Source organism: Massilia suwonensis, assembly GCF_042655665.1.
GTDB lineage: Bacteria > Pseudomonadota > Gammaproteobacteria > Burkholderiales > Burkholderiaceae_D > Telluria > Telluria suwonensis.
Genome location: NZ_JBHSMR010000013.1, coordinates 1,619,487 through 2,069,096 on the forward strand (window position 1 = coordinate 1,619,487; position 449,610 = coordinate 2,069,096).

The window sequence follows — 449,610 nt, forward strand, 5'->3', positions numbered from 1 at the left end:
GGATAAGATCGATTAATTTCTACTATCGCAAGGAGGAAAGAATGCCGGCCATGACTGGCAGGGTTGGCATTCCTATCATTCTCGCAAGAACTTGCCAGTGTGAGGGAAAGGCGCGGTCTTTGCAACCGCGAGTCCGCTTGGACCCCGCGCCGCAAATGCGCCGTCCCCCGTATAGTCGGGCTTCACCCAAGGATGAAAGGCAGGACGATGCGCACTCACGTATTGATGGGAATGATCGCGCTGGTAAGCGCATGTTCGAGGGATGCAGGCCACCCGCCCGCCGCGCCTGCCGTGCCCGTGGAAAAGAGCGTGGTCCCATCCGCGCCGGCGGCAAACTCGCTCTCCGCCGAGGGCATCGGGCCAATCCGCTTCGGCATGACCCTGGCCCAGGCAGAGCAGGCATCCGGCGGCAAGGCTGCTTTGCCGGAGCCTTTCGATCCCGCCTGCAGCATGGTGCGCTTCTCTACCCTACCCAAGCTGCGCTTCATGGTCGAAAACAGCATCGTGACGCGTGCCGATGCCGACACAGGCGTCGCCAATGCGGTCGGCATATCCTATGGCGATACGCTCGAGCAAATCCGCAGCCGCCATCCCGAGGCGCAGGTGAGCGCTCACAAATACGATGAGAACGGCCGCTATGTGAGCTTCCCCAGCGCCGACGGCCGGGCCGCCCTCATCCTGGAAGTAACAGGGGGCAAAGTGACGAAGATACGCGCCGGCCTGCAGCCGGCAGTAGCCTACGTCGAAACCTGCGGCTAGCCGTGCTCGGACCGGCACAGCCACCCCTGGGGTCAGGTCTGTCATTTAGACACGAGCTCGACAGTAAACCAGCAATACAGCAGAAGCCGTGTCCGAATGACAGACCTGACCCCAGCCGTTTGCGGATTGAAGAAAGCTGCGGCCAGCCGCGTTCAGACCGGCACGGCCGCGCAGGCCACAGCCACATCGCAAGGCAGCGCCAGGCTGAAGATCGAGCCCTGCCCCGGCGTGCTGGTCACGCTCAGTTCGCCGCCGTGGGCCACGGCCAGCTGGCGCGAGATGTACAGGCCGAGGCCCAGGCCTTTGGGCTCGCCGTTGCGGGCGCCGCGCTCGAAGGGCTGGAAGATGCGCTCGATGTCTTCCGGCGCAATCCCTTTCCCCTTGTCGATGACGTCGATGCGGGCGCACTTGCCCTCGACCACCACCTGCACCTCGACATTGCAGCCGCCGCCATAGCGCAGCGCATTGGTGAGCAGGTTGACGACCACCTGCTCGATGCGGAACTCGTCCCAGCAGCCGGTCACCGGCGGATGCGGCGCCAGCGTGATGGCGCAGCCGCTGGCGGCGGCCTGTAGCGAGAGGTCGCTCACCACGCGTTCGAGCATGCCCATCAACTCCACCTGGGCCGGGCGCACCGACAGGGTGCCGTTGCGCATGCGCGTGACGTCGAGCATGTCGTCGATCAGGCGGATCATGGCCTTGATCTGGCGCTCGTCGCGCTTGATCATGGCGCCCATCTGCTCGCCGGCAAAAGCCTGCAGGTTGCCACGCTTCAGATGCAGCGTGCGCATCTGGGTCTCGAGGAATAGCGTATTCAGCGGCGTGCGCAGCTCGTGGGCGACCAGCGACATGAAGTCGTCGCGCATGCGAAGGGAACGTTGAAGCTCCAGCTGGGTCGCGTTCAATTCCTGGAGCAGAATTTCCTGCTCGCGCCGGCTCTTTTCCAGCGCTTCCATCTGGCGCCGCGTTTCGCGCCGCTGCTGGTCGAGCGCGACGAAGACGTTCACCTTGCCGCGCACCGCGTCCGGGTCGAGCGGCTTGTAGAGAAAGTCGACGGCGCCCGTTTCGTAGCCCTTGAAAGCGTAGTTCAGCTCGCGGCCGGCGGCGGAGACGAAGACGATCGGGATGTGGCGCGTGCGTTCCGTGCCGCGCATCAGTTCGGCCAGCTCGAATCCGTCCATGCCAGGCATCTGCACGTCGAGGATGGCCAGCGCGAACTCGTGCTCGAGCAGCAGCGCCAGCGCCTCGTCTCCCGAGTGGGCGTGGAACACGAGGCGCTGCTCGTCGCGGATCAGGGCGTCGAGGGCGCGCAGGTTGTCCGGCAGATCGTCGACGATGAGGAGTTTGCTTGGTTCTTGTAGGCTCATGTTGTCTCCAGCTGTGGCAGCAGCGCGCGGATCGCGGCCAGCGGCAAAACCAGGTGCGGGGCGCACAGCCGGATGGCCCCTTCCGGCATCGCGCTGGCCTGCGCGCCTGCCGGGTCCTGGACGATGGTCAGGCCGCCGCGTTGCCTGATCGTTTGCATGCCTTCGGCGCCGTCGATGTTGGCGCCGGTAAGCAGAATGCCGGCCAGGCCGGCGCCATAGGCGTCGGCGGCCGACTCCATCAGCACGTCGATGGCCGGACGCGCATAGTGTACCGGCGGCTCGCAACTGATGGAAAAAACGCGGTCCTTCTCGATCGACAGGTGATACCCGGCGCCCGCGAAATACACGGTATTGTCCTCCACCGGCGCCTTGTCGACCGCCTCGCGCACCGGCAGGGACAGGCGCGCGGCGAACAGTTCGGCCAGGCGGCTCTCGCGGTCGGCTGGCAGATGCAGGATGCAGACCGTGGCCGGCCTAAAATCGGGCGGCAGGGCCGGCAGCAGCTCGACCAGCGCGTCGACGCCGCCGGCCGAGGCGCCGATCACGAGCGCTTCGATGTTGCGGCCAGCGAGGACCTCGTCGACCGACTGCGCAAGCGATGCGTCGGGCACGCTCATTCTGCCGCCTTGCGGAAGATGCGCTCGCGGCGCGCAATGGATTCGAACCGGTTCGCGTAGGTCGAAAAGTCGATGCTTTCCTTGCTGCCCAGCGCCAGGAAGCCGCGGTGGCAGAGCGACTCGTGGAACAGGCCGAGTACCCGGTTCTGCAGGCGCCGGTTAAAGTAGATCATGACGTTGCGGCAGCTGACGAAGTGGGTCTCCGAGAACACGCTGTCGGTCGCCAGGCTGTGGTCGGCGAAGGTCACGTTCTCCACCAAAAAGCGCTCGAACAACGCGCCGCCGTAAGCCGCTGTGTAGTAATCGGAAAACGCACGTTTGCCGCCCGCCTTCTGGTAATTCTCGGTGTACAGGCGCATCCGGTCGAGCGGGAACACGCCGCGCCGCGCGGCCTCCAGCGACTCCGGATTGATGTCGGTCGCGTAAATGATGCTGCGCTCGAGCAGGCCTTCCTCGTGCAGCAGGATCGCCAGCGAATACACTTCCTCGCCCGTCGAGCAGCCGGCCACCCAGAGCTTCAGCGACGGATAAGTCGACAGGTGCGGCACCACCTGGCTGCGCAGCGCCGCGTGGTATTCGGGGTCGCGGAACATTTCGGTCACGGGAATGGTGAGGTATTGCAGCAGCCGGGCAAACGCTTCCGGCTGGTGCAGCACCTTGGCCTGCAGCTCGGAGACGTTCTCGCATTCCATTTCGCGCAGCGCGACCAGCACGCGGCGCTTTTGCGAGGCGCCAGTGTAGTCGCGGAAGTCGTAGTTGTACTTGAGGTAGACCGCCTCGACCAGCATCCGCAGTTCGATGTCGATGTTGTCCGGAGGATGCTTCATCAGCCGATACGCTCCATCGTCGGCATCCATACCCGCAGCAGCGAGTACAGGCGCGCCAGGTCGATCGGTTTCGCCAGGTAGTCGTTGGCGCCGGCGGCCAGGCACTGCTCCTGGTCGTCCTTCATTGCCTTGGCCGTGATGGCGATGATCGGCAGGCGGTTGAAGCGGCCGTCGGCGCGGATGCGGCGCGTCGCTTCCAGGCCGTCCATGCCCGGCATCATCACGTCCATCAGCACCAGGTCGATGCCCGGCACTTCGTCCAGCTTCGAAATCGCTTCGAAACCGTTGCGTCCGACTTCGACGTTGGCGCCGCGCTGCTCAAGCGCGCTCGTCAAGGCGAACACGTTGCGCACGTCGTCGTCGACCAGCAGGATGGTGCGGCCTTCGAACACGCGATCGCGGCCGCGCACGGTTTTCAGCATGTGCTGGCGCTCGGTCGAGAGCTGCGATTCGACTTTATGCAGGAACAGCGTCACCTCGTCGAGCAGGCGCTCGGGCGAACGCGCGCCCTTGATGATGATCGAGCGCGAATACTTCATCAGCTCGGCTTCTTCGTCGCGCGTCAGGTTGCGTCCCGTGTACACGATGACCGGCGGGAAGGACACCAGCTCTTCGTGCGACATATGCTCGAGCAATTCCTTGCCCTGCATGTCGGGCAATTTGAGGTCGATGATCATGCAGTCGAAGATCTCGCTGCGCAGCAAGGCCAGGGCTTCCTCGCCGGAACCGACGGCGTCGATCTTGACGTCCTCGTCGGCGATCAGCTGCACCACGCTCTCACGCTGGCGTTCGTCGTCCTCGACCAGCAGCACGCGCTTGATCTGCTGCGCGCTCTTTTCCTGCAGCTTGCGGAACACGTCTTCCAGCTGCTCGCGGCTGGTCGGTTTCAATGCGTAGCCGATCGCGCCCAGGTGCAGGGCCTCGCCGCCGTTTTCCATGCTCGACACCACGTGCACCGGGATGTGGCGGGTGGCCGGATTGTCCTTCAGCTGCTGCAGCACCGACAGGCCGGAACTGTCCGGCAGGCGGATGTCGAGCAGGATCGCGTCCGGGCTTTCGCTGGCGGCCAGCTCCAGGCCTTCGCCCGCGGTCAGGCCCACCAGGCAGCGGTAGTCCATGTCGTGCGCGAGGTCGAACAGGATGCGCGCGAAGTCGGGTTCGTCTTCGATCACAAGCACGGTGCGCTGGCCCTCGGCGCTTTGCGCGCGGTCGTCCGGGAAGGCGGAACGGGCTGGCGCTTCCTCGACCGTTTCCACCGGCTCGGGGGCCGGCGGCGGCAGCGGGCGCGCCGGACGCGATGCCGGGCTAGCCGCACGCGGGGCCGGCGGCGCGGCCGAGACCATGCCGTTACGCGGCATGCTCAGGGTAAAGGTGCTGCCCTCGCCCGGCGTGCTCGACACCACCAGGGTGCCGCCCAGCAGGCTCGTCAGATCGCGCGAGATCGACAGGCCGAGACCGGTGCCGCCGAAGCGGCGGTTGGCCGTGCCGTCGGCCTGGTGGAAGGCTTCGAAGATGCGTTCCTGCTGGTCAGGCGCGATGCCGATGCCAGAATCGACGACGGTGAACTGGACCCAGCCTTCGTCGGTGGCACTCACCGTCAGGCTGACCTCGCCCGCTTCCGTGAACTTCACCGCGTTCGACAGCAGGTTCTTCAGCACCTGCTCCAGGCGCTGGCGGTCGGTGTGCAGGGTCGGCGGCACGTTCGGTTCGACGGTAAGCGTGAAGCGCAGGTCCTTCTGCTTGGCCAGCGGCTCGAAGGTGCGGCCCAGGCCCTCGACCGTGCGGCGGATCGGCAGGTCTTCCGGCAGCAGTTCCAGCTTGCCGGCTTCGACCTTGGAAATGTCGAGGATGTCGTTGATCAGGTGCAGCAGGTCGTTGCCGGCCGAATAAATCGTCTGGGCGAAGCGCACCTGCTCGTCGTTCAGGTTGCCCGGCACATTGTCTGCCAGCAGCTTCGCCAGGATCAGCGAGCTGTTCAGCGGCGTGCGCAGTTCGTGCGACATGTTCGCGAGGAATTCGGATTTGTAGCGGCTGGCGCGTTCCAGGTCCAGCGCCCGTGCGCGCAATTGTTCCTGGGCTTCGGTCAGGGCCGCGTTCTTCATGTCCAGGTTCAGGGCCTGCTCGGCCAGCTGGTCGTTGGTCTGCTCCAGTTCGGCCTGCTGGTTTTCCAGGCTGGTCTGCGATTCTTCCAGGGCGCGCGACTGCTCTTCGAGTTCCTCGTTGGCGGTGCGCAGCTCTTCCTGCTGCACTTGCAATTCCTCGTTCAGGGCCTGGCTTTCGTCGAGCGCGTCCTGCAGGCGCTGGCGATACACGACGGCGCCGACCGAGGCGCCGATGGCGTCGCCGACCAGTTTCAGGAATTCGATGTCGCGGTCGCGCACGGGGTGCAGGAAACCGATTTCCATCACGCCCTTGACCTTGCCGAAGTTGTTGAAGGGCGCGATCACGATCTCGCGTGGCGCCGTCTCGCCCAGGCTGGAGATCACCTTGATGTAATCCTCGGGCAGCTCCTTCACGCGGATCAGACGGTTTTCGTTGGCGGCCTGGCTGGCCAGCGAGGCGCCGCGCGGGATGACTTTCGCGCGCTCGTCGTCGTTCGAGAAACCGTAGGCGCCGATGCGGCGCAACACACCTTCTTCGTTACGGAAATACATGGCCGCCACCGACCCGCCCAGGTAGCGCACCACGTGGTCGAGCACGGCCTCGGCCAGCGCTTCCAGGGAATTGAGGCCGATGCTTTTCGATGCCAGCTCGGTCTGGCCGCTGCGCAGCCAGCTCAGGTGGCGCAGCTCGGCATTGTGTTCGTTCTCGTGGCGCAGGATGTCGTCGTAGCTGGTCGACAGGCGCAGCAGTTCGCGCCGTCCGAAGGCGGCCAGCAAGCCGCCCACGATCAGTGTGAACAACAGGAAGGAGCCGACCGACCAGGTGATCACCGAGCGCGCATCCTGGTTGCGCTCGACCAGCAGCGCGTTTTCGTTGTTCACGAAGGCGGCGAACTGCGCGCGCATGTCGTCGGTCAGGCTCTTGCCGCGGCCGCTCATGATCGACGCCACCACATCCTGCTTGTCGCGGCGGCGCTCGATCGTGTCCTCGGTAAATTTCACCCACTCGGCGTGGGCGCCGCGCACCCGGTTCAGGCGGTCGGCCTGGGCGTTGTTGTCGCCGATCAGGCGCAGCAGCGAATCCATCTCGACCGCGACCTTGGGCTTGGCCACCGTGTACGGGCTGAGGAAACTTTCGTCGCCGGAAATCACGTAGCCGCGCATGCCGGCTTCCATGTCGGACACGAGCTTGTTGACCTCGTTGGCCTTGCCGATGACTTCCTGCGAGTGCTCGACCCAGTTCAGCACGCTGACCAGGTAGGCGACGATCGCCACGAAAACGATGGCGCTCAGGACCGAGAGGCCAAGCGGAAGCGCAACGTTGCGGGCGAGAATGCGGCGGAACTGGGAGTTATCGAGCGAGGTGCCGGTCATGTGTTGCGTTATTTTTAAGAAAAAAGTTCTTAAGTGTAACGCAAATGTCACCTATTTGGTCGCTTCAAACGTGCGCCGCCTCCCGTATTTACCGGGTCAAACATGGCCGTAAGTATGGCGCCGTGCGGCTTTTCGCGGCGCTTGCCACCGTTTCCGGCGTGCCGGCCGCGACCACGGTGCCGCCCTCGTCGCCGGCACCGGGCCCGATGTCGATCGCCCAGTCGCAGGCAGCCACCACGCGCATCGTGTGCTCGACCACGACAACCGTGTTGCCGGCGTCCACCAGGCGCTCGAGCTGGACGATCAGCCGATCCACGTCCGACGGGTGCAGGCCGGTGGTCGGCTCGTCCAGCACATATAAGGTATTGCCGCGGCCGGTGCGCTGCAGTTCGGTGGCCAGCTTGATGCGCTGCGCTTCGCCGCCCGACAGTTCGGTGGCCGGCTGGCCCAGGCGCAGATAGCCCAGGCCCACCTCGCGCAGCACTTCCAGCGAGCGCTCGACCAGCGCTTCCCCGGCGAAGAAGTCAAAGGCCGAATCGACCGTCATGCCCAGCACCTCGGCGATGTTCTTGTCTTTATAGGTCACTTCCAGCGTTTTCGCGTTGTAGCGCGCCCCGGCGCAGACCGGGCATGGCGCGTACACGCTGGGCAGGAACAGCAGCTCGACCATGACGGAACCTTCGCCCGCGCAGTTTTCGCAGCGGCCCTTGGCGACGTTGAAGGAGAAGCGGCCGGCATCGTAGCGGCGCGATTTCGCCATCTTGGTGGCCGCGAACAGTTTGCGCACCTGGTCAAAGAGGCCCGTGTAGGTGGCCAGGTTCGAGCGCGGCGTACGCCCGATCGGCTTCTGGTCGACCCGCACCATGCGCCGGATCGCTTCCATGCCCTTGACGATACGCCCCTCCAGCGGTGTGGCCGCTTCCTGTTCCAGGTCGTCGGCTTCCTCGGTCTCGATCGGTGCGCCGCCATGCCCCAGCTCGCGCCCGACCAGGTCCACCAGCACCTGGCTGACCAGGCTCGATTTGCCCGACCCGGATACGCCGCACACGGCGGTGAGCACGCCCAGCGGGAACTCGACCTTCAGATTGTTCAGATTGTTGCGGGTGACGCCTTCCAGGCGCAGCCAGCCGGCGGGCTCGCGCCGTTCGCGCACCTGCAGCGGCGCCTCGTCGAACAGGTAGCGGCGGGTCTGCGATGCTTCGATTTTCTTCAGGCCATCCGGTTCGCCGCTGTACAGCACTTCGCCGCCCTTCTCGCCTGCGGCCGGCCCGACGTCGACGATCCAGTCGGCGCAGCGGATCACGTCCAGCGCGTGCTCGACCACGAACAGCGAATTGCCCGACGCTTTCAATTGGTCGAGCGCGGTCAGCAGGGCTTCGGTGTCGGCCGGATGCAGGCCGGCCGAGGGCTCGTCCAGCACGTAGACGACGCCGAACAGGTTCGAGCGCACTTGCGTGGCCAGGCGCAGGCGCTGCAGTTCGCCGGGCGACAAGGTCGGCGTACTGCGCTCCAGCGCCAGGTAGCCCAGGCCCAGGGCGAGCAGCACGTCCAGGCGCGCGACCAGGTCTTCGGCGATGCGCTGGGTGACGATCAGCTGTTCGGGATGCAGTTTGGCGCGGCGCTTGTCGTCGGCCGCCTTGCCGGAGGCATAAGGCAGCAGCATGGCGTGCAGGCGTGCCAGCGGCATGCGCGAGATGTCGGCGATGTCGACGCCGCCGAAGGTGACCGACAGGGCTTCCTGGCGCAGGCGCTTGCCGCGGCACAGCGGACACTCGGTACTGACCATGTAGCGCGCCACGCGCTTCTTCATCGAAGCACTTTCCGTGGTGGCGAAGGTCTGCAGCACGTAGCGCCGCGCGCCCGTGAAGGTGCCCTGGTAGCTCGGCGTTTCCTTGCGTTTCAGGGCGCGCTTGGTTTCTTCCGGCGTGAGGCCAGCGTAGACGGGCACGGTCGGCGTCTCGTCGGTATATAAAATCCAGTCGCGGTCCTTCTTCGGCAGCTCGCGCCAGGGCGTGTCCACGTCGTAGCCCATGGTGACCAGGATGTCGCGCAGGTTCTGGCCGTGCCAGGCCGGCGGCCAGGCCGCCACCGCGCGCTCGCGGATGGTGAGCGAGTCGTCCGGCACCATCGACTGTTCCGTCACTTCGTAGACGCGGCCGAGGCCCGAGCACTCGGGACAGGCGCCTTCGGGGGTATTGGGCGAAAACGATTCGGCGTAGAGCAGCTCCTGGCCGTCGGGATAGTCGCCGGCGCGCGAATACAGCATGCGCAGCGAGTTCGACAGCGTGCTGACGCTGCCGACCGATGAGCGCGTGGTCGGCGAGCCGCGCTGCTGCTGCAGGGCGACGGCCGGCGGCAGGCCGTCGATCTCGTCGACTTCGGGCACCGGCATCTGGTGGAACAGGCGGCGCGCATACGGCGAGACCGATTCCAGGTAGCGCCGCTGGGCTTCGGCGTACAGGGTGCCGAAGGCGAGCGAGGATTTGCCGGAGCCGGACACGCCGGTGAACACGACCAGCGCGTCGCGCGGGATGTCGAGGCTGACGTTTTTCAGGTTGTGCTCGCGCGCGCCGCGCACGCGCACATAGCCGGGGCGGCCTTGTCCGCCGGCCGGGGTGCCTGTTTCCTTGCCCGCAGTCTGGTTGTCGTCTGCCTTGCGTCGCATCGGCTCGTTCCCTTCCTGTCGATGGATCCATTAAATCGTGCGCAGGAGAAGTTGACCGTGCGTTGACACACGTAGGCTGGCACCCGTGCCCAACGCTGCGTTCTTGGCTGATCTATCGGAACAATCCTTCGAGCGCCGTGACTACCTGCCCCACTCCGGCATCTCCGTCAAAATTCGCCGCCACCGCTCGGCACCGCTTCCCCAAGCCATTGTCATCGAGCAAGGCCTCCAGCCCCGCCACCAGCCGCCGCGTATTCAAGCGCGTCGCCGGCAGCGACAGGCCGACGCCCAGCGCCTCGACGCGCGCCCCATTGTCGAACTGGTCGTGCGCCAACGGCACCACCAGCTGCGGCGTGCCCGCATGCAAGGCCTCGGCCGTGGTGCCGATGCCGCCGTGGTGCACCAGCAGCGCCACTTGCGGCAGCAAGGCGCGCAGCGGGACGTAGTCCTGCCACAGCACGTGGTGCGGCAGCTCGGCGGGCAGCTGGTCGCGGTGCGGCGTGAGGAAGACCGCGCGTTCGCCCAGCAGGCGCGTGGCCTCGATCGCGTGGGCGAAATAGGCGCGCGCCTGGCGATTGCCGGTGCCGGGCGTGAAGACGAGCGGACGTCCGCCCTGCACGAGGAAATGGCGCAAGGCATCCGACAGGACGGCGTCCGGCTGCGGGTCGAACAGCGGGAAACCGCTGCGTACGAGTGGGCGCGGCCAGTCCGGCTGGGTCGGCGCGAACCAGTCGGGAAAGAGCGCGATCGACAGGTCGGCGATACCCACGATATCGTCGACCAGCGTGCGCATCGGCGCCAGCCCGGCGGCGGAGCGCGCCGCGTTCACGTCGGGCAGCGCGACCGGATCGATGAAGCGCTTGCCCGCCGTGCGCCACAGGCGCCGGCGCACGCCCATCGGCACCCAGCGCGGCACGCGCCAGGGGCCCAGCATCAGCGGATCGTGGACGGTCGGCAGATTCGAGGGCGCAAGAAAGACGGCGGCGATGCGCAGGCCGGGACGCGCGGCGCGGCACAGGTCCGCTTCCGGCAAGGCCAGCGGATGCACCAGCATGGTGCAATTTTCGTCGGGCGGCAGCGCGGCCATGAAGGCCGGCACGGCGGCCATTGCCGGACGGGTCGCTTCCCAGACGACGCCGAAGCCGCGCGTCGGGTGCCACAGGTCGGGATGGTCGAGCACGGCCGGGTCGGCCGGCAAGCCGTGAAAGGGCAAGCCGGCCTCGCGCACGAAGGGTTCGTGCTGGACCGGGCCGAGAAAGCTGACCTGGTGCCCGCCCGCGCGCAGCGCCAGCGCGATGCGCAGGAAGGGAAACAGGTCGCCGGCCGAGCCGATCGTGACCAGCACCACGTGCAAGGGCTTGGCCTTGGCTTCCATGCCGGTCACCGGAATCGGCTAGGGAATCAGGCGCTCGGCACGCAGCCGTTCGAACAGGTCGAAGAACGAAGCGTCGGTCGCCTGGTAGCTCGTAAAGCCCAGGCGGCGGCTGTTGGCCATATCGGTCATGACTTCCAGCGGACGGCCGAGATCGAGGTCGGTGTGCCAGGCCGATGCCAGGCGATCCAGGTCGGGCTCGGCCAGGCCGTGGCGGGTCGCGATCTCGCGCCACAGCGCCGCATCCTGGGCCATTGCGGCTTCCAGGGGCTGGATCTGGCCGCTGTAGCCGGCCGCTTCGACGCCGAACCAGCTGGCCAGCTTCGGCCACAGCCAGCTCCAGCGGAACACGTCGCCGTTGACGATATTAAAAGCTTCGTTCTTGGCCGCGTCGGTGTCGGCGGCCCAGACCAGCTGCCTGGCCAGCATGCGCGCGTCGGTCACGTCGGACAGGCCTTTCCACTGCGCCTCGGAACCAGGGAACTGGAAGGGACGCCCGGTCTCCTTGCAGATGGTGGCATACACGGCCAGCGTGGTGCCCAGGTTCATCGCATTGCCGACCGCCAGGCCGATGATGGTGTGCGGACGGTGCACGCTCCAGGTGAAGCGGTCGCGCGCGGCGGCGGCATAGACCTCGTCTTCCTGGGCATAGTAAAAATTATCCAGCGGCAGGCGCGGCTGGCTTTCGCGCAGCGGCGTGTCGGGCAGCGTGCCCGAGCTGGCATAGGCCTCGAAGGGGCCGAGATAATGCTTCAGGCCGGTAACCAGCGCCACGTGGCGCACGCTCTTCTGCGGCGACAGCGCGTCGAGCAGGTTGCGCACCAGCGCGGCATTCACGCGGATGTTTTCCTGCTCGGTGTCCTGGCGCATCCAGGTGGTGATGAAGACGTGGGTCGGCGCGATTCCTTCCAGCGCGCTCTTCAATCCGCCAGCGTCCAGCAGGTCGGCGGCGACGTGGCGTACGCCCGGCAAGTCCCGCGGCGCGCGGCGCGACAAACCGACGACGTCCCATCCATTGGCCAGCAATTCGCGTGCGACGTGATTGCCGCCGATGCCGGTGATGCCGACTACCAAAGCCCTTCGTTGCATGTGTTTCTCCTGCGTGTTCAGTGAAACCCATTCTAAGGGCAGGCCGGAAATGGCGTGCGCGGCAATGAAAAACCGCGGCGTGCAGCTTCATCCGGGGCGACGCGCATAGCTCCTGGTGAGGATCTCCCAGCGGTGATTGTCCGGCTCGTCCCAGTAGATGTTGCGGCCGCCATGGGCGGTGCCGACCTTGCCGTCGTTGCGCCCGCGCACGTCGCCGCGCCAGCCGATGCCGGCCGCCTCCAGGCGGTCGAGGATCGCGTCGAACTCGGCATCGCTGACGCGAAAACAGAAGTGCTCGACCGGAAAGGCTTCGTCGGTCGTGATGAAGTCGAGCGTCAGCCCGGGATTGACATAGACGGCGGAGAAAATGCCGAGCGCCGTCTCGTCCCAGGGCACGTCGAACAGCGAGGCCAGCAGCCGGGCCGAGGCCACCCGGTCGCGTGCGGACACGATTACATGGTCGAGCTCGATCATTCCTTCCCTCCTCGACATGCGCAGCCTTATGGCGTCAGGGTCCCCTCGATCGAGTCGTCGAGCGTCTTACCGATCGCCGCGCCGACCAGCATCTTGGCGCCGGCGACCGCCTGCCCGTGCTTGTTGTCCCAGTAGTAGCCGTTTTTCGGCACGAACTCGATGACGCTGATGCGTGGATCATCCTCGCCTTCGGTGAACCAGGTCTTCAGCGTAAAGTCCCACAGCTCCTTGATCTTGGCGCGGTCCTGCGACACGGTCGCGATGCCGTCGAGTTCCATGAAACCGGCGTGGGTGCTGCGCTGGAAAAACAGTTTGACCTGCGGGTTGGTGACGAGCTCGGCATCCTTGTGGCTGTCGATGGCGCTCAGGAACCACAGGTGGCCGGCCTCGTCGGCTTGCAGCACGCTCATCGGGCGCACGCCGCCGTCGGCGCCGCTGCCGTTGGCGGTCACGAAGAAACAGGTCTTGGCCTCCTTGGCCGTTTCGCGGATGCGCTTGCGCGCCTCATCGCCGCTCAGGTCGCGGCGGTTGACTTCGGGCTGGTTACGGTTGATCGAATCCATGTCGGCTTCCTCGGTGGTTGGCAATGGAACGACATTACGGGTGTGCGGGCTGCCCGTCTGTGAACGGCTTCACGCTGGCCGGCCCAGGAGCGGACAAAACGCGGGACAAAACGAGTTCATCCGGCGCCTTCCGAGCGGGTGCGCGGATAGGCCGGCAAGCCGTCCGCCATGCGCATCCAGCTCAACTGCTCGCCGGCGAAGGTGTGGTCTTGCGGGGGCGCCGCTTCGGGATCGTCGAGGCTGGCCGTGGCGATGTCGATCTCGTCGGGCTGGCGGTCGTCCTGGTAGGTGAGCGTGGTGCCGCAGGTGGCGCAAAAACCGCGCAGCACGTGTTCGCTGGAGCGGAAGGTGGCGGGATTGCCCTTGGTAAAACGCAGGGCATGCATGCGCGCGCTGAACCAGGCCACGGCCGGCGCGCCGGCGATGCGCCGGCAATCGCTGCAGTGGCAGAGCGTGTTGTGAAAGGTGTCGCCTTCGACGACGTAGCGTACCGCTCCGCAATAACAGCCACCCAGCAGCATATCGGCCTCCGGTGATGTTGGATTGGGATCAGCATAGAGTAGCCGGCGCCGCGCTTCAAGCGCAGCACGAATTAGGAATCGTCCGGTTCGCTCGAGACGAGCGTCGAATGGTCGAGCCAGAGCGCGACGGTCCGCAGTTTCTCTTGGAGGTGGTACTTGAGGTGAGGGGTACGTAGGGTGGACTCCCGCGTCCACGCGTTTACGCAGCTTATTCGGTCGAAAAGCGGAATCGAACCGCAGAGGTAGTACCGCGTGGGCAAAAGTGCCCACCCTACGATGTTTAGACGTAAGTGGTGTGAGCCACGTTTCGGGTTCTTCAGCGCTGTAACGCGTGGACTCGGGAGTCCACCCTACGTTCACGGCCACGCCGACAGACGTGGAAAGCGCAGACCTCTTACAGGAACCGGTCGAGAATCTTCCTGCTGTGCTTATCGATCCTGAACATGTCCCGCACCAGGAAGTTGATGCCGTGGTTGTCCGCGATCAGCAGCGAGGCCTCGCCCACGCGGCGGATGTCTTCGTCGACCTTCAGCACGAACTGGGTCTCGCCGCGGTCGGTCTTGACGAACCAGGTGCAGGGCGTGGCGAAGCTGGAGACGTCGGTGATGTGCAGGATCTCGGGAATGAATTCGCGCCCCTCGAGTTCTTCGGTGACCAGCGAACGCACCTGCTCCGAGGCGGTGGCGAGGTCGTCGATCCAGGCCACTTCCTTGCCGCCGTCGCGCACCAGCGAGATGCCGCGCGTGGGCGCCTGGATCGGGAAGGCGCGTACGGGAATCACACCGACCACGTCGACGCCGTCGTCTCCCGTAAACACGAGTTTGCCGAACGCATCGCGGCGCAGTTGAATGGTATTGCTCATATCAATCGTCCTTGTCCGCGTCGTCCATGTCCTGGTCCACGTTGCGCGCCTGCGCTTCGTAGAGGCGGTGGTAGGCGCCCTCGCGCGCCATCAGTTCGTCGTGGCTGCCCTCTTCCACCACCACGCCGCGGTCCAGCACCACCAGGCGGTCGGCCCGGTGCAGCGTGGAGAGCCTGTGCGCGATGGCGATCGTGGTGCGGCCCTGCACCAGGTTGTCGAGCGCCTTCTGGATTTCCTTTTCGGTCTCCGAGTCCACCGAGGACGTCGCTTCGTCCATGATCAGGATCGGCGGGTCGATCAGCAGCGCGCGCGCGATCGAGATACGCTGGCGCTCGCCGCCCGACAGGCCCTGGCCGCGTTCGCCGACCATCGAATCGTAGCCCTGCGGCAGGCGCAGGATGAATTCGTGGGCGTGGGCGGCGCGGGCGGCGGCGATGATGTCTTCGCGCGTCGCGTCCGGCTTGCCGTAGGCGATGTTCTCGGCGATCGTGCCGAAGAACAGGAAGGGTTCCTGCAGCACCAGGCCGATGTTACGGCGGTAGTCGGCCACGGCAAACGAACGGATGTCGACGCCGTCCAGCAAAATCGCGCCTTCGGCCACGTCGTAGAAGCGGCAGATCAGGTTGACCAGGGTCGACTTGCCCGAGCCGCTGTGGCCCACCAGGCCGACCATCTCGCCGGCCTTGATGTTGAGCGAAATGCCGCGGTTCACGGCGCGGTTACCGTAGCGGAAACCGACTTCGCGCAGTTCGATATTGCCCTCGACCTTCTGCACCTTCACCGGGTTGACCGGGTCCGGCACGCTCGAGACGTGGTCGAGGATGTCGAAGATGCGCTTGGCCGCCGAGGCCGATTTTTGCGTGACCGAGACGATGCGGCTCATGGAATCGAGCTTCACGTAGAAGCGGCCGCTGTAGGCGATGAAGGCGGTCAGCGTGCCGACCGTGATGTCGCCCTGCGATACTTGCCAGATGCCGAAGATCCAGATCACCAGCAGGCCCAGTTCGGTCAGCAGCGACACGGTCGGCGAGAACAGCGACCAGACCCGGTTCAGCTTGTCGTTGACCGCCAGGTTGTGCTTGTTGGCCTCGCGAAAACGCAGCGCCTCGCGCTTTTCCTGGGCGAAGGCCTTCACCACGCGGATGCCGGGAATGGTATCGGCCAGCACGTTGGTGACCTCGCCCCAGACCCGGTCGATCTTCTCGAAGCCGGTGCGCAGCCTGTCGCGCACGACGTGGATCATCCACGCGATGAAAGGCAGCGGCACCAGGGTCACCAGCGCCAGCCACGGGTTCATGCTGAACAGGATCACGCCGGTCATGATGATCAACAATACGTCCGACAGGAAGTCGAGCAGGTGCAGCGACAGGAAAACGCTGATCCGGTCCGAGCCGCTGCCGATGCGGCTCATCAGGTCGCCAGTGCGCTTGCCGCCGAAATATTCCAGCGACAGGCGCAGCAGGTGTTCATAGGTAGTCGAGCGCAGGTCGGCGCTGATGCGCTCGGAGGCGAGCGCCAGCACATAGGTCTTGCCCCAGCCCAGCGCCCAGGCCAGCATCGATGCGCCGAACAGGCCGCCCATGTACAGGTAAATCAGCGACGTGTCGATGGTCTGGCCATTCTGATAAGGAATCAGCACGTTGTCCATCAGCGGTTTAGTGAGGTAAGGCGGAATCATGTGCGCCGCCGTCGACCCCAGCATCAGCAGGAAACCCATCAGCAGCTGCATCTTGTATGGCCGGGCGAAACGCCACAGGCGGAACAGGGTCCAGGTCGACGGCGGCGTGTGCACGACCTTGGCGCAGATCGGGCACTCTTCCTGGTTCGGCTCGAGCTGCGCCTTGCAACTCGGGCAGGTGTGCTGTTCCGGCGGGATGACGGGCAGGCCCGTTTCCACGCTCTTGACCTGGTCGGCGAAGGCGTCGGCGACGCGGATCGCGTGCAGGTTCTGGCCCAGGGTGAAGCGCCAGGAAGCCAACAAACCCTGCGCATCGACCAGTTCCAGGTGGCCGACGCCGGCGTGATCGTGGTGGCGCAGGGCCAGGCCGGGGCGGAATCCCCAGTCGCGCCAGGCCGTCTCCCCCGGCGCGCGCGACAGCAGGCGCCGGTCCGTCACCACCAGAATGCCCTTGGTGAAACGTAATTTCGAATCGAGGTCAACCTCCACGCCGGTTAGAACGTTTTCCCCTGGTGCAAGCTGTTTCCGGACGTCACTGTCCCAACCGTCAGGCAGGAAGCCGGCGGCGACCGCCAGTGATGTCGGAGTAGCAAGTTGTTGAGTTGTCATTAAGTTGCCGCCTTGTGTAAGGCATGTTCTGAATAGAGGGGTAACGCGGTGGCCGGCTCAGCGGTTTACATGGATCAGAGGAAAAAGTCCCCTGCGGTCCGAGCGCTCCGGTGCCAGCCAGTATGCCATTTGGCATAAATTGGGTCGGCACTGTAAGCTTCGGGCCGGCAAAAGTATACAACATGTGCGCTGCATTCTTTCTTTTGGGTGCGCTGGCGCACAGGCAGGCAAACATAGGCAACGCCATCATGGTGCACGAGCGGACCTTGGCGGCAAGACATCATTACATGACAAAGAAGAAAGATATCAAGTTTCTCCGTGTGGCTCACCTGCGCGGCCCGAACATCTGGACCTACCGTCCGGTGATCGAGGTCTGGCTGGACATCGGTGAGTTGGAAGACTTCCCTTCGAACAAACTGCCCGGTTTCAATGAACGCCTGACCGCCTGGCTGCCCGGCCTGATCGAGCACCGCTGCGGCGTCGGCGAGCGCGGTGGCTTCCTCGAGCGCCTGGACAGCGGCACCTGGGCCGGCCACATCCTCGAACACGTCGTGCTCGAGCTGCAGAACCTGGCCGGCATGAAGACCGGCTTCGGCAAGACCCGCTCGACCGGCGACCACGCCATCTACAAGATGGCCTTCCGCACCCGCGACGCCGTCGTCGGCCGCGCCGCCCTGGAAGCCGGCCACCGCCTGCTGATGGCCGCGGTCAACGACGAAGCCTTCGACATGGCCGGCACCGTCGCATCGCTGACCGACCTGGTCGACCGCTACTGCCTGGGCCCGTCGACCGCGAACATCGTCGATGCCGCCACCGACCGCCGCATCCCCTCGATCCGCCTGACCGAAGGCAACCTGGTGCAGCTCGGCCACGGCGCCGCCCAGCGCCGCATCTGGACGGCCGAAACCGACCGTACCAGCGCCATCGGCGAATCGATCGCCAGCGACAAGGATCTCACCAAGACCCTGCTCGCCTCGTGCGGCGTGCCGGTGCCGGAAGGCGCCCTTGTACGCAGCGCCGACGCAGCCTGGGAAGAAGCGCAGGACATCGGCCTGCCGGTGGTCGTGAAACCCGTCGACGGCAACCATGGCCGCGGCGTGACCCTGAACCTGATGACCGAATCCGACGTGCGCGCCGCCTATGCCATCGCTTCCGATGCCGGCGACAGCACGGCCGTGCTGGTCGAGCGCTTCATTCCCGGCAACGAGCACCGCCTGCTGGTGGTCGGCCGCCAGGTCGTGGCCGCCGCGCGCGGCGAAGCGCTGTGGGTGACGGGCGACGGCGCCTCAAACGTCATTCAACTCTGCGACACCCAGATCAATACCGATCCGCGCCGCGGCGAGAGCGAAGAACACCCGCTGGGCCGCGTCAACCCGCACGACGACGAAATCCTGCTCGACCTGAAGCGCCAGGGCCTGGCGCCCGACTCGGTTCCGCAGGCCGGCCAAAAAGTGCTGATCCAGCCGAACGGCAACGTCGCCGACGACGTCACGAACCTGATGCATCCGGAAGTGGCGCACATGGCGGCGCTGGCCGCGCGCATCGTCGGCCTGGACATCGCCGGCATCGACCTCGTGTGCGAAGACATCTCGCGTCCGCTGCACGAGCAACGCGGCGCCATCATCGAAGTCAATTCCAGCCCGGGCCTGCTGGCCCACATCAAGCCGGCGTCGGGCGAGCCGCGTAACGTCGGCAAGGCCATCGTGGATCACTTGTTTGGTGAAGGCGAAAACGGCCGCATCCCGCTGGTCGGCGTCACCGGCACGCTGGGCACCAGCCTGATCACGCGCCTGCTGGGCTGCCTGCTGCACGCGGCCGGCAAGCATGCGGGCGTGGCCAACGGCGAAGGCCTGTACCTCGACGGTCGCCAGGTCCAGAAAGGCGACTGCACCGGCTTCGCCTTTGGTGAGCGCCTGCTCATCAACCGGAATGTCGAGGCAGCCGTGTTCGAATCGAACGCGCGCAGCATCCTGGCCGAGGGCCTGCCCTACGACCGCTGCACGGTGGGCGTCGTCACCGACATGGGCAAACTCGCCGATGTGGACGAATTCCACATCCGCGACGAGGAAGCGCTGGCCAACGTGGTGCGCAGCCAGGTCGACGTGATCCTGTCCGAAGGCGCGGCGGTGCTGAACGCCGCCGATCCGGAAGTGGTGAAGCTGGCCGAACTGTCGGACGGCCGCGTGATCTTCTATGCGATGGACGAGTCCAATCCCGTGATGACCCAGCACCGCGCGAGCGGCGAGCGCGTCGTCTTCGCGCGCGACAACGCCATCATGCTGGCCGAGGGCGAGCTTGAGACCCGCCTGCTCGACCTCGGCAGGATCCAGCCGGCCACGGTCAAGCATCCCGCCAGCGTACTGGCCGCAGTGGCCGCCGCCTGGGCGCTGGGCCTGCCGCACGACCTGATCTGCGGCGGCTTGCGCGCTTTCGATGCCACCAAAAAGACGACTTATTGAACAGCAGTACCCGGTTCGCCGGAGTCCAAGGGAGCCCGCCGCCAAGCATGGCGGGCCGATCCCAACATAAAGGAATGAAGGTTTATGGAAGTATCTCGCGTACGGGCCTTGCGCGGCCCTAACCTCTGGAGCCACCACACCTCGGTCGAGGCGATCGTCGCCTGCACTCCGGAGGAAGAATCGATCGCCGCCCTGCCCGGCTTCGAAACGCGCCTGCGTTCGCGCTTTCCCCAGCTCGGCCAGCTGCAGCCTTTCGGCCACGAAGAAGACGTGACGGACCCGGTGCCGATGGCCGAAGTGCTGGAAATCGTCGCCCTCGCCCTGCAGGCCGAAGCCGGCTGCCCGGTCACCTTCAGCCGCACCACCGCCACCGTCGAAACCGGCATCTACCAGGTCGTAGTCGAGTATTCGGAAGAAGACGTCGGCCGCCTGGCCCTCGACCTCGCCCAGCAGCTGATCGAAGCGGCGCGCAATGACGCGCCCTTCGACCTGCAGGCAGCGCTCACCCAGCTGCGCGACCTCGACGAAGACGTGCGCCTCGGCCCCTCGACTGGTTCGATCGTGCAGGCCGCCGTCGAGCGCAACATCCCCTTCCGCCGCCTGACCGAAGGCAGCCTCGTGATGTTCGGCTGGGGCAGCAAGCAGCGCCGCATCCAGGCCGCCGAGATCGACGCCACCGGCGCCATCGCCGAGACCATCGCCCAGGACAAGGAACTGACCAAGAAGCTGCTCGATGCCGCCGGCGTGCCGGTGCCGCTGGGCCGCACCGTGCTTGATCCGGAAGACGCCTGGGCTGCGGCCCAGGAGATCGGCCTGCCGGTCGTGATCAAGCCGAAGGACGGCAACCAGGGCAAGGGCGTGACGGTCAACATCACGACCAGGGAACAGATCGTCGCCGGCTTCCATTCGGCCTCCGAATTCCGCGACGACATCCTGGTCGAGCGCTACCTGCCGGGGCACGACTATCGCCTGCTGGTCATCGGCGACAAACTGGTCGCCGCCGCGCGCCGCGAGCCGCCGATCGTCGTCGGCGATGGCGTGCACACGGTGCGCCAGCTGGTCGACCAGGTGAACCTCGACCCGCGCCGCGGCAACGGCCACTCGACCTCGCTGACCAAGATCCGCTTCGACGACATCGCCCTCGGCAGCCTGGCCAAGCAAGGCATGAACGCCGACTCCGTGCCGACCAAGGGCCAGCGCGTCGTCCTGCGCAATAACGCCAATCTCTCGACCGGCGGCACCGCCACCGACGTCACCGACGACGTCCATCCGGAAGTGGCGGCGCGCGCCATCGCGGCGGCGCACATGGTGGGCCTCGACATCTGCGGCGTCGACCTGGTCTGCGACTCGGTCCTCAAGCCGATCGAAGAGCAGCACGGCGGCATCGTCGAAGTCAATGCCGCGCCGGGCCTGCGCATGCACCTGTCGCCGTCCTTCGGCAAGGGCCGCGACGTCGGCGAAGCCATCATCGATACACTGTTCGAGGAAGGCGACGACGGCCGCATCCCGGTCATCGCCGTCACCGGCACCAACGGCAAGACCACCACCGTGCGCCTGATCGCGCACCTGATGACGGCGTCCGGCCTGCGCACCGGCATGACCAATACCGACGGCGTCTACATCGAAGGCCGCCGCATCGACAGCGGCGACTGCAGCGGCCCGCGCAGCGCGCGCAACGTGCTGCTCCATCCGGACGTCGACGCGGCCGTGTTCGAGACCGCGCGCGGCGGCCTGCTGCGCGAAGGCCTGGCATTCGACCGCTGCGAAGTGGCGGTCGTGACCAACATCGGCGCCGGCGACCACCTCGGCCTCAACTACATCACGACGCTGGAAGACCTCGCGGTCCTGAAGCGCGTGATCGTCCAGAACGTCAGGGACGGCGGCATGGCCGTGCTGAACGCGGCCGATCCGGTGGTGGCCGAGATGGCCGAGCACACGAAAGGCGACGTCACCTTCTTCGCCCAGGACGGCGGCCATCCGCTGATCGCCATGCACCGCGCCCAGGGCCGCCGCGTCGTCTTCGTGGAGAACGGCTTCCTGGTCTGCGCCCAGGGCAGGAACGAAACGCGCATCGATCTCGCCGAGGTGCCGATCACCCGCGGCGGCGTCATCGGCTTCCAGGTCGAGAACGTGATGGCCTCCGTGGCCGCGGCCTGGGCCGTGAACCTCGACTGGGACAAGATCCGCCTCGGCCTCAAAACCTTCGTCGGCGAAAGCGACAACGCGCCGGGCCGCTTCAACGTCTTCGACTACAAAGGCGCGACCCTGATCGCCGACTACGGCCACAACCCGGACGCGATCGCGGCCCTGGTGTCGGCGGTCGAGAACATGCCGGCCAAGCGCCGCCACGTCGTGATCAGCGGCGCGGGAGATCGCCGCGACCAGGACATCACGCAGCAGACGCAAATCCTGGGCAAGGCCTTCGATGAGGTGCTGCTGTACCAGGACCAGTGCCAGCGCGGCCGCGCCGACGGCGAAGTCGTGCGCCTGCTGCGCGAGGGCCTGAACGGCGCCACGCGCACGGGTCACATCGAAGAGATCAACGGCGAGTTCGTCGCCATCGACCGTGCTTTGGAACGCGTGGCCGAGGGCGATTTGTGCCTGATCCTGATCGACCAGGTGGAGGCGGCGCTGGCGCATATTGCGAAACGCGTCGCAGAATCAAAATAATCGTTCAGGCTCTCGTAGGGACGTAAGGTGGGCGGCTTTGCCGCCCACGCGGTGATAGTTAGCGGCTTCGATATCGTGCCGGATGATCTTGCGGTCAACTATCACCGCGTGGGCGGGGAACCCGCCCACCCTACGTCCCTTCGTTTTACGAACATATAATCCAAGAGACCATGCTCGCACCCGAACAATTCCTCGGCTTCCTGCTCGCCGCCATCCTGCTGACCGCCTCCCCCGGCCCCGACAACCTGATGGTCCTCGGCCTTGGCATGTCCAAGGGCCGAAAGCAAGGCATGGTCTTCGGCCTGGGCTGCGCGCTCGGCTGCCTGAGCCACACCTTCCTGGCCGTGATCGGCGTCAGCGCCATCATCGCCGCTTCGCCGACCGCCTTCACGGCGCTGCGCATCGGCGGCGGCCTGTACCTGGTGTGGCTGGGAATCGGGGCGCTGCGCAGCACCGGCGGGCAGGCGGCGCGCAAGGACGCTGCGCCGCAGTCGCTGCGCAGCCTGTTCATGAAGGGTTTATTGGCGAACGCCATCAACCCGAAAGTGGTGCTGTTCTTCCTGTCGCTGCTGCCGCAGTTCGTGATCGCGGTCAACGGCAACGTGCCGGGCCAGATGCTGGCGCTCGGCGTGACCTTCACGCTGCAGGCGGCGGTCCTGTTCGGTTTGCTGGGTTATTTTGCCGGCGCCATCGGCGCCTGGCTGGAACGCAAACCCGGCGCCGGCAAATGGCTCGACCGCCTGGCCGGCACCGTCTTCATCGCGCTGGGCGCGAAGCTGATTATTTCGCGCTGAGTGCCTCGCGCTGATCAGCCGCGGCGGCGCCGTGCCGCGCCCATCCCCGCCAGGCCCAGGCCCAGCATCGCCAGCGTGGCCGGTTCCGGCACCGGCGCCGGCTCGAAATCGATGTCGAGCGATGCCGAGTAGAACTCGAGCGGATCGCCTGGAATAAAGTCCTGCAGGTACAGGGTCCAGCGGCCATACAGGTTCATGCCATCGAAGAGGGACAGCATCTCGGCCGGACGGAACAGGCCCAACTCGATGTTCGGCCCGGCCGCGCGCGCCGCCTCGTCGTCGAACACCACGAACTCGCGCCCCGGGCCCACGCGCCCGACCGAGTAGGTCTCGAACGGTGCGACCAGGGTTACCTCCCGTCCGTCCGGTGCGATCAGCACGATCGTGAATTCGTCGTTGAAGGGTGTGCCGGCGCCGCGGCAGGCCACGCCATTCGGCCCGATCGGCGGGTCGTCGCACTTCGAGAATTCGACGGAAATGTTGACGTCGCGGATGGTGCCGCGCTCGGTGACGTTCAGGCTGCGCGTCACTTCCCTGCCGTCGACCACGGAATAATCATTGTTGGTGGCGACGACCGTGGCCGATGCGCTGGCGCAGGTGACGATGGCGAACATGAAGGCGGCAAACTGACGGGCGTGGCGCATGGGTTCTCCTTATGGTTGGTGTGTACATAAAAGCAAGTTTTACGCCACCCAGAGAAACCGTAGCCTTATCAGGCGCTTAGCGCCACGCCTGCGTCCGCACGCTCCGCAATTGTAAGATTCGCCGACATGCAGTTGACATAATTGCTTCAGGAAGCGTCCGGCGCCCGGCGCGGCAGCAGCTCGTGCACGATCGCGTTCAGGCGGTCGAAGGAGACGGGCTTGCCGAGGTGGGCCGAGAAGCCCGCGGCACGCGCCTTGGCAACGTCGTTATCGCGCCGCATGCCGCTGATCGCAATCGCCGGCAGCGCGGCCAGCTTCGGACTGGCGCGGATGTGCGCCAGGAACGCGTAGCCATCCATCTCCGGCATCGAGATGTCCGAAATGAGCAGGTCGATCTCCTCGCGTTCGAGGATCGCGAGCCCGGCACGCGCGCTGGTGGCCTCGAACACGGTCGCCCCGCTCACTTCGAGCAGCGACTTGAAGCCCATCAGCATCTCTTCCATGTCGTCGACCACCAGGATGCGCAGGCCGGCCAGCGAGCCGTCGCCCTCGCTTTCGCCGCCGGGAACAGGCGCGCCATGGCGGTCGAGCAGCGGCAGCCAGAAGCTGAAGCGCGCGCCCTTGCCGACGCCTTCCGAGAAAGCCTCGATGCGCCCGCCATGCAGCGCAACGATCTCGCGCACCAGCGCCAGCCCGATGCCCAGGCCCCCTTTCGAACGCGTCGTCACCGAGACGCTCTGGCCGTACATGTCGAACACGTGCGGCAGGAAGTCCGGCGCGATGCCCTGGCCATTGTCGACGACATCGACCCGTACCTCGCGCGCCTCGCGGACCACGCGCACCTCGATGCGCCCACCTGCGGGGGTGAACTTGACGGCGTTGCTCAGCAGGTTCATCACGACCTGCTCGATGCGCACCAGGTCGGCCAGTACGTACACGCCCTCGGCTTCGTCGACGACGTCGATCCCGATGCCGCCCATGGCCGGATCGGCGCGCTGGACGTCGGCGATGTTCTTCAACACGACGCCCAGCGCCACCGGCGCCATCGCCAGCGACAGTTTGCCGGTGCGCACGCGCGACATGTCCATCAGGTCGTCGATGATCTTCGCCTGGCTCAGCACGGCATTGCGGATGCCGGCTGCCGCGCGCATGAATGGCGCCGACTTGCGGATCTCGGGCATGCGCGCGAGCAGCTCGACGTTAATGTTGATCATGTTCAGCGGATGGCGCAGCTCGTGCGACATCACCGACAGGAACTCGTCCTTCAGCGCCATCGTGTTCGCCGCCTCGGTGCGCGCCACCGCCTCGCGCTCGCGCGCGGCCTGTTCGCGCTCCAGGCCCTGGCGCTCGCGCCGGGTGGCGTCGCGCGCGATCTTGGCGTAGCCGTGGAAGACGCCGTTGCGCAGCGGCGTGGTCACGCCGCTGCAGAAGAAGCGGCTGCCGTCCTTGCGCAGGTGCCAGCGCTCGTCCTCGGCACGGCCGTCGGTCCGCGCGCGGCGCAATTCTTCGGCCGGCACGCCGGCGGCCACGTCCTCCGGCACGAACACGCGCGCGATGTCCTGGCCCTGCATCTCCTCGGGGCCGAAGCCGAACAGGTGCTGCGCGCCCTTGTTCCAGCTGGTGACGCGTCCTTCCTCGTCGAGCGTGATGATGGCGTAGTCGTCGGCGCTCTCGGCCACCATGCGCATGCGTTCCTCGCTGGCGCGCACCTGGTCCTCGGCCTGGCGCCGCGCCGTGATGTCGAAGAAGGTCATCACCGCGCCCTCGATGCGGTCTTCGTTGGTGCGGTAAGGCAGCAGGCGCACGATGTAGCAGCGGCCGTCGTTGCTGCGCACCTCTCGCTCGACCAGGCGCAGGGTGTCGAAGGTGGCGTTGGCGTCTTCGGCCAACTGGTCGTAGTCGAGGCGGTGGGTCAGGTCGAGCAGCGAACGGCCGATGTCGGAGGCGATGATCGAGAACAGGTCGGCCGCGCGCGGCGTGAAGCGCTTGATGCGCAAGCCGCTGTCGACGAAGATCGTGGCGATGTCGGTCGAGGCGATCAGGTTGTTCAGGTCGTCGTTGGCCTTGCCGGTTTCCTCGACCTTCACCTTCAGCTCGTAGTTGACGGTGACGAGTTCCTCGTTCACCGACTGCAGCTCTTCCTTGCTGGTTTCGAGTTCTTCGGTGGCCGAGCGCAGCTCCTCGTTGATGGCCTGCAGTTCCTCGTTCGAGGCGCGCAGCTCCTCGGTCGAGATCTCGGCGCTCTCGATCGTCTCCTGCAGCTGCTCGCGCTTGCGCTGCAGCTCCGCTTCCAGCTGCGACAGCACCACGTCCTGGCTGCCGTTCGTCAGCAAGGGCGCCGCGCGGTCGGGCGCGTGCTCGGCGCGGTTGAACAGCACCAGCAGGAAGTCGCTCTCGGCGTCCTCGTCGCGGAAGGGGCTGACCGTCATCGCGATCGTGCCCAGTTCCTTGTTCTCGGCCAGCTGGATAGGTCGGCATTCGACCCGGGTCCCGTTCTGCGTCGCCTGGTACATCGCCGAGCGCAGTTCGAGCCGCAGTTCGGGCAGCACCAGGGTCAGCAGGCTGCGCGAAGGCTCGCCGCCCGCCATGCGCAGGAACACGCCGGCCTGTTCCGACATGTGCACGATATTGCCCTCGTGGTCGACCACGGCCGAGGGCGGCGCGAGCTGGGCCAGTGCGCGCTGGTGCAGCGCGGCGTACGAGTACTGGCGCTTGCCCGGCACCTTGACGCGCACCGCCTCCATCAGGCGCGGATTCGACGTCGCCGGATGCGCGGGCTGGTACTGCATGGTGCGGATGCCGCCGCGGGCGCGGTAGATACGGTTCTTCTTGTCGACCGGGATGAAGAATTCGGCCACCGATTCGGCCGATTCGGAACTGCCCAGGAACAGGAAGCCGCCGGGTTTCAGCGCGAAGTGGAAAGTCTGCAGCACGCGCACCTGCACGTCGCGGTTCAGGTAGATCAGCAGGTTGCGGCAGGAGATCAGGTCGAGCCGCGAGAACGGCGGATCGCGCAGCAGGTTGTGCGAGGCGAACAGGATATGGTCGCGCAGGGTCTTGCGGATCCGGTAGCGGCTGTCTTCCTTGCTGAAGTACTGGCGCAGGCGGGTCGGCGTCACATCGGTGATGATCGCGGCCGGAAAGCTGCCGCTGCGCGCGCTGCTGATCGCGCGCTCGTCGATGTCCGAGGCGAACACCTGGAAGCCCGGCGGGCGTTCCGACAGCGCGGCCTGGTCGGCCAGCAGCATCGCCATCGAATACGCCTCTTCCCCAGTGGCGCAGGCGGCCACCCAGGCCCGTACCTCGTCGGTCGGGCCCTTGTACTTGAACAGTTCGGGGATGATGTCGCGTTCGAGCGACTCGAAGGCTTCGCGGTCGCGGAAAAAGTTGGTCACGCCGATCAGCATGTCGCCCAGCAGCGCCTTGTGCTCGGCCGTGTCGTTCTCGAGCAGGGCGCGGTATTCGGGCAGCGTGCGCACGCCGCGCACCTGCAGGCGCCGTTCGATCCGGCGCAGCACGGTGGCGCGCTTGTAGTGGCGGAAGTCGTGGCCCGTATGGCTCAGCAGCAGGCCGATGATGCCCTGCAGTGCGCTCTCGGCATCGGCCGTATCGGCCGGCTCGGTGGTGTGCGCGACCGGCGCCTCGCCGTCGCCCGCCGGCGGCAGCTCGATGGCGCGCGCATTCTCCCACAGCTCGATCAGCTTTTGCGGCATGTCGACCACGGGCAGCACGAAATCGACCGCGCCGGTGAGGATGGCCGCCGCCGGCATGCCGTCGTGCTCGGCGTCCTCGGGCGACTGGACGATCGTCACGCCGCCCTGCTCTTTCACGCGCGCCAGGCCGACCGCGCCGTCGGCCCCGGTACCCGACAGCACGATCGCGACCGAACGCTCGCGGTGGGTCTCGGCCAGGGTGCGGAAGAACATGTCGATCGCGACATGGCGTCCGCGTGGACGGTCGAGTTCATCGACCAGCAGCAGGCCGTCCATCATCGACATCTGCTGGTTCGGGGCGATCACGTAGACGTGGCCGGGCTCGATCGTCACGCGCGAGCTGACCTGGACCACGGGCATGCGCGTGGCGCGCTGCAGGATCGCATCGGCCGAACTCGGATGCTTGGGCGAGAGGTGCAGGATGACCACGAAGGCCATGCCGTGCGAGGCCGGCATGTTTTCGAACAGGTGCAGCAGTGCAGGCAGGCCGCCGGCCGACGCGCCGATACCGACCACTGGGAAATCGAGGTTGCTGCGGACCGTGCCCTCGGACTTGGGCATGCTAGGTGCGTCGGCGGAATCGTACATGTTTTTAAAGCGAACAAAGGAACTGCGAGTGTAGTCGATCCGCTATGTATTTCGGCTGAATCGTGAAAATTTTTATATGTTTACTCGACGGCCGAAAAGGCCCCGTGGACGAGCTGAACCCGCACCTCGTCCGGTACCGCGGGCTTGAGCAGATGAGCGTCGAAACCGGCCTCGCGCGAGCGGCGCCGGTCTTCCTGCGCGCCCCAGCCAGTCAGCGCGACCAGGCGCAGGCCCTGCAGGCCGGGCAGCGTACGGATCGCGCGCGCCGCGCCATAGCCGTCGAGCTGCGGCATGCCGATGTCGAGGAAGGCGATCTCGGGCCGGAAGGACGCGGCCATGTGCACCGCCTCGGCGCCGTCGTGCGCCACCTGCACCAGGTGGCCGTCCAGGCGCAGCAGCGCACTCAGGGTATCGGCGGCGTCGACGTTGTCGTCGGCCACCAGCACACGCAGCGGGCGCGCCGGCGCGGCCATTGCAGGCGCGTGCGCCGCGGGCGGTTTTTCTGTACGGTCGCCGCCCAGCGGCAGGCGCACGGTGAAGGTGCTGCCCGCGTTGATGCCGGCGCTGGCCGCGCCGACGCTGCCGCCGTGCAGCTGCACCAGGTGCCGCACCAGGGCCAGGCCGATGCCCAGCCCGCCGCGCGCGCGGTCGATGCTGCGCGAGACTTGCGTGAACATCTCGAAGACTTCCGGCAGCGACTCGGCCGCGATGCCGATGCCGGTATCGCTCACCGCGATGACGGCTTCCATCCCTTCGCGGCGCGCGCTGACCGCGATGCGCCCGCCCTGCGGCGTGTACTTGGCCGCGTTCGCCAGCAGGTTGCCGAGCACCTGGCTCAGGCGCACGGCATCGCCCTCGACCGACAAGGGTTCCTGCGGCAGGTCGACTTCCAGCGTGTGCCCGCCGGCCTCGATCAGCGGCATGCTTGTTTCGACGGCGCTGGCGACGACCGCCTGCACATCGAGCGGCTCGCGCTTGAGCACCACCTTGCCGCTGGAGACGCGCGCGATGTCGAGCAGGTCGTTGATCAGGTGGACCATGTGCCCGACCTGGCGTTCCATCATCGCGCGCACATTCGCCTGCAGCTCGGGCTTGGCCGACCCCATGCGCAGCAGCTCGAGGCCGTTGCGGATCGGCGCCAGCGGGTTGCGCAGCTCATGCGCCAGCGTGGCCAGGAATTCCGACTTGCGGCGGTCGGCATCCACCAGCGCTTCAGTGGAACGCACCCGTTCGATGTGGGCCCAGCAGCGCTCGACCACGGCCTCGACCAGCGCCACTTCGTCCTCGCTCCAGGCGCGCGGTTCGCGCTGGTGCACGGCCATCATCGCCACCAGGCGCCCGCCCTTGACCAGCGGACAGCAGATGATGGCCTTGATGCCGATCGCGTTGAACATGTCGGCGCCGTCCGCGGCCGCCAGTTCGCGGTCGACGTCGCTCACCAGCAGCGTGCGGCCGACGCGCAGGTTCGAGGTCGCGCGCGAGCCGAACAGATCGAGCGAATAGGTGCCAACGGTGCTCATCACACCCTCGATACGCCAGTCATGGCGGATCGTGAAGCGGTCGTTGTCGGGCTCGAGGTCGGCATACGCGACCCGGGTCACGCCCAGGTGCTCGCCCAGCAGGCGCGTCGCTTCGGCCATGATCGCCTTCGGATCGAGCGCGATGCGGGTCGCTTCGCCGATTTCGTCGAGCAGGCGCAGGCGCTGGGTGACGCGGCGCCGTTCGGTGACGTCGACGCCGGTCGCTGCCAGGAACAGGATGCCGCCCGCTTCGTCCCGGACCGGCGCCACCACGACTTCCGCATAGCGTTCGCTGCCGTCGAGCGCGCGGTAGGGCAGCACGCGGCGCACCGTCTCGCCGCCGGACGCCGCCAGCATGGCCGCGCGCGCGGTCGCGACCAGGTCGGCCGAATGGTCCCACCAGCGGCATTCCCACAGCGGACGCCCGATCACGTCGGCGCGCGCATAGCCGCCCAGTTCGAGCGAAACCCGGTTCATGTCGAGGATGCGGCCCTCGAGGTCGAGCATGGCCGCGAAGTTGGTGGCCTGATCGAAGAAGGCACGGTAGCTGCCGTCGGCCTCGGGCAAGGCGCCCCGGCTCATGCGGCCCTCCCGACGGCAGGATCGAAACAGGCGCAAGGAAGGGGCAGCTGGAGCATGGGCATTCGGTTCGGTAGATAAATTTGCTTCAAAGACAGATCGCAAGGGAGAACCATACCATTTCCTGCGCGCCTGCTGCACGCACGGAGCCGATATGCAAATTGCATCTTGTTATAATCCGGCCCTGGGGCAAGCCATCGGTTCGACCATGCGGCGCGCTCTTACCGAGACGATCCTGGAGCACGCATGACCACTGGCAGTTCGAAAGAAGAGCGCGGCCGCCTGTCCGGCGACCCCGAGGGCGAAGGCCAGAGCGTCGGCATCCCGGCTGCGGGCGAGCTCGAAGGCAGCAGCTACAACCCGCTGGGCGATCCCGGCGTGCGCCACTGGCAGGCGAGCCAGATTTCGCGTCCCGGCCTCGACGAGCGCGGCAACGTCTTCTTCGCCGCCATCGAGATGACGCGCATGCCGATGGTGCTGACCGACCCGAACCAGCCCGACAATCCGGTCGTCTTCGTCAACCGCGCCTTCCTCGACCTGACCCAGTACCGCGAGGACGAGGTCCTCGGACGCAACTGCCGCTTCCTGCAAGGCGAGCAGACCGACCCGAACACGGTTGCCGAACTGCGCCAGGCCGTGCGCGACGAGCGCGCCGTGGCCGTCGACATCCTCAACTACAAGGCCGACGGCCGCCCGTTCTGGAACGGCCTGTTCACCGGCCCGGTCTTCGATGCCGGGGGCAAGCTGCTGTACTGGTTCGCTTCGCAGATGGACATCACGCGGCGGCGCGTCTCCGAGCAGTCTTACCTCCAGGCGCAGAAGATGGAAGCGATCGGCCAGCTCACCGCCGGCCTCGCACACGACTTCAACAACCTGCTGCAGGTCGTGGCGGGCAACCTGGAAATGGCGACCTTCTCGATCGAGGACCGCGAGGCCGCCCTGCAGGCGATCGCGCGCGCCCAGCTGGCCGGCGACAAGGCCGGCAAACTGACCCAGCAGCTGCTCACCTTCGCGCGCAAGCAGCGGCTCGATCCGAAGCGCCTGAACCTCAATTCCCTGGTCGTCGAATTCAGCGAGATGCTGGTGCGCACCCTGGGCGACAAGGTCGACCTGCACCTCGACCTGAAGCCCGGCCTGCCCTCCTGCACGCTCGACGCGACGCACATGGAAATGGCCCTGCTCAACGTCCTGATCAATGCGCGCGACGCCATGCCGCGCGGCGGCCGCGTGACGATCGCGACCTCGACCCTGGCCGACAGCGAGCGCCTCGATCGCCTGCACCTGCCGCCCGGAACTTATGTCGTGATCTGCGTGATCGACGAAGGCGAAGGCATGCCGCCCGAAGTGGCCGAACGCGCCACCGAGCCCTTCTTCACGACCAAGGGGCCGGGCACCGGACTGGGACTGGCGATGGTGCACGGCTTCGTGCAGCAATCCCTGGGGCGGCTCGAGATCGACAGCACGCCGCAGCGCGGCACGACGATCCGCATGATCTTCCCGCTGGCCCAGCAGTCCGGCATCGAGATGATGGGCGAGCGCGCGGGCGGCAAGGGCCTGAACTGGACGCCGGCCGCGATCCTCGGACGGCGCACCATCCTGGTGGTCGACGACAGCCACGACGTGCGCGAACTGGCCGAAACCCACCTGCGCGCGCTCGGCTACCGGGTGCTGGCCGCGCAGAGCGGCGAAGAGGCGCTGGAACTGGTCGAGCGCTATGGCGACATCGACCTGCTGTTCAGCGACATCATCATGCCGGGCGGGATGAACGGGATCCGGCTGGCCGAAGCCGTCCGCGAGCGCCAGCCCAAGGTGCCGGTGATCCTGGCGACCGGCTACATGAACGAACTGCCCGCGCCCACCGGCGCCACCTCGAGTTTTGCGGTGATGTCCAAGCCCTATCGCCTCACCGACCTGACCGAGCGCGTGCGCATGGCCCTGGAGGTCGCGCCGCGCCAGGAGGCGTCGGGATTCCAGCACGAAGGCTGACCATGAAGAACATCCTGCTTGTCGAAGACGACCTCGCCGTCAGCTACGTGTTCCGGCGCTACCTCGAGGCCGCCGGCTTTCGCGTCCTGATGGCCGACAACGGCCGCGACGCGCTGGCCCTGCATTCCGGGCACGCGGTCGATGCCGTCATCACCGACTTTCGCATGCCGGGCATGAACGGCGACGACCTGCTGCTCGCCCTGCGCGCGCGCCAGCCCGGCCTGCCGGCGATGATGGTCTCGGCCTTCGGCCACGAATTGAAGACCACCATCCCCGGCGTGCGCGTGCTGGCCAAGCCGATCATGGGCGACCGGCTGGTGGCCGAACTGCAGGACCTGCTGCTCGACGCCGAGACGGTTGCCCTCAACCGACCTGCCGATGAAGGCACGCCTCAGCTGCCAAAATAGCGCAGCTCGAAATCGAGCACCCACTGCATCCGCGACGGCGACAGCGGCGCCGGCACGGTCGCATCGCATTCGCCCAGCCAGGCGTCGTTGGCGGCTTCGCCGCCCTGCCCCCTGATGCCGACCACGGCGCTGCCGGGCGCGGCCGAGCGTAATTCCTGCACGAAGCTGGACGGCTTGCCGGCACGGGCCGCGCCCATGCTGGTCAGGATGATGTCGAAGCGCACGGTGCCGAGCGCCTTGAGCGCGGCGAGCGGCGCGTCCGCCGTGACCGCGATATGGCCCAGTTCGCCGAGCAGGCGGCGCAGGCCGGCGGCGTCGGGAGCGGCGGGATACAGGACGAGAATGGTTTTGCGAGGGCTGGTCATATGCTTGGGGTTACGCCTGATTCGCCAAAATCAAGGGCGAACCGTCGATTTATTTTGCCGGCGTTCCGCAAGGCACGGTCTGAACGACAGGCAATCGTTCGCGGCGCATTCGCACATTCCGGCATACTTGTCCCACAGGAGCCCCGCTTTTCCCGAGGAGTCGTTGTGTCTGTTGCCATGCATATCCACCGGCTGTCGCCGAACACCATCCCGCCCGGCGTGAAAGGCCGCGACGCGTCCGCGGAGGACGACTTCGCCGGCAACGCCGGCCTGGTGCGCAAGGTGCTGGTCGTGGACGACGAGGAAGACCTGGCCGACCTGGCCGAAGCGCTGCTGCGCAGCCGCGGCCTCGAGGTCGTCGTCGCCTACTCCGCCATGGACGCGCTGCGCCTCCTCGGCAGCGAGAGCGACATCGACGCCGTCTTTTCCGACGTTATGATGCCGGGCATGAACGGCCTGCAGCTGGCCGACGCCGTCGCCGAGTTCTACCCGCGCGTCAAGATCGTGCTCACCTCGGGCTTCACGGTGCCCGAGATGATGGTCGACCGCGCGCGCAGCTACCCGTTCACGACGAAACCGTATCGGCTCGATACGATCATGCAGCTGCTGCGCAGCTGATCGTCCTTCCCTCGACATCCTGCTGCCCAGCCGATGGTTGTAAAATGTCGGTCCTGGCTCGGCTGTTCGCCCTGCCTTACCGAATTCAACAGAAATGACCACTGTTCCCACCGAAATCAACGCCGCCGCCGCACGTGCAACGTCGGAAAAAGTGACGCCGATGATGGCGCAATACCTGCGCATCAAGGCCGATTACCCCACCATGCTGGTGTTCTACCGCATGGGCGACTTCTACGAGCTGTTCCATGAAGATGCCGAAAAGGCGGCGCGCATCCTCGGCATCACGCTGACGGCGCGCGGTTCTTCCGGGGGCAATCCGATCAAGATGTGCGGCGTGCCCTTTCACTCGCTCGACGGCTACCTGGCCAAGCTGGTGAAAATCGGCGAGTCCTGCGCGATCTGCGAACAGATCGGCGATCCGGCCACCTCGAAAGGTCCGGTCGAGCGCAAGGTGGTGCGCGTGGTCACGCCCGGCACGCTCACCGATTCCGACCTGCTGCCCGAAAAGGCGGAACGCTCGCTGCTGGCCCTGTGCACGGTCAGCCAGCGCAAATCGGCCACCGTCGGCCTGGCCTGGCTGTCGCTGGCGAGCGGCGCGCTGCGCCTGATGGAATTCTCCGGCGACGAGCGCACGGTGGCGTCGCGCCTGGCGCAGGAGCTGGAGCGCATTTCTCCGGCCGAGATCCTGCGCGCCGACGACGGCGACCTGTTCGAGGACAGCCCGGTCGCCCACACCCAGCGCGTGCCGGAATGGCATTTCGACGTTGTAAAAGGCCACAAGGCCCTGCTCGAGCAGCTGGGCGTGGCCACCCTCACCGGCTTCGGCGCCGATGGCCTCGGCGCCGCGTTCGGCGCGGCGGGCGCACTCCTACGCTATGCGCAATCGACGCAAGGGCGCGGCCTGCAGCACGTGAAGAGCCTCGCCGTCGAAAGCGAGAACGAATTCATCGGCCTGGACGCCGCCACCCGCCGCAACCTGGAGCTGACCGAAACCATCCGCGGCCAGGAAGCGCCGACCCTGTTCTCGCTGCTCGACGGCTGCCGCACCGCGATGGGTTCGCGCATGCTGCGCCACTGGCTGCACCATGCGCGGCGCGACCAGCGCGTTGCCCGTTCGCGCCACGAGGCGATCGAAGCCTTGGCCCAGGCCGACGCGGCAGGCGGACTGTCCGCCACGCTGAACGAGGTGCCCGACATCGAGCGCATCACCACGCGCATCGCGCTGCTGTCGGTGCGCCCGCGCGACCTGGCCAGCCTGCGCGACGGTCTGAAACAACTGCCGGAACTGCGCCGCCAGCTGGCGCGCTGCTTCATCCCGGGCGACTCCTGCCTGCTGCGCGAACTGCACGAAGCGATCGATACGCCCGTGCCCTGCCTCGACCTCCTGCAGCGCGCGGTGGCCGAGGAACCGAGCGCGATGGTGCGCGACGGCGGCGTGTTCGCGCGCGGCTTCGACGCCGAACTGGACGAGCTGCGCGCGCTGTCCGAGAACGCCGGCCAGTTCCTGGTCGACCTCGAGACGCGCGAGCGCGCCCGCACCGGGATCGCCAACCTGCGCGTCGAGTACAACAAGGTGCACGGCTTCTACATCGAAGTCACCAACGGCCAGGCCGACAAGGTGCCGGACGATTACCGGCGCCGCCAGACCCTCAAGAACTGCGAGCGCTACATCACGCCGGAACTGAAGGCTTTCGAGGACAAGGCGCTGTCGGCCCAGGACAAGGCCCTGGTGCGCGAAAAGGCCCTGTACGACGAGCTGCTGTCCTGCCTGGCGCCGCACATCGGCGACCTGCAAAAGATTGCCCAGGGCCTGGCCCAGGTCGACACCCTGGTTGCGCTGACCAGCCACGCGATGCGCCACAACTGGTGCGCGCCGCAACTGGTCGATGCGCCCTGCCTGAACATCGTCGAGGGACGGCATCCGGTCGTCGAAAAGCAGATCGAACGCTTCATCGCCAACGACTGCAAGCTGTCGAACGAGCGGCGCCTCTTGCTCATCACCGGCCCGAACATGGGCGGTAAATCGACCTTCATGCGCCAGACCGCGCTGATCGTGCTGCTGGCCTATGTAGGCAGCTATGTGCCCGCCACCAGCGCCACCATCGGCCCGATCGACCGCATCTTTACCCGTATCGGCGCCAACGACGACCTGGCCGGCGGCCGCTCGACCTTCATGGTCGAGATGACCGAATCGGCCGCGATCCTGAACGGCGCCACCGAGCACTCGCTGGTGCTGATGGACGAAGTCGGGCGCGGCACCTCTACTTTTGATGGCCTGGCGCTGGCCTGGGCCATCGCGCGCCACCTGATCGACATCAGCCGCAGCTTCACCCTGTTCGCGACCCACTACTTCGAGCTGACCCAGCTGCCCGAAAGCCATCCGAGCGCGGCCAACGTGCACCTGTCGGCGGTCGAGCACAAGGACACGATCGTGTTCCTGCACGCGGTGCAGGATGGGCCGGCCTCGCAGAGCTACGGCCTGCAGGTGGCCCAGCTGGCGGGCGTGCCGCCGGCCGTGATCAAGGCCGCGCGCAAGCACCTGGCGCGCCTCGAATCGCAGGCGCTGGACGCGACGCCGCAGCGCGACCTGTTCGCGCTGCCGCTTGATGAGCCCGAGCTGGAAGCCGAGGCGTCGCAGCCGGAAGCCGCAACTGTGCCGCCCGCGCTGCTCGCTGCCCTCGACGATCTCGATCCGGACGCCTTGACGCCGCGCGAGGCGCTCGAGCGCCTGTACGAACTGAAGCGGCTGGCGGCCTGATGCCGCGCGCGCGCCTCGTCCTCGCTACCGTCCTGTGCGCGCTACTGTCGGCGCCGCTGCAGGCGCGCGACGGACGCGAGGCGCATGAAGCGCACCGCTTCGGCGTCATCGGCCACAGCTTCGACAAGCCGGGCGACGAGCATTTCAGGAAAGCGCTGGCGCAAACGAGCGACAAGTCGCTCTCCTTCGTCGTCGTCACCGGCATCAAGGCCGCGGGCGAACCCTGCGGCGACAAGCTGTACCAGGAAAGGCGCGAGCTGGTCGAGAAGGCCAAGCGTCCCGTCATCGTCCTGCCGGCCGGGAGCGACTGGACCGAGTGCCGCAACTCGGCCGGCCGCACCAATGCGGTCGAGCGCCTGAACCGGCTGCGCGAGCTGTTCCACGGCGATCCGCAATCGCTGGGCGCGAAGAAGCTGGCGCTGACCCGGCTCTCGACCAGCCCGCGTTTTCGCAGCTATGCCGAGAACGCCCACTGGACGGTGGACTCGGTGCTGTACGCGACCGTCAATCTCCCCGCCAACAACAACCACTACCTGGCCGCGGCCGGCCGCAACAGCGAATACGAAGACCGGCTGGTGGCGACGCGCTTCTGGCTGAACCGCCTGTTCGCGCTGGCGCGCGGCGACAAGGTCGATGCGATCGTGCTGTTCACCGAGGGCGACGTCAAGCCGCTGGCCGAGCCCACGGGCCTGCGCTCGCTGCTGCGGCGCGCGCCGAGCACGCAGGACGGTTTTGCCGCGGCGCGCAAGCAGATCCAGGCGCTGGCGCAGAAATTCGACGGCAAGGTGCTGCTGGTGGACAGCGCGGCGCTGCCGAAGAAGGCGCATCCACGCATCGAGTGGCGCGACAATATCGGGCACGTGTCGGTGGGGGGCGAGGCGGTCGAGATCAAGGTGACGCCAGGCGAGAAAGCCTTGTTCACCGTGAAGAACGCGGCGGAGTAATACGTGCGCGATGACGCGGCGGATTGGTGGGCACGGGGCGCCCACCCTACCGTAGGGTGGGCGCTCCGTGCCCACCAAATGCAAAACGGGGACCGATGTCCCCGTTTCCATTTAATGCAGCGGCTGGCTACGGAAGTGATCGCCTTCCTCGCTGTCGTCGCCGCCCTCTTCTTCACCGTGGTGGTGACCGTGGGCGCCGTGCACGTGGCCGTGGGCGATTTCTTCTTCGGTGGCGGCGCGCACGTCGACCACCGACAGGTCGAAGCGCAGGGCCATGCCGGCCAGCGGGTGGTTACCGTCGAGGACGACCTTGTCGTCGGCGATTTCGGTGACGGTGAAGATCATCGGCTCTTCGTCCGGCGCGCCGTCGGCCATGCCTTCGAACTGCATGCCGACTTCGAGCGGCTCCGGCAGGCGATTGCGGTCTTCGACCTTGACCAGCTCGGCATCGTAGTCACCGAACGCGTCGTCCGGTTCGACCTGCAGCTGCGAGGTGAAGCCGACTTCCTTGCCGTCGAGGTGCTCTTCGATCTTCGGCAGCGTGTTCTCGTAGCCGCCGTGCAGGTAGACCATCGGCTGCGCGCCTTCTTCGATCAGGTTGTTCTGTGCATCCGACAGTTTGTAGTTGACCGTCACGACCGTATTCTTGGCAATCTTCATCGCACTTCCTTTCGTTGTAAGGATCGGATTATACCCTTCCTCCGCTGCCGCCCGCTGCTACGCCATGGCGGGCTGGTTATAATGATGCATGAAAAAATTACAGCTCCTCGGGAACATTACCCCCGCCCAATTCCTGCGCGATTACTGGCACAAGAAGCCCCTCTTGATCCGCAACGCCATCCCCGGTTTCAAGCCCCTCCTCAAGTTCGAGAAGCTGGCCGAAGCCGCCACGAAAAACCACGTCGAATCGCGCCTGGTGACGCTCAGCGACGGCCAGTGGGACATGCAGCACGGCCCGCTCACCGAACTGCCGCCGCGCAGCCAGCGCGAGTGGACCATGCTGGTGCAAGGCGTCAACCTGTTCGACGACAAGGCCGACGCCCTCCTGCGCGAGTTCCGCTTCCTGCCCGACGCCCGCCTGGACGACCTGATGGTCAGCTACGCCACCGACGGCGGCGGCGTCGGTCCCCACTTCGATTCCTATGACGTGTTCCTGCTGCAGGCGCACGGCAAGCGGCGCTGGAAGATCAGCGCCCAGCAGGACCTGTCCCTGGTCGAAGGCTTGCCGCTGAAGATCCTGTCGAACTTTACCCCGGAACAAGAATTTGTGCTGGAACCGGGCGACATGCTGTACCTGCCCCCGCACTACGCGCACGACGGCATCGCCGAAGGCGAGTGCATGACGTATTCGATCGGCTTCCGCTCCCCTTCGTTCCAGGAAATCGGCGAAGCCTTCCTGCAGTTCATGGCCGACTCGATCGACCTGCCCGGCCGCTACGCCGACCCGGACCTGCAGCCGGCGAAAAACCCGGCCGAGATCCCGCGCGAGATGCTCACCTCCATCACCGAGGAACTCAACAAGGTGCGCTGGGACGAGGAAGACGTGACCGTCTTTTTCGGCGAATACATGTCCGAGCCGAAGCACAACGTGTTCTTCACCCCGCCGGCGAAGCCGCTCACGGTCGGCCGCTTCATGGAAACGGCAGCCAAGCGCGGCCTGAAGCTGTCGGCGAAGAGCCTGATGCTCTACCGCGGCAAGCACGTCTTCATCAATGGCGAATCCTTCGCGGTCAGCCGTGCGGACAAAATCGTCCTCGACGTGCTGGCCAACGAACGCCGCCTGACGGGCGAGCAGCTGGCGCAGGGCTCGGACGACGTGCTCGAAGCGCTGTACACCTGGTACAGCGACGGCTGGGTCGAACTGGGTTAAACCGTGAACGAGCCGGCCATCGCCCGTTTCGACACGCGCCGCGAGCTCGAGGCGCACTGGAACGCGCTGCTGGCCCGGGCGCAGGGGCGGCTCGACCTGTTCGACCCGGATTTCATCGTCTGGCCGCTGGGCACGCCGGACACCGAGGCGCGCCTGCGCGCCTTTCTCCACGACGGCGGCAGCCTGCGCCTGGCGCTGCACGCTACCGGCCACATTGAACGCAATTGCCCGCGCTTTCTGCGCGCGGTGCGCGACTACAGCCATCGTGTGGAATGCCGCCAGACGCCGCGCTCGCTACGCCACCTGAGCGATTCCTTCGCGTTGGCGGACGGGCTGCATGCGGTGCGCCGTTTTCACTGCGACCACCTGCGCGGCGAGGCGGCCTTCGATGCGCCAGCGGAGATTGAACTGCCTGCGCATCGCTTCGAGGCGCTGTGGGAAGAGTCACTTTTAACCCTTGAAACCAGCGTGAGCGGCCTATAAATTAGAGGTATGTCAACACATAAAGTCTGACCTTGATGTTTGTAGCATCTTGTAACAAAATGAAGCTTATTAATTCACAAAATACTTCCATTTTGGCATGTGTTTTCTATTGCGATTCAGTAAATTTGGCTATAATATCGGGTTAGGAAGGTTCCGTTGTCTATCAGGCACTGTTACCAGTATGAAAGTACACGAGAATTCCAACGAGCGATAATTACCGGTAATTATTCATCGCAACAACAAGTACTTACTTAATTAAGGAAAAACCATGAAAAAATCCCTGCTGATCGTTTCCCTGATGGCTGTTGCCCTGGCTGCTTGCTCGAAGAAAGAAGAAGCTGCTACCACCACCCCAGCTGCTGTTGAAGCACCTGCTGCAACCACCACCACCACCACCGACGCTGCTGCTCCAGCTGCTACCACCACCACCACCGACGCAGCTGCTACCACCCCAGCCGCTGACGCCGCTGCTGCTGCTGCAACCGCTTCGGCTGCTGCTTCGGAAGCCGCTTCGGCTGCTTCGACCGCTGCTGACGCTGCTGCTGACGCTGCCAAGAAGTAATCAGAATTCTTCTGATTTGAGAACCGGCCTGCGGGCCGGTTTTTTTTCGTCCGTACTGCTGGAACTTGTGGCACTGGCTGATCTGCGCTGATCGTAGGGTGGGGTCCCGACCCCACGCGTTTCACGACATGCTCTGTAGCTGCGCGTGCGCTGTAACGCGTGGAGTCGGGACTCCACCCTACATTTATCTCAGCGCCAAGTAACGACGAAAAAAAACCGGCCAAGGCCGGTTTTTTTCATCTCTGTGAACGATTACTTCAGCTCTTCGTTCAGCAGCGACAGGATCTTCTTGCCCGTCGCCGTCGCATCCGCCGCGCCGGTATTGTCCTGCACCGTCACCGTGCTCACGCTCGCGTTCGGCTCGGCCTTGACCAGCACGCGGTAGCGCTGGGCTTCCTTGTCCTTGTCCGAACCGCCGAAGATGCGCGAGAAGAAGCCGCCCTTGTTCGAGCCGTCCGGATCGACGTAGCGCACGAAGTAGATGCCCTGCACGCGGTCGCGGTCTTCGACGGTGAAGCCGACGCGGTCCAGCGCCAGGCCGACGCGGCGCCAGGCGCGGTCGAAGCCTTCGTCGACTTCGACGCGGTCGCCCAGCAGCTTGGCGTGCTGCGGCGCGACCACGGCATTCGCCACCGTGGTCTCGGCGGCGGCAACCTGGGCCGGTTCGGTGGCGCCGGTCAGGCGCGCCACCAGGCGCGCCAGGAACTGGGCTTCGAGGGCCGGGTCGTTCGGACGCACGGTCCAGGTGGTGGTTTCCTTCTGGGCGCCGGTCAGGACTTCCTCGGCGCCGCGGTGGCTGATGTAGACCTCGGTCGAGCCGTCCGGCAGGCGCTCGAGGCGGGTGCGGAACTTGTCGCGCTCGCCGGTCGAGTAGGCGCGGTCGAACACGCGGCCCAGGGTGTTGCGCAGGAAGTCTTGCGGGATCTTCGAGCGGTTTTCGTTCCACTCGGTTTCCATGATGCCGGTCTGGGTCGATTCGACGGCCAGGTTGAAGCCGGCGTCCTGCCAGAACTGGCGCACCTGCGGCCACAGCTGTTCAGGCGTCTGCTTGACCACCAGCCAGCGCTGGTCGCCGGCGCGCTCGACGCGCACGGCTTCGGTTGCGACCGGGCCGACGACGGCGCCGCCGGCAGCCGGCACGAAGCCCGCACCCGCCTGGGCAGCGGCGCCCTGCTGCATGCCGGAGGCGGTAGCAACACCGCGCGCGTCCGGCACGGCGTAACGGTTTTCCTTCTGAAGCTGGGTCAGGTCCGGCGGCACGTCGAGCGGCGCGGCTTTCTTGGACGACTTGTAGTCCACCTTGTCGGATTCGAAAACGGTGGTGCACGCGGCCATGCTCAGCGCCATTGCGCCCACGGCCAGCACGCGCAGGGGCGTAGAGAGTGAGGTCGTCTTGTTGCTTTTAGTCATATCGTTACGATGTCAGATCGGTGAACCGGGGACCCTTGAGGGCATCAGGATTGCGGAACCAGGCCGGCAGCGCGCAGGGCGCCGCGGACGGTGTCGTGGAAGGAATCGGACAGCGGCGCCAGCGGCAGGCGCAGGCCGGACGGCATCTTGCCCATCTCGGCCAGGGCCCATTTCACCGGCACCGGATTCGGCTCCACGAAGAGCTTGGCGTGCAGGTCGAGCACGCGGTTGTTGATCTCGACCGCGCGCTTGACGTCGCCCGCCATGGCCGCGACGCACAGCTCGTGCATGGCGCGCGGCGCCACGTTGGCCGTGACCGAGATATTGCCGGCGCCGCCGCAGAACATCAGGGTCATCGCGGTCGGATCGTCGCCCGAGTAGACGGCAAAGGATTTGTCGACCATGCGCAGCAGTTCGATGCCGCGGCCGATGTTGCCGGTCGCGTCTTTCACGCCGACGATGTTCGGGATCGTCGACAGGCGCGCGATGGTTTCGTTGCTCATGTCGGCAACCGTGCGGCCCGGCACGTTGTACAGGATCACCGGCAGGTCGACCGCCTCGGCGATCGCCTTGAAGTGGCGGTACATGCCTTCTTGCGTCGGACGGTTGTAGTAAGGCACGACCTGGAGCGAGGCGTCGGCGCCGACTTCCTTCGCTGCGCGGGTCAGTGCGATCGCTTCCGCGGTCGAGTTGCCGCCGCTGCCGGCGATGACGGGAATGCGGCCGGCGACGTGGTCCACGGCCAGCTTGATCAGTTCGACGTGCTCTTCCGGAGTGACGGTGGCCGATTCGCCGGTGGTGCCGACGATCACGATGCCGTCGGTGCCCTCTTCCACGTGCCAGTCGATCAGTTTGCGCAGGCCGTCCTTGTCGAGACTGCCATCCTCAAACATGGGGGTGACGATTGCTACAATGCTGCCCTTAATCATAATCAGTGGAACGTGCCGAAAAAGAAAAATCTGATTGTAGCGGATCGTCCGCCAATATGGTTCATTCCTGACCAACTAAATGGTCGAGCTTGGCCTCGGTTTGCGCGAAGGCCTGCCCTGCGGCGCACAGGCGCTGCACCCGCGCCGGCTTCGGCTCCTTGACCACGCCGTCCTCGAAGGCCTGTACCGTCAGGCCGCCCTGCGCCGCCATCTGCAGCAATTCGCCGGGGCGCAGCAGGAAGGCCGGATTCGAGGGTTTTCCGTAGAGCTCGTTACCGAGCGCGAAGGTTTCGTAGATCAGCACGCCGTTCGGGGCCAGGCTGTTCACCAGGTCGGCCAGCAGCGGGCGGTGCAGGTAATTCGTGACGACGATGCCGGCGAAGCGGCCTGCTTCGAAGGGCCAGCGCGCGCCCTCTTCTTCCAGATCCGTTTGCAGGGCCGTGATGCCGGGACCGGCGGCAGCTGCCAGCGCCTGCGGATCGCGGTCCACCGCGGTCACCTCATGGCCGAGCCCGGCAAACAGGCGCGCGTGGCGGCCGCTGCCGCAGGCAAGATCCAGGACTTCGCCGGCCGGCACGCTTGCGGCGAAGCGGCGTACCCAGGGGGATGGCTTGTCGAGCGGCGCGTGCATCAGGTCAGCAGCATGGTAATGGGCGATGCGAGCAGTTTCACCGCCTGGCCGCCGATCCACATGAGCGGCTGCACCCAGAACGACAGCACGCCGAAATACAGCAGCGCCAGCAGGATGAAGAAACCGTAGGGCTCGATCTTCGCGAACTTGAAGGCCAGGTGGTTCGGCAACATGCTGGTCAGCACGCGCCCGCCGTCCAGCGGCGGCAGCGGGAACAGGTTGAAGGCGAAGATCAGCAGGTTCGTGACCACGCCCGCCTGCGCCACCTTGTGCGGGAATTCCTCGCCCACGTTCAGGGCGATCAGCAGCACGGCGAAGATCAGCCACATCAGGGCCATGATGAAGTTGGCAAGCGGACCGGCCAGCGCCACCCAGGCCATGTCGCGCTTCGGATTGCGCAGGTTGCCGAACTGGACGGGCACCGGCTTGGCATAGCCGAACACGAAACCCGACATCAGATACAAGGCGATCGGGATGATGATCGTCCCGAACAGGTCGACGTGCGACAGGGGGTTGAGCGTCATGCGTCCCTGCGCATAGGCCGTGTTGTCGCCGAAATAGCGGGCGGCATAGGCGTGGGCGGCTTCGTGCAGGGTGATCGCGAAAAGAACGGGCAGCGCATAGACTGCGATGTTGCGAATGATTTCATCCATAAGGGAGCGATTCTAGCAGAGCCGGGCGCGACGGCCCGGCTCCTTGTTGGAAGCCTGTTACAGGCCGAAGGCGGCAGGATCGCCACGTCCCTCACGGACGAGGACGGGTTCGGCACCGGTCAGGTCGACGATCGTGGTCGGTTCCAGCGTGCCGGCGCCGCCGTCGATCACCAGCTCGATCTGCTTTTCCAGGCGCTCGCGCACCTCGTCCGGATCGGACAGCATGTGCTCGTCGCCCGGCAGCTGCAGGGTGGTGCCGATCAAGGGCTCGCCCAGTTCCTCGAGCAGCGCCAGCGTGATCATGTTTTCCGGCACGCGCAGGCCGATCGTCTTGCGCGAGGGGTGCGACAGGCGGCGCGGCACCTCCTTCGTCGCTTCCAGGATCACGGTGTATGGCCCCGGCATGGTCGCCTTCAGCAGGCGGTACTGGACGTTGTCGACGCGCGCGTACTGGGCGATCTCCGAGAGATCCCGGCACAGCATCGTCAGGTGATGCTTGTCGTCGATGCCGCGCACGCGGCGCAGTTTTTCCACCGCCCCCTTGTCGTCGAGCTGGCAGACCAGCGCGTAGGCCGAGTCGGTCGGCAGCGCGACCACGCCGCCGGAGCGGATGATCTGCGCCGCCTGTGCGATCAGGCGCTTCTGCGGGTTTTCGGCGTGGATGTGGAAGAACTGGCCCATTCAATATGCTCCCTGGCGGAGTGCCTGGAGAGCGGCGATACGCTCTTCCATCGGCGGGTGAGTCGAAAACAGCGCGCCCCAGCCGCCGCCGCTGCCGGAAATGCCCGAGGCGCTCATCGACGAAGGCAGCGCGCCGGGCACGAAGCCGCCGAGGCGGGCCAGCGCATTCTGCATCGGCAGCGCGCTGCCCAGCAGCTTGGCCGAGCCGGCATCGGCGCGGAATTCGCGCTGGCGCGAGAACCAGGCGACGATGATCGAGGCGACCAGGCCGAACAGGATTTCGCAGACGAACACGGCCGCCATGTAGCCGATGCCGCGGCCGCCTTCATTGCGCAGCAGGACCTTGTCGACAAAGAAGCCGACCACGCGCGCGAAGAACACGACGAAGGTGTTCACCACGCCCTGGATCAGGGTCAGCGTGATCATGTCACCATTGGCGATGTGCGCGACTTCATGGCCGAGCACGGCCTCGACTTCGTCGCGGTTCATGCCTTGCAGCAGGCCGGTGGAGACGGCGACCAGGGCCGAGTTTTTAAAGGCGCCGGTGGCGAAGGCGTTCGGCTCGCCCTCATAGACGGCCACTTCCGGCATGCCGATGCCCGCGCGCTCGGCCAGCTGGCGCACGGTGTTGACGAGCCAGAGCTCGGTCGAATTCTGCGGCTGCTCGATCACGCGCGCGCCGGTCGACCACTTGGCCATCGGTTTGCTCATCAGGAGCGAGATGATCGAGCCGGTGAAGCCGACCACCAGCGAGAACACGGCCAGCGCGCCGACATCGATCCCTTGCGCGCTCACTGCCCGCCCGACCCCGAGCAGGTTCAGGACGACCGTCAGCACCAGCACAACCGCGAGGTTGGTGGCAAGGAACAACACAATGCGCTTCATGGGGTGCCTCCGAGGCAGGAATGAACTTATCAGGCTGCCAAGATAAGGCTGCAATGTGGAAAATTCAAGGGTGGAGGGCTTACGCTGGGCTTAAACCGCTGATGGGGGTACCGCGGCTTGTTGATGTGGCGTTACGATTTTCCGTAGGGTGGGCGCCCCGTGCCCACCAATTGCATACGCCGCGTTAGCGCATGGGTTTGGTGGGCACGGAGCGCCCACCCTACGCCTGTGGCAGACCTTGGTGGTTAAAACCAGTCGTGCCAGACTGGGGTCACATTGGCCGGCAGCGGCGGCAATGCATCGAATTCGACGCGCGCCTCGCCCGGCGCATGAAAATCCGTCCCGCGCGAAGCGAGAAACCCATAGCGCCGCGCCACCTCGGCATAGGTCGCATACTGATCCGGCGTATGGCTGCCCGTCACCACCTCGATCGCATTCCCGCCGAGCTGGCGGAATTCGTCGAACAGCGCATCTTCCGCCGTCTGCGAGAATTTATAACGCCCCGGATGCGCGATCACCGGCACGCCGCCGGCGCTGCGGATCCAGCTCATGGCTTCCGGCAGCGATGCCCAGCGGTGCGGCACATAGCCCGGCTTGCCCTCGGTAAGGAAGCGCTTGAAGACCTCGGTGGTCGTCGAACACTTGCCGCACTCGACCAGGTAGCGCGCGAAATGGGTGCGCGACAGCAGGTCCGGATTGCCGACGTATTTCAGGGCGCCTTCATAGGCATCGGGAATGCCCGCTTCTTCCAGCTGCGCGGCAATTTCGCGTCCACGCGCGTCGCGTCCGGCGCGAGTCTTGGCCAGGCCCGCCAGCAGCTCGGGATTGTCCTCGTCGATCCGCAAGCCGACCAGGTGCACGGTCTGGTTGGCCCAGGTGACGGAAATCTCGACGCCGGGCACGAAGCGCATCCCCTGCTCCTCTGCCGCCGCGCGTGCGCGCTTGATGCCGCCGACCTCGTCGTGGTCGGTCAGGCCCCAGACATCCACGCCGCCCTTGCGCGCATAGGCGGCCAGCGGCTCGGGCGCGAGGACGCCGTCGGAGACATTCGAATGGCAGTGCAGATCGACTTTCAACATGATACGGACGCGCTTTTCTGGACGAGCAAACATTGTACGCCGCATTGGCCCGGGCGGCGACGCCGTCCGCTCCGGTTGCGCGCAATGGTAGAGTTGGCAATTTCCTGACGACACGAGCCATGAAGACTGTCCACGGCAGCTGCCACTGCGGCGCCATCCGCTACGAAGCCGATATCGATCTCGCAGCCGGCACCATCAAATGCAATTGCTCGATCTGTACGAAGATGCGTTTCTGGGCCGTGCAGGTGCCGAGCAGCGCCTTTCGCCTGCTGGAAGGCAGGGAGGCCCTGAGCGAATACCGGTTTCATTCGAAACGCGACGGCCATTACTTTTGCCGGCATTGCGGCATCAACGTCTTCTCGACCGGCCGTTCGCCGCGTCTCGGCGATTTTCACGCGGTCACGGTAGCGAGCCTGGACGACGTGCCGGTGGAGGAACTGATCGCCGCGCAGGTGCGTTATTTCGACGGCCGCAACGATGAATGGGAGATTCCACCCGCGGAAACCCGCCATTTATAGGCATGCAAATAATGTTTGCATCCTGAGCCTGGAATGCAAATTTCCTTTGCAATGGCGTCAACATGAATATATGATCCATATACGTTTCATATATGGAGAATAAACATGGGCATCGTGAACATCGACGAGGAACTGCACGACCAATTGCGCAAGGCAAGCGTCGTCGGCTGCCGCTCGATCAATGCGCAGGCCGCATTCTGGATCCGCATCGGCATGCTGGCCGAAATGAACCCGACCGTGCCCTTCAACGAGCTCGTCGCGCGCGAGCTGAGGGCTGCCGGGGTGGTACCGCAAACGATCAGGGCGGCTTAGCGATGACCAAGCGCCCCGAGGAAATCGCCCTGCTGGCCGAGTCCGGCCGGCTCCTGGCGGCCGTGTTCAGCCATCTCGACACCTTGCCCCTGATCGGCATGTCGACCATGGAAGTCAACGACCGCGTCGAGCGCATGATCGTCGACACCCTGCGTGCGCGTCCGGCCAGCAAGGGCCAGTACGGCTACGCCTATGCACTGAACGCCTCGCGCAACCAGGTCGTGTGCCATGGCGTCCCCTCCCACGACGAGCTTCTGCAAAGCGGCGACATCGTCAACTTCGACATCACGCTGGAAAAGAACGGCTACATCGCCGATTCCAGCAAGACCTATCTGGTCGGCCAGGTAGCGACGCCGGCGAAGCGCCTGGTGCAGGTGACCTACGAGGCGATGTGGAAGGGAATCAAGGCGGTGCGTCCGGGCGCGCGCCTCGGCGACGTCGGCCATGCCATCGAACGCCATGCGCGGCGCCACGGCTATTCGGTGGTGCGCGAATACTGCGGCCACGGCATCGGCCGCGAAATGCACGAGCCGCCGCAGGTCCTGCATTGGGGCAAGCCGCAAACGGGATTGATGCTGCGCGAAGGCATGGTCTTCACCATCGAACCCATGCTGAACCAGGGCCGCCACGCCGTCCGTACCGAGGACGACGGCTGGACCGTCGTCACCTGCGACGGCCAGTTGTCCGCGCAGTTCGAGCACACGGTCGCCGTCACCCGTCACGGGGTGCGGGTGCTGACCCTGCGACCGGAAGAGAAAATGATAGCTTGAGAAGCTCTGACAAAATCGTTCGACGCACCGTTAGCACATGAATGGGCACAGAGCCGACGTTCCGACTCGCATCCATCTTCACCATCAATTCCGTTCAAGCGAGGTTTGAGCTTCGGCCTGACGCTCTACTTGTGCGGCTTTCCTGTATTCGATGACAGTCGCTTCATGCGCGGCGCCCCATTCACGCATGGTCGTAATGAGAGGCACCAGCGTTTGTCCAAGCGGAGCCAGTGAGTACTCCACCTTCGGTGGAACTTCAAGATATACCTTGCGGTGGATGATCTGGTCGACCTCCATCTCCCTCAATTGCAGCGTCAGCATCCGTTGAGTTACCTCCGGCATGAGCCGACGCAGTTCGTTGAAACGTCGTGTGCCTGACATGAGATGAAACAGGATCAAAGATTTCCATTTGCCCCCAATGACATCGACCGTAAAGGTAACAGGGCAGGCAAATGCTTGAACCTCATCGTGTGGGATTCCGAGTTGCATGAACTTCTCCGCCTAACAGTATAAAAAATGTGCGTATAACACAAAATTGTGCGTACTTACGATCATTGATTATATACGTTAGGATTCGCTCCACCTAATTACCGGAGCAAGAAATGAGCTTGTTGTTATCCCCGTTTGAAATCAAAGGCCTCACCCTGCGCAACCGTGTCGTGATGTCGCCGATGTGCATGCACATGGCGGCTGAGGACGGCTTTGTCACCGATTGGCATCGTGTTCACTATGGCGCGCGTGCACAGGGCCAGGCCGGCCTGATCTTTCCCGAAACGCTGGCGGTGCATCAGGATGCCCGTATTGGACAGGGCGATCTGGGCATCTGGAGTGACGCCCACGTGCATGGCCTGCGTGCACTAACCGACCTTCTGCACAGCTTCGGCGCGAAAGTCGGTGCACAGATCGGCCACGCAGGCCGCAACGCGGATCTGCCTGGGATCGTCCGCATTGCACCGTCGGCTATTCCATTTAGCGCGGAAAGCCCGGTGCCCCGCGCCGTGGCTATCGAAGAGATTCCGGAACTGGTCAAATCCTTTGGCCGCGCCGCGCGCCGCGCGCGCGAGGCCGGCTTCGATGTGCTAGAGATTCACACCGCGCATGGTTACCTGCTCAATGAATTCCTGTCGCCGCTGGCGAACATCCGGACCGACGCTTATGGCGGCGATGCTGCCGGCCGCTACCGCATCGTGCGTGAGATTATCGATGAGGTGAAACTGGAATGGGGCGATCGTCCACTGTTCGTGCGCATCTCCAGCACGGATTACGCCGAAGGCGGCAACACACCCGAGTCATTCCTCGAATATGGTCGCTGGATGAAGGAACAGGGTGTCGACTTGATCGACTGCAGCTCGGGTGGCATCAAAATGGTCAAGGTGGAGACCTACCCAGGCTACCAGGTGCCGGCAGCAGAACTCCTGCGCAAGAAGCTCGGCATCGCTACCAGCGGCGTTGGACTGATTCAAACCGGACGCCAGGCGGAAGAGATCCTCCAGAACGGCCGCGCAGATCTGATCTTCGTCGGTCGCCAGATGCTGCGCGATCCGTTCTGGGTGCGCAGCGCAGCTGACGACCTGCGCGAATATATCGATACCCCCAAGTCCTATACCCGTTACGGCGCTGTCTGGCTGGACACTAAAAAGGCTGCATGAACCTGACGGCTGATTACTTCGCCAGGAAAGCCTCGATCAGCTGCGCCAGTACGGCTGGCTGGTCGTGGTGCACCATGTGCCCCGCGTCCTGCACGATGTGCGGCTCGACCGAAGCCATGTAGGCCAGGCGCCGGTCGACTTCGGCGCGCATCTCTTCCTGCGGGCCCATCCAGCGCCACATCTCCGTCTGCGCCGCCTCGATCCACAGCACGGGCGCCGTGATGCGCTTCCACATCGCGATCATCTGCTCCAGCTGGTAGAGCAAGGGGCCGCTCATCTTGTGCGCCGGATCGCCCAGGATCTCGTACTCGCCAGCATCGTTCTGCGCCGACCAGTGCTGGGCCAGGAAGGCCGCGCGCTCGCCTGGCAGGCGCGGATTGGTCTTCTGCAGGCGCCCCGCCACCTCTTCCAGGCTGGCATAGCTGCGCATCACGGGCGGATTACGCAGCTCTTCCAGCCACTTCGCGATGCGCTTGGGCGCCTGCTCGGGCTTGGCGCCCATCAGCCCGATGCCTTCCAGGTTGATCATTTTCTTCACGCGCTCGGGACGCACGCCGGCATACATGCTGACGATGTTGCCGCCCATGCTGTGGCCCAGCAGATTCACCGGCGCCTCCGGCGAATAATGCTCGAGCAAGGCGTCGAGGTCGGCCACGTAGTCGGGGAACCAGTAGGTATCCGAATGGCTGCGCTCGGAGAGCCCGAAGCCGCGCCAGTCGTTGGCGATCACGTGCCAGTCGCCTTCCAGGTGGTCGACCACGAACTGGAAGGAAGCCGACATGTCCATCCAGCCATGCGACATGAACAGTTTCGGGGCGCCCTCGCGGCCCCAGTGGCGCACGTGGGTGCGCAGGCCGCGGATGGTGAGGAATTCGGAACGGGAAGGTTTCATGGAAGGCCAAAAAAGTACGGTCGTTCGGATTATACCTATGCCCTTGCATTCCTGCCGGCCATCCCCATTTTGCACCAATCGGCGAAGGCGGACGCTAGGGCGTAAAATAGCCTTATTTCAACCCTTCCGCGAGCACATCCATGGCAATTTACCAGTTGGGCGAGCATGCGCCCGAGATCGATGCGTCGGCTTTCGTGGCCGATTCCGCCAACCTGATCGGCAAAGTCACCCTGGAGGCGAACGCCTCGGTGTGGTTCGGGGTCACGATTCGCGGCGACAACGAACGCATCACGATCGGCGAAAACAGCAACGTCCAGGAAGGCACCGTGATGCACACCGACATGGGCTACCCGCTTACGCTCGGCAAGGGCGTGACGGTCGGCCACCAGGCGATGCTGCATGGCTGCACGGTGGGCGACGGCTCGCTGATCGGCATCCAGGCCGTGATCCTGAACGGCGCAAAGATCGGCAAAGGCTGCCTGGTCGGCGCCGGCGCCCTGGTAACCGAAGGAAAAGAGTTCCCGGACCACTCGCTGATACTGGGTTCGCCCGCGAAAGTGGTGCGAACGCTCACGGAAGAAGACCTGCAGCGCCTGCAAGGCAATGCCGCCAGTTACGTGGCGCGCGGCCAGCTGTTCAAGGCGCAGCTCAAGCAAATCGGATAGACAATGACGACAACGGACACCAAAGACACCCTGCAGAAATTCATCTTCGACAACGCCGCTGTGCGCGGCGAGCTGGTCGAGATTTCCGACACCTGGCGCGAGATCCAGGCCCGCCACGGCTACCCGAAAGCCGTGCGCTCGATGCTGGGCGAAATGGTGGCCGCCGCCGCCCTGCTGTCGGCCAACCTGAAGTTCAATGGCTCGATCGTGATGCAGATCCACGGCGACGGTCCGGTGCGCCTGATGGTGGTCGAGTGCGACGCCGACCTGCGCATCCGTGCGACCGCAAAGCTCGCGCCGGACGCCGAGGTGGCCGACGACGCGAGCCTGCGCCAGTTGTTGAATGCCACCGGCCACGGCCGCTTCGTGATCACGCTCGATCCGCTGGAAAAGATGCCGGGCCAGCAGCCCTACCAGGGCATCGTGCCGCTCGACGGCGAGAACATGGCGACCGTCATCGAAAACTACATGCTGCGTTCCGAGCAGATGGACACGCGCCTGTGGCTGGCGGCCGACGACAAGGTTTCGCGCGGCCTGCTGCTGCAAAAGCTGCCGCGCCACAGCGGCAAGGACGACCAGACCGTCCAGGCTTCCGAAGAAGAAGACCTGGAAACCTGGAACCGCGCCGTCATGCTCGGCAGCACGCTGAAGCAGGAAGAACTGCTCAGCACCGGCATCGAGACCCTGCTCAATCGCCTGTTCTGGGAAGAGACGATCCGCGTGTTCGAGCCGCAGCACCCGCAGTTCCACTGCAGCTGCACCCGCGAGAAGGTCGGCAACATGCTGAAAATGCTGGGCCAGCCGGAAGTCGAATCGGCGCTGGCGGACCTGGGCGAACTGGGCATCAACTGCGACTTCTGCGGCAAGCACTACGCCTTCGACAAGGTCGATTGCGCCCAGCTGTTCGCGACCAGCACCACGGCCGACGCGCTGGCGCCGGCTGCTGACGTAAAACACTAAAAGAGAGACCGTTGACGATGCGCGACACGCCCCGCTCCGCCTTCCCCCACCTGCTCGCGCTACCCACGCGCTGGATGGACAACGACAGCTACGGGCATATCAACAACGTCAACTACTACAGCTTCTTCGACACCGCGGTCAATCGCTACCTGATCGACCGCGGCGTGCTCGACATCCACAAGGACGACATCGTCGGCTTCGTGGTCGAGACCAGCTGCTCCTACTTCAGTTCGATTTCCTTCCCGGACGTGATCCACGTCGGCGTGCGCGTGGCCAAGCTCGGCAATTCGAGCGTGCGCTACGAACTGGCCCTGTTCCGCAACGACGAGCCCCTGCCCTCGGCGGCCGGGCATTTCGTGCACGTGTACGTGGATCGCCGCAGCAACAAGTCGGTACCGATTCCGCAGGCCGTGCGCGAGGTGCTGGCCGGCCTGCAAACCTGATGTAGGGTGGGCACTCCGTGCCCACGCTGTCCCGGCATACGAATGTCCGCGTGGGCACGGAGTGCCCACCCTACAGCGTCTTAAGCCCGCAGATGCGCGATTTCGACCGAGCCGTTCTCGTCGAAGATCGGCGACAGGGAGGCCAGCCGCACGGCATCGTTGAAGTCGCTTGCAGTGATCACGCAATAACCCGACATCGCACTGCTGCTGATCTTCGGCCCGAGCAGCCGGCTCGGTACCTCGACGCTGCCGTGGCTGAGCGCGCCGCGGTCGACCAGCGCCCCTCCCAGTTCGTTGAACCACGCGTCCCAGCGCGCCGGTTCATGCCGCGGACCTTCCGTCTCCCCGATGGTCGCGCCCCGAAACACGATCAGAAACCTGTCCATTCCGCTCCTCCTTCCGCTGTCTGTACACGCCCGACCGTAGCACAAGCCCTGCCGCGCTGACGCACGCTCGACTGTCCCGGATTTGAAACGGAGCACCGTGCTACAGGATTATCGGGGCGATGCTAAGCTGTTGCATTGTTGGCAGTGTTGCCATTTCCGCAAAACACTGCCTCTTACTACAGGAGAAATGCAATGCACATGGATACCGGAATCAGCACCGAAGACCGCGCAAAAATCGTCGAATCGCTCTCGACCGTCCTGGCCGATGCCTTCATGGTCTACCTGAAGACCCACAATTTCCACTGGAACGTGACCGGCCCGATGTTCTCGACCCTGCACGTGATGTTCGAGGAACAGTACACCGAGCAATGGAACGCGCTGGACGAGATCGCCGAGCGCATCCGCGCCCTGGGCCACTTCGCCCCGGCCACATCCCGCCGCTACGTCGAGCTGTCGAACATCTCCGAAGAGCCGGAAGTCCTGTCGGCCAAGGAAATGATCCGCCAGCTGGTCGACGGCAATGAAGTCCTGGTGCGCACGATGCGCGAAGCCGTCAAGGTCGCCGACGACCTCGACGATTTCCCGACCGCCGACATGCTGACCACCCGCATGGAAGTGCACGAAAAGAACGCCTGGATGCTGCGTTCCTTCCTCGAACAGGGCGCCGGTGCATCGCAGGGCGACGCATCGTCGGACTGAGAAAGCCCCTGAAGGCTGCGCTTATGCAGCCTTCGCAAGGCGCGGCGCGGACGCCGGCACGGGGCGTGCGCGCGCTGCCGTCTGCACGGCCGGGCGGCCTGCGAGACGGAAGTGCGACACCAGCTGTTCCAGGTGCGCCGACTGTTCCTGCATGCTGGCCGCCGCTGCGGCCGCCTCTTCGACCAGTGCGGCATTCTGCTGGGTGCTCTGGTCCATCTGCAGGATCGCCTCGTTGACCTGGTCGATGCCCAGGCTCTGCTCGCGGCTGGCGGCCGTGATTTCGGCCATGATGCTGGTCACGCGGGCCACGCTGGCGACCACCTCGCCGATGGTGGCGCCGGCCTGTTGAACCAGGCTGGTCCCGGTATTCACCTGGGCCACCGAATCCCCGATCAAGCCCTTGATTTCCTTGGCGGCCGTCGCCGAGCGCTGCGCCAGGTTGCGCACTTCGCTGGCGACGACGGCAAAGCCGCGCCCCTGCTCGCCGGCGCGCGCCGCTTCCACCGCCGCGTTCAGGGCCAGGATATTGGTCTGGAACGCGATCGCGTCGATGACGCCGATGATGTCCACGATCTTGCGCGAGGCCGAATCGATCGCGCCCATCGTATCGACCACCTGGCCGACGATCTCGCCGCCGCGCGCCGCGACCTGCGAGGCATCCTGCGCCAGGCGGTTCGCCTGGGTCGCGCTCTCGGCGTTCTGGCGCACCGTCGCCGTCAACTCCTCCATCGAGGACGCGGTTTCCTCGAGCGCGCCGGCCTGCTGCTCGGTGCGGCTCGACAGGTCGAGGTTGCCGCTGGCGATCTCGGTCGAGGCGCCGGCGATCGCCCGGGTGCCGTGCTGCACTTCGGAGACGACCTTGGTCAGGCCCTCGTTCATCGTCTGCATCGCGCGCAGCAGGTCGCCGACCTCGTCGCCGCGCTCGCGCTCGAAGCTATGCGTCAGGTCGCCGCCGGCGACCGCTTCGGCCGCCTGCACCGCGTCCTGCAGCGGACGGGTGATCGAGCGCGTGATCGCCACGGCGGCCAGGGCGCCCAGCACCAGCATCAGGCCATTGAGCAGCAGCGACAGGCCGGCGCGCCGCTCGTAGTCCGCGCGGATGGCCGTGGTCATCTGGTCGATGGTCGTGCGCTGCAGCGCGAGCAGGTCCTTCAGGGCCGCCGAATAGGCTTGCGCCGCCGGGTCGAAGCCCTCCGTATAGAGGCGTTCGGCGCCGGCCGCGTCGCCCGCCTTCTTCGCATCCATCACCTGCACTTTCAGGGCCTGGTATTTGGCGCGCAGCGACTTGACCGTCTCCAGCTTGCGCTTCTCGTCGTCCGAGGTCAGCAGCGGTTCGATCTGCTTGATCAGCTCGGTCGAGGTGGTCACGCTGTCGGCGATGGTCTTGGCGAACACGGTGCTGAGAGTGGTATCGGTGCTGCGCGCGATCAGCGAGGTACGGGCGATCGCGGAATAGGTCATCGTGTTCCAGCTCGAGACCAGGCGCTCCTTGGTCAGCGGCACGGCCATCATCTCCTCGGTGGCCCGGGCGCTGGCGCGCGCCGCATACAGGGCCGACGCGGTGGCGACGGTGGCAAGGATCAGGATCAGTGCAAAGGCGAGCGTCAGGCGGGTGCCGATGCGCATGTGTTGGAAGAATCGGTTCATGGGTCGTTGTCTCGTTATGATTACTTATTGAAACCCAGCAGTCGCGCCGCTGTAGGACTTATCTTACGGAAACAAATATACCCTTAAGAAAAGTCAATACGCTATTTCTTGTTAGAAATGCCACAACATCATGGGTTTTGGTTGCCAGCCTGCAACAACATGAAACGAAGCGACCGTGCCAGTCCACTTGCCTTGCGCCGGCTTTCGCATTACATTAAAAGGCAACCATTTGGTTGCATATAGCGAGTCCATACAAGGAGACAAAGACATGAGCACCGAGACCGACCGCATCGAACGCGACATCGACATCAAGGCGCCGCGCACGCGGGTCTGGCGCGCCCTCGCCGACGCCACGGAATTCGGCAGCTGGTTCGGCGTGAACCTGCAAGGCCAGTCCTTCGTCGCCGGCGAACGCGTGCGCGGACACATCACGCACCCGGGTTATGAACACCTGCAATTCGAGGCACGGGTCGAACGCGTCGAGCCGGAGCGGCTGCTGTCGTTTTACTGGCACCCGTATGCGATCGATCCGGCCGTCGACTACAGCCAGGAGGAACCGACCCTGGTCACCTTCACCCTGCAGGATCTTCCGAATCAGGGCACCCGCCTCACTGTGGTCGAATCCGGCTTCGACAAGGTACCGGCCGCGCGCCGCCAGGAAGCCTTCCGCATGAACAGCCAGGGCTGGGATGCGCAGGTCGGCAACATCGCGCGCCATGTCGGCGGATAAAGAACAAATCGGGCTGGCGGGCGTCTTCGCGGCCCTGGGCGACCCGACCCGGCTGCGGCTGGTGACCTTGCTCTGCGCCGGCGGGCTGTTCTCGATCGCCCAGCTCACCACGAGCACGGATCTCAGCCGCCAGGCCGTGACCAAGCACCTGCAGGTGCTTGCCGACGCCGGACTGGTGCGCGACGTCAAAGTCGGGCGCGAGCGGCGCTGGCAGCTGGCGCCGGAACGCATCGACGAGGCGCGCCGGAGCCTGGACGCGATCGGGCGCCAGTGGGAAGCGGCGCTCGGGCGCCTCAAGCGTTTCGTCGAAGCCGAGGGCGGCTGATCAGCCGCCTGAACCCTGCTCGAACACGGCAAGCTGCGCGGCGAAGGCGCGCTGGTAAGCAGGCCGCGCCTCGCCGCGGGCGATATAGGCCGCGATGCCTGGATACTCGTCCAGCAGGCCCGATGGGCCGAGGCGGCGCAGCACCGTCACCATCATCAGGTCGGCCGCGCTGAATGCGCCGTCGAGCCAGTCCGCGCTGCCGAGGTAGGCCGACAGTTCGTCCAGGCGCTTGCGGATGCGGTCCTTGACGGCCGGCAGGCGCTGCGCGGTCCAGGCTTCCTTCGCTTCCAGCAGGACGGCGTTCTGCAGCTCGAGGATGGGCGGCTCGATCGTGTTCACGGCGGCGAACATCCAGGTGATCGCGCGCGCCCGCGCATCGGCATCCGGCGGCAGCAGGCCCGGATAGCGTTCGCCCAGGTGCAGCACGATCGATCCCGACTCGAACAGGTGCAGGCCGTCTTCTTCAAAGGTCGGGATCTGGCCGAAGGGATTGACGGCGCGGTGCGCGGGCTCCTTCAGCGCCGTGAAGGAGACCAGGCGCACCTCGTAGGGCTGGCCGACCTCTTCGAAGGCCCAGCGCACGCGCATGTCGCGCGCCAGGCCCTGCCCGCGGTCGGGCGAGTGTTCGAAGGCAGTGATGGTGGCGGCCATGGCGGCACTCAGAGTTGCGGCAGGATGTAGTCGAACTCGTAGAAATGCTTGCGCTCCTCGATACGGATGCGCATGTTGCCCGCGATGCCGGCCAGTTCGCCGGTGCCGGAATCGGGCACGACCGTGATCGACAGCGACTGCGCGCCGCGCGCCATGGTGCCCGTGTGCTGGACGACGAAGCTGCCGCTGCGGCCCTGCAGCGTGCCGGTGACGCGCTCGATGGCGACGTAGCCGGCCGAGCCTTCGGTGGTCGTCATCGCCGACAGCATCTCGCCGACGCCCTTGCCTTCGAGTTCGCCGTGGTATTGCTTGTCGATCGCCATGCGGCCGGTCGTGACGCCGTCGCGCACCTCCGGCTGGCCCTGCGGGGTGACGGTCACATCGAATGGTCCTGCGACATGTTGCTGGCTCATGATCGGCTTCCTTGTGGATGAAGAGATAGCGAACATTCTAGGGCAATCGGCCGGCCTTGCGTTTGCCGATTTTCACGGCCCCGGCTTGCGCGCCGGCTGCAGCACCCTTTCCAATTTGAAAAGAGTTTTTGTCACTTCCCGCGGTTTCATGCACAATCATATTTTTGCGGAAAGGCAAAAATATATGCATGTAATCAAGTGCTTAACGCTTTCCCTGATGCTGCTGGCGCCTTGCGCCGGTGCCCTTGCCGAGGACGTGAACGTCGGCGCCCCGCTCCCCCGCTTCGCGCTGCTCAAGGAAGGCACGCACCGCTACCTGCGCTTCATGAAAGCTGGCGAAGCCAGCACGCCGGCGGACATCTGGACCCGCGAAGTGAAGTTCGAACAGCGCGACGGCAAGGCCTTGCTGCGCATCCGCCAGCGCTGGGACGGCGTCGTACCCGGCCCTTCGGTACGCCTGATCGATTCGTGGTTCGAGGACGGCACCTTCCGTCCGCTGTCCCACCAGCGCATCACGGAACGCGACGGCAAGCGCGTGGTCGAAGGCTTCGACTTCGCGCCAGAGCGGATCACGGGCATGCAGGCGCTGGCGGAGAATACGCAGAAGGACTCGTCGGTGGCATCGAGCGAGCCGACCTTCAACTTCGAAACCGACATCGAATTCCTGCAAACCCTGCCGCTCGCGTCCGGCTACGAGGCGCGCATCAATTTCTATCATCCGGGCGGACCGACGCCACCGCAGCGCTATACCTTCAAGGTCAGCGGATCGGCGACGATCGCGGGACCGGCGGGGCCGGTCGACTGCTGGGTCGTGACGACGGACTACAACAAGCCGGGATCGGTGTCGACCTTCTGGTTTGCGAAGGGGACGCAGCTGATGGTGCGGCAGGAGAGCAAGATGGGCGAGCGGACGCTGGTGAAGACGCTGATCGAATAGCAGCGGCGCGGCGGATTGGCGGCTGGCTGAACGCGTGGGCGGGAGATCCGCCCACCTTACGTGTCAGCTCGCATGTCTCGCCGAAGGCCAGGGTGCGACGCATCGACCCGTAAGGTGGGCGGCTTTGCCGCCCACGCGTCGCACGTTGGATCAGTGCGCCGCACCCGGCATATGCAAATCGATCACCTTCATGATCGCCAGCGTCGTGGACATGCTCATCTCGCCGCTGGCGAAAGCCTGGCGCAGTTCGAGCTGGGGGATGCCCGCGGCGGCGGCCAGGTGGGTCGTGCCTTCGGCGCGCGCGGCGGCTGCAAAGGCCTCCATCAACACGCCGGCGTCGCCGCTTTCGAAAGCGCCGGCCAGATAGGCGGCCAGGGCCTCGAGCGTGGCCAGCTGCGCTGCGGGATCGGTACTCATGGGTTCAGTGCGTGACGGGAGGGTGCTCGCCCTTGCCCGCTTTCGGCGGCGGCGGAGGCGGCGGAACGGTCATCGATTCGACCGGCTTCTCGTTCTTGCGCAGCACCTGCACGAAGATTTCGTTTTGCTTGATCATGCCCAGTTCCAGGCGCGCGCGCTCCTCGACGGAGCCGAGGCCTTCGCGCAGGTCGCGCACTTCGGATTCGAGCTTGGCGTTGCGGGCGCGGAGCCCGTCGGTGTGGCCTTGCGCCTTTTCGACCTGGTCGGTCAGGTCGGCGACGGTCAGCATGCCGCCCTTCCCCAGCCACAGGGGATACTGGATCAACAACAGCAGTGCGGCGAGAACGAGCGTAATGATGCGCATGGGAGGAATGGCGGAACACGGGCCGCCACGATGGCGGCCCGCGAAGGTACGACAGATTACTTCAAGTTGTAGAACGCGTCACGGCCAGGATAGCTGGCGACGTCGCCGAGGTCTTCCTCGATGCGCAGCAGCTGGTTGTACTTGGCCATGCGGTCCGAACGCGACATCGAGCCGGTCTTGATCTGCAGGGCGTTCAGGCCCACGGCGATGTCGGCGATGGTCGAGTCCTCGGTCTCGCCCGAACGGTGCGAGATCACGGCGGTGTAGCCGGCGCGCTTGGCCATCTCGATGGCGGCGAAGGTCTCGGTCAGGGTGCCGATCTGGTTGATCTTGATGAGGATCGAGTTGGCGATGCCCTTCTGGATGCCCTCTTTCAAAATCTTGGTGTTGGTGACGAACAGGTCGTCGCCCACCAGCTGCACGCGCTTGCCCAGAGCCGCGGTCAGGGTCGCCCAGCCTTCCCAGTCGCCTTCGTGCATCGCGTCCTCGATCGAGATGATCGGGTACTTGTCGCACCAGGTGGCGAGCATGTTGGTGAAGTCGGTCGCCGTCAGTTCCAGGCCTTCGCCTTCCAGGTGGTACTTGCCGTCCTTGTAGAACTCGCTGGCGGCGCAATCGAGGCCGATGGCGATCTGGGTGCCGGCTTCATAGCCTGCCTGCTCGATCGCCTGCATGATCAGCTTGATGGCTTCTTCGTGGCTCGAGACCGATGGCGCGAAACCGCCTTCGTCGCCGACCGCGGTCGACAGGCCCTTCGAATGCAGGATCTTCTTCAGGGTGTGGAAGACTTCGGCGCCGTAGCGGATCGCTTCCTTGAACGAAGGTGCGCCGACCGGGATGATCATGAATTCCTGGATGTCCAGGTTGTTGTCGGCATGCGCGCCGCCGTTGATGACGTTCATCATCGGCACCGGCATCTGCATCGCGCCCGAACCGCCGAAGTAGCGGTACAGCGGCAGGCCCGCTTCTTCAGCGGCGGCTTTCGCCACGGCCATCGAGACGGCCAGCATCGCGTTGGCGCCCAGGCGGCTCTTGTTCTCGGTGCCGTCCAGGTCGATCAGGGTGCGGTCCAGGAAAGCCTGTTCGTTGGCGTCCAGGCCCATGATGGCTTCGCTGATCTCGGTGTTGATGTTCTCGCAGGCTTGCAGCACGCCCTTGCCGAAGTAACGCTTCGGGTCGCCGTCGCGCAGCTCGATCGCTTCGCGCGAACCGGTCGATGCGCCCGACGGCACGGCGGCACGGCCCATCACGCCGGATTCCAGCAGGACGTCGCATTCGACGGTCGGATTGCCGCGCGAGTCAATGATCTCGCGGCCGATGATATCAACGATAGCACTCATGTTCTACATCTCCAAAGGGTAAAAATCCTCTCGCACATGAAACACGAGGCGCCAATGTGGGCGCCTCGTCTTCATGCTTCATTAGCTCAACAGTATTATGCCTTGAAGTCGCTCTCAAGGAAGCCCGCACGTTTCACGACACGGTCGATGTCGACCAGGGTCGTGAGCAGTTCCTTCATGCGGCCCAGCGGCACGGCGTTCGGGCCGTCGGACAGGGCGTTCTTCGGATCCGGGTGGGTTTCCATGAACAGGCCGGCGATACCGGCAGCCACCGCGGCGCGCGACAGCACTGGGATGTGCTCGCGCTGGCCGCCCGAGGACGTGCCCTGCCCGCCCGGCAGCTGCACCGAGTGGGTCGCATCGAACACCACCGGGCAGTTCGATTCGCGCATGATGGCGAGCGAACGCATGTCGGACACCAGGTTGTTGTAGCCGAAGGAAGCGCCGCGTTCGCAGGCCATGAAGTTGTCTTCGTTCAGGCCGGCCGCGCGTGCAGCATTGCGTGCCTTCTCGATCACGTTCTTCATGTCGCCCGGGGCCAGGAACTGGCCCTTCTTGATGTTCACCGGCAGGCCCGAACGGGCGCATGCGTTGATGAAGTCGGTCTGGCGGCACAGGAAGGCCGGGGTCTGCAGCACGTCGACGATGCTCGACACTTCAGGAATCTCTTCCTCGGTGTGGACGTCGGTCAGCACCGGCACGCCGATTGTCTTCTTGACGTCGGCGAGGATCTCCAGGCCCTTCTCGCGGCCGGGACCGCGGAACGAGGTGCCCGACGAGCGGTTCGCCTTGTCGAAGGACGACTTGTAGATGAACGGGATACCGAGGGCGCTGGTGATTTCTTTCAGCGTGCCGGCGGTGTCGAGCGCCATCTGGCGCGATTCGATGACGCAGGTACCGGCGATCAGGAAGATCGGCTGGTCCTGGCCTACTTCAAAGCCGCAAAGCTTCATGCTGCGTCTCCTTGCAATGCAGGTGCGTTCGCCGCAGTCTTGGCATTCGCCGACTGGTGCGCGAGCGCAGCCTGGATGAACGACGTGAACAGCGGATGGCCGCTGCGCGGGGTCGACTTGAATTCAGGGTGGAACTGCACGCCCATGTACCACGGGTGCGAATTCGGACCGCTGCGCGGCAGTTCCATGATCTCGCACAGGTCTTCGTTCGGGGTGCGCGCCGCGACGACCATGCCGGCCGCTTCCACCTTCGGCAGGTAGAAGTTGTTGGCTTCGTAGCGGTGGCGGTGGCGTTCGGTGACGACGCTGCCGTAGATCTCGGCGGCCAGGGTCTCCGGCTTGACCGCGCAGGTCTGGGCGCCCAGGCGCATGGTGCCGCCCAGGTCCGAGTTCTCGTCGCGCTTCTCGACTTTGCCGTCGTGGTTCTGCCACTCGTTGATCAGGGCGACCACCGGCTGGTCGGTCTCGAGATCGAACTCGGTGGAGTTCGCGTTCGGAAGACCCGCCATGTGGCGCGCGTATTCGATCAGCGCGACCTGCATGCCCAGGCAGATGCCGAGGTACGGGATCTTGTTTTCGCGGGCGTAGCGCGCGGCCATGATCTTGCCTTCCACGCCGCGCTTGCCGAAGCCGCCCGGGACCAGGATGGCGTCGTATTTCGCCAGGTCGTCGCAGCCCTTGGCTTCGATCTCTTCCGAATCCAGGTACTCGATGTTGACGCGGCTTTCGGTGTGGATGCCGGCGTGGCGCAGCGCTTCGGTCAGCGACTTGTACGATTCCGTCAGGTCGACGTACTTGCCGACCATGCCGATGGTGACTTCGCGCTTCGGGTTTTCCAGCGTGTGGATCAGTTTTGCCCACATCGACAGGTCGGCCGGCGGCGCCTGCAGGTCGAGCGCATCGAGGATGATGTCGTCCAGGCCCTGCTCGTTCAGCACGGCCGGGACCTTGTAGATGGTGTCGACGTCCCAGACCGAAATCACGGCCTGCTCTTCGACGTTGGCGAACAGCGAAATCTTGGCGCGCTCGTCGTCCGGAATGCGGCGATCGGCGCGGCACAGCAGCGCGTTCGGCGAAATGCCGATCTCGCGCAGCTTCTGCACGCTGTGCTGGGTCGGCTTGGTTTTCAGTTCGCCGGCCGATGCGATGTACGGGACCAGGGTCAGGTGCACGAAGGCGGTCGACTTGCGGCCGGCGCGCAGCGACAGCTGGCGCGCGGCTTCGAGGAAGGGCAGCGACTCGATGTCGCCGACGGTGCCGCCGATCTCGACCAGCGCAACGTCCACGCCTTCGGCGCCGCGGCGGATGTAGTCCTGGATTTCGTTGGTGATGTGCGGGATCACCTGCACGGTCTTGCCGAGGTACTCGCCGCGACGCTCCTTGCGAATCACCGATTCGTAGATCTGGCCGGTGGTGAAGTTGTTCACCTTCTTCATGCGGGTGCTGATGAAGCGCTCGTAGTGGCCGAGGTCGAGGTCGGTCTCGGCGCCATCGTCGGTCACGAAGACTTCGCCGTGCTGCATCGGGCTCATCGTGCCCGGATCCACGTTAATGTAGGGATCGAGCTTGAGCATGGTGACTTTGAGGCCACGCGATTCGAGGATCGCGGCAAGGGAAGCGGCCGCAATCCCCTTGCCCAGGGAAGACACGACGCCGCCAGTGACGAATACAAATTTGGTCATTGTGCTGAAGGTGCCGAACGGCACGCGCGGGAAATTGAAATTATACCTTAAACGAGCGCAAACATTGTCATGCCAAGTCTGACGCCAGGCTGACGCGGCCGTTTGACTGCGCTTCGGAGGGCTGCGCACGGGCGAACTGTTTCGTAAAGACAACGGCCAGCCGTCACAATGGACGCCCTGCTCAACATATATCCTGCATGCAATTGCAATTGCCATGAGTCAAGGTTACATTCGTTCTTCTCTTATTTGTATAGGCAGGATCGGGATGGGCTTTTTTAACAACCTCAATATCGGCAAGCGCCTCGCTGCCGGTTTCGCACTGACCCTGGCCATGGTGATCCTGATCGCCTCGGTCGGCATCGTCCGCCTCAACAGCGGCGCAGCCAGCACGGCGCAAGTCCTGGCCGAACCGCTGGCCAAGGAACGCATGATCACCGAGTGGTACATGCAGGTCTTCGCGGCCGTGCGCCGTACCGCCGCCATCGTCAAGAGCAGCGACGCCTCCCTCGGCGCCTACTTCAAGGAAGACGCGGCCCAGACCGGCAAGCGCTCGGCCGAACTGCTCAAGCAGATCGAGCCCCTCATCGACGCCGGCGAGGAAAAAACCCTGTTCGACAAGATCACCGAGCAGCGCAAGGCTTATTCGAGCGCGCGCGACGAAGCCGTCAAGGCCAAGGCCGCAGGCGACGAAGCGCTGGCCGCGAAGATCCTCGACGAACGTTTCACCCCGACCGCCAAGGCCTACCAGGACTCGATGCAGCAGCTGGTCGCCATGCAGGCGGCGAACATCGCGGCCACCGCGCGCAGCATCGGCGAACGCGCCGACAGCAGCGAGACCCTGCTCGGCATGCTGGCGGCCTTCTCGGTCCTGCTCGGCGCGATCTCTTCGTGGTTCCTGACGCGCGGCATCGTACGCCCGATCCGCGAAGCCGTCGCGCTGGCCGAAACCGTCGCCAGCGGCGACCTCACGCGCCAGATCCACTCCACCACGCGCGACGAAAGCGGCGCCCTGCTGCGCGCGCTGCGCCACATGAACGACAGCCTGGTGAAAATCGTCACCGAAGTGCGCAGCGGCACCGACACCATCAGCGGCGCCTCCAGCGAGATCGCCGCCGGCAACATGGACCTGTCTTCGCGTACCGAACAGCAGGCCGCTTCGCTCGAAGAGACGGCTGCCTCGATGGAGCAGATCACCGGCACCGTGCGCCAGAACGCGGACAATGCGCGCCAGGCCAACCAGCTGGCGATCACCGCATCGAACGTCGCCGTCGAAGGCGGCTCGGTCGTCAGCCAGGTCATCACGACCATGGGTTCGATCAACGAATCCTCGCGCAAGATCGTCGACATCATCGGCGTCATCGACGGCATCGCCTTCCAGACCAACATCCTGGCGCTGAACGCGGCGGTCGAAGCGGCACGCGCCGGCGAGCAGGGCCGCGGGTTTGCGGTCGTGGCCTCGGAGGTGCGTACGCTGGCCCAGCGTTCGGCCGCGGCGGCGAAGGAAATCAAGACCCTGATCGGGGACTCGGTCGAGAAGGTCGATGCGGGCGCCAAGCTGGTCGACCAGGCCGGCGCGACGATGGAACAGGTGGTGGAATCGATCCGCCGCGTGACCGACATCATGGCCGAGATCACGCATGCGACCCAGGAACAAAGCAGCGGGATCGAACAGGTGAACATCACGATCGGCCAGATGGACGAGACCACCCAGCAGAACGCGGCCCTGGTCGAGGAATCGGCGGCGGCGGCGGGGGCGATGCAGGAGCAGGCAGCCAAGCTGGCGCAGGTGGTGGGCGTGTTCAAGCTGGATGCGCAGGCAATCGTTGTGCCGAAAGCGGCGCCAGTGGCGCGTGCCGTGGTGGTAGTGCCGAAGAAGCCTGCCGTTGCAAAGGCGCCGAGCGCTCCTGCGGCGGCCAAGCCTGCGCCGCGTGCCAAGGCGACGGCGGCAGCGGACGAGTGGGAAGAGTTCTGATCGCTGTTTGAATCGCGATCGATGAAAAGCCGCCCGCATGTTGGGCGGCTTTTTTTTGCGCCGCATGTGTGCGAATGGTGATACCGCGTGGGCAAAAGTGCCCACCCTACGAACTTTTTCGCGTCGCGTGTTCGCGAACTGTGCAACGCGTGGAGTCAGGACTCCACCCTACGAATAGCAATGAATCGTAGGGTGGAGTCCTGACTCCACGCGTTTACACGGTAAGCACAAACAAAAACGCCGGCATCACGCCGGCGTCTTCGCTCCTACTTCAAGACCTTACTTCTTCTGGCCCGGCTTCAGCAGATCCAGCAGGATCGCCGTTTCCGCCTGGATGAACGAACGCACGGTCGGCTTGAAGTCAGGCGCCCACTGCGGCGAGTGCGTGCCTGGCGGGTACTTGCCGGCCTTGCGTGCGTCGGCCAGTTTCTTCGGCTCGACCGCGCCGACGTGCAGCAGCACGGCTTTGACGCCGGCCTGGCCGTAGTTGGCGAAGTCTTCCGAGGTCATCTTGGCCGGCATCTCGACCACCTTGTCGGCGCCCAGCGCGCCCTGCACCGCCGCGACGGCGCGTGCGGTCAGTTCCGGGTCGTTGTAGACCGAATCGGCGCCCGGCACGATGTCCACTTGCGGCTTCTTCGGTGCACCTGCTGCCTGGGCTTCGCCCTCGACTTCGCGCACGATGCTGGCCAGGACGCGCTGGCGCACTTCCGGCTTGAAGGTGCGGACCGTCAGCTGCAGCTTGACCTGGTCAGGCACGATGTTGGCTTGCGTGCCGCCGTGGATGCTGCCGACGGTGATGACGACCGGGTCAGCCGGGTTGTTCTCGCGCGAGATCAGGGTCTGCAGCGCCATCACGACGCGTGCCGACATGACGACCGGGTCGCGGGTTTCCTGCGGCGTGGCGCCGTGGCCGCCCTGGCCGTGGATGGTGATGGTGACGGTATCGGCCGAAGCGCGGAAGTGACCGGCGTGCCAGCCGACCTGGCCCGCGGGCAGCGTGCCTTCGTCGTGCATCGAGATCGCGTAGTCAGGCTTCGGGAAGCGCTTGAACAGGCCATCCTTGAGCATCGCTTCGGAACCCTTCAGCGGCTCTTCGGCCGGCTGGCCGACCAGCATCAGGGTGCCGCTCCAGGCCTTGCGGTTTTCCGCCAGCAGTTTCGCCGTGGCGTACCAGGCCGACATGTGGACGTCGTGGCCGCAGGCGTGCATGGTCGGGACGGTCTCGCCGGCCGCGTTCTTGGCGGTGGCGGTGCTGGCGAAGGCCAGGCCGGTCTTTTCCTGGACCGGCAGCGCGTCCAGTTCGGTGCGCAGCATGGCGATCGGGCCCGGGCCGTTCTTCAGGATGGCGACGATGCCGGTGCCGCCGACGCCGGTGGTGACTTCGAAGCCCAGCGCTTTCACGCGCTCGGCCAGCTTCTTGGCGGTCTGGTGTTCGTTGAAGGCCAGCTCGGGATTGCGGTGCAGGTCCTGGTAGAGCGCTTCGATGGTCGGATAGTCCTTGTCCAGCTGGGCCGTGAACTCAGGCGGCAGGGCTGCCGCATGGGCGGTACCGGCAGTGATGACGCCGGCCAGCAGGAGGTGTTTCAGAAGGCGGTTGGATGGTTTCATGATCTTCCAGAAGAGAGCGCCACCAGGACGCGGAAAAGGTGAAATCTACTTCAGATTTCAAAGGTTCAGGAGCGTACCAGTTCAAATTCCCCAAAGCAATATTTAACAATTAACGTGGCAAGACTATCAGCAAAAGTGTCGTAAAAATTTCCCTACATCACTTTTTTATGGATTTCTTCAGGGAAACGATCGTAAAATCCGCCCTCTCCATGCGTGTGTTGACGCTGCCTCTCGCCGTCCTGGCCGCCACGCCTTCTACTTCCCCTACGAACAAGGAAAGCTGTAATGGGTTTCATCTCGAACATCAAAATCGGCAAGCGCCTCGGACTCGGCTTCGCGCTGATCCTCGCCATGACCGTGCTGATCGCGCTCGCCGGCGTATGGCGTCTCAACGAGGTGGCCGGCGCCACCCGCAACATGATGGCAGCTCCGCTCACGAAGGAGCGCCTGATTACCGACTGGTACAGCCTGAATTTCGCGTCGATCCGCCGTACCGCCGCGATCGTCAAGAGCACCGACCCGGCGCTCGGCCCCTACTTCAAGGAAGACTCGGCCGCATCGGTGAAGAAAGCCGCCGAACTGCTCAAGCAGATCGAGCCGCTGATCGAAGGCGAAGCCGAGAAGGCGCAGTTCGCCAAGATCCTCGAACAGCGCAAGGCCTACAGCGCCTCGCGCGACGGCGCCGTCAAGGCCAAGGCCGAGGGCAACGAAGAAGAAGCGGCACGCCTGCTGAACGAGAAGTTCACCCCGGCCGCCAAGCTGTACCAGGAACTGCTGCAGGAACTGGTCGTCATGCAGCGCACCAGCATCGACGATACCGCCAAGGCGATCGACGCCACGGCCGCCCGCGCGAGCACCAACATCACGCTGCTGACCGCCGGCGCGGTCCTGCTCGGCGCGATCCTGTCCTGGCTGCTCACCACCGGCATCACCCGTCCGATCCGCGACGCCGTGGAACTGGCCGAAACCGTGGCCGGCGGCGACCTGACCCGCACCATCGACGCCACCACGAAGGATGAAACCGGCGCCCTGCTGCGCGCCCTGCGCCACATGAACGACAGCCTGGTCACGATCGTGACCCAGGTCCGCAACGGCACCGACACCATCGCCACCGGCTCGGCCGAAATCTCGGCCGGCAACCTCGATCTCTCGAGCCGTACCGAACAGCAGGCCGGCGCGCTGGAAGAAACCGCCGCCTCGATGGAAGAACTGACCACCACCGTGCGCCAGAACGCCGACAACGCACGCCAGGCCAACCAGCTGTCGATCGCCGCGTCCGAAGTGGCGGCGCAAGGCGGCGCCGTGGTCGGCCAGGTCATCACGACCATGGGCTCGATCAACGAATCCTCGCGCAAGATCGTCGACATCATTGGTGTCATCGACGGCATCGCCTTCCAGACCAACATCCTGGCGCTGAACGCGGCAGTGGAGGCGGCGCGCGCCGGCGAACAGGGCCGCGGCTTCGCGGTCGTGGCATCGGAAGTGCGTACGCTGGCCCAGCGTTCGGCCGCAGCGGCCAAGGAAATCAAGGCGCTGATCGGCGACTCGGTCGACAAGGTCGACGTCGGCGCCAAGCTGGTCGACCAGGCCGGCGCGACGATGGAGCAAGTCGTCTCGTCGATCCGCCGCGTCACCGACATCATGGCCGAGATCACCCACGCCAGCCAGGAACAGACCGGCGGCATCGAGCAGGTCAATTCGGCCATCGGCCAGATGGACCAGGTCACCCAGCAGAACGCCGCCCTGGTCGAGGAAGCCGCCGCGGCAGCCGCCTCGATGCAGGACCAGGCCGCGCAGCTGGCCCATGTCGTGGGCGTGTTCAAGCTGAACGGCCAGGCAGCGGCCGCCCCGGTGGCGCCGGCCGCCCCCGCCCTGGCCCGTCCAGCCCCTGCCCTGCGCATGGCCAAGGCCGCGCCAGCGAAGGCACCGGCGAAGGCAAAGGCACGCGTCGACGCCGACGAATGGGAAACCTTCTGATCGGCTGGCCAGTCGCTTGATTGAAACGCCCGCTTTGCGGGCGTTTTTTTTGCCGGGCCGGATCCGATGCGGTCCCATATATGTCGACGCGGCATCCCGCATGCTGTTCGAACAAGTTTCGTAATCAGCTTGATCACGCTTTGAAGCCTGGACACCACATGTGCGCGGCGCCGGGCGTGCTCTCCTTGACGCTCGTTCCGCGCTGGGGCAGAGTTGCGCTATGGCACTATCGATAGTGCGTCCTGTCCCTGTTTCCATGCCCATCGACTTCCAAGCTCCTCCTACCGCACAAGTCCAACCCGCCAGCCCGGTCTCCTTCGACGAACAGTACGAAAAAGCGCGCACGCTCGCCAATTCCGGCCAGCCGGCGCTGGCCCTGGCCGCCTACAACGCGCTGCTGGCGCAGTCGCCCGGCAACGTCGACGTGCTGCTCGGACGCGGCATCGTCTACACGCGCATGGAGCGCTGGAGCGAAGCGCAGGCCGACCTGGAAGCGGCAAGCAAGGCTTCGCCCGACTACGCCGACGTCTGGCTCGCGTTGGGCAACCTGCACCAGTGGCACGACCAGCCGCAGCAGGCGGTGGATGCCTACGGCCGCCTGGTGGCGCTGCGTCCGAGCGATGCCTCCGCCTGGCAGGCGCGTGCGCGCGCCAACCGCGCCGCCGGCCGCACGGCCGAAGCGCGCGCCGACCTGGAAAAGGCGCGCACGCTGGGCGCCAGCGGCGCCGAGATCGACGCCGCCCTGGCGGCGCTGGAACCACGCTCCGCTCCTCTTCCTGAGCCGCAGCTGCAGCCGCGCGCCGGCAATCCGGAGGCGGCGCTCGCCGCCGGCTACACCTGGGCGGCCAGCCTGTCGGGCAGCTGGACCGACGTCGGTTCCGGCCCGCGCTGGAACGACCAGACCGCGAGCGTGCGCCACTACATGAAGGGTGGTTCGATCGGCTTCGAGACACTGCGCGCACACCGCTTCGACCAGACCGGCCACGCCTGGGCGCTCGACGCCTATGCCGACCTGTGGAGCGGCGCCTATGCCAACATCCGCTACCAGCGCGCCCCCAGCGCGCGCCTGTTCCCGGCCAACTCCGGCCGCATCGAGGTCTACCAGTCGCTCGGCAACGGCTGGGAAGCCTCGCTCGCCGACGACGTGCTCGGCTTCGATTCGCGCGTGAACATCTACGGCTTCGGCCTTGGCAAGTACGTGGGCAACTGGTACGTCCAGCTGCGCCACCAGGCCATCGTCTCGGAAGGCTCGCACAGCAACGGCCAGCGCCTGCTGGCGCGCTACTACTATGCGGGCGACGCCGACAGCTACCTGGAAGCGACCGCCAACAGCGGCCGCAGCGACGACCCGCTGTCGCTGTCGGGCGGGCGTGCTCGCTCCGGCGGCGGCAGCGTCACCTGGGTGCGCTACTGGTCGGACAACTGGGGGACGAAAGTCGGCGCCAGCTTCTCGCGCGGCGCCAACGATGCACGCGAGCGCGGCGTGTCGGTAGGGCTGTACCGCCGATGGTAATGCCGGATCGCCCACGCGCCCTGGCGGACCGTCTCGCGCGCGCCCTCTCCTTTTCCTTCGATGCGCTGCCGGCCCTGGTGCTGGCCTGGCTCTGCCTGCGCATCGCCGAAGCCGTCCACGCCAGCAGCATCGGCGTACCGCAGGCGACCCTGTTCGGCGCTGGCCTCGGCAACGACCTGCTGTCGCTGCTGCGTTTCGGCTTCGTGTTCCTGCTCGGCGCGCTGCCGCTCGCCTTGATCCCGTCTGCGCGCTGGCGCACCCTGGCCCTCGGCCTGGTCTGGAGCGCGCTGCTGTTCGCGCATGCCGCGCTGCTGCAATACCACTGGATCTCGGGCGTGCCGCTCGGCGCCGACCTGTTCGCCTACTCGGGCACTGAAGTCGCCGCCACCGTCGCCGGCGGCTGGTCGCTCAGCCCCCTGCTCGGCATCGCCCTGCTGGCGGCGCTGGCCGTGCTGTGGACCATGCTTTCGCTGAGCGTGCGCGCCTGGTGGCCGCGCGCCGGCACCCGCACCGTGTACGTCGCGCTGGCCCTCAGCCTGCTCGCCTTCGTTCTCGCGCCGCAGCGCTTCGCGCCGCCGGTCGCACACACCGACGCCGACCTGGCCTACCTGGGCAACAAGACCGCCTTCTTCATCGATAACAACCTGGCGCGCCTGCGCAACCCGGACGACGATGCCGCGACGCCGCGCGTAAAAGCGCAGGCGCCGTGGTCGGGGCTCGACCCGCGCTACCCCTTCCTGCACGCCGAGCGCACGCCCGATACGCTCGGCCCGCTGTTCAATGTGCGACCCGGTGCGCCGCCGCCGAACCTGGTCTTCATCATCGTCGAAGGCCTGGGCCGCAGCTTCTCCGGTCCGGGCGCGCGCCTGGGCAGCTTCACGCCCTTCCTCGACGAACTGGCGGGCCGCAGCCTGTACTTCGAAAACTTCCTGTCCGGCCAGGGCCGCACCTTCGGCGTGCTGACCACGGTCTTCGGTTCGCTCCCCTTCGGCGAAAGCGGCCTGGCCGCGCTCGGCGACAAGCTGCCGCAGCACGATTCGCTGCTGTCGGTGCTGAAGGCCCAGGATTACCGCCTGCGCTTCTATTCCGGCTCGAACCTGGAGTTCGACAACGAAGGCCTGTTCCTGCGCCGCCAGGGCGTCGACAGCCTGGTGAGCGAACAGGATTTCAAGCCGCCCTACCAGCGCAGCAACGACTGGGGCTATGCCGACCGCGACCTGATGGAGGTGGCCCTGGCACGCGAAGCGCAAGCGCCGGCCGGCCCTCACGTCGGCATCCTCCAGACCACCAGCATGCACAGCCCGTTTACTTTCCCGGGCAAGGACGACTACCTGCGCCGCGTCGACGAACGCATGCGCGCGCTGAAGCTGCCGGACAATCCGGTGTACCGCAACGGCCGCGACATCTTCGCCAGCATCCTGTACACGGACGACGCGCTGCGCATGTACTTCGAACGCGCAGCCAAACTGCCGGGCTTCGATAACACGGTCTTCGTCATCACCGGCGACCACCGCCTGCCCGAACTGCCGATGGACACCCGCATCGAGCGCTACCACGTGCCGCTGATCGTGTATTCGCCGCTGCTGAAAGGCCCGCGCAGCATCCGTTCGGTCTCCTCGCAATTCGATATCGCGCCTTCGCTGCTGGCCTTCCTCTCGAACGGCTACGGCCTGAAGTCGCCGGTTGATGTGACCTGGGTCGGCACCGGCCTGGACACCGAGGAATCCTTCCGCAACCTGCACGCGATCCCGCTGAAGCAGACCAAGAGCGAGATGAGCGACTTCGTCTCCGGCACTGCCTACCTGGCGCAGGGCCAGCTCTACACGCTGGGCGACGGCATGCAGACCGACCGCAATAACGATCCGGAAGCGCTGGCGCGCGCCCAGGCCCAGTTCCGCGCCTTTTTAAAAGCGAACGGCACGGCCGGACGCAGCGAGGCGCTGGCGCCGCAGAAGGAAGCGAAGCTGGCGGCCTACGGCGGCGAGCGCACGCTGCGCGGCGTGGCGCTGGCCGCCATGGCGGGCGACATCGGCGTGACCGGCGTGCGCCGCGCGGGCGGAACCTCGGTTGGCTCCGCAGCCGTGTTCCAGGCGACCTTCACCAACCACGGCGCGGCCCGCTCGCCGCAGTTCGTGCCGCTCTTCGTCGTCGCCAACGAACACGGCCTGGAACTGGGCGAGACCGCGGCGCCGGCGCGCACGCTCGAACCGGGCGAATCGGCCACCATTACCTGGCAGCCGGACCTGCGCAAGGTCGTTCCGGGCACCTATTTCGTCTCGGCCCTGCCCTCGCATCCGGAAACCGGGCGCTCGCTCGGCGTCGGCCAGTACCACGTGGAGGCCAGGCTGTGAAGCGCCTGCTCGCCGCCCTGCTGCTCACCTGCGCATCCGTGGGGGCGTCTGCCGAACCCGCCGCGCCGCGCGCGATCTGGACCTGGGAAGAGGATTCGTACGCGATGCTCGAACAGCCGGCCGCCGCCAGCCGCGCGATCGATTTCCTGAAATCGAAATCGATCGACACCGTGTTCCTGTACGCCGACGCCTTCGGCGGACGCAACCTGATCAAGGAACAGCCGCAGCTCTACCGGCGCCTGGTGCGGCGCCTGCACGCATCCGGCATGAAGGCCTACGCCCTGCTCGGCTCCGGCTACCTGCACACCGAGCGCTACGTGCTGCCGAAGCACCGTGCCGAGGCCCTGGCCATGCTGCAGCGCGTCCTCGACTACAACAAGGCGGCCGCGCCCGAGGAACGCTTCGACGGCATCAACGTCGACATCGAGCCGCACATCCTGGCCGAATGGTCGACCCGCAAGATAGCGCTGCTGCGCGAGTTCGTCGAACTCTCCGATGCCCTGATGGCGGCCAAGCGCGCATCAGGCCAGTCGCTGCCGATGGGCCCCGCGATCCCGTTCTGGCTCGACGGCCTGAACGTCGAGTACAAGGGCGTGACGAAGCCGGTCAGCCAGCACGTGCAGGACCTGTACGACTACGTCGCCCTGATGGACTACCGCGACCGCGCCCTCGGGGGCGACGGCATCGTCAGCCATGCGATGGACGAGCTGACCTATGCCGACAAGGCCGGCAAGCAGGTGCTGATCGGCGTCGAGACGCTGCCGAACGCGATCAAGAAGGTCTCGTTCGAGCACTTGCGGGAAGCGGACATGGAGCGCGAACTGGGGATCACGGCGAAGACGGTCGGCGGCATGAAGCCGTTCGGAGGCTTCGTGATTCACCATTATGGGCAGTACCGCAAGTGGCTGGGGCTGGACTGATCCTGCCGTGCCTCGCGTCGCGTCGCCCTGTCGTACCATTCCTGCATCTGCCGACTTTTGCTGGAGCATGGATATGCTAAGAATGGGAACCGACCCCGCACTGATCGACAAACTGGGCGCCCTCGCCGCCCACGTCGTGGAAGAAGCCCTGGCCTCCGGCCTGAGCTGGGACCAGGCCATCACTGCCTTCGGCATCGCCAGCAAGGCGATCGCCGCGCAGGCCGCTACGCAAGGCAACGGCACGCTCGAACAATGCACGGCGCACGCGCAGGAGCGCCTGAAGATCGGCATGGAGCAAAGTGCCGACGTGCTCAAGGCCTGGCTGCGCTGAGAGGCGGGCCTTGCGCCCGCCACTTTCATCGTGACGGCGACTCAGTCCGTCACGACGTGCCACACATCCTTCACCTTGTCGCCCTTGCGCTCGCCCGCCTTGGTGTCGTTGGCGAACAGGTAGAGCGGCTTGCCCTTGTAGGCCAGCTGCTTGCTGCCGTCGTCGCGCGTGACCACCGAGTAGGGCTCCATGACCTTGGTGTTGGCGGGCACCGGTGGCCACATCTTCGCGCACTGGTCGTTGCACGCGCTCTTGCCGGAGCCGGCGGTGTCCTTGTCGAAGGTATAGACCGTCATGCCGGAGGCGTCGGCCAGCACGCCGTCCGTCATTTTGGGGCCGGACTGCGCGAGCGCGCCGCCGCTTGAGAACACGAGTACAGTGCCCAGTGCTGCGAGTACGGGGTGAATCGCTTTCATGGCTGTCTCCTGGTTGTAATTAAAATGCATACCAAGTATAGCGCCGTGTATTGACAATGCTCGGGATCGTTGCCGAAAAAGCACGAAGGCGCGCGACGGGGTGACAATCTGTGACTTTTTATCAACGCTTATCCACTACACTGGCTGCCTGGATAACGCTGAGGAGGACTGGATGAGTACCGAGACGAGGTCGCGCCGCACCTGGATCGCAAGCACGGTGGCCCTGCTGGCCGCCCTTCCCCTGGCGGGCGCGCTCGCCGCCCCCTTCGAGTCGAACCGCATCACGGTGCGCACCGAAGGCGCGGGCCCCGACGTGGTCCTGATCCCCGGCCTGAACTCTTCGCCACGCGCCTGGGCCTCCACTGTCGCCGCATTGCCGGGCTACCGCTACCACCTGGTCCAGGTGTCGGGCTTCGCCGGCCAGCCGGCAGGGGGCAACAAGGAGGGCAATGTCGCGGCGCCGGTCGCCGAAGAAATCGCCCGCTACATCCGGGAGTCGAACCTGAAGCAGCCGGCCGTCATCGGCCACTCGATGGGCGGGACCATCGGCATGATGCTGGCGAGCCGCCATCCGGACAGCTTGTCTCGCTTGATGGTAGTCGACATGTATCCCTTCCTCGGCAGCTTCTTCGCCGGTCCCGGCGCCACGCCGGCCAAAGTCGAGGCGGTGGCCGACGGGGTTGCCGCCGGCATGCGCAGCGCGGCGCCCGACGAGCGGCGCAAGCGCGCCAACGACACCATCGCCGGCATGGTCAATACCGAAGCGATGCGCGAGGGCGCGATCCAGGATTCGATGGGCAGCGATCCGGACGTGGGCATCCGCGCCTACCGCGAGCTGATCGTGACGAACCTGATTCCCGAGCTGCCGAAGATCAGCGTGCCGATGACGGTGCTGTACGTCCAGCCGAAGAGCGTGCCGCTGCCGGCGGAGCAGTTCGACGCCGTCTACAAGGCCGGCTATGCGCCTGTGAAAAACCTGAGCCTGAAGCGCATTCCCGACAGCGCCCACTTCATCATGTGGGACCAGCCGCAGCGCTTCCAGCAGGAGGTGAAGGCTTTCCTGCCTGCGCGTTGAGCTGAGCGACCGCGCATGAAAATGCCATGCTGATCCGGCCTTGCGCCCCAGGCGAAGAATCCGCGCTCCTCGCCATCTTCCAGTCATCCGTCCGCGGCCTGGCTGCGCGCGACTATACGCCCGAGCAGATCGAGGCCTGGTCGCCACTGGAGCCCGGCACGGAAATGCGTGCGCAATGGATCGAACGTATCCGCTCCAACCGTCCCTGGGTCGTGGAGGTGGACGGCTGCCTGGCCGCCTTCGCCGACCTGCAGCCCTCCGGCTACATCGACCAGTTCTTTGTCGCCTCCGGGTTTGCCGGCCGCGGCATCGGCACGGCGCTGATGAGGCACTTGCACGAGGTCGCGCGTGCGCAGGGCATCGCCACGCTGCGCGCGCATGTCAGCCTTACAGCGCAGCCCTTCTTTCGCGGCTTCGGTTTTGTCGTCGAGCGCGAGCAAGAGCCAGTGGTGCGTGGCGTCGCGTTGCGTAACGCGGCCATGTGCAAGCGTCTGGCAGAAAAAACGGACCCGGGCGGCCCTTGACGCCGCCCCCTCGACTGCGTTCTACTCAGCCGCCTGCCTCCACGAACGCTTTCCAGGAACCCCGCACCGATGCTCGATCTGCTGAACGCCATCCCGCGCGAACTGATTCTTCCCCCTGCCAACCTGTTCCTGCTGATCCTCCTTGGCCTGGGGCTCTGGCGCCGCTGGCCACGGACCGGCCGCATCCTGGCCGGGACGGGATTGGCGGCGCTGGCTTTCCTGTCGTCCAACGCGGGCGCGCGCCTGTTCGTCGCGCCGCTGGAACGGATGACCGCGCCGCTGCAGGCGCCGGAACGGGCCGGCGCGCAGGCGATCGTGGTGCTCGCCGCCGGGCGCCTGCGGGCGGCGCCGGAGTACGGCGGCGAGGACATCCCCGATTACGTCGCGCTCGCGCGCCTGCGCTATGCGGCGCACCTGCAGCGGCGCACCGGGCTGCCGCTCCTCGTCAGCGGCGGCCAGGGCGCCAACGCGGGCCGCCTGGGTGCGAAGCAGGATGTGGCGCCGCTGGCCGACGCGATGGCCGTCGCGCTGCGCGAGGACTTCGGCGTGCCGGTGAAATGGGTCGAGGCGCGCTCGCGCGACACCTTCGAGAACGCGCAATTGAGCGCCGCGCTGCTGCGTGCGGACGGCGTCAAACGCGTCCTCCTCGTGACCGACGCGATGCACATGCCGCGCTCGCGCCCCGTGTTCGAGCGCGCCGGGATCGAGGTGGTCGAGGCGCCCACTGTCTTCTTCGGCAAGCAGCCGCTGTCGGTGGCGGCCTGGCTGCCGAGCGCGGAGGGGATGCGGCGCTCGTGGTATGCGATCTACGAATTGATGGGCCTTGCCTGGTACAAGGTGCGCATGGCGAAGAGCAGTGAGACGCGCTGAGCGTTCAACAGAAATCCCGGCTTCCCGTCGTCAGCTTGCCCAGCAAGTGCGACATGTCCACCAGCCTCTTGGCCACCAGGTGCTTTACCTGGCCCTGGCTTTGCCAGATCCCGTACACGCCCAGCAGGTTCGCGCCCAGCACCTCGCGCCGCTGCTGCTCGACCAGGTCGGGCCAGACGATCACGTTGACGTTGCCCGTTTCGTCTTCCAGCGTCACGAACAGCACGCCTTTCGCGGTGCCGGGCCGCTGGCGCACGGTGACCAGACCGCAGCCGCGCGCCAGCTGGCCGTCCTGGTATTCGTTCAGCACCGAGGCCGGCATGAAGCGCTGGGCCAGCAGCTGCTTTCTCAGCAGCGCGATCGGATGGCGGCCCAGGGTCAGCCCTTGCGCGCGGTAGTCGCCGACGATCTCGTCGCCTTCGGAAGGCGCAGCCAGCACCGGCATCTCCTCGACCGGCGAAGTCGGGCGCAGCAAGTCCTTGTCGGGCACGGCGCCGACGGCCTGCCACAAGGCTTCGCGGCGATGGCCGGCGAGCGAGCGCAGCGCGTTGGCGCCGGCCAGCACCTGCAGGTCGCTGCGGTCGAGCCCTGCCCTGCGCGCCAGGTCGGCCACGCTGTCGAAAGGACGGATCGCGCGCGCGTCCTCGATGCGGGCGGCGGCCTCGCGGCTCATGCCGCGCTGGAGCGACAGGCCCAGGCGCACCGCGGGCTGGCGCGTGGAATCATGCAGCTCTTCCAGCGTCGATTCCCAGCCGCTGACCGTGATATCGACCGGCCGCACCTCGATGCCGTGGCGCTGGGCGTCCTGCACCAGCTGCGAAGGGCTGTAGAAACCCATCGGCTGGCTGTTGAGCAGTGCGCACAGGAAGGCCGCCGGCTCGTGGCACTTCATCCAGGAGCTGGCATAGGCCAGCAGCGCGAAGCTGGCCGCGTGCGATTCAGGAAAACCGTATTCGCCGAAGCCCTGGATCTGGCTGAAGATCGCTTCCGCGAATGCGAGTTCGTAGCCGCGTTCCAGCATGCCGCGCACGATGCGGTCGTAATACTGTTCCAGGCCGCCTTTCCGCTTCCAGGCGGCCATCGCGCGGCGCAGCTGGTCGGCTTCGCCCGGCGTGAAGCCGGCGCCGAGGATCGCGACCTGCATCACCTGCTCCTGGAAGATCGGCACACCCAGCGTGCGTCCGAGCGCCGCCTTCATCTCCTCGCTCGGATACACCACCGGCTCCAGGCCCTGGCGGCGGCGCAGGTAAGGATGCACCATGCCGCCCTGGATCGGGCCGGGCCGCACCACCGCCACCTCGATCACGAGGTCGTAGAAGACGCGCGGCTTCATCCGCGGCAGCATGCTCATTTGCGCGCGCGATTCGATCTGGAACACGCCCACCGTGTCGGCCGCGCAGATCATGTCGTAGGTGGCCTGGTCGTCGGGCGGGATGTCCTGCATCTCGAACAGGTTCCCATGGCGCAGGCTGACCAGCTCCAGCGCACGCCGCAGCATCGACAGCATGCCCAGCGCCAGCACGTCGACCTTCATGAGGCCGAGTTCCTCGAGGTCGTTCTTGTCCCACTGGATGACGCTGCGGTCCGCCATGGCCGCGTTCTCGATCGGCACCAGCCGCGACAGTTTTCCTTGCGCGATGACGAAGCCGCCCGGGTGCTGCGACAGGTGGCGCGGGAAGTTCAGCAACTGGGTGGCGAGCGTCGCCCACTGGCGCGACAGCGGCGCTTCCGGATCGAGGCCGGATTCCGCCAGCCGGTTCAGCAGGTCCGCTTTGTTGTCGAACCAGCGGTGGCTTTTGCAGACCTTCTCGATGATGCCGAGATCGACGCCGAGCGCGCGGCCGCTGTCGCGCAGCGCGCTCTTTGGGCGGTAGCTGATCACGACCGCCGCCAGCGCGGCGCGGGTGCGGCCGTACTTGTTGTAGATGTACTGGATCACCTCTTCGCGGCGCTGGTGCTCGAAGTCGACGTCGATGTCGGGCGGCTCGTTGCGCTCCTTCGAGATGAAGCGTTCGAACAGCAAATTGGCGCGCGCCGGATCGACCTCGGTGATGCCGAGGCAGTAGCACACGGCCGAATTGGCGGCCGAGCCGCGGCCCTGGCACAGGATGTTGTTCGAGCGCGCGAAGTGGACGATATCGTAGACGGTAAGGAAGTAGTGTTCATAGCCCATCTCGGCAATGAGTCCCAGCTCGTGCTCGATCTGGCCCTGCACCCTGGCCGGAATGCCTTCCTTGAAGCGGCGGTGCGCGCCGATATAGGTTTCGGCGCGCAGGAAGCTGGTTGCCGTGTGCCCTTTCGGCACCACTTCGTTCGGGTACTCGTAGCGCAGCTCGTCGAGCGAGAAGGTACACAGGGAAGCGATACGGAGTGTCTCATTCAGCGCTTCGCGCGAATAGATGTTCGCCAGGCGCAGGCGCGCGCGCAGGTGCTGTTCGGCGTTCTGCGCGAGACCATAGCCGCATTCGGCCACTGGTTTGCTCAGGCGCGTGGCGGTGAGCGTGTCCTGCAGCGGTTTGCGCGAGCGCACGTGCATCACGACGTGGCCCAGCGCGACGATGGGCAGGCGATGCTGCCAGCCGACTTCCTCGATCGTGACGCGGTGCGCATCGTCGAAGGCGCGGTGCAGCAGCACCAGGCCGAGCCAGGCGCGGTTTGAAAACTGCTGCGCCATCCAGCGCGCCTGTTCGTGCAGGCGGTCGACGTCCTTGGCCTCGAAACCCGGATAAGCGGGAAGCAGGATCGCCAGGCAGTCGGGCATGCCCTTCAGGTGCGCGAACTCCGGCGCCGGGTTGGCGATGTCGTCCGGCGTGAGGAAGTAGGTCCCCTTCTCGCTGCGCGTGCGCCCGAGCGTGATGAACTCGGACAGGTTGCCGTAGCCGTTGCGGTTCTGCGCCAGCAGGATCAGAGAGAGGGCCGGATCGCCGCCCGGATGGTGCAGGTGGAAATGGGCGCCGACGATGAAGGGCAGCCCTGCTTTCTTCGCTTCGGCGTGGGCGCGCACTACACCCGCCAGCGAGCACTCGTCGGTCAGCGCCAGCGCCGAATATCCTAACCGTACCGCCCGCTCCACCAGTTCCTCGGCGTGCGAGGCGCCTTGCAGGAAGCTGAAGTTCGACAGGCAGAACAATTCCGCGTAGTCGGGTAAGTGAGCGGACGGCGGCGCAGATGACATCGGCAGGTCGGTCTTGTGAGTTCACAAAATACTGTATAAAAACACAGTATAACCGACGAGATCAACTTGGCAATAATTTCCGTGCGTTATTAAAAAAGGCACGCAGGCAGACGCTTGTAATGCCCCGATTAATTTGTCACAATGTCCAAAATTAGACTCTTTGTCTTAACCACGAAATACGACACCATGCCTCTTTCGACTTATCTCGGGACCGCGCCGATTTCCGCCGAGCGCGTCTACGTCCATCCATCCGCGCAAGTCATCGGCAATGTCCGCCTTGGCGCCGATTCTTCCGTCTGGTGTAACGCGGTCCTGCGCGGCGACGTCAACGACATCGTGATCGGGAACTGCTCCAACATACAAGACTTCTCGATGGGCCATGTTTCCCACAAGACTCCGCGAAAACCACAGGGCTCGCCCCTTGTCATCGGCGATTACGTCACCGTTGGACACTCGGTCATCCTGCACGGCTGCCGAATCGGAAACGAATGCCTGATCGGCATGGGCAGTATCGTCATGGACGACGTCGTCATTCCGGACCACGTCATGATAGGCGCGGGCAGCCTGATTTCGCCGGGCAAGACGCTGGAAAGCGGTTTCCTGTACACGGGCCGGCCGGCCGTCAAAATCCGGCCATTGAGCGCCGACGAAATCGCTTACCTGCGTTACTCGGCCGAGCACTACGTGCGGGTCAAGGACAATTATTTGAACGCCCAGGAGCAGGCCTGATGTCCCCTATTCCACACGCCATGCTCGATGCGCAGCATGCTTCCCTGATCGATCAGGTCCAGCATATCGCGCAGGGTTTGGCCCAGACCTTTGCCCCGTTCTGCGAAGTGGTCGTGCACGATTTGCGCGATCCGAAGCACGCCGTGCTCGCCATTCACAATAACCTGTCCGGCCGCGCCGCCAGCGATCCGGCGACGGAACTCGGCCTGGCGCGCATCGCCGACAAGGACTATCCGCAGGTCGTGGCCAACTACACCAACCAGTTCCCTGACGGCCGCCCGGCGAAAAGCACTTCGATCGGCATCCGCGACGCCGAGGGCCGCTACGTCGCCGCACTGTGCCTGAACGTGGACCTGACGCTGTTTCGCTCGATGCAGAACGCGCTTGCGCAGTTCACCGCGACCGATGCCTCGCCCGTGCAGGAATCGCTCGACCCGGCCAACGCCGAAGCGATCCGCCGGCGCATCGACCAGTATGCGGCGAGCCTGGCATCGTCGCCGCAACTGCTGAAGGCGGGCGAGCGCCGCGCGCTGATGCGGGAACTGAAGACCAGCGGCTTCCTCGAAGTGCGGCGCGCCATCGAAATCGCGGCGGCACACCTGGGCATTTCGCGCGCGACCGCCTACAACGACATCAAGTAAGGAGAACATGAATGAACACGCTTAGCCTGCCCACCTACGACGACGTGGTCCAGGCGGCCGCACGCATTGCCGGCGCCGCCAACCATACTCCCGTCCTGACCTCGCGCACCGTCAATGAAGAATTCGGCGCCGAGGTGTTTTTCAAATGCGAAAACATGCAACGGATGGGCGCATTCAAGTTCCGCGGCGCCTACAACGCGCTGTCGAAGTTCACGCCGGAGCAGCGCCGTGCCGGCGTGGTCGCTTTCTCGTCGGGCAACCATGCCCAGGCGATCGCCCTCGCGGCAAGGCTGCTGGGCATGCCGGCCACGATCGTGATGCCGCACGACGCGCCGGCGGCGAAGGTGGCGGCGACAAAAGGCTACGGCGGCAATGTCGTCGTCTACGATCGCTACACAGAGGACCGCGAGCAGATCGGACGCGAACTGGCGGACAAGCACGGCCTGACCTTGATCCCGCCCTACGATCACCCTGACGTCATTGCGGGCCAGGGCACCGCCGCCAGGGAGCTGTTCGAAGAAACCGGACCACTCGACGCATTCTTCGTCTGCCTGGGCGGCGGCGGCCTGCTGGCCGGGTCGGCCCTGTCGACCCGGGCCTTGTCGCCGCAGTGCAGGCTGTATGGCGTCGAGCCGGAGGCCGGCAACGATGGCCAGCAATCGTTCCGCTCGGGCGCCATCGTCCACATCGACACACCCAAAACGATTGCCGACGGCGCCCAGACCCAACACCTCGGCAAGCATACTTTCCCGATCATCCAACGCGATGTCGACGACATCCTGACCGTCTCCGACGACGAACTGGTGCAGTGCATGCGCTTCTTTGCCGAGCGCATGAAGATCGTCGTCGAGCCGACCGGATGCCTTGGATTCGCCGCGGCGCGGCAGATGAAAGACGCGCTGCGCGGCAAGCGGGTCGGCATCCTCGTCAGCGGCGGCAATATCGACCTGGCGCGCCTGAGCGGCTTCCTGGCGGGCTGATGCACTTCATGTCCGAAACACCGAATCCGCCAGGCGTCGGCCCTACGCCCGTATTCCTGAAGCTGGCCGAGCTGCTCGACACCCGACAAGCCCGCTATCGGGTCATCGAGCATCCGGCAGCCGGCAAGTCCGAAGAAGTCGCCCGTATCCGTGGTACTCTTGCTACGGACGATTACCTGCGGATCGCCCAGCCGCGGTTGGCGGACATCCGCCAACAATGATGCTGCCTTACTTGTATGGCTGGATGTCCTTGTAGCGGTTTGATGAGCCCCTGAGGCCAGGCCCCGCCTCCTCTATGCAAAAAAGTTGACGACCACATAGAGCAGCGCCTGCACTGTCGCAAACACGACGCCCGACACCAGCGCCGCCGCTCCCGCCGCCACGGCCAGCCCCGCCACGATCCAGTAACCATCGCGTTCCAGCACGCCCAGCGCCAGTATGCTGATCGCCAGCGCCGGCAACATGTTCCCCAGCGGGATCGGCAGCAGCACGACGATCGCCAGCAGCAAACACACCAGGCCGACCAGGTATTCCATCGGCGGCAAGGCCCAGGCGCTGGCGCGGGGGCGCAGCATTTTTTCGGCGCGCCGCAGCCACGGGCAGATCCGTGCGATCAGTCCCTGGAAGTCGGTCCGCGCCATCGAACGGCGGCTGATGAAGCCGGGCAGCCAGGGCTTGCGTTTGAAGGCCAGCTGCGCCGCCAGCAGCACCAGCGGCGCGCCCAGGATCACCGAGGTGCCGGGCAGCGCCGGCAGCGCGTTCGGGCAGGCGAACACGAACAGCAAGGCGCCCAGCGCGCGGTCGGACAAGGCGGCCAGCAAGTCGCCCACCGAAATGCGTTCGCGCGCGCCGTCCTCGGCCAGCTGCTGCAGCACATCCGACAGCGGCGGACCGCTGGCCCCTGTCTTCAGCGCCTCATTCTCCTGCTCGCGCGCGCCCATCAGGCACCTTGCAGGGCCGCGATGCGTTCTTCGATCGGCGGATGGCTCGAGAACAGCGCCATGGCGCCACCCTTGCCCGAGATGCCGAAGGCCGCCATGTTCTTCGGCAGCGCGCCCTCGTCCAGGCCGCCGAGGCGGCGCAATGCCGCGATCATCGGCTGCGGGCGGCCGAGGATGCCGGCGGCGCCGCGGTCGGCGCGGAACTCGCGCTGGCGCGAGAACCAGGCGACGATGATGCTGGCCAGGATGCCGAACACGATCTCGCACACGACCACCGTCACCATGTAGCCGATGCCGGGACCGGACTGCTCGGAGTCGTTCTTGCGCAGCATGCCGTCCACGAAGTAGCCGACGATGCGGGCCAGGAAGATCACGAAGGTGTTCACCACGCCCTGGATCAGGGTCAGCGTCACCATGTCGCCGTTGGCGATGTGGGCCACCTCGTGCGCGAGCACGGCTTCCACTTCTTCCTTCGACATCGAGGCCAGCAGACCGGTCGACACCGCGACCAGCGAACTGTTTTTCGTCGCGCCGGTGGCGAAGGCATTCGGCTCGCCCTCATACACGGCCACCTCCGGCATGCCGATGCCAGCCTTGCGCGCCTGGCTTGCCACGGTCTCCATCAGCCAGTGTTCGGTCGAATTCGCAGGCTGGGCGATGACGCGGGCGCCGGTCGACCATTTCGCGATCGGCTTCGACAGGAACAAGGAGATGAAGGCGCCCCCAAACCCCATCAGCGCGGCAAAGGCGAGCAGCATGCCGAGATCGAGGCCATTGGCGGTGAGGAAGCGGTTCACGCCCAGGAGGCTCGCCGTGAGGCTGAGGACAAGGACAATGGCCAGGTTAGTGGCCAGGAACAGGACGATGCGTTTCATGATGTGCTTTCTTGGTGCGGTAAAAAATGTGGTTCAGGAGGCGGCATCGGCCGCCACGGGTTCGGCGATGCGGCGGATCGCCACGCTGACGATGCGGCGCTCCTCGACGGCCAGGATCTCGAAGCGCAGGCCATCGAGCTCGATGTGCTGCCCTGCCTCGGGGAAGCCTTCGAAGCGCGCCAGCAGGAAGCCGGCCAGCGAGGTGTACTCGCTTCCCTCGCCGACCAGGGCATCGGTCTCCAGCACCTGCTCGAGCTGGCGCAGGTCGGCCGATCCGCTGGCTTCCCATTCGCCGGCAGCCTTGGCCTGGATCGCCGGCTGCTCGTCTTCGTCGGGGAATTCGCCGGCGATGGCTTCCAGAATGTCGACGGGGGTCAGCAGGCCCTGGACGACGCCGTATTCGTCGGTCACCAGCACAGGCTGGCCGTGCGCGCGCTGCAGGATCTCGATGGCACGCAGCACGCCTGCCGTATCGGGCAGGACGATGGCCGCGCGCAGCGGGCTGCCTTCGCCGGATTCGAGAATGCCCTGGCGCAGCGCCAGGCCGGCGATCAGGTCCTTGGTGCGGGCGATGCCCAGCATGTTTTCGAGCTCGCCGCGGCACACGGGCAGCTGGCTGTGCGGCGTGTCCTGCAGCTGGCGCAGGATGGCGGCCGGGTCGTCGTCGAGATCGACCCAGGACAGCTCCGAGCGCGGCGTCATGACCGAGCGGATCGAGCGCTCGCCCAGCGCCAGCACGCCGCTGACCATGTTGCGTTCTTCCAGCGCGAAGGCTTCCTGCGGCGCCTGCGCGTCCGGCTCCTCGGCTGCGGCGACGCCGCGCTTGCGGCTGCCCATCAAACGCAGCACCCGTTCGGCCGTGCGCTCGCGCAGCGGCACGCGCGCCTCGTGCTTGAGCGAGTTACGGCGCGCGAACTGGTTCAGCGCTTCGATCAGGATCGAGAAGCCGATCGCCGCGTACAGGTAGCCCTTCGGGATATGGAAGCCGAGGCCTTCGGCCACCAGACTCAGGCCGATCATCAGCAGGAAGCTCAGGCACAGCACGACCACGGTCGGATGCGCGTTGACGAAGCGCGTCAGCGCCTTCGACGCCAGGATCATGACGCCGATCGAGATGATCACGGCCGCCATCATGACGCCCAGTTCGTCGACCATGCCGACCGCCGTGATGACGGCGTCCAGCGAGAACACGGCGTCGAGCACGACGATCTGCGCCACGACTGCGCCGAAGGCCGCATAGGCTTTGGATTCGGACTGGGTGTGGGTCACCCCTTCCAGGCGTTCGTGCAGTTCGGTGGTGGCTTTGAATAGCAGGAACAGGCCGCCCATCAGCAGGATCAGGTCGCGCCCCGAGAAGCTGAGCGGCCCGAGGGAAAACAGCGGTGTGGTGAGCGTGACCAGCCAGGACACGATGGTCAGCAGACCAAGGCGCATCAGCATCGCCAGCGACAGGCCGATCAGCCGCGCGCGGTCGCGCTGATGCGGCGGCAGCTTGTCGGCCAGGATGGCGATGAAAATCAGGTTGTCGATGCCGAGGACGATTTCGAGCACGACGAGTGTCAGCAATCCCGCCCAGATTGCAGGGTCGAATAGCCATTCCATGTTACTTACCTCGTGAATTTCGGATGAAGAAAATTGGAGCGCGCAGGCCTCTGGCTAAGCCAGACGGCAGGGCGCACCGAGCGCGACGAACGGCGCACGCCGGGCGCGCAAGGAATGCGCGCGGCGCGGCCGCAGCTCAGCGGACGGGAGGCGGTTTTATTGGCGGGAAAGGCGCGAGGCCGTGCCTGAACGGCACGTGGGAGGAAATCGATCCGTCAGGCGGCAGCGGCGCGACTGGCTGCCCTTCGCCGGACACGGAATCGTGGTAATCCATGCCGGAAGGCGGCTCGTCCGGATCGAGCTCGCCCAGCGACGGCTGATCCATCTCCATGCCGGCATCGGCAAGCGCTGCCGGCATTACCTGTTCCACCGCAGCGGCGTGCCGGTCCGATGCGACGGACATGGACAGCGCGAAGACGTTCAGGGGGAACAGCAGGATCAGGAAAATGACGAAAACTCGTCGCATAAAGGTGTCGTTGGACGGGACAGGTCCAGTATAGCAGCTTCTTTTTGCGGCCTGCGGGAAGCGTTCGGCTGTGGCAGACTCGGATTCTCGATCAATTGCTCACCCTCATGAATACACAGAACTTCACCTGCTTCGGCGCCGCCCACGGCGGAGGCAACCCGGCCCTTGTCGTCGAGGACGCGCCACTTGACCTGGCCCAGCGCGCCCAGCTGGCGCGCGAGCGGGCGCTCACTTGCGTCTTCATCGATGCAGCAAGCGAACCCGGCACAACCGCGACGCTCGATTTCGTCTACCCGCACATGCGCAGTCCCCTGTGCCTGCATGCGACGCTGGCGGCCGCGCAGGTACTGTTCGCGCGCCACGGCGTTTCAGAACCATTGACGGTGACGACGGCGATGCGTGGCCAGCGCCTGACCCTGTCGCGCGAGGACGAGACGGTGTTCGTCGGGCTGGCGCGGCAGGAGGCGCCGCAGGTCGACGCCGATGCGGCCCTGGCCAGGCGTTTATTGAACGCGCCCGGCCTCGCACTGGCCAGCGCGCCCGTCGTCGCCTCGGTCGGCAGCCCGAAGCTGCTGCTGGAAGTAGCGGACCTGGACACGCTCTACGCGCTGGCACCCGACCTGCAAGCGATCGCCGCCTGGGGCCGCGCGAATGGCGTCAGCGGCTGCTACGCCTGGTGCCGCAGCGGCGAGCACGAAGCCGAAGGCCGCAACTTCAACCACCTCGATCCGGCGCTGGAAGACAGCGCCACCGGCGTCGCGGCGGGCGCGCTGACGGTTGCGCTCGGACATGGGCTGACGCTGCATCAGGGCCGCGCCACCGGACGCGAATGCGTGATCCGTACGCTGCTCGATGGCGACGCCGTGCTGGTAGGTGGGCGGGTAAAGGCCCTCGATAATACTTGACTGCCTTGCAACCCCAGTGCCTAATAGAAACTTTCTTTTTCACCAATAAGGCAGGTGCTGGCGTGAGACCAAACGGGATGCGGTGGGGACGAGCGGCGTGCATCGGTGCGCTCGCCGTATGGATGGGCGCGGCGGGCGCGGCGCTGCCTGCGCCAACCGAGGAAGACCAGGCCATGGCGAACGAGCTGCAGCATCTGCTGACGCGCTCCTTCGCGCTGCCGCAGGACGTGAAGCTCGACCCCGAGCTGCGTTCGGCCGCCGACGCGCTCGCCGCCGCCCACCTGGAGCGGATGAAGCCGCAGCTGCTGTCCTGGGTGCAGGAAGAGCGCAGCGTGCAGGCCGGCGCGGACGGCAAGGCCAGGTCCACCGACGTCTTTTACGCGGCGACGGCGCGCCTGCTCAACGAACTGGCCTACTGGCATATCGAACCCGGCGACGCCGAGTACGAAGCGGCGACACTCGACGCGATCCGGCAATCGCCCTCGGTCTGCCTGACCGGCCAGGAAGCGCTCTTCGTCGACTATTCAAGCAGGATCCTGCGCCTGCAGGCCATGCCGGCGGCCCGGCGCCAGGCCGCGCTGGCAAGCGAAGCCCGCTTGCTCGAACGCTGGGGCAAGCCGCGCCAGGCCGCCCTGCCGTGGCCGAAGCTGCCGCCGCAGGACGCTGCGATGGGCGCCGTCGTCCAGCTGCTGGACGGAGGCGAGCGCCCGCCGCTGGCGCTGCCGCCGGCGCTCTCGTCGCGCCTGCTGTCCGCGCGCGCCGCCTACCGGGAACTGCCGCGCGAAACCCGATGCGCCTTCCAGCGCTGGTGGCTGCAGGTCGGCCTGGCAAAGGGCCAGCCGGCAGGCGACGTCCTCAACGCATTCCGCTACGGCACGCTGGTGAGCGCGGCGGAGCGCCTGGCCCCTACCCTCCCGCCGACGCCGGCGGCGTCCGCGAACGGCCTCCCCCCGTATCCTCCCCTCGCCGCGCGCTACGACGTCACCGGCGTCACGATGGTATGGCGCCGCTTCGACGCCAGCGGCAAGCACCTGCTGGCCAGCGTCATCGAGCGCCAGGTGGACGTGCGCGGCATCCGCGGCATGCGCCCGATCGCCTTCGAGGACACCTTCGACGCGCTGGCAACCGATCATGCCATCCAGACTGCCGGATCGGGCCGGACTCCCCTGGCGCTACGGATGGTCTGGCGCCTGCCCCCTCCTGCCGACGGAAAGAAACCATGACCGAGACCATAACGCGCACAGGCCGCGCCCGCCGCCTGCTCCTGCCCGCCGCGCTGGCGCTGGCCAGCCTGGCCAGCCCTGCCCTGGCCGCCGATCCCGCACCAGGCAAGCCGCCCATTACGGCAGCCTCCGAAAGCGCGCTGTGGTGGGGCGACTTCGCCGCGCTGGAGCAGCAAAACGCCATGTACCGGCAAGCCGGCCGCTTCAACCCGGACGGCACGCCGCAGCTCGACCTGTTCCGCAGCGGGCTCGGCAAGGTCTTCAATGCCAGGATCAAGAACCCCGAGCCCTACATGAAGGAGCTCGACGCCATGACGCTGCAGTGGGCCCAGGCGAACCCACGCTCCGCGTTCGCGCACGTCCTGCACGCGCGGGCCCTGCTGGCACACGGCGAGTCGTACCGCGGCACCAGCTTCGCCAAGGACGTGTCGGAAGACAGCTGGAAGGTCTACCACCGCTACCTGAACCAGGCCGCGGCCTACCTGAAGGACAACGCGGACGTGGCCCTGGCCGACAGCTACGCGCACTATGTCCTGATCCGGATCGGCACGGGACTGGGATGGACGAGCGCGCAGCTGGAAGCCATCGCCGAGGCGGGCCTGCAGCGCAACCCGGAGGATAAGGACATCCACTTCGCCATGGTCAACCGCCTGCTGCCCAAATGGGGCGGCGACAGCCGCTCGCTCGACGCCTACATCCGCAAGGCGACCGAACAAACGCGCGCCCGCTTCGGATGGGGCACCTATGCGCTGCTGTACTCGGAAGCGGAAGAAGACCAGTACGGCAAGGCCCTGTACGAGGACAGCCATGCCGACTGGGACAAGATCAGGCGCGGCTACGACGACCTGCTGGAGCGCTATCCGGACAGCGCTCCATTGCGCAACCGCTACGCCTACATGGCCTGCATCGCGCGCGACAAGCCGGCGCTGCGGCGCCTGCTGGAGCAGCTCGGCAGCCGGCTGCAGACCGATGCATGGGGCAGCAATCCGGAGCGCACCATCGAAACCTGCCGGGGCTGGGCGACGCAGGTGTGATGCAGCACCCCCGGTCGCAGTCGACCGGAGCCGTTTGCGTGTTAAATTAATACAAACACAACGCAAATGGAGACCCCATGACCTTCTCGACCCTCGCCCGCCGCTGCCTCGGCGCCCTCGCCCTTTCCGCTCCCCTGCTCGCCTTCGCCTACCCGACCGGCCCCATCGAATGGGTCGTGCCCTACGCCGCCGGCGGCGGCTCGGACGTCGTGGCGCGCGTGATCGCGTCCGAAATGAGCAAGACCCTGGGCCAGCCGATCGTCATCAACAACAAGCCGGGCGCGGGCACCAACATTGGCGCGGCCTATGCGGCCAAGGCGAAGGCCGACGGCCAGCTGGTGCTCACCGCCGACACGGCGACCCTCTCCACCAACGGGTTCCTGTACGCGAAACCGGGCTACAACGCGGAACAGGATTTCGCGCCGGTCGGCCTGATCGCGCGCTTCCCGATGATCCTGGTCGTCAATCCCCAGGTGCCGGCCAAGAACCTGCAGGAGTTCCTGGCCTGGACCAAGGCGCAGTCGAATGCACCGGCCTACGCCAGCCCGGGCGCCGGCAGCCCGCACCATCTGGCCACCGAACTGTTTTCCGACCTCGCCAAACTGAAGCTGACCCACGCGCCCTACAAGGGCGCGGCGCCGGCCGTGCAGGACGTGATCGGCGGCCAGGTGCCTTTCATGTTCGTCGACACCGCGGCCGGCGGCTCGCACATCCGCGCCGGCAAGCTGCGCGCGATCGGCGTGGCCAGCCTGAAGCGGGTGCAGCAGTTCGACAGTATCCCGACCCTGGCCGAACAGGGCCTGGCCGGCTTCGAAGCCTATGCCTGGCAAGGCCTGGTGGCACCGGCCAAGACCCCGGCGGCGGCCGTGCAGGCGCTGAACAAGGCGCTGCTGCAGGCGGTCGGCACGCCGGCCGTCAAGGAGCGCTTCCAGACCCTGGGCCTGGAAGCGATTCCAGGCAGCCCGGAAGAGATGGCGGCCTACGCCAAGTCCGAGCGCGAGAAGTGGGGCAAGGTGATCAAGGCCAAGGGCATCCAACTCGATTGATCCCGGTCAGCCGCAGGGCGTTCCCAAGGCGCCCTGGACCGCCCCATTTTGGTGCAAACGTTGTGTTTCAGACACAGCCAGTGGTTGAGTCCGTAAATATTGATTAGCATGCAATTTTGACCTTTGGAGAAGTTGCGTGCTCAAACAAAAACAACTGCGCCGCGCCGTGCTGCTGGCCCTGTACGGCAGCGCCGCCCTGACGCTGGCCCCTGCGGCCTCCGCCCAGACCGCAAGCCCTGACGCCGCCCAGGCGGACGCCGTGCAGAGCGTGCACGTGGTCGGCACCCGCCGCACCGGCGCCGCATCGAGCACCGACACCCCGGTCCCGGTCGACATCATTCCGATGACGCGCCTGGCCGAACAGGGCAGCCAGTTCGACCTGGCCCAGACCCTGACGAATATCTCGCCCTCGTTCAACTCGACGCGCCAGAGCGGCGCCGACGGCGCCGACCTGATCGACTCGGCCGCCCTGCGCGGCCTCGGCTCCGACCAGACCCTGGTGCTGGTGAACGGCAAGCGCCGCCACACGACGGCCCTGGTCAACCTGTTCGGCGCGCGCAACCGCGGCAACACCGGCACCGACATGAACGCGATCCCGCTGCTGGCGATCCGCAACGTGCAGGTGCTGCGCGACGGCGCCGCCGCCCAGTACGGGTCGGACGCGATCGCCGGCGTGATGAACATCGAACTGAAGAAAAGCCTGGGCTGCGAAGCGGTGGCCGGCTACGGCCAGTATTCGGAAGGCGACGGCGAGAACTTCCTGGCCTCGGCCTACTGCGGCGTCGCGCTCGGCGGCGGCAGCTTCGGCATCACCACCGAATACCTGCACCGCGACCGCTCGAACCGCGCTGAAGCGGACAATCCGCGCATCATCGGCGACAGCAAGACCGAAAACCAGACCGTGTATATCAACGGCGAGATCCCGCTCGGCACCGGCCGCCTGTACACGACGCTCGGCGTGCAGCGCCGCGACGCATCGTCGGCCGCCTTTGCACGCGGCGGCGTCGGTTCCGACGACATCCCGTCGCGCAACTCGGCCGCCATGTACCCGAACGGCTTCGTCCCCTTCATCAACGGCGACCTCGACGACCGCTACGGCACCCTCGGCTACCGCCTGAAGTTCGGCGAATGGAATGCGGACTTCTCGCAGACCTACGGCTACAACCGCCTCGATTACACGATCGCGAATACCCTGAACGCCTCGATCGCCAACCTCGACCTCGAGAACGGCGGCAGCGGCGTCAGCGCCAATTCCTTCGGCGCCGGCGGCTTCTCGTTCCGCCAGCTGACCACCAACGCCGATTTCAGCCGCTTCTACCCCGGCGTATTCAACGGCCTGAACGCGGCCTTCGGCCTGGAATACCGCAAGGAGAACTACAAGATCTTCGCCGGCGAACCGGGCTCCTACATCGACGCCGACGGCGTGGGCGTGGGCGGCAATGCCGGCAGCCAGGGCTTCCCGGGCTTCCAGCCGGGCGACGCGACCAACCGCAGCCGCCACAGCACGGCCGCCTACATCGACCTCGAGACCGACGTCACCGACCGCCTGAAACTGCAGGCCGCGCTGCGCCACGAGCGCTTCTCGGACTTCGGCTCGACCACCGACGGCAAGCTCGCCGCCGCCTTCAAGCTGGGCGGCGACGTCCTGCTGCGCGGCTCGGTGAGCACCGGTTTCCGCGCGCCGTCGCTGCAGCAGGTCTACTTCTCCTCGACCTTCACCGACTTCGTCAACGGCCAGCCGCTCGACGTGGTGCTGGCGCCGAACGGCGGCGCGGTGGCGAATGCCGCCGGCATCCCGGCCCTGAAGGAAGAGAAGTCGAAGAGCGCGACTTTCGGCGCGACCTGGACGCCGTCGCAATCGACCTCGCTCACCGCCGACCTGTACCGCATCGACATCGACGACCGCATCGTGCTGTCGGGCCGCTTCGACGCCGACAACTACCCGGCGCTGGGCGCGACCCTGCAGTCGCTGGGCGTGGGCCAGGCCCAGTTCTTCGTCAACTCGGTCGACACCGAAACCAAGGGCCTGGACATCACGGCCTCGCACCGTATGCCGCTGGCCGCCGGCCGCCTCAATACCTTCCTCGCGCTGAACTTCAGCAAGACCGAAGTGACGGGCGTGCATGCGCCGAGCGCGCTGGCCGGCTTCGAGGACGTGCTGCTGTCCGAGCGCGAGCGCCTGTTCATCGAACAGGGCGGCCCGCGCCGCAAGGCCACGCTGGGCTTCGAGTACACGCAGGGCAAACTCGGCACCGACTTCCGCATCATCCACTTCGGCCCGCAGACCCTCGGCACCTTCTCGGGTCCGCCGGTCCCGAACGCGCACTACGAAGCGAAGACCTCGGCCGATCTGTCCTTCAGCTGGTCGTTCAGCGACAAAACTCGCCTGACTGTGGGCGGCACCAACATCTTCAACGTGAAGCCGACCGCGCAGGATGAGAACGAGACCGACAACGGCTTCAAGTACGAGAGCGTGCAGTTCGGCCTGAACGGCGCGGCGGTGTTTGCGCGCCTGTGGCACAAGTTCTGATGCAAGGCATCGTGAACATGGCAGCATGAATGACGGGGGCACGCGAGTGTCCCCGTCTTTTTTCGAGGATCCAGGATGGACGAACACACACGACTGACATGCATCCGGAACGCCTGGGACATCCACCAGACTGTCGAGGACAGCTATCACCGGCATCCCGCATGCAATCGCGAGACCGACCCGGACGCATGGCGCGAGCGGCAGCGCTTCCTGCTGGCCGACATGGCGATCCATTTGCTGCAAACGGCGCTGCAGCCCGGCGCCATCGACCTGGAGAAGTTGAAGAATAATGTGCACGCGATCCTGACGATCTCGGATTCCTTCCTGCCACATGCCGGACTGAAACAGGCAACCGACAAGCTCTACAGCGCTCCCTGACTGGGGCCGATGAAAATGCCGGCACGGCCGTCGGAGGCAAACAATATGAAACGCCTGGACGTGACAGGTGCGCACGCTTGGTGGCGACGCCGGAACACCGATGGCAGAGCAGCCCTTGCCTGGCGCTGCTATCCTCCATGCTTTCATTCGCATAATTCAGCCATGTCGACCCATTTCTACGAACCCCGTAACGGCCACGGCCTCCCGCACGACCCGTTCAATGCGATCGTCGGACCACGCCCGATCGGCTGGATCTCGTCCCTGAGCCTGGACGGCGTACCGAACCTGGCGCCCTACAGTTTCTTCAACGCGTTCAACTATGTCCCGCCCATCGTCGGATTCGCCAGCATCGGCGAGAAGGACACGCTGCGCAACGTGCGCGACACCGGGGAATTCGTCTGGAACCTCGCGACCCGGCCCCTGGCGGAAGCGATGAATCTCAGCTGCACGGCAGCCGCGCCGGAGGTGGACGAGTTCGCACTGGCGGGACTGAACGCCGCTCCCTCGCGCCTGGTGAGCGTGCCGCGCGTGGCCGAGAGCCCGGTCTCCTTCGAATGCCGGGTCACGCAGATCATCCAGTTGCAAGGCGCCGGCGGCGAGGCGGTGCCGACCTGGCTGACCCTGGGCGAAGTCGTGGGCGTGCACATCGACGAAGCCCTGCTCAAGGACGGCGTCTACGATACGGCCGGCGCCGGCCACATCCTGCGCGGCGGCGGACCTGCGGACTATTTTTCGATCGGGCCGGAGCAGCTGTTCCGCATGTTCAGGCCGCGCTAGGGCCAAGCCGCCATCCATCCCGACTTATAATCGGGAAATCAAGAAAACGCCGGAAGGAATGCGCATGTACGTCAGCAATGGCTCCCCGCAGCAGTTAGCGGACGACGGGGCCGCCATCCTCGAAAGCATTTCGGACGGCTTCTTTTCGGTGAACGGCGACTGGCAATTCGTCTATCTGAACCAGCGCGCGGAACGCCTGCTCGGCGTCACACGCAATGAGGCCGCCGGCAAGCCGATCTGGGAGATGTTTCGCGGCCTGGCCGGCAGCGCCTTCGAACCGGTCTACCGCAAGGCCATGCGCGAGCGTGCCGCAGCCGAGGTGACCGCCTATTATCCCGAGCACCACAAGTGGTACGAAGTGCGGATCGCACCCGTCGCGGCCGGCCTGTCCTTCTATTTTCGCGACGTCAGCGCGCAGGTGGCGACGCAGCAGGCGCTGCGCGAGAGCGAACGCAATTTCCGCCTGATGGCCGACTCGGTCCCGCAGATCATCTGGATCGTCATGGCGTCGGGCGAGGCGGTCTACTTCAACCGCCAGTGGGACGACTACACGGGCGTTCCGATCGCTTCCTCGACGCCGGCCGACGTCGCCAACCAGTTCGTCCATCCCGAGGACCAGGGCGTCACCATGGCGGCATGGGCCCAGGCTTACGAACAGCATCGCGCCTTCCATGTCGAGCACCGCATCCGCTCGCGCAGCGGCGAGTACCGCTGGTTCCTGGTGCGGGCCGAACCTTTCATGGACGGCGACGGCAGGATCGAGCGCTGGTTCGGCACCTCGACCGACATCCACGAAGAAAAGATGGTCAAGATGGCGCTCGAAGTGGCGGAGCAGCGCCATTCCTTCCAGCTGGCGCTGGCCGACCGCATCCGTCCCCTGCTCGATCCGGAAGAGGTGACGGCGGTGGCCTGCGAGCTGCTCGGCGCCCGTCTGGGCGCCAGGCGCGTGATCTACGCCGAAGCCGACGACAGCGGCGCCACCCTCTCGCTCAAGCGCGACTGGACCGACGGCAGCATGGCCTCGCTGTCGGGCATGTCCCTGACGCTCGACGATTTCGGCGTCCCGGTGGTGGAGATCCTGCGCGCCGGCCGCAATCTCGTCATCGACGACATCACGCGCGAATCGGCCGCCCTGCCCCATCTGGCGAACTACGCCGCCCTGGGTATCCGCGCGGTGCTGGCGATTCCGCTGATGAAGGACGGCCGCCTGCGGGCGGTGCTGAGCGTGCACGACGACGCCGTCCACCACTGGACGCAGGAGCAGCTCGCCATCGCCGAAGACATGGTCGACCGCACCTGGTTCGCCGTCGACAGCGCCCGCGCGCAGGCCGGCCTGCGCGACGCCGACCGCCGCAAGGACGAATTCCTCGCCATGCTGGCGCACGAGCTGAGAAATCCCCTGGCGCCGATCGGCGCGGCCGCGCAACTGCTCAGCATGGGCAGGCTCGACGAGGGCCGGGTGCGCCACACCAGCCAGATCATCGGACGGCAAGTGGCCCACATGACCCACCTGATCGACGACCTGCTCGACGTCTCGCGGGTCACGCGCGGCCTGGTCGAGCTGGACAACGAACCGCTCGACATGCGCCATGTGGTGCAGGATGCGATCGAGCAGGTGGCGCCGCTGATCCAGGCCCGCGGCCACCGGCTGCAGACCTTCGTCGCGCCCGACACCACGCGGGTCCTGGGCGACAAGAAGCGCCTGGTGCAGGTCATCACGAATATCCTGAACAACGCCGCCAAGTACACGCCGGAAGGCGGCACGATCACGCTGCGCTCGGAGATACGCGACGAGCGCGTGACGATCGAGATCGCCGATGACGGCATCGGCATGACGCCCGACCTGGCGGCGCACGTGTTCGAGCTGTTCGCGCAGGCCGAACGCAGTTCGGACCGTTCCGCGGGCGGCCTGGGACTGGGCCTGGCGCTGGTAAGGAGCCTGGTCGAACTGCATGGGGGCAGCGTCAGCTGCGAGAGTGGCGGACTCGGACAAGGCAGCCGCTTCTGCGTCTGCCTGCCGCGCCTGGCTGACAGCACGCCCGCGGATTCCGGCGGCGCCGCCGCGGCGGCCGGCCCCGCGCACCAGGCGCTGAACCTGCTGGTGGTCGACGACAACGCCGACGCCGCGGCGATGCTGGCGCTGGTGCTGGAAAGCCTGGGCCACCGGGTCGGCGTCGAGCACGGCCCGCATGCCGCTTTGGCGCGCGCACGCGAGGAGCGCTTCGACGCCTGCATCCTCGACATCGGCCTGCCCGAGATGGACGGCTACGAGCTGGCCCAGCGCCTGCGCGCGCAGCCGGAGTCGAGCGGCGCGGTCCTGGTCGCCGTCACCGGCTACGGCCACGAGAGCGACCGCCGCCAGTCGCTCGCGGCCGGCTTTGCCCATCACCTGGTCAAGCCGGCCGACATGGCCCAGTTGACGGAGATCCTGGCACAGATCGCCCGGGCTTGATACGGCCGATACGACAACGGCAGCCGAAGCTGCCGTTTGTCCGATCAGGCGACCACTTTCTCGCGCTCGTCCGGTTTCGCTCCACCCGCACCGGCCACGCGCCGTTCCCAGTAATCGGCATTCTTGATCCCCAGCGCCACCGGATCGAATTGCGGATCCTTGCCCTGTGCCTTCTGCGCCTCGTAGTCGCGCAGGCACTTGAAGGCCACGTTACGCAGCAGGACGATCGCCACCAGGTTCAGCCAGGCCATCAGGCCGACGCCGATGTCGCCCAGGGCCCAGGCCAGGTCCGCGGTCTTGACGGTGCCGTAGACGGTGGCGCCGATGATCGCTGCCTTGAGCAGGAACTTCAGCCACGGGTATTTCGCGTGGCGGTCGATGTAGGAGATGTTGGTCTCGGCGATGTAGTAGTAGGCGACGATGGTGGTGAAGGCGAAGAACAGCAGCGCAATCGCCACGAAGATCGCGCCGAAGCCCGGCATCACGTTTTCCAGCGCCGTCTGCACGTAGCCCGGGCCGCTGGCCACGCCCTGCACGCCGGTGAACATGGCCTTGCCGTCCGGGCCTTCGACGTTGTACTGGCCGGTGATGAGCAGCATGAAAGCGGTGGCCGAGCACACGAACAGGGTGTCGATGTAGACCGAGAAGCCCTGCACCAGGCCCTGCTTGGCCGGGTGGCTCACTTCGGCGGCGCTGGAGGCGTGCGGGCCGGTGCCCTGCCCCGCTTCGTTCGAGTACACGCCGCGCTTCACGCCCCACTGGATCGCAAGACCCAGGATGGCGCCGAAGCCCGCATCCATGCCGAAGGCGGAGCGGAAGATCAGCGACATGACTTCAGGCAGGCGCTCGATGTTCATCACGATGATGAAGACGGCGACCAGGATGTAGCCGAGCGCCATGAAGGGCACGACCACTTCGGCGAAGGTGGCGATGCGCTTGACGCCGCCGAAGATGATGAAGGCGAGCACCAGGGCCAGGCCGACGGCGGTGACGGTGCGGTCGAGGCCGACGGCCGTCTGCAGGCCTTCGGCGATCGAATTGGCCTGCACGCCCGGCAGCAGCAGGCCGGTGGCGAGCACGGTGGCAAAGGCAAAGGTCAGCGCGTACCACTTCATGCCCAGGCCCTTCTCGATGTAGAAGGCCGGGCCGCCGCGGTATTCCTTGTTGATCTGTTCCTTGTAGACCTGGCCCAGGGTCGACTCCACGAAGGCCGAGCTGGCGCCGAGGAAGGCCACCGCCCACATCCAGAAGATGGCGCCCGGACCGCCGAAGGTGATGGCGGTGGCGACGCCGGCGATGTTGCCGGTGCCGACGCGGCCGGCCAGGGTCATGCTCAAGGCCTGGAAGGACGAGACGCCCTGGGCCGAGCTTTTACCCTCGAACATCAGGCGGATCATTTCCTTCGCGTGGCGCACCTGCAGGAAGCGCGAGCGCAGCGAAAAATACAGGCCCACGCCCAGGCATAGGGCGATCAGGGCCGGACTCCAGATAATGCCGTTGATGCTGCTGACTAACTCGTTCATCTACTTCTTCCCCTGGCTTGGCCGCGGTAACGCATTACCGGAACCGGTTAATTACATTACTGAATGAAATTGTCTTACAGGCAAAACAAGAAGATACCTGAAGCGCTGGCTTCCAGGCAATGTATCGTGTGGCTCAGAGGAAAAGTGTCGGTATTCTGTGCGGGTGTTGGTTCGTGTAAAATCTGCTGGTCAGATGGACAATCAACCAAAGGATGTCGGATATGAAGCTATTCACCAAATCGCTCGCCCTCGCTTTCGCTGCCTCGGTCGTATCGCTGAGCGCCGTGGCCCAGAACTGGCCGGACAAGACGGTCACGGTCGTCGTGCCATGGCCGCCGGGCGGTCCGTCCGACATCGCTGCCCGCCCATGGGCCAAGCACATGACCGAGTCGCTCGGCAAATCCTTCGTCATCGATAACCGCGCCGGCGGCGGCGGCAACATCGGTACCGCGGCCGTGACCCGCGCCGCAGCCGACGGCAACACCCTGCTCATCACCTCGAGCGCGCCGATCGTCATCAATCCGAGCGTCTACAAGGGCATGACCTTCGATCCGCTGAAGGACCTGACCCCGATCAGCAACCTGCTGCGCGTGCCGCTGGTGCTGGTGGCGAATCCTTCGGTGCCGGCCAAGAACCTGAAGGAACTGATGGCCTACATCCAGTCGAAGAAGGGTTCGTTCTCGTTCGGCTCCTCGGGCAACGGCACGCCGCAGCACCTGACCGGCGAACTGTTCAACAGCGTCCAGAAGCTCGACATGGTGCACGTCCCGTACAAGGGCTCGGCGCCGGCGATTTCCGACCTGCTGGGCGGCCACATCCCGATCATGTTCGACAGCACCATCGCCATCATGCCGCACATCAAGAGCGGCAAAGTGAAGCCGATCGCCATCACCAGCGCCAAGCGTTCGCCGCTGCTGCCGGACGTGCCGACCTTCGCCGAACTGGGTATCCCTCAGCTCGAGTCCTACGCCTGGTACGGCCTGTTCGCACCGGCCAAGACCCCGAAGGCCGTGGTCGACAAGATCAATGCCGAGACCATCAAGTTCATGAAGTCGCCGGAATTCGCCAAGGTGCGCGCCGAGACGGGTTCGGAAATGCTGGCCGATACGCCTGAAAACTTCACCAAGTTCGTCCACGCCGAGTCGGCCAAGTGGTCGAAGGTGGCGAAGGACAGCGGCGCGACGGTGGATTAAACCTTAGCATCGATATGAATGAAAAGGGACTGGATGAAACCAGTCCCTTTTTATTTGTAGGGTGGGCGCTCTGTGCCCACCAAATGCATGCGCCGCGTTGGCGCATCGTTTTGGTGGGCACGGGGCGCCCACCCTACAGCGGGAAACGTACGCTCGCCGCCAAGCCGCCCAGTCGCTCCGATTTGTCGAGCTTCAGGCTCGCCCCATGCCGCTCGGCGATCGCCTTGATGATCGCCAGTCCCAGGCCGCTGCCCGCCGCTTCGCTGCCCGCCACGCGGTAGAAGCGGTCGAAGACGCGCTCGCGTTCCTCAGGCGGGATGCCCGGGCCGCTGTCCTCGACCACGACTTCCACGCTGTCCTTGTCGGCGCGCACGGCGATGTCGACCGTGCCGCCGTTCGGGGTGTACTTCACGCCGTTCTCGACCAGGTTGCGCAGCAGGATGTGCAGGGCGTCGGGCTGGCCGTCGATGGTGGCGGCGTCGGCGTGCTGCAGGCCGAGGTCGACGTCCTTGGCCTGCGCGAGACCCACCAGGTCGCCCACCGTGCGCCGCGCCAGCTCGGCCAGGTCGACCTGCTGCCGCGCGGCGCCGGTCGCGGCCGAGGCTTCCTGGCGCGCCAGCACCAGGAGCTGCTCGACCAGGCGCGTGGCGCGGTCGATGCCGGCGGTGAGGCGGCTGACGGCCACCTTCCTCGCTTCCGGATCGGCGGCGCGGTCCAGGCTTTGCGCCTGCAGGCGCAGCGCGGCCAATGGCGTGCGCAGCTCGTGGGCGGCGTCGGCAACGAAGTGCTGCTGGGCGTCGAAGGCGGTGCGCACGCGCCCGAACAGCAAATTCAGTTCGTGCACCAGCGGCCGCACCTCGTCCGGCAGGCCGGCTTCCGAGACCGGCGACAGGTCGTCGGCCTGTCTGCGCGCCACCTGTTTGCGCACGCGCGCCACGGGTTCGAGCGAACCGCTGACCACCCACCACACGACCAGCATCAGGATCGGCATCATGACGGCGATCGGGCCCAGCGTACGCAAGGCCAGATTACCCGCCATGTTGCGGCGCACGGCCAGGTCCTGCGCCACCTGCACGGTCTGGTTGTTGGTCTGGATCGAGAACACGCGGTAAGTCGTACCGTTCGCCTTCACGTTGGAAAAGCCGAGCACCGCGCGCTGCGGCAGGCGCGCGCGCGAGACGCTGTGGAAGACCTGCACGCCGTCGGGGGACCACATCTGCACAACCAGGTCGTCGTTGCCGGGCGCGGATTCGACGCGCTCGTTCGCTTCGGTGTTCGACAGCGGCGTGCTGGAACGCAGCGACAAGGCCATCTGCTGCATGTGGTAGTCGAAGATCTGGTCGGCGTCGTCCAGCGCCGTGCGGTAGGCGATCGAGGCTTGCGCCAGCGCCGCCAGGGTGATGGCCGCCAGCAGGAACCACAACAGGCGCCCGCGCAGCGAGTGGGTGACCTTCATGCTTTCGGAACCATGTAGCCGACGCCGCGCACGTTCTGAATCAGTTCGCTGCCGAGCTTCTTGCGCAGGCCGTGGATGTAGACCTCGACCGCGTTGCTGCTCACCTCGTCGCGCCAGCTGTACAGCTTTTCCTCGAGCTGGGCGCGCGACAGCACGGCGCCCGGCCGCGAGACCAGGGCTTCCAGCACCGCCCATTCGCGCGCCGACAGCGAGACCGGTTCGCCGTCGACCAGGGTTTCGCGGGTCGCGGGATTGATCGAGATGTTCTTGTATTCGAAGACGGGTTCGGCGCGCCCGGCGGCACGCCGCAGCAGCGCACGGATGCGCGCCAGCAGTTCGTCGAGGTCGTAGGGTTTTAAAACGTAGTCGTCGGCGCCGGCGTCGAGACCCGCGATGCGCTGGGCAACCGAGTCGCGCGCGGTGGCGACCAGTACCGGGGTGCGGTCCTTGCGGGTGCGCATGGACCGCAGCACGTCGAGGCCGTCTTTTCGGGGCAGGCCCAGGTCGAGCAGCACCAGGTCGTAGTTCTGGTTCTGCATCAGGGCGGTGTCGGCCATTTCGCCGTCCTTCACCCAGTCGACGGCATAGTGCTCGGCCCTCAGCAGGTCGAGCACCACTTCGCCGATCATCGTATCGTCTTCCACCAGGAGCAGCCGCATCACTTACCTCTCGTTGTCTGATCCGGCTGCGCTGGCAAAGGCGTCTTAGCCAATCCGCACCGGAATGAAGATTCTGTCATTCCCTCGCTGGATCAGCAAGGCCACGGACTTCGTGGATTTGCCGACCATGTCGCGCACCTGCTCGACGGTGGAGACGGGCTTGCCGTTCACCGACAGCAGCACGTCGCCCGGCTGCACGCCGGCCGCGATCGCCGGACCGCCCGCATCCTCGATCAGGAGGCCGGAGGCGATGCCGCTCTGGCGCCGTTCGGTCGGGTCGAGCGGACGCAGGGCCAGGCCCAGCTTGGCGCCCTTGTCGATGCCGGCCACCTCCTCGCGCTCGCCTGGTGCGGCCTTGTCGCTGGCGTTCGCCAGGGTCGCGTTCAGGCGCACGATCTTGCCGTCGCGCCAGACGTCGAGCGCGACCTTGTCGCCCGGCTTGGAGACCGCCAGCATGCCCGGCAGGTCGCCCGAGCCGATGATGGCCTGGCCGTTCACCTTGCGCACCACGTCGCCCGCCTTCAGGCCGGCGCGTTCGGCGGCGCTGCCGCGTTCCACGTTGGCGATCAAGGCGCCTTCGGGCGAAGCCAGATTGAACGAATCGGCGAAGCCCTGGTTCACGTCCTGGATCGAGATGCCGAGTTTCGCGTGCTGGACCTTGCCGGTGGCGATGATCTGGTCCTTGATGCGCGCTGCGACGTCGATCGGAATCGCGAAGGACAGGCCCTGGTAGCCGCCGGTCTGGCTGTAGATCTGCGAGTTGATGCCGACCACTTCGCCGCGGGTGTTGAGCAGCGGGCCGCCCGAGTTGCCGGGGTTGACGGCGACGTCGGTCTGGATGAACTGGACCTGGCTTTCGTTACCCAGGTTGCGGCCGGTGGCGCTCACCACGCCGGCCGTCACGGTCGACTCCAGGCCGTAGGGCGAACCGATCGCCAGCACCCATTCGCCGGTCTGCAGCGAGCGCGCATTCCCGAGCGGGACGGTCGGCAGGTTTTTCGCATCGATCTTCAGCACCGCCACGTCGGTCGCGGGATCGGAGCCGAGGACTTTCGCGCGGTACTCGCGGCGATCCTGCAGCTTGACCGTGACTTCGTTGGCGCCCTGCACCACGTGCGCATTTGTCAGGATGACGCCGTCCGGGCTTACAATAAAGCCCGATCCGGCGCCAATAACGGGAACCTCGCCTCCGCCGCGCGGATATTGCGGGCCCTGGAAGCGTCGGAAGAATTCATAGAAAGGATCGTTCGGATCGATCTGCGGACCGCCGCGCGCGCCGGTCTTGGTGCTGCCGACGACGCGGATGTTCACGACCGCCTTGCCGTTCTGGGCGGCGATGCGGGTGAAGTCGGGCAGCGTGACGGTGGCGGCCGGCGCGCCTGCCGCTACCGGTGGAGCGGTGACAGGTGCGGGCGCTGCAGCGACGGCTGGCGCGCTCTGGGCGGTGGCATTGTTATGGTTGACGGTAATCGCTCCGACCGCCCCGCCGATAACGCCCGCTGCGCACAGCGCCAGCGTGAGACGTTTTGCGGTGATGGCGGTGACTGCACCTTCGGTTTGCATGGACGTGCTCCTGGATGAAAGGGTTGGCTGATACGGTGTATCGATGATGATTAGTGTCGCCGATTCGTCTTAGAACATGCTTAAGCTCTGCCTTAAGGGAAGCTGAAGACATGCGATGTTTCGCGTAGGGTGGGCGCCCCGTGCCCACCATCGATGCGCAGACACGATGCATGCGTGCGGTGGGCACGGAGCGCCCACCCTACGTGTTCGGACAAAATTGTCCGGCTCCGGACGTGAAAAAGGGCACCCTAACCGCGGGCACCCTTTTCGCTACTACTGTACTACCTTACATCGTGCCCGTCTTAGGCTGCCTGACGCTGTTCGATTTGCTGAACATTGTCGACGGTGCCATTCGCGTCGCCGATCTGGATCTTGCGCGGCTTGAGTGCTTCAGGCACTTCGCGCACCAGGTCGATGGTCAGCATGCCGTTGTCGAAGGACGCGGTGGTGACCTTCACGTGGTTCGCCAGCTGGAAGCGCTGTTCGAAGTCGCGGGCGGCGATACCGCGGTGCAGGTAAGTGCGCTCGGTGGCGTCCTTCTGCTTGCGGCCGGTCACGTGCAGGGTGTCGCGCTCGGAGACGATTTCCACTTCATCGCGGGTGAAGCCGGCCAGGGCCATCACGATGCGGTACTTGTCTTCGGCGAGCAGTTCGACGTTATACGGCGGATAGCTCGGCTGCGATTCGGCGCGTTGCTCGAGCAGGCTGGCCAGGCGGTCGAAGCCGATGGCGGAACGGTACAGGGGTGCGAGATCAAAAGTACGCATGATAAATATCCTTGTAAAAGTTAAGCGATAAGTTGACGGACCTCATCGTGAGCATCCGTTGGGACCAATCTAATGCCATGCCAAGCCATTTTCAAGGGATACGAAATACGGATTTTTAAGCCGTTTTGCAAATTTTATTTGCACTCTTGTTTCAGAGTATGTAGCAGCTTTTTTGATAACTCCTGCGTGCTACACTCGTCCGGTTTTGTCCCTTGAACCGACTACAAGATGACCTCTTCCTTCGTTGCAAAGACCGCTTCCGGCCTTGCTCTTGCACTCGCACTGGCCTTCCCCGCACACGCCGCCGTTCCCGCCCCGGTCGACCAGCCCTACCCCGGCACCATCGTCCTGAAAGTCGATGCGACCAACCTCACGCAGCAGATCTTCCGCATGCACATGACGGTGCCGGTCAAGCCTGGTCCGATGACTTTCCTGTATCCGCAATGGCTGCCGGCGAACCACGGTCCGAGCGGTCCGCTGACGCAGCTGGCCGGCCTGAAGTTCACGGCCAACGGCAAACCGGTGGAGTGGACGCGCGACCCGGTCGAGGTCTTCGCCTTCCATGTGAATATCCCTGAAGGCGTGACCACCCTGGAAGCGGAATACCAGTTCCTGTCGCCGCTCGATCCGAGCCAGGGCCGCGTCGTCCTGACCGAAGACATCCTCGGCCTGCAGTGGCCGTCGGTGACGCTCTACCCGGCCGGCTATGTGGCGCGCCGCATCACGGTGCAGCCTTCGCTGAAGCTGCCGGCAGGCTGGCAGTACGGCACGGCGCTGGAGACGGCCACGCGTACCGGCGACGAGGTGCAGTTCAAGGCGCACGACCTGGAAACCCTGATCGATTCGCCCCTGTTCGCAGGCCGCCACTTCAAGCAGTTCGACCTCGATCCGGGCGCCAAGGTGCGCGTCTCGCTGAACGTCGTGGCGGATAACGCCGAGAGCCTGGAAGCCAAGCCGGAGCAGATCGCCGCCCACCGCGCGATGGTCACGCAAGCCAAGAAGCTCTTCGGTTCGCACCACTACGATCATTACGACTTCCTGCTGGCCCTGTCGGACGACTTCGGCGGCATCGGCCGCGAACACCATCAATCGAGCGAGAACGGCGTCAAGCCGGGCTACTTCACCGAGTGGGCGCGTGGGGAAGCGGGCCGCGACCTGCTGCCGCACGAGTACACCCACTCGTGGAACGGCAAGTTCCGCCGCCCGGCCGGCCAGAACGTCCCGAACTTCAATACCCCGCTGCAGAACGAGCTGCTCTGGGTCTACGAAGGCCAGACCCAGTACTGGGGCGGCGTGCTGGGCGCGCGTTCCGGCCTGGTCTCGCAAGCCGGCGCGCGCGATGCGCTGGCGGCGACTGCCGCGCGTTACGACAACGTGCAGGGTCGCGCATGGCGCGCAATGCAGGACACGGTGAACGACCCGATCGTCATCGCCCGCCGCGCCCTCGGCTGGAGCAACTGGCAGCGCGGCGAGGATTATTATTCGGAAGGCGCGCTGATCTGGCTCGACGTCGACACCAGGATCCGCGAACTGTCCGGTGACAAGCGCTCGCTCGACGATTTCGCGCGCGCCTTCTACGGCATCAACGACGGCAGCATGCTTCCCGCCTTCTACACCTTCGAGGACGTGGTCGCGGCCTTGAACAAGGTGCAGAAGTTCGACTGGGCGCCCTTCCTGCGCACGCGCCTGGACGGCCACGGCCCGGGCGCCCCGCTCGACGGCCTGCAGCGCGCCGGCTGGAAGCTGGTCTACACCGACACCCCGACCGATTACATCAAGTCTGCCGAGGACCGCAGCAAGTCGGCCGACTTCAGCTATTCGCTGGGCTTCTCGGTGCGCGCCGATGGCGGCGTGAGCAACGTGCAGTGGGACGGCGTCGGCTTCCGCGCCGGCCTGGCGGGCAACACGACCATCGTCGCGGTGAACAACAAGGTGTTCAAGCCGGAAGTGCTGAAGGCGGCCGTGAAGGCGTCGAAGGACAGCAAGGCGCCGATCGAACTGCTGGTCAGGAAGGGCAACAACCTGCGCACCATCTCGCTCGACTACCACGGCGGCCTGCGCTATCCGCGCCTGGAACGCATCAATGGCACGCCGGATCGGTTGGAAGCGATCTACAAGGCCGTAAAGTAAAAATCCCGAAAATCATGGCGGTGGTATGCTGCCGCCATGACTACCGATACCGACATTGAACTGTCCGGCCCGTTCAAGGCCGTGGACAGCACCGGCCGTTCCCACGACGTCAAGGCGATCCGCATTTTCGACGAGGGTTACGGGATCATCGACGTGTACGTGGACTTCGCCGCGCCCATCGACGCCGGCCTGCACCAGGACAAGGTCCTCGTGAAGGCCATCATCGACCGCCTGCGCGCACTCGGCTATCGTGGCCCGGACTTCGGCCTCAGCGATCCGGGTCTGCAGGAGCGCAAGCTGATCGTGCTCGAGGCGCCGGAGGAATTTGCGCCGTTTGCCAAGAGCCGCGGGTGGAGGAATCTGGCGGAAGAGTTCGACGAATAAACCTGGTTGACGCTGGTGTGGTGGGCACGGGGCGCCCACCCTACGGTCGACCAGGGTAGGGTGGGCGCCCCGTGCCCACCATATGCCCGCGTTACCGTTCAAATACCGTCGATATACCGCCCACTCCACGCCGCGATCATCGCCGCCACCTGCGCCGCGTCTTCCCTCGCCGTCACCAGGTGATCCATCCCGTCGAGCGACACAAAACTCTTCGGGTAGGAAGCCAGCTCAAAGATCCGCAACGCATTCGCCACCTCCACCGTATCGTCGTTCGGCGCATGCATCACCAGCAGCGCGCGGTTCAGCTGCGCGATCCGCTCGGCCAGTTCGTGCCCGGCCGCATCCTCGACGAACTGCTGGCGGATATTGAAATCGCGCCCCGCCAGTTTCACGCGCGCTTCACCCAGCTGGGCAATCGTATCGAGGTGTTCGGACAGCAAGGCATTCACGACATAATGCGGATTGCTGGGCGAGGCGATCGTCACCACGGCCTTCGATTCGGGAATCCGGTGCGCCGCCGCCAGCACGGCGGTGCCGCCCATGCTGTGTCCGACCAGCAAGCGCGGCGCCGCGAATTTCTCGCGCAGGAAAGCGCTTGCGGCCACCAGGTCTTCCACATTCGAAGAAAAATTCGTGTCCGCAAAGTCGCCGTGGCTGGCGCCGAGTCCTGCGAAATCGAAGCGCAGCATGCCGACGCCGCGCTCGGCCAGGCCTTGCGAGATGCGGTTCGCCGCCAGCACGTCCTTGCTGCACGTAAAGCAGTGGGCGAAGACACCGTAGGCGCGCGGCGTGCTGTCCGGCATATCGAGCTTGGCTGCGAGTTTGCCGTGGGGTCCCTGGAACTCGACGCGTTCTGTGAACATGTTGTCTTTCTGTTGCAATGAAGGCCTTACTCTGCACCGTATCAGGACACTGTGCAAGAAGCGCAACGGCTGTGTTCAGGCCAAAAACCGCCATGCTATACTCGGCGCACCTATGAACCGTTCGATCAAGACATTCCTGGTCTGGCTGCTGATGGCCATACTACCGCTGCATGCGATGGCTGCCAGCGTCGGGATGTCCTGCGTGCCGGGTCAGCGCCAGCTCAGCCAGCAGGTCGAAACTGTCGCCGCGTCTCATCACGGCATGCATCACGATATGCGGCACAATGTGGACGCCGGCATGCATGCGCATCACGGCGCGCAGGCGAGCGATGCCGGCGCAGCAGATGCAAGCAAGCATGCCGCGCATGACAAGGCGGAGCAGCAAACCCATTCATCCTGCAGCGCCTGCTCGATGCTCTGCATCGGCGCGGCGGCGCCGCCCTCGGCCTTCCTGGCCGTGCCGTCATTCGACGGCACCGACGCCTTCCTGATCTCCCCGGCGGCCCTCGTTCCGGGCTTCATTCCGGACGGGCTGCAACGCCCTCCCCGGCCTCACGTCTCCTGATCGAAGCAGGAGCCTGCCGCGGCGCTTGTACGCCCGGTAACGCCTCTTGCGCCTGCACGCGTGCACCTGCTCGCGCCCTTGCCGATTTCGAGGACTGATCATGCATCAGAAATCCCGGGCCGCCCTCATCGGCGCCCTCCTGGCCGTGCCCCTCGGTGCGCTGGCCCAGCAATCCCCGCGCACGCCCGATCCTGCCGATCCGGCCGCGCCTGTCACGCCGATCGTCTACGAATCGGTCATCACGCCTCCCGCGCCGCAGGGCGGCGCGCCGACGCCGGACAAGCTCTGGCGCGCTGCGAACGAGGCCGTGGCGCCTGCCTCCAGTCAGGCGGCGCACCAGGCAGCGCCAGCGCGCCAGCCGGCTCCTGTCGATCACGGCGCACACCACCAGGCAGGGAAGCCACGATGACGACACGGTCCTCTTTCCCGCCGCTGCGCACGATCGCCGCCGTGGTCCTGGCACTGGCCTTGAGCGGATGCGCCACCTTCTCGAAGGACGGCGGCCTCGATGCGGTGTCCGCCATGACGGCCGAGCGTATCGGCCAGGACCTGCGCCTGCCGCAGGCCGCCGACACCGACCCGGCCGGCGAAGAACTCGCACGACTGGCGCACTCCCCGCTCTCGGCCGACGACGCGGTACGCATCGCGCTGCTGAACAACCGCGGCCTGCGCGCCTCGCTCGCCGCGCTCGGCGTGGCCGAAGCCGAGCTGGTGCAGGCGGGCCGGATGCGTAATCCGAGTGTCGGCTTCAGCCGTCTGTCCGGCGGCGGCGAGACCGAGATCGAACGCAGCGTCATGTTCGATCTCGTCGGCCTCCTGAGCATCCCGATCCGCCGCGACATCGAGGCGCGCCGCTTCGAAGGCGCCAAGCTGGCCGCGGCAACGAGCGCCGTCCGGCTCGCGGCCGACACCCGCAAGGCCTGGTTCAATGCCGTGGCGGCCGCGCAGTCGGCCAGCTACGCGGAGCAGGTGCGCGAAGCCGCGCAAGCGAGCGCCGAGCTGGCAGCGCGCATGGCGAAGGTCGGCAACCTGAGCGCGCTGGACCAGGCGCGCGAGCAGGCCTTTTCCGCCGAAGCGCTCACCCAGCTGGCCCGTGCCCGCCACAACGCCACCGCGGCGCGCGAACGGCTGATTCGCCTGATGGGTCTCTGGGGCAGTCAAACGGCTTTCCAGCTGCCCGCCCGCCTGCCCGAGCTGCCGAACGCGCCGCGCGAGCCGGGCAACATCGAAGCGCTGGCGATGCAGCAGCGTCTGGACGTCCAGCTGGCGAAGCGCGATGCGCAAGCCACGGCGCGCGCGCTGGGTTTGAGCCAGGCCACCGGCTTCGTCAACGTGCTCGACGCCGGCTACGCCAATTCAAGCAAATCCGGCGCGCCGCGCGAGAACGGCTACGAGATCGAGCTTGTGCTGCCGCTGTTCGACTGGGGCGGCGCGCGCACAGCAAAAGCCGAGTCGATCTACATGCAGTCCGTGCACCGTGCCGCCGATACCGCCATCACCGCACGCTCCCAGGTACGCGAAGCCTATTCCGCCTACCGCACGAGCTACGACGTGGCGCGGCACTACCGGGACGAGATCGTGCCGCTTCGTAAAAAGATCTCGGAAGAGACCCTGCTGCGCTACAACGGCATGCTCATGAGCGTGTTCGAGCTGCTGGCCGACGCCCGCGCGCAAATCAGCGGCGTGAATGCCGCCATCGAAGCGCAGCGCGATTACTGGTTCGCCGACACCGACCTGCAGGCCGCCATCAACGGCAGCGGCGGCGCGACAGCCGGCATGGCCGGCGCCCCCGCCACCGCCGCCGAAACTGCCGCCGAACATTAATCAAGGATTGCAACAATGAGTTCCCGTCGAGACTTCTTCACCGGCGCTGCCGCCCTGGTCGGCGCCGGCCTGGTCAGCCGCGCCGGCGCCGCCACCCTGCCCGAAGCGCCCCTCATGAACAGCGCAGCGACGCAGCCGCCGCCACCGCCGCCCACCGGCCGCCCCTACAACCCGGTGGTCACGCTGAACGGCTGGTCCCTGCCCTGGCGCATGAACAATGGCGTCAAGGAATTCCACCTGATCGCCGAACCGGTCGTGCGCGAGATCGCGCCCGGCATGAAAGCCAACCTGTGGGGCTACAACGGCCAGAGTCCGGGGCCGACGATCGAAGTGGTCGAGGGCGACCGCGTACGCATATTCGTGACCAACCGCCTGCCCGAGCAGACCAGCATCCACTGGCATGGCCAGCGCCTGCCGAACGGCATGGACGGCGTCACCGGCCTGAACCAGCCGCCCATCATGCCCGGCAAGACCTTCGTCTACGAGTTCGTCGCGCGCCGCCCCGGCACCTTCATGTACCACCCGCACGCGGATGAGATGGTGCAGATGGCGATGGGCATGATGGGCTTCTGGGTCACGCATCCGAAGAACCCGGCCCAGCATGCCGTGGACCGCGACTTCGTGTTCCTGCTGAACGCCTACGACATCGAGCCGGGCAGCTACACGCCGCGCGTCAACGAGATGACCGATTTTAATTTGTGGACCTTCAACAGCCGCGCCTTCCCCGGCATCGATTCGATGAACGTGCGCCAGGGCGACCGCGTGCGCATCCGCGCCGGCAACCTGACGATGACGAACCACCCGATCCACCTGCACGGCCACGAGTTCGAGGTCACCGGCACCGATGGCGGCTGGACCCGGCCGGAGTCGCGCTGGCCCGAAGTCAGCACCGACGTCGCCGTCGGCCAGATGCGCGCCATCGAGTTCGTCGCCGACGCGCCGGGCGACTGGGCCTTCCACTGCCACAAGTCGCATCACACCATGAACGCGATGGGCCACCAGGTGCCGAACATGATCGGCGTCGACCACCGTGGCGTCGCCGAGAAGATCGCCAAACTGGTGCCGGACTACATGGTCATGGGCGACAGGGGCGGCTCGATGGGCGACATGGAAATGCCGCTTCCCGACAACACGCTGCCGATGATGACCGGCCAGGGCCCCTTCGGCGGCATCGAGATGGGCGGCATGTTCACCGTCGTCAAAGTGCGCAAGGACCAGAAGCCGGGCGACTACAAAGACCCGGGCTGGTACAAGCATCCACCCGGCACCGTGGCCTACGAATGGACGGGCGCGTCCCCAAGCGCGGTGCGTCACGACAGCGTTGGCAAACCCGACGCCAAGGCGTCAATCGAGGTCACCGTTCGCAAACCAACCGGCCACAAAGGCCATCACTGAGCATTCATCCGAGGAGCCATCATGATCCGACAAATCGTTTCCCGTACCGCACTGGCCATGAGCCTGTGCATCCCGCTTGCCGCAATGGCCGCGGCGCCCGTCATCGACGTCTTCAAGAGCGAGTTCTGCGGCTGCTGCGAAGGCTGGGTGGAGCACCTGAAGGCGAACGGCTTCACGCCGCGCGTGAAAAATGTCGACGACCCGTCCGAGTACCGCAAACGCGGCGGCATCCCGGACCAGCTGGGGTCCTGCCACACGGGCATGGTCGGCGGCTATGCGATCGAAGGCCATGTGCCGGCCAGCGAGATCAAGCGCCTGCTGAAGGAAAAACCGAAGGCGAAAGGACTGGCGGTGCCGGCCATGCCGCTCGGTTCTCCGGGCATGGAAGGACCACGCAAGGATCCGTACGACGTGCTGCTGGTGCACCCGGACGGCCACACCACGGTGTACAAGCATTACAACTGAAAAGGAGCCGACATGACTACGATGTCCAGATTCGCTCTCGCCCTCGCCATGGCTGGTGCCGTGGCAGGCGCTTCCGCGCAGGAGCACGCCGGCAACGATGCCCCTGCGGTGCAGCAGGCAGCCGCGCTGGCGGTCGTCGACGGCGAAGTGAAAAAGATCGACCGGGAGACCGGCAAGATCACGCTGCGCCACGGCGAGATCGCGAACCTCAACATGGGGGCGATGACGATGGTTTTCCGCACCAGGGACAGCGCCATGCTCGACCAGATCAAGGTGGGCGACAAGGTCAGCTTTTCGGCCGATCGCGTCGATGGCGCGATTGTCGTCGTCCAGCTGCAAAAAATGCAGTAAGCGGGCAACGGGAGTGCATGGAGTGGGCCGGGCAATCCGGCTCACCCGAACAAGCAAACGGCCGGTAATGCGAGATTGATCTTTGCTCGTCTGTATGACATGATCATTTATTTACAATCGAGCAACTTTACCATTCGGTCGAATGCACACTCTTCTTGCCGCCAAGGCGTTCTTCAAGACCCAGGTCCTTCATCGGGTTGGCATATTCAACGTATTCCCGGTGCTCCTTATCGCATTGCTGCTGCAGGGCTGCGGCATTCCCGTTTCCGATAAAGAGTTCGATGAGACGGCAGAGGCAAAATATCTGCAGACGATGTTCGACAGCCTGGTCAGGCAAAACTATCCAGGCATCGAAGCGGCATTCGACCAGCGTTTGACGCAAGCGGACGCGCGCCAGGCCCTGCAGCAGATGCATGCGCTCGTGCCCAAGGAAGCCCCAGTCAAAAAGTTACCGGTACTGTGGAACTTCCAGAGCAAAGTCAGTTTTTCCGGCCAGGGAACAAGCGAGCGGACTGCGAATGTCGCTTTCGAATACGAATATCCATCCTCCAGGTGGCTGCTCGTTTCCGCCGCATTATCCGGCGAGCCGGGCAATTTTCGGATTGTTGGGTTCCATGTGGACTCGCTCGCTGCTTCACTGGCGAAAACCAATGCATTTACCCTGCAAGGCAAAACCTTCGTCCATTATGTTTTCCTGCTGATGACGCTCGTCTCGGCTGCGCTCGCGGTGTATGCACTCGTCATCTGTCTGCGCACAAAAGGACTCAAGCGTAAATGGCTCTGGGCACTTTGCACCTTGGTCACGCTCTCGGCATTCAACTTGAACTGGACGACGGGCGAATGGGCTTTTCAGGTGTTCAGACTGAACTTGCTTGGCTGGGGCGTCATGCGATCCGGATGGGTTGGCCCCTGGACGATGAGCTTCCCGATTCCGGCGGGGGCGCTTCTCTTCCTGTGGCGGCACTACAGCCGCACATCCTTGGAGGCGCCGGCCGAAACCGTGGCGCCGTCGCGTCCCTGATCGGCTTGGGCCTTTACCCAAACAAGCCATGCAAATACCACCTCGGATCCGCATCTTCCCCAGCCCCCACGATGCGCTCGCGATACACCCAGTACAGCGTATGGTCCTGCCCTTCGGCGATGAAATAATCGCGCGTCTGCGATTGGCTCCACCAGCCGGCTTCGATGCGCTCCGGCGTCGACGCCATTTTTAAAGGCGAGCCGTAAAACGGCCGGTGATTGCGCATCAATAAGGCGATCGGCTTGGCCAGGATCCAGGTCGGGCGCGGCAGGCTGTGCACGTCGGCCGGCATCTGCGCGGCGCGGACCGATTCGCGCACCTTCTGCTGCACCGGCACCCAGGTGTTGGCGACCTCGGGCCGGTAGTCGGCCTGGGGCAGCGCCTGTAACACGTTGTCAGGGCCCAGGCGCGCCACCAGCAGTTCCAGCATGCGCACCCGGTCTTCCTCGCTGCCGCCGGGTTCGGGAAACAGCGACTCGCTCGGCGGCGCCATCGGCTGCAGCTGGGCGGCTTCCAGCGCGAGGGCAATGACGGGCGCGTCGAGCACGGTTTTCGCCAGGCGTTCGCGCAGCAGGCGCACCAGGTGCTCGTCGCGCCAGGTCGGTTCGCCCAGCGCGATCTCGACCTTTGTTGCTGGGCGCGCCACCCTGCCCCGCTCGTGTTCGAGCAGCAGCGTGATGCGCTCGACGGCCAGTTGATGCGCACAGAGCCAGCCGGTCAGCTGCTGGACCAGGCGCTCGGCGCCCTGCAGGCACTCCTCGGCGTTCTCGAGGCGATCGAAGAGTTCGATTTTTGCGTGAAAAACCGTGGGCGCTTCGATCCATTCGAACAATTCCGGCAGCATGCCGTAGGCGGCATCGAGCACGTCGAGCAGCGCGCGGCCGCAGCGGCGCTGCAGGCCGGGGCGCGGCAATCGCCGCATGGCGCCGATGTCGAAGCAGCCGATGCCCTCGAACCAGCCGGCGTAGGGCCGCGCCGGCGGCGGCAGCGTGCTCGGCAGGCGGTCGAGGCGGCGTGAGAGCGATTCGATGGTGAGCACCCGGCCGGCGCGCTGGCGCGCCAGCATCCAGCTGCCGCGCGCGGTGGGGGCGCAACTGAGGTAGCCGGAGAAGCCGAGCGCGCGCAGGCTGGCGCGCACGCGCCGGCACAGGGCGCGGATGCCGCCGAACAGGCGCAGGCTGGCGCCGATGTCGATCAACAAGGTCGATTCCTCGGCCAGCGTCACTTGCGGCGTGTATTGCAGCAGCGCCATCGCCACCGCATGCAGGCTTTCCGCCTCGCGCTCGGGCGAGCGTTCGACGATGCGCGCCTCGGGCATGAGCATCAACACGCCGCCGCGGCGCATGCCGTTCTTGATGCCGGCGGCGCGCGCGAGGGGCGAGGCGGCCAGCACCCGCTCGCCCTCGAGCACGACGCAGCCGCTGTCAGTTGACCAGTTCGGGCTGAACACCTCGAGCGGTAACTTGGGCAGGTACAGGCCGATCCACAGTCGCATGGCGTTGGAGCAGAGAAGGAGTGAGTGGAAGGAACAGCGGCGCGTCGCGCTGCGGTCCCCGGCGTTTGATGAAACCGATGTCGAGGCCGCCGGCGGCGGGCCGCAGGGACAGGCGCAGCGGCGCCGGCGAGGCATCCTGGGCGCTGGCCAGCGGGCGCATCATGAAGAACAGGGTCTCTCCGCACTGGGCCGCCAGGTGCAGGCGGCGCAGGCTTTCGCCGCGCGCATGGTTGGCCCAGAACAGCAGCGCCCCGCAACTGCCGCTGCGCAGCACCTGCTCGGCCGCCCACAGGGCGTCGGCCCCGCGGTTGGCGCGCAGCCAGATGAGCTGGGACGGCGGCACGCCGAGCGCGGCCAGGGCCAGCGCCTGCGGCGGATGGGGCGGCTGCAGCAGCACGATGCGGCGCGAGGCGGCCGCGGCCAATGCGGGGCGCAGCAGGCGCATTTCTCCGATGCCGGGCTGTTGCAGCAGCAGGTCGACCAGGGTGCCGGTTGGCCAGCCGCCGCCGGGCAATTGCTTCGACAAGGCCGGATGGCCAGTGTCCACGCAACGCGTATTCGCATGCGCCAACTGGGAAGCGCGCCACAAGGACGGGTGCAAATCTTCCGGCGCAGCAAGGTGTTGTGAGCAAGACATGATGATGGGTAATGCAAAAGTACTGGATGGATATACAGTACTTGGTCGTTCAGCTTTTGGCAAGATATGTATAACTTGAAAACACCGGATTTAACCTTGTGCTTGTGTAGGCTCAAGACTGCGTCTTGAAGCGAACTCGCCTTTCCAGACCCTCCGGTCTGCATCAAAAGGTGAAATAATGGGCCTTCATTCATTATTCGCCTGACAATGACCGTTTTCTCACCTTACCCAGGACGCCGCCCATGACCACGATCCAGCTGGTCGGCGCCATCCTCTTCGCCTGCGCCCTCGTCCACACCTTCGCCGCCAAGGGTTTCGAGATCCTGGCCGACCGCCATCCGCGCCATGAAGGCCTGTTCCACCTGCTGGGCGAAGTCGAGGTCGTGTTCGGCTTCTGGGCCTTCATCCTGGTCGTGGCGATGGCCCTGATCGCGGGCAGCGACAGTGCGATCGACTATGTCGAGTCGCGCCACTACACCGAGCCCCTGTTCGTGTTCACCGTGATGGTGATCGCCGCCTCGAAGCCCATCCTCGATGCCGTGCGCGCGCTGCTGGCCACCATCGCGCGCCTGGTGCCGGTGCGCACCGAAGTCGCGCTCGCCTGGCTCGGCCTGGCCCTGGTGCCGCTCGCCGGTTCCCTGATCACGGAACCGGCCGCGATGACGCTGGCCGCCCTGATGCTCGCGCCCCAGGTCTTCCGCCCGGGCATTCCGGAGCCGCTGAAATACGGCGCGCTGGGCGTGCTGTTCGTGAACGTCTCGATCGGCGGCACCCTCACCGCCTACGCCGCGCCGCCGGTGCTGATGGTGGCCTCGACCTGGGGCTGGGACAGCGCCTACATGCTGACCCACTTCGGCTGGCGCGCGGCCCTGGCCGTGCTCATCAATGCCAGCGTCGTCACCCTGCTGCTGCGCAAGCACCTGGCGCCGCTCGCCGTCGAGGAAAGCCAGGCGGTGCCCTTCAAGGTGTCGCTGATCCACCTGGCCTTCCTGGCCGCGGTGGTGCTGCTGGCGCACCACCCGGTGCTCTTCCTTGGCCTGTTTCTCCTGTTCCTGGGCTTTACCCAGGCCTACCAGCGCCACCAGGATCCCCTGATCCTGAAGGAAGGCTTGCTGGTCGGCTTTTTCCTGGCCGGTCTCGTGGTGCTGGGCGGCATGCAGCAATGGTGGCTGCAGCCGATCGTGTCCAGCCTCGCGCCGACCGCCCTGTTCTTTGGTGCGCTCGGCCTGACCGCGATCACGGACAATGCGGCATTGACCTATCTCGGCTCGCTGATCGCCGGCCTGTCCGAGCATGCGAAATACATGCTGGTGGCGGGTGCGGTGGCCGGCGGCGGCCTGACCGTGATCGCCAACGCGCCGAATCCGGCCGGCGCCGCGCTGCTGCGCAACGGCTTCGAAGACGAATCGATCGGCGCCCTGGGCCTGCTGGGCGGCGCGCTGGGACCGACGATCGTCGCCGCTATCCTGTTCCTGATCTAGAGGAGAACATATGGACGACACCGTATTGACCGGCAAGACCGCCACCATCGAACGCTGCTGCCGGCGCGCGCGCGAAGAATACGAAAAGGACCCGACCACTTTTGTCGGCGACCTGACGCGCCAGGATGCGGCCACGCTGAACGTGATCCGCGCCTGGGAAGCGGCCGTCGAAATGGGAGATTACGTGATCGCCATGGCCGAACTGGGCGAACCTTTCGACGAACGCGAGGTCATCAGTATATTGGCGGACAATGGCTGGATCGACGCCGCCCTGGGCGAAGACCTGAAGCGCACCGGTGAATTCTGCCGCGCCGAATGGGACTACCAGGCCGCGCCGCTGCCGGCCCTGGTCACGATCATCAAGCGCGGGCTGGACGATTTCGCGGCCTACAACCAGGCCCTGCTGGCGGGCGTGGCGCAACGGCCGGACATGGGGCGGCCGGAGTAAGTAGGGTGGGCACGGAGTGCCCACGCGGTCGTACAGTCGCACACTGCAACGTCTGCAAGATTGCAAACGCTTGCAACCGAGGCGACATGTCGACCTGCATGCGTCGTACCGCGTGGGCACGGAGTGCCCACCCTACAAAAGATTGACGCATCGTTGACTGGCATTGGGCCACGGGGCCGATGAAACTGGCACGTCGTTTAACTGGAGAAGGCACATGTCGGAAGTCTTTCTGGTCATTGCACTGATTCTGTTTGGACTGGTTATCCTGCTCACCACCGCAGCCGATCGCAGGCTGCTGAACTTTGTCGATTACGACACGGCGCCGAGTACCGCGCGCATCAACCGTTACGCCGCGGCCCGCCTGTTACTCCCCGTCTGCGTGAATGCCGGCTGCGCCTGGGCCGCGGCAAGGCATCCGGAACTGACCGTGCCGCTCTTGTTCCTGACGCCGCTGTCGATCCTGGGTACGGTCATCTGGATCGGCGCCGGCGTCCAGCGCCTGCAAGCCACGTCATCCTGAGGGACGCAACATCACGAGACACCGGGCCGCTTCGAAGAGGAGCAAGGCCGGCGCATGAAACATGGAGACCACATGCAGCAGAACCTGAGCTACGTACACGGAGCACATGACCTCCCCCTGATCGGCGACACGATCGGGCCCTTCCTGTCGAAGATCGTGCGGCAGTACGGCGACAACGAGGCACTGGTCGTGCCGCACCAGGACGTGCGCTGGACCTATACGGAATTCGATGCGCGCGTGAGCCGGCTGGCGGCGGGCCTGCTCGCGCTGGGCCTGCAGCCGGGCGACCGCATCGGCATCTGGTCGCAGAACTGCGCCGAATGGGTGCTGGTGCAATTTGCCACCGCGCGCGCCGGCCTGGTGATGGTCAACATCAATCCGGCCTACCGCCGCTCCGAACTCGAATACGTGCTCGACAAGGTGCAGTGCGCGGCTTTGATCCTGTCGCCCGCCTTCAAGTCGAGCGACTACCTGGCGATCCTGGGCGACGTGGTGCCGGAGCTGCGCAATAGCGAGCCAGGCAAGCTGCAATCGGCACGCCTGCCGCACCTGCGCCACGTGATCCGGCTCGGTGCCGAGAAGACGCCGGGCATGTTCAACTTCGACGACGTGCTGGTCCCAAGCGGCGACGGGCGCCTGGACGACCTGGCGCGCATCGAAGCGCAATTGCAGTTCGACGAACCGGTCAACATCCAGTTCACCTCGGGCACGACCGGTGCCCCGAAAGGCGCGACGCTGACCCACCACAATATCCTGAACAACGGCTTCTTCGTCGGCGAGGCGATGAAGCTGACGAGCCGCGACCGGCTCTGCATCCCGGTCCCGCTGTATCACTGCTTCGGCATGGTGCTCGGCAACCTGGCCTGTGTGACGCATGGCGCGACCATGGTCTTCCCGGGCGAAAGTTTCGAGCCGCAATCGGTGCTGGCCACCGTGCAGGCCGAACGCTGCACCGGCCTGCATGGCGTGCCGACCATGTTCATCACCCTGCTCGACCATCCGGATTTCGCCCAGTACGATTTGTCGACGCTGCGAACGGGCATCATGGCCGGCTCGCCCTGCCCGGCCGAAGTGATGAGCCGCGTGATCAGCAAGATGCACCTGGGCGAGATCACGATCGCCTACGGCATGACGGAAACCTCGCCGGTGAGTTTCCAGAGTTCGACCGACGACCCGGTGCCGCTGCGCGTGGCCACCATCGGCCGTGTGCATCCGCACCTGGAAGTGAAAATCGTCGATGCCGACGGCAAGATCGTGCCGCGCGGCGTGAAAGGAGAATTGCTCACGCGCGGCTATTCCGTGATGCTCGGTTACTGGGGCGACGAAGAGAAAACCCGCGAGACGATCGACGCCGCGCGCTGGATGCATACGGGCGACCTGGCCGTGATCGACGAACAGGGTTTCGCCACCATCGTCGGCCGCGCCAAGGACATGGTCATTCGCGGCGGCGAAAACATCTATCCGCGCGAGATCGAGGAATTCCTGTACAAGCACCCGAAAATCCTCGACGTCCAGTGCGTGGGCGTGCCGGATGCGAAGTATGGCGAGGAGCTGTGCGCCTGCATCGTGCTGCGGCCGGGCATGGAAGCGAACGAGGACGAGATCCGCGATTTCTGCAAGGGACAGATCGCGCATTACAAGGTGCCGCGCCATATCCGTTTCGTTGCCGGTTTTCCGATGACGGTGACGGGCAAGATACAGAAGTATCTGTTGCGGCAGCAGGTGACGACGGAGCTGGGATTGGCGGAATAAAACGTGCGGCGGATGTGGAGACAGGCCGTGTAAGATCGGCCATCTCATCCATCCTCGTTCACCATGACCGCTCCCACTTCCCTGCGCCACGTCGTCCTGTTCGCCTTCAAGGACGAAGCCACCGCCGAACAGATCGAGTCCGTCGTTCGCGATTTCTCCGCTCTGCCCCAAGCCATTCCCGGCATCGTTTCCTACGAATGGGGGACGAACGTCAGCCCGGAAGGCCTGAACGACAGCTTCACGCACTGCTTCACGCTGACCTTCGCGCGCAACGAAGACCGCGACGTCTACCTGGACCATCCGGCGCACACGGCTTTCGTGTCCACACTGGGCGCCTGCCTCGCGCGTTCGCTGGTGGTCGATTACTGGGCGAAGTAAGCACGCCGTTCACACGCGCGCATTCCCCTGCCCCGCACGAAACTGCTTGCGGTAATCGGACGGCGAAGTATGCAGGTTGGCCCGAAAATGCTGGCGTAGCGACAGCGCGGTGCCGAAGCCGGCCTCGCCCGCCACGACCTCGATCGCCGCGTTCGTGCACTCCAGCATGCGCTGGGCCTGGGCCAGGCGCTGGCTGAGCAGCCATTGCTTGAACGAAGTGCCCGTCGCCTGGCGGAAGTGACGCGTGAAATTACGCCGGCTCATGGCGGCGCGTTCGGCCAGCGCATCGATGCTGTGTGGCTGGGCCAGGTGGTGCAGCACCCAGTTCAGCACTTCCGCAAAACGTCCTTCGCTCGGCGTCGAGGGCAGCGGCTGCTCGATGAACTGGGCCTGGCCGCCCTGGCGATGCGGCGCGATCAATAGCCGCCGCGCCACGCGGTTGGCCAGCTCGGCCCCGCGCAGTTCGCGCAGCAGGTGCAGGCAACAATCCAGCCCCGCCGCCATCCCGCCCGAAGTCAGCACCTTGCCCTCGTCCACGTACAGCACCTCGCGGTCGACCTTCACCTTCGGATAGAACCTGGCAAGCACGTGCGCCAGTTCCCAATGCGTCGTCGCGCGCTTGCCGTCCAGCAGCCCGGCCTGCGCCACCGGAAAGGCGCCCAGGCACAGGCCCACCATGCGCGCGCCGCGTGCATGGGCACGCTGCAAATGGGCGATCAGTTCGGGCGGCGCGCGCCGGCAGTCCTCATGCCAGGCCGGCATGAGGACGATGTCGGCCTCGTCGATGGCGGACAGGTCGCGCTCGACCGCAATCGCAAAGCCAGCGGAGGTGCGCAAGGGCTTGCCTTCAGCCGCGCAGACCACGACCTCGAAGGGCGGCGGGCCGTCGTCGACGCTCGTGCCGAAGACCAGGCAGGGAACGGACAGGTGAAATGGCGTCATGCCCTCGAAGGCGATGACGGCGATGCGCTGGGCGGGTTGATCCATGGCCCGATTATATCGAACATTGACCATCGGGCCACTGTTGCCGATGAGCTGTCGGGCAGAAAATGATTCCACTTTCACCACAGAGGACATCATCATGACGCACGCATCCACGGTTGGCTTCCAGCTGATCCGCAACGCCACCATCAAGCTCAGCTTCGGCGACACCACCTTCCTGGTCGACCCGATGCTGGCGCCGAAGGACAGCTTCCCCGGCTTCCCGGGCACGGTCAACAGCCACCTGCGCAACCCGACGGTCGAGCTGCCGCTGTCCACCGCGGACATCGTCCAGGCCGACGCCGTGATCGTCACCCACATCCACCCGGACCACTGGGATGCGGCGGCAATCGCCGCGCTGCCCAAGGACATTCCCCTGTTCGCGCAAAATGCCAACGATGCCGCCGACATCCGCAACAGCGGTTTTACCGACGTGCGCGTGATCGGCGCCGGCACTGAATTCCAGGGTGTACGCCTGAGTCCGGTAAAGGGACAGCACGGCAGCGAGACCCACATGGCCATGGTCGGCAGTTTCCTGGGCGAGACGGTCGGCGTCGTGCTGCAGCGACCAGGCCATCGGACGGTCTACATCGCCGGCGACACGGTCTGGACGCCGGACGTGGACGCCGCCATCGCCGACTACCAGCCCGGGCTCATCGTCCTCAATACGGGCTACGCCCAGATCGCCGGCTTCGAAGGATCGATCATCATGGGCAAGGAAGATCTCGGCCGCGCATACCGGGCGGCGCCGGGCGCCACCGTGATCGGCGTCCACATGGAAGCTTTCAACCACATGATGCAGTCGCGCCGCGAGCTGCTGGATTACGTCGCCGAGCAAGGCCTGGATGCGGCGCGGGTGCTGGTGCCGGAGGATGGGCAGGCATACCGGTTCTGATGCGTAAAGATGGATCTTAAGGCAACATGTTTACGGGCAACAAAAGGCAGTTAGCGAGAATTACATATTTCTTCTAGACATCTTTCTCCTGGCCTGAGAAGATAATGAAATTCTTTCAAGCTGTTTTCCTGTTCCGGATCATTCGCCTCGTCAATACGCGATACTCGTGACCACCACTCCATCCCCTACCGAATCCGACGTCTCCATTGCGCGTGCAACGGGCTTTTCGGAATGCGCGATTGCGCTTCGGCGTGCACTGAGCACCACGCCGATCGGATGGCTGCTGGCCGTCTGGTTCTGCTGGGGCCGTGTCCCCACCCAATCCATCGTGCTGTGGCTGGCAGCCGCCTTCACGGTCTGGGCCGGCAGCCTGTGGGTGCTGCAGCGCATGATCGTCAGCGGTTCGCAACTGCCGATCCATCGTCCCCAGCTGCGCTGGATCGCCGGACTGGACGGTTTTGGATGGGGTGTACTCACCTGGTTCCTGATCGGGTACGACCCTGTACTCGACGCGACCCTGATGGCGCTGCTGTGCGGCGTCACCTCCGTCAATGCACAGGTCTATGGGACCTACGTGGTCGCCTATTACGGGCAGATCGGCATCCTGTGGGTCGTATCGGTTATCGGACTATTGCACGGCCTCGACAGCCAGCGGGCGCTCGATTATGTTATCGGCCTGGGCGTTTTCATCGGGCTCACCGCCTACTACACGGGTGCGATCTCGAAACGCCTGCTGGAAGGCATCCGCCTGCAGCATGCGAATTCCTCGCTCGCGGCACAATTGCGTACGGCGCTGCAGAAGGTCGAGCTCGATGCCGCCACCGACGCGCTGACCGGGCACTGGAACCGCCGCGCGCTCGACGACGTCCTCAAGCAGCAGGTGGAGCGGCATACCGCCTCCGGCAAGCCTTTCTCGATCCTGATGCTCGACATCGACTTCTTCAAGAACATCAACGATGAATTCGGCCACATGGTGGGCGACGACGTCTTGCGCGCCTTTGCGCAAAGGCTGAGGGAATTCCTCCGTTCGGCCGATTTTTGCGCGCGCTTCGGCGGAGAGGAATTCGTCGTCGTCCTGCCGGAAACCTCCCTGGCCACGGCCTTGGAAGTCGGCGAGCGGATTCGCAAGGGTGTTGCCCAATCGCCCCTGCTGAACAAGCCACGCATACAGGCAACCGTGTCCATCGGTGTCGCCACAATGGAAAAAGGGCAAAGCATCCATGCGCTGTTTGCCGCAGCCGATGCCGCCGTCTACCTTGCCAAGAACGAAGGGCGCAACCAGGTGCGCTCGCATACGCCCATGCCCGTATGCGCCGATAGCGTATAAGCCTGCGCGCCCCTTTCGGCATCCCTGGCCGGAAGCTGCACTTCCACTGATGCCGGACAAGCTCCTCCGAATTGAGCGGCCGGTTCATCGAAAAAAATCCTTCTTCGCTGTCGAATCGCAGCCACCCCGTTCGTCGTACCATCAGAGGGTCGTCCTCTGCCTTTGCCTTTGTAAAAGAAAAGGAAACGATCATGTCCACGAACACAGTCGAATTGCACCGCGTCCTGAAATCCACGTCCGACCGCGTCTACCGCGCCTTCACCACGCCCGGCGCCTTCGCCAAATGGCTGCCGCCGCACGGCTTCATCGGCACCGTGCACGAATTCGATGCCCGGGTCGGCGGACGCTACCGGATGTCGTTCACGAACTTCACCACCGGCCACAGCCATGCATTCGGCGGCGAATACCTGGAACTGGAACCGGGCCGGCGCCTGCGCTACACGGCCGAGTTCGACGACCCGAACCTGCCCGGCCGCATGCAGACCACGGTGACGCTGCGCGAGGTATTCTGCGGCGTCGAACTGAAAATCAGGCAGGAAGGCATTCCATCGATGATCCCAACCGAGGCCTGCTATCTCGGCTGGCAGGAGTCGCTGGAATTGCTGGCGAAACTGGTGGAAGCGGAAATCAAGGACTAATCCAACGCGAAGGAGAACAAGATGGTCAGCAAGAACACGATTTGCCTCTGGTTCAACGGCACGGCCCAGGATGCCGCCGAGTTTTATGCGAAAACCTTTCCTGACAGCGCAGTCAAAGCCGTGCACCGCGCCCCCGGCGACTATCCGGCCGGCAAAGAGGGCGACATCCTGACGGTCGAGTTCACGGTGATGGGCATCCCCTGCCTCGGCCTGAACGGCGGCCCGGCCTTCACCCACAGCGAGGCCTTCTCGTTCCAGGTCGCGACCGACGACCAGGAAGAAACCGACCGCCTCTGGAACGCGATCGTCGGCAATGGCGGCCAGGAAAGCGAATGCGGCTGGTGCAAGGACAAGTGGGGCCTGTCCTGGCAGATCACGCCGCGCGTGCTCACCGATGCCATCGCCAACCCGAACCCGGCGGTGGCCAAGCGCGCCTTCGACGCGATGATGACGATGCGCAAGATCGACGTTGCCAGGATCGAGGCGGCGGTGCGCGGCTGAGTCCTCTTCTCAGTGGTGAGACCGGCTACCCCGGGCAGGTGTAGCCGGTCAGGCATTGCAATTCTCGTTTTGGCAAGCATATGGGGACGGACGGCGGCCGCTTGCGCCCGCCGCGTGCGCGCATGCCCCGTGATCGAACTGGTATCATTCGCGTTTGTCCGGACCCCGGCCCCGACGCTGTCTGACAGCGCGGCCTGTCCTCACCTTACAGAACATCAAGAATGAGCACACCGACCCAACTGCCCTCTTTCTGGAGCCGGCTCTCCCTCGCCTTCGGCACCTTCTTCAAGACCATCGGCGACGCCGAATTCGCCGCGCGCGTGCGTGACGACCAGGTCGGCCCTGTCGCCGCACCGGCGCCTGCGCCAGCACCTGCGCCTGTCCCGGCCGCCGCGCCCGCCCCGGTTCCCGTCCAGCTGCGCGAAGCCACGCCCGACGCCGCCCTGCAGCTGCTGACCCTGCTGCAGCGCGAAGCGCGCCTGATCGACTTCGCCCACGAGAACCTGGCCGCCTACGCCGACGCCGACATCGGCGCCGCCGCCCGCGTCGTGCACGAAGGCTGCGCGCGCGTGCTGAAGGACCACTTCACGATCGCACCCGTACGCGCCGAGGCCGAAGGATCGCGCGTCACGCTCGAAGAAGGCTTCGATGCCGCCAGCGTGCGCCTGACCGGCAACGTGGTCGGCAAGGCGCCGTTCAAGGGCACGTTGTCGCACCGCGGCTGGAAGGCGACGGATGTGCGCCTGCCGCAGCTGGCCAAGGAACATGACGCCAGCGTGCTGGCGCCGGCGGAGGTGGAGCTGTGAGCGCGCCTGTGAACGCTCGTTATGCCATCGGCATCGACCTCGGCACCACGCACAGCGCGCTGTCGTATGTCGACCTGGAAGCCAGCGACGGCGAAAAGACTGCGCACGGCGTGCTGCCGATCCCGCAGCTGAGCGCACCCGGCACCGTCGAGGCGCTGCCGCTGCTGCCGTCCTTCCTGTACCTGCCGCACCCGGACGAACTGGCGCCGGGCGAACTGGCCCTGCCGTGGAATACGGATGGCGAGACTTCAGTGGCCGGCGAGATGGCGCGCAGCCGCGGCGCCACCACGCCGATCCGCCTGGTGTCCTCGGCCAAGAGCTGGCTCTCGCATCCGAGCGTGGACCGCCGCGCCGCCATCCTGCCGAGCGACGCGCCGGAAGAAGTCACGCGCGTCTCGCCTTTGGAGGCCTCGACGCGCTACCTGCAGCACCTGCGCCGCGCCTGGGACAGCGCCCATCCGGAAGCGCCGTTCGACGAGCAGCAGGTCACCGTCACCATCCCCGCGTCCTTCGACCCGGGCGCGCGCGAACTGACCGCGGAAGCGGCGCGGAATGCGGGCTACACCTCGGCCACCCTGCTCGAGGAACCGCAGGCCGCCCTGTACAGCTGGATCCAGGGCAGCGGCGGCGCATGGCGCAAGCAGGTGAAAGCCGGCGACATCGTGCTGGTGGTGGACGTGGGCGGCGGCACCAGCGACTTTTCCTTGATCGCCATCCTCGAACGCGAGGGCAAGCTGGAACCGCACCGTGTGGCCGTGGGCGACCACATCCTGCTCGGCGGCGACAACATGGACCTGGCCCTCGCGCACCTGGTCGCGCGCAAGCTGGCCGCGAACGGCACCCAACTGGATGCCTGGCAGATGCGCGCCCTCACCTACGGCTGCCGCGGCGCCAAGGAACACCTGCTGGCCGACGCGAATGCCACCACCTGGCCGATCGTCGTGCCGAGCCGTGGCTCGAAACTGATCGGCGGTTCGATCCGCACCGAACTCACGCGCGAGGAAGTCACCAGCTTCATTACCGACGGCTTCTTCCCGCGCGTCGAAGCGAGCGCGCGGCCTGCCGTGCGTACCCGCGCCGGCCTGACGCAAATCGGCCTGCCCTACGCGCAGGATGCCGCGATCACCAGGCACCTCAGTGCCTTCCTGGCGCGCCAGGCCGGCGCCACCGCCGAACTCGAAGGCTTCGAAGGCCGCGTCAACGCCGAACACAGTTTCCTGCATCCGAGCGCGGTCCTGTTCAACGGCGGCGTGTTCAAGTCGAACATCCTGGCCCAGCGCGTGATGGACACCATCAACGACTGGCTCTACATGGAAGGCGCGGAACCGGCGCGCATGCTGGAAGGTGCGGACCTCGATCTCGCCGTGGCGCGCGGCGCAGCCTACTACAGCTACGCGCGGCGCGGCGGCGGCGTGCGCATCCGCGGCGGCACGGCGCGCTCCTACTACGTCGGCGTCGAATCCTCGATGCCGGCCATTCCCGGCATGGAGCCGCCGATCCAGGCCCTGTGCGTGGCGCCCTTCGGCATGGAAGAAGGGACCGAGCTCGAACTGCCTGGCCAGGAATTCGGCCTGGTCGTGGGCGAGCCGGTCGCTTTCCGCTTCTTCGGCTCCACCACGCGGCGCCAGGATGCAATTGGCGAGGTGCTCGACTTCTGGGGTCCGGACGAACTGCAGGAAATGAATGAGATCCAGGCGACCCTGCCGGCAGATGGCCGCACGCCGGGCGACGTGGTGCAGGTGACCCTGCACGCCCTCGCCACCGAAGCGGGTACGCTGGAACTGGCGGCGGTGTCGCGTGACGGCCAGCGCTGGAAGGTCGAATTCGACGTTCGTACTGCATCGTGACACCCTGGCTGGTCAGCATCGACCTCGGCACTACCAACACGGTGCTGGCCTATTCCGCACCGGGTGCGGCCGAAGTCGAACTGTTCCCGATCGAGCAGCTGGTGGCGCCCGGCGAAGTGGCCGGTACGCCGCTGCTGCCATCGAACCGCTATCACCCCGCCGAAGAAGAACTCGGACCGGGCCAGCTGCAGCTGCCCTGGCAGCTGCCCGACGTCGCCGGCGTCGAGCGCGTGGCCATCGGCCGCCTCGCGCGCAGCCTCGGCGCGGCCACGCCGGGACGGCTGGTCGCCAGCGCCAAGAGCTGGCTCTCGCATCCGGGCGTCGACCGCATGGCGGCGCTCCTGCCCTGGGGCGCCGAGTCCGAGGTGCCGAAGGTGTCGCCGGTGGCGGCCAGCGCCAGCTACCTTGCTCACCTGCGCGCCAACTGGGACATCCGTTTTCCTGAACATCCGCTCGAACGGCAAGAGGTCGTGCTCACCGTGCCGGCGTCCTTCGACGAAGGCGCGCGTGCGCTGACGCTGGAAGCCGCGAAGCTGGCCGGCCTGCCCGGCCTGCGCCTGCTGGAAGAACCGCAGGCCGCGCTCTACGACTGGCTGTACCGCCACCGCGACACGCTGGCCGAGGACCTGCGCGAAACAAAACTGGTGCTGGTGGCCGACGTCGGCGGCGGCACCACCGACTTCAGTCTGGTGAAAGTCGAACTCGAAGACGGGGAGCCGAAGCTGACCCGCATCGGCGTCGGCAACCACCTGATCCTCGGCGGCGACAACATGGACCTGGCGCTGGCGCACCTGGTCGAGGCGCGCATGGCCGAACAGGACAGCATCGATGTCCCGCGTGCGCGGCTGTCGGCCGCACGTCTGGCCCAGCTGACGGAGCGCTGCCGCGCAGCCAAGGAACAGCTGCTGGCGCCGGATGCGCCAAGCGCGGTCACGGTCACGCTGCTCGGCTCCGGCTCGCGCCTGATCGGCGCCAGCCGCAAGGCCGAACTGCGCCGCGAGGATATCGAGCGCATCGTGCTGGACGGTTTCTTCCCGCTGAACGAAGCGCAGGAAGCGGCGCGGCGCGCGCGCGCCGGCATCGTCGAATTCGGCCTGCCGTATGCGAGCGACCCGGCCGTCACGCGCCATCTCGCCGGCTTCCTGCGCCAGCATGCGGCGGCGGCGCGCGAGGCGCTCGGGCTGCCGGAAGGCGAAGCCCTGCCGGTGCCCGACACCCTGCTGCTCAACGGCGGCGTGTTCCGCGGTGCAGCGCTGGCCGAACGCCTGGCCGCTACGCTGGCGCGCTGGCGCGGCGCGCCCCTGCGCATCCTGCACAACGCCGATCCGGACGTGGCCGTGGCGCGCGGCGGCGTCGCCTACTCTCTGGCGCGCCAGGGCGCGGCGCCCGGCATCGAAAGCGGCGCGGCGCGCAGCTACTACCTGCTGCTCGAGGGCGAACGTGGCAGCGGCGGCCTGCGCGCCGTCTGCCTGCTCCCGCGCGGCACACCTGCGGGTCAGGAAGTGCGCCTGCATGAACGCAGCTTCGCGCTGCGCCTGGGACGGCCCGTGCGCTTCCACCTGGTCTCGACGGTGGCCGATGCGGGCCACGCTGTGCAGGCCGGAGAACTGGCCGACCTGGCGCCCGAGGATGTGGTGCGCCTGCCGCCGATCGCCACCGTGCTGCGCGCCCAGCCCGGCGCCGCGCCGCGCAGCGAGATCGCGGTGCAGTTGGCGGCCTCGCTGAGCGAAGTCGGTTCGCTCGAGGTGCATTGCGTGGCCGAAGACGGCAGCGGACGCTGGCAGCTGGCCTTCGAACTGCGCGACGCGGCAACTGAAGAGGAAGCCGTCGAAGTCGAAGAACTGCCGCCGCAGCTGGGCGCCGCCGTCGACAAGATCGATCGCGTCTTCGGCACCCGCTCGAAGGCGGTCGATCCGAAGGAAGTGCGCCAGCTGCGCGCCGGCCTCGAACAGCTGCTGGGCAGGCGCGAAGGCTGGGCCACGCCCTTGCTGCGGCGCCTGTTCGACGCGCTGATGGAACGCGCGAAAGGCCGACGCAGATCCGCAGAGCACGAACGCGCCTGGCTCAACCTGGCCGGCTTCTGCCTGCGTCCCGGCTTCGGCGATGCGCTCGACAGCTGGCGCATCGAGCAGTTGTGGGCCATGTTCGAAGCCGGCGTCCAGTATCACAAGGACACGCAGGTGCGCGCCGAATGGTGGACGCTGTGGCGCCGCGTCGCCGGCGGGCTCGATACCGAAGCCCAGCTGCGCCTGCTCGACGACTTCGCCTTCAACCTGCAGGCCGATGCTTCCGAGCGCGGCAAGCGTCCCATCACCCTGGTCGACGCCAGCGAAGACGACATGCTGCGCCTCGGCGCCTCGCTCGAGCGCATTCCTTCGGCCTACAAGGCGGAGATCGGCAACTGGATGATGGAGAGAATCGAGGCGATCCCGCGCGCCGCCGTCAAGCTCGACGCGAAGGCGCTCGCCACCTACACGCGCTACCTGTGGGCGCTGGGCCGGGTCGGCGCGCGCCAGAGCTTCCACGCCAGCGCGCATGAAGTCGCGCCTTCCGCGGTGGCCGAGGAATGGCTCGGCAAACTCCTGCAGCTGGACTGGAAGAAGATCGAACCGGCCGGTTTTGCCGCCACCCACATCGCGCGCATGACGGGCGACCGCTCGCGCGACGTGGGCGAGCCGGTGCGCGCTGAAGTGTTGCGGCGCCTGAGCGCGTCCGGCGCGCCGGCCCACTGGAGCGCGATGGTGCGCGAAGTGGTGGAGCTGGACCAGGCGAGCGAGACGCGCATGCTGGGCGAGGCGCTGCCGCCCGGACTGAAGCTGCTGCGCTGACGTGCGCGTTCATCCTGCTGCAAACACTGCAATCGACGATCAGGCGTAGGGTGGGCGCTCCGTGCCCACCGAATGCGGGCGCTGTGTCTGCTCGTCGTTTTGGTGGGCACGGAGCGCCCACCCTACCGATTACTCTACCCTGACCGCCAGGTCCCGCCCCTCGAGCGCGACGTGCCCCGCATAGTCCGCCGCATAGATGCGCAGGATGTAGTCGCCCGGCGCGAGTTCCCCCACGCGCCAAGAACCCGGCGCCACGCGCCCGCCCTGCAGCGTGTTATTCACCGCATACGCAAAGCGCGTCGCCTTGCTGCCATACACCGTGATGCCGCTGTTCGGCGCATACAGCAGCTTGACCGCTTCGCGCTCGCGCGGCAGGCGGTCGTAGACTTGGGTGACCAGCGGCTGCTCGAAACCGGGCAGCGCGCTGCCGTCCGGCCGCAGCAGCTGGTAGCCCAGCTTATAAAGACCAAGCCGGCGCCGCGCCAGGTTGCCGTCCATCTGGTCGTAGCCATCGGCCACGATCGAGACTTCGCCCAGCGTGCGTTCGATGCGCACCGGCTGGCCCTTCTTCGCGCCCAGGCGGCGGCCGATGCTGTCGTACAGCGCCACGCTCTGCAGACGCGGCGCGATGCTGTCCTGCACGCCGGGGAAAGGCAGCGTCAGGGGATTGACCAGCGTCCCGCCCGGGTAGTAATCGAGGTGGACGTGGGCCATGCTGTTGATGGTGCCGAGCGCGTCGCCCACGGCGAAGCGGGTCCCGCGCGGAACGCGCACGCGCTCCGGCTTGCCGCGTTGGTCTTTCAATATCTGGAAGCGCGCATCGAGCGGCTTGTCGCGGCTGTCGCGCCCGACCCGCATGTGGATGTACGACAGCGGCCCGACGGCCATGCCTTCGCTGGGCGAGCCGAAACCCCAGTTGGCATACGGGTCGCTGATCTTCGACGGCGCGATCGCCAGCACGCGCGTGCCGATGTCGGCGCGTACGTCGAGGCCGGCGTGGAAGTGGTCGCGGCTTTCGCCGTCGTAGCTGCCGCGTACCTCGCCCATCAGGCCGACGACTTCGTGCGGCGCGTCCTGCGGTCCTACCGGCCAGGGCATGGGAGATGTACGCACCGCCTGCTGCGGCGGAGTGATGACGGGTACTGCCTCGCCCTGCTTCGGCGGCGCCAGGCGCAGCACGCGCAGCGCCAGCGCATCGGCGACGACCAGGCTGCCGTCGCGTTCCACCGCGATGCCGTGCGGCCCGTACAAATGCACCTTGCCGTCGGCGCCGAAGCTCGACTCCGGCGGATGGTCGGCATCGTCGAGGGCGCGGATCTCGCCGCCTGGCGCCAGCTGCAGGATGCGTCCTCCCCCGCCGGCGACGTACAGGTAGCCGTCATGGGTCAGCGCCAGTCCGGCGGGCCGGCGCAGCAGCGGCTGGCGTTCGTCCGGCAGAGGCGCAACCAGGGTCGAGACGACGCCATCGAGGCCGATGCGGCGGATCGCGTGATTGCCGGTGTCCGCCACGAACAGCACGCCCTCCTTGTCGACCGCGATCGCCGTCGGCGTATCGAAGGCGGCGTCGATGGCGGGACCGTCCGCGTTGCCGGGCCGCGCGCCGCCCGCCAGCGTGGTGACAAGGCCGTCGGGCGCGATGCGGCGGATGCGGTCGTTGTAGGTGTCGGCGACATAGACGTTGCCGCGCTTGTCGACCGCCAGCCCGACCGGTGCATGAAAGCGCGCGGCGCGGCCCTGGCCGTCGGCGTCGCCCGGCTGGCCGTCGCCCGCCAGCGTGGTGACGCTGCCGTCGGGAGCGATCTTGCGGATCGCGTGGTTGCCGGTGTCGGCCACGTACAGGTTGCCGAAGCTGTCCAGCGCCAGCGCCGACGGAGTGTGGAAGGAGGCGGCGGCGCCGGCGCCATCGGCAAAACCTTCGGCTCCGCCGGCGAAGGTGGAGACGACGCCGTCACGCCCAATGCGGCGGATGCGGTTGCTGTCGCCGCCATCGGCCACGTACACGATGCCGTGCGCATCGACGGCGACGCCGAAGGGATCGCTGAAGCGGCTTTGCGCGGCGGCGCCATCCTGCACGCCGTCCTGTCCCTGGCCCGCCAGCGGCGACACGCGCGCCGCCCAGAACGGTTTGGTGGGCGCCGGTTTCGCCAGCAGCATGGCCGGCTGGCCGGGTGCGCCCGGCTCGCGCTGGCCTGCGATGAAATACCCGGCCAGGGCGGCCGCCAGCACGCCGGCGCCCGCCAGGGATGCGATCTTCGTTGTTCGGTTCACTGCAGCCATCCGCTCATTGCACAGGCCGCAAGTCTAACCGATCGGTTCGCTGCGCAGGGCAAGCGAATCCTGCCGTATGCCGCGCAATGCCGAAGACCGCTACCATCATTTACACCCGCCACCTGCCCCACTTCACGAAGGAGCCTTCATGGATTCGAAAGACCAGACGCCGGACGCCGGCACGCAGCCCTCGCGCCGGCGCTTCGTCGGCACCGTCGCCACGGGTCTTGCCGCCGCTGCGACCTTGCCGGCCGGCGCACAGACAGCCGATGCGGCGCAGCAGGGACAGCCGCCGGCCGGACGCGCCCGCGAAGCGGCGGCGCGTTATCCGCGTCCGCCTTTCCAGAACCAGTCGCAGCCCTGGCCCGGCCTCGCCGGCAAAATGACGCCGCGTCCCGACCATGGCGAGACCACCTACCGCGGCAGCGGGCGCCTGGCCGGACGCAAGGCGCTGGTGACGGGCGGCGACTCCGGCATCGGCCGCGCCGCCGTGATCGCCTTTGCGCGCGAAGGGGCCGACGTCGCCATCAATTACCTGCCGGCTGAGGAAGCCGATGCGCGCGAGGTGGTGAAACTGATCCAGGATGCCGGCCGCAAGGCCGTCGCGCTGCCCGGCGATATCCGCGACGAAGCCTTTTGCCGCAAGCTGGTGGCGGAGGCGGCGCGCCAGCTCGGCGGACTCGACATCCTGGTCAACAACGCCGGCCGCCAGCATTCGACCGACTCCATCCTCGACCTGACAACCGAGCAGTTCGACTGGACCTTCAAGACCAATGTGTATGCGATGTTCTGGATCACCAAGGCGGCCGTGCCGCTCATGAAGCCGGGCAGCTGCATCATCAACACGGCCTCGGTACAGGCTTACGATCCCTCGCCCAACCTGCTCGATTACGCCCAGACCAAGGCGGCCGAGGTGGCCTTTACCAAGGCTTTGGCCAAGCAGCTGGGCAAGAAGGGAATCCGCGTTAACGCGATTGCACCGGGGCCGGTCTGGACGCCGCTGCAGGTGTCGGGCGGGCAGACGCAGGAAAACCTGAAGAAGTTCGGCGAAGACTCGCCGCTGGGACGTCCGGGTCAGCCGGCCGAGCTGGCGCTGGCCTTCGTCACGCTGGCGGCGGACGAGTCGAGCTATACGACCGGGCAGGTGTATGGCGTGGCCGGAGGCCAGGGCAATCCCTAGAAAACCAGGGATGCGCGCGGATCAGCGTTTACGCAGCAGGCGCGCCAGTAAAGAGGTGACCGACACGGTCGGGATCAGCTTGGCCAGCGGGCCTGGATGGTTGCAGCGCGAGGTGACGGTCATGTTGTAGTCTCCGAAACATTGATTATCAGGATAGTCACATTGTCGAGCTCGCTCTGTGCGCCAGTTCGCATAGTGCTGGGCTTCGTGGCCTGCGATCGTGCTGAGCCTCGCATGCCACGATGACGGGCGCGTGACAAGCGCGCGCGCCCCTGCACGATTGAGTCATATCATGAGTGCGGCAAGGCCTCGGCCTACCCTCAGGACTGGCTTTGCGAACATGCGAACGAAGACAAGGGAGAACGAGATGAGCTATGCAGATCGCGACAAGTACGGAATGTACAAACGCAGCGGCAGCGCCGGACCGGGCCCCGCGCTGATGGGCGCCGACACGCTGATCGGCGACAGCGTCGTCAACGGCCGCGAGGAAGACCTGGGCGACATCAAGGAAATCATGCTCGACATGAGCACCGGCCAGGTGGCCTACGCCGTGCTGGCTTTCGGCGGCTTCCTCGGCATGGGCGAAAAATTGTTCGCCGTGCCCTGGCAAGCCCTGCACCTCGACACCGTGAACCACCGCTTCGTGCTCGATGTCGAGAAAGAACGCCTGAAAACCGCCCCCGGCTTCAACAAGGACGCTTGGCCCGACATGAGCGACATGAACTGGGCCAACCAGATCCATACCTTCTACGGCACCGACCCGAACCGCAGCGGCGCACCGACCATGGGGCCGGGCAGCTCAGGCGGAATGGTCGGCGGCGCGGGCATGGGCAGCGGTGCAATGGGTACCGGCCTGGGTGCGGGCCATGCGGGCGGCGGTGACGTCGGCGCCGGCAGCGGCACGGCCGACACCGGCGCGGGCTCGGGACTGGGCAAGAGCCGCAGCCTCGATCCCAGCCCGGGCACCGGTGGCGACGACAAGAACCTGAGCCATATTCGCGGCAGCAACATCGGCTAGGCCGTAACTGAAGGGAGGAGACTGCGGCGAACGGAAGCAGGTGCGGCTTGCTGTATCATCCCGCACCTGTTAACGAAAGCCGCACATGCTCATCATCACCATCAAACAGGGTAAGGAAAAAGGCCTGCTGGCCGGCGACCCGTGGATCTATCTCTCCGCCATCGAAAAGGTCGACGGCAAGCCGCAGGAACGTAACAAGCCGGGCGCGACGGCGATCGTGCAATCCTCGTCGCGTCGTTTCCTGGCGCGCGCGGCCTACAACGCGAAGTCGCAGATCGCGGCGCGTGTCTGGACCCTGCGCGAGGACGAGCCGGTCGACCACGCGATGATGAAGCGGCGCGTGCAGGCCGCTGTCGAACGCCGCCTCGAGGCCTGGCGCGCGGCCGATCCGCAGGCATTGATGCTGTTGGTCGATGGCGACAAGGATGGCTTGCCGGGCCTGCTGGTGCACGGCTATGGCGGCACGGACGGGTATCTGGTTTGCCAGTTCAATGCCGGCGGCGTCGATTTGTGGAAGGTACCGGTGGTGCAGGCGCTGCTCAAGGCCACCGGCTGCGCCAACGTGTACGAACGCTGCGACCCGCTGCTGCGCAAGGGAGAGGGATTGCCCGTGACGCCGGGTGCGCTGGCAGGCGACGAGCCGCCGCAACGCCTGATGGTGCGCGAGGGCGGCAGGCTGGCGCCGATGGATATCCGGACCGGGTTCACCTACCCGCGCTGAGCACGCACCCGCAGCATTGGCCGTCGCGGTCCGCAGTACGACATGCCATACGCAGTAGAGATCCTGTTTTTCGCTGTTTGACGACCCATCCATGATGTTTGCACCCACCAAAGGAGATGATCATGAAAAGATTCCAAGGCGTTCTTATCGGTAGCATGACAGCCGTGCTGTTGACGGCATGTAGCACAATGGGCATGGGCGGCGGTGACAAGGGCGGCAACGCGGCAACGGGATCGAGCGCAAGCGGCGCCACCACGAGCGGCACGACCACGAGCGGCACGCAGCAAAACAGTTCGATGGGCACCACCGGCAGCGGCCAGACCGACACCGGCAGCCCGGGCACGACGGGTGCGTCGGGACAGGGCGCCGGCGCAACGTCGACGACGCCCCCGACGACCACGGGTACGCCACCGACGGGCCAGCGTTAGTTTGGGGGGAAGGTTTGCCGGGTGCGCCCGTCGGCGGCACCCGGCAATGTACTCGACATGCCAGCACGTCAGGCCCGGCGGCACTCAATTTTTCTTCTGCTGAAGACCCTTATAAATTCCTTGCAATAAGACTGCGATTGGCTCCGTCCGGTTACGAGGATTGTTTGGATCCAAGTAGGCTTGAACGACGATGCTTGCATCCCCCTCGGCCGTGCGCGCATAGGCAAGCGGTATCAATGCGAATCCATGACCGACAGCCGGGAGCGTCATCGCCTTTCCCTGCTTGCCGTCTACCAAAGCAACCGGGACTGGATCGGCACCTGCAAGCATGAACTGCGCGACGTGCGGCGGCATATATTTGAACGTGTCTTTGCTATCGGCTACCCACTTGGCCAGCGTCGCATCGATATTGCTCGGGCTGAATTTGCCGTCTTTGCACATTGCCACGACGACCTGCCCGGAAGTGCCAGCCCCGACTATCTCGAAGGTCTTTACCTGAAAGCACCCATCGATTTCTTGCGATTCGCTGCTGTCGACACCGACGTCGATGGCAGTGTCGAGCGGGAAGTTTGATGCAATGAGTTGGCTGCCGATGCCGTCCAGCGGGCCGTTTGCCGCCTGGGCGGTATTCCAGTCCTGAAGGCAGAGCAGGAATAGGACGATTGTCGCGGTAATTGATTTGCTCATGAGACCGTGTGGATGTTTGTAAAAGCCTTGGCGCGCTTTCCGTGGCATCCGGAAACGGAGTGTCTGCACTCCATTTCCGGAGTTCGATTCAGGATCAGGACTTGTACTTCACGGCGCAGCCATACGGCCGCGTCGTCGCCTGCGCGACATTTTCACCCTTCAGTACCGATTCCAGCGCGGTCTTGAAATAGGGATCGGCCTTCTCGATGTCGGCCGGCTTGGGCGACGCGATGCTGTCGATACCGCCGGCATAGCGCAGGATGCCGCTGGCGTCGATCACGTACATGTGCGGCGTGGTGCGCGCGTCGTAGGCCCGTCCGATCTCGCCTGTCGGGTCGAGCAGCACCGCGCTCGGCTGCGCATTGCGGCTGGCCGTCAGTTCATCGGCTTTGGCGCCGGTGACATGTCCCTGCTCGCCCGGCGCCGACGAAATCACGCTCAGCCACACCACGCCTGCCCCCTTCGCCTGCTTCTGCAGGTTTTGCATGTTCGAGGCGCCGTAGTGTTTTTTCACGTAGGGGCATTCGTTGTTCGTCCATTCCAGCACGACGACTTTTCCCTTCAGGTCGGCCAATTTGTGCTGCTGCCCCTTGCTGTCGACCGCCGTGAAGGCAGGCGCCGGCTGGCCGACGGTGGCTGCGGCCTGTGCCGGTACGGCAAAGCCGAAGCTGGCGCCGGCGAACGCGGCGCTCAGTGTCATCATGCGCAGCAGGGCGCGGCGTGGGAAACGGTTCATGAAATCCTCCTTGAATATGGATTAAGGTCGACGATGTCTACTGCCTGGCGATCACTGCTGCATTGCTACCGGATTGCTCCTCGAATGTCTCCGTCACGAGCTCTTGCGTCAGCACCGGCGGCAAGACCGTCGGCTCCTTGCCGGGCGCGTAAAACACATAGAACGGCAGGCCGTCGCGCTGAAACGAGCGCAGGAAGGCCGTGATGGCGGGATCGCGATTGGTCCAGTCGCCCTTCATGTAGACCACACCGTGTTCGCGCATGGCCTGCTGCACGGCCGCTGTCGAAAGCGTAGTACGTTCGTTGACGAGGCAGGTGATGCACCAGGCGGCGCTCATGTTGACGAACACCGGCTTGCCCTCGGCGCGCAGGCTGGCGAGCCGCTCGGCGCTATATGGCTCGGTGTTCTTCGCTTGCGCGCCGCCCGGCGCTGCCGCCGGCGCGGCGCCGTGCAGGTTGAGCATCAGGCCCGCCAGCCCGGCAAGGACAATCAGCGCAGCGCCGCGCGGCCACCATGAACGCCCGGCGCCCTGTTGGTGCAAACCAACCAGCCAGGCCGCCAGGCCGACCAGCACAGTGCCGGCCAGCGCCAGGCGCAGGCCCGCTTCGCCTGCCTGCTGCGCGAGGACCCACAGCAACCAGGCGGCCGTCGCATACATCGGGAAGGCCATGGCCTGGCGCAGCCGTATCATCCAGGGACCGGGCCGCGGCAGGCGCTGCGCCACGGCCGGGAACATCCCCAGCAATAGAAAGGGGAGCGCCAGCCCCAGGCCCATCATCGCGAACACGACGATGCTGACGAAGCCCGGCGCCACCAGCGCCGAGCCGATCGCCGCGCCCATGAACGGCGCCGTGCAGGGCGTCGCCACCACCACGGCGAGCAAGCCGGTGAAGAAGCTGCCCGCGTGGCCCTGGCGCTCGGCCAACTCCTGCCCCGCACCGGTCAGCGAGGAACCTACCTCGAACACGCCGGAGAGGTTCAGGCCGATCGCCAGCATCAGCCAGCACATGGCGGCCACGAACAGCGGCGACTGGAACTGGAAGCCCCAGCCCACGGCGCTGCCGCCCGCGCGCACCGCCAGCAGGACGAGGGCCAGCGCCAGGAATGCGGCCAGCACGCCCAGGGTATAGAACACGCTCGAGATGCGCACCGCGCGCCGGTCGCCGCCGGACATGCCCGCCACCGCCGTGGCCTTGATCGCCAGCACAGGAAACACGCAGGGCATCAGGTTCAGGATCAGGCCGCCGAGGAAGGCAAAGGCGGCCATTTGCCACAGCGGCAGGCTGGCAGGCGTTTCAGCCGCAGCGGCAGTGGAATCGGCCGCAGCGGGCACACTTGCGGGGACCAGGTCGAGCGCGAACCAGCGCTGTTGGCCGCCGCCATCGGTCACCGCCAGCAGTCCCGCCGACGGCGCGGGCGTATAGCCCTGGCCTTTTCGCAGCGTCAGGGTCAGTACGCCCTCTTCCACCTTCAGGCTTTGCTCGGCGACGTGGTCGACCACGCCCCAGCGTTCCGGGAAATACAGGGCCGAACGCACCGACTGCGCCGAGATCCCCGCGCCCTCGACGCGCATGTGCAGTGCCGACGCATCGGCGCTGCTCGCGACCTTCCACGGCGCCGCCTGCGGCCGGCGCGCGTCGGCGATGGCGAATGCAGCACGCACGGCGTCGCTGCCCAGGCGCGCGCTCGCCTCCACGGGCAGGCTGAGGCTGAACTTTCCTTCCTCGGGAATGCACTCCTTTTCGCACACCACCCAGTCGGCATTCGCCTCGAGGAGCAGCCGGCTGCCGGGCTTCGCATCCTGCGGAACGGTCAAGCTCATCGGGAAGACGATCTCGTTCTCGTAGCCATAGCTGGCCACCGGCCCGATGATGAAGCGGTCCGGCCCCGGCCAGGCGATCTCGCCGACGCTGGCGCCGGGAGGCAGCTGGAATGCGATATTCGGCGGCGAGCCGGCGTCGCCGGGATTTTTCCAGTAGGTGTGCCAGTGCGGCGCCAGGCGCTGGCGCAGGCCGATGCGCACTGTCTGCCCCGGACTGACGGCCGCGTGCTCGCTGACCAGCGACACCGTGGCGCGCGGACTGCGCACCAGATTGCTTTCTTCGGCAGCCGCGAACGCCGGGGTCAGGAGCGCCAGCGCCAGGGCCAGCACTGCGCCCAGGTCGCGCCAGTCGATGCGAACGGCAAGTGGGAAGGATCGGTGCATGCGAATGTCCGTCAAGGGGATTCGGCAGTCTCATGCAAAATTAACACGTTGGCGCACGCTTGCGTAATCGGCTTGGTAACGAAGTGTATGTGCTGCAAGCGGGCAACGGCAAATATCGATCAGGGTCGGGCCAACCTCCATGAGATCGACCGATGGATACTCGGACTGGCTACCCACGTTGAAGAACCGCCGGCTCCTGCGGGACTGATTCAAAAATCGTAGCGCAGGCCGGCAGCAATCGCATGGCCGCCGCCAATGCCCGGATCGGCGTCGGCCAATCCACCCCGGCGCCTGGTGAGCGCGGCGGTCTCCCCTTCACGATAAAACTCGGCAAACACCTTGTACTCTTTCGAGAACTGGTGATCGATGCCGACGTGAACGATGTTGTCGCCGTAGCTCTCCAGTTTCGCGAGCATGAGCTTCAACGTCGTTTTTCCCAAGGCATAGCTGCCAAACAGATTGATGGCCTGGTTGCCGTCAGTCGAAAACGTTCCGGCTTGACGATTGCCGGTGTCGAACCGTTCGTATTTGAGCGCCACATACAGCTTGTCGGCCTGGTAGCTGGCCGACAGCCCATACAGCCGGTTGCGCCCGTAGCCTGCATCGCCTCGGTCATCGATGCCGGCGGCAATGCGGGCGTTGCCGCGTGCGTAGGACGCAGTCGCCTGCCAGCGGCGATCGTCGATCCGTGAGGTCGAGCGCGCATTGGCACTACTGCCGGCATACGCCGCAGCGAAACCAAGACCCTCCAGTTCCGGGGTGGAATAGGCAAGCGTGCGGGCAACCCGAAACACGGTATAGGTCGCGAAGCCGCTGTAGTAACTGCTGAACATGTCGACTGGCGCGGCGATTGCGTTGTAGTACGGCATCCACTGCTGGCCATAGCTGATCGAACCGATATTGGAACGCACGCCGATGCGGGCGATCCGGAGCCGCTCCTGCTGGTCGTAGGGGTCGCGCAGCCTCCGGTTTGCGGAATCGACAGGAATTTCAATGTCACCGGTCAGCGCCAGCGTGGCATCGAGCGGATAGTCGGCCTTTACTCCCACTCTGGAATAGGCATCGCGCAAGGAAGTGTACTGGCCGAGATGATCGCGGCGCCCCGGGCTGACCCTTTCGAGTTGTGTGCGTAAGGAGCCGTAGAAATCGATGGCGGGACCCGCTTGGGCCGCAGCCTCGTGACAGTATGTGCCGCTCGTTGCCGCGAGCACGGCGCTTGCCAATATGGTCCTGGTTTTATCCATGGTTTGCCCCGGCAAACCGGAACTGCGAGAGTGCTTGAACCGTAACGGGAAGCGTGGAAGAAGGCCTCAGTTCAAGCATGAGTTCGCGGACGCCATCCCACACGATCTGCACGCCAAGACACAGCAGGATGAACGCGGTAAGGCGCAGGAAAACCGCCGTTCCGGCTTCGCCGATCATGCGCAGGAAGTGCTCTCCATAGCGGAAAGCCAGGTAGAGCAGGACGCCGATCACGGCCAGCGCGGCCAGGGCGGCCCCCATGCGCGCCAGGGAAATGACGAGCTTCGCGTCGTGCAAGGCCACCCCCACCGTAATGGCGACGGAAATCGAGGCCGGGCCGCAGCTGATCGGGAAGGTAAGGGGATAAAAAGCCTGGCGGTGAGCATGGTCTGGCGTGAAAGCCTCGGCCAGCGCGGCCCGGCTGTCCGGGGTGGTCGGCGTTGCGCCCAGCAGGCGCCAGGCGACGGAAGCGAGGATCAGGCCGCCGCCGACACGGACAATCGGCAGCGAAATGCCGAAGAAATCGAGGACGTACGAGCCGACGAGCATCGAGCCTGTCATCAGCCAGAACATGTTGCGCGCAATACGGCGCGCAAGCAACTTTCGGGTTGCAGGGGAAGCACCTTCGGTCATGCTCAGAAAAATCGGTGCGGTCGCAGCCGGATTAAGAATCGGCAACATCGTCACCAGCACGAATAGAAAACTCCTGGCGGCTGCCAGTATCAAGTCAAGCGTCATGGCTGCCTACCTACTTCGATGGATCACACTGTACATGAAGACACGGCCGCGCTAACGCACTGCTGGAGCACCGGGACGCAAGGAACTCGGTGCGGCGGGAGCTGCCTGTCATGGCCGTCCAATCGGACCCAGGAATCGGACGCGTGGGTGGTAAGCTTTTCTCGACCAATAGCAACGATAAGCTGAAACGATGACCGACACAGATCCGCAGCAAGCCGCCCCTCGCCCAAAAATACAGGTCAATCAGCCCGTGTTTTTCATATCGGCGTTCCTGATACTTGCCTTTGTCCTGACGAGCGCATTGTTTCCGGAACAGGCGGGAAGCGTGTTCGATGCGGTCCAGGCGAAGATCGTGCGCGATTTTGGCTGGTTCTACATCCTGGCCGTCGCCCTCTTCCTGATCTTCGTGATCTTCCTGATGCTGAGCCGCTACGGCGACGTCAAGCTCGGCCCTGACGATAGCGAGCCCGAATACAGCTACCTGTCCTGGTTCGCCATGCTGTTCAGCGCCGGGATGGGCATCGGCCTGCTGTTCTTCGGCGTCGCCGAGCCGATCCAGCACTACGCGAAGCCGCCGGTTGGCGAGGGAAGCACGATCGAATCGGCGCGCGAGGCGATGGTCCTGACCTTCTTTCACTGGGGTGTGCATGCCTGGGCAATCTATATCGTCGTCGGGCTGGCGCTGGCCTACTTCGCATTCCGGCGCGGCCTGCCGCTCACCTTGCGCTCCGGCCTGTTCCCACTGATCGGTAAACGCATCCACGGCCCGATCGGCCACGCGATCGATATCTTTGCCGTGCTGGGAACCATGTTCGGCGTCGCGACCTCCCTGGGTTTTGGCGTGCTGCAGGTCAATGCCGGCTTCGCGCATTTATTCGGCCTGGAGGTCAACACCACGGTCCAGATCGTCCTGATTGCCGCCGTTACGGGCCTGGCGACCTTATCGGCGGGCACGGGGCTCGACAAGGGAGTCAAGCGCCTGTCCGAACTCAATATCATCCTGGCGATCGCGCTGCTGGTCTTTGTCCTGCTTGCGGGATCGACGGTCTTCCTGCTCCAGGCCTACGTCCAGAACATCGGGGCTTACCTGGGCGCGGTCGTGCAAAGGACCTTCCGGATGTACGCCTATGAACCGAACGCCTGGCTGGGCGACTGGACCCTGTTCTACTGGGGATGGTGGATCTCCTGGTCACCCTTCGTCGGCATGTTCATCGCCCGCATCTCCCGCGGACGCACCATTCGCGAGTTCGTTACCGGCGTCCTGCTCGTGCCGGTCCTGTTTACCTTCCTGTGGATGACCGTCTTCGGGAACACGGCGATCGCGCTCGACCTCGGCGGCGCAGCGCCGCTCGTGCAGACCGTCGCCGACAACCTGCCCGTGGCGCTGTTCGAAGTACTGGAGCACCTGCCCTTCTCCATGGTGGCGTCGGGACTTGCTACCGTGCTGGTGATCACCTTCTTCGTGACCTCCGCCGATTCGGGCGCGCTCGTGATCGACATGATCACGTCCGGCGCGGCGCCGAATCCGCCAGTCTGGCAGCGGATTTTCTGGGCCGTCTGCGCCGGCGTCGTGGCGGCCGTGCTGCTGGTGGCGGGCGGGCTGCAGGCGCTCCAGACCGCCGCGCTCGCGAGTGCACTGCCCTTCGCCGTCGTCATGCTGTTCATTTGCTACGGCCTGCTGCGGGCCTTGCAGACCGAAGTCAAAGGCTCTCCGATGAATCTGGCGGCCGATACGTTGCCGGAAGAAGCCCACCTGAGCTGGCAGCAGCGGCTGAGCAACATTACCAACTTCTACGACAAGAGCGAGATCAGCGCTTTCCTCGACGATACCGCCCGCGCCGCGCTGGAAGCGGTCGCGGTCCAGATGCGGGAAAACGGCTTCACGCCGGAAGCAAATTACCGCGCAGACCTGCTCGAACTGCATGTACCCCATGGCGACCGCGGCGTGTTCAGTTACACGATCCGCGCGCGCAGCTTCCGTTCGCCCAGCTTCGCATGGGCGGAAACACAGGACGCGTCGCAGGAAAAGCGGCACTACCGGGCCATGGCCCATGGGTCCGAAGACAAGCAGCAGCACGACGTGACCGGCTACACGCGCGATCAGCTGATCAACGATTTACTGAACCGCTACGCCCGCTTCCGCCTTGCGCGAAGACTGCCCTGATTGCTGCACGCGCTAACGCTGGACGCCGGTTTCGGGCAGGCTGGCGCCGCAATCCTTGCAAAAGCGTGCACCGGACTCATGGCCGCTGCTGCCACAGTGTTCGCAGGCCAGAAGCGAGCGCGTGCCATGACGGCGATCGTTGCGGCGCGCCGTCATTTCGGCCGTGACGATGCCGGTCGGGACAGCCAGGATCCCCCAGCCGAGCAGCATCATGAACGACGCGACCGCCTTGCCCAGGGCGGTATGCGGCGTGATGTCGCCATAGCCGACGGTCGTCATGGTGACGATGGCCCAGTACATCGCCGTCGGGATGCTGGTATAGCCGTGCGCGGGGCCTTCCACCACGTACATCACCGTGCCCAGGATCAGTACCGCCATGAGCACGACCGAAATGAAAACCATGATCTTGCGCCGGCTTGCTGCCAGCGCCTCGGCCAGCTTCGTGTATTCCTCGATATACAGCGTCAGCTTGAAAATCCTGAACACGCGCAGCAGGCGCAGGATGCGGATATCGATCAGTGCCTCGCTGCCGGGAACCAGCAGCGAAACGTAGGTAGGCAGGACCGACAGCAGGTCGATCAGGCCGTAGAAGCTCACCGCATAACGCAGGGGATGCCGCACCGTCGCCAGCCGCGCCGCGTATTCGACCGTGAACAGCAGCGTAAACAGCCACTCGAGGACGAGCATCGCTTCGGCATGCCGGCCGCCGATCGCGGGGACGCTGTCGAGTACGACGACCAGGATGCTCAGCAGGATCGCGATGACCAGTCCGATGTCGAATGCACGCCCGGCCGGCGTGTCGATGCCGAAGATGATTTCGTGAACACGTGCGCGCCACCCGCCGGGAGAGCCGGCGCACTCCACCGGGTAAAACGCGTCGCGCTGGCGGGGATGACTTTTCATTGGCAATACGGACTTTTCATCAGGCCTTCTTACCCGAACACCAGGCAAGTCGTGGTCGCATGCGCATACAGCTTCCCATCCGGCCCGACGATCCGTCCCTCCGCGGTCGCGACCTGCCGCCCCGCATGAATCACCTTGCCCTCGGCGCGCACGAAAGGCACGTCCTTATTCAAGGCGCGCACCATGTTCACCTTGAGCTCCAGCGTCGTGTACCCCCGCCCTGCCGGCAGCGTCGTGTGCACGGCGCAGCCCACTGCCGAATCGAGCAGCGTGGCGAACCAGCCGCCGTGCACGGTGCCGAGCGGGTTGTAGTGGCGAAGCTGGGGGCGGCCCTGAAAGACGGCGACGCCGGGTTCCATGTGGATCGGCACGAAGTCGAGCGTCTCGCCGATGGGCGGCGGCGGCAGCTCGCCGGCGAAGATGGCCTGGAACATCTCCATGCCCGACAGCGACCGCACCTGCTCTTGCGACGCAACGCCGGGCGCCATCAGGCGCGCGCGCACGCTTTGTTCTTCCTTCTCCCAGCTGGCAATAACTTCGTCGGTCTCCATCGATGTTTCCTTCTTGGTTATTAAACGATGGAATAGCGTACAGGATGAACGGCCATCCTGCTCGTCAGCGGATCATCGACTCCCACACCTTCTGCAGCCGCTTGGCCGACACCGGCATCGGCGTGCGCAGCTCCTGCGCGAACAGCGATACGCGCAGCTCTTCCAGCATCCAGCGGAACTCCGTCATGCGCGGGTCGTTCTGCTTGCCCGGCTGCTTCGAGATACGCTGCCACTGACTGGCGGCGTTCTGCCATTCGGCCATCAGTTGCGCATCGCGCGAGGGATTGCCGCGCAGTTTTTCCAGGCGCACGTTCATCGCTTTCAGGTAGCGGGGGAAGTGGGCCAGCTGGCTGTACTCGTTGTCGGCGATGAAGCGCTTGTGCACGAGGCCGGCCAGCTGCTCCTGCATGTCCGTAGCGACCGCGGGCGGCAGGCCTTTCAGACGCTTCGGCATGCCGTGGAATTCGCTCAAGATCGAACCGACCAGGCGCGCGATCTCGTTGATCAGGAGGCCGATGCGGCCCTTGCCCTCGTCCTTGCGCTTGTTGAAGGAAGCCGCATCGGTGGGCAACGGGTCCTGCAGGCAGGCGATGTCGATCGCCTTTTGCACGATCTGGTCGCGCAGCTCTTCCTGCGAACCCACCGACATGAACTGCATGCCCATGCCCTGCAGGCCCGGGATGTTCTTCTCGGCGAATTTGAGTTGATCCTTCAGCTGCAGCGCGAACAGGCGGCGCAGGCCGACGCGGTGCGTGCGCGCGGCGACGTTCGGGTCGTCGAAGACCTCCAGGTCGCAGTGCGTGCCCTTGTCGACCAGGGCCGGGAAGCCGATCAGTGTCAGCTTGCCCTGCGTGATTTCGAGCAGCTCGGGCAGCTCGCCGAAGGTCCAGCTGGTGAGTCCCGTGTGCTGGCTGACCGCAGGCGCGGCCGCCGGCGCGGCTGCGCCTTTCCCCTTGCCCTGTGGCGCAGGGGGAGCTGCAGGCACCGTCACCGGGGCCTTGCCCTTCCCGCCGCCCCAAGCTGCAGGCGTGGCCACGTGCGCACGCACCGCGCCCACTGCCGCCGGTGTCGCTTCCGCCATTTTCTGGAAGCTCTCGCGCGCCTGCCTGCCCAGTTCCGCCTGCAGGCTGGCGAGATTGCGGCCCATCTCGAGCTGGCGGCCGTTCTCGTCGATGATCTTGAAGTTCATGAAGAGGTGGGTCGGCAGCGTCTCCAGCTTGAAGTCGCCCGTGAGCACGTTGACGCCCGTCTCCGCGCGCACGTCCGCAATCAGCACGTCGACCAGGTCGCCGCGTCCGAATGCATTCGCCGCGTGGATGCGCTCGACGAAGCGCGCCGCGTAGTCCGGCAGCGGCACGCAGTGGCGGCGCAGCTTTTGCGGCAGGGACTTGAGCATCAGGTGCACTTTTTCCTTCAGCATGCCCGGCACCAGCCAGGCCGCGCGCTCGTGCGGGATCTGGTTCAGCGCGAACAGCGGCACCGACAAGGTCACGCCGTCGCGCGGGCTGCCCGGCTCGAAGTGGTAGGACAGGCCCATCTCGATGCCGGTGACGTTCATCGTCTTCGGGAACAGTTCCGTCGTGACGCCGGCCGCCTCGTGGCGCATCAGCTCTTCGCGGTTCAGGTACAGGAGCTTCGGGTTGTCGCGCGCGGCGTCCTTGTACCACTTTTCGAAGCCGGCGCCGTTGACCACGTCCTTCGGGATCTCAGCGTCGTAGAAGGCCGCGATCAGCTGGTCGTCCACCAGCACGTCCTGACGGCGCGACTTGTGTTCGAGGTTCTCGATTTCCTTGATCAGCTTGAGATTGTGCGCGTAGAAGGGCTGGCGCGTCTCGTAGTCGCCCGCCACCAGCGCGTCGCGAATGAATATCTCACGCGCTTCATAAGGGTTATGCAGCGCATGATTAATCCGGCGGCCGCTGTAGACGACGATGCCGTACAGGGTCGCGCGCTCGAGCGAGGACACCTGGGCCGGCTTCTTCTCCCAGCGCGGCTCGCCCCAGGATTTCTTCAGCAGGTGCCCGCCGATCTTCTCCACCCACTCGGGCTGGATCTGCGCGATGCAGCGCGCGTACAGGCGTGTCGTTTCCACCAGTTCGGCCGCCATGATCCAGCGGCCCGGCTTCTTGGTCAGCGAGGAGCCCGGCCAGATGTGGAACTTGATGCCGCGCGCGCCGAGGTAAGCGCCGCCCGGCTCGTCCTCGGCCTTGAAGCCGATGTTCCCGAGAAGTCCAGTCAGCAGCGCCAGGTGCAGCTGCTCGTAGGTAGCGGGCGACTCGTTCAGGCGCCAGCCCTGCTCGCGCACGATGGTCAGCAGCTGTGAATGCACGTCGCGCCACTCGCGCAGGCGCACCTGCGACAGGAAGTTGGCGCGGCAGTTCTCCTGCAGCAGGCGGTTCGACTTCTTATGTTCGATCGCGTCCTCGAACCAGTTCCAGATCTTGATAAAGCTGAGGAACTCGGACTTCTCGTCGGCGAATTTCTTGTGCTTCTCGTCGGCCTGCTGCTGGAATTCCATCGGCCGGTCGCGCGGGTCCTGGACCGACAGCGCCGAGGCGATGATCAGCATCTCGGTGAGGCAGTGGTTGTCGAGCGCGGCCAGGATCATGCGGCCCACGCGCGGGTCGAGCGGCAATCTCGCCAGCTTGCGGCCGAGCGGCGTCAGTTCGTTAGTCTCGTCGACCGCGCCCACTTCCTGCAGCAACTGATAGCCGTCGGCGATCGCGCGGCCTTGCGGCGGCTCGATGAAGGGGAAGGTCTCCACATCCGTCAGGTGCAGCGACTTCATGCGCAGGATGACGGCCGCCAGCGAGGAGCGCAGGATCTCCGGATCGGTGAACTTCGGGCGCTGGTTGAAATCGTCTTCCTCGTACAGGCGGATGCAGACGCCGTCGGCCACGCGGCCGCAGCGGCCTGCGCGCTGGTTCGCGGCCGACTGCGCGATCGGCTCGACCTGCAGCTGCTCGACCTTGTTGCGGAAGCTGTAGCGTTTGACGCGCGCCAGGCCTGCGTCGACCACGTAGCGGATGCCGGGCACCGTCAGCGAAGTCTCGGCCACGTTCGTCGCCAGCACGATGCGGCGCGCGTTGGTGGTGCGGAAGACGCGGTCCTGCTCTTCGACCGACAGGCGCGCGAACAGCGGCAGGATCTCGACGTGCGGCGGATGGTGTTTACGAAGCGCTTCGGCGCAGTCGCGGATCTCGCGCTCGCCCGGCAGGAAGACCAGCACGTCGCCCTGCCCCAGGCGGCACAACTCGTCGACGCCGTCGACCACGGCGTCCATCAGGTCGCGTTTTTCGCGCGCTTGCTGGGCTTTCGGCGCCGGCTTGTTGTCCACGCCGCCGCCGACCACGACGGGATCGCGATCCACCGGACGGTAACGGATCTCGACCTTGTACAGGCGGCCCGAGACCTCGATCACCGGTGCCGGCTTGCCGTCCTGCGAGGCGAAGTGGCGCGCGAAGCGTTCGGCGTCGATCGTCGCCGAGGTGATGATCACCTTCAGGTCGGGACGGCGCGGCAGCAGCTGCTTCAGATAGCCGAGCAGGAAGTCGATGTTCAGGCTGCGTTCGTGGGCCTCGTCGATGATGATCGTATCGTAGGCCTTCAGGAGCGGGTCGGTCTGGGTTTCGGCCAGCAGGATACCGTCGGTCATCAGCTTGATCGAGGCGCCCGGCTGCAGCGTGTCGTTGAAGCGCACCTTGAAGCCGACGTGTTCGCCCAGCGGCGTACCGATCTCCTGCGCGATGCGTTTCGCGGTGGAGGACGCGGCGATACGGCGCGGCTGTGTGTGGCCGATCAGGCCCTTCTCGCCGCGGCCCAGCTGCAGGCAGATCTTCGGCAACTGCGTCGTCTTGCCGGAACCGGTTTCGCCGGAGACGATGATGACCTGGTTCTCGACCAGGGCCTTGGCGATTTCCTCGCGGCGGCCAGAGACCGGCAAGTCTTCGGGATAGGTGAGCGGCGGCAGCGGCGTCTGGACGCGCGGTGCGCGCGGCGTCTGCGGCGCCTTGGCGTTGTCGCGCGGTGCGCGCTCGCCCGGCGCGCGCTCGCCTTGCGGCTTGCGTTCGCCCTGCGCTTGCGGCACGCGTTCCCCTTGTGGCCTCGGCGCGCGCTGCGCCTGTCCGCGCCCTTCGCCCGCATGCCGGCGCTCGCCCTTGGTCTCCAGGCGGCCCTCCGGTGTCTGCGTCATCGGCGCACGCAGCTCTCCGCGCGGCTCACGCTGCGGCTTGTTGGCATTACTGGCTGGGACTGCTGCGCGCGCCGCAAGGCGACGGCGCGCTATGCGCGCCGCGTCCGGCGAAGGCTTGTTACTCTGTTCAGACATTGTTTTTACGAGGTATTTGGTGCGCAAGTCGCGCAGCGAATTATAATGCGGCAAATGGAAAACCCTACCCAATTCGTCCAGTGGCTGCGCTCTGTCGCGCCGTATATTCATGCCTTTGGCGGCAAGACCTTTGTCGTCGCTTTTCCCGGCGAACTGGTGGCCGCCGGCGCCCTGCCGGTGCTGGCGCAAGACCTGTCCCTGCTGGTCGCACTCGGCATCCGCATCGTGCTGGTGCACGGCTCGCGGCCGCAGGTGGCCGAGCAGCTCGCGCTGCGTAACGTCGAGGGACGCTTCCACAACGGCGTGCGCATCACCGACACCGCGGCCATGGAATGCGCCAAGGAAGCCGCCGGCGAACTGCGCCTCGACATCGAAGCGGCCTTCAGCCAGGGTTTGCCGAACACGCCGATGTCGCATGCGCAGATCAGCATCGTGTCGGGTAACTTCGTCGTCGCCCGTCCGCTCGGCGTGATCGACGGCGTCGATTTCGAACTCACCGGCGTCACGCGCAAGGTCTCGGCCGAGAAGATCGCGCCGATCCTGCAGTTCGAAGACAACCTGGTGCTGCTGTCGCCGCTGGGCTTCTCGCCGACCGGCGAAGTCTTCAACCTGACCATGGAAGACGTGGCCGCCTCCGCCGCCATCGCCCTGCATGCCGATAAGCTCATCTACATCACGGAAACGCCGATGATGTCGGATGCCGCCGGCACCGAGATCCGCGAGCTGTCCTCGCACCAGGCCGAAGCCGTGCTGCAGGCGAACTTCCTGCCGCCCGACGCGGCCTTCTATCTGCGTCACGCCATTAAAGCCTGCAACAGCGGCGTCGACCGGGCCCACATCGTCCCGTTCGAGATGGACGGCTCGGCCCTGCTCGAGCTGTTCACCCACGACGGCGTGGGCACCATGATCAGCCACGAGAACCTGGAAAGCCTGAGACAAGCCACAATTGAGGACGTCGGCGGAATTATCAAGCTGATCGAGCCGCTGGAAGCCGACGGCACCCTGGTCTACCGCGGCCGCGAACTGATCGAACGCGAGATCGAGCAGTTCTCCGTGATCGAGCACGACGGCGTGATCTTCGGCTGCGCGGCCCTGTATCCCTTCCCGGAAGAGAAGATGGGCGAGATGGCCTGCCTTACCGTGAACCCGGACGTGCAGGCGCAGGGCGACGGCGAACGCATTTTGAAGCACATGGAAAACCGCGCGCGCGCCGCGGGTCTTACGAAACTGTTCGTGCTGACCACGCGCACCGCGCACTGGTTCAAGAAGCGCGGCTTCCAGCCCGCGACCGTGGACGACCTGCCGAAGGACCGCCAGCACATGTATAACTGGCAGCGCAAGTCGCAGATCTTCATTAAATCTTTATAATCCCGGTTTTCGTCACCAAGAATTTAGGAGCATCACATGGCCCGCACCGTCCACTGCGTCAAACTCAACAAGGAAGCCGAAGGCCTCGATTTCCCGCCGGTCCCGGGCGAAATGGGCAAGAAACTGTACCTGTCGGTCTCGAAAGAAGCCTGGCAGGGCTGGCTCAAGCACCAGACCATGCTGATCAACGAGAACCGCCTGAACCTGGCCGACGACCGCGCGCGCAAGTACCTGGCGACCCAGATGGAAAAGCATTTCTTCGGCGAAGGCGCCGACCAGGCAGTGGGCTACGTGCCGCCGACGGCATAAGCTTCATCCCCTTCCGTTCCGTAGGGTGGAGTCCTGACTCCACGCGTTTGCAAGGTATGCAAACTGGCGCCTCGTCCGCATGATCGGTGTCCGGGATTCCTTGCAACGCTGATCAAATCGCGCGAACGCGTGGAGTCGGGACTCCACCCTACCTTCTCACCCGAAATCCAGGCCGATCTGCTCGCCTCCTTCGGGCGGATAAGTAATCCGCGTCCCTTCCACCTTCGCAAACGGCGTCAGCGCCGCCGGCTTTCTCTTGCCCGGATTGATGATGTGCTCGACCGGTATCCCGCGCACCAGCAGCGCGTCGGCCACCAGCGAGCGGTGGCAGCGCCAGGGCACCGACTCGGCGCACATCAGCACGCAGCGCGTGTTGCTGGCCAGGTCGATCACCGCATCCACGTTCTTCGCAAATTCCGGCGTCTGCATGTAATCGGCATAGCCACGGAAGGACGTATTGCGCCAGCCGCTGTTGATTGAATCGGGCCTGGGCCGGCGCAGGCCGCCCAGGCCCGGCATCTGCCGGTATTCGATGCCCGCCTCCTTCAGCGACTGCGGCAACTGGTCTTGGCCGAACTGCGGATTGTGGCGCGACTTCGGCACGGTGCGGATGTCGAGCAGCACCGCCACCTCGTTCTGGCGCAGCAGGTCGATGAATTCCTCGATCGGCCGGTTCGAGTGGCCGATGGTGCAAACGATGTCCGTGTTCACAATACAACTCCCGATGGCGAAATCGTATTTTCGCGCCGATGAGATTTGGCCGGCGCCGCGGAGCCCGTCGTACAATCGAAGCACCCCTGCCCGGCTTTGAAAAGAAGATGAACATGCTCGCCGCATTCGACAACCTGCTGATGGACGACCGCCCGCGCGATTTAAAAAGCCTGCGCCGCGGCCTGGTCGAGTTCCTGTATTTCGGCTTCAAGAACGCGCGCTCCTGCCTGTTTGTGTTCACCTTCATGGCCACCGTGCTGGTGATGCCGCGCGCCGGCCTGTTCGGCATCCCGCGCTACGACGTGCTGCTGATCGTCGCGCTGGCGATCCAGTTCGGCATGGTGTACGCGAAGCTCGAAACCTGGGACGAGCTGAAGGCGGTCTGCCTGTTTCACGTGGTCGGGTTCGCGCTGGAGGCATTCAAGGTATCGGGCAACATCCAGTCCTGGAGCTATCCGGATTTCGCGTACACCAAGATCTTCGGCGTGCCGTTGTTCGCGGGCTTCATGTACGCCTCGGTGGGCAGCTACATCGTGCAGGCCTGGCGCATGTTCGACCTGCGCATCCGCCATCACCCGCCCTACTGGATGGCCGCGACGATCGCGCTCCTGATCTACGCGAACTTCTTTACCCACCACTACATCGGCGACTACCGCTGGTACCTGGCCGCCTGCGCGCTGGGCCTGTATTCGCGCACCACCGTCATCTACCGCCCGCTCGACCGCGACCGCCAGATGCCGCTGATGCTGGGCTTTGTCCTGATCGGCTTTTTCATCTGGCTGGCCGAGAACATGGGCACTTTCTGGGGCGTGTGGCGCTACCCGAACCAGCTGGGCGCCTGGTCGATCGTCCACATCAGCAAGTGGAGTTCGTGGTCGCTGCTGGTGATCATGACGTTTACGATTGTCGCCAGCCTCAAGCACATCAAGAGCAAGATTCACATCGCCCAAGATTAAGCAGGCGCGACGAAGCCCGCGCGCTGCAAGGCAGGGCGCGGGCTTGCGCTGTCAAACAGTTTGCTTACTTGGAAGCGTCCTGCATCTTTTCGCCGGCACGTTCTACGGCCTTGCCGGCCGAGTTGGTGGCATTGGCAGCGCCTTCCTTGACTTCAGCGGCAGCTTCACGCGATTCCTGGCGAACTTCGGCGCCGGCTTCCTTCATGTTCTGGTTGGCGCGGTCGGCTGCGTTTTCGATGTTCTGGCCGGCACGGTCGGCGGCGTTCTCGATACGGTCGCCTGCGCGCTCGGCAGCGGCGCCGGCAGCGGCGGTCGCTTCACGGGTTTCCTGGGCGGCGTTGGCGGCGGTGTTGTCGATGGCCTTGCCGGCTTCCTGGGCAGGACCCGTCGATGGATCGTTGTCGGCTTTCTTGCAACCGGTAGCGGCGATGGCAACGGCAAACATCAGGGCGGAAATGGCGGTCTTGTTCATGGTGGACTCCTTATCAAATTGTTATGGCTAGACTACACCTTTCCATCAATACAGGCCGCACGTTACAGTTGTTACAAATACATCTCTTTTTCCGGCATGATGGATGCCTTCATATCCAGGTAAAAGCAAAGTGACACCCGCAATCGATCCTTCCGAAGTCGAATTCATCGCGATCCGCGCCCAGGGCCCGGGCGGCCAGAACGTCAACAAGGTTTCCTGCGCCGTCCACGCGCGCTTCGACGTCCGGGCGTCGTCGCTGCCGGAGGACGTCAAGGAACGCCTGCTCGAAATGCGCGACACCCGCATCACGCGCGAAGGCGTGCTGGTACTGAAAGCCCAGCAGTCGCGCAGCCTGGAACAGAACAAGGAAGACGCCCTGCAGCGCCTGCAGGCGCTGGTCGATGCCGCGGCCGTGGTGCAGGCGGTGCGCCGGCCGACGAAGCCGACGCGCAGCTCGCAGCGGCGCCGGCTGGATGAAAAAACGCGCAGCGGCCAGATCAAGGCGCTGCGCGGCAGGGTCAGCGAGTGATCGGCAGGGAGATCAGGACCGCTTGAGCTGGCCGATGACGCTCGCCACCTTGGTGGTGATCACATCGACCGCCGGGCCATTCGCGCCGTGCGGCAGGATGACGTCGGCGTGGCGCTTGGTCGGCTCGATGAATTGCTTGTGCATCGGGCGCACCGTTTCCAGGTACTGGTTGACGATGCTTTCCGTCGTCCGGCCGCGCTCGGCGATATCGCGCTGCATGCGGCGGATGAAACGCACGTCCGCCGCCGTGTCGACGAAGATCTTCAGCGACATCATCTTGCGCAAATCCGCGTCGTAGAGGGCAAACAGGCCTTCGATCACGATGACCGGGGCCGGCTTGACGGGAATGGTTTTGTCGGAGCGGTTGTCGATCGTGAAGTCGTACTCCGGCATCTGGATCGTTTCGCCGTTGCGCAGGGCCTGGACGTGCTGCACCAGCAGCGGCCAGTCGAACGCATCGGGATGGTCGTAATTCTGCTTGCGGCGCACTTCCGGGCTGAGATCGGACTGGTCCCGGTAGTAATCGTCCTGCATCACGACCGACACCATCTCGGCGCCGAACGAGGCCAGCACCTGCTGGGTCACCGTCGACTTGCCACTGCCGCTACCGCCGGCGACGCCAATGACAAACGGGGGGGAAGAAATCTGATTCATCCCCGTATGATACCGGAGCGGCGGTGGACTGGCATAGGCTGCTTGATCCGTAACCGGCCCGGAGCGGGACTTACCTGGTCGTTCCGCTCGTGCTGAAATCGGTCCGGTGCGATTCGTTGTAAGTCAGCACGCCTACCCACAAGAGAATCAAAATTGCGATGCCCAGGCCGGCGATCCGGTTCGGCGTTGCCGTGATCCAGGCACGTGCACGGCTACCGGATCTCGTAAAAAGATAAATCGCGCCGAACGCGACGGCAATAATGATTAGTCCCGGAATGAAAAAATCAAACATAGGAAGTCGATGAGATTGCAAGAACGGCAAGTCTATCGAGATTGTTTTTCCAGCGCAATAACATCTGAATTCGCTTGCGTCTCTCCTCATCCGCGTTAGAATATGAATGAGAATCATTCTCATTGACGAAAAAGGAGAGCCATGTGCGATAAACACACGCGTTTCACTTCCGCCGAAGACGGCCTGCACCCGCAGGGCTCGCGCCGCCGCCGTTTGTGGGAGCTGTCCCATACCTGCCACTGCCCGCTGATCGGGGTCGGCCTGTCGATGCAGGGACTGCGCAAGCTGACCGAGAAGGTCGTCGGCGCCCTGCCCGAGCACGACGACTACGAGCTGCACGTCGGCGTCGTCAACGAATGCATGACGCGCAAACCTTTGTCGGAAGCCTTGCAGAAGGAGCTCGACCGGCGCTATGCGGCCGAGGTGGCGCGCTTCCACAAGGCGCGCAGCACGGCGGAATTGAAAGCCTTGTGGGACGAGGCCGTCGCTGCCGGGAACGTCGCCGGCGCCTTCTGGGCCGGGCTGACCCATGCGCGCTGCACCGGCGCGCTGGAAGAACAGATGACGCGCGACATCCACATGGTGCAGCACCAGGCCGGCGCCTGCGCGCGCGTGGACATGGAAAAGTACAACGCCCTGCTCCTCGAGAACGCCCGGCTGCAGCGCGAACTGGCCGCCAGCCGCGAGCGCTGCAATGCCCTGGCCCAGGACAAGGCGCACGCGGTGCGCGAGCACGAGACGGCGCTGATGGGACTGCGCGCGCTGGTGATCGGCAAGGAGACCGATGCGGACACGGCGCGCGCCGAACTGGCAGCGCTGCGGGCGTCGATTCCGGAGCTGGAAACGCGCACGCGGCTTGCCAACCGGCTGGCACGGATGGAGGCGCGCGAGGAAGCGTTGCGGGCGCAGCTGGCGGCGCTCAGGAAAGAGCCGGCGCTTCCAGTGGCGGCGCAAGCGGAAGCGCCTATAGAACCGGTCGTCCTGCCCGAGCAACCCGTCAAGCTCATCGAACGCAGCATCCTGTGCGTCGGCGGCCGTAGCGGCAATGTGCCGATCTACCGCAGCATCGTCGAGCGCGTCGGCGCCCGCTTCGCGCACCATGACGGCGGGCTGGAAGACAGCAGCGGCATGCTGGACGCCAGCCTGGCCGCGGCGGACCTCGTGATCTGCCAGACCGGCTGCATCAGCCACGGCGCCTACTGGCGCGTGAAGGATCACTGCAAACGCACCGGAAAACGCTGCGTGTTCGTCGATAACCCGAGCGTATCGAGCCTGGCGCGCACATTGCAGGAAGTAGAAACGGCGCCGTGAAAGGCGCCGTTCGAGGGAAGGTTCGGGGCTTGCGGCATTGACGCAGAACTGTAGGATGGGCACTCTGTGCCCACGCGGTGCGTCGTATGCAGATTCGTAAAGCAAGCGGTGCGAAAGTACGCGAATTACGGGAGACGTCCTGCCACCCCATACGCACGTACCGCGTGGGCACGGAGTGCCCACCCTACGATGCTGCAGGAAGTAGAAACGGCGCCGTGAAAGGCGCCGTTCGGGAATAACTCACATCTTGCGGCACTGGCGCAGCTCGCAGCGCGCCATGAACACCTTGCCGTCGCTGCACTGCAGGCGATAGACCTCGACCGGCCCCGGCTCGGTGATCAGTCCCGCGCCCTGCCCGACGCAGGCATGCTGGCGCGCCAGCTGTTCGACCGTCACCGAGGAGACGCCGATACGATAGGGCACGCGCTCGATCGGCACGCCGTTCGCGTCGACCAGCCCCGCGGCCGGTTTGGAAGCGGGAGGGACTGCCGGCGCGGCCGGTGCCGGCGCACGAAACATCGAACAGCCGCCCAGAAGGCTTGCAAGCACCAGCGCCGGCAGTGTTTTCATCGCGTCTCCGGGAGGATCAGAAGCTCAGGGTCTTGACGCCGTCGGCCATGCCCAGCAGGCAGACATTGGCGCCGCTCAGCGCGAACAGGCCGACCGCGATCACGCCGACGATGCCGTTGATCTCGGTTTCGAGCGCCTTCGGGTCGGCGATCGAGAGGCCGGCGACGTCGATGATCTCGCCGCCGTTGTCGGTGATGAAGGGGTCAATGCTGCCCGCCTTGGTGCGCAGGCGCGGCTGGCCGCCGAGGGCTGCCAGGCGGCGCATTACGGCGGCGCGCGCCATCGGGATCACTTCGACCGGCAGCGGGAATTTACCAAGGGTGTTCACCAGCTTCGAGCCATCGGCGATGCACACGAATTGCTTCGACACGGAAGCGACGATCTTCTCGCGCGTGAGGGCGGCGCCGCCGCCCTTGATCATCGCGCCCTGCTCCATGATCTCGTCGGCGCCGTCGATGTAGACGGCGATCGATTCGACCTCGTTCAGGTCGAACACCGGAATGCCGTGGCCGCGCAGGCGCGCCGCGGTAGCTTCGGACGAGGCCACGGTGCCCTTGATGCGGTCCTTGATCTTCGCCAGTTCGTCGATGAAGAAGTTGGCCGTCGAGCCGGTGCCCACGCCGATGATTTCGCCGTCGACCACGTAATCGATGGCGGCGCGCGCCACGGCTTGCTTGAGTTCGTCCTGAGTCATGATGTCTGCAATGGAAAGAAGGAATGGCGACATTTTAACGGATCGCCGCCGCGCGCCGTCGCAAGGCGGCCACGCAACACATGCATATTCGATTTAGCTGTGTGCATATCCGTTTTGTATTGCCGAATATAGAAAATTCCCCGACACTGGATTGATTGCAATTTGGCATCTATTCAGACAGGGACACGATGAAGATCTTCACCAAGAAACGCGCGCTGGTGGCAGGCGTCCTGCTCGTGGCGGGCGCGGCCGCCTTTGCCTACGCCAAGCGCGGCAGCGAGGACAAGACGCCGCCGCTGAAGTACCGCGCCAGCGCCGTCGATACCGGCAGCATCACGCATACCGTCACGGCCACCGGCACCATCAATCCGGTGGCGCTGGTGAACGTCGGCTCGCAGGTGTCGGGCACCGTCGTCGAGCTGAACGCCGACTTCAACGACCGCGTGAAAAAGGGGCAAGTGCTGCTGAAGCTCGACCCGACCATCTTCAACGCCCAGGTCGGCCAGGCGCGCGCCAGCGTGTCCTCGGCCCAGGCCTCGCTGCGCCTGGCCCAGGCCAGTTTCGAGCGCAACAAGCAGCTCGTCGCCCAGAACTTCGTTTCCAGCCTGGCGCTCGACCAGTCGCGCCGCGAACTCGACGTCGCGCAGGCGAACCGCCAGCTGGCGCAGGCCCAGCTCGAGCGCGCGCTGGCGGACCTGAACAACAGCGTGATCCGCAGCCCGATCGACGGCGTCATCATCAAGCGCACGATCGACCTCGGGCAGACGGTGGCCGCCTCGTTCAACACGCCGAACCTGTTCCAGATCGCCAAGGACCTGACCAAGATGCAGATCGATACCAGCGTCTCGGAAGCCGACGTCGGCGCGCTGAAGGACGGCCTGCCGGCACGCTTCGTGGTCGACGCTTACCCGAGCCGCGAGTTCAACGCGACCATGCGCCAGTTCCGCCTGGCGCCGAACGTGGTGCAGAACGTCGTCACCTACAACGTCGTGCTCGACGTCGACAACCAGGACGAGCTGCTCAAACCCGGCATGACGGCGCAGGTGCGGCTGGTGGTCGACAACCGGCCGAAAGCGCTGCGCATCCCGACCGCCGCGCTGCGCTTCCGCCTGTCGGAAGAAGAACAGGAAAAGGAACGCAAGGAGCTGGCCGCCAAGGCAGCCAAGGAGCCGGCCAAGGCCCCTGCGCTGCCGGCGCCCGAGGACGACCTGGCCTTCCGTACCGCGAACGAAACGGCGCGCGTGTTCAAGGTCTATAAACTCGACGCGAAAAACGAAGCGCATCCGGTCGACATCCGCATCGGCCTGTCGAACTTCCGCTATACCGAAGTGGTGAGCGGCGACCTGAAGGCGGGCGAGCGCGTGGTGACGCGCTCGATCACGCCAAACCAGGACATGTGATGGCGGCCGTACTGGACAAACCTCTGATCGACATCCGGGCCGTCACCAAAAGCTACGTCTCCGGCAGCGTCGAGACGCCGGTGCTGTTCGGCGTCGACCTGCGCGTGGAGCGCGGAGACTTCATCGCGGTCATGGGCCAGTCGGGCTCGGGCAAGTCGACGCTGATGAACATCCTCGGCTGCCTCGACCAGGCCAGCGGCGGCGATTACCGCCTCGACGGCGCTGACACCCGCGCCCTCTCGCGCCCGCAGCTGGCCGAGATCCGCAACCGCACCATCGGCTTCGTGTTCCAGAGTTTTAATCTCATCAAGCGCATGAGCGTGATCGAGAACGTCGCCCTGCCCCTGATCTATGCGGGCGTTCCGCGTGCCCGGGCGCTGGCGAAAGCGAAACAGGAACTCGAACGCGTCGGCCTCGGAGAGCTCGGCAAGCGCACGCCGAACCAGCTCTCGGGCGGCCAGCAGCAGCGCGTCGCGATCGCCCGCGCGCTGGTGGGCGATCCGCCGCTGATCCTGGCCGACGAACCGACCGGGAACCTCGACACGCAAACCAGCGACGACATCATGCGCGGCCTGCAGACACTGAACCGCGATCGGGGCATCACCATCGTGCTGGTCACGCACGAACCCGACATCGCGGCATGGAGCCGGCGCCTCGTGCGCCTGAAGGATGGGCGCGTACTGTACGACGGCCCATCCGCCGAGGGCCTGCGCCAGCTCGCGGCCAGCCACGAACAGCTGCTGTCCGGGAGCCCGGCATGAAGCTGCTGCAAGTGATGGTGGAAGCCTTCCGCTCGATGGCGGCGAACCGCCTGCGCACCGCGCTGACCATGCTCGGCATCGTCATCGGCATCGCCTCGGTGGTGCTGATGCTGGCGCTGGGCGACACCATGCAGCGCTTCATCAAGAAAGAGATGGAGATGCTCGGCACGAACATGGTCTACATCATGCCGGGCGGCGACCGCATCGCGGAGCAGCGCAGCCGCAGCGGCGCGGCGCCTTCGCTGACGGTGGCCGATGCGGACGCCCTCAACCGCCTGCCCGCCCTGGCCGGCGCGGCGCCCGCGCTGCAGGGCAGCTTCAAGCTCGCCGCCGGCAACGAGACCGCGACCAGTATGGTGCACGGCGTGACGCCGGCCATGTTCAAGATCCGCAACTGGAAGGTCGAGCAAGGCAGCATGTTCACCGACGACGACGTGCGCGCGGCCGCGCGCATGGTGGTCATCGGCCAGAAGAAGGCGGACCAGTTCTTCTACCGCCAGGACCCGCTGGGCCGCTACCTGCGCATCGAGAACGTGGCCTTCCAGGTGGTGGGGGTGCTGCAGGGCGAGGGCCGCCAGCTGGATGGCGACGACCTGTCCGAAATGGTGCTGGTGCCGATCACGGCGGCGCGCGCCTACATGGTGCGCGGCCCCTTCCCCGACAACGTGCACTACATCGCCGCGCAGGGCAAGAGCGGCGGCGTGCTGGACGACGCGATCGAGGACATGAAGGAAACCCTGCGCGACCGCCACCGCATCAAGCTCGACGACCCGGACGACTTCCGCATGCAGAACATGGCGACCTTCGCCGCCACCGCCGGCAAGATCACGACCGGCATCGCCGCCCTGCTGGGCGTGATCGGCGGGATCTCGCTGATCGTCGGCGGCATCGGCATCATGAACATCATGCTGGTCTCGGTGACCGAGCGCACCCGCGAGATCGGCATCCGCATGGCGATCGGCGCCAAGCCGCGCGACATCCTGCTGCAGTTCCTGGTCGAGGCGGTGGTGATCTGCCTGGCCGGCGCCGCGGTCGGCATCGGCATCGCGGCAGCCGGCGCGGCGGCGATTTCGGCGGCGGCGGAATTCGACGTCAGGGTCGGCCTGCAGGCGGTGGTCGTGGCGTGTGCGTTTGCCAGTGCGGTGGGGGTGTTCTTCGGGTTTTATCCGGCGCGCAGGGCGTCAAGGCTGCTGCCGGTGGATTGCCTGAGGCATGAATAGAAATGCGAAATGAGACTGCGCACGACATCCGCCAGCTCGGCCCCGAGGACAGCATCCTGATGGATGCAGTGCTGGACTGCTTCGCCGACGTCTTTGCCGACCCGGCCTCATACACGAGCAAGCGTCCAAGCGCCGCCTACCTGCGCACGCTGCTCGGCAGCGACAGCTTCATCGCGCTGGCGGCGCTGAAGGGCGGCGCGGTGACCGGCGCGCTGTGCGCCTACGAGCTGCGCAAGTTCGAGCAGGAGCGCAGCGAGATCTACATCTACGACCTGGCGGTGGCGGCGTCGCATCGCCGGCAAGGGATCGCGACTGCCCTGATCCGCTCGCTGCAGGACATCGCAGCGGCGCGCGGCGCCTGGGTGATCTTCGTGCAGGCCGATACCGCGCCCGAGGATGCGGCGGCGATTGCGCTCTACAGCAAACTCGGGGGGCGCGAAGAGGTGCTGCACTTCGATATTCCCGTTACCCGGACGAGCGCTTAAGGAGCGCGGCAGGAAACCGGTGCCGACACACGATTGCGTCGGGAATCCAGGCAGAACTGGGTCTGGTAGCGCAGCGGCATCGCCGCGCTTTTGCCGGGCCTGACTTCGAGCTGCACCGAATACGCCTTGCCCTCCCCCAGCGCCACTGCCGGCGTCTGCGGCAACGCGGTCACTCTGCCACCGTAGGGAATGCACATGCTGAAGCTGACCGGAAAAGTCCGATCGCGCGGCATGACCATGCGCCACAGCACGCGTTGGCCTTCGCTGACGGTGATCGCCTGGAAATCCGGCGTGCCGCTGCGTTTTTCTTCGCGCTCCGAGATCGTGAAACAGGGCTGGCCATTGGCGTCCATGCGCACCTGCGCTTCGCCGATGCGGCGCGCGGCCTCGCTGGGGAGCAGCAGGCTGGCAAGGAGCAAGGTCAGAATTAACTTCATGATGAGTTCGGAATGCGGGAGGGATGGGCAGGAATAAGCCTAATTTGTTGCCGCACAGCAGCATTGAGGAAAATCAAAGGCGGGAGGTCGGGCGGAGAAATCCGGTGCGGTCTGATGGGGCGGTGCAACAGGATGGCCATCGGCCGCGACCACCCCTACGATGCGTGACGGGGGCGCGACAGGTAAGCAAGGCGGCGCGCGAAACCGCGATGGAGATTGGCGCGATCGCCCGGATCGGCAAGGAAGCCGGCCAGCACGCGCTCGTACAGCGCCAGCTGCCCGGCATAGCGGCGCTGCCGCATCGCCTCCGGGCGCCCCAGGAATTTCAGCACGAAGTAATCGGCCAATAAATCGCCCTGCGCTTCCATGTTGTAGTCGGCCAGGGTCGCGCCTTCGTGGAGTTCGTAGTGGTACGGCAGCTTGATGCGCACGGCGCCGCGCAGGCGCACGGGGTAGCCGAGCTGATGCTGCCAGACGTGCACCATCTCGTGCATGAACCAGTGCTGGCCCGTCAGATTGGCCTGCGAATAGTCGTCGAGGAAGCAGGAGCGGTGGAAGTACATGCTGCCGTTGGGCGTCATCGCGCAGTTCTTCGGCTGGAAGGGCATGTAGCGCCGGCTGTGGATACGCACGCGCGAATAATCGATGGCGTCGCGAAACAGCAGCGAGGCCATGGCGATTTCCCCTGCGGTAAGGGAGCGCCAGCGCTGCGGATGCAGGCGGCGAGGAGGTACATCATCCATCGCTTACTTTTTCGAGAATAAGACACCCGGCAATCTTAATTTGGATTGCTCGACTACGCTTCGACAACTCCTCTAGAGCACCGCGGATTCATAGTCGCTCGCCATCAGCACTAGTCGCGCAATAAATATTGCTATTACATGGCAATTGTTGTGCTACTCTTATTCCACTTTGTTGCCTTATTGATGACGTAGCTGTTTCTAATTTGCCCATTCAAAACCCGCGTGCCAAGCTCAAAGGAAAAAAATGAACAAAAAATGGATTGTCCTATCGTCTTTGCTGCTGACTGTGACAGGAGCAATCGCCAGTCCCCCGCCGGCAGGGGAGCTGAATCGCGCGACCCAATTGGAGGTCGTCGATACATTGGTTGCCAAGCTCAATGCCAACTATGTTTTTCCAGACAAAGCCAAACAGGCCGAGGCGGTCCTGCGCCAGCGCCAGCGCGAGGGCAAGTACGATGGAATCACGGACGCCAAACAGCTGGCCAAGCAGCTGTCGGATGACATCGAGAGCGTCGTCCGCGACAAGCATATGCTGGTGGGTTTCAGCCCCCGCCCGGTGCCATCCGAGGATACGATGCCGCCACCACCCCAGACGCGGGCGGAGTGGGAAAAACAGGCACCGCCCGAGGTGCTCGAAAGGGTTCGCGCGTCAAATCTCGGCCTCGAAAAGGTAGATCGCCTGGGCTCCAATATCGGCTACCTGCAGATTTCCTCGTTCGCGCCGGCTTTTCTCGTATCCGACAAGTTCGCCGCGGCGATGAATGAACTCGCCGACACGGATGGCCTCATCATCGATCTGCGCAAGAACGGCGGCGGCGGGGGCGACTCGGTGGCGCTGCTGATCAGCTATTTTGTCGACGAGCGCACCCGCCTCAACGACACCTGGGAGCGTGCGACCGACACCACCCGGCAGTACTGGACGCAGGATACGCTCGACGGCAAACGCTATGGCGGCAAGAAGCCGGTCCTCATCCTGGCAGGCCCTGAGACGAAATCCGCCGCCGAAGCATTCGCGTACACGATGCAAGCGCTGAAACGTGCCACGGTGATCGGCGAGCGGACCTGGGGCGGCGCCCACGCCGCGCGTCCTTATCGGCTCAGCGAGCATTTTTATGCCGTGATACCCAGCCGGCGCACCATTAGTCCAATTACCCGTACCAACTGGGAGGGGGTGGGCGTCATCCCGGATATCGCAGCGGCGCCGGACAACGCGCTTGCGGTGGCCAAGGACCTGCTGCAGCGCCGGCTGCAAGGAAGCGCTCCGCCCGGCGCCGGGGGACAGTGAACGGTAGCTAATCCGGCCGGTCCAGCCGCACCAGCACGGCCTCCATCATCCTGGCGACGTCCTGCCTGACCGTGTCCGTTCCCACGAACCCCGGCACATGGAACTTCGGTACGATGGTCGCGTTGTAGGTCAGCCTGGTGCCGGCGGCGCCGGCCACGGGACTGAGCTCCCAGCTGGCGCGATAGACCTTCATGTCGCCGTCGATCAGGCTGACGTCGATGCGGTCCGGCGCCCGTTCGCGCACCTGCACCAGCAGGCGGATCGTCTGCCTGAAAAACAGGAAGCGGGCGGTGCCCAGCTGTTCGACGATGACGCTGTCGCCATTGCGAGACACGACACGCGCGCTTTTCAGGTTCGGCAGGTAATCGGCCAGGTGATTGTAATCGGTGAGAATCCGCCAGACGGCGGCCGGCGTTGCCGCCACCGTGCCGCTCGACGCGATCTGGTAGACCCGGTCTCCTTCGCCGCCATCGACGCGCTTCACGTCCAGTGCGAAGCTGGGCGCGCCAGGCTGCGCCGCCACCGGGGCAAGGCCCCAGGCCGACAAGGCGCAGCCCAACAGCAGCATGGCGGGAATGCGAGCTAGCATCTGCCAAGCCTAACACGCGGATGGGCTGGCGTCGCGCGATTGGCGGACGACGCCCCTGCCCTCAGCGCCGTGCCACGCGCCGTGCCACGATCTCGTAGCGCACTTCCAGCTCGTCCTGTACCGCGAGCAGCCCACCCCCGACCGAAAACGGCGTGATGCCGAAATCGGTCTGCTTCAGGCGCGCGGTTCCGCTCGCGCTCACCTGCTGCTCGTCGATGCGGACCGCGGCCGGCAGCGCCAGCCAGCGCGTGGTCCCGTGCAGCGTAATGGCGACGCCCAGCCGGCCGTCGGCCTGCTGCTGCGCATGCAGCGTCACGGTCGGATAGCGCTGCGCCTCGAGCACCGGGCCGAGCATGTTGGTGCGCGTGCCCTCGACCGCCTGGGGTGACGGCTGTTTGCCGATACCGGCTTCGCGCAGCAGTTGCGGCTCGTCGACGCTCATCTGGTCGAGACGGAAGGACAGGTCGGCGCTGCCCGCACCAGGCGCGACATGGCCCGCCAGCGTGCGGCTGGCCACCACGTGGTCGTGGCCGAGCCGCGCCATCAGGCCCGCGCGGCGTACCGTGACGGCGACCAGCGAGGCTTGCGGATCCACGGTGTAGACGGCGGCATCGGAAGCCGTCCCTGTGCGGTACGGGCCTGGAGCAGCGTCAGGACCCGGCGCCGGCGGCGCCAGCTGCCGCCCGCAGGCGGCCAGCAGCAACAGCAAGGGGAAGAGGCGCATCACGGCGGCTGGCGTGGAAGCCATGATGCGCCCGATGAAGCGCTTACTTGCGCAGCGCGGCCGCCGCTTTCGCCAGCTCGGTGATGCGGTTCCAGTCGCCGGCCGCGATCGCGTCCTTCGGCGTCAGCCAGGAGCCGCCGACGCAGGCCACGTTTTTACAGGCCAGGAAGGCGGGCGCGGTATCGATCGAGATGCCGCCGGTCGGGCAGAAGGTCACGTCCGGCAGCGGGCCGGCGATCGCGTTGAGCATGCCGACGCCGCCCGCCGGCACCGCCGGGAACAGTTTCAGCTGCCTGAAGCCGGCTTCGCGCGCCATCATCACTTCGGATGGCGTCATCACGCCCGGCAGCAGCGGCAGGCCGCTCTTTTTTGCTGCCTCGATGAGGGCCGGCGTCAGGCCCGGCGAGACGCCGAACACGGCGCCGGCGTCGCGCGCGGCGGCAAATTCCTCGCCTTGCGTCAGGGTGCCGACGCCGACGATGGCGCCTTCAACCTGGGCCATGTCGCGGATCGCCTGCAGGCCATGCGCGGTGCGCAGGGTCACTTCCAGCACGCGGATGCCGCCTGCCACCAGGGCTTTCGCCAGCGGCACGGCGTGCGATGGATCGTCGATGGCGATCACGGGGATCACGCTCGCCGAGCGCATGATGTCGAGTACGGTCATAGTCATTTTTGAGTCCTGAACAGGAAATCTTCGTCGGAGCCCGGCATGATTTCGCCGCTGTCGGCGCCCTCATGCAGCGGCACGGTGGTTTGTTTCGGAGACGGCAGCGGGAAGGTGGCCGCGCCCTCTTCCGCCGCGCTGCTGCCGGCGCGGAACATGGCGAACAGCTCGCGGCCCATGCCGATGTGGCTGGCCGAGATGTCGGCCGTGACCTGCTTGCGCTTGTCCCAGACCTCGCTCGGCACCAATGCTTCCAGCGTGCCGGTGGCGGCGCAGACGCGCAGGATGTCGCCGTCGCGCACTTTACCGAGCGGGCCGCCGGACAGGATCTCGGGCGAGACGTGGATCGCCGCCGGCACCTTGCCGGACGCGCCCGACATGCGGCCGTCGGTCACCATCGCGACCTTGTAGCCGGCATCCTGCAGGTTCGACAGCGCGGGCGTCAGTGCGTGCAGCTCGGGCATGCCGTTGGCGCGCGGGCCCTGGAAGCGGATCACGGCGACGAAATCGCGGTTCAGGTGCCCCGCTTTATACGCATGCATGAAGTCTTCCTGCGAATTGAAGGTCAGCGCCGGCGCTTCCACCGTCTGGTGTTCCTTCTTTACGGCCGAGACTTTCATGACGGCGCGGCCCAGGTTACCCTGCACCAGCACCATGCCGCCGTTGTTGCTGAACGGGTTCGAGGCCGGACGCAGCACATCCTCGTCGCCCGACTGCGCCGGCAGGTCGCGCCAGGTCGCCTTGCCGTCCTCGCCCAGGAAAGGTTCCTTGCAGTGCTTGCGCAGGCCGTGACCGAGGATGGTGTTGACGTCTTCGTGCGCGAGACCGGCGTCGAGCAGTTCGCGGATCACGAAGCCCGGGCCGCCCGCGGCCTGGAAGTGGTTCACGTCGGCCTCGCCGTTCGGGTAGATGCGGGTCAGCAGCGGCACGACCTTCGACAGCTCGTCGAAGTCGTTCCAGTCGATCACGATGCCGGCCGCGCGCGCGATCGCCACCAGGTGCAGCGTGTGGTTGGTCGAGCCGCCGGTCGCGTGCAGCGCGGCGATGGCGTTGACGATGCTCTTCTCGTCGACGATGTGCCCGACCGGCATGTAGTGCCCGCCCTGCTGGGAGATCGAGACTGCCTGGTGCGAGGACGCGGCGGTGAGCGCGTCGCGCAGCGGCGTGCCCGGCGTGATGAAGGCGGCGCCCGGCAGGTGCAGGCCCATCATCTCCATCAGCATCTGGTTGCTGTTGGCGGTGCCATAGAAGGTGCAGGTGCCGGCGCTGTGGTAGGACTGCGATTCGCATTCGAGCAGCTCCTCGCGCGTGGCCTTGCCTTGCGCGTAGAGCTGGCGCACGCGCGCCTTTTCCTTGTTCGACAAGCCCGTGGTCATCGGGCCGCCCGGCACGAAGACGGCCGGGATGTGGCCGAAGTGCAGCGCGCCGATGAGCAGGCCCGGCACGATCTTGTCGCAGATGCCGAGATACAGGGCGGCGTCGAACATGTTGTGCGAGAGCGCGACGGCGGTCGACATGGCGATGGTGTCGCGCGAGAACAGGGAGAGCTCCATGCCCGGCTGGCCTTGCGTGACGCCGTCGCACATGGCCGGTACGCCGCCCGCGAACTGGGCCACGGCGCCGACCTCGCGCACGGCTTCCTTGATCACTTTCGGGAAGTACTCGAAAGGCTGGTGCGCCGACAGCATGTCGTTATAGGACGAGACGATCGCGACCGACGGCTTCTTCTGCTCGCGCAGTTTCAGCTTGTCGTTTGCGGGGAAGGCGGCGAAACCGTGGGCCAGGTTGGTGCAGGCGAGCGTGCCGCGCTGGACGCCCTGGACGCGCGCCGCCTCGAGGTGCGCGAGGTAGGCCGCGCGCGAGACGCGGCTGCGCTCGATGATCCGGTTCGTTACCTGTTCAACTACGGGGTGCAGCGCCATAATCGTTCCTTCGAAATTGGATTCTGAAATTTTACTACAAAATGGGAATGGGGTTTGGCCAATGCATAGTTTGCGGCACCGGAGACGGTGTACCGCGTGGAGTCAGGACTCCACCCTACGTAAACATCAAATCGAACTCTGCCGCAAATGCTGGATTAGCAAGAACCTGTAGGGTGGAGTCCTGACTCCACGCGTCCGCACAGGTCGGTCCATGGCAAGGCTATCAATAATCAAACAGCGCGCACAGATCGGTCATGTAGTGAATTTACGCCCCATTCCTGTATCATTCGATAATCTGTCCAAAACAACATCGCACCCCAACATGACCGCCACTCCACTGACCAGCACGACCAGTTTCCAGGCCCTCGCCACCCATGCCGCCGAGGCCGAAAACTGGGAGATGCGGCAGCTGTTCGCAGCTGATCCGCAGCGCTTCGAGCGCATGTCGATCGAGGCCGCCGGCCTGTTCCTAGACTATTCAAAAAACCGGCTTGACGGGCGCACGTTTGAACTGCTGGCCGCGGTTGCGCGCGAGCGCGGCGTGGAGGCCCGGCGCGACGCGATGTTCGCCGGCGAAAAGATCAACAACACCGAAAACCGCGCCGTCCTGCATACCGCCCTGCGCGCCCCGCGCGACGCCAAGCTGAGCGTCGACGGCCAGGACGTGCCGGCCGACGTGCACGCCGTCCTGGCGCGCGTAAAAACCTTTACCGACGCCGTGCGCAGCGGCGACTGGCTCGGCCATACCGGCAAACCCATTACCGACATCGTCAACATCGGCATCGGCGGCTCCGACCTCGGCCCGAAGATGGTCTGCCTGGCGCTGCGCCAGTACAGCCACCCAAGCCTGACCATGCACTTCGTCTCGAACGTCGACGGCCACGACATGGACGCCGCGCTCGAACGCCTGAACCCGGAAACCACGCTCTTCATCATCGCCTCGAAGACCTTCACGACGGCCGAGACCATGATGAACGCGAACACGGCGCGCATGTGGTTCCTGGCCCACGCGCAAGAGGAAGCGCTGGCCAAGCACTTCGTCGCGGTCTCGACCAACGTCGAAGCGATTAAAAAATTCGGCATCGACCCGGCCAACATGTTCCCCTTCTGGGACTGGGTCGGCGGCCGTTATTCGGTGTGGTCGGCGATCGGCCTGCCGGTGGCGCTCGCCGTCGGCTTCGGCTACTTCTCGGACTTCCTGGCCGGCGCCCATGCGATGGACCAGCACTTCCGCACGGCGCCCATCGAACAGAACATGCCGATGCTGCTGGCCCTGGTCGGCTTCTGGAACCGCCAGTTCCTCGGCTGCAGCTCGGTCACGATCGCGCCCTACCATCAGGACCTGACCCGCTTCCCGGCCTACCTGCAGCAGCTCGACATGGAGAGCAACGGCAAGCGCGTCACGCGCGACGGCGCACCCGTCGACACGCCGACCTGCCCTGCGATCTGGGGCGAGCCGGGCACCAATGGCCAGCACGCCTACTTCCAGCTGCTGCACCAGGGCACCGACCTGACGCCGATCGATTTCATTGCCGCCCTGCGGCCGGCGCATGAGCTGCAGAACCACCACACGGCCCTGCTGGCCAATTGCTTCGCCCAGTCGGAAGCCTTCATGAAGGGCAAGACCATCGACGAAGTGCGCGCCGACCTGCAGCAGGACGGCCTCTCGCATGACGAGATCGAGCGCCTGGCGCCGCACAAGACCTTCCCCGGCAACCGCCCGAGCAATACGATCCTGATGGAATACCTGACGCCCGCCACGCTGGGCGCGCTGATCGCGCTGTATGAGCATAAAACCTTCGTGCAGGGCGTGATCTGGGACCTGAACAGCTTCGACCAGTGGGGCGTCGAGCTGGGCAAGGTGCTGGCCAAGCAGGTCGAGGCGGAGCTGAAAGGCGAGCCGCGTCCGCAAGCACACGACAGTTCCACCAATGGCCTGATCGCCAGAGCGAAGGCCGCGGTATGAGCGAATCCATGAAAACTTTGAAATTCGACGTTCTCCACAACGAACCCATGCTGGTGGGCGAATGCCCGCTCTGGCACGATGTGGAGTCGGCCCTGTACTGGGTCGACATCAACGGCCGCACGGTCAATCGCGTGCACCCGGCCAGCGGCAAGTTCTCGAGCTGGAAGATGGGCTCGGAGCCCTCGGCCATTGCCGTCGACGGCGACAACAACCTGGTGGTCGCCACGCGCCAGGGCTTCGTGCGCCTGAACACGACCAGCGGCGAGATGACCGACATCTGCCCCGCTCCGTATGACACCAGCATCGTGCGTTTCAACGACGGCCGCGTGGATCCGGCCGGCCGCTTCTGGGTCGGCACCATGTACGAGCCGCGCGACAAGCCGGCTGCCGAAATGTACGTGCTCGAACGCGACCAGCTGCGCCTGGCCTGGTCGGGCAACATGACCAATTCGAACGGCCTGGCCTGGACGCCGGATGGGCGCACCATGTTCCATGCGGATACCACCAGCCACCGCATCGACCGCTACGACTTCGATCACGCCACGGGCACGCATACGAACGGGCGCAATCTGGTGGTCTTCTCGACCGATAAGAATGCGGCCGACTACGGCGGGCGTCCCGACGGCGCGGCGGTGGACGCCGAGGGTAATTACTGGGTCGCGATGTTCGAGGGCGGGCGTTTGCTCAAGCTGTCGCCCGAGGGCGAACTGCTGCGCGAGGTCCTCCTGCCGCTGCGCTGCCCGACGGCGCTGGCCTTCGGCGGGGCGGATCTGCATACGCTGTATATCACCAGTGCCAGCCACGGGCGCTCGGCGGAAGAGCTGGAGCGGTATCCGCTGACGGGCAAGGTGCTGTGCGTGCGCGTGGATGTGGCGGGCCAGGTGCAGCCAGAGTACAAGCGTTGATCGCGCGTGGTGGGCACGGGGCGCCCACCCTACGGCCATACCGGATTCGTAGGGTGGGCGCCCCGTGCCACCACGGCCTCAACCGATTCGTAGGGGCGGCGCCCCGTGCCCACCATGCCGTCCACCCCAACCCGAACGCCCCATCCAGCCCGCATGTGGCACCATGAATCTCCCACCCACGTAGTAGAGTTTCTTGCCAAGTGCATATTCATGTAGTAAATTTACATGAACAGCTCCCTTTCCCTTTGCGACCGAACACCACCATGGCCCTATCCGATTTCGACCTCGTTCTCTTTGGCGGCAGCGGCGACCTTGCGATGCGCAAGCTCCTGCCTGCGATGTATGCGCGTGACGTCTGCAGCGACCTGCCGCCGACCGCCCGCATCATCTGCGTCGGCCGTGACGCGATGCCGCAGGACGAGTTCCTGGCCTTCGTTGACACCCACTCGAAGCAGCACATCAAGGACCAGGACAGCGTCGACGAGACCAAGTGGCGCAACTTCCTCAAGCGCATCACCTATGTCGCCCTGAACGCCACCGACGTGTCCACCTTCGGCCCGCTGGTCGAGGTGCTGCGCAAGGAAGAAGCGATCACGCGCGTGTACTACCTGGCTACGCCGCCGAACCTGTTCGCGCGCATCTGCGACAACCTGGCCGCCACCGGCCTGGCCACGCCCGCCTCGCGCGTGGTGCTGGAAAAGCCGCTGGGACGCGACCTCGCCTCGGCCAAGCAGATCAACGCCGACGTCGGCAAGGTGTTCGCCGAATCGCAGATCTACCGGATCGACCACTACCTCGGCAAGGAAACCGTGCAGAACCTGCTCGCGCTGCGCTTCGGGAACGTGCTGTTCGAGCCGCTGTGGCGGCGCGAATGGATCTCCGACGTGCAGATCACCATCGCCGAGAAGATCGGCGTGGGCAACCGCCTCGGCTACTACGACACCTCGGGCGCGCTGCGCGACATGCTGCAGAACCACCTGCTGCAGCTGCTGTGCATCGTCGCGATGGAGCCGCCGACCTCGATCGCGCCGGACGCCGTACGCGACGCCAAGCTGCAGGTGCTGCGCTCGCTGAAGCGTTTTACCCCGACCACCCTGTCGCAGAACATCGTGCGCGGCCAGTACCGCGGCGGCTTCGTGGACGGCCAGGCCGTGCCGAGCTACCGCGACGAACCGGAAGCGCCGAAGCAGTCGAAGACCGAAACTTTCGTCGCCATGAAGGCCGAAATCGACACCTGGCGCTGGGCCGGCGTGCCCTTTTACCTCCGCACCGGCAAACGCATGGCGGATCGTCTGGCCGAGATCGTGGTGCGCTTCAAGCAGATCCCGCATTCGATCTTCAACCAGCCGACGTCGAGCTTCCAGCCCAACAGCCTGGTGATCCGCCTGCAGCCGGATGAGGGCCTGTCGCTGAACCTGATGGCGAAAACGCCGGGCGACAGCATGCGCCTGAAGCAGGCCGAACTCGAACTCGATTTCCGCGAGCAGTTCAAGGCGCCGCGCATGGAAGCCTACGAGCGCTTGCTGCTCGACGTGCTGCGCGGCCAGCTGACCCTGTTCATGCGCGGCGACGAACTGGAAGCGGCCTGGGAATGGGTCGAACCGATCCTCGACCACTGGGAGCAGGACGACACCGCGCCCGTGCCCTACGCCTCCGGCACCTGGGGCCCGGCCGCCTCGTCCGCCCTGATCGGCCGCGACGGCCTGCAGTGGCGCGAAGAAGCCCTTCCTGAGGACTAAGCGGGATGCTGCTCGACTCGATCCGCACCCAGCTCGATTCGCTGTCGAAATCCGAGCGCAAGGTGGCGCTGGCCGTGCTGGAGGCGCCCAGCGCCACGGTCAGCCAGAACATCACGGCGCTGGCCAAGAACGCGGGCGTGTCCGAGCCGACGGTCGTGCGCTTCTGCCGCACGCTCGGCTACGACGGCTGGCACGAATTCAAGCTGAAACTAGCGCAGGGCCTGGCCCTGGCCCTGCCGAGCACCAACGAGCAGCCGGCCCAGGACGACCTCGCGGCCGACCTGGTGAATAAAATCTGCAGCCGCTCGATCAACACCCTGCTCGACCTGCGCAACAACCTGAATGCGGAGTCGGTACAGAAGGCCCTCGACATCCTCTCGCGCGCCAACAAGATCGAGTTCTACGGCCAGGGCACCTCCGGCATCGTCGCCGCCGACGCCCAGCACAAGTTCTTCCGCTCGGGCGTGCCGACCGTCGCCTATGCCGACCCGGCGATCCACTCGATCGCCGCGGCCCTGCTGCGCGAAGGCGATGCGGTAGTGGCGATCTCGCAGCGCGGGAACAACCCGCAGCTGGTGCGCTCCGCGAAACTGGCGCGGCGCGGCGGCGCCGACGTGATCGTGCTGGCGCCATCGGGCACGCCGCTGGCCGACATGGCGAGCGTGCTGATTCCGATCGACCTGGTTTTCAATATCGACCCCTACACGCCCATCTCGGCGCGCCTTGCTTACCTGGTCGTGATCGACGTGCTGGCGGTGGGTCTCGCGCTGCAGCGCGGTCCGGAGTTCCGCAAGAAGATGCAGAATGCGCAGAAGGCGCTGCAGGAGTTCGATATGCAGTTCGATTCGTTTATCGGATAACACTGCCGGGGGCATCGCCTCGTAGCTTCGTAGGGTGGGCGCCCCGTGCCCACGCAGGAACGTGGGTCCGTGTTGGCTTACCGAATGGTGGGCACGGGGCGCCCACCCTACCTACCGTCCGCCCGATACGTCGATGAAGCTGCCGGTCGTGTACGACGCCGCATCCGACAGCAGCCACAAAACAGCCTGTGCCACCTCTTCCGGCTCGCCGCCGCGGCCCAGCGGCACCGAGGACTGCAAGCGTTCAACCCGCCCCGGCTCGCCACCATCGGCATGCATCTCCGTATGGATCAGGCCAGGACGCACACCGTTCACGCGGATGCCCTCGCCCGCCACCTCCTTCGATAACCCGATCGTCAAGACGTCGAGCGCCGCCTTCGAGGCCGCGTAATCGACGTACTCACCCGCCGAGCCAAGGACGGCTGCACGCGAGGAGACGTTGACGATCGCACCGCCCTGACCACCGTGCCGCGTCGACATCCGCCGCACCGCTTCGCGCGCACACAGGATGGGGCCGAGCACATTGGTCGCCAGGATGCGTTCGATGCGCGCCGCGTCCATCTGCTCCACGCGCATTTGCCGCGCCAGCACGCCGGCGTTGTTGACCAGGGCATCGAGCCGGCCGAAGCGCGCATCCACTTGCGCGAACATGCGCTCGACCTCGCGCTCCTGCGCCACGTCGGCGCGGATCGCCAATGCCGCGCCGCCCGCGGCTTCGATGGCATCCACGATGCCGGAGGCCGCGGCATCGTCGCTGCGGTAGTTGATGCACACCTGGTAGCCCTGCTGCGCCGCCAGGCGCGCGCAGGCGGCGCCGATGCCGCGTCCGCCGCCGGTGATGAGGATGGTTTTCGTCATTGCCGCCTTTCGATCTCAGGAGAGCCAGGTTTCAACATATAATGCTTTTTTACCAAAAAGTCATCCCATGCGGTCGTCTCCCGGCTTCACCCTCTCGCTGCGTCGACTGCTCATCCTGCTCAGCGGGATCGGCCTGCTGCCGCTGGCCTTATTGGGGCTGTGGTCGGTGCACACGAGCAGCCAGTACCAGCAGCGCGAACAGGATCGGGCCATGCTCGATGTCGCGCGCGCGCTGTCGAGCGCGGTCGACGCGGAACTCGACGGCTCGATCGCCACGCTCGCCAGCCTGGCGCGCGCCCCGGCCATCGGCGCCGGCGACGTGGCGGCCTTCTACGACATCGCGCGCGACCAGGTCAAGGCCCAGCCGGAATGGCTGGCCATCATCCTCACCGACGCCGCCGGCAACATCCTGTTTCGCACGACCGATCCCTTCGGCGCGCCGAAGGGCCGCATCACCGATCCGGAGAGCCTGCGCCAGCTGCTGGCGGTGCAGCGGCCGCTGGTCGGCCGTGTGGCGCGCGGGCAGCGCGGCCGGGTCGCCTTTCCGGTGCGCGTGCCGATCCGCGACGAGGCCGGGCGCCTGTATGCGCTGACCGCCGTCATCAAGCCCGACCGCATCCTGGCCGTCGTCAAGCGCCAGCAGGCGCCCGCCGGTTCGATCATCTCCGTCATCGACGCCTTCGGCGCCATCGTGGCGCGCTCGAAAGACCAGGACACCCGCGTCACCACGGCGCCCGGCCCCAGGCTGGCGCAGCTCATGCGCGAGAAGGGGCCCGAGGGCGCCGGCGACACCGTCAATCTCGAGGGTCAGCGCATGAGCAGCGCCTTCACGCGCGTATCGCGCCATGGCTGGACGGTGGCGGTCAGCGTGCCGAAAGCGGCCATCGGCGCCGCCTCGCTCAAGGGTATCACCCTGTACGGCTGGGGACTGGCCGCTTCGCTGCTGGCCTGCATCGGCATCGCTTCGCTGCTGGCCTCGCGCATCGCACGCAGCTTCGCCAACCTGGAACGCGGCGCCGCCGCCCTCGGCGCAGGCAAGCCGGTCGGGGTGCCGGGCTCGCGCATCCGCGAAGTCGCGCTGATGGGCCAGGCGCTCGACGCGGCGGCGCGCCAGCACGCCGCGCACGAGGACGAGCGTTCGCGCCTGCTCGCCTCGCTCGAAGAGGCGCTGGCCGCCAGCCGCGACGCCAGCCGCGTAAAAGACGAATTCCTGGCCGTGCTCGGCCACGAGCTGCGCAATCCCCTCAGCCCCATCGTCGCTTCGCTCGACCTGATGGACCTGCGCGCCGACGGCGCCAGCGTGCGCGAGCGGACCATCATGCGGCGCCAGGTGAATCATTTGAAGCGCCTGGTCGACGACCTGCTCGACGTGTCGCGCATCACCTCGGGCAAGATGCAGCTCGAACTGCGCCCCCTGAACCTGGCCGAGGTCGTGCGCCATGCCGTCACCAGCCGTCCCGGCCAGCCGGTCGCATTGACGGCGCCGGGCGCGCTGTGGGTCGAAGGCGACGAAAGCCGGCTGGTGCAGGTGCTGAACAACCTGCTCTCGAATGCCGAGCGTTTCGGCGACGGCGCCACCGAGGTGACGCTGCGCGCGGCGGACGCTTGGGCGCAGCTGGAAGTGCGCGACCGCGGCATCGGCATGGCGCCGGAACTGCTGGCGCGCGTGTTCGAACCCTTCTATCAGGCGCCGCAACAGGTGGCGCGCGTCACCGGCGGCCTCGGTCTCGGCCTGGCCATCGTACGCAAGATCGTCGAGCTGCATGGCGGACGCGTGTCGGCCCACAGCGACGGCCCCGGCACGGGCAGCCGCTTCCTGGTCGAACTGCCGCTGGCGCAGGCGCAGGCGCCGCTGCCGCTTGCTGCCACGGTCCAGCCTTCCACCGCGCGGCGCGTGCTGCTGGTCGACGACAACGTCGACGCCGCAGCGACGACCGCGCGCATCCTCGAACAGTTCGGCCACGAGGTCGACGTCGCGCATAGCGGCGCGGCCGCGCTGGCGGCCTGCGCGCGCATGGAGCCCGACGTCGCGGTGCTCGACATCGGCCTGCCCGACATGGACGGCTACACGCTGGCCGCCGCGATCCGCGCCACCGGCCTGGCGCCGCGGCTGGTGGCGCTGACCGGCTACGGCCAGCAATCGGACATCCAGCGCGCGCGCGATGCCGGGTTCGATGCGCACCTCACCAAACCGGCCTCGCTCGACGCGCTGGAGCGGGCCATATCCGGGACGGTGGAAGCCGCATCATGAGAAAAAAGCTGAGCTTCTACGGCGCCGACGAGAACGACGACAGCCTGGTGCGCGAAGTCATCGCCGGCCACAAGACCGTCACCGCCGACACGGTCGAGGATTACTACAAGGGCTACGGAGAACTCGGCGACGGCGGCTACGCAGCGGGCGACATCATCGACGTCTACGACCTGAAGGGCCGGCGGCGCTGCACGATCCGTGCGACCAGGGTCGAGATCATTCGCTTCGGCGACATTCCGGAAGCCGTCTGGCGCGGCGAGACATTTAGTAGCGCGCGAGAATTCAGGGACGTGCATGTACGCTGCCTGCCGCACCTGGACCTGCATGACGACTTCGAATTCGTGGCGCTGCATTTCGAATTGGTGGAAACGAACGAATGACCCGCGCCCTCTTCCTGTGCACCCATAACCGCCTGCGCAGCCCGACCGCGGAACAGGTTTTCGCCAGCTGGCCGGGCGTCGAGACCGATTCCGCGGGACTCGGTGCGGATGCCGATGTGCCGCTCTCGCCGGAACAGCTGGCCTGGGCGGAGATCGTGTTCGTGATGGAGAAGAAGCACAAGACCAGGCTCTCGTCCGGCTTTCGGCGCCACCTGAACGGCAAGCGCGTCGTCTGCCTTGACATTCCTGACGAGTATGCCTACATGCAGCCGGAACTCGTCCGTTTGCTGGAAACGAAGGCCGGACGCTTCTTGAGGTAACGATGAACCCACGCACGATCCACTCCCTGATGGCCTCCTTTCCAGCGGTCGATGCGCATGCGCGCAGCTGGGTGAACGTGCTTGAACGCGACGGCACCCTGCGCACAGAGGCGCTCGGACATCTGCTCGACACGTATATCGCCGCAACGACGGTGCTGGTGTGGGTCAATCGGAAATGCGGCGCAATGTTGCCAAAAAATCAGGCCATCACATTCATTGCCGAACACGTCGGACAAGGTGAAATCAAGGTCGCGGATCGGGAATTCCAAGGGTTTGTCGTCGTAGCTATGAACGGCGCCGCGACCGGCTGGACGCATCAGTAAAGGATCCGTTAAACAGTCGTGCCGCGCAACATTCGTCGTGCTGGCTGTAAAATAGCGCTTTTCGTCCAGCCTCATCCCAGCGCCATGCACATCAATCCAGAACGCAGCACCCGTCCCGATTACGACCTGCTGGTGCGCCAGGTCGCCAGCGTCCTCGAGGGCGAACGCGACCTAACCGCCAATGCGTCCCAGTTTTCCGCGCTCGTGTACGACACCCTCGCCGACCTGAACTGGGCCGGCTTCTATCTCACCGTGCCGTCGAAAAAAGGCGAAGGCCAGGACCTGCTGGTTGGGCCCTTCCAGGGTAAACCTGCCTGCGCGCGGATTCCCTTCGGGCGCGGCGTGTGCGGTACCACGGCGGTCGAGCGCAAGACCATCGTCGTGCCGGACGTGCATGCGTTTCCGGGGCATATCGCCTGCGATTCGGCGTCGAATTCGGAGATCGTGCTGCCGGTGATTAAGGATGGCAAGCTGGTTGGTGTGTTCGATATTGATAGCCCGAAGCTGGACCGGTTCTCGGAAGAGGATCGGGTGGGACTGGAGGCGATGGTGGCCGCGTTTATCGAAGCGACCGACTGCTGAACAGGTAGTGGCGGATCGACCGCCGTAACGCGTGGAGTCAGGACTCCACCCTACGATTAACGCGATGCAAACATTATTTGCATTTATTGATGATTAGGCAAATTATATGAACCAGCTCGAACAACTGAAGCAATACACCACGGTCGTGGCCGATACTGGCGACTTTCAATCGATTAAAGCCTACGCGCCGCAGGATGCGACGACCAATCCGTCGCTGATCCTGAAGGCCGTGCAGAAACCGGAATACCTGCCCCTGCTGCAGAAGGCCGTGGCCGAATCGAATGGCGGTTCGACCGAGGAGATCGTCGATCGCCTCTTGATCGCCTTCGGCGTCGAGATCCTGAAATTCGTGCCGGGCCGCGTCTCGACCGAGATCGATGCGGCGCTGTCCTTCGACACCGAAGCCACCGTCGCCAAGGGCCGCGAGCTGATCGCGCTGTACGAAGCGGCCGGCGTGTCGCGCGAGCGCGTCCTGATCAAGATCGCCTCGACCTGGGAGGGCATCCGCGCCGCCGAGATCCTGGAAAAGGATGGCATCCACTGCAACCTGACCCTGCTGTTCTCGCTGTGCCAGGCCGTGGCCTGCGCCGAAGCGGGCGTCAAACTGATCTCGCCCTTCGTCGGCCGCATCTACGACTGGTACAAGAAGTCGAGCGGCACCGACTATCAGGGCGCCGACGATCCGGGCGTGCAGTCGGTCAAGCGCATCTACCAGTACTACCGTAAATTTGGCTACAAGACCGAAGTCATGGGCGCGAGCTTCCGTAACACCTCGCAGATCCTGGAGCTGGCCGGTTGCGACCTGCTGACCATTTCGCCGGACCTGCTGCAAAAGCTGGCCGACAGCGACGCACCGGTCGAGCGCAAGCTGACCCAGGACGTTGATGCCGCCATCGAGAAGATCGAAGTCGACGAGAAGAACTTCCGCTTCATGCTCAACGAAGATGCGATGGGCACCGAGAAGCTGGCCGAGGGCATCCGCGCTTTCGTGGCGGACTCGAAGAAGCTCAAGAAGATGATCGAAGAGATGCGCTGATCCGCGCCCTCTTCAGAAAAAGAAACGCCGGCTTCAAGCCGGCGTTTTTCATTATCGAGGCAGCTTGTACTGCTGCTGCCGATACAGCAGCGACGGCAGCATCACATGCGCCAGCGCCTTGTTCACCTGCGCCTCGAGCGGCTTGTCGGCGCCGATCGCCAGCTGCCCGCTGGCCGGATCGTAGCGTCCCAGCAGCGGCGCGTGGTCCGGCGTCAGGATGGTCGCCGTGCCGTCTTCCAGGTAGGCGAAGTTGTTCTGGAACTGGATCAGCGCGCGGCCTGGGGCCTCGCTGTCGCGCGCGAGGTCGCGTCCGATCATCGGGTGCTCGCTCGACACGCCCATCAGCGACAGCAGGGTCGGACCGATGTCGATCTGGCTGGCGACCGTGCGGATGCGCTTCGGTTCGATGTCGGCGCCGAGGATCAGGCCCGGGATGTGGAATTTCTTGATCGGCACCAGGCTGTTGCCGTAGACCCGGGTGTCGTGGTCGGCGATGATCAGAAATACCGTGTCCTTCCAGTAGGCTTCCTTCTTGGCCGCGGCGATGAATTTACCCAGCGCGAAATCGGCATACTTGACCGCATTGTTCACGGTCTGCTTGGCCGTGTCGTGCAGGTCGATCCGGCCGTCCGGGAATTCGAAGGGCTCGTGGTTCGAGGAGCTGAAGATCAGGCTGAAGAAAGGCTTGTCCTGCGCATGCAGGGTTTTCAGACGCTCGAGCGACTTGTCGAACAGGTCTTCGTCGGACGCGCCCCAGCTGCCTTCGAATTTCGGCTTCATCTGCGAGCGGTCGACGATGTTCTGGAAGCCGTTCCCGGTGAAGAAGCTGCGCATGTTGTCGAAGTGCGCTTCTCCGCCATACACGAATTCGGTGTTGAAGCCTTGCTCCTTCAGGCCCGCGGCCAGCGTATAAAAATTCTGCTGCGACAGCGAGAGCTTGACCACGCTGCGCGCCGGCGTCGGTGGGAAGCCCGCCACCACGGCCTCGATGCCGCGCACCGAACGCGTGCCGGTGGCGTACAGCTGCTCGAACCACCAGCCTTCGCCCTTGAGCTTTTCCAGTTCCGGCGTGACCGGCAGGCCGCCCAGCGACTTCACGAAGGTCGCGCCCAGGCTTTCCTCGAGCACGATCACCAGGTTCAGGGGCCGGGTGCGCTGCACGGCCGCTTCCTGGCGGTGCAGGGTCGGCAGCTCCGCCTGCGGATACTGGTAAGCGCTCAGCCAGGGCTGGGCCTTGACCTCGGCCAGCACGCGCTCGCGCGGCATGTCGCCGTAGATCTCGGACGAACGCGCTTCCTTGCCCAGCGAATTGACGGCGTCCAGCACCGACCAGGGCGAATTGATGATCAGCGAATTGACCAGCGCATCCTTGGTCAGCGCGAACAGGGCGGGATTGGCGGGACGGTGCGCCGTCGTCGAGCGCACCTGGAAGAACACCAGCACCACCAGCAGCGGCCAGGCCAGCAGCACGGTGCGGCGCGGCCAGGTGACGGCGTCCATCGAGGCGCGGCGCAGCACCCGGTACAGGGCCGCGCCCAGCAGCAGCGTGCAGGCCAGGCCGAGCAGCACGGCCGCGCGGAAGCCCTCCCACAGCATGGACATGACTTCCTTCGGATTGGCCAGGTATTCGATGAACAGGCGGTTCGGGCGCACGTCGAACTGGGCGATGAAAGGCGGCGAGGCCGTTTCCATGAACACGACGAAGACCAGCGCAAGGGTAGACCAGCCCGCGACCAGCGGCCGCCACCATGCAAGGGCGAAGCGCTGCGCCAGCACCGGCGCCAGCAGCAGCGGCAGCACCAGGAAGTAGCCGAGCACGATCAGGTCGGCGCGCACGCCTTGCAGCATGATGGTGCCGAGCATGTCGGCCGCGCTCACCCGCTCCCACTGCCAGGCCACCAGCAGCGCGCGCGACAGCGTGAGCAGCGCCGCGCCGAGCAAAACCATCTGGACCAGGCCGGCGTAGGGTCCAGCCCAGCGCGTGAGACGTGCCAGGCGCACCGCCCAGCCATCGAGAAGTCGTGTAATGCGTTGCATGGAAAGCGAGGAGAGAGGGTTGCGCCCGGGCGCCGACAGCCCGGGCAGTGGGTCGATTAAAAGATCACTCGGCGCCGAGCATCTGGACGGCGCCGGCGCCGGCGCTCAGCAGCCAGGAGACCAGCAGCAGGAAGGCCATCAGCATGGCGAACAGGGTCGCCACGCGGCGCTTCTCGAGCGGCGCTTCGAACAAGGCCGGCTTGCCGTAGCCGAAGCCGACGAAATAGGCGTAGAACACAGTAGCCATGTAGTGCACGGCGCCGAAGACTTCGCCCAGCTCGCCCTTGCGCGGATGGTCGACCAGCGCGTGCGACAGCGCGACCAGGACCACGTAGATCACCGATGCGCCCAGCGGCGGCAGGTAGCCGCCCAGCTTCTCGATCCAGCGCGCGATGCCGGGACGGGTGCGCGCCAGGAAAGGCAGCACCAGGTTGTGGGTCAGGCCGACGATCAGGATCAGCTTGAGCAGGATCGTCTTGTGGATGCTGCCGCTGCTGCCGATGGCGATGTTATGCAGGTTGGTCTCGGCCTGGCGGTTGTTCTGGACGAAAAAGTCCGGCGACGCCACCTTCAGGATGCGCTGGAACCAGCTGATTTCTTCCAGCGCCGCGAGCGCGACCAGGACCGTCAGGCCGGCCAGCGCCAGCAGTTCCAGGGTCGAGCGCTGCGGCTGCTTGAGGCGTTCCATGAACACGAAACCGAGCATGCCGGCGATGCTTGCAAAGCACAGGAACTGCATCCATTCGACGATGCCGTCTTCGACCAGCAGGCGCGACAATTGCGCGCTGTCGCCGGACCAGGCCATGGCCAGTCCCAGCAGGAAGACGTTGATCGCGATCGCCGTGACGATCACGGGGTGCCTGTACCAATTACTGTTTGCCACTCACTTGCTCCTTGCTTGATGATAGATGTTCGATGCCGCCCGCCGCGAACAGCGGCTGCAGATCGGTCGGCTGCAGTTCCGGCGCCAGGCCCGGATCGGCCTCGCCGCGGCGCTGCACGCGCACCCGGCGGTGTATGCCATGCCGTACCAGCGCCACCACGGCCCAGCCCCACAGCAGCGGGTCGAGGATGGCGTCCCACAGGTTGCCGGTCGGCAGGCGCAGCAGCGTGTACAGCAGCAGCGCGCCGAGCAGCACGATGAGCTGGCCACGCGCACGTCCCCTGCCCTGCCCGCGCGCGATCGCCAGCGTGCAGGCCACCACGCCCAGCAGCGCCAGCAGCGGCGCGCCGACCGGGCCGAAGGCGGCGTAATAATAACCCTGGGCCAGCAGGCCCATGGCGTCGAGATACAGGGCGGCGCCGGCGATCGCCAGCGGCGCGGCCAGCGAAACCGGCATCAGGACGGGCAACGGCGCCGGCACCGGCTCCTTGCGCCAGTGCGCATGCAATCCCAGCAGGCAGCAGCCCACCAGCAGGCCGCTCGGATACTGGAAGGCCAGGCCGAGTCCGTGGGCCGGCGACAGCGACCCCGGCAGGGCCATCAGCAGGGCGACGACGGCGGCCATGGCGCCGAGCACGCGGCGGCCGGGGCGCCAGCCGGCGGGAATCAGCGAGACCAACAAGGCCAGCAGCACGATGCCCCAGGCCAGGCGGCCATACACGATCTGGAATCCCAGTTCAGGCAAGCTCATCAGATACTCTCCCCGGTGGCGATGTGATAGGTGTGGTGCGCAATCGCCTGCCGCTGGTGGGTGTAGGTGATATGCAATTCCTGGCCGACCTGTTGCATGGTCGGATAGGAGAATTCGTCGCCGTTCTTGCCGTCGGCGATGTCGCCGATCGTGCGCCAGACCTGGCCGTCCTTCGAGATCGACAGGCGCAGGGTGCTGCGCGAGGAGTCGTCGGTGCCGACGTGGTTGTGCAGCATCAGCAGCTCGCCGCTGGTGAGGCGGATCACGGCCAGTGAGGTGTTATGGCTCGACAGGTCGAGCGCGGGCAGGTCTTCCCAGCTGGCGCCGTCGTCGCGGCTGACGGCCTGCTGCACGCGCTGTTCGCCGCTGGCGTCGCGCATCCAGGCGCGCACCTCGGTGGGCGAAACGCGCACGATGGCCGGCTGCAGCGTCGACATGCGCTCGCCGATGCGGCCGACGCGGGTCGGCTCGCCCTTGTGGTCGAAGGCCATCAGCATCGGGTATTTGATGCCGATCTCGAAATACAGCGGCAGCCACCAGCCGCCGTCGGCCAGGGCGACGGGCGACGTGCGTACCAGTACGCTGGTATTGAACAGGGGCGAGAGCGGCAGCATGCGGCGTGTCTCGAAACTGGCGCCGGCGTCGCTGGAAATCAGGTGGACGATGCGCGAGGCGGCCCAGCCGCCCAGGCCGGTCGCCACCACATATAAATGCACGCGGCCGTCGGGCGCGGTCCAGGCGACCGGGTTGCCGATGCGGCGCACGCCGAAGCCGAGCGCCTTGGCCAGGCTCTCGCGGCTGGCGACTTCCCAGGGGGCGGTCCATTTGCCGTTGGTCCAGCGCGAAGCGTAGACCTTCACGTCGGGACCGCTTTCGCGGCTGCCGGCCCACCAGAATGCGAGCATGCCGCCCGGCACCGACGCCAGGGTGCTGGCGTGCGCGGACGGCGTGTTAGGGGGCATCGGGATCAGCGACTTCACCGTTTCGGTCAGCACGGCCCGGGTCGGCAGGCTGCTCCTGGCCTGGCTCGGAGGCGGGTTGCTGCCGGTCCAGCGTCGCGCCTCGGCGGTGAACGCGGCCAGCACGATCAGGGCGCACACGATGAGCGTGCGTGGCCGGCTGCGCAGGGCTGTCAGGGATGTCTCCATGAAATCCGGATAACAAAGGCCGGTGTACGCCTTGCCTTTTGGCAAATGCCTACGGCTCTAATCAATGAATGGATCGGCGCGCCGATCGAACGCTTTCGGAGGCGCGCAAGTAAAGGCGTGATCCTACAGGAAAGATATTGATTTGGGCCAAACTTGTTGGAGATAAACCATATGGCGTATGCATATGGCGACGCCCGGCGCGAGAAATGCGTCGGGGTGTAGACCGCTTGATATCGGAATCAGCGGGTGCGGACGCCGTCGAGCACGGTGCCGATCATGTTGTCGCCGAGCGCGACCAGGCTGAAAGAGCCCGGTTCGAACATCCAGTTGCGGATCAGGCCATCCATCAATGCCCACATGCCGGTCGCCAGCAGGCGCGGATCGACGTCCTGGCGGATCAGTCCACCGGACTGGGCCAGCTCCAGGCGTTCGACCACCTGGGCGATCAGGTCGCCCTTGCTCTGGCGCCGGCGCACGCGCACGGCGTCCATCTCGCTGACGAATTCCACTTTCAGCGAAGCAATTTCCAGTACGCGCCGCGCCTGCGGATTGGTTTCAGTAACGCGAAAGATCTCGACGAAGAACTGGCGCAGATCGCCCAGCACGGTGCTCGCATCCGACTTGCCCAGGCTGCTCAGGGCGCATTCGAACGGCAGCGTCACCCGCTCCATCATGGCGTTGAACAGCGCGCCCTTGTCGTCGAAATGCCAGTAGATCGCACCGCGCGTCACACCGGCAGCCGTTGCGATATGCTGCAAGGTCGTACGCGAAACTCCTTGTTCGACAAACAATTTCTCCGCAGCATCAAGAATGCTGTCTCGCGTGGCTGCCGCTTCTTCTTTTGTCCTGCGGGCCATGTCTTCTCCGTTTTTGAGTGGTCCTGCACGTTAAACATACACTCGTGATAGTATATAAAAAAATGCGACAAAGCCAGTGATGCAAGCGTGCGCGGGTCCCAAGAGGATACCCGAGGGCGCTTGCGTCTTTTCCAAAAAACCAGAAGGAAGCACGTAATGCGCTCTGCCCACTCCTCAACTCTATCGCTCACCCGGATCGCCGCCTGCACGCTGATGGCCGTGACCCTGCTGTCGGCTTGCGGCAAGAAAGACGCCGCCCAGGCCGGCCCCGGCGCCGGCGGCCAGATGCCGGCGCCGGAAGTCGGCGTCGTCACCACCAAGTTCGAATCGGTCGCGCTGCAAACCGAACTGCCGGCACGCGCCGAGCCGGTACGCACCGCCCAGGTCCGCGCCCGCGTCAACGGCGTCGTGCTCAAGCGCCTGTTCACCGAAGGCAGCGAAGTCAAGGAAGGGCAGTCGCTGTTCCAGATCGACCCCGCACCATACCAGGCCCAGCTGGCCGCCGCCCAGGCCGACCTCGGCCGCGCCCAGGCCACGCTGACCCAGGCCGCCGCCCAGGCCGAGCGCTACAAGCCGCTGGTCGAAGCCAACGCCATCAGCAAGCAGGAGTATACCAACGCCGTCGCCGCCCAGAAGCAGGCCGAAGCCGCCGTGGCCGCCTCGCGCGCCCAGGTGCGCATCGCCCAGATCAATTCCGGCTACGCCAGCGTCAACGCCCCGATCTCGGGCCGCATCGGCCGCGCCCTGGTCACCGAAGGCGCCCTCGTCTCGGCAACCGAAGGCACCCAACTGGCGCTGATCCAGCAAACCAGCTCGATGTACCTGAACATCACCCAGTCGGCCACCGAACTGCAGCGCCTGCGCAAGCAGGCCGGCAATGGTAACGGCCTGGCCAAGGACATGCCGGTCACCGTGCTGCTCGACGACGGCACCGAACTGCCGACCCGCGGCAAGCTGCTGTTCTCGGACGTGACCGTCGATCCGGGCACCGGCCAGGTGACCCTGCGCGCGACCGTCCCGAACGCGGACAACGCCCTGCTGCCGGGCCAGTACGTGCGCGTGCGCGTGGCCCAGTCGCAGCTCCCGAACGGCATCGTGGTGCCGCAGCAGGCCGTCACCCGCGGCGGCGCCCAGGGCGACACCCTGATGGTCGTCGGCCCGGACAACAAGCCGACCCCGCGTACCGTCAAGATCGCGTCGGGCCAGGGCTCGAACTGGATCGTCACCGAAGGCCTGAAGGAAGGCGAACGCGTGATGGTCGACGGCTTCCAGAAGCTGCAGATGCTGCCGCCGGGTACCCCGGTCAAGGCAGTGCCATGGCAGCCGCGCGCGGAAGCTACCGCCGCCGCTCCTGCCGCCGCACCGGCTGCCCCAGCGGGTGGTCAGAACGCCACGGCCAATGCCGGCCAGGCCGCCGCCAACAACGCGCGCCAGCTGCCGGCTTCGGCCCCGTCGGGCTCCACCGCGGGCGCCGCACCGGCCGCCGCCTCGACCGCACGCTAAGCGCTCCAGGCACAGAACAGGACTATTGCAATGGCACGTTTCTTTATTGACCGCCCTATTTTCGCCTGGGTGATCGCGCTGTTCATCATGGTGATCGGCGCGGTCTCGATCACCCAGCTGCCGATCGCCCAGTATCCGAACGTGGCTCCGCCATCGATCGTGATCAACGCCGCCTATCCGGGCGCATCGGCACAGACCCTGGAAGACTCCGTCATCTCCGTCATCGAACGCGAGATGAACGGCTCTCCGGGCCTCGTCTACATGGAGTCGAGCAGCACCGCCAACGGCAGCGGCTCGATCACCCTGACTTTTGAAACCGGCACCAATCCGGAGCTGGCCCAGGTCGACGTCCAGAACCGCCTGTCGCGCGCGGCCCCGCGCCTGCCGGCGGCGGTGAACCAGCAGGGCGTCCGTGTCGACAAGGTGCGCGCGAACTTCCTGCTGTTTACCATCCTCTCGTCGGACGATCCGAAGTGGGACCCGATCGCGCTGGGCGACTACGCCTCGCGCACGGTGCTGCCCGAGATCCAGCGTATCAAGGGCGTCGGTACCGCGCAGCTGTTCGGTACCGAGCGCGCGATGCGCGTCTGGATCGATCCGGCCAAGCTGGTGGGCTTCCGCCTGTCGCCGGCCGACGTCAACAACGCGATCCGCAGCCAGAATGCCCAGGTGGCATCGGGCACCATCGGCGACCTGCCGCTGGCGCAAGGCCAGGAAATCACCGCGACCGTGGTCGTGACCGGCCAGCTGTCGACCGTCGAACAGTTCGGCAACATCGTGCTGCGCGCGAACCCGGACGGTTCGACCGTGCGCCTGAAAGACGTGGCGCGCCTCGAAATCGGCGGCCAGGCCTACGGCACCTCGGCGCGCCTGAACGGCAAGCCTTCCACCGGTATCGGCGTCCAGCTGGCGCCATCGGGTAACGCGCTGGAGACCGCGAAGCTGGTGCGCCAGCGCATGGACGAACTGTCGAAGTACTTCCCGGCCGGGATGAAGGCCACCGTGCCCTTCGACAGCTCGAAGTTCATCGACATCTCGATCGAGCAGGTGCTGCATACCCTGGTCGAAGCGCTGGTGCTGGTGTTCCTGGTGATGTACCTGTTCCTGCAGAACTTCCGCTATACGATCATTCCGACCATCGTGGTGCCGGTCGCGCTGCTCGGGTCGCTGGGCACCCTGCTCGCGCTGGGCTATTCGATCAACGTGCTGACCATGTTCGGCATGGTGCTGGTCATCGGTATCGTCGTCGACGATGCGATCGTGGTCGTCGAGAACGTCGAACGCATCATGTCGGAAGAAGGCCTGCCGCCGCTGCAGGCGACCCGCAAGGCCATGGGCCAGATCTCGGGCGCGATTATCGGCGTGACCGTGGTCCTGATGTCGGTGTTCGTGCCGCTGGCCTTCTTCGCCGGCGCGGTCGGCAACATCTACCGCCAGTTCGCGGTCGTCATGGTGTCTTCGATCGCCTTCTCGGCCTTCCTGGCGCTGTCGCTGACCCCTGCCCTGTGCGCGCACCTGCTGAAACCTGTCGAAGCCGGCCACCACCACGAGAAGAAGGGTTTCTTCGGCTGGTTCAACCGCCGCTTCGCGCGTACCGCCAAGGGTTACGAGGGCTGGGTCGGCAAACTGATCCGCGGATCGGGCCGCGCGCTGGTCGCTTTCGTGCTGGTGATCGGCCTGGTCGTGCTGCTGTTTAACCGCCTGCCGAACTCCTTCCTGCCGAACGAAGACCAGGGCTACGTGATCGCCAACATCCAGCTGCCGCCGGGCGCGACGCTGGAGCGCACGAATGAGGTCATGCGCACCGCCGAAAACTTCATCATGAAGCAGCCGGAAGTGGCGAACATGGTCAGCGTGCTGGGCTTCTCGTTCTCGGGCGCAGGCCAGAACATGGCGCTCGCCTTCATCCCGCTGAAGGACTGGAGCGAGCGCAAAGGCGAAGGTTCGAGCGCCCAGGCCCTGGCCGGCCGCATCATCGGCGGCCTGTCGGGCGTGCGCGACGCCTTCATCTTCGCACTGTCGCCTCCGCCGATCCCTGAACTGGGCCGCGGCACCGGTTTCAGCTTCCGCCTGCAGGACCGTGGCGGCAACGGCCACAACGCCCTGCTGGCTGCCCGTAACCAGCTGCTCGGCATGGCCGCGCAAAGCCCGATCCTGGCCGGCGTGCGTCCGGAAGGCCTGGAAGACGCGCCGCAGGTGATGCTCGACATCGACCGCGACAAGGCGCAGGCGCTGGGCGTGAGCTTTGACGCGATCAACACCGCGATCTCGACCGCGCTCGGTTCGTCGTATGTGAACGACTTCCCGAACGCCGGCCGCCTGCAGCGTGTCGTGGTGCAGGCCGAGGCCAGCGCCCGCATGCAGCCGGACGACCTGCTGCGCCTGAACGCCCTGAATACCCAGGGCCAGCCGGTGCCGCTGTCCTCGTTCGCCACCACCAAGTGGGTGACCGGTCCGATGCAGACCCTGCGCTACAACGGCTATCCGGCGATGAGCATTTCGGGCGACGCCAAGCCGGGTTATTCGACCGGCGACGCGCTGGCCGAGATGGAAAAGCTGGCCGCCAAGCTGCCGCCTGGTTTCGCCTTCGAGTGGACCGGCCAGTCGCGCGAGGAACAGCTCTCCGGCGGCACGATGGGCATCCTGATGGCCTTCTCGCTGCTGGCGATCTTCCTGGCCCTGGCCGCGCTGTATGAAAGCTGGTCGATCCCGGTGTCGGTGCTGCTGGTGGTGCCATTCGGTATCCTCGGCGCCGTGCTGGCGGCCATGCTGCGCAGCTACCCGAACGACGTGTACTTCAAGATCGGCCTGGTGACCATCATCGGCCTGGCGGCGAAGAACGCGGTGCTGATCATCGAATTCGCGAAGGACTTGCAGGCGCAGGGACGCTCGCCGATGGAAGCGGCGATCGAGGCGGCGCACCTGCGCTTCCGTCCGATCATCATGACCTCGCTGGCATTCATCCTCGGCGTGCTGCCGCTGGTGATCGCAGGCGGCGCCGGCTCGGCTTCGCAGCGCGCGATCGGTACCGGCGTGATGGGCGGTATGATGACCGCGTCGACGCTGGGCGTGCTGTTCGTCCCGATGTTCTTTGTCGTGGTGCGCAAGATCTTCAAGGGCAGCGAACGCCAGCGCAAGAAGTACGCGCACGAGGAAGATGCCGCGACCGCAATCCAGGAAAAAATATGATCGCTATGATGAAAAAACTGACTCCCCTGGCACTCGCAATGACGCTGGCCGGCTGCATGTCGCTGGCGCCGAAGTACGAACGTCCGGCCGCGCCGGTGGCCCAGGCCTTCCCTGAACTGCCGAAGGCCGGCGGCACCACGCTGCCGACGGCAACCTCGGAAGCGCCGGCCAAGCTGGAATGGCAGCGCTTCTTCGCCGACGCGCGCCTGCGCCAGCTGATCGAGCTGTCGCTGGCGAACAACCGCGACCTGCGCGTGGCGGTCGCCAATATCGAGCAGGCGCGCGCCCAGTACCGCATCACGCGCGCCGACCGCGTGCCGACCGTCTCGGCCATCGTCAGCGGCAACCGCCAGACCACCGGCGAAGACCAGCCGATTTCGAGCGTGTACCAGGCCGGCTTCGGCGTCTCGGCGTTTGAGCTGGACCTGTTCGGCCGCGTGCGCAACCTGTCGCAAGCCGCGCTGGCGCAATTCCTCGCCACCGAGGAAGCGCGCAAGACGACCCAGATCAGTCTGATCGCACAGGTAGCGAATACCTACCTGACGATGCTGGCCGACGAAGAGCTGCTGGCCATTACCGAGCAGACCGTGAAGACCCGCGAAGAGTCGGACCGCCTGACGCGCCTGCGCTTTGAAAATGGTGTGGTCTCCAAGCTGGAACTGCAGCAGTCGGCCTCGCTGGTCGAGACGGCGCGCGCCACGCTGGCGCAATTCCAGCGCCAGCGCGCGCAGGACGTGAACCTGCTGACCCTGCTGGTGGGCCAGACCATTCCCGACAACCTGGTGCCGGGCGCGACGCTCGCGACCACCGAGCTGCCCGACCTGCCGGCCGGCCTGCCGTCCGATTTGCTGATCGCCCGTCCGGACATCCGCGCGGCCGAGCAGCAGCTGGTCGCGGCCAACGCCAACATCGGCGCGGCGCGCGCGAACTACTTCCCGCGCATCTCGCTGACCGGGTCGGTGGGCAGCGCCAGCACCGAGCTGTCGGGCCTGTTCAAATCCGGCTCCTTCGGCTGGACCTTCGCGCCGCAGGCCGTGCTGCCGATCTTCGACCTGGGCCGCGTGAGCGCCGGCGTCGATGCGGCCAAGGCCGGCCGCGACATCGCGGTGGCCCAGTACGAGCAGTCGATCCAGACCGCGTTCCGCGAAGTGGCGGACGCGCTGGCCGGCCAGGCCACCTTCAGCGAGCAGCTGCGCGCCCAGCGCGCCGTGGCGCTGGCCGAGCAGGACCGCTTCAACCTGTCCGACCTGCGCTACAAGAGCGGCGCGGCCAGCTACCTCGACCTGCTGGATGCCCAGCGTTCGCTGTTCCAGGCCCAGCAGCTGGCGGTGCAGGCCAACCTGGCGCGTCTGCAGAACCAGGTCACGCTGTACCGCGTACTGGGTGGGGGCTGGATCGAGCCCGCATCGAACGCGCAAGCGGCACGCTGATCGGCGGCTCCGTCGTGAAAAAACCGAGACTGCGTGTCTCGGTTTTTTTATGCCTGCCTGGTCAGCGAATACACGACTTCGGTCGCGCCGGGCTCATGCCGCAGCCACCCTTGCGCCGCGTAGAAGCGGTCGGCCCGGGTGCCGGGCGTCGTACTCAGGTGGACGCGCTCGTGGCCCAGCGCGAACAGCCAGTCGACCGCCTGCGCCAGCAGCGCCCGGGCGAGCCCGCGTCCCTCGTGTCCCGGGCAGACGAAGAGCGCCCAGATGGAAGCGTTCTCCTTGTCCGCGTAGCAGAAAGCGACGACTTCGCCATTTCCTTCGGCGACCCAGCCGCGGCCCGACTTGTCCAGGAAGTCCAGGTACATTTGCGGCGTAACGCGCGCCGGGTCGGACAGGACGTTTTCGGTCACGGACAGGCGGATGCGCGACATCGCGGGGATGTCGGCGCCGACGGCTTGCCTGAACGAGGGGATGTAGCGCAGCGGCTGCCGGGGCTGGATGGATGTTTGCATGGCCGGACTATACCGCAAGCGCCGCGGCCTGCGGCACCTGCAGTCGAGGCTGCGTCCGGATGCCGGAGCTGGGACCGGCCTTCTGCTCAGCGCTGCGCCACCCGCGAAGTCAGCACGACGACCTGGGCCAGGGCCGGATCGGGCCGATAGCGCATCGTCATTTCGTCGCCCGCGGTGCCCTGGGCGAATACCATGTTGACGCTGCCGTCGGCGGATACGAACCTGTGGCGCGCAACCGCGGCGAGACGGATCGGCTTTTGCTGGTCGATGGTGGCCTCGATGTACTCCGGCGCGGTCCTGACCCGCATGACCCAGCCGTTCGAGAGTTCGTAATCGCCGCCGATTTGCTTTGCATCGTCGGGGCGCACCCAGTATGCCCTTGCCGGCGCCGTCACCTGCACGGTATTGAGGGCGGCCGCGCCGGACTGCGGGTAAGGTAACTGCTGTGCCCCCGCGCTCGCGGCCAGCATGAGCAGGGATGCGGGAAACAGGAGGGAGGCAGGACGCATGATCGTTCCTTCGTAATGCAAGCTCGGGCCGTCGGGACGGCAGCGCCGCACTCCGGACAAGGCGCACGCAGGCCCGGTGCGCGCGCCTCCTCGCGATCGCTCAGCGCTGCGCCAGCCGCGACGAGATCACGACCACCTGGGCCAGGCGCGGGTCCGGCCGATAGCTCATCAGCATCTCGTCGCCGGCCTCGCCGCGGTTGAATTCCATCGTCACGTTGCCGTCGGCCGAAACGAATCTGTCGTCGCCGACCGAGACCAGCCGCATCGGTTGCTGGTCGTCGATGGCGGCGTCGATGTGGCGCGACGCCGGGCGCACCTTCATGTGCCAGCCGTTCGACATCGCATAGGAACCGGCGAGTTCGCGCGCCTGGACCGGGTCGATCCAGGAAGTCTTCATCGGCGCGGTCACCTGCACGGTCGAGAGCGGCGCGGTCTGGGGATAAGGTTGGGTCTGGGCGAGCGCGCCGGAGGCCAGCAAGGCGAGGGGTACAAGCGAGGATGCGGGAAGCAGCAGGGAGAGCGGACGCATGATGACTCCTTCAGGAAACGTGGATGGGCGTTCGGGACAGTCACCACGCCGGGCGGCGCGATGCCCTGCCCTGGAAGAGCCGCAATGGGCGATGCCGATCGCGGATAAGCCCAGTCTAGGGCAGTGCCTGCCATGCACAAGGGGTAACGATGGGGTAATCACGAAACAATCTCGATCCGTCCGGATTCAGATTCGGATGATATGACTCGAAATCGCGCATGCAGACGCGCCTTTTCGTATCGCGATGGCTGTCCTTGCACTGGTGCACCGGTGCGTCCCTGCTGCGTGAACTTGGCTAGACTGAACCGGTCTACCAGTTGATGGCTTCAACCGACGCCGAGAGACTGTCATGCGGAATTTTTTTCACTCACACTGGAAAGTCGTTGTCGCGCTCATCCTGCTCATCCTGGTCGCGGTGCTCACGGTGAGTCCGACCTCGACTTCCGCCGCTGCGCCGCCGCTGGCCGAGCGCCTGCGTGCGCACGTGAGCGCGATCGCGTCCAGGGAGCACAACACGGGCACGCCGCTCGAGCTCGAGCGCGCGGCCGCCTACATCGAAACGGCGCTAATGCAGGCCGGCTACCGGCCGGTGCGCCAGGAATACGCCGCAGGCAGTCAGCGGGTGCGCAATATCGAGGTTGCCGTCGGCAATGTCGCGCCCGGCCAGCGTCCGGAGCGGATTTTCATCGTCGGTGCGCACTACGATTCGGCGCCCGGAGCGCCGGGGGCCAACGACAACGGCAGCGGCACGGCGGCCGTGCTGGAACTGGCGCGTCTCTTGAAAAACGTGCAGCTCGGCGCCGGCACCGAGCTGCGCTTCGTGCTGTTCGTGAACGAGGAGCCGCCCTGGTTCATGGGCGAACAGATGGGCAGCATGGTGCATGCGGCCGAGATGAAGAGACAAGGGCAGCCGGTGCAGGCGGCGCTGGTGCTGGAGACGATGGGCTACTACACGGATGCGCCGAACAGCCAGCAGCTGCCGCCAGGGCTTGAAGGCCGTTATCCTTCTACGGGCAACTTCATCGCCTTTGTCGGCACGCTGGAATCGTCGGGCCTGGTGCGCGAGGCGCTGGCGGCGTTCAGGGCGCACTCGGATTTTCCGGCCGAAGGGCTGGCGGCGCCGGCGCATACGACTGGGGTGACGCTGTCGGATCATTCGTCGTACAACAAGCATGGGTATCCGGCGTTGATGATTACGGATACGGCGTTCATGCGCTATCCGTATTACCACACGGTGGAGGATACGCCGGAGAAGCTCGATTACGAGAGCATGGCGCGCGTGGTCAACGGGTTGGCGAGGACGATTGTGGCCCTTGCTGGAGCGAAGCAAGGGTAGGAGCAGCGGGGATGCATAGGGTGGACCGCGTGGACGGAGTCCACCCTACGTTATTTCGAATCGCCGAGGAACATCTCTTGCAGGTCGTTGAGGAAGCGCTGGCCCAAATTAGTCGGGCGGATCAGCTTGAAGTCGCGGGTCAATAGGCCCTTGGCTTCGGCGGCATCCAAAGCCTTGCTGATGGCGGTGATGCTCATGCCGGTGCGCTCGTTGAACAGGTTCGGATCGAAGCCGCCCGTCAGGCGCAGGGTATTGAGCATGAACTCGAAGCCCATGTCGGCGCGCGCGATCTCGTGTTCTTCCTGGATCGGGTTGCCGCGCCTGGCCGCTTCCATGAAGGAGTTCGGCTGCTTGAAGCGGGCCTGGCGCAGGATGCGGTGCGGGAAGGAGAGCTTCGAGTGCGCGCCGGCGCCGACGCCGAGGTAGTCGCCGAAGGTCCAGTAGTTCAGGTTGTGGCGCGCCTGGCGGCCGGGCCGCGCGTAGGCCGAGACTTCGTAGTGCTCGTAGCCCTTGGCCGCCATCGTCTCCGCGATCATGTCCTGCATGTCGGCGCTGGCGTCGTCGTCGGGCAGAGTCGGCGGGTACTTGGCGAAGACCGTGTTCGGCTCCATCGTCAGGTGGTACAGCGACAGGTGCGGCGGCGCGAACGACAGCGCCGTCTTCAAATCGTGCTCGGCCTGGGCCAGCGTCTGCGATGGCAGCGCGTACATCAGGTCGAGGTTGAAGTTGTCGAAGGTAGACGTCGCGATCTCGACCGCGCGCAAGGCTTCGCGCTCGTCATGGATGCGGCCCAGCGATTTCAGGTGTTCGCCGTTGAAGCTCTGGATGCCGATCGACAGGCGGTTCACGCCGCTGGCGCGGAAGTGGCGGAACTTCTCGATCTCGAAGGTGCCCGGATTGGCTTCCATCGTGATCTCGGCGTCGATCTCCAGCGGCAGCAAGGTGCGCACGTCCGACAGCAGGCGATCGAGGCCGGCGGCCGACATCAGGCTCGGCGTGCCGCCGCCGATGAAGACCGTGTGGATCTTGCGGCCCCAGATCAGCGGCAGCGACTGCTCGAGGTCGAGGCGCACCGCGTCCAGGTATTCCTTTTCCGGCAGCTCGCCCTTGGCCTCGTGCGAATTGAAGTCGCAGTAGGGGCACTTGCGCACGCACCAGGGGAAGTGGATGTAGAGCGACAGCGGCGGCAAGGCCGTCAGGTTGAGCGCGCCCGGCTGCAGGTACTGCAGGGCCGCGGTGGCGGGATTACGCGGTTCGCTGGCGCTCGTGCTTGTGCCTGCGCCGACGACTTTAATCGGGATCATTTCAGTTTCTCGACCAGTGCGCGCAGGGCCTGGCCACGGTGCGAGCGCGCATTCTTTTCGTCAGGGGTCAGCTCGGCCGTGGTCTTGCCCAGTTCCGGAATCAGGAAGTGCGGATCGTAGCCGAAGCCATTCCCGCCGCGCGGCGTGTCGATGATGACGCCGTCCCAGCGGCCGTCGGCGATTACCGGTTGCGGATCGTCGGCATGGCGCACGTAGACCAGCACGCAGTAGTAATAGGCCGATTTATCCGCCTTGCCGGCCAGGTCCGCGACCAGCTTTTCATTGTTGCGCGCGTCCGATTTCGGCTCGCCGGCGAAGCGCGCCGAATACACGCCCGGCGCGCCGGCCAGCGCGTTCACGCACACGCCCGAATCGTCGGCCAGCGCCGGCAGGCCGGTCAGGCGCGCGGCGTGACGGGCCTTTTCGAGCGCGTTTTCGACGAAGGTGGCGTGCGGCTCCTCGGCTTCCGGGACGTCGAATTCGCCTTGCGGATGCAGGGTGAAACCGATCGGGCCGAGGATTTGCTGGAATTCCTTCAGCTTGCCGGCGTTGTTGGAGGCGAGGACGAGGCGTTGGGTCATGGTGGGAATGGATGGGTGGAGCGAAGGGGCATATTTTACCCCGTCGGGGACCGTCGCGTCCCACCACATTGATTGACGGCCGAGCCAACACGAATCATACGGTGATACCGCGTGGGCACGGAGTGCCCACCCTACGCAATGCCCAGTGCGCCTTTCTGCAGACGCACCAGTTCCTTGATTCCGCTGTCGGCCAGGTCGAGCAGGCGGTTCATGCCCGCGCGGTCGAAAGCAGCGCCTTCGGCCGTCCCCTGCACTTCGATGAAGTGCCCCGCCTCCGTCATCACCACATTCATGTCGGTATCGCAGCCCGAATCCTCGACGTAATCGAGATCCAGCACCGGCGTGCCCTGATAGACGCCGACCGAGATCGCGGCGACGAAATGCTTCACGGGCACGGCCGGTAGCAGCCCGCGGGCGACCAGGGCGCTGAAAGCATCGTAGGCCGCGACCATCGCGCCCGTGATCGAGGCCGTGCGGGTGCCGCCATCGGCCTGGATCACGTCGCAATCGAGGTGCAGGGTGCGCTCGCCGAAGGCTTCCAGATCGAATGCGGCGCGCAGCGAGCGGCCGATCAGGCGCTGGATCTCTTGCGTGCGGCCGGACTGCTTGCCGCGCGCGGCCTCGCGGTCCATGCGGGTATGGGTCGAGCGCGGCAGCATGCCGTATTCGGCCGTCAGCCAGCCCTGCCCTTTGCCCTTCAGGAAGCCCGGCACCTTGTCTTCGATGCTGGCGGTGCAGATCACCTTGGTGTCGCCGCACTCGATCAGGACCGAACCTTCGGCGTGCTTGGTGTACTGGCGGGTGATGCGGATGCTGCGCAGCTGGTCGACTGCGCGGCCGCTCGGGCGGGTGGTGAACGTCATGGCGAACCTTTGTCTATTTGAGTAAGTGGGACGACTTTTCGATGGCCTGGTTGATCTCGGCGATCGCCTTTTCGATGGCGTCTTCGTCGAAAGGATCGGCATTGGGATCGAGCGCGCCGGCATTGCTGATGGTGCTGCTGACCTGGTCCTCGGGCAGGAGCTGGGTCGAGATCACGTTCGGATCGGCGACGCCGAGACGATCTGCGCGGTCGGCGCCCTGCCAGCGGATCGCCAGCGCGGTGGTGTTGTCGGCGCGCGGGCCGCCGATGGCGACCGCCATGCTCACCAGTTCCGGCACCGCCTCGACCACGCTGCGGCTGGCGAGCTTCTGCACGATCTCGGCATCCGGCACCATCGACCACAATCCGTCGGAGCAAAGCAGCAGCACGTCGCCCGCTTCCAGGCTGGCCTGGCGCGACAGCTCCAGGCGCGGCGTCGTGCTGCCGCCCAGGCAGTTGTACAGCTTGTTGCGGTCGGGGTGGGTCGCGCGTTCGGCGGGACTGGCCAGGCCCCTGGCGATCAGGTATTCGAGGTGCGAGTGGTCGCGCGTCTGCGCCAGTACCTGGTTGCGGCGCGTCCAGTACAGGCGCGAATCGCCGCAATGGGCCCAGATGGCGCAGTTGTGCTGCACCAGGCAGACGACCACCGTCGTGCGCGGACTCTCGGCCAGCTGGTGGCGCGCGGCGTAGGCCAGGATGTCGCGGTGGGCCTGCATCAGCGCTTCTTCGAGAAAGCGCTCCGGCTTCTTGATGTAGGGCCGCGCCTGCATCTGGAACATCATCGACAGGGTCTGCATCGCGATGGTCGAGGCGATCTCGCCGTGCTGGTGGCCGCCCATGCCGTCGGCCAGCACCAGCAGCAGCGCGTCGCGCGTGAAGCAGTAGCCCATGCGGTCCTGGTTGAGCTTGCGCCCGCCGATATGGCTGTGCTGGTAGACGGAAAACTGCATGGCTGCTCCTTGGATTGGTTACTTGCCGGCGCGCTTGATGCCGCCGATGCGGCCCAGCAGGCCCCTCAGCCCACCTTGTCCGCTGGCCGGCGGCGGCACCTCGGGTTCGGCCGCGAGCGGCCTGGCGGGCGCCGTCTGCAGTACCTTGTGCACGGCGAACACGCTGGGCGGGCGCGCCATCGGATCGAGCGCAAGGCAGGCGCGCACGGTCGCCACCAGCTCGGGCGAATAGGCGCCTTCCAGCTTGGCGAACTGGTCGTCCAGCTTGTCGCCCTGCCTGCGCGCATCGGCCGCTTGCGGCGGCATACCGAACATGCAGGCGTACATGGCCGCGCCCAGGCTGTAGATGTCGGACCAGGGACCGAGCGGCTGGCCCTTGGTGTAAAGCTCGGGCGGCGCGAAGCCCGGCGTGTACATCGGCGCCAGCATCGGCGAATCGAGCCCGGCCGCCTGGCGCGCGGCGCCGAAGTCGAGCAGGATGGGCGAGCCGTCGCTGCGCAGGTAGATGTTGGCCGGCTTCAGGTCCAGGTGCAGCAGCTTGTTGGCGTGGGTTTCGCGCAGGCCGCGGCAGACGCCGTCGAAGGTCTTGCGGACAAAACCTTCGCCCAGGCGGCCGCCCTTGGCATTGCTGCGGGCGATGTGCTCCTGCAGCGACTGGCCCGACTCGTAGGCCATGACCATGTAGACCGTATCGTTGGCACGAAAGAAGTTCACGATGCGCACCACGTTCGGGTGGTTGATGCGCGCCAGCGCCCTGCCCTCTTCGAAAAAGCACTTCAGGCCGATGCGAAACAGCGGCTGGTTCGGCCGCGCGATCAGGGGCACGAGTTCGCCCGGCTGGCGCAGCGCCAGCGCGCTGGGCAGGTATTCCTTGATGGCGACTGCGCTGCCGTCGGCATCATATGCAAGATAGACAATACTGAACCCGCCGGACGCGATTTTCTTTACAATGCGATAACCGGCAATCTCCAGCCCTTCCGGCAAGGGTGCGTTATTTTGTACGGCCATACTGAAGAGTTCCTTGCATAACACGGCGATTGTGTGGATAAATGTCGGACTTGTAAAGAATAATGAGCGCCTGACAAAAGCCGCAGGGCAAGGCGCATCGTCGAAGACAGTACGTGGGTACGGCGAGACGATGTAACGCAGCCATGCGGTTTTTGTCGGGTGCTCTAAAAACCGGGGACATTAGTGAGCATTTCAAGCATGACAGGCTATGCGGTGGCCACCAGCGAAGGCGCGGCGGGCACCCTGACGATCGAGATCAAGAGCGTCAATTCGCGCTTCCTCGATCTCCAGTTCCGTATCAACGACGAACTGCGCGCGCTGGAACCGGACCTGCGCGCCGCCATCATGGCCGCCATCACCCGCGGCAAAGTCGAAGCGCGCCTCTCCTTCGGACGCAAGGTCGCCGGCGGCGCCCAGGCGCTGAACCAGGCGCTGCTGGCCGACCTGGCCCGCCTGCAAGGCGAAGTCAGCCAGCACTTCCCGCAGGCGCAAGCCATGTCGGTGGCCGAGCTGCTGCGCTGGCCGGGCGTGGTCGAGGAATCGCACATCGGCCAGGAATCGCTCCAGGCCGACGTCGCCGCCCTCACCGCCAGGACCATCGCCGCCTTCGTCGACAGCCGCAAGCGCGAAGGCGCGGCGCTGGAAGCGATGCTGCAATCGCGCATCGACTCGATGGAAGCCATCGTCAAGCGCATCACCCCGCTGATCCCGCAAGTGATCGCCCAATTCCAGCAAAAAGCCGTCGAGCGCATGCAGGACGCGCTGGGCCTGGCCGGCCACGGCAACCCGTCGACGCTGACGCGACAGGAAGTATTCGAGCGGATTCGCCAGGAAGTCACCCTGTACGGCATCCGCATCGACGTGTCCGAAGAGTTGTCTCGTCTGTCGGCGCACCTGAACGAGACCCGTCACATCCTGAAAAAAGGCGGCCAAGTCGGCAAGCGCCTCGACTTCATGATGCAGGAACTCAATCGCGAGGCGAATACGCTGGGCGCCAAGGCATCCGTCAAGGAGCTGGCAGATGCGTCGATGGAGCTCAAATTGCTGATCGAGCAGATGCGGGAGCAGGTGCAGAACCTGGAGTAAAACCAATTTACATGGCGGTGCGATGATCTCGCAGCCGCTTGGACGCGTGGACGGGGGACCCGCCCACCCTACGGGTATATCGGAGACGTTTCTGGCATACACGTAGGGTGGGCGGGTTTCCCGCCCACGCGTTCAGCTATATGATGAACAATCGCGATAAGAAACAAAGGAAACACCCATGATCACCACCGCTTTCTCCGGCAGCCTGTTCATTGTCGCCGCCCCTTCCGGCGCCGGCAAATCGACCCTGGTCAACGCGCTGCTGGCAAAAGAGCCGGGCATCGAGCTCTCGATCTCGACCACCACGCGCCAGCCGCGTCCGGGCGAGCAGGATGGCCGCGAGTACCATTTCACGACCGCCGAAGACTTCGTGCGGCGCGCCGAGCGCGGCGAATTCCTGGAATGGGCCGAGGTGCACGGCAATTACTACGGCACCAGCCGCCTGACCGTCGAAGAAAAAATGAAGACCGGCACCGACATCCTGCTGGAAATCGACTGGCAGGGCGCGCGCCAGGTGAAGAAGCAGTTCCCGGATGCGGCGGGCATTTTCATCCTGCCGCCGTCGATCGAGGCGCTGGAAGAGCGCCTGCACAAGCGCGGCACCGACGAACCGCACATCATCACGCGCCGTTTGCTGGCTGCGGGGGGCGAGATCGCTCACGCTCCCGAGTTCGAATATGCTATCATCAACGAAGAGTTCAACGTCGCCTTGGCCCAACTACAGGCGATTGTCCAGGCGACTCGTTGCCGCTTCGCCCAACAGGCTGCCCGCAACGCCTCGCTGTTTGCCCAACTGGGTATCCACGCGATTCAACCGACTTAATTCAACTAACGTAACAGAAGCTCGAGAAACCGTAGCGAGCGGAAGAAGTTTTGGCCGAGAAGCGCAGCTGTACTTGAGTACAGCGAGCATCGCAGGCCAAAAATTCGACGCGCAGTAGGTTTATCGAGCTTCCACCACAGGAGCTACCATGGCCCGCATCACCATCGAAGATTGCCTCAAGAACGTCCCGAACCGCTTCCAGCTGACCCTGGCCGCGACCTATCGCGCACGCCAGCTGCTGCAGGGCCACACCCCGAAGGTCGAAGCCAAGGACAAGCCGACCGTCGTCGCCCTGCGCGAAATCGCCGCCGGCAAGGTTGGCCTGGAAATGCTGAAAAAAGTGCCGATGTAAGAGCACCGTTGCCAGACTGTGTCGATGCCTGATTCTGTTATTCTGTCACCACACTGCGGCGATCGACATAACGTATGAACCTGTTCCCCCCGGACTCGACACAATCAGGCAACACCACCGCCCGGACCAAGCGTCCGGGCAAGCCGCAAGACCTCCCTGAGCCGCCGGCACCCGGCGTTGCCTCGGTCACCCAGCTGGTCAACCAGCTGTCGGAATACCTCACTCCCGTCGAACTGAAGAAGGTCAAGGAAGCTTACCGCTTCTCCGACGAGATGCATCTCGGGCAAGTCCGCAAATCGGGCGAGCCGTATATCTCCCATCCGATCGCCGTTGCCGAGATCTGCGCCGAGTGGAAGCTCGACGCCCAGGCCATCATGGCCGCCCTCCTCCACGACGTCATCGAAGACCAGGACGTCAAGAAGGAAGAGCTGATCGAGCGCTTCGGCCCGCAGGTGGCCAACCTCGTCGACGGCCTGTCGAAACTGGAAAAGATCGAGTTCCAGAGCCTGGTCGAAGCGCAGGCGGAAAACTTCCGCAAGATGCTGCTGGCGATGGCGTCCGACGTGCGCGTGATCCTGATCAAGCTGGCCGACCGCCTGCACAATATGCGCACGCTGGGTGTGATGACGCCGGCGAAAAAGCGCCGCATCGCCGGCGAGACGATGGAAGTGTATGTGCCGATCGCGCATCGCCTCGGCCTGAACAACATCTACCGCGAGCTGCAGGACCTGGCGTTTTCGCACCTGTACCCGCTGCGCTACCGCACCCTGTCGAAGGCGGTGAAGGCGGCGCGCGGCAACCGGCGCGAGGTGGTCAAGAAGATCCTGGAAGCGGTCAAGAACACGCTGTCCATGGGCGGCATCCATGCCGAAGTCTACGGCCGCGAGAAGACCCTGTTCGGCATCTATAAAAAGATGCGCAACAAGCACCTGTCCTTCTCGCAGGTGCTGGACGTGTACGGCTTCCGCATCGTCGTGGATACGGTACCCAACTGTTATGTGGCGCTCGGCACCCTGCACGGCCTGTACAAGCCGATGCCGGGCAAGTTCAAGGACTACATCGCGATCCGCAAGCTGAACGGCTACCAGTCGCTGCACACCACCCTGATCGGCCCCTACGGCACCCCGGTCGAATTCCAGATCCGCACCCAGGACATGCACCGCACCGCCGAGAGCGGCGTGGCGGCGCACTGGCTGTACAAGACGGGCGACCAGAACATGTCGGACCTGCAGCAGCGTACCCACGCCTGGCTGCAGTCGCTGCTCGACATCCAGCAGCAGACCGGCGACTCGGCCGAATTCCTCGAGCACGTCAAGGTCGACCTGTTCCCGGATTCGGTGTACGTGTTCACGCCGAAGTCGAAGATCATCGCCCTGCCGCGCGGCGCCACGGCGCTCGACTTCGCCTATTCGATCCACACCGGCATCGGCGACCACACGGTGGCGGTGAAAATCAACAACGAAACCCAGCCGCTGCGCACCGAACTGCACAACGGCGACATCGTCGAAATCGTCACCGACCCGGATTCGCGCCCGAGCCCGACCTGGCTCAGCTACGTACGCACCGGCAAGGCGCGCTCGGCGATCCGCCACCACCTGCGCACGATCAACGTCAACGAGTCGGTGGAACTGGGCCAGGAACTGCTGGCGCAGGCACTGGCCGCCCGCAACATCGAACCCGAACTGCCGGCCAGTACGATCGACAAGCTGCTGGCCGAATCCTCGGCCAAGTCGATGGACGAGCTGTACGCCGACATCGGCATCGGCAAGCGCATGCCGGCGCTGGTGGCGCGCCACATCTTCGGCCTGATGGACGGCGGCGAGTCGGACGCCCTGCCCTCGAACCTGCCGCTGTCCGGCGACATCGACCCGGTCACGATCTACGGCAGCGAAGGCGTCTCGGTGCAACTGGCGCCCTGCTGCCTGCCGATCCCGGGCGACCAGATCACGGGCCAGTTGCGGCGCGACCAGGGCCTGGTGGTGCACACCTGCGACTGCCTGCCGGCGAAACGCCTGCGCGTGAAAGAACCGGACCGCTGGATCGCCGTGCAATGGGGCGAGGAACTGAACCGCCGCTTCGACTGCCGCATCCGCCTGCTGATCAACAACGAAAAGGGCATCCTCGCGCGCGTGGCGGCCGAGATCGGCGAATCGGACGGCAACATCACCTATGTCGGCATGGACGAGGACGACGAGAACATGATGACGCAGTTGCGCTTCACGATTCAGGTGAAGGACCGGGTGCATCTGGCGCATTTGATTCGCAACCTGCGGCGCGTGGCGGGAGTCAATCGCGTGGAGCGCGAGCGGGCCTGAGGCCGATTCAGTGCACCTCATCATTAAAAAAGCCCACTATTCAGTGGGCTTTTTCATGAATCCTACGCATCCTGGTTTCTGGGTTTAGTCCGACGTGCTTCGGACCACTTCGTGCAGGCGCCGTACGAAAGTGTCGAGGTCGATGCGCATCGTCCCTTCATCCCAGAACGCAATCACATCCTCCAGCACGGCGACCCGTTCAGGGAAAAGCAGCGTGACGTCGAAGGTGTTGAACTCGAAAACCTGCCTGACCAGGAGCGGACGCGTCGCCTGTTCGCGCACGGCCTGGAGGATATCCGCGCACGCACTGGCGCCTTCCTGGCTGATGAACGCTTCCAGCAAGTCCATATCGTCTCTTCTTCGGCTAAAGCAGCTCAGGCGGCCAGCGCTACGGGAACGAACTTCATCGTCCAGTTGGTCTCCCAGGTCTGGCCCCCGTCGTTGGAGAACGCCTGCTCCCAGGTCGGATTCCTGCCCGGCAGCGCCGTCCAGGTGAAGCGCACCTTGATCGCCTGCCCGTCGAGCACGTCGTCGGCGAAGAACAGGCCGACGCCATTGGAAAATTTACCCACGACCGGCACGTCGAGCGCGGTCGGGTTGCGCCCGTCCAGCCACCAGATCGACCAGGTGCCGGTCTTCGCGCAGTAGGAGCGCATCGCCAGCGCACGCACGCGCCCGTCGGGGAAGTCGAGGATGTTGTCTTCGAGGTTGCCGAAGCCGCCGAGCGTCTTGGCGGTGGAGGAACGGCCGCTGAACGTGGTCCACTCGCCGCAGCCCTGCAGGCGGGCGTTCAGGCGCCGGTGTTCGACGGTCCAGTCGCCGATGATGAAATCGAAGTCGGTCGGTGCGTTCGTTTCCAGCGGCAGCGGCATGGCGGTTCCCTATGTTTGTGGTGACCGCATTGTGCCATTCTGCGTATCAAAAAAGCAATCTTCGCTAGTCGAAGGCCAGCGCCAGGATCCGGTCGAAAGCGTCGCAGGCGCCGGCGCAGGCGTCGGCCACTTCGGCTTCGCTGCTCACTTCGGCGCGCAGGGCTTCCATGAAGGCGCGCCAGCGCGGACCAGGTCCGCCCTCGCCCGCGCCGCGCAGGTAGCGCAGCGGATGCGGCGCCAGCTGCTCCGCCAGGCGTTTATAGAGCACGGCGCCGCCCAGCTGCGAGCCTTCGACGACATAGGCCACGCCCCAGCGGTAGGCCGGCGAGGCATCGATCGGCCAGGGCGCCGCGTGGGACTGCGGCGCTGCGTTGCAGCCAGCCAGCGAAGATTCGGCCAGGTCGGCCTCGATCAGCGCCAGGTGCGGGGCCGCGGCCGGGCCGGCCGGGCCTTGGGGGCCGTCGGTGTAGCCTTGCTGCCAGGCGGCGAGCGGCGCCAGCCATGCGCGCAGCAATTGCAGATGCTGGCAGTAGTCGGCCAGGGTGGCGTCGGGCGCGGAGAGCGGCAAGCCGCTGTCGAGGCGTTCGTGGCGAGAGGAGGTGGCCCGCCGCAGCGCGGCCAGGACGTCGGACTCGCGTGCGGTGTCGATGGGACGATTCATAAAGGGCTCAGGTACGGCAATCAGCCATCTTACCAGCCCGGTCGATTTCAGTCCGTTACCGGTTCGGGATACTCGACCGAGACGATTTCCAGCTCGTCGCTGCCCTGCGGCGTCTGCAGGGTGGCGACATCGCCTTCGCGGCACTTGGTCAGCGCGCGCGCCACCGGCGAGACCCAGCTGATGCGCCCGCGCAGCGGATCGAGCTCGTCGACGCCGACGATGGTGACAGTGTGTTCCTCGCCCGCCTTGTTGACATAGGTGACGGTGGCGCCGAAGAAGACCTGGTCGTTTCCGTAATGCACGCTCGGATCGACGACGAAGGCCGAATCCATGCGCTTGGTGAGGAAGCGGATGCGGCGGTCGATCTCGCGCAGACGGCGCTTGCCGTAGATGTAGTCGCCGTTTTCCGAGCGGTCGCCGTTCGAGGCCGCCCAGTGCACGACGCGCACGACTTCCGGACGGTCGACGTCGATCAGCTGCAGCAATTCATCCTTGATGGCTTTGTAGCCGGCAGGGGTGATGTAGTTCTTGGCGCCGGCGGGAATCGCCTGCGCCAGGGCGACGGCTTCGTCATCGTCGTCGTTCTCGGACTCTTTTACAAATGCCTTGTTCATTCGTCCATTGTAGCTCCAGATCGGGCGCCCTGAAAAACCGTTGCCGGATTGCTCAGCTTCGCCTAAGGATTGCTGCCGTGGATGCCGTATCATGCGCAACATGACGAGCCCTTCTCCCACCCGCAGCCCGCTGCTGGCGCCCCTGCTCTACGTGGTGGCGCTCCTGCTGCTGGCCGAGCAATGGCTGTGGGAGACCGGCAGCCGCTTTGCCAGCGGCCTGGCCACCTGGCCGCCGCTGCGCATGCTGGAAAACGGCATCCGGCGCTTGCCGCCCTGGGCTGCCCTGCTCGCCTTTGCCCTGCCCGGCCTGCTGCTGTTGCCGGTCAAGTTCCTGGCCCTGCTCGCGATTGCCCACGGCCATGCCCTGACCGGTTTGCTGGTCTTCATCGTCGCCAAGCTGGGCGGCGCGGTGGTGGTGGCGCGCATCTACGTGTTGACCCTGCCGTCCTTGCTGGCGCTCGTCTGGTTTGCGCGGTGGCACAATCGCTTCATCATGTTCAAGGACCAGCTCATCGCCCGCCTGCGGGCCAGCGCCATGTACGCCCAGGCCCGCCGATCGTTTTCGAGCCTGCGCCGTTCGCTGCGCCGGCTGCGCCAACAATTGCGCCCTTCGGTGCCCTTCGGCAGCCGCCACGCCACGCGCAGCGCGCGCGCCCTGCGCCGCTTCGTTTCTCTCTGGCGCCGGCGCCGCAAACCAGAAAACGACAGGCCATGACGACCACCGAACCCCTGCTGGCCGCCCCGATGCACGCCGCCCCGGCCGAAATCCTGCTGATCGACGCCGCCACGCTGGCCCTGGTCGACATGAACACCAGCGCCCGCGCCAACCTCGGCTACGACGGCGCCATGCCGCAGGGCCTGCGCGCAAGCGACGTCGCCCCCGGACTGGACGACGGCGCCTTGGGCGCGCTGCTGGCCGGCCTGAGCGAGGACATCGGCGACCAGCGCTGCCTGCGCACCGAATTGCGACGGGCCGACGGCAGCAGCTATCCGGCCAAGCTGACCTTCCTGCGCACCCAGCGCGACGGCCGCGCGCTGCTGCTGGCGATCGGCGACGACCTCTCGCCCGAGCAGGCGGCATCGAGCGCGCTGGCGCAATACCAGACGCGCTTCAATGCCATCGTCGATCACACGCCAGGCCTGGTCTACCAGTTCCTGCTCGCCGCCGACGGCCGCCATTCCTTTCCCTACCTCAGCGAAGGCTGCGCCTCCCTGCTCGGCGTGCAGCCGGCCCAGCTGCAGCTCGACCCCGACCTGTTCCTGCGCCTGATCCTGCCGGAAGACCGCAAGGGCTACCTGGAAGCGATGGCGGTGTCGAAGATTTCCTTATCAAGCTGGAACTGGGAAGGCCGGATCTGGATCGATGCCTGGAAAGACGTCAAATGGATCAACCTGCGCGCCACGCCCCATGCCGCCGGCGGCGGTGCGGTCCAGTGGGACGGCATCATGACCAATATCACCGACAGCAAGATCGAGCAGCAGGAAGCCCTGCGTTCGCGCGCGCGGCTGGCCGAACTGACCGAGCATAGCGAGCAGGTGAAGGAACAGGAGCGGGCCAGGATCGCGCGCGAGATCCACGACGACCTGGGCGGCAACCTCACCGCGATCAAGATGGCGCTGTCGATGCTGAGCAGCCGCCTGCCGCAGGACCAGCCCGCCCTGCTGGAAAAGGCGACCTACCTCGACGACCTGGTCGACCGCACGATCGAGGCCGTGCACCGCATCTCGCTCGACCTGCGGCCTTCGACCCTGGACCTGGGCATCGTCGCCGCGCTGGAATGGCAGGCGCGCGAATTCGAGAAGGGGTCCGGCATCGCCTGCATCTTCCGCAGCGCCGAGCGCGAGATCGAACTCGATCCGGACCATGCGGCGGCGCTGTTCCGCATCTTTCAGGAAGCGCTGACCAACGTCGCCAAGCATGCCGGCGCGACGCGCGTCACCGTGACTTTGCGCCGCCAGCGCCAGCACCTGACCCTGGCGATCTGCGACAACGGCCGCGGCATCGCCCCGGCCGACCGCCTGAAGCCGCATTCCTTCGGCCTGCGCGGCATGAGCGAACGGGCGCGCGCGCTGGGCGGCACGTTGACCTTGTCGGCGGCGCCCGGAGGTGGCACGATGGTGACCATCAAGATCCGATTGGCACCACCCGCCGCTCGTAGCGAACAGAAGGAACAATGACCGACAAAGCCACCATCCGCGTATTCATTGCCGACGACCACGCCATCGTGCGCGAAGGGTTAAAGCAGATCCTGGCCGAGCAGCGCGACATCGTCGTCGCCGGCGAGGCTGAGAACGGCCTGGATGCGATCAAGCTCTTCCGCAAGTCGCGCTGCCATGTGATGCTGCTCGACATCTCCATGCCCGACCGCAACGGCATCGAAGTGCTCAAGCAGATCAAGCAGGAACGCCCGGAACTGGCCGTGCTGATGCTGTCGATGCACCGCGAAGACCAGTACGCGATCCGTGCCCTGAAGGCCGGCGCGGCTGGCTATCTGACCAAGCAGAGCGCGCCGCGCGAGCTGGTCACTGCGATCCGCCAGGTAGCAAGCGGCCAGAAATACGTCAGCGCCACGCTGGCCCAGGCGCTGGCGAGCCAGGTCGGCGCGGACCACGAAGCGCCGCCGCACGACGCTTTGTCCGACCGCGAGTTCCAGACGCTGACCATGATCGCCTCGGGCAAGACGGTGAGCGAGATCGCGCGCGAGCTGTCGCTGTCGGTAAAGACGGTGAGCGAGTACCGGGCGCGCCTGCTGGCGAAGATGAACCTGAAAACAAGTGCCGAACTGACCCATTATGCGATTCGCAACCAGTTAGTCGAGTAGGCCAGCTCATCCATTGCCGCTAAGTAAGAGACTTTCCGGCCTCTTTTCGCGCGATGACGAAAAGAAAAGATGCTTATCATTGCTGCATAGTAAATACGTAGCCTTTGCATCATGTCCAACCCGCCTGCACAGAATCCCGTCGACATCGCCCGCGAGGCCTTTCGCCGCCTCGCCACGCGCCGCATTGCGCCCACGCCCGACGCCTACCGCGACATCTACGATGAGATTGCCGGCATCCAGAAACCGGCGCCGGCCCCCGTGGCATCCGCTCCTGCCGAACTGGTGCTGGGAGACTTCGCCACGCAGCTGACCGACACCCCGGGCGAACTGGCCGAATACGGCCGCCGCCTGAACCGCGCCGTGAAGGCACGCGACTGGGACGGCTATGCGCGCGCCCTGTCGCAGCTGGTCGAAAAGCACCTGCGGCGCGGCATTCCGCCGGGCGTCACCTATGGCATGGAAAGCAAGGACACCATCCTGCTGCGCGAACTGCTCAGCCGCACGCTGGCGTTCGCCCTGGCTTCGTTATTGCCGGCCAGCCCGACGCTGGCGAGCGAAGCCGAATCGCTGGGCGCGGCCGTCAAGGTGGCGCACAGCGAAGCGGCGCTGCAGGAAATCGCCACGCGCCTGAAGGAACTGTGCTTCCAGATCGAACTGCACAGCGGCGACGCCGGCGAACAGCAGGAACTGCTGCTGCGCCTGTTCAAACTGCTGCTGGAAAATGTCAGCGAACTGCTGGACGACGACAGCTGGATGCGCGGCCAGATCGAGGCCGTGCAGGAACTCATCAGCGGCCCGATCGACACGCGCTCGCTGGAAGACGTCACGCGCAGCCTGAAGGACGTGATCTACAAGCAAGGCCAGATCAAGCACAACCTGTCGGACGTGAAAGCCACCGTCAAGAACATGATGATGACTTTCATCGACCGCCTCGGCTCGGTGGCGGCCTCGACCGGCGACTTCCACGACAAGCTCGGCGGTTTCTCCGACCGCATCCGCCACGCCGCCGACATCACGGAACTGAACGAAGTGCTCGACGAAGTGCTGCGCGAAACGAAACACGCGCAAGCCGAAGCCCTCGCCTCGCGCGACCGCATGCTGGCCGCGCACAGGGAAGTGCAGGAAGCGGAAAGCCGCATCAAGGAACTCGAAGCCAAGCTGCAGCACATGAGCGAACTGGTGCGCGAAGACCAGCTCACCGGCACGCTGAACCGGCGCGGCCTGGACGACGTCTTCGAACGCGAAAGCGCCCGCGCCGACCGCCGCAACACGCCGCTGTGCGTGGCCCTGCTCGACCTCGACAATTTCAAGAAGCTGAACGACACCTACGGCCACCTGGCCGGCGACAACGCCCTGCGCCACCTGGCCAAGGTCGTGAAAGCGACCCTGCGCTCGATCGACGTCATCGCCCGCTTCGGCGGCGAGGAGTTCATGATCATGCTGCCGGAAACGCCGGTCGAGGCGGCTGTGCAAACCATGGTGCGCCTGCAGCGCGAACTGACCAAGCACTTCTTCCTGCACGATAACGAGAAGCTCCTGATCACCTTCTCCGCCGGCGTGGCTTTGCGCCTGCCGAACGAAGACCAGGCGACGCTGCTGGCGCGGGTGGACAAGGCGATGTACCAGGCCAAACAAACGGGCAAGAATCGTGTCGTAGTCGCGAACTGAGCCACCACCAATGCCAATGCTGGGGTCAGGTCTGGCATTTGGACACGATCTCAGCTGTAAAAACGGCGGTGAAGCACTTTTTATTCGCACGAGAATAAAGTACGGCTGTTTCTTTTAACGCCGCCCGGAACTACAGCTGAGTTCGTGTCTGAATGCCAGACCTGACCCCAGCCTTGCAGCCTTGGATGTAGCCACCGCACGTCGGGCAGCCAATGTCGCTACACTGATCATTCCCATTCACGGGAAGCCTGCCGGCGCCAGTGCAGGCAGCGACCTCTTACGGAAACCGATCATGCACCGCACCCGCTCGCACACGTGCCGCAACTCCCACACTCACCGTACGCTAAGCATCCTGCTGGCCGGCCTGTCGGTTCTGACGTTGCCATCATCCGCTAACTTCGATGCCGCAGCACAAGCGGCAGCCGCCGATTCGCGCTATGAACGCGTCGCACCCAGCCCGGATGGCATCGGCAAGCGCTACATGGGCCGCGAGATTGCTGGCGTGATGGGATGGGAAGGCGCGCAATGGCTCGAGCGCGAAAGCCGCGCACCCGAGGAGCGGCCGGAATTGCTTCTGCGGGAACTGGCGCTGGCACCCGGCATGACGGTGGCCGACATCGGCGCCGGCACCGGCTACTACACCTGGCAGCTGGCGAAACAGGTAGGGCCCGGCGGACGAGTGTATGCAGTCGACGTGCAGCCGGAAATGATTCGCATGCTCGACAGCCAAATGGCAAAGCGCGGGGTGCGCAACGTGGTCTCGGTGCTAGGCAGCGAAACCACCGTCAAACTGCCGCCGGCCAGCGTCGACCTGGCAATCATGGTCGATGTCTATCACGAGCTCGCCTATCCCGCGGAGGTCCTCGACAGCATCGTCAAGGCCCTGAAGCCGGGCGGGCGCGTCGTCTTCGTCGAATACCGGGCCGAGGATCCCGCAGTCGCGATCAAGCCACTGCATAAGATGAGCGAGCGGCAGGTACGGCGTGAAGCGACGGCGCATGGCCTGAAGTGGGAACGTAGCATCGAATCGCTGCCGATCCAGCATGCGATCGTGTTTCGTAAGTCTTGAGGGCCGATTTTTTGTCGTTGCTATTAATGATTAGCAGCCCGAGAGCTGAGTGGCATAGCAGGTTCCGCCGCTGAGCAGACCTGGCCGTCATGATGCGATTTCACCAACAGGGCCAAGTCTGTCATTTCGTGGGCAGGCGAGCTGAAAGTCTGCTTTCGACCCAAAGCGGACGAAGCAAAGATGCTATGGAAGCTTCTTCAAAGTGAAATAGCCGAGCTTCTCACCTGCACCGATACTCACCGCGTCATAGGTTCCGTGGATAGCCGCCTTTTCGGACTTACCAGACATAAACAAATACCCGTCACATACTGTCGTTCGACCGAGCGTAAGTACGCCATTTTCTATTTGATACGCTAATGGCTCAGCCAATGGGAAGAACTTCTCATTGTGAGTAGTTTTCGCCTCAACAACTGCGTGCTTCCACGTGCCGCCCATGCAAGACCCAGTGGCAGCTTCTGCTAGGAATCGAATCGTCGCCTCAACCTTGACTGCATGCTTCAAATCCACCATGCGCAGTCCCCAGCGCGAACCTGCCTCCTGTGCTTGACCTATTGCCGTCAAGCTAGACATAAGAATAACAGCGACAAGTTTGTAAGAAGAACTTCGCATTAGAACCCACAGGAAGAGTTACGCAGAAAGGGAATGCCCGCTTCTGGCCGACAGCAGACCTATTGTAGCGTCCACTCCCGACCCAAAGCGGACTTCGGTAGGAATGGATAACGTAAGTCCAACTCATTCACGAACCCATCCAACCTTGTTCCCGATGTCGTCCCAGATGCTGCCGATGAGGTGGGGATCTTCCGACTCGATAACAATCAGGGAAAGCAGATGGTCTGACGAGAAAACCGTTCTCTTCCCGTTCACCAAATAAGCAACCTCCACGGAGTCTTCGCCGCTTACAAATTCAGGTGAAGGCAACGCAACGACCTTATGTCCTTGTATGGCGACCTCATTCACAAAATGCTCGACACACGGCCGCCATTCGGTATTGTCGAACGAGTCGGCCCACTCGTAGTCCAGCCAGAATACGTCAGAGTCAGCAAGTGTTGTGCGGCGATACAGACGGTACATCTCTCAATCTCTCCTAGCTTTAAGACAGACTTTACCAATGTCCGCTTCTGGCCGATTGCGGACCTATTGTAGCGTCCGTTAACGACCCAAAGCGGACCTCAGCCTGGTTCCGCCGCCTCAACTGACGCGACAGTTATGCCCGCGCTGATGAGCACCGCAACGATAGCTTGCCCAAGACGTTGCACCTCAGCGTTGTGAGAAACACCTTTGAACCGTTGTCTGATTGAGGTGTGCGGTCGAATAAAGACGGACCATCGAATTGGCACACCGCGATACCCTTCGCCTTCCTCAGCCATGCTGGAACAACCGATAGTGAATTCCACCTCTGCTGGATTCGAATATTCGATCATCCAGCCCCAGTCTTCCCCAAGAGGATAGCCCGTGACTATGCCTTCACTAGCAAGCATCTTGGAAAGCCAAAAAGCTAGCTCAAAGCCATACACTCCGGGATTGCCCTGGCATTCCTCAGGAAGGGATGGAAGAAATTCTGACGAGGTAAATTCAATGCGCCACATGTAATGTGTTCACCTAACGATAGATAAGGGTGTACGCCAGATGCTGACTGCCTTCAGGCGCCAGAACTCTCCACTCCACTTAACGAGCAGATTTATGTCCGCTCCTGGCCGATTGCAGACAGTCAGAATAACGCAGTGTACGGCCTTGCTATTCTGACCACAAGCGAGCGTTTTGTCTGGCCTATTTAGTCCGCAGGGCGGCTTGGCGCGGAGACAACAGCACTACGGCGGCTCCCCAGTACCTGCACCAGTTTCGCATCGCGCCCATACATATCCGCAGCAAAGCGCGCAGTGCCGTCGCTGCCGACGCTGGCCGTGGCATAGAACATCACAACCGGAACCGGACGGGGCAAGTCGACATGCCGGGTCGGTCCCGGCTGCAGCGCGTCCTGGATCTTGTCCGCGCTCCACGGGCCTTGCTGGCCGAGAACGAACTGCGCCAGGGCAGCCGGATGTTCGACCCGGATGCAGCCGTGCGAGAGGTCACGCCGGCTGCGTTCGAACAGCTCGCGCGCCGGGGTCGAGTGCAGGTAGATGTCCATCGGGTTGGGCAGCGCGAACTTGACCGCCCCCAGTGCGTTTTTCGGTCCCGGACGCTGGCGCACGCGCGCCCGGCCGGCCTTGAGGTCGGCCACGCTCGCGTTCGGCGGCACCGTTTCCATCGCGTTTTGTTCGAGGTAGGCAGGATTGCGCCCGATCTTGGGCAGGATTTCCTTTTCGAGGATGCTGCGCGGGACGTTCCAGTAGGGGTTGAACTCGAGGTAGCGCATCTGGCCGACGAAGAGCGGGGTTTCGGTCTTGACCGCGGTGCCGACCACGACCCGCATTTCGAGCGGCGTTTCGTCGCCGCTGCCCTTCTGCAGCGCCCACAGGCGGTAGGCCGGCAGGTCGACCACGATCAGCGGGCCGGGGCCGAAATCCGGCAGCCAGCGCAGGCGCTCGAGGGTCAGCGCGAGCTGGCGCACACGCTGCGCCGGCGTCACATTCAGGGCATTGATGGTGCCGCGGCCCGGCACGCCGTCCTCGAACAGCCCATGACGGGCCTGGAAGCGCTGGACGCCTTCCTTGAGCTCTTCGCTGTAGGTGCCGTCGGTTGGCGCCGGCGTGTTCGCCGGCAGGTCGCCCAGCAGCACCAGGCGCTCGAACAGCGCCTGCGCGTCCGCATAGGCCTCGCCCGGCTTGAGCTTGGTGCGCGGCATCGGCAGCGCAGGATACGGCTGTTTGGACAATGCGCGGTACTCGGCCAGTGCCGCCTTGACCCGCCCGTACTGCTGCAAGGGCGGCTCGGCTGCCCGCACCGCGGCCTGCAGCTTGCCGGTGGCCAGTCCGGTGCGCAGGCGCTCGACCGGATCGTACCCCTTCAGGCGCGCGTCGGGTCCGCGGGTGTGGTACTCGGAGCGCACGCGGCCGACGCGCAGGTCGGCCAGGTAGTGCAGCATCGCCGAAGTGAGTGCGGCGTCGAAACGGGCGCTGCCGGCCCCACCCGCGCGCAGCTGGCGCTCCAGCGCGTCATGGCCGTAATCGAGCGGATCCAGGCCCTGCAGCGGGGCCTGGCGCAGCACCCACAGGGCCGCCGCGGCGGTCGAGGGATTCCAGGCGGGTGCATATTTGCGCGGGGCGTAGAAGCGGTCCAGCCAGCCGCGCTCGTCGTAGGGACCCGCGGGCGGCGTCGGCGAGCGCGCGGCCTCGACGGCCAGGGTGCGGATGGCGGAGGGAACCGGCTGGGCAAACGTGGAACGGGGAAGAAGCGCCGCAGCCGCGCAGAACGCGAGCGCGGCGCCGAATTTCAGGCTGGGCTTCATCGATACTTTCAAACTGCGGCATGCATACATCACCGATCGCATCATACCGATCGCGCCGCGCGATGCTCAACACTGTTACGAATAGATGCAATACCTCAGCTACACTGAAGGCCCATCCTTCAGGAGCCGCCATGAGAACGACCGCGATCGCCACCACCCTCCTCACGCTCGCCGCCTTCTGCGCCGGCAGCGCCTGCGCCCAGCAGCTGAACATCAAGCCCGGCCTGTGGCAGCTCGAGGCCACGGTCCCTGGCAAAGCCCAGGGCAATGCCATGGCCGGCTACATGGAGAGGATGAAGGCGAAAATGGCGAAGATGCCGCCCGAGCAGCGCAAGGAGATCGAGAAGACGATGGCCGACCTCCAGGCCCGCGGCACGGAATTCACGGGCAACGGCATGCGCACCAAAGAATGCATCACCAGGGAAAACATCGCGCAGTTCGACTTGCTGGGCAAGAAGGGACCGGATTCCTGCACCCGGAAAGGAACGCCCACGGCCGGCGGCGTGAACGTGAGTATGACCTGCACGCAGCCCAAGATGCAGGTCGACGCCGCCGTCAAGTTCCAGGGCGATAAAGCCTACACCTTCGAGTCGGTCGCGACCTTGGCCGGTCCCGACGGCAGGCCGATGACCCAGAAGACCAGCGGTTCGGGCAAATGGCTGGGCAGCGACTGCGGCGCGATCAAGCCATCGATGGATGAATGACAGTCAGGGCCGCGCCGCCAGCACCCTGTAGCGCAGCGCCTCCTCGTTCATGCCGAGGTTCTCGTACAGCACGGTGAGGTTGTGCGCGGCGAGGTAGCTGCCGCGTCCGGCCACGGCGCCGTCGAGATCGGCGCGTTCGCCGAGTTCCAGGCAGCGCTGCCAGCAGCCTTCGGCCACGGGCAGCAGTTCGCCGGCCTGCTCCGGAGTGGCGGCGGCCCAGTCGAGCAGTACGTCGCCGAGGACGAAATAGAAATCGGGCGAGGCCTCCCAGCGGCTGCCCTCGCCTTCGGCCAGCGCCACCGCGTCCGCGTGGCGTCCGCTCTTCTTCAGGCAGAACAGCGTGCGCACGACCAGGTCATGGCGGTACGCCTCCTCGCCGCAGCGCGCCAGCGCCGCCAGGTAGTGTTCCAGCGCCGCCTCATGCACGCCATACACTTCCTCGTTCTTGCCGAGCTGGTAGAGCAGATAGGGATCGTCCGGGGCATCAATCAGCGCGCGCCGCAGCAGCGCGTCGTTGCGGCCGTGCTTGCGCGCCAGCGCGTCGCGGCGGTAGCCGTCGTGGCGCAGGCTCAAGCCGATGCGCGTGCGCGGCAGGTTCGCCACCGGCTGCTCGTGGATGCGGCCGGCGTAGCGCACGCCGCGCGGCAGCAGACGCGGCAGCCATTGCACCGCGCTTTCCACGCGGCCCTGCGAATCGAATTCGCTCGTCACCGGCAGCACGCCGATGCAGGCTTCGCCCGCCAAGACCGCGTCGAGCATGGCGCGCGCGCTGCCGGCGGCGATCCATTCGTCGGCGTCGAGCACGAGGTTCCAGTCCGCATCCGAACGGTCGAGGGCGGCATTGCGCGCGGCGGCGAAATCCTCGCACCAGGCAAAGGAAAACACGCGGGCGCCGTGCGCCTGTGCGATGGCGGCCGTGTCGTCGCGCGAGCCGGTATCGAGGACGACGATATCGTCCACCAGCGCTCGCGCGGAATCGAGGCAGCGGGCGATGCGCGCGGCCTCGTCGCGCACGATCATGACGAGAGCAAGGCGGGTCATCGGAGACTAGGAAAAGAAAAGCCGCCCGGCGTGCGGGCGGCGGTCGGGATCAGTAACCGCTCTGCGCGGCGATCGCGGCGAGCTGCTGGGTCATGTAGCTGCTCATGCTCTGCATGTTCACCATCATGGTGTCGAGCGAGGTGAACTGCGTGCGGTAGCGCTTTTCGGTCTGCGCCAGCTGCAGTTCCATGCGTTCTTCGCTCTTGCCCAGGCTGCGGATGGTGTCGTTCAGGCCGTCGGTGCGGGTTTTAAAAATGCCTTTCGAGCCCAGCATGTCTTCGGTGACCTTGGTGAGGCGGGTCGCCACGCCCGAGGTCGACGAAAACAGCGCCGAGACGCCTTCGAAGTTCGAGGCCAGCGCGGCGTCGAGCTTGGCCGGCTTTTCCAGCTTCAGGGTGCCGTCGCGCTGGAAGGCGATGCCGATGTCGGACAGGGTCTTCAGACCGCCGGCGTCGCTTACCGCCTTGCCCAGTTCGGCGCGGATGCTGGTCAGGATCGAGCGCGCCGAGGCGTCGCCGTTCAGCACCGCACCGGTCTTGGTGGTGGCGTTGTAGGCGGTCTGCTTGTTCACGGCTGTCGCCAGCGTGTTGTAGGCGTCCACGAAGGCCGAGATGTTCTTGCTGATCGTCGACGTGTCCTTCGCCAGGCTGACCGTGACCGGGCTGCCGACGTTGGTCTGCTGCAGGTTCAGGGTCACGCCCTTGATCGCGTCGGTGACGGTGTTCGAGGCTTTCGAGACCGCGATGCCGTCGATTTTCATTTCGGCGTTCTGCGCGGTTTGCGAACGCGTCATGGTGGTCGTGGCGGCCGTCGTATCGAATTGCGCCAGCGTGCCGCTGCCTTTGATGCTGACGGCATTGGCGGTACCGGTCTGGTTGCCGGTGATGACGAGGCGGTCCTGCGTGCCGTCGTTGAGGACGGTGGCGGTGACGCCGGCATTGGCCTTGTTGATGGCGCTGCTCAGGGTGTTCAGGTTGCCGTCGGTGAGCGAGACTGTGGTGGTCTTGCCGCCGATGGTGATGTCCATCGAACCGGCGCCGCTGAAGGCGGTGGCGGGGGCCACGCCGCTGGAAACCAGCTTGTCGGCGGTGGCCAGCTTGCTCACTTCGACCGAGTAGCTGCCGGCGGCCGCGCCGCCGTCCTTGGTGGCGCTGATGCCGACGATGTCCGGCTTGGTCGAGGTGGTGGTCAGCGCGCGCAGGGCGTCGCCGCCGAGGGCCTTGACCGCGGTCTGGAAGGTGGATACGGCGCTTTTCAGCGTGCCGAAGGCGGACAGCTTCGAATTGAAGCTGGACTGCTTCGCCTGCAGGTTGTCGAGCGGCTGGCGCTCGATTTGCATCAGCGACGTGACGAGGCCGTCGACGTCGAGTCCGGACAACATGCCGGCAGCACTAATGGCCATGCGATTCTCCCTTAAGCTTTATCGCGCAACATCACGCCTTGCATCTGCTCGATCGAGCGCCACAGCTTCAGCGCTTCGACGCTCGGAATCTGGCGCAATACCTTGTCGGTCTGGGTATCGACCACCTTGACGACGGTACGGCCGGTGTCCTCGTCGACCGAGAAACGGACGCCCTGCGCATTCGCCTGCGCGACCTTGTTCAGGTCGGCGACGACGTTGCCCAGCTCGGCGTTGTCGGGTTTCCGGTCCGATTGCGCCAATGCCGCGCCGGTCGACGAAGCGACGGGAGCGGCATTGGAAACATATTTGATCGAGGCCTCGGCAGCCGGCCGCGCCGTGCTGCCGGCGACGGCCGATGGGCTTCCAGCTTGTATTGGTTGCAACATCGGAACACCTCTTTACAAACGGCTGTGCGGGGCCGAACCCCGCACAGTTGAAACATCGATTATAGCGCTTGCTGTACTACCCGCTTAATTAGCCGCGCAGCAGGGACATGACGCTGTTCGGTGCCGAGTTGGCCTGGGCCAGCATCGCGGTACCTGCCTGTTGCAGGATCTGTGCGCGGCTCAGCTTCGAGGTTTCTGCAGCGTAGTCGGTGTCGGTGATGCGGCTCTTTGCTGCCGACTGGTTCTCGACCGAGGTAGCCAGGTTGCTGATGGCGTAGCCCATACGGTTCTGGGCGGTACCCAGCGAAGCGCGCTCGGTGTTCAGGGCTGCCAGTGCGTCGTCGATGTTCTTGATCGCGGTGGCGGCGGTGGCTTCGTCGGTGACGGTCACGCTGCTGGCCGAGACGCCGGCGTAGGCGGTGTTGGCGCCGAAGGTGACGTCGATCTTCTGGCCCGAGTCAGCACCGACCTGGATGGTCTTGACAGCCTGGGTCGAAGCCAGCAGTGCCACGCCGTTGAACTTGGTGTCCGAAGCGATACGGCCGATTTCGGTGTTCAGGGTCGAGATTTCCTTGTCGATGTTCGCCCATTCCGTGCTGCCGTTGGTTTCGTTGGCGCCCTGGACTGCCAGTTCACGCATACGCTGCAGTGCGTCCGAGATGTTCGACAGCGCGCCGTCGGCGGTCTGGATCATCGAGATGCCGTCGTTGGCGTTACGCGATGCCTGGGTCATGCCGCGGATCTGGGAATCCATCTTGGTGGCAATCGACATGCCGGCAGCGTCGTCCTTGGCGCTGTTGACGCGCAGACCCGACGACAGGCGCTGCATCGAGGTCGACAGTTCGTTGTTCGACTTGGTCAGGTTGCGTTGTGCGTTCAGCGAGGACAGGTTGGTGTTGATGATCGACATGGTAATTCTCCAGTGGGCAGTTCAGTTTGGTGCTGCTATCAGGGTTCGGTTTGTTGCTTGCGTCGCTGTTTCAGCTCGCTTGTATTCTTTAACGGAGGCCTCTGCAAAACCTTGAGGATTTTTTTTAAAAAAATGTTTGTGAGCAACTTTGCATCTGAAACGGACTGGAATCGTTCTTGCCTGACGCCATACCCGCAACAAGAGCGTTGACGGCAGCTCCAGAAAAATATTTAGGGGCCTTTTTCCCCCTTGTTCGTCCCTTGCCGATGTTTGCCTGTGGGATACACTCGCCTCTTCGTGTTGTCCCCCCGGAGTAATCGATGAACAATTTGCCCAAGCGCCGCACCGCCTTCGTACTGGCGTCGACCGACCACGGCAGCATGCTGGTCAACCGCCATGACTACCGCATGGTGGGCAGCACCGGCTATGGCGTCGGCTACCAGCTGCTGGAAAAATCGTCCTTCGATGCCGACGAAGTGAGCTTCGTGCTGCAGCTGCTGGAAAGCCGCCGCCGCCATGCAGGCGACGGCCTGATCGCGCTCGACTGCGGCGCCAACATCGGCGTGCACACGATCGAATGGGCGCGCTTCATGCACGGCTGGGGCGACGTGCTCGCCTTCGAGGCGCAGGAACGGATCTTTTATGCACTGGCCGGCAACCTCACACTGAACAATTGCTTCAATGCCCGCGCGATCTGGGCGGCCATCGGCGCCGGCAACGGCGCCCTGCGCGTGCCGGTGCCGGATTATCTGGTGCCGTCCAGCTTCGGCAGCCTGGAGCTGCGCAAGAACCCGGACACGGAATTCATCGGCCAGGACGTCGATTACTCCGACGCCGCCGCCCAGACCGTGCAGATGCTGTCGATCGACGCGATGAACCTGCCGCGCCTCGACCTCATCAAGCTCGACATCGAAGGCATGGAGCTGGAGGCGCTGCAGGGCGCGCGCGCATCGATCGAACGCCTGAAACCTTATCTCGTGATCGAAAAGATCAAATCGAACGAAGCGGAACTGATGCGCTTCGTTACCGAACTCGGCTATGTCGTATTCCCGCTCGGGATCAACCTCCTCGCGGTGCATGCCGCCGACCCGATCGCGGCCGAAATCCGCCAGATCGCCAACCCATAACAGGAACGCGCTTCCACCATGACCACCGTTCAGGATTTCCCCGCCCAGGCCGACGCGCTGTTCGCCGCCGGGCTTGCCGCCCATGCCGACGGCCGTTTCGACGACGCCTTTGCCCAATACGAAGCCGCGCTGCAGATCGAGCCTGGCCATTTCGACACCCTGCACCACCTGGGCATCCTCGGCCATGCCAGCGGCAACTATGAATTCGCGCTCGAGTTCATCGGCGCGGCGATCCGGATCAACCCGCAGGTCCCGGCCACGTATTGCAACCTCGGTAATATCTTCAAGGCGATCAACGAGCGCGACGCCGCGCTCGACAGCTACCGCCAGGCGCTCGGCCTCGATCCGGACAACGTCGATGCGCTGTATAACCTCGGCAATCTGCTGCAGGATATGAAGCAGGATGAGGAAGCCGTCGGCTGCTACGAGCGCGCCATCGCACTGGCGCCGCACGATGCCGAAGCCCTGAACAACTGCGCCGCCGTCCTGCACCGCCTCGAGCGCCTCGACGAAGCACTGGCCTGCTGCGAGCGCGCGATTGCGCTCGCGCCCGGCCACGTACACGCCCATAACAACCGCGGGAACATCCAGGCGGCGCTGGGCAACACCGACGAAACGATCGCCAGCTACGAGGCGGCGCTTGCGCTCGACCCGGACCACATCGAAGCGCGCGTCAACCTCGGCACCGCCCTGCTCGCCACCGGCAAGGCCGAGGAGGCGCTGGCCAGCCTCGACGCGGCACTGGAGCGCTCGCCCGATCACGCGGAAGCCCACCACCGCCGCGGCAAGGTCCTGCGCCAGCTGCGGCGCAACGACGACGCGCTCGCGGCGCTGCAGCGCGCCATCGTCCTCGATCCGAAGGCGCCCGAGTACCGCTGCACGCTCGGCAGCCTGGTCCAGCTGATGGGCAATCCGCAAGGCGCGCTGGCCTGCTTCGACGCCGCGCTGGCGATCGACGATACCCTCTTGACCACCCACAACGAACGCGGCATCGCCCTGCAGGGCCTGCGCCGCCACGCCGAGGCGCTCGCCTGTTTCGACATGATCCTGGAAAAGGATCCGGAGCACCGCGAAGCCGCCCTGAACCGTGCCAACACGCTGAAGGACCTCGAGCGCATCGACGAGGCGCTGGCCGCCTACGACGCCATCGTCGCCAAACACGGCGAAAGCGCGCCGGTGTGGAACAACCGCGGCAATGCCTACGAGGAGATGCGGCGCTACGAGGACGCCCTCGCCTGCTTCGACGCGGCGATCGCGCTCAGCCCGGGCTATGCGGCGCCGCACTGGAACCGCGCCCTGCTGAACCTGCAATACGGCAGGCTGGGCGACGGCTGGCGCGGCTACGAATGGCGCTGGCAGAACGAGTCGCTCAGCTGCTACCGCGAGATGCGCACATTCACCGAGCCGGCCTGGCTGGGCGCGGAGCCGCTGGCAGGCAAGACGATCCTGCTGTTCGCCGAGCAGGGCCTGGGCGACACCCTGCAGTTCTGCCGCTACGTGCCGCTGGTAAAAGCGCGCGGCGCGCGCGTCGTGCTCGAAGTGCAGGGACCGCTGACCGGCCTCCTGGCCGATCTCGGCGCCGACCAGGTGCTGCGCCGCGGCGACACCTTGCCGCCCTTCGACTACCAGTGCTCGCTGATGTCGCTGCCGCTGGCCTTCGGCACCGAGATCGACACGATCCCGGCGTCCAGCCGCTACCTGCCGTCCGATCCGGCCCGCGTCGCCGCCTGGCGCGAACGCCTCGGGCCGCAAACGCGCCTGCGCGTCGGCCTGGCCTGGAGCGGCAACCCGCACCATGCCAACGACCGCAACCGCAGCCTGGCGCTGGCCCAGCTGGCGCCACTGCTCGCGCTGGACTGCGAATTCGTCTCGCTGCAGAAGGAACACCGCGAGCAGGACCTGGCCACGCTCGATGCTTCACAGGTCAAGCGCGTCAACGAACACCTGAACGACTTCGCGGACACGGCCGCCCTGTGCGAACTGATGGACGTGGTGGTTTCGGTCGATACCAGCATCGCCCACCTGGCAGGCGCCGTGGGCCGTCCGCTGTGGGTGCTGCTGCCGCAGGTGGCCGACTGGCGCTGGCTGACCGAACGCGGCGACAGCCCCTGGTATCCGGGTGCGCGCCTGTTCCGCCAAAGCAAGGCCGGCGACTGGGAGAGCGTGATCGAATCCGTCAAACAGGCACTGGAGGCCCTGCCCCACGGCTGACCCGCAGCGCCGGATTTGACGATTCGAATTTTACAATTGTGCGCCAATTGCAAAATAATGAAGGTTCTGGCGTAATGCAGGCTGGATCACGAACCCAACCGTATCGGTGCGATGCGGTCCAACCTGCACATGATGACACCACAGATTCCGGTAGACGAGGCGCGGCGGCTGGCCGCCCTGCATGCGACCAGCCTGTTCGGTACGGGCCCCGAGGAAGCATTCGACCGGATCACGCGCATGGCGGCCAAGCTGCTGCAGGTACCGAGCGCCCTGATCTCGCTGGTCGGCAGCGATACCCAGTGGTTCAAGTCGCGCTGCGGCTTCGCGGCACAGTACACGTCGCGCGATGTCTCGTTTTGCGGCCATGCGATCTTGACGGACGAACCATTGGTGGTCGAAGACGCCGCCAGGGATCCGCGCTTCGCCGATAACCCGATCGTCACCGGCGAACCCCACATTCGCTTTTACGCCGGCGTGCAGCTGTATTCCGTCGAACGTGCCAAGCTCGGCACCCTGTGCGTCATCGACAGCCAGCCGCGCGCGCTTGGCGACGAGGAGCTGGCCGAGCTGCACGACCTGGCGCGCATGGTCGAGGAACTGATCTACCACCGCCAGCTCGCGATCGCCGCCCAGCAGCTGCACGACGGGCTGCAGCAGAACGCCTCGCCCTCCCAGCTGGCCGCCTCGGCCGGCCAGGTCGAATTCCTTCTGACCCACGACACCCTGACCGGGCTGGCCAACCGCCAGGCCCTGCTCGGCGCGATCCGCGACAGCGTCGCCGGCTGGCAACGGCGCAAGCTGCCGGCTGCCGTCGCCTGCCTCAACATCGACCGCTTCAAACGCGTCAACGACGCGTTTGGCCATGCCGCCGGCGACGAGGTGCTGGTCGCCGTCACCCGCTGCCTGCAAGCCGAATTAGGCGACAACGATCTGCTGGCGCGTACCGGTAGCGATGAATTCGTACTGTTGCTGAACTCGTCCGGCGACGACCAGGCCTTGCAAGCGCGCCTGCAACGCCTGCTATTCAGCGTCAACAGCAGCGTGTCCTGGGCCGGCAAGGACATCGCCATCACCTGCAGCCTGGGCGTGGCCCGCTTCCCGCAGGATGGAGAAGACGCCGACACCCTGCTCAGCAATGCCAATACCGCCATGCGCCACGCCAAGGAAACCGGCGGCGCGCGCATCCAGTATTTCGCGCCGGGACAGCGGCGCGAGCTGGTGCGGCGCATGGCGCTCGAGCATCAGCTGCACCGCGCCATCGAACGCGAGGAACTGTTCCTGCAATACCAGCCGAAGATCGACCTGCAAGGCGGCAGCCTGGCCGGCTTCGAAGCCCTGCTGCGCTGGCGCCATCCGACCCACGGCGTCGTCTCGCCCGAGGAGTTCGTGCCGATCGCCGAGGAAAACGGCCTGATCGTGCCGATCGGCGACTGGCTGGTGCGCACCGCCATCAAGCAGATGGCCAGCTGGCATGCGGCCGGGCTGCCGGAAATCCCGGTGGCCGTGAATCTGTCGGCGCGCCAGTTCCTGCAGGGCGACGTGGTCGGCCTGGTCGACGAGATGCTGCGCGAGGCGAAGATCGCGCCCCACCTGCTGGAACTGGAACTGACGGAAAGCCTGTCGATGGCCGATCCCGAGCGCAGCCTGGCGATCATGCGCGAGCTGCGCGCGCTCGGCGTTACGCTCAGCATCGACGACTTCGGCACCGGTTATTCGAGCTTCGCTTATCTGAAACGCTTGCCGATCGACAAGCTCAAAATCGACAAGTCGTTTGTCAACGACATGGTGCACAGCAGCGATGCGCGCGCCATCGTCCAGGCCATCGTTGCCATGGCGCATAGCATGCACTTGCGGGTGGTGGCCGAAGGCGTCGAGTCGGCGCCGCAGGCGCTGGCCCTGCGCGAGACGGGCTGCGACCAGGCCCAGGGTTATTACTATTCGCGTCCGCTCGACGCCCGGGAAGCCGGCAGCTTCCTCGCGCCGGGGCCGGCTAGCAAGCTCGGCGGCGCAACATTATAAAGAGCGCCGCTGAGGTGTCTTTACAACAGAAACAATTTCTAACAAATCGGAAGGGTGTGCGCCATCAAGGTGTTTATCATTGTGTTAACGCGACACGGAAGACGCATCCACGTCCGGCCGGATGTTGCGCACTGACGATGGTGTGAGTTTCATGATGCAACGAAGAACCGACGAGCAAACGGCGCTGACCGCCGAATATGCTCTCTATCTGGTGGACATCCGCGGGGTCGAGTTCGCCCTGAACTATCTCGACACCTGCAATGTATCGCGTTCGATCCTGACGCGGGCCTTGCAAAGCCCCGAATCGCGGCGCCATCACGAGCGCCGCCAGCAGCCGCGCAACGACTGATTCCTCCGCTTTCCTTCTTCCTGTACTGCCGGGCAGCCTGTCCATTTCCCTTATCGGTATGACAAAGCCGGAAAAAGCCGGGTATTCCCGCCTCTCAAGTCCGGTTAGAAGCTGCCGTTAAGCCAGTAAACTACCCTCGCTGAAGATAGTCACGCAGGCTCACGGAGCGTGCGACGACCCGCTCCGGCACGAACACAGGGGAACGCCCAGCGGCGCGGTCCCCATCAGATAGAAGGTTTGGAGGTTCACGATGTTTGGATCGATGCAGCGCGGCGTCAACGCTTACGCCAAAGTAGGAATGGAAACCTCGGTGATTTCGGCTTCGCCCCACAAACTGATCGTGCTGCTGTATGACGGCGCCATCACCGCGATCAAGAATGGCGCCACCCACATGGCTGCCGGCAACATCGTCGAGAAAGGCGCGGCCATCTCGAAAGCCCTCGACATCATCAACAACGGCCTGCGCGCCAGCCTCGACAAGAAGGCCGGCGGCGAGATCGCCAGCAACCTGGATTCCCTGTACGTGTACATGACCGAACGCCTGCTGATGGCGAACCTGCAGAACAAGACCGCCCTGCTGGACGAAGTGCAGACCCTGCTGGTCGACCTGCGCGATGCCTGGACCCAGATCGGCGAGAAGCCGGCCCAGGCCCCATCGATGTCGCACTACCCCGTGATGGCGAGCGCCTGATGATGACCGGCCAGGAAGTCCTGCTCGAGTACGCCGCCGTCGCCGAGCTCACCGGCCAGATGCTGGCCGCCGCCGAAGCCGGCGACTGGGACCATCTGGTGGTCCTCGAGCGCGAATGCACGGCCCACGTCGACGTCCTGAAAAGCGGCGAAGCCGCCGTCGAACTCAACCCTTCCGGCCGCCAGGCGAAGATCGACTGCATCCGCCGCATCCTGGCCGACGACCGCAAGATCCGCGACCTGACCATGCCCTGGATGGCCCAGCTGTCCGCCCTGATCAACAACTCCGGTACCCAGCGCCGCCTCGCGAACGCCTACGGCAGCGTCTGACCTGAGACGCAATGGTCGAGCGCATTCCCAGTCCCGGCCTCAGCGCGCCGCTGCCGGTCCGGGCGGCGCAGGCCGTCGAACGCACGGGCGATCCGCGCCTCGAAGTTTTCCAGCGTACCCTTTCCACTTTGCTCGGCAGCCAACTGCAGGCATCGGTCATGTCGCGCATGCAGGACGGCAGCTTCATGGTCCGCGTCGCCGACATGCCGGTACGCATGATGCTGCCGCCGGGCACGCAGCCCGGCACCCAGCTCACGATGACGGTCCTGGCCGCCACGCCCCAGCCGACCTTCGGCCTGGGCGACGCCACCCTGCAGGGCACCCTGGTGCCGCTCAGCGCGAATGCCGCCTCGCTCGCGGCCAGCGTCGCCGCGGCCAGCTCACGCCTGCTGCAGGCGGGCGGCCAGGCCCAGGCGGCCGACCTCAGCCCGGCCGCGCGCCTGCTGGGCCAGGTATTGAAAAACGCCACCGGCGCGCCGCCGCTGCCGACCCTGAACCCCGCCACCCCCTTGGTTCCGCAAGGCGCGCCGGACCCGGCCCAGCTGGCCGTCCAGCTGCGCCAGGCCGTCGCCAAAAGCGGCCTGTTCTATGAAGCCCACCTGGCCGAATGGGCCGAGGGCAAGCGTCCGCTGGCCGAGCTGATGGCCGAGCCGCAGGCGCAGAAACCCGCCGGCACGCCGCCTACCGACCCATCCCTGTCGCAATTGATCAACCAGCAATTGGGCACCCAGGAATCCGGCCAGCTGGTCTGGCAGGGCCAGCTGGGACCGCAGCAGGCGATGCGCTGGGAGATCGGACGCGAGGAAGACGAGCGCGCCGCGCCCGGCCGCGAGCCGGACGAGGCAGGCTGGCACAGCGGCCTGCGCCTGCGCTTCGCCCTGCTGGGCGAGGTCGAGGCCAGCGTCAGCCTGCGCGGCTCGCAATTGCGGATCGAGCTGCTGGCCAAACCGGGCGCCGCCGCCCTGCTGCGCCAAGGCGCGCCGCGCCTGCAGGACGCCCTGGCCGCGGCCGGCAGCGAGCTGGCGGCGCTGCGCATCGCCGGGCGCGGGGAAGCTACATGAACGACCAGCGCCAGCGCGCCGTGGCCCTGGCCTATGCCGCCGGCTCGGCTGCCCCGACCGTGGTCGCCAAGGGCCGCGGCCTGGTGGCCGAGCAGATCATCGAGCGCGCGAAAGAGGCCGGCGTGTTCGTCCACGAATCGAAGGAATTGGTGTCGCTGCTGATGGAAGTCGACCTCGACGGCCAGATTCCGCCCGCCCTGTACCGCGCAATTGCGGAACTATTGGCATGGCTATATCATATTGAGTCGGCGCAACAACTCGGCAGGCCTGTTGCTGAACTGGCCCCGGCCCCACCCGACAGCGCCCTCTTTTTAGACTTACCTGCAGATTCACCTGCATTATCGGCGGAACAAAATGCAAGCAATGCATGACGCGGAACTGGACAACTGGCACGACTACGAAGTGCACTCGGCCCGTGAGATCGTGGCGCTGCTGCGCCAGATCGGCGAAAAGAAGCAATTGATCCGGATGAAGATCAAGGGCGAGGCCGACGTCTGCGTCACCTCCATCCTCGATGTCGACGGCGACGAAGGCGTCTTTATCCTCGACCGCTCGATCAACCGCGAGCAGAACGAGCGCATCGTGCAGGCCAAAAGCGTGCTGTGCGAAACCTATCTCGACAAGATCCGCATCCTGTTCAGCGTCAGCGGCGTGCAGGAAACCGAATACCGCGGCGCTGGCGCCCTGGCGGCCGACATCCCCGCTTCCCTGATCCGCCTGCAGCGCCGCGAGTTCTACCGCATGCCGACGCCGGTCACGAACCCGGTCCCGGCCCTGGTGCCGATGCCGCTCGACCTCGGCGGCGGCAACGCCAGCTTCCCGCTGGCCGACATCAGCTGCGGCGGCGTCGCCCTGCTCGACAACAAGATGATGCTCAATTCGACCATCGGCCAGACGTTTACGAATTGCCGTATCGAACTGCCGGAGATCGGCACCGTCACCACCTCGCTGCAGGTGCGCAATGCGCTGGACGTGACGATGCTGAACAACAAGACCAGCCGGCGCATCGGTTGCATGTTCGTCGATATTTCGCGGGCGAACATGGCGGCGGTGCAGCGGTACATTACGAAACTGGAACGCGAACGCAACGCACGATTGGCTGGGCTGTCGTAGGGTGGAGTCCTGACTCCACGCGTTACGTACGTGTCCTGGTAGAAGCGTCGTACGTAGCCAGCAGACTTTGCCCCGCGTGGACTCGGGAGTCCACCCTACGATACACCACAGCCAACAATGCAAACGGGCCGCGTTCCTCTCGGATACGCGGCCCGTTTTCATTTGCTTAACAGGATCAAACCTGCATATTCATAATCTCGTGATACGCCGACACCAGCTTGTTCCTCACCTGCACCGTCGCCTGAAACGCAATGCTCGACTTCTGCATCGCAATCATGGTATCCGACAAACTCACGCTGTCGTCGCCCATCGCAAACCGGTTGCCCAGCTCCTCGGCATGCTTCTGTGAATTGCTGACCTGCTCCAGGGAGTTCTTGAGCGCGTCGGAAAAACTGACCTTCGATGGCCCTTCGTTGACGGGCGCCGCGCCGTTGAGACCACCGATGCCGCCGAGGCTGCCCGGGCCGAGCGAAGGCGCGGCAGGCTTGGTGGCCGCGCTCTTGAGCTGGGCCATCATCGCCTCGATCCGGCTGCTGTCGATTCCGCCTACGTTCATGGGTTCTCCTGTTCTATCTCTTGCGCACTCCACTTACGGGAGCAATGTCAGGCTTACAGCTTACCAGCATGCACGCAAGCAACTTCGTCGAGCAGGAGGGGAAAGCGCCTCTTATTCCCTCATTTGAATGTTGCTCCAAGGCTTCATAATTCGGTCCTGATCTCCTTTCTCCCCTTGGACAAACATGGCCGCGACCGCCGACGAACTGCTCGACACTCCTGCTGCTCCACAACCCTTCCTGAAAACCGCCATGGGCCGCAATGTCCTGATCGGCGGCGGGGTCGCGGCGGTGCTGGCCGTGGTCGTGGCGATCTGGATGTGGAGCAGCACTCCGGATTACCGCGTGCTGTACGCCAACTATAGCGACAAGGACGGCGGCGCCCTCACCGCGGCGCTCGACCAGATGGGCGTCAAGTACAAATTTTCCGAAGGCGGCACCGCCATCCTCGTGCCGGCCGAGCAAGTGCCCGACCTGCGCCTGAAACTGGCCGCGCAAGGCTTGCCGAAGGGCGGCAATGTCGGCTTCGAGCTGATGGAAAACCAGAAGCTGGGCGTCTCCCAGTTCCTGGAGCAAGTCAATTACCAGCGTTCGCTCGAGGGCGAACTGGCCCGTTCGATCCAGTCGCTCGGTTCGGTAGCCGGCGCGCGCGTGCACCTGGCACTGCCGAAACCGTCCGTGTTCGTGCGCGACCAGCAGAAGCCGACCGCCTCGGTCCTGTTGAATTTGCAGTCGGGCCGCGCCCTCGATCCGGGCCAGGTCAGCGCCATCGTGCACCTGGTGGCATCCAGCATTCCTGAACTGACCATCGGCAACGTCACCGTCGTCGACCAGAACGGCAACCTGCTGTCCGAGCAGCCGAAGCAGAATGGCCTCAACAAGCAGCTCGATGCGACCCAGCTGAAGTATGTCGAGACGGTGCAGCAAAACATCATCAAGCAGGTCGAGTCGCTGATCACCCCGATCGTCGGCAAGGGCAATGTGCGCGCCGAAGCGACCGCCGAGATCGATTTCGCCCAGGTCGACACCGCCGCCGAGATGTACAAGCCGAATTCGCCGCCGGAGCCGCAGGCGATCCGCAGCCAGCAGACTTCGGAGCAGACCGGCGCCACCACCGGCCCTGCCAACGGCATCCCGGGCGCGCTGTCGAACCAGCCGCCGGGCGTGGCCACCGCCCCGCTCGACGGTACCGCTCCCGGCGCCGCGCCGACGACCACGACTGGTCCGGCCAGCAAGAACGCAACGACGAACTACGAGCTCGACAAGACGATCCGCTACGAGCAGCGTCCAATGGGCGGCATCAAGCGCCTGACCGTGGGCGTGGTGGTGAACTACCGCCGCTCGGTCGATCCGAACACCGGCAAGATCACCGTGAAGCCGCTGGCGGCGGCCGAAGTGGCCCAGATCAACGAACTCGTAAAACAGGCGATGGGTTACTCGCAGGCCCGCGGCGACACCATGAACGTGGCCAACGCTCCTTTCGACGGCGTCGACCGTCCGGACGAGAATGGTCCCGACTGGTACAAGGATCCGGCCAACCTGCCGCTCGCGATGGAAGTCGGCAAGTACCTGTTGATCGCGGCCGTGATCGCCTTCCTGTACTTCCGCATCCTGCGTCCGCTGCTGCGCCCGGTGGTGCGCAAGTTCGACGAAGCGACCGCCGAGCCGGAAGAGGAAAAGGAAGAAGAAGACGAAGATGCCGTCGTCGACCTCGAAGGCAAGCCGGTGCTGGGACCGGACGGCATGCCGATCGAGGAAGAGGAAGCGCCGCGCGAACGCAGCTACCGCGCCAACCTGGCGATGGCAAAAGAGATGGCGATGAATGATCCACGTATCGTGGCAAACGTAATCAAGGCATGGGTGGGTTCGGAATGAGCGACAAGGATAAAGACGGCGTCACCAAGGCGGCAATCCTGATGCTGGCCATGGGCGAGCAGGAAGCGGCCGAGGTGATGAAATTCCTCGGCCCGCGCGAGGTGCTGAAACTGGGCGCGGCCATGGCCGCCATGAAATCGGTGCAGCACGAGCAGGTGGTCAATGTGCTCGAAGCCTTCCGCGACGAAGCGGACGCCCACTCGACCGTCGGCCTCGATTCGGACGAATACATCCGCGAAGTGCTGACGAAAGCGCTGGGCGACGACAAGGCCGCCGTGCTGCTGAACCGCATCCTGGGCGGCAAGGACGCCTCGGGCATCGAAAGCCTGAAGTGGATGGACGCGCAATCGGTGTCGGAACTGATCCGCAACGAGCACCCGCAGATCATCGCCACCATCCTGGTGCACCTCGAGCGCGACCAGGCCTGCGAGATCCTGAGCCACTTCACGGACCGCCTGCGCAACGACGTCGTGCTGCGTATCGCCACGCTGGACGGCGTGCAGCCGGCTGCCCTGCGCGAACTGAACGACGTGTTGACCAAGCTGCTGTCGGGTAACGAGCACATCAAGAAGTCTTCGCTGGGCGGCGTGCGCACCGCGGCCGAGATCCTGAACTTCATGGCTGGCGAGCAGGAAAGCGCCGTGATGGAGAACATCAAGAACTACGACAACGACATGGCGCAGAAGATCATGGACGAGATGTTCGTGTTCGATAACATCATCGACATCGACGACCGCGGCATCCAGCTGCTGCTGCGCGAAGTGCAGTCGGACATGCTGATCATCGCCCTGAAAGGCGCTTCGCAAGACCTGCGCGAGAAGATCTTCCGTAACATGTCGCAGCGTGCCAGCGAGATGATGCGCGAAGACCTGGAGTCGAAAGGCCCGGTCCGCCTGTCGGAAGTCGAGGCGCAGCAGAAGCAGATTCTGCAAATCGTGCGCCGCTTGTCGGACGAAGGGCAGATCGTGTTGGGTGGCAAGGGCGAAGATTCCTTCGTTTAAGTTTTAAGTTCGGATACCGATGAGCAAAGACACGCAGGGCGCCTTCAAGCGCTGGGAAATGACCTCCTTCGGCGACGAGCGCCCCAGCTCGCTGGCGGCGCGCATCCAGGCCGAGGAACGTGCTGCCGCACAGGCCGCTGCTGCCCAGGCGGCTGCGGCTGCGGCAGCAGCTGCGCCCGTCGTCCCTGCCATGCAATTGCCGACCGCCGCCGAACTGGAAGCCCTGCGCGAAGGCGCGCGTGCCGAAGGCTACGAGGAAGGCCTGCAGGAAGGCCGCGCCGCCGGCCGTGCCGAAGCCTATGAAGCGGGCCGCGCCGAAGTGGCGGCCGAAATGGACAGCCTGCGCGCCATCGCCCAGACCTTCAGCGGCGCCGTCGCCGCGGCCGACGAAACCATCGCCTCCGACGTGCTCGACCTGGCCCTGCACCTGGCGCGCTCGATGGTGCGCACGGCCTTTACGGTCCGTCCTGAACTGATCATCCCGATCGTGCGCGAAGCGATCGACTACCTGCCGGTGCTGCAGCAGCCGGCCATCCTGGCCCTGCACCCGGACGACGTCGAAATCGTGCGCGCCGCCCTCTCCGACGAACTGGATAAAGGCGGCTGGCGCGTCGTCGCCGACCCGCAAGTCGGCCGCGGCGGCTGCAAGGTCGATACCGCCAGCAACCAGATCGACGCCCAGGCCAGCGCCCGCTGGGCACGCCTGGCGCATGCGCTGGGCAAGAACGTCGAGTGGCTCGGCTGATGAGCAGCGCCACGCTCGATCGCCACACGGCGCGCTGGAAGTCTTATCTCTCCGACTGCGATTCGCTGGTCGGTTTCGTCGAGCCGATGCAGGTCTCGGGCCGCGTCACGCGCGTGGCCGGCCTGGTGATGGAATGCGTCGGCCTGCGCCTGGCTGTGGGCAGCGCCTGCACCATTCCACTGCCGAATGGGGCCAAGATCGAAGCGGAAGTCGTCGGCTTCGAAGGCGAGCGCCTGTTCCTGATGCCGCAATCCGACGTTGAAGGCGTGGTGCCCGGTTCGCGCGTGTTCCCGGTGGAGACGCCGGTGCCGCGTCCGGGCACGGTGAATCATCCGCGCCGCCGTCCGAGCGACCGCGCGCGCCACCTGCCGGTTGGCTGGGGCCTGCTGGGCCGCGTGGTCGACGGCGCCGGCCGTCCGCTCGACGGCAAGGGTCCGCTGGACACCACCGACGTCGCGCCGATCAACGCCCGCCCCGTCAACCCGCTCGACCGCGCGCCGATCAAGGACACGCTCGACGTCGGCGTGCGTGCCATCAATTCCATGCTCACCGTCGGCCGCGGCCAGCGCCTGGGTCTGTTCGCCGGTACCGGCGTCGGTAAATCGGTGCTGCTGGGCATGATCGCGCGCTACACGACGGCGGACGTGATCGTCGTCGGCCTGATCGGCGAGCGGGGCCGCGAAGTAAAAGAGTTCATTGAACAGATCCTGGGCGAGGAAGGCATGGCGCGCTCGGCCGTGGTGGCCGCGCCGGCCGACAGCCCGCCCCTGATGCGCCTGCAGGGCGCGGCCTATGCCACCGCAATCGCCGAGCACTTCCGCGACCAGGGCAAGAACGTCATGCTGATCATGGATTCGCTGACCCGCTACGCGATGGCCCAGCGCGAGATCGCCCTGGCCATCGGCGAACCGCCGGCGACCAAGGGCTATCCGCCATCGGTATTCGCGAAATTGCCGGTGCTGGTGGAACGGGCCGGCAACGGCCTGGAGGGCGGCGGCTCGATCACGGCCTTTTATACCGTGCTGTCCGAGGGCGACGACCAGCAGGACCCGATCGCCGATGCCGCGCGCGGTATTCTCGACGGCCACATCGTGCTGAACCGCCACCTGGCCGAGGCCGGCCACTATCCGGCGATCGACATCGAGCAATCGATCAGCCGCGCCATGCACGGCATCACCACGCACGAGCACCAGCTGTCGGCGCGCAAACTGAAGCAGCTGTATTCGCGCTACCAGCGTTCGCGCGACCTGATCAGCGTGGGCGCCTATGCGGCCGGCAGCGATCCGGTGCTGGACCAGGCGATCGCCCTGAACGGCCAGATCGAGGAATTCCTGTGCCAGGAAATCCATGAAAACACCAACATGGGCCAGAGCTTGGGGCAATTGACCTCTCTATTCAGCTGATGGGCTGGATGTTGCCGCAGATATACTCTGATTCACTATGGCAAATCCTTCCGCACTTGAGACCCTGATCGAGCTGGCCCAGCGCGATTCCGACGACGCCGCCAAGCGTCTCGGCGCCGCCCTGAAGGCGGTCGAAGAGGCGGAACAAAAGCTGCAGATGCTGCTGGGCTACCGCGACGATTACGCGAACCGGCTCGACCAGGCACAGATGAACGGGATTACCCCCTTCGCCTACGCCAATTTCGTCGCCTTCGTCGGCAAGCTCGACAACGCGATCAATGGCCAGCAGGAAGTTTTAAAACACGCGAAGTACAAGAGCGAGCTGGAAAAGACGACCTGGCAGGAAAGCGAGCGCAAGCGCCTGTCCTACCGCACCCTGAACGAGCGCGCGGCTGCCGAAGCCCTGCGCATCGAAAACAAGCGCGACCAGAAAATGATGGACGACCACGCGGCGCGTACTGTCCGCAATGCCCGTTGAGATCAATATGACGATGCACACCAACTCCCTCCCGATCAGCCTGAACGCCCCTGCGGCCCCGACGCCGAGCACGCGCGCCAATCCCCTGCCTGCCGGCGACGGTATCGATTTCGGCGCCGCGCTGACGCGCCAGATGGAACAGCGCCAGCTCGAGCAGCGCCAGGCGCTGGTGCAGCCGCAAGCGCCCGCGCCGCAGCAGCCTGCCGCGTCGAAGCCGCAGGCCGCCGCCAAGCCGGCCGCCAACGAAGCGAAACCGGCGGCGCGCGAGGTGGTCAAGCAGGCCGCCAAGGAAACGGCGCATGCCGAAACGACGAAAAAGGCCGAGGGAACGCAGGAGACTGCTCCCGAGGAAAAGACGGCTACTGCCGCCAAGGGCGAGAGTACCGAGGAAGATGCGGCCGCGGCCGACGCCAAGGTGGCCGACTCCGTAGTCGACATGCTGGCCATGGTCGCCAGCTTCAACCAGGTACAGCAGGCTGCGCCGACGCCGGTTGCGCAGGCGCCTGCCGTGCAGGCCGACACCCTGCTCTCGAGCATGAAGGAAGTGCGCGGCGAAGGCGCCGAGCCGCTCGTCAAGCTCAAGGGCGACGCCGGTCTCGCCGCGGTAACCGAAGACACCCAGGGCAAGGCCGAGCCGGGCATCGACCTGCGCGCCCTCGACCTGGGCAAGACGGCCGATGCCGCCAGGCTGCCGGTGGAAGCCGGCGACTTCGCTGCCAAGCTGCGCGACAGCGCGGCGCAGGCCGGCATGAAGGAAGCCGCGCCCGGTCCCGAGGCGCTCAACAGCCTGACGGCCCAGGCCACCGCCCTGCAGACCGCGCAAGCGGCCGGCAGCGCCCCGACCGACCGCCTGAGCGCCCGCGTCGGCACCACGGCCTGGGACAACCAGGTCGGCCAGAAAGTGATCTGGATGGTGGGCGGCGAAGACCAGAGCGCGACCCTGGAACTGAACCCGCCGGACCTCGGCCCGGTGCAGGTGGTGCTGAACGTCTCGAACGACCTCGCCAGCGTGACCTTCTCGGCACAGCAGCTGGAAGTGCGCCAGGCCCTGGAAAACGCCCTGCCGCGCCTGCGTGAAATGATGAGCGAAAGCGGCATCGCGCTGGGCAACGCGACGGTGAATGCCGGCGCCGAAGGACGCCAGGGCCAGGATGGCCAGGGCAGCGGCGCGGGCCGTGGCCGTGGCGGCAATGGCGGTGGCGACAGCGATGTGGCGGAAGTCGCGCCGCGTCCGCGTACCCGTGTGATCGGCGGTGCAGGGGCGGTCGATACCTTCGCGTAAGCAACTAGAAGATTCCGTTTACGGCCGCCGCGTGCGGCCGTTTTTTGTTCGTGTGCCGTTGGCGTGCTGTAGGGTGGGCGCCCCGCAATGAAACCGTCATTGATGCCATTGGCATCAATGACCCCACGCGGGACAACGCACGTTTGCAGGCCGGTGGTTTGAAGTTAAGCGTATCGATATATCAAGCGCTGCACCGCGTGGGCAGAGCCCACCCTACAAAAGCAGATACGCCGAGTTAAACGACCTTCCCCCCTCTTTTCAAAGCTTGCCGCTGCGCACTTTTTCTCGATAATGACATAATCACGCAACCACCATCAGCACCAGAGGCAACTTGAAAGCGAATCCGAAAATGAAGGCTGACCCGAAAGCGGCGGACGCAGCACCAGCGGCAGGCTCGAAGAAAAAGCTCATGATCATGGCGATCGCGGGCGTGCTCGTGCTCGGCGGTGGCGCCGGCGCCGGCTGGTTCTTCCTGCACGGCAGCGGTGACGCCGACGCGGCCCATGCCGAGGAAGCCCCCGCCAAGAAGAAGAAAAAGAAGGACAAGGAGCACGTGAAGGCGGAATATGTCCCGATCGAAGCCTTTACGGTGAACCTGCAGCCCGAGAATGGCGACCAGTATCTGCAAGTGCAGTTTACACTGCAGGTCGAAGGCCCGGAACAGGTCACGCTCATCAAGGACAACATGGCCAAGGTGCGCAGCCGCGTGCTGCTCCTGCTGTCGGGCAAGAAAGCATCGGAAATCAACACGGTGGAAGGCAAGCAGCAGCTCGCGGGCGAGATCAAGGCCGCGGTCCAGGTGCCTTTCGACGAGGGCGGCGACGAGCAGGACGTGTCCGACGTGCTGTTTACCTCGTTTATTATCCAATGAGTATCCAGTAAAGAAACATCATGGCCGATAATTTCCTCTCACAGGAAGAAGTCGATGCCCTCTTAAAAGGGGTCAACGGCGATCAGGACGACGTAGCCGCGCCTGAAGACACCTCGGGAGTCCGCACCTACAACCTGGCGACCCAGGAGCGGATCGTGCGCGGCCGTATGCCGACGCTCGAGATCATCAACGAGCGTTTCGCGCGCCTGCTGCGCATCGGCCTGTTCAACTTCCTGCGCCGTTCCGCCGAGGTCTCGGTGGGCTCGGTGCGCGTGTCGAAGTACAGCGAATTCATCCGCAACCTGGTGGTCCCGACCAACCTGAACCTGATCCACATGAAGCCCCTGCGCGGCACCGCGCTGATGGTCTTCGATCCGGGCCTGGTGTTCCTGCTGGTCGACAACCTGTTCGGCGGCGACGGCCGCTTCCACACCCGCGTCGAGGGCCGCGACTTCACCCAGACCGAGCAGCGCATAATCATGCGCATCCTCGACGTCGTGTTCGAGGCCTATACCAAATCCTGGGAGCCGGTCTACCCGATCGAATTCGAGTACGTGCGCTCGGAGATGAACACACAGTTCGCCAACATCGCGACGCCGAACGAAGTCGTGGTATCGTCCACCTTCACGATCGAGCTCGGTCCGGTGTCGGGCCAGATCCACTTCTGCATGCCGTATTCGATGATCGAGCCGATTCGCGATGCGCTGACCTCGAGCATCCAGGGCGAGGCGCTGGAAGTCGACAAGCGCTGGATCCGCCTGATGACGCAGCAGATCCAGGTGGCCGAAGTCGAACTCGTGGCCGAACTCGGCCATGGCAAGGCGAACTTCGACGAGATCCTCAACATGAAGGTCGGCGACATCATCCCGATCACGGTTCCGGAAGCGATTTCAGCGACGGTGGACGGCGTGCCGGTGATGGAATGTTCCTACGGCGTCTTTAACGGCCAGTACGCGCTGAAGGTCGAGAAATTGCTGGCCAACAGCGACAGCTTCAAGTAATTCAGGAGAAACACCATGTCTGACACCCAAGACGACCAGATCCTCGACGACGACTGGGGCGCCGCGATTGCCGAACAGGCCGCCGCCGAAGCCGCCGCGCTGCAGAAGCAGCAACAGGCCAGCGCCGCCGTGTTCCAGGATTTCGGCACCAAGAATCCGCGTCCGGACACCCCGAACGACATCGACTTCATCCTCGACATCCCGGTGCAATTGACCGTGGAACTGGGCCGCACCAAGATCGCCATCAAGAACCTGCTGCAGCTGGCGCAGGGCTCGGTGGTCGAGCTCGACGGCCTGGCCGGCGAGCCGATGGACGTACTGGTGAACGGCTGCCTGATCGCCCAGGGCGAGGTGGTGGTCGTGAACGACAAGTTCGGCATCCGTCTGACTGATATCATCACGCCTTCGGAACGGATCAGAAAATTGAATAAATGATGCCCACACGCGCCCCCGCCTGCCCTCTTCCCACGTCGTACGAGGCAAAGCCCCAGGTTTCTCCTGCCGGTCATTTGCTCGCACGCATGCGCAAGGGCGGCGCGGGCGCGTTGATCGCATCGGCATTCCTGATGCCGCTGGCCGCCTGCGCGGTCCAGCCGGCCGCGACGAATGCACCGGTGCCAGCGGCTAGCCAGCCGGCAACGCAGGCACCAACTCCAGTTCCAACCCAGGCCGCGACGCCCGCTCCGGCCGCGCGCCAGCAGGACGGCGCCACGGCTGGCCAGCAAGGTGACGCGCCTCAAGCCGCCACCGCACCCCAGCGCACCACGTCCCGTCCGGCCGCCTCGCCGCCAGTTACCCCGAACACTCCGGTCGCCGAGCGCGCCACCACGGTCGGCGAAGTGCCGACCGTCGGCGCCGCAACGCCTACGCCCACTCCCGGCGTCGCGACCATGCCGGGCGCACCGGCCGCCGTACCCGGCACGCCGGCCAATCCCAACACGCCCGTAACCGTCGGCCAGTCTGCCCCCGGCCCCTCGACCGGCACCCTGCTGCAAACCATCCTGGCCCTGGTACTGGTGCTGGCCCTGCTGGCGGGCCTGGCCTGGGCCGCCAAGCGCTACGGGCCGCGCGTGGCCGGCAACTCGGCCAACCTGCGCATGGTCGGGGCGCTGAACATCGGCGGCCGCGAACGCATCATGGTGGTCGAAGTCGGCGACCAGTGGATCGTGGTCGGCGCCTCGCCGGGCCGCGTCAACGCGCTGGCGACCATGCCGAAAGGCGATGCAGCGGCCTCCGCCACCCTGGCCGGCCATGCGCCCTCGGCCAACAGTTTTTCCGATTGGCTGAAACAGACGATAGATAAACGTAATGCGAAATAAGAAACTCCTGCTGGCGGCCGGCATGCTGCTGTTGCCGCTGGCCGTGCTGGCGGCGCCCGGCGTGCCCGCCTTCACCACCAGCCCGGCCCCGGGCGGCGGCACCACCTATACCCTGCCGGTGCAGACGCTGCTCCTGATGACGGCGTTTACTTTCCTGCCGGCCGCGCTGCTGATGATGACCAGCTTTACCCGCATCATCATCGTGCTGTCCCTGCTGCGCCAGGCGATCGGCACGCAAACCGCGCCGCCGAACCAGGTGATGGTCGGCCTGGCCCTGTTCCTGACCCTGTTCGTGATGGGCCCGACCTTCGACAAGATCTATACCCAGGCCTACTTGCCCCTGCAGGAAAACCAGATCCAGATGACCGAAGCCATGAGCCGCGGCGCCCAGCCGCTGAAGGACTTCATGGTCAAGCAGACGCGCCAGTCCGACCTCGCCATGTTCGTCAAGATCTCGCGCACCCCTGCCCTGCAGGGTCCGGAAGACATTCCGCTGCGCGTCCTGATCCCGGCCTTCGTCACGAGCGAACTGAAGACGGCTTTCCAGATCGGCTTCGCGATCTTCATACCGTTCTTGATCATCGACATGGTGGTGGCCTCGGTGCTGATGTCGATGGGTATGATGATGATGTCGCCGGCCGTGATTTCGCTGCCGTTCAAGATGATGCTGTTCGTGCTGGTGGACGGCTGGCAACTGCTGCTGGGCTCGCTGTCCCAGAGCTTCAACTAGGGGCGCCGAGATGACACCGGAAACCGTCATGACGATGGGCCGCACGGCCATGGAAATCACGCTGCTGGTCTCGGCGCCGCTGCTGCTGGTGGCCCTGATCATCGGCCTGGTCGTAAGCATTTTCCAGGCTGCGACCCAGATCAACGAAGCGACCCTGTCCTTCATTCCGAAACTGGTCGGCATCTTCGTCGCCCTGGTGGTGGCCGGGCCGTGGATGCTGTCGGTCATGCTCGACTATATGCGGCAAGTGTTTACCGGCATTCCGAACATGGTCAGCTAAGCGGTTCACAGGCTGTACTGACGCCGTTGTGCTGACTCTTACTTCCATCGAGATCAACGCCTGGATCGCCGGGCTGCTGTGGCCGCTCACGCGCATCCTCGGCCTGGTCGCGTCCGCCCCGCTGTTCGGCCACGCCAGCGTGCCGAACCAGGTCAAGGTGCTGCTCGGCGTGCTGCTGGCCCTGATCATCGCGCCCACCGTCCCCGCCGTGCCGGCCATCGATCCGATGTCCTATGCCGGCCTGCTGATCCTGGTGCAGGAACTCCTGATCGGCCTGGCGATGGGTTTCGCGATGCGCCTGGTGTTCGCCGCGATCGAATACGCAGGCGAACTGGCCAGCAACGTCATGGGCTTCAGCTTCGCCTCCTTCTTCGATCCCACCACCCAGGGCCGCTCGGCCGCGATCAGCCAGTTCCTGTCGATGGTGGCGACCATGGCCTTCCTGGCCGTGAACGCCCATCTGGTACTGCTGGCGGCGCTGTCGGAAAGTTTCACCAGCCTGCCGATCTCGAGCACGCCGATCTCGCTGGCGGCGCCGCTGGAACTGGCCCGCCTGGGCAGCCGCATTTTCTCGGCCGGCCTGCAGCTGTCGCTGCCGATCATCGCCGCCCTCCTCATCACCAACGTCGCGCTCGGCATCCTGACGCGCGCCGCGCCGCAGCTGAACATCTTCGGCATCGGCTTCCCGATCACGCTGGGCGTCGGCATGCTGACCCTGAGCGTCGCGCTACCCTACCTGAATACGCCGATCCAGAACCTGTTCAACGAAGGCATCGAAGCCGGCCGCCGCATTCCCCGCGCGGCCGCCGAGCGGGTGCCTGCCGCACTGCCGCCGCAGCCCGTCGCACCGATCCCGCAATAGTCCCCGAACGGAACAGGAAGCACATTCCCGCGTTCCAACTCTCCGAAGCGAATCGCGCTCGCTCATGTTCGCGTACTGGACTATCATGAATCGTGCCCGCCGGATTTGCCACTCATACAAATCCCGCCAAGCAAGCGCAGGAGAAAGTGTTGAATCTTTCACCGTTACCACTCGCCGTCTTTGTCGTCGATGCCGACGGCACCATCACGAGCTGGAACAAGGCCTGCGAAAAACTCGCGGGCTGTACGGCTGCGGACATCCAGGGCCAGCGTCTCGACCAGATCATCGATTTCGACGACATCGGCGAACCGCCGATGTCGATCGCGAAGCGGTCCGAGCTCGATTCCACCGGCTACCTGCGCGGCGCCGGCGGACGGCGCCTGCCGGTGCGGGTGACGGTCGCGCCCCAGGCGCTCGATCCCGAGCAGCCCGACACCTACAGCGTCATCGTGATCCCGCGCGCCGGGCTGGTCGCGCCGCGCTACGCGCTGATCCAGGACTTGCCGGTGGGCGACATCATCGAGGGCTTGCCCTGCGTTTTCTACGTCATCGACCAGAGCGGCCACTTGCTGCTGTGGAACCGCCTGTTGGAAGAAACGCTCGAAATGTCGAGCGAGGAATTGCCGACCACCGACGTCCAGTATTTCTTCGATGAAAAGGACCGGGCCGAGATCGTCAGCAAGATCATGGAAGCCTTCGAGAACGGTCACTCCTCGCATGAGGCTGAACTGATCGGCAGGCACGGCAAGCGCACCAGCCTGCTCTTTCACTGCGCCCGCACCAGCGTCGGCGACCTGCCCTGCATCTTCGGCACCGGCCTCGACATCACCGACCGCAAGCAGACCGAGCTCGGCCTGCGGGTGCGCGAACGCGCCATCTATTCCAGCGTCAACGCGATCGTGATCACCTGCTGCGAAAACAATGACAACATCATCGAGTACGTGAATCCCGCATTCGAACAGATCACCGGATACACGCTCGCCGAGATCAAGGGCCGCAATCCGCGTTTCATGCGCATCGAGGGCTGCGACGTCGAGGAGCACCGGCGCATCAACGAGGCCATCAGGAAAAAGGAAAGCGTGCAGGTCATCCTGCGCAATGCGCGCAAGAACGGCGAAGTGTTCTGGAACGACCTGCGCATCGATCCGGTCAGCAACATCGACGGCGAAGTCACCCATTTCGTCGGCGTCATCAACGACGTCACCGAGGCGCGCCACTACGAGCGCCGCCTGCACCACCTGGCCCACCACGACCCGCTGACGGGCCTGGCCAACCGCACCCTGCTGCAGGACGAGCTGAAATTCTCGATCGACTTCGCCGTGCGCAATGGCGTGCTGGGCGCGCTGGCCTTCCTCGACCTCGACAATTTCAAGCACATCAACGACAACTTCGGCCACGATGCCGGCGACGTGGTGCTGCGCGACACGGCGACCCGGCTCAAGGAAAGCGTGCGCGACAACGACACGGTGGCGCGCGTGGGCGGCGACGAGTTCGTGCTGGTGATCAACAACCAGCCGGGCGACGAACAGCTGGCCGACCTGATCGAACGCATCCGCCAGCGCGTGAACGCCCCGATCCGGGTCGCCGGGCGCGACATCCTGCCCAGCACCAGCATCGGCGTCAGCCGCTTCCCGGTCGATGGCGACACGGTCGACCGCGTGATGCGCGCGGCCGACGCCGCGATGTACCACGCCAAGACCCTGGGCAAGAACAACTGCCAATTCTATTCAATCGAGCTGAACCAGGCGGTGCACGAGCACCTGATGCTGGAAGCGAGCCTGTCGCGCGCCATCGGCAACCGCGAAATGGTACTCGACTACCAGCCGAAGGTGGACCTGCGCACCGGCAAGGTCGTGGGCGCGGAAGCCCTGGTACGCTGGAAGCATCCGGAAAACGGCATCGTGCCGCCCGACAAATTCATTCCCGTGGCCGAGGAAACCGGCCTCATCGTGCCGCTGGGCGAATGGGTGATCATCGAGGCCTGCGGCGCCCTCAAGGCGCTCGCCAAACTCGGCATCCACGACTTCGTGATCTCGGTGAATTTATCGGCGCGCCAGCTGCGCCAGCGCCAGTTCGCCGCCCACCTGGCGCGCACCCTGAAACGCCAGGGAGTCGATCCGCGCAACCTGGAACTGGAAGTGACGGAAAGCCAGCTGATGGACCATCCGGAAGAGGCGATGGAAGCGCTGGCCGAACTCAAGGCCCTGGGCCTGCGCCTGTCGATCGACGACTTCGGCACCGGCTACTCGAGCCTCTCGTACCTGCAGAAATTCCCGGTCGACTTCATCAAGATCGACCGCTCCTTCCTCGGCGAAGTCGCGCACGACAGCCACGCCGTGATCACGCGCGCCATCATCGCCCTGGGCCACAACCTCAAGCTGAAGGTGATTGCCGAAGGCGTGGAGACGCAAGAGCAGCTGGCTTTCCTGCGCGAGCACGATTGCGACCAGATGCAGGGCTATTATTTCAGCCCGGCCCTGTCGCAGCGTTCGCTCGAGGAAATGGTCTGCAGCGACGCGCGGCTGCCTAGCTAAGCTGTCAAAGAGCGGCGCCGGCGTGCTAAGCTGCGGATCACTTCCGCAGCACACGATCTGTACGGAGGACATTCCAAGCACAGACAGCCACATGACCCTCGCGACCCGCTTCACCACTCGCTACCTCGCCGCGATCCGCTGGTTCATTCCTTCCGAGGTGCGGGCCGACGCCGCCACCCTGACGCGCGCGCAGAACGTGATCAACGCCGTCGTCATGGCCGCCCTCTCCGGGCCCTTCTACGCCTGGACCTACCATGCGCTCGGCTACACCGCGGCAGGCCGGGTCATCCTCACCTGCTGCATCTGCATGTTCAGCGCGCCCTTCCTGCTGCGCCTCACCGGAAGCATCGTCGTCGCGCGCGAAGTTTTTCTCTGCGCGGTCTTCTTCAATTTCAGCTGGCTGACCTACGCGATGGGCGGCGTCTCGGCGCCGACCGCCGGCTGGATGGTGGTGCCGCCGATGGTGGCGCTGTTCCTCGGCGGCTACGCGACCTCGATGTTCTGGCTTGCCCTGACCTGCGCCACGGTGGTGCTCATCTACGCGCTGCCGCTGCTGGGCATCCCGCTGCCGGCACACCCGATCGAGGAGATGCGGCTGCTGTTCCTGCTGTGCGACTTCGGCCTCTACCTCGTCATCGTCCTGTTCGTGTTCCTGTTCGAGCTGACCAGGACCGAGGGCGTCGTCAAGCTCCAGCATGCGCTCGACTTCATCCATGACGCGGCGGTGCGCGATCCGCTGACCGGCGGCGACACCCGGCGCCAGGCGCTCAGGCAGCTCGCGCAACAGCGCGAGGACGGCGCGGTGTTCAGCCTCTGCCTGCTCGAGCTCGATCGCTTCAGGCGCATCGACGCCAGTCACGGCCAGGCCGCAGGCGACGCGGTGCTGCGCGCGGTGGCGCAGTGCGTCGCGCAGCACCTGCCCGAGGGCGGCTCCTTTGGGCGCTACGGCGATGCGCAGATGCTGCTGATCCTGCCCCGGACCACGCAGCAGGAAGCGCTGCTGCTGGCCGAACGCATGCGCCTGGCCGTGCACGGCCTGCGCTTCGGGTCTGCCGCGCCGGAGCTGGCGGTCACGGTCTCGATCGGCGTCGCCCAGCGCGAAGCGGATGAGTCGAGCGGCCAGACCATCGCGCGCGCCGACGAAGCCCTGTACCAGGCGACGTCAAACGGGCACGACCGCGTGCTGGCCTACGGCGACAATCCGGCCCTGCCTGCGCCGGATGCGGAACTGGCGGCGCCCGACCTGTTCGACCATACCCGCATCGACCCGCTGACCGGCCTGCTCAGCCGCCGCGTGCTGCGCGACCGCCTCGGCCACGCCATGGCGCGCGCCCTGCGCAACGGCCGCATGGCCGCCGTGATGGTGCTGGAGGTGGACCAGCTCGGCGACATCCGCGAAGCCTGCGGCAGCGCCGGCGGCGACGCCCTGCTGGCGCAGGTCGCCGCGCAGGTGCGCGACAGCCTGCACGCGGCGGACACGATTGTCCGCTCGGGCGGCCACTCGGGTAGCCAATTCGTCCTCATCCTCGAAGACCTGCGCAGCAGCGAGGGCGCGCGCCAGGTCGCGCACAGCATCCTGGACCGCTTCACCTTCCCGCTGGCCGTGGCCGGGCGCGACTGGCGCGTCACCCTCAGCATCGGCATCGCCATGTACCCGGCGCCGGGCTGCGACATGGACACGCTGCTCGAGCGCGCAGAAAGCGCCATGACGCGCGCCCATCTCGAGGGCGGCAACGGCATCCGGTTGTACGCCATGGACACGGCACGCGGCGTGCCGGCAGGATGAACCCATGACGCCGATCCATGAGGTCATCCACCGCATCCTCTGGGATGTCGACTTCGGCAACGCCGACTTCGTCGTCGGCTACTACGACCGCGTCTACAAGCGCGTCGTGCGCGTCTCCTTCGAGCGCATCCGCCTGGAGCGCGGCCAGCATTTCGGCTTCGAGCTGATCGGCCACGACGGCGAGGCGCGCATGGTGCCGTTTCACCGGGTGCGCGAAGTGCTGAGGAATGGGGTGCCGGTGTGGAGCCGGCCGGTCGCTGAGTGAGTCGCCACGATTCGTAGGGTGGAGTCCCGACTCCACGCGGTGATACGCAGCCACAAGATCAGCGCGCACGAGAGCGGAGCCGGTACGTATCACGCGTGGAGTCAGGACTCCACCCTACGTAGTTGCGCGAGACGTTTCGAGATGCATGCGTCGTACCGCGTGGGCACGGAGTGCCCACCCTACAAAAACCTGAGACGTAGCCACAAGATCAGCGCACACGAAATCGGAGCCGGTGCGTATCACGCGTGGAAGCGCGAGAATCAGCTGATGTAGTTGAACAGCGACAGCCCCGACATCGTCTTGAACGACTTCTGCGCCGCCTCCAGGGTCTGCTGCTGGGTCGCGTACTGCGAGATCGCTTTCACCATGTCCAGGTCCTGCAGCTTCGACAGCGTGGCGTCGTACTGGATGCCGAGGTCGGAGCCGGAGTTGTCGAGGTAGTCGAGTTCCTTCATGCGCGAGCCGACCGAGGCGCGTACCGTCAGGATGTTGTCGAGCGAGGACTTCAGGCCTTCGTGGGCCGTGTTCAGCTTGTTCGACAGCGTGGCCAGGCTGGCCTTGTCTTCGCCGGCCGAGCGCAGGGCGCCTACCAGCGAGGTCAGGGTCGTGAAGATCGATTCCTTTTCGCTCGGCTTGACCTCGAACTTGTCGCCGTTGGCCGGTTCGCCCGTGATCGAGAACGAGGTGCCGTCGAAGGTGATCTGCTTGCCGGCTACGTAGGGTTCGTTGGTCGGCAAGGGGCCGGCCGGCGTGCCGCTGCCGTCGACGACCGAATACGTGGTCACGGCCGGGTTGCCCGTCACCTTGAATTCCAGCGTGTAGTTGTGGCCCGTGAGCTTGGTCGCGTCCGCCACGGAACCGGTGACGGCCACCGCCGTGCCCTGGTTGTTGGCGCCGACCACGGTCTGGTAGCTGCCGTTGCCGGTGCGGTTGTTCTCGAAGATCGAGCTGCCCGAGTCGCTGATCGCGACCGAGCGCGAAGAGCCGACCTGGAGTTTGCGCTGGCCCTGGTCGCCCTGGTAGGTGGCGCCGGTGTCGGTCTGGATGAAGGGCACCGTGGTGCCGCGGTAGCCGGAGAACAGGTAGCCGCCCGAACCGTCGGCGGTGTTGGCTACGCCGAGCAGGTCCTGCATGCGCCCTTCGATCTCGGTGGCGATCATCAGGCGGTCGGCTTTCGACAGCGTGCCGTTGCCGGCCTGGACCACCAGGGTCTGCACATCCATCAGCAGGTCGCCGCTGTCGCTGAGCGCGCCTTCGACCAGCGCCAGCGAGCTGTTCGCGTTCGAGCGGTTGGTCGCGTACTGGTTGTTCAGGGACTTCGACTGCGTCACTTCCAGCGCGCGCGCCGAGGCGATCGGGTCGTCGGCGGCGGTCAGCATGCGCTTGTTGGTCGCCAGCTGGGTCTGGGTGCGCGCCATGCCCGACTGCAGCGTGTTGAGCTGGGTCGTGGCGTTCTCGTAGATGGTCCTGGTGCTGATGCGCATTTTTTATTCTCTCCGCTGAAGCTTAGTGCCCGATCGACAGCAGCGTGTCGAAGATAGTATTGGCGATCTGCATGACCTTGCCGGCGGCCTGGTAGGCCTGCTGGTACTTCAGCAGGTTGGTCGCTTCCTCGTCCAGGTTCACGCCCGACACGTCGGAAGCCGCGCCCTGCACCTGCTTGAGCAGAGCCGCGCCGGCGCTGGCGTTGACCTGCACTTCGCGCGTCTTGTTGCCGACCGCGCTGACGGTCTGGGCAAAGGCCGACTGGTAGGTGGCGCTGCCGCCGTTGAAGATGTTCTTGGTCTGCAGGGCGCCGAGCGCCTGGATGTTGCGGGTGTCGGCGGTGCCGGCCGTGTTGGCGGCAATCGCGAAGCTGTCGCCCTGCTGCGGCACGCCCGACATCGTCAGGCTCACGCCCGAGAAGCTGTAGCTGGCGCCGGCCTTGAACGGCGCGCTGCCGCCCGTGTGGGTGGTGGTGGTGCCGTTCAGGGTCATCGTAATCGTGGCGCCGGCCGGGAAACCGGTCAGCTGGCCGCCGCTCGCGCTGTCGTAGCTCAGCGTCACCGGCAGGGTCGGCGGCGCCGTGAAGTAGCTGCTGCCGACGCTGCCGGCGCTGATCTGGCCCGTGCCCTTGTTGGCGATCGGGGCGCTGGTCGCGATCGGAGTGCCGGCGGCGATCTCGCCGACGTCGGACAGGGCCAGCTGGAAGCCCGAGGCGCCGTTCGCGGTCGGACGCACCAGGTAGTTGTCGCCCGACGCGGCCGTACCCGAGAAGCTGAAGGCGACGCCGTCGATGGTCTGGGTGGTGCCGGCCGCGTTGTACGGATCGATCTTGGTGCGGGTGTTGTCGGACAGGCGGGTCACAAAAAAGCTGCTGCCGTCGGACTCGACCTTGTAGTCGCTGTCGGTCAGTTTCGTCGGATCGGTGACCTGGGCGCCGACCTTGGCCGTACTGGTGCTGGCGTTGTCGACGGCCGCGGCGACATAGCTTGGCGCCTGCACGAAGAAGTTCTTGCCCTGCTGGCTGTTGCTGTCGATGCCCAGCTTGTGCTGGTCGTTGAAGGTCATCGCCATGCCCAGCGCGAGGCGGCCGATCTGGTTCTGCACGCGGTCGAGGGTATTGGTGCGGAACTCCAGCATGCCGCCCAGCTCGCCGCCAGTGAGTGCGTTTTCCGGCAATTGCGTGACTTTGTCGCCGGTCACGTAGCCCACCGTCAGGCGCGTCAGGTCGGTCGGCGTCTTCATCGTCGCCAGCTGGAAGGCCTGCTGGCCGACGACCAGCGGCTGGCCGTTGCCGATCGAGACGTTGAGCGAATTGTTGCTGCCGGCCGTGACGCTGGCCTTGACGTGCTTGTTCAGCTCCATGATGAGCTGGTCGCGCTGGTCGAGCAGGTCGTTCGGCTGGCGCTGCTCGGTCGAGCCATAGGAGCCGATCTTCGAATTGATCTCGGCGATCTGCTTGGCGTAGGTGTTGATCAGGTTGACGTTGGTTTCGATCTGGCTGTTCACGCCCTCGCCGATCTCTTCCAGGCGCGCGTCGATCTGCTGGAAGCTGCCGGCCAGCGTCTCGGCCGAGGACAGCAGGGCCTGGCGCGACGGGATCGAAGCGCCGTTGCCGGTCACGTCCTGCACGGCCGAGAAGAAGTTCTGGATTGCCGGCGACAGGCCGGAGGTGGTGTCGGCCAGCAGGTTGTCGATCTGGCTGACCTGGGCGTAATAGGCGTCCAGCGACGCGGTCGAGGCGGTCGCCGTGCGCACCTGGTTGTTCAGGAAGTCGTCGCTGTAGCGCTTGATCTCGGCGACCTTGGTGCCGGTACCGGTGAACCCGACGCCCGTCTCCATCGCGGTCGACGTGGCCTGGACCACGCCCTGGCGGCTGTAGCCTTCCACGTTGGCGTTGGTGATGTTATGGCCGGTCGTAGCCAGCGCGGTCTGCGCCGCGAACAAGCCACTTTTACCGATGCTGAGGAGGTTTCCGGACATGTCGTTTTCTCTATTTGCTTTGTTCTTCTACGGCAGGTCACGCGAAAACTTGAGCGTTAATTACCGGTCGTTATTTTTACGCCAATGAGTGCTTGATAATCTTCGACAGCTTGGCGCCGTATTGCGGGTCGGTCGCATAGCCGGCGCGCTGCAGGCCGTGCGCGAAGGCCGAGGCGTCGCCGGCGTGGTTCAGCACTTTCTCGTAGCGCGGGTTGTTGGCGATCATGCGCGCGTAATCCTTGAAGGAATCGGCAGGCGTCTCGTAGGAGCGGAAGCGCTCGACCTTCTGGCGCGCGTGGCCGTTCACGTATTCGGTGGTCACGGCGGTGGCGACCTTGCCCTTCCAGTTCGGACCGGCCTTGATGCCGAACAGGTTGTTGGCATTGCTGCCGTCGGCGTTGCGGATCATGCGCTTGCCCCAGCCGGTTTCCAGCGCGGCCTGGCCGAGCATGAATTTGGCCGGCACGCCGGTAACGGCTTCCGCTTCGGCCGCGTGCGAACCGAGCTTTTCCTGGAAGGCGCGCACGTGCGGCGCCTGGGTGCGGCCGCTCGCGCTGATGCCGTTGGTCTGGACGGCGCCCTCGAGGCCCTTCAGCGGACCGGCCTGCTTCTGCAGCAGCGGGATGTCGATCGCGCTGGCCGCACCGTTGGTACCGGCGGCACCATCCGCGCCGCCGATGGCGAGCGCCTTGGCGTCGTTCTGGGCCGACAACTGGCGCACCAGCACGTCGGCCAGGCCCATGCCGCGCTTGGCCATGTTCTGGCTCAGCTGCTGGTCGAGCATGCCGGTAAACATCTTGGTCTGCTGGTTGTCCATCAGGCCGTCGGCCGGCGTGGCGTCGCGCATGCTCTTCATCATCTGGTTGATGAACAGCGCCTCGAACTGCTGGGCCGCGCCGCGGGTCGCCTCGGCCGAGCCGGTCTTGGCCGAGCGCTTCAGGTCGCCGAGGCCCTGGGTGTCGAGCGCAAAGCTGCTGACGACCTTGTTCTGGGATGGGAGCATGGGCGCGTCTTCCTTAGATGATTTCGAGTTCGGCGCGCAGCGAGCCGGCAGCCTTCAGGGCTTGCAGGATGGCGAGCAGGTCTTGTGGCGTCGCGCCGATCGAATTCATGGCTTTCACGACTTCGGCCAGCGAAGCGCCGCCCTTCACCAGGAGCACCTTGCCCGGATCCTTCTTGATTTCGACGCTCGGCGTGGTGGTCACGGCAGTCTGGCCGCGCGAACCCGGCGCCGGCTGGCTGACGTTGGTGTCGGCGCCGATCGTCACCGACAGGTTGCCGTGCGAGATGGCGCAGGTGTCGAGGGTGACGGCCTGGTTCATCACGACGGAACCGGTACGCGCGTTGAGGATCACCTTGGCGGCCGCTGCCGCCGGCTTGACGTCGATGTTTTCCATCAGGCCGATGAAGCTGACGCGCGCATCCGACGAAGCCGGGGTGCGCACGCGGATCACGCGGCCGTCCAGCGCCGTGGCGGTGCCGACGCCGAACTGGTCGTTCAGGGCGCTGACGACGCGGCTGGCGGTGGCGAAGTCGGTCTGGTTGAGTTCCAGGCGGATCTGGTTGTTTTCGCCGAGGTTGGAGGCAACGGCTTTCTCGACGGTGGCGCCCGCCGAAATTTTGCCCACCGAAAGGTGGTTGACCGTGGTCTGCGCGCCGCCTGCCGAAGCACCGGCGCCGCCGACCAGCACGTTACCCTGGGCCATGGCGTACACCTGGCCGTCGGCGCCGTGCAGCGGGGTCATGAGCAAGGTGCCGCCGCGCAGGCTTTTCGCGTTACCGATCGAGGACACCGTGATGTCGATGGTCTGGCCCGGCTGGGCAAAGGCCGGCAGCGAGGTCGTGACCATCACGGCCGCGACGTTTTTCAGCTGCAGCTGGCCGGTCGGCGGCAGGTTGACGCCCTTCTGCTGCAGCATGGCGATGATCGACTGCACCGTGAACGGGGTCTGGCTGGTCTGGTCGCCGGTCCCGTCGAGGCCGACCACGAGGCCGTAACCCGACAACTGGTTCTGGCGCACGCCGGCGATGCTGGCCATGTCCTTCAGGCGCTCGGCATGAGCGGCAGGCATGACGGCAACGAGGGCGGCACAGAGGGTCAGCAGCGGGAAAGCGAAACGCATGATCGGTCCTTGAACTTTAATTAAAACGGCAGCAGCGACTGGAAGAAGCGCGACATCATCGAATTGACTTCGGCGCGGTCGATGCGGCTGTTGGTGCGGTATTCGACACGGGCGTCGGCCACGACCGTCGACGAGACGACGTTGCCGTTCTGGATCGTGTCGGGGCTGACCATGCCCGAGAAGCGGATGAACTCGATGCCCTTGTTCATCGCGACCTGCTTCTCGCCGGCGACGATCAGGTTGCCGTTCGAGAGCACCTCGGTGACGGTCACGCCGATGGTGCCGGTGAAGGCATTGCTGGCGCTCTGGTTGTCGCCGTCGGCGAACTTGATGCCGCCTTCGGTGCCGACGTTCGCGCCCAGCTTCGCCTGCAGCGGACCCGGCAGGGCAAAGTTGGCGCTGCCCGACTTGTTGCCCGAGCTGGTACCCGCCTTGTTGGCCGAGGTCTTCTCGACGATGTTGATCGTCAGGAGGTCGCCGATCTGGCGCGCGCGGCGGTCTTCGAACATCGGACGGTATTTCGCCGCGTTGTAGATGGCGCCGTCGGTCGGCGGGGCGACTTCGGCCAGGGCCGGACGCGCGCTGCGGGTTTCCTGCACGATGGTGCTCGGCGTGACGGCGCAACCGCCCAGAGCGGCCAGGATGAGCGTGAAAAGAAGCGTTTTCATAGCTGGGACAGTTTCTGCAGCATCTGGTCGGAGGTGGTGATCGCCTTGCTGTTGATCTCGTAGGCGCGCTGGGTCTGGATCATGTTGACCATTTCCTCGACCACGTTGACGTTCGAGGTCTCGACGAAACCCTGCATCAGGACGCCGGCGCCGTTGGTGCCCGGGGTGTTCGCGTTCGGGTTGCCCGAGGCGGTCGTTTCCAGGTACAGGTTCTCGCCCTTCGACTCCAGGCCGGCCGGATTCACGAAGGTCATCAATTGCAGGTTGCCGATTTGCGTGGTGGCGGTGCTGCCGGCGACCTTGATCGAGACGGTGCCGTCGCGGCCGACCGTGATCGATTCGGCGTTCGCGGGAACGGTGATCGGCGGCTGCACGGGATAGCCGCTGGAGGTGACCAGGGTGCCGTTGGCATCGGTCTGGAAGGAGCCGTCGCGGGTATAGGCCTGGGTGCCGTCAGGCAGCAGCACAGGGAAGAAACCGGCGCCGTTGACCATCACGTCCTTCGAGTTGCCGGTCTGCTGGGGATTACCCTGGGTGAAGATGCGTTCGGTCGAGACGGCGCGCACACCGGTACCGAGCTGCAGGCCGGACGGCAGGTTGGTTTGCTGCGAGGATTGGGCGCCGGGCTGGCGCACGGTCTGGTACAGCAGGTCCTCGAACACCGCACGCGAACGCTTGAAGCCGTTGGTGCTGACGTTGGCGAGGTTGTTGGTGATGACGTCGAGGTTGGTTTGCTGCGCTTCGAGGCCGGTCTTGGCGATAAACAGCGAACGAATCATGGGTTTCTCCTATTGGCGGCAACCGAAGGCCGCCATCTATAGGAGAATTATGCTGGAGAAACACTTAGTTCAAAGCAAGGATCTGACTGGCTTTCGAGGCGTTATTCTCGGCATTCTTCATCAGGCTCATTTGTGTCTCGAAGGACCTTGCCAGGCCGATCATTGACACCATGGCATCGACGGCATTCACGTTGCTGCCTTCCAGCGCGCCGCCGGCGACGCGCACATTCGCGTCCGGCTGGGCCGGGTTGCCGTCTTTCAGGCGGAACAGGCCGTCGTCGCCGCGTACCAGGTCTTTTTCGGGCGGGTTCACCAGCTTGATGCGGCCCAGGATCACGGGTGCGGCCGGACGCTCGGCGTTCGAGACGGTGGAAATCGTGCCGTCGCCGCCGACCGTCACCGTGACGTCGGGCGGGATCGTGATCGGACCGCCCTCGCCTGCAATCGTCTGGCCGCTCGTCGTGGTCAGTACGCCGTTCGGGCTCATCTGCAAGGCGCCGTTGCGGGTGTAGGCTTCGCTGCCGTCGGCGTTCTGGACGGCGATCCAGCCCGGGCCTTTGATGGCGACGTCGAGGTCGCGGCCGGTCAGCTGGAGCGGGCCGGACGAGAAATCGGCGCCGACCGTGTTGTTGACGACGAAGGTACGCGTCGGCAAGCCTTCGCCCTGCACCGGCACGGCGCGGAAGGTGTCGAGCTGGGCACGGAAACCTGTGGTGTTCAGGTTGGCCATGTTGTTCGAGGTCGTGGCCTGCTGCTCGAGGATGTGCTTGGCGCCGGAGCCGGCGGTGTAGATTAAGCGATCCATTTGTTATTCCCTTGTTCGTGCCGTTTTCAAACGTTTTTGGTGTGCGACCGTTGTACCGCGTGGGCACAGAGTGCCCACCCTACGGTGCGCCGCCGGCGGTGGCAAATGCATGGAACCGTTGTGTAACGTAGGGTGGGCACTCCGTGCCCACGCGTTCACCTTACGAATTAACGCAGGCTCACCAGCGTCTGCAACACCGAATCCTGCGTCTTGATCGTCTGCGCATTCGCCTGGTACACGCGCTGCGCCGTGATCATGTTGACCAATTCCGCCGTCAAATCGACGTTCGAGGTTTCGACGGCCGAGGACTGCATCACGCCGAAGCTGCCCGAATTCGGGGTGCCGACCAGCGGCGTGCCCGAGTTGGCGGATTCGGCCCAGGCGTTGTTGCCGAGCGGCTCGAGACCGTTGGCGTTGGCGAAGTTCGCCAGCACGACCTGGCCCAGCGGCTTCGACTGGCCGTTGCTGTACTGCCCGAGGATGATGCCCTCCTTGCCGATCGAGAAACGCTGCAGGTGGCCGGCCGTGTAGCCGTCCTGGGTCAGCTTCTTGTCGCTGGTCGCGGTACCGTACTGCGTGGTGCCGGTGAAGGCGATTTCCATCGTCTGGGTCGCTTCGGAACCGGTCGACGGGTAGATCGGCAGGTCGAGGCTGAACTTGCCGGCGTTCAGGGTGGTCGCCGCGTTCAGGGCGCCGTTCTCGTCGAAGCGCAGGGTGCCGACCGGAACCGCGGGCACCTTGACCGAGGCCATGATCGCCTTGTCGACCAGGTCCGGCGTGTTGCCCGCGACCTTGGCGGCATCGGTACCGGCGGCCGTGATCGCGGCCTGGGTGGCGGCATCGGCGCCGGCGCCGCCGGCGGCGGTCGAGACCGCGGCCGCGGCGGCGCTGGCGTAGTTGGCCAGCGCGGTGGCGATGGTCGCTGCGACCGGCGGGACGGCCTTGGTGGCCGCATCCCAGGCGGCGCGCGCCGCCGTGGTGGCCGCGTCGTTCTGCGAGCTTTGCGCCACGTTCAGGTTGGTCACTTCGACGCCGTCGTTGGCGGCGTACACGTCCCAGGTGCCGGAACCGTTCTTCACGTAGAAGGTCGACAGCACGTGCGGGTTGCCCAGCGTGTCGTAGACGTCGACCGGCGACTGCTTGTTGTAGCTGTTCGGATCGGTGGCGTCGAACGGGGTCACGGTCGGGGCGGCCACGCGCGAGTCGAGGTTCATCTCGATGCCGACCTTGGTGGTCGAGACCGGCTTCAGATCGGTGGTGCTGATCTGCAGGGGAATCGGTGCGCCGGCCAGGATTTCGCCGCTCACGCCGGTGCCGTAGCCGGTCAGCTTGGCGCCTTGGGCGTTGGTCATGAAGCCGTCCTTGTCGAGCGAGAACTGGCCGTTGCGGGTGTACTGGACCATGCCCGAGGACACGGTACGGAAGAAGCCCTGGCCGTTGATGGCGACGTCGAGCGAGTTGTTCGAGGATTCGATATTGCCTTGCGTGAACTGCTGGGCGATCTGCGAGACCTTGGTGCCGATACCGGCCGTCACGCCGCCGGCGCCGTTCAGCGAGCTGGCGTAGACGTCGGCGAATTGCGCCTGGGCGCCCTTGAAGCCGACCGTGCTGGCGTTGGCGATGTTGTTACCGATGACGTCCAGGGATTTGGCTGCGCCGTTCAAGCCGCTCAGGCCTTGTTGGAAAGACATGTGATTCTCCGAAAAAGATGTGTTGCGGCTTACAGGACTTGATGGATATCGGACAGGCCAATCGAGCCTGCGCCGGCGAGGTTCAGCTTGACGCCGTCCTTCGAATTCGTGCTGACGCTGGCGACCGTGTCGAGGGTCAATGCTTTCACGTCGGTCAGCGGCTGGCCGCCTCTAGTGGCGACGACGCGGAAGCTGTACTTGCCGTCAGCCAGGGTGGCGGCGTCGATCGCGTCGCTGCTGCCGTCCCAGGCCAGCGGCATGGCGCCGGCTTCGGCCGCGCCGAGGTCGATGGTGGCCACGTCCTTGCCGGTGCGCGGGTCGGTGACGACCACCTGCACGTTGTCGGCATCGGTGGCGAGATCCACTCCGAACACCGACTTGCCGCCGCTCAGGGTCAAGGTATTGCCTTCGACCAGCACGCCGTGGCCGATCAGGCTGGTCGCCTGCATCGCCTCGCTCGACTGGTAGCTCGACTTCAGGGTTTCCAGGGTCTCGTTGAGCTTGTTCACGCCGGTCACGGTCTGCAGCTGGGCCAGCTGGCTGGTCACCTGGGCGTTGTCCAGGGGGTTCAGCGGATCCTGGTTCTTCAGCTGCGTGACGAGCAGGGTCATGAACTTGTCGGTGTCGGCTTGCACGCTGTCGGTCGCGGTGGCCGGCTTGGCGTTCATGGTCGACATCAGGTCGGTGATCGAGGTGCCGCCGGCGGCGGAATTGACGGTGGTCATTTTTTACTCGCTTGGATTATTGACCGAGGGTCAGGGTTTTCAGCAGCATGCTTTTCGCCGCGTTCATCGTTTCGACGTTGTTCTGGTAGGAACGCGAAGCCGACAGCATGTTCACCATCTCGTCCACCGGGTTCACGTTCGGCATCGTCACATAGCCCTTTTCGTCGGCCATCGGGTGCTTCGGGTCGTAGACCTGCTTCATCGGCGAGGGATCGTTGACGACTTCCTTCACCTTGACGCCGGTGCCGCCGGTGGTGATCGGGACCGCTTCGAAGACGACCTGCTTGGCGCGGTAGGCTTCGCCCGTGCTCGAGGTGGCGCTGTCGACGTTGGCGAGGTTGCTGGCGACCGTGTTCAGGCGCTGGGCCTGGGCGCTCATGGCCGAGCCGGAGACGTTGAAGATGTTAAAAAGCGACATGATTACTGCCCGTTCTGGATCGCCGCCATCAGGCCGCGGATCTGGTGGTTGATCATCGTGATGCCGGCCTCGTAGCGCAGCGCGTTGTCGGCGAACTGGTTGCGCTCGACGTCCATGTCGACCGTATTGCCGTCGACCGCGCCCTGCACCACGCCGCGGTACAGCACCGGGGTGCCGTCCGGCAGCGCCTTGCCGTCGGCGGCGGGCTGGATGTGGCCTTTGTTGGTTGCCGCCAGAGGATTGGCCGCGCCTGGGCCGGCTTTCGCCAGCGCGCCCTGCATGGCGCTGGCGAAGTCGATGTCGCGCGCCTTGAAGTTCGGCGTGTCGGCGTTGGCGATGTTGGACGCGATCAGTTCCTGGCGCTGGGCTCGCAGGGAGAGCGCGGTTTCGTTGAAGCGTAAGTAGTTGTCGAGTTTGCCGATCATGCCGCCTCCGGGCAGATTTCTTGTTGGGACAGCGTGAATCATACGTTTGGGCAACAAAAGCCAATCGATGGATTAGTACCGGCAATACCCCCCTATTCAAAGTTTCGCTGTGGCATCAACACGCCTAAGATGGCAGCCATTACGAAAGACTAGGCTCGCCATGTTCAAGAATTTCAGGCTGTTCTCCGTCTTGCTGCTGGCCGCGCCGCTGGCATTTGCCCAGGGCGGCGTGCGCCAGGATGGTGCCGCGCTGCGCAAGCTGGCCGAAGGCTATCTGCAGGCGCAAAGTGCCGGCCTGCCCGGCAAGGTGACGGTCAAGATGGGCGCGGTCGACCCGCGCCTGTCGCTGGCCGCCTGCCCGGCGCCGGAAGCCTTCCAGCAGCCGGGCGCCCGCCCCTGGGGCAAGACCACGGTCGGCGTACGCTGCACGGCGCCCGTCTGGACCGTATTTTTACAGGCGCAGGTAAGCGTGGTGGCCGACTACGTCACCGCCGCCGTGCCGCTGGCGCAGGGCCAGGCGATCGACGCGAGCCAGCTGACGACGATGCAGGGCGACATCGCCGCGATGCCGAACGGGATCATCACCGACATGGCGCAGGCGATCGGACGTACCCCGACGGTTTCTCTGCCGGCCGGCACGCCGCTGCGGCTGGACTCGCTGAAGAGCAAACCGGTGGTGCACCAGAATCAGGCGGTGCGCATCGTGTCGCGCGGCGAGAATTTTTCGGTGTCGGGCGAAGGCAAGGCGATCGGCAACGCGAGCGAAGGACAAGTGGTGCAGGTACGCACCCCGCGCGGTGCCATCATCAGCGGCACGGCAAGAATGGGCGGTATTGTCGAGGTGGCATTATAAGCAATGCGCCGGCAAGCAAAAATTGCTTGTGAGTAAGTTATGAAAAAACCTTCTCTGAATAGCGATCTGCGCTAAAGTTTGTGGACGAACAGCCGTTACACACTGCAGATCCCGGAGTTCCTGCTCCGAACCGAGAAGGATAATGCTGTGAAAATTAACGATACCCTCAAGGGCACGCCAGCCCAACAGCTTCAGAACACGACGGCGGCGAACGCCAAGCAGGCTGAAAAGGCCGCTGCCACCGCCGCCCCGACGCAAACGCAGACCGATAGCGTGCGCCTGTCGTCGCAGGCGCAAGCCACCAGCGGCGCCTCGAACGCGAACCAGGTCTTCGATGCCAAGAAAGTTGAACGTATTAAGATGGCAATTGCCGATGGGCAGTTCCAGGTAAATTCCGAAAGGATCGCGGACGGCTTGCTCGATACCGTGCGCGACCTGCTTCACTCACGCAACCGATAACGATCTTCCATGACCCGTCCGAACGCCACCCTCCCCGCAGAACACGAGCGCATCGAAGCGCTGGTGGAATTGATGAAGCAGGAACAGCAATTCCTGGTGGCGGCGGATGCGGACGGACTGGCCGAGCTGACGACGCGCAAGGCCACTTTGGTGCAGGAACTGGCGCAGCTGGCGCGCCAGCGCCATGGCGCCCTCGGCGGCGCCGGATTTGTTTCTTCGGAAGCGGGCATGGAGCCCTGGCTGGCTGCCGCAGGCGATGACGCTTCCCGCGCTGCCTGGACCGCCCTGCTGGCGCTGACCGCCGAAGCCAAGGAACTGAACCGGGTGAACGGCATGCTGATCAACCGGCAAATGGCGCATAACCAGACCGTGCTGAATGCCCTGCGCACCCCGGCGGCGGCGCCGGAAGCGACCTTGTATGGCGCCAAGGGGCAGACGTTTGGCAGTGCGCCGTCGCGGCGCTTCGTGCTGGGCTGATCAATACCCTTCTCTTTGACGACGGCCGCTGATGCGGCCGTCGTCGTTTGTAGGGTGGGCGCCCTGCGCCCACGCGGTACGGACGCGTCCTTTTGCCCGCTGCGGCAAACCGTCGCTCGCGGAATCGACTGGCGGACGCATCGCGAGCGATACCTCCCCGCAACGGACTGGCGGCAAAACACGTAACCGCGTGGGCGCGGGAGCGCCCACCCTACGAAAAGCTGCCGTAACGCAAACTTCACTTACCCAACAAGCCGGACAGTATTCCTGATTGTCATTACCTGACGGAGGAATCCATGTACCGCATCGCATTATCTACCTTGCTGCTCGCCAGCACCCTGCCCGCCCACGCCGACATCGCCGTCACCATCACGCCCGAGCGCGCCAGTCTCGGCAAGCGCGACGAAGTCGTCGTCAACGTCACCCTCACCAATACCGGCGCCGCGCCGGAACGCATCGCCAAAGGCCGCACGCCCTTCGGTCCGGTCGAAGGCGCGCTGTTCGAGATCACGCGCGACGGCCAGCCGGTGCGCTACCTCGGCCGCGAAGTGAAACGGGCGGCGCCGCGCGAGGCCGACATGCTGGTGCTGGCGCCGGGCGAAAGCCGCACCGCGCGGGTCGAGCTGTCGAGCAGCTACGACATGGCCGCGACCGGTTCCTACGCCGTGCGCTACCGCGGCGCGGCGCCGGGGCCTACCCTGCGCACCGGAGACATCACCTCGAACACGGCCGCGCTGTTCATCGAAGTCCGCCTGCCACGCGGCACCAGCACGCCGCTGCTGGCCGCGCCGGAAGGCGCAGCGCCCGGCTATGCCAACTGCTCGAACGCCCAGCAGGACACGATCGCCAGCGCCCTCGCGGCCGGCAGCGCCATGGCAAGCAACGGCCAGGCCTACCTGGCGAGCGGCAAGGAGCCGGGCCGGCGCTACGTGAACTGGTTCGGCGCGCTCGACGCCGGGCGCCAGGGCACCGTCGGCAAGCATTTCGCGGCCATCAAGGATGCCTTCGAAACCAAGCCAATCACGGTCGACTGCGCCTGCGGCGAGGATTATTTCGCCTACGTGTATCCGGCCCAGCCCTACCGGATCTGGGTCTGCAATGCGTTCTGGACGGCGCCCATGACCGGCACCGATTCGAAAGGCGGCACCCTGCTGCACGAGATGAGCCATTTCGACGTCGTAGCCGGCACCGACGACCACGTGTATGGCCAGCAGGGCGCGGCCGAGATGGCGCGCACGGCGCCGGATCGCGCGGTCAACAACGCGGATTCCCATGAATACTTCGGCGAAAATTCGCCGCCGCTGAATTAATGTACCTTGTCTAGACGAGCTAGCACGGCCTTGGGAAGAAATCCAGCGCAGCGTAAAGAAATTGCATCATTGTGACTTTTACGCCATTCGACGCCACAAATTACGCGAATTGCATTGCCCTCGACTTATGAATTCAGCAGTATGTACTCGGGTCTTGTTAAGCCTGGCTTAAGTTTTCCACACGACCCGCATCTCAAAGAAGGGCCATCACGGCCACGACAAACATCATACGGAGAAGACACATGAGCTGGAACAGCATCTGGAAGTCGGCATTCGGTATCGCAGCACTGGGCGTCGCAGTCGGCGCACACGCAGGGTCGAACGGGGTGCAAGTGACCGTGGCCCCTGAAAAGACCATGCACGGCGCAAGCGACGACGTGGTGGTGAAGGTCACCGTCACCAACACCTCGTCCACGCCGCAATACGTGCTCAAGGCGCGCACGCCCTTCGAGGGCCTGTCCGCGCCGCTGTTCGACGTGACGCGCGACGGCGCCAAGGTCGCCTACACCGGCGCCCTGATCAAGCGCGGCAAGCCAAGCCAGGCCGACTACTTCGTGCTGAAACCAGGTGCCTCGCACACGGTGAAGGTCGAGCTGTCCTCGCTGTACGACATGAGCGTCAGCGGCGACTACGCGATCCGCTACCGCACTGCCTCGCCGGACCTGTTCCTCCCCGTCGCCAATGGCCGCGCCCAGGCCGCCGCCGCGGGCGCCGCCGTCGGCGAACTGCAGTCGGACACGGCCTCGTTCTACATCGAAGGCCGCCTGCCGCGCGGCGCCACCTCGGAGATCATGCAGGCGCTGAAGCGTCCGGACGGCGGCGGTACCGTCTCGCCGGCCGGCCTGAGCTACGCCTCCTGCACCGCCTCGCAGCAGACCACGATCGCATCGGCGATCTCGGCCGCGAAGACGATGAGCAACGGTTCGGTCAGCTACATGGCCCAGACCACGATGGGCCCGCGCTACACCAAGTGGTTCGGCACCGTCACCTCGTCCCGCCAGTCCACGGTGAAGTCCCACTTCACCGCGATCAAGGATGCGTTCGACAACAAGAATGTCGTGGTCGACTGCGGCTGCAACCAGAACTACTACGCCTACGTGTACCCGACCCAGCCGTACCGCATCTACGTCTGCAAGGCCTTCTGGTCGGCGCCGATGACGGGCACGGATTCGAAGGGCGGCACCCTGGTGCATGAGATGAGCCACTTCAACGTCGTCGCCGGCACGGATGACCACGTGTATGGCCAGAGCGGCGCCGCCAGCCTGGCGATCAGCAACCCGACCCAGGCCGTCGACAATGCCGACTCGCACGAATACTTCGCCGAGAACACCCCGGCGCTGAACTAAGCGATCGGCCCTAAAAAATCCCGGCAGGCAGATTCGATCTGCCTGCCGGGATTTTTTTCGCCTGCCGGTCTTACTTGATGTTCGAAATAAAGGAAACAGGCCGCGCCGGGAATTCCACCTGCTTGTCGAGCTGCTTCACGTCCGCCACGATCGGGCCCGTGTAGCCGATGTGGTAGTTGTGGCGGCCTTTTGCGAAGGCGTAGGTGTTGGTGATGTCGATCGTGTTCATCAGCATCTTGCCCGGCTCGAGTGGCTGGTAGTCGGCAGCCGTCAGTGCGGCGCGCTTGACCATCTTGCCCGTGTAGGCGACCGGCTTGCCGCCCGCGTCGCGCACGTCGAAGCGGCGGCCCGTCAATTCCTTTTCCGCCGCCAGTTCGCGCGGAATCCAGACCGTCTTCGTGCCCTGGTTGGTGAAGGTCAGTTCCACCAGCACCTTACCTGACGGAGTTTCGATATCAATGCTGTGCTTGACGGACACGGGGGATTCTCCGGCAGCGTTGGCAAAAGTGGGCAGGAAGCTGGCTACGCCGAGCGCGGCCAGCAGGATGAGTCTGCGTTGCATTCTTGGCTCCATGTGCTTATGTACGCCATTGTACGGGACGGTGTCGTAGGGTGGAGTCCCGACTCCACGCGTTTGCGGTGTTTGCATGGAGGTGCAGTCACTGACCACAGTTTACGCGTGGAGTCAGGACTCCGGTGAACCCGTTGTTGAGGCCATTGGCCTCAACAACCCCTACGTGAAACTTTATTTCACTTGATCGTTAGAAATGAAATTTTATTTCACTGAGCCGAAGCCAGGATGGTGACCGCCACCCGCCGATTGCGCGCCCTGCCCGCTTCATCCGTATTCGCCGCCACCGGCTGGTTCGCCGCATGCCCGACGGCCGTCAGGCGCGTTTCAGCTACGCCGCTGTCGATGAACAGCCGCACCACGCTGCTGGCGCGCACGCTCGACAACTCCCAGTTGGAAGCAAACGCAGGATTCGCAATCGGCACATTATCGGTATGCCCTTCGACCTGGATCGCATGCGCATCGTTCTTCAGCAGCGATGCCACTGTGCCCAAGGTCGCGCGTGCTTCCGTGCCGAGCGCCGCCTGCCCTTCCTCGAACAGCACTTTCGCATTGATCTCGACCGTCACCCCGCGCCCGGTCTGGGTCACGCGCACCTGGCCATTCTTGACCAGCGGCGCCAGCGAGGCGTTCAGCTCGCGCGCCAGCGTGTTCAGGCGTTCGCGTTCGCGCCGCATTGCTTCGGCGCGCTTGCGTGCGATCAGGTTCGTGAGGGGAAGCTGTTCGATGGTGGAGCTGGCCTGCGGCACCTCGGGACGGCCGCCGAAAGCGTCGCCCAGCGCATCCGACAGAACTTTATATTTGCCGGTGTTGACCACCGAAATCGCGTACATGACGACGAAAAAGGCGAACAGCAGCGTGATGAAGTCGGCGTAGGAAATCAGCCAGCGCTCGTGGCTTTCGCGCGTGTGGTCTTCGTCGTCGTAGCGCTTGCGGGCCATCTCAGCGCTTCGCCAGCAGGCTCGCCACGCGCTCCTCGACCACGCGCGTATGGTTGCCGCTGGCCAGGTCGTGGAAGACTTCGAGCAGGATTTCGTATTGCGCGACCTGGTCCGAGACGATCGCCTTCAGCTTGTTCCCGACCGGCAGGAAGAACAGGTTGGCCAGGCCGACGCCGTACACGGTCGAGACAAAGGCCACCGCAATGCCGGAACCCAGGCGCGACGGATCGGACAGGTTTTCCATCACGTGGATCAAGCCGAGCACGGCGCCCAGGATGCCGATCGTCGGCGCATAGCCGGCGGCCGATTCCCAGATGCGCGCGGCCTGGCGTTCGGCGAATTCGAAGGCGGTGATTTCCGTTTCCAGCAGGTTGCGCAGCTTTTCCGGCGTAATGCCGTCGACCACCAGGCGCAAGCCCTTCTGGACGAACAGATCCTTGGTGCCCATGTACTGCTCGAGCGAGAGCAGGCCGTCGCGGCGCGCCGTATGGCTCCACAGCGCGATCTCGCGCGAGAGCGGCTGGCGCCTATTTTTCGGAGGGAAAAAGACCCAGCGCAGCATCTGCATGCCGCGCCGGAAACTGCGCGCCTCCGACTGCAGCAGCACGGCCCCGAAGGTGCCGACCACCACGATCGCAAACGCGGCCGGTTGAATGAGGGACGCGAAACGCCCGCCGTCGAGCGTGTGCCCGACGATCAGCCCGGCGAGGGCAAGGGCCAGCCCGATCAGGCTGGCGAAGTCCACAGCTTTTCCTTGAGCGATGCGCGCAGGCGGGCCACGGCCTGGGTGTGAAGCTGGGAGACGCGCGACTCGGACACGCCGAGCACCGCACCGATTTCCTTGAGGTTCAGTTCTTCTTCGTAATACAGACCCATCAGGATCTTTTCGCGCGGCGGCAAGCCGTCGATGGCGTCGATCACGGCCTGGCGGAAGTCGGTGTCGAGCAGCGCGCGCAGCGGGTCGTCCTCGTCCACGGCATAACGGTCGAGGAAACTGTCGTTGCCGTCGTCGTCGTGAAAATCTTCGTAATAGACCAGCTGGTGGCCGCCGCCTTCGAACAGCATTTCCTGGTATTCGGAGAGCGGGATGTCGAGCGACTTGGCGACCTCGGTTTCGGTCGGCGGGCGGCCGAGCTTTTGCTGCAGCGCCGTCATCGCGGTCTCGACCTTCTTCATGGTCTGGCGCGTGCTGCGCGGCATCCAGTCGTTGCTGCGGAGTTCGTCGACCATGGCGCCGCGGATGCGCAGCACGGCATAGGTCTCGAACTGGGCGCCGTGGTTGTCTTCGTAGCGGTTGATGGCGTCCAGCAGGCCCATCATGCCGGCCTGGATCAGGTCGTCGACTTCGACCGAGGGCGGCAGTTTCGCCTTCATCTGGTGCGCCAGGCGCTTCACGAGCGGGGCGTGCTCGGTGAGCAAATGGTTCTTGTCCGCTTTCCCTTTGACGGTATACATGCTTGTGCTTTTTTCTTAGGAACCAAAACGGGCGCCACCACTCCGACGCGCCATGGCAAAACGTCCTGCCAGCGCGCGGAAGGCCACCGAGGCCCCGGCCAGCGGGAAGGCATCCACCACCGAGCGTCCAAGACGCGCGGCGCGATGCAGGTATTCATCCGCCGGCACCGAGCCCATCGACGTCAGCGTTACTGCGAGGTAACGACTTGCTGCTGCCGACATATTATCGTAAACCACTTTTGCTTCGGCTTCGCTTGCCCCGGTGACGAGAATGCCGAACGGACGGCGGCCGAATTCCTGGGCCAGGCGCTTGATCAGGCCATACGCGTTGGTGATCGAGGTGGCGCTGGTCGAGACCTGCACCACGATTTCCGAGTCCGCCAGCTGCGGCACGGCGAAGCTGCCGTCGCGCGTCAGTTCGCCATCGACGATGACGATGCCGCCCTGCTTCTTGACCAGCACGTCGAAGGCTTTCGCCAGGCGCCGCGCTTCGTCGGCATTGCTTGCCGCCTGGCCATCGCGCGCCAGTAGCGCCACGTTGAAACCCTGGGGCGCGGTCTGCACCACCTGGTTCAGCGCGCATTCCTGGCGCGCCACCTGCAGCAGGCTGACGTGGCGTTCCATCTCCAGGCGACGCGCCACGCCGTAGTCGCGTTGGCAGCCGTCCACGATCAGGACTTCGTTGCCGGCCTGGGCCAGCGAAGCGCCCAGGTTGACCAGCATGGCGCCCTTGTCGTCGCTGGGCGTGCTTGACAAGAAGGTGACGATGCGTGGCTGGGGGCCGGCCAGCATCCGGCGCAGGCCTTCGGCCTGGTCGAAATCGAAACTAGCCAAAGCGCACCTCGCGCAGGCTCTCGTCCTGGTGGGCCTTGCCGGTATGGGCCATCATCAGCGGCAGGTCGGCATCGTCGAACTGGTTCGCCGCATCGCGGCGGCTGCGGAAGGCGCGGTCGACCAGCATCGCGCGGTCGGCCAGGTGCAGGTCTTCGGGCACGCGCTGGCCGTTCGAGATGTAATGCAGGTTCAGTTTCTGGCGGATCACGACGTCGAGCACGTTGCCGATCGAGGCGGCTTCGTCCAGCTTGGTCATGATGCAGCCGTGCAGGCCGCTGCCCTGGTAGGCGCGCACGACTTCGGCCAGGGTCTCGTTGGTCGAGGTGGCGTTCAGGCACAGCAGGCGTTTGACGTCGGCGCCGGCGCCGGTCAGCATGGCGACCTGCTCGGCCACCATCTGGTCGCGCTGCGACATGCCGATGGTGTCGATCAGCACGGTGTGCTTGTTGCGCAGTTCTTTCAATGCGATGCGCAGGTCGGCTTCGTCCTTCACCGAGTGCACCATCACGCCGAGGATCTTGCCGTAGATGCGCAGCTGCTCGTGGCCGCCGATACGGTAGGCGTCGGTGGTGATCAGGGCCAGCTTTTCCGGGCCGTGGCGCATCACGCAGCGCGCGGCCAGTTTTGCGGTGGTGGTGGTCTTGCCGACGCCGGTCGGGCCGACCAGCGCGAACACGCCACCCTTATCCAGCAGGTTGTCCTCGTCGGCCATGGTGGTGAGATTGCGCGCCAGCACGGTCTTAATCCAGCGCATCGCTTCCGCGGCGTCCTTGTTGGCAGGCATCTTGTCGATCAGGTAGCGCGACAGCGAAGCCGAGAAACCGGCGGCCAGCATCTCGCGCAGCACGGCGGCCTTTTGCGGTTCGCGCTGTTGCGTGCCGCCCCAGGACAGTTCGGCCAGCTGGGATTCCATCATGCCGCGCATGGCGCGCAGTTCGCTCATCATGCCGCTCATCTCTTGCGCGGCGGATTCTTTCGCCTGGGCGATCGCAGCCGTCATCATGGCAGTCATGGCGGACATGTCGAAGGCCGGCTCGGCTTGCGGAGCGCGGCGGTTGGCGTAGCTATGTTCTGGTGCGAACTCGGGTTCCGGCTGGGCGGCGCGGCGTGGTGCGAACGCGGTGACGAATTCCGGCTCCGGCTCGGGGGCGCGGCGGCTGGCATAGATCTGTTCCGGCGTCGGCGCCGGCGCGGCTGCGCGGCGGTTCACGAAGGCAGGGGCTTCCGGCTCGAAGCCGTGCAGGTGGTCGAGACGCGGCGCCGGCTGGGCCATGTCGGAACCCGGCGCAGGGGCGGCCAGGGATGCGACGTCGTCATTGTCCAGCGCGAGGATTTCGACCACGCCATCGACAGGACGGTTCGAGAGGATGACCGCGTCAGGGCCCAGCGCATCGCGCACCTTGCGCAAGGCTTCCCGGGATGTTGGCGCTGTAAATTTCTTCACATTCATCTTATTCTCCGCACTGCTCTAGTCGATTAGTCCCGGCACGCATGAAGCCGGTGTATGGGAGAGATTATTGACGATGCTGTGAAGCAACCATCGGGGGAAAAGGATGGGGAAAAGGGGTTAATTCGATTTCGAAGGGGGAATTGCCCAATTTGCGGGCAAAACGGCCCGCGGATGCGCCCGTAACGCGGGCATGCCCGCCCTACGGTGCACCACTTCCCGTAGCAAGTTCACGAGGCCGTCGTGTAACGTAGGGCGGGCATGCCCGCGGATTTCCGTCGATTAACCCGCGCCAACGAGACTCGTCACCCGAATCGTCTTGGTCTCCGGAATCTCCGAATGCGACAAGACCTTCAAATTCGGCAGCGCCCGGCGCAGGAAGCGCGACAGCAGCACGCGCAACGGCCCCGGCACCAGCAGCACCGGCGTGTGCCCCATCGCCTCCTGCTGCTGCGCCGCATTGTGCGCCTGCTGGGCGATGGTGTCGGCCAGGCCCGGCTCGATGCCGGTGCCGTCGCCACCCGCGCCCAGGGCTTGCATCAGCAGGCGCTCGAGACGATTGTCCAGGGTCATCACGCTCAGTTCATTAGTGCCCGGGAACAGCTGCTGCACGATCGCCCGGCCCAGCGCGATACGCACCAGCGCCGTCAGATCGTTCGCATCCTGCACGCCCGCATGTTCCGACAGGGTCTCGATGATGGTACGCATGTCGCGGATGTGCACGCCCTCGATCAACAGGTTCTGCAGCACCTTCTGCAAGGTCGCCAGCGACACGACCTTCGGCACCAGGTCTTCGACCAGCTTCGGCGTGTCCTTGCCCAGGTGGTCGAGCAGCGCCTGCACTTCCAGGCGGCCCAGCAGTTCCGAGGCGTGGGTCGTGATCAGGTGATTCAAATGGGTCGCCACCACGGTGCCGGCATCGACGACCGTGTAGCCCAGGCTCTGCGCCTCGTCGCGCATGCTGCCCTCGATCCAGACCGCCGGCAGGCCGAAGGCCGGATCGGTGGTCGGCGTGCCCGGCAGCGTGCCGCTGGCCATGCCCGGGTTGATCGCCAGGAACTGGCCGTTGACGGCTTCGCCGCTGCCCACTTCCACGCCCTTCAGGGTGATGCGGTAGGCCGATGGTTTCAATTCCAGGTTGTCGCGGATGTGCACCGGCGGCGCCAGGAATCCGACTTCCTGGGCGAATTTCTTGCGGATGCCTTTGATGCGCTTGAGCAGCTCGCCGCCCTGCGCCTTGTCCACCAGCGGGATCAGGCGGTAGCCCACTTCCAGGCCCAGGGTGTCCACGGGCATGATGTCCTGCCAGGTCGCCTCTTCGGTCTCGCCGGTGGCGGCTTGCTGCGCACCGGCTGCGGCGTCGTTCGCGGCCGCTTCGGCTTCGCGCTGCGGCGCATTTTTCGCGCGCTTGGCCAGCAGGTAGCCGGAACCGCCCAGCACGCCGCCCAGCAGCAGGAACACCAGATTCGGCATGCCCGGGATCAGGCCCATGCCGGCGATGATGCCGCCGGTGATGTACAGCACTTCGGGCTTGGCGAACAGCTGGCCCATCATCTGGCCGCCGATGTCCTGCTCATTGGCCACGCGCGAGACGACCATACCGGCCGCGATCGAGATGATCAGCGAAGGGATCTGCGCCACCAGGCCGTCACCGATGGCCAGCAGCGTATAGGTCTTGGCGGCTTCGCCGGCTGCCATGTCGTGCTGCACGATACCGACGATCAGGCCGCCGATCACGTTGATCAGGGTAACCATGATGCCGGCCACGGCATCGCCCTTGACGTACTTCGAGGCACCGTCCATGGCGCCGTAGAACTCCGCTTCCTGCGCCACTTCGGCGCGGCGCTTGCGCGCTTCCGGCTCGGCGATCATGCCGGCGTTCAGGTCGGCGTCGATCGCCATCTGCTTGCCGGGCATCGCGTCCAGGGCAAAACGCGCGCCGACTTCGGCGATACGGCCCGCACCCTTGGTGACGACGGTAAAGTTGATGATGGTGAGAATAACGAACACGACGATACCGACCGTGTAGTTGCCACCGATCAGGAAGTGACCGAAGGCTTCGATGACTTTACCGGCCGCCGCGCCGCCGGTGTGGCCTTCGGTCAGGACGATACGGGTCGAGGCGACGTTGAGCGACAGGCGCAGCATGGTCGACACCAGCAGGATCGCCGGGAAGGCCATGAAGTCGAGCGGCTTGACCGTGTACAGCGCGGTCAAGAGCACGATCACGGACAGCGCGATATTAAAACTGAAGAACAGGTCGAGGATGAAGGCCGGCAGCGGCAGGATCATCATCGCCAGCAGCAGGATGATCAGGATCGGCGCCGCCAGGGCATTGCCCTTGGCACCGATCGCGCCCATCCAGGCCGGCATTCTCAAACTATTCATTCAACGGCTCCGTTATTCAGGTTTCACTTGCGATGCGGGATTGTGCGGGTCCATCTCCGGCGGCACCGGCAGCTTGGTCGGACGATCCGGATAATGGCCGCCCACCTTGTTGTAGTTGCGCAGCTGGAAGACGTAGGCCAGCACTTCCGCCACCGCCGAGTACAGCTTTTCCGGGATCTCGTCGTCGATTTCCGTGTGCTTGTACAGCGCACGCGCCAGTGCCGGGGCTTCCAGCAGCGCGACCTTGTTTTCGCGCGCCAGTTCACGGATCTTGGCCGCCACCTCGTCGGCGCCCTTGGCGACCACGCGCGGCGCGCCTTGCTGACCGTCGGTGTACTTCAGCGCCACCGCGTAGTGGGTCGGGTTGGTCACCACCACGTCGGCAGTAGGCACATTCTGCATCATGCGGTTACGCGCCATTTGCCGCTGCATCTGGCGAATCTTCCCTTTAATCTGAGGATTGCCGTCCGATTCCTTCGATTCCTGGATCATTTCCTGGCGCGTCATCTTGTGCTTGTTGTTGTAGTGCCAAAGCTGGTACGGGGCATCGATCAGGGCGATCACGCCCAGGGCGCCGACGATGATCAGGAAGGTGTGGGCCATCAGGTCGGCCACGTGGCCGGGACCGGAGCCGACCGGCTCGACGGCCAGGCCGAGCACGGCCTCTTTCTCGCTCATCACGACGGTCCAGGCGACGGCGCCGACCACCACGGTCTTGGCGATCGCCTTCAAGAGTTCGACCAGGGAATTCATGGAAAACAGGTTGCCGATGCCGCTGATCGGGTTCAGCTTCATGAAGTTCGGCATGAAAGCCTTGGAGCTGAAATTGAAGCCGCCGATCGCCATCGGCGCAGCCAGGGCGACCAGCATGATGGCAAAGGCGAGCGGCAGGCAGGCCAGCAGGACGCCGCCGATGTCGTTGGTGATCCGCTCGATGAGGACGGTCGGGTTGTAGACCTGTTCGCGGGTCAGGCTCAGGCCCGATGCAAGCGTGCCAGACAGGCGGCCGGCCAGGCTGCCGCCGGTGATCCAGAGGCCGGCGCCGGCAGTCATCAGGACGGCAAAGGTCGCCAGTTCGCGCGAGCGGGGAACGTCGCCTTCTTCGCGCGCCTTCTCCAGTCTTCTGGGACTTGCGTCTTCTGTCTTTTCTGCGTCGCTGTCTTCCGCCATGCCCCTGCCCCAATTAAATCATTCCAGGACAGAATTATCGCCGCTATTGCTCTACGGCTATAACTAGAACAGGGAGGGAAAGCGCCGTCAATTCGGCACGGCCAGATCGAACAAGAAGTCAGTCGAACAACTCGGCCGCGCTAAAGGGCGTGCCATGCTCGTCCTTGGCCGACAGCACGGGCGGGCCGGACAGCGGCCATTCCACGGCCAGCCGGGCGTCGTTCCAGGCGATGCAGCGCTCGTTCCCGGGCGACCAGTAATCGGTGGCCTTGTAGAGCAGTTCGGCCGATTCGGACAGGACCAGGAAGCCATGCGCGAAGCCTTCCGGGATCCACATCTGACGGCAATTCTCGCTGCTGAGCACGGCGCCGGTCCAGCGTCCGAAGCTAACCGAACTGCGCCGCAAATCGACGGCCACGTCGAACACGCTGCCGGCCACGACCCGGATCAGCTTGCCCTGCGGCTTGCCCACCTGGTAATGCAGGCCGCGCAGCACGCCGGCGCCGGATTTCGAGTGGTTGTCCTGTACGAAGGCGACAGGGCGCCCCACGGCTTGCTCGAACTGGTCCTGGCGAAAGCTCTCGTACAGGAAGCCACGGGCGTCGCCGTGCACCTGCGGCTCGAACAACAGGACGTCGGGAATGGAACAGGGGGTAATGCGCATCATGACGCGCATTGTAGTCGATTGCCGGCACGGCCCCGGCAGCGCATGGCCGGGGAGGCTCAGGCCTGCAGCGAGGCGGCGGTGTCGGTTTCGACGCTGGCCAGCGCGACGCTGCGCACCGCGGGACGGGTGGCGCGGCGGCGGCGCGCGCGGGCGGCGCGGGCCATGTACCAGTAGCAGGCCAGATAGAGGGCGAAACTGGCCAGGGTGCCCTGCACCAGCGCTTCCGCGCTTTGCGGGAAGGACACGGCGAACCAGGCCGGCACGGCTGCCAGGAACCAGGAGAACGGCGAGACGCAGGCATTGCGCACTGGCGCGCTGAAGCGGCGGAAATAGCGGCCGGCGACGGCGATCTTCACCAGGCTATGCAGGTGGCAGCTGTCGGGCTGGCCCGGATGGCGGCGGCACCAGAGGCGGCGCACGATGGTGAACAAGGTTTCGAAGGTCGGGTAGGCGCAGGCCAGCAGCGGCGCCCAGCTCGATACCTGCGGATTGCGGTAGACCAGGGTCACCGACAGCCAGGCCAGCAGGAAGCCCAGCAGGTAGGCGCCGCCATCGCCGAGGAACAATTTACCGTACGGGAAATTGACGAGGAAGAAGCCCACCGTGACGGCGCAGACGATGAAGCAGGTGCGCGCCAGTTCGGCGTCGCCGCAATCGAGGGCGATCAGGCCGACGGCCGCAAGGCCGATGACGACGGTACCGCTGGCCAGGCCATTGAAACCGTCGATGATGTTGACGGCATTGGCCACGCCGCCGACGGCGAAGGCCGTGAACAGGACCGACAGCGGCAGCCAGGTCAGCATGGTGTCGAGCAGGCCGATACCGGTATGCGCGATGCTGACGCCGGTCAGGGCCCAGCAGGCCACGCCGCTGGCCATGGTGGCGATCAGGCGTGCGCCGATCGACACGCGGCGGGTGAGGTCTTCGGCGATACCGAACAGGAAAGCGGGTGCGGCGGCGGCCAGCAGAGGGCCCAGCAGGGCCTGCTGGGAAACGGATGAAGCCATGCATGCAAAGATCAATCCCAGCATGATTGCCAGGCCGCCGATGCGGGGCGTTGGCACGCTGTGGAATTTCTGGATGCCGCGCGTGGCGTCGAGCGTGAACCTGCCATGCCAGCGCGTCGTCGCGACCAGCAGCAGCGAACACGCCAGCGAAACCGCCAGGCCGAGTTCCAGAGCAATGATGGTAGGTTCAGTCAAATCCATAAAAGGGGCTTCATTAACCGCCGAATTCTATCGCATTTCTCCGAAGAAAGCAGCAACTCGGCCGCAATTGTGTGCACATGACGGAGAAACAGTGAGAATTCGCGATGTTTTCGTAAGTGCCTGATTTTGCGTGGCGTTTTCGCCCAACTTTTATCAGAATTGATCAACAGCAATAAAAACTCACACAATCTTTCATAATATTTCCCGACATTTTGTTACAAATACTGACGTATTTATGCCACTGGCGACAGCCAATAATTACATCTCGTTACACCTTAATCTGGAGCCGGGAATGTTTTTCTTTCCGCATGTTCAAAATCGTTGCTGGATATTATTGATTTTACTGCTTTATCCGTTGTACGCATCGGCGCAAGCGCTTACCAGGGCCGAGCTCGATGCGGCCAGACAGGCACTCGAATTGCGCATCCTTGAGGCCACGGCCGATGCCGCGCTGGCCCAGCGCGAAGCGGAGATGCGCCAGGCCACGCGCGAAGCCGAGCGCGCCGCCCTGCTGGCGCGCCTGCCGCCGGGCACCAGCCGGCCGCTCGAGGGCAGCATCGAATCGCGCCAGTTCGGCGCGGCCGGCCTGGTGCGCGCCTTCGACCTAGCCCGCAGCCTGGCCGCCGAGGTGTGCGGCGCCCTGCCCCAGGACACGCGCACGGCCGTCTACGATCCGGCCACCAGCGCCGGCATCACGGCCGCGCGCGGCGTCAACGACGCGCTGCTGCGCCTGTCGGACGACCTGGCGCGCCGCAACAAGGACATGCAGGCCTACCTCGATGCGCATACGCCGCCGGGCGCCTTCGGCGGCACGCTGGCGGTCGCGCTGACGGTGGTGCCGAGCGTACTGCGCGCCTCGGCCGACAGCGCTTCCCTGTTCAAGACCGACGTCACGGCCACCGGCCTGGCCTATGGCGAAGGCGCGCGCGCCCTTTTCGTCAGCGCCCTGGCCGAGTCCTGCCCGCAGCGTATTGCGGGCCTGGGCGGCGGCTACCTGGGCGAGCTCGACCCGGTCCAGCACGAACGCCTGCTCGGCAAGCTGCGCGCGCTCGCTACCCATCGCGCCGATTATGCGAACCGGATCGGCATTCTGCAGAAACTCGCCGATGGCGCCAAAGGCGACGAAAAACGCGATATGGCGGCGCTGGCGACGGCGGCCGGCGCGGTATTGAAAGCGGTCGACGCGTTTATCGAATCCTTGCGCGCCGGAGAAAGCGGCGATAAAAGCCCGCTCGCGAATGCCGCCCGCTATCTCGGCTATGCGCAGCGCACCGAAGGCGCGGCGCTGCTCGATTTCGATGTGCGCCTGGAAGGCATGAGCATCGTGAAGGACAATTTGTTTAGCGGACAGAAAATGCGCCTGTCGGCGGTGGCCCTGCTCTGGTATCGGGTGCATGGGCCGGACGGCAGTTTGAAGCTGGCGCGCACGGTGCGGAAAATGGCGCCGCCGCTAGAGGTGGATTTGCGCGGGGATATGGCAAGCGGCGAATTTTGGAATGGGAAATAAAGGAATGCATACGCTGTAACGCGTGGAGTCGGGACTCCACGCTACGATTCGTCGCAATTCGTAGGATGGAGTCCCGACTCCACGCGTTTACACGGCAAGCAATTACAACTTCACGATTTTCTGCTCGATCGCCCCGAATACCGATTTCCCCTTCTCGTCCAGCATCTCGATCCGCACCGTATCGCCAAAGCGCAGGAAAGGCGTACTCGCCTCGCCATCGGCGATCGTCTCGCGATTGCGGACGTCAATAAGGCAGGCGTCGCCCGCCGCCGCCCCGCGCCCGCTCTTTTCCCGGTTCGCCACCGGCCCTGCCCCGATAATGCTGCCGGCGCGCAAACGGCGCGTCTTGCACAGGTGAGCGGCCAGTTGCGGGAAATTGAAGGCCATGTCGGCGCCGGCGTCGGGCTGGCCGATCATGTTGCCGTTCAGGCTGCACTTCAGGCGCAGGTGCAGCTTGCCGCCGCGCCATGCCTCGCCGAGCTCGTCCGGCGTCAGCGCCACCGGAGAGAACGCGGTGGCCGGTTTCGACTGCAGCAGGCCGCCCCTGGCCAGTTCGTCCGGCATCAGGCGGAGCAGGCCGATATCGTTGACGAGCATGAGCAGGCGGATGCGGCCATGCGCCTGGTCCGGCGTCACGCCGGCCGCCAGGTCGTCGAACACGGCCGCCACGCCGGCGCCGAAATCGATGCCCCACTCCTCATGGGCCAGTTGGACGTCGTCGCAGGGACCGAGCAGGTCGCCGGCCGCACCCGGCAGCAGCAACGGCTCTTCCTCCAGCCAGGACGGCGGCTCGGCGCCGCGCGCACGGTAGTCGAGTTCGAGATGGCGCGGCCAGGCCGCTCCGATGGCCCAGCCGTGGGCGCGCGGCAGCGGCGCCATGCAGTGCGCCGGGTCGAAGTCGAAGGCGCGCCGCGCCTGGCCGGCGTTCAGCTGCTCGTACAGGGCGTCGAGCTGGGGCGCGATGAAGGCCCAGTCGTCGAGCGCGGCCTGCAGGGTCGGGGCGATGGCGTCGGCCATGTGCGCGGTTTTCAGGTCGCGCGCGACGACGGCGAGCTGGCCGTCGCGGCTGCCATCCTGGATGCTTGCAAGTTTCATTGGCGGAAGATCAAGATCGAAGCCGCCATTCTAAGTGCTCAGAAGAGGCCGAGCACGCCGAGACCGATCGAACGCTGGAAATAGTTGTAGTCGATCAGGCTTTGCCCATAACCGGCAAAGGCCTGGGCATAGCCCTTCAGGTTGCCGGCCAGCGGGAAGGCCCAGCCCAGCTGCACGGCGCCGCGGCTGGTGTGGAAGTTGTAGCGCAGGTTCGACGAATAGATGTGGCCGTCGCGGCGGTAGGCCAGCGCCAGGTCGCCGCGGCCCATGTAGTCGACGATGTCGGGATTGTCGTCGTCGCTTTCGTTGAGGCGCTTCCAGACGCGGGCGGTGGCCGACAGGCCGCCGTTCTCGACGCCGAGCTGGGCGTACAGGCGGTTCCAGCTGCGCGACAGGTTGCCCGACTGGCCGTTCGACTGGTGGTTCAGGCCGAGGCCGACGTGGCGGAACTGGAAGCCGCCGAGTTCGACGCCGAGCGGCGCGATCGCCATCACTTCGGGCTGGTAGTTCGTCTCGCGGAAAGGGCTGGAGGCCTTGCTGTTGGCCGCCTGCCAGAAACTGTTCTGGGTATAGCCGAACCAGAGGTCGACCGGTTTGCCGAAAGCGCCTTCCATCATCTTCATCTTGAAGCTGAGCTGGTAGGCCAGCTCGCTCTTCGACAGGCTCGCTTCATCGTCGTTGAGGTCGCGGTACGGCAGGTAGGGCGTCTCGTTGGGACGGTAGGAACGCGTGGCGATCAGGTAGCTGGCATGGTGCGGGCGGAATTTGAAGACACCGCGCTGGTAAGGCTGGTCCAGCTCCCAGTGGTCGAGCTGGCTGAATTTGGCGCTGCTCTCGGCCGAGGGCTGGGCGGTCACGACGGCGACCGTCGCCACCTCCGGCGCAGCGCCGGGGGCCGGGTTGACGACGACGGCCGCTTCGGTACGCGGCGCCGGGGTCGCGGCGAGCTTGTCGAAGCAGGCCAGGCGGGCGGTGTTGTCGGTGATGTTGGCGCAGTCGGACAGGACCTTGGGTGTGTCTTGGGCCTGGGCGCTGGCGGCAATGAGCAGAGGGAGGAGCAGGAGGGGGCGATAGGAATGCGGCATCTTGGAGCAGGAGTCGGTTGCGAAAAGGCGCCTGTCGCGTCCGACTGCACATGCGCGCGCCGACCACGATCTGACGCGAGTCAATACGCATATTGCAAGAAAACCGGCTTTGAGGTCGCACGCGACGCCTGCCATTGTTCGTATGCCGTAAACGCGTGGAGTCGGGACTCCACCCTACGTATACCGTTGTTCGTAGGGGTCATTGAGGCCAATGGTCTCAATGACGGGTTCACCGGAGTCCTGACTCCACGCGTTTGAAACCGTCGAACAGCTGTCTGCGCTAGCCCTGCGTCGGCACCAAGAGATCCAGCTGCGCCTGCTCCAGGAAACACCACTCCCCTTCCTTCAAGCCCAGTGACTCCAGCGTCAACCCGCCAATCGCCGACCGGTGCAGCGCACTGCAATGATTCCCCGCAGCCGCCAGCATGCGCTTGACCTGGTGATACTTCCCCTGCTCCAGCACGATCTCGATGCCGTTCTCGCCGCGCTGCACGCAGGACACCGCACGCAGCGGCGCCGGTTCGTCGTGCAGCTGCACGCCGTCCAGCAACTGCTGCACCAGCTCCGGCGTCACCGGCTCGGCGGTGGTCGCCTGATAAACCTTGGGCACGTGACGCTTGGGCGAGGACTGGGCGTGGATGAAAGGGCCGTCGTCCGACATCAGCAGCAGCCCCGTGGTGTCGTGGTCGAGGCGGCCGACCGGCTGCACGTCGCGCCAGGCGAACTGTTCCGGCAGCAGGGTCAGCACGCCGGGATGGTGGCTGGGTTTGCGCGAACACTCGAAATTGGCCGGCTTGTACAGCGCGATGTAGACGTACTCGCGGTAGACCCATTCCTCGTCGAAGACGGTCAGGACCAGGCCCTCGGTGTCCACGGTCAGTTTGTAGTTGTCGACAATCTCGCCATTCACGGCGACGTCGCCGTCCTCGATCAGGGCGCGGCAATACTTGCGGGTACCGAAACCCTGCGATTGCAGGATGCGGTCCAGGGATAATTTACTCATGGGCGAGACTTTAACAGAAGGAACGAGACTTCCACCAGCCACGCGCCGGCGACAAAGCTGCTGCTGTTCTGTTTCCCCACGGATCGAAACCTTGCGCTCGTTTGCGCTAGATCAATCGTAGCGGGAGATCCATTGATAGACTTCAACTCCATTAGGAATCGGCCTACAGCGGGTCCGGATTTGATGAGGAATCGCTAGGATTAATTACTGGACAAGAAGAGGACAACATGCAAGCACTCAAGACCACGATCGATGCCGCCCTGCCGACCGTCGCGCCCTCGTCGCTGCGGGCTGCACGCCTGGCGCTGGCGCGCTCGCAGTGCGCCCAGTTTCCAACCCGCCTGGCGCTGGCGCGCTGGACCAGCGGCGGCAACCTGCCCTACCTGCGCGGCAAGGGCAATCCACCCCTGCGCGCCGCCTGGTTTGCCCGGGCGCAGCGCGATTTCCAGGCCTGGCTCGAGAGCGGTGGTTTCGTGCAGCATGAAGACAAGGACGACAACGCGGCCTGAAAATGAAAACGACGGCTTGCGCCGTCGTTTTCGCTCCCAAGAGGAACTGTTACAGTGAGGAATTGAATTCTCTCGAAACCGCACGCATGCGGGGTAGTAGTGTCACCAGATTTTAACGATTGCGAACAGGTTGGCACGTGTTATTAATCGCCCCTCCTGGAAAGAACTACAAGTCTCACTATAGTCCATCTTACGGAACATTCAAGAAGATATTGAGCAAGATCAGTTCATTTCAGTTTAGCTTCGGGAGGGTGACGCGCGACATGGCCTTCATCGCGCCCTCGCCCACCGAGGCACCAAATTTCTTCAGAACACGTTCCGGCAAGCCTTCGTGCGCCGTGTAGTCGACGATGTCCTCGGCCTTGACGATGTCGCGCGCGACCGTGTCGACCGTGCCGAAGCCATCCGCCAGGCCCATCTCGACGGCCTTGGCGCCGGTCCAGTACAGGCCCGAGAACATCTCCGGCGTTTCCTTCAGGCGCGTGCCGCGGCCGGTGCGCACGACCGTGATGAATTGCTGGTGGATTTCGTTCAGCATTTCCTGGGCATGGGCTCGGTGTTTTTCCGACTGCGGGCTGAACGGGTCGAGAAAACCCTTGTTGGCGCCGGCCGTCAGCAGGCGCCGCTCGACGCCCAGCTTTTCCATGGTGCCGGTGAAACCGAAGCTATCCATCAGCACGCCGACCGAACCGACGATGCTCGCCTTGTTGACGTAGATGCGGTCGGCCGCGGCGGCGATGTAGTAGCCGCCCGAGGCACAGATCTCGTCGACGACGACGTACAGGGGTTTATCGGGATAGCCGCGCTTGAGGCGCCGGATTTCGTCGACGATGATGCCTGCCTGCACCGGGCTGCCGCCGGGACTGTCGATGCGCAGCACCACCGCGGCGGAGCCGGCGTCGGCAAAGGCCTTGTTCAGCGAAGGGATGACATTGTCGGCCGCGCCGCTGCCTTCTGCTTCGATCTCGCCGTTAATTTCGATTAAGGCGGTGTGACGTCCGAGGTTTTCGTCGTCTCCACCGCCCAGGCTGAGGTCGAAGTAGGTCCACAAGCCGACCACGATCACGGCCAGGAAAGCCAGGCGGAAGAAAATGCTCCAGCGCCGCGCCGCGCGCCGCTCCTTGATGGTGGCGAACACCAGCTTTTCGAGCGTCTCGCGCTCCCAGTTGCCCGCCGTGGGGTTGGCATGGAACCGGTCTTCGCCTTCGCCCTCGTTCTTGATGTTATCGCTCATGACGGTGTTTTCAGTCCCGTGAAGTAAAAGTTTGCTCGCTCAGTGATCGGCCGCCGGCGTGACGCGTTCGTCCGGCTGCCAGTACACCTTGCCGTCGGCTTCGCGCACGCCGATCGGACGCAGCTTGCCGCCACGGCAGGGGCCGCCCGCGCAGACGCCGGTTTCCGGCCGGTAGACGGCGCCGTGGGTCGCGCACATCAGGTATTCGCCGCTGGACTCGAAGAACTGGCCTTGCACCCAGTCCAGCTCGATCGGCACGTGGGCGCAGCGGTTCAGGTAAGCATAGGCCTTGCCGTGGTAGCGGACGGCGAAGCCGGTGGCGGCCTCGCCAAACATGGTCACCGGAAAGCGCACGCCCTCCCCGCCGTCGACCAGTGCTTCCGAGTCGCAGATCAGCACCTCGTCCATGGACGTCATGCGTATTCGGCCAGCCAGGCGTGCAGCTCGACCGCGGTCTTGGCCGAATACAGGGGACGGCAGGCCTGCAACTGGTCGACCGGATGGGCGCCGTACTCGACGGCGATGCCGGCCGCGCCCGCGTTCTTTGCCATCAGCAAGTCGTGGGTGGTGTCGCCGATCATGACGGTGCGGCGCATGTCCTGGCCCAGTTCGCGCGTCAGTTCCTGCAGCATGGCGGGATGCGGCTTCGAGAAAGTTTCGTCAGCGCAGCGGGTGGCGTCGAACATCGACAGCAGCCCGGCGGAATTGAGCGCCCGGTTCAGGCCGACCCGGCTCTTGCCGGTAGCGACCGCCAGGAAGTAGCCTTGCTGCGAAAGTTCGGTCAACATCTCGCGAACGCCCTTGAACAGCACCAGTTCGTGGTCTTTCGTCAGGAAATGGTAACGGTAGCGCTCGACCATGCGCGGGTACAGGCCAGGGGCCATGTCGGGCACCGCGGCCTGCATCGCCTCGGGCAGGGCCAGGCCGATGACGTGGGAAGCGGCCTCGTCGCTCGGGACCGGCAAGCCGACGTCGCGGGCGGCCGCCTGGATGCACTTGACGATGGCGACCGTGCTGTCCATCAGCGTACCGTCCCAGTCGAACACGATCAGATCAAATTGCTTTCTTGGCATGTCTCCCGGCCCTCGCCGGCTCCTTAAGTCCGGACGGATCGATTCCGTCCCCAAACGACACGCACCCGTCTCGTGGACGGGCGCCGTCGTCATCCATTCGTTGCTTGCCCTAAGCTTAACAAGAAACGGTCACATTCCGCTGGCAAGGGTGCCTGCAGGGTCATCGGCTTGCCCGTTTCCGGATGCGTAAACGTGATTTTATAGGCGTGCAGGAACATCCGGCGCAGGGCGCCGCGTTGTTCGTCGGCCTTCTGCAGCTGCTTGTTCAATGCGAAATCGCCGTACTTCTCGTCACCGAGGATGGGAAAGCCCGACGATGCCAGATGAACGCGGATCTGGTGGGTGCGTCCCGTTTTCAGTTCCGCTTCCAGCAAAGCAAAACCTTCCCATTTGCGCAGCAGGTTGAAAATCGTGTGCGATTCCATCCCGCCCGCCTGCACCACCACGCGGCGTTCGCCGTCCGGCGTTGAAAACTTATGCAGCGGCAATTTCACGTGCTGGCGCTTATTCACCCAGTCGCCGGCCACGGCAGCCAGGTAGCGTTTATCCGTATGGCCGTCGCGCATTTGCTCGTGCAAATTGGTGAGCGCCGAACGTTTTTTCGCCAGCAGCAGCAAGCCCGAGGTTTCGCGGTCGAGGCGGTGCACCAGTTCCAGGAATTTCGCGTCCGGCCGCGCCGCGCGCAATTGCTCGATCACGCCGTACGACACGCCCGAACCGCCATGCACGGCCACGCCGGCCGGCTTGTCGATCACGAGCAGGTGGTTATCCTCGTACACGACCTTGAATTCGGCGCCAGGTACCGGCGCGGTGCTGGTCTTTTCGGCGATACGGATCGGCGGAATGCGCACCAGGTCGCCCGCCGCCAGCCGGTAGAGCTGGTCGATGCGGCCCTTGTTGACCCGGACTTCGCCGGAACGCAGGATGCGGTAGATGTGGCTTTTCGGAACGCCCTTGCACACGCGCAGCAGGTAATTATCGATGCGCTGTCCGGCTTCTTCTTCGGTAATGGTGACGAAACTCGCTGCTAATGCCTGTGATGAAGGGGGAACAACATCGTTTTGCATCTTCATGTGGCCTGTCTTCCCAGAAATTCTCTCTAAGTCCTTCATTTTGAATATATAATCGACAGGCGGCGGTCAAACCTCTGCTGGTGTAAGAATTAAAACGATATTTTACACAGGGGCGCGCTCCATCGGCCCCGCAGGCATGCAAATTCGATGGAAAAAACGTGTACGCACATTTCTGCGTGGATCAGGGTTGCACCGCAGTTGTAATCGGATCGCGCGCAGAAGTGCCGGATTGGATTGTTTGGAACTGTAAGGATAAGTACCGGAAAGCCCGGTTCGCCGAGCTCGCCGGTTGATGGTGTCGATAACGCTTGTCGTTTCGCCGGCCGTTGCAAGCGTCATCCTGCAGGCTTCCGGGACAAGGCTGATTACATCGCCTGTCATCGAAGTCCAGGTTGGTATGCTGTAAACGGTCTGGCTGGTTTTGCGCGCATTGCCCCCACCCTGTCGTGCCCCTCGGGATGAGCGGCCCAGGTACGGCGTGCCCTCGGCATGACGATCGACCCCATGCGCCCTGTTGCGGCAGCGAGCTTTACGCCTCGCTTTGCCGCACGCCCGGGCATACACCCCCTCCAGCTCTCCCCTCCCGCGTATGTCCCTGTAGTTACGCCGCCCTGGCAAGGCGGCATGGAACGGCCCACGGGTCGCGGAGTTTATAAAAATGAAACGTATGTTGTTTAACGCTACGCAGCAAGAGGAGCTGCGCGTAGCGATCGTCGATGGCCAGAAACTGATCGACATCGATATCGAAACGGCCGGACGCGAACAGCGCAAGTCGAATATCTACAAGGGTGTCATCACCCGCATCGAACCCTCCCTCGAAGCTTGCTTCGTCAGCTACGGCGAAGACCGCCACGGTTTCCTCCCCTTCAAAGAAGTTGCCCGCTCTTATTTCCGTGACGGCGTCGACGTGCGTAACGCGACCATCAAGGAAGCCCTGCGCGAAGGCCAGGAAATCATGGTGCAGGTCGAGAAAGAGGAACGCGGCAACAAGGGCGCCGCCCTCACCTCCTTCATCTCGCTGGCCGGCCGCTACCTGGTCCTGATGCCCAACAACCCGCGCGGCGGCGGCGTGTCGCGCCGTGTCGAAGGCGAAGAACGCCAGGAACTGCGCGAAACGATGGACAAGCTAGACCTGCCGCAAGGCATGTCGGTGATTGCCCGCACTGCCGGCATCGGCCGCAACGTCGAAGAACTGCAGTGGGACCTGAATTACCTGATGCAACTCTGGCGCGCGATCGAAGGCGCCGGCAAGTCGGCTTCGGGCGCCTTCCTGATCTACCAGGAAAGCTCGCTCGTCATCCGCGCCATCCGCGACTACTTCCAGCCTGACATCGGCGAAGTCCTGATCGACACCGACGAGATCTTCGAACAGGCCCAGCAGTTCATGAGCCACGTGATGCCCGACATGGCGCACCGCGTGAAACGCTACAGCGACGACGTGCCGCTGTTCTCGCGCTTCCAGATCGAACACCAGATCGAAACCGCCTACGCGCGCACCGTGCCGCTGCCATCGGGCGGCGCGATCGTCATCGACCACACCGAAGCCCTGGTCTCCATCGACGTCAACTCGGCACGCGCCACGCGCGGCTCGGACATCGAGACCACCGCCTTCAATACCAACTGCGAAGCGGCCGACGAAGTGGCGCGCCAGCTGCGCCTGCGCGACCTGGGCGGCCTGATCGTCATCGACTTCATCGACATGGAAGTCGCGAAAAACCAGCGCGAAGTCGAAACCCGCCTGAAGGATGCCCTGCACCATGACCGTGCACGCGTGCAGATGGGCAAGATCTCGCGCTTCGGCCTGATGGAACTGTCGCGCCAGCGCCTGCGTCCGTCGCTGTCCGAAGGCTCGCACGTGACCTGCCCGCGCTGCTCGGGCACCGGCCACATCCGCGATACCGAATCCTCGGCCCTGCAAGTCCTGCGCATCATCCAGGAAGAGGCGATGAAGGAAAACTCGGCCACGATCCACGTGCAAGTGCCGGTGGATGTTGCCGCCTTCCTGCTGAACGAAAAGCGCGGCGAAGTCCTCAAGATCGAGAACCGCCACCGCATCACCGTGATCCTGGTGCCGAACAAACACCTCGACACCCCGCACTACAAGCTCGAGCGCATCAAGCACGACGATCCGCGCCTCGAAGACGCCGCCGCCAGCTACACGCTGGCCGAGACGGCCGAAACCGACATGGCCTACAGCAAGCGCCAGAAGGAAGAAGCCAAGCCGCGCCAGGAAGCCGTCGTCAAGACCATCACCCCGGCCCAGCCGGCGCCGGTGGTCGACCGCAGCGAAGCAGCGAAGCCTGCAAAACCGGTCGAAGTGCCTGTCGCCCCTGCTCCGGCACCGGCGCCGACCGGCTTCTTCGCCAAGGTACGCGCCTTCTTCATGGGTTCGCCTGCCCCAATCGCACCGGCGCCTGTCGTGGCCGAGCCGGTCAAGCCGGCCGCTCCGGCAGCAGCCGAGCGTGGCGAGCGCAATGGCCGTGGCCAGCGCAGCCGCAATGGTCGTAATGAGGGCCGCAACGAGGGCCGAGGCAAGTCCGAGCGCCAGCGCGAAGAGCGCGACCTGACGGCCAAAGCCGCCGACGAGAGCGCGAAGCCGGTCGAGAGCGAAGGCAAGCCGGCACGTCCACCGCGTCCGCCACGCGAGCCGCGTGCTCCGCGCGAGGCACGCGAAACGACCGAAGCGGCCGCACCACGCGCCGAGCGTGGCGAGCGCGCCGAGCGTCCGGAACGCGCACCGCGCCAGCCGCGCGAACGCGCCGAACGTCAGCCATCCGGCCAGCAGCCGGTCGAGACCAAGCTGGACGAAGTGAACGTCGTCGCCATCCCGACGCCTGAATCCGAACTGTCGACCACCACGCCGCACGGCGACCAGCTCGAGCACGCCGTCAAGGCCGTGACCAGCACCGGTCCGGAAGAAGCGGATGCCGAAGGCGGCGACGAGCCGCGCCGCCGCCGCCGCCGCGGTGGCCGCAACCGCAACCGCCGCGACCGCGACGGCAGCGAAGTCGAGGCAGGCGAGCACGCCGAACAGGAAGGCACGCCGGCCTTCATGCCGGTTGCCGACGAGGAAGCCGCCAAGGTCGCCGCCGAGAAGACCGGCCGTGGCCGCGGCCGCGGACGTGGCGAACGCCAGCAGGCTGCCGAACAGGCGCCATGGCCGTTCCCGACCGCCGCATCGGTCGCCGCGGCGCAAGCCAAGGCTGCGCCGGCTCCAGCCGCGCAAAGCGCAGCGCCAGCACCAGTGCAGGCTGCCGGCGTGCCGGCGCCGACGAACCAGACCTGGTTCTTCCCGACCGCTGCGACGATGACTGTGGCCCAGCCGAAGCCGGCCGCCAAGCCGGTCCAGGCAGCGCCGGCCCCGGTGGCTGCACCGGCACCAGCGCCGGCACCAGTGGTGGCTGAAGCACCCGTTGCCGACGTGCCCGCAGCGCCGGTCGCTCCGGTGGCTGCCCCGGCACCGGCACCGGCCCCAGTGCCTGCTCCGGCTGCGCAAGCGGCCGCCGCGCCGGCCAGCGCCGACCTGAGCGACGTGCTCGGCGCCGCCGGCCTGACGCTGGCCTCGACCGATCCGGAAAAGCTGCGCGCAGCCCAGGAAGCGGCCGCCCAGGCAGCCGCCCCGGTGCGCGTCGGCCGTGCCCGCAAGCCGGCGCCAAAGCTGGTCGACGAGCCGCTGATCCAGGTCGACACGCGCCAGTAATACGGCCGCGTCGCCAGGAAAAAGGGAAGCCGCGTGCTTCCCTTTTTTTATGGCCGCGCTTGACGCGGGCGCCGGCTTTCTCGCAGGGCGCCTGTGCGGCAGCTGGCCTCGTGCTATCGTATCGGCATGTCCGAAAAAATCATCATGCTGCACGACCTGCGCGCACCGGCGCTGGCGGTTCCGGCAGCACCCGTGGCGCCCGGCGGTGTACTGGTCGATGCCTTGTCGCGCCCCTTGCACGACCTGCGCATTTCCGTCACCGACCGCTGCAATTTCCGCTGCGTGTACTGCATGCCGAAAGAAGTGTTCGGCAAGGATTACCCTTACCTGCCGCACGGCGAGCTGCTCTCCTTCGAGGAAATCACGCGCGTGGCGCGCATCTTCATCGCCCACGGCGTCGAGAAGCTGCGCCTGACTGGCGGCGAGCCGCTGCTGCGCAAGAACCTGGAGCACCTGGTCGCCATGCTGCGCGCCCTGCCGACGCCGTCTGGCCGCCCGCTCGACCTGACCCTCACTACCAACGGCTCGGTGCTGGCGAGAAAAGCGCGGGCCCTGAAGGACGCCGGCCTGGACCGCGTCACGGTCTCGCTCGACGCGCTCGACGACGCCGTTTTCAAGCGCATGAACGATGTCGACTTCGCGGTGTCCGACGTGCTGGCCGGGATCGATGCGGCGCATGCCGTGGGCCTGGGGCCGGTGAAGGTCAACATGGTCGTCAAGCGCGGCAGCAACGACGACCAGATCGTGCCGATGGCGCGTCACTTCAAAGGCTCGCCGACGATCCTGCGCTTTATCGAGTACATGGACGTGGGCGCCTCCAACGGCTGGAACATGGACGAAGTCGTGCCGTCGGGCGAAGTGGTGCGCCGCATCTCGGCCGAGCTGCCGCTGGCGCCGCTCGCGGCCAACTACGCCGGCGAGACGGCCGCGCGCTGGCGCTACCTGGACGGCGGCGGCGAGGTCGGCGTCATCTCCAGCGTCACCGGGGCCTTCTGCAAGGATTGCAGCCGCATGCGCCTGTCGACCGAGGGCAAGCTCTACACCTGCCTGTTCGCCACCCGCGGCCATGACCTGCGCGCCCTGCTGCGTGCCGGCCACGACGATCTCGCCATCGGCGGCGCGATTGCCCAGCTGTGGCGCGGGCGTACGGATCGCTATTCCGAAACGCGCACGGCGGATACGCCGAGTCTGGAGCGCGGCGCGCGCAAAGTCGAAATGTCCTACATTGGTGGGTAAAACAACAATGACACAACAAGCATCGATCAGCGGGCTGGTCCTCGCCGGCGGACGCGGCACGCGCATGGGCCAGGTGGACAAGGGCCTGCAGCCTTTCCGCGGCAAGACCATGGCCGCGCACGTCCTCGAGCGCCTTGGCTCCCAGGTGACGCAGGTCGCCATCAACGCCAACCAGAATCTCGACACCTACGCCGCGCTCGGCGTGCCGGTCTGGCCGGACGACCTGCCCGGCTTCATGGGCCCGCTGGCCGGCATGGCGACGGGTATGCGCCACTGCCAAACCGAATACCTGCTCACCGCGCCCTGCGACTCGCCCTTCCTGCCGCCGGACCTGGCATCCAGGCTGCTGGACGCGCTGCGCGCGCAGGATGCCGACCTTGCCTTTGCCGCGACCCGGGAGCCGGGACAGCGCGTGCAGCCGCATCCGGTGTTCTGCCTGGTGAAGGCGTCGCTGCTGCCGGTGCTGTCTTCGTATCTGGCTGAGGGCGGACGCCGCATGGACGGCTGGTACAAGGATCTGAAGGCGATCGAAGTCCTGTTCGAGGACGCGGACGCCTTCCGCAACATCAACACGCTCGACGAGCTGCACAGCCTCGACACGGTGCGTGCGCCGCGCCTGGCGGACGTGACCAGCTGCCTTTCGGCCTACGATCCGGACGCGCTGCCGGTGAGGGATGCGCAGCGCATCATCCGCGAATTCGTTCAACCGGTGCAGGCGGTCGAGCAGGTCGCGCTGCGCGCCGCCCTGGGCCGCGTGCTGGCGCGCGACATCGTCTCGCCGATCAACGTGCCGGCGCACGACAACTCGGCGATGGATGGCTACGCGCTGCGCGGCAGCGATCTGCCTGCCGAGGGCCAGGTGCGTCTTGCAGTCGTCGGCACCGTGTACGCTGGCAAGCCGGATGCGCGCGTGCCGGGTCCGGGCGAATGCGTGCGCATCATGACGGGCGGCGTCATGCCCGAGGGCTGCGACAGTGTGATCCCGCAGGAATTCGTGGCGCAGGAGTCTAGCGATGCAATCGTCATCGCGGCGGGCGTGATCAAGCCCGGCGACAACCGCCGTTTCGCCGGCGAAGATTTGAAGGCCGGCAGCGCGGCCCTCAAGGCCGGCAAGGTGATCCGTCCGGCCGACCTCGGCCTGGTCGCCTCGCTCGGCATCGCCGAGGTGCCGGTGCGCCGCCGCCTGCGCGTCGCCTTCTTCTCGACCGGCGACGAGCTGCGCTCGATCGGCCAGCCGCTCGACGAAGGCAGCGTCTACGACAGCAACCGCTACACCATCTACGGCATGCTGCAGCGCCTCGGCTGCGACATCATCGACATGGGCATCGTGCGCGACGACCCGGCCGCGCTGGAAGCGGCGCTGCGCAGCGCCTGCGAAAACGCCGACGCCATCATCACCTCGGGCGGCGTCTCGGTCGGCGCGGCCGACTACACCAAGCAGATCATGGCGCGCCTGGGCGACGTCACCTTCTGGAAGATCGGCATGCGTCCCGGGCGGCCGCTGGCGTTTGGCCGCATTCAGTCGAACGGCAGCAACGCCTTCCTGTTCGGCCTGCCCGGCAATCCGGTGGCGGTGATGGTCTCGTTCTACTTCTTCGCGCGCGAGGCCCTGCTGCGCATGATGGGAGCCGCTGCACCGCTACCGCTGCTGCGCGCGCGCTCGGTTGGCGCGATCCGCAAGAAGCCGGGGCGGACCGAATACCAGCGCGGGATTCTGGCGGTTGGCAAAGACGGTGCGCCGCAGGTGCGGATCACGGGTTCGCAAGGCTCGGGCATCTTGCGCTCGATGTCGGAAGCGAATTGCATGGTGGTGCTGCATGATGAGCAGGGCAGCGTGGCAGCCGGTGACATGGTCGATGTGCTGATGTTCGAAGGGCTGGTGTAATCGGGTTATGCTGATCGGAGGGACGTAAGGTGGGCGGGTCTCCCGCCCACGCGTTCACGATCACATGCTCATCCACGATGCCCCTCGTTGACCGGCCTCACGTTCTCCGCATGCTCGATACATCGCGGCGCGCTCGTGCATTACGATCACGCGATGCCCCGCTACCGCCGCGCCCTCACCGGCTCCACTTACTTCTTCACGCTGATTGCCTACCGCCGCCGCCCTATCCTGTGCGACGAGGCGATCCTCTCCGCACTACGCGATGCCATCATCGCGGTCCGTTCGCGTCGCCCGTTCACGATCGACGCCTGGGTCCAACTCCCCGATCACTTGCACTGCATCTGGACACTGCCGCCGGACGACCACGATTTCGCACGGCGCTGGTCTGAAATCAAGCACCACGTTTCCTACCGCTGTCGCCATTTATACGATGATGTCCCCGTCACACGCAGCATGAAGCGGCAGCGTGCAGCGGCGATCTGGCAACGCCGGTTCTGGGAACACCAGATCAGGGACGAGCGCGACTTCTGCGCGCATATGGATTACGTTCACATCAATGCGGTGAAGCACGGGCATGCCGAGCATGCGTCCTTGTGGCCGCATTCGAGTTTTGCGCGGTGCGTGCGGGATGGGATGTATCCGGCGGATTGGGGCGGGCCGGTCGATGAATTGAAGTTGGAGTGGGATTAGTCGCGGGTGAACGCGTGGGCGGGGGACCCGCCCACCTTACGGGTCGGTGCACAGTCGCCGACAGGATTGACGTTGACGATTATTCCTCGCGGTCGGCTTCTGGCCCTAACATCAGCTGCGCGGCTTCGCTTGGAAGCGCCTCTACTGACTTGAGTTTGCGCGCCATTTGCCGGCTGCGCACCTCGGCACTCTCGATATTCTTGGCCGCCTTCTCCAGCGTCAGCTTGGTCGCCGCCAGCACGTCGCCGAACTTGCCGAACTCGGTTTTGACCGCACCCAGCACCTGCCACACCTCCGACGAGCGCTTTTCAAGCGCCAGGGTGCGGAAGCCCATTTGCAGGCTGTTGAGCAGCGCCGTCAGGGTCGAGGGGCCGGCGATGGTGACGCGCAGGGTGCGCTGGAGTTCGTCAGCCAGGCCCGGGCGGCGCATGACCTCAGCGTACAGCCCTTCGGTCGGCAGGAACAGGATCGCGAAATCCGTCGTCTGCGGCGGCGACACGTATTTTTCGCAGATGGTCTTGGCTTCAAGGCGCACCGCGCGTTCGAGCTCGGCGCCGTAGCGCGCCACGCCCTCGGCGTCGGCGCGGTCCTGGGATTCGACCAGGCGCTCGTACTGCTCTTTCGGGAACTTGGCGTCGATCGGCAGCCACAGCGGCGCGCCGCCGTCGACCACGCCCGGCAGCTTGATCGCAAATTCCACGCGCGCATTGGTGCCCGCCACCGTTTCGACGTTCTTCGCGTACTGGTCGACGGTGAGCACCTGCTCGAGCAGCATCTCGAGCTGGACTTCGCCCCAGGTGCCGCGCGTCTTCACGTTGGTCAGCACGCGCTTCAAATCGCCCACGCCGATGGCCAGCTGCTGCATCTCTCCCAGGCCCTGGTGCACCTTTTCCAGCCGCTCGGAGACCTGGCGGAAGGATTCGGTGAGCCTCGTTTCCAGCGTCGTGTGCAGCTTCTCGTCGACGGTCTGGCGCATCTCTTCCAGGCGCTTCGCATTGTCGGCCTGCAGGTCGCGGATCTTGTGTTCGAGCGTGGCGCGCACTTCCAGCATGCGCTGGGCGTTCGATTCGGTGAGGTTACTGAGCGTCTGCTGCAGCGTGTCGGCGAAGCGCTTCAGCGAGCGCGCCTGCTCTTCGCGTCCGCCGGCCGCGTGCAGCTGCATCTGCTGGCGCATGCTGTCGAGCTGCTGCACGGTCGCGCCCTGGTGCTGCATCATGTGCCCGGCCAGTTCCTGGCGCGTGGCCTGGGCGCTGTGCTGGAGTTCCTGGCGCAGTTCGCGCTCGAGGCGCTCGAAAGCGTGCGCGCTGCCGTCGCTGCGTCCGCGCATGAGCAGCAGCACCTGCAGGGCGATCACGGCCACCAGGCCCGCCAGCAAGACGATTTCAAAAGTGGACATCAGTCGGCCTTGTTGCGCATCCAGTCGGCGGTCTGGTAGAAGGATTGCATCAGGCGCATGCGCAGGTCTTCCTCGATGCCGATGTCTTCCATCGCCCAGCCCATGGCGCGCAGCCACTGGTCACGTTCGCTGGTACCGATCCCGAAGGGCAGGTGGCGCGCGCGCAGGCGCGGGTGGCCGTAGCGCTCGATGAAGAGGTCGGGGCCGCCCATCCAGCCGGACAGGAACATGAAGAGCTTTTCGCGCGAACTGTCATTCGGCTTCGGGTGCAGGGCGTGGATGCCGGCGAATTCAGGCTCCAGCTCCATCAGGTCATAAAAGCGGTCGACCAGTTCGCGCAGGCGCGCTTCGCCGCCGATGATTTCGTACAGGGTTTGGTTCTCGGACATGGCGTCATGATAGCGTGGCGCGCTGTCCGAGACCAGAGTCCGTGGCTTATCCGGCCTCCCGCAGCGTCTGCAGCGGCGGCTGGCGCAACACACTGCGCAGCCCCAGCCAGCCGCCGACCAGCGCGCACACGGCGCCGACCACGACCCCGGCCAGCCACACGCCCGGCTCGAAGGTCCACGGGAACTTGAACTGGTACGTGGCCAGCGCCCAGCCCAGCAGCGCCGCGCCCGACGCCGCCAGCAATCCCGCCAGTCCGCCGACCAGCACGAACTCGATGCGCTGCGCCTGCGCCAGCTGGCTGCGCGTCGCCCCCAGCGCCCGCAACAGTCCCGCTTCGCGCGTGCGCTCGGAGGTCGATCCCATCAGCGCCGCGTACAGCACCAGCACGCCCGAGGCCAGCGTGAACAGGAACAGGAATTCAACGGCGACGACCACCTGGTCGACCACTTCCTGCACCTGGCGGATGATGCCGCTGACGTCGATCACGGTAAGGTTCGGATAAGCCCGCGCCAGCGTATTGGCCAGCTGCGCGCCCTGTTGCGGCAGGTGGAAGGCCGTCATATAGGTCGCCGGCGCGTTCGCCATCGCCGCCGGATTGATGATGACGAAGAAGTTGGCGCGCATCGAGCCCCATTCCAGCTTGCGCAGGCTTGTGATCTTCGCATCGACGACGATGCCGGCCATGTCGAAGCGCATGACGTCGCCCAATTTGAGGCCCAGCGTCTTGGCGATGCCCTGCTCTACCGAGGCCTCCGAGACGCCCGGCGCATCCGCATACCACTTGCCGGCAACGATGTCGTTGCCCTCCGGGGCGCGCGTCATGGTGGACAGGTTGAATTCGCGGTTCGCTAGGCGCTGCGCGTTGTCGGTCGCGTAGGTCGTGGGGGTGATCGCCTTGCCGTTCACGGCGGTCAGGCGGCCGCGGATCATCGGATACAGCACGGGCTGGTCGACGCCGGCGGCGGCGATGCGGCGCGTCACGTCCTCCTTCTGGTCGGGCAGGACGTTGATGATGAAGCGGTTCGGCGCGTTCTCCGGCGTGGCGCGCTGCCAGGCCGCGACCAGGTCGCCGCGCACCACGGTCAGCAGCAGAAGCGCCATCAGGCCGAGCGCCAGCGATACCACCTGCACGATGGTGGCGCCCGGACGGCGCTGCAGCGAGGTGATCGCGAAGCGCCAGCCCTGGTGCTGTGAGACGCCGCGCAGCCGGCGCAATCCTTTCAAGGCGAGCCAGGCGACCAGCGCGAACACCGCGAAGCCGCCAAGGAAACCACCCGCCGTCAGCAGGGCCAGTTTCGGATCGCCCGCCTGCCACAGCAGCAGCAGGACGAACACGCCGATGCCCAGGCCATAGGTGGCCAGCGCCATCGGCTGCGGCGCGGCCTGCTCGCGCCGGATCACGCGGTTGTGCGGCACGTTGCGCAACTGAAGGACGGGCGGCAGTGCGAAGCCAACCAGCAGCAGCATGCCGGTCGCAATGCCCTGCAGGGCGGGTAACGGCGAGACCGGCGGCAGATCAGCCGGCAGCAGCGTGCCGATCAATTTGAGCAGCACGAAGTGGGCGCCGAAGCCGACCAGTACGCCGATGATGCTGCCCGCCAGGCCCACGATGGCGAACTCGATCAGGTACATCATGCCGACGCCGTTTTGCGTCATGCCGAGGCAGCGCAGCATGGCGCAGGCGTCCAGGTGGCGCTGCATGAAGCGGCGCGCCGCCATCGCCACGGCCACCGCGGCGAGCATCGCAGACAACAGGCCGACCAGGGACAGGAAGCGGTCGGCACGGTCGAGCGTGGCCTGCATTTCGGGGCGGCCATTCTCGATCGACTCGATGCGCACGCCCTTGACGTTGTCCTGCGCGATGCGTGCGCGCAGCCAGGCTTCGAAATCGCGTATCCGGGACAGATCGTTGTTCGAGGGCGCGGCCACCAGCAGTTTATAAGTCACGCGCGCAAAATCGTCGACCAGGCCGGTGGACTTCAAGTCGGACAGAGATAACATCACGCGCGGCGCGAAGTTGGCAAACGACGCGCCGCGGTCCGGTTCGGCCGCGACCAGCTGGGCGATGGTGAATGTGCGGTCGCCCACCTGCAATGGGTCGCCGACCTTCACGTTCAAGGCCGGCAGCAGGTTCGCGTCGACCCAGACGGTGCCGGGAACCGGAATCGAACCGGCAGCCGTCCCGCGTGCCGCGCTGGCCTGGTCTGGATCGGTCGTGATGCGCAGGATGCCGCGCAGCGGATAGCCTGCGGAGACAGCCTTGATCGAGGCCAGCTGCGCGCGCGAAGCTTCGCCCTCCCCGCCCTGGGCCATGCTGGGGAAGATGACGGTATCGGCCAGCAGCAGGCCGCGCCGTTTCGCTTCCTCACGCCATACTTGGGGCACCGGATTGTCGGCATTGACCAGCAGGTCGGCGCCCAGCAGCTGGTTGGCGTCGCGCGCCAGTCCCGCGCGCATGCGGTCGACGAAGAAGCCGACCGAAGACAGGGCCGACACGGCGACGATCAGCGCCACCAACAGAAAGCGCAGTTCGCCCGCGCGCCAGTCGCGCGCGGTCATGCGGAGGGACTGGATCAGCATGGGCAACGGCCTTTCAGTGTGCGCCGAAGAAGGTATCGACTTCGGCCAGGAAGGCGCGCTTCTGCTCCGGCCCGAGGAAGGCTGCCTCGAAGGAGTTGCGGGCAAGCTGGCGTGCGTGCGAAGCGTCCAGCGGCAGCGCCTCGAAAGCGGCAACGAAGTTGGCGTTCATGTAGCCGCCAAAATAGGCGGGATCGTCCGAGTTGACGGTCGCGGCCAGGCCCTTGTCGAGCAGGGTGCGCAGGTTGTGCGAACCCATGACGTCGAAGACGCGCAGCTTGATGTTCGACAGCGGGCAGACGGTCAGCGCCATCCGTTCGCGCACCAGGCGCTCGACCAGTTCCGGGCTTTCCAGGCAACGCACGCCATGGTCGATGCGTTCGACGTTCAGGACGTCGAGCGCGCTCTCGATATAGGCGGGCGAGCCCTCTTCGCCCGCATGCGCGACCAGGCGCAGGCCGAGCTGGCGCGCGCGTTCGAACACGCGCGCGAATTTTTCCGGCGGATGGCCGACCTCCGACGAATCCAGGCCGACGCCGATGAACTTGTCGCGGTAGGGCAGCGCTTCGTCGAGCGTGGCCAGGGCCTCTTCCTCGGACAGGTGGCGCAGGAAGCACATGATCAGCGAGGCGCTGATCGGCCCCTCCTGGCAGGCGCGCCAGATGCCGTTGATGACGGTCTCGAAAGGCACGCCGCGCGCGGTATGGGTTTGCGGGTCGAAGAAGATTTCGGCATGGCGCACGTTGTCGGCGGCGGCGCGCTTCAGGTAGGCGGCCGTCATGTCATAGAAGTCCTGCTCGTGCAGCAGCACGCTGGCGCCGGCGTAATAAATGTCGAGAAAAGACTGCAAATCCGTAAAAGCGTAGGCCTGGCGCAACGCTTCGACCGATGGATAGGCTAGCGTGACGCCGTTCCTTTGCGCCAGCGCAAAGATCAGTTCCGGCTCGAGCGAGCCCTCGATATGGATGTGCAATTCGGCCTTCGGCATCTGTTCGATGGTCTGGCGCAGCTGCTCGTTCAGCATGGAATGTTCTCCGTCAAGGCGGTTTTACAGGGCAAGATCGACAAGTGTACCGCATGCCGCCCTACCCTACTTTTCATTGGAAGAGAGCCCGAAAAATAGCGTGTTTGGCGTGCGCCACCGCCCGGCCAGATCGTGCACTATCGGGCCAGGGCTTTCGTCACCCCAGCAGTAAAGACTGCTGGAAATGGCTATACAACATGCATAGAAATGGTGCCGCAGCCGGCTGTTCGAACGCTTTCCGAATGCACGCAGAAATTATTGTTTTTCGCGAATAATCAAGTACTTACACCTGTTACACGCACAAAGACGATACTGCTTTGACTTCGAGAACTAATAGGCACATAATAAATTTCAGAAACATAAAAAGACCCTTCATCCACGGGACACCCGGCCACAAGCCGGTTCAAACAAGAACAATCCGCCTGAGCCGCCGCGCACGTCGCGTCGCTACCAGGACGACCCGCCTAACGGGTGGAACTTCGCGAAGCCGTCGCGAATGGATTTTGGCCATGCCCCCTGGTCGATCCGGCGCGCAGCAGGTCTAACGAAGTATCCGTACAACGCCAAGAAAATACCGGGCTTGGGCAGCGGCATACGCCGTCTGTCGTGACAGTGATCGTTGTTAGCAAACTAAAGGACATGCACATGACCATTTTTGACAACTACGCAGCCCGTTACGAGCGTACCCGCGAAGAAGAATATTCCCTGTCCGAATATCTTGCCCTCTGCAAGAAAGACCCGCTGACCTATGCGAGCGCGCCGGAGCGCATGCTCGCGGCGATCGGCGAGCCGCAGCTCGTCGATACCCGGCTCGATCCGCGCATGTCGCGCATCTTCGCCAACAAGGTCATCAAGATCTACCCCGCCTTCCGCGAGTTCTACGGCATGGAAGAGGTGATCGAGCAAGTCGTCTCCTACTTCCGCCACGCGGCGCAAGGCCTGGAAGAACGCAAGCAGATCCTCTACCTGCTGGGACCGGTGGGCGGTGGCAAGTCGTCGATCGCCGAGAAGCTGAAACACCTGATGGAGCAAGTCCCCTTCTACGCGATCAAGGGTTCGCCCGTGAACGAATCGCCGCTGGGTCTCTTCAACGAGGAAGAGGACGGCGTCATCCTGGAAGAAGACTACGGCATTCCACGCCGCTACCTGCGCTCGATCCCGAGCCCGTGGGCGGTCAAGCGCCTGCACGAGTTCGGCGGTGACATCAACAAGTTCCGCGTCGTCAAGCGCTATCCCTCGATCCTGAAGCAGGTCGCCATCTCCAAGACCGAGCCGGGCGACGAGAACAACCAGGACATTTCCTCGCTGGTCGGCAAGGTCGACATCCGCAAACTCGAGGATTATTCGCAGGACGATCCGGACGCCTACAGCTACTCCGGCGGCCTGTGCCTGGCGAACCAGGGCCTGATGGAATTCGTCGAGATGTTCAAGGCGCCTATTAAAGTGCTGCACCCGCTCCTGACCGCGACCCAGGAAGGCAACTACAAGGGCACCGAAGGCTTCGGCGCGATTCCCTTCGAAGGCATCATCCTGGCGCACTCGAACGAGTCGGAGTGGAAGAGCTTCCGCAACAACCGCAACAACGAGGCTTTCCTCGACCGGATCTACATCGTGAAGGTGCCTTACTGCCTGCGCATTTCCGACGAGATCAAGATCTACGATAAGTTGATCCGCAACTCCTCGCTCGAGAAGGCACCTTGCGCGCCGGGCACCCTGCGCATGATGGCGCAGTTCGCGATCCTGTCGCGCCTGAAGGATCCGGAGAACTCGAGCGTCTATTCGAAGATGCTGGTCTACGACGGCGAGAATCTGAAGGACACCGATCCGAAGGCCAAGTCGCTGCACGAATACGTCGACTATGCCGGCGTGGACGAAGGCATGAATGGCCTGTCGACGCGCTTTGCCTTCAAGATCCTGTCCAAGGTCTTCAACTTCGACAATACCGAAGTGGCCGCCAACCCGGTGCACCTGCTCTATGTACTCGAGCAGCAGATCGAGCGCGAGCAGTTCCCGCCGGAACTCGAGCAGCGCTACCACTCCTATATCAAGGAGCACCTGGCCCAGCGCTACGTCGACTTCATCGGCAAGGAAATCCAGACCGCCTACCTGGAGAGCTATTCGGAATACGGCCAGAACATCTTCGACCGCTACGTCACCTTCGCCGACTTCTGGATCCAGGACCAGGAATTCCGCGATCCGGATACCGGCGAAAGTTTTGATCGCGAATCGCTCAACGCCGAGCTGGAAAAGATCGAGAAGCCGGCCGGGATTTCGAACCCGAAGGATTTCCGCAACGAGATCGTCAACTTCGGCTTGCGCGCCCGCGCGACCAACGGCGGCAAGAACCCGGCCTGGACCAGCTACGAAAAGTTCCGCACCGTGATCGAGAAAAAAATGTTCTCGAATACGGAGGAACTTCTGCCAGTCATTTCGTTCAATGCCAAAGCAAGTGCGGAGGATGCGACCAAGCACGCCGACTTCGTCAACCGTATGGTCGAGAAAGGCTATACGGCCAAGCAGGTACGGCTCCTGTGCGAATGGTATCTGCGTGTGAGGAAGTCGTCGTAAGAAGAAGTCGGCGATGCAGGGCAGCGGTTGCCCGCTGCCCGCCTCTGACGCATATTTGACACCCCTGCCAGGCGTGCGCACCCCGCTTATGCACGCTGCGTATTAAGATAGGGGGACCGTGGCAGCAGGCGGTCCGCTGCGGTTTTTACAGGAGGCATGTTTTGACTTACCTCATCGACCGACGCTTGCAGGGCAAGAACAAGTCCGCGGTGAACCGCGAACGCTTCCTGCGCCGCTACAAGGCGCAAATCAAGGACGCGGTCGGCCGTGCGATCAAGGGCCGTTCGATCACCGACATCGAGAACGGCGAGAAAGTCTCGATCCCCGTCAAGGACGTCAACGAACCGCATTTCGGCCATGCCCATGGCGGCGTGTGGGAAACCGTCAACCCCGGCAATACCGAATACCAGAAAGGCGACCAGTTCAACCGGCCGCGCAGCGGCGGCGGCGGTTCCGGCCGCGGCCGCGCAGGCAACAGCGAGCAGACCACCGAAGACGATTTCATCTTCGAGCTCTCGCGCGAAGAATTCATGAATTATTTCTTCGAAGACCTCGAGCTGCCGAACATGGTCAAGACGCAGCTCACGCAAACCATCGACTTCAAGACCCAGCGCGCCGGCTACAACGTCTCCGGCACCCCTTCCAATATTCACGTGCTGCGCTCGCTGCGCGGCGCGCTCGGCCGGCGCATCGCGGTCGGCGGTCCGAGCCGGCGCCAGGCCAATGCGCTGCAGGAAGAACTGGAAGAACTGTTTGATGCCGATGTGCCCGAAGACGACCCGCGCGTCCTCGAGCTGAGAAAGAAGATCCACCACCTGCACACGCGCATCAACGCGATCCCCTTCATCGATCCGTTCGACCTGCGCTACAGCAACCGCATCAAGGTACCGAAGCCGAGCACGCAGGCCGTGATGTTCTGCATCATGGACGTCTCCGGCTCGATGGACGAAACGCGCAAGGACACCGCCAAGCGCTTCTTCATCCTTCTTTATTTATTCCTCAAGCGCGTCTACGAACGCATCGACGTGGTCTTCATCCGCCACCACACGGCCGCGGCCGAAGTCGACGAGGACGAATTCTTCCACTCGCGCGAATCCGGCGGCACCGTCGTCTCGTCCGCCCTGCACCTGCTGCAAAAGGTGATCGCCGACCGCTATTCGAGTTCCGACTGGAACGCCTATGTCGCCCAGGCCTCGGACGGCGACAACTGGGACAACGACTCGCTGCTGTGCAAGCAATTGCTCGACACCGGCATCATGCCCAAGGTCCAGTACTACACCTATGTGGAAATCACCGACGGGCCGCCGCAGAACCTGTGGGAGCAGTACACCGAAGTGGCCGCGCACCACCCCAACTTCGCGATGCAGAAGATCGTGACGCCGGCCGACATCTACCCCGTCTTCCGCGAGCTGTTTAAAAAGCAGCCCAAGTAAAGAGGCACGCATTGAAGGACATCCCATGCCAGACGACCTCATCAAAAATCCGCGTGCATTACCCGAACAGTCGGAGTGGACCTTCGACCTGATCGAGCAGGCGCACGAGGAAATCCGCCGCGTGGCCAGGAAGTTCGGCCTCGACACTTACCCCAACCAGCTCGAGATCATCACGGCCGAGCAGATGATGGACGCCTATACCTCGGTCGGCATGCCGGTGTCCTATAACCACTGGTCCTTCGGCAAACACTTCCTCTCGACCGAGAAGAGTTATAAACGCGGCCAGATGGGCCTGGCCTACGAGATCGTCATCAACTCGAATCCCTGCATCGCCTATCTCATGGAGGAAAACAGCCTGACGATGCAGGCGCTGGTGATCGCCCACGCCGCCTACGGCCACAACTCCTTCTTCAAGGGCAATTACCTGTTCCGCACCTGGACCGACGCCGAAGCGATCGTCGACTACATGGTGTTCGCCAAGAATTACATCGCCGAATGCGAGCAGCGCTACGGCATCGATGCGGTGGAGGACCTGCTCGACTCCTGCCATGCGATCCAGAATTACGGGGTCGATCGTTATAAACGTCCCGCAAAACTGTCGGTGGCGCAGGAAGCGGCGCGCCAGAAGGAGCGCGAGGAATATGCACAGTCGCAGGTGAACGCCCTGTGGCGCACGGTGCCGCGGCGCGACGAAGAAGAGCGCGATACCCCGCCGCCGCGCTTCCCGCCCGAACCGGAAGAAAACCTGCTCTACTTTATAGAGAAGTATGCGCCGCTGCTCGAACCCTGGCAGCGCGAGCTGGTGCGCATCACCCGCAAGATCTCGCAGTACTTCTATCCGCAGCGCCAGACCCAGGTCATGAACGAAGGCTGGGCCACCTTCTGGCACTACACGATTTTGCAGGAACTATATAAAGAAGGGATCGTCGGCGACGGTTTCATGCTCGAATTCCTGCAGAGCCATACGAACGTCGTCTACCAGCCGCCGGCGACCAGCCCTTATTACAGCGGCATCAATCCCTACGCGCTCGGCTTTGCGATGATGACCGACATCCGGCGCATCTGCGAGAACCCGACCGATGAAGACCGGACCTGGTTCCCGGACATGGCCGGCAGCGACTGGATCAAGACGCTCGATTTTGCGATGCGCAACTTCAAGGACGAGAGCTTCATCGCCCAGTACCTGTCGCCCAAGCTGATCCGCGACTTCCACTTTTTCGCCGTGCTCGACGACGACCGCAGCGACAAATTGACGATTTCGGCGATCCACGACGAGGCGGGCTACCGGTATGTACGCCAGCAGCTGGCCGAGCAGTACAACATCGGCAACCGCGAGCCCAACATCCAGGTCTGGCAAGTCAATACGCGCGACGACCGCGCCCTGACCCTGCGCCATACCCAGTTCCAGCGCCGGCCGCTCAACGGCCAGGCCCAGGAAGTGCTGAAGCATGTGGCCCGGCTCTGGGGTTTCGACGTGCGCCTGGAAACGGTCGATACCAGCGGCCACGTCGTCAGCTTCCTCGACTGCCGGCGCGAGAAGCGCCATCGCTAGCTGTACTTAAACTACCTCCAGGCAAGGCGCGCACAGCCGCCCATGTCTGGAGGCAACCCTCCCACTGATACATGTCAAGATATAGCGACTATATGACATGTCATCACTTCCGGTCATGCCCGTAGCCCCGTTGGTCTCCCACTTCTGTTAGCTGGCGAACGCTCGGGTTTGCTAAAACTGGCTATAGTTTGCAAAAAGCTGAGCATTGCACTATATGATATTTGCTTATAGGCAAAATCGGCGTGCAATATTTGGCAAACAGCCAGTTCTTTCCAGATCTTCTACAGTTCGATCATAGCAAGGTGTAAAGTTGTAATTTTATATAGAGTTTGCCTGCGATTTTTTGCACACCGAGGATGCGTCCGGATGAGCCGTATCCCTTGTTTTTACAGGGGTTTAGGCTCGTTTCGGGGCCTCAAAAATACCTGTGCAAAAAAGAATTCGTAGGTATAATTCGCCGATGTCCCGGATGCGGCCTTGTCATTTCGTCGTGTTTTGTGGGTTTAGTAGCAACAAAAAGAGTTGGTATTGGAGAAAGCAGGCATGAATTTTTCACATGAGAAGGAACCGGGGAAGAATCTCACTGGTATCACCATTGTGGTCCTGTTGCACGTCCTGGTCGCCTGGGGGATCATCAATGGTCTCGGTACGAAGGTGATCTCGAAGGTGCAGGAAGCAGTGGAAACGAAGTTGATCGAAGAGGTGAAACCACCTCCACCACCGGAGACTCCTCCACCGCCGCCGCCGCCGGAAATGAAGGCCCCGCCGCCTCCATTCATCCCGCCGGTCGAGGTCCAGGTGCAGCAGCCGCCGCCGCCGCAAAACACCATTGCTGCCGCGACGAACACGCCGCCTCCGACGACCAGCCTGGCTCCGCCGGCACCGCCAGCGCCACCGGCTCCGGCCGCAGCGCCAGCCGGTCCTAGCCGTACCGCTGCAGTGGCTGACTTCAGCACCTGCGCGAAGCCGGAATATCCGAAGTCGTCGGCGCGTAACGAAGAAGAAGGTACGACGACGATTTCGTTCCTGATTGGCGTCGATGGCCGCATGGTCGATTCCAAGATCACGAAATCGAGTGGTTCGCGTGATCTGGACCGCGCAGCGCAGTCTGCCATCGGCAAGTGCCGCTTCAAACCGGCAATGGTCAACGGTCAGCCTGAACAGGCATGGGTCCCAGTACAGTACGTCTGGTCGCTGGAACAATAACCGAGACAGAAGATCGTCTCACAACTATGATTTTCGTTGTCTTTAGATCAGCGAACTGTCTATTTTTATATTTCTGGAGGAAGCATGTTTAAGAATACCCGTTTGTCCGCTGTACTGGCGGCAGTCCTGTTCTCGGTTACGGCAGCATCGGCCCTGGTCTCGGCACCAGCCTTCGCTGACGCACCGGCAGCAGCCGCTCCGGCCGCCGGCGCACCGGCAGACGCAGCAGCCGCTCCGGCCGCTGACGCCGCAGCTGCACCAGCAGCGGAAGGCGCCGCAGCACCAGCCGCCGCCGCCGGCGAAAAAGAAGAAGTCAAGAACCCGTACGGCTTCCAGGCCATGTGGGAAGAAGGCGACTTCGTCAACAAGGGCACCATCATCATCCTGTCGCTGATGTCGATGGGTTCGTGGTACATCATCATCACCAAGCTGATCGACCAGTCGAAGATCATGCGCCAGTCGAAAGAAGTGTCGCAGAAGTTCTGGAAAGCCAACTCGATCGCTGCCGGCTCGGCTTCGCTGAAAGAAGGCTCGCCATTCCGCTTCATCGCTGAAACCGGTACCAAGGCAACCCAGCACCACGACGGCGCCCTGCTCGAGCAGATCGACCTGTCGACCTGGGTGACCATGCAGATCCAGCGCGCCGTGGACCGCGTCCAGTCGCGTCTGCAAGATGGCCTGTCGTTCCTGGCAACCGTCGGTTCGACCTCGCCGTTCATCGGTCTGTTCGGTACCGTCTGGGGCATCTACAACGCACTGACCAACATCGGCATGTCGGGTAACGCATCGATCGACAAGGTCGCCGGTCCAGTGGGTGAAGCACTGATCATGACCGCCTTCGGTCTGTTCGTCGCAGTTCCTGCCGTTCTGGGTTACAACTGGCTGGTCCGCCGCAACAAGGCAGCCATGGAAGACGTTCGTTCGTTCAGCGCCGACGTGCACTCGGTCCTGGTTTCGGGCGCGATGTCGACCTCGGAAGCCGCACGTGCTGCTGCTGGCGCTAAAAAGATTGGATAAATCATGGGTATGAGTGTCGGCTCCGATAGCGGAGATGATGATGCCGTGATGTCAGAGATCAACACGACGCCGCTTGTCGACATCATGTTGGTTCTCCTGATCATCTTCCTGATCACCAGCCCGGTGGTCCTGAAGCTGCAAAATGTGAATCTGCCGGCAGAAACGAACCAGGTCACCAAGACCACGCCGGAAGACATCAACATCACCGTCAACAAAGACGGCGAAATGTACTGGAACCAGCGCCGCATCGCGAACACGGACGAGCTGTTCAAGTTCTTCGCGGAGCAGTCGGTGAAGGTGCCGCAGCCTGCAGTGAAAGTCCGTGGCGACCAGGCTACCCGCTACGAAGCGATCGGTCGGGTGATCTACACGGCACAACGTGCTGGTGTGCAGAAGGTCGGTTTCGTGATCGAACCGCCTGACAGGGGCTAATCACTTAGCCGCGGTGCCGGATTCCGGTCTGGCACCGCACCTTGCACCCCAACATTTGAAAAGGAAATACCATGGGTATGAACGTAGGTTCAGGCTCCGCCAAGGCAGCCGATCCGGAACCGATGATGGAAATGAACATGACGCCCCTGATCGACGTTCTGTTGGTCTTGATCATCATGTTGATTATCACGATTCCGAAGCAAAACCACTCGGTCAATCTGAACATGCCGGTCGGCACCCCGCCGCCACAGACTGAAGAGCCGCGCGTCGTCACGATCGACGTCGACTTCGACGGTACCATTCTCTGGGACGGCCAGACGATCCCTGATCGTCCGACGCTGGAAGCGAAGATGAATGAAGTGGCTGCCCAGCCGAACCAGCCGGAAGTGCACCTGCGTCCGAACAAGCTGGTCGAGTACAAGGTGGTTGCCGGTGTCATGGCAACGGCCCAACGTCTCGGCGTCACGAAGATCGGCATGGTCGGTAACGAGCAGTTCCAGTAACCGCACCAGGCTTGACCAACACGGCAGGGTTTCCCTGCCGTGTCCATTTTCAAAGAAGGATTTCTACAGCATGAGCAAATTCCGTCTCGCACACCTCGGCCTCGCACTGGCCGCCCTTGGTTTTACCGCCGCCACGCCCGTCATCGGCCTCGCCCCTGCCCACGCGGCAGAAGCCCTGCGTCCCGAAATCGGCAAGCGCCTGCAGGAAGCCCAGGCACTGATGAAACAGGGTAAGCACAAGGATGCCCTGGCAAAACTGCGCGAAGCGGACAAAGTCTCCGGCAAGACGCCGAATGAAGCCTACCTGATCGACCGTGTGCGCGCCTCCGCCGCCTCCTCGGCCGGCGACTACGGCACCGCCGCCGACGCCTTCGAAGCCCTGATCGCTTCGGGCAAGCTGTCGGCATCCGAGCGCAGCCAGTTCTCGGAAGGCCTGATCGGCATCTACATGCGCGGCGGCGAACTGAACAAGGCAAACGAAGCCATCCTGCGCCAGCTGAAAAACGGCGACGATCCAAAACTGCGCGGCTACCTGCTGCAGAACTATTACAAACAGGGCAACACCGCTGCCCTGGAAAACGAGCTGCGCAACGCCGAAAAGGCCGGTCGCATGACCGAAGACCAGCTCGGCATGCTGGCCAACATCCAGCTCAAGAAGAACGACAAGGTCGGCTACGTCAACACCATCGAAAAGCTGGCGGCCAACTATCCGAAAGCCAATTACTGGAATGACCTGCTGAATCGCGTGCAGGGCAAGCCTGGCTTCTCGGGCCGCCTGTCGGTCGACATCTACCGCCTGAAGCTGGCCAACGGCCTGATGAAGAAGCCGAGCGAGTACATGGAAATGGCCCAGCTCGTCCTGCAGGCGAAAGCACCGGCCGAAGCCCTGAAGGTCATCGACAAGGGCTACAAGGCCGGCGCCCTGGGCACCGGTCCCGACGCCGCCCGTCATCAGCGCCTGAAGGACCTGGCCGAGAAAACCCTGGCCGAGCAGAACAAGGGCGTCGCCGCCCTGGAAGCCGAATACGCGGCTGCCAAGGACAACGACGGCCTCGTCTCGCTCGGCTACAGCCTGGTGCAGTCGGGCCAGGCCGACAAGGGCCTCAAGATGATGGAAAACGCCATCAAGGCCGGCGGCCTGCGCTACCCTGACGAAGCCAAGCTGCGCCTGGGCGAAGCCTATGCCGCGGCCGGCAAGAAGCAGCAGGCGATCAACACCCTGAAGGGTGTGAGCGGCAAGGAAGGCACCGCCGAACTGGCCCGCTACTGGATCATGGCGATCAACAAGCCACTGGCCTGATAGCCTTTACGCTCCACAGAAACGCCGCCTGTTCGCAGGCGGCGTTTTTTTTGGCGGGGCGACCTCCATGCCATCCACCCGGCATGCCCCGCCCTTCTCTCCGCATTGCAACAAGCCTTTACCGTATAATCAGGGTTTTCGCCCCGCGGCATGGTTGACCACGACATGCGTGGCAGGCTTGCCGGGCATTCTGGAACCACCAATGAAGGTATTTCGCGGACTTCCCAACGACGCGGCGCGCGCACCGTGCGCCCTCACCATCGGTAACTTCGATGGTGTCCATCGCGGCCACCAGGCCTTGCTGGCGCGCGTCCGGGCTGCAAGCGAAACGCTGGGACTGGAAGCGGCGGTGATGACCTTCGAACCGCATCCGCGCGAATACTTCGCCCAGCGTAGCGGCGACCTCAGCCGCGCACCGGCGCGCATCGCCAACCTGCGCGACAAGCTCGAAGACCTGGCCCAGGCCGGCATCGACCGCGTCATCGTCGAACACTTCAACGAACAGTTCGCTTCCATCTCCCCCGAGGACTTCATCGAGCGCGTGCTGGTCGACGGCCTGCACGTGAAATGGCTGATGGTGGGCGACGACTTCTGTTTCGGTGCCAAACGCGCCGGCACCGTCGACATGCTGATGGAAGCCGGCAAGCGTTACGGTTTTCACGTCGAAACGCTACCCACCGTGCGCGAAGGCGACCAGCGCATCTCCTCGTCCGCCGTGCGCGCGGCGCTGGCCGACGGCGACCTGCAGGCCACCGGCGCCCTGCTCGGCCACCCGTATGCGATGTCCGGCCACGTGATCCACGGCGCCAAGCTGGGACGCACGCTGGGCTTTCCGACCCTGAACCTGCGCGTCGCGCACCGCCCTGCCGTGCAAGGCATCTTCGTCGTGCAGGTGCACGGCCTGGCCGAGCAGCCGCTGCCGGCCGTCGCCAGTCTCGGCGTGCGCCCGACCGTCGAGGACGCCGGCCGCATGCTGCTGGAAGTGCACGTCTTCGACTACGACCGTCCCTGCTACGGCAAGCTGGTGCGCGTCGAGTTCCTGCAAAAACTGCGCGACGAGGAAAAGTATGTCGACCTCGACACGCTGACCGCCGCCATCCACCGCGACGCCGAGCAGGCGCGCGCCTGGTTCGCGCGCAACACGCCGCAGCCCGATGCGCGCAGCATTGGCAGCCGCAGTGCGCGCGCCCGCGCCTTGAGCGCCACCGACCGAATTTGACGCGCGACGGCATCGTTCCCCGCGCCGCTGCGCCCACACTTTGCGCAGCCATACCGTATTCCCTTACCGAAGAAATTTATGTCCGAAAACAGCAAACCCGTCCAGAACGCGCCTGCCCAGAAGGCGGCCAAGAAACCTGATAGCAAGCCTGCGAGCAAGTACCCGGTCAACATGACCGACACCCCCTTCCCGATGCGCGGCGACCTCGCCAAGCGCGAGCCGGGCTGGGTCAAGCAATGGCAGGACAAGCAGATCTACCACCGCATCCGCAAGGCGGCCGAGGGCCGTCCGACTTTCGTGCTGCACGACGGTCCGCCGTATGCGAACGGCGACATCCACCTCGGCCACGCCGTGAACAAGATCCTGAAGGATATGGTCGTCAAATCGCGCACCATGGCCGGCTTCGACGCGCCTTACGTGCCGGGCTGGGACTGCCACGGCATGCCGATCGAGATCCAGATCGAAAAACTCTACGGCAAGAACCTGCCGACCGCCGAAGTGCTGCAGAAGGCCCGCGCCTATGCGCTCGAGCAGATCGACCGCCAGCGCGCCGGCTTCATCCGCCTGGGCGTGCTCGGCGAATGGGAAAACCCCTACATGACCATGGCCTACGGTAACGAGGCCGACGAACTGCGCGCGCTGGGCAAGCTGCTCGACAAGGGCTATGTCTACCGCGGCCTGAAGCCCGTGAACTGGTGCTTCGATTGCGGCTCGGCGCTGGCCGAGGCGGAAGTCGAATACCAGGACAAACGCGACCCGGCAATCGACGTCGGCTTCAAGTTCGCCGAAGAAGAGAAGCTGGCCGCCGCCTTCGGCCTGTCCTCGCTGCCGACCATGAACGGCTTCATCGTGATCTGGACCACGACTCCGTGGACCATCCCGTCGAACCAGGCCCTCAACGTCAACGCCGAAGTCACCTACGCCCTGGTCCAGGCCGAGCGCAATGGCGAGCCGCTGCTGCTGATCCTGGCGCAAGACCTGGTCGAATCCTGCCTGCAGCGCTACAAGCTGGAAGGTCAAGTGATCGCCACCACCACGGGCGACAAGCTGGAAGGCATGCGCTTCAAGCATCCGCTGTTCGCAGCCGATCCGTTCTACGACCGCCTGTCGCCGGTCTACCTGGCCGACTACGTCACCACCGACAGCGGCACCGGCGTGGTCCACTCGGCGCCTGCCTATGGCCTGGAAGACTTCATCTCGTGCAAGGCGCACGGCATGAAGGACGACGAGATCCTCAAGCCTGTCATGGGCGATGGCCGCTTTGCATCGACTCTGCCGCTGTTCGGCGGCCTGACGATCTGGGAAGCGAGCAAACCGATCTGCGCCGCGCTGACCGAAGCCGGCGCCCTGTTCGAACTGAAAATGTTCGACCACAGCTACATGCACTGCTGGCGCCACAAGACCCCGATCGTCTACCGCGCAACCAGCCAGTGGTTCGCCGGCATGGACATCACGCCAAAGGATGGCGGCCCGACCCTGCGCCAGACCGCGCTGGCCGGCATCGAAAAAACCCAGTTCTTCCCGGACTGGGGCCAGGCACGCCTGCACGGCATGATCGAGAACCGTCCGGACTGGACCCTGTCGCGCCAGCGCCAGTGGGGCGTGCCGATGGCCTTCTTCATCCACAAGGAAACGGGCGAACTGCACCCGCGCACTCCGGAACTGCTGGAGCAGGTCGCCAAGCTGATCGAAGCGAACGGCATCGACGCCTGGCAGGCGCTCGACCCGCGCGAACTGCTGGGCGACGACGCCGATGTCTACGAGAAGAACAAGGACACTCTGGACGTCTGGTTCGATTCCGGCGCCACCCACCAGACCGTGCTGCGCGGCTCGCACGCCCAGCAGTCGACCTTCCCGGCCGACCTGTACCTGGAAGGCTCGGACCAGCACCGCGGCTGGTTCCACTCCTCGCTGCTGACCTCCTCGATGCTGAACGGGACGCCGCCCTATAAGGCGCTGCTGACCCACGGCTTCACCGTCGACGAGAACGGCAAGAAGATGAGCAAATCGCTGGGCAACACGCTCGCGCCGCAGAAAATCTCGGACACCCTCGGCGCCGACATCCTGCGCCTGTGGGTCGCTTCGACCGACTACACGGGCGAGCTGTCGATCGGCGAAGAGATCCTGAAGCGCGTGACGGAGTCCTACCGCCGCATACGCAACACGCTGCGCTTCCTGCTGGCGAACACCTCGGACTTCGACCCGAACAAGCACGCCGTGCCGGTGGCCGAACTGTTCGAGATCGACCGCTATGCGATCGCGTCGATGGCGCAGCTGCAGAAGGACGTCGCCGCCCACTTCGACCGCTACGAGTTCCACCCGGTCGTCTCGCGCCTGCAGAACTACTGCTCGGAAGACCTGGGCGGCTTCTATCTCGACATCCTGAAAGACCGCCTGTACACGACGGGCGTGGATTCGCAGGCGCGCCGCTCGGCCCAGACCGCGCTGTGGCACATCGCGCATGCGCTGCTGCGCGTGATGGCGCCGGTGCTCTCCTTTACCGCCGAGGAAGCCTGGGCCGTGTTCGCGGGCCAGCAAGCCTATGCCGACAGCGACGAGACCATCTTCACGCAGACCCTGTGGACCTTCCCGGAACTGCCGGACGCCGAAGCGCTGCTGGCCAAGTATGCGGCCCTGCGTGAGGTGCGTGCGGATGTCACCAAGCAGCTGGAAGAGGTGCGCGCATCGGGTGCGATCGGTTCCTCGCTGCAGGCCGAGCTGACGATCAAGGCCGCGGGCGCCAAGCACGAGCTGCTGGCAAGCCTGGACGACGACCTGAAGTTCGTCTTCATCACCTCGCAAGCGATCGTGGAGCAGGCCGCCAACGAAGCGGAAGAGTCGGTGCAGGTGACGCCGTCGGAAGCGCCGAAGTGCGAGCGCTGCTGGCACTACCGCCGCGACGTGGGACACAATCACGAGCACGCGGGCCTGTGCGGCCGCTGCGTGAGCAACCTGTTCGGCGCCGGCGAAGCACGCCGCTTCGCGTAAGGCCCCGGCAAGCAACCGCCATGTCGCGACCCGGCATGGCGGTTTTTCTTATCCAGACCTGAACTCCCATGGCAACCAAGAAAAAACCAACGATCTCCAAGGTCCACAGCAGCGGCGCCGGAATCGGCCCCTGGCTCGGCATCGCCTTCCTCGTCGTGCTGGTCGACCAGCTCACCAAGATCACGGTGCAGAAGACCTTCTCCTACGGCGAAACCCTGCCGATTACCAGCTTCTTCAACCTGGTGCTCGTGTATAACCCGGGCGCGGCCTTCTCCTTCCTCGGCGACCAGGGCGGCTGGCAGCGCTGGTTCTTCACCGCGATCGCGGTCGGCGCCATCGGCTTCATCCTCTACCTCCTGAAGCGCCACGCCGGCCAGCGCCTGTTCTGCTGGGCCCTGGCCCTGATCCTGGGCGGCGCCGTGGGCAATGTGATCGACCGCGTCGCCTATGGCCACGTGGTCGACTTCCTCGACTTTTATTGGCGCGGCTGGGGCCACTTCCCGGCCTTTAATGTCGCCGACATCGGCATCTCGGTCGGCGCCTTCCTGTTCATCGTGGACGAACTGCGCCGCGTGAACAAACATTGAAGGGATACGCGATGAGCATGGACCTGCAAGGTAAAAAAATCGTCCTCGGCCTCTCCGGAGGCGTGGCCTGCTACAAGGCGGCGGAACTGTGCCGCGCGCTCATCAAGCAGGGCGCGCAGGTGCAAGTCGTGATGACCGATGCCGCGACCCATTTCATCGGCCCCGTGACCCTGCAGGCCCTTTCCGGCAACACGGTCTGGCTCGACCAGTGGGATCCGCGCATGCCCAACAACATGGCGCACATCGACCTCACGCGCGGCGCCGACGCCGTGCTGATCGCGCCCTGCTCGGCCGACTTCATCCGCAAACTCGCGCACGGCGTCTGCGACGACCTGCTCTCGACCCTGTGCCTGGCCCGTCCGCACGGCGTGCCGCTGCTGGTCGCGCCGGCGATGAACGTCGAGATGTGGCAGAACCCGGCGACGCAGCGCAACGTCGCCACCCTGCGCCAGGACGGCATTTGCATCTTCGGACCGGCCGCGGGCGAACAGGCCTGCGGCGAAACGGGCCTGGGCCGCATGCTCGAACCCGAGCAGCTGCTCGAGGAACTGGTCGCCTCCTTCCAGCACAAGATCCTGGCCGGCAAGCGCGTGCTGATCACTGCCGGTCCGACTTTCGAGGCGATCGATCCGGTGCGCGGCATCACGAATCTATCGTCCGGCAAGATGGGCTACGCCATCGCCCGCGCCGCGCGCGAAGCGGGCGCCGAGGTGACGCTGGTGTCGGGGCCCACGGCCCTGCCGACGCCGCACGGCGTGCGCCGCATCGACGTCTTGTCGGCCCAGCAGATGCACGACGCCGTCATGGCCGGCGTCGAGGGCCAGCACGTGTTCATCGGCGTGGCGGCGGTGGCCGACTGGCGCGTGGCGAATGCCAGCGAGCAGAAACTGAAAAAGCAGGAAGGCGGCGCCCCGCCCCAGCTCGAATTCGTGCAGAACGCCGACATCCTGGCCTCCGTTGCAGCCACCACCTCGCTGTCGGGCTGGCCTTACTGCGTGGGCTTTGCCGCGGAGTCGGAGAACCTGGTCGAATACGGCGCCGCCAAGCGCGAGCGCAAGGGCATTCCACTTCTGGTCGGGAATATCGGTCACCACACCTTCGGCCAGGACCAGAATTCCATCGTCCTGTTCGACGAGAACGGCCACACCGTGCTGCCGCGCGCCGACAAGCTGACGCTGGCGCGCCAGCTGGTGTCCGAAATCGGCAAGCGCCTCGAACAGCGCTCCCTACTTACCTGATTCACCCGAATAGCACTACATGAAAACCATCGACGTCAAAATCCTCGACCCGCGCATGAAGGAACTCCTGCCGGCCTATGCGACCGCCGGCAGCGCCGGTCTCGACCTGCGCGCCTGCCTCGACGCGCCGCTCACCCTCGAGCCGGGCCAGACCGTGCTGGTGCCGACCGGCCTGGCGATCCACGTGGCCGATCCGGGCTATGCAGCCATGATCCTGCCGCGCAGTGGACTCGGCCATAAGAACGGCATTGTTTTGGGCAATCTGGTAGGCTTGATCGACTCCGATTACCAGGGCCAGCTGATGGTCTCGACCTGGAACCGCGGACATGCCGCCTTCACGCTGCAGCCGCTGGACCGCCTGGCGCAGCTGGTGATCGTGCCCGTCCTGCAGGTGGGCTTCAATGTCGTCGACGAGTTTGCATCGAGCGAACGGGGCGCCGGAGGATTCGGGAGCACCGGAAAACAATAACAAATCGTAGAAGGAGAAAAATGATTCGCATTGAACGTCTGCGTCCAGCCGCGCTGGGTATTGCTGTTGCTGTCCTGCTGGCGGCTTGTGGCACCCAGCCCCAGGTCCGCCAGCCCGGTATGCCGGGCGGCCCGGTAACGGAAACGCCGCAAGGCACGCCGCTCACGCCGCAAATGGCGGCCGCGGCCGACACGCTGACGAAGATGGCGGCCATGCAGGACCGCCTGTACCGCGTCGCGGCCCCGCTGCTGATCGACAATGCCGAACTGTGCCCGAAACACGCGCGCAACCTGCTCGGCTTCACTGCGAAGAACCGTCACTCCTACCCTGGCGTCTACAACGAGGCCGCGCACGTGGCCTTCGGCATGGACGAGCGCCTGCAGGTGACCGGCGTGCTGGCCGGCAGCGGCGCCGCGAAGGCCGGCCTGCGCCTGGGCGACGACCTGGTCGCGGCCGGCGGCAAGCCCCTGCCGACCGGTCCGAGCGCACCCTCGACGGTGGGCGGCGTGTTCGGCGGCCTGATGGCGTCGCACTCGGCCCTGCCGCTGACGATCGAACGCGACGGCCGCCCGCGCGACCTGAGCATTCCCGTGACGCGCGCCTGCGGCTTCGGCATCGAACTGGGCAACGGCGACAACGTCAACGCCTACGCCGACGGCGCGCGCGTGATGGTCACGCGCGGCATGCTCGGCGTGGTGCGCAACGACGACGAGCTGGCCTACGTGCTGGCGCGCACGATGGCGCACAACATCCTCGAACACCCGAAAGCCCAGCGCAACCAGGCCACGCTCGACAGCGTGATCGACAACCTGACGCGCATGAGTCCCGACACCGGCATGCTGAACGGCAGCGCCGGCATCAAGGCCATGCCACAGAACCTCGACGCCGCCGCCGACCGCCTCGCCATCTTCCTGCTGGCGCGCGCCGACTACAACATCGAAGGCGCGCCCGCGTTCTGGAAGCGCTTCGCATCGGCGTATCCGGCCAGCGTGGCCAATGGCTTTACTGCCAACCATCCGTCGACGGCGGCGCGGCTGACGGCGATGGAGCTGGCGGTCGAGGATGTGAAGGCGAAGAAGTCTTCCAGAAAGCCATTAACGCCGTAGTAGGGTGGGCGCTCTGTGCCCACCATTGGTTCACATCGGTGGGCACGGGGCGCCCACCCTACAACTATTCACATCATGCGAACGAATGCATGTGCGATGACGCATGCGTGATTTGAACGCGTGGACGGGAGACCCGTCCACCCTACCGACGTCCGGCGCGCTTTTTTTGTATCATTGACATCCCTCACCCAGCCGCACCGCCCTGACCATGGACAGCCTCGACCTCGACGTACTCAAGACCGCCGCCAGCTGGCTCGATGGCGGTCACCGCTGCCAGCTGGTCACCGTCATCAAGACCTGGGGCTCGAGCCCGCGCCCGATCGGGGCCACGCTGGCAGTGCGCGACGATGGCCGCGTGATCGGCTCGGTCTCGGGCGGCTGCATCGAGGATGACCTGATCGAGAAGGTGCGGGAACGCGGCATCGCGCCGGATGCGCGGCCTCACATCGTCAGCTATGGCATCAGCGCCGACGACGCCCACCGCTTCGGCCTGCCCTGCGGTGGCACCATCGAGCTGGCCATTGAGCCGCTGGGTTCCAACAGCGGCCTGCGCGAGCTGCTGCAGCGCCTGGAAGGCGGAGAATTGCTGGAGCGCCGGCTCGATCTCGGCAGCGGCGCCGCCACGCTGGGCAAAGCGGCGCCGGGCGCCGTGCTGCGCGTCGAAGACGAAGCGCTGTACACGATCCACGGTCCGCGCTGGCGCCTGTTCATCATCGGCGCCGGTCCCCTGTCGCGCTTCCTGGCGCAGGTGGCGAGCGCCATGGATTACCGCGTCATCGTCTGCGACCCACGCGAGGAATACCGGGCCGCCTGGAACGTGGCCGGCGTCGAGCTCGTGCACACGATGCCGGACGACCTGGTGATCGAAGCGAAACTCGATGCGCGCAGCGCCGTGGTGGCGCTGACCCACGACCCGAAGCTCGACGACCTGGCGCTGATGGAGGCGCTGAAATCGGACGCCTTCTATGTCGGCGCGATCGGCTCGCGCCTGAACAATGCGCGCCGGCGCGAACGCCTGAAACTGTTCGACCTCAGCGATGTGGAACTCGACCGCCTGCACGGCCCGATCGGCCTCTACATCGGCAGCAAGACGCCCTCCGAGATCGGCATCGCGATCCTGGCCGAGATGACGGCGATGAAGAACGGCGTCTCGCCTTCCATGCTGGTACCGCACGCGGCCGCGCCGCAGCCGGCCACGGACGCTGTCTGCGCGCTTTGATACAAGAGCAATAAACAGGGTGCGTGGCCGCGCGCCGTGTGGCACCATGCGGCTCCGCTTTCTGAATCGATCATGAACACAGCCAATTTCCTGCGCCTTCTGCTGCTGGCCGCCATCTGGGGCGGCTCCTTCCTTTTCATGCGCATCGGCGCGCCCGTGCTGGGGCCGGCCGTGCTGATCGAATACCGGGTGCTGTTCGCCGCCCTGTTCCTGGCCGCCGTCGGCCTGGTGCTGCGCAAGAAGCTCGAGCTGCGCGCGCACTGGAAGCATTACCTGATGCTGGGCTTCTTCAACTCGGCGCTGCCCTTCCTGCTGTTCGCCTATGGCGCGCGCACGCTGACGGCCTCGGTGCTGTCGGTGCTGAACGCAACCGCGCCGATGTGGGGCGCGCTGCTCGGCGCCGTCTGGGCACGCCAGCCGATCACCCTGCGCAGCGGCCTCGGCCTTGTGCTGGGCACGGTGGGCGTGGCCTTGCTGGTCGGCTTCGACGACGTCTCGCGCCTGCCCGGTGCGGGCCTGGCGATCGCCGCGGCGCTGGCGGCGGCCCTGTGCTACAGCATCGCCAGCCTGTATGCGAAATCGGCCAAGTCGGTCGAACCCTTCGCGAACGCCCACGGCACCATGTGGGCGGCGACCTTGTTCGTGCTGCCCGCGCTGCCCTTCTTCCCGTCGCCCGGCACGGCGACGCCGGGCGTCTGGGCCGCGGTGCTCGCGCTGGGCGTGCTGTGCAGCGGCATCGCCTACCTGATCTATTTCCGCCTGATCGCCGAAGTCGGCCCGACCTCGGCCCTGACGGTGACCTTCCTGAATCCCGTGTTCGGCATCCTGTGGGGCGCGCTGTTCCTGGGCGAAGCCGTCGGCTGGCATACCTTGGCCGGCGCCGCCATCGTCCTGATCGGTACCGCCCTGGTAACGGGCTTCGTGCCGCGCTTCGGCCGGCCAGCCACAGCTGCCGCCAAACCATGACAGTACTGGCGCCGTCAATCGCGCTGCCGCCGGATTACCGCAGCGCCGACGTACTGGCATTTCATGCGCGCGATGCCGAGGGGCTGGCCGAACAGGTCGAGGACGCCCATCTGCGCAAAGCCGTGCTGCTGGGCGGCGTGCCGGTGCTGTTCGACGTCGCGCTGACGCCGGAGACGGCCGCCTGCCGCATCGCAGCCGACGGCGAACTCGATGCAAAGACACTGACGCTGGCCCAGGAAGCGCTGCGCAACATCCTGGCGCTGCGCATCGACCCGGCGCCGTTCGCCGTCTTCGTGCGCGACGATCCGCTGTTCGGTCCACTGGTCGCGCGCCAGCCGGGCTTGCGTATCGTCCAGTCCGCCACCGTCTTCGAAGCCCTGACCTGGGCCATCATCGGCCAGCAGATCAATCTGCCGTTTGCCATCAGCCTGCGCCGCACCTTCATCCAGCAGGCGGGCCGCGCTCACAGCAGCGGCCTGTGGTGCTATCCGGAAGCGCAGGACGTCGCGCGCCTCGAGCTCGACACCCTCACCAGCCGCAAGTTCTCGCGCGCCAAGGCCGAAACCCTGCTGCGCGTGGCGCGCATGGCGGCCGAGGGCGAACTGCAACTGGCGCAGGACGACGACCCGGCGCGCGCCGCGCAGGCGCTGCTGGCGATCAAGGGCATCGGTCCCTGGACCGTGAATTACACGCTGCTGCGCGGCTATGGCTATGCCGATTGCTCGCTCGAAGGCGACGTTGCCGTGCGCGGCGCCCTCGGCAGGTTGCTGGGCGAAACGGAAAAGCCGGGCCTGGCACGCACGCAGGCCTGGCTTGCGCAGTACAGCCCGCACCGCACGATGGCTGCCGCGTATCTGTGGGCCAGCCTCAGCCAACCAACAGCCTAGTCAATTCCAGCGCGGCATCCCCTCCAATTGCTGCGCGCCCTCCCCCGAAAACCGGATCAGCTCGGACAAGGGCACGGTCGCCAGGTTCTCGCTGCCGTAGTGCCCGCCGAGCGCACTGGGAATCTTGAGGCAATAGGTGCGGTCGTCGGTCAGCGGTCCCAGCGTGGACTCGGCGAGGTGCACCAGTTCCGGCATGTACCAGTCGTTGAGAAAATCCTGGTTATAGGAAAGCGCATCGAGGGCGGCGCGGTCTTCAGCCACCGGCTCGCAGCACAGGTCTTGCGGCCGCAGGCGCCAGTAGCTGCCGTCGGCGTCGCGCAGGATCAGGTTGCCGAAAGCGTTGGCGCCGAGTATCTCCACGGCACGCAAGCCCATCCAGCCCCAAGCCTCGTTGATGTCTTCAACAGTAATCATGGTCGAATCCGCTCATATGCGTTGGACGTGTCGGCGCGCGCCGCGGGGACGATCCCATGGCCGGGCCAGCTGTGTGTTGGACAACGCCGAGTTCGGCAAGTGCGGTAGACGGGTTTGATGCAGGTCGAGTCCGGCAAAAGGACCTGAAAGTAAAAAGCCGCTGACCTTTTCAAGTCAGCGGCTTTCTGAATTTGGTTGCGGGGACAGGATTTGAACCTGTGACCTTCGGGTTATGAGCCCGACGAGCTGCCAGACTGCTCCACCCCGCGTCTGATGAAATGAATTATACGCGGATTCGGCCGCTTAGGCAAATCCAATGCCGGCGCCGCGGACGATTGACGCCGTGAATGGCGTGAGAGCAACACTGCTGCCGAGCCGCCGTGGCGGCACAGCCGAACGAATAGCGTGTAAAGTAGACGGATATTCATTCTTCCGATTCTCTATGAACTTTTGTTCCGAGTGCGGCCACGCGGTCGCGCTAAGCATCCCCGAAGGCGACAACCGGCCGCGCCATGTGTGCGTTCAGTGCGGCACGATTCATTACCAGAACCCGAAGATGGTGATCGGCTCCATTCCCGTCTGGGAGCAGGACGGTACGCTGCAGGTACTGCTGTGCCGGCGCGCGATCGAGCCGCGCCACGGCTACTGGACGCTGCCGGCCGGCTTCATGGAAAACGGCGAGACCACCAGCGAAGCGGCCGTACGCGAGACCGAGGAAGAAGCCGGCGCCAACATCGAGATCGGCCCGCTGTTCTCGCTGCTCAATGTCGCCCACGTGCACCAGGTCCACATGTTTTATCTTGCCCGCCTGCTCGACCTCGACTTCGCGCCGGGCGAGGAAAGCCTGGACGTGCAATTGTTCGCCGAGCAGGACATCCCCTGGGACGATCTCGCCTTCCCGACCATCCGCACGACCCTGGAACTGTTCTTTGCCGACCGCGTCAAAATGCGGGAGACACCCGGCAGCACGTATGGCGTGCACAGCCACGACATCCGGCGCCCGATGATTGCGCCGCGCGAACCAGACTGATTCCTGCGAGGGCAGCTCATGATTCCCTGGCTTGACGCGCATACGCCGTTTCCCGACGTATCCGAGGCGCTGACGATAGATGCGCCCGGCCTGCTCGCGGCCGGCGCCGACCTCTCGCCCAAGCGCCTGCTGCTGGCCTACCAGAACGGCATTTTCCCCTGGTTCTCCGAAGGCCAGCCCATCCTCTGGTGGAGCACCGATCCGCGCATGGTGCTCTATACAAGCGACTTCAAGGTCAGCGACAGCCTGCGCAAAACCCTGCGCCGTGTCGAGCGCAGCCGTCAGGAAGGCGGGCGCTGGCAAGTGAAATTCGACAACGATTTCGAGGCCGTGATGCGCGCCTGCGCAGCTCCGCGGCGCGACGGCCCCGGCACCTGGATCTCGCAGGACATCATCGACGGCTACACCGGCCTGCATGCGCTCGGTTATGCCCACTCGGCCGAAGTCTGGCTCGACGGCGAGCTGGTCGGCGGTGCCTACGGCGTCTGCATCGGGCGCATGTTCTATGGCGAATCGATGTTCGCGCGCGTCTCCGACGCCTCGAAGGTGGCGCTGGCTTACCTGGTGGCCTTCCTGCGCAAGAACGGCGTGCGCATGGTCGACTGTCAGCAGGAAACCGGGCACCTGGCCTCGCTGGGCGCGGCGCCGATTCCGCGCAGCGTCTTCCTGCAGCATTTGCGGGCCGCGATCCGCGAACCGTCAATCGGGCCCTGGGAACCCGTCGCACCGTTGGATGCTTAACCGTGCGCGGGGTACCTATTCGTTAGAATAGGTTCATCACGTCGCTCCGAGAGCTTTGCATGACGCACCTAAACGACCTGCCCTTCTCCACGCTGCAGTTCTACACGACCGCCCCGTATCCGTGCAGCTACCTCGACGCACGCCAGGCGCGCTCGCAGGTCGCCACGCCTTCGCACCTGATCAATGCGGACGTGTATTCCGAACTGGTGAAGAACGGCTTCCGCCGCAGCGGCATTTTTACTTACCGCCCGTATTGCGACGGCTGCCAGGCCTGCATCCCGGTGCGCGTGCGCTGCGCCGAGTTCGCACCCAACCGCACCCAGCGCCGCGCCTGGAAGCGCCATGGCGACCTCACGGCCATGGTCGCCAACCTCTCGTTCTCGGACGAGCACTACGCGCTCTACCTGCGCTACCAGACCACGCGCCACGTCGGCGGCGGCATGGACCAGGACAGCCGCGACCAGTACGCCCAGTTCCTGCTGCAAAGCCGGGTCAACACGCGCCTGGTCGAATTCCGCGAACCCGACGGTACGCTGCGCATGGTGTCGATCATCGACGTCCTGTCGGACGGCCTGTCCTCGGTCTACACCTTCTTCGACCCCGACGTGGTCGGCGCCTCCTTCGGCACCTACAACGTGATGTGGCAGGTGGCCCAGGCGCGCGAACTCGGGCTGCCCTTCGTCTACCTCGGCTACTGGATCGAACAGAGCCCGAAGATGGCTTATAAAATCAACTTCCGTCCGCTGGAAGCGCGGATCAACGGCGTGTGGGGCATCCTCGACCGTTAGCGGCCTGCCCCGCGCACGGTACAATGGCGCGAACTTTCTTTCGAGCGCTCCATGTCCGACAAACTCCTCTACACCCTCGCCCGCCCCCTGCTGTTCACGCTGCCTGCGGAAACCGCCCACAACCTGACCCTGCCGGCCCTGCGCCGCGCCGCCCGCGGCGGTATGACGGGCATGTTCAAGAAGCCTGCCGCCGATCCGCGCACCGTGATGGGCATCACCTTCCCGAACCCGGTGGGCCTGGCCGCGGGCCTGGACAAGGATGGCGCCTACATCGACGGCCTGGCCGCGCTCGGCTTCGGCTCGATCGAGATCGGCACCGTGACGCCGCGCGCCCAGGCCGGCAACCCGAAACCGCGCATGTTCCGCGTGCCGGCGGCGCGCAGCATCATCAACCGCATGGGCTTCAATAACGGCGGCGTCGACGCCTTCGTCGCCAACGTGCAAGCCTCGCGCTTCTACCAGGAACAGCAGGGCGTGCTCGGCCTGAACATCGGCAAGAACGCCGACACCCCGATTGAACGTGCGGCCGACGACTACCTGGCCTGCCTGCGCAAGGTGTACCCGTACGCCAGCTACGTGACGGTCAACATCTCCTCGCCCAACACGAAGAACCTGCGCCAGCTGCAGGGCGCGTCGGAACTCGACGCCCTGCTCTCGCAGCTGAAGGCCGAACAGACCCGCCTGGCCGACGACTACGGCCGCTACGTGCCGCTGGCCCTCAAAATCGCACCGGACATCGACGCCGAGCAGATCCAGAACATCGCCGGCGCCCTGCTGCGCCACAAGATCGACGGCGTCATCGCCACCAACACCACGCTGAACCGGCGCGACGTCGAGCGCTACCGGCACGGCATGGAGACGGGCGGCGTATCCGGCGCGCCGGTGTTCGACCTGTCGAACATCGTGATCCGCGCGATGAAGAAGGAACTCGGCGACGCCATCCCGATCATCGGCGTCGGCGGCATCCTGTCGGGTCAGGACGCGAAGGAAAAAATGGCGGCCGGCGCCCAGCTGGTGCAGCTGTACAGTGGCCTGATCTACCGCGGCCCGGCCCTGGTGCGCGAATGCGCGGACGCGCTGCGCGCATAAGGAGATTGTTATGGAACGCAAACGCCTCGGGCGCAGCGACCTGCTCGTGTCGAAGGTCTGCCTCGGCACGATGACTTTCGGCGAACAGAACACGGAAAGTGATGCCCACCGCCAGCTCGACTACGCGGTCGAACGCGGCATCAATTTCATCGACACGGCCGAGATGTACCCGGTCATGGGCCGCGCCGAGACGCAAGGTTCGACCGAACGTTTCATCGGCAGCTGGCTGCAACAACGCGGCCGCCGCGACGACCTGGTAATCGCCTCGAAAATCGCTGGTCCGAACGCGAACATGGCTTGGATTCGAGGTTCTTCACACGACCTGGACGCGGCGAATGTCCGTGCTGCCGTCGAAACGAGTCTGCAGCGCCTGCAGACGGATTACATCGACCTGTACCAGATTCACTGGCCGAGCCGCAACTTGCCGATCTTCGGCGCCAACAGCTTCAATCCGACGCGCGAGCGCAGCAGCGTGCCGATCGAGGAAACGCTGGGCGCGCTGGGCGAACTGGTCAAGGCGGGCAAGATCCGCGAGATCGGCGTCTCGAACGAGAGTTCCTGGGGCGTGTGCGAATACGTGAAGCTGGCGGAAACGCGCGGGCTGCCGCGCATTGCGACGATCCAGAACCTGTACAACCTGACGGCGCGGGCGTTCGAGACCTCGCTGCTGGATGAGACCTGCTTCCGGTCGGACGTCAGCCTGCTGGCTTACAGTCCGCTGGCGTTCGGGCAGCTCACAAGCAAGTACCTGGACAATCCGAAGGCGCATGGGCGGCTGACGATCTTCCCGCCGAACTGGAGCCCTCGTTATGTGCGGCCCGAGGTGCTGGCGGCGACGGCCGAGTATGCGGCGCTGGCGCGTGCAAATGGCATGACGCCGGCGCAGATGGCGCTCGCCTGGTGTTATTCGCGCTGGTTCGTGGGGTCGACCATCATCGGGGCGACGACGCTGGAGCAGCTGATGGAGAACATCGATGCGGCGGAGATCATGCTGTCCGCAGAGGTGATCGCAGCGATCGATGCGATCCATGCGCGGATCACGAATCCGGGGCAGTAAGACTTCCGTGGGTTGCTGACGTGCGTTGAACGCGTGGGGTAATTCAGGCCAGTGGCCTGAATTACGAGCCGCCCACCTTACGTTCTTTTCATACATGTAGGGTGGGCGGGTCCCCCGCCCACGCGGTGATAGTTACCGGCAAGTCAGCCGCACGCGCACCGACATCAACTAGATCCCCACCGCCTCATCCGCCGCCAGCGAACGCTCGATATCCTGCTTCGTAAACCCCGGCGCAAAGCGCTCGATGAAATGGTAGGCATACGCCCGCAGGTAGGCCCCGCGCCGCACGGCCAAGCGCGTCACGTTCGGCGCAAACAGGTGCGAGGATTCGATCGCCCGCAATCCCCTGTCGCGTCCATGATCGAACGCCATCGAGGCGATGATCCCGACCCCCATCCCCAGCGACACATACTGCTTGATGACGTCCGAGTCCATGGCGGTGAGCACCATGTCCGGCGCCAGCCCGGCCTTGCTGAAAGCCTCGTCGATATGGCTGCGGCCCGTGTAGCCGACGTCGTAGGTGATCAAAGGATACTCGGCCAGGTCTTCCAGGCGCAGCGGCGTTTTACCCAGCAGCGGATGACCGTCGGGCGCTACCACGACGTGGCTCCAGCGGTAGCACGGGAAGGACACCAGGTCCGGGAAGGCGGTCAGGCCCTCGGTCGCGATGCCGATGTCGGCACGGCCCGAGAGCACGTATTCGGCAATGTGTTCCGGCGCGCTCTGTTGCAAGGCGATGCGCACGTTCGGGAAGGCATTGCGGAAGGACTGCACCACCTGCGGCAGCGCATAGCGCGCCTGCGTGTGGGTGACGGCGATGGTCAGCGTGCCGCTGTCCTGGGCCGAGTATTCCTGGCTCGCCTGCGCCAGGTTTTCCGCTTCCACCAGCAGGCGCTCGACGATTTTCAAGATGCCCTTGCCCGGCGCGGTGAGGCCGGTCAGGCGCTTGCCGTTGCGCTCGAAGATGACGACGCCGAGTTCGTCCTCGAGTTCGCGGATCTGGCGCGACACGCCCGGCTGCGAGGTGAACAGCGCACTGGCGACGTCGGTCAGGTTAAAATTGCGGCGCGCCGCTTCACGCACCGAGCGCAGCTGCTGGAAGTTCATATGCCACCGCCTTCGTCGACAAAGACTTGAATTTGGCGCGGCCGCACGAGCAGGGTCTCGCCTTCCTTGAGACCGAGGCCGGCGAAGCGCTCGTTCGGAATCACGGCTTCGATCAGCTGGGCGTTATCGGTGCGCTCGAGGTCGAGCTGGGCCAGCGGACCGATCGCATGGGCGCGGCGCAGCTTCACCACGATGCCCTGCTTGCCGGCCGCGTAGCGTTCGACGTCGAGGTCGTGCGGACGCACATAGCCGATGCCGTCGGCGTTCTGCACGCCGCCATGGCCGGGCGCGTCGAACAGGGCGTCGCCGCTGGCCAGCACGCCGTCGTGCACGCGGCCATGGAACAGATTCACGTTGCCGAGGAAGCTGTAGACAAACGGCGAAGCCGGCGCGTTGTACACGCTTTCCGGCGTGCCGAGCTGTTCGACGCGGCCCTTGTTCATGACCACCACCTGGTCCGCCACCTCCAATGCTTCTTCCTGGTCGTGGGTCACGAAAATCGAAGTCACGTGCAGGTCGTCGTGCAGGCGGCGCAGCCAGCGGCGCAGTTCCTTGCGCACCTTGGCATCGAGCGCGCCGAAGGGCTCATCCAATAGCAGAACCCGCGGCTCCACGGCCAGGGCACGGGCCAGCGCGATACGCTGGCGCTGGCCGCCGGACAGTTGCGGCGGATAGCGGTCGGCGATCCAGTCGAGCTGCACCAGTTCCAGCAGCTGCTTCACCTTGTCGCGAATTTGCTGCTCGGATGGACGCTCGCGGCGCGGACGCACGCGCAGGCCGAAGGCGACGTTCTCGAACACGGTCATGTGCTTGAAGAGCGCGTAGTGCTGGAACACGAAGCCGACCTGGCGTTCGCGCACGTGGCTGCTCGAGGCATCCTGGCCGTCGAGCAGCACCGAGCCGCTGTCCGGATGCTCGAGGCCGGCGATGATGCGCAGCAGCGTGGTCTTGCCGCAGCCCGAAGGGCCGAGCAAGGCGGTCAGCTCGCCATTCGGGAATTGCAGCGAGACGTCGTCGAGCGCCTTGAACTGGCCGAACTGCTTGCGGATGTGTTGGACTTCGATCGTCATTGCGTGCGCTCCGTGGTACCGGTGTCTGCTTTCATGGATTGGTGCAGACGCCATTCGATAAAGGTCTTGATGGCCAGCGTCACCAGCGCGAGCAGCGCCAGCAGGGACGCGATCGCGAACGCGGCCGTGAAGTTGTATTCGTTGTAGAGGATCTCGACCTGCAGCGGCATGGTGTTGGTCTCGCCGCGGATGTGGCCCGACACCACCGACACCGCGCCGAACTCGCCCATCGCCCGCGCATTACACAGGATCACGCCGTACAGCAGGCCCCACTTGATGTTGGGAAGCGTCACGCGGCGGAAAGTCTGCCAGCCCGAGGCGCCCAGCACCAGCGCGGCCTCTTCCTCCTCGGTCCCCTGCTGCTGCATCAGCGGGATCAACTCGCGCGCGACGAACGGGAAGGTGATGAACACGGTGGCCAGCACGATGCCCGGCACCGCGAACAGGATCTTGATGTCGTGGTCCATCAGCCACTCGCCGAACCAGCCCTGGGCGCCGAACAGCAGCACGTAGATCAGGCCCGCGATCACCGGGGACACCGAGAACGGCAGGTCGATCAGGGTCAGCAGCACGCTCTTGCCCTTGAAGTCGAACTTCGCGATCGCCCAGGCGGCAGCGACGCCGAACACCAGGTTCAGCGGCACTGCGATGCCGGCCGCGATGAGGGTCAACTTGATCGCCGAGATGGCGTCTGGGTCGAGAATCGATTCGACGTAGGTGTCCCAGCCGCGCTTCAGGGCTTCGGTGAACACGGCGACCAGCGGCACGAACAGGAACAGGGTCAGGAACAGCAGCGCGACGGCGATCAGGGTGTAGCGTACCCAGTTCGGCTCGAAGGCATTCGTCTTCACGCGGCGCGTTGAACTTTGCGGTGTCACCAAAGGTTTATCCAGGACTGCACTCATTTCTTGCCTGCCCTTCTGCGGGTCCAGGCCTGCAACAGGTTGATCGTCAGGAGCAGGATAAAGGAGACGATCAGCATCACGACCGCAATCGCGGTGGCGCCGGCATAGTCGTACTGCTCCAGTTTGGTGATGATGAAGAGCGGCGTGATCTCGGACACCATCGGCAGGTTGCCGGCGATGAAGATGACGGAGCCGTACTCGCCGGTGGCGCGCGCAAAGGCGAGGGCGAAGCCGGTCAGCAGGGCCGGCACGATCGAGGGCAGGATCACGCGGAAGAAGGTCTGCAGCGGGCTCGCGCCCAGGCTGGCCGCCGCTTCTTCGAGCTCGCGCTCGGCCTCTTCCAGCACCGGCTGCACCGTGCGCACCACGAAGGGCAGGCCGATGAAGGTCAGGGCGACGACGACGCCGAGCGGCGTGAAGGCGACCTTGATGCCGAAGGTTTCGAGGTACTTGCCGATCCAGCCGTTGTTCGAATACAGGGCGGTCAGCGTGATGCCGGCCACCGCGGTCGGCAGCGCGAACGGCAAATCGACCAGGGCGTCGACGAAGCGCTTGCCGGGAAATTTATAGCGCACCAGCACCCAGGCGACGATGCCGCCGAACACGACGTTCAGCGCCGCCGCGAGCAGCGAGGCGCCGAAGCTGAGCTTATAGGAGGCGACGACACGGTCGGACGAGACCGCCGTCCAGAACGCGTCCCAGCTCATCGTGAAGGTTTTCAGGAAGACCGCCGACAGCGGGATCAGCACGATCAGTGCGAGATAAAAGATCGTGAACCCGAGCGACAGCCCGAAACCGGGAATGACCCGGCCTGGTGCGCGCGGCTTGAGAGTGTGCATGGCGTCCTTATTACAAATTCTTCTAACGGACTGTAATAATCTCACTTCCAACTCATAAACCAAACGAAGGAATCTTCATTTGCATAGACGAATTACGCTATTAGCGTGGTGAACCTTACATCACTCAGTAGATGAGTTTCACGGCGACACCTGTGAGCGTCATTGCCAGCAGCGCCCGCAGGAAGCGTTCCGGCACCTTGCGCGCCAGCATTGAACCGAGGGTGATGCCGGGCAGCGAGCCGATCAGCAAGGTCACCAGCAGCGTCCAGTCGATCGAGCCCAGCCACCAGTGGCCGGCGGCGGCAATCGCGGTCAGCGGCACGGCGTAGGCGATGTCGGTGCCGGCCACTTGTGCCGGGGTCAATTTCGGGTACAGCAGCACCAGCAAGGTCGCACCGATGGCGCCGGCGCCGATCGAGGAGACGGTGACGAGGGTGCCGAGCACGGCGCCGGCGACGATGGTAGCGGTGCTGAGTGCCCTGCCCTGCAGCTGGCGCTCGGGATGGGCGTGGATCCAGGCGATCATGCGGCGGCGGAACAGCAGCGCGACGACGGTGAGCAGCACCGAGCCGGCGATCGAATAGCGGATCACCTGGCCGATGGCCGCGTCGAGGGCGCCATAGCGGCTCAGGATCAGGGTGGCAATCAGGGCCGCCGGCAGCGCGCCCAGGCACAGGCGGCGCACGATGGCCCAGTCGACGGTGCCGTTGAAACGGTGGGTGATGGTGCCGGCGCTTTTGGTGATCGAGGCAAAGGCGAGATCGGTACCGACCGCAACCGTGGGCGAGACGCCGAACAGCAGCGTCAGCAGCGGCGTCATCAGCGAACCGCCGCCCACGCCGGTCATTCCGACCAGCAAGCCGACCGCGAAGCCAGCGGTAATATATGTCATCAACATGCCCCAAGAGTAAGCCGGGTCAGCCGTGGGACAAACGATGAGATTCTTATTTGCTTATGCGCGGGGTGGGAATGGGGATGATGGGGCCGACAGTCGATATATGAAAAGTATCGTAGGGTGGGCACTCCGTGCCCACGCGGTCAAACGTTTGAATATCGAAACGTGTTCAAGGCCGCAAAATAATCAACCGGTGAGACCGCGTGGGCACGGAGTGCCCACCCTACGTGCATTACTTGTTCGGCTGCGGCGTGAGGCGCAGGTACGGTTTCGGAGAGGTAAAACCTTTCGGATACTTCTCAGCCAGCACCGCCGGATCCTGCACCGTCAGCGGAATGATGACGTCGTCGCCATCCTTCCAGTTACCCGGCGTCGCCACCGTATAACCATCGGTCAGCTGCAGCGCATCGATCACGCGCAGCACTTCGTCGAAGTTGCGGCCGGTGCTCATCGGGTAGGTGATGGTCAGACGGATCTTTTTCTTCGGATCGATCACGAACAGCGAACGCACGGTCGCCGTGGCCGACACTTCCGGGTGGATCATGTCGTACAGCGTGGACACGGACTTGTCGGCATCGGCGATGATCGGGAAGCCGACCACGGTCTGCTGGGTTTCCTCGATATCCTTGATCCAGTTCTTGTGCTGCTCGGCCGGGTCGACGGAGAGCGCAATCGCCTTCACGTTGCGCTTGTCGAATTCCGGCTTCAGCTTGGCAGTCAGGCCCAGCTCGGTCGTGCAGACCGGCGTGAAGTCGGCCGGGTGCGAGAACAGCACAACCCAGGAATCGCCCGCCCACTCGTGGAAGCGGATGGGGCCGATGGTGGAATCCTGCTCGAAATCAGGTGCGGTGTCGCCGAGGCGTAAGGTCATGGTCATCTCCAGGGTTGGTCAGGGACAGGCGTGACGGCGGCAGAGGACGCCGCATGCCATCCGGCTATTCTGCGGCATTTTTGACAAGCTTGCTGTGCTGTTATCGCAGTTCCTTACGCGAATCGGTTATATAGCACGGTGCCCCAGGTGATGGCCGCCAGCAGCACGGTCAGCCCGACGGCGGCGCTGCCGAAGTCCTTGGCGTTCTTCGACAGCGGATGGCGCTCGAGCGAAATGCGGTCGACGATGGCTTCGATCGCCGAGTTGATCAGTTCGACGATCAGCACCAGCATCAGCACCCCGATCAATACCAGGCGCTCGAAGCCCGATACCGGCAGCACGAAGGCGAAGATCACGCCGAGCGCGAACACCAGCACTTCCTGGCGGAAGGCGTGCTCGATGCGCCAGGCCATGGCCAGGCCCTGCACGGTGTAGCTCGACGCATCAAGGATGCGCTTGAAGCCGCCCTTGCTCTTGAATTCGCTGGTCTGGTGTTCCATGATATTTCTAAGAAGACATGAAGCGCTCATTATGCCCGTTCTGGGACGAGCCGGGAAACGGCGTGTGTTAGATGAACAATACTAGCGAATCGGTCCCCACTTTTCGCATTATGGTATAAAGTAGGGACGATACCGCACTGCACCAACCACATCATGAAAATCGAAACACTTGAACCGCCCAAGACATCGATCCAGGTGATTGAACGCATGGTCGCCCTGCTCGATGCGCTGGCGACCTATCCTGATCCGGTGAGCCTGAAGGAATTGTCCAAGGTCTCGGGCCTGCATCCCTCCACCGCCCACCGCATCCTGAACGACATGGTCGTGACCCGTTTCGTCGACCGCGTCGAACCCGGCACCTACCGGCTCGGCATGCGCCTGCTGGAACTGGGCAATGTCGTGAAAAGCCGCTTGTCGGTGCGCGAAGCGGCGCTCGACTTCATGCGCGCGCTGCACAAGAAGACCCAGCAGACGGTCAATTTGTCGGTGCGCCAGGGCGACGAAATCGTGTATATCGACCGCGCCTTTTCCGAACGCTCGGGCATGCAGGTGGTGCGCGCGATCGGCGGCCGCGGGCCCCTGCACCTCACCTCGACCGGCAAGCTGTTCTTGTCCGTCGACGAGGCCAAGGCGATCCGCGCCTACGCCACGCGCACGGGCCTGGCCGGGCACAACAAGAATTCGATCACGGACCTCGGCAAGCTCGAACGCGAACTGAGCCTGGTGCGCGCGCGCGGCTATGCGCGCGACAACGAAGAGCTGGAACTGGGCGTGCGCTGCATGGCCGCCGGCATCCACGACGACAGCGGCAAACTGGTGGCGGGCCTGTCGATCTCGGCCCCGGCCGACCGCTTGCAGGAAGACTGGCTCGACGACCTGGTGCAGACCGCCGGCCAGATTTCGGCCACGCTGGGTTTCCGGCCCTCTCCGGTGGTGTGAGCCCTGCTTCTGAAATAAAAAACGGCGCCCGCGGGCGCCGTTGTCGTCTGGGCGTGGGCTTCAGCGTTTTTGCAGGACGGCGGCTGCCGACACGGCGGAAAACGAGGTCGGGGCAGCGTCGCTGCTCGTGCTGACCGGGCTGGCGACCGGCACGCTGATGCTGTCCGGCGTCAGCGCCTCCAGCCAGCGGCGCATGCGCCCGGCGTCGGCGGTACGCGACATCTTGCCCTTGGAATCGAGGAAGACCATGATCACGTTGCGGCCCTGGATCATGGCCTGCATGACGAGGCAGCGCCCCGCTTCGTTGATGAAGCCGGTCTTTTGCAGGCCGATGTTCCAGTCCGGCAGCGCCACCAGATAGTTCGTATTGTTGTAGCGCATCGGACGGCCGCTGGCCTCGACCACCCAGTTCGGATCGGTCGAATACTGGCGCAGCAGCGGTTTCTGGTGCGCGTAGGCCACCAGTTTCGCCAGGTCGCGCGCGCTCGAGACGTTTTGGCTCGACAGGCCGCTGGAATCGACATAGCGTGTGTCGTTCATGCCCAGCTCGCGCGCCTTGGCGTTCATCGCCGCGACAAAGGCGCCGATGCCGCCCGGGTAGTTGCGTCCGAGGGCCGATGCGGCCCGGTTCTCCGAACTCATCAGCGCGATGTGCAGCAGGTTGTTGCGGGTCATGCGCGCGCCGACCGGCAGGCGCGAGCTGCTGTACTTGTGGCGGTCGACGTCGTCGTTGGTAATGGTCAGGGTTTCGTTCAGGTTCTGCTCGGCTTCGACCACGATCAGGCCCGTCATCAGCTTGGTAATCGAGGCGATCGGCAGCGCGACGTTCGCGTTCTTTTCGAACAGCACTTCCGAGCTGTTCTGGTCCATCACGAAGGCGACGTTCGAGCGCAGCGACAGCGGGTCGCCGGTCTTGTTCAGGCCGGCCAGGTCGCCGGCGGTGCGCGCCGCGGGAATCGCCAGCACGGCCGGCGCGGCACGGCGGATGGTCTGGTACACGACGCGGCGCTTGCCGTTGACTTTCACGACGCGGCGGACCAGGCGCGGACGGTCGTCCGCCGCGACGGTGGCAGCCTCCTTGCGCTTGCCCTTGCGCGACGTCTTGGCTGCGGTTTTCTTGACGGTCTTCTTCTTGACCGCCTGGCGCTTCTGTTTGCTCGAACTGGCCTGCGCACCGGCGCCGGCGCCGGCGGCCGATACGGGCTCGGCAACCAGGAACAGCGATACCAGGACAGACAACAGGAGCTTCAACATGGGTACTTCCTTTTCACGCGAACCGATGAGGCACTAAACCAGTGTATTCGTCCACAACTCAACTGCAAGCGAATTTAACACCCTCGCGTCTATTTTGCCGCACAACAACGGACTCATGCACACCGCATGCCGCCGTGCGCGGCGAACTTCTTTAATTGTGTAACCAGCGCAACACTTAGTTTACAAAATGGACAAAGGCCGACAGCGGTTCGCGTTCGGTCACCAGCGTGTTCTCGATCTTCGACGGATCGGCCCAGCCCAGCGCCATGCCGCAGACCACGGTTTCGTTTTCCGGCAGCTTCAGTTGCTCGGCGATGATGCGGTGGTATTGCGTGAAGGCCGCCTGCGGGCAGGTGTCGAGTCCGCGTCCGCGCGCCGCCACCATGATGTTCTGCAGGAACATGCCATAGTCGAGCCAGGAGCCCTGCTCCATGATGCGGTCGATGGTAAAAATTAGGCCGACCGGCGCGTCGAAGAAGCGGAAGTTGCGCGCATGCTGGGCCGCCATGCCGGCCTTGTCTTCGCGCGTCAGGCCGAGCAGGCTGTACAGGTCCCAGCCGACCTTGCGGCGGCGGTCGATGAAGGGCGAAACCCACTCGCGCGGGTAGTAGGCGTATTCCTCGGTGTGCTGGCGCGACTGCTCGGGGTCCGTATGCACGGCCAGGATGGCATCGGACAGCGCGCTGCGTGCGTCGCCAGTGAGCACGTACACCTTCCACGGCTGGGTATTGGTGCCGGACGGGGCGCGCGAGGCCACTTCCAAAATGCGCGCGATGTCGTCCTGCTCGACCGGCTTGTCGAGGAAGGCGCGGATCGAACGGCGCGAGGTGATGGCGGCATCGACCGCTTCTTGATTCTGGCTCGAGATCATGCATGCTCCTGTTTTTTGACGACGAATGCGACACCGGTAACGGCCACCGCCATGCCCAGCAGCCCGAGCGGGCTGAGCGACTCGCCGAACAGCAGCCAGGCCATGACGGCGGTGGTGGGCGGCGTCAGGTACAGCAGGCTGGTCACCTCGGTGGCGTTGCTGCGGCGGATGAGACTAAATAAGAGGAAGATCGCGCCGATCGACAGCGCGAAAATCGACCACAGCAGCGCGGCGATGAAATTGGCGTTCCACGTTACTTTAGACAAGGATGGGTCCAACTGTTCGACAAGAATCGCGCACGGCAGCAAGGCGGCGACGGTGGCCGCGAACTGGATCACGGTGCCGGTGCGCAGGTCGAAACTGGGGCAATAGCGGCGCTGGTACATGGTGCCGATCGTGATCGAGAATAGCGCGAACAGGCAGTACAGGATCGCGGCGCTGGACAGTCCCGTCAGGTTGATCTTGGCTGCCACCACCAGCGCCACGCCGCCCAGGCCGAGCAGCAGGCCGAGCCACTGGCGCGGACGCACCCGCTCGCCGATCAACGGCGCAGCCACTGCGGTGAGGATCGGCTGCATGCCGACGATCAGGGCCGACAAGCCCGCCGGCATGCCGATCTTGATGGCGCTCCAGACGCCGCCCAGGTAGCCCGCCTGCAGCAGCAGGCCCGCCACCGCGACATGTCCAATGCGCCCATGCGGCCAGGGCGCGCGCGAAATCAGGACCAATGGCACCAGCACCAGCAGCACGCCGAGGCAGCGCAGCAGGAGAAAGGTCAGCGGCGGCGCATACGGCAAGCCGAACTTGGCCACGATGAAGCCGGTACTCCAGAGGAAGACGAAAAAGGACGGCACCAGCCAGCGGTGCTGCGTGAGGGATGCGCCTGGACTTGCGGTGGTGTCGGCCATGATGTGAGTAGTAGGCGCCTGGACACCGGATGGCGAATAGCGCAATGGCAAGTCTAACATGGGCGTCAAAACCCTTCCGGCCATGACCCCGGTCTTTCCAGCCGTGGCGGCTACGCACTAGAAGTTGTCGGGAAGTATTTCTTCCGATGCAAGAACACAACAAAGGTTTCTGACGTGGTGCAACGCACCAAAATCGCTTGACGGGCTCGCAGAAATGGGCAAAACTGCGCTCTGTTGCGGTGCACAATACCTAGTTCACCCGTTTCACAGCACAGATTTCAGCAACATATTTCCCGCAGCAATACTCGTAGCAAATACTTCCTATAACGTCTTGTTTGGAGAATCCCATGTTTGCAATCCCAGAGCAGTTCTCGAATGCCACCAAAGCCAATTTTGAATCGCAATTCGCCCTGCTGTCCTCGTTGACCGCGAAGACCTTCGAAAGCATGGAGAAGCTGGTGGAGCTGAACATCAGCACCGCCCGTGCGACCCTGGCTGACAACTCGAACACCGCCCGCCAGCTGCTGTCGGCCAAGGACCCGCAAGAGTTCTTCCAGCTGTCCGCCGCCCAGGCCCAGCCTGCCGCCGAGAAAGCCGTCGCCTACAACCGCCAGCTGGCCGCCATCGCCACTGCCAACGGCGCCGAGTTCTCGAAAGCCGCCGAAGGCCAGATTGTCGAAGCGAACCGCAAGGTCATCGCCCTGGTCGACGAAGTGAGCAAGAACGCCCCTGCCGGTTCGGAGACCTTCGTCGCCGCCGTCAAGACCGCGATCAGCAACGCCAACGCCGGCTACGAGCAGTTCAGCAAGACCACCAAGCAGGCGGTCGAAGCGATCGAAAGCAATGTGAACGCCGCCGTGTCGCAGTTCTCGCAGGCTGCCGCCAAGGCGCCGGCTGCTGCTGCCAACGCTGCCGCTGCCGCTGCTGCTTAATTCATAGCACGCTGTAAAAAGGGCCGCCTGGGAGATCAGGCGGCCCTTTTGCTTTGTTACGCCAACACAATTCGTATGGTGATCGGCGGGCATGCCCGCCCTACAGCCGCACATCGTAGGGCGGGCATGCCCGCCGGTCACCGCATGCATTACGATTCTGCGTCTGCAATCACTCGCCCAAATACGCCGCCTGCACCCGCGGATCGTTGAGCATCGCCTGCGCATTCCCCGTCATCGTGATTGCCCCGGAATCCATCACATACCCCCGGTGCGCCGCCTGCAAGGCCAGCTTGGCATTCTGCTCGACCAGCAAAATCGTGATCCCCTGCTGCGACACGTCGCGAATCACCTCGAAAATCTTCTCGACCATGATCGGCGCCAGCCCCATCGACGGCTCGTCCAGCAGCAGCAAGGTCGGATGGCACATCAGCGCGCGCGCCATCGCCAGCATCTGCTGCTCGCCGCCGGACAAGGTGCCGGCCAGCTGGTTCGAACGTTCCTTCAGGCGCGGGAACACACTGAACCATTTATCGATGTCGGCCTCGATCCCCGCCTTGTCGTCGCGCGTATAAGCGCCCATCAACAGGTTCTCGTGGATCGACATGCGCGTGAACACGCCCCGCCCTTCCGGCACCATGGCCAGCTTCTGCTGCACCAGGCGGAAGGAGTGCGTGCCGCCCAGGGGCTGTCCCAGATAGGACATCGTCCCCTCGACCTTGCAGGCCGGCAGCGTGCCGGTGATCGCTTTCAGGGTCGTGGTCTTGCCCGCGCCGTTAGCGCCGATCAGGGTAACGAGTTCACCCTTGTTGACCTCCAGGTCGATGCCTTTTACTGCCTTGATGCCGCCGTAAGCGACTTTCAGGCCGCTGATTTTCAGTACGTTGTCGCTCATCAGTGAGCACCTCCCAGATAGGCCGCGATCACCGCCGGATCCTTCTGGATCTCGGCCGGGACGCCCTCGGCGATGCGCTTGCCGTACTCGAGCACGGTAATGCGGTCGCACAGGCCCATCATCAGTTTCACGTCGTGCTCGATCAGCAGCACGGTCTTGCCTTCGTTCTTGATTTTCACCAGCAGCTCGCGCAGCGCCAGCTTTTCGGTGGCGTTCATGCCGGCCGCCGGTTCGTCCAGGGCCAGCAGCTGTGGATCGGTGGCCAGGGCGCGCGCGATTTCCAGGCGGCGCTGGTCGCCGTAGGACAGGTATTTGGCCGTGCGGTTGGCGAACTGGCCGATGCCGACGAAGTCCAGCAATTCCTGGGCCCGGGCGCGGATCGCGGCTTCTTCGATGCGCGCCGCCTTGTGGCGGAAGATCGCGCCGAACACGCCCTGCTTCGAGCGCACGTGGCGCCCGACCATGACGTTTTCCAGCGCCGTCATCTCGCCGAACAGGCGGATGTTCTGGAAGGTGCGCGCAATCCCCGCCTTGGCCACCGCATGCGGGGCCGAAGGCGAATACGGCTTGCCGGCGAGCTCGAACTTGCCGCTGTCGGGCTGGTAGAGGCCCGTGATCACGTTGAAGAAGGTGGTCTTGCCGGCGCCGTTCGGGCCGATCAGGCCGTACACCTGGCCGGGCCGGATCTGGATGCCGACGTCGGTCAGCGCCTGCAAGCCGCCGAAGCGTTTATTGACGCCGGAAATATTCAGGAGATAGTCGCTCATGGGTGTCGGCGCCTCAGACGGCGGCCGCCTCCTGTTCTTCTTCGCGCGCATTGGCGACATTCGGGCGGTCTTCCTTGTTCGGCGAAGGCCACAGGCCGGCCGGGCGTACCAGCATGATCGCCACCAGCGCCAGGCCGTACAGCAACTGGCGCAGCACCTCGGCTTCGATGATCACCTTGCCGAACATCGCCATTTGCGCCGGCTCGACCACGTGGCGCAGCACTTCCGGCAGCGCCGCCAGCAGCACGCCGCCCAGCACCACGCCCGGGATGTGGCCGATCCCGCCCAGCACCACCATCGCCAGGACCGCGATCGATTCGGTCAGCGAGAACGATTCCGGAGATACAAAACCCTGGAAGGCGCCGAACATGGCACCGGCCACGCCGCCGAAGGAGGCGCCCATCGAGAACGCCAGCAGCTTCACGTTGCGCGTGTTGATGCCCATGGCCTTGGCTGCGATCTCGTCCTCGCGGATCGCGACCCAGGCGCGGCCCAGGCGCGAATGCTGCAGGCGGCTGGTGACGAAGATGGTGGCGATGCACAGGAACAGGAACAGGAAGTAGTAGGCGTTCACCGAGGGCATGCCGTAGCCGCCGATGTAGACCGTCGATTGCGAACCCGCTTCGCCGGCCAGCGAGACGCCGAAGATGCGGATCGGATCGATCATGTTGATGCCCTGCGGCCCGTTCGTGAAATTGATCGGGTCGTTCAGGTTGTTCATGAAGATGCGGATGATCTCGCCGAAGCCGAGGGTGACGATGGCGAGGTAGTCGCCGCGCAGCTTCAGCGTCGGCGCTCCCAGCAGCGCGCCGAACAGGGCCGCCACCAGGCCGGCCAGCGGTACGATCGCCCATACCGACAAATGAATGCCGTTCTGCTGGATCTCCGGCCCGAACAGCGCCACCAGCGATTCGCCGATCGCCGGGTGATAGTTCACCACCGATTCGAGCAGCGCCGCGAACTGCGGCGAGGAGAATAGTCCGGTCAGATAGGCGCCGACCGCAAAGAAGGCGATGTAGCCGAGATCGAGCAGGCCGGCAAAGCCGACCACGATGTTCAGGCCCAGCGCCAGCATGATGTACAGGAGCGCGATGTCGATGATGCGCACCCAGGAGTTGCCGTACTGGGCGGCAAAGAAGGGGAAAGCCAGCATCGCGGCCAGCAGCAGGCCCATCGTGATATAGGCCTGGCGCTTGTTGTGGTGGACGTCGAAAGTCAGGAAGGCCATGACGTCTCCTTTAGGCGCGGTCGGCCACGCGCTCGCCCATGATGCCGGACGGACGCAAGGTGAGCACCAGGATCAGCACCACGAAGGCGAAGATGTCCTGGTAATGGCTGCCGAGGAAGCCCCCGGTCAGGTCGCCGATGTAGCCGGCGCCGAGCGCCTCGATGATGCCAAGCAGCAGGCCGCCGATCATGGCGCCGTAGATGTTGCCGATTCCGCCCAGCACCGCCGCGCAGAAAGCTTTCAAGCCAGGCAGCACGCCCATCGTGAAGGTGATCGAGGCGTAGTTGGCGCCCCACATCACGCCGGCCACGGCGGCCAGTGCGGCGCCGATGGCGAAGGTGGCAACGATGACGCTGTTCGAATCGACGCCCATCAGCCCGGCCACGCGCGGGTTTTCGGCCACGGCGCGCATTGCACGCCCCATTTTGGTGCGTTCAACCAGCAGCACCAGCCCCACCATGGCCAGCGCGGCCAGCACCAGCAGCAAGACCTGGGTCTGCGAAATCATGGCGCCTCCTAACATGATCGGATCGGAGGACAGCAGTTGCGGGAACGGCAGCGGGCTGCGGCCCCACCAAGGCATGGCCATCACGAAGGTCTGCAGCAGGATCGAGACGCCGATCGCGGTGATCAGGGGCGCCAGGCGCGGCGCATTGCGCAAGCGGCGGTAGGCGATGCGTTCGATAAGCACATTGACCAGCATCGCGACGGGAATCGCGCCGAGGATGGCGACGGCCAGCTGGACGAAGCCGGGCAAGCCGGGGAAATAGTGTTCGAGCAGTTGCAGGATCGACAGGCCGACCATCGCCCCGATCATCAGCACGTCGCCGTGGGCGAAATTGATGAGGTTCAGCACCCCGTAGACCATCGTGTACCCAAGCGCGACCAGTGCATACATGCTGCCTAGCACCAGCCCGTTGAGTATCTGCTGGACAAAAGTCTCCATCGTTTCCGCACCTCTAGATTTCGATAACAAAAACGGCACTCCGAGAATCCCGAAGTGCCGCTCATTGGCCTGGCCTTGCTTCTGTCAGCAAAAACAGTTGCCACGACAAAAATTCCGAGCGTCGCCATCATAGCGAGCTTTTTGAAAAACTAACAACGGAAAATTGGTGCCGCCTTCCTATCGAAATAGTGCAAAACTTATGCCAGCTCAGCCTTGGCGCCGTCCAGGCCCTTCGGCAGCGGGAAGGTCACGTTCTCTTCCACGCCTTCGAGCGCACGCACGCTGGCCGCACCGAGTTGCTTGAGGCGGTCGATGACGGCCTGCACCAGCACCTCCGGGGCCGAGGCGCCGGCAGTCAGGCCGATGCGCTTTTTGCCGGCGATCCATTCCGGATTGATCAGCTCGGCCTGGTCGACCATGTAGGCCGGCGTGCCCAGCTTGTCGGCCAGTTCGCGCAGGCGGTTCGAGTTCGAGCTGTTCGGGCTGCCGACCACGATCACCACTTCCACCTGTGGCGCCATGAACTTCACGGCTTCCTGTCGGTTGGTGGTGGCGTAGCAGATGTCCCCCTTCTTCGGCTCCGAGATGCTCGGGAAACGGTTTTTCAGGGCCGCGATGATCTCGGCGGTGTCATCGACCGACAGCGTGGTCTGCGAGACGTAGGCGAGATTGTCCGGATTCGCCACCTGCAGCGTAGCGACGTCCTCGACGGTTTCGACCAGGTGCATGCCCTCTTCCGCCTGGCCCATCGTGCCTTCGACTTCCGGGTGGCCGTCGTGGCCGATCATGACGATCTCGGCGCCCTGCTTGCGCATCTTCGACACTTCGACGTGCACCTTGGTGACCAGCGGGCAGGTGGCGTCGAAGATCTTCAGGCCGCGCGCGTCGGCTTCCGCACGCACGGCTTTCGAGACGCCGTGGGCCGAGAATACCAGCGTATTGCCGGCCGGGACGTCGTCCAGGTTCTCGATGAAGATCGCGCCCTTGTTGCGCAGGTCTTCCACGACATACTTGTTGTGGACGATCTCGTGGCGCACGTAGATCGGCGCGCCGAACTGCTGCAGGGCGCGTTCGACGATCTCGATGGCACGATCGACGCCGGCGCAGAAGCCGCGCGGCTGGGCAAGAAGAATCTCGTTTTCCACGTTTTCCATAGTCATTCCTGTTACAGGACCGAAATCAGTTTCACTTCGAACTGCAAATCCTGGCCGGCGAGCGGATGGTTGAAATCGAACAGCGCCGCGTCCTCGCCCATTTCGCGCAGCATGCCGGCAAAGCGGCCGCCGCCGGGCGCGGCGAAGTCGACCAGGTCGCCCGCCTTGTAGTCGGCGTCTGGCACCGAGTTCTCTTCCAGCGTCTGGCGCGAAACCCACTGGATCAGTTCCGGATTGCGTTCGCCGAATCCTTCGGCGGCCGACAAGGTAAAAGTCTTGTGCTCACCCTCGGCCATGCCGAGCAGGCGTTCTTCGAGGAAGGGCGCGAGCTGGCCCTGGCCCAGCATCAGCGTGGCCGGGTTGGTCCCGAAAGTGGTGACAATGTCGGTGCCGTCCGCGCCGGCGAGGCGGTAATGCAGGGTCAGGTAGGCCGATTCGGTGACGACAGCAGGAGAAGCGTTGGACATGGTGTTCGCGTTTTTCGTAAAGCGGGCAAACCGCTATTGTAAAGCCTTGTGTCCGTTCCCGCCCGAGTGTCGCGCCCGCGCATCGCGCCTGATGACAAGCAAACATTTTGATATTCGTGCGTTTTTCAACAGCACTACCGGCCCGCTCAATGCTACTGTCGTTCTGATTTCCCGCAAGCAATCACCCTACTACTCAGGAGACAACGATGACACATCCGGAATCGGAACTGATCTATGCAGGCTTTTGGCGGCGCGTCGGCGCCTATCTCCTCGATGGCGTGCTTCTGTGTGCAGTGACCTATCCTTTGCTGCTGATGACCTATGGCCTGACCTACCTGGAAGACCCGAATGCATATTGGGGACCAATGCAGCCACTCATCTCTTATGTCCTGCCTGCGGTCCTGGTACTGTCGTTCTGGCTGATGAAGTCCAAAACGCCCGGCAAGATGGCCGTTGCCGCCACCATCGTCGACGCACGAACCGGCGCCAAGCCAAGTACGAAGCAATTCCTGATCCGCTATGTTTCGTATATCGTGTCGGCGCTGCCGCTGTGCCTCGGTTTCCTGTGGATCGTCTTCGATTCACGCAAACAGGGCTGGCACGACAAGCTCGCCGGCACGGTCGTCGTCCGGCGCAAGGCGAGCTCGGAACCGGTACGCTTCGATGCGCCGCTTTCCGGCCCCGTGGCCTGAACCTCCCCGCCTATGCGCCTCCCAAAGTTATTTACCGATCGTTCCAGAATAGTTGTTGACCGCCCGTTCCAGAATTGGCAGAATGGGCTCGTCAACCTCACGCTGGAACCGATCGCATGGCCCGTCCCCGGAATTTTGCAGAAGAGACCGTCCTCGCCCAGGCTGCGGAACTGTTTGCGCGCATGGGCTACAACGGCGCCTCGATCGACGACCTGTTGACCGCCACCGGCCTGCAGCGCGGCAGCCTCTATAAAGCCTTCGGCTCGAAACGGAACCTGTTCGAGAAGGTGCTGGCGGCCGCACTTGTCTCGGGCTGGCCAACCAGGCCCGCCGCGGTCGATCTCCTGATCGTCGCGCTGAAGGAACTGGCTTCCGACGATACGCCCATTGCCGGCCTGTGCCGCCAGGCGATCCTCGAATCCGGCACCGATACCGCGCACCTGCTCGGCGCGCGCCTGCTGAACCATCTCGACTGAAAGGAAAGCCATGCCCGTACTGGAATTGACGAAGGACGAACTGGTCGTGCACCTGAAGGCATGGGAAGCGCTCGCCTCGCTCCAGCGCAGCATCCGCATTCCGCTGGCGAACGTGCGCGGCGCCAGCGAGGACGAGGGTTTTCGCGGCCGCGCGCTGGGCTTGCGCGCCCCGGGAACCGGTCTGCCCGGCATCCTGCACGCCGGCACGTATTACAAGGATGGGGACCGGCAATTCGTCTTCATCGGCCCCAAGACCCATCCGGTCGTGATCGAACTGGCGAACGAGAAGTGGTCCCGCATCGTCCTCGGCGTGGAAGACGCACGCCGTACCGCGGCCGAGGTGAGCCACGCGATCGCGCCGCACTAAGCGCATCCATTGCGCGCGGCCTCCCATGATGCTACCGTGGGTCGCGGCCACTCCGGCCGCGCTTATTGGAGCATATTGAGCATGACCGTGGTCGATGAAACAGAATTTGAATACGCCGGCTTCTGGGTCCGCGTCGGCGCTGCGCTGATCGATACGGTCCTGGTGCTTTTTCTGACGGTGCCGCTCCTGAGGATGGTCTACGGCAGCGAATACGGGGAAAGCGAGCGGCTGATCCAGGGTCCGGCCGACTTCCTCATTTCCTGGCTGCTGCCGGCCATCGCGGCGATCGCCTTCTGGGTCGCGCGCGGCGCAACGCCAGGGAAGATGGCGATTTCGGCCCAGGTCGTCGATGCCCGTAGCGGCAAGAAGCCAGGCACGGGCCAGGCGATCGGACGCTATCTCGGCTACTACGTGTCGACGATCCCGCTGGGCCTGGGCCTCATCTGGGTCGCCTTCGACCCGAAAAAACAGGGCTGGCACGATAAATTGGCAGGCACCGTCGTCATCCGGCGCAAGGGTGGCGGTACGCGGCCCGTCAGTTTCGAACACGCCGGCAAGGACACGCCGCGCTGAAACGCCGTCCTGCCGCACCTCAGCGGCAGATCAGTACCGCCTGCGCCCGGATGCCCATAATCGGCCCTCCTCTTTTATTCGTGTGGAGTGCAAATGGGCATCAACGACTGGCCGGAACAGCACCGGCCGCGCGAACGGCTGGCGCGCGAAGGATCGGCGGCCTTGTCGAACGCCGAATTGCTGGCGATTTTCCTGCGCGTCGGCGTGCGCGGACGCAGTGCTGTCGAGCTCGGCAGCCACATGCTCGAGCACTTCGGCTCGCTGCAGCGCTTGCTGCATGCGACACCCCAGGAATTCTCGCAGGTGCACGGCCTCGGCCTGGCGAAATATGCGCAGCTGCAGGCCGTCATGGAATTGTCGCGCCGTGCGATCTCGGAAGAATTCTTTCGCCAGGCCCTGTGCTCGCCCGACACCGTCAAAGCCTATCTCCGCGCCAAGTTCGGCTTGCAGGCCTACGAGTCCTTCGTCGTCCTGTTCGTGGACGTCAAGAATCGCCTGATCGATGCCCAGGAAATGTTCAAAGGCACGCTTACCCAGACGAGCGTCTATCCGCGCGAAGTCGTCATGGCTGCCCTGCGCCGCAATGCCTCGGGCGTGATGCTGGCGCATAACCACCCGTCCGGCGTGCCCGAGCCGAGCCAGGCCGACCTGCAGCTGACACGTGCCCTGGCGCAGGCGCTGGCCCTGATCGACGTGCGCGTGCTCGACCATTTTGTGGTGGCGGGAACACAGGTGCACTCCTTTGCCGAGCACGGCCAGCTGTAGCCTCATCGTTCAATTAACTGCGTCAAAACAAGGCGCTAGCAGCGTTTTTACAATTGTTAAATTCAAGCGCATGATCAAGACACAATTGTTTTTCGCAAGTGATTGATTCCGCGATGGTTTTCACGCTATACTCTCGTTTTTCCGAATTCGGAAGTTTATCTTTAAGGAGTGCACTATGGCACGTGTCTGCCAAGTTACCGGCAAGGGTGTGATGGTTGGCAACAACGTCTCCCACGCTAACAACAAAACCAAGCGTCGTTTCCTGCCGAACCTGCAGAACCGTCGCATCTACGTGGAATCCGAAAACCGCTGGGTCTCGCTGCGTTTGTCCAACGCCGGCCTGCGCGTCATCGACAAGCTGGGCATCGACGCCGTTCTGGCCGACATGCGCGCTCGTGGCGAAAAAGTCTAATTAGGGAGCTATCATGGCAAAAACTGGCCGCGACAAAATCAAGCTGGAATCGACCGCAGGTACCGGTCACTTCTACACCACCACCAAGAACAAGCGCACGATGCCGGCGAAGATGGAAATCATCAAGTTCGACCCGAAAGCACGCAAGCACGTTCCGTACAAGGAAACCAAGATCAAGTAATTGGTCCTGGAGCTGTACAAGAAAAGCCGCCCACGCAAGTGCGCGGCTTTTTTGTTTATCCGGCTGTTTATGCACCATGTGTGACAATTGGTGCATTTTTAGCAATCCTGAATGCGTATAGTGGCAGGGTTCGTAACCCGACAAACCCTCCGCCATGCGACGCCCTCACGTCCTCCGTTCCGCCGTCCTGGCCGTCCTGCTGGTGTGGGCCGGCGCCGCGCATGCGTCCCCGCAGGCTGCCGCCTACCCGAATACCGAAGGTTTCGGCATCGATTTCGAAAAGAGCGAGGACTGGTACGCCCACTGCGTGCGCGCGCTGCATGCCGCCCCGCCCCCGGCTCCCGCCCCCGCCAAAATGCGCTGCAATGCGAGCGACCTGTACTACCTGAAACGGGACCAGGACAGCACCTCGAACGCCGAGTGGCGCGAGGTGCGCGACTGCGCCGAAGCGACGGGCGACGACGCCGTCCTGATGATGCTGTACGCGAACGGCTATGGCGTCGCGCGCAATCCCGATCGCGCGATCTATCACGCGTGCAAGCTCGACAGCGCAAAGGCCGAGATGGAACTACGGGTCGGCTACCTGGCCTCCCCCGCCGCCGCCGCCGACCGCCAGCCTTTCGATTTGTGCGACCACATCACGAGCGGACGCATGGGTGGGGTCTGCGCCGCCATCAGCCAGAACCGCGCCGAGCATGTCCGCGCCGCGCACCTCGACCGGTTCGCGGCAAGCCTGCCATCCGCGGTCCGGCAGCCGTTTGCACGCTTGCGTGCAGCCGCCGCGGCCTTCACCCGGAAAGCGGCCGGCGAAGTGGACATGACGGGAACGGGCGGCGCCGGCTTCACCTTCCGGCACAGCGGACGCCGTGCCGAGGAGTTCCTGGACACGCTGCTCAAGGCCGCAAGCGGCAAGCTGCCCCCTGCCAGCCCGGCCCGGCTGGCGCAGCTGGATCGCGAGCTGAACGAGGTGTACCAGAAGGTGTTGGCGACGCCATCCGAGCAGGAGAACCATCCGGAGCGGATTCGCAGCTCGACGGTCAAGCGCGCCGCTGTGCGCGATGCGCAGCGTGCCTGGCTGGCCTACCGCGATGCCTGGGAACCGTTTCTGGCCGCCGCACGCCTGCCCGTCGACGCCGCCGCCGTAAAAGCCGTGCTGACGCGCCAGCGCGTCGCCCAGCTGAAGCGCATCTGAAAATAAAAACGGCTCCCGCAGGAGCCGTTGTTCATTGCAAGGCCGAAGCGCTTATGCGTAGCTGCGCAGGCGCAGCGAGAATTCCTGCAGCGACTTGATGCCCGAGGCTTCGGCACGGGCGCACCAGTCCTGCAGTTGCTGCAGCAACTGGTCGCGGGTCGAGTGCGAACGCTCCCAGATCGCGCCCAGTTCCACGCGCATCTGGTGCATCGTTTCCAGCGCCTTGCTGTGCTTGAACAGCTCGATCAGCTGCTGCTTGTGCACCAGTTCCAGCTTGCCCGGCTCGCGTTGCAGCAGCTTGCGCGAGGATTTCAGGAAGCGTTTTTCCAGCTGGGCCTTGTCCTTCAGGTGGTCCAGCTCCTCGCGGAAGGCGTGCTTGACCGACTTGGCATACTTGGCCATCACGTCGTAGCGGTTGGTGATCACCGACTGCAGCGTTTCCAGGTCGGCCACGACTTTGTCTTTCGCAAACTTCGGTTCCGGCGCGACCTTCTTTACTTTGGCCAGGCCCAGCATTTCCAGGGCGCGGATGTAACCCCAGCCCAGGTCGATCTCGTACCACTTGCTCGACAGCTTGGCCGAAGTGGCGTGGGTATGGTGGTTGTTGTGCAGTTCTTCGCCGCCGATCAGGATGCCCCATGGGAAAACGTTGGTGGCCGCATCGCTGCAATCGTAGTTGCGGTAACCCCACCAGTGGCCCAGGCCATTGATGATGCCGGCCGCCGTGATCGGAATCCACAGCATCTGGATCGCCCAGATGGTGATGCCGATGACGCCGAACAGGACAAAATTAATCACCAGCAGCGCGGCGACGCCGAACCAGCTGTACTTGGTGTACAGGTTGCGCTCGATCCAGTCGTCCGGGGTGCCGTGGCCATACTTGGCCATGGTTTCCAGGTTCTTACTTTCGGCACGGTACAGTTCCGCGCCTTCCAGCAGCACTTTCTTGATGCCGCGGGTGACCGGGCTGTGCGGATCTTCCTCGGTATCGCATTTCGCGTGGTGCTTGCGGTGGATGGCCGCCCATTCCTTGGTCACCTGGCCAGTGGTCAGCCACAGCCAGAAGCGGAAGAAGTGGCTCGGGATCGCGTGCAGCTCGAGTGCGCGGTGCGCCTGGTGGCGGTGCAGGTAGATCGTGACGCTGGCGATCGTGATATGGGTCACGACCAGGGTGTACAGAACGACTTCCCAGCCGCTCAGGCCGATGAGGCCGGTGTTCAGGAATTCCAGTACGGAATGCAGGATGTTGCTAAAGCTCATTAAGGCTCCAAGAGTAATTGCTGTCTGGTGCACGCCGTCTTTTCTGGGAGAGGGTCGCAGGGGCGGACCGGAACAGGCCGGATCGCCAAGCACGCATTCTACGCACTTCCAGTGACGCACGGCATGACGAACGCAGCTAAATTGCGTCGAAATGCGAAATGTGCGCCACATTCATGGCAGATGTGCATCAAACCTGAGCAATTTGTGGCGGCAAGCCCAAACGGATAGTGCCCGAATGCACCAGTGCGTAGATATTCTTGTTCACGGCCGAGATCACGCCGCCGGTTCCCTTCTCCGGATCGACGATCGAAAAGCCCAGCTCCAGCTCGTAGCCGGCCGGGCCGAAGGCGTTCAATTGCGCCGACGGCGCCGGGTCCGCGATGACGCGCTCGACGTTGTCCGCCTGGCGCACCAGCAGGCGCATGACCTCGTCCAGGTCGCTGTCGTAGGCCACCGTGATGCGCGTGTTCAGGCGAACGGCCTTGTTGGTGGCGGCCTGGTTCAGCACGACGCCCGTGATCAGCATCTCGTTCGGCAGCAGGGTTTGCGTGCCGTCGAGCGCCTGCAGGACCGTGGTGCGGGTGTTGATGCGAGCCACACGGCCCGAATACTTGTCGACCGTGATCGGGTCGCCGATCGACAGGCTGCGTTCCAGGAGGATAATGAAGCCCGACACGTAGTTACTGGCAATGCGTTGCATGCCGAGACCGAGACCGACGCCGAGCGCGCCGCCGAACACCGACAGCACGGTCAGGTCGAGACCGACCAGGTTCAGGCTAACCAGCACCGAGATCAGGAGCAGCAGTGCGCGCGCCACGCGCGCCAGCACCACGCGCGATGAGGTGTGCATCCCCTGCAGGCCCATCAGGCGTTCCTCGATGGCCGCACCGGCCCACAGGGCCAGCATCATCAGCACGACGACCGACACGGCTCCCTGCAGGATGTCCAGCAGGGTCGCCTTGTGTTTGCCGATCGGCAGCACTTTACTGTCAAGGAACTGGATGATGTCCGGCCACATGCCGGTCAGGTAGAGCGCAACGCCGACCCAGACGACCAGCGCCAGGATCTTCTCGAAGGTCTGCAGCGCCGTGCCCAGGGGCCCATGGCGCGCGAATACCCGCCGCAGCAGGTAGAACACGATGCGGATCAGCGCCATCGAGGTGAACAAAGGCAAGGCCACGCGCAGCAGGTGCACGCTTTGATGCTTCTGCAGGGCGATCTTCGCACCCCAGACCAGGGCCGCGATCAGGAGCGGCGCCAGCACGCGGCCGAAACCTTCCACGCCGATGCGGCGGATTGCGTTCTGGGAATCGTCCTCGTGCAGCCAGCTGCGCCGGATGAGGCGCGCCAGCAGCAGGCCGACGAGCACCGCGCCGACGATGGCCAACGCCTGCCACAGGATACGTGGATTGCTGATGTCTTCCAGCAGGTCCTGTAGCAGGTCGGTGATCGGCATCGGTGCGGGGCTCCTCAATTACTCGTCAGCAGCAGCGTCGGTGGCTTCGGCCTTTGGCTTTTTCGCAGCCATCGGCTTACGCTCCAGCACGGCGGCGAAGAAGCCGTCGGTGTTGTGCTTGTGCGGCAGCAATTTCAGGTACTGGTCCATCTCCAGATCGATCTTCTGCTCGGCCAGCACCTTGCTCATCGGCACCAGCTCGAAGTCCGGATGCGAAGCCAGGAACTGCTCGACGATGACATCGTTCTCTTCGTTCAGCAGCGAGCAGGTGGCGTACACCAGGCGGCCGCCGCCCTTCAGCAGGCGCGCGGCGCCGTCCAGGATCGAGGCCTGCTTTTCCTGCATTTCCGCCACGGCGGTCTCGGGCTGGCGCCACTTGACGTCCGGGTTGCGGCGCAGGGTGCCCAGGCCCGAGCACGGGGCGTCGACCAGCACGCGGTCGATCTTGCCGGCCAGGCGTTTGATTTTCGCATCGCGTTCGTGCGCGATCAGGACCGGGTGCACGTTCGACAGGCCGCTGCGCGCCAGGCGCGGCTTGAGCTTGCTCAAACGCTTTTCCGACACGTCGAAAGCGTACAGGCGGCCGGTGTTGCGCATGGTCGCGCCCAGCGCCAGGGTCTTGCCGCCGGCGCCGGCGCAGAAGTCGACCACCATCTCGCCGCGGCGCGCGGCCAGGATCTGGGCCAGCACCTGGCTGCCCTCGTCCTGCACCTCGATTGCGCCTTCCTTGAACAGCGGCAGGTTCTGCAGGGCCGGCTTCTTCTTGATGCGCAGGCCGAGCGGGGAGTACGGGGTCGGCTCGGCGGCGATCGGCGCCTCCGCCAGCTTGGCGATGACCTCGTCGCGGTTGGCCTTGATCGAATTGACGCGCAGGTCGAGCGGCGCCGGCGTGTTCAGCACGGCCGACAATTCCTTCGCTTCCGGCTCGCCGAACTGGGCCACCAGCTTGTCGAACAGCCACTGCGGCATGTTCGCCTGGGCCAGCGGCGGCAGCAGGCTGCGGTCGATTTGCTGCATGCGATTGAGGAATTCGGTTTCGTCCTCGTGCAGGCCGCTCAGCGCGTCGATGCCGACGGTTTCGGCCAGTCCCAGCAGGGCCAGGCGGCGCATCGAGGGCGTGCCGCCGGTGCCGCCGAATTCGGTGAAGAAGGTTTTATTGCGCAACACGGCATACACCGCTTCGGCAACGACGCCGCGCTCGCGCGAGCCGAGACGTTGGTGGTCCTTGAAATAGCGCGACAGGGTGACGTCGGCCGGGGCCGTAAAGCGCAAGATCTCGCGCAGCACCTCTTCGGTGCTGCCGAGAATTGCTGGTGGCAATCTCATGAAAATCCTTGAATAAACTACGAATGACTGATGGTATCGGCGAGCTGCGGGTCGAGGACGCGCACGTCGCCATGTTCGATACTGAGCCGGTCCTCGACGAAGAGGCGCACGGCATAGGGGTAGAGCTTGTGTTCCTCAGCAAGCACGCGCGCGGCGAGCGTGTCCTCGGTGTCGCCCGGCAGCACGGGAACGCGCGCCTGCGCCACGACCGGGCCATGATCGAGCTCGGCGGTGACGAAGTGCACCGTCGCGCCATGCTCGAGCACGCCACCCTCCAGCGCCTGCCGATGCGTCGCCAGCCCCGGGAAGGCCGGCAGCAGCGACGGATGGATGTTCAGCATGCGCCCGGCGTAATGTTCGACGAAGCCCGCGGTCAGGATGCGCATGAAGCCAGCCAGCACGACCAGGTCGGGCGCATGACGGTCGATTTCCTGCTGCAGGGCCGCATCGAAGGCTTCGCGGCTACTAAATGACTTGCTCGGCACCACGGCGGTCGGGATGCCGCGCGCCTGCGCGAACGCCAATCCCGCCGCATCGGGCCGGTTGCTGATCACTGCCGCAATCCGGGCCGGCCACCCTTCCGCTTGCGCGGCGCGCACGACCGCTTCCATGTTGCTGCCGCGGCCGGAAATGAGGATGACGATGTTTTTCATAGCGCGCATTGTACCGCAAGCCCCTGTCGCGGCCGCAGCCTCGGGAGGCTTGACAGCCTACTCGAAGGAATAGAATACGCGGAACGGCACTTTCTTTTCGGCCCAGAATTCGGCCGCGTCGCGGAAGACGTCGAGCAGGGTTTCGCGCGCTTCCTTGTCGAATTTCTGGGTGTTTGGCAATTGCTCCAGTACGACGAGGAAGCCCGGCTGGCTACCTGCTTCAGAAACGGTATTGGTGAGACAGTTGCGCAGGGCGTCGAAGTTCTTGCTGCAGGGTTTGGTGAAATAGAAATTTTCGCCGATGCGGGCGCACACCTGCTGCTTGGTCAGCGTGTTCGCGCAGTGCGCGTACAGGAAATGGTGGCCCAGTCGCGCCGCTTCTTCCTGCAGTTCCGGCACACGGTAGGCGCGAATCGACTGCACAAGATTGGACGGCACTCTCATCAACATACTCATTTTTCCCTCAAGTCGACCTGGTGTGTGGTTCGAATCGCCAGGGCCGTTCACCATACGCGCCCGGTCGGTAACGCTGCTCTCCTAAATCGTTTCCACGCGCCAATAACCCTGAACCTGTAAGGGTAACGTTTTGTGGTAGCCGAAGCAACCCGAATGTGTCCTTACGCCCTAAATTCGAAAGAAAGTGGCGCTTTTGGGGCGGAATCGGGGCCGTTTCGCGTGTTTTTGCCATTCTGTCTGCCATGCCGAGGTATATGCATCGCTGTTACATTTTGTTGCCACACAGATCGTTTATGCGGGCGCAAGAGGATTAACATACATGGGTGGACGTGAATCCTTCCAATGCAGCACCAACGACGAGGTTCCTTATGAACATGCAAACCAAACTGATGATTTCCGCTCTGGGACTGTGCGCGCTGCCGCTCGCCCAGGCCGCCGAATTCGAGGATTTCGGCCGCGTGGTGCGCGTACAGCCACGCGTCGAGCAAATCCGCCAGCCGCGCCAGGAATGCCGCACGGAATACCAGCAAGTGCCGGTCCAGCAGCAGCGCGGCACGGGCGGCTCGGTGGTCGGCGGCATCGCCGGCGCCCTGCTCGGCAGCCAGGTCGGCAGCGGTAACGGTAAAGTCGCAGCGGCAGCGGCCGGCGCGATTGCCGGCGCCATGGTCGGCGACCGTGTCGAAAACAATGGCCGCCAGGATTACAACGGCGTCCAGGAACAGGCCGTGCGCCAGTGCCGCACCGTCGACGCCTTCGAACAGCGCACCACCGGCTACGACGTGACCTACGAATACCGCGGCCGGACCGAAACCGCCTTCATGCAGCGCGACCCGGGCAACCGCATCCGCCTGCGCGTGTCGGTCGAGCCGGACCAGTATTAATTTGTAAGCTTGCCATCGGCGGGGAGAACGCCCCCTCCTTCTCCACGCCGACCTCTTCCCGTTGCGCTTGCGCAGCGGGAACCCCATCTCTGATAATAGGACGATTCAACCAGGTCGCCCTATGCTCATCAAACGCAAGTCCATCGAACAAGCCGAATCCTCGCGCCGTCCCGCGCGCAAACCCAAATTCGCCCCCGTGACGCTGTCCGAACAGGACGGGGTGCGCTATCTCCATTTCGGCACCGAATGGGTGCAGGGCGCCATGCGCATCCGCAAGCCCGACTGGCCGGAACTCGAATACGCGCAGCAGATGATGGCCTGGATGCTGTACATCGAGTCCCCTCGTCAGATCGCACAACTCGGCCTGGGTTCGGCCACGCTCACCAAATATTGCTATCGCCAGTTTCCGGAAGCACAGGTGACGGCCGTCGAACTCAATCCTTCGGTCATCGCCATCTGCGACACGATGTTCAAGCTGCCGCCGTGCGACGAGCGCCTGCAGATCCTGGAAATGGACGCACTCGACTTCGTCGAAGACCCGGCCAACCATGGGCTCTACGACGTGCTGCAATGTGATCTGTACGACGCCACCGCGCGCGGCCCCGTGCTCGATACGCCCGAATTCTATGCTGCCTGCAACGACTGCCTGAGCGAGCAAGGCATCATGACGGTCAACCTGTTCGGCGACCATCCGAGCTACAACAAGAACATCAAGGCGATGAGATTCGCCTTCGACCACGTGATCTGCCTGCCCGAGGTGCACGACGGGAACGTCGTTGCCCTGTGCTTCAAGACCAAGCCCGCGCTCGACGATGCCACGCTGGCCGCCCGCGCAGCCGCCATTGTCGCGGCAACGAAACTGCCGGCGAAATCGTGGGTCAAGGGCATCCAGGCCGCGCGATAAATTAAACGACGAGGGAACATGAACGCCAACGCACCCCAGCCCGCTTCCCTCCCCCGCAGCCCGGCACGCCCGCGCCGGCTCGACCTGCAAACCATTTTTTCGTGGCTGCTGGCCGACGGCATCGTCGAAAAAGATAAAGTAAAGGCGCACTTCGCCCAGGCCCAGGGCATCCTCAAGAATGCGGCCGGCTCGATGCACCCGCTGACCAGCGTTGCCCAGTGCAAGCTGGTTTCGCACCAGCCGCCGCACCGCCTGCTGACGCTGGACGTCTTGAGCGAATGGTGCGCCGCCAAGGTCGGCCTGCCCTTCATCCGCATCGATCCATTAAAAATCGATTTCACCAAGGTGGCCGACGTGATGTCGGCCAGCTACGCGGCACGCTTTAATATCCTGCCGGTCGACATCAGCGCGACGACGCTGACGGTGGCGACGGCCGACCCGTTTTCCACTGAATGGGAGGCCGAGATCGCCAAGGTCGCGCGCCGCCGCATCGAACTGGTGCTGGCCAATCCGCTCGACATCGCGCAATACATTTCCCAGTTCTTCAGCCTGGCGAAATCGATCCGCGACGCGAGCAAGACCAATGCCCAGGACCTGGCGCTACGCAACAACTTCGAGCAGCTGGTCGAACTGGGCAAGGCGAATAAACAGTTCGACGCCAACGACCAGCACATCGTCAACATCGTCGACTGGCTGTGGGGCTACGCCTTTGAACAACGCGCGTCGGACATCCACCTGGAACCGAAGCGCGAGATCGCCGTCATCCGCTTCCGCATCGACGGCGTGCTGCACCAGGTGTACCAGGTGCCGGCGGCCGTGATGCTGGCGATGACGGCGCGCATCAAGCTGCTGGGCCGCATGGACGTTATCGAAAAGCGCCGCCCGCAGGACGGCCGCATCAAGACCCGCACCACTAGCGGCCAGGAAGTCGAGCTGCGTTTATCGACCATGCCGACCGCCTTCGGCGAAAAGCTGGTGATGCGTATCTTCGATCCCGAAGTCGTCGTCAAGACCCTGCCGGAACTCGGCTTTCCGCCCGACGACGCCGCGCGCTGGGATGCGCTGACGAACCGTCCGCACGGCATCATCCTCGTCACCGGCCCGACCGGCTCGGGCAAGACGACGACGCTGTACACGACCTTGAAAGCGCTGGCGACGAACGAAGTCAACGTCTGCACGGTCGAGGACCCGATCGAGATGGTCGAAGCATCGTTCAACCAGATGCAGGTCCAGCCCGGCATCGACCTCTCCTTCGCCGACGGCGTGCGCGCGCTGATGCGGCAAGATCCAGACATCATCATGGTCGGCGAGATCCGCGACCTCGCCACCGCCGAAATGGCGATCCAGGCCGCGCTGACGGGCCACTTGGTGCTGTCCACCCTGCACACCAACGACGCCCCTTCGGCCGTAATGCGCCTGCTCGAACTGGGCGTGCCCGACTACTTACTGGAAGCGACCCTGATCGGCGTGATGGCCCAACGCCTGGTGCGCACCCTGTGCCCGGACTGCAAGGCGCCCGATGGCGAGCTGAGCGACGACGTCTGGCAAAGCCTTGGCGGAAGCTGGAACTTGCCGAAGCCGGCGACGGTCTATCGTCCAATCGGCTGTCCTGAATGCCGCCAGACGGGTTACCGTGGGCGTACCGGACTGTATGAATTGCTGACGGTGTCCGAGGCGTTTACCCGGCTGATCGGCGAGTCGGTCGACCTGACTGGCTTGCGTCAGCAGAGCGTGCAGGATGGCATGAAGCCGCTGCGGATTGCAGGGGCGATGAAGATTATCGAGGGTGCGACGACGGCCGAGGAAGTGCTAAAGGTGACGGCGGCGCTGTCGGCTGCTTAGGTTTCGGTTAGTTGGCACTAGCGCAAACGCGAATCGCCAGCTATAATGCTGCCTCTTTCGGGTCGTTAGCTCAGCTGGTAGAGCAGCGGACTTTTAATCCGTTGGTCGCAGGTTCGAATCCCGCACGGCCTACCACGAATTTAGTAGCAGCAATGAAGGCGCCATGAGTGATCATGGCGCCTTTTTTGTTTTGTTGCGTCTGCGTTAGATTTCTTAGGTACACAGCATATCCGCTTTGCAGTGGATCCTCCACTCTACAACACGAACATGGCTTAGTTCGCCTTAGACTACCACTAGTGGTATCGTCATAGTGTCTAAACAATATGACTTCGAAGTTTATGCCTTAGAAGATTTACAATCATCTTTCGCTTTTGAATTCCAAGTGCTTAAGATCGGTTGAGATGCTAGCCGTCGGGTAACCCTCGATTTCTGGATAATTCATAAATTGAAGTGACAATTTTTTGTCAATCACAAAGAGCCTCCCCAAGATGCCGCTTGATAAATCTTGATCCATAATTTCGATCGATTCACTACAGCTTCCTATCAATATTTTTGATAAAACTTTAGGCGCCATTCGATGCTGAATATTTAGGAAATTTAAAAATATCTCTGCTCCAGCTCCGCATTGTCCTTTACCATCCCCACCACTAGTTCTGATTGATGAGATGTAGGCAAGAATCCCAATATCTTTGTAAACTTGAAGCTTATCAGGAAGAAATCCGATAAATGTGTCGGCCCCAACGATTACCGGATCGTATCTCTTCGGAATTTTCTGAAGCGTCACCTCTTTATTTTTATTTTTAACAACGATACTTGTCGTTTTCTTATTGTAATATATTCGATAATTCAGGCCATTTAAACAGCCTTCATCAAAGACACTAACTTTGTCTCCAGCGCGTTGATCTTTGCAGCCCAACCCAGCAACTGCCGCATCTGCCGCTAAAGCATTGGTAGTAATTACAATGAGCAATAAAAGTACGGTCTGTATCAAAGTTCTCATTTTTTTGATTCCTGTTCCTTTATATGTTCAGCATAGCAACGCCCCGTATATTTTGGTTTGCCGCCCTCACCTTTTTGGAGTTCCCTCAAGGACTTATTTTTATTAGCATCGCTGCTCATATCCCATCCTGAATTTGACTGTTCTGGATCGCATAGAACCTTCTCGTTCTTAATCCACTTTTCTCCATTAGGATCCCATACTAAATAGTGGTAATTTGCACCGTTGTAGTGAACCAAGGTTTCCATATCTAAATCTTCAGTGGTGTAGTTGCCATGCTTATCTAGGTATTTTTTAGCCAATATCCTTTTCTCTTTGATCACAGTTGTGACGATATAGCGTATGTGTTCCTTCCAATTCCAAACTTGCTCAAAGGATGGCACTGGGTTAGTAGCTTGTCCTAAACCATAGCCATTATCGAAGGAGACCAAAGGTTCCCCATCCGAATAAAATTGGAAAAACTTTGATTCTTGCTTGAATATTTTTCTTGCCAATTCAGCCTCGTGCGATTGAGCAGAGCTAAATTGAGCAAGCTCCGCTTTTACTCTAGCCTCACCAGGCTCAGTTCCAAGGATTTCAACTCGTCTTACAAACTTTTTAGACGCCGCCTCCACTCGAACAGTTAGTTCGCCACCAACAATTTTATTGTCCAAGTTGGCTTTCCATTGCTTAGAATCGGAAATGAACTGACCATTCATTGAGTATAATTTTACTTTATTCTGCTTATACCTTTTCCTATCTCGCCGCTGAGGACAGGCTAGTGCGCTCCACTTTATTTGCCAAAACCAATGATAGGGACCTGATACATCCGTTTTTATTTCAAAGCATACATCTGGAAATGCGGCGTCCGCGTCGATCTTATAAGTAGAACCGGCGGCAGGCGATATCCACTCTCCGGAATCCAGCTTTACCTCGCATTTCACCAATGAACCTTTTATCTTATTTGTAGATCCAGCGCAGTCGGATTTGGCAGTGATTTTGCTTAAGCTTTTACCGCCTGCCTCACCTAACTTCTCGCCCTTAACTTTTTCATTCATCGTCGACCCTTCCTTCCAGGTCGAACGCGACTACTTCAATTTTAAGTTTTGCAGGGCCAATAGTAAAAATCCTCTCTGTAAAACCATTTGCGTTCGTCGTACCTTCAAAAACTTCTCCCGTCGATGCGGTAATTCTGTAATCAACGCCCCGCATTTCAACACCGTTTTCGCAATCAATAAGATGAAATTGCTCATCAAATTTACCTAATCCGTTAGAGCAATCTTGACGAGGACCCGGCGCTACATCAGGCACATCCTCATTTTCTGCCACTATACTCTGAATAGAAATACCGTTCATTTTCCAGATCCACGTTTAATAGGTTTGCAACTATTAATCACTCGAAAATTGCCACAATCATGCTTGATCGAAGTAAAACTGTTGATATTTCCAATATTGAGAATTTACTAGAACTAGGAATTTGCGGGATACTATCAATCGGGGAAGTCTTGCATGGCTTCATAAAAAGTTATGCGCCCTTGCTTCACACTGTTGATTAGATAACGGATTTCAGGATCTTCCCTCATCCGCTCGCGATAAATAAGCGCGATACAACAATAGTTCAAGATATCTCGCATAGAACCCAATCCAATTGATCGCGCATCGCCCAATGCTTTCCGCACCAAAGAATAACGCTGGTCGCATCGAACTTTCTCAATAATATGAAAATTTTTTAGCTCGATGTGACAGAGAATATGATCAGGCACGCTGGCCTCAACAAGATCGTCGACTTGTTGCTGATCGAGTATGAAAGGGCATATAAAACTTGGTGAATAACTATCTTCAGAAGCGATCATCTGTAGCTCTCCGGCCCTATTCCAATACCACCATACTGAAGAATTGAAGATAAGAGTAGCTCGCTGTGTCTTGTTCAGCACGGGTCCTTTGACATGCAAGGTAAGATCATCTGAGTTTCCAACAAGTGTTCCCAGAATCGCCGGGTCCCAATAACTAAGAAACATATCGCTGCCGTCGGGCAGTATCACATTTTTGACGATCGCTAAGCGTTCGAAGATTTCTTCAAAAGACAACAGTGAAGCCACAACAATCACAGATGGTTTCCGTTTCGCATTCAAAGAGATCCACTGCCACGTTTTGCTGTACTCCATCGGGGAGCACATTTCTACCAAGTGCGGAGTGTGCTCAGCTAGTTTGGTCCCTGGAGCCGCCTCAAATAGAGACCTAGCATTGTTGCCCGGTTGAACAAGAGCATTAGGAAGAGTGCACTCTTGAGCGCTGTCCGCAATGACATACCATTTATAAGATGAAACCTGGCTGGCCAATTTCTGAAATGAAACAATATCGAAATTTGGGCTTTGCATTAGGAGCCTTTATTTATAAATGCAGATCGTTGTTTAGCACGTTTTGCCAAACATTCAATACAAACACCTTGCGGAAAAGCCGGGAGTTTATAATTGATTTTCTTAGGAGGCAGAAAACTCTTCTTCCCCGCATGCACCTTGATCTTCCCCGGACACTGCACCGTAATATTCCCGCCCTCGATCGTGACGTTCGCCCCACCAGCCGTCGATAAACTGATCCGCCTCGCCGCCGCCCAATCGATATGCGCGTTCGCGCTGATCACGTTGATCTCGTCGCGCGCCTGCACTTTTAGTTCGTCGGCCTGCGCCTGAATATCGATCGCATCCTTCGCCGTGATCAGCTGTAGTCCAAGCCCGCCCTCGCCGGCTTTCACGGCACCGCTCAGCATGCCGATCGCTTGCCCGGAGTGGACCAGCATCTGCCCGCCGGTGACGAATTGCGTGTCCTGCCCGCTCATGACGGTCACGGTTTCGCCATTCGCCAATTGAAGGCTTTGCCCGGCATTTGCAGCGAAGCCGTTTTGCGCGGCAATGGCGATAAGGGGATCGCTGAAATGCGGTAGTCCGGCATCGGCGGCGCCGAAGCTGTCCTTGCCTGACGTACCGGATGCGCTGGCAAGCATGGCCTTGAGCGGCGCGGATTTATCGTCGAGGGCACTGGAGCTGGCCTTGGCGGCGCCGAGGTGTGCGGCGAGCGCTACCGTCTGATGGGTCTGCGCGGCAGTGCTGAAAGTGCCGGCCAACTGCGTTGCCTGCTTCAGCAAGGTAAGCGCGGCGTTAAGCTCACCGGCTGCGTCGCGGGCGCCGACGCTGTGCTGGATCTTGTAGCTCGTGATGAGCAGGCCCGCACCCGCCCTGACGGCGCCGTAGGCGTCGGTCCGCAGTTCGGCGCCGAGTCCGCGGAAGCTGCCGCGGTAATTGTCGGCGGCGTGGATCAGGTGGCCGAGGTTGAGCTCGGTCGAGGCGTGGGTGCAGCGCAACTGGATGCGGCCCTGCCCGTCCGTGTCGTCGAACAGTAATTGGGTGTAGCCCGCGCCGCCGAATTCTTTGCTGCGGATACCCCACTGGGCGGCGCCGTTGCGGTGGCCGGCATTGTCAGCCGAAGCGCCGTGCCAGACGGGGCTGTTGCCGCCGGCCAGGTTGCCTTGTCCGGATGGCGCGTGATCATGCGCCTGGCCGAAAGGCGATGCGGGGTCGGACGTACGCTGGCCGCCTGGCGTCGGTGCGATGCCTCCTTCTCCCTGGCCGTTGTACAGGGCCCCGACGATGATGGGTCGATCGATGTCGTTTTCGAGAAATTGCACCAGTACTTCCTGGCCGATGCGCGGCAGGAACTGGCTGCCCATGCCGCCGCCGGCCGAGCGCTGCGCCACGCGCACCCAGCAGCTGGCTTGCTCGCTGTCCTGCCAGTGGTAGCGGATGCGCACCCGGGCCAGGCGGTCGCAGTACAGTTCGTCGGCGCCATTCGGCTGATCGTTGCCGTCGGCGCCGATGACGATCGCGCTCTGGGCGCCGCGCGCAGTGGGCTGGATGCACTGGCGGCTGTCCGGACGCCAGGGCAGCTCGGCGGGCATGGCGTCGAAACAGTTGGCGTAACCGGTCGCGCGCGCCTGGGCGATGGCGGGCGCGAAGTTGGGAAAACCGTCACGCGCAAGCGCTTCTTCCAGCAGTTCCGGAATCGGTCCGAACAGTTCGGCGAGCGCGTGCCGGGCGGCGGGCGGCATGTTGTTGACGCCGACGCTCGCCACGCGCAACACCGTGAACGCGGCGTCTTCCGCAAAGCGGCCGAGCGGCGTGTCGCTGACTGTGAGCCGCGTGCCGGCACGCAGGGTGCGCACGGTCGAGCGGCCCTCCCACAGAGCGGCGCGCGCTTCCTGTTCCTGCATCCGCAGGTCGGCGTAGCGCCGTGCCTGTTCGCGGTTGGCGTAAGCATACTGGCCGGGCGCATCGTAGGATTCGAGGAGGGGCAAGTTCTTGCCTTGCGTCAGCCGGGCGGGCGAGTTCGCGGCGACGGCGCCCTTGGCCTTGTAGTCGTAGCTGAGGACCGTGGTGAGCGAGGCGTGCAGGCGGCGCCGTGCGACCAGGGCCTGGACCGTATCGCTGGCCTCGACCGAGCGCACGCCGTGGTAGCGGACCGGGCTGCTGGGGTCATCGGGCACGGCGCCGAGGCTGGTGCTGTCGGCAAACAGGACCAGGCCCAGGCCATCCGCTTCCTGCTCGCAGCGCCAGCCGAGGCCCTCTTCCGCCAGCAGGCGCTGGACGAAGTCGAGGTCGGTTTCGCGGTACTGGCAGCAATAGCTGCGCGGCAGTGACTGCTCCATGAAGGCGCAGGTTTCCTCGCTCCAGCGCCAGCGCGCGAGCGGTCGATAGGCGGAAAAGACGGCGTCGACAATCTCGATCACGTTGCGGTCTTGCCATACGCGGCTGTTGCGCACCTGTCCCAGCCGCCATATCCACGGGACGATGCGCAAGCGGTAGCGCGCCAGGCCGCCGTCGCTGCCCAGCATAGCCACTTCATTGATGTCACCCGTAAAACGCGCGCGGCTGCCGTCGGCGAGACTGATGTCCAGCGCGGCCGTTTGCCCGAGCAGGGCCGCCTGGTCGAGGTGGGCACTGGTCGACAGGACAATGACATCGCGCCAGCCCGGCTCCTGCACGGCCTCGACGGCGGCGAAGGCCTCGACCAGCATGCCGCCTGAACCGCACGATGGATCCAGGACCGACAGTTCGTACAGCCTGGTGCTGCTCGAAAACTCTTGCAAGACGTCGGTGACCTGCCAAACCAGCGCGCTAGTCATGGATGAACGGGCTCCTTATGCATGGACAATGATGGGGTGGGCCGAATAGAAAGGGCGTTGCCACGATACAAGTACCGTCACGACAAGCGCTTGCGCCCGATCATGGCGTTCGCCAACTGAAGCATTTCGACAACATGTGCGGATGCACGCCGGGTGCAGTGCCGAACAGAGCCAGGCAGAAATGCCTGCTAAGGTCATGCCAACCATGACAACGCGAGGTCTTCCGTGAAATTCCTGCATCGCATCAGTTCCATCGGCTACGTCATCGTCGCCCTGCTCTTCTTCGTCTGCAGCTTTGCGCTGATCGTGCTTGCCGGGATGGAGATCTGGGCCGCGCTGACACCCTCCGGCGAGCAGACCGTGCAGGAGCGCTTCAAGCTCATCCTGGAATGCGTGGGCTTGCTGACCATTGCCGTGGCCGCGCTCGAACTCGGGCAGACCGTGCTGGAAGAAGAGGTGCAGCGGGCCGTGCATGTCAGCGCGCCGACCCGGGTGCGGCGTTTCCTGTCGCGCTTCCTGATCGTGGTGGTGGTGTCGCTCGGCGTCGAATGCCTGATCGGCGTGTTCCAGTTCCTGCATACGCAGCCCGAACTGCTGCCGCACGTGGCCTCGATTGGCGTGGCGGCGGCCGTGCTCCTGATCAGCTGGGGCATGTTCATCCGGTCGAATGTGGATGCCGAGAAGCTCGAACCGGAAGCCATGAAAGAAGCCCAGGAGGAAGACAAGCACGTCGAGACCTGAGGCTTTTTGCGCGCATGCGCAGGAAGTACTTGGACATTTGCAAGAGTCCGGCTATAATCTTGCCTTCTTCGGGTCGTTAGCTCAGCTGGTAGAGCAGCGGACTTTTAATCCGTTGGTCGCAGGTTCGAATCCCGCACGGCCTACCAAAGATTCAGCGAAAACGCCAACCTTCACCGGTTGGCGTTTTTGTTTATGCGCCTCCATATTGCGCCATGCCCCAGACCATCCTCGCTCCCGTCCACCACGAACTGCTCATCAAGAAGAGCCGCTTCATCGCTTGCGTGCAGCCGATGACGGACCGGGCCAGTGCGCAGGCCGTAGTGGCAAGCCTGCGCGCCGAGCATCCGCAGGCGGCCCACGTGTGCTGGGCACTGTTGGCGGGCGGCCAGTCCGCCGCGGTCGACGATGGCGAGCCAAGCGGCACCGCCGGACGGCCGATGCTCGACGTGCTGCGCCACCAGGACCTGGAAGGCGTGCTCGCGACCGTGGTGCGCTACTTCGGCGGCGTCAAGCTCGGTGCCGGCGGCCTGGTGCGGGCGTATACCGACAGCGTGGCCCAGGCGCTATTGCAAGCCGAGAAAATCGCGATCGTGCGTCATACCCTGCTCCGCTGCAGCGCGCCCTACGCCCAGGAAGGCATGATCCGGCGCGAACTCGAGGCGATGAACGCCACCCTGCTCGAGGTCAGCCACGGCGAGGCCGTCGTCTTTTCCTTCAGCCTGGCCGAAGCCGGCGCCCTGGCCCTGGTCGCGCGCCTGAACGAAGCCGGCCATGGCCGCATTGCCTGGATCGACGACGACGCCGGTTGAGCCGGCCGCCCCTCGCTATCAGGGCTCCGAATACCTGACATCACAAGTAGAAAGCGGACTGCGCGTGCGTGGCGGGCTATAGTGGCCGGTTCCACTCGGCCCGGCATGGCGCCCGGCCGGTGTCACCACTGTAAAGACACCTTATTTTGATCAAGAAAAGCCTGCTCCCGCTGGCCCTTGGCGGCTTCGGCATTGGGATGACCGAATTCGTCATGATGGGCATCCTCCCCGATATCGCCACCGGTCTGTCCATCACGATTCCCCAGGCCGGCTACCTGATCACGGCCTATGCTCTCGGCGTCGTGGTCGGCGCGCCGACCCTCGTCAGCCTGCTGGCCAAGCGGCCGCCGCGTAGCGTGCTGATCTGGTTCATGCTGATGTTTGCGGTCTTTAATGCCCTGTCCGCGCTGGCGCCGAACTTCGGTTTGATGCTGGTGTCGCGCTTCCTGGCCGGCCTGCCGCACGGCGCCTTCTTCGGCGTCGGCGCCGTCGTCGCCCGCCGTCTTGCGGACGAAGGGAAAGCGGCGGCCGCGATGGCGACCATGTTCACCGGCCTGACCCTGGCCAACGTCCTCGGCGTGCCGCTGGGTACCTGGCTCGGCCATAACATGAGCTGGCGCCTGGTGTTCCTGATCGTGGCCGGCATCGGCTTGCTGACCGCCGTTTCGCTCAAGCAGCTGGTGCCCCATTTCGACGCGCATCCGAGCGGCGGCTTCATGAAAGACCTCAAAATCTTCCGCAGCCCGGGCCTATGGATGGCACTGGCGATCACCTCGATCGGCACCGGCGGCTTCTTTGCCTGGTTCAGCTATATCGCGCCGCTGCTGACCGACCTGTCGCGCTTTGCACCTGGTCAGATCCCGATGATCATGACGGTGGTCGGCGTCGGCATGACGGTGGGCGTGACCGCCGGTGGCCGCCTGGCCGACCGGGTCGCGCCGCTGCGCGCCGTCCTGATCCTGCTGGCCACGATGACGCTGCTGCTGTTGCTCAACGGTTTGCTGGCCACCTCGCAGCCGGCCATGCTGGCGCTGGCCTTCCTCACCGGTGCGAATGCGCTGGCGCTGGGGCCGCCGATCCAGATGCTGCTGATCGACCATTCGCGCGAAGCGGAAATGCTGGGCTCCTCGCTCGGACAGTCGGGTTTTAATATCGGCAACGCGACGGGCGCCTTCCTTGGCGGCATCCCTCTGACGCTCGGGTATTCGTATGCGGCGCCGCAGTGGGTGGCGGCAGGCCTGGCCGCGACGGGCGTGCTGCTGTCGCTGGCGATGCTGGCCATGCGCCGTGCCCAGCCGCCGCAGGTGCATGCGGCTGGCGCCGTCCACGTGCGCGAAACCGAATCCGCCTAGCGTCTCCTCCCTTCCAGCAGGCTCGACAGCATCTCGACGGGCAGCGGAAACACGATGGTTGCCGTCTTGTCGCTGGCCAGCGTGGACAGGGTCTGCAGGTAGCGCAACTGCATCGATCCCTGCTGCCGGGCCAGCACCTCGGCGGCCTGCATCAGCTTTTCCGACGCCTGCAACTCCCCTTCCGCGTGGATCACCTTGGCGCGCCGCTCGCGCTCGGCTTCGGCCTGGCGGGCGATAGCGCGCACCATCGATTCGTCCAGGTCGACGTGCTTGATCTCGACATTGGCGACCTTGATGCCCCAGGCGTCGGTCTGGGCGTCGAGCACTTGCTGGATATCGATGTTCAGGCGTTCGCGTTCGGCCAGCATGTCGTCGAGCTCGTGCTTGCCGAGCACCGAGCGCAGCGTGGTCTGGGCCAGCTGGCTGGTCGCTTCCAGGAAGTTGGCCACCTGGATGATGGCGCGCTCCGGATTGACCACCCGGAAATACAGCACGGCATTCACCTTCACCGAGACGTTGTCGCGCGAGATGACATCCTGCTTCGGCACGTCGAGCACCACGGTGCGCAGGTCGACCCGGACCATTTGCTGCAGCACCGGGATCAGGAGGATCAGTCCCGGTCCCTTTACCGCCCAGAAGCGGCCGAGCTGGAACACGACGCCGCGCTCGTACTCGCGCAAGACGCGCACCGACATGGCGAACAGGACCAGCACCACGACGATCAGCAGGGACAAGCCGAAACTCAGGTTGAACAGCATGCGGTTCTCCTAGTGTCCGTTGGCGGGCGCATCCTGATTGTTGCCGGGGCGTGGGGGCACCCGCCCCAGCGGTGCCGGAGGCGAGCCCGGCTCGAGCGGCGCCACCAGCAGCACGCGTCCGCGCCGGCCCAGTACGCGCACCCGCTCGCCGCGTCGCAAGGGCGCGTCGGCCGCCACCTGCCAGGTCTCGCCGCCGACGTTCGCCCAGCCTTCGCGCACGCCGTTACCGGCTGCGTTGCCGCCTGCGTCGCCCAGCATTTCACCGATGCCGCCCTCGAGCGACGCCAGTGCGCCGGGACGCGGCCGGCGCCGCGTGCGCAACGCGACCTGGGCGGTGCCCACCACCAGCAGCGCAGCGACAAAACCGATGCCCGCCACCAGCCCCAGCGGCAAGCCGAAGCCCGGCGCTTCGCTGTCGAGCAGCAGCAAGGCGCCGATCACGAAGGCGATCACGCCGCCGAAGCCGATCACGCCGAAGCTGGGCAGGAAGGCTTCGGCCAGCATGCAGGCCAGGCCGAACAGGATCAGCGCCAGCCCGGAATAATTGATGGGGAGCAGCTGCAAGCCGTACAGCCCCAGCAGCAGGCAGATGGCCCCGACCACGCCCGGCAGCACCGCCCCCGGACTCATGAATTCGAACAGCAGGCCGTACACGCCGACCGACAGCAGGATCAGGGCCACGCTCGGATTGGTGATGGTGGCCAGCAGGCGCGTGCGCCAGTCCGGCGGCGTCGCGGCCAGCACCAGGCCGCCAGTGTCGACGCGCCAGGGCTGGCCGCGCACGGCCACCGTGCGTCCATGCGCCTGCGCCAATAAGCCCGGCACGTCGCGCGCGACGATGTCGACCACCTTGGCCGCCAGCGCATCCTCGGCCGACAAGCTCAGCGACTCGCGCACCGAAGCCTCGGCCCAGACCGCATTGCGTCCGCGCAGCTGGGCCAGGCCGCGCAGGTAGGCGGCGGCATCGTTGACGGCCTTGCTTTCCATCGCAGTGGGCTGGCGCGATTTTTCCTCACCGGCCTTGCCCGTGCCCGATGGAGTGCCTGCGGGAGGATCCGGCCCGGTACCGATCTGCACCGGCGTGGCCGCACCGATATTGGTGCCGGGCGCCATTGCCGCGATGTGGCAGGCATACAGGATATAGGTGCCGGCACTCGCCGCGCGCGCCCCGCTTGGAGCGACGTAGCAGGCGACAGGCAGCGGCGCGGCCAGGATGGCGCGCACGATGACGCGCATGGAGGTGTCCAGTCCGCCCGGCGTGTCGATCTGGAGGACGAGCAGCCGGCTGCCCCTGGCCGCCGCCTGGGCGATGCCGCGTTCGATGTAGTCGGCGTAGGCGGGGCCGATCGGGCCGTCGACCGTGAGCAGGCTGGCGCCGGGGACAGCAGGACGCGGCTGCGCGGCCACGACCGGCGCCGCCAGCAGGCAGAGCAGGCACAGCAACCGCACAATGGTGATCGATGCACGCGCCGGCCAGGATTTCACACCGCCTCCGCAGGATGGTCTACCTGCGGTTAGAACGGCTGGCTTCGTTCTTGGTTCCCGTGCGCCGTTTGACCAAACGCGAGATGCTTAGACCAGCAGCGGCCCGCCCATCGCCTTGCAAGTCTCCAGCGCCTCGGCGCGGATCGCCTCCAGCAGCGCTTCGTCGAGGACGAAATCGAGGGCGCTGTCGCCGTGCTCCGGCAACTCCGGCTGCACGCTGCCCAGCGGCGAAGCCACCGGGGCGTACTGGTTGGCCAGCAGCAGCGTGTCGAGCAGGGTCGAGGGCGGCATGTTGATCCAGGCGCGCCGCAGGCCGCCGATGGCATCGGCCACCGAGGTCGGTACCGAGAGCTTTTTCAGCACCTCGAGGCTGACCACGTCCTCGCACAGCTCGCCCCACTTTTCCGGATCGTCGTCCAGCAATCCGGGGAATTCATCGGCGCGCGAGAGCAGATAAAAGCCGCCGACCTCGTGGATGATGCCGGCGAACAGGGCCGTGTCGGGATTCACGCCCGTGACGTGGCGCGCCAGCGACCAGGCCAGCGCGGCCACGTGGGTGGTGTGCTCCCACAGCTGCTCGGCCTTGGCGCGCAGGCCGGGATCCTTGATGCGGCTGCCGAACTGGCGCACCACCAGACTGGCAACCAGCGCCTGCAGGCGCCGGTAACCCATGCGGGTGACGGCGGCGCGCACGTTGGTGACGGACGGCCCACCGCCGCTGAAGGCGGCCGAGTTGGCCAGAGCGACGGTGCGCGCGGCCAGTTGCGGTTCAGCCAGCACCAGGCGGATCGCCTCGTCGAGCGGACAGTCGGGATCGTCGAGCGCCTGCTGCAGGCGCAGCACGGCATTGACGCTGGTAGGGAATGTGATATCACCGCGCGAGGCTTGCGCCACGATGTATCCGAAGGCTTCGAGTTTGTTCACCCGAAAATTATACCTGCCCGGCCCCCGCTCACGTCATTACACCGTGCGTGCCCGCCGATCCCGGCAGGAATGCGGCTTGCATACGACAACGCGCGCAGCCACCCGGGACGGCTGCGCGCGCTGCTGTGAAAGCGGCCCTGGCGAGCCGCCCGATTCCTGCGTGCTTACTTGACCTTGATCGCGCTCTTCACGCTGTTCACGCCTTCGACTTCCTTGGCCGCCTTGACGGCCTTGTCGGCCTCGGCCTTCGATTCGACGAAGCCGCTCAGCATGACGACGCCCTTCTCGGTCTCGACGTGGATGCCCAGCGATTTCAGTTCCGGCTGCGCCAGCAGGTTCGCCTTCACCTTGGTGGTGAGCGCCGTGTCGGATGCGGCAACGGCGGTCGTGCGGCCGGCGTCGCGGGTCTTGTCGGCGGCGCGGTCGGTGGCGTTGTCGGTCCTGGCGGCCGCTTCCCTGCTTTCCTGCTTGGCGTCGGCAGCCACCTGGCGGCTCTTGTCGCCGACGTTTTCCGCAGCATTCTCGGTCTTCTGTGCGACCGTCGAGGCAGCAGCCTTGGTCTTGTCGACCACGGTCGATGCGACTTCCTTGGTCTTCTCGGCAACGGTCGCGGCAACGGCCTTGGTCTTGTCGACGGCGGTCGATGCGGCGTCCTTGGTCTTGTCGGCGGCGCGCTCGGTGGCGTTCTCGGCGCGGCCGGCCATGGTGGTCACGTTGCCCTTGCTGTCGACCAGGCAACCGGTATTGCTGTTGCCGGCAGCCTGTTCGCACTTGGCGACGGCGGCGGCTTTCACAGGGTCCTTGGTGTCGGTGCTGGCGATCAGGCCGGCGCTGCCGCTGGCGCCGGCAGCCGCGGTGGACGATGCGCCGTCACGGCCGGCCTTGGCGTCGGCCAGCGCGGCGGTGCGCACCGACTTGGCGTTGTCCATGCAGCTGTCCTTCTCGGCGCCGCTCTTGGCGTCGCACTTGGCTTTCGCCACTTCGTAATCGGCTTCGGCAACCTTGTTGCGGGCGCTGGCGCGGCCTTTTTCGGAATTGTTGTACTTGGCGATGGCCTCGGATTCGCTGCGCGCGCGCGCCGCTTTCGCTTCGGCCATGCAGACGTCCTTGTCGTTGCCGCTCTTCGGATCGCACTTGGCGGTGGCTGCCTTGTATTCGGTCGCAGCCTTCTGGTTCACGTTGCGATAGGTCGCAGGATCGTGGTTCAGGGCGGCAGTCGGGGCGGCGGCGAAGGTGGCGCCGGCTGCGGTAGCCAGCAGAGTAGCGAGCAAGGTTTTCATGGCGGTGTCCCTGAAGTCAGTTGTTGTGATAGCGCCATTAAACGCGCCCCTCCCCACAACATCTGTGCGACAACGAACACTTGCCGAAAAAACCATAAAATGCCCTGTTGGCGGGCGGCGGGCGCCTGCGTCAGTCCTGCAGCAGGCCTTCCTTCCAGAGCGGCGCGGCGTCCTCGAAGGGCGCCTCGGCCTTGCCGAAACGGCTGCCGTCGCTCGCCAGCTCGACCCAGGCCCGGGTATCGTGCCCGCCGCGCGGGGTCTGCCCGGCGCGCACGCTGCGCAGCCAGCCGTGGACGCGGCCGTAGGCCTGCGGATGGCTGTGGCGGGTCCAGGCCAGCGCCGCCATGTCGGCATAGGCTTCCTCGCGGCGTGACTCGCGCAGGGCGCGCGAGATTGCCAGCAGCGAGCCGTCGCTCGCCGTCTCTTCGCCGACTTCGACGAAGCCGGCCGGCAACGCATTCCAGGCACCGTTCGCATGGCGCCAGCAATGGGCGATCTCGTGCGCCGCCATTGCTTCGATCAGCTCGGCCTGCTGCTCCTGTGCAATGCCTGCGAAGACGAATTCCGCCTGGGGATTGCCGCGCAGCGACAGCACCAGCTTGCAGCGACCGCCCGCATAGCCCATCGCGAGCGGCACGTCGGTAGCGCGCGCCTGGGGCTGGACAATGATGTCGATCGGGAGTTTCAATGCCTGGGAATAAACCAGGACCGGAGAGGCCGCCTGTAGCCAGCGGCTTTCCAGCGCCGTCAGTTCAGCGGCTTGGGCGGTAGCGCCAGCGAGCAGCGCAAAAGACAGCAGAGATTTGAACATGGGACACATCCGGATCAGCGAAATGCTTCAAAGCAATTCTATGACCCAGATTATCTTCCCACGCAGAAATATTTTTGTCCCTGTTCAAACTGACAATGCCAACGCGGCCTTATGCGGCGCCGGAACAACAGAGCGCGCCGCTTGCTGTTCCATTTTGAAGACACTCACGACCTCGGCCAGGGCCGCGGCTTCGTCGTTGAGCGACGCGGCGGCCGCGCTGGCCTGCTCGACCAGGGCGGCATTCTGGCGCGTCGCCTCGTCCATGCGGCCGATGGCGCTGTTGACCTGTTCGATGCCGGCGCTCTGCTCGGCGCTGGCCGAACTGATCTCCGCCATGATGTCGGTCACGCGCTTCACGCTGGTGACGATGTCCTGCATCGTGCTGCCGGCCTTGTCCACCAATCGAGCGCCGGCGTCGACGCGCTCGACCGAGCTGCCGATCAGGGTCTTGATCTGCTGCGCGGCGGCCGCCGAACGCTGGGCCAGGTTGCGTACTTCGGTCGCGACGACTGCAAAGCCGCGTCCCTGCTCGCCGGCACGCGCCGCTTCCACGGCCGCATTCAGGGCCAGGATATTGGTCTGGAAGGCAATGCCGTCGATGACGCCGATGATGTCGACGATCTGCTTCGAGGAGGCGTTGATCGAGGCCATCGTCTCGACCACCTGGGCCACCACCGCACCGCCCTTGGACGCGACGCTAGACGCCGATTCGGCAAGCGCATTCGCCTGGCGCGCGTTGTCCGCGTTCTGGCGCACGGTGCCGGTCAGCTCTTCCATCGAGGCAGCGGTATCCTTCAGCGTGTCGGCCTGGCTTTCGGTGCGATACGACAAGTCCTGGTTGCCGGCGGCGATCTCGGTCGCCGCGTTGGCGATGGTCAGTGTGCCGGTGCGCACCTGCGCAACGATGTCGACCAGGCTGTCGCGCATGCCCGCCATCGCGAACAGCAGGCTCGAGCGGTCGCCGGGCGCAGTGTCGATGCGCACGCCGAGATTGCCGGCGGCAATGCTGCGCACGATGTCGGCGGCGTAGTCCGGCTGGCCGCCGAGCTGGCGCAGCAGGCCGCGGCTGATGAACCAGGCGCCGAGGCTGCCCGCGGCCACCGCGATGGCGCACAGTACAGCCATCCAGCCGAAGAAGCTGCCGGAGAGCGCACGCGCTTCGGCGGCAGCGTCCTTGTTCAGCCGTTCCTCGAGGTCGATCAGGCGGTTCACGCTGGCCAGCCACGACACGAAGGCCGGTGCGGCGCCCTGCGCCAGCAAGGCGCGCGCACCTTCGGTATCGCCGGCCAGGCGCAAGGCCGTCACCTTGTCGATCAGCGGCTGGGTCTTGCGTTCGTCTTCCTTGATCGCGGCCAGTGCGCTCTTCTCTTCGGGAAGGATGTCGCTGCGTGCGGCGAACAGCGCATCGAGGGCGGTGCCGGCGCGCTCGTAGTTGGCGGCCAGCACGCGGATCTGTTCGATGGCAGGCTGGGCGGCGGCAATGTCGCCGGCCAGCACCACGTCGCGCAGGGCAATCGCGCGGTCATGCACGCTGCCGCGAAAATTGATTGCGTGACGTTGCTTGACGTTGTTGACGTCGTTGATGTGATTGAGGGTGGCATCGATGTTGCCGACGCGGCTCACCGCCAGCGCCGTCAACACCATCATGAGCGCCAGCACGGCGCCAAAACCCAGCGCCAGGCGGGCGCCGATCGTCATTTTCGAAGAAAACATGGAAGCTCGCTACAGGTCATCCGGACAACGCGCCGGTCACGTCCCCATAATTATTGCCGTAGGGAAATATGACGACACTATAGCAGAGCCACCTGCAATTTCGTCAAATACTGACTAGAAACGGCCCTCTAATGTTGTAATTTGCCGGAATTGATAGCAAATATTCATTGTTGCTCTTTCCTTGTCAGCGCCGTAGCGGTCACGAAGGCTGGGCGGATATCGTTCGGCACCGCTTTCATCTTGTCGAGCGCCTTCTGCACGTCCGGACGAATGACGACGTACTTCGTCATCATCGCCTTGGCGCGGGCGTAATCTCCGGTCGCTTCGATGGTCAGGAATTCGCGGTCGAGGTCGATCACGGCCTGCTTGATCTTTTTAAAATCGACCGAGAAGGTGCCGTCGCCATGCGAGACGAAGGCGCCCTTGTCGAGCAGGTAGTTCACCTGAATCGCCATGCCGCGCGCGTGCGAATCCGTCAGCCCGAAGTGCAGCGTGCGGAAGCACGACGCCAGGAAGGTGTTGTAGAGCTTGCGCTCGGCCGCCTCGCCCTGCCCCAGTGTGTCCTTCAGCTGGCCCTTCTCCATCATGTAAGCCAGTGCCCACAGGCCGGTGACGTCGGCCTTCGCTTCCTCGATGGTCGAATAGGCTTCCTTCAGGTCCTGGCGCGGCGTCGATTCCTTGCCGTTTTGTTTCGTGTGGTGCGGGCCGAGGCCGTGCGTGATCTCGTGCGCCAGGATGTGGGTGAAGAAGGAATCGAAATCGAGGTCCTTCTGGTCTTGCGGACGAAGTACCAGCTTGGTGATCGGTTTCAGGGTCGATTCGAACTTCGCTTCCTGGATGTTCTTCAGCATCACGCGCTTGGAGCCGCGTTCGCGGATGATGCGCTCGTCGTTCGGCAGGTTGTAGGCGGCCGTTTGCACGCCCATGTTGCCGTCGCCGGCGCCATACACCTGGTTCACGACCACCATCGGCGCCATCGCCCCGACCTTCGGATTGCGGTACTGCTTGTCGACCGGCAGGTTGTCTTCCAGCTCCTGCATGTGCTTGCCGAAGAAGTTCAGCTTCTGCGTTTCCTTCGGATCGCGCACGCTGACGTAGGCCTCGAAGGCGGCCTTGTAGCCGAACAGTTCGTCGTTATAGGTCTCGTACGGGCCGATGGTGATGTCCACCGGCGAATCGAGGTCCATCCAGGCGAAATCCGATGCCAGGTAGTCGTTCGACAGGAAGGCGTCGGCGCGCAGCAGCAGGAATTTTTTCAGGGACGCGTTATCGGTGCTGGCGGCGGCGTCGCGCAGGAGTTTCGCCAGTTGCGTGAGTTCCGTCTTGTATTCCTCGGAATACGGCACGGTGCGGAATTTGCCGTCCTTGCCGGTGCGGATCGTGGTGAAGAACCACTGCGCCGCTTCCTTGTCCTTGGCCGGCAGCCCGTTCATCCAGGCTTCCAGCGTCTCCTTGGTCGCGCCAGCCGGGTAGAAGTTCGCGCCGTCCGGCTTGCGCGCGGGGATCGCGATGCCTGCGTACTCGGCTGGCATGAAGGAGGCATTGCCGTCGATGATGGACCACGGTCCCTTGTTCAGCCAGAAGTAATCGCGTCGCGCCTTGCCGAGCGGCGTGTTGTCCTTCTGCAGCGCCGCCCACAGCGCTTCGTTGCCGGACCAGCGCTGACGCAATTGCAGGGTGTCGACGATCTTGGCCGCTTCGATCAGCTTGCCGATGGCGACGCGGTCGCCCTTCGACAGCCCGGCGGTCTCCGCGCGCAGGTCGATCGGCGCGAAGCGCTTGGCCATCGCGTTCAGTTCGGCGGCGGTGGCGGCGTGGGGTTTGGCGGCGGGTGCTTCGGCTGCCGTAACGGCGCCGGCGGCGATGGCCAGCACCAGTGGTGCGAGAAGGTGTTTCATGTGTCTCCTGTTATATTGCGATTTCCGTAGGGCGGGCATGCCCGCCAAATTCGTATGCATTTACTCACTGCATGCACGACACGTTTGCGCCGGCACATATGGCATTGTGCATCACGCGGCTACGATGCCGCACCATGCCAAACTACCGCCGCCGCCACGCCGGCCCAACCTACTTCTTCACCGTCGTCGTCTACCAGCGCCGTCCAATCTTCTGCGACCCGCGCTTTCGCGCCGCTCTCCGGCAATCGATCACCGTTGTCCGCGCCGCGCGCCCATTCACGATCGACGCCTGGGTGCTGATGCCGAATCACATGCACTGCATTTGGACCTTGCCGGAACGGGATTTCGATTATGGACGTCGCTGGGGCGAAATCAAGCGGTATGTTTCGTACTTGTGCCGCGAGACGCTGCACGACCCTGCGTTGTTGACACGAACGGCGAAGAAGCAGCGCGAATCGACGATCTGGCAACGCAGGTTTTGGGAACACCAGATACGCGATGACTCCGATCTTGAAAAGCATATGGATTACGTGCATTTCAATCCGGTGAAGCATGGCTTCGTGATGAACGTCGGCGAGTGGGAGCATTCGACGTTTCATCGGTATGTCCGCGATGGGGTGTATGCGCAGGATTGGGGTGGGACGGTGGATGCGCGGACGCGCAATCTGGATTGAGCAGCGGGTGGGCATGCGCACGTAATGGCGGGCATGCCCGCCCTACGTTACACGACCGACGCAGCTTAACGACCGCGCCGGTTGTGTATGTTTATTCGCGTACGGCAGCCAATTCCGGGCCCGTGTACTTCATCAGCAAGCCCTTCGGCCCCACCGCCCAGCCAACTGAGGGACTGGCGAAGCCGACCGTATTCACCGGCGTGTCGTCCAGCGCGGTCCAGCTTTTACCACCGTCGCGCGAGAAGCCGGAGCCGGCCAGGCCGGCGGCAACAAAAGCGCGCGGCGCGCCCGGCACCGGTACCACCACCGACATGTAGCCGCTTGGTGCGACCCGTGCCGGCGTCCAGGTTGCGCCACCGTCCGAGGTCAGCGCGCCGTTGACGCCGGCCAGCAGCCGTTCCTTGTAGTCGCCGCCCACCGCCACGCCCTCTTTCGCATTCGCGAAAGCGACCGAGAAGACGCCCTTTGCGGCCGCGCCGGCCGGAATCGGCGTCGTCGCGGCGCGCCAGGTGCGTCCACGGTCGCTGGAATGGAAAACACGCGAGCTGCCCGCGCCGCCGGTGGCGATCCAGGCATCGTTCGTTCCGGCCACGGTGAGGCAGGTGCCGCTGGCGGCGAACGCACCCTCGTTCGGCATGGCTTCCAGGCCGCTGGCCGGCATTTCGCGCCAGCTCGCGCCGCCGTCGCTCGTGACATAGACCTGGAAGCGGCCCTTGACCGGATCGCCGAACAGGATGCCGTTGTCCTTGTCCCAGAATGCCATCGCATCCCAGAAACCGTCCGCGTAGCTGTTGGTGGCCAGCAGGCGCCAGCTCGCGCCGCCGTCGGCGGTGGCATAAAGACGCGACGCCGCGCCCGGCCCGGCTCCCATCACGATGGCGGACTGCGCGTCGAAGGCGTGGATGTCGCGCAGGTCGATGGCGCCGGCGTCCGGCACCTGCAGCGCCTGCCAATGGACGCCGTCGCTTGTACGCAGCACGGTGCCTTTCGTGCCGCTGGCCCAGGCAATCTTGTCGCTGACGACGGAGAGGCCGCGCAGCTCCGCGGTGGTGCCGCTGGACTCGGCGTGCCAGGATGAGGAAGACTGCGCGGAGGCGGCGCCTGCGCAAAGCAGGGCTGCAAGAAAGAGGGAGCGAGCGGGCATGGGCAAGGGCATCGATTGATAGTGATTGCCGATCTTACACTGCCCGCTCCTGCTTGCGATGGTTTGTGATGCTTGACAGCCGAGGAGCGTCAGCGGACCGTCGCGAGAGCCGGTGCTTGCGACCAGCCGCCACCCAGGGCACGCGCCACGGCGACCGACGCCAGCAAACGCTGCGTGCGGATCTGTGCGGCGGCGCGATCGGCGGCCAGCGCACTGCGCTGCGCATCGGTGACGTCCAGGTAGGTCGACACGCCGCGCTCGTAGCGCGCCTGCGCCACCAGCAGCGCGCGTGCGGCCGCTTCCTGGGCTTGCACCTGCACGTCGCCCTGCTTCTGGCGCTGCTGGGCATCCGACAGGGCATCCTCGACTTCGCGCAGCGCGGTCAGGAGGCGGTTCTCGTGGTTCGCCACCGCCTCTTCGTAGCGCGCCTTGTACAAGGCCAGGTTCGCCTTGTTGCGGCCGCCGTCGAAGATCGGCAGCGACAGGGCCAGCGGGCCGACCGAGAACTGGCGCGCGCTGCCGCCGGCGAGGTCGCGCAAGGATTCGGAGGCATAACCGAAATTGCCGGTCAGCGTCAGCGAAGGATAGAACATGCCTTCGGCCACGCCGACCTGCGCGTTCGCGGCGCGCAGGTTGGCGACGCTGGCCGCCAGGTCCGGACGCTGCGCCAGCAGGCTGGCCGGCAGGCCGACCGGAATCGACGGCGGCAGCGGCAGCGCCGGCCTGGCATCGGCCGCCAGCAGGCGCGTGCTCGGCGAGACGCCGACCAGCAGCGCCAGCGCGTGTTCGACCGTATTACGCTGGCGCTGCACTTCGTGCAGGTCGGCTTCGGCATTGGCGCGCTCGACGCGGGCGCGCGAGACGTCCAGCTCATTCGTCAGGCCGGCGTCGAAACGCGCTTCGACCAGTTCCTGCGCTTCGCGCCGCGCCGCCAGTGCGTTGACCAGGATCGCCTGCTCCGCATCCAGCCCGCGCAGCTGCCAGTAGCTCTGCGCCACCTGGCTCGACAGCACCAGCATCACGGCGTCGCGGTCGTCCTGCGCCGCCAGCGCCTGGGCGTCGGCCGCTTCGATCACGCGCCGCACGCGGCCCCAGATGTCCAGCTCATACGAGAAGGCCGCGCCGACCGAGAAGTTGTTGCCTTCGATCGAGCGGCCGCCCAGGGCCAGCGCCTGCGAAGTCTCGGCCGAGGTGCGCGAATTCGACACGCCGGCATTCACCGACACGTTCGGCGCCTGGCCGGCGCGCAGCACGCCGAGCTGGGCCTGGGCTTGCACCAGACGCTGGGCCGCCGCCTTGGCGCCCGGGTTGTCGCGCAGCGCGCGTTCTTCCAGGTCGCTCAGGGTGGGATCGTTGAACACGGTCCACCAGGTGGCCGGCAAGCGCGCCGTGTCAGCAGGCGCCGCATCGACGTGACGGTAGGCCGGCGTCTGCACCGTCTCGGGCGCCTTGAAATTCGGACCGATGGTGGAGCAGCCGCTTGCCATCAGGGCCAGCGCGGCCGTCACGCCGACGGTCAAGGCACGCTGCGGGAACATGCGAATCAGGGAATCGAACATCGTTTTCTCTTCTTTTAAATTGGTTCAGTGACCGCCACCGCCGGCGCCGCCGGGGGACTTGACCTTGTCGGCGAGCCAGACCATGGCGATGCAGCCGATCAGGATCGCGCCGACGATAAAGAAGCCGTCGTTGTAGGCCATCACATAGGATTCGCGCCGCACGATGCGGTCGAGCGCGGCCAGCGCCTGGTTGGCCGCCGTCGCCGGATCGATGCCGTTGGCGATGAAGGCTTGCGTCATCTGCTCGATGCGTTCCTGGGTCGGCGCCGCATAGGACGACACCGATTCGCCCAGGCGCGCCGAGTGGAAATGCTCGCGGTTGGTGAGCGAGGTCGCCAGCATCGCGATGCCGACCGAGCCTCCCAGGTTACGCGTCATGTTGAACAGGCTCGAAGCGGAGGGCATGTCTTTGGGGGCGATGCCGTTCATCGCAAAATTCGACAACGTCAGCATCACGAAGGGCTGGCCGATGGCGCGCACGATCTGGGTCAGCATCAGCTGGTCGTAGCCGGTGGTGGCGTCCATGTAGGCGTTCATCAGGCAGGAGCCGCCGAACAGCAGCAGGCCGAAACTGCACATGATGCGGTTGTCGACTTTCGAGGACAGGGCCGCCGCGAACGGCATCACGATCAGCTGCGGCAGGCCGACCCAGGCGATCACTTCGCCGATCTGCATCGGCGTGTAGCCGGCGATCTGGCCCAGGTACAGCGGCAGCAGATACGAGGAACCGTACAGGCCCATGCCGGTGACGGCCGACAGCACGGTCGCGATCAGGAAGTTGCGGTGGCCGTAGAGACGCAGGTTGACGAAGGATTGCTGGCGCGTGAAGGCGGTCGAAATCCATCCCAGGATGCCGATCAGGGCGAGTGCGGCGAAGGTCACGATGAACTGCGAATCGAACCAGTCCTTCGAATTGCCCTCTTCCAGGAAGATCGTCAGGCAGCCCAGGCCCAGGGCCATGAAGCCGATGCCGAGCCAGTCGGCGTGGACGAGCGTCCTGGCCTGCGAAGGTTCGCGGTCGAGGCCATACACCATGCCGGCGATGAGCAGCACGCCCGGCACCCAGTTGATGTAGAAGATCGAGGGCCAGCCGTAGATCTCGGACAGGTAGCCGCCCAGGGTCGGCCCCATGGCCGGCGCCAGCGTGGCGGTGAGGCCGAAGATGGCCATGCCGACCGCGCGCTTGGAACTCGGCAGGCGCGTCATCACGAGGGTCATCGCCATCGGGATCAGGGCGCCGCCCGTAAAACCCTGCAGCATGCGGAAGACGATCATGCTCTCCAGGTTCCAGGCCGCGCCGCACAGGGTCGAAAAGATCAGGAACAGGGAGGTGGTGCCGATCATGTAGCGGCGCACGCCGAAGGCGCGCGCGAACAGCGCCGTCATCGGGATCACGACGATCTCGGCGCACAGGTAGGCGGTCGAGATCCAGGAGCCCTCTTCCTGGGTCGCCGAGAGCGTGCCCAGGATGTCGCGCAGCGAGGAGTTCGTGATCTGGATGTCGAGCACCGCCATGAAGGCGCCCAGCATGCCGGCGGCGACCGCGATCCAGGTGCGCGCATCGACGCGCGCACCGGCGGCGGGTGCGCCTGGGAACACGGCCGGTGCGGCCTTGGTCGTACTCGTCATGGAGCTTCCTTACTTCGCCGCGGTGTTGGCCGATGCTGTGCGGGTGGCTTCCGCCTTCTGGCGCAGGTCGACTTCGGCGACCACCGACATGCCCGGCACCAGGCGGCCGGTCAGGCGCTGCACGTCGGCGGGCGCCAGGGTGATCTTGACCGGCACGCGCTGCACGATCTTGGTGAAGTTGCCGGTCGCGTTATCGGCCGGCAGCAGCGCGAACTGGTTGCCCGAGGCCGGCGAGAAGCTGTCCACGCGGCCGACCAGGTGCTCGTTCGGCAGCGCGTCGATCTCGAGGTCGACCGCCTGGCCCGGCTTCAGGCCTGCCAGCTGGGTTTCCTTGAAGTTGGCGGTTACCCAGACCTTGTCTTCGACCACGGCCACCAGCTGCTGGCCCGGCTGCACGCGCGCGCCCACTTCGACGCTGCGGCGGCCGATGCGGCCATCGACCGGCGCCACGATGCGGCTGTAGGTGACCTGCTGCTTGGCGTCCTTCAGCTGCGCCTGCAGCACCTTGATCTGGGCCTTCAGCACGTCGCGCGCCGACTGGGAAGCGTTGATTTGCGCCTTTGCGGCGCTGGCGTTGTCGCGGCGCGCATTCACGTCGGCCGCGGCGGCGGCACGCGCGGCGTTCGCGGCGTCGACTTCGGCCTTCGAGACGGCTTTCATCTGCTTGGTGTAGAGCTGGCCGAAGCGCTCGGCATCCTGGCGCGCGCGCAGGGCCAGTGCCTGCGACTGGCCGACCTGCGCCTGCGCCGCCTGGGCCTGGGCCCGCACCTGCTCGACCTGGGCGTCGGCCTGGATCACCTGCTGCTTCGCGCTGGCGATCTGCGCTTCGATCTGCTCGACGCGCACGTGCTGGTCGGCCGGATCGAGTTCGGCGATGACGTCGCCCGCCTTGACGTGCTGGTTGTCTTCCACCAGCACGCGCGTGACGACGCCGGCGATGCGGGCCGACACCGGGTGCACGTGGCCGGCGATGTAGGCGTTTTCGGTATCGACGAAGTTATGGCTGCGGTACCACATGCGTCCGCCGGCAGCCAGGGCCGCGATCGCGATCAAGCCGACGACGACGAGGACGCGCTTGTTGGGCGGGGTCTTGCCGGGAGCGGCTGGGGCCGGAGCGGCGGAAGGATTGCCGAGCGGCTTTTGCTCGAGCGTAGGCGTTTGCGACATGGAGTACTCCGAAAAGGGAATAAGGCAATTTCCCACATTATTCGGCAAGTACCTCAGTTCGTCAAGAAATGAAACGGTTGCATTTCATTTCTGTGTGATTTACAGTGAGGGCATGAGCAAATCATCGTTAGCAAGCCGCGTCCCCTGCCTGCGCGGCGCCGGCCGCCCCAAGGCAAGCGACGTCGAAGCCCGCATGCAAGACCTGATCGACGCCGCCGCCCGCCTGTTCCTGACCCACGGCTATACCCGCACCAGCCTGGAATCGATCGCCCGTGCGGCGCGCGTGGCCGTGCGTACCATCTACGTGAAATTCGGCGGCAAGGCCGGCCTGCTCGAAGCGGTGCTGGTGTCGCGCCGTGAACAGTTTTTCAAGGTCGGCGACCTGGAACACGACCTGCGTCCCTTCCGCGAGGTCGTCGGCGATTTCGCGCACCGCTTCTTCGACCTGCTCTGCGAAGATCAATTGATCGCGATGCAGCGTGTGGTGATCGCGGAAGCCGGCGACAATCCGGAGCTGGCCCACACGTTTTATGATACCGGCCCGCGCATGACGCGCGAGATGCTGGAGCGTTTCTTCGCCCGTCCCGACATCCGCGCCCAGTTGCGCTCCGACCTGCCCTTCGAGCAATTGCCCGCCTTCCTCACCAGCTGGATTTCGGGCGACGCCATGCAGCGCTTTATCTTTCCACACGATCAGCCGGCGCATGAGGAAGCGCATCGCCAGCTGGCACAGCGTCTCGACCTGTTCTATCGCGCGGTGCTGAAGTAGGAATGTACTGACGAGCGAAATGTGCGGCATCGCACGGACCCGTTATCGATAAAAATGAGAACCTGTCTGCCTTATCAAGGAGGATGTCATGGATCTCAACAAGAACATCGATGCAGGACACTGCAAGGGGGTAGCATGAGCAAGACTTCCCGTTACGAATGGCGCGACCAGCAGGCTGCGCTGCAAGAGCGCATGAAAGGGTTCCTGATGAACCCGGGCAGCGAACAGCTGGAAGCCGTCGTCGCCGAAATGCGCGCCTATGCCGACGCCGCCAAGTCGGGACATATCGATATCCCGCAAAGCTGGACTGCTTATGGCTGATCGCCGCCCCTGGCGCCGTGCGCGGCGCCTCCACGAAATGCCGCCCTGCTCACGCTCGGCGGCATTTTTCATGGATATCCAGCGTTCTACACGTCACCGGGACAACAGCGGGACACTTACCCTCTTTATGTACACAAATCGCTGGATTTAACGAGAATAGCAAGCACCAACCTGCCACACGGTTGAAACATTGACGATTGCATCAATTCGCTTCCGGTTATGATGAATTACTAATTCATTAATTTTGTCTAACTCTTCAGCATGGGGATCGGCGCATGACTACGATGACTGGACGATTGGACTTACGGGATCTGCGCAGCGATCCCTGGCAGGCCGAACTGGCCGCGATCCGCCACGAGTTCGAGGAACGCATGGCCGAACTGCTGCCCGACAGCGGCAATGGAGCCGACCTGCTCACCCAGGCGATGCGCGCCGGCACCCTGAGCGCCGGCAAGCGCCTGCGGCCCCTGCTGCTGATGCTGGTCGCGCGCGACCTCGGCTGCGCCTCTCCCGCGCTGGTCGACATCGCCTGCGCCGTCGAGATGGTGCATGCCGCCTCCCTGATCCTGGACGACCTGCCCTGCATGGACGACGCCAGCCTGCGCCGCGGCCAGCCGACCATCCACGTGCAGTTCGGCGAGGACGTCGCCATCCTGGCGTCGGTCGCCCTGCTCAGCCGCGCTTTCGGCGTGCTGGCCAGCGCGCCCGAGGTGCCGCCCGCGGTGCGCGCGCGCCTGGTGGCGAAGCTGTCCGAGACGGTCGGCACGGCCGGCCTGGTGCGCGGACAATTCGAAGACCTGCGCGCCGGCGCCCAACGCTCGGAACAGGAAATCGCCACCACCAACGAGCTCAAAACCGGCGTGCTGCTCGGCGTCTCGGTCGACATGGCCGCGATCCTGGCCGAGACCGACGACTGCGTCGCGCAATCGCTGCGTGCCTTCGCCTTGGCCGCCGGCCACGCCTTCCAGATCCGCGACGACTTCCAGGACGACGTCGCGATGGACACGACCGTCACCGGCAAGGACACCGGCAAGGACCTGGGCAAGGCCACCCTGGTCAATGCGCTCGGCTTCGAGGAAGCAAAGAAGCGCCTGATGCGCCACCTCGACGAGGCCGACCGCAATCTGACCGACGCGATCGGCAGCAAGCAGCGCACGCGCCGCTTTGTCGACACCCTGTTCGGGCAGGGTGCAGGCTTTCGCTTCGCCGACACTGCGCCGGAGCGGCAGCAGGTGCGCCATTGAGCGCTCGCCGCTAGCCGAGGACAAGGCATGGCCCATTTCGGCGTGGTCGCCCCGGCCTTCTACAGCCATGTCAGCGCCCTGTCGGCGCTGGCGCTGGCATTGGTCGAGCGCGGCCACCGCGTGAGCTTCATTCAGCGTCCTGACGCGCGCGCCTATTTAAAGGACGCACGCCTCGGTTTCCACGCCGTCGGCAGCGACAGCCATCCGCCGGGATCGCTGACGCAGTCGCTGCGGCGCGCCGCCAATCCGGGCAGCCCGCTCGGGCTGCGCCGCGTCATCCAGGACATGGCCGACACCACCACCATGCTGTGCCGCGAACTGCCGGCCGCCATCGAAACGCTGCGGATCGACGCGCTGCTCGCCGACCAGATGGAAGCGGCCGGCGGCCTGGTCGCCGAGTCGCTCGGCCTGCCCTTCGTCTCGGTCGCCTGCGCGCTGCCGGTGAACCGCGAACCCGGCGTGCCGCTGCCGGTCATGCCTTTCGACTGGAGCGCCAGCGAGCGCTCCCTGCACATGTTCCAGGGCAGTACCCGCGTCTACGACTGGATGATGACGCCGCACCGGCGCGCCATCGAAACCGCCTCGCGCGCCCTCGGCATTCCTCTGCGCGGCGCCCTGCACGACTGCCTGTCGCCGCTGGCGCAGATCGGCCAGACGGTGGCCGCCTTCGAGTTTCCGCGCAAGGCGCTGCCTGCGCACTTTACTCACGTCGGTCCGCTGCGCGCGGCGTCGCTCCGTACGCCGGCTCGGACAGACGCGCTGCCGGAGATCGCTTCGGACCGGCCTTTCATCTTCGCCTCACTTGGCACCCTGCAGGGCCATCGCTTCGATATCTTCAAGCGCGTCGCCAAAGCCTGCCGCCGGCTCGACGCCCAGCTGCTGCTGGCCCACTGCGGCGGCCTCGATGCGCGCCAGGCCGCCGCGCTGGAAGACCTGGGCGCGACCTGGGTCTGCGCCTTCGCACCCCAGGAAGCCGCGCTGGCCCGGGCCGATGCCGTCGTCTCGCACGGGGGCCTGAATACGGTGATGGATGCGGTTGCCGCCGACACGCCGATCCTGGCGCTGCCGATCGCTTTCGACCAGCCGGGCGTGGCGGCGCGCATCCGCCATGCGGGCATCGGCCTGTCCGCCTCGCCGCGCTTCACGGGCACAGGCGGCATCGAGCGCCGCCTGCGCCGCCTGCTCGACGAACCGGATTTTGCCCGCCGCTGCGCGCCGCTGGCCGAGAGCGTCCGGCAGGCAGGCGGCAGCGAGCGCGCGGCGGACATCGTCGAAGCCGCGTTCGGCATCCACATACGCGGCGCGGTGCAGCATGGATAAGCTGCCAGGCATGGTCGACCTGATCCTGGTCGGCGGCGGCCTCGCCAACGGCCTGATCGCCTGGCGCCTGCGCAGCACGCGTCCGGAGCTGAACATCCTGCTGCTGGAAGCCGGAGAGAGCATCGGCGGCAACCACACCTGGTCCTTCCACGACGGCGACCTCGACCTCGAGCAGCGCATCTGGATGGCGCCGCTGGTCGGGCACCGCTGGCCGCAATACCAGGTCGTGTTTCCGGGCCATGCGCGCACGCTCGACAGCGGCTACGCGAGCATTACGTCCGACGATTTCGCCCGCGTGATCGAAGCGGCGCTCGGCCCCGCCCTGCGCACCGGCGTGCGCGTCGATACCGTCAACCCGACCAGCGTGCGCCTGGAAAACGGCGAAACCCTCTACGCGCGCGCCGTCATCGACGGCCGCGGCCCGCGCCCGAGCAACCGCCTCGCGCTCGGCTACCAGACCTTCCTCGGCCAGGAAGTGAGACTGGCTGTCCCACATAATCTGACCGCGCCGGTGATCATGGACGCCAGCGTCGAGCAGCAAGGCGGCTACCGCTTCGTTTACCTGCTGCCCTTCGGCCCCGACCGCGTGCTGATCGAGGACACCCATTACGTCGATACCGGCGTCTGGGAACCGGAACGCCTGCGCGCCAACATCGCCGCCTATGCGCGCATGCGCGGCTGGGACATCGTCGAAGTACTGCGCGAAGAACACGGCTCGCTGCCGATCGTGCTAGCCGGCGACATCGAGCGCTTCTGGCAGGACCTGGGAGGCCAGCCCGCCTCCGGCCTGCGCGCCGGCCTGTTCCACGCCACCACCGGCTACTCTCTGCCGCACGCGGTGCGCCTGGCCGAACGCATCGCCGCCCTGCCCGCGCTGAACGCGCCCCTCCTGTTCGCCGCCATCCGCGAGGAAGCGCAGCGCGAATGGCGCGATCAAGGTTTCTTCCGGCTGCTGAACCGCATGCTCTTCATGGCAGCCGCCCCCGACCAGCGCTGGCGCGTCATGGAGCGCTTCTACCGCCTGCCGGCGCCGCTGATCGCGCGCTTCTATGCCGCGCGCCTGCACGCGCTCGACAAGGCGCGCATCCTCAGCGGCAAGCCGCCCGTGCCCGTGGGCGCGGCCATGCGCGCCGCCTTTTCCAATCCCTTACGCACCAACACCGTCAGATCAGGAATCCAGAATGAATCAAGCTAAAACGGCCGTGGTGATCGGCGCCGGCTTCGGCGGCCTGGCCCTGGCCATTCGCCTGCAGGCCGGCGGCACGCAAACGACGCTGCTGGAAAAGCGCGACAAGCCGGGCGGCCGCGCCTACGTCTACGAAGACCAGGGTTTTGTGTTCGACGCCGGTCCGACCGTCATCACCGATCCCTCCTGCATCGAGGAGCTGTTTGCGCTCGCCGGCAAGCGTATCGAGGATTACGTCGAGATGCTGCCGGTGTCGCCCTTCTACCGCCTGTGCTGGGAAGACGGCCGCCATTTCGACTATGCGAACGACCAGGAGGCGCTCGACCGCCAGATCCACGACTTCAATCCGGCGGACGTGGCCGGCTACCAGCGCTTCCTCGCCTATTCGAAGGCCGTGTTCGAGGAGGGTTACATCAAGCTCGGCACCGTGCCTTTCCTGTCCTTCCGCGACATGATCGCGGCCGGGCCGCAACTGGCCAAACTCCAGGCCTGGCGCAGCGTTTATGGCATGGTCTCGCGCTTCGTGCAGGACGAACACCTGCGCCAAGCCTTTTCCTTCCACTCGCTGCTGGTGGGCGGCAATCCGTTCGCCACGTCCTCGATCTACACGCTGATCCACGCACTGGAGCGGCGCTGGGGCGTCTGGTTCCCGCGCGGCGGCACTGGCGCATTGGTGAAAGGACTGGTGCGCCTGTTCCAGGACATCGGCGGACGCATCGAGCTGAATGCCGAGGTGGCGCAGATCGAAACGCGGGCCGAGCGTGCCAGCGGCGTGCGCCTGGAAGACGGCCGTTTCTTCGCAGCCGATTCCGTGGCCTCCAATGCGGATGTGGTGCACACCTATGCAAACCTGCTGAATCAGCATCCGCGCGGCGCGAGCGAAGCGGCCAGCCTGCGCAAGAAGCGCTTCAGCAATTCGCTGTTCGTCATCTACTTCGGCCTGGACCACCACCACAGCCAGCTGCAGCACCATACGGTCTGCTTCGGCCCGCGCTACCGCGGCCTGATCGACGACATTTTCAAGGGGCCCGCCCTCGCCGACGACTTTTCGCTCTACCTGCACGCGCCCTGCGTCACCGACCCGTCGCTGGCGCCGCCGGGCTGCGGCAGCCATTACGTGCTGGCGCCGGTGCCGCACCTGGGCAATGCCGACATCGACTGGGAAGTCGAAGGGCCGCTCTACCGCGACCGCATCTTCGCCTACCTCGAGCAGCGCTACATGCCGGGCCTGCGCAGCCAGCTCGTCACCAGCCGCATTTTCACGCCCTTCGATTTCCGCGACCAGTTGAATGCCCACGTCGGCTCGGCCTTTTCGCTGGAACCGGTGCTTACGCAAAGCGCCTGGTTCCGTCCGCACAACCGCGACAGCGCGCTGGCGAACCTGTACCTGGTCGGCGCCGGCACCCATCCGGGCGCGGGCGTGCCGGGCGTGATCGGCTCGGCCAAGGCGACGGCCGGCCTGATGCTGGGAGAACCCGCATGAGCGAAGCCCTTCTCGACCACGCAACGGAGACCATCAAGGTCGGCTCGAAGAGTTTCGCGGCTGCCGCCAAGCTGTTCGACGCCCCCACGCGGCGCAGCGTGCTGATGCTCTACGCCTGGTGCCGCCATTGCGACGACGTGGTCGACGGCCAGGAGCTCGGCTTCGGCGCCGCCGCCCCAGTCCACGATCCGCACGCCGAGCTGGCCCGTCTCCACGACCAGACCCGCCGCGCCTACGCCGGCGAGGCAATGGCCGACCCTGCCTTTGCCGCCTTCCAGGAAGTCGCGCTACGCTGCGCCATCGCCCCGCGCTACGCCTACGACCACCTGGCCGGCTTCGGTATGGACGTCGACGGGGTGCACTACGAAACCATCGAGGACACGCTGCGCTACTGCTACCACGTGGCCGGCGTGGTCGGCCTGATGATGGCGCAGATCATGGGCGCGCAGGACGAGGCGGTGCTGGAGCGCGCCTGCGACCTGGGCCTGGCCTTCCAGCTGACGAACATCGCGCGCGACATCGTCGACGATGCCGCGATCGGGCGCTATTATTTGCCGGCGCAGTGGCTGCGCGAAGCGGGCATTCCGCCTGAAGAGCTGGCGCTGCCGCGCCATCGGGTAGCGCTGGCGAAAGTCGCGGCGCGCCTGGTCGATCACGCTGAACCGTATTACGACTCGGCGCTCGACGGCATTGCCGCCCTGCCCCTACGTTCGGCCTGGGCGATCGCCACGGCGCGCCTGGTTTATCGCCAGATCGGGATCAAGGTCAAGGCGCGCGGCCCGTCCGCCTGGGACGAGCGCGTCGGCACCTCGAAGGCGACCAAGCTGATGCTGCTGGCGCGGGCCGGCATCGACGCGCTGCTGTCGCGCCTGCGCCCGCTCAGGCCGCGTCCTGGCGGTCTGTGGCGGCGTCCCGGGATGGACGCCGCGGTGCCCCGCCATGCAGGGCTTGCAGCTGGCGCTTGAGGGTGGCGACGGGCGGCGCGTACAGGAAGCCGAAGGAGACCGCCCCATCCTTGCCCTCGACCGCATGGTGCATGCGGTGCGCCTGGTAGAGCCGCTTGGCGTAGCCGCTGCGCGGCGTGTACTTGAAAGGCCAGCGCTGGTGCACCAGGCCGTCGTGGGCGACGAAATACAGGAAACCGTAGGCCGTCATGCCGGCGCCGATCCATTGCAGCGGCCAGGCGCCCTCGGTGCCGAACCAGATCAGGGCGATGGCGACGCCGGCGAAGACGACGGCATATAAATCGTTCTTCTCGAACCAGCCCGCGCGGGGTTCGTGGTGCGAGCGATGCCAGCCCCAGCCGAAGCCGTGCATGATGTACTTGTGCGCCACGATGGAGAAGAGTTCCATGAAGACGACCGTGGCCACGACGATGAGGGTATTGAGCAGCATGGATGCAGCCTACCATAGGGCGCCTGCGCGCACCGCAGCCTGCGTGCTGCCTGCCGCATCAAAACCGGAACAAGGAGATTGAATGACTAAGCTGTACCGCGAGCTGTCCCGCCTCATCCTGTCCACTGCCCTCTCGCTGGCAGCCGGCTCCGCCCTGGCCGCCACCGTCGAGGTGCGCGTAACGGGCGTCACGGCCAAGGGAAAGGTGAACGTCGCCGTCTGCGACAAGGCGCGCTTCCTCAAGCAATGCGCCTACAGCGCCTCAGTGCCGGCCCAGGCCGGGGAAACGACGGTGCTTGTGAAGGACGTGCCGCCCGGCACCTGGGCCGTGCTGGCCTACCAGGATGAAAACGGCAACAATGAGCTCGACCGTAACCTGATCGGCATCCCGAGCGAGAACTACGGCTTCAGCCGCGATGCGCGCGGCAAGTTCGGGCCGCCGAGCTTCGAGGACGCTGCCATCGAGGTCGGAGAGGCACCGGCAACGGCGACCGTGCGGCTGCGCTGAAACTCAGGCGGTAACCGACGCGTCCTGCTGCGCCGGATGCACGCCATTGTCGAGCACCCGCATCAGGAAATGCACCTTGCGCGGCGCGCGGTGCCGCTCATGGATATCGCGCGTCAGGATCTCGACGCGGCGCGGGTGCGCAGCCAGGTGGCGCACGTCGATGTGCTCGCCGGCCGCATCGTTACCCGCGAACTGCGCCGCCAGGTGCTGCGCCACGGTCCCGGTCAGCGTGACCGGAAGGCCGTGCAGCGTCGTGTTGAACTCGAAGGCCCGCGAGGCGGGCAGGACGAACAGCGTCCCGACATATTCAGTGCCATGCTCTTCCATGTCGCTCTCCTGTGACACGCATTGTGCCTGTCCATCATAGCGCGGCTGCAGGTGCATGGCATGAAAATTCGTTGATGCCGATGCTCGGCAGCATGTAGGGTGGGCGCTCCGCGCCCACGCGGTACGGGCGCCTCCATTAATCCGAAGCATGGGAATATCGCCCGCAACATGTTCGACAGCGGTATCGACACAATCGACGATGCGAGCGACGCGTCGCGGCAATAGGCAAAAGGAAACGCCCGTACCGCGTGGGCGCGGGAGCGCCCACCCTACGTCGTGAACGAAACAACGTTACTGCGAACAAAAAAAACGGGACCTCGCGGTCCCGTTTCGTTTGCAGCTATGCCGATGCTCAGCGCTTGCGTGCCGGCGGCAAGTCGGTGCAGACGCCCTTGTAGACTTCCGCCGCCATGCCGATCGATTCGCCCAGCGTCGGGTGCGGGTGGATCGTCTTGCCGATGTCGACGCCGTCGGCGCCCATCTCGATGGCGAGCGCGATCTCGCCGATCATGTCGCCGGCGTTCGTGCCGACGATGGTGCCGCCGATGATGCGGTGGGTTTCGGCGTCGAACAGCAGCTTGGTGAAGCCTTCGTCGCGGCCGTTGGCGACGGCGCGGCCGCTGGCGTTCCACGGGAAATGGCCCTTCTCGACCTTGATGCCCTTCTGCTTGGCTTCGTCTTCCGTGATGCCGGCCCATGCCACTTCCGGATCGGTGTAGGCCACAGACGGAATGACTTTCGCATCGAAGTAGGCCTTCTCGCCGTGCGCGGCTTCCGCTGCGACGTGGGCTTCGTGCACCGCTTTATGCGCCAGCATCGGCTGGCCGACCAGGTCGCCGATGGCGAAGATGTGCGGCACGTTGGTGCGCATCTGGCCGTCCACGCCGATGAAGCCGCGGTCGGTCACCGCCACGCCGGCCTTCTCGGCGGCGATCTTCTTGCCGTTCGGGCTGCGGCCGACGGCCACCAGCACCAGGTCGTACAACTGCGGTTCCGGTGCCGCCACGCCTGCCTCGGCCGATTCGAAGGTCACCTTGATGCCTTCAGGGAGGGCTTCCACGCCGACGGTCTTCGTCTTCAGCATGATGTTGTCGAAGCGGTGCGCGTTGTACTTCTGCCAGACCTTGACGGCCTCGCGGTCGGCGCCCTGCATCAGGCCATCCATCATCTCGACGACGTCGATGCGCGCGCCGAGGGTCGAGTAGACGGTTGCCATTTCCAGGCCGATGATGCCGCCGCCGATGACCAGCATCTTCTTCGGCACCTGGCGCAGTTCCAGCGCGCCGGTCGAATCGACGATGCGCGGATCTTCCGGCACGAAGGGTAGCTTCACGACGCTCGAGCCTGCGGCGATGATCGCTTTCGCGAACTTCACCACTTTCTTGGCGCCGTCCGGGCCGGTGACTTCGATGTGGTTCGGGCTGAGGAACTGGCCCACGCCCTGCACCACGTTGACCTTGCGCGCCTTGGCCATGAAGGCCAGGCCGCCGGTCATCTTCTTGATGACGCCGTCCTTGTAGCCGCGCAGCTTGTCGATGTCGATTTCCGGCTTGGCGAAGGTGACGCCGTTGGCGCTCATGTGCGCCGTCTCGTCGATGATGTGCGCCATGTGCAGCAGCGCCTTCGACGGGATGCAGCCCACGTTCAGGCAGACGCCGCCCAGGGTCGCGTACTTCTCGACCAGCACCGTGTTCATGCCGAGGTCGGCGGCGCGGAAGGCGGCCGAGTAGCCGCCAGGGCCGGCGCCCAGCACCATCATTTCGCATTCGACGTCGACCTGGCCGGTGTAGCTGGACGCCACAGGCGCAGGCACCGCATTCGGCGCGGCCGCGTCGGCTTTGTGGGCCGGCGCGTAGGAGTCGGTCGGACCTGCAGCGGCGGTCGGCGCCACGGCCTGCGCACCGATCTGCGCGGCAGGAGCAGCCGAAGGTGCAGCGGCAGGAGCAGCGGCGGCAGGAGCCGAAGCGCCGGCGCCTTCTTCCAGCATCAGCAGCAGCGAACCTTCGTTCACCTTGTCGCCGACCTTGACCTTCAGTTCCTGCACGACGCCGGCGTGGGTCGATGGAATCTCCATCGAGGCCTTGTCCGATTCCACGGTGACCAGCGACTGGTCGACCTTGATCGTGTCGCCCGGCTTGACCATCAGCTCGATGATCTCGACGTCCTTGAAATCGCCGATGTTCGGGACTTTTACTTCAACAGTACTCATGCTCGGCGCTCCTTACAGAAGGGTCTTGCGCAGGTCGGCCAGCACTTCGGCCAGGTAGGCGGCGAAGCGTGCGGCGCCGGCGCCATCGATCACGCGGTGGTCGTAGGACAGCGACAGCGGCAGCATCAGGCGCGGCTGGAAGGCCGAACCGTCCCACACCGGCTTCATGGCCGACTTCGACAGGCCGAGGATCGCCAGTTCCGGCGCATTGATGATCGGCGTGAAGGCCGTACCGCCGATACCGCCGAGCGACGAGATGGTGAAGGTCGCGCCCTGCATGTTGGCCGGCGAAAGCTTGCCTTCGCGCGCCTGCGCGGACAGCTCGCCCATTTCGGTGGCGATCTGCGACACGGTCTTCTTGTCCGCATCCTTCACGACCGGGACCACCAGGCCGTTCGGGGTGTCGGCCGCGAAGCCGATGTTGTAGTACTGCTTGAGGATCAGGTTCGCACCGTCTTCGCTCAGCGAGGCGTTAAATTGCGGGAACTTCTTCAGTGCGGCGACCGATGCCTTGATCACGAAAGCCAGCATGGTCAGCTTCACGGCGGACTTCTGCTTGGCCAGCGCGGCGTTCGAATCAACGCGGAACTGTTCCAGGTCCGTCACGTCCGCTTCGTCGAAGGTCGTCACGTGCGGGATCATGACCCAGTTGCGGTGCAGGTTCGGACCGCTGATCTTCTTGATGCGCGACAGCGGCAGCAGTTCGGTCGGACCGAACTTCGAGAAGTCGAGCGACGGCCATGGCAGCAGGTCCAGGCCGACGCCGGAGCCGCCCTTGGCTGGTGCTGCGGCGGTCGGGCCGGCGGCCATCACGCCCTTGACGAAGTTCTGCACGTCCTGCTGGGTGATGCGGTTCTTCGGACCGGTGCCCGGCACGCGCGACAGGTCGACGCCGAGTTCGCGTGCGAACTTGCGGATCGATGGCGATGCGTGGGCCTTGCTTGCATCGCCGGCTGGTGCGGCGGCAGGTGCCGGAGCAGCGGCAGGAGCCGGTGCAGGGGCTGGCGCGGCAGCAGGTGCAGGCTGCGCTGGGGCCGCAGCGGCAGGTGCCGGTGCAGCAGGTGCAGGTGCAGGTGCAGCTTCCGCGGCCGGTGCCGGCGCAGCAGCGGCGCCGCCTTCGGCTTCTTCCAACATCAGCACGAGCGAACCTTCGGCCACCTTGTCGCCGACCTTCACTTTCAATTCCTTGACCACGCCCGCATGGCTGGACGGGATCTCCATGCTCGCCTTGTCCGATTCGACGGTCACGAGCGACTGGTCGACCTTGATCGTATCGCCGACTTTGACCATCAGTTCGATGACTTCGACTTCCTTGAAGTCGCCGATGTCCGGGACTTTGACTTCCACAATGCTCATCGTATTAGCTCCGTTATTTTTGATATGGCTGTACTCACATGCGCCAGCTACGAAGGCTGGCGCACACCATGAGCATTTACTGGGTCACAGGATTCGGCTTGTTCGCATCGATGCCGTACTTGGCGATCGCCTGGGCCACGATCGAACGATCGATCTTGCCTTCGTCGGCCAGCGAGCGCAGCGCGGCAACCGTGATGTAGTAACGGTTCACTTCGAAGAACTCGCGCAGCTTGACGCGCGAATCCGAGCGGCCGAAGCCGTCGGTGCCCAGCACCTTATAAGTGCGGTCCTTCGGCATGTAGGCGCGGATCTGCTCGGCGAACATGCGCATGTAGTCGGTGGTCGCCACGATCGGGCCGGTCGTGTCCTGCATCAGCGAGGTCACGTAAGGCACGCGCTGTTCGGCGTCCGGGTTGACCATGTTCCAGCGCTCGCAATCCTGGCCGTCACGGGCCAGCAGCGTCAGCGACGGTGCGGACCAGACGTCGGCGGCGACGCCCCAGTCAGCCAACAAGAGTTCGGCGGCGAAGATCGATTCGCGCAGGATGGTGCCGCAGCCGATCAGCTGGACGCGGTTCTCCGTTTCGCCACCCTTCTTGAGCAGGTACATGCCCTTCAGGATGCCCTCTTCGGTGCCGGCGGTCAGGCCTGGCTGCTCGTAGTTCTCGTTCATGATGGTGATGTAGTAGAACACGTCTTCCTGTTCTTCCACCATGCGGCGCAGGCCGTCACGGATGATCACCGCCACTTCGTGGCCGAAAGTCGGGTCGTACGGCAGGCAGTTCGGGACCGTCGCCGCGATGATGTGGCTATGGCCGTCCTCGTGCTGCAGGCCTTCGCCGTTCAGCGTCGTGCGGCCGGCGGTGCCGCCCATCAGGAAGCCGCGCGCACGGATGTCGCCCGCCAGCCAAACGAGGTCGCCCACGCGCTGCATGCCGAACATCGAGTAGAAGGTGTAGAACGGGATCATCGTGCGGTTGTTCGACGAGTAGGACGTCGCCGCGGCGATCCACGAGCTCATGCCGCCCGCTTCGTTGATACCCTCTTGCAGGATCTGGCCTGCCTTGTCTTCGCGGTAGTACATGACCTGGTCTTTGTCGACCGGCTCGTACAACTGGCCCTGCTGGTTGAAGATGCCGATCTGGCGGAACAGGCCTTCCATGCCGAAGGTACGCGATTCGTCGACCAGGATCGGGACGATGCGCTGGCCCAGGCTCGGGTCCTTCAGCAGGCTCGTGATGACACGGACGTAGGACTGCGTGGTCGAGATTTCGCGGCCAGGCGCGGTCGGCTCGAGCACGGCCTTGAACGATTCGAGCGGCGGCACGACCAGCTGTTCGTCGGCCTTCTGGCGGCGCTGCGGCAGGTAGCCGCCGAGGGCCGCGCGGCGCTCGTGCAGGTACTTCATTTCAGGCGCGTCGTCGGACGGCTTGAAGAACGGGATCTCGGCCAGCTTGTCGTCCGGGATCGGAATGTTGAAGCGGTCGCGCATTTCGCGGATCGCTTCATCATCGAGCTTCTTGGTCTGGTGCGCGGTGTTGCGCGCCTCGCCCGACTTGCCCATGCCGAAGCCCTTGACCGTTTTGACCAGCAGGACGGTCGGCGAACCCTTGTTCTCCTGCGCGTTCTTGAAGGCCGCGTAGATCTTGTGCGGATCGTGGCCGCCGCGGGTCAGGCGCCAGATGTCGTCGTCGCTCATGTTGGCGACCATCTTCAGCAGCTCAGGGTGCTTGCCGAAGAAGTGCTTGCGCACGTAGGCGCCATCCTTGGCCTTGTAGTTCTGGTATTCGCCGTCGACGGTTTCCATCATCACGCGCTGCAGGATGCCGTCCTTGTCTTTTGAGAGCAGTGCGTCCCACTGCGAGCCCCAGATGACCTTGACGACGTTCCAGCCGGCGCCGCGGAAGTCCGCTTCGAGTTCCTGGATGATCTTGCCGTTGCCGCGCACCGGACCGTCCAGGCGCTGCAGGTTGCAGTTGACGACCATGACCAGGTTGTCGAGCTGCTCGCGCGCGGCCATGCCGATCGCGCCCATCGATTCCGGCTCGTCCATCTCGCCGTCGCCGCAGAAGACCCAGACCTTGCGGTTGGCCGTATCGGCGATGCCGCGGGCGTGCAGGTACTTCAGGAAGCGCGCCTGGTAGATCGCCATCAGCGGGCCCAGGCCCATCGAGACGGTCGGGAACTGCCAGAAGTCCGGCATCAGTTTCGGGTGCGGGTACGAGGACAGGCCCTTGCCGTCGACTTCGCGGCGGAAGTTCAGCATCTGCTCTTCGCTGATGCGGCCTTCCAGGTAGGCGCGGGCGTAGATGCCCGGCGAGCTGTGGCCCTGGATGTACAGCAGGTCGCCGCCGTGGCCGTCGCTTGGCGCTTTCCAGAAGTGGTTGAAGCCGATGCCCAGCATGTTGGCCAGCGAGGCGAAGGACGAGATGTGGCCGCCCAGGTCGCCGTCGGCGCGGTTGGCCTTGACCACCATCGCCATCGCGTTCCAGCGCATCCACGAGCGCAGGCGCTCTTCGTATTCGAGATTGCCCGGGCAATTGACGTTCAGGTGCGCCGGGATGGTGTTGACGTAAGCGGTATTGCTGGAGAACGGGATGTGGGCGCCGCGGCGGCGCGCCAGGTCGACCAGGCGCTCCATCAGGTAATGGGCGCGTTCGGTGCCTTCGTTTTCGATGACCGCTTCGAGCGCGTCCAGCCACTCCTTGGTTTCGAGCGAATCGGGGTCATTGGCGGCCTGGGCCGTCAACTGATCGAGTTGAGCTGACATTGGTGCGTCTCCTTGGTTGCGTGGCCCACGTCGATCTCCAGATCGCCGGCGGCGGTTTTGATGAACATGTAATGAGAGTTAAGCCTTGCGATTCTACCAGCGGAAATGGGCTTTTTCAAATTACGATATATCATTTCATAATATGGAATTACGTATGCGGACTGCATCTAATACCGGCATCTACCGTGCCTGACATACCCGTAAGGTGGGCGGCTTGCCGCCCACGCGTTCAGCTGGCGCCTGCCCAGTCGCGCTGGGAGTTTCATACGCCCTTTGAACGCGTGGGCGGGAGACCCGCCCACCTTACGGTCCTCCGTTTATGTATCACGGGTACATATGCACCCTCATCACTACCAACTCTGTAAATATGACAACGAACCAGCCAGCGCGGCGCGCGATACCTGTGTGGGCCGTATAATTTCATCTTTGTCCAGTGATGAGCCCCACCATGCCTGCCCAACTGATCGACGGAGTCCAACTTTCCCAGCAACTGCGTGCCGAAATCGCCGAGCGCGCAGCCAAACTCACGGCCGCCGGCCAGCAACCGGGGCTCGCCGTGATCCTCGTTGGCGAAGACCCGGCCAGCCAGGTCTACGTGCGCAACAAGGTCAAGGCCTGCGGCGACGTCGGCTTTCACTCGGTCCTGGAAAAATACGATGCGGACCTGACCGAGGCCGCCCTCCTCGCTCGTATTGCCGCGCTGAACGAAGACCCGAGCATCCACGGCATCCTGGTGCAAATGCCCCTGCCGCGCCACATCAATCCGAGCAAGGTCATCGAAGCGATCGCCACCTCGAAGGACGTCGACGGCTACTCGGTACTGTCGGCCGGCGAACTGGTCGCCAACCTGCCGGGTTTCCGTCCCTGCACGCCTTACGGCTGCATGAAGCTGATCGAATCCACCGGCACCGACCTGCGCGGCAAGCACGCGGTCGTGATCGGCCGCTCCAACACGGTCGGCAAGCCGATGGCCCTGCTGCTCTTGCAAGCCAACGCCACCGTCACTATCTGTCATAGCGCGACGCCGGACCTGGGCCTGTACACGCGCCAGGCCGACGTGGTCGTGGCCGCCGTCGGCCGCCGCAACACCGTCACCGCCGACATGGTCAAACCGGGCGCGATCGTGATCGACGTCGGCATGAACCGCGACGACGCCGGCAAGCTGTGCGGCGACGTGGACTTTGCCGGCTTACGCGAAGTCGCATCGCACATCACACCGGTGCCGGGCGGCGTCGGTCCGATGACGATCACCATGCTGTTGATGAATACCGTCGAGTCCGCTGAACGCGTGCTCGGCAAGCGCCAGGAAGTGCTCAACCAGGCGACGGGAATGGATCCGAAACCCGGGGTTGCGTAACCCTTCGCATAAACACTTTTGGAAGGAACACCATGAGCATTGATACCAGCAATCCCCTGCTCGATTTCTCGGGCCTGCCACGCTTCGATTCGTTCCGTCCGGAACATGTCACGCCGGCCATCGAGCAACTGATCAAGGAAGCCACCGAGGTTGTGGCCAGGCTCGAAGCGCCGAGCGACAACGTAACCTGGGACAATTTCGTGGTGCCGCTCGAGGAAGCGACCGAGCGTCTCGGCCGCGCCTGGGGCATCGTCAACCACCTGAACCACGTGGCCGACACGCCGGAACTGCGTGCCACCTACAACGAGAACCAGCCCAAGGTCACCGAGTTCTGGACCACCCTCGGCCAGAACGAAGTCCTGTTCGACAAGTACAAGGCCATCCGCGCGAGCGCCGGGTACGACAGCCTGAGCCCGGCCCGCAAGCGCATCGTCGAGAACGCCCTGCGCGACTTCCGCCTGGGCGGCGCCGAATTGCCGGCCGAGAAAAAGGAACGCTTCGGCGCGATCCAGGAACAGCACGCGGCGATCTCGACGCGCTTCTCGGAAAACGTGCTCGACGCGACCAACGACTACAAGCTGCTCATCGACAACGAAGCGGAACTCGCAGGCCTGCCCGAGGACGCCAAGGCTGCAGCCAAAGCCGCGGCGGAAGCGGCCGGCAAGAGCGGCTACCAGTTCACCCTGCACTTCCCGTCTTACTTCCCGGTCCTGCAATTCGCCGACAACCGCCAGCTGCGCGAGACGATTTATCGCGCCAGCGCCACGAAGGCCTCGGACATGGGGGCCGTGTTCAGCGAACTGGAGAAATGGGACAACAGCTCGAACATCGCCCAGCTCCTGAAGCTGCGCGACGAGGAAGCGAAATTGCTCGACTACCGCAACTTCGCCGAAGTCTCGCTGGTGCCGAAGATGGCCGAGAGCCCGGAGCACGTGATCAGCTTCCTCGAAGACCTGGCGCGCCGCGCGCGTCCGTTCGCCGAGAAGGACCTGGCCGAGCTGCGCGCTTTCGCCAAGGACGAGCTTGCTATCTCCGACATGCAGGCCTGGGACGTGGCCTACGCTTCGGAAAAGCTGCGCGAGAAACGCTATGCCTTCTCGGCGCAAGAGGTTAAAGAATATTTCCCTGAGCCGAAAGTGATCGAGGGTCTGTTCAAGGTCGTGCAATCGCTGTTCTCGGTGCAGATCAAGCCGGATACGGCCCCGGTCTGGCATCCGGACGTACGCTTCTACCGCATCGAGCGCGACGGCCAGCTGGTCGGCCAGTTCTATTTCGACCTGTACGCGCGCGCCGGCAAGGGCCAGGGCGCGTGGATGGACGACGCGCGCGGCCGCCGCATGACGACGGGCGGCATCGTGCAGACGCCGGTCGCCTATCTGACCTGCAACTTCACGCCGCCGGCAACTGTGGATGGCAAGCTCCAGCCATCGCTGTTCACGCACGACGAAGTCACCACGCTGTTCCACGAATTCGGCCACGGCCTGCACCACATGCTGACCGAAGTCGAGGAGCTGTCGGTGTCGGGCATCTCGGGCGTGGAATGGGATGCGGTCGAGCTGCCGTCTCAGTTCATGGAAAACTTCTGCTGGGAGTGGGACGTGCTGCAAGGCATGACCGCGCATTTCCGCACCGGCGAACCGCTGCCGCGCGCGCTCTACGACAAGATGTTGGCGGCTAAAAACTTCCAGTCGGGCATGCAAACCCTGCGCCAGGTGGAATTCTCGCTGATCGACATGCACCTGCACTACGACTTCGATCCGAACAGCCAGCGCAGCGTGCAGGAACTGATCGACGACGTGCGCAGCAAGTTCTCGGTGATGATTCCGCCGTCCTTCAACCGCTTCCAGCATTCCTTCGGTCACATCTTCGCCGGCGGTTATGCGGCCGGCTACTACAGCTACAAGTGGGCGGAAGTGCTGTCGGCGGACGCCTATGCCGCCTTCGAGGAAGCGATCGAGGCCGGCGGCGGCGAGCTGTCGGCGGAAACGGGCCGGCGCTTCCAGCGCGAGATCCTGGCGGTGGGCGGTTCGCGTCCGGCGCTGGAATCGTTCAAGGCTTTCCGTGGGCGAGAGCCGTCGATCGATGCCCTGCTGCGTCATAACGGCATGAACGCGTAAGCATCCGTTGACCTGCGCGCCGGCGATAAGTTCGCCGGCGCGCAGCGATCCAAACCAACCGCCGTCCGGCGCTCCGGTTTACAATCTGATCCATGACACGGATCGACTTTCACACCAATATCCCCGACAAGCTCGCCTACGCCTGCCGCCTGGCGCGCAAGGCCTACTCGTCGAAGGCCAAGATCGTCCTGCTGGCCGAGGACGCCGCCCAGGCCGCGGCCCTGAACGAAGCGCTGTGGACGCTGTCGAACATCGATTTCCTGCCGCACGTGATGGCCGGCGATCCGCTCGCACCCGAGACCCCGATCATCGTCACCGACAGCGAGGAGGCGGACTTGCCGCACCACGACATGCTGGTGAACCTCACGCGCCGCACGCCCAGCACCTTCGCCCAGTTCGCGCGCGTGTTCGAGATCATCTCCACCGACGAAAGCGACGCCGCCGCCGGGCGCCAGCGCTACGTCGCCTACAAAAAGCAGTCCTATCCGCTCACCCACTTCGTCGCAGGACAATCATGAGCCAGAATCCAGCCTTCGATAGCAGCATTCCCGTGTTGACTGAAGTTGTGCTGGAGCCGGCGGCGCCGGTTGGCCAGGCTGAGGCGGAGGCCGCGATTGCCATAGCGGAGGAGTTGGCGGAGGTAGAAGCGCCGGTTGCACCTGCGGCACTGCAGCCGCAACCGGAACCGAATTGGGATGAACTCGAAGGCCGCATCGTCGAGCGCGTTGTCGCGCAATTGCAGCCACAGATCGATGCCGTCGTGCGCAATGCGCTCGCCTCGGCCGGTGACCAGATCCACATCGGCCTCCGCCAGGCGATTGAACAGGTCGTCGCGCAACAAGTTGCTGCAATCCAGTTTGGCCAAAAAACGTAGGGTGGGCACTCCGTGCCCACGCGGTACGGACGTATCCATTTGCCACCGGCCGCGACTATTCGCCCGACATCACACGTTTCGACAACGGACATGTTGTACCGCGTGGGCACAGAGTGCCCACCCTACAACGTCCAAACCGGTGCACATCCCCTGCTTTTCGAGCGCAAACCGTGCGCGATTTCCCCCGTACGCACTCCGCATGACCACCCTCGCAATACCGCTTTCCTCCCTCTCCAAATTGTTGTACCTTTGCTCTGCTTCAACTGCAACTGGCGTCCGCCGGCGGTGAATCGGGCGCTCGTCATCCCTACCATTTTGGAGAACGTATGACCACCAAGCTCATTCCCCTCGCCGTTGCAATGCTGCTCGCTGCGAACGCCAGCGCCCAGCAGGTCGTCAAGATCGGCCACGTCGGCCCGGTCTCCGGCCCGAATTCGCACCTCGGCAAGGACAACGAGAACGCCGCGCGCATGGCGATCGACGAGCTCAACGCAAAAGGGTTTACCGTCAACGGCCAGAAGATCACCCTGCAGCTGGTGGCTGAAGATGACGCCTCCGATCCGAAGCAAGGCACGGCCGTGGCGCAGAAGCTGGTCGATGCCAAGGTCAAGGGCGTCATCGGCCACCTGAATTCGGGCACCAGCGTGCCTGCTTCAAAAATCTACAACGACGCCGGCATCCCGCAGATTTCGCCGGCCACCACCGCCACCCAGTACACCAAGCAGCGCTTCCCGGGCGCCTTCCGCGTGGTCGCGAACGACGCCAAGCTGGGCGGCACGCTGGGCAAGTATGCGGTGGACACGCTGAAGGCGAAGAACATCGCCGTCATCGACGACCGCACCACCTACGGCCAGGGCGTGGCAACCGAGTTCCTGAAAGGAGCAAAGGGCCCCGGCGTGAAAATCGTCGGCAAGGAATTCACCAGCGCCACGGCCACCGACTACACGGCCATCCTGACCTCGATCCGCGCCAAGAAGCCGGACCTGGTCTTCTTTGGCGGCATGGATTCGGTCGGCGGCCCGATGCTCAAACAAATGAAGGCGCTCGGCATCGATGCCCGCTTCATGGGCGGCGACGGCATCTGCACCGAATCGCTGGGCCGCCTGGCGGGCGACGCGGTCGGCGAAGGCAAGGTCATTTGCGCCGAAGCCGGCGGCGTGACGGGGGAGGAGGAAAAGGCGATGGCCGACTTCCGCACCCGCTTCAAGCAGAAGACCGGGGTCGACGTGCAGCTGTATGCGCCCTACGTCTACGATGCGGTGATGGTGATGGCGGCGGCCATGCAGAAGGCCAATTCGGTCGAGCCGGCCAAATACCTGCCGGAACTCAAGAAGATCAACTACAAGGGCGTGACCGGCCAGATCGCATTCGATGCGAGCGGCGACATCAACAACGGCGCGCTGACCCTGTACACCTTCAAGGGCGGCAAACGCACCAAGATGAACGTCATCCGCTAATCAGGAAAAGCACCTGCACAAACAAAAAGCGCGCCTGGCATTGCCGGCGCGCTTTTTCATTGGGACTGCCCGTCGACTTATTTGGTCGCCAGCACCCACTTCACCAGGCTGCGCGCTTCCGCTTCGCTCACCTGCGGATTGGCCGGCATCGGGACCGGGCCCCAGGCGCCGGAACCGCCTTTCATGACTTTGGCGACCAGCTTGTCTTCCGCGCCTTTTTGACCGGCATATTTGGCGGCCACATCCTTGTAGGCTGGACCGACCAGCTTGGTGCCGACGGCGTGGCAGGCCATGCAATTCTTCGCTTTCGCCAGGTCGGCTTGCGCGAAGGCGCTCGACGATGCCAGGACCGACAACACACCGAACAAGACCAAAGAACGTTTCATCTGACTCTCCATAGGTAATGCTTGCATTCTACCGTGTTTCCGTCGAGCGAAGCCCTTCGTCACACTCTGTAACCTCGCTTACGTTTTGTGGTTGTACGGTTTCCACGGCCTCGCCATATTTTGCCACAGAGCACTAATTTGTTTGTAAGATGGCCGGATTCCGGAGAACCCTATGCCATTGATCCTGCTGATTGCCGCGCTCGTCGCGCTGCGTTTTTTCGAAGTCTGGCGCTTCGCCGACCTGTCCTGGTGGTGGATCGTCGGCCTGATGGTGTTCGCCTTCGTCTGGTTCGAATACGTGGAGCCCCTGCTCGGCTGGGACAAGAAGAAGGCCCACGATGAGGATGACAAGCGGCGCAAGGCGCGCGTCAAGAACTCCTTCGACAAGCGCTAATCTTTCCTACTAGCAAACTAAATTCGACGCGGATAGCCTTTATGTAGAATGAATGACCACGCTACATACGGGAACCGCGCATGCAGGATGTGTTGACCAGCCACTGGACCGAGGAACAAGCCGCGGCGCTGACGCGCCTGATGCTGGAGGACACGCACCAGTACGGCGTCATGTTCTACGACATCGAGCGCCGCATCACGGGCTGGAACGAAGGCGCCTGCACCATCACCGGCTGGACGGCGCAGGAGCTGCTGGGCCAATCGATCGCGACGATCTTCGTGCCCGAAGACCGCGACCGCAAGCTCGACGAACACGAAGCCAACATGGCGCGCCTGCTCGGCGCCGGCGAGGACGAGCGCTGGCACATGCGCAAGGATGGTTCGCGCTTCTGGGCCAGCGGCGTCAGCATCATGCTCAAGGATGAGGCCGGCCAGCCCTCCGGCTTCGTCAAGATTTTTCGGGACGCCACCCACCTGCGCGCGCGCATGAAATACCTGGAAAACATCCTGCAGGACTGCAACGCCCGCCAGAGCGAAAAGGATGTGTTCATCGGCACCATCGCGCACGAGCTGCGCAATCCCCTCTCACCGCTGAAGACGGCGCTCGAACTGCTGAAACGCTCGCCCGAGCAGCATGCGCGCTTCGAATACCCGATCAAGATCATGGACCGCCAGGTCGGCTTCCTCGAGCGCCTGGTGGAAGACCTGGTCGACCTGACGCGGGTCCAGTCCGGCAAGATGAGCATTGCCTACGAGACGGTCCAGCTGCAGGACTTCATCCAGGAAGTGCTCGACACCTGCTGCCCGGCGGCCCAGGCCAAGAGCCTGCACGTGCGCTCCATCGTGCCTTCGGTGCCGATCGAGATCGAAGTCGATCCGCGCCGCCTGCAGCAGGTGATGGCCAACCTGCTGAACAATGCCATCAAGTACACGCCGAACGGCGGCAGCATCTGGCTGAAAGCGACCACCGACCAGACCCATTTCCTGTGCTACGTGAAGGACAATGGCCAGGGCATCAGCCCGGAGCTGCTGCCCCACATTTTCAATGTCTTTACCCAGGCCGAGGATGCACGGGCAGGCCGCGGCGCCGGGCTCGGCATCGGGCTGGCCGTGGTGCGCGAGATCGTCAACCTGCACCAGGGGACGGTCGAAGTGCGCAGCGAGGGGCCGGGCAAAGGGAGCGAGTTCAGCATTCGCATTCCTCTGAAAAGGCCGACAGGATCGGAACCGGAACCGCTGGACGGGCACCAATAAGCCTTTACCCCGTCACCGCCCCCTTGCTCGCGCTCGATGCCAGCGCTGCGAACTTGGCCAGCACCCCGCGCGTATAACGTGGCGCCGGCCTGGTCCAGGCGGCGCGGCGGCGCGCCAGTTCCTCGTCCGCCACGTTCAGCTGGATCAGCAACTGGTTCGCATCGATCGTCACCGAATCCCCTTCCTGCACCAGCGCGATCGTGCCGCCCTCGAAAGCTTCCGGCGAGACGTGTCCCACCACCATGCCCCAGGTGCCGCCCGAAAAGCGGCCGTCGGTGATCAAGCCTACCGATTCCCCGAGTCCCTTGCCGATCAGCGCGCCGGTCGGCGCCAGCATTTCCGGCATGCCCGGGCCGCCCTTGGGACCGAGATAGCGCAGCACCAGCACGTCGCCGGCCTGGATGCGGTCGCCGAGGATGGCGTCCATGGCCGAATACTCGTCGTCGAAGACCCGCGCCGGTCCCGTGATCGCGGGATTTTTCAGGCCGGTGATTTTCGCCACCGCCCCTTCCGGCGACAGATTACCTTTTAAGATGGCCAGGTGGCCCTGGGCATACAGGGCCTGGGAGATGGGACGGATCACGTCCTGGTCCGCGCGCGGGACGCTCGGCACCTCGGACAGTTCCTCGGCCAGGGTGCGGCCGGTGATCGTGATGCAATCGCCATGCAGCAGGCCGGCATCGAGCAGCAGTTTCATCACTTGCGGCACGCCGCCCGCCTTGTGCAGGTCGGTAGCGACGTACTGGCCGGAAGGTTTCAGGTTGCAGATCACGGGCACCTTGCGCCGCACGGCTTCGAAGTCGTCCAGCGTCCACGGCACGTCGGCTGCGTGGGCAATGGCGAGATAGTGCAGCACGGCGTTGGTCGAGCCGCCCGTCGCCATGATCAGCGACACCGCGTTCTCGATCGATTGTCGGGTGATGATGTCGCGCGGTTTCAAATCGCGCTTCACGGCCTCGACCAGCACGCGCGCCGACTCCGCGCAGGACGCTACCTTTTCGTCGTCCGGATTGGCCATGGTCGACGAATACAGCAGCGACATGCCGAGCGCCTCGAAGGAGGACGACATCGTATTGGCCGTGTACATGCCGCCGCAGGAGCCGGACGAGGGACAGGCGTTGCGTTCGATGCCCTCGAAATCTTCCCGGCTCATGCGCCCGGCCGTGAATTCGCCCACCGCCTCGAAGCTCGAGACGATGGTCAGGTCCTTTCCTTTCCAGTGCCCCGGCTTGATCGTGCCGCCATATACATAAATGCCGGGCACGTTCGCGCGGGCCAGTGCGATCATCCCGCCCGGCATGTTCTTGTCGCAGCCGCCGATCACGACGACGCCGTCCATCCATTGGCCGTTGACGCAGGTTTCGATGCAGTCGGCAATCACTTCGCGCGAGATCAGCGAGAACTTCATGCCCTCGGTGCCCATCGACATGCCGTCGGAAATGGTCGGCGTGCCGAACACCTGCGGATTGGCGCCGCTGGCCTTGACGGTGGCGACCGCGGCGTCGGCCAGCTTTTGCAGGCCGGAGTTGCAGGGCGTGATGGTCGAGTGAGCGTTGGCGATGCCGATCATCGGCTTGCCGAAATCCTCATCGCGATAGCCCATCGCGTAGTACATCGAGCGGTTCGGGCTGCGGGCGACGCCTTCGGTAACGTTGCGGGAACGGCGGTTGTAGCGCGGTTGGTCGGCCATGATGCACTCCCTGGAAGCGGTCTTGTGAGCATGCCTTGCGCGATCGGGAGCGTCAAATATAAGATTGATATGCGAAACATATCAGTCTTATAAAATCCAATGGAAATGAATATCGAATGAATCTCGAATTACGCCAGCTGCGCTATTTTCTGACCGTGGCCGAAGAGCTGCACTTCGGCCGCGCCGCCGAGCGCCTGCACATGACCCAGCCGCCGCTGTCGCAGACGATCGCCGCGCTGGAAGAGACCCTGGGCGCGCCGCTGTTCCTGCGTACCCGGCGCCAGGTCGAACTGACGCCGGCCGGCGCCGCCCTGCTGCCCGAGGCGCGCCGCCTGCTCGATGGCGCCGCCGGCCTGCCGGAGCTGGTGCGCCGCGCCGCTGCCGGCGAATCGGGACGCCTGGCGCTCTCCTTTGTCACGCCGGCCGACTACAGCGTCCTGCCCGGCCTGCTGCGCGACTACAGCGCGGCCTACCCGAACGTGCACCTGGTGCTGCAGGAAGCGACGACCGATGTGCAGGTAGACGATCTCCTGCATGAACGCATCGACGCCGGCCTCTTGATCCCGCCGCTGTCGGAAAAGGCGCAGGCCCAGCTGGACTACATGAAAGTGCTGGAAGAACCGCTCGTCCTGTGCGCGCCTGCCGGCCTGCTGCCCGCCGGCCGCAAACCGGTCGATCTGAAAACGCTGCGCCACCTGCCCCTGATCATTTTCCCGCGCAAGAGCGCACCGGCCCTGCACGACGCCATCCTCAGCTGCTTCCACGAGGCTGGCCTGTCGCCGGAGATTGGCCAGGAAGCGATCCAGATGCAAACCATCGTCAGCCTCGTCTCCGCGGGCATGGGCTTGGCACTTGTGCCACAATCCGTGTCGAACCTGATGCGCCCCGGCGTAGAATACCGTGCCCTGGCCGGCCCCACGCCGCTCGTAGAACTGGGCCTGGCCTGGCGCCGCGACAATGTCTCGCCGGTGCTGCGGGGCTTTTTGGAATTACTGAGGAAAGAATAGATATGCTGGTACACCCGAATCCGGATCCGATCGCCTTCTCGCTCGGCCCGGTCGACATCCACTGGTACGGCCTGATGTACGTGGTCGCCTTCGCCCAGTTCCTGATCCTGGGCCGCGTGCGCGTGAAACAGGCGCACATCGCCGCGCAGGGCTGGAAGAACGAGGACCTGGACGACATGCTGTTCTACGGCATGCTCGGGGTCGTGATCGGCGGGCGCCTGGGCGAAGTGCTGTTCTACCAGCCGGCCCATTTCTTCGCCAATCCGATCGAGATCTTCCAGGTCTGGAAAGGCGGGATGTCCTTCCACGGCGGCTTCCTCGGCGTGCTGATCGCGATGGCGCTGTGGGCGCGTAAAGCCGGACGCAACCTGCTCGACGTCTACGACTTCATCGCCCCGATGGTCCCGCTCGGCTACGCGGCCGGGCGCCTGGGCAATTTCATCAACCACGAATTGCCGGGCCGCGTCGCCGATCCGAGCCTGCCCTGGGCGATGCTGTGGCCGAACCCGAACGGGGTCGGTTACCTGGATACCCTGCGCCATCCGTCGCCGATCTATCAGATGCTGATCGACGGCCTGCTGGTGTTCCTGATCCTGTGGCCCTTCGCGCGCAAGGCGCGTCCACGCCTGGCAGTCGGCGCCATGTTCACCCTGCTGTACGGCTGCGCGCGCTTCTTCACCGAATGGTTCCGCGTGCCGGACTGGGAGACGACGGTGGCCGGCCTGCCGATCACCTCGGGACAGGTGCTCTCGCTGCCGATGATCGTCGCGGCGCTGATCATGCTGGCCTGGGCATACTCTCGTGACGGCAAACAAGCCGTACGAGCATAAACGACAACGGCGCCCAGGGCGCCGTTGTCGTTTAAGGGCTTACGTGGCCGCTTTCCAGAACATGTAGGTCGCCAAGGCGTACAAGAGCACCGCAAACACCTTCTGCAACTGGCGCACCGGCATCCGGTGCGCGGTCCGCGCCCCCAGCGGCGCCGTCATCACGCTGGCCGCGACGATGATCGCGAGCGCCGGCAAATAAATGAAGCCGAGCGAATAATCCGGCAGTCCCGGCTCGCCCCATCCATAGAACACGTTCGCGATCGTGCCCGCGAAGGCGATCGGAAAACCGAGCGCCGCGCTGGTGGCGACCGCATTGTGGATGCGCACGTTACACCAGGTCATGAACGGCACCGACACGAAACCGCCGCCCGCCCCCACCAGTCCGGCCAGCACGCCGATCACGCCGCCCGCCGTAAACATGCCGGCCGTTCCCGGCAATTCGCGCGCCGCGGCCGGCTTTTTATTGATCAGCATTTGCGTGGCCGAGAAGGCGACGAAGGCGCCGAAGAACCAGGCCAGCGTCGATGCATCCATCTGCTTGCCGATCCACGGTCCGATCGTCGAACCGACCAGGATGCCCGGCGCCAGCAGCGCCACGATGCGCCACACGACGGCGCCATGCTTGTGGTGCGCGCGCACCGAAGACAGCGAGGTGAACATGATGGTGGCAAGCGAGGTGGCGATCGCCATGTGCACCACCAGCGCTTCGGGCACGTCGCGCGCCGTGAGCACCATGGTGATGAAGGGTACCAGGATCATGCCGCCGCCGATCCCGAGCAGGCCGGCAGCGAAGCCGCCGAAGCAGCCCATGCCGAGCAGGGCCAGGATCATGAACGGGTCCATGCGGCCTCCCCTGCGCAATGGAGCACGCAGGCACGGCCTGCGGCGGGAGAAAACATCAACGGTGAAGCCATCGGCCAGCCTTATCGAACGGATGAGACCAGCATACTAGCCGAATGCGGGTGCAGCCGTGCGACGCTGCCCGGATTCAGTCGCCGCTCGCGGTCAGGCCGCAGTCGACCGGACGCCGAAGCAGCGCAGCAGGGCCGCGGCCAGGGCCACGGCCAGCAGCGTGCCGCCGACCAGATACATGCTCGCCAATGGCGCGAGCAGCATGGCGAGCATGTAGCCGAGGCCGCCCAGCACCAGGCTCCAGCCGGCGAAGCGGCGCGCGGCCTGCTCGGCGGCGGGGGAGCAGCGCAGCCGCGCCAGTTGCGTGAGCGACTTCGGAAGCACGTTCGCGTAGACCACGACGATGAAACCGAGCAGCGCGCCAAGCAGGCGCTGCGCCCACTCGGGCGACAGGTATTCGGGCGCCGCCCATTTCAGTACGGCAGCGCCGCCGATGATGATTGCTGCGCCCAACACAGAACGGCCCAAGGGGAAAGCTCGCTTCATGACTTCTCCTGTTTCGATTCGACTTCGGAAAGGCCGGCTTCCGGCCGCGTGACCTGCAATCCAAACGTTTGCGCAAAAGCGAGTAAGGCTTCCTCCAGTACCGACAGCTTGAGGCGGTAGGTGACGTTCCTGCCCTGCTTCTCGGCCTCGATCAGGCCGGCATTGACCAGCACGGCGAAGTGGGCCGACATGGTCGGCTTCGAGACGTCGAACATGTCGGCCAGTTCCCCCGCGCCGATGGGTCCGGCCTGCAACAGTTGCAGGACCTTGCGGCGGGTCGGATCGGACAGGGCTTTGAAGACAGTGCTCATGGAATCGATTATTAGCTAATCATCTAACTATCGTCAAGCACTTTCGCGCAAGGCAGCGGATCGGCAACGCTTACGCGAGGATGCGCTTGAGATCGGCCGGCGAGAAGGGCTTGGGCAAGCTGGCCGCGCCCAGGGCCTGCGCTTCGTCCAGGTGTCCATAGCCGGTCGCGACCACGATCTTCAGGTCCGGCCTGCCCTGCCGCGCGCGCCGCGCCAGTTCGATTCCGTTCATGTCGGGCAGCTCGTAGTCCGTGATGAAGACGTCGTAATGGTTGCGCTCCAACAGGGCCAGCGCATCGGCCGCGTTGGCCGTACCGTCGACGCGCTGGTTCAGCATTTCGAGCAGCGCGCAGGTCGTGGCCAGCAAATCCGGGTCGTCGTCGACGAACAGCACGCGCCGGGTGGCGCCGACGCGTTCGAGCGGCGCGGGCGCTTCGGTGCGCGTGGCCTGGAGCGGTTCCCTGGACAGCATCTGGCGCAGCTTGCGCGCCAGCTGGTCGCGCGCGTAGGGCTTCGACAGCAGCTGCACGCCCACATCGAGCTTGCCGTCGTGGACGATGGCGTTCTGGGTATAGCCCGAGGTGAACAGGACTTCGATGTCCGGATGGAGCAGGCGCGCCTGGCGGGCCAGCTCGGGGCTGCGCAGTTCGCCCGGCATGACGACGTCGGTGAACAGCAGGTCGATCGGCACGCCGCTGCCGAGGATCGCCAGCGCGGCGGCCGCATGGTCGGCCTTCATGACCTTGTAGCCCAGGCTGCGCAGCATTTCCACGACGGTGGCCTGGACCGCGAGATCGTCCTCGACCACCAGGATGGTTTCGTTGCCGCCCGTGACAGGCCCACCCTTGGCGACCGGCTCGCTCGCCTCGGCCTTGTAGGAGCGCGGGAAATACATCTTGATCGTGGTGCCGTGTCCGACTTCGGTATAGATCTTGAAGTGGCCGCCGGTCTGCTTGACGAAGCCATAGGCCATCGACAGGCCCAGGCCGGTGCCGCGGCCTTCCGGCTTGGTCGTGAAGAAGGGTTCGCAGGCGCGTTCGAGCACATCGCGGCTCATGCCGCAGCCGTTGTCGGAGACCGCGATCATGACGTACTGACCGGGCGTCAGGTCGTGCTGGTTCGCCACGTATTCGTCGTCGAGCATGGCGTTGCCCAGTTCGATCGTCAGCTTGCCGCCCGAGGGCATCGCGTCGCGCGCATTGATCGCCAGGTTCAGGATCACGTTCTCCAGCTGGTGCGGATCGACGCAGGTGTTCCACAGCCCGCCGCCGCGGATCGTCTCCACCGCGACCGTCTCGCCCAGCGCCCGGCGCAGCAGCTCTTCCATCTGCTGGACCACGCGCGCCGGATTGATCACCACCGGCTGCAGCGGCTGGCGGCGCGCGAAGGCAAGCAGCTGCGAGGCCAGCTTCGCGCCGCGCTCCACGGCGCCGGAGGCGGTGTCGATCTGCTTGACGGAGCCGCCCTCGCGCAGCGCGGCGTCGCGCAGCAGCTGCAAATTACCGCCGATAACCTGCAGGATGTTGTTGAAGTCGTGGGCCACGCCGCCGGTCAGCTTGCCGATCGCTTCCAGCTTCTGCGAATGCAGCAAGGCCGCCTGCGCGTTCTGCAGTTCGGCGGTGCGTTCCTCGACCAGGCTTTCCAGGCCCTTCTGGTACTTCTGCACTTCATCGGTAGCCAGCTTCTGTTTGGTGACGTCGCTGCCCTGCACGAAGATGCCGGTCGAGCGGCCTTGCGCGTCGAGGATGGGCTGGTAGATGAAATCGATGAAGCGCGTGACGATCTTGCCGGGCTCCTCCTGCAGCTCGAGCTGCACGCTCTGCCCGACCACCGGCGTTCCGCTCTGGTACACCTTGTCGAGCAGTTCGAAGAAGCCCTGGCCGTCGACGTCGGGCAAGGCTTCGCGCACGCCGCGTCCGATCAGCTCGCGTTCGCCGGTCAGCTTGCGGTAAGCCTCGTTGGCCAGCTCGAAGACGTGCTCGGGTCCCTTCAGCACGCAGATGAAGCCGGGCGCCTGTTCGAACAGGCTGTGGAAAAAGGCGTTGCTCAGCTGGAGCGCATTGGCGCGCGCCAGCTGGGCGCGCGCTTCTTCGAGAGCCGCCGTACGGGCCTGGATCGTCTGTTCCAGCTCGGCCTGTTTCGCGGCGAGGTTGCGGGTATTGATGACCTGCTCGGTCACGTCGCTGCCCTGCGAGACGATCCCGAGTACCTGGCCGTTCTCGTCGAAGATCGGCTGGTAGATGAAGTCGATGTAGCTGGCGACCGGCTCGCCGTCGGTCGAATGCACGGTGAGCGGCACGCCGCGGCCGACATACGGCTTGCCCGATGCGTACACGCCGTCGAGCAGTTCGTAGAAGCCCTGCCCGGCCAGCTCGGGCAGCGCCGCCCGCACCGGCTTGCCGATGATGTCGCGGTAGCCGGCCAGGCGATGGTGGGCGTCGTTCTGCAGCTCGTACACGTGCTCCGGGCCGCGGAAGAAGCAGACGAAGCCGGGCGCCTGTTCGAACAGGCGCAGCAGGTGCGTGCTCTGTTCGGTGCGCGCCTGCAGCAGCGCATCCTGGGCGCGCCGTTCGCGCTCGCGCGCTTCGCGCGTGCGGGTGACGTCGCGCGTCACCTTGCCGAAGCCGATCAACACGCCGTCGTCGTCGTACAGCGGATCGAGCACGACGTGGGCCCAGAAGCGGGTTCCGTCCTTGCGCACGCGCCAGCCGGTAATCTCGAACACGCCGGCCGACTGCGCGGCCGCGAGCGCCTGCTGCGGCAGGCCCGCCTGGCGGTCTTCCTCGGTATAGAAGCATTCGAAGGAATGCCCGATGATCTCCTCGGCCGTATAACCCTTGGCGCGCTGGGCGCCGGCATTCCAGGTCGCCACCCGGCCGTCCGGAGACAACATGAAGATGGCAACATCCCGGATCTTGGCGACCAGCGTGGAGGTCAGGTTGGCTTCGAGTGCAGCGAGCGAGGGCGATGCCGATGACATTGCAGGATCCGACAAGTAGAAAATGCAAATTCTATGTCAAACCGTATTTCTCCGGCGTTCTTGACGTGCAACTTTTCATTGGCCGCGGCAAGCCGGCGGCCTCCTTAGCCCGGCGCGCGGATCGTCTCGAGAATCGCATTCCATTGAGCGGCCGTCACCGGCGAAATGGACAGCCGGCTGCCTTTCTGCAGCAGGACCATGTCTTCCAATGCGGGCATGCTGCGCATGTCGGAAAGCGGCAGATAACGGCCCTTCTCTTTTGCCTGCACGTCGACCGATATCCAGCGTGGCTGCGCCTGGGTCGCTTTCGGATCGAAGTATTTGCCGGCGCTATCGAATTGGCTCGCATCCGGATAAGGGCCGCTCACGACTTCTGCAATCCCCGCGACACCGGGAACCGCGCAACTGGAGTGATAAAACAGGATGCCGTCGCCGACCTGCATCGCATCGCGCATGAAATTACGGGCCTGGTAGTTGCGCACGCCGAACCAGGCGACAGTCTGTCCGGGCGCTGCGAGAACGTCGTCGAAACTGACTTCATCGGGTTCGGATTTCATCAACCAGTAGCGCATCTGCTTGGGACTCCAAAAATAAGCGGGCATAAAAAAACGGCTGCGTGCATTTGCCCGCAACCGCTTTCATGGAATGTAGCCCCGCCTGTGCCGTTTTTTGCCGGCATCCCGAACCTGATGGCTCAAGGTGGTCACAGTCAGTCCAATTTCGGGTTCGTCGATCTAGCGACGCTCACGCCCATCAAACACTATCCCGCAACCTATGCATGTAAATGGTTCAAGGAATATATGGCAATCTCGAACACCGCAGGGTGCCTCGCAGTTTACTCGCTTGAGGCTTCATGTCAAACGAATTTGGCCGCTCAGGACAAATTTTCTTGCGGTGCCAGGGCCTGGTCGAGGACGCTGTGCATGACCTCGAGTTTTTGTTTCACTTCGAGCATCGTCATGTCCGACAAGGGTCCCTGCGGCGACTTGACCGACAGGAATTCTGCCGCCACGCTGAGCGCGGCCATGACCGCGATGCGGTCGTTGCCCTTCACTTTCCCGGAGTCGCGCAGCGCGGTCATCTTGCCGTCGAGGTAGCGCACGGCATCGCGCAGCGTCGCCTGCTCGCCTTCCTTGCAGGCCAGGCGGTAGGGCTGGCCCATGATCGTCACATCCAGGTAAATCATCGGGCGGCCTCGGCATCAACGGGTTCGGCGTCTTCGTCTTCCTCTTCTTCCGGCGCCGGCAGTTGCTCGATCACGGCTTCGACCCGGTGCTGGACTTCGGTCAGGCGCTCGAGATAGGCCATGTTCTCTTCGCTCAGCAGCTTGTTGGTCTGCTGCAGGAGCGCGTTCTCGCGGCGCAGCGATCCGACCAGCGCAGCAAGGCGCTCGATTTTGTCGGATAGGTCTTGGAATTCGGAAATCATTCGTAACTATAGGTCTGATATGGTTTGACAGTCAACATGATAGCGTGTCATGCGACTTGACTGGATTTCTTAACACTTTGATCCCGATCAATCGCCCGCCAACAGTGCGTCAAGCCCCGCGCCATCGGTGCTAGTCTCTCCGCTTTGTCTTCGCGCCATGGCGAACTGGCAACTCATCCACCAGGCATGGTTTGAGCACGATCAGCTCAATGCAGTTTATTTCGCAACATGGCCGCTTGAAATGCCCCATTATCGTCCCTATAATTAGCACTCGTTAGATGAGAGTGCTAACAACCTCTTCCAGGCCGCGGCGCAGATGCGACGCGGCACACAACGCAAACAAAGCTAGTCCAAACCACTGAATAAAGGAGTTTTGCATGAACCTTCGCCCTCTGCACGATCGCGTTATCGTGAAGCGTCTCGACCAGGAAACCAAGACTGCCTCCGGCCTGATCATTCCTGATGCAGCCGCCGAGAAACCAGACCAGGGCGAGATCCTGGCTGTCGGCAACGGCAAAGTCCAGGACAACGGTCAAGTCCGTGCACTGGAAGTCCAGGTTGGCGACCGCGTCCTGTTCGGCAAGTATTCGGGCCAGACCGTCAAGGTCGACGGCCAGGAACTGCTGGTGATGCGCGAAGAAGACATCATGGCCGTGCTGGTCAAGTAATCCTCCCCTCAGAAACTCTCTCGGAGAAATAAAAAATGGCAGCTAAAGAAGTTATTTTCGGCGACGCAGCGCGCGCCAAGATGGTTGAAGGCGTCAACATCCTCGCCAACGCAGTCAAAGTCACCCTGGGTCCTAAAGGCCGCAACGTCGTGCTGGATCGCGCCTTCGGCGCACCGACCGTCACCAAGGACGGCGTCTCGGTCGCGAAAGAGATCGAACTCAAAGACAAGCTCATGAACATGGGCGCGCAGATGGTCAAGGAAGTCGCCTCTAAAACCAGCGACAACGCCGGCGACGGCACCACCACCGCGACCGTGCTGGCACAAGCCATCGTGCGCGAAGGCATGAAGTTCGTTGCCGCCGGCATGAACCCGATGGACCTGAAGCGCGGCATCGACAAGGCCGTCGCCGCCACCGTCGAAGAACTGGCCAAGATCGCCAAGCCATGCACCACCTCGAAGGAAATCGCGCAAGTCGGCGCGATCTCGGCCAACTCGGACTACTCGATCGGCGAGCGCATCGCTGAAGCGATGGAAAAGGTCGGCAAGGAAGGCGTCATCACCGTCGAAGACGGCAAGTCGCTGAACGACGAACTCGACATCGTCGAAGGCATGCAGTTCGACCGCGGCTACCTGTCGCCTTACTTCATCAACAACCCGGACAAGCAAGTCGCCATCCACGACAATCCGTTCGTCCTGCTGTGCGACAAGAAGATCTCGAACATCCGTGACCTGCTGCCGGTGCTGGAGCAAGTTGCAAAAGCCGGCCGTCCGCTGGTCATCATCGCCGAAGACATCGAAGGCGAAGCGCTGGCGACCCTGGTCGTCAACAACATCCGCGGCATCCTGAAGACCGTTGCCGTCAAGGCTCCTGGCTTCGGCGACCGTCGCAAGGCCATGCTGGAAGACATCGCTGTCCTGACCGGCGGCCAGGTGATCGCCGAAGAAGTCGGCCTGACCCTGGAAAAGGTCACGCTGGCGGAACTGGGCCAGGCCAAGCGTATCGAAGTCGGCAAGGAAAACACCATCATCATCGACGGTGCAGGTTCGGCTGAAAACATCGAAGCGCGCGTCAAGCAAGTGCGTATCCAGATCGAAGAAGCGACCTCGGACTACGACCGCGAGAAGCTGCAAGAGCGCGTGGCCAAGCTGGCCGGCGGCGTTGCCGTGATCAAGGTTGGCGCTGCCACCGAAGTCGAAATGAAGGAAAAGAAAGCACGCGTGGAAGACGCGCTGCACGCCACCCGCGCCGCGGTTGAAGAAGGCATCGTGCCAGGCGGCGGCGTCGCCCTGCTGCGTGCCCGCGCCAACCTGCAAGTGCAAGGCGACAATCCTGACCAGGAAGCCGGCATCAAGATCGTCCTGCGCGCAATGGAAGAGCCGCTGCGCATGATCGTCCAGAACGCAGGCGAAGAAGCATCGGTCGTCGTCTCGGGCGTGCTGGCCGGCCAGGGCAACTACGGCTACAACGCCGCCAACGGCACCTACGGCGACATGGTCGAAATGGGCGTGCTGGACCCAGCCAAGGTCACCCGCTCGGCACTGCAGAACGCAGCGTCGATCGCCGGCCTGATGCTGACCACCGACTGCATGGTCTCGGAAGTCGTCGAAGACAAGCCGGCCGGCGGCATGGGCGGCATGGGTGGCATGGGCGGCATGGGCGGTATGGACGGCATGATGTAAATGCCGCATCCGGGCGCCGGTTCGCCGGCGTCCTGCTGCACAATCAAGCCTGCAGGGTTCGCGCCTTGCAGGCTTTTTTACTTTTTGGAGAAGACGATGCCTACTGTGGATGCAAACGACCTCGAAGACGCGGTGCTGATCGTGTCCGAATCGGGCACCTCGGACCAGGCCTGGGTATCCCTCGATACGGGCCAGGTGCTGATCCGCTCGGAGATGGTGGACGAGGAACTGGCGCCTTTGCCGGACGATATCGATACTTCGCCGCGCTACGTTCCGGTGCCGCATATGCGCACGCTCGACCTCGGGCTCGAACTGGTTTTCGATTTTGCCGATGCGGCGATGCCCGACGACGCCGATGGCGTGCGCCAGATGTTCAAGCGCTCGGAGGCCTACCGCCACTTCTCCGAGCTGGTCGAGGAGCGCGGCTTGACGGACCGGTGGCATGATTTTCGGGAAGCGCAGACGCGGGCCGTGCTGGCGGGATGGTGCGAGGAGAACGGCTTACAGCTGGGCTAAAAATCGGCGGGCATGCCCGCCCTACGACACCCGTGGCCGAGGTGCACCGTAGGGCGGGCTTGCCCGCCGAATGGACGGCCGCGAACCGATCACGTCAACGCGCCCCGCGATCGCCGCGTACCATTATTTGCCCGCCCGCCCCCGAAACCGCTTCAACTCCTCCGTCAAATACGGCCCGCTCGCCACCGCCTTCCCTCCCCCGCACCTCACCTGATACGGCTTCCCGCTCATGCTGCTCTCGGTCGCCGCCCGCTCGATGAAGGACTCCGCATTCGTCACCAGGTCGCGCTTGAGCAGATAGTCGTATTTCTTCTTCAAATGCGCCCGCGCTTCGGCTCCCTCGTGCCAGCTGCCGTTGCGATTGAACTGGCAGCCCGGCGTTGCGACATAGTCGAGCAGGTGCGCGATCTCGGCCTGCGCCTTCGGATCGGGCGCCGCACAGGCCGCGCCCTGCAGTCCGGCGGCGAGCAGGATGGCGCCGGCATATCGGTTGAGTCGCATGGTTCCTCCTGTTGGCAAGCGATGTGCCGAGTCTAGCACCCGAACGATGCGCCTCGAATACATTGCAGCTGCGCCCTGAGCGCGTGATCTAACAGACGCGAGCAGACGCCGCGCCTATCGTCCCCGCTCCATCTACCAGGAGCGAACATGATCAAGGTCACCGGCTACGCGGCCAAGCATTCCTACAGCCGCCTGAAACCCTATGAATTCGAACGCGAGGAAGCGGGCGCGCACGAAGTCGAAATCGATGTGTTGTACTGCGGCGTCTGCCATTCCGACATCCACCAGGTGAAGAACGAGTGGTCGAATACGGTCTATCCCTGCGTGCCCGGCCACGAGATCGTCGGCCGCGTCACGAAAGTCGGCCCGGCCGTGAAGCGCCATGCGGTGGGCGATATCGTCGGCGTCGGCTGCATGATCGACAGCTGCGGCCAGTGCGAAGCCTGCAAGTGCGGCGACCAGAATTACTGCGGCAGCCCGAACAGCTGGCTGGCGACCTACAACGGCCCGATGGTCCCGAAATCGCAGGCCGGCGAGAACATCTACGGCAAGGACAACACCTTCGGCGGCTACTCGAACCTGCTGGTGGTGAAGGAAGATTTTGTCCTCAAGATTCCGGCCAGCCTGAAGCCGGAAGTGGCGGCCCCGATCCTGTGCGCCGGCGTGACGACCTACTCTCCGATGAAGCACTGGGGCGTGAAGGCGGGTGACAAGGTCGGCATCATCGGCATGGGCGGCCTTGGTCACATGGCCGCGAAAATCGCGAAAGCGATGGGCGCCGAGGTGACGCTGTTCACGACGACGAAAGAGAAGATCGAGGAAGCGCAGAAGCTCGGCTTCCAGGCGGTGCTGGAGAAGGACAAAAAGGCGCTGGAAGAACTGGAGAAGAGCTTCGACTTCATGCTCTCGACCGTGCCCGAGAAACACGACCTGAACCCCTTCGTCGAACTGCTCAAGCGCGACAGCGTGCTGTGCGTGGTCGGCGCGCTCGAGCCGCTGGCGCCGACCGACAACATGGCGATGGCGCAGATGCGCCGCTCGGTGGCCGGTTCCCTGATCGGCAACCTGGCCGAGACCCAGGAAGTACTGGATTTCTGCGCCGAACACGGCATCGGACCGGAGATCGAGATGATCCGCATCCAGGACGTGAACGACGCCTATAAAAAGGTCGAGAAAGGCGACGTGCGTTTCCGCTACGTGATCGACATGGCCTCGCTCAAGGAAGAGATCGCGGGCGAACAGTAACCAAGCTGCACAGCGCGCCCGCGCGCTTCTTCTTATGCCAGGGCCGGACGGCGCGCCACCGCGTGGGCAGCGCCGCGAACGGCCGGCTGCTGCGCATCGTCGGCCAGCTTGAACACGCTGACCGCCTGCAGCAGCTGGTCGGCCTGCTCGTGCATCGCGCCCGATGCGGCCGCCGCCTGTTCGACCAGCGCGGCGTTCTGCTGGGTCACCTGGTCCATCTGGTTGATCGCTTCGTTGATCTGGCCGATGCCGGCGGTCTGCTCGTCGGTCGCGGCCGTGATCTCGCCGATGATGTCGGTCACGCGCTTGACGCTGCCGACGATGTCGTTCATCGTCGCGCCGGCCTGGTCGACCAGCCTGGCGCCGTCGTCGACACGGGCGACCGAGTCGTCGATCAGCACCTTGATTTCCTTGGCCGCCGCGGCCGAGCGGTGCGCCAGGTTGCGCACTTCGCTGGCGACGACCGCGAAGCCGCGGCCCTGCTCGCCCGCACGGGCGGCTTCCACCGCCGCATTCAGCGCCAGGATATTCGTCTGGAAGGCGATGCTGTCGATGACGCCGACGATGTCGGCGATCTTCTTCGACGACTCGTTAATCGCCGCCATGGTCTGCACCACCTGCGACACCACCACGCCGCCGCGGCCCGCCACTTCGCTGGCCGAGGTCGCGAGCATGCTGGCCTGGCGCGCATTGCCGGCGTTCTGGGACACGGTCGAGGTCAGCTCTTCCATCGAGCTCGCGGTCTCTTCCAGCGAACCGGCCTGCTGCTCGGTGCGCGCGGACAGGTCGAGATTGCCCGCCGCGATTTCCGACGAGGCCGTGGCGATCGCATGCGAGCCGCCGCGGATGTCCGTGACCAGGCCGAGCAGCTTGGCGTTCATGTCGGCCAGCGCGTCCTGCAGGGCGCCGATCTCGTCCTTCGAACTGATCTCGCGGCGCGAGGTCAGGTCGCCGGCGGCGACGCGGCGCGCCAGCTGCACGGCTGCCTGCACCGGACGGGTGATCGAACGGGTCAGCCACACGGCGCACACGGCGCCGAAGGCCACGCTCAGGACGCCGAGCAGGACCACGGTGCGGCCGCTCTCGCGCTTGATGTCCTGGATCTGGCCGCGCAGATCGTCGACCTGCTTGCGCTGCAGCGCCACCAGGGCCTGGATGTTGGCCTGGTAGGCTTCGGCCGCCGGGATATAGACCTTGTCGTGCACCTGCATCGCTTCCTCGTTCTTGCCTTCGCTTTTGAGGCGCACCGCTTCGGCGCGCCCGCCCGCGTAGGCGCCGCGCAGCGAGATCATCCTGGCGAAGGTCGCCTTTTCTTCGGGGCTGGTCAGCAGGGGCTCGACTTCTTTCAGGTAGGTCTGGGCCTTGGCATTCGTCTCCGCCGTGTTCCTGGCGAAGAACTCGGTGAGCGAAGGATCGCTGCTCTTGATGATGGCCGAGGTGCGGATCACGGCGATGGCGATATTGCTGGCCCAGTCGCTGATCATGCGTTCCTTCTTGACCGGCTGGTCCAGCATCTGTTCGGCGGCGTCGGCCACCGCGTCCAGTTTCAGGATACCGATGACCGTGATCAGGATCGACAGGGCCAGCACGACGGCGAAACCAAGGGCCAGGCGCTGGCCGATCTTCATATTGGATAACAAATTCATGACGTGTATTTGTGTTCTTTTGGGGCGGAGACGGATCGGTTGCCGGGAAACGCTGAATAACCGATATATTGTTTATGAATTACTACGTTCTATTTCATCAATTCTACGCATAAAACCAAATGTTGGCTTGAAGCAACAAGTGTTTTACTTAAATTAACGTGTTGCATAGTGCTTGACCTCGGCTCATACCCGGTGCTACTGTACTATCAATACTAGTACAGGTAGACAGCCATGACCCGACGCACTCCCCTGCTCATCAACATCAGCCCCGGCGACCCGCGCCCGATCGTGAAACAGATCGTCGATGGCGTCCGGCGCCTGGTCGCCAGCGGCGAACTGCCGGTCGGCGCGGCCGTGCCCAGCGTGCGCGGCCTGGCGCAGCAGCTGACGATCAATCCGAACACGGTGGCAAAGGCTTATAACGAGCTGACGAACGAGGGCTGGCTCGACGCCCGCCCCGGCCTCGGCCTGTTCGTGGCGCCGCCGCGCCAGCGCCTGTCGGAAGACGAGCGCGCGCGCCGCCTCGACGACGCCGTGGTGCGTTTCACCGGAGACGTCATCGGCCTGGGCTACGCGCCCGACACGGTGCTGCGCCGTGTCGCCGACGAACTGGCGCAGTGCGCGCCGAAAAAGACCGCCTGAGGAGCGCGCGATGTACGCCATCGACACCCGTGAGCTGTGCCTGCGCTACCGCGGCAAGACCGCCCTCGACCGCCTGACGCTGGCCCTGCCGCGCGGCGGCATCCACGCCATCGTCGGCGCCAACGGCGCCGGCAAATCGTCCCTGTTTCGCATCCTGCTCGGCTTCACCGCGCCTACCAGTGGCAGTGCACGCGTGCTCGATTGCGACAGCGGCGCCTTGACGCCCGCCCTGCGCGGCCGCATCGGCTTCGTCAACGAGGAACACACCCTGCCCGGCTGGATGCGCATCGCCGAACTGGCCGCAATGCAGGCGCGCCAGTATCCGCGCTGGAACGCCGAGCGCTATGCCCAGGTCCTGCGCAATTTCAACGTGCAGCCCGGCCAGAAGATCGCCCAGCTCTCGCGCGGCGAGCGCGCCGGCGTGAACCTCGCGCTGGCGCTGGCGCAAAGCCCGGATCTGCTGATCCTCGACGAACCGACCCTGGGCCTGGACGTCGTCGCCAAGCGCGCCTTCCTCGAGGCCCTGCTCTTCATCACGCTCGAAGAGGACGCCACCATCGTCTACTGCTCGCACCAGATGGAAGAGATCGAGCGCGTCGCCGACAACCTGGTGATCCTCGAACGCGGCGCGCTGCGCCACATGTCGGCGCCCGGCGACTTCTGCGAACGCGTGCACCTGTGGGTGGCCGAATTCCCGTTCCGCGTGCCCGACCTGGCCAGCCTGCCCGGCCTGCTCGAAGTGCGCCTCATCGACGGCCTCACGCACTTGATGGTGTTCGACCAGAATCAGGACCAGGACTTCGGCAGCCGCCTGCGCCTGCTGGGCGCGCGCAGCGTGCACCAGTCGCCGGTGGGACTGGACCGCGCCATCAACGGTTTTCTCGCGCGCGGCCATGTCGCGAATGCGCCCCTCCCTACTGCCGCCTGAGGCTCCCATGAAAGAACTGTTCCTGAGCGAGCTGCGGCGCTTCCGCGGCGCGGCCCTGATCGCGACCATCATCCACCTGGTGCTGCAGCTGTGCGCCAGCCGCCTGGCCGATCCGCTGCTGCTGTCCTGGCAGCCGCATGCCGTGTTCCTGCTGTTTTACGTGCTGTGCGGCTTCGGCTTCGCCGTCTACCAGTTCGGCACCTACCGCCAGCCCAGCCGCTGGATCTGGCTGCTGCACCGCCCGCTCGCGCCGCAGCGCGTGGGCGCCGCGCTGGCGCTGGCATCGAGCTGCCTGATCCTGCTGGCGATCGGCCTTCCGCTGCTGCTGGCCATTGGCCTCACCGACCTGCTCAGCACCCGTGTCGTCGATACGCGCCACTACACGATGGTGCTGTTCGTCGTGCTGTTCTGCCTGAACGGCTGGCTGGCCGGCGCCTACGTGATGCTGAACGGGCGCCTGAGCGCCGCCGTGGTCACGCTGCTGCCGGTGCTGCTGATGGGGCGCCTGGCCGCGGGCGTCGACCTGCTGCTGCCCGGTGCGGTCTGCACCGCGCTGCTGGCCGGCCTGGCGCTGGGCGCCGTGAAACCCGAACGCACGGCGCCGCCGCGGCGTTTGCCAGCCCTGCTGGCGGCCGGCCTGCCGCTGCAGCTGGGCTTTTATTTCACCCTGCTGTGGGCCGGCTCGCTCGCTTTTCAATACGGCGAGATGCTGCTTGGGGTGCATCCGCTGAACCGCCCGGTGCCGCCAGCAGGGGGCCACACCGAACTGGCGCGCGCCGACGGCCGCGCCGCCTTCCGGCTCGGGCTGGCGGCATCGAGCGATCCGCGCGCCGCGCACTGGGCGCGCCAGGTGCCGCTGCTCGACATCGAGTCGGTCGCTCCCATGACGCGCCAGTTCCCGGTGCGGCACCAGATCACGAACCTGGACAGCCTGCAGTGGATCGACGAGGAACGCCACACGGCCTGGACCTTCAGCCACGACAGCATGCGCTTCGAGGGCGCCGACCTGCACACCGGCGCCGCGCGCGGCAGCTTCGGCGCCGGCGGCGAAGCTTCTCCGGTCCCCTTCGACGCGGTGCCCTTCGTCTTCGAGAACTGGATCATGACGCCGCACCGCCTGTACCGGAGGGATCCTGTGTCACGCCGCTTCACCGAGGTGCTGTCGGTGCCCGCATCCGAGATCCTGGCCAGCACACCGCAGGATATCGGCGCGCGCTGGTACGTGCTGACCGACCGCCGCCTGATCGTATTCGCGCGGCCGGACGACTCGCTGGCGCAGCCGGTGCGCAGCCTGTACAGTATCGCGCTGCCGGGACGCGTCACCGGACTCGAACGCATCGACGTCGCGCCGCTGCTGGACGGCACCCTGCTCTCCTTCAACCACGGGCGCAAGATGGCCGAGGGCGAACCCGATGCGCGCCAGACCGTTTTATTCGTGGACGAGGCCGGGCGCACGCAAACGATCGCGGACCGTGCGCTCACCCACGATTTCGCGGCGCCTTTCGAGCACAAGGCCTGGTGGATCTCGCCCCTGACGCACGCCGTGCTGGCGCTGCCGGCCCTGATCGAGAACGGCGACATCGGCGTGCCGGATCGCAGCGCCTTTGTCGACATCGTCGGCCAGCGCCGTCCGCAGGAGGTCGTCGCCTGGGCCATCGGCGCCGCGCTGCTATCGAGCCTCGTTGCCTGGACCGGGCTGCGTCGTGCCCGCGTATCGCCGGCGCGCCGGTACGGCTGGACGCTCGCGGCCCTGCTGCTCGGATTGCCCTGCCTGGGCGTGCTCCTGCTGCTGCAGCCACGCAGCGCGGCTGCCCCCGCATTGGCCGGCGTGCCGGTGGCTGCCTGATGCGGCCCGCCATGCGGTTTTTAGTCGGCATGCTGTGCTGCCTCGGCGCGGCAAGCTGCGCCGCTGCGCCCTCACTGGCCACCAGTGTTGCGGCCAATGCGCGGCTGGCGCCCGCGCCCCTGTTTGACACCGAGGATTTCCAGCGCCCGCTGCGGCTGCGCCAGGTCCGCCTGTCGCCGGACGGCAACCGGCTCGCCTATCTCGACACGCAAGCCGATACGGCGACCCTGTTCCTGCTCGACACGGTTACACGCCAATCGCGGCGCCTGCTGGCCATCGGTCCCGATACCGAACTGCACTGGTCGAGCGACGGCGCGCTGCTGTTCGCGGTGAACGAGGCCGGCGTCTCGGCGCTCGACCTCAAGGACGGCTCCAGCCGGCGCGTGAGCGCCCTCGGCGGTGAGCGCGCGCGGCGTTTCGCCGGCGTCGATCCGGCGCTGCCGCGGCACCTGCTGGTGCGCGAGCGCGACCCGGCCGGCGGGCCTTATCGCCTTCTGCGTGTGCAGGCCGACGGCAGCGCGCAGCTGCTGCATGAAGACACGCGGCCGATCGACGATTTCCTGGTCGATGCGAGCGGCGCACTGCGCCTGCTGCGGGTGCGCGACGCGCAGCAGAATCAGCTTGTGCTGCGACGCGAGAAGGACAAGTGGATCGAGGCGGCGCGCTGCCGGCGCTTCCGCGCCTGCGCCTTGCTGGCGCCCTCCGCCGACGGCGCGCGCGTGCTGATGCGCACGGTCGAGGCGAACGACCGCCAGGTGCTGTCCGAGCAGCCGCTCGCCGGCGGCGCGGCGCGCGTCCTGCACCGCGATCCGCTGGCGCTGGCCGATCTCGAAACGGTCGTGTTCGAGCCGCGCACGCGGCGAGCGCTGCTGGCCACTTACGCCCTGCCCGTGCGGCGCCACCATGGCCTCGATCCGGCGAGCCGCGCCGCGGCGGCCGACATCGCGCGCCTGCTGCCGGGCGCCTCGCTGACGATCGAAGCCGGTGGATACACCTGGCTGCTGGCCGAGCGCGGCGCGCGCCTGAGCCAGCCCCGTTTCTGGCTCTACGATACGCGGACGCGCTCGGTCAACGAGATCCTCGGCGCCGAACGCATGCGCGCCCGGCCGCTTCCGGAAGCGCAACTCGCATCGACTGTCGCGCTCTCTTATCGGGCATCGGACGGCGCCACCGTGCACGGCTACCTGAGCTTGCCGCCGGGCCGACCGGCCGCCACGCTGCCGCTGCTGACCCTCGTGCACGGCGGCCCCTGGAACCACGTCGACGCCGAGTACTCGGCGCTGGTGCAGCTGCTGGCGAACCGCGGCTATGCCGTGTTCCAGTCGAACTTCCGCGCCTCGACCGGCTACGGCGAGCGCTATATGCGTGCGCCGGGCGCCGACTTCGGCAACGGCCGCGTGCAGGCCGATATCGTCGACGGCGTGCGCTGGCTGCTGGCGCAAGGCGTGGGCGACGCGCGCCGGCTCGGCATCCTCGGCGCCTCCTTCGGCGGCTATTCGACGCTGCTCGCCTTGAGCCATACGCCCGAGCTGTTCAAGGTCGGGATCGCGCTCCAGCCCCCGCTCGACTTTGCCCGCGCGCTGCGCCTGGCCGCGTCCGCACCGGCGCGCGACGGCGCTGCGCCCTTCGGTGCGGTCTTGGCCGAACTCGGCATCCGTGCGGACGATGCGGCGGCGATGCGCCGGCTCGAGCTGGATGCGCCACTGGTCCACACGGCCAGGGTACGTGCCCCGCTCCTGATCGCCGCCGGCAGCATCGACGACAAGGTCGAGATCGGCGCCGTCACCGATTACACCGCGCGCCTGCTTGGACGCAGCCACCCGGTCAGCCTGCTGGTCGCATCCGGCGAAGGGCACCATGCGCGCAGCGACCTGGCCCGGCGCGCCCAGCTGCACCTGGTGCTGCGCATGCTGCAGCGCCACCTCGGTGGTCCGCCCGTGCCGGCACCGGACAAGGAACTGGCGGATTATCTGGCGCGCCACCTGCGTGCCGACGGGGCGCTGGCGCCTTGATGGGAAGGGCGCAGATCGGCTAGTATGGCCTCACATTTTCACGAGGCCAGACCATGACTCCACGCGGCGCACACCTGCTGACACTCTCCCTGCTGGCGACGGCCCTGCTCGCCGGCTGCAAGGACAAGCAGCCCGCGCCCCCGCCGCCACCCGCCAAACCGGCCGTGCAGCAGCAGGCCGAGCCGGCCGTCACACGCGAACAGGCGATGGCTGCGCTGCTGGCGCTGCCGGAGGTGAAGAACTGGTCCTCGGAGATCGAAAAGCGCTCGCGCGGCAAGGCGCATGGGGCCGTGATCGAAGACGATCCGACGCCGCGCGTCATCAACGGACAAGCGTACTGGCAGCTGAGTTTTGTCGAGAATCGTGCGGACAAGGTGCAGCGGCGCGAGAGTTTTCTGGTGGCGCGTACTGGGAATCAGATCCTGGTGGAAGATACGGCCAGCGATACGGTGGTGTCGCTCGACGAATGGCGCCGCGGAATCCGGCGCGTCGAAACCAAGTCCGCCGATTGATGTAGGGTGGAGTCCTGACTCCACGCGTTTCACGGTCTGCGTCCACACGGCGTGTATCTACACCCTCGCATGTGATAACGGCGTCGATCATCGCTGCGATTACTCGAACACTGGAACGCGTGGAGTCAGGACTCCACCCTACGTGAGATGCGAAATCAAAAGTCGGCGTTGCTCCGCGTCGCTTTCGTGCCCATGCTGCCCATCGACCGACAAGCCCACCGCCATGATGTCGATGAACAGCAGCTGCAAAATCCGCGAAATCATCGCCAGGAACACCGTGCTGTCCTCCGCATGATCCACCGCCAGGCACACGCTCGCCTTGCGCGCCAGCGGCGACTGGCTGTTGCCGATCGCGATGACGTCGGCCCCACGGCCACGGGCGACGTCGACCGCCTGCAGCAACTCCGGCAGCCGCCCCGAATTCGAAATCGCAATCACCAGGTCGCCCGGCCCCAGCAAATCGGCGGCGAGCGAGAACAAGTGCGCGTCCCCATACAAGGCCGTCGGAATCCGGAAGCGGAAGAACTTGTGCTGCCCATCGAGCGCCACCACGCGCGCATTGCCCATCGCGTAGAACTCGACGCGCCGCGCACCGCGCACCAGTTCGATCGCGCGGTCGAGCGTGTGCACGTCCAGGCCATCGCGGAATTTCAGGATCGCCGAGACCGTGTTGTCGATCACCTTGGCAGATAAATCGTGGGTGCTGTCGCTGGTGCGCACCTGGCTGTGGCGCACGGGAATGGCGCCGGTCAGGCTGCTCGCGAATTTCAATTTGAAGTCGGCCAGGCCGAGAAAACCGAGCGAGCGGCAGAAGCGGATCACGGTCGGCTGCGAGACCTCGGCGCCGCGCGCGATCTCCGCGATCGGTTCGTTCAGCACCAGGCGCGGCTGCTCGAGCACGAGGGTGGCGACGCGCTGCTCGGCCGGCGAGAGTTCGTGGCGCAGCCCCTTGATGCGGTCCATCAGCGTATTCGCGCCGCTGCGTCCGCGCAGGTGCTCGGAGAGGATCGTCGCCACGCCGTGGAAGGCGGGGTTCGGCGTGGTGATGACGTAGGTCGGGATGTCGGCCAGGTAGTGCGAGAAGCGTCCCTTGGCTTCGAAGCGCGCGCGGAACGGAGACCGTGCGAACCATTCCCCCATGCGCGGCACGATGCCGCCGCCGATGAATACACCGCCGAAGGCGCCCAGCGTCACGGCGAGATTCGCCGCGGCGCCGCCCAGCATGCCGCAGAAGACGTCCAGTACTTCGATGCAGAGCGCATCGTTCTCGTCGAGCGCGGCCGCCAGGATCCCGGCGGCCGAGCGTGAAGGCGCGGTGACGCCGTTACGGATAGCCAGCGCCTCGTGGATCAGCTCCATGCCCGGCCCGGAAATCAGCCGCTCGTTCGACACGTGCCGCCAGGCGCGCCAGGCATGCTGCAGGACGGCGAACTCGCGCTCGTCGCTGGGCGCGAAGTTGACGTGGCCGCCTTCGCTGCCCAGGGTGACGAAGCCGTCGGCGGTCGGAATCAGTCCCGACACGCCGAGACCGGTGCCCGGTCCCAGCACGCCGATGACGGCATTCGCCGCCGGCTTGCCGCCGCCGACCTGCAGCAGGTCGTCGGGCGTCAGCACGGGAATCGCCATCGCCAGCGCCGTGAAGTCATTCACCACCAGCAGCGTTGACAAGCCGAGTGCGCGCCGCAGCGCATCGGTCGAGAACTCCCAGGCGCGGTTGGTCATGCGCACCTGGTCGCCGTTGACCGGGTTCGCCACCGCGAAGGCGGCGTGCTGCAGATTGAGGGGAAGATGCGGGTCCGCGTGCTCGCGCAGATAGGAACGCACCAGCGCCTCGACGCCGTCGAAGTCCTCGCACTTCAATACGGCGACATGACGAAACACGCCGGGCGCCGTCTGCAGCGCAAAGCGCGCGTGGGTCGCGCCGATGTCGGCCAGCAGGCGCGGGCCGTCGGCAAAGGCGGTGCGCGCCAGTTTTTCCGGCTCGGGCGCGCCGCCCATCAGGCCAGCGTACCGAACCAGGCGCCGTAGGCCGGCAGCGTGACCGTGCCGCCCGCAGCGTCGCCCGGCAGGCCGTGGCCGTCGAGCTTCTGCGCGTCCGCGGTTTCCGGCCACTCGATCGTGACCGGCGCGTTCGACAGGTTGAAGGCGGCCAGCACGGTCGGCTCGCCATCCAGGGTACGGCGCAGCGCCAGCACCGGCTCCGGCGCATCGAAGAAGGAGATGTCGCCGCGCGTCAGCTGGGGCAGGCTCTGGCGCCAATGAATGATGCGGCGCGCCGCGTTCAGAGCCGAATTCGGATCGGCGTCCTGCGCCGCGGCGTTGGCGGCCAGGTGCGGCGCGGCCACCGGCAGCCATGGCGTACCGTCGGTGAAGCCGGCGTTCGGTGCCTCACCCGTCCACGGCATCGGCGTGCGGCAGCCGTCGCGTCCCTTGAACTCGGGCCAGAAGGTGATGCCATACGGGTCCTGCAGCAGTTCGTAGGGCACGTCCGCTTCCGGCAGCGCCAGCTCGTCGCCCTGGTACAGGCAAGGCGTGCCCTTCAGGGCCAGCTGCATCGCCAGGACCATCGATGCGAATGCGACAGGCGCATCCTCGCCGCGCCAGCGCGTCACCACGCGGATCGCATCGTGGTTACCGACCGACCAGGAAGCCCAGCCGCCTTTTACGCGCGCTTCGAATTCTTCCACTTGCGTGCGGATGTGCGCAGCCGTGAACTGCGGCGTCAGCAGATTGAAACTGTAGGCCATGTGCAGCTTGTCGCCGTCGGCCGTGTATTCGGCCATACAGGCCAGGGCGTCGTCGGCGCCCACTTCGCCGATCGACACGGCGCCGAATTCGTTCAGCAGCGCGCGGATCTGCTGCAGGAAGGCGATGTTTTCCGGACGCGTCTTGTCGTAGATGTGGGACTGCATGCCGTAGGGGTTGACGTCGGTGACCGAGGCCGTGTCGCGCTTGGTGGCCGGCGGATTGCTGCGCAGCTGCGTGTCGTGGAAGTGGTAGTTGCAGGCGTCCATGCGCACGCCGTCGACGCCGCGCTCGAGCCAGAAGCGCAGCGCGTCCAGGTGGGCCTTCTGCACGTCCGGGTTGTGGAAGTTCAGCTGCGGCTGGCTGACCAGGAAGTTGTGCATGTAGTACTGCTTGCGGCGCGTGTCCCACTGCCAGGCGGAGCCGCCGAAGACCGACATCCAGTTATTTGGCGGGTTGCCGTCCGGGGCCGCGTCGGCCCATACGTACCAGTCGGCCTTCGGGTTGTCGCGGCTGGAGCGGCTCTCGACGAACCACGGATGGGCGTCGGCGGTGTGCGCCATGACCTGGTCGATCATGATCTTCAGACCGAGCGAGTGCGCCTTGGCGACCATCGCATCGAAGTCGGCCAGGGTGCCGAACAGCGGATCGACGTCGCAGTAGTCGGAGATGTCGTAGCCGAAGTCCTTCATCGGCGACTTGAAGTACGGGGACAGCCAGACGATGTTCACGCCCAGGCTCGCAATGTAGTCGAGCTTCGCGGTGATGCCCGGGATGTCGCCCACGCCGTCGCCGTTCGTGTCGAGGTAGCTGCGCGGGTACACCTGGTAGATGATGGCTTCGCGCCACCAGTCGTTGTTGTGCGAGGAGGTCTGGGTCATGGCAAGGTCCGGTTGATCGATTTTACGCAATATACAGCAGGATTTTCGATTTTACAATCCGAGCGCAGCAGCGTATTCAAGGCATATTTCCTTTGCATTCAACAACTTAAATGCAAATAATATTTGCACTGGTTTTCTACTAAGTAGCAAAACTACGAAGCAGCTTGATGAGCTGATTTTTTTAGTTGCAAAGACCCCAACGGCATCATAGGATTGCGCCTTACTTCTTCCAGGACGCGCCCATGAGCCAGCCGACGACGACCGCCAGCAGCGGACGCATGCCCCGCCAGATCCCCTACATCATCGCCAACGAAGGCTGCGAGCGCTTCAGCTTCTACGGCATGCGCAACATCCTTACGCCCTTCCTGATCTCCACGCTCCTGCTCTTCCTGCCGGAGTCCGAGCGCACCGGCGAAGCCAAGCACGTGTTCCACACCTTCGTCATCGGCGTCTACTTCTTCCCGCTGCTGGGCGGCTGGCTGGCCGACCGCTTCTTCGGCAAGTACAACACGGTGTTCTGGCTCAGCCTCGTGTACTGCGCGGGCCACGCCTGCCTCGCCCTCTTCGAGGACAACGTCAAGGGCTTCTACCTCGGCCTGGGCCTGATCGCGCTCGGCTCGGGCGGCATCAAGCCGCTGGTCTCGTCGTTCGTCGGCGACCAGTTCGACCAGACCAACAAGGGCAAGGCGAAGATCGTCTTCGACGCCTTCTACTGGATCATCAACTTCGGCTCCTTCTTCGCTTCGCTCCTGATGCCGCTGTTCCTGAAGAACTACGGACCGGCCGTCGCCTTCGGCATCCCGGGCGTCATGATGTTCATCGCGACCATGGTGTTCTGGAGCGGGAAGAAGAAGTATGTGCACGTGCCGCCGAGCGCACCGAATCCGCACTCGTTCTCGCGCGTGGCGCGCACGGCGCTGGCGACCAATGGCGCGGGCCGCACGGTGGCCATGGTCGGCCTCTTCGGCGCCCTCGCCTCGCTCCTGATGTCCCCCCAGTGGGGCTTCGTGATCGCGGCCTGCACGGCGCTCGTCCTGCTGCTGGGCTTTGTCGGCGCCGGCATCTCGATGCAGCTCGAACGCGCGCGCGGCCTGCACCCGGACGAAGCGGTCGACGGCGTGCGCGCCGTGCTGCGCATCCTGGTCGTGTTCGCGCTGGTCACGCCCTTCTGGTCCCTGTTCGACCAGAAGGCTTCGACCTGGGTGGTGCAGGCCAATTCGATGATCACCACCTTCTCCGTCTTCGGCAACGAGTTCACGCTGCTGCCGGCGCAGATGCAGGCCCTGAACCCGCTGCTGGTGATGCTGCTCATCCCCTTCAACAACCTGGTGCTGTTCCCGCTGCTGCAAAAGATCGGCATCACGCCGACGCCGCTGCGCCGCATGACGGCCGGCATCGCCTTTTCCGCCCTGTCCTGGCTGGTGATCGGCACCATCCAGGTCTCGATGGATGCAGGCACGCCGACCTCGATGGCCTGGCAGATCCTGCCGTACGCATTGCTGACCATGGGCGAGGTGCTGGTCTCGGCCACCGGCCTCGAATTCGCCTACAGCCAGGCCCCGGCCTCGATGAAGGGCGCGATCATGGCCCTCTGGAGCCTGGCCGTCACGGTCGGCAACCTGTGGGTGCTGGTGGTGAACGCAGCCGTCAAGAACGACGCGGTGCTGGGCACGATCGCCAGCTCGGGGGTGAGCGTGATCGCCTTCCAGATGTACTTCTTCGCCGCTTTTGCCCTCCTTGCCGCGATCGCGTTCGGGCTCTATGCGAAACGGTACAAGATGGTGGACCACTACCGTAGCATCGAAGGGGCGAAAGCCCCGGCGGCCGTCAAGGTCTGAGCCGTAGGGTGGGCGCCCCGTGCCCACCATAACGATGAGCAGACATGTGGTGGGCACAGGGCGCCCACCCTACGTCTAGTCAAATTACACATAATCAGTTCGATTTCTGTGCAATACAGGGCATACTGTAGCTAAACTACGATATGAGACCCGCATGACTTCGTTCGCTCGCTACGCCGCGCTGCCCGCCCTCCTCGCTCTTTCCGGCGCCGCCCACGCCGCCATTCCCCTGCAAGCCTGCGACGCCCCCGCATTCGCGACCACCCTGCATGCCGCACCAGCCACGCTCGAAGCCCGCGCCGTCTGGCTCGACCGCCGCCTCGTGCAATGGCCGGGCATGGCAAGCGAGGGCCGCTTCCGCCTGTACCACTCCCCTCTCGGCGCGATCGTCGCGACGCCAGGCGCAAAGGTGCAAGGCGCCGCCGGCGCATTCGATCTCGCGCTGCACACCGGCGCCGTGCCCACAGCCGCGGCCCAGCGCTTCAAGTACGTCGGTGCCGGTCCCGTGCTGGCCCTGGACGACGCCGACCTCGCCCAACTGCACCGCGAGCAGCTGGTGCTGGTACGCGAGGACGCCGGCGGCACCGTGCTCGCCGCCACGCGCCTGCAAGCGGCCGGCGCCCTCGACGACCTGTACGCGGCCGCGCAGCAGATTCCGGATCTTGGCGCCACGCCGGGTGCAAACGGCACCGGCTTCGCGCTGTGGGCGCCGACCGTCCAGCAGGCCGCCGTCTGCGTCTACGACAAGCCGACAGGCCGTGCGCGCGCCGTTCACCCGCTGGCCTTCGATGCAAAGACCGGCGCCTGGAGCGCGTACGTGCCGTCCGACCTCTCCGGCCGCTACTACACCTATCTGGTCGACGTGATCGCCGACGGCACCGGCCTGGTGCGCAACCGCGTCACCGATCCCTATTCCGTCAGCCTGAACACGGACTCACGGCGCAGCTACATCGCCGACCTCGACGCACCGAAGCTGAAGCCCCAAGGCTGGGACGCCCACACAGCACCCGCCACCGTCAAGGCGCAGGCCGACATGTCGGTCTACGAACTGCACGTGCGCGATTTTTCGCGCGACGACGCCAGCGTGCCGGTGAACAAGCGCGGCAAATACACGGCCTTCGGCGAAACGAATTCCAACGGCATGCGCCATTTGCAGGCGCTGGCGCGGGCCGGCCTGACCGACATCCACCTGCTCCCCGTCTACGACATCGCCAGCGTGCCCGAACGCGGCTGCGCCGTGCCGAAGCCCCAAGGCGCGCCGGACAGCGAGCGCCAGCAGGCCCTCGTGATGAAGACCGCGCACGGCGACTGCTACAACTGGGGCTACGATCCCTTCCACTACAACGCGCCCGAGGGCAGCTACGCCAGCGACCCGCGGGATGGCGCGCGCCGCGTCGTCGAGCTGCGCGAGATGGTAATGAACCTGCACCGCGCCGGCCTGCGCGTCGGCATGGACGTGGTCTACAACCATACGTTTGCCGCCGGCCAGCAGGAGAAATCGGTCCTCGACCGCATCGTGCCCGGCTACTATCACCGGCTGGATGCGGCCGGCAAGGTCGCGCAATCGACCTGCTGCGACAACACGGCTACCGAGAACGCGATGATGGGCAAGCTGATGATCGACTCGGCGGTCCTGTGGGCGAAGCACTACCGCATGGACTCCTTCCGCTTCGACCTGATGGGCCACCAGCCGCGCGCCACGATGGAGCGCCTGCAGGCAGCGGTCGACCAGGCCGCCGGCCGCAGCGTGCAGCTGATCGGCGAAGGCTGGAACTTCGGCGAAGTGGAAAACGGCGCGCGCTTCGTGCAGGCCTCGCAGCTGTCCCTGAACGGCAGCGGCATCGGCACCTTCAGCGACCGCGCCCGCGATGCCGCGCGCGGCGGCGGCGCCGGAGATGCCGGCGAAGCGGTCATCAAGCAACAGGGCTGGATCAACGGCCTCGTCTACGACGCCAACGCCAGGGCCGAAAAGCGGCCACGCGCCGATCTGCTGCAGGCCGCCGACCTGATCCGCCTCGGCCTGGCCGGCACCCTGCGCAGCTACGCTTTCGTGAATGCCGACGGCGTCACGCGCAAGGGCGAGCAGATGGCCTACGGCGGCCAACCGGCCGGCTACGCCAGCGCGCCGGGCGAGACCGTCAACTACGTCGAGAACCACGACAACCAGACCCTGTACGACGCCAACGCCCTGAAGCTGCCGCTCGCCACCTCGACTGCCGACCGCGCGCGCGTACAGGTGCTGGGACTGGCCCTCACGGCCTTCAGCCAGGGCGTGGCCTATTACCACGCCGGCTCCGACATCCTGCGCTCGAAGTCCCTGGACCGCAACAGCTTCAATTCCGGCGACTGGTTCAACCTCCTCGACTGGACCTATCGCACCAACTTCTTCGGCACCGGCCTGCCCCCGGCACCGGACAATGCGAAGGACTGGCCGCTCTTCAAGCCGCTGCTGGCGAACACGCATCTGCGCCCAACGCCCGACGACATCGCCTTTACCCGCGACGCCTTCCGCGACCTGCTGGCGATCCGCGCCAGCTCCACCCTGTTTCGTCTGCGCACGGCGGACGAGGTGGCGCAGCGCCTGCGCTTCTTCAACGTCGGGCCGCAGCAGGAGCCGGCCGTGGTTGCGGCCCACCTGGACGGCCGCGGCTACGCCGGCGCGGGCTTCGGGAGCCTGCGCTACTTCATCAACGTGGACAAGCTTGCGCATACCGTCGGCGACGAGGAGGCGCGCGGCAAGCGGCTGCGGCTGCATCCGGTGCACACGGCGGCGAACGCCGGAGACAAGCGCGCCGCGCAGGCGCGCTTCGATGCGGCGAGCGGCAGCTTCAGCATCCCTCCGCGCACGGCGGTGGTCTTTGTCGAGGAGCAGGCGCCTTAACTGGTCCGCCCGTCGCGCCCGGCCAGCGCGAGCGCCATCGCATTGGCCAGCGCTTCGAGGGTATAAGGCTTGCGCAAGAACTGGACCTGCAGCGTCTCCAGCCGCCCCGGATCGACCATGTAGCCACTGGCCAGCACGACCGGGATGCCGGGATGATGGCTGGCCAACCAGTGCACCAGTCCGATGCCGTCGGTGCTCCCGGGCATCATTACGTCCGAAAGCACCAGGTCAATGTTGGTAAAGTCGGCCGCGAAGGCCGCATCGGCACTGTCGACGACCGTGATCTCGGCGTCGAGCACGGACAGCAGCGAGGCCGTCGTTTCCGCCACTACCGGATCGTCCTCGACGCACAGGATGCGCACGCCCTTCAACGCGTGCAGCTGCGAGGCCGAAGCGCTGTCCTGGACGACCTGGACCTGTTCGGAACTGCGCGGCAGCAGGATGCCGATCGTGGCGCCTTGCTGCTCTCGCCGGATGAAGGCCGTACCGTGGCTCTGGCTGGCGAATCCATACACCTGCGATAATCCCAGGCCTGTTCCCTTGCCGACCGATTTCGTCGTAAAGAAAGGTTCAAACGCCTGGCGCGCGGTCTTTTCGGACATGCCTTCGCCATCGTCGGTGAGCGTGATGCAGACATATTCGCCCGACAGGTCTCCGCCTTGCGGCAGCAACGGATCAGGCAAACGCACGTTATCGGCCTCCAGCACGAGCATGCCCCGTCCTGCCATCGCGTCGCGCGCATTGGTCGCTACGTTCAGCAGCGCCGCGTCGAGCTGGGCGGGATCGACCGACACCGGCCACAGGCCTGGCGGAATCCGCAAGCGCATCTCGATATCGGCGCCCACGGCGCCGCTGAGCAGCTCCGCGCTTGCGTGCAGGTAGCGCGGCAGGTCGAGCGCGACGTTATTCAAAGGCTGGCGCCGCGCATAAGCGAGCAGCTGTTGCGTCAAGGCCGCGCCGTGGCCGGAAGCGCGCCGGATCGCATCGAGTGCACGTCCGACCCGGTCGTTGGTTTCCTTCGCCAGCAGCATCCGCAACAGCGTTTCCGATCCGGAGATGACCTGCAGGATGTTATTGAAATCGTGCGCGACGCCGCCTGTCAGGCGCCCCAGCGATTCCAGGCGGCGCGCTTCGGAGAGGGCGCGCTCGACGCGGCGCCGCTCGTTCACTTCGCGCTCGAGCGACAGCGTCCGTTCCTTGACCGCACTCTCGAGCGCATCCGCATGCTGCTCCAGCGCGCGCCACTGGTCGCGCATGTCGAACTGCAGGCGGCGCGTGCGCAATGCCGAGCGAATCGCCATCAGCAGCACTTCGCGCGAAGTCGGCCGCCCGATCAGCGTGATATTGCCAATCCGCGCCAGGCGGGAAAAACGGTTGCTGTCCACCTGCTCGCCGGCAGAACCGGCGAGCGTCAGGATCGGCAGATTGGACCAGGCCGGCTGACGCCGCAGGCTGGCGTCGAGTCCCTCGAGCGAGCAGCGGTCCAATCCCTCCTCGGTCACGATGGCGCACCATGCCTGCTCGTCCAGGCAGGCGTATAAACACTTCGCGTCGCTGCACGCCCGCACCGCGACGCCCTCGCCTTCCAACAGGGTACGCAGGGCCACGGCGTCGCCTTCGATCGGCGCGAACACGACCGCGACCGGGGGTGCGACGTGGCCGTCCTCAGGCTTCAAGAGACGCCACTTTCGACTCGCCGATGGAGACGCCGACCTTCGCGCCGATCTCGATGCCGGCATCGGTCAGGTGAAACTCGCGCACCTCGTGCTCGTGGCGTCCCTGGCGCCGCTTCAGGGCGCAGATGGCCTTGCAGACCACGTTGTCGTGCTCGTAATAGCGCAGCGAGATGATGTTGTCGGTGATGATGCTGAGAGCATCGGGCTCCTTCGACGTATCCAGGCGCGCCGAATGCGCGCCCACGATAATCGAGGTCACCCGCATGTTGCTCAGGTAGGAGAACAGTTCGTTCATCTGCAGCAGCAGCGACTTTTCCTCGCGAATGACGTCGAGATAGGAGTTGATGCAATCGATGATGATCAGGCGCGCGCCCACGTCTTCGACGATACGCCTGACGTTCCAGATGAATTCTCCGGGCGAGATGCGCGATGGATTGATCCGTCGCAGATGGAACAGCCGTTCTTCGCCGTCTGCGTGGTCTTCTTGCATGTGCTCGACCATCCGCGAGCGCAAGGTGGTTTCCGATTCGTCGAAGGTGAAGTAGCCGACGTGCTGCCCACTCCGCACGGAGGCCAGTGCGTATTGCAGGGCCAGCGTCGACTTGCCAACGCCCGAAGGACCAAGCAGCATCGTCGAGCTGCCGGCCGCCAGCGGGCCACCCAAGAGACGGTCGAGGCTCTCGACGCTGCTCAGGATATCGGATGCTGCATCGTCGCGGTGATGCTCCTGCGCGATCAGGCTCGGGAAGACGAGAATCTCGTTCTTCTTGATCGCATAGTCGTGCCACCCGCTCTGGAAGTCGCCGCCGCGCAGCTTGACGACACGCAGCCGGCGCCTGGTCGCACCGAAACTGCGCTCCAGCTGCTCCAGCGTCAGCACGCCGTGCACGGCGCTTTGCAGCTCGAATTCGCGGCCGTCCGAAGTCAGGTCGTCGAGCAGCACCACCGTCGACTCGCACTCTGCGAGGCGTTGGCGCAAGTCGATGATCTGGCGCCGGTAATGGGCGCTGTCGCGTGCCAGCAGGCGCACTTCGACCATCGAATCGATGACGACCCGGTCGGCACCGCTGGCGATGATCTTGTCGGCAATCGTCCCCACCAGCGCCGACAGCTCGGAATCCGTGGGCAACAGGATCGTCTGCGGCGATGCGGCGTTCTCGCCCATCGGCGAAATCTCTTCGATCTCGATGCCTTCCAGCGACCAGCCATGGCTGTTTGCGGTGGCGAGCAACTCCTCGCGGCTTTCCGACAGCGTCAGATAGAGACAGCGGTCGCCGACCGACTTGCCGTGAATCAGATAACGCAGGCCCAGCGTCGTCTTGCCGGTGCCGGGCCGCCCTTCGATGAGGTGGACGCGCTGGCGAATCAGGCCGCCGCGCAGGACGGCATCGAGCTCTGGTATGCCGGTCGGAATACGTTCAATTTCGGCGTGCATGGTCGTGCCTTACGTAAGAGAAGCGAATAGCGCTGCCATTGGCAGGCTCCATGCAGCCGATTGTAGATTATGCAATTTGCATCTTATGTGGTGTGACTAACCCAGCACACAAATGAACGCGCGCTCAAGCGGGCCTTGCACTCGCAGCCACGACGTCCTGGGTTGTATCGGCGAGAGGCAGGCGCACAGTGAATATGCTCCCCTTGCCCACGCCCTCGCTGTGGGCCGCGATGGTCCCGCCGTGCAGCTCGACCAGCCCCTTCGCGATCGACAGGCCCAGCCCCAGGCCGCCGAGGGAGCGGTCGATCGTCGTCGGTCCCTGCACCAGCGAATCGAAGATGGTCGGCAGCACGTCCGCCTCCATGCCGACGCCGTGGTCGGCCACCTCGATCACCGCCATGCCGGCGTCCGTGTAACTGCGTACGCCGATCGTGCTGCCCTCCGGCGAATACTTGATGGCATTTACCAGCAGGTTGTCGAGTACCTGCTCGAGGCGCGTCTTGTCGCCCACGATCCAGGCATCCTCGGTTTCGATCTTCCATTCGTGCTTCGACGCCGTCGCCATGATGCGCGAGTCGCAGCAGAAGCGCACCACGCTGCCAGCGTTCACGCGCGCCTTGTCGAGCACGACCTTGCCGGACAAGACGCGGCGCACGTCGAGCAGGTCTTCCACCATCCGGGTCAGCTGGCGCAGCTGGCGCGTCGCGATCTCCCAGGCCTTCTCCGTTTTCGCCGCCGGCATCGACGGCAGGCGGATCACGGAGATCGCCCCGCTGATGGCGGCCAGCGGGTTGCGCAGCTCGTGGCTCAGCATGGAAATAAAATTGTCCTTGGCGTCGCTCTGGGCCTCGGCCTGCTTCCTGGCGGCGCGTTCGCTTTTCAACAGGCGTTCGCGCTCGCGTTCCAGCGCCTGGCGCGCCGCGCTTTCCTGCGCCAGCGACTGGCTGCTGCGGTGGAGTTCTTCCAGCAGCACGTTGACTTCGTTCAGCTGCGAGCGCGTGGCCGGGGTCACGCGTCCCAGCGCCAGCGCGTGCGCCGCCAGGGTCGCATTGCGCAGCGACTTGTCGATGCGGTGCCCGAAGAAGACCGCGATACCGACCGCCCCGCCCAGCACCACCAACAAGGCCGTCGCGGACAGCCAGATCGTCGCCCGCTCGGCCGCTTCGATTTCCGCCACCGGCACGCCGACGGCCACGGTCCAGCCGGTCACCTCGGATCGCACGAAGGTATCGTAGACCTCGATCCCCTCGCGCGTGGCATGGCGCACCATGCCGGCCGGCCGGCGGCGCGAGGCCTCGAAGAGTTCGGGACGTACCATCCCGCCGACAAATTTGTCCGCACTGCGGTTGCGGGCGATCGAGATGCCGTTCGCATCGAATACGCCGACGATCCAGCTGTCGTTCAAGGTATTGCGGCGGAAGACCTTGTTGAAATAGTTCGGATCGAAGATCTGCGTGACGACGTATTTTTTCCCGGCCGCCGCCGGAACCGGCACGTTGACCGACACCACGCCGCGCTTCGAACTCGCCCCGATGAAGTAGCCGCCCACCTGGGTCTTCTGCCTGTCGTAGATGCGCGCCGCCCACGGCCCCGAACGCTGCTTCAGCGGCGAACCGTAGGGCACCAGCGTGTTGAGCAGGCCGTTGCCCTCGTAGTCGGCGATCAGGGTCCAGCTCAAGGGCGAGATGCGCGTAGCCGACAGCAGCGCGTACAGGCGCTCGAAATTGTCGGTCCTGAGGTCGTGCGAATGAGCGATCGTGGTGATGGATGCTTCGGCGGCGGCGATTTCGCCGTCGATCATGAGCGAGGTCGATTTCGCGATCTCTTCGATGCTGCGAAAGCGCGACTCCTGCTCGAAGCGCAGCAGCATCGACAGGCCGAAGATCGACAGGCAGGCGACCGGCACGATGATCGCGACCAGCATCAGGAGGAGGTAACTGCGTGTCTTCATCGGTCTCTGGCCAGGACAATGGCATCGCAGCGGACGCACCGCAGGATACTTGCAAAACGCATCATCTTACCACTTTGGCATTGCGCAACGCCGCTGTTTCGAATGGACCGCCGTGTGCGCCGTCAGGCTGGCAAGCTTGTTAAGCTGAGCTGGTAAGGAGTGTCCTGCAAATGCCTGGCCAGGCGCTCGATTGTTTCACCAACACACCCGGACGGTTTCGAGAGGATCGCATGAAATCCAGAGACAGCATCGCCGATAGCAAGGGCGGGCGTACGATGTGCACACGAGGCCCCCATGTTTGAGACCATCGAAGGAAACGTGCAGTCCGGCGTCGAGTGGCTGCGCCTGCTGGTCGAGACGCTGGGCGCGCTGGTGATCGCGATCGGCATCGTGGTCGTCGTGGTGGGACTGGTGCGCCATTTCGCCAACGGCCGCGGCTCAAGCTTCGTGCCGATCCGCCTGGCCTTCGCGCGCTACCTGACGCTGGCCCTGGAACTGCAGCTGGCCGCCGACATCCTCTCGACCTCGGTGGCGCCGACCTGGGACCGGATCGGCAAGCTGGCGGCGATTGCCGTCATCCGGACGGCCCTGAATTACTTCCTCAGCAAGGAGATCGGGCAGGAGCAGGCGCGCGAGGAAGGAACGCCTGCGCGGCCGCGCTCCTGAACTGCGGCCTTACACGTCCAAGTGCGAAATCAGCAGCTTCCTCGCCTCGATATCCCCATCCTGCTCCGCCTGCGCCCCCAGCGAGATCCCGACCGCCATGATGTCGATCAGGAGCAGCTGCAGGATGCGCGAAATCATCGACAGGAAGGTGGTGCTGTCTTCGGCGTGGTCGACCGCGAGGCAGACGTCCGCCTTCTTCGCCAGCGCCGATTTGCTGCTGGTGATGGCGATCACGCTGGCGCCGGCGCGGCGCGCGGCGTCTACGGCCGCGAGCAGCTCGGGCGCCTGCCCTGCCGTCGAGATCGCGATGACGACGTCGTTCGGTTTCAGGAGTTCGGCGGCGAGCTGGAACAGGTGGGCGTCGCCATGCGCCGTGGTCGGGATGCGGAAGCGGAAGAATTTGTGCTGGCCGTCGAGCGCCACCACGCGCGCGTTGCCCATCGCGTAGAACTCGACTTTGCCGGCATTCCTCAGCAGCGCGATCGCGCGGTCGATTGCGTGCACGTCGAGGCCGTCGCGGAATTTCAGGATGGCGGAGACCGTGTTGTCGATCACCTTGGCTGACAGGTCATGGGTGCTGTCGCTCATGCGCACCTGGCTGTGGCGCACGGGGATCGAACCGGTCAGGCTGCCGGCGAATTTCAGCTTGAATTCGGCCAGGCCCTGGAAGCCGAGCGAGCGGCAGAAGCGGATCACGGTCGGCTGGCTGACGTCGGCCAGGCGCGCGATCTCGGCGATCGGCTCGGACAGGACTTTACGGGGATGCTCGAGCACGAGGCTTGCCACGCGCTGTTCGGCCGGCGAGAGTTCGTGCTGCAGGTGCTGCACGCGCTCCATCAGGGTATTCGCGCCGCTGCGGCCGCGCAGGTGTTCGGACAAGATCGTCGACACGCCGCGCAGCGCCGGGTTCGGCGTCATGATCACATAGGTCGGGATCTCGGCCAGGTATTCGGTGAAGCGCCCTTTGGCCTCGAAGCGCGCGCGGAACGGAGAGTGCGCGAACCACTGGGCGATGCGCGGCACGATGCCGCCGCCGATAAAAATGCCGCCGAAGGCGCCCAGCGTCAGCGCCAGGTTGGCCGCCGCGCCGCCCAGCATGCCGGCAAAGCACTCCAGCACTTCCAGGCACAGCGCATCCTGGTCGTCGAGCGCGCAGGCGACGATCTCGGCCGCCGTACGGCTTGGGGCCTGCACGCCGTTGCGTTCGGCCAGTGCGCGGTAGATCAGTTCCATGCCGGGACCGGACAGGATGCGCTCGTTCGACACGTGCGGCCACTCGCGCCAGGCGGTCTGCAGGATCGCGAACTCGCGCTCGTCGCTCGGCGCGAAGGCGACGTGGCCGCCTTCGCTGCCGAGGGTGACGAAACCGTCGGCGGTCGGAATCACGCCCGACACGCCCAGGCCCGTGCCGGCGCCGAGCACGCCCGCCACCGCATGCGGCTGCGCCTTGCCGCCGCCGACCTGCAGCACGTCGCCCGCCTGCAGTCCCGGCAGCGCCATCGCCAGCGCCGTGAAGTCGTTGACGATGACCAGCGTCGACCAACCCATCGTGCGCCGCACCTCGTCGGTCGAGAACTGCCAGTCGCGGTTGGTCATGCGCACCAGGTCGCCGCTGACCGGATTGGCCATGGCGAAGGCCGCGTGCGTGATGCGCTCGCCCTTCTGCTCGCCCAGATAGGCATTCAGCAGCGGCACGATGCCGTCGTAGTCGTCGCAGCGCAGCACCGCCGTCTGGCGGAACACGCCGGGCGCCGTCTCGAGCGTGAAGCGGGCATGGGTGGCGCCGATGTCGGCCAGCAGGCGCGGGCCGTCGGCGTAGGAGGCACGGCCGGATTTTTGTTCGGTATCTGGTTCGGTGATCATCGGTGCTTACGACTGGGATACGTCTGGAGGCGCACAGGATAGCATTGTTTGATTGCTACCAGATGAGTATCGATGCTGGTTCTTGCCCGCACTTGCGGACGATGTTTCATAGACCAGTTGCCGCTTGCCCTTTCGGCAATCCAGCCGATACACTGCGTTGCTGAATAAACGGGAGACGGCAGTGACCGAACAATTCGATAAGCACCGCTGGCACGACAACGCCATTCATGGCTTTCGCATCGTCGAAGGCGAGCACGGATGCGGCGAACTGGACCTGGATATCGACTTCATCAATGAATGGCTTCCATCGAGGGATGTGGAACACGGCTTCCTGTTCGGAGTCTCCCCCTCGAACCCGGTCTTTCACGAAGTATCGGATCTCGTCATCTCGATCGACTACGCCGCCTGTTCCGCGGCCCTTCAGCCGATGGCGATCCTGGAAATCCACCGGAAAGAGCATGTGTACCCGAACGGCTATCAATCCTTCGCATGGAAGATCGAGATGGCCTGGCCCGCCAACAGCTTCCTCTCGTTTTGCTCGCCAGGGTTCACGCAAACGCCGCGCGCGGAGCCTGTATATTCACCGGACCAGTCCCTGGCGCCGTCACAGCGGTCAGGCTGATGGTCGCCGCTGTAATGAACATGAGGGATGGCCGCCGGATCGATCGAGCCTAATTCCGCCGGCAACGGAGCACTCATGCGCCTGGCGCCGGTACCGATGTATTTCGCCCAGGATGAGATGGCGGTGTTTCGATACGCCGGCGACAGCACGCGAACGACGCATGGCGCCCGCGAAGCCATCGAGTGCTCGCGGCTTTTCGGCCTTCAGCTGCGCGCGGCCTTGAACGGCGGCTCGAAGGCCGAGATATTTTCAGTCGCGTACCCCAAACCATCGAGTCCAAAGCTCGCATCGCTTGCCGCTGGCGAGTGGTTCAACAAGCCGATCGAACACATCAAAGGCAGCGGGTATTGCGTCCAGTCGCTCGAGGCCGCACTCTGGTGCTTCCGGCACACGGCATCGTTCAGGGACGCAGTCCTGAAAGCGGCCAACCTGGGCGACGATGCCGACACGACCGCAGCGATCTGCGGCCAGCTTGCCGGCGCTTTTTACGGCATCCAGGACATTCCGAACGAGTGGGTCGAACGCCTGGCGATGGGCGATGAAATCCTGGCGCTCTCGGACCGGCTCCTGGCCGAGCGATACAACCCAGTCTGATCTACCGCGCTCACGTTGTCGACCTTTCCCGGCCCGCCACCCGCCGCGCCGCCTGCAGCGCTGGCGTATCCCCCAGCGGCAGCAGCATCGCGCCGCGCGCCAGCGCGCGTACCAGCCGCGCTTCGCCGAAGCGCAAGCCCTGACTGCGCAGCTGCGGCAGCGAGCGCACCGGCTCCGGCACGATCTCGACGGCGGCGCGTACCAGCAGGCGCTGGAAGGGGCGCAGCGGGGCCGGCACGATCGCGGTCTCGTTCATGATCCGTAAAAAATCGGCGAGGATGCGCGAGCCTTCGAGCATGGGTGCGGTGGCGCCAAGCAGCGCCGCCCATCCTTGCCAGTCGCGCGGCAGGCCGGTCGCGCCGTACAGGCGCGCGGAGGACTGGCCCTCGTCGAAGATGGCATCCTTTTCGAACGGCGACAGGGCCTGCACGTAGGCGTGATAGGCCTCGGCGAACCCGAACACGGCGGTGGCCTGCACCCAGTCGAGCAGGCGCGGATCGTTGGCCTGGTAGGGAGCGCCGTCTGGCGTCCTTCCCCGCACGTGGCCGTGCATGCGCACCACGTGGGCGATCATCTTTTCGGCCGCCGAGCGCGGGCCGTACACCGTCATCATCGCGGCGAAGCCGGTGCGGCGCAGGCGCAACAAGGGATCGCGCGCGAAGCCGCCGCCGTCCCAGACGCCCGAACGCACCGAGGGTTCGGCCAGCTCGAGCAGCACGGCCGTCACGCCGCCGACGAACAGCGCAACCGGATTGGCGAAGATGCGCCAGGACACGCTGTCCGCGCCTACCAGCGCCGGCTCGCCCGGGGGCTGGCTGAAGTCGAAGGCCATGCCGGGGGGCGGCTGCAGCAGTTCGCGGATTGCCTTCAGCATCGCCGCCCTCCCCGTTTATTCCTGCCCGATCAGCACCACGGGATTGCGCGCATCGAACTGCACCTTGCCGCCTTTGACGATCGCCGTCTTCCCCGAGTACCAGTCGCGCACGGTCTGGCCGTCCAGGAAGACGCCGGTCACCGGCACCGCGGTCGGCTTGTCCGTCGGCAGGCCGAGCGCGACGACCACGCGGTCGGTGACCTCGCCCTTCTCCCAGGTGCGCTTGAACGTGTACGGATAGTGCTGGATCATGCGGTGCACGCCGGCACCGACCGCCGGGTGGGCCTGGCGGAAGCGGCCGAGTTTGGCCCAGTGCTCGCGCACGTCGCGCACGCGGTTCAGGCCGCGCTGGGTGTTGGCGGCCAGCTCGTCCCAGTTCATGAAGGAGCGCAGCGTGGCGTCGCCCTGCGCGCCCTCGATCTGCAAGAGGCGCGCCGTTTCGTCGCCGTAGTAGATCTGCGCCGCGCCCGGCGCCAGCAGCAGCTTATTGGCCGTCTCGTAGGGACGCTGGCGCAGCGCGTCGTAGGGCTGGCCGTCGTCGTGCGAGCTGAGGTAGTTCAGCACCGAGGTCCCCTTCATCGGTCCCTGCAGCGCTTCCGAATAGGTGCTGAACAGCTTTTCGTAGGACTCGACGGCATCGGTCTTCATCGCGAAGTTGATCATGCTGTCGAAGCCCTGGGCCGGATAATCGACCGTCAGGCCGCCCAGGTCGAAGGCGCGGCCGTGCTGGATGGCGTAGTTGTAGACTTCGGCCGTCATGTAGAAGGGCGTGTCGTCCAGCTTCTTCGACGGATTCGCCTTCTTCCAGTCCTCGAAGGCGACGCTGGCCACCTTTTTCAATTCCTTCCACACGCCCGGCTCGGTGTGCTTCACGGTGTCGGCGCGGAAGCCGTCGACGCCGAACTTGCGCACCCAGTCGGCATGCCATTTCATCAGGTAGTAGCGCGGCGCGCGCGGATAGCCGGTGCGCTTGAAGAAGGCGTCGAGTTCCTGCACTTCGCGCTCGTAGCGCCCTTCCCGCTTCCACTTCTCGACCAGCGCCGGCGGCAGCGCGACCGGCTTGTTGTCGCCGGTGCGGATGTCGGGCAGATTCTTCACCAGTGTGCAGTCGATCGTCGTGCGCGCATCTTTATACGTGCAGGTCGGTCCGGTGCGCACCCAGTCCGCCGGCCACACCGGATCGCTCTCGGTGACCGGCCCCGTGTGGTTCAGGACCACGTCGAACAGCACGCGCATTCCGTGCGCATGGGCCGTATCGACCAGGGTGCGCAGTTCGTCCTCGGTGCCGAGGTTGGCGTCGATCGCCGTGAAGTCGCGCGCCCAGTAGCCGTGGAAGCCGTAGCTCTTGCCGGTGCCCTCGTCGGTGCCGGCGTGGATCTGCTCGACCGGCGGCGTGATCCACAGCGCGGTCACGCCCAGTTCGGCAAAATAGCCTTCCTTGATCTTCGCGGTGATGCCGGCAAAGTCGCCGCCCATGAAGCCGCGCAGCTTGGCCGCGTCGTCCTTGCGGCCGTAGGCGTGATCGTTGTCCGGATTGCCGTTGTTGAAGCGGTCCGTCAGCAGGAAGTAGACGGTCGCGTTCTCCCACACGAAGGGTTTGGTTGGCGCAGCCCAAGGTGCCGGAGCAGCATGGGCAGTGTTCAAGGCAAACAGCAGGGAAACGGCAAGTGCGGACAATTTCATGCAGGGGTTCCTGTCAAAGTGGGGTCAGGTGATGACGCTCGGCTGCTCGCGGCCGGTGCGCCGGCGCAGTTCGGACACGCCGTCGGCGATCGCCACCAGGCCTGATAAAGCCTGCTGGGTCTCGAGATTGTGGCGGGCCGGGTCGGCCTCGTAGCGTTCGAGGTAGAGACGGATGGTGGCGCCTTCGGTGCCGGTGCCGGACAGGCGGAACACGATGCGCGAGCCGTCGAGCATGACGATGCGCACGCCCTGCTTGGTGGCGATCGAGCCGTCGACCGGGTCGGTGTAGACGAAATCGTCGGCCAGCGCCACCCGATAGTCGCCCAGGGTCTGGCCAACCAGCTTCGGCAGCTTGTCGCGCAGCGCGGCCATCATGCCGTCGGCGGCGATAGCGTCGACGGCTTCGTAGTCGTGGCGCGAATAATAATTGCGGCCGAAACGGGCCCAGTGCTCGGCAACCAGCTGGTCCACGGATTTGCCGGTCGCGGCCAGCATGTTCAGCCAGAACAGCACGGCCCACAGGCCATCCTTTTCGCGCACGTGGTTGGAGCCGGTGCCGTAGCTTTCTTCGCCGCAGAGCGTGACCATGTCGGCATCCATCAGGTTGCCGAAGTACTTCCAGCCGGTCGGCGTCTCGAAGCAGGACACGCCCAATGCTTGCGCAACGCGGTCGGCCGCGGTGGAGGTCGGCATCGAACGCGCGATGCCCTTGATGCCGGCCGCGTAGCCCGGCGCGACGGTGGCGTTGGCGGCGATGATGGCCAGGCTGTCGGAGGGCGTGACGGCGATGCCGCGGCCGACGATCATGTTGCGGTCGGCGTCGCCGTCGGAGGCGGCGCCGAAGTCGGGCGCATCGGGCGCGCTCATCAGGGCGATCAGTTCGGCCGCGTTGACCGGGTTCGGGTCGGGATGGTGGCCGCCGAAGTCTTCCAGCGGCTCGCCATTGATCACCGTGCCGGCGGGCGCACCGAGCACGCCTTCGAGGATCGCCTTTGCATACGGCCCCGAGACAGCGCTCATGCCGTCGAATTTCATCGTGAAGCCGCGCTGGAACAAGGCGCGGATGGCGCCGAAGTCGAACAGGCGGCCCATCAGCTCCGCGTAGTCGGCAACCGGATCGATCACTTCGACCTGCATGCCGTCGAGCGTGGTCGTGCCGATGTCGTCGAGGTTCACGGCCGGGGCATCGCTGATGCGGTAGGACGTGAGGGTTTGCGTGTGCGCGAAGATCGCCTCGGTGACCTTCTCCGGCGCGGGTCCGCCGTTCCCGATGTTGTACTTGATGCCGAAGTCGCCGTCCGGGCCGCCGGGGTTGTGGCTGGCCGAGAGCACGATGCCGCCGAAGGCGCCGTGCTTGCGGATCACGCAGCTCACTGCCGGCGTCGACAGGATGCCGCCGCGTCCAACCAGCATGCGCGCCACGCCGTGGGCGGCGGCCATGTGCAGAATCGTCTGGATGGCCTGGCGGTTGAAGTAGCGGCCGTCGCCGCCGAGCACCAGGGTGCGGCCGGCGCAGTCGCCCAGGGTCAGGAAAATCGCTTCGACAAAGTTCTCGAGGTAGCCGGGCTGCTGGAACTCGGTCACCTTCTTGCGCAGGCCCGAGGTGCCCGGACGCTGGCCGGCGAATGGCGTCGTTGCCACGGTCTGAATCGTCATGCTTCGCTCCTGTGATCGCATTAGTTTGTTAATAAAACATTACGATACGCCAGGAGTCAAAACGATGGCGCAGGCTTTATTTGCCTGCCTTGTCAGTCACCATCAGTGTCAATACGCCGGCCAGCAGCATGCAGCCGCCGCCCAGCGCCAGCGTTTGCACGGTATGGCCATTGAAAAATTCGCGCGTGACGAAGCCGAGCAGCAGGCCGCTGACGATCTGCGGGATCACGACGAAGAAGTTGAACAGGCCCATGAAGTAACCCATGCGCTTGGCCGGCAGGGAGCCCGCCAGGATCGCATACGGCATGGTCAGAATGCTGGCCCAGGCGATACCGACGCCGACCATCGGCAGCATCAGCATTTCTTTGGTCTCGATGGCGGCGATGCTGGCCAGGCTGAGTCCCCCGATGGCGAGGCAGGTGGCGTGCACGACCTTGCGGCTGGTGGCACGGGCGAACACCGGCAGAATAAAAGCGGCCAGCGCCGACACGCCGCTGTACACCGCGAACATGATGCCGACCCAGTTGCCGGCGTCCTGGAAAGCGGCCGACTGCGCGTCGCGGGTGCCGTAGATTGAATCGGCAATCGCGCTGCCAGTATAGATCCACATCGCGAACAGGGCGATCCAGGTGAAGAACTGGACAAAGGCCAACTGCACCATCGTCTTCGGCATCTTGGCGAAGCCGCTGAAGATCTCGGTAAAGGCGACGCCCATCCGGCGCGCGTGCTGGCGCTCGCTGTTGAACGATTCCATATCGGCCGGCGGCAGTTCGTCGGCGGTGAACACGGTCCAGCTGACGGCGACGATGAAGACCAGCGCGCCGGCGTAGAAGGAATAGCGCACGGTGTCGGGAATCGTGCCGTCGACCGGCACGTTCGACACGCCCAGGTGCGTGAAGATGGTCGGCAGCAGGGAGGCGATCACGGCGCCGCAGCCGATGAAGAAGGTCTGCATCGCATAGCCGGCGGTCTGCTGCGAGACGTCGAGCTTGTCGCCGACGAAGGCGCGGAAGGGCTCCATCGAGACGTTGATCGCCGCATCCATCATCCACAGCACGGCCACCGCCATCCACAGCGCCGAGGAATTCGGCATCAGGAACATGGCGATCGCGGCAAGCAGCGCGCCGATGAAGAAGAAGGGACGGCGCCGGCCCCACTTCGGGTGCCAGGTGTTGTCGCTCATGTAGCCGATCACCGGCTGCACCAGCAGGCCGGTCACGGGCGCGGCCAGCCAGAACAGGGCCAGGTCGTCCGGGTTGGCGCCGAGCGTCGAGAAGATGCGGCTGGTGTTGGCGTTCTGCAGCGCGAAGCCGAACTGGATGCCGAAGAAGCCGAAGCTCATGTTCCACAACTGCCAGAACGACAGGCGTGGTTTGAGCGCCTTGGTGTGCATGTCCATCTGTGTCCCCAATGGCCCGGCGTCCTGCCAGGCTCGAAGTATGTGGCGAAGTCCCTGCCTCTAAGCCATGAGGACGGACTGTTGGAAGATAATTTGTAGCAAAATAACATGGCGTTTTCCGAGTGTCAATCTCGCTAAGTGGTAGTAGAATCGCCACACCCGTGCTTTCCGCAACGGGATTTGTAGTCAAATAACAGAGAATACGGAGACACCATGCTCGACATGCAGCGCCGGCTGAGCAATTCCTTCTATGCCCTCACCAGCTTGCCGGCTACGGCCATGGGCTTCGCCCTGTGTATCCAGATTTCAGCCCTCAGCTGGCTGCTGAGCACCAAGTACCACCTCGACATCCACGAGATCGGCATCGTCTGGGCCGCGGGACCGCTGGCCGGCATCCTGGGCCAGGTGATCATCGGCTTCATCAGCGACAAGACCTGGTTCTGGGGCGGACGCCGGCGTCCCTTCATCCTGATCGGCGGGGTGCTGGCCGCGCTGTCCGTGTTCCTGCTGCCGCGGATCGAAGTCGTCGCGGATTTGCTCGGCATCGGCAACCTGCTGGTGGTCGCCGTGATCATCGCGCTGACGCTCGACCTGTCGATCAACATCGGCTTCAATCCGACCCGCTCGCTGATCGCGGACGTGACGCCGGACGGCGAGGCGCGCACGCGCGGCTATACCTGGATGCAGACCATCTCGGGCTTCTGGGGCGTGATGGCATATTTGATCGGCGCCTTCATCGACAACTACGCGCTGATCTCGGTCGGCGTGCTGCTGGTGCTGGTGTTCTCGATCGTGCCGGCACTGCTGATCGAGGAGCCGCGCGAGATCGCCGCGCTTGAAGCGGCAGCGGCGTCGCGCACCGACTGGCCGCAATTCTGGCGCCTGTGTGCGGCGCATGCCTTTACCTGGTTCGGGGTGCAGGCGATGTTCGTCTACATCATCTCCTTCATCCAGCAGCACGTGGTCGCGCCGGGCGCCACAGCCGAACAGGCTGCGGCGCAGTCGGGCCACATCATCGCGATCTCGTTCGCCGTCATGAACGTGGTCGGCTTCCTGCTGCCGGCGCTGGTGCTGGCACCGCTGGTGACGCGCTTCGGCCGCGTGCGCACGCAGGCCGCCTGCATCGGCATCATGGCCCTCGCCTACTTCGCGATCGCCCTGTTCGCGCGCTCGCCTGCAGCCCTGTACGTGCTGATGGCGGTGGTCGGCATCGGCTGGGCGGCGGTGGTCAGCCTGCCGTTTGCGATCATGAGCGAGAAGGTCGATAAAAGCCGCATGGGTTACTTCATGGGGCTATTCAACCTGTCGGTGGTGCTGCCGCAGCTGGCGACGACCACGGTCGGCTTCGTGCTCAAGACGGCAGCGGATAAAAGCCTGCTGTTCTTCATCTGCGGCGGCTGCCTGGCCGTGTCGAGCGTGCTGTGGTTGCTGGTGCGCGAAAACACGGCGGCGCTGCGCACTGCACCGACACTCGCGGCCTCACATTAACAACAACAGAGACATCTTCATGCGATTCTGCTTCATTCCATTTTTGCTGGCCGCCTCGCTCGCCTCGGCTGCCGATACGCCTGCGCCTCCAAAAGCCTCGACCGCCCTGCCCGGCGTCAGCCTGCTGCCCGAGCTGGTCGAAATCCCGGGCCTGAATCGCAAGCGCCAGATCCGCCTCTACCTGCCACCTGGGTATGCGACGTCCGGCAAGCGCTATCCGGTGCTCTACATGCACGACGCCCAGAACCTGTTCGACGACGCCACCGCCTTTGCCGGCGAGTGGAAGGTCGACGAGACGCTGGACGCGCTGTCGAAGGAGGGCAAGCTGGAACTGATCGTGGTCGGCATCGACAACGGCGGCGACAAGCGCATCACGGAGCTGAACGCCTGGGACAACGCGCGCTTCGGGCACGCCGAGGGCAAGCAGTACACGGACTTCATCGTGGGCACACTGAAGCCCGCGATCGACGCCAAATACCGCACCTTGCCCGACCGCGCGCACACGGCGATCATGGGCAGCTCGATGGGTGGGCTGGCTTCGCACTACGCGATCGCGCAGTACCCGCAGGTGTTCAGCAAGGCGGGCGTGTTTTCGCCGGCTTACTGGACGGCCACGCCATCGTTCGACTTCATGGCGCAGCATCCGCTGCCGAAGGACGCGCGCGTGTATCTGCTGATGGGGGAGAAGGAAGGCGATTCGATGGTGCCGGATGTGCAGCGCATGGCGCAGGTAGTCGAGAAGAGTGGGCACCCGAAGGCGAATACGGTGCTCAAGATCGTGCCGGAGCAGAAGCATAACGAGGCATTCTGGAGCGGCGAGTTGCGCGAGGCTTTGTTGTGGATGTTTGCGGACTGACTTGCGGGCGCGGCGGGGCTGATCGTGCGGTGAAACGCGTGGGCTCGGAGAGCCCACCCTACGTTACGTCCCGGCTCCATGAACTTGCTACGGGCGGTGGCGCACCGTAGGGTGGGCATTCTGTAGTGAAGCCGCCGCTGAGGCCATTGGCCTCAGCGGCCCCACGCGGATGCGGCCCATGAATGTCGAAACATCGCCTGAACCGTCGCAACATGTCGCGTACCGGTCAAATAAAAACGGGGAATCGGCCGCAAGGCCGATTCCCCGTTCGTCATTCATGCGGCGCCAGCCGCATGCACTTACGCTTTACGCGGCTTCTTGAAACCCGGCTTCTCGTTGAACCGGCGCTCCGCCCCGAAGGACTTCTTCGGCCCCGCCTTCTTCGGCGGCGGCGTTTCGCCATCGCGCGTGATCTGCAGCTGCTGCCCAGCCACCCACACCGTTTTCAGGTGATCGATCAGGTCCGGCGGCAGGTCCGCCGGCAGGTCGAGCGTGCTGAAATCGTCGTAGATCTCGATACGGCCGATCAGCTTCGAATCGATGTTCGCCTCGTTGGCAATCGCACCGACGATGTTGCCCGGCTTGACGCCGTTGATGTGGCCGACTTCGATGCGGAAGGTGGCCATGCCCTCTTCCGGCGCGCGCATCACGCGCTCCTTCTTGAAGCCCGGCTCGCGGTTTGGGCGCGGCGGACGGTCGTCCCAGCCGCCGTCGTCGCGCGGGGAGCGTGGCGGACGCTCGACGAAGTCGGCGCGCGCCGGGCGCTCGTCCCAGGTCGATGCCTTCGGCTCGCGGTCCGGCTTTTCCAGCAGCAGCGGCACGTCGCCGCGGCTCAGCTTTGCCAGCGCGGCGGCGATGTCGACCGCCGGCACGTTGGCTTCGCGCTCGAATTCCTCGATCAGGTTGCGGAACTGCTCGAGGCCGCCGTCGGCCAGGGTCTGCGCGATCTGTTCTTTGAACTTCGCGATGCGCACGTCGTTGACGGCCTTCACGGTCGGCAGCGTCAGCGGCGCGACCGGCTGGCGCGTGGCGCGCTCGATCGCTTTCAGCAGGCCGCGCTCGCGCGGCGTGATGAAGAGGATGGCGTCGCCGCTGCGGCCCGCGCGGCCGGTGCGGCCGATGCGGTGGGTGTAGCTTTCCGGATCCGACGGCACGTCGTAGTTGATCACGTGGCTGATGCGCTCGACGTCCAGGCCGCGCGCGGCGACGTCGGTGGCGACCAGGATGTCGATCTTGCCGTTCTTGAGCTGTTCGATGGTGCGCTCGCGCTGTTGCTGCGCCATGTCGCCGTTGATCGCCGTGGCCGCGAAGCCGCGCGCCTGCAGCTTGGTCGCCAGCTCTTCGGTGCCGAGCTTGGTGCGCGCGAAGATGATCATGCCGTCGAAAGGCTCGGCTTCCAGGATGCGCGTCAGCGCGTCCAGCTTCTGCATGCCGGCCACCAGCCAGTAGCGCTGGGTGATGTTGTCGGCGGTGCCGGTCTTGGCGGCGACGGTCACTTCGCTCGGATCGCGCAGGTAGGTCTTGGCGATGCGCTTGATCGCCGGCGGCATGGTGGCCGAGAACAGCGCGATCTGCCGCTCTTCCGGGATCTGCTGCAGGATCTGCTCGACGTCGTCGATGAAGCCCATGCGCAGCATTTCGTCGGCTTCGTCGAGAACGAGGGTCTTCAGCTGCGACAGGTCGAGCGAACCTTTTTCGATGTGGTCGATCACGCGGCCCGGGGTGCCGACGATGATCTGCACGCCGCGGCGCAGGGCGGAGAGCTGCGGGCCGTAGGCCTGGCCGCCGTAGATCGGCAGCACGTGGAAGTTCTTCATGTGCGCGGCGTAGCTCTGGAAGGCCTCGGCCACCTGGATCGCCAGCTCGCGCGTCGGCGCCAGCACCAGGGCTTGCGGCGCGACCTGCTTGGTGTCGATGCGCGACAGGACCGGCAGCGCGAAGGCGGCGGTCTTGCCGGTGCCCGTCTGCGCCTGTCCCAGCACGTCGCGGCCTTCCATCAACAGGGGAATGGTGGCGGCCTGGATCGGCGACGGCGTTTCGTAGCCGACGTCCTTCAGCGCCTTGAGGATGGGCGCAGGGATGTTGAGGTCGGCAAACGATGGGATGGGAGTGTCGGACATATGGATGAGTTGTTCTTAAAGTGAAACGAAAGCGACAGTTTACACCGTCGTTCAAGGAGACGTAGGCCAATTGCCCGCGCGCCTAGAGAGTTGCAAAAGAAAAAGCCCTTGCAGGCAGTGACGCCTGCAAGGGCCGGGCTTTCGCCGAGGAGGCGGAAATTACAGTTTGTAGTTCAGGCCCAGCAGCATCTGACGGCCGTACTTGACGTAGCCGCGTGGACGGTCCGGCGAGCCGGCGTAGGTCTGGAAGTCGGTGTCGGTCAGGTTGTTGACCTGGAACAGAACCGACAGACCCTTCACTTGCGGGAAGTCGTAACCCAGCTGCAGGTCGACCACGCTGTCGCCCTTGACGAAGGTCAGCTCGTTGGCACCGCCGATGCCGCCGATCTCGCCGACGAAGTCGCTACGACGACGCTGGCTGACGCGAGCCGAGAAACCATCCTTCTCGTAGTAGCCGGTCAGGTTGAAGACACGCTTCGACAGGCCCGGCAGCGGGATGTCCATGGTGCCGAAACGCTGGTCCTTGATCGCGATCTGGCTGCTGGTGAACGAGGCGTTGGCGGTGACGCCGAAGCCGTCGAGCATCGGGCTGACCACGTTCAGCGGGGTCGAGACTGCGAACTCGAAGCCCGACAGGCGGCCGCCGTCGCCATTCTTCGGCTGGTTCATGGTGCCGATGTTGCTGGTGGCGCCGGCCAGGCGGTACTCGGAGAAGTCACGCGGCACGGTGATGTTGTAGATGTACGACTTCAGGTCCTTGTAGAAACCGGCAGCCGACACGTAGCCCGTCTTGGCGAAGTACTTCTCGTACGACAGGTCGAGCTGGTTGGCGCGCCATGGGTCGAGCTGGGCATTGCCGCCGTTGCCGTAAGGCGTACCGGTGCTCTGCTGGGTCAGGCCGACTTCCAGCGCTGCGTTCAGCTGGTCGAGGCGGGCACGGGCCAGGGTCTTGCCGGCGCCGAAGCGGACCACCTGGTCATCCGGCAGGCTCCAGGCCAGGTTCAGGCTCGGCAGGTAGTCGGTGTACTTCTTGCCGTCGGTCAGAGGCACCAGGTCGGCGAACGGCCAGGCGCGCAGCGTCTGGGCGGTCGAGCTCTGGTCGGTCTTGACGACCTGTACGCCGACGTTACCGCGCAGCGGCATGGACATCAGTTCGGTGTCGATGTTCAGCTTGACGTAGCCGGTCTTGACCTTCTCGTCGATGCTCCAGTTCTTGGTCGCGCCCCATGGCACCAGGATCGCCGGGGTGTACGGGCCGAAGTTCTGGGCCAGCACGGTGTCGATGTCCCAGCTCAGGGTGTTCGGCAGCGCGTACAGCGATTGCGTGCCGTTGACCGCGTTGGCCGCGAAGCTGCCGTCGCCGATCTTCGAGAAGCCGGTTTCCAGGTGCGCCTTTTCCTTCGAACGCTTCGACAGGTTGAAGCCGACTTCGACGCTGCTGAACGGACCTTCGGCGAGCTTGTACTCGACGCTGGCGCGTGCCGAATCGAGCTTGTCCTTCATGTGCGGCGCGTTGACGTAGCCTTCGCCGAACTGGCCGCCGATGCGGATGTCGGCCGGGGTGGCATAGGAACCGGACAGGTTCAGCGCAGGGATGGCGCCGTTGCTGTAGTCGAAGCCCAGGGTCTGGCGGGTCGCGCGGCCTGCGTTGATCTCGACCAGCTCTTCCTTGTGGTCGGCCTTCGAGTGGCTCAGGTCGATGATGCCGACCCAGTCGCCCGAGGTGAAGCGGTTGTTCCAGCCGACCGCGGTCAGCTTGTCGTCGCGGGTCATGCGGTTGTTGCGCACGACCGGATTGACGTCGGTCGCGGTGCCGCTGACCATCACGCCGTTGACGATCTTACCGTTGGTGAAGCCGACGGTGCCGTCGTCCTTCAGCGGGATTTCCATGCCGCGGCGGATCTCGTCCTGGTCGAAACGCGAGTGGTACACGTCCAGGGTCGAGCTGAAGTTCTTGTTCGGGCGGTATTCGAGCACGCCCATCAGGCCGTCACGCACCTGGTTGCCGGTGGTTGCCAGGGCCTTGATGCCCTTCGGGACCTTGACGGTCTGGCCGCCCACGGTGGCGTCGACCCAGTCCCAGGTCTCGAACTGTTCGGAGACGTTCGGCTTGTCCTGGCGGGCGTAGCCGATGGCGACGCCGATGGTGCGGTTGGCGAACTGGTCGACATACGAGGCGCTGACGCGGCTGCCGGTGTCCGGCGAACCGGCGCTGATCGAACCCTTCGAGTTCTTCTCGCCACGCACGTTGACGCTGATCGCGCGCTCGCGCAGCGACAGCGGCTTGATGGTCTGCAGGTCGACGGTACCCGACAGGCCCTGGCCGACGACGGCGGCGTCGCCGGTTTTATAGACGGTGACGGCGTTGATCAGTTCCGACGGGTACTGGTCGTATTCGACGGTACGGTTGGCGCTGGTGCTGACCTGCTCGCGGCCGTTCAGCAGCGCGGTCGACAGGTCGCCCGAGGTGCCGCGGATGCTGATCTGCTGGGCCTGGCCGTTGACGCGCTGGGCGGTCAGGCCCGGCAGGCGCGCCAGCGATTCGGCGATCGAGATATCGGGCAGCTTGCCGATGTCTTCGGAGGAGATGGCTTCGACGATGCCGCTGGCATCGCGCTTGGTGGCGATCGCGTTTTCGATCGCGCGGCGGATGCCGGTGACCTGCACGGTCTGGATCGGCGCTTCGGCGGCCGGCTCGGTGACGGCGGTCTGTGCGACGGCGCTGCCGGCGCTAGCCGACAGGAAGATGGCGCAGCCGATAGCGACCGGGCTCAGTTGGAATACAAGGCCCGTACCAGCGGCGCGCTTGTTTGCGGAGTTATTCATGTGTCCCCTCAGATCGAACATTTAATTTCCCGAAAGACAGACTGCTACGGCACGGGATCCAGAATCAACGTCTTTTTAGACGTTCTGGCAAGAATTCTGTACTAAAACTAGATGCACTGTCAACGGGAGTTCATTTGCACTACGTTCTCCCGGCCATTTGCTTGCTCTTATATAGAGTGAAACGCTTAGGCGTTGTATTGGAGCTACAAGCACCGTCGTATGGACGTGTAGTCGTACTACATCTTGCTTGCTTTTCACCAATTAGGTGCGTAAATGCACTAATTTGGTGCAAATTTCAGAATGGTATCGATGTCATTGGTTTCGAGCCGAAATCCGGAGTGACGCGCAGGTTTTCCGGGTGCCGGTCAGCCAGGCACAGGCCGCACCGCAACATCGTCGGCGTATGTACTTAAACTAGCGAATTTGATGCATTGCTGTTGCCCGATCTGTAGTGTATTCTCGGCCCGTAACAGAGTGATAAGCCATATCCAGGCTTGTTTTATATGTAGCCAAACTACTGCTTTCTACTTGCGCAGCTGTTTGCCACCCTCTTTTCCAGCCAAGGCCCGCCATGCGACGCTCTTTTGCAACACTTTTCCTTGCAGCTGCTCTCCTCGATCCGGCCATGGCGGCGTCAGGCATCGATCATCTGGAGCCGCCTTTCTGGTGGACCGGCATGCAGCACAGTGGCGTGCAGCTGATGGTGCATGGCGCCGGCATCGGCAAGCTGCAGCCGCGCATCGACTATCCCGGCGTGCGCATCGCCTCCAGCACGCGCGTCGCGAACGCCAACTACCTGTTCGTCGATCTCGAGATCGCACCAGGCGCACAGCCCGGCCGCTTCGACATCGTCTTCGAAGGCGATGGCGCCAGCCTGCGCCACACCTACGAACTGCGCGCCCGCGCGCCCGGCTCGCGCCTGCGCCAGGGCTTCGGCAATGCGGACGCGATCTACCAGGTCATGCCGGACCGCTTCGCCAACGGCGACCCGTCCAACGACAGCGTGCCGGGCATGCTGGAGAAGGCCGACCGCAGCCACCCGGGCGGACGCCACGGCGGCGACATCGCGGGCATCATCTCCCGCCTCGACTACGTTGCGCAGCTCGGCTTCACCCAGTTGTGGCCCACGCCGCTGGTCGAGAACGACATGCCGGGCTATTCCTATCACGGCTACGCCGCCACCGATCACTACCGGATCGATCCGCGCTACGGCAGCAACGAGGACTTCGTGCGCCTCTCGAACGAGGCGAAGGAGCGCGGCATCGGCCTGATCCAGGATGTGGTGCTGTCGCATATCGGGAAGAACCACTGGTGGATGAAGGACCTGCCGACGCCGGACTGGGTCAACTTCGGCGGCCGCTTCGTGCCGACCGCGCACCACCGCGTGGCCGTGCAGGGCAAGTACGCCTCCAAGGCCGACAGCATCAACTTTACGGCCGGCTGGTTCGGCCCCTCGATGCCCGACCTGAACCAGACCAATCCGCTGGTGGCGAATTACCTCATCCAGAACAACATCTGGTGGATCGAATATGCCGGCCTGTCGGGCCTGCGCATCGATACCTACGGCTATTCCGACGGCGCCTTCCTCACCCAGTACACACGCCGGATCATGGACGAGTACCCGAACCTGAACATGGTCGGCGAAGAGTGGAGTACCCAGGTGCCGGTGGTAGCCCACTGGCAGCGCGGCAAGGTCAACTTCGACGGCTACACGTCCTCGCTCCCGAGCCTGATGGACTTCCCGCTGGTGGACAGCATGCGCAGCGCCCTCTCCGATCCGGACAAGGGTTTCAACGAGGTCTACCAGACGCTCGCGCTCGACTACCTGTATCCGCAACCGGAAAAACTTGTCCTCTTCGGCAGCAACCACGACATGGCGCGCATGTACAGCGCCGTGGGCGAAGACTTCGACCGCTACCGCATGAACCTGGTGTTCCTGATGACGATGCCGCGCATCCCGCAGTTCTATACGGGCGACGAGATCTTGATGACCAGCACCGTCAAGGGCCGCGACGACGCCAGCTACCGGCGCGACTTCCCCGGCGGCTGGGCCGGCGACAAGGTCGACGCCTTCCAGGGCAAGGGCCTGAATAGCCGCCAGCGCGCGGCCCAGGAACTGGTGCGCAAGCTCGCCACCTGGCGCAAGGGAGAATCCGTCATCCACAGCGGCCAGCTCATGCACTTCGGCCCCGAAAACAATACCTGGGTCTACTTCCGCTATAACGAGAATAAACGCATCATGATCGCCATGAACGACAACCCCAAAGAGATGGTCCTGCCCACCGCCCGCTTCCAGGAGATCCTGAAGGGGACGGCGTCCGGCACCGACATCCTCAGCGGCCGCGCCATCGACCTGACGCGCGAACTGCGCCTGGCGCCCAAGGCGACGCTGGTCATTGAACTGCCGGGGGCATGATGCGCCGCTCCCTGCTTGTACTCTCCCTCTCCCTGGCACTGACGTCGGCGGCGGCCGTCGAGAAGCCGGGCGTCGACGCCTTTTTCGACGCGATGGCGATCGAGGCCGCACCCGGCCAGCAGTCCCGCTTCGTGGCCGGCGACAACCTGGCCGGCTATTTCGAAGGTTTTACGCATGACTACGAGCGCGGCGCGGGCTACGTGTTCAAGAGCGGGACGGTCTTCGGCAACTACATGAGTTATGTCGACGGCGTGCAAAACGAGCGGGCCGGCGGACGCGAAGAGGTGCTGCCCTTCGGCCACCGCGTGGCCTATGCCAACGGCAGCGCCGAGGAACTGGTGCTGCTCTCGAAGAAGCATGCGCTGGCCCTGCGTGTGAGCAGCGCGAAGCCGGCGCGGCTGGCCCTGAAGCCGCTGCTCAAGACCGCGGGTGCGGTCTCGTTCAAGGACAGCGTCGTCATCGTCGCGCCGGGCCAGGGCGCAACCCAGTTCATGGCACTCGCCGCCAGCGCGCCCTTCGATCTGGAGGACGGCCTGCTGCTGCGCACGAAGGCGCCTGAAAGCGCATTCACCGTGGTCGCCGCCTTCGGCGCCACCGCTGACGAAGCGGCGCAACGCGCACGCGTTCTGGCCGCCGGCGACCCGATCGGCGACGAACGCCGCGCCACCCATGCGGCCCTCACGGCCAGCTACCTCGCCACCAGCGACCGCGAATACGACAAGGCGCTGAACTGGGCCAAGGCTGCCTCCCGCCTGTTCGTGGTCGAGGAATATGGCGCCGGCATCTGGGCCGGCCTGCCCTGGTTCCGCGAGAACTGGGGGCGCGACACCTTCATCGCCCTGCCCGGTACGCTGCTGGTGTCGGGCCAGTTCCAGGATGCCCGCGCCGTGCTGGCGAACTTCGCGCGCTTCCAGAACCTCAAACAGCCACGCGACAAGGACTACGGCCGCATCCCGAACCGGGTCTCGCCCGACGAGATCATTTACAACACGGTCGACGGCACGCCCTGGATGCTGCGCGAAGCCTACGAGTACATCCGCTACACCGGCGACCAGGCTTTTGCGCGCGAGATGTACAAGCTGGCCGTACCCTATTTCGAGGGCGCGATCGCCAACTACGTCGATGCCGACGGCTTATTGACGCACGCCGCCTCCGACACCTGGATGGATGCGCGCGTCGAGAATCCGACCCACCAGCCCTGGTCCGACCGCGGCCCGCGCGCCAACGACATCCAGGCGCTCTGGTACACGGCGCTGGACACCGGCGCCTGGCTGGCCGAACAGGCCGGCGACACCCGCCGCGCAGCCGAATGGCGCGCCCTGGCGAATAAAGCCCGCGCCAGCTTCCTGCGCCTGTTCTGGGACGGCGGCACCATGGCCGACCGCCTGCGCGCGGACGGCAGCCGCGACACCAGGATCCGCCCGAACCAGCTGATACTGGCGACGATCCCCTTCGACGATTTCCTTCCCGGCCCTGTGCAGGCGCACGTGACGAAGAACGCCGTCTCCCGGCTGCTCTACCCCTACGGCATCGCCTCGCTCAGCCAGGACGACCCCTACTTCCACCCGCGCCACGAGAACCCGGGCTTCCATCACAAGGACGCCGCCTACCACAACGGCACCATCTGGGGCTGGAATGCGGGCTTTACGGTGACGGCCCTGAACCGCTTCGGCTACCAGGACCTGAGCTGGCAGCTGACGCAAAACCTGGGCAGGCAGATCCTCGGTCTGGGCATCGACGGAACACTCGGTAGCATGAGCGAGAACCTCGACGCCCTGCCCCACGAGAATGGGCGCCTGAAGCCGAGCGGCACCTTCGCCCAGTCCTGGAGCGTGGCCGAATATGCGCGCAACGGCTACCAGGATTACGTCGGCTTCCGGCCCGACCTGCCGAACGACACGCTCGGTTTCGAGCCGGCGCTGCCGACCCAGTGGTCGCGGTTCGGCGCCCTGCTGCCCTTCGGCGCCGGCGAACAGCTCGCCGTCGATTTCGCGCGCGCGAAAAGCGGACAGCGCTGGACCTTCACCCTGCGCGGCACGCAGCCGCGCACGCTGCGCATGGCCTGGCTGAACCCGGACAAAAGCCGCTCGCAGACCAGCTTCAGGCTGGCACCCGGCAAGCCGGTGACGCTGAGCCTGGGCACGCGCCGCGCCGCGCTGGACGGCCGCAAGCTGGCGGTGCGCGAGGCGCGTCCGTCCTACGCCGACACCATCGGCACGCTGCATTTCGTCCAGCCGCGCGCCT

At 64.9% G+C, this 449,610-nt stretch carries 412 protein-coding genes, 3 tRNA genes and 1 other RNA gene (1 of these 416 cut by a window edge); 217 read left to right on the top strand and 199 right to left on the bottom strand.

Annotated elements, in window-relative coordinates; all coding sequences use genetic code 11:
- Positions 1–207: 207 nt before the first annotated feature.
- Complete coding sequence (locus tag ACFPQ5_RS15325; protein ID WP_379757271.1) at positions 208–759, top strand: hypothetical protein; 552 nt, start codon at positions 208–210, stop codon at positions 757–759.
- A 152-nt stretch (positions 760–911) separates the two neighbouring features.
- Here the strand turns inward: ACFPQ5_RS15325 and ACFPQ5_RS15330 are convergent, their stop codons facing one another.
- From ACFPQ5_RS15330 to ACFPQ5_RS15385, 12 genes are all read right to left on the bottom strand, one after another.
- Complete coding sequence (locus tag ACFPQ5_RS15330; RefSeq protein ID WP_379757274.1) at positions 912–2,126, bottom strand: hybrid sensor histidine kinase/response regulator; 1,215 nt, start codon at positions 2,124–2,126, stop codon at positions 912–914.
- Positions 2,123–2,743, bottom strand: coding sequence for a chemotaxis protein CheB (locus tag ACFPQ5_RS15335; RefSeq protein ID WP_379757277.1), 621 nt, complete (start codon positions 2,741–2,743; stop codon positions 2,123–2,125). The genes ACFPQ5_RS15330 and ACFPQ5_RS15335 overlap by 4 nt, the downstream gene beginning before the upstream one ends.
- Positions 2,740–3,570 (bottom strand): CheR family methyltransferase, encoded by an 831-nt coding sequence (locus ACFPQ5_RS15340; RefSeq protein WP_379757280.1) that lies wholly within the window; start codon positions 3,568–3,570, stop codon positions 2,740–2,742. The genes ACFPQ5_RS15335 and ACFPQ5_RS15340 overlap by 4 nt, the downstream gene beginning before the upstream one ends.
- Complete coding sequence (locus ACFPQ5_RS15345) at positions 3,570–7,046, bottom strand: response regulator (RefSeq protein WP_379757283.1); 3,477 nt, start codon at positions 7,044–7,046, stop codon at positions 3,570–3,572. Before ACFPQ5_RS15345 ends, ACFPQ5_RS15340 begins: the two co-directional genes overlap by 1 nt.
- Positions 7,047–7,134: 88 nt before the next feature.
- Complete coding sequence (uvrA, locus tag ACFPQ5_RS15350; protein WP_379757286.1) at positions 7,135–9,711, bottom strand: excinuclease ABC subunit UvrA; 2,577 nt, start codon at positions 9,709–9,711, stop codon at positions 7,135–7,137.
- Positions 9,712–9,823: 112 nt separating this feature from the next.
- Positions 9,824–11,086, bottom strand: coding sequence for a glycosyltransferase (locus tag ACFPQ5_RS15355; RefSeq protein ID WP_379757289.1), 1,263 nt, complete (start codon positions 11,084–11,086; stop codon positions 9,824–9,826).
- An 18-nt stretch (positions 11,087–11,104) separates the two neighbouring features.
- Positions 11,105–12,172 carry an SDR family oxidoreductase gene (locus ACFPQ5_RS15360; RefSeq protein ID WP_379757292.1) on the bottom strand — a complete coding sequence of 356 codons (1,068 nt, stop codon included), beginning with the start codon at positions 12,170–12,172 and terminating at the stop codon, positions 11,105–11,107.
- An 87-nt stretch (positions 12,173–12,259) separates the two neighbouring features.
- Positions 12,260–12,664 carry a VOC family protein gene (locus ACFPQ5_RS15365; RefSeq protein ID WP_379757295.1) on the bottom strand — a complete coding sequence of 135 codons (405 nt, stop codon included), beginning with the start codon at positions 12,662–12,664 and terminating at the stop codon, positions 12,260–12,262.
- A gap of 8 nt (positions 12,665–12,672) precedes the next feature.
- Positions 12,673–13,209, bottom strand: coding sequence for a pyridoxamine 5'-phosphate oxidase family protein (locus ACFPQ5_RS15370; RefSeq protein WP_379757298.1), 537 nt, complete (start codon positions 13,207–13,209; stop codon positions 12,673–12,675).
- Between the two features lie 116 nt (positions 13,210–13,325).
- The gene (locus tag ACFPQ5_RS15375) at positions 13,326–13,730 is read right to left on the bottom strand and encodes a GFA family protein (RefSeq protein ID WP_379757301.1); all 405 of its coding nucleotides are present in this window, start codon (positions 13,728–13,730) and stop codon (positions 13,326–13,328) included.
- 394 nt (positions 13,731–14,124) lie between these two features.
- Complete coding sequence (locus ACFPQ5_RS15380; protein ID WP_379757304.1) at positions 14,125–14,592, bottom strand: cyanophycin metabolism-associated DUF1854 family protein; 468 nt, start codon at positions 14,590–14,592, stop codon at positions 14,125–14,127.
- A gap of 1 nt (position 14,593) precedes the next feature.
- The gene (locus tag ACFPQ5_RS15385) at positions 14,594–16,879 is read right to left on the bottom strand and encodes a cyanophycin metabolism-associated ABC transporter (RefSeq protein WP_379757307.1); all 2,286 of its coding nucleotides are present in this window, start codon (positions 16,877–16,879) and stop codon (positions 14,594–14,596) included.
- A gap of 287 nt (positions 16,880–17,166) precedes the next feature.
- Between ACFPQ5_RS15385 and ACFPQ5_RS15390 the strand changes: the two genes are divergently transcribed.
- From ACFPQ5_RS15390 to ACFPQ5_RS15400, 3 genes are all read left to right on the top strand, one after another.
- A complete protein-coding gene (locus ACFPQ5_RS15390; protein WP_379757310.1) occupies positions 17,167–19,338 on the top strand; it encodes a cyanophycin synthetase in 2,172 nt (723 codons plus the stop codon).
- Positions 19,339–19,422: 84 nt separating this feature from the next.
- Positions 19,423–22,008 carry a cyanophycin synthetase gene (gene cphA, locus ACFPQ5_RS15395; RefSeq protein ID WP_379757313.1) on the top strand — a complete coding sequence of 862 codons (2,586 nt, stop codon included), beginning with the start codon at positions 19,423–19,425 and terminating at the stop codon, positions 22,006–22,008.
- Positions 22,009–22,178: 170 nt separating this feature from the next.
- A complete protein-coding gene (locus ACFPQ5_RS15400; RefSeq protein WP_379757316.1) occupies positions 22,179–22,802 on the top strand; it encodes a LysE family translocator in 624 nt (207 codons plus the stop codon).
- A gap of 14 nt (positions 22,803–22,816) precedes the next feature.
- Here ACFPQ5_RS15400 and ACFPQ5_RS15405 read toward each other — a convergent pair whose 3' ends face one another.
- The 3 genes from ACFPQ5_RS15405 to ACFPQ5_RS15415 all read right to left on the bottom strand — a co-directional run bounded on the left by ACFPQ5_RS15405 (position 22,817) and on the right by ACFPQ5_RS15415 (position 29,849).
- Positions 22,817–23,446, bottom strand: coding sequence for a PEP-CTERM sorting domain-containing protein (locus ACFPQ5_RS15405; protein ID WP_379757319.1), 630 nt, complete (start codon positions 23,444–23,446; stop codon positions 22,817–22,819).
- A 146-nt stretch (positions 23,447–23,592) separates the two neighbouring features.
- Positions 23,593–27,720 carry a CheR family methyltransferase gene (locus tag ACFPQ5_RS15410; RefSeq protein ID WP_379757322.1) on the bottom strand — a complete coding sequence of 1,376 codons (4,128 nt, stop codon included), beginning with the start codon at positions 27,718–27,720 and terminating at the stop codon, positions 23,593–23,595.
- A gap of 107 nt (positions 27,721–27,827) precedes the next feature.
- On the bottom strand, positions 27,828–29,849 hold the full coding sequence (locus ACFPQ5_RS15415; protein WP_379757326.1) for a hybrid sensor histidine kinase/response regulator: 2,022 nt from the start codon (positions 29,847–29,849) through the stop codon (positions 27,828–27,830).
- Between the two features lie 243 nt (positions 29,850–30,092).
- On the opposite strand from ACFPQ5_RS15415, the gene ACFPQ5_RS15420 reads away from it, so the two are divergent.
- Both ACFPQ5_RS15420 and ACFPQ5_RS15425 read left to right on the top strand, forming a co-directional pair.
- Positions 30,093–31,832 (top strand): histidine kinase famiy protein, encoded by a 1,740-nt coding sequence (locus ACFPQ5_RS15420; RefSeq protein WP_379757330.1) that lies wholly within the window; start codon positions 30,093–30,095, stop codon positions 31,830–31,832.
- A 2-nt stretch (positions 31,833–31,834) separates the two neighbouring features.
- Positions 31,835–32,239, top strand: coding sequence for a response regulator (locus ACFPQ5_RS15425; RefSeq protein ID WP_379757333.1), 405 nt, complete (start codon positions 31,835–31,837; stop codon positions 32,237–32,239).
- On the opposite strand, the gene ACFPQ5_RS15430 is transcribed toward ACFPQ5_RS15425, so the two are convergent.
- Positions 32,224–32,604 carry a DNA-binding transcriptional response regulator gene (locus ACFPQ5_RS15430; RefSeq protein ID WP_379757336.1) on the bottom strand — a complete coding sequence of 127 codons (381 nt, stop codon included), beginning with the start codon at positions 32,602–32,604 and terminating at the stop codon, positions 32,224–32,226. The genes ACFPQ5_RS15425 and ACFPQ5_RS15430 overlap by 16 nt on opposite strands.
- Before the next feature lie 165 nt (positions 32,605–32,769).
- Here ACFPQ5_RS15430 and ACFPQ5_RS15435 point away from each other — a divergent pair, with 165 nt between their 5' ends.
- From ACFPQ5_RS15435 to ACFPQ5_RS15445, 3 genes are all read left to right on the top strand, one after another.
- Positions 32,770–33,222, top strand: coding sequence for a response regulator (locus ACFPQ5_RS15435; protein WP_379757339.1), 453 nt, complete (start codon positions 32,770–32,772; stop codon positions 33,220–33,222).
- 94 nt (positions 33,223–33,316) lie between these two features.
- Positions 33,317–35,980 (top strand): DNA mismatch repair protein MutS, encoded by a 2,664-nt coding sequence (mutS, locus tag ACFPQ5_RS15440; protein ID WP_379757342.1) that lies wholly within the window; start codon positions 33,317–33,319, stop codon positions 35,978–35,980.
- Positions 35,980–36,924 (top strand): hypothetical protein, encoded by a 945-nt coding sequence (locus ACFPQ5_RS15445; protein WP_379757346.1) that lies wholly within the window; start codon positions 35,980–35,982, stop codon positions 36,922–36,924. Before mutS ends, ACFPQ5_RS15445 begins: the two co-directional genes overlap by 1 nt.
- A gap of 111 nt (positions 36,925–37,035) precedes the next feature.
- Here ACFPQ5_RS15445 and ACFPQ5_RS15450 read toward each other — a convergent pair whose 3' ends face one another.
- Positions 37,036–37,584 carry an FKBP-type peptidyl-prolyl cis-trans isomerase gene (locus tag ACFPQ5_RS15450; protein ID WP_379757349.1) on the bottom strand — a complete coding sequence of 183 codons (549 nt, stop codon included), beginning with the start codon at positions 37,582–37,584 and terminating at the stop codon, positions 37,036–37,038.
- Between the two features lie 88 nt (positions 37,585–37,672).
- Here ACFPQ5_RS15450 and ACFPQ5_RS15455 point away from each other — a divergent pair, with 88 nt between their 5' ends.
- The 3 genes from ACFPQ5_RS15455 to ACFPQ5_RS15465 all read left to right on the top strand — a co-directional run bounded on the left by ACFPQ5_RS15455 (position 37,673) and on the right by ACFPQ5_RS15465 (position 39,839).
- Positions 37,673–38,794, top strand: coding sequence for a ribosomal protein uL16 3-hydroxylase (locus ACFPQ5_RS15455; RefSeq protein ID WP_379757352.1), 1,122 nt, complete (start codon positions 37,673–37,675; stop codon positions 38,792–38,794).
- Between the two features lie 3 nt (positions 38,795–38,797).
- On the top strand, positions 38,798–39,277 hold the full coding sequence (locus tag ACFPQ5_RS15460; RefSeq protein ID WP_379757355.1) for a DUF7931 domain-containing protein: 480 nt from the start codon (positions 38,798–38,800) through the stop codon (positions 39,275–39,277).
- A gap of 268 nt (positions 39,278–39,545) precedes the next feature.
- A complete protein-coding gene (locus ACFPQ5_RS15465; RefSeq protein WP_379757358.1) occupies positions 39,546–39,839 on the top strand; it encodes a hypothetical protein in 294 nt (97 codons plus the stop codon).
- Between the two features lie 252 nt (positions 39,840–40,091).
- Here ACFPQ5_RS15465 and bamC read toward each other — a convergent pair whose 3' ends face one another.
- From bamC to ACFPQ5_RS15500, 7 genes are all read right to left on the bottom strand, one after another.
- A complete protein-coding gene (gene bamC / locus ACFPQ5_RS15470) occupies positions 40,092–41,249 on the bottom strand; it encodes an outer membrane protein assembly factor BamC (RefSeq protein ID WP_379757361.1) in 1,158 nt (385 codons plus the stop codon).
- A 44-nt stretch (positions 41,250–41,293) separates the two neighbouring features.
- Entirely contained in the window at positions 41,294–42,178 is an 885-nt protein-coding gene (gene dapA / locus ACFPQ5_RS15475; protein WP_379757365.1) for a 4-hydroxy-tetrahydrodipicolinate synthase, read from the bottom strand.
- A gap of 61 nt (positions 42,179–42,239) precedes the next feature.
- Positions 42,240–42,809 (bottom strand): class I SAM-dependent methyltransferase, encoded by a 570-nt coding sequence (locus ACFPQ5_RS15480; protein ID WP_379757368.1) that lies wholly within the window; start codon positions 42,807–42,809, stop codon positions 42,240–42,242.
- A complete protein-coding gene (locus tag ACFPQ5_RS15485) occupies positions 42,809–43,462 on the bottom strand; it encodes a site-2 protease family protein (RefSeq protein WP_379757371.1) in 654 nt (217 codons plus the stop codon). Before ACFPQ5_RS15485 ends, ACFPQ5_RS15480 begins: the two co-directional genes overlap by 1 nt.
- 57 nt (positions 43,463–43,519) lie before the next feature.
- Positions 43,520–44,143, bottom strand: coding sequence for an L-threonylcarbamoyladenylate synthase (locus ACFPQ5_RS15490; RefSeq protein ID WP_379757374.1), 624 nt, complete (start codon positions 44,141–44,143; stop codon positions 43,520–43,522).
- On the bottom strand, positions 44,144–45,028 hold the full coding sequence (gene htpX / locus ACFPQ5_RS15495) for a protease HtpX (RefSeq protein WP_379757377.1): 885 nt from the start codon (positions 45,026–45,028) through the stop codon (positions 44,144–44,146).
- Between the two features lie 245 nt (positions 45,029–45,273).
- A complete protein-coding gene (locus ACFPQ5_RS15500; RefSeq protein WP_379757380.1) occupies positions 45,274–46,107 on the bottom strand; it encodes a 3',5'-nucleoside bisphosphate phosphatase in 834 nt (277 codons plus the stop codon).
- A 119-nt stretch (positions 46,108–46,226) separates the two neighbouring features.
- Between ACFPQ5_RS15500 and ACFPQ5_RS15505 the strand changes: the two genes are divergently transcribed.
- The 3 genes from ACFPQ5_RS15505 to map all read left to right on the top strand — a co-directional run bounded on the left by ACFPQ5_RS15505 (position 46,227) and on the right by map (position 47,707).
- The gene (locus ACFPQ5_RS15505) at positions 46,227–46,625 is read left to right on the top strand and encodes a GFA family protein (RefSeq protein WP_379757383.1); all 399 of its coding nucleotides are present in this window, start codon (positions 46,227–46,229) and stop codon (positions 46,623–46,625) included.
- A 105-nt stretch (positions 46,626–46,730) separates the two neighbouring features.
- Positions 46,731–46,937 carry a ParD-like family protein gene (locus ACFPQ5_RS15510; RefSeq protein WP_379757386.1) on the top strand — a complete coding sequence of 69 codons (207 nt, stop codon included), beginning with the start codon at positions 46,731–46,733 and terminating at the stop codon, positions 46,935–46,937.
- Between the two features lie 2 nt (positions 46,938–46,939).
- The gene (map, locus tag ACFPQ5_RS15515; RefSeq protein ID WP_379757389.1) at positions 46,940–47,707 is read left to right on the top strand and encodes a type I methionyl aminopeptidase; all 768 of its coding nucleotides are present in this window, start codon (positions 46,940–46,942) and stop codon (positions 47,705–47,707) included.
- 84 nt (positions 47,708–47,791) lie between these two features.
- On the opposite strand, the gene ACFPQ5_RS15520 is transcribed toward map, so the two are convergent.
- Positions 47,792–48,196, bottom strand: coding sequence for a winged helix-turn-helix transcriptional regulator (locus tag ACFPQ5_RS15520; protein ID WP_379757392.1), 405 nt, complete (start codon positions 48,194–48,196; stop codon positions 47,792–47,794).
- A gap of 113 nt (positions 48,197–48,309) precedes the next feature.
- Here ACFPQ5_RS15520 and namA point away from each other — a divergent pair, with 113 nt between their 5' ends.
- Positions 48,310–49,356 carry an NADPH dehydrogenase NamA gene (namA, locus tag ACFPQ5_RS15525; RefSeq protein WP_379757395.1) on the top strand — a complete coding sequence of 349 codons (1,047 nt, stop codon included), beginning with the start codon at positions 48,310–48,312 and terminating at the stop codon, positions 49,354–49,356.
- Positions 49,357–49,369: 13 nt separating this feature from the next.
- On the opposite strand, the gene ACFPQ5_RS15530 is transcribed toward namA, so the two are convergent.
- Entirely contained in the window at positions 49,370–50,248 is an 879-nt protein-coding gene (locus ACFPQ5_RS15530; protein WP_379757398.1) for an alpha/beta fold hydrolase, read from the bottom strand.
- A gap of 140 nt (positions 50,249–50,388) precedes the next feature.
- On the opposite strand from ACFPQ5_RS15530, the gene ACFPQ5_RS15535 reads away from it, so the two are divergent.
- From ACFPQ5_RS15535 to ACFPQ5_RS15545, 3 genes are read left to right on the top strand one after another with little or no spacing between them, the layout of a single operon-like run.
- Positions 50,389–50,913: a gamma carbonic anhydrase family protein gene (locus ACFPQ5_RS15535; protein ID WP_379757401.1), complete on the top strand. Its 525-nt coding sequence runs from the start codon at positions 50,389–50,391 to the stop codon at positions 50,911–50,913.
- A 3-nt stretch (positions 50,914–50,916) separates the two neighbouring features.
- Positions 50,917–51,873 (top strand): Hsp33 family molecular chaperone HslO, encoded by a 957-nt coding sequence (gene hslO, locus ACFPQ5_RS15540; protein WP_379757404.1) that lies wholly within the window; start codon positions 50,917–50,919, stop codon positions 51,871–51,873.
- Between the two features lie 17 nt (positions 51,874–51,890).
- Positions 51,891–52,316: an acyl-CoA thioesterase gene (locus ACFPQ5_RS15545; protein ID WP_379757407.1), complete on the top strand. Its 426-nt coding sequence runs from the start codon at positions 51,891–51,893 to the stop codon at positions 52,314–52,316.
- An 80-nt stretch (positions 52,317–52,396) separates the two neighbouring features.
- On the opposite strand, the gene ACFPQ5_RS15550 is transcribed toward ACFPQ5_RS15545, so the two are convergent.
- Entirely contained in the window at positions 52,397–52,702 is a 306-nt protein-coding gene (locus ACFPQ5_RS15550; protein WP_379757410.1) for a hypothetical protein, read from the bottom strand.
- A gap of 192 nt (positions 52,703–52,894) precedes the next feature.
- On the opposite strand from ACFPQ5_RS15550, the gene ACFPQ5_RS15555 reads away from it, so the two are divergent.
- Positions 52,895–53,401, top strand: a complete 507-nt coding sequence (locus tag ACFPQ5_RS15555) for a Dps family protein (protein WP_379757413.1) — start codon at positions 52,895–52,897, stop codon at positions 53,399–53,401.
- 21 nt (positions 53,402–53,422) lie between these two features.
- Here ACFPQ5_RS15555 and ACFPQ5_RS15560 read toward each other — a convergent pair whose 3' ends face one another.
- The gene (locus ACFPQ5_RS15560; protein ID WP_379757416.1) at positions 53,423–55,048 is read right to left on the bottom strand and encodes a methyl-accepting chemotaxis protein; all 1,626 of its coding nucleotides are present in this window, start codon (positions 55,046–55,048) and stop codon (positions 53,423–53,425) included.
- Positions 55,049–55,316: 268 nt separating this feature from the next.
- On the opposite strand from ACFPQ5_RS15560, the gene ACFPQ5_RS15565 reads away from it, so the two are divergent.
- The gene (locus ACFPQ5_RS15565; RefSeq protein ID WP_379757419.1) at positions 55,317–55,778 is read left to right on the top strand and encodes an SRPBCC family protein; all 462 of its coding nucleotides are present in this window, start codon (positions 55,317–55,319) and stop codon (positions 55,776–55,778) included.
- Positions 55,765–56,103 (top strand): ArsR/SmtB family transcription factor, encoded by a 339-nt coding sequence (locus ACFPQ5_RS15570; RefSeq protein WP_379757422.1) that lies wholly within the window; start codon positions 55,765–55,767, stop codon positions 56,101–56,103. The genes ACFPQ5_RS15565 and ACFPQ5_RS15570 overlap by 14 nt, the downstream gene beginning before the upstream one ends.
- Here the strand turns inward: ACFPQ5_RS15570 and ACFPQ5_RS15575 are convergent, their stop codons facing one another.
- The gene (locus tag ACFPQ5_RS15575; RefSeq protein ID WP_379757425.1) at positions 56,104–56,754 is read right to left on the bottom strand and encodes a glutathione S-transferase family protein; all 651 of its coding nucleotides are present in this window, start codon (positions 56,752–56,754) and stop codon (positions 56,104–56,106) included.
- 8 nt (positions 56,755–56,762) lie between these two features.
- Positions 56,763–57,167, bottom strand: coding sequence for a DUF3224 domain-containing protein (locus ACFPQ5_RS15580; RefSeq protein WP_379757428.1), 405 nt, complete (start codon positions 57,165–57,167; stop codon positions 56,763–56,765).
- Between the two features lie 217 nt (positions 57,168–57,384).
- Here ACFPQ5_RS15580 and ACFPQ5_RS15585 point away from each other — a divergent pair, with 217 nt between their 5' ends.
- Positions 57,385–58,104 (top strand): DUF3108 domain-containing protein, encoded by a 720-nt coding sequence (locus ACFPQ5_RS15585; RefSeq protein ID WP_379757431.1) that lies wholly within the window; start codon positions 57,385–57,387, stop codon positions 58,102–58,104.
- Between the two features lie 150 nt (positions 58,105–58,254).
- Here the strand turns inward: ACFPQ5_RS15585 and ACFPQ5_RS15590 are convergent, their stop codons facing one another.
- From ACFPQ5_RS15590 to ACFPQ5_RS15610, 5 genes are all read right to left on the bottom strand, one after another.
- Positions 58,255–58,521, bottom strand: a complete 267-nt coding sequence (locus tag ACFPQ5_RS15590; protein WP_379757434.1) for a hypothetical protein — start codon at positions 58,519–58,521, stop codon at positions 58,255–58,257.
- 4 nt (positions 58,522–58,525) lie between these two features.
- Positions 58,526–58,885 (bottom strand): cell division protein FtsB, encoded by a 360-nt coding sequence (ftsB, locus tag ACFPQ5_RS15595; protein ID WP_379757437.1) that lies wholly within the window; start codon positions 58,883–58,885, stop codon positions 58,526–58,528.
- A 56-nt stretch (positions 58,886–58,941) separates the two neighbouring features.
- Positions 58,942–60,225, bottom strand: a complete 1,284-nt coding sequence (eno, locus tag ACFPQ5_RS15600; protein ID WP_379757440.1) for a phosphopyruvate hydratase — start codon at positions 60,223–60,225, stop codon at positions 58,942–58,944.
- 95 nt (positions 60,226–60,320) lie between these two features.
- On the bottom strand, positions 60,321–61,178 hold the full coding sequence (gene kdsA, locus ACFPQ5_RS15605) for a 3-deoxy-8-phosphooctulonate synthase (RefSeq protein ID WP_379757443.1): 858 nt from the start codon (positions 61,176–61,178) through the stop codon (positions 60,321–60,323).
- Positions 61,175–62,860 carry a CTP synthase gene (locus tag ACFPQ5_RS15610; protein WP_379757446.1) on the bottom strand — a complete coding sequence of 562 codons (1,686 nt, stop codon included), beginning with the start codon at positions 62,858–62,860 and terminating at the stop codon, positions 61,175–61,177. Before ACFPQ5_RS15610 ends, kdsA begins: the two co-directional genes overlap by 4 nt.
- A gap of 265 nt (positions 62,861–63,125) precedes the next feature.
- On the opposite strand from ACFPQ5_RS15610, the gene ACFPQ5_RS15615 reads away from it, so the two are divergent.
- Positions 63,126–64,832 carry a methyl-accepting chemotaxis protein gene (locus ACFPQ5_RS15615; RefSeq protein ID WP_379757448.1) on the top strand — a complete coding sequence of 569 codons (1,707 nt, stop codon included), beginning with the start codon at positions 63,126–63,128 and terminating at the stop codon, positions 64,830–64,832.
- A gap of 279 nt (positions 64,833–65,111) precedes the next feature.
- Here ACFPQ5_RS15615 and ACFPQ5_RS15620 read toward each other — a convergent pair whose 3' ends face one another.
- The gene (locus ACFPQ5_RS15620; protein WP_379757451.1) at positions 65,112–66,443 is read right to left on the bottom strand and encodes an amidohydrolase; all 1,332 of its coding nucleotides are present in this window, start codon (positions 66,441–66,443) and stop codon (positions 65,112–65,114) included.
- A 285-nt stretch (positions 66,444–66,728) separates the two neighbouring features.
- Between ACFPQ5_RS15620 and ACFPQ5_RS15625 the strand changes: the two genes are divergently transcribed.
- The 5 genes from ACFPQ5_RS15625 (at position 66,729) to ACFPQ5_RS15645 (ending at position 73,535) form a co-directional block, all read left to right on the top strand.
- The gene (locus ACFPQ5_RS15625; RefSeq protein WP_379757454.1) at positions 66,729–68,420 is read left to right on the top strand and encodes a methyl-accepting chemotaxis protein; all 1,692 of its coding nucleotides are present in this window, start codon (positions 66,729–66,731) and stop codon (positions 68,418–68,420) included.
- Between the two features lie 256 nt (positions 68,421–68,676).
- Positions 68,677–69,933 carry a YaiO family outer membrane beta-barrel protein gene (locus tag ACFPQ5_RS15630; RefSeq protein WP_379757457.1) on the top strand — a complete coding sequence of 419 codons (1,257 nt, stop codon included), beginning with the start codon at positions 68,677–68,679 and terminating at the stop codon, positions 69,931–69,933.
- Positions 69,933–72,284 carry an LTA synthase family protein gene (locus ACFPQ5_RS15635; protein ID WP_379757460.1) on the top strand — a complete coding sequence of 784 codons (2,352 nt, stop codon included), beginning with the start codon at positions 69,933–69,935 and terminating at the stop codon, positions 72,282–72,284. The genes ACFPQ5_RS15630 and ACFPQ5_RS15635 overlap by 1 nt, the downstream gene beginning before the upstream one ends.
- Positions 72,281–73,204 carry a glycoside hydrolase family 18 protein gene (locus ACFPQ5_RS15640; protein ID WP_379757463.1) on the top strand — a complete coding sequence of 308 codons (924 nt, stop codon included), beginning with the start codon at positions 72,281–72,283 and terminating at the stop codon, positions 73,202–73,204. Before ACFPQ5_RS15635 ends, ACFPQ5_RS15640 begins: the two co-directional genes overlap by 4 nt.
- Positions 73,205–73,286: 82 nt before the next feature.
- Entirely contained in the window at positions 73,287–73,535 is a 249-nt protein-coding gene (locus ACFPQ5_RS15645) for a hypothetical protein (RefSeq protein ID WP_379757466.1), read from the top strand.
- Positions 73,536–73,576: 41 nt separating this feature from the next.
- Here ACFPQ5_RS15645 and ACFPQ5_RS15650 read toward each other — a convergent pair whose 3' ends face one another.
- Entirely contained in the window at positions 73,577–73,951 is a 375-nt protein-coding gene (locus ACFPQ5_RS15650) for a COG4315 family predicted lipoprotein (protein WP_379757469.1), read from the bottom strand.
- 172 nt (positions 73,952–74,123) lie between these two features.
- On the opposite strand from ACFPQ5_RS15650, the gene ACFPQ5_RS15655 reads away from it, so the two are divergent.
- The 3 genes from ACFPQ5_RS15655 to ACFPQ5_RS15665 all read left to right on the top strand — a co-directional run bounded on the left by ACFPQ5_RS15655 (position 74,124) and on the right by ACFPQ5_RS15665 (position 76,420).
- Positions 74,124–75,026 (top strand): alpha/beta fold hydrolase, encoded by a 903-nt coding sequence (locus tag ACFPQ5_RS15655; RefSeq protein WP_379757472.1) that lies wholly within the window; start codon positions 74,124–74,126, stop codon positions 75,024–75,026.
- 26 nt (positions 75,027–75,052) lie between these two features.
- Positions 75,053–75,550: a GNAT family N-acetyltransferase gene (locus tag ACFPQ5_RS15660; RefSeq protein WP_379757475.1), complete on the top strand. Its 498-nt coding sequence runs from the start codon at positions 75,053–75,055 to the stop codon at positions 75,548–75,550.
- 69 nt (positions 75,551–75,619) lie between these two features.
- Positions 75,620–76,420: a YdcF family protein gene (locus ACFPQ5_RS15665; RefSeq protein ID WP_379757478.1), complete on the top strand. Its 801-nt coding sequence runs from the start codon at positions 75,620–75,622 to the stop codon at positions 76,418–76,420.
- 4 nt (positions 76,421–76,424) lie between these two features.
- Here the strand turns inward: ACFPQ5_RS15665 and ACFPQ5_RS15670 are convergent, their stop codons facing one another.
- A complete protein-coding gene (locus ACFPQ5_RS15670) occupies positions 76,425–79,595 on the bottom strand; it encodes an error-prone DNA polymerase (protein ID WP_379757481.1) in 3,171 nt (1,056 codons plus the stop codon).
- 186 nt (positions 79,596–79,781) lie between these two features.
- Here ACFPQ5_RS15670 and ACFPQ5_RS15675 point away from each other — a divergent pair, with 186 nt between their 5' ends.
- From ACFPQ5_RS15675 to ACFPQ5_RS15690, 4 genes are read left to right on the top strand one after another with little or no spacing between them, the layout of a single operon-like run.
- A complete protein-coding gene (locus ACFPQ5_RS15675; RefSeq protein WP_379760131.1) occupies positions 79,782–80,324 on the top strand; it encodes a gamma carbonic anhydrase family protein in 543 nt (180 codons plus the stop codon).
- Positions 80,324–80,965: a helix-turn-helix transcriptional regulator gene (locus ACFPQ5_RS15680; protein WP_379757484.1), complete on the top strand. Its 642-nt coding sequence runs from the start codon at positions 80,324–80,326 to the stop codon at positions 80,963–80,965. Before ACFPQ5_RS15675 ends, ACFPQ5_RS15680 begins: the two co-directional genes overlap by 1 nt.
- A gap of 11 nt (positions 80,966–80,976) precedes the next feature.
- The gene (locus tag ACFPQ5_RS15685) at positions 80,977–81,945 is read left to right on the top strand and encodes a threo-3-hydroxy-L-aspartate ammonia-lyase (protein ID WP_379757488.1); all 969 of its coding nucleotides are present in this window, start codon (positions 80,977–80,979) and stop codon (positions 81,943–81,945) included.
- Complete coding sequence (locus tag ACFPQ5_RS15690) at positions 81,945–82,166, top strand: YbaK/EbsC family protein (protein ID WP_379757491.1); 222 nt, start codon at positions 81,945–81,947, stop codon at positions 82,164–82,166. Before ACFPQ5_RS15685 ends, ACFPQ5_RS15690 begins: the two co-directional genes overlap by 1 nt.
- Positions 82,167–82,238: 72 nt before the next feature.
- Here the strand turns inward: ACFPQ5_RS15690 and ACFPQ5_RS15695 are convergent, their stop codons facing one another.
- From ACFPQ5_RS15695 to ACFPQ5_RS15710, 4 genes are all read right to left on the bottom strand, one after another.
- Positions 82,239–82,886: an exopolysaccharide biosynthesis protein gene (locus tag ACFPQ5_RS15695; RefSeq protein ID WP_379757494.1), complete on the bottom strand. Its 648-nt coding sequence runs from the start codon at positions 82,884–82,886 to the stop codon at positions 82,239–82,241.
- Positions 82,886–83,761, bottom strand: coding sequence for a protease HtpX (gene htpX, locus ACFPQ5_RS15700; RefSeq protein WP_379757497.1), 876 nt, complete (start codon positions 83,759–83,761; stop codon positions 82,886–82,888). The genes ACFPQ5_RS15695 and htpX (ACFPQ5_RS15700) overlap by 1 nt, the downstream gene beginning before the upstream one ends.
- Before the next feature lie 33 nt (positions 83,762–83,794).
- Positions 83,795–85,363 carry a TerC family protein gene (locus tag ACFPQ5_RS15705; protein ID WP_379757500.1) on the bottom strand — a complete coding sequence of 523 codons (1,569 nt, stop codon included), beginning with the start codon at positions 85,361–85,363 and terminating at the stop codon, positions 83,795–83,797.
- Positions 85,364–85,499: 136 nt separating this feature from the next.
- On the bottom strand, positions 85,500–85,829 hold the full coding sequence (locus tag ACFPQ5_RS15710) for a hypothetical protein (protein WP_379757503.1): 330 nt from the start codon (positions 85,827–85,829) through the stop codon (positions 85,500–85,502).
- Positions 85,830–85,936: 107 nt separating this feature from the next.
- Between ACFPQ5_RS15710 and ACFPQ5_RS15715 the strand changes: the two genes are divergently transcribed.
- The 8 genes from ACFPQ5_RS15715 to ACFPQ5_RS15750 all read left to right on the top strand — a co-directional run bounded on the left by ACFPQ5_RS15715 (position 85,937) and on the right by ACFPQ5_RS15750 (position 96,174).
- Positions 85,937–86,734, top strand: coding sequence for a PhzF family phenazine biosynthesis protein (locus tag ACFPQ5_RS15715; RefSeq protein WP_379757506.1), 798 nt, complete (start codon positions 85,937–85,939; stop codon positions 86,732–86,734).
- Positions 86,735–86,811: 77 nt separating this feature from the next.
- Positions 86,812–87,957 (top strand): hypothetical protein, encoded by a 1,146-nt coding sequence (locus ACFPQ5_RS15720; protein ID WP_379757509.1) that lies wholly within the window; start codon positions 86,812–86,814, stop codon positions 87,955–87,957.
- Positions 87,954–88,991 (top strand): DUF4034 domain-containing protein, encoded by a 1,038-nt coding sequence (locus ACFPQ5_RS15725; protein WP_379757512.1) that lies wholly within the window; start codon positions 87,954–87,956, stop codon positions 88,989–88,991. Before ACFPQ5_RS15720 ends, ACFPQ5_RS15725 begins: the two co-directional genes overlap by 4 nt.
- Before the next feature lie 77 nt (positions 88,992–89,068).
- The gene (locus ACFPQ5_RS15730) at positions 89,069–90,037 is read left to right on the top strand and encodes a Bug family tripartite tricarboxylate transporter substrate binding protein (RefSeq protein ID WP_379757515.1); all 969 of its coding nucleotides are present in this window, start codon (positions 89,069–89,071) and stop codon (positions 90,035–90,037) included.
- A gap of 136 nt (positions 90,038–90,173) precedes the next feature.
- Positions 90,174–92,567 carry a TonB-dependent receptor plug domain-containing protein gene (locus tag ACFPQ5_RS15735; RefSeq protein WP_379757518.1) on the top strand — a complete coding sequence of 798 codons (2,394 nt, stop codon included), beginning with the start codon at positions 90,174–90,176 and terminating at the stop codon, positions 92,565–92,567.
- A 75-nt stretch (positions 92,568–92,642) separates the two neighbouring features.
- The gene (locus tag ACFPQ5_RS15740; RefSeq protein ID WP_379757521.1) at positions 92,643–92,945 is read left to right on the top strand and encodes a hypothetical protein; all 303 of its coding nucleotides are present in this window, start codon (positions 92,643–92,645) and stop codon (positions 92,943–92,945) included.
- A 162-nt stretch (positions 92,946–93,107) separates the two neighbouring features.
- The gene (locus tag ACFPQ5_RS15745) at positions 93,108–93,722 is read left to right on the top strand and encodes a flavin reductase family protein (RefSeq protein WP_379757524.1); all 615 of its coding nucleotides are present in this window, start codon (positions 93,108–93,110) and stop codon (positions 93,720–93,722) included.
- 64 nt (positions 93,723–93,786) lie between these two features.
- Complete coding sequence (locus tag ACFPQ5_RS15750; protein ID WP_379757527.1) at positions 93,787–96,174, top strand: hybrid sensor histidine kinase/response regulator; 2,388 nt, start codon at positions 93,787–93,789, stop codon at positions 96,172–96,174.
- Positions 96,175–96,218: 44 nt separating this feature from the next.
- Here the strand turns inward: ACFPQ5_RS15750 and ACFPQ5_RS15755 are convergent, their stop codons facing one another.
- Positions 96,219–97,697, bottom strand: a complete 1,479-nt coding sequence (locus ACFPQ5_RS15755) for an alanine/glycine:cation symporter family protein (RefSeq protein WP_379757530.1) — start codon at positions 97,695–97,697, stop codon at positions 96,219–96,221.
- A gap of 221 nt (positions 97,698–97,918) precedes the next feature.
- Between ACFPQ5_RS15755 and ACFPQ5_RS15760 the strand changes: the two genes are divergently transcribed.
- The gene (locus ACFPQ5_RS15760) at positions 97,919–98,890 is read left to right on the top strand and encodes a Bug family tripartite tricarboxylate transporter substrate binding protein (protein WP_379757533.1); all 972 of its coding nucleotides are present in this window, start codon (positions 97,919–97,921) and stop codon (positions 98,888–98,890) included.
- A gap of 133 nt (positions 98,891–99,023) precedes the next feature.
- Here ACFPQ5_RS15760 and ACFPQ5_RS15765 read toward each other — a convergent pair whose 3' ends face one another.
- From ACFPQ5_RS15765 to ACFPQ5_RS15780, 4 genes are all read right to left on the bottom strand, one after another.
- A complete protein-coding gene (locus ACFPQ5_RS15765; protein WP_379757536.1) occupies positions 99,024–100,346 on the bottom strand; it encodes an ATP-binding protein in 1,323 nt (440 codons plus the stop codon).
- Positions 100,343–101,005, bottom strand: coding sequence for a response regulator (locus ACFPQ5_RS15770; protein WP_379760133.1), 663 nt, complete (start codon positions 101,003–101,005; stop codon positions 100,343–100,345). Before ACFPQ5_RS15770 ends, ACFPQ5_RS15765 begins: the two co-directional genes overlap by 4 nt.
- Positions 101,006–101,050: 45 nt before the next feature.
- Positions 101,051–102,568: a Do family serine endopeptidase gene (locus tag ACFPQ5_RS15775; protein WP_379757539.1), complete on the bottom strand. Its 1,518-nt coding sequence runs from the start codon at positions 102,566–102,568 to the stop codon at positions 101,051–101,053.
- 302 nt (positions 102,569–102,870) lie between these two features.
- On the bottom strand, positions 102,871–103,335 hold the full coding sequence (locus ACFPQ5_RS15780) for an Hsp20 family protein (RefSeq protein WP_379757542.1): 465 nt from the start codon (positions 103,333–103,335) through the stop codon (positions 102,871–102,873).
- 228 nt (positions 103,336–103,563) lie between these two features.
- Between ACFPQ5_RS15780 and ACFPQ5_RS15785 the strand changes: the two genes are divergently transcribed.
- Both ACFPQ5_RS15785 and ACFPQ5_RS15790 read left to right on the top strand, forming a co-directional pair.
- Positions 103,564–105,465, top strand: a complete 1,902-nt coding sequence (locus tag ACFPQ5_RS15785) for a M61 family metallopeptidase (RefSeq protein ID WP_379757545.1) — start codon at positions 103,564–103,566, stop codon at positions 105,463–105,465.
- Between the two features lie 36 nt (positions 105,466–105,501).
- Entirely contained in the window at positions 105,502–105,849 is a 348-nt protein-coding gene (locus ACFPQ5_RS15790) for a hypothetical protein (protein ID WP_379757548.1), read from the top strand.
- Between the two features lie 98 nt (positions 105,850–105,947).
- Here ACFPQ5_RS15790 and ACFPQ5_RS15795 read toward each other — a convergent pair whose 3' ends face one another.
- A complete protein-coding gene (locus ACFPQ5_RS15795) occupies positions 105,948–106,712 on the bottom strand; it encodes an alpha/beta hydrolase family protein (RefSeq protein WP_379757551.1) in 765 nt (254 codons plus the stop codon).
- A 112-nt stretch (positions 106,713–106,824) separates the two neighbouring features.
- Here ACFPQ5_RS15795 and ACFPQ5_RS15800 point away from each other — a divergent pair, with 112 nt between their 5' ends.
- From ACFPQ5_RS15800 to ACFPQ5_RS15830, 7 genes are all read left to right on the top strand, one after another.
- Positions 106,825–107,277 carry a hypothetical protein gene (locus ACFPQ5_RS15800; RefSeq protein WP_379757554.1) on the top strand — a complete coding sequence of 151 codons (453 nt, stop codon included), beginning with the start codon at positions 106,825–106,827 and terminating at the stop codon, positions 107,275–107,277.
- 100 nt (positions 107,278–107,377) lie between these two features.
- Entirely contained in the window at positions 107,378–107,686 is a 309-nt protein-coding gene (locus ACFPQ5_RS15805; protein ID WP_379757557.1) for a hypothetical protein, read from the top strand.
- The gene (locus ACFPQ5_RS15810; protein WP_379757560.1) at positions 107,683–109,101 is read left to right on the top strand and encodes a TolC family protein; all 1,419 of its coding nucleotides are present in this window, start codon (positions 107,683–107,685) and stop codon (positions 109,099–109,101) included. Before ACFPQ5_RS15805 ends, ACFPQ5_RS15810 begins: the two co-directional genes overlap by 4 nt.
- Positions 109,102–109,116: 15 nt before the next feature.
- On the top strand, positions 109,117–110,496 hold the full coding sequence (locus ACFPQ5_RS15815; RefSeq protein WP_379757563.1) for a multicopper oxidase family protein: 1,380 nt from the start codon (positions 109,117–109,119) through the stop codon (positions 110,494–110,496).
- Positions 110,497–110,517: 21 nt separating this feature from the next.
- Entirely contained in the window at positions 110,518–110,961 is a 444-nt protein-coding gene (locus ACFPQ5_RS15820) for a DUF411 domain-containing protein (protein ID WP_379757566.1), read from the top strand.
- 12 nt (positions 110,962–110,973) lie between these two features.
- Entirely contained in the window at positions 110,974–111,312 is a 339-nt protein-coding gene (locus ACFPQ5_RS15825) for a copper-binding protein (RefSeq protein ID WP_379757570.1), read from the top strand.
- A 142-nt stretch (positions 111,313–111,454) separates the two neighbouring features.
- Positions 111,455–112,333 carry a hypothetical protein gene (locus tag ACFPQ5_RS15830; protein ID WP_379757573.1) on the top strand — a complete coding sequence of 293 codons (879 nt, stop codon included), beginning with the start codon at positions 111,455–111,457 and terminating at the stop codon, positions 112,331–112,333.
- A 13-nt stretch (positions 112,334–112,346) separates the two neighbouring features.
- Here ACFPQ5_RS15830 and ACFPQ5_RS15835 read toward each other — a convergent pair whose 3' ends face one another.
- Both ACFPQ5_RS15835 and imuA read right to left on the bottom strand, forming a co-directional pair.
- Positions 112,347–113,828: a Y-family DNA polymerase gene (locus tag ACFPQ5_RS15835; RefSeq protein WP_379757576.1), complete on the bottom strand. Its 1,482-nt coding sequence runs from the start codon at positions 113,826–113,828 to the stop codon at positions 112,347–112,349.
- Positions 113,758–114,465, bottom strand: a complete 708-nt coding sequence (imuA, locus tag ACFPQ5_RS15840) for a translesion DNA synthesis-associated protein ImuA (protein WP_379757579.1) — start codon at positions 114,463–114,465, stop codon at positions 113,758–113,760. The genes ACFPQ5_RS15835 and imuA overlap by 71 nt, the downstream gene beginning before the upstream one ends.
- 242 nt (positions 114,466–114,707) lie before the next feature.
- Here imuA and ACFPQ5_RS15845 point away from each other — a divergent pair, with 242 nt between their 5' ends.
- The 5 genes from ACFPQ5_RS15845 (at position 114,708) to ACFPQ5_RS15865 (ending at position 119,044) form a co-directional block, all read left to right on the top strand.
- On the top strand, positions 114,708–115,946 hold the full coding sequence (locus ACFPQ5_RS15845; RefSeq protein WP_379757582.1) for a putative Na+/H+ antiporter: 1,239 nt from the start codon (positions 114,708–114,710) through the stop codon (positions 115,944–115,946).
- 10 nt (positions 115,947–115,956) lie between these two features.
- Entirely contained in the window at positions 115,957–116,394 is a 438-nt protein-coding gene (hepT, locus tag ACFPQ5_RS15850) for a type VII toxin-antitoxin system HepT family RNase toxin (RefSeq protein ID WP_379757585.1), read from the top strand.
- A gap of 214 nt (positions 116,395–116,608) precedes the next feature.
- The gene (locus ACFPQ5_RS15855) at positions 116,609–116,914 is read left to right on the top strand and encodes a hypothetical protein (RefSeq protein WP_379757588.1); all 306 of its coding nucleotides are present in this window, start codon (positions 116,609–116,611) and stop codon (positions 116,912–116,914) included.
- A gap of 72 nt (positions 116,915–116,986) precedes the next feature.
- A complete protein-coding gene (locus ACFPQ5_RS15860; RefSeq protein ID WP_379757591.1) occupies positions 116,987–118,666 on the top strand; it encodes an AMP-binding protein in 1,680 nt (559 codons plus the stop codon).
- A 63-nt stretch (positions 118,667–118,729) separates the two neighbouring features.
- Positions 118,730–119,044, top strand: a complete 315-nt coding sequence (locus tag ACFPQ5_RS15865; RefSeq protein ID WP_379757594.1) for a Dabb family protein — start codon at positions 118,730–118,732, stop codon at positions 119,042–119,044.
- A gap of 9 nt (positions 119,045–119,053) precedes the next feature.
- Here ACFPQ5_RS15865 and ACFPQ5_RS15870 read toward each other — a convergent pair whose 3' ends face one another.
- Positions 119,054–120,031, bottom strand: a complete 978-nt coding sequence (locus ACFPQ5_RS15870) for a GlxA family transcriptional regulator (protein ID WP_379757597.1) — start codon at positions 120,029–120,031, stop codon at positions 119,054–119,056.
- Positions 120,032–120,125: 94 nt separating this feature from the next.
- Between ACFPQ5_RS15870 and ACFPQ5_RS15875 the strand changes: the two genes are divergently transcribed.
- From ACFPQ5_RS15875 to ACFPQ5_RS15905, 7 genes are all read left to right on the top strand, one after another.
- Positions 120,126–120,920, top strand: a complete 795-nt coding sequence (locus tag ACFPQ5_RS15875; protein ID WP_379757600.1) for an MBL fold metallo-hydrolase — start codon at positions 120,126–120,128, stop codon at positions 120,918–120,920.
- A 166-nt stretch (positions 120,921–121,086) separates the two neighbouring features.
- A complete protein-coding gene (locus tag ACFPQ5_RS15880) occupies positions 121,087–122,247 on the top strand; it encodes a GGDEF domain-containing protein (protein ID WP_379757605.1) in 1,161 nt (386 codons plus the stop codon).
- Between the two features lie 191 nt (positions 122,248–122,438).
- The gene (locus ACFPQ5_RS15885) at positions 122,439–122,885 is read left to right on the top strand and encodes an SRPBCC family protein (RefSeq protein WP_379757608.1); all 447 of its coding nucleotides are present in this window, start codon (positions 122,439–122,441) and stop codon (positions 122,883–122,885) included.
- A gap of 21 nt (positions 122,886–122,906) precedes the next feature.
- Positions 122,907–123,386 (top strand): VOC family protein, encoded by a 480-nt coding sequence (locus ACFPQ5_RS15890; protein WP_379757611.1) that lies wholly within the window; start codon positions 122,907–122,909, stop codon positions 123,384–123,386.
- 221 nt (positions 123,387–123,607) lie between these two features.
- A complete protein-coding gene (locus tag ACFPQ5_RS15895) occupies positions 123,608–124,192 on the top strand; it encodes a DUF2760 domain-containing protein (RefSeq protein ID WP_379757614.1) in 585 nt (194 codons plus the stop codon).
- 8 nt (positions 124,193–124,200) lie between these two features.
- On the top strand, positions 124,201–126,039 hold the full coding sequence (locus ACFPQ5_RS15900) for an Hsp70 family protein (RefSeq protein ID WP_379757617.1): 1,839 nt from the start codon (positions 124,201–124,203) through the stop codon (positions 126,037–126,039).
- The gene (locus ACFPQ5_RS15905) at positions 126,036–128,867 is read left to right on the top strand and encodes an Hsp70 family protein (protein ID WP_379757620.1); all 2,832 of its coding nucleotides are present in this window, start codon (positions 126,036–126,038) and stop codon (positions 128,865–128,867) included. Before ACFPQ5_RS15900 ends, ACFPQ5_RS15905 begins: the two co-directional genes overlap by 4 nt.
- Before the next feature lie 129 nt (positions 128,868–128,996).
- Here ACFPQ5_RS15905 and ACFPQ5_RS15910 read toward each other — a convergent pair whose 3' ends face one another.
- A complete protein-coding gene (locus ACFPQ5_RS15910; RefSeq protein ID WP_379757623.1) occupies positions 128,997–131,135 on the bottom strand; it encodes a gluconolaconase in 2,139 nt (712 codons plus the stop codon).
- Between the two features lie 148 nt (positions 131,136–131,283).
- Between ACFPQ5_RS15910 and ACFPQ5_RS15915 the strand changes: the two genes are divergently transcribed.
- The 4 genes from ACFPQ5_RS15915 (at position 131,284) to ACFPQ5_RS15930 (ending at position 134,482) form a co-directional block, all read left to right on the top strand.
- The gene (locus ACFPQ5_RS15915) at positions 131,284–132,315 is read left to right on the top strand and encodes an SDR family oxidoreductase (RefSeq protein WP_379757626.1); all 1,032 of its coding nucleotides are present in this window, start codon (positions 131,284–131,286) and stop codon (positions 132,313–132,315) included.
- Between the two features lie 367 nt (positions 132,316–132,682).
- Positions 132,683–133,333: a PRC-barrel domain-containing protein gene (locus ACFPQ5_RS15920; RefSeq protein ID WP_379757629.1), complete on the top strand. Its 651-nt coding sequence runs from the start codon at positions 132,683–132,685 to the stop codon at positions 133,331–133,333.
- 85 nt (positions 133,334–133,418) lie between these two features.
- Positions 133,419–134,054, top strand: coding sequence for an SAM-dependent methyltransferase (locus ACFPQ5_RS15925; RefSeq protein WP_379757632.1), 636 nt, complete (start codon positions 133,419–133,421; stop codon positions 134,052–134,054).
- Positions 134,055–134,176: 122 nt separating this feature from the next.
- Positions 134,177–134,482 carry a hypothetical protein gene (locus tag ACFPQ5_RS15930; protein ID WP_379757635.1) on the top strand — a complete coding sequence of 102 codons (306 nt, stop codon included), beginning with the start codon at positions 134,177–134,179 and terminating at the stop codon, positions 134,480–134,482.
- Between the two features lie 84 nt (positions 134,483–134,566).
- On the opposite strand, the gene ACFPQ5_RS15935 is transcribed toward ACFPQ5_RS15930, so the two are convergent.
- The 5 genes from ACFPQ5_RS15935 to ACFPQ5_RS15955 form a co-directional block, all read right to left on the bottom strand.
- A complete protein-coding gene (locus ACFPQ5_RS15935) occupies positions 134,567–135,169 on the bottom strand; it encodes a hypothetical protein (protein ID WP_379757638.1) in 603 nt (200 codons plus the stop codon).
- A 94-nt stretch (positions 135,170–135,263) separates the two neighbouring features.
- Positions 135,264–135,905 carry a redoxin domain-containing protein gene (locus tag ACFPQ5_RS15940; protein ID WP_379757641.1) on the bottom strand — a complete coding sequence of 214 codons (642 nt, stop codon included), beginning with the start codon at positions 135,903–135,905 and terminating at the stop codon, positions 135,264–135,266.
- A 37-nt stretch (positions 135,906–135,942) separates the two neighbouring features.
- Positions 135,943–138,111 carry a protein-disulfide reductase DsbD family protein gene (locus ACFPQ5_RS15945; protein ID WP_379757644.1) on the bottom strand — a complete coding sequence of 723 codons (2,169 nt, stop codon included), beginning with the start codon at positions 138,109–138,111 and terminating at the stop codon, positions 135,943–135,945.
- Positions 138,112–138,320: 209 nt separating this feature from the next.
- A complete protein-coding gene (locus ACFPQ5_RS15950; RefSeq protein WP_379757647.1) occupies positions 138,321–139,355 on the bottom strand; it encodes a porin in 1,035 nt (344 codons plus the stop codon).
- Positions 139,348–140,091, bottom strand: a complete 744-nt coding sequence (locus ACFPQ5_RS15955; protein ID WP_379757650.1) for a MarC family protein — start codon at positions 140,089–140,091, stop codon at positions 139,348–139,350. The genes ACFPQ5_RS15950 and ACFPQ5_RS15955 overlap by 8 nt, the downstream gene beginning before the upstream one ends.
- Before the next feature lie 190 nt (positions 140,092–140,281).
- Here ACFPQ5_RS15955 and ACFPQ5_RS15960 point away from each other — a divergent pair, with 190 nt between their 5' ends.
- On the top strand, positions 140,282–142,255 hold the full coding sequence (locus ACFPQ5_RS15960; protein WP_379757653.1) for a BCCT family transporter: 1,974 nt from the start codon (positions 140,282–140,284) through the stop codon (positions 142,253–142,255).
- Between the two features lie 12 nt (positions 142,256–142,267).
- Here ACFPQ5_RS15960 and ACFPQ5_RS15965 read toward each other — a convergent pair whose 3' ends face one another.
- From ACFPQ5_RS15965 to hrpA, 3 genes are all read right to left on the bottom strand, one after another.
- Positions 142,268–143,158: an ion transporter gene (locus tag ACFPQ5_RS15965; protein ID WP_379757656.1), complete on the bottom strand. Its 891-nt coding sequence runs from the start codon at positions 143,156–143,158 to the stop codon at positions 142,268–142,270.
- Between the two features lie 29 nt (positions 143,159–143,187).
- Complete coding sequence (locus tag ACFPQ5_RS15970; protein WP_379757659.1) at positions 143,188–143,709, bottom strand: PaaI family thioesterase; 522 nt, start codon at positions 143,707–143,709, stop codon at positions 143,188–143,190.
- A gap of 64 nt (positions 143,710–143,773) precedes the next feature.
- Complete coding sequence (gene hrpA, locus ACFPQ5_RS15975; protein ID WP_379757662.1) at positions 143,774–147,901, bottom strand: ATP-dependent RNA helicase HrpA; 4,128 nt, start codon at positions 147,899–147,901, stop codon at positions 143,774–143,776.
- A 189-nt stretch (positions 147,902–148,090) separates the two neighbouring features.
- On the opposite strand from hrpA, the gene argA reads away from it, so the two are divergent.
- A complete protein-coding gene (gene argA, locus ACFPQ5_RS15980; RefSeq protein WP_379757665.1) occupies positions 148,091–149,404 on the top strand; it encodes an amino-acid N-acetyltransferase in 1,314 nt (437 codons plus the stop codon).
- Positions 149,405–149,440: 36 nt separating this feature from the next.
- Entirely contained in the window at positions 149,441–149,713 is a 273-nt protein-coding gene (locus tag ACFPQ5_RS15985; RefSeq protein ID WP_136219671.1) for an oxidative damage protection protein, read from the top strand.
- A gap of 156 nt (positions 149,714–149,869) precedes the next feature.
- Here ACFPQ5_RS15985 and ACFPQ5_RS15990 read toward each other — a convergent pair whose 3' ends face one another.
- The gene (locus tag ACFPQ5_RS15990; RefSeq protein WP_379757668.1) at positions 149,870–150,424 is read right to left on the bottom strand and encodes a DUF488 domain-containing protein; all 555 of its coding nucleotides are present in this window, start codon (positions 150,422–150,424) and stop codon (positions 149,870–149,872) included.
- 113 nt (positions 150,425–150,537) lie between these two features.
- On the opposite strand from ACFPQ5_RS15990, the gene ACFPQ5_RS15995 reads away from it, so the two are divergent.
- The gene (locus ACFPQ5_RS15995; RefSeq protein WP_379757671.1) at positions 150,538–151,380 is read left to right on the top strand and encodes a DUF817 domain-containing protein; all 843 of its coding nucleotides are present in this window, start codon (positions 150,538–150,540) and stop codon (positions 151,378–151,380) included.
- A 64-nt stretch (positions 151,381–151,444) separates the two neighbouring features.
- Here the strand turns inward: ACFPQ5_RS15995 and ACFPQ5_RS16000 are convergent, their stop codons facing one another.
- The gene (locus ACFPQ5_RS16000) at positions 151,445–151,852 is read right to left on the bottom strand and encodes a hypothetical protein (RefSeq protein WP_379757674.1); all 408 of its coding nucleotides are present in this window, start codon (positions 151,850–151,852) and stop codon (positions 151,445–151,447) included.
- Positions 151,853–151,955: 103 nt separating this feature from the next.
- Here ACFPQ5_RS16000 and arfB point away from each other — a divergent pair, with 103 nt between their 5' ends.
- Positions 151,956–152,381 carry an alternative ribosome rescue aminoacyl-tRNA hydrolase ArfB gene (gene arfB / locus ACFPQ5_RS16005; RefSeq protein WP_379757677.1) on the top strand — a complete coding sequence of 142 codons (426 nt, stop codon included), beginning with the start codon at positions 151,956–151,958 and terminating at the stop codon, positions 152,379–152,381.
- A gap of 12 nt (positions 152,382–152,393) precedes the next feature.
- Here the strand turns inward: arfB and udk are convergent, their stop codons facing one another.
- Together udk and ACFPQ5_RS16015 are read right to left on the bottom strand one after the other, a co-directional pair.
- The gene (gene udk / locus ACFPQ5_RS16010) at positions 152,394–153,035 is read right to left on the bottom strand and encodes a uridine kinase (protein ID WP_379757680.1); all 642 of its coding nucleotides are present in this window, start codon (positions 153,033–153,035) and stop codon (positions 152,394–152,396) included.
- A gap of 70 nt (positions 153,036–153,105) precedes the next feature.
- Positions 153,106–153,327, bottom strand: a complete 222-nt coding sequence (locus ACFPQ5_RS16015; protein ID WP_379757683.1) for a hypothetical protein — start codon at positions 153,325–153,327, stop codon at positions 153,106–153,108.
- Positions 153,328–153,468: 141 nt separating this feature from the next.
- Here ACFPQ5_RS16015 and ACFPQ5_RS16020 point away from each other — a divergent pair, with 141 nt between their 5' ends.
- Positions 153,469–154,638: a DUF2325 domain-containing protein gene (locus ACFPQ5_RS16020; protein WP_379757686.1), complete on the top strand. Its 1,170-nt coding sequence runs from the start codon at positions 153,469–153,471 to the stop codon at positions 154,636–154,638.
- 240 nt (positions 154,639–154,878) lie between these two features.
- On the opposite strand, the gene ACFPQ5_RS16025 is transcribed toward ACFPQ5_RS16020, so the two are convergent.
- Both ACFPQ5_RS16025 and rpiA read right to left on the bottom strand, forming a co-directional pair.
- Positions 154,879–155,208, bottom strand: a complete 330-nt coding sequence (locus ACFPQ5_RS16025) for a hypothetical protein (RefSeq protein ID WP_379757689.1) — start codon at positions 155,206–155,208, stop codon at positions 154,879–154,881.
- Positions 155,209–155,224: 16 nt separating this feature from the next.
- Complete coding sequence (gene rpiA / locus ACFPQ5_RS16030) at positions 155,225–155,902, bottom strand: ribose-5-phosphate isomerase RpiA (RefSeq protein ID WP_379757692.1); 678 nt, start codon at positions 155,900–155,902, stop codon at positions 155,225–155,227.
- Between the two features lie 188 nt (positions 155,903–156,090).
- Between rpiA and ACFPQ5_RS16035 the strand changes: the two genes are divergently transcribed.
- From ACFPQ5_RS16035 to ACFPQ5_RS16050, 4 genes are read left to right on the top strand one after another with little or no spacing between them, the layout of a single operon-like run.
- Positions 156,091–157,302: an efflux RND transporter periplasmic adaptor subunit gene (locus tag ACFPQ5_RS16035; RefSeq protein ID WP_379757695.1), complete on the top strand. Its 1,212-nt coding sequence runs from the start codon at positions 156,091–156,093 to the stop codon at positions 157,300–157,302.
- Positions 157,302–158,063: an ABC transporter ATP-binding protein gene (locus tag ACFPQ5_RS16040; protein ID WP_379757698.1), complete on the top strand. Its 762-nt coding sequence runs from the start codon at positions 157,302–157,304 to the stop codon at positions 158,061–158,063. Before ACFPQ5_RS16035 ends, ACFPQ5_RS16040 begins: the two co-directional genes overlap by 1 nt.
- A complete protein-coding gene (locus ACFPQ5_RS16045) occupies positions 158,060–159,283 on the top strand; it encodes an ABC transporter permease (protein ID WP_379757701.1) in 1,224 nt (407 codons plus the stop codon). Before ACFPQ5_RS16040 ends, ACFPQ5_RS16045 begins: the two co-directional genes overlap by 4 nt.
- Positions 159,284–159,285: 2 nt before the next feature.
- Positions 159,286–159,768, top strand: a complete 483-nt coding sequence (locus ACFPQ5_RS16050; RefSeq protein WP_379757704.1) for an AAC(3)-I family aminoglycoside N-acetyltransferase — start codon at positions 159,286–159,288, stop codon at positions 159,766–159,768.
- Here the strand turns inward: ACFPQ5_RS16050 and ACFPQ5_RS16055 are convergent.
- Entirely contained in the window at positions 159,765–160,205 is a 441-nt protein-coding gene (locus ACFPQ5_RS16055) for a hypothetical protein (protein WP_379757707.1), read from the bottom strand. The two genes, ACFPQ5_RS16050 and ACFPQ5_RS16055, sit on opposite strands and share 4 nt — an antisense overlap.
- A gap of 155 nt (positions 160,206–160,360) precedes the next feature.
- A complete protein-coding gene (locus tag ACFPQ5_RS16060) occupies positions 160,361–160,948 on the bottom strand; it encodes a Rhs element Vgr protein (RefSeq protein ID WP_379757710.1) in 588 nt (195 codons plus the stop codon).
- A gap of 244 nt (positions 160,949–161,192) precedes the next feature.
- Here ACFPQ5_RS16060 and ACFPQ5_RS16065 point away from each other — a divergent pair, with 244 nt between their 5' ends.
- Positions 161,193–162,233 carry a S41 family peptidase gene (locus tag ACFPQ5_RS16065; protein WP_379757713.1) on the top strand — a complete coding sequence of 347 codons (1,041 nt, stop codon included), beginning with the start codon at positions 161,193–161,195 and terminating at the stop codon, positions 162,231–162,233.
- Between the two features lie 7 nt (positions 162,234–162,240).
- Here ACFPQ5_RS16065 and ACFPQ5_RS16070 read toward each other — a convergent pair whose 3' ends face one another.
- The 4 genes from ACFPQ5_RS16070 to edd form a co-directional block, all read right to left on the bottom strand.
- Entirely contained in the window at positions 162,241–162,822 is a 582-nt protein-coding gene (locus ACFPQ5_RS16070; RefSeq protein WP_379757716.1) for an SRPBCC family protein, read from the bottom strand.
- 61 nt (positions 162,823–162,883) lie between these two features.
- Positions 162,884–163,570: a YceI family protein gene (locus tag ACFPQ5_RS16075; protein ID WP_379757718.1), complete on the bottom strand. Its 687-nt coding sequence runs from the start codon at positions 163,568–163,570 to the stop codon at positions 162,884–162,886.
- Between the two features lie 19 nt (positions 163,571–163,589).
- Complete coding sequence (eda, locus tag ACFPQ5_RS16080; RefSeq protein WP_379757721.1) at positions 163,590–164,216, bottom strand: bifunctional 4-hydroxy-2-oxoglutarate aldolase/2-dehydro-3-deoxy-phosphogluconate aldolase; 627 nt, start codon at positions 164,214–164,216, stop codon at positions 163,590–163,592.
- Positions 164,213–166,132, bottom strand: a complete 1,920-nt coding sequence (gene edd, locus ACFPQ5_RS16085; protein WP_379757724.1) for a phosphogluconate dehydratase — start codon at positions 166,130–166,132, stop codon at positions 164,213–164,215. The genes eda and edd overlap by 4 nt, the downstream gene beginning before the upstream one ends.
- A gap of 322 nt (positions 166,133–166,454) precedes the next feature.
- On the opposite strand from edd, the gene pgi reads away from it, so the two are divergent.
- The 4 genes from pgi (at position 166,455) to ACFPQ5_RS16105 (ending at position 171,602) form a co-directional block, all read left to right on the top strand.
- Entirely contained in the window at positions 166,455–168,098 is a 1,644-nt protein-coding gene (pgi, locus tag ACFPQ5_RS16090; protein WP_379757727.1) for a glucose-6-phosphate isomerase, read from the top strand.
- Between the two features lie 8 nt (positions 168,099–168,106).
- A complete protein-coding gene (locus tag ACFPQ5_RS16095) occupies positions 168,107–169,003 on the top strand; it encodes an SMP-30/gluconolactonase/LRE family protein (RefSeq protein ID WP_379757730.1) in 897 nt (298 codons plus the stop codon).
- Positions 169,004–169,266: 263 nt separating this feature from the next.
- Entirely contained in the window at positions 169,267–170,742 is a 1,476-nt protein-coding gene (gene zwf, locus ACFPQ5_RS16100) for a glucose-6-phosphate dehydrogenase (protein ID WP_379757733.1), read from the top strand.
- Positions 170,743–170,747: 5 nt separating this feature from the next.
- The gene (locus ACFPQ5_RS16105; RefSeq protein WP_379757736.1) at positions 170,748–171,602 is read left to right on the top strand and encodes an SIS domain-containing protein; all 855 of its coding nucleotides are present in this window, start codon (positions 170,748–170,750) and stop codon (positions 171,600–171,602) included.
- Between the two features lie 111 nt (positions 171,603–171,713).
- Here the strand turns inward: ACFPQ5_RS16105 and ACFPQ5_RS16110 are convergent, their stop codons facing one another.
- The gene (locus tag ACFPQ5_RS16110; protein WP_379757739.1) at positions 171,714–172,460 is read right to left on the bottom strand and encodes an SDR family oxidoreductase; all 747 of its coding nucleotides are present in this window, start codon (positions 172,458–172,460) and stop codon (positions 171,714–171,716) included.
- 67 nt (positions 172,461–172,527) lie between these two features.
- On the opposite strand from ACFPQ5_RS16110, the gene ACFPQ5_RS16115 reads away from it, so the two are divergent.
- The 6 genes from ACFPQ5_RS16115 to tal all read left to right on the top strand — a co-directional run bounded on the left by ACFPQ5_RS16115 (position 172,528) and on the right by tal (position 177,352).
- A complete protein-coding gene (locus tag ACFPQ5_RS16115; protein WP_379757742.1) occupies positions 172,528–174,711 on the top strand; it encodes an ATP-binding protein in 2,184 nt (727 codons plus the stop codon).
- On the top strand, positions 174,708–175,091 hold the full coding sequence (locus tag ACFPQ5_RS16120; protein ID WP_379757745.1) for an ASCH domain-containing protein: 384 nt from the start codon (positions 174,708–174,710) through the stop codon (positions 175,089–175,091). The genes ACFPQ5_RS16115 and ACFPQ5_RS16120 overlap by 4 nt, the downstream gene beginning before the upstream one ends.
- Entirely contained in the window at positions 175,088–175,411 is a 324-nt protein-coding gene (locus ACFPQ5_RS16125; protein WP_379757748.1) for a low molecular weight protein tyrosine phosphatase family protein, read from the top strand. Before ACFPQ5_RS16120 ends, ACFPQ5_RS16125 begins: the two co-directional genes overlap by 4 nt.
- A 2-nt stretch (positions 175,412–175,413) precedes the next feature.
- Positions 175,414–175,734 carry a hypothetical protein gene (locus tag ACFPQ5_RS16130; protein ID WP_379757751.1) on the top strand — a complete coding sequence of 107 codons (321 nt, stop codon included), beginning with the start codon at positions 175,414–175,416 and terminating at the stop codon, positions 175,732–175,734.
- A gap of 84 nt (positions 175,735–175,818) precedes the next feature.
- The gene (locus ACFPQ5_RS16135; protein WP_379757754.1) at positions 175,819–176,316 is read left to right on the top strand and encodes a GAF domain-containing protein; all 498 of its coding nucleotides are present in this window, start codon (positions 175,819–175,821) and stop codon (positions 176,314–176,316) included.
- A gap of 106 nt (positions 176,317–176,422) precedes the next feature.
- A complete protein-coding gene (gene tal, locus ACFPQ5_RS16140) occupies positions 176,423–177,352 on the top strand; it encodes a transaldolase (RefSeq protein ID WP_379757757.1) in 930 nt (309 codons plus the stop codon).
- A gap of 51 nt (positions 177,353–177,403) precedes the next feature.
- Here tal and ACFPQ5_RS16145 read toward each other — a convergent pair whose 3' ends face one another.
- From ACFPQ5_RS16145 to ACFPQ5_RS16165, 5 genes are all read right to left on the bottom strand, one after another.
- Positions 177,404–179,389: an LTA synthase family protein gene (locus ACFPQ5_RS16145; protein WP_379757760.1), complete on the bottom strand. Its 1,986-nt coding sequence runs from the start codon at positions 179,387–179,389 to the stop codon at positions 177,404–177,406.
- Between the two features lie 64 nt (positions 179,390–179,453).
- The gene (locus ACFPQ5_RS16150; RefSeq protein WP_379757763.1) at positions 179,454–180,272 is read right to left on the bottom strand and encodes a hypothetical protein; all 819 of its coding nucleotides are present in this window, start codon (positions 180,270–180,272) and stop codon (positions 179,454–179,456) included.
- Positions 180,259–181,023 (bottom strand): hypothetical protein, encoded by a 765-nt coding sequence (locus ACFPQ5_RS16155; protein ID WP_379757766.1) that lies wholly within the window; start codon positions 181,021–181,023, stop codon positions 180,259–180,261. Before ACFPQ5_RS16155 ends, ACFPQ5_RS16150 begins: the two co-directional genes overlap by 14 nt.
- Positions 181,023–182,171, bottom strand: a complete 1,149-nt coding sequence (locus ACFPQ5_RS16160) for a sialidase family protein (RefSeq protein ID WP_379757769.1) — start codon at positions 182,169–182,171, stop codon at positions 181,023–181,025. The genes ACFPQ5_RS16155 and ACFPQ5_RS16160 overlap by 1 nt, the downstream gene beginning before the upstream one ends.
- Before the next feature lie 239 nt (positions 182,172–182,410).
- The gene (locus ACFPQ5_RS16165) at positions 182,411–183,028 is read right to left on the bottom strand and encodes a TetR family transcriptional regulator (RefSeq protein WP_379757772.1); all 618 of its coding nucleotides are present in this window, start codon (positions 183,026–183,028) and stop codon (positions 182,411–182,413) included.
- Between the two features lie 156 nt (positions 183,029–183,184).
- On the opposite strand from ACFPQ5_RS16165, the gene ACFPQ5_RS16170 reads away from it, so the two are divergent.
- The 3 genes from ACFPQ5_RS16170 to ACFPQ5_RS16180 are packed head-to-tail and all read left to right on the top strand — an operon-like array spanning position 183,185 to position 189,150.
- Positions 183,185–184,531 carry an efflux RND transporter periplasmic adaptor subunit gene (locus ACFPQ5_RS16170; protein WP_379757775.1) on the top strand — a complete coding sequence of 449 codons (1,347 nt, stop codon included), beginning with the start codon at positions 183,185–183,187 and terminating at the stop codon, positions 184,529–184,531.
- A gap of 30 nt (positions 184,532–184,561) precedes the next feature.
- Positions 184,562–187,720 carry an efflux RND transporter permease subunit gene (locus ACFPQ5_RS16175; RefSeq protein WP_379757778.1) on the top strand — a complete coding sequence of 1,053 codons (3,159 nt, stop codon included), beginning with the start codon at positions 184,562–184,564 and terminating at the stop codon, positions 187,718–187,720.
- Positions 187,717–189,150: an efflux transporter outer membrane subunit gene (locus tag ACFPQ5_RS16180; protein ID WP_379757781.1), complete on the top strand. Its 1,434-nt coding sequence runs from the start codon at positions 187,717–187,719 to the stop codon at positions 189,148–189,150. The genes ACFPQ5_RS16175 and ACFPQ5_RS16180 overlap by 4 nt, the downstream gene beginning before the upstream one ends.
- Positions 189,151–189,197: 47 nt before the next feature.
- On the opposite strand, the gene ACFPQ5_RS16185 is transcribed toward ACFPQ5_RS16180, so the two are convergent.
- The 3 genes from ACFPQ5_RS16185 to ACFPQ5_RS16195 form a co-directional block, all read right to left on the bottom strand.
- Positions 189,198–189,662, bottom strand: a complete 465-nt coding sequence (locus tag ACFPQ5_RS16185) for a GNAT family N-acetyltransferase (RefSeq protein ID WP_379757784.1) — start codon at positions 189,660–189,662, stop codon at positions 189,198–189,200.
- A gap of 86 nt (positions 189,663–189,748) precedes the next feature.
- Positions 189,749–190,171 (bottom strand): hypothetical protein, encoded by a 423-nt coding sequence (locus ACFPQ5_RS16190; RefSeq protein WP_379757787.1) that lies wholly within the window; start codon positions 190,169–190,171, stop codon positions 189,749–189,751.
- A gap of 100 nt (positions 190,172–190,271) precedes the next feature.
- Complete coding sequence (locus tag ACFPQ5_RS16195) at positions 190,272–190,700, bottom strand: hypothetical protein (protein ID WP_379757790.1); 429 nt, start codon at positions 190,698–190,700, stop codon at positions 190,272–190,274.
- Positions 190,701–191,049: 349 nt separating this feature from the next.
- On the opposite strand from ACFPQ5_RS16195, the gene ACFPQ5_RS16200 reads away from it, so the two are divergent.
- On the top strand, positions 191,050–192,036 hold the full coding sequence (locus ACFPQ5_RS16200) for a M28 family peptidase (RefSeq protein WP_379757793.1): 987 nt from the start codon (positions 191,050–191,052) through the stop codon (positions 192,034–192,036).
- Between the two features lie 50 nt (positions 192,037–192,086).
- Here ACFPQ5_RS16200 and hemW read toward each other — a convergent pair whose 3' ends face one another.
- The 5 genes from hemW to ACFPQ5_RS16225 all read right to left on the bottom strand — a co-directional run bounded on the left by hemW (position 192,087) and on the right by ACFPQ5_RS16225 (position 196,741).
- Entirely contained in the window at positions 192,087–193,340 is a 1,254-nt protein-coding gene (gene hemW / locus ACFPQ5_RS16205) for a radical SAM family heme chaperone HemW (RefSeq protein ID WP_379757796.1), read from the bottom strand.
- Entirely contained in the window at positions 193,337–193,921 is a 585-nt protein-coding gene (gene rdgB, locus ACFPQ5_RS16210; protein ID WP_379757799.1) for an RdgB/HAM1 family non-canonical purine NTP pyrophosphatase, read from the bottom strand. Before rdgB ends, hemW begins: the two co-directional genes overlap by 4 nt.
- Positions 193,922–194,052: 131 nt before the next feature.
- On the bottom strand, positions 194,053–194,784 hold the full coding sequence (gene rph / locus ACFPQ5_RS16215) for a ribonuclease PH (protein ID WP_379757803.1): 732 nt from the start codon (positions 194,782–194,784) through the stop codon (positions 194,053–194,055).
- A 13-nt stretch (positions 194,785–194,797) separates the two neighbouring features.
- Positions 194,798–195,733, bottom strand: a complete 936-nt coding sequence (locus ACFPQ5_RS16220; RefSeq protein WP_379757806.1) for a PP2C family protein-serine/threonine phosphatase — start codon at positions 195,731–195,733, stop codon at positions 194,798–194,800.
- A gap of 18 nt (positions 195,734–195,751) precedes the next feature.
- Positions 195,752–196,741, bottom strand: a complete 990-nt coding sequence (locus tag ACFPQ5_RS16225) for a serine/threonine protein kinase (RefSeq protein WP_379757809.1) — start codon at positions 196,739–196,741, stop codon at positions 195,752–195,754.
- A 198-nt stretch (positions 196,742–196,939) separates the two neighbouring features.
- On the opposite strand from ACFPQ5_RS16225, the gene ACFPQ5_RS16230 reads away from it, so the two are divergent.
- The 4 genes from ACFPQ5_RS16230 (at position 196,940) to ACFPQ5_RS16245 (ending at position 201,317) form a co-directional block, all read left to right on the top strand.
- Positions 196,940–197,827, top strand: a complete 888-nt coding sequence (locus ACFPQ5_RS16230; RefSeq protein ID WP_379760135.1) for a YicC/YloC family endoribonuclease — start codon at positions 196,940–196,942, stop codon at positions 197,825–197,827.
- A 178-nt stretch (positions 197,828–198,005) separates the two neighbouring features.
- The gene (gene gmk / locus ACFPQ5_RS16235) at positions 198,006–198,650 is read left to right on the top strand and encodes a guanylate kinase (RefSeq protein ID WP_379757812.1); all 645 of its coding nucleotides are present in this window, start codon (positions 198,006–198,008) and stop codon (positions 198,648–198,650) included.
- 148 nt (positions 198,651–198,798) lie between these two features.
- Positions 198,799–199,002 (top strand): DNA-directed RNA polymerase subunit omega, encoded by a 204-nt coding sequence (gene rpoZ / locus ACFPQ5_RS16240; RefSeq protein ID WP_005665923.1) that lies wholly within the window; start codon positions 198,799–198,801, stop codon positions 199,000–199,002.
- Between the two features lie 74 nt (positions 199,003–199,076).
- On the top strand, positions 199,077–201,317 hold the full coding sequence (locus ACFPQ5_RS16245) for a RelA/SpoT family protein (protein ID WP_379757815.1): 2,241 nt from the start codon (positions 199,077–199,079) through the stop codon (positions 201,315–201,317).
- 84 nt (positions 201,318–201,401) lie between these two features.
- Here the strand turns inward: ACFPQ5_RS16245 and ACFPQ5_RS16250 are convergent, their stop codons facing one another.
- The 4 genes from ACFPQ5_RS16250 to greB all read right to left on the bottom strand — a co-directional run bounded on the left by ACFPQ5_RS16250 (position 201,402) and on the right by greB (position 203,464).
- Positions 201,402–201,665 carry a hypothetical protein gene (locus tag ACFPQ5_RS16250; protein WP_379757818.1) on the bottom strand — a complete coding sequence of 88 codons (264 nt, stop codon included), beginning with the start codon at positions 201,663–201,665 and terminating at the stop codon, positions 201,402–201,404.
- 26 nt (positions 201,666–201,691) lie between these two features.
- Positions 201,692–202,189 carry a DUF1579 domain-containing protein gene (locus ACFPQ5_RS16255; RefSeq protein WP_379757820.1) on the bottom strand — a complete coding sequence of 166 codons (498 nt, stop codon included), beginning with the start codon at positions 202,187–202,189 and terminating at the stop codon, positions 201,692–201,694.
- Positions 202,190–202,253: 64 nt separating this feature from the next.
- Positions 202,254–202,850: a biliverdin-producing heme oxygenase gene (locus ACFPQ5_RS16260; RefSeq protein ID WP_379757823.1), complete on the bottom strand. Its 597-nt coding sequence runs from the start codon at positions 202,848–202,850 to the stop codon at positions 202,254–202,256.
- A 47-nt stretch (positions 202,851–202,897) separates the two neighbouring features.
- Complete coding sequence (gene greB / locus ACFPQ5_RS16265) at positions 202,898–203,464, bottom strand: transcription elongation factor GreB (protein WP_379757826.1); 567 nt, start codon at positions 203,462–203,464, stop codon at positions 202,898–202,900.
- 91 nt (positions 203,465–203,555) lie between these two features.
- Here greB and ACFPQ5_RS16270 point away from each other — a divergent pair, with 91 nt between their 5' ends.
- The 5 genes from ACFPQ5_RS16270 (at position 203,556) to ACFPQ5_RS16290 (ending at position 209,023) form a co-directional block, all read left to right on the top strand.
- Positions 203,556–204,179: a hypothetical protein gene (locus ACFPQ5_RS16270; protein ID WP_379757829.1), complete on the top strand. Its 624-nt coding sequence runs from the start codon at positions 203,556–203,558 to the stop codon at positions 204,177–204,179.
- Positions 204,176–205,642 carry a sensor histidine kinase gene (locus ACFPQ5_RS16275; RefSeq protein WP_379757832.1) on the top strand — a complete coding sequence of 489 codons (1,467 nt, stop codon included), beginning with the start codon at positions 204,176–204,178 and terminating at the stop codon, positions 205,640–205,642. The genes ACFPQ5_RS16270 and ACFPQ5_RS16275 overlap by 4 nt, the downstream gene beginning before the upstream one ends.
- Positions 205,639–206,286 (top strand): response regulator, encoded by a 648-nt coding sequence (locus tag ACFPQ5_RS16280; protein WP_379757835.1) that lies wholly within the window; start codon positions 205,639–205,641, stop codon positions 206,284–206,286. The genes ACFPQ5_RS16275 and ACFPQ5_RS16280 overlap by 4 nt, the downstream gene beginning before the upstream one ends.
- 111 nt (positions 206,287–206,397) lie before the next feature.
- Entirely contained in the window at positions 206,398–207,954 is a 1,557-nt protein-coding gene (locus tag ACFPQ5_RS16285) for a GGDEF domain-containing protein (RefSeq protein ID WP_379757838.1), read from the top strand.
- A 292-nt stretch (positions 207,955–208,246) separates the two neighbouring features.
- Positions 208,247–209,023, top strand: coding sequence for a class I SAM-dependent methyltransferase (locus ACFPQ5_RS16290; protein WP_379757841.1), 777 nt, complete (start codon positions 208,247–208,249; stop codon positions 209,021–209,023).
- Positions 209,024–209,206: 183 nt separating this feature from the next.
- On the opposite strand, the gene ACFPQ5_RS16295 is transcribed toward ACFPQ5_RS16290, so the two are convergent.
- From ACFPQ5_RS16295 to ACFPQ5_RS16310, 4 genes are all read right to left on the bottom strand, one after another.
- Positions 209,207–209,593: a hypothetical protein gene (locus tag ACFPQ5_RS16295; protein ID WP_379757844.1), complete on the bottom strand. Its 387-nt coding sequence runs from the start codon at positions 209,591–209,593 to the stop codon at positions 209,207–209,209.
- A 162-nt stretch (positions 209,594–209,755) separates the two neighbouring features.
- Positions 209,756–210,094 carry a hypothetical protein gene (locus tag ACFPQ5_RS16300; protein WP_379757848.1) on the bottom strand — a complete coding sequence of 113 codons (339 nt, stop codon included), beginning with the start codon at positions 210,092–210,094 and terminating at the stop codon, positions 209,756–209,758.
- Between the two features lie 98 nt (positions 210,095–210,192).
- Complete coding sequence (locus ACFPQ5_RS16305; protein WP_379757851.1) at positions 210,193–210,609, bottom strand: hypothetical protein; 417 nt, start codon at positions 210,607–210,609, stop codon at positions 210,193–210,195.
- Positions 210,610–210,794: 185 nt separating this feature from the next.
- The gene (locus tag ACFPQ5_RS16310; protein WP_379757854.1) at positions 210,795–212,411 is read right to left on the bottom strand and encodes a L,D-transpeptidase family protein; all 1,617 of its coding nucleotides are present in this window, start codon (positions 212,409–212,411) and stop codon (positions 210,795–210,797) included.
- 131 nt (positions 212,412–212,542) lie between these two features.
- Between ACFPQ5_RS16310 and ACFPQ5_RS16315 the strand changes: the two genes are divergently transcribed.
- Positions 212,543–213,115: a DUF3617 domain-containing protein gene (locus ACFPQ5_RS16315; protein ID WP_379757857.1), complete on the top strand. Its 573-nt coding sequence runs from the start codon at positions 212,543–212,545 to the stop codon at positions 213,113–213,115.
- Positions 213,116–213,118: 3 nt separating this feature from the next.
- Here the strand turns inward: ACFPQ5_RS16315 and ACFPQ5_RS16320 are convergent, their stop codons facing one another.
- The 4 genes from ACFPQ5_RS16320 to ACFPQ5_RS16335 all read right to left on the bottom strand — a co-directional run bounded on the left by ACFPQ5_RS16320 (position 213,119) and on the right by ACFPQ5_RS16335 (position 216,854).
- Positions 213,119–214,156: a glycosyltransferase gene (locus tag ACFPQ5_RS16320; RefSeq protein ID WP_379757860.1), complete on the bottom strand. Its 1,038-nt coding sequence runs from the start codon at positions 214,154–214,156 to the stop codon at positions 213,119–213,121.
- Positions 214,157–214,205: 49 nt separating this feature from the next.
- Entirely contained in the window at positions 214,206–215,558 is a 1,353-nt protein-coding gene (fliD, locus tag ACFPQ5_RS16325; RefSeq protein ID WP_379757863.1) for a flagellar filament capping protein FliD, read from the bottom strand.
- 11 nt (positions 215,559–215,569) lie between these two features.
- Complete coding sequence (locus ACFPQ5_RS16330) at positions 215,570–215,944, bottom strand: flagellar protein FlaG (RefSeq protein WP_379757867.1); 375 nt, start codon at positions 215,942–215,944, stop codon at positions 215,570–215,572.
- Positions 215,945–216,032: 88 nt separating this feature from the next.
- The gene (locus ACFPQ5_RS16335) at positions 216,033–216,854 is read right to left on the bottom strand and encodes a flagellin N-terminal helical domain-containing protein (protein ID WP_379757870.1); all 822 of its coding nucleotides are present in this window, start codon (positions 216,852–216,854) and stop codon (positions 216,033–216,035) included.
- A gap of 320 nt (positions 216,855–217,174) precedes the next feature.
- Between ACFPQ5_RS16335 and ACFPQ5_RS16340 the strand changes: the two genes are divergently transcribed.
- The 9 genes from ACFPQ5_RS16340 to ACFPQ5_RS16380 all read left to right on the top strand — a co-directional run bounded on the left by ACFPQ5_RS16340 (position 217,175) and on the right by ACFPQ5_RS16380 (position 225,754).
- Entirely contained in the window at positions 217,175–217,981 is an 807-nt protein-coding gene (locus tag ACFPQ5_RS16340) for an FkbM family methyltransferase (protein WP_379757873.1), read from the top strand.
- A gap of 18 nt (positions 217,982–217,999) precedes the next feature.
- Complete coding sequence (locus ACFPQ5_RS16345) at positions 218,000–220,192, top strand: tetratricopeptide repeat protein (protein ID WP_379757876.1); 2,193 nt, start codon at positions 218,000–218,002, stop codon at positions 220,190–220,192.
- A 129-nt stretch (positions 220,193–220,321) separates the two neighbouring features.
- Complete coding sequence (locus tag ACFPQ5_RS16350) at positions 220,322–222,211, top strand: putative bifunctional diguanylate cyclase/phosphodiesterase (RefSeq protein WP_379757879.1); 1,890 nt, start codon at positions 220,322–220,324, stop codon at positions 222,209–222,211.
- Positions 222,212–222,362: 151 nt separating this feature from the next.
- Entirely contained in the window at positions 222,363–222,560 is a 198-nt protein-coding gene (locus ACFPQ5_RS16355; protein WP_379757882.1) for a hypothetical protein, read from the top strand.
- Positions 222,561–222,810: 250 nt separating this feature from the next.
- Positions 222,811–223,251 carry a flagellar export chaperone FliS gene (fliS, locus tag ACFPQ5_RS16360; protein ID WP_379757886.1) on the top strand — a complete coding sequence of 147 codons (441 nt, stop codon included), beginning with the start codon at positions 222,811–222,813 and terminating at the stop codon, positions 223,249–223,251.
- A complete protein-coding gene (locus ACFPQ5_RS16365; protein WP_379757890.1) occupies positions 223,251–223,580 on the top strand; it encodes a flagellar protein FliT in 330 nt (109 codons plus the stop codon). Before fliS ends, ACFPQ5_RS16365 begins: the two co-directional genes overlap by 1 nt.
- 11 nt (positions 223,581–223,591) lie before the next feature.
- Positions 223,592–224,641 carry a flagellar hook-length control protein FliK gene (gene fliK, locus ACFPQ5_RS16370; protein WP_379757893.1) on the top strand — a complete coding sequence of 350 codons (1,050 nt, stop codon included), beginning with the start codon at positions 223,592–223,594 and terminating at the stop codon, positions 224,639–224,641.
- Complete coding sequence (locus ACFPQ5_RS16375; protein ID WP_379757896.1) at positions 224,638–225,012, top strand: EscU/YscU/HrcU family type III secretion system export apparatus switch protein; 375 nt, start codon at positions 224,638–224,640, stop codon at positions 225,010–225,012. The genes fliK and ACFPQ5_RS16375 overlap by 4 nt, the downstream gene beginning before the upstream one ends.
- Entirely contained in the window at positions 225,005–225,754 is a 750-nt protein-coding gene (locus tag ACFPQ5_RS16380) for a flagellar brake protein (protein WP_379760137.1), read from the top strand. Before ACFPQ5_RS16375 ends, ACFPQ5_RS16380 begins: the two co-directional genes overlap by 8 nt.
- 175 nt (positions 225,755–225,929) lie before the next feature.
- Here ACFPQ5_RS16380 and fliE read toward each other — a convergent pair whose 3' ends face one another.
- Complete coding sequence (fliE, locus tag ACFPQ5_RS16385; protein ID WP_379757899.1) at positions 225,930–226,310, bottom strand: flagellar hook-basal body complex protein FliE; 381 nt, start codon at positions 226,308–226,310, stop codon at positions 225,930–225,932.
- 184 nt (positions 226,311–226,494) lie between these two features.
- On the opposite strand from fliE, the gene fliF reads away from it, so the two are divergent.
- The 16 genes from fliF (at position 226,495) to ACFPQ5_RS16465 (ending at position 242,740) form a co-directional block, all read left to right on the top strand.
- Positions 226,495–228,183 carry a flagellar basal-body MS-ring/collar protein FliF gene (gene fliF / locus ACFPQ5_RS16390; protein WP_379757902.1) on the top strand — a complete coding sequence of 563 codons (1,689 nt, stop codon included), beginning with the start codon at positions 226,495–226,497 and terminating at the stop codon, positions 228,181–228,183.
- Positions 228,180–229,184: a flagellar motor switch protein FliG gene (gene fliG, locus ACFPQ5_RS16395; protein WP_379757904.1), complete on the top strand. Its 1,005-nt coding sequence runs from the start codon at positions 228,180–228,182 to the stop codon at positions 229,182–229,184. Before fliF ends, fliG begins: the two co-directional genes overlap by 4 nt.
- 19 nt (positions 229,185–229,203) lie before the next feature.
- Complete coding sequence (gene fliH, locus ACFPQ5_RS16400) at positions 229,204–229,929, top strand: flagellar assembly protein FliH (protein WP_379757907.1); 726 nt, start codon at positions 229,204–229,206, stop codon at positions 229,927–229,929.
- Entirely contained in the window at positions 229,929–231,332 is a 1,404-nt protein-coding gene (gene fliI, locus ACFPQ5_RS16405; protein WP_379757910.1) for a flagellar protein export ATPase FliI, read from the top strand. Before fliH ends, fliI begins: the two co-directional genes overlap by 1 nt.
- 37 nt (positions 231,333–231,369) lie before the next feature.
- On the top strand, positions 231,370–231,810 hold the full coding sequence (gene fliJ, locus ACFPQ5_RS16410; RefSeq protein ID WP_136223336.1) for a flagellar export protein FliJ: 441 nt from the start codon (positions 231,370–231,372) through the stop codon (positions 231,808–231,810).
- 7 nt (positions 231,811–231,817) lie between these two features.
- Positions 231,818–233,092: a flagellar hook-length control protein FliK gene (locus ACFPQ5_RS16415; protein ID WP_379757913.1), complete on the top strand. Its 1,275-nt coding sequence runs from the start codon at positions 231,818–231,820 to the stop codon at positions 233,090–233,092.
- Between the two features lie 349 nt (positions 233,093–233,441).
- Positions 233,442–233,963 carry a flagellar basal body-associated protein FliL gene (gene fliL / locus ACFPQ5_RS16420; RefSeq protein ID WP_379760139.1) on the top strand — a complete coding sequence of 174 codons (522 nt, stop codon included), beginning with the start codon at positions 233,442–233,444 and terminating at the stop codon, positions 233,961–233,963.
- 20 nt (positions 233,964–233,983) lie between these two features.
- Positions 233,984–234,964 carry a flagellar motor switch protein FliM gene (gene fliM / locus ACFPQ5_RS16425; RefSeq protein WP_379757916.1) on the top strand — a complete coding sequence of 327 codons (981 nt, stop codon included), beginning with the start codon at positions 233,984–233,986 and terminating at the stop codon, positions 234,962–234,964.
- A gap of 15 nt (positions 234,965–234,979) precedes the next feature.
- Entirely contained in the window at positions 234,980–235,399 is a 420-nt protein-coding gene (gene fliN, locus ACFPQ5_RS16430) for a flagellar motor switch protein FliN (protein WP_379757919.1), read from the top strand.
- A gap of 74 nt (positions 235,400–235,473) precedes the next feature.
- Complete coding sequence (gene fliO / locus ACFPQ5_RS16435; protein WP_379757922.1) at positions 235,474–236,283, top strand: flagellar biosynthetic protein FliO; 810 nt, start codon at positions 235,474–235,476, stop codon at positions 236,281–236,283.
- Positions 236,273–237,013, top strand: a complete 741-nt coding sequence (fliP, locus tag ACFPQ5_RS16440) for a flagellar type III secretion system pore protein FliP (protein ID WP_379757925.1) — start codon at positions 236,273–236,275, stop codon at positions 237,011–237,013. Before fliO ends, fliP begins: the two co-directional genes overlap by 11 nt.
- Positions 237,014–237,023: 10 nt before the next feature.
- Complete coding sequence (gene fliQ / locus ACFPQ5_RS16445; protein ID WP_379757927.1) at positions 237,024–237,293, top strand: flagellar biosynthesis protein FliQ; 270 nt, start codon at positions 237,024–237,026, stop codon at positions 237,291–237,293.
- A 28-nt stretch (positions 237,294–237,321) separates the two neighbouring features.
- Entirely contained in the window at positions 237,322–238,155 is an 834-nt protein-coding gene (gene fliR, locus ACFPQ5_RS16450; protein ID WP_379757930.1) for a flagellar biosynthetic protein FliR, read from the top strand.
- 149 nt (positions 238,156–238,304) lie between these two features.
- Positions 238,305–240,689 carry a sensor domain-containing protein gene (locus ACFPQ5_RS16455; RefSeq protein ID WP_379757933.1) on the top strand — a complete coding sequence of 795 codons (2,385 nt, stop codon included), beginning with the start codon at positions 238,305–238,307 and terminating at the stop codon, positions 240,687–240,689.
- Positions 240,690–240,780: 91 nt separating this feature from the next.
- Complete coding sequence (locus tag ACFPQ5_RS16460) at positions 240,781–242,475, top strand: diguanylate cyclase domain-containing protein (protein ID WP_379757936.1); 1,695 nt, start codon at positions 240,781–240,783, stop codon at positions 242,473–242,475.
- A 4-nt stretch (positions 242,476–242,479) separates the two neighbouring features.
- A complete protein-coding gene (locus ACFPQ5_RS16465) occupies positions 242,480–242,740 on the top strand; it encodes a DUF504 domain-containing protein (RefSeq protein ID WP_379757939.1) in 261 nt (86 codons plus the stop codon).
- A 260-nt stretch (positions 242,741–243,000) separates the two neighbouring features.
- Here ACFPQ5_RS16465 and flgL read toward each other — a convergent pair whose 3' ends face one another.
- From flgL to flgB, 11 genes are all read right to left on the bottom strand, one after another.
- Positions 243,001–244,224, bottom strand: a complete 1,224-nt coding sequence (flgL, locus tag ACFPQ5_RS16470; protein ID WP_379757942.1) for a flagellar hook-associated protein FlgL — start codon at positions 244,222–244,224, stop codon at positions 243,001–243,003.
- A gap of 22 nt (positions 244,225–244,246) precedes the next feature.
- Positions 244,247–246,205 (bottom strand): flagellar hook-associated protein FlgK, encoded by a 1,959-nt coding sequence (flgK, locus tag ACFPQ5_RS16475; protein ID WP_379757945.1) that lies wholly within the window; start codon positions 246,203–246,205, stop codon positions 244,247–244,249.
- 76 nt (positions 246,206–246,281) lie between these two features.
- On the bottom strand, positions 246,282–247,208 hold the full coding sequence (gene flgJ / locus ACFPQ5_RS16480) for a flagellar assembly peptidoglycan hydrolase FlgJ (protein ID WP_379757948.1): 927 nt from the start codon (positions 247,206–247,208) through the stop codon (positions 246,282–246,284).
- Positions 247,209–247,221: 13 nt separating this feature from the next.
- Positions 247,222–248,328 carry a flagellar basal body P-ring protein FlgI gene (locus ACFPQ5_RS16485; RefSeq protein ID WP_379757951.1) on the bottom strand — a complete coding sequence of 369 codons (1,107 nt, stop codon included), beginning with the start codon at positions 248,326–248,328 and terminating at the stop codon, positions 247,222–247,224.
- A 20-nt stretch (positions 248,329–248,348) separates the two neighbouring features.
- Positions 248,349–248,996: a flagellar basal body L-ring protein FlgH gene (locus tag ACFPQ5_RS16490; RefSeq protein ID WP_379757954.1), complete on the bottom strand. Its 648-nt coding sequence runs from the start codon at positions 248,994–248,996 to the stop codon at positions 248,349–248,351.
- Positions 248,993–249,775 carry a flagellar basal-body rod protein FlgG gene (gene flgG / locus ACFPQ5_RS16495; protein WP_379757957.1) on the bottom strand — a complete coding sequence of 261 codons (783 nt, stop codon included), beginning with the start codon at positions 249,773–249,775 and terminating at the stop codon, positions 248,993–248,995. Before flgG ends, ACFPQ5_RS16490 begins: the two co-directional genes overlap by 4 nt.
- A gap of 64 nt (positions 249,776–249,839) precedes the next feature.
- Positions 249,840–250,580, bottom strand: a complete 741-nt coding sequence (flgF, locus tag ACFPQ5_RS16500) for a flagellar basal-body rod protein FlgF (protein ID WP_379757960.1) — start codon at positions 250,578–250,580, stop codon at positions 249,840–249,842.
- A 167-nt stretch (positions 250,581–250,747) separates the two neighbouring features.
- The gene (locus tag ACFPQ5_RS16505; protein ID WP_379757963.1) at positions 250,748–252,271 is read right to left on the bottom strand and encodes a flagellar hook protein FlgE; all 1,524 of its coding nucleotides are present in this window, start codon (positions 252,269–252,271) and stop codon (positions 250,748–250,750) included.
- Positions 252,272–252,300: 29 nt separating this feature from the next.
- Positions 252,301–252,996: a flagellar hook assembly protein FlgD gene (locus ACFPQ5_RS16510; RefSeq protein ID WP_379757966.1), complete on the bottom strand. Its 696-nt coding sequence runs from the start codon at positions 252,994–252,996 to the stop codon at positions 252,301–252,303.
- Positions 252,997–253,012: 16 nt separating this feature from the next.
- Positions 253,013–253,414: a flagellar basal body rod protein FlgC gene (gene flgC / locus ACFPQ5_RS16515; RefSeq protein ID WP_379757969.1), complete on the bottom strand. Its 402-nt coding sequence runs from the start codon at positions 253,412–253,414 to the stop codon at positions 253,013–253,015.
- A gap of 2 nt (positions 253,415–253,416) precedes the next feature.
- Entirely contained in the window at positions 253,417–253,839 is a 423-nt protein-coding gene (gene flgB / locus ACFPQ5_RS16520) for a flagellar basal body rod protein FlgB (protein WP_379757972.1), read from the bottom strand.
- A 160-nt stretch (positions 253,840–253,999) separates the two neighbouring features.
- Here flgB and flgA point away from each other — a divergent pair, with 160 nt between their 5' ends.
- The 5 genes from flgA (at position 254,000) to ACFPQ5_RS16545 (ending at position 258,284) form a co-directional block, all read left to right on the top strand.
- Positions 254,000–254,692, top strand: coding sequence for a flagellar basal body P-ring formation chaperone FlgA (flgA, locus tag ACFPQ5_RS16525; RefSeq protein ID WP_379757974.1), 693 nt, complete (start codon positions 254,000–254,002; stop codon positions 254,690–254,692).
- A gap of 147 nt (positions 254,693–254,839) precedes the next feature.
- Complete coding sequence (flgM, locus tag ACFPQ5_RS16530) at positions 254,840–255,151, top strand: flagellar biosynthesis anti-sigma factor FlgM (protein WP_379757977.1); 312 nt, start codon at positions 254,840–254,842, stop codon at positions 255,149–255,151.
- A gap of 9 nt (positions 255,152–255,160) precedes the next feature.
- The gene (locus tag ACFPQ5_RS16535) at positions 255,161–255,628 is read left to right on the top strand and encodes a flagella synthesis protein FlgN (RefSeq protein ID WP_379757980.1); all 468 of its coding nucleotides are present in this window, start codon (positions 255,161–255,163) and stop codon (positions 255,626–255,628) included.
- A 296-nt stretch (positions 255,629–255,924) separates the two neighbouring features.
- A complete protein-coding gene (locus tag ACFPQ5_RS16540) occupies positions 255,925–256,938 on the top strand; it encodes a M35 family metallo-endopeptidase (protein WP_379757983.1) in 1,014 nt (337 codons plus the stop codon).
- Between the two features lie 242 nt (positions 256,939–257,180).
- The gene (locus ACFPQ5_RS16545; protein WP_379757986.1) at positions 257,181–258,284 is read left to right on the top strand and encodes a M35 family metalloendopeptidase; all 1,104 of its coding nucleotides are present in this window, start codon (positions 257,181–257,183) and stop codon (positions 258,282–258,284) included.
- 70 nt (positions 258,285–258,354) lie between these two features.
- Here the strand turns inward: ACFPQ5_RS16545 and ACFPQ5_RS16550 are convergent, their stop codons facing one another.
- From ACFPQ5_RS16550 to ACFPQ5_RS16595, 10 genes are all read right to left on the bottom strand, one after another.
- Positions 258,355–258,846, bottom strand: a complete 492-nt coding sequence (locus ACFPQ5_RS16550; RefSeq protein WP_379757989.1) for a hypothetical protein — start codon at positions 258,844–258,846, stop codon at positions 258,355–258,357.
- Between the two features lie 218 nt (positions 258,847–259,064).
- Positions 259,065–259,796 carry a flagellar motor protein MotD gene (gene motD / locus ACFPQ5_RS16555; RefSeq protein ID WP_379757991.1) on the bottom strand — a complete coding sequence of 244 codons (732 nt, stop codon included), beginning with the start codon at positions 259,794–259,796 and terminating at the stop codon, positions 259,065–259,067.
- 1 nt (position 259,797) lies between these two features.
- Entirely contained in the window at positions 259,798–260,541 is a 744-nt protein-coding gene (locus ACFPQ5_RS16560; protein WP_379757994.1) for a flagellar motor protein, read from the bottom strand.
- Positions 260,523–261,251: an RNA polymerase sigma factor FliA gene (locus tag ACFPQ5_RS16565; RefSeq protein WP_136222436.1), complete on the bottom strand. Its 729-nt coding sequence runs from the start codon at positions 261,249–261,251 to the stop codon at positions 260,523–260,525. Before ACFPQ5_RS16565 ends, ACFPQ5_RS16560 begins: the two co-directional genes overlap by 19 nt.
- Positions 261,252–261,266: 15 nt before the next feature.
- On the bottom strand, positions 261,267–262,085 hold the full coding sequence (locus ACFPQ5_RS16570) for a MinD/ParA family ATP-binding protein (protein ID WP_379757999.1): 819 nt from the start codon (positions 262,083–262,085) through the stop codon (positions 261,267–261,269).
- Positions 262,078–263,535 (bottom strand): flagellar biosynthesis protein FlhF, encoded by a 1,458-nt coding sequence (gene flhF, locus ACFPQ5_RS16575; RefSeq protein ID WP_379758002.1) that lies wholly within the window; start codon positions 263,533–263,535, stop codon positions 262,078–262,080. The genes ACFPQ5_RS16570 and flhF overlap by 8 nt, the downstream gene beginning before the upstream one ends.
- Before the next feature lie 279 nt (positions 263,536–263,814).
- The gene (gene flhA, locus ACFPQ5_RS16580; protein ID WP_379758005.1) at positions 263,815–265,920 is read right to left on the bottom strand and encodes a flagellar biosynthesis protein FlhA; all 2,106 of its coding nucleotides are present in this window, start codon (positions 265,918–265,920) and stop codon (positions 263,815–263,817) included.
- Between the two features lie 12 nt (positions 265,921–265,932).
- Complete coding sequence (gene flhB / locus ACFPQ5_RS16585; RefSeq protein WP_379758008.1) at positions 265,933–267,090, bottom strand: flagellar biosynthesis protein FlhB; 1,158 nt, start codon at positions 267,088–267,090, stop codon at positions 265,933–265,935.
- A gap of 118 nt (positions 267,091–267,208) precedes the next feature.
- A complete protein-coding gene (rfbC, locus tag ACFPQ5_RS16590) occupies positions 267,209–267,754 on the bottom strand; it encodes a dTDP-4-dehydrorhamnose 3,5-epimerase (RefSeq protein WP_379760141.1) in 546 nt (181 codons plus the stop codon).
- A 59-nt stretch (positions 267,755–267,813) separates the two neighbouring features.
- Positions 267,814–268,965 (bottom strand): MraY family glycosyltransferase, encoded by a 1,152-nt coding sequence (locus ACFPQ5_RS16595; RefSeq protein ID WP_379758011.1) that lies wholly within the window; start codon positions 268,963–268,965, stop codon positions 267,814–267,816.
- Between the two features lie 418 nt (positions 268,966–269,383).
- Here ACFPQ5_RS16595 and ACFPQ5_RS16600 point away from each other — a divergent pair, with 418 nt between their 5' ends.
- Positions 269,384–270,472 carry a hypothetical protein gene (locus ACFPQ5_RS16600; RefSeq protein ID WP_379758014.1) on the top strand — a complete coding sequence of 363 codons (1,089 nt, stop codon included), beginning with the start codon at positions 269,384–269,386 and terminating at the stop codon, positions 270,470–270,472.
- A 102-nt stretch (positions 270,473–270,574) separates the two neighbouring features.
- Here the strand turns inward: ACFPQ5_RS16600 and ACFPQ5_RS16605 are convergent, their stop codons facing one another.
- The 3 genes from ACFPQ5_RS16605 to ACFPQ5_RS16615 form a co-directional block, all read right to left on the bottom strand.
- A complete protein-coding gene (locus ACFPQ5_RS16605; protein WP_379758018.1) occupies positions 270,575–271,567 on the bottom strand; it encodes a fumarylacetoacetate hydrolase family protein in 993 nt (330 codons plus the stop codon).
- A gap of 38 nt (positions 271,568–271,605) precedes the next feature.
- Positions 271,606–272,652 carry a phospholipase A gene (locus tag ACFPQ5_RS16610; protein WP_379758021.1) on the bottom strand — a complete coding sequence of 349 codons (1,047 nt, stop codon included), beginning with the start codon at positions 272,650–272,652 and terminating at the stop codon, positions 271,606–271,608.
- Between the two features lie 280 nt (positions 272,653–272,932).
- Positions 272,933–273,655 (bottom strand): pseudouridine synthase, encoded by a 723-nt coding sequence (locus tag ACFPQ5_RS16615; RefSeq protein ID WP_379758024.1) that lies wholly within the window; start codon positions 273,653–273,655, stop codon positions 272,933–272,935.
- A 227-nt stretch (positions 273,656–273,882) separates the two neighbouring features.
- Between ACFPQ5_RS16615 and ACFPQ5_RS16620 the strand changes: the two genes are divergently transcribed.
- On the top strand, positions 273,883–274,164 hold the full coding sequence (locus ACFPQ5_RS16620; protein ID WP_379758027.1) for a hypothetical protein: 282 nt from the start codon (positions 273,883–273,885) through the stop codon (positions 274,162–274,164).
- 232 nt (positions 274,165–274,396) lie between these two features.
- Here ACFPQ5_RS16620 and ACFPQ5_RS16625 read toward each other — a convergent pair whose 3' ends face one another.
- From ACFPQ5_RS16625 to ACFPQ5_RS16640, 4 genes are all read right to left on the bottom strand, one after another.
- Entirely contained in the window at positions 274,397–275,398 is a 1,002-nt protein-coding gene (locus ACFPQ5_RS16625) for a S49 family peptidase (RefSeq protein WP_379758030.1), read from the bottom strand.
- A 39-nt stretch (positions 275,399–275,437) separates the two neighbouring features.
- The gene (locus tag ACFPQ5_RS16630) at positions 275,438–275,815 is read right to left on the bottom strand and encodes a Rieske (2Fe-2S) protein (protein WP_379758033.1); all 378 of its coding nucleotides are present in this window, start codon (positions 275,813–275,815) and stop codon (positions 275,438–275,440) included.
- Positions 275,812–276,471, bottom strand: a complete 660-nt coding sequence (locus tag ACFPQ5_RS16635; protein WP_379758036.1) for an HAD-IIIA family hydrolase — start codon at positions 276,469–276,471, stop codon at positions 275,812–275,814. The genes ACFPQ5_RS16630 and ACFPQ5_RS16635 overlap by 4 nt, the downstream gene beginning before the upstream one ends.
- 89 nt (positions 276,472–276,560) lie before the next feature.
- The gene (locus tag ACFPQ5_RS16640) at positions 276,561–277,544 is read right to left on the bottom strand and encodes an RluA family pseudouridine synthase (protein ID WP_379758039.1); all 984 of its coding nucleotides are present in this window, start codon (positions 277,542–277,544) and stop codon (positions 276,561–276,563) included.
- Between the two features lie 658 nt (positions 277,545–278,202).
- On the opposite strand from ACFPQ5_RS16640, the gene ACFPQ5_RS16645 reads away from it, so the two are divergent.
- From ACFPQ5_RS16645 to ACFPQ5_RS16660, 4 genes are all read left to right on the top strand, one after another.
- Positions 278,203–281,244, top strand: a complete 3,042-nt coding sequence (locus tag ACFPQ5_RS16645; protein WP_379758042.1) for an Rne/Rng family ribonuclease — start codon at positions 278,203–278,205, stop codon at positions 281,242–281,244.
- Positions 281,245–281,370: 126 nt separating this feature from the next.
- Positions 281,371–282,480: a GTP 3',8-cyclase MoaA gene (moaA, locus tag ACFPQ5_RS16650; protein WP_379758044.1), complete on the top strand. Its 1,110-nt coding sequence runs from the start codon at positions 281,371–281,373 to the stop codon at positions 282,478–282,480.
- Between the two features lie 7 nt (positions 282,481–282,487).
- Entirely contained in the window at positions 282,488–284,365 is a 1,878-nt protein-coding gene (gene moeA / locus ACFPQ5_RS16655) for a molybdopterin molybdotransferase MoeA (protein ID WP_379758047.1), read from the top strand.
- A gap of 87 nt (positions 284,366–284,452) precedes the next feature.
- Positions 284,453–285,055 (top strand): REP-associated tyrosine transposase, encoded by a 603-nt coding sequence (locus ACFPQ5_RS16660; protein ID WP_379758050.1) that lies wholly within the window; start codon positions 284,453–284,455, stop codon positions 285,053–285,055.
- A gap of 79 nt (positions 285,056–285,134) precedes the next feature.
- On the opposite strand, the gene ACFPQ5_RS16665 is transcribed toward ACFPQ5_RS16660, so the two are convergent.
- The 4 genes from ACFPQ5_RS16665 to ACFPQ5_RS16680 are packed head-to-tail and all read right to left on the bottom strand — an operon-like array spanning position 285,135 to position 290,442.
- Entirely contained in the window at positions 285,135–286,451 is a 1,317-nt protein-coding gene (locus ACFPQ5_RS16665; protein ID WP_379758053.1) for a DNA recombination protein RmuC, read from the bottom strand.
- On the bottom strand, positions 286,451–286,840 hold the full coding sequence (locus ACFPQ5_RS16670; protein WP_136222508.1) for a group II truncated hemoglobin: 390 nt from the start codon (positions 286,838–286,840) through the stop codon (positions 286,451–286,453). Before ACFPQ5_RS16670 ends, ACFPQ5_RS16665 begins: the two co-directional genes overlap by 1 nt.
- A 46-nt stretch (positions 286,841–286,886) precedes the next feature.
- On the bottom strand, positions 286,887–289,421 hold the full coding sequence (locus ACFPQ5_RS16675; RefSeq protein ID WP_379758056.1) for an ABC transporter permease: 2,535 nt from the start codon (positions 289,419–289,421) through the stop codon (positions 286,887–286,889).
- 13 nt (positions 289,422–289,434) lie between these two features.
- On the bottom strand, positions 289,435–290,442 hold the full coding sequence (locus tag ACFPQ5_RS16680; protein WP_379758059.1) for an adenosine deaminase: 1,008 nt from the start codon (positions 290,440–290,442) through the stop codon (positions 289,435–289,437).
- A gap of 645 nt (positions 290,443–291,087) precedes the next feature.
- Between ACFPQ5_RS16680 and ACFPQ5_RS16685 the strand changes: the two genes are divergently transcribed.
- The 17 genes from ACFPQ5_RS16685 (at position 291,088) to ACFPQ5_RS16765 (ending at position 311,132) form a co-directional block, all read left to right on the top strand.
- A complete protein-coding gene (locus tag ACFPQ5_RS16685; RefSeq protein ID WP_136219060.1) occupies positions 291,088–293,010 on the top strand; it encodes a PrkA family serine protein kinase in 1,923 nt (640 codons plus the stop codon).
- A 161-nt stretch (positions 293,011–293,171) separates the two neighbouring features.
- Complete coding sequence (locus ACFPQ5_RS16690; RefSeq protein ID WP_379758063.1) at positions 293,172–294,443, top strand: YeaH/YhbH family protein; 1,272 nt, start codon at positions 293,172–293,174, stop codon at positions 294,441–294,443.
- 25 nt (positions 294,444–294,468) lie between these two features.
- Positions 294,469–295,995: a SpoVR family protein gene (locus ACFPQ5_RS16695; protein ID WP_379758066.1), complete on the top strand. Its 1,527-nt coding sequence runs from the start codon at positions 294,469–294,471 to the stop codon at positions 295,993–295,995.
- Between the two features lie 543 nt (positions 295,996–296,538).
- Positions 296,539–297,201, top strand: a complete 663-nt coding sequence (locus ACFPQ5_RS16700; protein ID WP_379758069.1) for an energy transducer TonB — start codon at positions 296,539–296,541, stop codon at positions 297,199–297,201.
- 84 nt (positions 297,202–297,285) lie between these two features.
- The gene (locus ACFPQ5_RS16705) at positions 297,286–298,218 is read left to right on the top strand and encodes a MotA/TolQ/ExbB proton channel family protein (protein WP_379758072.1); all 933 of its coding nucleotides are present in this window, start codon (positions 297,286–297,288) and stop codon (positions 298,216–298,218) included.
- Between the two features lie 3 nt (positions 298,219–298,221).
- Positions 298,222–298,650 (top strand): ExbD/TolR family protein, encoded by a 429-nt coding sequence (locus ACFPQ5_RS16710; protein ID WP_379758075.1) that lies wholly within the window; start codon positions 298,222–298,224, stop codon positions 298,648–298,650.
- Positions 298,651–298,721: 71 nt separating this feature from the next.
- Positions 298,722–299,153 carry an ExbD/TolR family protein gene (locus ACFPQ5_RS16715; protein ID WP_379758078.1) on the top strand — a complete coding sequence of 144 codons (432 nt, stop codon included), beginning with the start codon at positions 298,722–298,724 and terminating at the stop codon, positions 299,151–299,153.
- A gap of 70 nt (positions 299,154–299,223) precedes the next feature.
- Positions 299,224–300,453 (top strand): tetratricopeptide repeat protein, encoded by a 1,230-nt coding sequence (locus tag ACFPQ5_RS16720; RefSeq protein ID WP_379758081.1) that lies wholly within the window; start codon positions 299,224–299,226, stop codon positions 300,451–300,453.
- Positions 300,454–300,655: 202 nt separating this feature from the next.
- Positions 300,656–301,672 carry a bifunctional riboflavin kinase/FAD synthetase gene (locus ACFPQ5_RS16725; protein WP_379758084.1) on the top strand — a complete coding sequence of 339 codons (1,017 nt, stop codon included), beginning with the start codon at positions 300,656–300,658 and terminating at the stop codon, positions 301,670–301,672.
- Positions 301,673–301,750: 78 nt separating this feature from the next.
- Positions 301,751–304,660 (top strand): isoleucine--tRNA ligase, encoded by a 2,910-nt coding sequence (ileS, locus tag ACFPQ5_RS16730; protein ID WP_379758087.1) that lies wholly within the window; start codon positions 301,751–301,753, stop codon positions 304,658–304,660.
- 68 nt (positions 304,661–304,728) lie between these two features.
- A complete protein-coding gene (gene lspA, locus ACFPQ5_RS16735) occupies positions 304,729–305,247 on the top strand; it encodes a signal peptidase II (RefSeq protein ID WP_379758090.1) in 519 nt (172 codons plus the stop codon).
- A gap of 17 nt (positions 305,248–305,264) precedes the next feature.
- On the top strand, positions 305,265–306,485 hold the full coding sequence (gene coaBC, locus ACFPQ5_RS16740) for a bifunctional phosphopantothenoylcysteine decarboxylase/phosphopantothenate--cysteine ligase CoaBC (protein WP_379760143.1): 1,221 nt from the start codon (positions 305,265–305,267) through the stop codon (positions 306,483–306,485).
- A gap of 19 nt (positions 306,486–306,504) precedes the next feature.
- Positions 306,505–306,954, top strand: a complete 450-nt coding sequence (gene dut / locus ACFPQ5_RS16745) for a dUTP diphosphatase (protein ID WP_379758093.1) — start codon at positions 306,505–306,507, stop codon at positions 306,952–306,954.
- 20 nt (positions 306,955–306,974) lie between these two features.
- On the top strand, positions 306,975–308,060 hold the full coding sequence (locus ACFPQ5_RS16750; RefSeq protein ID WP_379758096.1) for a M48 family metalloprotease: 1,086 nt from the start codon (positions 306,975–306,977) through the stop codon (positions 308,058–308,060).
- Between the two features lie 208 nt (positions 308,061–308,268).
- Complete coding sequence (locus ACFPQ5_RS16755; protein ID WP_379758099.1) at positions 308,269–309,279, top strand: XdhC family protein; 1,011 nt, start codon at positions 308,269–308,271, stop codon at positions 309,277–309,279.
- A 72-nt stretch (positions 309,280–309,351) separates the two neighbouring features.
- Complete coding sequence (locus ACFPQ5_RS16760) at positions 309,352–310,245, top strand: DMT family transporter (RefSeq protein ID WP_379758102.1); 894 nt, start codon at positions 309,352–309,354, stop codon at positions 310,243–310,245.
- Positions 310,242–311,132, top strand: coding sequence for a DNA-3-methyladenine glycosylase family protein (locus ACFPQ5_RS16765; RefSeq protein WP_379758105.1), 891 nt, complete (start codon positions 310,242–310,244; stop codon positions 311,130–311,132). The genes ACFPQ5_RS16760 and ACFPQ5_RS16765 overlap by 4 nt, the downstream gene beginning before the upstream one ends.
- Here the strand turns inward: ACFPQ5_RS16765 and ACFPQ5_RS16770 are convergent, their stop codons facing one another.
- Positions 311,133–311,546 carry a T6SS immunity protein Tdi1 domain-containing protein gene (locus ACFPQ5_RS16770; protein ID WP_136219029.1) on the bottom strand — a complete coding sequence of 138 codons (414 nt, stop codon included), beginning with the start codon at positions 311,544–311,546 and terminating at the stop codon, positions 311,133–311,135. It lies immediately after the preceding gene.
- Positions 311,547–311,738: 192 nt separating this feature from the next.
- Positions 311,739–311,815: transfer RNA gene (locus ACFPQ5_RS16775), tRNA-Met, on the bottom strand.
- A 173-nt stretch (positions 311,816–311,988) separates the two neighbouring features.
- Here ACFPQ5_RS16775 and ACFPQ5_RS16780 point away from each other — a divergent pair.
- The 5 genes from ACFPQ5_RS16780 to ACFPQ5_RS16800 are packed head-to-tail and all read left to right on the top strand — an operon-like array spanning position 311,989 to position 316,251.
- Positions 311,989–312,576, top strand: a complete 588-nt coding sequence (locus ACFPQ5_RS16780) for an NUDIX hydrolase (protein WP_379758109.1) — start codon at positions 311,989–311,991, stop codon at positions 312,574–312,576.
- A gap of 18 nt (positions 312,577–312,594) precedes the next feature.
- The gene (gene aat, locus ACFPQ5_RS16785) at positions 312,595–313,317 is read left to right on the top strand and encodes a leucyl/phenylalanyl-tRNA--protein transferase (protein WP_379758112.1); all 723 of its coding nucleotides are present in this window, start codon (positions 312,595–312,597) and stop codon (positions 313,315–313,317) included.
- A gap of 59 nt (positions 313,318–313,376) precedes the next feature.
- A complete protein-coding gene (locus ACFPQ5_RS16790; protein ID WP_379758115.1) occupies positions 313,377–314,105 on the top strand; it encodes an arginyltransferase in 729 nt (242 codons plus the stop codon).
- A 51-nt stretch (positions 314,106–314,156) separates the two neighbouring features.
- Positions 314,157–315,194 carry a quinone-dependent dihydroorotate dehydrogenase gene (locus ACFPQ5_RS16795; protein WP_379758118.1) on the top strand — a complete coding sequence of 346 codons (1,038 nt, stop codon included), beginning with the start codon at positions 314,157–314,159 and terminating at the stop codon, positions 315,192–315,194.
- 10 nt (positions 315,195–315,204) lie between these two features.
- Positions 315,205–316,251, top strand: coding sequence for an aldo/keto reductase (locus tag ACFPQ5_RS16800; protein WP_379758121.1), 1,047 nt, complete (start codon positions 315,205–315,207; stop codon positions 316,249–316,251).
- A gap of 168 nt (positions 316,252–316,419) precedes the next feature.
- Here ACFPQ5_RS16800 and ACFPQ5_RS16805 read toward each other — a convergent pair whose 3' ends face one another.
- The 7 genes from ACFPQ5_RS16805 to ACFPQ5_RS16835 form a co-directional block, all read right to left on the bottom strand.
- Positions 316,420–317,358: a CysB family HTH-type transcriptional regulator gene (locus tag ACFPQ5_RS16805; RefSeq protein WP_379758124.1), complete on the bottom strand. Its 939-nt coding sequence runs from the start codon at positions 317,356–317,358 to the stop codon at positions 316,420–316,422.
- Complete coding sequence (locus ACFPQ5_RS16810) at positions 317,355–318,428, bottom strand: sulfate/molybdate ABC transporter ATP-binding protein (protein WP_379758127.1); 1,074 nt, start codon at positions 318,426–318,428, stop codon at positions 317,355–317,357. Before ACFPQ5_RS16810 ends, ACFPQ5_RS16805 begins: the two co-directional genes overlap by 4 nt.
- Entirely contained in the window at positions 318,425–319,333 is a 909-nt protein-coding gene (gene cysW, locus ACFPQ5_RS16815; protein ID WP_379758130.1) for a sulfate ABC transporter permease subunit CysW, read from the bottom strand. The genes ACFPQ5_RS16810 and cysW overlap by 4 nt, the downstream gene beginning before the upstream one ends.
- Complete coding sequence (gene cysT, locus ACFPQ5_RS16820; protein WP_379758133.1) at positions 319,330–320,172, bottom strand: sulfate ABC transporter permease subunit CysT; 843 nt, start codon at positions 320,170–320,172, stop codon at positions 319,330–319,332. Before cysT ends, cysW begins: the two co-directional genes overlap by 4 nt.
- Positions 320,173–320,296: 124 nt before the next feature.
- The gene (locus ACFPQ5_RS16825; protein WP_379758136.1) at positions 320,297–321,070 is read right to left on the bottom strand and encodes a sulfite exporter TauE/SafE family protein; all 774 of its coding nucleotides are present in this window, start codon (positions 321,068–321,070) and stop codon (positions 320,297–320,299) included.
- A gap of 229 nt (positions 321,071–321,299) precedes the next feature.
- Positions 321,300–321,938: a peroxiredoxin gene (locus ACFPQ5_RS16830; RefSeq protein ID WP_379758139.1), complete on the bottom strand. Its 639-nt coding sequence runs from the start codon at positions 321,936–321,938 to the stop codon at positions 321,300–321,302.
- A 113-nt stretch (positions 321,939–322,051) separates the two neighbouring features.
- Positions 322,052–322,438: a diacylglycerol kinase gene (locus ACFPQ5_RS16835; protein ID WP_379758142.1), complete on the bottom strand. Its 387-nt coding sequence runs from the start codon at positions 322,436–322,438 to the stop codon at positions 322,052–322,054.
- Between the two features lie 153 nt (positions 322,439–322,591).
- Here ACFPQ5_RS16835 and ACFPQ5_RS16840 point away from each other — a divergent pair, with 153 nt between their 5' ends.
- Positions 322,592–323,377, top strand: coding sequence for an IclR family transcriptional regulator (locus tag ACFPQ5_RS16840; RefSeq protein ID WP_379758145.1), 786 nt, complete (start codon positions 322,592–322,594; stop codon positions 323,375–323,377).
- Between the two features lie 60 nt (positions 323,378–323,437).
- Here ACFPQ5_RS16840 and ACFPQ5_RS16845 read toward each other — a convergent pair whose 3' ends face one another.
- The 3 genes from ACFPQ5_RS16845 to ACFPQ5_RS16855 all read right to left on the bottom strand — a co-directional run bounded on the left by ACFPQ5_RS16845 (position 323,438) and on the right by ACFPQ5_RS16855 (position 326,410).
- Positions 323,438–324,631: a serine hydrolase gene (locus ACFPQ5_RS16845; RefSeq protein ID WP_379758148.1), complete on the bottom strand. Its 1,194-nt coding sequence runs from the start codon at positions 324,629–324,631 to the stop codon at positions 323,438–323,440.
- Positions 324,632–324,806: 175 nt separating this feature from the next.
- Entirely contained in the window at positions 324,807–325,502 is a 696-nt protein-coding gene (locus tag ACFPQ5_RS16850) for a nitroreductase (RefSeq protein WP_379758151.1), read from the bottom strand.
- A complete protein-coding gene (locus ACFPQ5_RS16855) occupies positions 325,499–326,410 on the bottom strand; it encodes a DMT family transporter (protein WP_379758154.1) in 912 nt (303 codons plus the stop codon). Before ACFPQ5_RS16855 ends, ACFPQ5_RS16850 begins: the two co-directional genes overlap by 4 nt.
- A gap of 347 nt (positions 326,411–326,757) precedes the next feature.
- Here ACFPQ5_RS16855 and phaP point away from each other — a divergent pair, with 347 nt between their 5' ends.
- Entirely contained in the window at positions 326,758–327,342 is a 585-nt protein-coding gene (gene phaP / locus ACFPQ5_RS16860; protein ID WP_136219011.1) for a TIGR01841 family phasin, read from the top strand.
- Positions 327,343–327,511: 169 nt separating this feature from the next.
- Here the strand turns inward: phaP and ACFPQ5_RS16865 are convergent, their stop codons facing one another.
- From ACFPQ5_RS16865 to ACFPQ5_RS16890, 6 genes are all read right to left on the bottom strand, one after another.
- Complete coding sequence (locus ACFPQ5_RS16865; protein ID WP_379758157.1) at positions 327,512–328,234, bottom strand: ABC transporter ATP-binding protein; 723 nt, start codon at positions 328,232–328,234, stop codon at positions 327,512–327,514.
- Positions 328,234–329,001, bottom strand: a complete 768-nt coding sequence (locus ACFPQ5_RS16870) for an ABC transporter ATP-binding protein (RefSeq protein WP_379758160.1) — start codon at positions 328,999–329,001, stop codon at positions 328,234–328,236. Before ACFPQ5_RS16870 ends, ACFPQ5_RS16865 begins: the two co-directional genes overlap by 1 nt.
- 13 nt (positions 329,002–329,014) lie before the next feature.
- Complete coding sequence (locus ACFPQ5_RS16875) at positions 329,015–330,229, bottom strand: ABC transporter permease subunit (protein WP_379758163.1); 1,215 nt, start codon at positions 330,227–330,229, stop codon at positions 329,015–329,017.
- 10 nt (positions 330,230–330,239) lie between these two features.
- Positions 330,240–331,175: a branched-chain amino acid ABC transporter permease gene (locus ACFPQ5_RS16880; RefSeq protein ID WP_379758166.1), complete on the bottom strand. Its 936-nt coding sequence runs from the start codon at positions 331,173–331,175 to the stop codon at positions 330,240–330,242.
- 197 nt (positions 331,176–331,372) lie between these two features.
- Positions 331,373–332,335, bottom strand: coding sequence for a 4-hydroxy-3-methylbut-2-enyl diphosphate reductase (gene ispH / locus ACFPQ5_RS16885; RefSeq protein ID WP_379758169.1), 963 nt, complete (start codon positions 332,333–332,335; stop codon positions 331,373–331,375).
- 5 nt (positions 332,336–332,340) lie between these two features.
- Complete coding sequence (locus ACFPQ5_RS16890) at positions 332,341–332,796, bottom strand: FKBP-type peptidyl-prolyl cis-trans isomerase (RefSeq protein ID WP_379758172.1); 456 nt, start codon at positions 332,794–332,796, stop codon at positions 332,341–332,343.
- Positions 332,797–333,002: 206 nt separating this feature from the next.
- Between ACFPQ5_RS16890 and ACFPQ5_RS16895 the strand changes: the two genes are divergently transcribed.
- From ACFPQ5_RS16895 to ACFPQ5_RS16930, 8 genes are all read left to right on the top strand, one after another.
- Entirely contained in the window at positions 333,003–333,488 is a 486-nt protein-coding gene (locus ACFPQ5_RS16895; RefSeq protein ID WP_379758175.1) for an RDD family protein, read from the top strand.
- Positions 333,489–333,604: 116 nt separating this feature from the next.
- Positions 333,605–333,964, top strand: a complete 360-nt coding sequence (locus ACFPQ5_RS16900) for a TetR/AcrR family transcriptional regulator (protein WP_379758178.1) — start codon at positions 333,605–333,607, stop codon at positions 333,962–333,964.
- 10 nt (positions 333,965–333,974) lie between these two features.
- The gene (locus tag ACFPQ5_RS16905) at positions 333,975–334,331 is read left to right on the top strand and encodes a hypothetical protein (protein WP_379758181.1); all 357 of its coding nucleotides are present in this window, start codon (positions 333,975–333,977) and stop codon (positions 334,329–334,331) included.
- Between the two features lie 81 nt (positions 334,332–334,412).
- A complete protein-coding gene (locus ACFPQ5_RS16910) occupies positions 334,413–334,904 on the top strand; it encodes an RDD family protein (protein WP_379758184.1) in 492 nt (163 codons plus the stop codon).
- 93 nt (positions 334,905–334,997) lie between these two features.
- Positions 334,998–335,669 (top strand): RadC family protein, encoded by a 672-nt coding sequence (radC, locus tag ACFPQ5_RS16915; RefSeq protein ID WP_379758187.1) that lies wholly within the window; start codon positions 334,998–335,000, stop codon positions 335,667–335,669.
- A gap of 175 nt (positions 335,670–335,844) precedes the next feature.
- The gene (gene rpmB / locus ACFPQ5_RS16920) at positions 335,845–336,081 is read left to right on the top strand and encodes a 50S ribosomal protein L28 (RefSeq protein ID WP_005665737.1); all 237 of its coding nucleotides are present in this window, start codon (positions 335,845–335,847) and stop codon (positions 336,079–336,081) included.
- A gap of 10 nt (positions 336,082–336,091) precedes the next feature.
- Positions 336,092–336,262: a 50S ribosomal protein L33 gene (rpmG, locus tag ACFPQ5_RS16925; RefSeq protein ID WP_182991897.1), complete on the top strand. Its 171-nt coding sequence runs from the start codon at positions 336,092–336,094 to the stop codon at positions 336,260–336,262.
- Between the two features lie 154 nt (positions 336,263–336,416).
- On the top strand, positions 336,417–337,454 hold the full coding sequence (locus tag ACFPQ5_RS16930) for a lysozyme inhibitor LprI family protein (protein ID WP_379758191.1): 1,038 nt from the start codon (positions 336,417–336,419) through the stop codon (positions 337,452–337,454).
- Positions 337,455–337,505: 51 nt separating this feature from the next.
- On the opposite strand, the gene ACFPQ5_RS16935 is transcribed toward ACFPQ5_RS16930, so the two are convergent.
- The 5 genes from ACFPQ5_RS16935 to ACFPQ5_RS16955 form a co-directional block, all read right to left on the bottom strand.
- Complete coding sequence (locus tag ACFPQ5_RS16935) at positions 337,506–338,714, bottom strand: DesA family fatty acid desaturase (protein ID WP_379758194.1); 1,209 nt, start codon at positions 338,712–338,714, stop codon at positions 337,506–337,508.
- Between the two features lie 187 nt (positions 338,715–338,901).
- Positions 338,902–340,170: a mechanosensitive ion channel family protein gene (locus ACFPQ5_RS16940; RefSeq protein WP_379758197.1), complete on the bottom strand. Its 1,269-nt coding sequence runs from the start codon at positions 340,168–340,170 to the stop codon at positions 338,902–338,904.
- Between the two features lie 18 nt (positions 340,171–340,188).
- Positions 340,189–341,496 carry an RsmB/NOP family class I SAM-dependent RNA methyltransferase gene (locus ACFPQ5_RS16945; RefSeq protein ID WP_379758200.1) on the bottom strand — a complete coding sequence of 436 codons (1,308 nt, stop codon included), beginning with the start codon at positions 341,494–341,496 and terminating at the stop codon, positions 340,189–340,191.
- Between the two features lie 17 nt (positions 341,497–341,513).
- On the bottom strand, positions 341,514–342,149 hold the full coding sequence (gene purN / locus ACFPQ5_RS16950; protein ID WP_379758203.1) for a phosphoribosylglycinamide formyltransferase: 636 nt from the start codon (positions 342,147–342,149) through the stop codon (positions 341,514–341,516).
- A gap of 57 nt (positions 342,150–342,206) precedes the next feature.
- Positions 342,207–342,605 carry a barstar family protein gene (locus tag ACFPQ5_RS16955; RefSeq protein ID WP_379758206.1) on the bottom strand — a complete coding sequence of 133 codons (399 nt, stop codon included), beginning with the start codon at positions 342,603–342,605 and terminating at the stop codon, positions 342,207–342,209.
- A gap of 368 nt (positions 342,606–342,973) precedes the next feature.
- Here ACFPQ5_RS16955 and ACFPQ5_RS16960 point away from each other — a divergent pair, with 368 nt between their 5' ends.
- The 4 genes from ACFPQ5_RS16960 (at position 342,974) to ACFPQ5_RS16975 (ending at position 346,367) form a co-directional block, all read left to right on the top strand.
- Positions 342,974–343,486 (top strand): glycine zipper 2TM domain-containing protein, encoded by a 513-nt coding sequence (locus ACFPQ5_RS16960; protein ID WP_136218992.1) that lies wholly within the window; start codon positions 342,974–342,976, stop codon positions 343,484–343,486.
- A 121-nt stretch (positions 343,487–343,607) separates the two neighbouring features.
- Positions 343,608–344,390 (top strand): spermine/spermidine synthase domain-containing protein, encoded by a 783-nt coding sequence (locus tag ACFPQ5_RS16965; protein ID WP_379758209.1) that lies wholly within the window; start codon positions 343,608–343,610, stop codon positions 344,388–344,390.
- An 18-nt stretch (positions 344,391–344,408) separates the two neighbouring features.
- The gene (gene tfpB, locus ACFPQ5_RS16970; RefSeq protein ID WP_379758212.1) at positions 344,409–346,232 is read left to right on the top strand and encodes a type IV pilus assembly ATPase TfpB; all 1,824 of its coding nucleotides are present in this window, start codon (positions 344,409–344,411) and stop codon (positions 346,230–346,232) included.
- Positions 346,233–346,291: 59 nt separating this feature from the next.
- Positions 346,292–346,367: transfer RNA gene (locus tag ACFPQ5_RS16975), tRNA-Lys, on the top strand.
- A gap of 223 nt (positions 346,368–346,590) precedes the next feature.
- On the opposite strand, the gene ACFPQ5_RS16980 is transcribed toward ACFPQ5_RS16975, so the two are convergent.
- The 5 genes from ACFPQ5_RS16980 to ACFPQ5_RS17000 form a co-directional block, all read right to left on the bottom strand.
- A complete protein-coding gene (locus ACFPQ5_RS16980; protein WP_379758215.1) occupies positions 346,591–347,232 on the bottom strand; it encodes a hypothetical protein in 642 nt (213 codons plus the stop codon).
- Entirely contained in the window at positions 347,229–348,266 is a 1,038-nt protein-coding gene (locus ACFPQ5_RS16985) for a hypothetical protein (protein WP_379758218.1), read from the bottom strand. Before ACFPQ5_RS16985 ends, ACFPQ5_RS16980 begins: the two co-directional genes overlap by 4 nt.
- Positions 348,259–348,564: a hypothetical protein gene (locus tag ACFPQ5_RS16990; protein ID WP_379758221.1), complete on the bottom strand. Its 306-nt coding sequence runs from the start codon at positions 348,562–348,564 to the stop codon at positions 348,259–348,261. The genes ACFPQ5_RS16985 and ACFPQ5_RS16990 overlap by 8 nt, the downstream gene beginning before the upstream one ends.
- Positions 348,565–348,698: 134 nt before the next feature.
- Complete coding sequence (locus ACFPQ5_RS16995; RefSeq protein WP_379758224.1) at positions 348,699–349,586, bottom strand: DUF4123 domain-containing protein; 888 nt, start codon at positions 349,584–349,586, stop codon at positions 348,699–348,701.
- On the bottom strand, positions 349,586–352,384 hold the full coding sequence (locus ACFPQ5_RS17000) for a type VI secretion system Vgr family protein (protein WP_379758228.1): 2,799 nt from the start codon (positions 352,382–352,384) through the stop codon (positions 349,586–349,588). The genes ACFPQ5_RS16995 and ACFPQ5_RS17000 overlap by 1 nt, the downstream gene beginning before the upstream one ends.
- A 225-nt stretch (positions 352,385–352,609) precedes the next feature.
- On the opposite strand from ACFPQ5_RS17000, the gene ACFPQ5_RS17005 reads away from it, so the two are divergent.
- The 4 genes from ACFPQ5_RS17005 (at position 352,610) to ACFPQ5_RS17020 (ending at position 355,286) form a co-directional block, all read left to right on the top strand.
- Positions 352,610–353,125, top strand: coding sequence for a hypothetical protein (locus ACFPQ5_RS17005; RefSeq protein ID WP_379758231.1), 516 nt, complete (start codon positions 352,610–352,612; stop codon positions 353,123–353,125).
- A gap of 70 nt (positions 353,126–353,195) precedes the next feature.
- Positions 353,196–353,271 (top strand) — tRNA-Lys (locus tag ACFPQ5_RS17010).
- Positions 353,272–353,337: 66 nt separating this feature from the next.
- Positions 353,338–353,934, top strand: coding sequence for an IMPACT family protein (locus ACFPQ5_RS17015; protein WP_379758234.1), 597 nt, complete (start codon positions 353,338–353,340; stop codon positions 353,932–353,934).
- A 146-nt stretch (positions 353,935–354,080) separates the two neighbouring features.
- The gene (locus ACFPQ5_RS17020; protein ID WP_379758237.1) at positions 354,081–355,286 is read left to right on the top strand and encodes an MFS transporter; all 1,206 of its coding nucleotides are present in this window, start codon (positions 354,081–354,083) and stop codon (positions 355,284–355,286) included.
- On the opposite strand, the gene ACFPQ5_RS17025 is transcribed toward ACFPQ5_RS17020, so the two are convergent.
- The 7 genes from ACFPQ5_RS17025 to ACFPQ5_RS17055 form a co-directional block, all read right to left on the bottom strand.
- Positions 355,283–356,044 carry a slipin family protein gene (locus tag ACFPQ5_RS17025; protein WP_379758240.1) on the bottom strand — a complete coding sequence of 254 codons (762 nt, stop codon included), beginning with the start codon at positions 356,042–356,044 and terminating at the stop codon, positions 355,283–355,285. The two genes, ACFPQ5_RS17020 and ACFPQ5_RS17025, sit on opposite strands and share 4 nt — an antisense overlap.
- 9 nt (positions 356,045–356,053) lie before the next feature.
- On the bottom strand, positions 356,054–357,529 hold the full coding sequence (locus tag ACFPQ5_RS17030) for an NfeD family protein (protein ID WP_379758243.1): 1,476 nt from the start codon (positions 357,527–357,529) through the stop codon (positions 356,054–356,056).
- Between the two features lie 87 nt (positions 357,530–357,616).
- The gene (locus tag ACFPQ5_RS17035; RefSeq protein WP_379758246.1) at positions 357,617–358,453 is read right to left on the bottom strand and encodes an HDOD domain-containing protein; all 837 of its coding nucleotides are present in this window, start codon (positions 358,451–358,453) and stop codon (positions 357,617–357,619) included.
- Positions 358,454–358,617: 164 nt separating this feature from the next.
- Entirely contained in the window at positions 358,618–359,733 is a 1,116-nt protein-coding gene (locus tag ACFPQ5_RS17040) for a BON domain-containing protein (protein WP_379758249.1), read from the bottom strand.
- Positions 359,734–359,863: 130 nt separating this feature from the next.
- Positions 359,864–360,544 (bottom strand): hypothetical protein, encoded by a 681-nt coding sequence (locus ACFPQ5_RS17045; protein WP_379758252.1) that lies wholly within the window; start codon positions 360,542–360,544, stop codon positions 359,864–359,866.
- Between the two features lie 84 nt (positions 360,545–360,628).
- The gene (locus ACFPQ5_RS17050) at positions 360,629–362,257 is read right to left on the bottom strand and encodes a methyl-accepting chemotaxis protein (protein ID WP_379758255.1); all 1,629 of its coding nucleotides are present in this window, start codon (positions 362,255–362,257) and stop codon (positions 360,629–360,631) included.
- A 164-nt stretch (positions 362,258–362,421) separates the two neighbouring features.
- A complete protein-coding gene (locus ACFPQ5_RS17055) occupies positions 362,422–364,155 on the bottom strand; it encodes a dipeptidyl-peptidase 3 family protein (RefSeq protein WP_379758258.1) in 1,734 nt (577 codons plus the stop codon).
- Between the two features lie 134 nt (positions 364,156–364,289).
- Between ACFPQ5_RS17055 and ACFPQ5_RS17060 the strand changes: the two genes are divergently transcribed.
- On the top strand, positions 364,290–364,829 hold the full coding sequence (locus tag ACFPQ5_RS17060; RefSeq protein WP_379758261.1) for an REP-associated tyrosine transposase: 540 nt from the start codon (positions 364,290–364,292) through the stop codon (positions 364,827–364,829).
- 91 nt (positions 364,830–364,920) lie between these two features.
- On the opposite strand, the gene ACFPQ5_RS17065 is transcribed toward ACFPQ5_RS17060, so the two are convergent.
- From ACFPQ5_RS17065 to ACFPQ5_RS17080, 4 genes are all read right to left on the bottom strand, one after another.
- Positions 364,921–365,973 (bottom strand): WD40/YVTN/BNR-like repeat-containing protein, encoded by a 1,053-nt coding sequence (locus ACFPQ5_RS17065; protein ID WP_379758264.1) that lies wholly within the window; start codon positions 365,971–365,973, stop codon positions 364,921–364,923.
- A gap of 89 nt (positions 365,974–366,062) precedes the next feature.
- The gene (locus ACFPQ5_RS17070; RefSeq protein WP_379758267.1) at positions 366,063–367,532 is read right to left on the bottom strand and encodes an efflux transporter outer membrane subunit; all 1,470 of its coding nucleotides are present in this window, start codon (positions 367,530–367,532) and stop codon (positions 366,063–366,065) included.
- A 24-nt stretch (positions 367,533–367,556) separates the two neighbouring features.
- On the bottom strand, positions 367,557–369,161 hold the full coding sequence (locus ACFPQ5_RS17075) for a DHA2 family efflux MFS transporter permease subunit (RefSeq protein WP_379758270.1): 1,605 nt from the start codon (positions 369,159–369,161) through the stop codon (positions 367,557–367,559).
- Positions 369,162–369,170: 9 nt separating this feature from the next.
- Positions 369,171–370,328, bottom strand: coding sequence for an HlyD family secretion protein (locus ACFPQ5_RS17080; protein ID WP_379758273.1), 1,158 nt, complete (start codon positions 370,326–370,328; stop codon positions 369,171–369,173).
- 112 nt (positions 370,329–370,440) lie between these two features.
- Here ACFPQ5_RS17080 and ACFPQ5_RS17085 point away from each other — a divergent pair, with 112 nt between their 5' ends.
- The 7 genes from ACFPQ5_RS17085 (at position 370,441) to crtB (ending at position 377,616) form a co-directional block, all read left to right on the top strand.
- On the top strand, positions 370,441–371,097 hold the full coding sequence (locus tag ACFPQ5_RS17085) for a TetR/AcrR family transcriptional regulator (protein ID WP_379758276.1): 657 nt from the start codon (positions 370,441–370,443) through the stop codon (positions 371,095–371,097).
- Positions 371,098–371,232: 135 nt separating this feature from the next.
- Positions 371,233–371,418 carry a hypothetical protein gene (locus ACFPQ5_RS17090; RefSeq protein ID WP_379758279.1) on the top strand — a complete coding sequence of 62 codons (186 nt, stop codon included), beginning with the start codon at positions 371,233–371,235 and terminating at the stop codon, positions 371,416–371,418.
- Positions 371,419–371,693: 275 nt separating this feature from the next.
- Positions 371,694–372,662 carry a polyprenyl synthetase family protein gene (locus ACFPQ5_RS17095; protein WP_379758282.1) on the top strand — a complete coding sequence of 323 codons (969 nt, stop codon included), beginning with the start codon at positions 371,694–371,696 and terminating at the stop codon, positions 372,660–372,662.
- A gap of 27 nt (positions 372,663–372,689) precedes the next feature.
- Positions 372,690–373,982, top strand: a complete 1,293-nt coding sequence (locus tag ACFPQ5_RS17100) for a glycosyltransferase (RefSeq protein ID WP_379758285.1) — start codon at positions 372,690–372,692, stop codon at positions 373,980–373,982.
- Complete coding sequence (gene crtY / locus ACFPQ5_RS17105) at positions 373,975–375,177, top strand: lycopene beta-cyclase CrtY (protein ID WP_379758288.1); 1,203 nt, start codon at positions 373,975–373,977, stop codon at positions 375,175–375,177. The genes ACFPQ5_RS17100 and crtY overlap by 8 nt, the downstream gene beginning before the upstream one ends.
- Positions 375,164–376,651: a phytoene desaturase gene (locus tag ACFPQ5_RS17110; protein WP_379758291.1), complete on the top strand. Its 1,488-nt coding sequence runs from the start codon at positions 375,164–375,166 to the stop codon at positions 376,649–376,651. Before crtY ends, ACFPQ5_RS17110 begins: the two co-directional genes overlap by 14 nt.
- On the top strand, positions 376,648–377,616 hold the full coding sequence (crtB, locus tag ACFPQ5_RS17115; protein ID WP_379758294.1) for a 15-cis-phytoene synthase CrtB: 969 nt from the start codon (positions 376,648–376,650) through the stop codon (positions 377,614–377,616). The genes ACFPQ5_RS17110 and crtB overlap by 4 nt, the downstream gene beginning before the upstream one ends.
- Here crtB and ACFPQ5_RS17120 read toward each other — a convergent pair.
- On the bottom strand, positions 377,531–378,046 hold the full coding sequence (locus tag ACFPQ5_RS17120; protein WP_379758297.1) for a sterol desaturase family protein: 516 nt from the start codon (positions 378,044–378,046) through the stop codon (positions 377,531–377,533). The genes crtB and ACFPQ5_RS17120 overlap by 86 nt on opposite strands.
- 82 nt (positions 378,047–378,128) lie before the next feature.
- Here ACFPQ5_RS17120 and ACFPQ5_RS17125 point away from each other — a divergent pair, with 82 nt between their 5' ends.
- The gene (locus tag ACFPQ5_RS17125; RefSeq protein WP_379758300.1) at positions 378,129–378,554 is read left to right on the top strand and encodes a DUF2141 domain-containing protein; all 426 of its coding nucleotides are present in this window, start codon (positions 378,129–378,131) and stop codon (positions 378,552–378,554) included.
- Between the two features lie 3 nt (positions 378,555–378,557).
- On the opposite strand, the gene ACFPQ5_RS17130 is transcribed toward ACFPQ5_RS17125, so the two are convergent.
- The 4 genes from ACFPQ5_RS17130 to aceE form a co-directional block, all read right to left on the bottom strand.
- Entirely contained in the window at positions 378,558–378,899 is a 342-nt protein-coding gene (locus ACFPQ5_RS17130) for a hypothetical protein (protein WP_379758303.1), read from the bottom strand.
- 334 nt (positions 378,900–379,233) lie between these two features.
- Positions 379,234–381,090 carry a dihydrolipoyl dehydrogenase gene (gene lpdA, locus ACFPQ5_RS17135; RefSeq protein WP_379758306.1) on the bottom strand — a complete coding sequence of 619 codons (1,857 nt, stop codon included), beginning with the start codon at positions 381,088–381,090 and terminating at the stop codon, positions 379,234–379,236.
- Positions 381,091–381,102: 12 nt separating this feature from the next.
- A complete protein-coding gene (gene aceF / locus ACFPQ5_RS17140; RefSeq protein ID WP_379758309.1) occupies positions 381,103–382,446 on the bottom strand; it encodes a dihydrolipoyllysine-residue acetyltransferase in 1,344 nt (447 codons plus the stop codon).
- Positions 382,447–382,522: 76 nt separating this feature from the next.
- Positions 382,523–385,216, bottom strand: coding sequence for a pyruvate dehydrogenase (acetyl-transferring), homodimeric type (gene aceE, locus ACFPQ5_RS17145; RefSeq protein WP_379758312.1), 2,694 nt, complete (start codon positions 385,214–385,216; stop codon positions 382,523–382,525).
- A 448-nt stretch (positions 385,217–385,664) separates the two neighbouring features.
- Here aceE and folD point away from each other — a divergent pair, with 448 nt between their 5' ends.
- The 5 genes from folD to ACFPQ5_RS17170 all read left to right on the top strand — a co-directional run bounded on the left by folD (position 385,665) and on the right by ACFPQ5_RS17170 (position 391,021).
- Positions 385,665–386,573: a bifunctional methylenetetrahydrofolate dehydrogenase/methenyltetrahydrofolate cyclohydrolase FolD gene (folD, locus tag ACFPQ5_RS17150; protein ID WP_379758315.1), complete on the top strand. Its 909-nt coding sequence runs from the start codon at positions 385,665–385,667 to the stop codon at positions 386,571–386,573.
- A gap of 32 nt (positions 386,574–386,605) precedes the next feature.
- Positions 386,606–388,690, top strand: a complete 2,085-nt coding sequence (locus ACFPQ5_RS17155; RefSeq protein ID WP_379758318.1) for a M3 family metallopeptidase — start codon at positions 386,606–386,608, stop codon at positions 388,688–388,690.
- 92 nt (positions 388,691–388,782) lie between these two features.
- Positions 388,783–389,208 (top strand): DNA polymerase III subunit chi, encoded by a 426-nt coding sequence (locus ACFPQ5_RS17160; protein WP_379758321.1) that lies wholly within the window; start codon positions 388,783–388,785, stop codon positions 389,206–389,208.
- Entirely contained in the window at positions 389,205–389,564 is a 360-nt protein-coding gene (locus tag ACFPQ5_RS17165; RefSeq protein WP_379758324.1) for a hypothetical protein, read from the top strand. The genes ACFPQ5_RS17160 and ACFPQ5_RS17165 overlap by 4 nt, the downstream gene beginning before the upstream one ends.
- A 326-nt stretch (positions 389,565–389,890) precedes the next feature.
- Entirely contained in the window at positions 389,891–391,021 is a 1,131-nt protein-coding gene (locus ACFPQ5_RS17170) for a branched-chain amino acid ABC transporter substrate-binding protein (RefSeq protein WP_379758327.1), read from the top strand.
- A gap of 77 nt (positions 391,022–391,098) precedes the next feature.
- Here the strand turns inward: ACFPQ5_RS17170 and ACFPQ5_RS17175 are convergent, their stop codons facing one another.
- Positions 391,099–391,407 (bottom strand): c-type cytochrome, encoded by a 309-nt coding sequence (locus tag ACFPQ5_RS17175; RefSeq protein WP_379758330.1) that lies wholly within the window; start codon positions 391,405–391,407, stop codon positions 391,099–391,101.
- Positions 391,408–391,579: 172 nt separating this feature from the next.
- Here ACFPQ5_RS17175 and ACFPQ5_RS17180 point away from each other — a divergent pair, with 172 nt between their 5' ends.
- Positions 391,580–391,801: a TIGR04438 family Trp-rich protein gene (locus ACFPQ5_RS17180; RefSeq protein WP_379758333.1), complete on the top strand. Its 222-nt coding sequence runs from the start codon at positions 391,580–391,582 to the stop codon at positions 391,799–391,801.
- 80 nt (positions 391,802–391,881) lie between these two features.
- Positions 391,882–393,054: an ATP-binding protein gene (locus ACFPQ5_RS17185; RefSeq protein ID WP_379758336.1), complete on the top strand. Its 1,173-nt coding sequence runs from the start codon at positions 391,882–391,884 to the stop codon at positions 393,052–393,054.
- 4 nt (positions 393,055–393,058) lie between these two features.
- Here the strand turns inward: ACFPQ5_RS17185 and ilvD are convergent, their stop codons facing one another.
- Positions 393,059–394,744: a dihydroxy-acid dehydratase gene (gene ilvD, locus ACFPQ5_RS17190; RefSeq protein ID WP_379758339.1), complete on the bottom strand. Its 1,686-nt coding sequence runs from the start codon at positions 394,742–394,744 to the stop codon at positions 393,059–393,061.
- Between the two features lie 116 nt (positions 394,745–394,860).
- Between ilvD and ACFPQ5_RS17195 the strand changes: the two genes are divergently transcribed.
- Both ACFPQ5_RS17195 and lgt read left to right on the top strand, forming a co-directional pair.
- Positions 394,861–395,751, top strand: a complete 891-nt coding sequence (locus ACFPQ5_RS17195; protein ID WP_379758342.1) for a LysR family transcriptional regulator — start codon at positions 394,861–394,863, stop codon at positions 395,749–395,751.
- A 2-nt stretch (positions 395,752–395,753) separates the two neighbouring features.
- Entirely contained in the window at positions 395,754–396,581 is an 828-nt protein-coding gene (gene lgt / locus ACFPQ5_RS17200) for a prolipoprotein diacylglyceryl transferase (protein ID WP_379758345.1), read from the top strand.
- A 39-nt stretch (positions 396,582–396,620) separates the two neighbouring features.
- Here the strand turns inward: lgt and ACFPQ5_RS17205 are convergent, their stop codons facing one another.
- From ACFPQ5_RS17205 to ACFPQ5_RS17240, 8 genes are all read right to left on the bottom strand, one after another.
- Entirely contained in the window at positions 396,621–397,424 is an 804-nt protein-coding gene (locus ACFPQ5_RS17205) for a sulfite exporter TauE/SafE family protein (RefSeq protein ID WP_379758348.1), read from the bottom strand.
- A gap of 162 nt (positions 397,425–397,586) precedes the next feature.
- Positions 397,587–397,979: a hypothetical protein gene (locus ACFPQ5_RS17210; protein WP_379758351.1), complete on the bottom strand. Its 393-nt coding sequence runs from the start codon at positions 397,977–397,979 to the stop codon at positions 397,587–397,589.
- A complete protein-coding gene (locus ACFPQ5_RS17215; protein ID WP_379758354.1) occupies positions 397,976–398,290 on the bottom strand; it encodes an autorepressor SdpR family transcription factor in 315 nt (104 codons plus the stop codon). The genes ACFPQ5_RS17210 and ACFPQ5_RS17215 overlap by 4 nt, the downstream gene beginning before the upstream one ends.
- 70 nt (positions 398,291–398,360) lie before the next feature.
- On the bottom strand, positions 398,361–401,270 hold the full coding sequence (locus tag ACFPQ5_RS17220) for a hybrid sensor histidine kinase/response regulator (RefSeq protein ID WP_379758357.1): 2,910 nt from the start codon (positions 401,268–401,270) through the stop codon (positions 398,361–398,363).
- 104 nt (positions 401,271–401,374) lie between these two features.
- On the bottom strand, positions 401,375–401,842 hold the full coding sequence (locus ACFPQ5_RS17225; protein WP_379760145.1) for an EVE domain-containing protein: 468 nt from the start codon (positions 401,840–401,842) through the stop codon (positions 401,375–401,377).
- 74 nt (positions 401,843–401,916) lie between these two features.
- A non-coding RNA gene (gene ssrS / locus ACFPQ5_RS17230) (6S RNA) lies at positions 401,917–402,098 on the bottom strand.
- 46 nt (positions 402,099–402,144) lie between these two features.
- Positions 402,145–402,456: a cell division protein ZapA gene (locus tag ACFPQ5_RS17235; RefSeq protein WP_379758360.1), complete on the bottom strand. Its 312-nt coding sequence runs from the start codon at positions 402,454–402,456 to the stop codon at positions 402,145–402,147.
- Positions 402,453–402,698, bottom strand: coding sequence for a hypothetical protein (locus ACFPQ5_RS17240; RefSeq protein ID WP_379758363.1), 246 nt, complete (start codon positions 402,696–402,698; stop codon positions 402,453–402,455). The genes ACFPQ5_RS17235 and ACFPQ5_RS17240 overlap by 4 nt, the downstream gene beginning before the upstream one ends.
- Positions 402,699–403,075: 377 nt before the next feature.
- Between ACFPQ5_RS17240 and groES the strand changes: the two genes are divergently transcribed.
- From groES to ACFPQ5_RS17255, 3 genes are all read left to right on the top strand, one after another.
- Entirely contained in the window at positions 403,076–403,366 is a 291-nt protein-coding gene (groES, locus tag ACFPQ5_RS17245; protein WP_056341632.1) for a co-chaperone GroES, read from the top strand.
- Between the two features lie 35 nt (positions 403,367–403,401).
- The gene (groL, locus tag ACFPQ5_RS17250; protein WP_379758367.1) at positions 403,402–405,048 is read left to right on the top strand and encodes a chaperonin GroEL; all 1,647 of its coding nucleotides are present in this window, start codon (positions 403,402–403,404) and stop codon (positions 405,046–405,048) included.
- 96 nt (positions 405,049–405,144) lie between these two features.
- On the top strand, positions 405,145–405,564 hold the full coding sequence (locus ACFPQ5_RS17255; RefSeq protein ID WP_379758370.1) for a hypothetical protein: 420 nt from the start codon (positions 405,145–405,147) through the stop codon (positions 405,562–405,564).
- A 123-nt stretch (positions 405,565–405,687) separates the two neighbouring features.
- Here the strand turns inward: ACFPQ5_RS17255 and ACFPQ5_RS17260 are convergent, their stop codons facing one another.
- On the bottom strand, positions 405,688–406,065 hold the full coding sequence (locus ACFPQ5_RS17260; protein WP_379758373.1) for a YfeK family protein: 378 nt from the start codon (positions 406,063–406,065) through the stop codon (positions 405,688–405,690).
- Between the two features lie 147 nt (positions 406,066–406,212).
- On the opposite strand from ACFPQ5_RS17260, the gene ACFPQ5_RS17265 reads away from it, so the two are divergent.
- Positions 406,213–407,310 (top strand): NAD(P)-dependent alcohol dehydrogenase, encoded by a 1,098-nt coding sequence (locus tag ACFPQ5_RS17265; RefSeq protein WP_379758376.1) that lies wholly within the window; start codon positions 406,213–406,215, stop codon positions 407,308–407,310.
- Positions 407,311–407,342: 32 nt separating this feature from the next.
- Here ACFPQ5_RS17265 and ACFPQ5_RS17270 read toward each other — a convergent pair whose 3' ends face one another.
- Positions 407,343–408,956, bottom strand: a complete 1,614-nt coding sequence (locus tag ACFPQ5_RS17270) for a methyl-accepting chemotaxis protein (RefSeq protein WP_379758379.1) — start codon at positions 408,954–408,956, stop codon at positions 407,343–407,345.
- 231 nt (positions 408,957–409,187) lie between these two features.
- Here ACFPQ5_RS17270 and ACFPQ5_RS17275 point away from each other — a divergent pair, with 231 nt between their 5' ends.
- Genes ACFPQ5_RS17275 through ACFPQ5_RS17295 form a run of 5 tightly spaced genes read left to right on the top strand, consistent with a single transcriptional unit; the run spans position 409,188 to position 414,896 of the window.
- Positions 409,188–409,598 (top strand): GntR family transcriptional regulator, encoded by a 411-nt coding sequence (locus ACFPQ5_RS17275; protein WP_379758382.1) that lies wholly within the window; start codon positions 409,188–409,190, stop codon positions 409,596–409,598.
- Between the two features lie 10 nt (positions 409,599–409,608).
- Positions 409,609–410,526 carry an ABC transporter ATP-binding protein gene (locus tag ACFPQ5_RS17280; RefSeq protein WP_379758385.1) on the top strand — a complete coding sequence of 306 codons (918 nt, stop codon included), beginning with the start codon at positions 409,609–409,611 and terminating at the stop codon, positions 410,524–410,526.
- Positions 410,527–410,533: 7 nt separating this feature from the next.
- Entirely contained in the window at positions 410,534–412,372 is a 1,839-nt protein-coding gene (locus ACFPQ5_RS17285) for a hypothetical protein (RefSeq protein ID WP_379758388.1), read from the top strand.
- A gap of 11 nt (positions 412,373–412,383) precedes the next feature.
- On the top strand, positions 412,384–414,384 hold the full coding sequence (locus tag ACFPQ5_RS17290) for a S9 family peptidase (RefSeq protein WP_379758393.1): 2,001 nt from the start codon (positions 412,384–412,386) through the stop codon (positions 414,382–414,384).
- A gap of 53 nt (positions 414,385–414,437) precedes the next feature.
- A complete protein-coding gene (locus tag ACFPQ5_RS17295; protein ID WP_379758396.1) occupies positions 414,438–414,896 on the top strand; it encodes a hypothetical protein in 459 nt (152 codons plus the stop codon).
- A gap of 138 nt (positions 414,897–415,034) precedes the next feature.
- On the opposite strand, the gene ACFPQ5_RS17300 is transcribed toward ACFPQ5_RS17295, so the two are convergent.
- Together ACFPQ5_RS17300 and ACFPQ5_RS17305 are read right to left on the bottom strand one after the other, a co-directional pair.
- Positions 415,035–416,894, bottom strand: a complete 1,860-nt coding sequence (locus tag ACFPQ5_RS17300) for a glucokinase (RefSeq protein WP_379758399.1) — start codon at positions 416,892–416,894, stop codon at positions 415,035–415,037.
- Complete coding sequence (locus ACFPQ5_RS17305) at positions 416,894–418,522, bottom strand: alpha-glucosidase (protein WP_379758402.1); 1,629 nt, start codon at positions 418,520–418,522, stop codon at positions 416,894–416,896. The genes ACFPQ5_RS17300 and ACFPQ5_RS17305 overlap by 1 nt, the downstream gene beginning before the upstream one ends.
- A 242-nt stretch (positions 418,523–418,764) precedes the next feature.
- Here ACFPQ5_RS17305 and ACFPQ5_RS17310 point away from each other — a divergent pair, with 242 nt between their 5' ends.
- Both ACFPQ5_RS17310 and ACFPQ5_RS17315 read left to right on the top strand, forming a co-directional pair.
- Entirely contained in the window at positions 418,765–420,360 is a 1,596-nt protein-coding gene (locus tag ACFPQ5_RS17310) for a POT-type proton-dependent oligopeptide transporter (protein ID WP_379758404.1), read from the top strand.
- Between the two features lie 154 nt (positions 420,361–420,514).
- Positions 420,515–423,241: an alpha-1,6-glucosidase domain-containing protein gene (locus ACFPQ5_RS17315; protein ID WP_379758407.1), complete on the top strand. Its 2,727-nt coding sequence runs from the start codon at positions 420,515–420,517 to the stop codon at positions 423,239–423,241.
- Here the strand turns inward: ACFPQ5_RS17315 and ACFPQ5_RS17320 are convergent.
- The 3 genes from ACFPQ5_RS17320 to ACFPQ5_RS17330 all read right to left on the bottom strand — a co-directional run bounded on the left by ACFPQ5_RS17320 (position 423,238) and on the right by ACFPQ5_RS17330 (position 428,303).
- On the bottom strand, positions 423,238–424,917 hold the full coding sequence (locus ACFPQ5_RS17320; RefSeq protein WP_379758410.1) for a response regulator: 1,680 nt from the start codon (positions 424,915–424,917) through the stop codon (positions 423,238–423,240). The genes ACFPQ5_RS17315 and ACFPQ5_RS17320 overlap by 4 nt on opposite strands.
- Complete coding sequence (locus ACFPQ5_RS17325; protein WP_379758413.1) at positions 424,907–426,352, bottom strand: ATPase domain-containing protein; 1,446 nt, start codon at positions 426,350–426,352, stop codon at positions 424,907–424,909. The genes ACFPQ5_RS17320 and ACFPQ5_RS17325 overlap by 11 nt, the downstream gene beginning before the upstream one ends.
- Before the next feature lie 124 nt (positions 426,353–426,476).
- Positions 426,477–428,303 carry a sensor histidine kinase gene (locus ACFPQ5_RS17330; RefSeq protein WP_379758416.1) on the bottom strand — a complete coding sequence of 609 codons (1,827 nt, stop codon included), beginning with the start codon at positions 428,301–428,303 and terminating at the stop codon, positions 426,477–426,479.
- Between the two features lie 294 nt (positions 428,304–428,597).
- Between ACFPQ5_RS17330 and ACFPQ5_RS17335 the strand changes: the two genes are divergently transcribed.
- Positions 428,598–428,969 carry a DUF1622 domain-containing protein gene (locus ACFPQ5_RS17335; protein WP_379758419.1) on the top strand — a complete coding sequence of 124 codons (372 nt, stop codon included), beginning with the start codon at positions 428,598–428,600 and terminating at the stop codon, positions 428,967–428,969.
- Between the two features lie 9 nt (positions 428,970–428,978).
- Here the strand turns inward: ACFPQ5_RS17335 and glk are convergent, their stop codons facing one another.
- A complete protein-coding gene (glk, locus tag ACFPQ5_RS17340; RefSeq protein WP_379758422.1) occupies positions 428,979–430,832 on the bottom strand; it encodes a glucokinase in 1,854 nt (617 codons plus the stop codon).
- A 181-nt stretch (positions 430,833–431,013) separates the two neighbouring features.
- Between glk and ACFPQ5_RS17345 the strand changes: the two genes are divergently transcribed.
- Together ACFPQ5_RS17345 and ACFPQ5_RS17350 are read left to right on the top strand one after the other, a co-directional pair.
- Positions 431,014–431,454, top strand: coding sequence for a hypothetical protein (locus ACFPQ5_RS17345; protein ID WP_379758425.1), 441 nt, complete (start codon positions 431,014–431,016; stop codon positions 431,452–431,454).
- Between the two features lie 27 nt (positions 431,455–431,481).
- Positions 431,482–432,048: an ADP-ribosylglycohydrolase family protein gene (locus ACFPQ5_RS17350; protein WP_379758428.1), complete on the top strand. Its 567-nt coding sequence runs from the start codon at positions 431,482–431,484 to the stop codon at positions 432,046–432,048.
- A 10-nt stretch (positions 432,049–432,058) separates the two neighbouring features.
- On the opposite strand, the gene ACFPQ5_RS17355 is transcribed toward ACFPQ5_RS17350, so the two are convergent.
- From ACFPQ5_RS17355 to ACFPQ5_RS17370, 4 genes are all read right to left on the bottom strand, one after another.
- On the bottom strand, positions 432,059–432,922 hold the full coding sequence (locus ACFPQ5_RS17355; protein ID WP_379758431.1) for an oxygenase MpaB family protein: 864 nt from the start codon (positions 432,920–432,922) through the stop codon (positions 432,059–432,061).
- Positions 432,923–432,937: 15 nt separating this feature from the next.
- The gene (locus ACFPQ5_RS17360) at positions 432,938–434,605 is read right to left on the bottom strand and encodes an alpha-amylase family glycosyl hydrolase (protein ID WP_379758436.1); all 1,668 of its coding nucleotides are present in this window, start codon (positions 434,603–434,605) and stop codon (positions 432,938–432,940) included.
- A gap of 24 nt (positions 434,606–434,629) precedes the next feature.
- The gene (locus ACFPQ5_RS17365; RefSeq protein ID WP_379758439.1) at positions 434,630–436,261 is read right to left on the bottom strand and encodes an alpha-D-glucose phosphate-specific phosphoglucomutase; all 1,632 of its coding nucleotides are present in this window, start codon (positions 436,259–436,261) and stop codon (positions 434,630–434,632) included.
- A 76-nt stretch (positions 436,262–436,337) separates the two neighbouring features.
- The gene (locus tag ACFPQ5_RS17370) at positions 436,338–437,660 is read right to left on the bottom strand and encodes an MFS transporter (RefSeq protein WP_379758442.1); all 1,323 of its coding nucleotides are present in this window, start codon (positions 437,658–437,660) and stop codon (positions 436,338–436,340) included.
- 213 nt (positions 437,661–437,873) lie between these two features.
- Here ACFPQ5_RS17370 and ACFPQ5_RS17375 point away from each other — a divergent pair, with 213 nt between their 5' ends.
- Together ACFPQ5_RS17375 and ACFPQ5_RS17380 are read left to right on the top strand one after the other, a co-directional pair.
- Entirely contained in the window at positions 437,874–439,148 is a 1,275-nt protein-coding gene (locus ACFPQ5_RS17375; RefSeq protein ID WP_379758445.1) for an MFS transporter, read from the top strand.
- A gap of 19 nt (positions 439,149–439,167) precedes the next feature.
- Complete coding sequence (locus ACFPQ5_RS17380; protein WP_379758448.1) at positions 439,168–440,004, top strand: alpha/beta hydrolase; 837 nt, start codon at positions 439,168–439,170, stop codon at positions 440,002–440,004.
- Between the two features lie 299 nt (positions 440,005–440,303).
- Here the strand turns inward: ACFPQ5_RS17380 and ACFPQ5_RS17385 are convergent, their stop codons facing one another.
- Both ACFPQ5_RS17385 and ACFPQ5_RS17390 read right to left on the bottom strand, forming a co-directional pair.
- Positions 440,304–442,124, bottom strand: a complete 1,821-nt coding sequence (locus tag ACFPQ5_RS17385) for a DEAD/DEAH box helicase (protein ID WP_379758451.1) — start codon at positions 442,122–442,124, stop codon at positions 440,304–440,306.
- Positions 442,125–442,283: 159 nt separating this feature from the next.
- Entirely contained in the window at positions 442,284–444,950 is a 2,667-nt protein-coding gene (locus tag ACFPQ5_RS17390) for a TonB-dependent receptor (protein ID WP_379758454.1), read from the bottom strand.
- 571 nt (positions 444,951–445,521) lie between these two features.
- Here ACFPQ5_RS17390 and ACFPQ5_RS17395 point away from each other — a divergent pair.
- Positions 445,522–447,366, top strand: coding sequence for a glycoside hydrolase family 13 protein (locus tag ACFPQ5_RS17395; protein WP_379758456.1), 1,845 nt, complete (start codon positions 445,522–445,524; stop codon positions 447,364–447,366).
- Positions 447,363–449,610, top strand: partial view of an amylo-alpha-1,6-glucosidase gene (locus ACFPQ5_RS17400; RefSeq protein WP_379758459.1) — the 5' portion only. The gene runs 77 nt beyond the window's last position; the window shows 2,248 of its 2,325 coding nt (coding positions 1–2,248); the start codon lies at positions 447,363–447,365; its stop codon lies beyond the right edge, outside the window. Before ACFPQ5_RS17395 ends, ACFPQ5_RS17400 begins: the two co-directional genes overlap by 4 nt.

What these genes read in the sequence shown, in the direction of transcription:
- fliF (WP_379757902.1), top strand. Translation starts at nt 226,495, where the DNA reads ATGGCCGCGACCGCCGACGAACTGCTCGACACTCCTGCTGCTCCACAA.
- ACFPQ5_RS16050 (WP_379757704.1), top strand. Translation starts at nt 159,286, where the DNA reads ATGCGAAATGAGACTGCGCACGACATCCGCCAGCTCGGCCCCGAGGAC.
- ACFPQ5_RS16935 (WP_379758194.1), bottom strand. Translation starts at nt 338,714, where the DNA reads ATGAGCTTTAGCAACATCCTGCATTCCGTACTGGAATTCCTGAACACC.
- ACFPQ5_RS16750 (WP_379758096.1), top strand. Translation starts at nt 306,975, where the DNA reads ATGATTCGCATTGAACGTCTGCGTCCAGCCGCGCTGGGTATTGCTGTT.
- ACFPQ5_RS15935 (WP_379757638.1), bottom strand. Translation starts at nt 135,169, where the DNA reads ATGAGCAAATCAATTACCGCGACAATCGTCCTATTCCTGCTCTGCCTT.
- ACFPQ5_RS16800 (WP_379758121.1), top strand. Translation starts at nt 315,205, where the DNA reads ATGGAACGCAAACGCCTCGGGCGCAGCGACCTGCTCGTGTCGAAGGTC.
- flgB (WP_379757972.1), bottom strand. Translation starts at nt 253,839, where the DNA reads ATGATCGGCAAACTCGACAACTACTTACGCTTCAACGAAACCGCGCTC.
- ACFPQ5_RS15955 (WP_379757650.1), bottom strand. Translation starts at nt 140,091, where the DNA reads ATGACGCTTGACTTGATACTGGCAGCCGCCAGGAGTTTTCTATTCGTG.
- fliH (WP_379757907.1), top strand. Translation starts at nt 229,204, where the DNA reads ATGAGCAAAGACACGCAGGGCGCCTTCAAGCGCTGGGAAATGACCTCC.
- fliL (WP_379760139.1), top strand. Translation starts at nt 233,442, where the DNA reads ATGAAGGCTGACCCGAAAGCGGCGGACGCAGCACCAGCGGCAGGCTCG.
- ACFPQ5_RS16025 (WP_379757689.1), bottom strand. Translation starts at nt 155,208, where the DNA reads ATGAAAACACTGCCGGCGCTGGTGCTTGCAAGCCTTCTGGGCGGCTGT.
- ACFPQ5_RS17335 (WP_379758419.1), top strand. Translation starts at nt 428,598, where the DNA reads ATGTTTGAGACCATCGAAGGAAACGTGCAGTCCGGCGTCGAGTGGCTG.
- ACFPQ5_RS17170 (WP_379758327.1), top strand. Translation starts at nt 389,891, where the DNA reads ATGACCACCAAGCTCATTCCCCTCGCCGTTGCAATGCTGCTCGCTGCG.
- ACFPQ5_RS16300 (WP_379757848.1), bottom strand. Translation starts at nt 210,094, where the DNA reads ATGTACCGTCTGTATCGCCGCACAACACTTGCTGACTCTGACGTATTC.
- ACFPQ5_RS15765 (WP_379757536.1), bottom strand. Translation starts at nt 100,346, where the DNA reads ATGAAGGTCACCCACTCGCTGCGCGGGCGCCTGTTGTGGTTCCTGCTG.
- ACFPQ5_RS16810 (WP_379758127.1), bottom strand. Translation starts at nt 318,428, where the DNA reads ATGACGATCGAAGTCCAACACATCCGCAAGCAGTTCGGCCAGTTCAAG.
- ACFPQ5_RS17215 (WP_379758354.1), bottom strand. Translation starts at nt 398,290, where the DNA reads ATGAGCACTGTCTTCAAAGCCCTGTCCGATCCGACCCGCCGCAAGGTC.
- ACFPQ5_RS16665 (WP_379758053.1), bottom strand. Translation starts at nt 286,451, where the DNA reads ATGTCCACTTTTGAAATCGTCTTGCTGGCGGGCCTGGTGGCCGTGATC.
- ACFPQ5_RS16220 (WP_379757806.1), bottom strand. Translation starts at nt 195,733, where the DNA reads ATGCAGTTTTCCGTCTACCAGCACAGCCATATCGGCGGGCGCAAGCTC.
- ACFPQ5_RS15875 (WP_379757600.1), top strand. Translation starts at nt 120,126, where the DNA reads ATGACGCACGCATCCACGGTTGGCTTCCAGCTGATCCGCAACGCCACC.
- ACFPQ5_RS16910 (WP_379758184.1), top strand. Translation starts at nt 334,413, where the DNA reads ATGACCGTGGTCGATGAAACAGAATTTGAATACGCCGGCTTCTGGGTC.
- ACFPQ5_RS17080 (WP_379758273.1), bottom strand. Translation starts at nt 370,328, where the DNA reads ATGTCGCAAACGCCTACGCTCGAGCAAAAGCCGCTCGGCAATCCTTCC.
- ACFPQ5_RS17040 (WP_379758249.1), bottom strand. Translation starts at nt 359,733, where the DNA reads ATGAAAACCTTGCTCGCTACTCTGCTGGCTACCGCAGCCGGCGCCACC.
- ACFPQ5_RS17015 (WP_379758234.1), top strand. Translation starts at nt 353,338, where the DNA reads ATGCCCCAGACCATCCTCGCTCCCGTCCACCACGAACTGCTCATCAAG.
- ACFPQ5_RS15695 (WP_379757494.1), bottom strand. Translation starts at nt 82,886, where the DNA reads ATGGGCGCGCGCGAGCAGGAGAATGAGGCGCTGAAGACAGGGGCCAGC.
- flgL (WP_379757942.1), bottom strand. Translation starts at nt 244,224, where the DNA reads ATGCGCATCAGCACCAGGACCATCTACGAGAACGCCACGACCCAGCTC.
- ACFPQ5_RS16540 (WP_379757983.1), top strand. Translation starts at nt 255,925, where the DNA reads ATGTACCGCATCGCATTATCTACCTTGCTGCTCGCCAGCACCCTGCCC.
- ACFPQ5_RS16145 (WP_379757760.1), bottom strand. Translation starts at nt 179,389, where the DNA reads ATGCAACGCATTACACGACTTCTCGATGGCTGGGCGGTGCGCCTGGCA.
- motD (WP_379757991.1), bottom strand. Translation starts at nt 259,796, where the DNA reads ATGGCCCGCAAGCGCTACGACGACGAAGACCACACGCGCGAAAGCCAC.
- ACFPQ5_RS15920 (WP_379757629.1), top strand. Translation starts at nt 132,683, where the DNA reads ATGAGCTATGCAGATCGCGACAAGTACGGAATGTACAAACGCAGCGGC.
- ACFPQ5_RS15965 (WP_379757656.1), bottom strand. Translation starts at nt 143,158, where the DNA reads ATGAAAAGTCATCCCCGCCAGCGCGACGCGTTTTACCCGGTGGAGTGC.
- ACFPQ5_RS16280 (WP_379757835.1), top strand. Translation starts at nt 205,639, where the DNA reads ATGACCGACAAAGCCACCATCCGCGTATTCATTGCCGACGACCACGCC.
- ACFPQ5_RS16995 (WP_379758224.1), bottom strand. Translation starts at nt 349,586, where the DNA reads ATGCAAAGCCCAAATTTCGATATTGTTTCATTTCAGAAATTGGCCAGC.
- ACFPQ5_RS16905 (WP_379758181.1), top strand. Translation starts at nt 333,975, where the DNA reads ATGCCCGTACTGGAATTGACGAAGGACGAACTGGTCGTGCACCTGAAG.
- ACFPQ5_RS16795 (WP_379758118.1), top strand. Translation starts at nt 314,157, where the DNA reads ATGTCCGACAAACTCCTCTACACCCTCGCCCGCCCCCTGCTGTTCACG.
- ACFPQ5_RS16565 (WP_136222436.1), bottom strand. Translation starts at nt 261,251, where the DNA reads ATGTATACCGTCAAAGGGAAAGCGGACAAGAACCATTTGCTCACCGAG.
- ACFPQ5_RS16760 (WP_379758102.1), top strand. Translation starts at nt 309,352, where the DNA reads ATGAACACAGCCAATTTCCTGCGCCTTCTGCTGCTGGCCGCCATCTGG.
- ACFPQ5_RS16700 (WP_379758069.1), top strand. Translation starts at nt 296,539, where the DNA reads ATGAATTTTTCACATGAGAAGGAACCGGGGAAGAATCTCACTGGTATC.
- ACFPQ5_RS17090 (WP_379758279.1), top strand. Translation starts at nt 371,233, where the DNA reads ATGAGCAAGACTTCCCGTTACGAATGGCGCGACCAGCAGGCTGCGCTG.
- ACFPQ5_RS17280 (WP_379758385.1), top strand. Translation starts at nt 409,609, where the DNA reads ATGTACGCCATCGACACCCGTGAGCTGTGCCTGCGCTACCGCGGCAAG.
- fliQ (WP_379757927.1), top strand. Translation starts at nt 237,024, where the DNA reads ATGACACCGGAAACCGTCATGACGATGGGCCGCACGGCCATGGAAATC.
- ACFPQ5_RS16290 (WP_379757841.1), top strand. Translation starts at nt 208,247, where the DNA reads ATGCACCGCACCCGCTCGCACACGTGCCGCAACTCCCACACTCACCGT.
- ACFPQ5_RS17385 (WP_379758451.1), bottom strand. Translation starts at nt 442,124, where the DNA reads ATGTCCGACACTCCCATCCCATCGTTTGCCGACCTCAACATCCCTGCG.
- ACFPQ5_RS17305 (WP_379758402.1), bottom strand. Translation starts at nt 418,522, where the DNA reads ATGACCCAGACCTCCTCGCACAACAACGACTGGTGGCGCGAAGCCATC.
- flgC (WP_379757969.1), bottom strand. Translation starts at nt 253,414, where the DNA reads ATGTCGCTTTTTAACATCTTCAACGTCTCCGGCTCGGCCATGAGCGCC.
- ACFPQ5_RS16955 (WP_379758206.1), bottom strand. Translation starts at nt 342,605, where the DNA reads ATGAGTATGTTGATGAGAGTGCCGTCCAATCTTGTGCAGTCGATTCGC.
- ACFPQ5_RS16075 (WP_379757718.1), bottom strand. Translation starts at nt 163,570, where the DNA reads ATGGCTTCCACGCCAGCCGCCGTGATGCGCCTCTTCCCCTTGCTGTTG.
- ACFPQ5_RS17045 (WP_379758252.1), bottom strand. Translation starts at nt 360,544, where the DNA reads ATGTTCAAATCTCTGCTGTCTTTTGCGCTGCTCGCTGGCGCTACCGCC.
- fliI (WP_379757910.1), top strand. Translation starts at nt 229,929, where the DNA reads ATGAGCAGCGCCACGCTCGATCGCCACACGGCGCGCTGGAAGTCTTAT.
- ACFPQ5_RS15545 (WP_379757407.1), top strand. Translation starts at nt 51,891, where the DNA reads ATGCGCGACACGCCCCGCTCCGCCTTCCCCCACCTGCTCGCGCTACCC.
- groL (WP_379758367.1), top strand. Translation starts at nt 403,402, where the DNA reads ATGGCAGCTAAAGAAGTTATTTTCGGCGACGCAGCGCGCGCCAAGATG.
- ACFPQ5_RS16460 (WP_379757936.1), top strand. Translation starts at nt 240,781, where the DNA reads ATGACCCTCGCGACCCGCTTCACCACTCGCTACCTCGCCGCGATCCGC.
- ACFPQ5_RS16200 (WP_379757793.1), top strand. Translation starts at nt 191,050, where the DNA reads ATGCGGAATTTTTTTCACTCACACTGGAAAGTCGTTGTCGCGCTCATC.
- ACFPQ5_RS15670 (WP_379757481.1), bottom strand. Translation starts at nt 79,595, where the DNA reads ATGTCATCTGCGCCGCCGTCCGCTCACTTACCCGACTACGCGGAATTG.
- ACFPQ5_RS16060 (WP_379757710.1), bottom strand. Translation starts at nt 160,948, where the DNA reads ATGGATGATGTACCTCCTCGCCGCCTGCATCCGCAGCGCTGGCGCTCC.
- ACFPQ5_RS16535 (WP_379757980.1), top strand. Translation starts at nt 255,161, where the DNA reads ATGACCCGTCCGAACGCCACCCTCCCCGCAGAACACGAGCGCATCGAA.
- ACFPQ5_RS17185 (WP_379758336.1), top strand. Translation starts at nt 391,882, where the DNA reads ATGCAGGATGTGTTGACCAGCCACTGGACCGAGGAACAAGCCGCGGCG.
- ACFPQ5_RS16825 (WP_379758136.1), bottom strand. Translation starts at nt 321,070, where the DNA reads ATGTTGATGACATATATTACCGCTGGCTTCGCGGTCGGCTTGCTGGTC.
- ACFPQ5_RS15750 (WP_379757527.1), top strand. Translation starts at nt 93,787, where the DNA reads ATGTACGTCAGCAATGGCTCCCCGCAGCAGTTAGCGGACGACGGGGCC.
- ACFPQ5_RS16305 (WP_379757851.1), bottom strand. Translation starts at nt 210,609, where the DNA reads ATGTGGCGCATTGAATTTACCTCGTCAGAATTTCTTCCATCCCTTCCT.
- ACFPQ5_RS15830 (WP_379757573.1), top strand. Translation starts at nt 111,455, where the DNA reads ATGCACACTCTTCTTGCCGCCAAGGCGTTCTTCAAGACCCAGGTCCTT.
- ACFPQ5_RS15855 (WP_379757588.1), top strand. Translation starts at nt 116,609, where the DNA reads ATGTCGGAAGTCTTTCTGGTCATTGCACTGATTCTGTTTGGACTGGTT.
- rph (WP_379757803.1), bottom strand. Translation starts at nt 194,784, where the DNA reads ATGACGTTCACCACCCGCCCGAGCGGCCGCGCAGTCGACCAGCTGCGC.
- ACFPQ5_RS15635 (WP_379757460.1), top strand. Translation starts at nt 69,933, where the DNA reads ATGCCGGATCGCCCACGCGCCCTGGCGGACCGTCTCGCGCGCGCCCTC.
- ACFPQ5_RS17210 (WP_379758351.1), bottom strand. Translation starts at nt 397,979, where the DNA reads ATGAAGCGAGCTTTCCCCTTGGGCCGTTCTGTGTTGGGCGCAGCAATC.
- ACFPQ5_RS15885 (WP_379757608.1), top strand. Translation starts at nt 122,439, where the DNA reads ATGTCCACGAACACAGTCGAATTGCACCGCGTCCTGAAATCCACGTCC.
- hslO (WP_379757404.1), top strand. Translation starts at nt 50,917, where the DNA reads ATGACGACAACGGACACCAAAGACACCCTGCAGAAATTCATCTTCGAC.
- hepT (WP_379757585.1), top strand. Translation starts at nt 115,957, where the DNA reads ATGGACGACACCGTATTGACCGGCAAGACCGCCACCATCGAACGCTGC.
- ACFPQ5_RS16675 (WP_379758056.1), bottom strand. Translation starts at nt 289,421, where the DNA reads ATGCTGATCCAGTCCCTCCGCATGACCGCGCGCGACTGGCGCGCGGGC.
- ACFPQ5_RS15815 (WP_379757563.1), top strand. Translation starts at nt 109,117, where the DNA reads ATGAGTTCCCGTCGAGACTTCTTCACCGGCGCTGCCGCCCTGGTCGGC.
- zwf (WP_379757733.1), top strand. Translation starts at nt 169,267, where the DNA reads ATGGCCCTATCCGATTTCGACCTCGTTCTCTTTGGCGGCAGCGGCGAC.
- ACFPQ5_RS15380 (WP_379757304.1), bottom strand. Translation starts at nt 14,592, where the DNA reads ATGAGCAATACCATTCAACTGCGCCGCGATGCGTTCGGCAAACTCGTG.
- fliD (WP_379757863.1), bottom strand. Translation starts at nt 215,558, where the DNA reads ATGGCCATTAGTGCTGCCGGCATGTTGTCCGGACTCGACGTCGACGGC.
- coaBC (WP_379760143.1), top strand. Translation starts at nt 305,265, where the DNA reads ATGGACCTGCAAGGTAAAAAAATCGTCCTCGGCCTCTCCGGAGGCGTG.
- ACFPQ5_RS16255 (WP_379757820.1), bottom strand. Translation starts at nt 202,189, where the DNA reads ATGCCGCTGCCGCTGGAAACGAACGCACCGACCGACTTCGATTTCATC.
- ACFPQ5_RS15505 (WP_379757383.1), top strand. Translation starts at nt 46,227, where the DNA reads ATGAAGACTGTCCACGGCAGCTGCCACTGCGGCGCCATCCGCTACGAA.
- ACFPQ5_RS16190 (WP_379757787.1), bottom strand. Translation starts at nt 190,171, where the DNA reads ATGCGTCCTGCCTCCCTCCTGTTTCCCGCATCCCTGCTCATGCTGGCC.
- ACFPQ5_RS16930 (WP_379758191.1), top strand. Translation starts at nt 336,417, where the DNA reads ATGCGACGCCCTCACGTCCTCCGTTCCGCCGTCCTGGCCGTCCTGCTG.
- ACFPQ5_RS15680 (WP_379757484.1), top strand. Translation starts at nt 80,324, where the DNA reads ATGTCCCCTATTCCACACGCCATGCTCGATGCGCAGCATGCTTCCCTG.
- ACFPQ5_RS15745 (WP_379757524.1), top strand. Translation starts at nt 93,108, where the DNA reads ATGTCGACCCATTTCTACGAACCCCGTAACGGCCACGGCCTCCCGCAC.
- glk (WP_379758422.1), bottom strand. Translation starts at nt 430,832, where the DNA reads ATGATCACCGAACCAGATACCGAACAAAAATCCGGCCGTGCCTCCTAC.
- ACFPQ5_RS16105 (WP_379757736.1), top strand. Translation starts at nt 170,748, where the DNA reads ATGCTGCTCGACTCGATCCGCACCCAGCTCGATTCGCTGTCGAAATCC.
- ACFPQ5_RS16070 (WP_379757716.1), bottom strand. Translation starts at nt 162,822, where the DNA reads ATGCTAGCTCGCATTCCCGCCATGCTGCTGTTGGGCTGCGCCTTGTCG.
- ACFPQ5_RS16550 (WP_379757989.1), bottom strand. Translation starts at nt 258,846, where the DNA reads ATGCAACGCAGACTCATCCTGCTGGCCGCGCTCGGCGTAGCCAGCTTC.
- ACFPQ5_RS15915 (WP_379757626.1), top strand. Translation starts at nt 131,284, where the DNA reads ATGGATTCGAAAGACCAGACGCCGGACGCCGGCACGCAGCCCTCGCGC.
- cysW (WP_379758130.1), bottom strand. Translation starts at nt 319,333, where the DNA reads ATGAGTGCAGTCCTGGATAAACCTTTGGTGACACCGCAAAGTTCAACG.
- ACFPQ5_RS15860 (WP_379757591.1), top strand. Translation starts at nt 116,987, where the DNA reads ATGCAGCAGAACCTGAGCTACGTACACGGAGCACATGACCTCCCCCTG.
- ACFPQ5_RS15970 (WP_379757659.1), bottom strand. Translation starts at nt 143,709, where the DNA reads ATGGAGACCGACGAAGTTATTGCCAGCTGGGAGAAGGAAGAACAAAGC.
- ACFPQ5_RS16415 (WP_379757913.1), top strand. Translation starts at nt 231,818, where the DNA reads ATGACGATGCACACCAACTCCCTCCCGATCAGCCTGAACGCCCCTGCG.
- ACFPQ5_RS16115 (WP_379757742.1), top strand. Translation starts at nt 172,528, where the DNA reads ATGCGGTCGTCTCCCGGCTTCACCCTCTCGCTGCGTCGACTGCTCATC.
- ACFPQ5_RS17165 (WP_379758324.1), top strand. Translation starts at nt 389,205, where the DNA reads ATGAGCCAGAATCCAGCCTTCGATAGCAGCATTCCCGTGTTGACTGAA.
- ACFPQ5_RS15805 (WP_379757557.1), top strand. Translation starts at nt 107,378, where the DNA reads ATGCATCAGAAATCCCGGGCCGCCCTCATCGGCGCCCTCCTGGCCGTG.
- ACFPQ5_RS16245 (WP_379757815.1), top strand. Translation starts at nt 199,077, where the DNA reads ATGAACCTGTTCCCCCCGGACTCGACACAATCAGGCAACACCACCGCC.
- ACFPQ5_RS17100 (WP_379758285.1), top strand. Translation starts at nt 372,690, where the DNA reads ATGGCCCATTTCGGCGTGGTCGCCCCGGCCTTCTACAGCCATGTCAGC.
- ACFPQ5_RS15410 (WP_379757322.1), bottom strand. Translation starts at nt 27,720, where the DNA reads ATGCCCAAGTCCGAGGGCACGGTCCGCAGCAACCTCGATTTCCCAGTG.
- ACFPQ5_RS17330 (WP_379758416.1), bottom strand. Translation starts at nt 428,303, where the DNA reads ATGAAGACACGCAGTTACCTCCTCCTGATGCTGGTCGCGATCATCGTG.
- phaP (WP_136219011.1), top strand. Translation starts at nt 326,758, where the DNA reads ATGTTTGCAATCCCAGAGCAGTTCTCGAATGCCACCAAAGCCAATTTT.
- htpX (WP_379757497.1), bottom strand. Translation starts at nt 83,761, where the DNA reads ATGAAACGCATCGTCCTGTTCCTGGCCACTAACCTGGCCATTGTCCTT.
- ACFPQ5_RS15430 (WP_379757336.1), bottom strand. Translation starts at nt 32,604, where the DNA reads ATGACCAGCCCTCGCAAAACCATTCTCGTCCTGTATCCCGCCGCTCCC.
- ACFPQ5_RS16770 (WP_136219029.1), bottom strand. Translation starts at nt 311,546, where the DNA reads ATGATTACTGTTGAAGACATCAACGAGGCTTGGGGCTGGATGGGCTTG.
- ACFPQ5_RS15725 (WP_379757512.1), top strand. Translation starts at nt 87,954, where the DNA reads ATGACCGAGACCATAACGCGCACAGGCCGCGCCCGCCGCCTGCTCCTG.
- ACFPQ5_RS16365 (WP_379757890.1), top strand. Translation starts at nt 223,251, where the DNA reads ATGATGACCGGCCAGGAAGTCCTGCTCGAGTACGCCGCCGTCGCCGAG.
- ACFPQ5_RS16895 (WP_379758175.1), top strand. Translation starts at nt 333,003, where the DNA reads ATGACACATCCGGAATCGGAACTGATCTATGCAGGCTTTTGGCGGCGC.
- ACFPQ5_RS16625 (WP_379758030.1), bottom strand. Translation starts at nt 275,398, where the DNA reads ATGAGCGATAACATCAAGAACGAGGGCGAAGGCGAAGACCGGTTCCAT.
- ACFPQ5_RS15490 (WP_379757374.1), bottom strand. Translation starts at nt 44,143, where the DNA reads ATGGGCCAGTTCTTCCACATCCACGCCGAAAACCCGCAGAAGCGCCTG.
- ACFPQ5_RS15550 (WP_379757410.1), bottom strand. Translation starts at nt 52,702, where the DNA reads ATGGACAGGTTTCTGATCGTGTTTCGGGGCGCGACCATCGGGGAGACG.
- ACFPQ5_RS16680 (WP_379758059.1), bottom strand. Translation starts at nt 290,442, where the DNA reads ATGCTGAACGAGCAGCTGCGCCAGACCATCGAACAGATGCCGAAGGCC.
- ACFPQ5_RS16485 (WP_379757951.1), bottom strand. Translation starts at nt 248,328, where the DNA reads ATGCGTTTCGCTTTCCCGCTGCTGACCCTCTGTGCCGCCCTCGTTGCC.
- fliN (WP_379757919.1), top strand. Translation starts at nt 234,980, where the DNA reads ATGTCTGACACCCAAGACGACCAGATCCTCGACGACGACTGGGGCGCC.
- fliP (WP_379757925.1), top strand. Translation starts at nt 236,273, where the DNA reads ATGCGAAATAAGAAACTCCTGCTGGCGGCCGGCATGCTGCTGTTGCCG.
- ACFPQ5_RS15820 (WP_379757566.1), top strand. Translation starts at nt 110,518, where the DNA reads ATGATCCGACAAATCGTTTCCCGTACCGCACTGGCCATGAGCCTGTGC.
- ACFPQ5_RS15390 (WP_379757310.1), top strand. Translation starts at nt 17,167, where the DNA reads ATGACAAAGAAGAAAGATATCAAGTTTCTCCGTGTGGCTCACCTGCGC.
- ACFPQ5_RS15705 (WP_379757500.1), bottom strand. Translation starts at nt 85,363, where the DNA reads ATGGAATGGCTATTCGACCCTGCAATCTGGGCGGGATTGCTGACACTC.
- ACFPQ5_RS15500 (WP_379757380.1), bottom strand. Translation starts at nt 46,107, where the DNA reads ATGTTGAAAGTCGATCTGCACTGCCATTCGAATGTCTCCGACGGCGTC.
- ACFPQ5_RS16180 (WP_379757781.1), top strand. Translation starts at nt 187,717, where the DNA reads ATGATCGCTATGATGAAAAAACTGACTCCCCTGGCACTCGCAATGACG.
- ACFPQ5_RS16065 (WP_379757713.1), top strand. Translation starts at nt 161,193, where the DNA reads ATGAACAAAAAATGGATTGTCCTATCGTCTTTGCTGCTGACTGTGACA.
- ACFPQ5_RS16160 (WP_379757769.1), bottom strand. Translation starts at nt 182,171, where the DNA reads ATGGAGACATCCCTGACAGCCCTGCGCAGCCGGCCACGCACGCTCATC.
- ACFPQ5_RS15985 (WP_136219671.1), top strand. Translation starts at nt 149,441, where the DNA reads ATGGCCCGCACCGTCCACTGCGTCAAACTCAACAAGGAAGCCGAAGGC.
- ACFPQ5_RS15445 (WP_379757346.1), top strand. Translation starts at nt 35,980, where the DNA reads ATGCCGCGCGCGCGCCTCGTCCTCGCTACCGTCCTGTGCGCGCTACTG.
- ACFPQ5_RS16705 (WP_379758072.1), top strand. Translation starts at nt 297,286, where the DNA reads ATGTTTAAGAATACCCGTTTGTCCGCTGTACTGGCGGCAGTCCTGTTC.
- ACFPQ5_RS15785 (WP_379757545.1), top strand. Translation starts at nt 103,564, where the DNA reads ATGACCTCTTCCTTCGTTGCAAAGACCGCTTCCGGCCTTGCTCTTGCA.
- ACFPQ5_RS16375 (WP_379757896.1), top strand. Translation starts at nt 224,638, where the DNA reads ATGAACGACCAGCGCCAGCGCGCCGTGGCCCTGGCCTATGCCGCCGGC.
- ACFPQ5_RS16835 (WP_379758142.1), bottom strand. Translation starts at nt 322,438, where the DNA reads ATGGAACACCAGACCAGCGAATTCAAGAGCAAGGGCGGCTTCAAGCGC.
- ACFPQ5_RS16135 (WP_379757754.1), top strand. Translation starts at nt 175,819, where the DNA reads ATGCACATCAATCCAGAACGCAGCACCCGTCCCGATTACGACCTGCTG.
- fliG (WP_379757904.1), top strand. Translation starts at nt 228,180, where the DNA reads ATGAGCGACAAGGATAAAGACGGCGTCACCAAGGCGGCAATCCTGATG.
- ACFPQ5_RS15740 (WP_379757521.1), top strand. Translation starts at nt 92,643, where the DNA reads ATGGACGAACACACACGACTGACATGCATCCGGAACGCCTGGGACATC.
- ACFPQ5_RS15615 (WP_379757448.1), top strand. Translation starts at nt 63,126, where the DNA reads ATGGGCTTTTTTAACAACCTCAATATCGGCAAGCGCCTCGCTGCCGGT.
- ACFPQ5_RS16040 (WP_379757698.1), top strand. Translation starts at nt 157,302, where the DNA reads ATGGCGGCCGTACTGGACAAACCTCTGATCGACATCCGGGCCGTCACC.
- aceF (WP_379758309.1), bottom strand. Translation starts at nt 382,446, where the DNA reads ATGAGCATTGTGGAAGTCAAAGTCCCGGACATCGGCGACTTCAAGGAA.
- ACFPQ5_RS16380 (WP_379760137.1), top strand. Translation starts at nt 225,005, where the DNA reads ATGCATGACGCGGAACTGGACAACTGGCACGACTACGAAGTGCACTCG.
- ACFPQ5_RS15590 (WP_379757434.1), bottom strand. Translation starts at nt 58,521, where the DNA reads ATGAGTACCGATCCCGCAGCGCAGCTGGCCACGCTCGAGGCCCTGGCC.
- ACFPQ5_RS16035 (WP_379757695.1), top strand. Translation starts at nt 156,091, where the DNA reads ATGAAGATCTTCACCAAGAAACGCGCGCTGGTGGCAGGCGTCCTGCTC.
- edd (WP_379757724.1), bottom strand. Translation starts at nt 166,132, where the DNA reads ATGGCGCTGCACCCCGTAGTTGAACAGGTAACGAACCGGATCATCGAG.
- ACFPQ5_RS15370 (WP_379757298.1), bottom strand. Translation starts at nt 13,209, where the DNA reads ATGGATTCGATCAACCGTAACCAGCCCGAAGTCAACCGCCGCGACCTG.
- ACFPQ5_RS15575 (WP_379757425.1), bottom strand. Translation starts at nt 56,754, where the DNA reads ATGGCCGCCACCATCACTGCCTTCGAACACTCGCCCGACCGCGGGCAG.
- ACFPQ5_RS16155 (WP_379757766.1), bottom strand. Translation starts at nt 181,023, where the DNA reads ATGAGCTTGCCTGAACTGGGATTCCAGATCGTGTATGGCCGCCTGGCC.
- pgi (WP_379757727.1), top strand. Translation starts at nt 166,455, where the DNA reads ATGACCGCCACTCCACTGACCAGCACGACCAGTTTCCAGGCCCTCGCC.
- ACFPQ5_RS15945 (WP_379757644.1), bottom strand. Translation starts at nt 138,111, where the DNA reads ATGCACCGATCCTTCCCACTTGCCGTTCGCATCGACTGGCGCGACCTG.
- ACFPQ5_RS17235 (WP_379758360.1), bottom strand. Translation starts at nt 402,456, where the DNA reads ATGATTTACCTGGATGTGACGATCATGGGCCAGCCCTACCGCCTGGCC.
- flgJ (WP_379757948.1), bottom strand. Translation starts at nt 247,208, where the DNA reads ATGCTCCCATCCCAGAACAAGGTCGTCAGCAGCTTTGCGCTCGACACC.
- ACFPQ5_RS16725 (WP_379758084.1), top strand. Translation starts at nt 300,656, where the DNA reads ATGAAGGTATTTCGCGGACTTCCCAACGACGCGGCGCGCGCACCGTGC.
- lgt (WP_379758345.1), top strand. Translation starts at nt 395,754, where the DNA reads ATGCTGGTACACCCGAATCCGGATCCGATCGCCTTCTCGCTCGGCCCG.
- ACFPQ5_RS15835 (WP_379757576.1), bottom strand. Translation starts at nt 113,828, where the DNA reads ATGCGACTGTGGATCGGCCTGTACCTGCCCAAGTTACCGCTCGAGGTG.
- ACFPQ5_RS16295 (WP_379757844.1), bottom strand. Translation starts at nt 209,593, where the DNA reads ATGTCTAGCTTGACGGCAATAGGTCAAGCACAGGAGGCAGGTTCGCGC.
- kdsA (WP_379757443.1), bottom strand. Translation starts at nt 61,178, where the DNA reads ATGAAGCTTTGCGGCTTTGAAGTAGGCCAGGACCAGCCGATCTTCCTG.
- rfbC (WP_379760141.1), bottom strand. Translation starts at nt 267,754, where the DNA reads ATGCGCATTACCCCCTGTTCCATTCCCGACGTCCTGTTGTTCGAGCCG.
- ACFPQ5_RS15710 (WP_379757503.1), bottom strand. Translation starts at nt 85,829, where the DNA reads ATGCGACGAGTTTTCGTCATTTTCCTGATCCTGCTGTTCCCCCTGAAC.
- ispH (WP_379758169.1), bottom strand. Translation starts at nt 332,335, where the DNA reads ATGACTATGGAAAACGTGGAAAACGAGATTCTTCTTGCCCAGCCGCGC.
- ACFPQ5_RS15325 (WP_379757271.1), top strand. Translation starts at nt 208, where the DNA reads ATGCGCACTCACGTATTGATGGGAATGATCGCGCTGGTAAGCGCATGT.
- ACFPQ5_RS16340 (WP_379757873.1), top strand. Translation starts at nt 217,175, where the DNA reads ATGAACAATTTGCCCAAGCGCCGCACCGCCTTCGTACTGGCGTCGACC.
- ACFPQ5_RS16985 (WP_379758218.1), bottom strand. Translation starts at nt 348,266, where the DNA reads ATGAATGAAAAAGTTAAGGGCGAGAAGTTAGGTGAGGCAGGCGGTAAA.
- ACFPQ5_RS16225 (WP_379757809.1), bottom strand. Translation starts at nt 196,741, where the DNA reads ATGGCCGTACAAAATAACGCACCCTTGCCGGAAGGGCTGGAGATTGCC.
- ACFPQ5_RS15405 (WP_379757319.1), bottom strand. Translation starts at nt 23,446, where the DNA reads ATGCGCCACGCCCGTCAGTTTGCCGCCTTCATGTTCGCCATCGTCACC.
- ACFPQ5_RS17275 (WP_379758382.1), top strand. Translation starts at nt 409,188, where the DNA reads ATGACCCGACGCACTCCCCTGCTCATCAACATCAGCCCCGGCGACCCG.
- ACFPQ5_RS15760 (WP_379757533.1), top strand. Translation starts at nt 97,919, where the DNA reads ATGAAGCTATTCACCAAATCGCTCGCCCTCGCTTTCGCTGCCTCGGTC.
- ACFPQ5_RS17355 (WP_379758431.1), bottom strand. Translation starts at nt 432,922, where the DNA reads ATGCTGAAGGCAATCCGCGAACTGCTGCAGCCGCCCCCCGGCATGGCC.
- imuA (WP_379757579.1), bottom strand. Translation starts at nt 114,465, where the DNA reads ATGTCTTGCTCACAACACCTTGCTGCGCCGGAAGATTTGCACCCGTCC.
- ACFPQ5_RS15645 (WP_379757466.1), top strand. Translation starts at nt 73,287, where the DNA reads ATGGGAACCGACCCCGCACTGATCGACAAACTGGGCGCCCTCGCCGCC.
- ACFPQ5_RS16670 (WP_136222508.1), bottom strand. Translation starts at nt 286,840, where the DNA reads ATGTCCGAGAACCAAACCCTGTACGAAATCATCGGCGGCGAAGCGCGC.
- rdgB (WP_379757799.1), bottom strand. Translation starts at nt 193,921, where the DNA reads ATGACCCAACGCCTCGTCCTCGCCTCCAACAACGCCGGCAAGCTGAAG.
- ACFPQ5_RS16095 (WP_379757730.1), top strand. Translation starts at nt 168,107, where the DNA reads ATGAAAACTTTGAAATTCGACGTTCTCCACAACGAACCCATGCTGGTG.
- ACFPQ5_RS17125 (WP_379758300.1), top strand. Translation starts at nt 378,129, where the DNA reads ATGACTAAGCTGTACCGCGAGCTGTCCCGCCTCATCCTGTCCACTGCC.
- ACFPQ5_RS17195 (WP_379758342.1), top strand. Translation starts at nt 394,861, where the DNA reads ATGAATCTCGAATTACGCCAGCTGCGCTATTTTCTGACCGTGGCCGAA.
- hrpA (WP_379757662.1), bottom strand. Translation starts at nt 147,901, where the DNA reads ATGACGCAGACACCGGAGGGCCGCCTGGAGACCAAGGGCGAGCGCCGG.
- ACFPQ5_RS16720 (WP_379758081.1), top strand. Translation starts at nt 299,224, where the DNA reads ATGAGCAAATTCCGTCTCGCACACCTCGGCCTCGCACTGGCCGCCCTT.
- rpoZ (WP_005665923.1), top strand. Translation starts at nt 198,799, where the DNA reads ATGGCCCGCATCACCATCGAAGATTGCCTCAAGAACGTCCCGAACCGC.
- ACFPQ5_RS16630 (WP_379758033.1), bottom strand. Translation starts at nt 275,815, where the DNA reads ATGACGTCCATGGACGAGGTGCTGATCTGCGACTCGGAAGCACTGGTC.
- ACFPQ5_RS15425 (WP_379757333.1), top strand. Translation starts at nt 31,835, where the DNA reads ATGAAGAACATCCTGCTTGTCGAAGACGACCTCGCCGTCAGCTACGTG.
- ACFPQ5_RS15690 (WP_379757491.1), top strand. Translation starts at nt 81,945, where the DNA reads ATGCACTTCATGTCCGAAACACCGAATCCGCCAGGCGTCGGCCCTACG.
- ACFPQ5_RS15940 (WP_379757641.1), bottom strand. Translation starts at nt 135,905, where the DNA reads ATGAACCGTTTCCCACGCCGCGCCCTGCTGCGCATGATGACACTGAGC.
- ACFPQ5_RS15655 (WP_379757472.1), top strand. Translation starts at nt 74,124, where the DNA reads ATGAGTACCGAGACGAGGTCGCGCCGCACCTGGATCGCAAGCACGGTG.
- ACFPQ5_RS16695 (WP_379758066.1), top strand. Translation starts at nt 294,469, where the DNA reads ATGCCAGACGACCTCATCAAAAATCCGCGTGCATTACCCGAACAGTCG.
- crtB (WP_379758294.1), top strand. Translation starts at nt 376,648, where the DNA reads ATGAGCGAAGCCCTTCTCGACCACGCAACGGAGACCATCAAGGTCGGC.
- ACFPQ5_RS15895 (WP_379757614.1), top strand. Translation starts at nt 123,608, where the DNA reads ATGAGCACACCGACCCAACTGCCCTCTTTCTGGAGCCGGCTCTCCCTC.
- ACFPQ5_RS16965 (WP_379758209.1), top strand. Translation starts at nt 343,608, where the DNA reads ATGCTCATCAAACGCAAGTCCATCGAACAAGCCGAATCCTCGCGCCGT.
- ACFPQ5_RS17365 (WP_379758439.1), bottom strand. Translation starts at nt 436,261, where the DNA reads ATGACGATTCAGACCGTGGCAACGACGCCATTCGCCGGCCAGCGTCCG.
- ACFPQ5_RS16875 (WP_379758163.1), bottom strand. Translation starts at nt 330,229, where the DNA reads ATGGCCTTCCTGACTTTCGACGTCCACCACAACAAGCGCCAGGCCTAT.
- ACFPQ5_RS16165 (WP_379757772.1), bottom strand. Translation starts at nt 183,028, where the DNA reads ATGGCCCGCAGGACAAAAGAAGAAGCGGCAGCCACGCGAGACAGCATT.
- ACFPQ5_RS15795 (WP_379757551.1), bottom strand. Translation starts at nt 106,712, where the DNA reads ATGTTCACAGAACGCGTCGAGTTCCAGGGACCCCACGGCAAACTCGCA.
- ACFPQ5_RS16940 (WP_379758197.1), bottom strand. Translation starts at nt 340,170, where the DNA reads ATGCCGATCACCGACCTGCTACAGGACCTGCTGGAAGACATCAGCAAT.
- ACFPQ5_RS17350 (WP_379758428.1), top strand. Translation starts at nt 431,482, where the DNA reads ATGGCCGCCGGATCGATCGAGCCTAATTCCGCCGGCAACGGAGCACTC.
- ACFPQ5_RS16840 (WP_379758145.1), top strand. Translation starts at nt 322,592, where the DNA reads ATGAAAATCGAAACACTTGAACCGCCCAAGACATCGATCCAGGTGATT.
- ACFPQ5_RS15330 (WP_379757274.1), bottom strand. Translation starts at nt 2,126, where the DNA reads ATGAGCCTACAAGAACCAAGCAAACTCCTCATCGTCGACGATCTGCCG.
- arfB (WP_379757677.1), top strand. Translation starts at nt 151,956, where the DNA reads ATGCCTTCATATCCAGGTAAAAGCAAAGTGACACCCGCAATCGATCCT.
- ACFPQ5_RS17065 (WP_379758264.1), bottom strand. Translation starts at nt 365,973, where the DNA reads ATGCCCGCTCGCTCCCTCTTTCTTGCAGCCCTGCTTTGCGCAGGCGCC.
- ACFPQ5_RS17370 (WP_379758442.1), bottom strand. Translation starts at nt 437,660, where the DNA reads ATGGACATGCACACCAAGGCGCTCAAACCACGCCTGTCGTTCTGGCAG.
- ACFPQ5_RS15480 (WP_379757368.1), bottom strand. Translation starts at nt 42,809, where the DNA reads ATGCACGCGCCGCTCGACAAGCCATCCCCCTGGGTACGCCGCTTCGCC.
- ACFPQ5_RS15770 (WP_379760133.1), bottom strand. Translation starts at nt 101,005, where the DNA reads ATGCGGCTGCTCCTGGTGGAAGACGATACGATGATCGGCGAAGTGGTG.
- ACFPQ5_RS16890 (WP_379758172.1), bottom strand. Translation starts at nt 332,796, where the DNA reads ATGTCCAACGCTTCTCCTGCTGTCGTCACCGAATCGGCCTACCTGACC.
- ACFPQ5_RS15585 (WP_379757431.1), top strand. Translation starts at nt 57,385, where the DNA reads ATGCTGCTGGCGCCTTGCGCCGGTGCCCTTGCCGAGGACGTGAACGTC.
- ACFPQ5_RS17315 (WP_379758407.1), top strand. Translation starts at nt 420,515, where the DNA reads ATGACTTCGTTCGCTCGCTACGCCGCGCTGCCCGCCCTCCTCGCTCTT.
- lspA (WP_379758090.1), top strand. Translation starts at nt 304,729, where the DNA reads ATGGCAACCAAGAAAAAACCAACGATCTCCAAGGTCCACAGCAGCGGC.
- tfpB (WP_379758212.1), top strand. Translation starts at nt 344,409, where the DNA reads ATGAACGCCAACGCACCCCAGCCCGCTTCCCTCCCCCGCAGCCCGGCA.
- ACFPQ5_RS15930 (WP_379757635.1), top strand. Translation starts at nt 134,177, where the DNA reads ATGAAAAGATTCCAAGGCGTTCTTATCGGTAGCATGACAGCCGTGCTG.
- ACFPQ5_RS16855 (WP_379758154.1), bottom strand. Translation starts at nt 326,410, where the DNA reads ATGGCCGACACCACCGCAAGTCCAGGCGCATCCCTCACGCAGCACCGC.
- ACFPQ5_RS16765 (WP_379758105.1), top strand. Translation starts at nt 310,242, where the DNA reads ATGACAGTACTGGCGCCGTCAATCGCGCTGCCGCCGGATTACCGCAGC.
- eno (WP_379757440.1), bottom strand. Translation starts at nt 60,225, where the DNA reads ATGAGTGCTATCGTTGATATCATCGGCCGCGAGATCATTGACTCGCGC.
- ACFPQ5_RS16185 (WP_379757784.1), bottom strand. Translation starts at nt 189,662, where the DNA reads ATGCAAACATCCATCCAGCCCCGGCAGCCGCTGCGCTACATCCCCTCG.
- purN (WP_379758203.1), bottom strand. Translation starts at nt 342,149, where the DNA reads ATGAAAAACATCGTCATCCTCATTTCCGGCCGCGGCAGCAACATGGAA.
- tal (WP_379757757.1), top strand. Translation starts at nt 176,423, where the DNA reads ATGAACCAGCTCGAACAACTGAAGCAATACACCACGGTCGTGGCCGAT.
- fliK (WP_379757893.1), top strand. Translation starts at nt 223,592, where the DNA reads ATGGTCGAGCGCATTCCCAGTCCCGGCCTCAGCGCGCCGCTGCCGGTC.
- ACFPQ5_RS17270 (WP_379758379.1), bottom strand. Translation starts at nt 408,956, where the DNA reads ATGAATTTGTTATCCAATATGAAGATCGGCCAGCGCCTGGCCCTTGGT.
- ilvD (WP_379758339.1), bottom strand. Translation starts at nt 394,744, where the DNA reads ATGGCCGACCAACCGCGCTACAACCGCCGTTCCCGCAACGTTACCGAA.
- ACFPQ5_RS16270 (WP_379757829.1), top strand. Translation starts at nt 203,556, where the DNA reads ATGCGCAACATGACGAGCCCTTCTCCCACCCGCAGCCCGCTGCTGGCG.
- ACFPQ5_RS15345 (WP_379757283.1), bottom strand. Translation starts at nt 7,046, where the DNA reads ATGACCGGCACCTCGCTCGATAACTCCCAGTTCCGCCGCATTCTCGCC.
- ACFPQ5_RS16110 (WP_379757739.1), bottom strand. Translation starts at nt 172,460, where the DNA reads ATGACGAAAACCATCCTCATCACCGGCGGCGGACGCGGCATCGGCGCC.
- radC (WP_379758187.1), top strand. Translation starts at nt 334,998, where the DNA reads ATGGGCATCAACGACTGGCCGGAACAGCACCGGCCGCGCGAACGGCTG.
- ACFPQ5_RS16015 (WP_379757683.1), bottom strand. Translation starts at nt 153,327, where the DNA reads ATGTTTGATTTTTTCATTCCGGGACTAATCATTATTGCCGTCGCGTTC.
- ACFPQ5_RS17095 (WP_379758282.1), top strand. Translation starts at nt 371,694, where the DNA reads ATGACTACGATGACTGGACGATTGGACTTACGGGATCTGCGCAGCGAT.
- hemW (WP_379757796.1), bottom strand. Translation starts at nt 193,340, where the DNA reads ATGATCCCGATTAAAGTCGTCGGCGCAGGCACAAGCACGAGCGCCAGC.
- ACFPQ5_RS16850 (WP_379758151.1), bottom strand. Translation starts at nt 325,502, where the DNA reads ATGATCTCGAGCCAGAATCAAGAAGCGGTCGATGCCGCCATCACCTCG.
- ACFPQ5_RS16710 (WP_379758075.1), top strand. Translation starts at nt 298,222, where the DNA reads ATGGGTATGAGTGTCGGCTCCGATAGCGGAGATGATGATGCCGTGATG.
- ACFPQ5_RS17120 (WP_379758297.1), bottom strand. Translation starts at nt 378,046, where the DNA reads ATGCTGCTCAATACCCTCATCGTCGTGGCCACGGTCGTCTTCATGGAA.
- ACFPQ5_RS17075 (WP_379758270.1), bottom strand. Translation starts at nt 369,161, where the DNA reads ATGACGAGTACGACCAAGGCCGCACCGGCCGTGTTCCCAGGCGCACCC.
- ACFPQ5_RS16310 (WP_379757854.1), bottom strand. Translation starts at nt 212,411, where the DNA reads ATGAAGCCCAGCCTGAAATTCGGCGCCGCGCTCGCGTTCTGCGCGGCT.
- ACFPQ5_RS17220 (WP_379758357.1), bottom strand. Translation starts at nt 401,270, where the DNA reads ATGTCATCGGCATCGCCCTCGCTCGCTGCACTCGAAGCCAACCTGACC.
- ACFPQ5_RS16465 (WP_379757939.1), top strand. Translation starts at nt 242,480, where the DNA reads ATGACGCCGATCCATGAGGTCATCCACCGCATCCTCTGGGATGTCGAC.
- ACFPQ5_RS16355 (WP_379757882.1), top strand. Translation starts at nt 222,363, where the DNA reads ATGATGCAACGAAGAACCGACGAGCAAACGGCGCTGACCGCCGAATAT.
- ACFPQ5_RS16275 (WP_379757832.1), top strand. Translation starts at nt 204,176, where the DNA reads ATGACGACCACCGAACCCCTGCTGGCCGCCCCGATGCACGCCGCCCCG.
- ACFPQ5_RS17255 (WP_379758370.1), top strand. Translation starts at nt 405,145, where the DNA reads ATGCCTACTGTGGATGCAAACGACCTCGAAGACGCGGTGCTGATCGTG.
- ACFPQ5_RS16880 (WP_379758166.1), bottom strand. Translation starts at nt 331,175, where the DNA reads ATGGAGACTTTTGTCCAGCAGATACTCAACGGGCTGGTGCTAGGCAGC.
- flhF (WP_379758002.1), bottom strand. Translation starts at nt 263,535, where the DNA reads ATGAATGTGAAGAAATTTACAGCGCCAACATCCCGGGAAGCCTTGCGC.
- ACFPQ5_RS16175 (WP_379757778.1), top strand. Translation starts at nt 184,562, where the DNA reads ATGGCACGTTTCTTTATTGACCGCCCTATTTTCGCCTGGGTGATCGCG.
- ACFPQ5_RS17295 (WP_379758396.1), top strand. Translation starts at nt 414,438, where the DNA reads ATGACTCCACGCGGCGCACACCTGCTGACACTCTCCCTGCTGGCGACG.
- ACFPQ5_RS16490 (WP_379757954.1), bottom strand. Translation starts at nt 248,996, where the DNA reads ATGAAAACGCTTCTTTTCACGCTCATCCTGGCCGCTCTGGGCGGTTGC.
- ACFPQ5_RS16945 (WP_379758200.1), bottom strand. Translation starts at nt 341,496, where the DNA reads ATGAGATTGCCACCAGCAATTCTCGGCAGCACCGAAGAGGTGCTGCGC.
- uvrA (WP_379757286.1), bottom strand. Translation starts at nt 9,711, where the DNA reads ATGCGACGCAAGGCAGACGACAACCAGACTGCGGGCAAGGAAACAGGC.
- bamC (WP_379757361.1), bottom strand. Translation starts at nt 41,249, where the DNA reads ATGACTAAAAGCAACAAGACGACCTCACTCTCTACGCCCCTGCGCGTG.
- ACFPQ5_RS15775 (WP_379757539.1), bottom strand. Translation starts at nt 102,568, where the DNA reads ATGCAAACCGAAGGTGCAGTCACCGCCATCACCGCAAAACGTCTCACG.
- moeA (WP_379758047.1), top strand. Translation starts at nt 282,488, where the DNA reads ATGACACAACAAGCATCGATCAGCGGGCTGGTCCTCGCCGGCGGACGC.
- ACFPQ5_RS15960 (WP_379757653.1), top strand. Translation starts at nt 140,282, where the DNA reads ATGACCGACACAGATCCGCAGCAAGCCGCCCCTCGCCCAAAAATACAG.
- eda (WP_379757721.1), bottom strand. Translation starts at nt 164,216, where the DNA reads ATGACTATGACCGTACTCGACATCATGCGCTCGGCGAGCGTGATCCCC.
- ACFPQ5_RS15950 (WP_379757647.1), bottom strand. Translation starts at nt 139,355, where the DNA reads ATGGATAAAACCAGGACCATATTGGCAAGCGCCGTGCTCGCGGCAACG.
- ACFPQ5_RS17380 (WP_379758448.1), top strand. Translation starts at nt 439,168, where the DNA reads ATGCGATTCTGCTTCATTCCATTTTTGCTGGCCGCCTCGCTCGCCTCG.
- cysT (WP_379758133.1), bottom strand. Translation starts at nt 320,172, where the DNA reads ATGCACACTCTCAAGCCGCGCGCACCAGGCCGGGTCATTCCCGGTTTC.
- ACFPQ5_RS16285 (WP_379757838.1), top strand. Translation starts at nt 206,398, where the DNA reads ATGTCCAACCCGCCTGCACAGAATCCCGTCGACATCGCCCGCGAGGCC.
- flgK (WP_379757945.1), bottom strand. Translation starts at nt 246,205, where the DNA reads ATGTCCGGAAACCTCCTCAGCATCGGTAAAAGTGGCTTGTTCGCGGCG.
- ACFPQ5_RS15620 (WP_379757451.1), bottom strand. Translation starts at nt 66,443, where the DNA reads ATGAAACCATCCAACCGCCTTCTGAAACACCTCCTGCTGGCCGGCGTC.
- mutS (WP_379757342.1), top strand. Translation starts at nt 33,317, where the DNA reads ATGACCACTGTTCCCACCGAAATCAACGCCGCCGCCGCACGTGCAACG.
- ACFPQ5_RS15870 (WP_379757597.1), bottom strand. Translation starts at nt 120,031, where the DNA reads ATGGATCAACCCGCCCAGCGCATCGCCGTCATCGCCTTCGAGGGCATG.
- ACFPQ5_RS17360 (WP_379758436.1), bottom strand. Translation starts at nt 434,605, where the DNA reads ATGAAATTGTCCGCACTTGCCGTTTCCCTGCTGTTTGCCTTGAACACT.
- ACFPQ5_RS17160 (WP_379758321.1), top strand. Translation starts at nt 388,783, where the DNA reads ATGACACGGATCGACTTTCACACCAATATCCCCGACAAGCTCGCCTAC.
- dut (WP_379758093.1), top strand. Translation starts at nt 306,505, where the DNA reads ATGAAAACCATCGACGTCAAAATCCTCGACCCGCGCATGAAGGAACTC.
- ACFPQ5_RS17155 (WP_379758318.1), top strand. Translation starts at nt 386,606, where the DNA reads ATGAGCATTGATACCAGCAATCCCCTGCTCGATTTCTCGGGCCTGCCA.
- ACFPQ5_RS17025 (WP_379758240.1), bottom strand. Translation starts at nt 356,044, where the DNA reads ATGCTGTTCAACCTGAGTTTCGGCTTGTCCCTGCTGATCGTCGTGGTG.
- ACFPQ5_RS16020 (WP_379757686.1), top strand. Translation starts at nt 153,469, where the DNA reads ATGTGCGATAAACACACGCGTTTCACTTCCGCCGAAGACGGCCTGCAC.
- ACFPQ5_RS17290 (WP_379758393.1), top strand. Translation starts at nt 412,384, where the DNA reads ATGCGGTTTTTAGTCGGCATGCTGTGCTGCCTCGGCGCGGCAAGCTGC.
- ACFPQ5_RS16350 (WP_379757879.1), top strand. Translation starts at nt 220,322, where the DNA reads ATGATGACACCACAGATTCCGGTAGACGAGGCGCGGCGGCTGGCCGCC.
- ACFPQ5_RS15810 (WP_379757560.1), top strand. Translation starts at nt 107,683, where the DNA reads ATGACGACACGGTCCTCTTTCCCGCCGCTGCGCACGATCGCCGCCGTG.
- dapA (WP_379757365.1), bottom strand. Translation starts at nt 42,178, where the DNA reads ATGATTAAGGGCAGCATTGTAGCAATCGTCACCCCCATGTTTGAGGAT.
- ACFPQ5_RS17265 (WP_379758376.1), top strand. Translation starts at nt 406,213, where the DNA reads ATGATCAAGGTCACCGGCTACGCGGCCAAGCATTCCTACAGCCGCCTG.
- flhB (WP_379758008.1), bottom strand. Translation starts at nt 267,090, where the DNA reads ATGGCGGAAGACAGCGACGCAGAAAAGACAGAAGACGCAAGTCCCAGA.
- crtY (WP_379758288.1), top strand. Translation starts at nt 373,975, where the DNA reads ATGGATAAGCTGCCAGGCATGGTCGACCTGATCCTGGTCGGCGGCGGC.
- ACFPQ5_RS15365 (WP_379757295.1), bottom strand. Translation starts at nt 12,664, where the DNA reads ATGTCGAGGAGGGAAGGAATGATCGAGCTCGACCATGTAATCGTGTCC.
- ACFPQ5_RS16605 (WP_379758018.1), bottom strand. Translation starts at nt 271,567, where the DNA reads ATGAAACTTGCAAGCATCCAGGATGGCAGCCGCGACGGCCAGCTCGCC.
- argA (WP_379757665.1), top strand. Translation starts at nt 148,091, where the DNA reads ATGGAAAACCCTACCCAATTCGTCCAGTGGCTGCGCTCTGTCGCGCCG.
- ACFPQ5_RS17260 (WP_379758373.1), bottom strand. Translation starts at nt 406,065, where the DNA reads ATGCGACTCAACCGATATGCCGGCGCCATCCTGCTCGCCGCCGGACTG.
- ACFPQ5_RS15845 (WP_379757582.1), top strand. Translation starts at nt 114,708, where the DNA reads ATGACCACGATCCAGCTGGTCGGCGCCATCCTCTTCGCCTGCGCCCTC.
- ACFPQ5_RS16805 (WP_379758124.1), bottom strand. Translation starts at nt 317,358, where the DNA reads ATGAACTTCCAGCAGCTGCGCTCGGTGCGTGAAGCGGCGCGCCGCAAT.
- ACFPQ5_RS15610 (WP_379757446.1), bottom strand. Translation starts at nt 62,860, where the DNA reads ATGACCAAATTTGTATTCGTCACTGGCGGCGTCGTGTCTTCCCTGGGC.
- map (WP_379757389.1), top strand. Translation starts at nt 46,940, where the DNA reads ATGACCAAGCGCCCCGAGGAAATCGCCCTGCTGGCCGAGTCCGGCCGG.
- ACFPQ5_RS16230 (WP_379760135.1), top strand. Translation starts at nt 196,940, where the DNA reads ATGACAGGCTATGCGGTGGCCACCAGCGAAGGCGCGGCGGGCACCCTG.
- lpdA (WP_379758306.1), bottom strand. Translation starts at nt 381,090, where the DNA reads ATGAGTACTGTTGAAGTAAAAGTCCCGAACATCGGCGATTTCAAGGAC.
- ACFPQ5_RS15800 (WP_379757554.1), top strand. Translation starts at nt 106,825, where the DNA reads ATGAACCGTTCGATCAAGACATTCCTGGTCTGGCTGCTGATGGCCATA.
- ACFPQ5_RS16595 (WP_379758011.1), bottom strand. Translation starts at nt 268,965, where the DNA reads ATGGATTTGACTGAACCTACCATCATTGCTCTGGAACTCGGCCTGGCG.
- ACFPQ5_RS15890 (WP_379757611.1), top strand. Translation starts at nt 122,907, where the DNA reads ATGGTCAGCAAGAACACGATTTGCCTCTGGTTCAACGGCACGGCCCAG.
- ACFPQ5_RS15780 (WP_379757542.1), bottom strand. Translation starts at nt 103,335, where the DNA reads ATGCGTACTTTTGATCTCGCACCCCTGTACCGTTCCGCCATCGGCTTC.
- ACFPQ5_RS16195 (WP_379757790.1), bottom strand. Translation starts at nt 190,700, where the DNA reads ATGCGTCCGCTCTCCCTGCTGCTTCCCGCATCCTCGCTTGTACCCCTC.
- ACFPQ5_RS15565 (WP_379757419.1), top strand. Translation starts at nt 55,317, where the DNA reads ATGAGCACCGAGACCGACCGCATCGAACGCGACATCGACATCAAGGCG.
- udk (WP_379757680.1), bottom strand. Translation starts at nt 153,035, where the DNA reads ATGAATCAGATTTCTTCCCCCCCGTTTGTCATTGGCGTCGCCGGCGGT.
- ACFPQ5_RS16790 (WP_379758115.1), top strand. Translation starts at nt 313,377, where the DNA reads ATGACGCACCTAAACGACCTGCCCTTCTCCACGCTGCAGTTCTACACG.
- aceE (WP_379758312.1), bottom strand. Translation starts at nt 385,216, where the DNA reads ATGTCAGCTCAACTCGATCAGTTGACGGCCCAGGCCGCCAATGACCCC.
- ACFPQ5_RS16715 (WP_379758078.1), top strand. Translation starts at nt 298,722, where the DNA reads ATGGGTATGAACGTAGGTTCAGGCTCCGCCAAGGCAGCCGATCCGGAA.
- ACFPQ5_RS16870 (WP_379758160.1), bottom strand. Translation starts at nt 329,001, where the DNA reads ATGAGCGACTATCTCCTGAATATTTCCGGCGTCAATAAACGCTTCGGC.
- ACFPQ5_RS15665 (WP_379757478.1), top strand. Translation starts at nt 75,620, where the DNA reads ATGCTCGATCTGCTGAACGCCATCCCGCGCGAACTGATTCTTCCCCCT.
- ACFPQ5_RS16845 (WP_379758148.1), bottom strand. Translation starts at nt 324,631, where the DNA reads ATGTTGAAGCTCCTGTTGTCTGTCCTGGTATCGCTGTTCCTGGTTGCC.
- ACFPQ5_RS16335 (WP_379757870.1), bottom strand. Translation starts at nt 216,854, where the DNA reads ATGTCGATCATCAACACCAACCTGTCCTCGCTGAACGCACAACGCAAC.
- ACFPQ5_RS17205 (WP_379758348.1), bottom strand. Translation starts at nt 397,424, where the DNA reads ATGGACCCGTTCATGATCCTGGCCCTGCTCGGCATGGGCTGCTTCGGC.
- cphA (WP_379757313.1), top strand. Translation starts at nt 19,423, where the DNA reads ATGGAAGTATCTCGCGTACGGGCCTTGCGCGGCCCTAACCTCTGGAGC.
- ACFPQ5_RS16980 (WP_379758215.1), bottom strand. Translation starts at nt 347,232, where the DNA reads ATGAGAACTTTGATACAGACCGTACTTTTATTGCTCATTGTAATTACT.
- ACFPQ5_RS17175 (WP_379758330.1), bottom strand. Translation starts at nt 391,407, where the DNA reads ATGAAACGTTCTTTGGTCTTGTTCGGTGTGTTGTCGGTCCTGGCATCG.
- ACFPQ5_RS15675 (WP_379760131.1), top strand. Translation starts at nt 79,782, where the DNA reads ATGCCTCTTTCGACTTATCTCGGGACCGCGCCGATTTCCGCCGAGCGC.
- ACFPQ5_RS17300 (WP_379758399.1), bottom strand. Translation starts at nt 416,894, where the DNA reads ATGGGCGGCGCGCCCGAGCCGGAAAAACTGGCGCGCACCGCCTTTGCC.
- ACFPQ5_RS17310 (WP_379758404.1), top strand. Translation starts at nt 418,765, where the DNA reads ATGAGCCAGCCGACGACGACCGCCAGCAGCGGACGCATGCCCCGCCAG.
- ACFPQ5_RS15520 (WP_379757392.1), bottom strand. Translation starts at nt 48,196, where the DNA reads ATGCAACTCGGAATCCCACACGATGAGGTTCAAGCATTTGCCTGCCCT.
- ACFPQ5_RS15580 (WP_379757428.1), bottom strand. Translation starts at nt 57,167, where the DNA reads ATGAGCCAGCAACATGTCGCAGGACCATTCGATGTGACCGTCACCCCG.
- ACFPQ5_RS17285 (WP_379758388.1), top strand. Translation starts at nt 410,534, where the DNA reads ATGAAAGAACTGTTCCTGAGCGAGCTGCGGCGCTTCCGCGGCGCGGCC.
- ACFPQ5_RS15335 (WP_379757277.1), bottom strand. Translation starts at nt 2,743, where the DNA reads ATGAGCGTGCCCGACGCATCGCTTGCGCAGTCGGTCGACGAGGTCCTC.
- ACFPQ5_RS17070 (WP_379758267.1), bottom strand. Translation starts at nt 367,532, where the DNA reads ATGTTCGATTCCCTGATTCGCATGTTCCCGCAGCGTGCCTTGACCGTC.
- greB (WP_379757826.1), bottom strand. Translation starts at nt 203,464, where the DNA reads ATGAACAAGGCATTTGTAAAAGAGTCCGAGAACGACGACGATGACGAA.
- flhA (WP_379758005.1), bottom strand. Translation starts at nt 265,920, where the DNA reads ATGAATAGTTTGAGAATGCCGGCCTGGATGGGCGCGATCGGTGCCAAG.
- ACFPQ5_RS16170 (WP_379757775.1), top strand. Translation starts at nt 183,185, where the DNA reads ATGCGCTCTGCCCACTCCTCAACTCTATCGCTCACCCGGATCGCCGCC.
- ACFPQ5_RS17375 (WP_379758445.1), top strand. Translation starts at nt 437,874, where the DNA reads ATGCTCGACATGCAGCGCCGGCTGAGCAATTCCTTCTATGCCCTCACC.
- ACFPQ5_RS17085 (WP_379758276.1), top strand. Translation starts at nt 370,441, where the DNA reads ATGAGCAAATCATCGTTAGCAAGCCGCGTCCCCTGCCTGCGCGGCGCC.
- ACFPQ5_RS16320 (WP_379757860.1), bottom strand. Translation starts at nt 214,156, where the DNA reads ATGACCCGCCTTGCTCTCGTCATGATCGTGCGCGACGAGGCCGCGCGC.
- ACFPQ5_RS16120 (WP_379757745.1), top strand. Translation starts at nt 174,708, where the DNA reads ATGAGAAAAAAGCTGAGCTTCTACGGCGCCGACGAGAACGACGACAGC.
- ACFPQ5_RS16330 (WP_379757867.1), bottom strand. Translation starts at nt 215,944, where the DNA reads ATGTTGCAACCAATACAAGCTGGAAGCCCATCGGCCGTCGCCGGCAGC.
- flgF (WP_379757960.1), bottom strand. Translation starts at nt 250,580, where the DNA reads ATGGATCGCTTAATCTACACCGCCGGCTCCGGCGCCAAGCACATCCTC.
- ACFPQ5_RS15625 (WP_379757454.1), top strand. Translation starts at nt 66,729, where the DNA reads ATGGGTTTCATCTCGAACATCAAAATCGGCAAGCGCCTCGGACTCGGC.
- flgG (WP_379757957.1), bottom strand. Translation starts at nt 249,775, where the DNA reads ATGATTCGTTCGCTGTTTATCGCCAAGACCGGCCTCGAAGCGCAGCAA.
- ACFPQ5_RS15995 (WP_379757671.1), top strand. Translation starts at nt 150,538, where the DNA reads ATGCTCGCCGCATTCGACAACCTGCTGATGGACGACCGCCCGCGCGAT.
- htpX (WP_379757377.1), bottom strand. Translation starts at nt 45,028, where the DNA reads ATGAAGCGCATTGTGTTGTTCCTTGCCACCAACCTCGCGGTTGTGCTG.
- ACFPQ5_RS15375 (WP_379757301.1), bottom strand. Translation starts at nt 13,730, where the DNA reads ATGCTGCTGGGTGGCTGTTATTGCGGAGCGGTACGCTACGTCGTCGAA.
- fliJ (WP_136223336.1), top strand. Translation starts at nt 231,370, where the DNA reads ATGGCAAATCCTTCCGCACTTGAGACCCTGATCGAGCTGGCCCAGCGC.
- ACFPQ5_RS17395 (WP_379758456.1), top strand. Translation starts at nt 445,522, where the DNA reads ATGCGACGCTCTTTTGCAACACTTTTCCTTGCAGCTGCTCTCCTCGAT.
- ACFPQ5_RS15685 (WP_379757488.1), top strand. Translation starts at nt 80,977, where the DNA reads ATGAACACGCTTAGCCTGCCCACCTACGACGACGTGGTCCAGGCGGCC.
- ACFPQ5_RS16610 (WP_379758021.1), bottom strand. Translation starts at nt 272,652, where the DNA reads ATGCCGCATTCCTATCGCCCCCTCCTGCTCCTCCCTCTGCTCATTGCC.
- ACFPQ5_RS15730 (WP_379757515.1), top strand. Translation starts at nt 89,069, where the DNA reads ATGACCTTCTCGACCCTCGCCCGCCGCTGCCTCGGCGCCCTCGCCCTT.
- ftsB (WP_379757437.1), bottom strand. Translation starts at nt 58,885, where the DNA reads ATGCGCATCATTACGCTCGTTCTCGCCGCACTGCTGTTGTTGATCCAG.
- ACFPQ5_RS15355 (WP_379757289.1), bottom strand. Translation starts at nt 11,086, where the DNA reads ATGGAAGCCAAGGCCAAGCCCTTGCACGTGGTGCTGGTCACGATCGGC.
- ACFPQ5_RS16830 (WP_379758139.1), bottom strand. Translation starts at nt 321,938, where the DNA reads ATGACCTTACGCCTCGGCGACACCGCACCTGATTTCGAGCAGGATTCC.
- flgA (WP_379757974.1), top strand. Translation starts at nt 254,000, where the DNA reads ATGTTCAAGAATTTCAGGCTGTTCTCCGTCTTGCTGCTGGCCGCGCCG.
- ACFPQ5_RS16250 (WP_379757818.1), bottom strand. Translation starts at nt 201,665, where the DNA reads ATGGACTTGCTGGAAGCGTTCATCAGCCAGGAAGGCGCCAGTGCGTGC.
- ACFPQ5_RS16315 (WP_379757857.1), top strand. Translation starts at nt 212,543, where the DNA reads ATGAGAACGACCGCGATCGCCACCACCCTCCTCACGCTCGCCGCCTTC.
- ACFPQ5_RS15720 (WP_379757509.1), top strand. Translation starts at nt 86,812, where the DNA reads ATGCGGTGGGGACGAGCGGCGTGCATCGGTGCGCTCGCCGTATGGATG.
- ACFPQ5_RS15530 (WP_379757398.1), bottom strand. Translation starts at nt 50,248, where the DNA reads ATGAAACCTTCCCGTTCCGAATTCCTCACCATCCGCGGCCTGCGCACC.
- ACFPQ5_RS17050 (WP_379758255.1), bottom strand. Translation starts at nt 362,257, where the DNA reads ATGTTTTCTTCGAAAATGACGATCGGCGCCCGCCTGGCGCTGGGTTTT.
- ACFPQ5_RS16780 (WP_379758109.1), top strand. Translation starts at nt 311,989, where the DNA reads ATGAACTTTTGTTCCGAGTGCGGCCACGCGGTCGCGCTAAGCATCCCC.
- ACFPQ5_RS15485 (WP_379757371.1), bottom strand. Translation starts at nt 43,462, where the DNA reads ATGGATGAAATCATTCGCAACATCGCAGTCTATGCGCTGCCCGTTCTT.
- ACFPQ5_RS16960 (WP_136218992.1), top strand. Translation starts at nt 342,974, where the DNA reads ATGAACATGCAAACCAAACTGATGATTTCCGCTCTGGGACTGTGCGCG.
- ACFPQ5_RS15510 (WP_379757386.1), top strand. Translation starts at nt 46,731, where the DNA reads ATGGGCATCGTGAACATCGACGAGGAACTGCACGACCAATTGCGCAAG.
- ACFPQ5_RS15790 (WP_379757548.1), top strand. Translation starts at nt 105,502, where the DNA reads ATGACTACCGATACCGACATTGAACTGTCCGGCCCGTTCAAGGCCGTG.
- ileS (WP_379758087.1), top strand. Translation starts at nt 301,751, where the DNA reads ATGTCCGAAAACAGCAAACCCGTCCAGAACGCGCCTGCCCAGAAGGCG.
- ACFPQ5_RS17110 (WP_379758291.1), top strand. Translation starts at nt 375,164, where the DNA reads ATGAATCAAGCTAAAACGGCCGTGGTGATCGGCGCCGGCTTCGGCGGC.
- ACFPQ5_RS16685 (WP_136219060.1), top strand. Translation starts at nt 291,088, where the DNA reads ATGACCATTTTTGACAACTACGCAGCCCGTTACGAGCGTACCCGCGAA.
- ACFPQ5_RS15715 (WP_379757506.1), top strand. Translation starts at nt 85,937, where the DNA reads ATGAATACACAGAACTTCACCTGCTTCGGCGCCGCCCACGGCGGAGGC.
- ACFPQ5_RS15560 (WP_379757416.1), bottom strand. Translation starts at nt 55,048, where the DNA reads ATGAACCGATTCTTCCAACACATGCGCATCGGCACCCGCCTGACGCTC.
- ACFPQ5_RS16635 (WP_379758036.1), bottom strand. Translation starts at nt 276,471, where the DNA reads ATGCCAAGAAAGCAATTTGATCTGATCGTGTTCGACTGGGACGGTACG.
- ACFPQ5_RS15400 (WP_379757316.1), top strand. Translation starts at nt 22,179, where the DNA reads ATGCTCGCACCCGAACAATTCCTCGGCTTCCTGCTCGCCGCCATCCTG.
- moaA (WP_379758044.1), top strand. Translation starts at nt 281,371, where the DNA reads ATGTCCGAAAAAATCATCATGCTGCACGACCTGCGCGCACCGGCGCTG.
- ACFPQ5_RS15385 (WP_379757307.1), bottom strand. Translation starts at nt 16,879, where the DNA reads ATGACAACTCAACAACTTGCTACTCCGACATCACTGGCGGTCGCCGCC.
- ACFPQ5_RS15340 (WP_379757280.1), bottom strand. Translation starts at nt 3,570, where the DNA reads ATGAAGCATCCTCCGGACAACATCGACATCGAACTGCGGATGCTGGTC.
- ACFPQ5_RS15360 (WP_379757292.1), bottom strand. Translation starts at nt 12,172, where the DNA reads ATGCAACGAAGGGCTTTGGTAGTCGGCATCACCGGCATCGGCGGCAAT.
- fliE (WP_379757899.1), bottom strand. Translation starts at nt 226,310, where the DNA reads ATGAACGTAGGCGGAATCGACAGCAGCCGGATCGAGGCGATGATGGCC.
- ACFPQ5_RS15660 (WP_379757475.1), top strand. Translation starts at nt 75,053, where the DNA reads ATGCTGATCCGGCCTTGCGCCCCAGGCGAAGAATCCGCGCTCCTCGCC.
- ACFPQ5_RS16645 (WP_379758042.1), top strand. Translation starts at nt 278,203, where the DNA reads ATGAAACGTATGTTGTTTAACGCTACGCAGCAAGAGGAGCTGCGCGTA.
- ACFPQ5_RS17225 (WP_379760145.1), bottom strand. Translation starts at nt 401,842, where the DNA reads ATGCGCTACTGGTTGATGAAATCCGAACCCGATGAAGTCAGTTTCGAC.
- ACFPQ5_RS15630 (WP_379757457.1), top strand. Translation starts at nt 68,677, where the DNA reads ATGCCCATCGACTTCCAAGCTCCTCCTACCGCACAAGTCCAACCCGCC.
- ACFPQ5_RS15570 (WP_379757422.1), top strand. Translation starts at nt 55,765, where the DNA reads ATGTCGGCGGATAAAGAACAAATCGGGCTGGCGGGCGTCTTCGCGGCC.
- ACFPQ5_RS16260 (WP_379757823.1), bottom strand. Translation starts at nt 202,850, where the DNA reads ATGAATCGTCCCATCGACACCGCACGCGAGTCCGACGTCCTGGCCGCG.
- namA (WP_379757395.1), top strand. Translation starts at nt 48,310, where the DNA reads ATGAGCTTGTTGTTATCCCCGTTTGAAATCAAAGGCCTCACCCTGCGC.
- ACFPQ5_RS17180 (WP_379758333.1), top strand. Translation starts at nt 391,580, where the DNA reads ATGCCATTGATCCTGCTGATTGCCGCGCTCGTCGCGCTGCGTTTTTTC.
- ACFPQ5_RS16130 (WP_379757751.1), top strand. Translation starts at nt 175,414, where the DNA reads ATGAACCCACGCACGATCCACTCCCTGATGGCCTCCTTTCCAGCGGTC.
- ACFPQ5_RS15865 (WP_379757594.1), top strand. Translation starts at nt 118,730, where the DNA reads ATGACCGCTCCCACTTCCCTGCGCCACGTCGTCCTGTTCGCCTTCAAG.
- ACFPQ5_RS16755 (WP_379758099.1), top strand. Translation starts at nt 308,269, where the DNA reads ATGGACAGCCTCGACCTCGACGTACTCAAGACCGCCGCCAGCTGGCTC.
- ACFPQ5_RS15535 (WP_379757401.1), top strand. Translation starts at nt 50,389, where the DNA reads ATGGCAATTTACCAGTTGGGCGAGCATGCGCCCGAGATCGATGCGTCG.
- ACFPQ5_RS15420 (WP_379757330.1), top strand. Translation starts at nt 30,093, where the DNA reads ATGACCACTGGCAGTTCGAAAGAAGAGCGCGGCCGCCTGTCCGGCGAC.
- folD (WP_379758315.1), top strand. Translation starts at nt 385,665, where the DNA reads ATGCCTGCCCAACTGATCGACGGAGTCCAACTTTCCCAGCAACTGCGT.
- ACFPQ5_RS15465 (WP_379757358.1), top strand. Translation starts at nt 39,546, where the DNA reads ATGAAAAAATCCCTGCTGATCGTTTCCCTGATGGCTGTTGCCCTGGCT.
- ACFPQ5_RS16510 (WP_379757966.1), bottom strand. Translation starts at nt 252,996, where the DNA reads ATGACCACCGTCAATTCCGCCGCCGGCGGCACCTCGATCACCGACCTG.
- ACFPQ5_RS15925 (WP_379757632.1), top strand. Translation starts at nt 133,419, where the DNA reads ATGCTCATCATCACCATCAAACAGGGTAAGGAAAAAGGCCTGCTGGCC.
- ACFPQ5_RS16000 (WP_379757674.1), bottom strand. Translation starts at nt 151,852, where the DNA reads ATGAACAAGACCGCCATTTCCGCCCTGATGTTTGCCGTTGCCATCGCC.
- ACFPQ5_RS15455 (WP_379757352.1), top strand. Translation starts at nt 37,673, where the DNA reads ATGAAAAAATTACAGCTCCTCGGGAACATTACCCCCGCCCAATTCCTG.
- rpmB (WP_005665737.1), top strand. Translation starts at nt 335,845, where the DNA reads ATGGCACGTGTCTGCCAAGTTACCGGCAAGGGTGTGATGGTTGGCAAC.
- fliM (WP_379757916.1), top strand. Translation starts at nt 233,984, where the DNA reads ATGGCCGATAATTTCCTCTCACAGGAAGAAGTCGATGCCCTCTTAAAA.
- ACFPQ5_RS16990 (WP_379758221.1), bottom strand. Translation starts at nt 348,564, where the DNA reads ATGAACGGTATTTCTATTCAGAGTATAGTGGCAGAAAATGAGGATGTG.
- ACFPQ5_RS16900 (WP_379758178.1), top strand. Translation starts at nt 333,605, where the DNA reads ATGGCCCGTCCCCGGAATTTTGCAGAAGAGACCGTCCTCGCCCAGGCT.
- ACFPQ5_RS16055 (WP_379757707.1), bottom strand. Translation starts at nt 160,205, where the DNA reads ATGAAGTTAATTCTGACCTTGCTCCTTGCCAGCCTGCTGCTCCCCAGC.
- groES (WP_056341632.1), top strand. Translation starts at nt 403,076, where the DNA reads ATGAACCTTCGCCCTCTGCACGATCGCGTTATCGTGAAGCGTCTCGAC.
- ACFPQ5_RS17060 (WP_379758261.1), top strand. Translation starts at nt 364,290, where the DNA reads ATGCCAAACTACCGCCGCCGCCACGCCGGCCCAACCTACTTCTTCACC.
- ACFPQ5_RS17390 (WP_379758454.1), bottom strand. Translation starts at nt 444,950, where the DNA reads ATGAATAACTCCGCAAACAAGCGCGCCGCTGGTACGGGCCTTGTATTC.
- ACFPQ5_RS15555 (WP_379757413.1), top strand. Translation starts at nt 52,895, where the DNA reads ATGCACATGGATACCGGAATCAGCACCGAAGACCGCGCAAAAATCGTC.
- aat (WP_379758112.1), top strand. Translation starts at nt 312,595, where the DNA reads ATGATTCCCTGGCTTGACGCGCATACGCCGTTTCCCGACGTATCCGAG.
- ACFPQ5_RS16620 (WP_379758027.1), top strand. Translation starts at nt 273,883, where the DNA reads ATGCAAGCACTCAAGACCACGATCGATGCCGCCCTGCCGACCGTCGCG.
- gmk (WP_379757812.1), top strand. Translation starts at nt 198,006, where the DNA reads ATGATCACCACCGCTTTCTCCGGCAGCCTGTTCATTGTCGCCGCCCCT.
- ACFPQ5_RS15415 (WP_379757326.1), bottom strand. Translation starts at nt 29,849, where the DNA reads ATGAGCCGGGGCGCCTTGCCCGAGGCCGACGGCAGCTACCGTGCCTTC.
- ACFPQ5_RS16505 (WP_379757963.1), bottom strand. Translation starts at nt 252,271, where the DNA reads ATGTCTTTCCAACAAGGCCTGAGCGGCTTGAACGGCGCAGCCAAATCC.
- ACFPQ5_RS15450 (WP_379757349.1), bottom strand. Translation starts at nt 37,584, where the DNA reads ATGAAGATTGCCAAGAATACGGTCGTGACGGTCAACTACAAACTGTCG.
- ACFPQ5_RS16125 (WP_379757748.1), top strand. Translation starts at nt 175,088, where the DNA reads ATGACCCGCGCCCTCTTCCTGTGCACCCATAACCGCCTGCGCAGCCCG.
- ACFPQ5_RS16345 (WP_379757876.1), top strand. Translation starts at nt 218,000, where the DNA reads ATGACCACCGTTCAGGATTTCCCCGCCCAGGCCGACGCGCTGTTCGCC.
- ACFPQ5_RS17240 (WP_379758363.1), bottom strand. Translation starts at nt 402,698, where the DNA reads ATGATTTCCGAATTCCAAGACCTATCCGACAAAATCGAGCGCCTTGCT.
- ACFPQ5_RS15825 (WP_379757570.1), top strand. Translation starts at nt 110,974, where the DNA reads ATGACTACGATGTCCAGATTCGCTCTCGCCCTCGCCATGGCTGGTGCC.
- fliS (WP_379757886.1), top strand. Translation starts at nt 222,811, where the DNA reads ATGTTTGGATCGATGCAGCGCGGCGTCAACGCTTACGCCAAAGTAGGA.
- ACFPQ5_RS17000 (WP_379758228.1), bottom strand. Translation starts at nt 352,384, where the DNA reads ATGACTAGCGCGCTGGTTTGGCAGGTCACCGACGTCTTGCAAGAGTTT.
- ACFPQ5_RS15650 (WP_379757469.1), bottom strand. Translation starts at nt 73,951, where the DNA reads ATGAAAGCGATTCACCCCGTACTCGCAGCACTGGGCACTGTACTCGTG.
- ACFPQ5_RS15755 (WP_379757530.1), bottom strand. Translation starts at nt 97,697, where the DNA reads ATGAACGAGTTAGTCAGCAGCATCAACGGCATTATCTGGAGTCCGGCC.
- ACFPQ5_RS16865 (WP_379758157.1), bottom strand. Translation starts at nt 328,234, where the DNA reads ATGAGCGACAACGTACTGAAAATCAGCGGCCTGAAAGTCGCTTACGGC.
- ACFPQ5_RS16640 (WP_379758039.1), bottom strand. Translation starts at nt 277,544, where the DNA reads ATGAAGATGCAAAACGATGTTGTTCCCCCTTCATCACAGGCATTAGCA.
- ACFPQ5_RS16615 (WP_379758024.1), bottom strand. Translation starts at nt 273,655, where the DNA reads ATGAGTAAATTATCCCTGGACCGCATCCTGCAATCGCAGGGTTTCGGT.
- ACFPQ5_RS16045 (WP_379757701.1), top strand. Translation starts at nt 158,060, where the DNA reads ATGAAGCTGCTGCAAGTGATGGTGGAAGCCTTCCGCTCGATGGCGGCG.
- rpiA (WP_379757692.1), bottom strand. Translation starts at nt 155,902, where the DNA reads ATGACTCAGGACGAACTCAAGCAAGCCGTGGCGCGCGCCGCCATCGAT.
- ACFPQ5_RS17325 (WP_379758413.1), bottom strand. Translation starts at nt 426,352, where the DNA reads ATGCACGCCGAAATTGAACGTATTCCGACCGGCATACCAGAGCTCGAT.
- ACFPQ5_RS17055 (WP_379758258.1), bottom strand. Translation starts at nt 364,155, where the DNA reads ATGAAACACCTTCTCGCACCACTGGTGCTGGCCATCGCCGCCGGCGCC.
- ACFPQ5_RS16545 (WP_379757986.1), top strand. Translation starts at nt 257,181, where the DNA reads ATGAGCTGGAACAGCATCTGGAAGTCGGCATTCGGTATCGCAGCACTG.